General features: G+C 53.0%; 353 protein-coding genes, 12 tRNA genes, 2 other RNA genes and 150 pseudogenes (2 of these 517 only partly in view). 227 read left to right on the forward strand and 290 right to left on the reverse strand.

Going from position 1 to position 461,373, the window contains the following annotated elements; translation table 11 throughout:
- From tsaB to GPOALKHO_RS02185, 3 genes are all read left to right on the forward strand, one after another.
- Nucleotides 1-213, forward strand: the end of a protein-coding gene (gene tsaB / locus GPOALKHO_RS02175) for a tRNA (adenosine(37)-N6)-threonylcarbamoyltransferase complex dimerization subunit type 1 TsaB (protein ID WP_406702779.1). 489 nt of this gene lie to the left of the window's left edge; the window shows 213 of its 702 coding nt (coding positions 490-702); the start codon falls outside the window, past its left edge; the stop codon is at nucleotides 211-213.
- Between the two features lie 237 nt (nucleotides 214-450).
- Nucleotides 451-759, forward strand: coding sequence for a hypothetical protein (locus GPOALKHO_RS02180; protein WP_406702780.1), 309 nt, complete (start codon nucleotides 451-453; stop codon nucleotides 757-759).
- A 448-nt stretch (nucleotides 760-1,207) separates the two neighbouring features.
- Complete coding sequence (locus GPOALKHO_RS02185) at nucleotides 1,208-1,312, forward strand: hypothetical protein (protein ID WP_406702781.1); 105 nt, start codon at nucleotides 1,208-1,210, stop codon at nucleotides 1,310-1,312.
- 155 nt (nucleotides 1,313-1,467) lie between these two features.
- Here GPOALKHO_RS02185 and minE read toward each other — a convergent pair whose 3' ends face one another.
- The 3 genes from minE to minC are packed head-to-tail and all read right to left on the reverse strand — an operon-like array spanning nucleotide 1,468 to nucleotide 3,246.
- Nucleotides 1,468-1,737 (reverse strand): cell division topological specificity factor MinE, encoded by a 270-nt coding sequence (gene minE / locus GPOALKHO_RS02190; RefSeq protein ID WP_406702782.1) that lies wholly within the window; start codon nucleotides 1,735-1,737, stop codon nucleotides 1,468-1,470.
- 3 nt (nucleotides 1,738-1,740) lie between these two features.
- Nucleotides 1,741-2,553, reverse strand: a complete 813-nt coding sequence (minD, locus tag GPOALKHO_RS02195) for a septum site-determining protein MinD (RefSeq protein WP_406702783.1) — start codon at nucleotides 2,551-2,553, stop codon at nucleotides 1,741-1,743.
- A gap of 21 nt (nucleotides 2,554-2,574) precedes the next feature.
- Nucleotides 2,575-3,246, reverse strand: a complete 672-nt coding sequence (gene minC / locus GPOALKHO_RS02200) for a septum site-determining protein MinC (RefSeq protein WP_406702784.1) — start codon at nucleotides 3,244-3,246, stop codon at nucleotides 2,575-2,577.
- Nucleotides 3,247-3,380: 134 nt separating this feature from the next.
- Between minC and GPOALKHO_RS02205 the strand changes: the two are divergent.
- Nucleotides 3,381-3,736 (forward strand): annotated as a pseudogene (locus GPOALKHO_RS02205) (YcgL domain-containing protein).
- 526 nt (nucleotides 3,737-4,262) lie between these two features.
- Nucleotides 4,263-4,472, forward strand: coding sequence for a fumarylacetoacetate hydrolase family protein (locus tag GPOALKHO_RS02210; protein WP_406703334.1), 210 nt, complete (start codon nucleotides 4,263-4,265; stop codon nucleotides 4,470-4,472).
- 704 nt (nucleotides 4,473-5,176) lie between these two features.
- Here GPOALKHO_RS02210 and dsbB read toward each other — a convergent pair.
- Both dsbB and GPOALKHO_RS02220 read right to left on the reverse strand, forming a co-directional pair.
- Nucleotides 5,177-5,707: a disulfide bond formation protein DsbB gene (gene dsbB, locus GPOALKHO_RS02215; RefSeq protein WP_406702785.1), complete on the reverse strand. Its 531-nt coding sequence runs from the start codon at nucleotides 5,705-5,707 to the stop codon at nucleotides 5,177-5,179.
- Nucleotides 5,708-6,711: 1,004 nt separating this feature from the next.
- Nucleotides 6,712-7,794, reverse strand: a pseudogene (locus GPOALKHO_RS02220) (SpoVR family protein); the annotation flags it as partial.
- An 882-nt stretch (nucleotides 7,795-8,676) separates the two neighbouring features.
- Here GPOALKHO_RS02220 and GPOALKHO_RS02225 point away from each other — a divergent pair.
- From GPOALKHO_RS02225 to dadX, 3 genes are all read left to right on the forward strand, one after another.
- On the forward strand, nucleotides 8,677-8,808 hold the full coding sequence (locus GPOALKHO_RS02225) for a hypothetical protein (RefSeq protein WP_406702786.1): 132 nt from the start codon (nucleotides 8,677-8,679) through the stop codon (nucleotides 8,806-8,808).
- 2 nt (nucleotides 8,809-8,810) lie between these two features.
- Entirely contained in the window at nucleotides 8,811-9,140 is a 330-nt protein-coding gene (locus tag GPOALKHO_RS02230; RefSeq protein ID WP_406702788.1) for a hypothetical protein, read from the forward strand.
- A gap of 256 nt (nucleotides 9,141-9,396) precedes the next feature.
- Nucleotides 9,397-10,467: a catabolic alanine racemase DadX gene (gene dadX, locus GPOALKHO_RS02235; protein WP_406702789.1), complete on the forward strand. Its 1,071-nt coding sequence runs from the start codon at nucleotides 9,397-9,399 to the stop codon at nucleotides 10,465-10,467.
- A gap of 154 nt (nucleotides 10,468-10,621) precedes the next feature.
- On the opposite strand, the gene GPOALKHO_RS02240 is transcribed toward dadX, so the two are convergent.
- Complete coding sequence (locus GPOALKHO_RS02240) at nucleotides 10,622-10,858, reverse strand: hypothetical protein (RefSeq protein ID WP_406702790.1); 237 nt, start codon at nucleotides 10,856-10,858, stop codon at nucleotides 10,622-10,624.
- 438 nt (nucleotides 10,859-11,296) lie between these two features.
- Nucleotides 11,297-11,485, reverse strand: a complete 189-nt coding sequence (locus tag GPOALKHO_RS02245) for a hypothetical protein (RefSeq protein WP_406702791.1) — start codon at nucleotides 11,483-11,485, stop codon at nucleotides 11,297-11,299.
- 180 nt (nucleotides 11,486-11,665) lie between these two features.
- Here GPOALKHO_RS02245 and GPOALKHO_RS02250 point away from each other — a divergent pair, with 180 nt between their 5' ends.
- The gene (locus tag GPOALKHO_RS02250) at nucleotides 11,666-12,100 is read left to right on the forward strand and encodes a MarR family winged helix-turn-helix transcriptional regulator (RefSeq protein WP_406702793.1); all 435 of its coding nucleotides are present in this window, start codon (nucleotides 11,666-11,668) and stop codon (nucleotides 12,098-12,100) included.
- A gap of 164 nt (nucleotides 12,101-12,264) precedes the next feature.
- On the opposite strand, the gene GPOALKHO_RS02255 is transcribed toward GPOALKHO_RS02250, so the two are convergent.
- From GPOALKHO_RS02255 to GPOALKHO_RS02265, 3 genes and pseudogenes are all read right to left on the reverse strand, one after another.
- The gene (locus tag GPOALKHO_RS02255; protein WP_406702795.1) at nucleotides 12,265-13,995 is read right to left on the reverse strand and encodes a potassium/proton antiporter; all 1,731 of its coding nucleotides are present in this window, start codon (nucleotides 13,993-13,995) and stop codon (nucleotides 12,265-12,267) included.
- A 590-nt stretch (nucleotides 13,996-14,585) separates the two neighbouring features.
- Nucleotides 14,586-15,156: pseudogene (locus tag GPOALKHO_RS02260) on the reverse strand (DUF444 family protein); the annotation flags it as partial.
- A 36-nt stretch (nucleotides 15,157-15,192) separates the two neighbouring features.
- Nucleotides 15,193-16,841 (reverse strand): annotated as a pseudogene (locus tag GPOALKHO_RS02265) (PrkA family serine protein kinase).
- A gap of 1,234 nt (nucleotides 16,842-18,075) precedes the next feature.
- Here GPOALKHO_RS02265 and GPOALKHO_RS02270 point away from each other — a divergent pair.
- Together GPOALKHO_RS02270 and GPOALKHO_RS02275 are read left to right on the forward strand one after the other, a co-directional pair.
- Nucleotides 18,076-18,216 carry a hypothetical protein gene (locus tag GPOALKHO_RS02270; protein WP_406702797.1) on the forward strand — a complete coding sequence of 47 codons (141 nt, stop codon included), beginning with the start codon at nucleotides 18,076-18,078 and terminating at the stop codon, nucleotides 18,214-18,216.
- 344 nt (nucleotides 18,217-18,560) lie between these two features.
- Nucleotides 18,561-18,695: a hypothetical protein gene (locus tag GPOALKHO_RS02275; protein ID WP_406702799.1), complete on the forward strand. Its 135-nt coding sequence runs from the start codon at nucleotides 18,561-18,563 to the stop codon at nucleotides 18,693-18,695.
- Between the two features lie 344 nt (nucleotides 18,696-19,039).
- Here the strand turns inward: GPOALKHO_RS02275 and gap are convergent, their stop codons facing one another.
- The 5 genes and pseudogenes from gap to GPOALKHO_RS02300 all read right to left on the reverse strand — a co-directional run bounded on the left by gap (nucleotide 19,040) and on the right by GPOALKHO_RS02300 (nucleotide 23,503).
- On the reverse strand, nucleotides 19,040-20,038 hold the full coding sequence (gene gap / locus GPOALKHO_RS02280; RefSeq protein ID WP_406702801.1) for a type I glyceraldehyde-3-phosphate dehydrogenase: 999 nt from the start codon (nucleotides 20,036-20,038) through the stop codon (nucleotides 19,040-19,042).
- 474 nt (nucleotides 20,039-20,512) lie between these two features.
- Nucleotides 20,513-20,737, reverse strand: a complete 225-nt coding sequence (locus tag GPOALKHO_RS02285; protein WP_406702803.1) for a hypothetical protein — start codon at nucleotides 20,735-20,737, stop codon at nucleotides 20,513-20,515.
- Between the two features lie 177 nt (nucleotides 20,738-20,914).
- A pseudogene (locus GPOALKHO_RS02290) lies at nucleotides 20,915-21,153 on the reverse strand (asparaginase domain-containing protein); the annotation flags it as partial.
- A 226-nt stretch (nucleotides 21,154-21,379) separates the two neighbouring features.
- The gene (sppA, locus tag GPOALKHO_RS02295; RefSeq protein WP_406702804.1) at nucleotides 21,380-23,230 is read right to left on the reverse strand and encodes a signal peptide peptidase SppA; all 1,851 of its coding nucleotides are present in this window, start codon (nucleotides 23,228-23,230) and stop codon (nucleotides 21,380-21,382) included.
- 102 nt (nucleotides 23,231-23,332) lie between these two features.
- Nucleotides 23,333-23,503, reverse strand: coding sequence for a hypothetical protein (locus GPOALKHO_RS02300; protein WP_406702806.1), 171 nt, complete (start codon nucleotides 23,501-23,503; stop codon nucleotides 23,333-23,335).
- Between the two features lie 34 nt (nucleotides 23,504-23,537).
- Between GPOALKHO_RS02300 and GPOALKHO_RS02305 the strand changes: the two are divergent.
- A pseudogene (locus GPOALKHO_RS02305) lies at nucleotides 23,538-24,374 on the forward strand (DNA topoisomerase); the annotation flags it as partial.
- A gap of 555 nt (nucleotides 24,375-24,929) precedes the next feature.
- On the opposite strand, the gene GPOALKHO_RS02310 reads toward GPOALKHO_RS02305, so the two are convergent.
- The 3 genes and pseudogenes from GPOALKHO_RS02310 to GPOALKHO_RS02320 form a co-directional block, all read right to left on the reverse strand.
- Nucleotides 24,930-25,053: non-coding RNA, RtT sRNA (locus GPOALKHO_RS02310), on the reverse strand.
- A gap of 39 nt (nucleotides 25,054-25,092) precedes the next feature.
- Nucleotides 25,093-25,175, reverse strand: a tRNA-Tyr gene (locus tag GPOALKHO_RS02315).
- Nucleotides 25,176-25,326: 151 nt separating this feature from the next.
- Nucleotides 25,327-25,964 (reverse strand): annotated as a pseudogene (locus tag GPOALKHO_RS02320) (formyltransferase family protein); the annotation flags it as partial.
- Nucleotides 25,965-26,585: 621 nt separating this feature from the next.
- On the opposite strand from GPOALKHO_RS02320, the pseudogene rssB reads away from it, so the two are divergent.
- The 4 genes and pseudogenes from rssB (at nucleotide 26,586) to GPOALKHO_RS02340 (ending at nucleotide 31,089) form a co-directional block, all read left to right on the forward strand.
- Nucleotides 26,586-27,557: pseudogene (gene rssB, locus GPOALKHO_RS02325) on the forward strand (two-component system response regulator RssB).
- Nucleotides 27,558-27,745: 188 nt separating this feature from the next.
- A complete protein-coding gene (galU, locus tag GPOALKHO_RS02330) occupies nucleotides 27,746-28,648 on the forward strand; it encodes a UTP--glucose-1-phosphate uridylyltransferase GalU (RefSeq protein WP_406702807.1) in 903 nt (300 codons plus the stop codon).
- Between the two features lie 59 nt (nucleotides 28,649-28,707).
- Nucleotides 28,708-30,051, forward strand: a complete 1,344-nt coding sequence (locus GPOALKHO_RS02335; protein ID WP_406702808.1) for a UDP-glucose dehydrogenase family protein — start codon at nucleotides 28,708-28,710, stop codon at nucleotides 30,049-30,051.
- 9 nt (nucleotides 30,052-30,060) lie between these two features.
- The gene (locus GPOALKHO_RS02340) at nucleotides 30,061-31,089 is read left to right on the forward strand and encodes an NAD-dependent epimerase (RefSeq protein ID WP_406703335.1); all 1,029 of its coding nucleotides are present in this window, start codon (nucleotides 30,061-30,063) and stop codon (nucleotides 31,087-31,089) included.
- Between the two features lie 1,119 nt (nucleotides 31,090-32,208).
- Here GPOALKHO_RS02340 and hns read toward each other — a convergent pair.
- Nucleotides 32,209-32,616, reverse strand: a complete 408-nt coding sequence (gene hns, locus GPOALKHO_RS02345) for a histone-like nucleoid-structuring protein H-NS (protein WP_406703337.1) — start codon at nucleotides 32,614-32,616, stop codon at nucleotides 32,209-32,211.
- Nucleotides 32,617-32,929: 313 nt separating this feature from the next.
- Between hns and GPOALKHO_RS02350 the strand changes: the two genes are divergently transcribed.
- Nucleotides 32,930-33,148, forward strand: a complete 219-nt coding sequence (locus tag GPOALKHO_RS02350) for a hypothetical protein (protein WP_406702810.1) — start codon at nucleotides 32,930-32,932, stop codon at nucleotides 33,146-33,148.
- Between the two features lie 424 nt (nucleotides 33,149-33,572).
- Here GPOALKHO_RS02350 and GPOALKHO_RS02355 read toward each other — a convergent pair.
- Nucleotides 33,573-34,472: pseudogene (locus GPOALKHO_RS02355) on the reverse strand (iron-containing alcohol dehydrogenase); the annotation flags it as partial.
- Nucleotides 34,473-35,800: 1,328 nt separating this feature from the next.
- On the opposite strand from GPOALKHO_RS02355, the gene GPOALKHO_RS02360 reads away from it, so the two are divergent.
- Nucleotides 35,801-36,004, forward strand: a complete 204-nt coding sequence (locus GPOALKHO_RS02360; RefSeq protein ID WP_406703523.1) for a hypothetical protein — start codon at nucleotides 35,801-35,803, stop codon at nucleotides 36,002-36,004.
- Nucleotides 35,993-36,091 (forward strand): annotated as a pseudogene (gene oppB, locus GPOALKHO_RS02365) (oligopeptide transporter permease); the annotation flags it as partial. The gene GPOALKHO_RS02360 and the pseudogene oppB, both read left to right, overlap by 12 nt.
- A gap of 198 nt (nucleotides 36,092-36,289) precedes the next feature.
- On the opposite strand, the gene cls reads toward oppB, so the two are convergent.
- A complete protein-coding gene (gene cls / locus GPOALKHO_RS02370; protein WP_406702811.1) occupies nucleotides 36,290-37,750 on the reverse strand; it encodes a cardiolipin synthase in 1,461 nt (486 codons plus the stop codon).
- A gap of 193 nt (nucleotides 37,751-37,943) precedes the next feature.
- Here cls and GPOALKHO_RS02375 point away from each other — a divergent pair.
- Nucleotides 37,944-38,138 (forward strand): annotated as a pseudogene (locus GPOALKHO_RS02375) (YciY family protein); the annotation flags it as partial.
- Nucleotides 38,139-38,747: 609 nt separating this feature from the next.
- On the forward strand, nucleotides 38,748-38,891 hold the full coding sequence (locus tag GPOALKHO_RS02380; protein WP_406702813.1) for a hypothetical protein: 144 nt from the start codon (nucleotides 38,748-38,750) through the stop codon (nucleotides 38,889-38,891).
- A gap of 359 nt (nucleotides 38,892-39,250) precedes the next feature.
- Here the strand turns inward: GPOALKHO_RS02380 and GPOALKHO_RS02385 are convergent, their stop codons facing one another.
- The 4 genes from GPOALKHO_RS02385 to GPOALKHO_RS02400 form a co-directional block, all read right to left on the reverse strand.
- Nucleotides 39,251-39,547: a YciI family protein gene (locus tag GPOALKHO_RS02385; RefSeq protein WP_406703339.1), complete on the reverse strand. Its 297-nt coding sequence runs from the start codon at nucleotides 39,545-39,547 to the stop codon at nucleotides 39,251-39,253.
- A gap of 136 nt (nucleotides 39,548-39,683) precedes the next feature.
- On the reverse strand, nucleotides 39,684-40,106 hold the full coding sequence (gene yciA / locus GPOALKHO_RS02390; protein WP_406703340.1) for an acyl-CoA thioester hydrolase YciA: 423 nt from the start codon (nucleotides 40,104-40,106) through the stop codon (nucleotides 39,684-39,686).
- A gap of 42 nt (nucleotides 40,107-40,148) precedes the next feature.
- The gene (locus GPOALKHO_RS02395) at nucleotides 40,149-40,700 is read right to left on the reverse strand and encodes a septation protein A (RefSeq protein ID WP_406702814.1); all 552 of its coding nucleotides are present in this window, start codon (nucleotides 40,698-40,700) and stop codon (nucleotides 40,149-40,151) included.
- Nucleotides 40,701-40,729: 29 nt separating this feature from the next.
- Nucleotides 40,730-41,482 carry a YciC family protein gene (locus tag GPOALKHO_RS02400; protein WP_406702815.1) on the reverse strand — a complete coding sequence of 251 codons (753 nt, stop codon included), beginning with the start codon at nucleotides 41,480-41,482 and terminating at the stop codon, nucleotides 40,730-40,732.
- Nucleotides 41,483-42,189: 707 nt separating this feature from the next.
- Here GPOALKHO_RS02400 and GPOALKHO_RS02405 point away from each other — a divergent pair.
- The 3 genes and pseudogenes from GPOALKHO_RS02405 to rluB all read left to right on the forward strand — a co-directional run.
- Nucleotides 42,190-42,407: pseudogene (locus GPOALKHO_RS02405) on the forward strand (OmpW family outer membrane protein); the annotation flags it as partial.
- A 626-nt stretch (nucleotides 42,408-43,033) separates the two neighbouring features.
- A complete protein-coding gene (locus GPOALKHO_RS02410; protein ID WP_406702817.1) occupies nucleotides 43,034-43,225 on the forward strand; it encodes a hypothetical protein in 192 nt (63 codons plus the stop codon).
- A gap of 488 nt (nucleotides 43,226-43,713) precedes the next feature.
- A pseudogene (gene rluB, locus GPOALKHO_RS02415) lies at nucleotides 43,714-44,497 on the forward strand (23S rRNA pseudouridine(2605) synthase RluB).
- A 614-nt stretch (nucleotides 44,498-45,111) separates the two neighbouring features.
- Here rluB and GPOALKHO_RS02420 read toward each other — a convergent pair.
- Both GPOALKHO_RS02420 and GPOALKHO_RS02425 read right to left on the reverse strand, forming a co-directional pair.
- Nucleotides 45,112-45,873, reverse strand: a complete 762-nt coding sequence (locus tag GPOALKHO_RS02420) for a YciK family oxidoreductase (RefSeq protein WP_406702818.1) — start codon at nucleotides 45,871-45,873, stop codon at nucleotides 45,112-45,114.
- 705 nt (nucleotides 45,874-46,578) lie between these two features.
- A complete protein-coding gene (locus tag GPOALKHO_RS02425; protein ID WP_406702820.1) occupies nucleotides 46,579-46,743 on the reverse strand; it encodes a DUF2498 family protein in 165 nt (54 codons plus the stop codon).
- Nucleotides 46,744-47,199: 456 nt separating this feature from the next.
- Between GPOALKHO_RS02425 and topA the strand changes: the two genes are divergently transcribed.
- The 6 genes and pseudogenes from topA to GPOALKHO_RS02455 all read left to right on the forward strand — a co-directional run bounded on the left by topA (nucleotide 47,200) and on the right by GPOALKHO_RS02455 (nucleotide 53,449).
- The gene (topA, locus tag GPOALKHO_RS02430) at nucleotides 47,200-49,788 is read left to right on the forward strand and encodes a type I DNA topoisomerase (RefSeq protein WP_406702821.1); all 2,589 of its coding nucleotides are present in this window, start codon (nucleotides 47,200-47,202) and stop codon (nucleotides 49,786-49,788) included.
- A 194-nt stretch (nucleotides 49,789-49,982) separates the two neighbouring features.
- The gene (gene cysB / locus GPOALKHO_RS02435; protein ID WP_406703341.1) at nucleotides 49,983-50,957 is read left to right on the forward strand and encodes an HTH-type transcriptional regulator CysB; all 975 of its coding nucleotides are present in this window, start codon (nucleotides 49,983-49,985) and stop codon (nucleotides 50,955-50,957) included.
- A 468-nt stretch (nucleotides 50,958-51,425) separates the two neighbouring features.
- Nucleotides 51,426-52,528, forward strand: a pseudogene (locus GPOALKHO_RS02440) (aconitase family protein).
- Between the two features lie 44 nt (nucleotides 52,529-52,572).
- Nucleotides 52,573-52,743 (forward strand): hypothetical protein, encoded by a 171-nt coding sequence (locus tag GPOALKHO_RS02445; RefSeq protein ID WP_406702822.1) that lies wholly within the window; start codon nucleotides 52,573-52,575, stop codon nucleotides 52,741-52,743.
- Nucleotides 52,743-52,949 carry a hypothetical protein gene (locus GPOALKHO_RS02450; protein ID WP_406702823.1) on the forward strand — a complete coding sequence of 69 codons (207 nt, stop codon included), beginning with the start codon at nucleotides 52,743-52,745 and terminating at the stop codon, nucleotides 52,947-52,949. Before GPOALKHO_RS02445 ends, GPOALKHO_RS02450 begins: the two co-directional genes overlap by 1 nt.
- Before the next feature lie 254 nt (nucleotides 52,950-53,203).
- On the forward strand, nucleotides 53,204-53,449 hold the full coding sequence (locus GPOALKHO_RS02455; RefSeq protein ID WP_406702824.1) for a hypothetical protein: 246 nt from the start codon (nucleotides 53,204-53,206) through the stop codon (nucleotides 53,447-53,449).
- A 1,345-nt stretch (nucleotides 53,450-54,794) separates the two neighbouring features.
- Here the strand turns inward: GPOALKHO_RS02455 and ribA are convergent.
- Nucleotides 54,795-55,394, reverse strand: coding sequence for a GTP cyclohydrolase II (ribA, locus tag GPOALKHO_RS02460; protein WP_406702825.1), 600 nt, complete (start codon nucleotides 55,392-55,394; stop codon nucleotides 54,795-54,797).
- A 259-nt stretch (nucleotides 55,395-55,653) separates the two neighbouring features.
- Here ribA and pgpB point away from each other — a divergent pair, with 259 nt between their 5' ends.
- The 6 genes and pseudogenes from pgpB to GPOALKHO_RS02490 all read left to right on the forward strand — a co-directional run.
- On the forward strand, nucleotides 55,654-56,412 hold the full coding sequence (gene pgpB / locus GPOALKHO_RS02465; protein WP_406702826.1) for a phosphatidylglycerophosphatase B: 759 nt from the start codon (nucleotides 55,654-55,656) through the stop codon (nucleotides 56,410-56,412).
- Nucleotides 56,413-56,643: 231 nt separating this feature from the next.
- Nucleotides 56,644-56,968: pseudogene (locus GPOALKHO_RS02470) on the forward strand (LapA family protein).
- On the forward strand, nucleotides 56,968-58,137 hold the full coding sequence (gene lapB, locus GPOALKHO_RS02475; protein WP_406703343.1) for a lipopolysaccharide assembly protein LapB: 1,170 nt from the start codon (nucleotides 56,968-56,970) through the stop codon (nucleotides 58,135-58,137). Before GPOALKHO_RS02470 ends, lapB begins: the two are co-directional and overlap by 1 nt.
- A 288-nt stretch (nucleotides 58,138-58,425) precedes the next feature.
- The gene (locus GPOALKHO_RS02480; RefSeq protein ID WP_406702827.1) at nucleotides 58,426-58,596 is read left to right on the forward strand and encodes a hypothetical protein; all 171 of its coding nucleotides are present in this window, start codon (nucleotides 58,426-58,428) and stop codon (nucleotides 58,594-58,596) included.
- Between the two features lie 706 nt (nucleotides 58,597-59,302).
- Nucleotides 59,303-59,494, forward strand: coding sequence for a class II aldolase/adducin family protein (locus GPOALKHO_RS02485; protein ID WP_406702828.1), 192 nt, complete (start codon nucleotides 59,303-59,305; stop codon nucleotides 59,492-59,494).
- Between the two features lie 49 nt (nucleotides 59,495-59,543).
- Nucleotides 59,544-59,889 (forward strand): annotated as a pseudogene (locus GPOALKHO_RS02490) (2-keto-3-deoxygluconate permease); the annotation flags it as partial.
- 234 nt (nucleotides 59,890-60,123) lie between these two features.
- Here the strand turns inward: GPOALKHO_RS02490 and GPOALKHO_RS02495 are convergent.
- From GPOALKHO_RS02495 to GPOALKHO_RS02510, 4 genes are all read right to left on the reverse strand, one after another.
- On the reverse strand, nucleotides 60,124-62,058 hold the full coding sequence (locus GPOALKHO_RS02495; RefSeq protein WP_406702829.1) for an exoribonuclease II: 1,935 nt from the start codon (nucleotides 62,056-62,058) through the stop codon (nucleotides 60,124-60,126).
- Nucleotides 62,059-62,096: 38 nt separating this feature from the next.
- Nucleotides 62,097-62,423 carry a hypothetical protein gene (locus GPOALKHO_RS02500; RefSeq protein WP_406702830.1) on the reverse strand — a complete coding sequence of 109 codons (327 nt, stop codon included), beginning with the start codon at nucleotides 62,421-62,423 and terminating at the stop codon, nucleotides 62,097-62,099.
- A 464-nt stretch (nucleotides 62,424-62,887) separates the two neighbouring features.
- On the reverse strand, nucleotides 62,888-63,136 hold the full coding sequence (locus GPOALKHO_RS02505) for a hypothetical protein (RefSeq protein ID WP_406702831.1): 249 nt from the start codon (nucleotides 63,134-63,136) through the stop codon (nucleotides 62,888-62,890).
- A gap of 180 nt (nucleotides 63,137-63,316) precedes the next feature.
- On the reverse strand, nucleotides 63,317-63,586 hold the full coding sequence (locus GPOALKHO_RS02510; RefSeq protein ID WP_406702833.1) for a hypothetical protein: 270 nt from the start codon (nucleotides 63,584-63,586) through the stop codon (nucleotides 63,317-63,319).
- A gap of 238 nt (nucleotides 63,587-63,824) precedes the next feature.
- Between GPOALKHO_RS02510 and fabI the strand changes: the two genes are divergently transcribed.
- Complete coding sequence (fabI, locus tag GPOALKHO_RS02515) at nucleotides 63,825-64,613, forward strand: enoyl-ACP reductase FabI (RefSeq protein ID WP_406702834.1); 789 nt, start codon at nucleotides 63,825-63,827, stop codon at nucleotides 64,611-64,613.
- A 70-nt stretch (nucleotides 64,614-64,683) separates the two neighbouring features.
- Here fabI and GPOALKHO_RS02520 read toward each other — a convergent pair whose 3' ends face one another.
- The 3 genes from GPOALKHO_RS02520 to GPOALKHO_RS02530 form a co-directional block, all read right to left on the reverse strand.
- Entirely contained in the window at nucleotides 64,684-64,848 is a 165-nt protein-coding gene (locus GPOALKHO_RS02520; RefSeq protein WP_406702836.1) for a hypothetical protein, read from the reverse strand.
- A 427-nt stretch (nucleotides 64,849-65,275) separates the two neighbouring features.
- Nucleotides 65,276-65,449: a hypothetical protein gene (locus GPOALKHO_RS02525; RefSeq protein ID WP_406702837.1), complete on the reverse strand. Its 174-nt coding sequence runs from the start codon at nucleotides 65,447-65,449 to the stop codon at nucleotides 65,276-65,278.
- 548 nt (nucleotides 65,450-65,997) lie between these two features.
- Nucleotides 65,998-66,318 (reverse strand): hypothetical protein, encoded by a 321-nt coding sequence (locus GPOALKHO_RS02530; protein WP_406702838.1) that lies wholly within the window; start codon nucleotides 66,316-66,318, stop codon nucleotides 65,998-66,000.
- Between the two features lie 158 nt (nucleotides 66,319-66,476).
- On the opposite strand from GPOALKHO_RS02530, the gene GPOALKHO_RS02535 reads away from it, so the two are divergent.
- The 7 genes and pseudogenes from GPOALKHO_RS02535 (at nucleotide 66,477) to GPOALKHO_RS02565 (ending at nucleotide 74,043) form a co-directional block, all read left to right on the forward strand.
- Nucleotides 66,477-66,593, forward strand: coding sequence for a YcjX family protein (locus GPOALKHO_RS02535; RefSeq protein WP_406702839.1), 117 nt, complete (start codon nucleotides 66,477-66,479; stop codon nucleotides 66,591-66,593).
- A gap of 736 nt (nucleotides 66,594-67,329) precedes the next feature.
- Nucleotides 67,330-68,309, forward strand: a pseudogene (locus GPOALKHO_RS02540) (TIGR01620 family protein).
- Between the two features lie 112 nt (nucleotides 68,310-68,421).
- Nucleotides 68,422-69,993, forward strand: a complete 1,572-nt coding sequence (gene tyrR / locus GPOALKHO_RS02545; RefSeq protein ID WP_406702841.1) for a transcriptional regulator TyrR — start codon at nucleotides 68,422-68,424, stop codon at nucleotides 69,991-69,993.
- Nucleotides 69,994-70,746: 753 nt separating this feature from the next.
- Nucleotides 70,747-70,896 carry a hypothetical protein gene (locus GPOALKHO_RS02550; RefSeq protein ID WP_406702843.1) on the forward strand — a complete coding sequence of 50 codons (150 nt, stop codon included), beginning with the start codon at nucleotides 70,747-70,749 and terminating at the stop codon, nucleotides 70,894-70,896.
- A gap of 2,099 nt (nucleotides 70,897-72,995) precedes the next feature.
- Nucleotides 72,996-73,172: a hypothetical protein gene (locus GPOALKHO_RS02555; protein WP_406702845.1), complete on the forward strand. Its 177-nt coding sequence runs from the start codon at nucleotides 72,996-72,998 to the stop codon at nucleotides 73,170-73,172.
- Nucleotides 73,173-73,445: 273 nt separating this feature from the next.
- Complete coding sequence (locus GPOALKHO_RS02560) at nucleotides 73,446-73,520, forward strand: hypothetical protein (RefSeq protein ID WP_406703345.1); 75 nt, start codon at nucleotides 73,446-73,448, stop codon at nucleotides 73,518-73,520.
- 53 nt (nucleotides 73,521-73,573) lie between these two features.
- Nucleotides 73,574-74,043: pseudogene (locus tag GPOALKHO_RS02565) on the forward strand (NAD(P)(+) transhydrogenase (Re/Si-specific) subunit beta).
- A 29-nt stretch (nucleotides 74,044-74,072) separates the two neighbouring features.
- Here GPOALKHO_RS02565 and GPOALKHO_RS02570 read toward each other — a convergent pair.
- Nucleotides 74,073-74,654 (reverse strand): hypothetical protein, encoded by a 582-nt coding sequence (locus GPOALKHO_RS02570; protein WP_406702846.1) that lies wholly within the window; start codon nucleotides 74,652-74,654, stop codon nucleotides 74,073-74,075.
- 412 nt (nucleotides 74,655-75,066) lie between these two features.
- On the opposite strand from GPOALKHO_RS02570, the gene GPOALKHO_RS02575 reads away from it, so the two are divergent.
- Together GPOALKHO_RS02575 and GPOALKHO_RS02580 are read left to right on the forward strand one after the other, a co-directional pair.
- Nucleotides 75,067-75,285 (forward strand): LysR substrate-binding domain-containing protein, encoded by a 219-nt coding sequence (locus GPOALKHO_RS02575; protein ID WP_406702848.1) that lies wholly within the window; start codon nucleotides 75,067-75,069, stop codon nucleotides 75,283-75,285.
- A gap of 703 nt (nucleotides 75,286-75,988) precedes the next feature.
- Nucleotides 75,989-76,090, forward strand: a pseudogene (locus tag GPOALKHO_RS02580) (DUF378 domain-containing protein); the annotation flags it as partial.
- A 101-nt stretch (nucleotides 76,091-76,191) separates the two neighbouring features.
- Here the strand turns inward: GPOALKHO_RS02580 and uspE are convergent.
- Together uspE and GPOALKHO_RS02590 are read right to left on the reverse strand one after the other, a co-directional pair.
- Nucleotides 76,192-77,082, reverse strand: a pseudogene (gene uspE / locus GPOALKHO_RS02585) (universal stress protein UspE).
- 195 nt (nucleotides 77,083-77,277) lie between these two features.
- A pseudogene (locus tag GPOALKHO_RS02590) lies at nucleotides 77,278-77,731 on the reverse strand (helix-turn-helix domain-containing protein); the annotation flags it as partial.
- A 2,395-nt stretch (nucleotides 77,732-80,126) separates the two neighbouring features.
- Between GPOALKHO_RS02590 and GPOALKHO_RS02595 the strand changes: the two are divergent.
- The 4 genes and pseudogenes from GPOALKHO_RS02595 to GPOALKHO_RS02610 all read left to right on the forward strand — a co-directional run bounded on the left by GPOALKHO_RS02595 (nucleotide 80,127) and on the right by GPOALKHO_RS02610 (nucleotide 82,354).
- Entirely contained in the window at nucleotides 80,127-80,357 is a 231-nt protein-coding gene (locus GPOALKHO_RS02595; RefSeq protein ID WP_406702849.1) for an aldo/keto reductase, read from the forward strand.
- A 446-nt stretch (nucleotides 80,358-80,803) separates the two neighbouring features.
- Nucleotides 80,804-81,247: pseudogene (locus tag GPOALKHO_RS02600) on the forward strand (SDR family NAD(P)-dependent oxidoreductase); the annotation flags it as partial.
- 655 nt (nucleotides 81,248-81,902) lie between these two features.
- Entirely contained in the window at nucleotides 81,903-82,094 is a 192-nt protein-coding gene (locus GPOALKHO_RS02605) for a hypothetical protein (protein ID WP_406702851.1), read from the forward strand.
- Nucleotides 82,091-82,354 (forward strand): DUF1283 domain-containing protein, encoded by a 264-nt coding sequence (locus GPOALKHO_RS02610; RefSeq protein WP_406702852.1) that lies wholly within the window; start codon nucleotides 82,091-82,093, stop codon nucleotides 82,352-82,354. The genes GPOALKHO_RS02605 and GPOALKHO_RS02610 overlap by 4 nt, the downstream gene beginning before the upstream one ends.
- A gap of 32 nt (nucleotides 82,355-82,386) precedes the next feature.
- On the opposite strand, the gene GPOALKHO_RS02615 is transcribed toward GPOALKHO_RS02610, so the two are convergent.
- The 3 genes from GPOALKHO_RS02615 to GPOALKHO_RS02625 all read right to left on the reverse strand — a co-directional run bounded on the left by GPOALKHO_RS02615 (nucleotide 82,387) and on the right by GPOALKHO_RS02625 (nucleotide 84,678).
- A complete protein-coding gene (locus tag GPOALKHO_RS02615) occupies nucleotides 82,387-83,853 on the reverse strand; it encodes an MDR family MFS transporter (protein ID WP_406702854.1) in 1,467 nt (488 codons plus the stop codon).
- A gap of 33 nt (nucleotides 83,854-83,886) precedes the next feature.
- Nucleotides 83,887-84,120: a hypothetical protein gene (locus GPOALKHO_RS02620; RefSeq protein ID WP_406702856.1), complete on the reverse strand. Its 234-nt coding sequence runs from the start codon at nucleotides 84,118-84,120 to the stop codon at nucleotides 83,887-83,889.
- A 405-nt stretch (nucleotides 84,121-84,525) separates the two neighbouring features.
- Entirely contained in the window at nucleotides 84,526-84,678 is a 153-nt protein-coding gene (locus GPOALKHO_RS02625; protein WP_406702857.1) for a hypothetical protein, read from the reverse strand.
- Between the two features lie 519 nt (nucleotides 84,679-85,197).
- Here GPOALKHO_RS02625 and GPOALKHO_RS02630 point away from each other — a divergent pair.
- Nucleotides 85,198-85,677, forward strand: a pseudogene (locus tag GPOALKHO_RS02630) (MFS transporter); the annotation flags it as partial.
- A 345-nt stretch (nucleotides 85,678-86,022) separates the two neighbouring features.
- On the opposite strand, the pseudogene GPOALKHO_RS02635 reads toward GPOALKHO_RS02630, so the two are convergent.
- A pseudogene (locus GPOALKHO_RS02635) lies at nucleotides 86,023-86,690 on the reverse strand (lyase family protein); the annotation flags it as partial.
- Between the two features lie 107 nt (nucleotides 86,691-86,797).
- Between GPOALKHO_RS02635 and GPOALKHO_RS02640 the strand changes: the two are divergent.
- The 8 genes and pseudogenes from GPOALKHO_RS02640 (at nucleotide 86,798) to GPOALKHO_RS02675 (ending at nucleotide 90,258) form a co-directional block, all read left to right on the forward strand.
- Nucleotides 86,798-86,926 carry a hypothetical protein gene (locus tag GPOALKHO_RS02640; RefSeq protein WP_406703525.1) on the forward strand — a complete coding sequence of 43 codons (129 nt, stop codon included), beginning with the start codon at nucleotides 86,798-86,800 and terminating at the stop codon, nucleotides 86,924-86,926.
- 49 nt (nucleotides 86,927-86,975) lie between these two features.
- Entirely contained in the window at nucleotides 86,976-87,320 is a 345-nt protein-coding gene (locus tag GPOALKHO_RS02645; protein WP_406702859.1) for a hypothetical protein, read from the forward strand.
- 179 nt (nucleotides 87,321-87,499) lie between these two features.
- A pseudogene (locus GPOALKHO_RS02650) lies at nucleotides 87,500-87,693 on the forward strand (Hha/YmoA family nucleoid-associated regulatory protein); the annotation flags it as partial.
- 136 nt (nucleotides 87,694-87,829) lie between these two features.
- Complete coding sequence (locus GPOALKHO_RS02655) at nucleotides 87,830-88,174, forward strand: hypothetical protein (RefSeq protein WP_406703527.1); 345 nt, start codon at nucleotides 87,830-87,832, stop codon at nucleotides 88,172-88,174.
- Nucleotides 88,175-88,196: 22 nt separating this feature from the next.
- Nucleotides 88,197-88,523 (forward strand): annotated as a pseudogene (locus GPOALKHO_RS02660) (Rnf-Nqr domain containing protein).
- Between the two features lie 317 nt (nucleotides 88,524-88,840).
- Nucleotides 88,841-89,038 carry a (Fe-S)-binding protein gene (locus GPOALKHO_RS02665; RefSeq protein ID WP_406702861.1) on the forward strand — a complete coding sequence of 66 codons (198 nt, stop codon included), beginning with the start codon at nucleotides 88,841-88,843 and terminating at the stop codon, nucleotides 89,036-89,038.
- Between the two features lie 224 nt (nucleotides 89,039-89,262).
- The gene (locus GPOALKHO_RS02670) at nucleotides 89,263-89,484 is read left to right on the forward strand and encodes a hypothetical protein (RefSeq protein WP_406702863.1); all 222 of its coding nucleotides are present in this window, start codon (nucleotides 89,263-89,265) and stop codon (nucleotides 89,482-89,484) included.
- A 477-nt stretch (nucleotides 89,485-89,961) separates the two neighbouring features.
- A complete protein-coding gene (locus GPOALKHO_RS02675) occupies nucleotides 89,962-90,258 on the forward strand; it encodes a hypothetical protein (RefSeq protein ID WP_406702865.1) in 297 nt (98 codons plus the stop codon).
- An 86-nt stretch (nucleotides 90,259-90,344) separates the two neighbouring features.
- Here GPOALKHO_RS02675 and GPOALKHO_RS02680 read toward each other — a convergent pair whose 3' ends face one another.
- Complete coding sequence (locus GPOALKHO_RS02680) at nucleotides 90,345-90,512, reverse strand: hypothetical protein (RefSeq protein WP_406702866.1); 168 nt, start codon at nucleotides 90,510-90,512, stop codon at nucleotides 90,345-90,347.
- 429 nt (nucleotides 90,513-90,941) lie between these two features.
- Here GPOALKHO_RS02680 and GPOALKHO_RS02685 point away from each other — a divergent pair.
- From GPOALKHO_RS02685 to dtpA, 4 genes and pseudogenes are all read left to right on the forward strand, one after another.
- Nucleotides 90,942-91,456 (forward strand): annotated as a pseudogene (locus GPOALKHO_RS02685) (FMN-binding protein); the annotation flags it as partial.
- Nucleotides 91,451-92,030, forward strand: a pseudogene (locus GPOALKHO_RS02690) (Rnf-Nqr domain containing protein). The pseudogenes GPOALKHO_RS02685 and GPOALKHO_RS02690, both read left to right, overlap by 6 nt.
- Entirely contained in the window at nucleotides 92,023-92,661 is a 639-nt protein-coding gene (gene nth, locus GPOALKHO_RS02695; protein WP_406702868.1) for an endonuclease III, read from the forward strand. The pseudogene GPOALKHO_RS02690 and the gene nth overlap by 8 nt, the downstream one beginning before the upstream one ends.
- 533 nt (nucleotides 92,662-93,194) lie before the next feature.
- A complete protein-coding gene (dtpA, locus tag GPOALKHO_RS02700) occupies nucleotides 93,195-94,694 on the forward strand; it encodes a dipeptide/tripeptide permease DtpA (RefSeq protein ID WP_406702870.1) in 1,500 nt (499 codons plus the stop codon).
- 269 nt (nucleotides 94,695-94,963) lie between these two features.
- On the opposite strand, the gene tyrS is transcribed toward dtpA, so the two are convergent.
- Both tyrS and pdxH read right to left on the reverse strand, forming a co-directional pair.
- Nucleotides 94,964-96,238, reverse strand: coding sequence for a tyrosine--tRNA ligase (tyrS, locus tag GPOALKHO_RS02705; protein WP_406702871.1), 1,275 nt, complete (start codon nucleotides 96,236-96,238; stop codon nucleotides 94,964-94,966).
- 129 nt (nucleotides 96,239-96,367) lie between these two features.
- Entirely contained in the window at nucleotides 96,368-97,018 is a 651-nt protein-coding gene (gene pdxH / locus GPOALKHO_RS02710) for a pyridoxamine 5'-phosphate oxidase (protein ID WP_406702873.1), read from the reverse strand.
- A 20-nt stretch (nucleotides 97,019-97,038) separates the two neighbouring features.
- On the opposite strand from pdxH, the gene GPOALKHO_RS02715 reads away from it, so the two are divergent.
- Entirely contained in the window at nucleotides 97,039-97,344 is a 306-nt protein-coding gene (locus GPOALKHO_RS02715; RefSeq protein ID WP_406702874.1) for a hypothetical protein, read from the forward strand.
- Nucleotides 97,345-97,377: 33 nt separating this feature from the next.
- On the opposite strand, the gene GPOALKHO_RS02720 is transcribed toward GPOALKHO_RS02715, so the two are convergent.
- The 3 genes from GPOALKHO_RS02720 to GPOALKHO_RS02730 all read right to left on the reverse strand — a co-directional run bounded on the left by GPOALKHO_RS02720 (nucleotide 97,378) and on the right by GPOALKHO_RS02730 (nucleotide 98,029).
- Nucleotides 97,378-97,560, reverse strand: coding sequence for an anhydro-N-acetylmuramic acid kinase (locus GPOALKHO_RS02720; protein ID WP_406702875.1), 183 nt, complete (start codon nucleotides 97,558-97,560; stop codon nucleotides 97,378-97,380).
- An 81-nt stretch (nucleotides 97,561-97,641) separates the two neighbouring features.
- Nucleotides 97,642-97,797: an anhydro-N-acetylmuramic acid kinase gene (locus GPOALKHO_RS02725; protein WP_406702876.1), complete on the reverse strand. Its 156-nt coding sequence runs from the start codon at nucleotides 97,795-97,797 to the stop codon at nucleotides 97,642-97,644.
- Nucleotides 97,798-97,807: 10 nt separating this feature from the next.
- On the reverse strand, nucleotides 97,808-98,029 hold the full coding sequence (locus GPOALKHO_RS02730) for a hypothetical protein (protein WP_406702878.1): 222 nt from the start codon (nucleotides 98,027-98,029) through the stop codon (nucleotides 97,808-97,810).
- On the opposite strand from GPOALKHO_RS02730, the gene GPOALKHO_RS02735 reads away from it, so the two are divergent.
- Nucleotides 98,010-98,189: a hypothetical protein gene (locus GPOALKHO_RS02735; RefSeq protein ID WP_406703528.1), complete on the forward strand. Its 180-nt coding sequence runs from the start codon at nucleotides 98,010-98,012 to the stop codon at nucleotides 98,187-98,189. The two genes, GPOALKHO_RS02730 and GPOALKHO_RS02735, sit on opposite strands and share 20 nt — an antisense overlap.
- 261 nt (nucleotides 98,190-98,450) lie before the next feature.
- Nucleotides 98,451-98,918 (forward strand): glycine zipper 2TM domain-containing protein, encoded by a 468-nt coding sequence (locus GPOALKHO_RS02740; protein WP_406702880.1) that lies wholly within the window; start codon nucleotides 98,451-98,453, stop codon nucleotides 98,916-98,918.
- 69 nt (nucleotides 98,919-98,987) lie between these two features.
- On the opposite strand, the gene slyA is transcribed toward GPOALKHO_RS02740, so the two are convergent.
- Entirely contained in the window at nucleotides 98,988-99,422 is a 435-nt protein-coding gene (gene slyA, locus GPOALKHO_RS02745; protein WP_406703346.1) for a transcriptional regulator SlyA, read from the reverse strand.
- A 608-nt stretch (nucleotides 99,423-100,030) separates the two neighbouring features.
- Between slyA and GPOALKHO_RS02750 the strand changes: the two are divergent.
- Both GPOALKHO_RS02750 and rnt read left to right on the forward strand, forming a co-directional pair.
- Nucleotides 100,031-100,398, forward strand: a pseudogene (locus GPOALKHO_RS02750) (VOC family protein); the annotation flags it as partial.
- A gap of 169 nt (nucleotides 100,399-100,567) precedes the next feature.
- Nucleotides 100,568-101,272 carry a ribonuclease T gene (gene rnt, locus GPOALKHO_RS02755; protein ID WP_406702882.1) on the forward strand — a complete coding sequence of 235 codons (705 nt, stop codon included), beginning with the start codon at nucleotides 100,568-100,570 and terminating at the stop codon, nucleotides 101,270-101,272.
- A gap of 263 nt (nucleotides 101,273-101,535) precedes the next feature.
- Here rnt and GPOALKHO_RS02760 read toward each other — a convergent pair whose 3' ends face one another.
- Nucleotides 101,536-101,883: a Grx4 family monothiol glutaredoxin gene (locus GPOALKHO_RS02760; RefSeq protein ID WP_406702883.1), complete on the reverse strand. Its 348-nt coding sequence runs from the start codon at nucleotides 101,881-101,883 to the stop codon at nucleotides 101,536-101,538.
- 657 nt (nucleotides 101,884-102,540) lie between these two features.
- Between GPOALKHO_RS02760 and GPOALKHO_RS02765 the strand changes: the two are divergent.
- The 3 genes and pseudogenes from GPOALKHO_RS02765 to cfa all read left to right on the forward strand — a co-directional run.
- Nucleotides 102,541-102,834 (forward strand): annotated as a pseudogene (locus tag GPOALKHO_RS02765) (C40 family peptidase); the annotation flags it as partial.
- A gap of 241 nt (nucleotides 102,835-103,075) precedes the next feature.
- Nucleotides 103,076-103,240 carry a hypothetical protein gene (locus GPOALKHO_RS02770; RefSeq protein ID WP_406702885.1) on the forward strand — a complete coding sequence of 55 codons (165 nt, stop codon included), beginning with the start codon at nucleotides 103,076-103,078 and terminating at the stop codon, nucleotides 103,238-103,240.
- A gap of 795 nt (nucleotides 103,241-104,035) precedes the next feature.
- On the forward strand, nucleotides 104,036-105,187 hold the full coding sequence (gene cfa, locus GPOALKHO_RS02775) for a cyclopropane fatty acyl phospholipid synthase (protein WP_406702886.1): 1,152 nt from the start codon (nucleotides 104,036-104,038) through the stop codon (nucleotides 105,185-105,187).
- 23 nt (nucleotides 105,188-105,210) lie between these two features.
- Here cfa and GPOALKHO_RS02780 read toward each other — a convergent pair whose 3' ends face one another.
- Nucleotides 105,211-105,828, reverse strand: a complete 618-nt coding sequence (locus tag GPOALKHO_RS02780) for a riboflavin synthase subunit alpha (RefSeq protein WP_406702887.1) — start codon at nucleotides 105,826-105,828, stop codon at nucleotides 105,211-105,213.
- A 75-nt stretch (nucleotides 105,829-105,903) separates the two neighbouring features.
- Here GPOALKHO_RS02780 and GPOALKHO_RS02785 point away from each other — a divergent pair.
- From GPOALKHO_RS02785 to GPOALKHO_RS02805, 5 genes and pseudogenes are all read left to right on the forward strand, one after another.
- Nucleotides 105,904-106,127 (forward strand): annotated as a pseudogene (locus GPOALKHO_RS02785) (hypothetical protein); the annotation flags it as partial.
- A gap of 108 nt (nucleotides 106,128-106,235) precedes the next feature.
- Nucleotides 106,236-106,400, forward strand: a complete 165-nt coding sequence (locus tag GPOALKHO_RS02790) for a hypothetical protein (protein WP_406702888.1) — start codon at nucleotides 106,236-106,238, stop codon at nucleotides 106,398-106,400.
- A gap of 478 nt (nucleotides 106,401-106,878) precedes the next feature.
- Nucleotides 106,879-106,955, forward strand: a tRNA-Val gene (locus GPOALKHO_RS02795).
- A gap of 438 nt (nucleotides 106,956-107,393) precedes the next feature.
- Nucleotides 107,394-108,828, forward strand: a pseudogene (locus GPOALKHO_RS02800) (pyruvate kinase).
- A 374-nt stretch (nucleotides 108,829-109,202) separates the two neighbouring features.
- A complete protein-coding gene (locus tag GPOALKHO_RS02805; RefSeq protein WP_406702889.1) occupies nucleotides 109,203-109,439 on the forward strand; it encodes a major outer membrane lipoprotein in 237 nt (78 codons plus the stop codon).
- A gap of 359 nt (nucleotides 109,440-109,798) precedes the next feature.
- Here GPOALKHO_RS02805 and sufE read toward each other — a convergent pair whose 3' ends face one another.
- The 6 genes from sufE to sufA form a co-directional block, all read right to left on the reverse strand.
- The gene (gene sufE / locus GPOALKHO_RS02810; protein ID WP_406702891.1) at nucleotides 109,799-110,215 is read right to left on the reverse strand and encodes a cysteine desulfuration protein SufE; all 417 of its coding nucleotides are present in this window, start codon (nucleotides 110,213-110,215) and stop codon (nucleotides 109,799-109,801) included.
- A gap of 24 nt (nucleotides 110,216-110,239) precedes the next feature.
- On the reverse strand, nucleotides 110,240-111,463 hold the full coding sequence (sufS, locus tag GPOALKHO_RS02815; RefSeq protein ID WP_406702892.1) for a cysteine desulfurase SufS: 1,224 nt from the start codon (nucleotides 111,461-111,463) through the stop codon (nucleotides 110,240-110,242).
- Nucleotides 111,460-112,743, reverse strand: coding sequence for a Fe-S cluster assembly protein SufD (gene sufD / locus GPOALKHO_RS02820; RefSeq protein ID WP_406702894.1), 1,284 nt, complete (start codon nucleotides 112,741-112,743; stop codon nucleotides 111,460-111,462). The genes sufS and sufD overlap by 4 nt, the downstream gene beginning before the upstream one ends.
- Entirely contained in the window at nucleotides 112,718-113,464 is a 747-nt protein-coding gene (gene sufC / locus GPOALKHO_RS02825) for a Fe-S cluster assembly ATPase SufC (protein WP_406702896.1), read from the reverse strand. The genes sufD and sufC overlap by 26 nt, the downstream gene beginning before the upstream one ends.
- Before the next feature lie 58 nt (nucleotides 113,465-113,522).
- Complete coding sequence (sufB, locus tag GPOALKHO_RS02830) at nucleotides 113,523-114,974, reverse strand: Fe-S cluster assembly protein SufB (RefSeq protein WP_406702898.1); 1,452 nt, start codon at nucleotides 114,972-114,974, stop codon at nucleotides 113,523-113,525.
- 67 nt (nucleotides 114,975-115,041) lie between these two features.
- Nucleotides 115,042-115,416 (reverse strand): Fe-S cluster assembly scaffold SufA, encoded by a 375-nt coding sequence (sufA, locus tag GPOALKHO_RS02835; RefSeq protein WP_406702899.1) that lies wholly within the window; start codon nucleotides 115,414-115,416, stop codon nucleotides 115,042-115,044.
- Nucleotides 115,417-116,369: 953 nt separating this feature from the next.
- On the opposite strand from sufA, the gene GPOALKHO_RS02840 reads away from it, so the two are divergent.
- Nucleotides 116,370-116,540, forward strand: coding sequence for a hypothetical protein (locus tag GPOALKHO_RS02840; RefSeq protein WP_406702901.1), 171 nt, complete (start codon nucleotides 116,370-116,372; stop codon nucleotides 116,538-116,540).
- Here the strand turns inward: GPOALKHO_RS02840 and GPOALKHO_RS02845 are convergent.
- The 4 genes from GPOALKHO_RS02845 to GPOALKHO_RS02860 form a co-directional block, all read right to left on the reverse strand.
- Nucleotides 116,523-117,005, reverse strand: coding sequence for a hotdog fold thioesterase (locus tag GPOALKHO_RS02845; RefSeq protein WP_406702903.1), 483 nt, complete (start codon nucleotides 117,003-117,005; stop codon nucleotides 116,523-116,525). The two genes, GPOALKHO_RS02840 and GPOALKHO_RS02845, sit on opposite strands and share 18 nt — an antisense overlap.
- Before the next feature lie 345 nt (nucleotides 117,006-117,350).
- Nucleotides 117,351-117,740: a hypothetical protein gene (locus tag GPOALKHO_RS02850; protein ID WP_406702904.1), complete on the reverse strand. Its 390-nt coding sequence runs from the start codon at nucleotides 117,738-117,740 to the stop codon at nucleotides 117,351-117,353.
- A 483-nt stretch (nucleotides 117,741-118,223) separates the two neighbouring features.
- Nucleotides 118,224-118,673: a hypothetical protein gene (locus GPOALKHO_RS02855; RefSeq protein ID WP_406702906.1), complete on the reverse strand. Its 450-nt coding sequence runs from the start codon at nucleotides 118,671-118,673 to the stop codon at nucleotides 118,224-118,226.
- 586 nt (nucleotides 118,674-119,259) lie between these two features.
- A complete protein-coding gene (locus GPOALKHO_RS02860) occupies nucleotides 119,260-119,442 on the reverse strand; it encodes a hypothetical protein (RefSeq protein ID WP_406702907.1) in 183 nt (60 codons plus the stop codon).
- 210 nt (nucleotides 119,443-119,652) lie between these two features.
- On the opposite strand from GPOALKHO_RS02860, the pseudogene GPOALKHO_RS02865 reads away from it, so the two are divergent.
- Nucleotides 119,653-119,813, forward strand: a pseudogene (locus GPOALKHO_RS02865) (kinase/pyrophosphorylase); the annotation flags it as partial.
- Between the two features lie 323 nt (nucleotides 119,814-120,136).
- On the opposite strand, the gene GPOALKHO_RS02870 reads toward GPOALKHO_RS02865, so the two are convergent.
- Both GPOALKHO_RS02870 and GPOALKHO_RS02875 read right to left on the reverse strand, forming a co-directional pair.
- Complete coding sequence (locus tag GPOALKHO_RS02870; protein WP_406702908.1) at nucleotides 120,137-120,421, reverse strand: hypothetical protein; 285 nt, start codon at nucleotides 120,419-120,421, stop codon at nucleotides 120,137-120,139.
- Between the two features lie 179 nt (nucleotides 120,422-120,600).
- Nucleotides 120,601-120,780, reverse strand: a complete 180-nt coding sequence (locus GPOALKHO_RS02875) for a protein adenylyltransferase SelO family protein (protein ID WP_406703348.1) — start codon at nucleotides 120,778-120,780, stop codon at nucleotides 120,601-120,603.
- 1,125 nt (nucleotides 120,781-121,905) lie between these two features.
- On the opposite strand from GPOALKHO_RS02875, the gene GPOALKHO_RS02880 reads away from it, so the two are divergent.
- A complete protein-coding gene (locus GPOALKHO_RS02880) occupies nucleotides 121,906-122,100 on the forward strand; it encodes a hypothetical protein (RefSeq protein WP_406702910.1) in 195 nt (64 codons plus the stop codon).
- A gap of 62 nt (nucleotides 122,101-122,162) precedes the next feature.
- Here the strand turns inward: GPOALKHO_RS02880 and ihfA are convergent, their stop codons facing one another.
- The 7 genes from ihfA to thrS form a co-directional block, all read right to left on the reverse strand.
- A complete protein-coding gene (ihfA, locus tag GPOALKHO_RS02885; protein ID WP_406702911.1) occupies nucleotides 122,163-122,459 on the reverse strand; it encodes an integration host factor subunit alpha in 297 nt (98 codons plus the stop codon).
- Nucleotides 122,460-122,463: 4 nt separating this feature from the next.
- The gene (pheT, locus tag GPOALKHO_RS02890) at nucleotides 122,464-124,848 is read right to left on the reverse strand and encodes a phenylalanine--tRNA ligase subunit beta (RefSeq protein WP_406702912.1); all 2,385 of its coding nucleotides are present in this window, start codon (nucleotides 124,846-124,848) and stop codon (nucleotides 122,464-122,466) included.
- 15 nt (nucleotides 124,849-124,863) lie between these two features.
- Entirely contained in the window at nucleotides 124,864-125,847 is a 984-nt protein-coding gene (gene pheS, locus GPOALKHO_RS02895; protein ID WP_406702914.1) for a phenylalanine--tRNA ligase subunit alpha, read from the reverse strand.
- Nucleotides 125,848-126,150: 303 nt separating this feature from the next.
- Nucleotides 126,151-126,507 carry a 50S ribosomal protein L20 gene (gene rplT, locus GPOALKHO_RS02900; RefSeq protein WP_406702915.1) on the reverse strand — a complete coding sequence of 119 codons (357 nt, stop codon included), beginning with the start codon at nucleotides 126,505-126,507 and terminating at the stop codon, nucleotides 126,151-126,153.
- A gap of 44 nt (nucleotides 126,508-126,551) precedes the next feature.
- Nucleotides 126,552-126,749, reverse strand: coding sequence for a 50S ribosomal protein L35 (gene rpmI / locus GPOALKHO_RS02905; protein ID WP_406703349.1), 198 nt, complete (start codon nucleotides 126,747-126,749; stop codon nucleotides 126,552-126,554).
- 68 nt (nucleotides 126,750-126,817) lie between these two features.
- Nucleotides 126,818-127,360, reverse strand: coding sequence for a translation initiation factor IF-3 (gene infC, locus GPOALKHO_RS02910; protein WP_406703351.1), 543 nt, complete (start codon nucleotides 127,358-127,360; stop codon nucleotides 126,818-126,820).
- A 3-nt stretch (nucleotides 127,361-127,363) separates the two neighbouring features.
- Nucleotides 127,364-129,292 carry a threonine--tRNA ligase gene (gene thrS, locus GPOALKHO_RS02915; RefSeq protein WP_406702917.1) on the reverse strand — a complete coding sequence of 643 codons (1,929 nt, stop codon included), beginning with the start codon at nucleotides 129,290-129,292 and terminating at the stop codon, nucleotides 127,364-127,366.
- A gap of 519 nt (nucleotides 129,293-129,811) precedes the next feature.
- Between thrS and GPOALKHO_RS02920 the strand changes: the two are divergent.
- A pseudogene (locus tag GPOALKHO_RS02920) lies at nucleotides 129,812-129,979 on the forward strand (DUF1264 domain-containing protein); the annotation flags it as partial.
- 91 nt (nucleotides 129,980-130,070) lie between these two features.
- Nucleotides 130,071-130,196, forward strand: a complete 126-nt coding sequence (locus tag GPOALKHO_RS02925) for a hypothetical protein (RefSeq protein ID WP_406703352.1) — start codon at nucleotides 130,071-130,073, stop codon at nucleotides 130,194-130,196.
- 1,473 nt (nucleotides 130,197-131,669) lie between these two features.
- Here the strand turns inward: GPOALKHO_RS02925 and GPOALKHO_RS02930 are convergent.
- The 3 genes and pseudogenes from GPOALKHO_RS02930 to GPOALKHO_RS02940 all read right to left on the reverse strand — a co-directional run bounded on the left by GPOALKHO_RS02930 (nucleotide 131,670) and on the right by GPOALKHO_RS02940 (nucleotide 133,421).
- Nucleotides 131,670-132,017: a hypothetical protein gene (locus GPOALKHO_RS02930; RefSeq protein WP_406702919.1), complete on the reverse strand. Its 348-nt coding sequence runs from the start codon at nucleotides 132,015-132,017 to the stop codon at nucleotides 131,670-131,672.
- Nucleotides 131,989-132,689 (reverse strand): annotated as a pseudogene (locus GPOALKHO_RS02935) (efflux transporter periplasmic adaptor subunit); the annotation flags it as partial. The gene GPOALKHO_RS02930 and the pseudogene GPOALKHO_RS02935, both read right to left, overlap by 29 nt.
- Nucleotides 132,690-133,271: 582 nt before the next feature.
- Entirely contained in the window at nucleotides 133,272-133,421 is a 150-nt protein-coding gene (locus GPOALKHO_RS02940; RefSeq protein ID WP_406702920.1) for a hypothetical protein, read from the reverse strand.
- A 153-nt stretch (nucleotides 133,422-133,574) separates the two neighbouring features.
- Here GPOALKHO_RS02940 and nadE point away from each other — a divergent pair, with 153 nt between their 5' ends.
- The gene (nadE, locus tag GPOALKHO_RS02945; RefSeq protein ID WP_406702922.1) at nucleotides 133,575-134,399 is read left to right on the forward strand and encodes an ammonia-dependent NAD(+) synthetase; all 825 of its coding nucleotides are present in this window, start codon (nucleotides 133,575-133,577) and stop codon (nucleotides 134,397-134,399) included.
- A gap of 658 nt (nucleotides 134,400-135,057) precedes the next feature.
- Here the strand turns inward: nadE and GPOALKHO_RS02950 are convergent.
- Nucleotides 135,058-135,308: pseudogene (locus tag GPOALKHO_RS02950) on the reverse strand (ChaB family protein).
- A 239-nt stretch (nucleotides 135,309-135,547) separates the two neighbouring features.
- On the opposite strand from GPOALKHO_RS02950, the gene GPOALKHO_RS02955 reads away from it, so the two are divergent.
- The 5 genes and pseudogenes from GPOALKHO_RS02955 (at nucleotide 135,548) to GPOALKHO_RS02975 (ending at nucleotide 137,156) form a co-directional block, all read left to right on the forward strand.
- Nucleotides 135,548-135,754 (forward strand): hypothetical protein, encoded by a 207-nt coding sequence (locus GPOALKHO_RS02955; RefSeq protein WP_406702923.1) that lies wholly within the window; start codon nucleotides 135,548-135,550, stop codon nucleotides 135,752-135,754.
- 65 nt (nucleotides 135,755-135,819) lie between these two features.
- Nucleotides 135,820-136,080 (forward strand): hypothetical protein, encoded by a 261-nt coding sequence (locus tag GPOALKHO_RS02960; protein WP_406702925.1) that lies wholly within the window; start codon nucleotides 135,820-135,822, stop codon nucleotides 136,078-136,080.
- 73 nt (nucleotides 136,081-136,153) lie between these two features.
- Nucleotides 136,154-136,661: pseudogene (locus GPOALKHO_RS02965) on the forward strand (SulP family inorganic anion transporter); the annotation flags it as partial.
- Complete coding sequence (locus GPOALKHO_RS02970; RefSeq protein WP_406703529.1) at nucleotides 136,654-137,037, forward strand: hypothetical protein; 384 nt, start codon at nucleotides 136,654-136,656, stop codon at nucleotides 137,035-137,037. The pseudogene GPOALKHO_RS02965 and the gene GPOALKHO_RS02970, both read left to right, overlap by 8 nt.
- Nucleotides 137,028-137,156 carry a hypothetical protein gene (locus tag GPOALKHO_RS02975; RefSeq protein WP_406702926.1) on the forward strand — a complete coding sequence of 43 codons (129 nt, stop codon included), beginning with the start codon at nucleotides 137,028-137,030 and terminating at the stop codon, nucleotides 137,154-137,156. The genes GPOALKHO_RS02970 and GPOALKHO_RS02975 overlap by 10 nt, the downstream gene beginning before the upstream one ends.
- Nucleotides 137,157-137,187: 31 nt before the next feature.
- Here GPOALKHO_RS02975 and kdsA read toward each other — a convergent pair whose 3' ends face one another.
- From kdsA to hemA, 6 genes and pseudogenes are all read right to left on the reverse strand, one after another.
- Nucleotides 137,188-138,042, reverse strand: a complete 855-nt coding sequence (gene kdsA, locus GPOALKHO_RS02980) for a 3-deoxy-8-phosphooctulonate synthase (RefSeq protein ID WP_406702927.1) — start codon at nucleotides 138,040-138,042, stop codon at nucleotides 137,188-137,190.
- A 41-nt stretch (nucleotides 138,043-138,083) separates the two neighbouring features.
- Nucleotides 138,084-138,257: a hypothetical protein gene (locus GPOALKHO_RS02985; protein WP_406702928.1), complete on the reverse strand. Its 174-nt coding sequence runs from the start codon at nucleotides 138,255-138,257 to the stop codon at nucleotides 138,084-138,086.
- 40 nt (nucleotides 138,258-138,297) lie between these two features.
- On the reverse strand, nucleotides 138,298-138,513 hold the full coding sequence (locus GPOALKHO_RS02990) for a transglutaminase family protein (RefSeq protein ID WP_406702929.1): 216 nt from the start codon (nucleotides 138,511-138,513) through the stop codon (nucleotides 138,298-138,300).
- Between the two features lie 232 nt (nucleotides 138,514-138,745).
- A complete protein-coding gene (prmC, locus tag GPOALKHO_RS02995; RefSeq protein ID WP_406702931.1) occupies nucleotides 138,746-139,606 on the reverse strand; it encodes a peptide chain release factor N(5)-glutamine methyltransferase in 861 nt (286 codons plus the stop codon).
- On the reverse strand, nucleotides 139,606-140,688 hold the full coding sequence (gene prfA, locus GPOALKHO_RS03000; protein WP_406703354.1) for a peptide chain release factor 1: 1,083 nt from the start codon (nucleotides 140,686-140,688) through the stop codon (nucleotides 139,606-139,608). Before prfA ends, prmC begins: the two co-directional genes overlap by 1 nt.
- 42 nt (nucleotides 140,689-140,730) lie before the next feature.
- Nucleotides 140,731-141,895 (reverse strand): annotated as a pseudogene (hemA, locus tag GPOALKHO_RS03005) (glutamyl-tRNA reductase); the annotation flags it as partial.
- A gap of 234 nt (nucleotides 141,896-142,129) precedes the next feature.
- On the opposite strand from hemA, the gene lolB reads away from it, so the two are divergent.
- The 5 genes from lolB to ychF all read left to right on the forward strand — a co-directional run bounded on the left by lolB (nucleotide 142,130) and on the right by ychF (nucleotide 147,257).
- Nucleotides 142,130-142,750, forward strand: coding sequence for a lipoprotein insertase outer membrane protein LolB (gene lolB / locus GPOALKHO_RS03010; RefSeq protein WP_406702932.1), 621 nt, complete (start codon nucleotides 142,130-142,132; stop codon nucleotides 142,748-142,750).
- Nucleotides 142,750-143,607 (forward strand): 4-(cytidine 5'-diphospho)-2-C-methyl-D-erythritol kinase, encoded by an 858-nt coding sequence (gene ispE, locus GPOALKHO_RS03015; RefSeq protein WP_406702933.1) that lies wholly within the window; start codon nucleotides 142,750-142,752, stop codon nucleotides 143,605-143,607. Before lolB ends, ispE begins: the two co-directional genes overlap by 1 nt.
- 119 nt (nucleotides 143,608-143,726) lie before the next feature.
- Complete coding sequence (locus GPOALKHO_RS03020) at nucleotides 143,727-144,674, forward strand: ribose-phosphate pyrophosphokinase (protein WP_406702934.1); 948 nt, start codon at nucleotides 143,727-143,729, stop codon at nucleotides 144,672-144,674.
- Between the two features lie 794 nt (nucleotides 144,675-145,468).
- Complete coding sequence (pth, locus tag GPOALKHO_RS03025; protein ID WP_406702935.1) at nucleotides 145,469-146,053, forward strand: aminoacyl-tRNA hydrolase; 585 nt, start codon at nucleotides 145,469-145,471, stop codon at nucleotides 146,051-146,053.
- Between the two features lie 112 nt (nucleotides 146,054-146,165).
- Nucleotides 146,166-147,257 carry a redox-regulated ATPase YchF gene (ychF, locus tag GPOALKHO_RS03030; RefSeq protein ID WP_406702937.1) on the forward strand — a complete coding sequence of 364 codons (1,092 nt, stop codon included), beginning with the start codon at nucleotides 146,166-146,168 and terminating at the stop codon, nucleotides 147,255-147,257.
- 1,899 nt (nucleotides 147,258-149,156) lie between these two features.
- Here the strand turns inward: ychF and GPOALKHO_RS03035 are convergent.
- The 5 genes and pseudogenes from GPOALKHO_RS03035 to GPOALKHO_RS03055 form a co-directional block, all read right to left on the reverse strand.
- Nucleotides 149,157-149,528 (reverse strand): annotated as a pseudogene (locus tag GPOALKHO_RS03035) (alpha-hydroxy-acid oxidizing protein).
- A 294-nt stretch (nucleotides 149,529-149,822) separates the two neighbouring features.
- Entirely contained in the window at nucleotides 149,823-150,143 is a 321-nt protein-coding gene (locus GPOALKHO_RS03040; RefSeq protein ID WP_406703356.1) for an alpha-hydroxy-acid oxidizing protein, read from the reverse strand.
- Nucleotides 150,144-150,215: 72 nt separating this feature from the next.
- A complete protein-coding gene (locus tag GPOALKHO_RS03045) occupies nucleotides 150,216-150,371 on the reverse strand; it encodes a hypothetical protein (protein ID WP_406702939.1) in 156 nt (51 codons plus the stop codon).
- Nucleotides 150,307-150,606, reverse strand: coding sequence for a fumarylacetoacetate hydrolase family protein (locus tag GPOALKHO_RS03050; protein ID WP_406703358.1), 300 nt, complete (start codon nucleotides 150,604-150,606; stop codon nucleotides 150,307-150,309). Before GPOALKHO_RS03050 ends, GPOALKHO_RS03045 begins: the two co-directional genes overlap by 65 nt.
- A gap of 919 nt (nucleotides 150,607-151,525) precedes the next feature.
- Nucleotides 151,526-152,118: pseudogene (locus GPOALKHO_RS03055) on the reverse strand (histidine kinase); the annotation flags it as partial.
- On the opposite strand from GPOALKHO_RS03055, the gene GPOALKHO_RS03060 reads away from it, so the two are divergent.
- Nucleotides 152,062-152,205: a hypothetical protein gene (locus GPOALKHO_RS03060; RefSeq protein ID WP_406703530.1), complete on the forward strand. Its 144-nt coding sequence runs from the start codon at nucleotides 152,062-152,064 to the stop codon at nucleotides 152,203-152,205. The pseudogene GPOALKHO_RS03055 and the gene GPOALKHO_RS03060 overlap by 57 nt on opposite strands.
- A 162-nt stretch (nucleotides 152,206-152,367) precedes the next feature.
- On the opposite strand, the pseudogene GPOALKHO_RS03065 reads toward GPOALKHO_RS03060, so the two are convergent.
- The 7 genes and pseudogenes from GPOALKHO_RS03065 to GPOALKHO_RS03095 form a co-directional block, all read right to left on the reverse strand.
- Nucleotides 152,368-152,653, reverse strand: a pseudogene (locus tag GPOALKHO_RS03065) (SDR family oxidoreductase); the annotation flags it as partial.
- A 142-nt stretch (nucleotides 152,654-152,795) separates the two neighbouring features.
- A pseudogene (locus GPOALKHO_RS03070) lies at nucleotides 152,796-152,954 on the reverse strand (ATP-binding cassette domain-containing protein); the annotation flags it as partial.
- A gap of 298 nt (nucleotides 152,955-153,252) precedes the next feature.
- Nucleotides 153,253-153,651, reverse strand: coding sequence for a hypothetical protein (locus GPOALKHO_RS03075; RefSeq protein WP_406702941.1), 399 nt, complete (start codon nucleotides 153,649-153,651; stop codon nucleotides 153,253-153,255).
- A 630-nt stretch (nucleotides 153,652-154,281) separates the two neighbouring features.
- On the reverse strand, nucleotides 154,282-154,437 hold the full coding sequence (locus GPOALKHO_RS03080) for an aldo/keto reductase (RefSeq protein WP_406703360.1): 156 nt from the start codon (nucleotides 154,435-154,437) through the stop codon (nucleotides 154,282-154,284).
- A 10-nt stretch (nucleotides 154,438-154,447) separates the two neighbouring features.
- Entirely contained in the window at nucleotides 154,448-154,774 is a 327-nt protein-coding gene (locus GPOALKHO_RS03085) for a hypothetical protein (RefSeq protein WP_406702943.1), read from the reverse strand.
- A gap of 2 nt (nucleotides 154,775-154,776) precedes the next feature.
- On the reverse strand, nucleotides 154,777-154,932 hold the full coding sequence (locus tag GPOALKHO_RS03090) for a hypothetical protein (RefSeq protein WP_406703361.1): 156 nt from the start codon (nucleotides 154,930-154,932) through the stop codon (nucleotides 154,777-154,779).
- Between the two features lie 703 nt (nucleotides 154,933-155,635).
- Nucleotides 155,636-155,851, reverse strand: coding sequence for a hypothetical protein (locus GPOALKHO_RS03095; RefSeq protein WP_406702944.1), 216 nt, complete (start codon nucleotides 155,849-155,851; stop codon nucleotides 155,636-155,638).
- A gap of 728 nt (nucleotides 155,852-156,579) precedes the next feature.
- Between GPOALKHO_RS03095 and ahpC the strand changes: the two genes are divergently transcribed.
- From ahpC to GPOALKHO_RS03120, 5 genes and pseudogenes are all read left to right on the forward strand, one after another.
- Complete coding sequence (gene ahpC, locus GPOALKHO_RS03100) at nucleotides 156,580-157,143, forward strand: alkyl hydroperoxide reductase subunit C (protein WP_406702946.1); 564 nt, start codon at nucleotides 156,580-156,582, stop codon at nucleotides 157,141-157,143.
- Nucleotides 157,144-157,246: 103 nt separating this feature from the next.
- Nucleotides 157,247-157,720: pseudogene (locus GPOALKHO_RS03105) on the forward strand (alkyl hydroperoxide reductase subunit F); the annotation flags it as partial.
- Between the two features lie 974 nt (nucleotides 157,721-158,694).
- Nucleotides 158,695-158,889 (forward strand): annotated as a pseudogene (locus GPOALKHO_RS03110) (hypothetical protein); the annotation flags it as partial.
- Nucleotides 158,890-159,191: 302 nt separating this feature from the next.
- On the forward strand, nucleotides 159,192-159,410 hold the full coding sequence (locus GPOALKHO_RS03115) for a hypothetical protein (RefSeq protein ID WP_406702948.1): 219 nt from the start codon (nucleotides 159,192-159,194) through the stop codon (nucleotides 159,408-159,410).
- Between the two features lie 135 nt (nucleotides 159,411-159,545).
- Nucleotides 159,546-159,692 carry a hypothetical protein gene (locus GPOALKHO_RS03120; protein WP_406702949.1) on the forward strand — a complete coding sequence of 49 codons (147 nt, stop codon included), beginning with the start codon at nucleotides 159,546-159,548 and terminating at the stop codon, nucleotides 159,690-159,692.
- A 116-nt stretch (nucleotides 159,693-159,808) separates the two neighbouring features.
- Here the strand turns inward: GPOALKHO_RS03120 and GPOALKHO_RS03125 are convergent, their stop codons facing one another.
- On the reverse strand, nucleotides 159,809-160,075 hold the full coding sequence (locus tag GPOALKHO_RS03125) for a hypothetical protein (RefSeq protein ID WP_406702950.1): 267 nt from the start codon (nucleotides 160,073-160,075) through the stop codon (nucleotides 159,809-159,811).
- A 458-nt stretch (nucleotides 160,076-160,533) separates the two neighbouring features.
- On the opposite strand from GPOALKHO_RS03125, the gene GPOALKHO_RS03130 reads away from it, so the two are divergent.
- From GPOALKHO_RS03130 to phoQ, 10 genes are all read left to right on the forward strand, one after another.
- Nucleotides 160,534-160,992, forward strand: coding sequence for an anaerobic C4-dicarboxylate transporter family protein (locus GPOALKHO_RS03130; protein ID WP_406702951.1), 459 nt, complete (start codon nucleotides 160,534-160,536; stop codon nucleotides 160,990-160,992).
- 83 nt (nucleotides 160,993-161,075) lie between these two features.
- The gene (locus GPOALKHO_RS03135) at nucleotides 161,076-161,249 is read left to right on the forward strand and encodes an anaerobic C4-dicarboxylate transporter family protein (protein ID WP_406702952.1); all 174 of its coding nucleotides are present in this window, start codon (nucleotides 161,076-161,078) and stop codon (nucleotides 161,247-161,249) included.
- A 305-nt stretch (nucleotides 161,250-161,554) separates the two neighbouring features.
- A tRNA-Asn gene (locus GPOALKHO_RS03140) sits at nucleotides 161,555-161,630 on the forward strand.
- A 2,113-nt stretch (nucleotides 161,631-163,743) separates the two neighbouring features.
- Nucleotides 163,744-163,872, forward strand: coding sequence for a hypothetical protein (locus GPOALKHO_RS03145; RefSeq protein WP_406702953.1), 129 nt, complete (start codon nucleotides 163,744-163,746; stop codon nucleotides 163,870-163,872).
- Between the two features lie 891 nt (nucleotides 163,873-164,763).
- Entirely contained in the window at nucleotides 164,764-164,907 is a 144-nt protein-coding gene (locus tag GPOALKHO_RS03150) for a hypothetical protein (protein WP_406702954.1), read from the forward strand.
- 337 nt (nucleotides 164,908-165,244) lie between these two features.
- Nucleotides 165,245-166,354, forward strand: coding sequence for a tRNA 2-thiouridine(34) synthase MnmA (mnmA, locus tag GPOALKHO_RS03155; RefSeq protein ID WP_406703363.1), 1,110 nt, complete (start codon nucleotides 165,245-165,247; stop codon nucleotides 166,352-166,354).
- Between the two features lie 191 nt (nucleotides 166,355-166,545).
- Complete coding sequence (hflD, locus tag GPOALKHO_RS03160; RefSeq protein WP_406702956.1) at nucleotides 166,546-167,175, forward strand: high frequency lysogenization protein HflD; 630 nt, start codon at nucleotides 166,546-166,548, stop codon at nucleotides 167,173-167,175.
- Between the two features lie 21 nt (nucleotides 167,176-167,196).
- On the forward strand, nucleotides 167,197-168,570 hold the full coding sequence (gene purB, locus GPOALKHO_RS03165) for an adenylosuccinate lyase (RefSeq protein WP_406702958.1): 1,374 nt from the start codon (nucleotides 167,197-167,199) through the stop codon (nucleotides 168,568-168,570).
- A 169-nt stretch (nucleotides 168,571-168,739) separates the two neighbouring features.
- Nucleotides 168,740-169,411 carry a two-component system response regulator PhoP gene (gene phoP / locus GPOALKHO_RS03170; RefSeq protein WP_406702960.1) on the forward strand — a complete coding sequence of 224 codons (672 nt, stop codon included), beginning with the start codon at nucleotides 168,740-168,742 and terminating at the stop codon, nucleotides 169,409-169,411.
- Between the two features lie 5 nt (nucleotides 169,412-169,416).
- Nucleotides 169,417-170,883 carry a two-component system sensor histidine kinase PhoQ gene (gene phoQ / locus GPOALKHO_RS03175; RefSeq protein WP_406702962.1) on the forward strand — a complete coding sequence of 489 codons (1,467 nt, stop codon included), beginning with the start codon at nucleotides 169,417-169,419 and terminating at the stop codon, nucleotides 170,881-170,883.
- A 484-nt stretch (nucleotides 170,884-171,367) separates the two neighbouring features.
- On the opposite strand, the gene GPOALKHO_RS03180 is transcribed toward phoQ, so the two are convergent.
- The 5 genes from GPOALKHO_RS03180 to lolC all read right to left on the reverse strand — a co-directional run bounded on the left by GPOALKHO_RS03180 (nucleotide 171,368) and on the right by lolC (nucleotide 175,379).
- Entirely contained in the window at nucleotides 171,368-171,688 is a 321-nt protein-coding gene (locus tag GPOALKHO_RS03180) for a hypothetical protein (protein ID WP_406702963.1), read from the reverse strand.
- 191 nt (nucleotides 171,689-171,879) lie between these two features.
- The gene (locus tag GPOALKHO_RS03185; RefSeq protein WP_406702964.1) at nucleotides 171,880-172,044 is read right to left on the reverse strand and encodes a hypothetical protein; all 165 of its coding nucleotides are present in this window, start codon (nucleotides 172,042-172,044) and stop codon (nucleotides 171,880-171,882) included.
- 209 nt (nucleotides 172,045-172,253) lie between these two features.
- Entirely contained in the window at nucleotides 172,254-173,498 is a 1,245-nt protein-coding gene (gene lolE / locus GPOALKHO_RS03190) for a lipoprotein-releasing ABC transporter permease subunit LolE (protein WP_406702965.1), read from the reverse strand.
- On the reverse strand, nucleotides 173,495-174,184 hold the full coding sequence (gene lolD / locus GPOALKHO_RS03195) for a lipoprotein-releasing ABC transporter ATP-binding protein LolD (RefSeq protein ID WP_406702967.1): 690 nt from the start codon (nucleotides 174,182-174,184) through the stop codon (nucleotides 173,495-173,497). Before lolD ends, lolE begins: the two co-directional genes overlap by 4 nt.
- A complete protein-coding gene (gene lolC / locus GPOALKHO_RS03200) occupies nucleotides 174,177-175,379 on the reverse strand; it encodes a lipoprotein-releasing ABC transporter permease subunit LolC (protein WP_406702968.1) in 1,203 nt (400 codons plus the stop codon). Before lolC ends, lolD begins: the two co-directional genes overlap by 8 nt.
- Nucleotides 175,380-175,586: 207 nt before the next feature.
- Between lolC and GPOALKHO_RS03205 the strand changes: the two are divergent.
- Nucleotides 175,587-178,079: pseudogene (locus tag GPOALKHO_RS03205) on the forward strand (DEAD/DEAH box helicase); the annotation flags it as partial.
- A 212-nt stretch (nucleotides 178,080-178,291) separates the two neighbouring features.
- Here GPOALKHO_RS03205 and GPOALKHO_RS03210 read toward each other — a convergent pair.
- A pseudogene (locus GPOALKHO_RS03210) lies at nucleotides 178,292-178,762 on the reverse strand (glycine zipper 2TM domain-containing protein).
- Between the two features lie 116 nt (nucleotides 178,763-178,878).
- Here GPOALKHO_RS03210 and GPOALKHO_RS03215 point away from each other — a divergent pair.
- Nucleotides 178,879-179,034, forward strand: a pseudogene (locus GPOALKHO_RS03215) (glucan biosynthesis protein); the annotation flags it as partial.
- 309 nt (nucleotides 179,035-179,343) lie between these two features.
- On the opposite strand, the gene GPOALKHO_RS03220 reads toward GPOALKHO_RS03215, so the two are convergent.
- From GPOALKHO_RS03220 to GPOALKHO_RS03245, 6 genes and pseudogenes are all read right to left on the reverse strand, one after another.
- Complete coding sequence (locus GPOALKHO_RS03220; protein ID WP_406702969.1) at nucleotides 179,344-180,645, reverse strand: NAD(P)/FAD-dependent oxidoreductase; 1,302 nt, start codon at nucleotides 180,643-180,645, stop codon at nucleotides 179,344-179,346.
- 176 nt (nucleotides 180,646-180,821) lie between these two features.
- A pseudogene (locus GPOALKHO_RS03225) lies at nucleotides 180,822-181,320 on the reverse strand (YqiA/YcfP family alpha/beta fold hydrolase).
- Nucleotides 181,321-182,644: 1,324 nt separating this feature from the next.
- Nucleotides 182,645-183,289: a penicillin-binding protein activator LpoB gene (lpoB, locus tag GPOALKHO_RS03230; RefSeq protein WP_406702970.1), complete on the reverse strand. Its 645-nt coding sequence runs from the start codon at nucleotides 183,287-183,289 to the stop codon at nucleotides 182,645-182,647.
- 296 nt (nucleotides 183,290-183,585) lie between these two features.
- Complete coding sequence (gene hinT / locus GPOALKHO_RS03235) at nucleotides 183,586-183,933, reverse strand: purine nucleoside phosphoramidase (RefSeq protein WP_406702972.1); 348 nt, start codon at nucleotides 183,931-183,933, stop codon at nucleotides 183,586-183,588.
- A gap of 235 nt (nucleotides 183,934-184,168) precedes the next feature.
- Nucleotides 184,169-184,468: a hypothetical protein gene (locus GPOALKHO_RS03240; protein WP_406702973.1), complete on the reverse strand. Its 300-nt coding sequence runs from the start codon at nucleotides 184,466-184,468 to the stop codon at nucleotides 184,169-184,171.
- 54 nt (nucleotides 184,469-184,522) lie between these two features.
- Nucleotides 184,523-185,510, reverse strand: a pseudogene (locus GPOALKHO_RS03245) (PTS transporter subunit EIIC); the annotation flags it as partial.
- A 58-nt stretch (nucleotides 185,511-185,568) separates the two neighbouring features.
- On the opposite strand from GPOALKHO_RS03245, the gene GPOALKHO_RS03250 reads away from it, so the two are divergent.
- Nucleotides 185,569-185,784, forward strand: coding sequence for a hypothetical protein (locus tag GPOALKHO_RS03250; protein ID WP_406702974.1), 216 nt, complete (start codon nucleotides 185,569-185,571; stop codon nucleotides 185,782-185,784).
- A 40-nt stretch (nucleotides 185,785-185,824) separates the two neighbouring features.
- Here the strand turns inward: GPOALKHO_RS03250 and GPOALKHO_RS03255 are convergent, their stop codons facing one another.
- The 13 genes and pseudogenes from GPOALKHO_RS03255 to GPOALKHO_RS03315 all read right to left on the reverse strand — a co-directional run bounded on the left by GPOALKHO_RS03255 (nucleotide 185,825) and on the right by GPOALKHO_RS03315 (nucleotide 196,352).
- Nucleotides 185,825-186,622, reverse strand: a complete 798-nt coding sequence (locus GPOALKHO_RS03255; protein ID WP_406702976.1) for a metal-dependent hydrolase — start codon at nucleotides 186,620-186,622, stop codon at nucleotides 185,825-185,827.
- A gap of 14 nt (nucleotides 186,623-186,636) precedes the next feature.
- Nucleotides 186,637-187,626 (reverse strand): DNA polymerase III subunit delta', encoded by a 990-nt coding sequence (gene holB, locus GPOALKHO_RS03260; protein WP_406703364.1) that lies wholly within the window; start codon nucleotides 187,624-187,626, stop codon nucleotides 186,637-186,639.
- Nucleotides 187,623-188,264, reverse strand: a complete 642-nt coding sequence (tmk, locus tag GPOALKHO_RS03265; protein WP_406702979.1) for a dTMP kinase — start codon at nucleotides 188,262-188,264, stop codon at nucleotides 187,623-187,625. The genes holB and tmk overlap by 4 nt, the downstream gene beginning before the upstream one ends.
- Nucleotides 188,254-189,279 (reverse strand): endolytic transglycosylase MltG, encoded by a 1,026-nt coding sequence (mltG, locus tag GPOALKHO_RS03270; protein ID WP_406702981.1) that lies wholly within the window; start codon nucleotides 189,277-189,279, stop codon nucleotides 188,254-188,256. Before mltG ends, tmk begins: the two co-directional genes overlap by 11 nt.
- A gap of 85 nt (nucleotides 189,280-189,364) precedes the next feature.
- Nucleotides 189,365-190,162 (reverse strand): aminodeoxychorismate lyase, encoded by a 798-nt coding sequence (gene pabC, locus GPOALKHO_RS03275; RefSeq protein WP_406702982.1) that lies wholly within the window; start codon nucleotides 190,160-190,162, stop codon nucleotides 189,365-189,367.
- Nucleotides 190,163-190,233: 71 nt separating this feature from the next.
- Nucleotides 190,234-191,448 (reverse strand): annotated as a pseudogene (locus tag GPOALKHO_RS03280) (beta-ketoacyl-ACP synthase II).
- A 74-nt stretch (nucleotides 191,449-191,522) separates the two neighbouring features.
- Nucleotides 191,523-191,759: an acyl carrier protein gene (gene acpP / locus GPOALKHO_RS03285; RefSeq protein WP_011410921.1), complete on the reverse strand. Its 237-nt coding sequence runs from the start codon at nucleotides 191,757-191,759 to the stop codon at nucleotides 191,523-191,525.
- A 154-nt stretch (nucleotides 191,760-191,913) separates the two neighbouring features.
- Nucleotides 191,914-192,648 carry a 3-oxoacyl-ACP reductase FabG gene (gene fabG / locus GPOALKHO_RS03290; RefSeq protein WP_406702984.1) on the reverse strand — a complete coding sequence of 245 codons (735 nt, stop codon included), beginning with the start codon at nucleotides 192,646-192,648 and terminating at the stop codon, nucleotides 191,914-191,916.
- A gap of 14 nt (nucleotides 192,649-192,662) precedes the next feature.
- On the reverse strand, nucleotides 192,663-193,592 hold the full coding sequence (fabD, locus tag GPOALKHO_RS03295) for an ACP S-malonyltransferase (protein WP_406702985.1): 930 nt from the start codon (nucleotides 193,590-193,592) through the stop codon (nucleotides 192,663-192,665).
- A gap of 20 nt (nucleotides 193,593-193,612) precedes the next feature.
- Nucleotides 193,613-194,566: a beta-ketoacyl-ACP synthase III gene (locus tag GPOALKHO_RS03300; protein ID WP_406702986.1), complete on the reverse strand. Its 954-nt coding sequence runs from the start codon at nucleotides 194,564-194,566 to the stop codon at nucleotides 193,613-193,615.
- 6 nt (nucleotides 194,567-194,572) lie between these two features.
- A complete protein-coding gene (gene plsX / locus GPOALKHO_RS03305) occupies nucleotides 194,573-195,607 on the reverse strand; it encodes a phosphate acyltransferase PlsX (protein WP_406702987.1) in 1,035 nt (344 codons plus the stop codon).
- 15 nt (nucleotides 195,608-195,622) lie between these two features.
- Complete coding sequence (rpmF, locus tag GPOALKHO_RS03310) at nucleotides 195,623-195,793, reverse strand: 50S ribosomal protein L32 (protein ID WP_406702989.1); 171 nt, start codon at nucleotides 195,791-195,793, stop codon at nucleotides 195,623-195,625.
- Between the two features lie 16 nt (nucleotides 195,794-195,809).
- Nucleotides 195,810-196,352: pseudogene (locus GPOALKHO_RS03315) on the reverse strand (hypothetical protein).
- 127 nt (nucleotides 196,353-196,479) lie between these two features.
- Between GPOALKHO_RS03315 and GPOALKHO_RS03320 the strand changes: the two are divergent.
- Entirely contained in the window at nucleotides 196,480-196,674 is a 195-nt protein-coding gene (locus GPOALKHO_RS03320; protein ID WP_406702990.1) for a hypothetical protein, read from the forward strand.
- Nucleotides 196,675-196,849: 175 nt separating this feature from the next.
- On the opposite strand, the gene rluC is transcribed toward GPOALKHO_RS03320, so the two are convergent.
- Nucleotides 196,850-197,806 carry a 23S rRNA pseudouridine(955/2504/2580) synthase RluC gene (gene rluC, locus GPOALKHO_RS03325; protein ID WP_406702991.1) on the reverse strand — a complete coding sequence of 319 codons (957 nt, stop codon included), beginning with the start codon at nucleotides 197,804-197,806 and terminating at the stop codon, nucleotides 196,850-196,852.
- 443 nt (nucleotides 197,807-198,249) lie between these two features.
- Here rluC and rne point away from each other — a divergent pair.
- The 5 genes and pseudogenes from rne to GPOALKHO_RS03350 all read left to right on the forward strand — a co-directional run.
- Nucleotides 198,250-200,574, forward strand: a pseudogene (rne, locus tag GPOALKHO_RS03330) (ribonuclease E); the annotation flags it as partial.
- 558 nt (nucleotides 200,575-201,132) lie between these two features.
- Nucleotides 201,133-201,342, forward strand: a complete 210-nt coding sequence (locus GPOALKHO_RS03335; protein ID WP_406702992.1) for a hypothetical protein — start codon at nucleotides 201,133-201,135, stop codon at nucleotides 201,340-201,342.
- A gap of 82 nt (nucleotides 201,343-201,424) precedes the next feature.
- Nucleotides 201,425-202,243 (forward strand): annotated as a pseudogene (locus GPOALKHO_RS03340) (hypothetical protein).
- Nucleotides 202,244-202,645: 402 nt separating this feature from the next.
- Nucleotides 202,646-202,917: pseudogene (locus tag GPOALKHO_RS03345) on the forward strand (hypothetical protein); the annotation flags it as partial.
- 470 nt (nucleotides 202,918-203,387) lie between these two features.
- Nucleotides 203,388-203,498: pseudogene (locus GPOALKHO_RS03350) on the forward strand (N-methyl-L-tryptophan oxidase); the annotation flags it as partial.
- A 315-nt stretch (nucleotides 203,499-203,813) separates the two neighbouring features.
- On the opposite strand, the pseudogene GPOALKHO_RS03355 reads toward GPOALKHO_RS03350, so the two are convergent.
- Nucleotides 203,814-204,818, reverse strand: a pseudogene (locus GPOALKHO_RS03355) (rhodanese-related sulfurtransferase); the annotation flags it as partial.
- A gap of 730 nt (nucleotides 204,819-205,548) precedes the next feature.
- On the opposite strand from GPOALKHO_RS03355, the gene GPOALKHO_RS03360 reads away from it, so the two are divergent.
- Nucleotides 205,549-205,776, forward strand: coding sequence for a hypothetical protein (locus GPOALKHO_RS03360; RefSeq protein ID WP_406702993.1), 228 nt, complete (start codon nucleotides 205,549-205,551; stop codon nucleotides 205,774-205,776).
- Between the two features lie 241 nt (nucleotides 205,777-206,017).
- Complete coding sequence (locus GPOALKHO_RS03365) at nucleotides 206,018-206,941, forward strand: Kdo(2)-lipid IV(A) acyltransferase (protein WP_406702994.1); 924 nt, start codon at nucleotides 206,018-206,020, stop codon at nucleotides 206,939-206,941.
- Nucleotides 206,942-207,135: 194 nt separating this feature from the next.
- Here the strand turns inward: GPOALKHO_RS03365 and GPOALKHO_RS03370 are convergent, their stop codons facing one another.
- Nucleotides 207,136-207,459, reverse strand: a complete 324-nt coding sequence (locus GPOALKHO_RS03370; RefSeq protein WP_406702996.1) for a hypothetical protein — start codon at nucleotides 207,457-207,459, stop codon at nucleotides 207,136-207,138.
- A 556-nt stretch (nucleotides 207,460-208,015) separates the two neighbouring features.
- Here GPOALKHO_RS03370 and GPOALKHO_RS03375 point away from each other — a divergent pair.
- Both GPOALKHO_RS03375 and GPOALKHO_RS03380 read left to right on the forward strand, forming a co-directional pair.
- Nucleotides 208,016-208,639, forward strand: a complete 624-nt coding sequence (locus GPOALKHO_RS03375; protein WP_406702997.1) for a hypothetical protein — start codon at nucleotides 208,016-208,018, stop codon at nucleotides 208,637-208,639.
- Nucleotides 208,636-208,761 (forward strand): hypothetical protein, encoded by a 126-nt coding sequence (locus GPOALKHO_RS03380; protein ID WP_406702999.1) that lies wholly within the window; start codon nucleotides 208,636-208,638, stop codon nucleotides 208,759-208,761. Before GPOALKHO_RS03375 ends, GPOALKHO_RS03380 begins: the two co-directional genes overlap by 4 nt.
- 121 nt (nucleotides 208,762-208,882) lie before the next feature.
- Here the strand turns inward: GPOALKHO_RS03380 and GPOALKHO_RS03385 are convergent.
- Together GPOALKHO_RS03385 and GPOALKHO_RS03390 are read right to left on the reverse strand one after the other, a co-directional pair.
- Nucleotides 208,883-209,529 (reverse strand): annotated as a pseudogene (locus tag GPOALKHO_RS03385) (glucan biosynthesis glucosyltransferase H); the annotation flags it as partial.
- 170 nt (nucleotides 209,530-209,699) lie between these two features.
- Nucleotides 209,700-210,985 (reverse strand): annotated as a pseudogene (locus GPOALKHO_RS03390) (glucan biosynthesis protein); the annotation flags it as partial.
- A gap of 1,280 nt (nucleotides 210,986-212,265) precedes the next feature.
- On the opposite strand from GPOALKHO_RS03390, the gene GPOALKHO_RS03395 reads away from it, so the two are divergent.
- Nucleotides 212,266-213,282 carry a L,D-transpeptidase family protein gene (locus GPOALKHO_RS03395; protein ID WP_406703000.1) on the forward strand — a complete coding sequence of 339 codons (1,017 nt, stop codon included), beginning with the start codon at nucleotides 212,266-212,268 and terminating at the stop codon, nucleotides 213,280-213,282.
- Nucleotides 213,283-213,584: 302 nt separating this feature from the next.
- Here the strand turns inward: GPOALKHO_RS03395 and GPOALKHO_RS03400 are convergent, their stop codons facing one another.
- The 8 genes and pseudogenes from GPOALKHO_RS03400 to uvrY form a co-directional block, all read right to left on the reverse strand.
- A complete protein-coding gene (locus GPOALKHO_RS03400; RefSeq protein ID WP_406703001.1) occupies nucleotides 213,585-213,860 on the reverse strand; it encodes a DUF535 family protein in 276 nt (91 codons plus the stop codon).
- Nucleotides 213,861-217,948: 4,088 nt separating this feature from the next.
- A pseudogene (gene uvrC / locus GPOALKHO_RS03405) lies at nucleotides 217,949-218,266 on the reverse strand (excinuclease ABC subunit C); the annotation flags it as partial.
- A gap of 118 nt (nucleotides 218,267-218,384) precedes the next feature.
- Nucleotides 218,385-218,467, reverse strand: a tRNA-Leu gene (locus GPOALKHO_RS03410).
- A 16-nt stretch (nucleotides 218,468-218,483) separates the two neighbouring features.
- Nucleotides 218,484-218,557, reverse strand: a tRNA-Cys gene (locus tag GPOALKHO_RS03415).
- Between the two features lie 567 nt (nucleotides 218,558-219,124).
- Nucleotides 219,125-219,199: transfer RNA gene (locus GPOALKHO_RS03420), tRNA-Gly, on the reverse strand.
- Between the two features lie 142 nt (nucleotides 219,200-219,341).
- On the reverse strand, nucleotides 219,342-219,890 hold the full coding sequence (gene pgsA / locus GPOALKHO_RS03425; protein ID WP_406703002.1) for a CDP-diacylglycerol--glycerol-3-phosphate 3-phosphatidyltransferase: 549 nt from the start codon (nucleotides 219,888-219,890) through the stop codon (nucleotides 219,342-219,344).
- Nucleotides 219,891-219,939: 49 nt separating this feature from the next.
- Nucleotides 219,940-221,772 carry an excinuclease ABC subunit UvrC gene (uvrC, locus tag GPOALKHO_RS03430; protein WP_406703004.1) on the reverse strand — a complete coding sequence of 611 codons (1,833 nt, stop codon included), beginning with the start codon at nucleotides 221,770-221,772 and terminating at the stop codon, nucleotides 219,940-219,942.
- Nucleotides 221,756-222,412: pseudogene (uvrY, locus tag GPOALKHO_RS03435) on the reverse strand (UvrY/SirA/GacA family response regulator transcription factor). Before uvrY ends, uvrC (GPOALKHO_RS03430) begins: the two are co-directional and overlap by 17 nt.
- A 565-nt stretch (nucleotides 222,413-222,977) precedes the next feature.
- Here uvrY and GPOALKHO_RS03440 point away from each other — a divergent pair.
- From GPOALKHO_RS03440 to GPOALKHO_RS03455, 4 genes and pseudogenes are all read left to right on the forward strand, one after another.
- On the forward strand, nucleotides 222,978-223,202 hold the full coding sequence (locus GPOALKHO_RS03440) for a DUF2594 family protein (RefSeq protein ID WP_406703005.1): 225 nt from the start codon (nucleotides 222,978-222,980) through the stop codon (nucleotides 223,200-223,202).
- 86 nt (nucleotides 223,203-223,288) lie between these two features.
- Nucleotides 223,289-223,471 (forward strand): annotated as a pseudogene (locus tag GPOALKHO_RS03445) (GlpM family protein); the annotation flags it as partial.
- Nucleotides 223,472-223,940: 469 nt separating this feature from the next.
- A pseudogene (locus GPOALKHO_RS03450) lies at nucleotides 223,941-224,352 on the forward strand (hypothetical protein).
- Nucleotides 224,353-224,496: 144 nt separating this feature from the next.
- Nucleotides 224,497-224,674: pseudogene (locus GPOALKHO_RS03455) on the forward strand (YccJ family protein).
- A 661-nt stretch (nucleotides 224,675-225,335) separates the two neighbouring features.
- On the opposite strand, the gene GPOALKHO_RS03460 reads toward GPOALKHO_RS03455, so the two are convergent.
- Nucleotides 225,336-225,423: transfer RNA gene (locus GPOALKHO_RS03460), tRNA-Ser, on the reverse strand.
- A gap of 216 nt (nucleotides 225,424-225,639) precedes the next feature.
- Between GPOALKHO_RS03460 and yccA the strand changes: the two genes are divergently transcribed.
- From yccA to hspQ, 4 genes and pseudogenes are all read left to right on the forward strand, one after another.
- On the forward strand, nucleotides 225,640-226,299 hold the full coding sequence (gene yccA, locus GPOALKHO_RS03465; protein WP_406703006.1) for an FtsH protease modulator YccA: 660 nt from the start codon (nucleotides 225,640-225,642) through the stop codon (nucleotides 226,297-226,299).
- A 105-nt stretch (nucleotides 226,300-226,404) separates the two neighbouring features.
- On the forward strand, nucleotides 226,405-226,731 hold the full coding sequence (locus GPOALKHO_RS03470) for a TusE/DsrC/DsvC family sulfur relay protein (protein WP_406703008.1): 327 nt from the start codon (nucleotides 226,405-226,407) through the stop codon (nucleotides 226,729-226,731).
- Nucleotides 226,732-227,788: 1,057 nt separating this feature from the next.
- Nucleotides 227,789-227,971: pseudogene (locus GPOALKHO_RS03475) on the forward strand (23S rRNA (cytosine(1962)-C(5))-methyltransferase RlmI); the annotation flags it as partial.
- Nucleotides 227,972-228,055: 84 nt separating this feature from the next.
- The gene (gene hspQ, locus GPOALKHO_RS03480) at nucleotides 228,056-228,373 is read left to right on the forward strand and encodes a heat shock protein HspQ (RefSeq protein ID WP_025245018.1); all 318 of its coding nucleotides are present in this window, start codon (nucleotides 228,056-228,058) and stop codon (nucleotides 228,371-228,373) included.
- A 130-nt stretch (nucleotides 228,374-228,503) separates the two neighbouring features.
- Here hspQ and GPOALKHO_RS03485 read toward each other — a convergent pair whose 3' ends face one another.
- Both GPOALKHO_RS03485 and GPOALKHO_RS03490 read right to left on the reverse strand, forming a co-directional pair.
- A complete protein-coding gene (locus GPOALKHO_RS03485) occupies nucleotides 228,504-228,833 on the reverse strand; it encodes a CoA-binding protein (protein ID WP_406703366.1) in 330 nt (109 codons plus the stop codon).
- Nucleotides 228,834-229,844: 1,011 nt separating this feature from the next.
- Nucleotides 229,845-229,982, reverse strand: a pseudogene (locus GPOALKHO_RS03490) (hypothetical protein); the annotation flags it as partial.
- A gap of 1,237 nt (nucleotides 229,983-231,219) precedes the next feature.
- Here GPOALKHO_RS03490 and ompA point away from each other — a divergent pair.
- Nucleotides 231,220-232,275 carry a porin OmpA gene (gene ompA / locus GPOALKHO_RS03495; RefSeq protein WP_406703010.1) on the forward strand — a complete coding sequence of 352 codons (1,056 nt, stop codon included), beginning with the start codon at nucleotides 231,220-231,222 and terminating at the stop codon, nucleotides 232,273-232,275.
- A 1,935-nt stretch (nucleotides 232,276-234,210) separates the two neighbouring features.
- Here the strand turns inward: ompA and GPOALKHO_RS03500 are convergent.
- Nucleotides 234,211-234,375: pseudogene (locus GPOALKHO_RS03500) on the reverse strand (hypothetical protein); the annotation flags it as partial.
- A gap of 480 nt (nucleotides 234,376-234,855) precedes the next feature.
- Here GPOALKHO_RS03500 and GPOALKHO_RS03505 point away from each other — a divergent pair.
- A complete protein-coding gene (locus tag GPOALKHO_RS03505; protein WP_406703012.1) occupies nucleotides 234,856-236,607 on the forward strand; it encodes an AAA family ATPase in 1,752 nt (583 codons plus the stop codon).
- Between the two features lie 65 nt (nucleotides 236,608-236,672).
- Nucleotides 236,673-237,191, forward strand: a complete 519-nt coding sequence (gene fabA, locus GPOALKHO_RS03510) for a bifunctional 3-hydroxydecanoyl-ACP dehydratase/trans-2-decenoyl-ACP isomerase (RefSeq protein ID WP_406703013.1) — start codon at nucleotides 236,673-236,675, stop codon at nucleotides 237,189-237,191.
- Between the two features lie 464 nt (nucleotides 237,192-237,655).
- Here fabA and GPOALKHO_RS03515 read toward each other — a convergent pair whose 3' ends face one another.
- The 8 genes from GPOALKHO_RS03515 to GPOALKHO_RS03550 all read right to left on the reverse strand — a co-directional run bounded on the left by GPOALKHO_RS03515 (nucleotide 237,656) and on the right by GPOALKHO_RS03550 (nucleotide 242,460).
- Complete coding sequence (locus tag GPOALKHO_RS03515; protein ID WP_406703014.1) at nucleotides 237,656-238,102, reverse strand: membrane integrity-associated transporter subunit PqiC; 447 nt, start codon at nucleotides 238,100-238,102, stop codon at nucleotides 237,656-237,658.
- A gap of 72 nt (nucleotides 238,103-238,174) precedes the next feature.
- Entirely contained in the window at nucleotides 238,175-238,480 is a 306-nt protein-coding gene (locus GPOALKHO_RS03520) for a hypothetical protein (protein ID WP_406703016.1), read from the reverse strand.
- Nucleotides 238,481-238,590: 110 nt separating this feature from the next.
- Nucleotides 238,591-238,755 carry a hypothetical protein gene (locus GPOALKHO_RS03525; RefSeq protein ID WP_406703019.1) on the reverse strand — a complete coding sequence of 55 codons (165 nt, stop codon included), beginning with the start codon at nucleotides 238,753-238,755 and terminating at the stop codon, nucleotides 238,591-238,593.
- A gap of 228 nt (nucleotides 238,756-238,983) precedes the next feature.
- Nucleotides 238,984-239,145: a hypothetical protein gene (locus tag GPOALKHO_RS03530; RefSeq protein WP_406703021.1), complete on the reverse strand. Its 162-nt coding sequence runs from the start codon at nucleotides 239,143-239,145 to the stop codon at nucleotides 238,984-238,986.
- Between the two features lie 943 nt (nucleotides 239,146-240,088).
- Nucleotides 240,089-240,220, reverse strand: a complete 132-nt coding sequence (locus GPOALKHO_RS03535) for a hypothetical protein (RefSeq protein ID WP_406703023.1) — start codon at nucleotides 240,218-240,220, stop codon at nucleotides 240,089-240,091.
- A gap of 1,496 nt (nucleotides 240,221-241,716) precedes the next feature.
- Nucleotides 241,717-241,866 carry a hypothetical protein gene (locus GPOALKHO_RS03540; protein ID WP_406703024.1) on the reverse strand — a complete coding sequence of 50 codons (150 nt, stop codon included), beginning with the start codon at nucleotides 241,864-241,866 and terminating at the stop codon, nucleotides 241,717-241,719.
- Between the two features lie 203 nt (nucleotides 241,867-242,069).
- The gene (locus GPOALKHO_RS03545; RefSeq protein ID WP_406703025.1) at nucleotides 242,070-242,258 is read right to left on the reverse strand and encodes a hypothetical protein; all 189 of its coding nucleotides are present in this window, start codon (nucleotides 242,256-242,258) and stop codon (nucleotides 242,070-242,072) included.
- Between the two features lie 37 nt (nucleotides 242,259-242,295).
- Entirely contained in the window at nucleotides 242,296-242,460 is a 165-nt protein-coding gene (locus GPOALKHO_RS03550) for a hypothetical protein (RefSeq protein ID WP_406703027.1), read from the reverse strand.
- A gap of 1,026 nt (nucleotides 242,461-243,486) precedes the next feature.
- On the opposite strand from GPOALKHO_RS03550, the gene GPOALKHO_RS03555 reads away from it, so the two are divergent.
- On the forward strand, nucleotides 243,487-243,636 hold the full coding sequence (locus GPOALKHO_RS03555; RefSeq protein ID WP_406703367.1) for a 2Fe-2S iron-sulfur cluster-binding protein: 150 nt from the start codon (nucleotides 243,487-243,489) through the stop codon (nucleotides 243,634-243,636).
- Nucleotides 243,637-244,100: 464 nt separating this feature from the next.
- Here GPOALKHO_RS03555 and pyrD read toward each other — a convergent pair.
- Both pyrD and pepN read right to left on the reverse strand, forming a co-directional pair.
- A pseudogene (gene pyrD, locus GPOALKHO_RS03560) lies at nucleotides 244,101-245,052 on the reverse strand (dihydroorotate dehydrogenase (quinone)).
- Nucleotides 245,053-245,327: 275 nt separating this feature from the next.
- A complete protein-coding gene (gene pepN / locus GPOALKHO_RS03565) occupies nucleotides 245,328-247,946 on the reverse strand; it encodes an aminopeptidase N (RefSeq protein ID WP_406703029.1) in 2,619 nt (872 codons plus the stop codon).
- A 288-nt stretch (nucleotides 247,947-248,234) separates the two neighbouring features.
- On the opposite strand from pepN, the gene pncB reads away from it, so the two are divergent.
- From pncB to ompF, 3 genes and pseudogenes are all read left to right on the forward strand, one after another.
- A complete protein-coding gene (gene pncB / locus GPOALKHO_RS03570) occupies nucleotides 248,235-249,458 on the forward strand; it encodes a nicotinate phosphoribosyltransferase (protein ID WP_406703031.1) in 1,224 nt (407 codons plus the stop codon).
- A 236-nt stretch (nucleotides 249,459-249,694) separates the two neighbouring features.
- Nucleotides 249,695-251,094: pseudogene (gene asnS, locus GPOALKHO_RS03575) on the forward strand (asparagine--tRNA ligase).
- A 301-nt stretch (nucleotides 251,095-251,395) separates the two neighbouring features.
- Nucleotides 251,396-252,490: a porin OmpF gene (ompF, locus tag GPOALKHO_RS03580; protein ID WP_406703032.1), complete on the forward strand. Its 1,095-nt coding sequence runs from the start codon at nucleotides 251,396-251,398 to the stop codon at nucleotides 252,488-252,490.
- 141 nt (nucleotides 252,491-252,631) lie between these two features.
- Here ompF and GPOALKHO_RS03585 read toward each other — a convergent pair whose 3' ends face one another.
- The 5 genes and pseudogenes from GPOALKHO_RS03585 to GPOALKHO_RS03605 form a co-directional block, all read right to left on the reverse strand.
- A complete protein-coding gene (locus GPOALKHO_RS03585) occupies nucleotides 252,632-252,886 on the reverse strand; it encodes a hypothetical protein (RefSeq protein ID WP_406703033.1) in 255 nt (84 codons plus the stop codon).
- 409 nt (nucleotides 252,887-253,295) lie between these two features.
- Entirely contained in the window at nucleotides 253,296-253,925 is a 630-nt protein-coding gene (locus GPOALKHO_RS03590) for an MBL fold metallo-hydrolase (RefSeq protein WP_406703034.1), read from the reverse strand.
- Between the two features lie 73 nt (nucleotides 253,926-253,998).
- Nucleotides 253,999-254,374 (reverse strand): annotated as a pseudogene (locus GPOALKHO_RS03595) (YcbK family protein); the annotation flags it as partial.
- Nucleotides 254,374-254,489, reverse strand: a pseudogene (locus GPOALKHO_RS03600) (hypothetical protein); the annotation flags it as partial. The pseudogenes GPOALKHO_RS03595 and GPOALKHO_RS03600, both read right to left, overlap by 1 nt.
- A gap of 224 nt (nucleotides 254,490-254,713) precedes the next feature.
- Nucleotides 254,714-254,836: a hypothetical protein gene (locus GPOALKHO_RS03605; RefSeq protein ID WP_406703036.1), complete on the reverse strand. Its 123-nt coding sequence runs from the start codon at nucleotides 254,834-254,836 to the stop codon at nucleotides 254,714-254,716.
- Between the two features lie 70 nt (nucleotides 254,837-254,906).
- Between GPOALKHO_RS03605 and GPOALKHO_RS03610 the strand changes: the two genes are divergently transcribed.
- Complete coding sequence (locus GPOALKHO_RS03610; protein WP_406703038.1) at nucleotides 254,907-255,350, forward strand: hypothetical protein; 444 nt, start codon at nucleotides 254,907-254,909, stop codon at nucleotides 255,348-255,350.
- Between the two features lie 287 nt (nucleotides 255,351-255,637).
- Here the strand turns inward: GPOALKHO_RS03610 and GPOALKHO_RS03615 are convergent.
- The 6 genes and pseudogenes from GPOALKHO_RS03615 to GPOALKHO_RS03640 all read right to left on the reverse strand — a co-directional run.
- Nucleotides 255,638-257,244 (reverse strand): annotated as a pseudogene (locus GPOALKHO_RS03615) (hypothetical protein); the annotation flags it as partial.
- Nucleotides 257,245-258,237: 993 nt separating this feature from the next.
- Nucleotides 258,238-258,952, reverse strand: a pseudogene (mukB, locus tag GPOALKHO_RS03620) (chromosome partition protein MukB); the annotation flags it as partial.
- Nucleotides 258,953-259,013: 61 nt separating this feature from the next.
- Nucleotides 259,014-259,658: pseudogene (locus GPOALKHO_RS03625) on the reverse strand (chromosome partition protein MukE).
- 205 nt (nucleotides 259,659-259,863) lie between these two features.
- Nucleotides 259,864-259,947: a hypothetical protein gene (locus tag GPOALKHO_RS03630; RefSeq protein WP_406703369.1), complete on the reverse strand. Its 84-nt coding sequence runs from the start codon at nucleotides 259,945-259,947 to the stop codon at nucleotides 259,864-259,866.
- Between the two features lie 58 nt (nucleotides 259,948-260,005).
- On the reverse strand, nucleotides 260,006-260,152 hold the full coding sequence (locus tag GPOALKHO_RS03635; protein WP_406703039.1) for a hypothetical protein: 147 nt from the start codon (nucleotides 260,150-260,152) through the stop codon (nucleotides 260,006-260,008).
- A 108-nt stretch (nucleotides 260,153-260,260) separates the two neighbouring features.
- The gene (locus tag GPOALKHO_RS03640; protein ID WP_406703021.1) at nucleotides 260,261-260,422 is read right to left on the reverse strand and encodes a hypothetical protein; all 162 of its coding nucleotides are present in this window, start codon (nucleotides 260,420-260,422) and stop codon (nucleotides 260,261-260,263) included.
- Nucleotides 260,423-261,452: 1,030 nt separating this feature from the next.
- On the opposite strand from GPOALKHO_RS03640, the gene elyC reads away from it, so the two are divergent.
- Entirely contained in the window at nucleotides 261,453-262,280 is an 828-nt protein-coding gene (gene elyC, locus GPOALKHO_RS03645; RefSeq protein WP_406703041.1) for an envelope biogenesis factor ElyC, read from the forward strand.
- 191 nt (nucleotides 262,281-262,471) lie between these two features.
- Here elyC and GPOALKHO_RS03650 read toward each other — a convergent pair whose 3' ends face one another.
- The 6 genes from GPOALKHO_RS03650 to GPOALKHO_RS03675 form a co-directional block, all read right to left on the reverse strand.
- The gene (locus GPOALKHO_RS03650) at nucleotides 262,472-262,603 is read right to left on the reverse strand and encodes a hypothetical protein (RefSeq protein WP_406703043.1); all 132 of its coding nucleotides are present in this window, start codon (nucleotides 262,601-262,603) and stop codon (nucleotides 262,472-262,474) included.
- 783 nt (nucleotides 262,604-263,386) lie between these two features.
- On the reverse strand, nucleotides 263,387-264,142 hold the full coding sequence (kdsB, locus tag GPOALKHO_RS03655; protein WP_406703045.1) for a 3-deoxy-manno-octulosonate cytidylyltransferase: 756 nt from the start codon (nucleotides 264,140-264,142) through the stop codon (nucleotides 263,387-263,389).
- The gene (locus tag GPOALKHO_RS03660) at nucleotides 264,139-264,321 is read right to left on the reverse strand and encodes a Trm112 family protein (RefSeq protein ID WP_406703046.1); all 183 of its coding nucleotides are present in this window, start codon (nucleotides 264,319-264,321) and stop codon (nucleotides 264,139-264,141) included. The genes kdsB and GPOALKHO_RS03660 overlap by 4 nt, the downstream gene beginning before the upstream one ends.
- A 335-nt stretch (nucleotides 264,322-264,656) precedes the next feature.
- Entirely contained in the window at nucleotides 264,657-265,667 is a 1,011-nt protein-coding gene (gene lpxK, locus GPOALKHO_RS03665) for a tetraacyldisaccharide 4'-kinase (protein WP_406703047.1), read from the reverse strand.
- A complete protein-coding gene (gene msbA, locus GPOALKHO_RS03670; RefSeq protein ID WP_406703048.1) occupies nucleotides 265,664-267,412 on the reverse strand; it encodes a lipid A ABC transporter ATP-binding protein/permease MsbA in 1,749 nt (582 codons plus the stop codon). The genes lpxK and msbA overlap by 4 nt, the downstream gene beginning before the upstream one ends.
- Nucleotides 267,413-267,448: 36 nt before the next feature.
- Nucleotides 267,449-267,646, reverse strand: coding sequence for a hypothetical protein (locus GPOALKHO_RS03675; RefSeq protein WP_406703049.1), 198 nt, complete (start codon nucleotides 267,644-267,646; stop codon nucleotides 267,449-267,451).
- A gap of 69 nt (nucleotides 267,647-267,715) precedes the next feature.
- Here GPOALKHO_RS03675 and GPOALKHO_RS03680 point away from each other — a divergent pair, with 69 nt between their 5' ends.
- Nucleotides 267,716-267,850 carry a hypothetical protein gene (locus tag GPOALKHO_RS03680; RefSeq protein ID WP_406703051.1) on the forward strand — a complete coding sequence of 45 codons (135 nt, stop codon included), beginning with the start codon at nucleotides 267,716-267,718 and terminating at the stop codon, nucleotides 267,848-267,850.
- A gap of 1,654 nt (nucleotides 267,851-269,504) precedes the next feature.
- Here GPOALKHO_RS03680 and ihfB read toward each other — a convergent pair.
- The 5 genes from ihfB to serC form a co-directional block, all read right to left on the reverse strand.
- Nucleotides 269,505-269,789 (reverse strand): integration host factor subunit beta, encoded by a 285-nt coding sequence (gene ihfB / locus GPOALKHO_RS03685; RefSeq protein ID WP_406703052.1) that lies wholly within the window; start codon nucleotides 269,787-269,789, stop codon nucleotides 269,505-269,507.
- A 78-nt stretch (nucleotides 269,790-269,867) separates the two neighbouring features.
- Nucleotides 269,868-271,547, reverse strand: a complete 1,680-nt coding sequence (rpsA, locus tag GPOALKHO_RS03690) for a 30S ribosomal protein S1 (protein WP_406703054.1) — start codon at nucleotides 271,545-271,547, stop codon at nucleotides 269,868-269,870.
- A 113-nt stretch (nucleotides 271,548-271,660) separates the two neighbouring features.
- Nucleotides 271,661-272,344, reverse strand: coding sequence for a (d)CMP kinase (gene cmk / locus GPOALKHO_RS03695; protein ID WP_406703055.1), 684 nt, complete (start codon nucleotides 272,342-272,344; stop codon nucleotides 271,661-271,663).
- Nucleotides 272,345-272,427: 83 nt separating this feature from the next.
- Nucleotides 272,428-273,735, reverse strand: coding sequence for a 3-phosphoshikimate 1-carboxyvinyltransferase (gene aroA, locus GPOALKHO_RS03700; protein ID WP_406703056.1), 1,308 nt, complete (start codon nucleotides 273,733-273,735; stop codon nucleotides 272,428-272,430).
- A gap of 391 nt (nucleotides 273,736-274,126) precedes the next feature.
- Nucleotides 274,127-275,212, reverse strand: a complete 1,086-nt coding sequence (gene serC, locus GPOALKHO_RS03705) for a 3-phosphoserine/phosphohydroxythreonine transaminase (RefSeq protein WP_406703058.1) — start codon at nucleotides 275,210-275,212, stop codon at nucleotides 274,127-274,129.
- A 135-nt stretch (nucleotides 275,213-275,347) separates the two neighbouring features.
- Here serC and GPOALKHO_RS03710 point away from each other — a divergent pair.
- The 5 genes and pseudogenes from GPOALKHO_RS03710 to GPOALKHO_RS03730 form a co-directional block, all read left to right on the forward strand.
- Nucleotides 275,348-275,603 (forward strand): annotated as a pseudogene (locus GPOALKHO_RS03710) (30S ribosomal protein S12 methylthiotransferase accessory protein YcaO); the annotation flags it as partial.
- A gap of 30 nt (nucleotides 275,604-275,633) precedes the next feature.
- A pseudogene (locus tag GPOALKHO_RS03715) lies at nucleotides 275,634-275,917 on the forward strand (YcaO-like family protein); the annotation flags it as partial.
- Nucleotides 275,917-276,609, forward strand: a pseudogene (locus GPOALKHO_RS03720) (pyruvate formate lyase family protein); the annotation flags it as partial. The pseudogenes GPOALKHO_RS03715 and GPOALKHO_RS03720, both read left to right, overlap by 1 nt.
- Before the next feature lie 105 nt (nucleotides 276,610-276,714).
- Nucleotides 276,715-277,322: pseudogene (locus GPOALKHO_RS03725) on the forward strand (radical SAM protein); the annotation flags it as partial.
- 275 nt (nucleotides 277,323-277,597) lie between these two features.
- Nucleotides 277,598-279,355: an ABC transporter ATP-binding protein/permease gene (locus GPOALKHO_RS03730; RefSeq protein WP_406703059.1), complete on the forward strand. Its 1,758-nt coding sequence runs from the start codon at nucleotides 277,598-277,600 to the stop codon at nucleotides 279,353-279,355.
- Nucleotides 279,356-279,466: 111 nt separating this feature from the next.
- Here GPOALKHO_RS03730 and GPOALKHO_RS03735 read toward each other — a convergent pair.
- The 7 genes and pseudogenes from GPOALKHO_RS03735 to GPOALKHO_RS03765 all read right to left on the reverse strand — a co-directional run.
- Nucleotides 279,467-279,835 (reverse strand): annotated as a pseudogene (locus GPOALKHO_RS03735) (MFS transporter); the annotation flags it as partial.
- A 347-nt stretch (nucleotides 279,836-280,182) separates the two neighbouring features.
- Nucleotides 280,183-281,475, reverse strand: coding sequence for a serine--tRNA ligase (gene serS / locus GPOALKHO_RS03740; protein WP_406703061.1), 1,293 nt, complete (start codon nucleotides 281,473-281,475; stop codon nucleotides 280,183-280,185).
- Between the two features lie 80 nt (nucleotides 281,476-281,555).
- A pseudogene (locus tag GPOALKHO_RS03745) lies at nucleotides 281,556-282,379 on the reverse strand (hypothetical protein).
- A gap of 61 nt (nucleotides 282,380-282,440) precedes the next feature.
- Nucleotides 282,441-283,052, reverse strand: a complete 612-nt coding sequence (lolA, locus tag GPOALKHO_RS03750) for an outer membrane lipoprotein chaperone LolA (RefSeq protein WP_406703062.1) — start codon at nucleotides 283,050-283,052, stop codon at nucleotides 282,441-282,443.
- A gap of 107 nt (nucleotides 283,053-283,159) precedes the next feature.
- Nucleotides 283,160-285,400 (reverse strand): annotated as a pseudogene (locus GPOALKHO_RS03755) (DNA translocase FtsK); the annotation flags it as partial.
- A gap of 474 nt (nucleotides 285,401-285,874) precedes the next feature.
- Nucleotides 285,875-286,435: pseudogene (locus GPOALKHO_RS03760) on the reverse strand (DNA translocase FtsK 4TM domain-containing protein); the annotation flags it as partial.
- 126 nt (nucleotides 286,436-286,561) lie between these two features.
- A pseudogene (locus tag GPOALKHO_RS03765) lies at nucleotides 286,562-286,972 on the reverse strand (winged helix-turn-helix transcriptional regulator); the annotation flags it as partial.
- Nucleotides 286,973-287,390: 418 nt separating this feature from the next.
- On the opposite strand from GPOALKHO_RS03765, the gene trxB reads away from it, so the two are divergent.
- The 5 genes and pseudogenes from trxB (at nucleotide 287,391) to infA (ending at nucleotide 291,514) form a co-directional block, all read left to right on the forward strand.
- Entirely contained in the window at nucleotides 287,391-288,359 is a 969-nt protein-coding gene (trxB, locus tag GPOALKHO_RS03770) for a thioredoxin-disulfide reductase (RefSeq protein ID WP_406703064.1), read from the forward strand.
- Between the two features lie 657 nt (nucleotides 288,360-289,016).
- Nucleotides 289,017-289,918 (forward strand): annotated as a pseudogene (locus tag GPOALKHO_RS03775) (ATP-binding cassette domain-containing protein); the annotation flags it as partial.
- An 800-nt stretch (nucleotides 289,919-290,718) separates the two neighbouring features.
- Nucleotides 290,719-290,964 (forward strand): hypothetical protein, encoded by a 246-nt coding sequence (locus GPOALKHO_RS03780; RefSeq protein WP_406703370.1) that lies wholly within the window; start codon nucleotides 290,719-290,721, stop codon nucleotides 290,962-290,964.
- 98 nt (nucleotides 290,965-291,062) lie between these two features.
- The gene (locus GPOALKHO_RS03785) at nucleotides 291,063-291,218 is read left to right on the forward strand and encodes a hypothetical protein (RefSeq protein ID WP_406703065.1); all 156 of its coding nucleotides are present in this window, start codon (nucleotides 291,063-291,065) and stop codon (nucleotides 291,216-291,218) included.
- A gap of 77 nt (nucleotides 291,219-291,295) precedes the next feature.
- The gene (gene infA / locus GPOALKHO_RS03790; RefSeq protein WP_406703066.1) at nucleotides 291,296-291,514 is read left to right on the forward strand and encodes a translation initiation factor IF-1; all 219 of its coding nucleotides are present in this window, start codon (nucleotides 291,296-291,298) and stop codon (nucleotides 291,512-291,514) included.
- A gap of 437 nt (nucleotides 291,515-291,951) precedes the next feature.
- On the opposite strand, the gene clpA is transcribed toward infA, so the two are convergent.
- Both clpA and clpS read right to left on the reverse strand, forming a co-directional pair.
- Nucleotides 291,952-294,225 carry an ATP-dependent Clp protease ATP-binding subunit ClpA gene (clpA, locus tag GPOALKHO_RS03795; RefSeq protein ID WP_406703068.1) on the reverse strand — a complete coding sequence of 758 codons (2,274 nt, stop codon included), beginning with the start codon at nucleotides 294,223-294,225 and terminating at the stop codon, nucleotides 291,952-291,954.
- A gap of 27 nt (nucleotides 294,226-294,252) precedes the next feature.
- The gene (clpS, locus tag GPOALKHO_RS03800) at nucleotides 294,253-294,573 is read right to left on the reverse strand and encodes an ATP-dependent Clp protease adapter ClpS (RefSeq protein WP_406703070.1); all 321 of its coding nucleotides are present in this window, start codon (nucleotides 294,571-294,573) and stop codon (nucleotides 294,253-294,255) included.
- Between the two features lie 310 nt (nucleotides 294,574-294,883).
- Here clpS and GPOALKHO_RS03805 point away from each other — a divergent pair.
- The 6 genes and pseudogenes from GPOALKHO_RS03805 to artM all read left to right on the forward strand — a co-directional run.
- Nucleotides 294,884-295,097, forward strand: a pseudogene (locus GPOALKHO_RS03805) (cold shock domain-containing protein).
- A 334-nt stretch (nucleotides 295,098-295,431) separates the two neighbouring features.
- The gene (locus GPOALKHO_RS03810) at nucleotides 295,432-295,671 is read left to right on the forward strand and encodes a hypothetical protein (RefSeq protein ID WP_406703072.1); all 240 of its coding nucleotides are present in this window, start codon (nucleotides 295,432-295,434) and stop codon (nucleotides 295,669-295,671) included.
- An 81-nt stretch (nucleotides 295,672-295,752) separates the two neighbouring features.
- Nucleotides 295,753-296,260, forward strand: a pseudogene (locus tag GPOALKHO_RS03815) (arginine ABC transporter ATP-binding protein ArtP); the annotation flags it as partial.
- Nucleotides 296,257-296,864 (forward strand): annotated as a pseudogene (locus tag GPOALKHO_RS03820) (transporter substrate-binding domain-containing protein); the annotation flags it as partial. The pseudogenes GPOALKHO_RS03815 and GPOALKHO_RS03820, both read left to right, overlap by 4 nt.
- Nucleotides 296,865-297,461, forward strand: a pseudogene (locus GPOALKHO_RS03825) (arginine ABC transporter permease ArtQ).
- A 24-nt stretch (nucleotides 297,462-297,485) separates the two neighbouring features.
- A pseudogene (gene artM / locus GPOALKHO_RS03830) lies at nucleotides 297,486-297,911 on the forward strand (arginine ABC transporter permease ArtM); the annotation flags it as partial.
- Here the strand turns inward: artM and GPOALKHO_RS03835 are convergent.
- The 6 genes and pseudogenes from GPOALKHO_RS03835 to GPOALKHO_RS03860 form a co-directional block, all read right to left on the reverse strand.
- Entirely contained in the window at nucleotides 297,889-298,143 is a 255-nt protein-coding gene (locus GPOALKHO_RS03835) for a hypothetical protein (protein ID WP_406703073.1), read from the reverse strand. The pseudogene artM and the gene GPOALKHO_RS03835 overlap by 23 nt on opposite strands.
- 317 nt (nucleotides 298,144-298,460) lie before the next feature.
- Nucleotides 298,461-298,718: a hypothetical protein gene (locus tag GPOALKHO_RS03840; protein ID WP_406703074.1), complete on the reverse strand. Its 258-nt coding sequence runs from the start codon at nucleotides 298,716-298,718 to the stop codon at nucleotides 298,461-298,463.
- Between the two features lie 24 nt (nucleotides 298,719-298,742).
- Nucleotides 298,743-298,978: pseudogene (locus tag GPOALKHO_RS03845) on the reverse strand (putrescine ABC transporter permease PotH); the annotation flags it as partial.
- A gap of 4 nt (nucleotides 298,979-298,982) precedes the next feature.
- Complete coding sequence (locus GPOALKHO_RS03850) at nucleotides 298,983-299,141, reverse strand: hypothetical protein (RefSeq protein ID WP_406703532.1); 159 nt, start codon at nucleotides 299,139-299,141, stop codon at nucleotides 298,983-298,985.
- A 9-nt stretch (nucleotides 299,142-299,150) separates the two neighbouring features.
- Nucleotides 299,151-299,575, reverse strand: a pseudogene (locus GPOALKHO_RS03855) (TOBE domain-containing protein); the annotation flags it as partial.
- A gap of 192 nt (nucleotides 299,576-299,767) precedes the next feature.
- Nucleotides 299,768-300,234 (reverse strand): annotated as a pseudogene (locus tag GPOALKHO_RS03860) (YbjN domain-containing protein).
- A 2,493-nt stretch (nucleotides 300,235-302,727) separates the two neighbouring features.
- Between GPOALKHO_RS03860 and GPOALKHO_RS03865 the strand changes: the two are divergent.
- Nucleotides 302,728-304,011 carry a serine/threonine transporter gene (locus GPOALKHO_RS03865; RefSeq protein ID WP_406703075.1) on the forward strand — a complete coding sequence of 428 codons (1,284 nt, stop codon included), beginning with the start codon at nucleotides 302,728-302,730 and terminating at the stop codon, nucleotides 304,009-304,011.
- Nucleotides 304,012-304,117: 106 nt separating this feature from the next.
- On the opposite strand, the gene GPOALKHO_RS03870 is transcribed toward GPOALKHO_RS03865, so the two are convergent.
- Complete coding sequence (locus GPOALKHO_RS03870; protein ID WP_406703372.1) at nucleotides 304,118-305,311, reverse strand: serine hydrolase; 1,194 nt, start codon at nucleotides 305,309-305,311, stop codon at nucleotides 304,118-304,120.
- Between the two features lie 617 nt (nucleotides 305,312-305,928).
- Between GPOALKHO_RS03870 and GPOALKHO_RS03875 the strand changes: the two genes are divergently transcribed.
- Nucleotides 305,929-306,150 carry a hypothetical protein gene (locus tag GPOALKHO_RS03875; protein ID WP_406703076.1) on the forward strand — a complete coding sequence of 74 codons (222 nt, stop codon included), beginning with the start codon at nucleotides 305,929-305,931 and terminating at the stop codon, nucleotides 306,148-306,150.
- Between the two features lie 1,034 nt (nucleotides 306,151-307,184).
- Here the strand turns inward: GPOALKHO_RS03875 and GPOALKHO_RS03880 are convergent.
- Nucleotides 307,185-307,277: pseudogene (locus GPOALKHO_RS03880) on the reverse strand (ABC transporter substrate-binding protein); the annotation flags it as partial.
- Between the two features lie 222 nt (nucleotides 307,278-307,499).
- Here GPOALKHO_RS03880 and GPOALKHO_RS03885 point away from each other — a divergent pair.
- Complete coding sequence (locus GPOALKHO_RS03885; RefSeq protein WP_406703078.1) at nucleotides 307,500-307,658, forward strand: hypothetical protein; 159 nt, start codon at nucleotides 307,500-307,502, stop codon at nucleotides 307,656-307,658.
- Nucleotides 307,659-307,703: 45 nt separating this feature from the next.
- On the opposite strand, the gene GPOALKHO_RS03890 is transcribed toward GPOALKHO_RS03885, so the two are convergent.
- The 4 genes from GPOALKHO_RS03890 to GPOALKHO_RS03905 all read right to left on the reverse strand — a co-directional run bounded on the left by GPOALKHO_RS03890 (nucleotide 307,704) and on the right by GPOALKHO_RS03905 (nucleotide 310,272).
- Nucleotides 307,704-307,889, reverse strand: a complete 186-nt coding sequence (locus GPOALKHO_RS03890; protein ID WP_406703079.1) for a hypothetical protein — start codon at nucleotides 307,887-307,889, stop codon at nucleotides 307,704-307,706.
- A 1,131-nt stretch (nucleotides 307,890-309,020) separates the two neighbouring features.
- Complete coding sequence (locus GPOALKHO_RS03895; RefSeq protein ID WP_406703081.1) at nucleotides 309,021-309,269, reverse strand: glycoside hydrolase family 3 C-terminal domain-containing protein; 249 nt, start codon at nucleotides 309,267-309,269, stop codon at nucleotides 309,021-309,023.
- Between the two features lie 198 nt (nucleotides 309,270-309,467).
- Nucleotides 309,468-309,695 carry a hypothetical protein gene (locus GPOALKHO_RS03900; RefSeq protein ID WP_406703082.1) on the reverse strand — a complete coding sequence of 76 codons (228 nt, stop codon included), beginning with the start codon at nucleotides 309,693-309,695 and terminating at the stop codon, nucleotides 309,468-309,470.
- Nucleotides 309,696-309,960: 265 nt separating this feature from the next.
- Nucleotides 309,961-310,272: a glycoside hydrolase family 3 N-terminal domain-containing protein gene (locus GPOALKHO_RS03905; RefSeq protein WP_406703083.1), complete on the reverse strand. Its 312-nt coding sequence runs from the start codon at nucleotides 310,270-310,272 to the stop codon at nucleotides 309,961-309,963.
- Between the two features lie 470 nt (nucleotides 310,273-310,742).
- Here GPOALKHO_RS03905 and GPOALKHO_RS03910 point away from each other — a divergent pair, with 470 nt between their 5' ends.
- From GPOALKHO_RS03910 to GPOALKHO_RS03920, 3 genes are all read left to right on the forward strand, one after another.
- Nucleotides 310,743-311,072: a hypothetical protein gene (locus GPOALKHO_RS03910; protein ID WP_406703085.1), complete on the forward strand. Its 330-nt coding sequence runs from the start codon at nucleotides 310,743-310,745 to the stop codon at nucleotides 311,070-311,072.
- 181 nt (nucleotides 311,073-311,253) lie between these two features.
- The gene (locus GPOALKHO_RS03915) at nucleotides 311,254-311,415 is read left to right on the forward strand and encodes a hypothetical protein (protein WP_406703087.1); all 162 of its coding nucleotides are present in this window, start codon (nucleotides 311,254-311,256) and stop codon (nucleotides 311,413-311,415) included.
- Nucleotides 311,416-311,916: 501 nt separating this feature from the next.
- Nucleotides 311,917-312,099 carry a hypothetical protein gene (locus GPOALKHO_RS03920; protein ID WP_406703089.1) on the forward strand — a complete coding sequence of 61 codons (183 nt, stop codon included), beginning with the start codon at nucleotides 311,917-311,919 and terminating at the stop codon, nucleotides 312,097-312,099.
- Between the two features lie 586 nt (nucleotides 312,100-312,685).
- On the opposite strand, the gene GPOALKHO_RS03925 is transcribed toward GPOALKHO_RS03920, so the two are convergent.
- From GPOALKHO_RS03925 to moaA, 12 genes and pseudogenes are all read right to left on the reverse strand, one after another.
- On the reverse strand, nucleotides 312,686-312,886 hold the full coding sequence (locus tag GPOALKHO_RS03925) for a hypothetical protein (RefSeq protein WP_406703091.1): 201 nt from the start codon (nucleotides 312,884-312,886) through the stop codon (nucleotides 312,686-312,688).
- Nucleotides 312,887-313,316: 430 nt separating this feature from the next.
- The gene (locus GPOALKHO_RS03930; RefSeq protein ID WP_406703092.1) at nucleotides 313,317-313,484 is read right to left on the reverse strand and encodes a hypothetical protein; all 168 of its coding nucleotides are present in this window, start codon (nucleotides 313,482-313,484) and stop codon (nucleotides 313,317-313,319) included.
- Between the two features lie 326 nt (nucleotides 313,485-313,810).
- Nucleotides 313,811-313,996 carry a hypothetical protein gene (locus tag GPOALKHO_RS03935; RefSeq protein ID WP_406703093.1) on the reverse strand — a complete coding sequence of 62 codons (186 nt, stop codon included), beginning with the start codon at nucleotides 313,994-313,996 and terminating at the stop codon, nucleotides 313,811-313,813.
- 594 nt (nucleotides 313,997-314,590) lie between these two features.
- A complete protein-coding gene (locus GPOALKHO_RS03940; protein WP_406703094.1) occupies nucleotides 314,591-314,734 on the reverse strand; it encodes a hypothetical protein in 144 nt (47 codons plus the stop codon).
- A 1,156-nt stretch (nucleotides 314,735-315,890) separates the two neighbouring features.
- Nucleotides 315,891-316,073 carry a hypothetical protein gene (locus tag GPOALKHO_RS03945; protein WP_406703096.1) on the reverse strand — a complete coding sequence of 61 codons (183 nt, stop codon included), beginning with the start codon at nucleotides 316,071-316,073 and terminating at the stop codon, nucleotides 315,891-315,893.
- A gap of 208 nt (nucleotides 316,074-316,281) precedes the next feature.
- Nucleotides 316,282-316,550 (reverse strand): annotated as a pseudogene (locus GPOALKHO_RS03950) (DEAD/DEAH box helicase); the annotation flags it as partial.
- Nucleotides 316,551-316,852: 302 nt separating this feature from the next.
- A pseudogene (locus GPOALKHO_RS03955) lies at nucleotides 316,853-316,998 on the reverse strand (L-cystine ABC transporter ATP-binding protein YecC); the annotation flags it as partial.
- 79 nt (nucleotides 316,999-317,077) lie between these two features.
- Nucleotides 317,078-317,173: pseudogene (locus tag GPOALKHO_RS03960) on the reverse strand (ATP-binding cassette domain-containing protein); the annotation flags it as partial.
- Nucleotides 317,174-317,330: 157 nt separating this feature from the next.
- Nucleotides 317,331-317,507, reverse strand: coding sequence for a hypothetical protein (locus GPOALKHO_RS03965; RefSeq protein ID WP_406703097.1), 177 nt, complete (start codon nucleotides 317,505-317,507; stop codon nucleotides 317,331-317,333).
- Nucleotides 317,508-317,997: 490 nt separating this feature from the next.
- Nucleotides 317,998-318,662: pseudogene (locus tag GPOALKHO_RS03970) on the reverse strand (Bax inhibitor-1 family protein).
- A gap of 153 nt (nucleotides 318,663-318,815) precedes the next feature.
- Nucleotides 318,816-319,200, reverse strand: a pseudogene (gene moaE, locus GPOALKHO_RS03975) (molybdopterin synthase catalytic subunit MoaE).
- 43 nt (nucleotides 319,201-319,243) lie between these two features.
- Nucleotides 319,244-319,345: pseudogene (moaA, locus tag GPOALKHO_RS03980) on the reverse strand (GTP 3',8-cyclase MoaA); the annotation flags it as partial.
- A gap of 248 nt (nucleotides 319,346-319,593) precedes the next feature.
- Here moaA and yvcK point away from each other — a divergent pair.
- Entirely contained in the window at nucleotides 319,594-320,505 is a 912-nt protein-coding gene (gene yvcK, locus GPOALKHO_RS03985) for a uridine diphosphate-N-acetylglucosamine-binding protein YvcK (protein ID WP_406703099.1), read from the forward strand.
- Nucleotides 320,506-320,574: 69 nt separating this feature from the next.
- Here yvcK and uvrB read toward each other — a convergent pair whose 3' ends face one another.
- From uvrB to bioB, 5 genes are all read right to left on the reverse strand, one after another.
- The gene (uvrB, locus tag GPOALKHO_RS03990; protein WP_406703100.1) at nucleotides 320,575-322,584 is read right to left on the reverse strand and encodes an excinuclease ABC subunit UvrB; all 2,010 of its coding nucleotides are present in this window, start codon (nucleotides 322,582-322,584) and stop codon (nucleotides 320,575-320,577) included.
- Nucleotides 322,585-323,898: 1,314 nt separating this feature from the next.
- Complete coding sequence (bioD, locus tag GPOALKHO_RS03995; protein WP_406703102.1) at nucleotides 323,899-324,591, reverse strand: dethiobiotin synthase; 693 nt, start codon at nucleotides 324,589-324,591, stop codon at nucleotides 323,899-323,901.
- The gene (gene bioC, locus GPOALKHO_RS04000) at nucleotides 324,584-325,372 is read right to left on the reverse strand and encodes a malonyl-ACP O-methyltransferase BioC (protein WP_406703104.1); all 789 of its coding nucleotides are present in this window, start codon (nucleotides 325,370-325,372) and stop codon (nucleotides 324,584-324,586) included. The genes bioD and bioC overlap by 8 nt, the downstream gene beginning before the upstream one ends.
- Entirely contained in the window at nucleotides 325,341-326,516 is a 1,176-nt protein-coding gene (gene bioF / locus GPOALKHO_RS04005; RefSeq protein WP_406703106.1) for an 8-amino-7-oxononanoate synthase, read from the reverse strand. The genes bioC and bioF overlap by 32 nt, the downstream gene beginning before the upstream one ends.
- Nucleotides 326,516-327,553 carry a biotin synthase BioB gene (bioB, locus tag GPOALKHO_RS04010; protein ID WP_406703373.1) on the reverse strand — a complete coding sequence of 346 codons (1,038 nt, stop codon included), beginning with the start codon at nucleotides 327,551-327,553 and terminating at the stop codon, nucleotides 326,516-326,518. Before bioB ends, bioF begins: the two co-directional genes overlap by 1 nt.
- Before the next feature lie 103 nt (nucleotides 327,554-327,656).
- On the opposite strand from bioB, the gene bioA reads away from it, so the two are divergent.
- The 3 genes and pseudogenes from bioA to GPOALKHO_RS04025 all read left to right on the forward strand — a co-directional run bounded on the left by bioA (nucleotide 327,657) and on the right by GPOALKHO_RS04025 (nucleotide 330,137).
- On the forward strand, nucleotides 327,657-328,946 hold the full coding sequence (gene bioA / locus GPOALKHO_RS04015) for an adenosylmethionine--8-amino-7-oxononanoate transaminase (protein ID WP_406703108.1): 1,290 nt from the start codon (nucleotides 327,657-327,659) through the stop codon (nucleotides 328,944-328,946).
- Between the two features lie 98 nt (nucleotides 328,947-329,044).
- Nucleotides 329,045-329,359 (forward strand): hypothetical protein, encoded by a 315-nt coding sequence (locus GPOALKHO_RS04020; RefSeq protein ID WP_406703110.1) that lies wholly within the window; start codon nucleotides 329,045-329,047, stop codon nucleotides 329,357-329,359.
- A 377-nt stretch (nucleotides 329,360-329,736) separates the two neighbouring features.
- Nucleotides 329,737-330,137, forward strand: a pseudogene (locus tag GPOALKHO_RS04025) (YbhB/YbcL family Raf kinase inhibitor-like protein).
- Here GPOALKHO_RS04025 and pgl read toward each other — a convergent pair.
- The gene (gene pgl, locus GPOALKHO_RS04030) at nucleotides 330,121-331,116 is read right to left on the reverse strand and encodes a 6-phosphogluconolactonase (protein WP_406703112.1); all 996 of its coding nucleotides are present in this window, start codon (nucleotides 331,114-331,116) and stop codon (nucleotides 330,121-330,123) included. The pseudogene GPOALKHO_RS04025 and the gene pgl sit on opposite strands and share 17 nt — an antisense overlap.
- 283 nt (nucleotides 331,117-331,399) lie before the next feature.
- On the opposite strand from pgl, the gene GPOALKHO_RS04035 reads away from it, so the two are divergent.
- Complete coding sequence (locus GPOALKHO_RS04035) at nucleotides 331,400-331,954, forward strand: hypothetical protein (protein WP_406703114.1); 555 nt, start codon at nucleotides 331,400-331,402, stop codon at nucleotides 331,952-331,954.
- Nucleotides 331,955-331,964: 10 nt separating this feature from the next.
- On the opposite strand, the gene ddlA is transcribed toward GPOALKHO_RS04035, so the two are convergent.
- Nucleotides 331,965-333,074, reverse strand: a complete 1,110-nt coding sequence (ddlA, locus tag GPOALKHO_RS04040) for a D-alanine--D-alanine ligase (RefSeq protein WP_406703116.1) — start codon at nucleotides 333,072-333,074, stop codon at nucleotides 331,965-331,967.
- Nucleotides 333,075-333,433: 359 nt separating this feature from the next.
- Nucleotides 333,434-333,493: pseudogene (locus tag GPOALKHO_RS04045) on the reverse strand (AcrZ family multidrug efflux pump-associated protein); the annotation flags it as partial.
- 196 nt (nucleotides 333,494-333,689) lie between these two features.
- On the opposite strand from GPOALKHO_RS04045, the pseudogene GPOALKHO_RS04050 reads away from it, so the two are divergent.
- From GPOALKHO_RS04050 to galT, 3 pseudogenes are all read left to right on the forward strand, one after another.
- Nucleotides 333,690-334,078 (forward strand): annotated as a pseudogene (locus GPOALKHO_RS04050) (molybdenum-dependent transcriptional regulator); the annotation flags it as partial.
- Between the two features lie 1,161 nt (nucleotides 334,079-335,239).
- Nucleotides 335,240-336,066: pseudogene (locus GPOALKHO_RS04055) on the forward strand (NAD-dependent epimerase/dehydratase family protein).
- A gap of 74 nt (nucleotides 336,067-336,140) precedes the next feature.
- A pseudogene (galT, locus tag GPOALKHO_RS04060) lies at nucleotides 336,141-336,876 on the forward strand (galactose-1-phosphate uridylyltransferase); the annotation flags it as partial.
- 120 nt (nucleotides 336,877-336,996) lie between these two features.
- On the opposite strand, the gene zitB reads toward galT, so the two are convergent.
- Both zitB and GPOALKHO_RS04070 read right to left on the reverse strand, forming a co-directional pair.
- Nucleotides 336,997-337,899, reverse strand: a complete 903-nt coding sequence (gene zitB, locus GPOALKHO_RS04065; RefSeq protein WP_406703117.1) for a CDF family zinc transporter ZitB — start codon at nucleotides 337,897-337,899, stop codon at nucleotides 336,997-336,999.
- A 436-nt stretch (nucleotides 337,900-338,335) separates the two neighbouring features.
- Nucleotides 338,336-338,512: a protein YbgS gene (locus GPOALKHO_RS04070; RefSeq protein WP_406703119.1), complete on the reverse strand. Its 177-nt coding sequence runs from the start codon at nucleotides 338,510-338,512 to the stop codon at nucleotides 338,336-338,338.
- Nucleotides 338,513-339,003: 491 nt separating this feature from the next.
- On the opposite strand from GPOALKHO_RS04070, the pseudogene GPOALKHO_RS04075 reads away from it, so the two are divergent.
- A pseudogene (locus GPOALKHO_RS04075) lies at nucleotides 339,004-339,837 on the forward strand (3-deoxy-7-phosphoheptulonate synthase); the annotation flags it as partial.
- Nucleotides 339,838-339,912: 75 nt separating this feature from the next.
- Here the strand turns inward: GPOALKHO_RS04075 and gpmA are convergent.
- The 19 genes and pseudogenes from gpmA to GPOALKHO_RS04170 form a co-directional block, all read right to left on the reverse strand.
- Nucleotides 339,913-340,665, reverse strand: coding sequence for a 2,3-diphosphoglycerate-dependent phosphoglycerate mutase (gene gpmA / locus GPOALKHO_RS04080; RefSeq protein WP_406703121.1), 753 nt, complete (start codon nucleotides 340,663-340,665; stop codon nucleotides 339,913-339,915).
- A gap of 388 nt (nucleotides 340,666-341,053) precedes the next feature.
- A complete protein-coding gene (cpoB, locus tag GPOALKHO_RS04085) occupies nucleotides 341,054-341,842 on the reverse strand; it encodes a cell division protein CpoB (RefSeq protein WP_406703123.1) in 789 nt (262 codons plus the stop codon).
- A gap of 9 nt (nucleotides 341,843-341,851) precedes the next feature.
- Entirely contained in the window at nucleotides 341,852-342,373 is a 522-nt protein-coding gene (gene pal / locus GPOALKHO_RS04090) for a peptidoglycan-associated lipoprotein Pal (protein WP_406703124.1), read from the reverse strand.
- Nucleotides 342,374-342,416: 43 nt separating this feature from the next.
- Complete coding sequence (gene tolB, locus GPOALKHO_RS04095; RefSeq protein WP_406703126.1) at nucleotides 342,417-343,709, reverse strand: Tol-Pal system protein TolB; 1,293 nt, start codon at nucleotides 343,707-343,709, stop codon at nucleotides 342,417-342,419.
- A 155-nt stretch (nucleotides 343,710-343,864) separates the two neighbouring features.
- Nucleotides 343,865-344,752: a cell envelope integrity protein TolA gene (tolA, locus tag GPOALKHO_RS04100; protein WP_406703127.1), complete on the reverse strand. Its 888-nt coding sequence runs from the start codon at nucleotides 344,750-344,752 to the stop codon at nucleotides 343,865-343,867.
- Between the two features lie 53 nt (nucleotides 344,753-344,805).
- Nucleotides 344,806-345,228, reverse strand: a complete 423-nt coding sequence (gene tolR, locus GPOALKHO_RS04105) for a colicin uptake protein TolR (RefSeq protein ID WP_406703129.1) — start codon at nucleotides 345,226-345,228, stop codon at nucleotides 344,806-344,808.
- Between the two features lie 15 nt (nucleotides 345,229-345,243).
- Nucleotides 345,244-345,930 carry a Tol-Pal system protein TolQ gene (gene tolQ / locus GPOALKHO_RS04110; protein WP_406703131.1) on the reverse strand — a complete coding sequence of 229 codons (687 nt, stop codon included), beginning with the start codon at nucleotides 345,928-345,930 and terminating at the stop codon, nucleotides 345,244-345,246.
- Nucleotides 345,931-346,288: 358 nt separating this feature from the next.
- Complete coding sequence (locus GPOALKHO_RS04115) at nucleotides 346,289-346,459, reverse strand: cyd operon YbgE family protein (RefSeq protein ID WP_406703133.1); 171 nt, start codon at nucleotides 346,457-346,459, stop codon at nucleotides 346,289-346,291.
- Nucleotides 346,460-346,471: 12 nt separating this feature from the next.
- Nucleotides 346,472-346,585 (reverse strand): cytochrome bd-I oxidase subunit CydX, encoded by a 114-nt coding sequence (cydX, locus tag GPOALKHO_RS04120; protein WP_406703135.1) that lies wholly within the window; start codon nucleotides 346,583-346,585, stop codon nucleotides 346,472-346,474.
- A gap of 33 nt (nucleotides 346,586-346,618) precedes the next feature.
- A pseudogene (locus GPOALKHO_RS04125) lies at nucleotides 346,619-346,887 on the reverse strand (cytochrome d ubiquinol oxidase subunit II); the annotation flags it as partial.
- 72 nt (nucleotides 346,888-346,959) lie between these two features.
- A pseudogene (locus GPOALKHO_RS04130) lies at nucleotides 346,960-347,357 on the reverse strand (cytochrome ubiquinol oxidase subunit I); the annotation flags it as partial.
- Between the two features lie 622 nt (nucleotides 347,358-347,979).
- A pseudogene (locus GPOALKHO_RS04135) lies at nucleotides 347,980-348,516 on the reverse strand (succinate--CoA ligase subunit alpha); the annotation flags it as partial.
- A 5-nt stretch (nucleotides 348,517-348,521) separates the two neighbouring features.
- Nucleotides 348,522-349,581, reverse strand: a pseudogene (gene sucC / locus GPOALKHO_RS04140) (ADP-forming succinate--CoA ligase subunit beta); the annotation flags it as partial.
- 123 nt (nucleotides 349,582-349,704) lie between these two features.
- Nucleotides 349,705-350,925 carry a 2-oxoglutarate dehydrogenase complex dihydrolipoyllysine-residue succinyltransferase gene (gene odhB / locus GPOALKHO_RS04145; RefSeq protein ID WP_406703136.1) on the reverse strand — a complete coding sequence of 407 codons (1,221 nt, stop codon included), beginning with the start codon at nucleotides 350,923-350,925 and terminating at the stop codon, nucleotides 349,705-349,707.
- A gap of 16 nt (nucleotides 350,926-350,941) precedes the next feature.
- On the reverse strand, nucleotides 350,942-353,746 hold the full coding sequence (gene sucA / locus GPOALKHO_RS04150) for a 2-oxoglutarate dehydrogenase E1 component (protein ID WP_406703375.1): 2,805 nt from the start codon (nucleotides 353,744-353,746) through the stop codon (nucleotides 350,942-350,944).
- 207 nt (nucleotides 353,747-353,953) lie between these two features.
- Nucleotides 353,954-354,669, reverse strand: a pseudogene (locus GPOALKHO_RS04155) (succinate dehydrogenase iron-sulfur subunit).
- A gap of 16 nt (nucleotides 354,670-354,685) precedes the next feature.
- A pseudogene (locus tag GPOALKHO_RS04160) lies at nucleotides 354,686-356,254 on the reverse strand (FAD-binding protein).
- Between the two features lie 44 nt (nucleotides 356,255-356,298).
- Nucleotides 356,299-356,620: pseudogene (gene sdhD, locus GPOALKHO_RS04165) on the reverse strand (succinate dehydrogenase, hydrophobic membrane anchor protein).
- 62 nt (nucleotides 356,621-356,682) lie between these two features.
- Nucleotides 356,683-356,973, reverse strand: a complete 291-nt coding sequence (locus GPOALKHO_RS04170; protein WP_406703377.1) for a succinate dehydrogenase cytochrome b556 large subunit — start codon at nucleotides 356,971-356,973, stop codon at nucleotides 356,683-356,685.
- A gap of 659 nt (nucleotides 356,974-357,632) precedes the next feature.
- On the opposite strand from GPOALKHO_RS04170, the pseudogene GPOALKHO_RS04175 reads away from it, so the two are divergent.
- A pseudogene (locus tag GPOALKHO_RS04175) lies at nucleotides 357,633-358,650 on the forward strand (citrate synthase); the annotation flags it as partial.
- Between the two features lie 88 nt (nucleotides 358,651-358,738).
- Here the strand turns inward: GPOALKHO_RS04175 and GPOALKHO_RS04180 are convergent.
- Nucleotides 358,739-359,145: pseudogene (locus tag GPOALKHO_RS04180) on the reverse strand (allophanate hydrolase subunit 2 family protein); the annotation flags it as partial.
- A 45-nt stretch (nucleotides 359,146-359,190) separates the two neighbouring features.
- Between GPOALKHO_RS04180 and GPOALKHO_RS04185 the strand changes: the two are divergent.
- Nucleotides 359,191-359,298, forward strand: a pseudogene (locus tag GPOALKHO_RS04185) (glycoside hydrolase family protein); the annotation flags it as partial.
- A gap of 2,177 nt (nucleotides 359,299-361,475) precedes the next feature.
- Here the strand turns inward: GPOALKHO_RS04185 and GPOALKHO_RS04190 are convergent.
- The 8 genes and pseudogenes from GPOALKHO_RS04190 to GPOALKHO_RS04225 form a co-directional block, all read right to left on the reverse strand.
- A tRNA-Gln gene (locus GPOALKHO_RS04190) sits at nucleotides 361,476-361,550 on the reverse strand.
- Nucleotides 361,551-361,566: 16 nt separating this feature from the next.
- Nucleotides 361,567-361,641: transfer RNA gene (locus tag GPOALKHO_RS04195), tRNA-Gln, on the reverse strand.
- 20 nt (nucleotides 361,642-361,661) lie between these two features.
- A tRNA-Leu gene (locus GPOALKHO_RS04200) sits at nucleotides 361,662-361,746 on the reverse strand.
- Nucleotides 361,747-361,752: 6 nt separating this feature from the next.
- Nucleotides 361,753-361,829, reverse strand: a tRNA-Met gene (locus GPOALKHO_RS04205).
- Between the two features lie 493 nt (nucleotides 361,830-362,322).
- Nucleotides 362,323-363,984 carry an asparagine synthase B gene (gene asnB, locus GPOALKHO_RS04210; protein ID WP_406703378.1) on the reverse strand — a complete coding sequence of 554 codons (1,662 nt, stop codon included), beginning with the start codon at nucleotides 363,982-363,984 and terminating at the stop codon, nucleotides 362,323-362,325.
- Nucleotides 363,985-364,392: 408 nt separating this feature from the next.
- Nucleotides 364,393-365,478 (reverse strand): annotated as a pseudogene (locus GPOALKHO_RS04215) (ROK family protein).
- The gene (locus GPOALKHO_RS04220) at nucleotides 365,475-366,155 is read right to left on the reverse strand and encodes an amidohydrolase family protein (RefSeq protein ID WP_406703379.1); all 681 of its coding nucleotides are present in this window, start codon (nucleotides 366,153-366,155) and stop codon (nucleotides 365,475-365,477) included. Before GPOALKHO_RS04220 ends, GPOALKHO_RS04215 begins: the two are co-directional and overlap by 4 nt.
- A gap of 410 nt (nucleotides 366,156-366,565) precedes the next feature.
- Entirely contained in the window at nucleotides 366,566-366,901 is a 336-nt protein-coding gene (locus GPOALKHO_RS04225) for a hypothetical protein (RefSeq protein WP_406703138.1), read from the reverse strand.
- 42 nt (nucleotides 366,902-366,943) lie between these two features.
- Here GPOALKHO_RS04225 and glnS point away from each other — a divergent pair, with 42 nt between their 5' ends.
- Entirely contained in the window at nucleotides 366,944-368,614 is a 1,671-nt protein-coding gene (gene glnS, locus GPOALKHO_RS04230) for a glutamine--tRNA ligase (protein ID WP_406703139.1), read from the forward strand.
- Nucleotides 368,615-369,658: 1,044 nt separating this feature from the next.
- On the opposite strand, the gene fur is transcribed toward glnS, so the two are convergent.
- The 6 genes and pseudogenes from fur to GPOALKHO_RS04260 all read right to left on the reverse strand — a co-directional run bounded on the left by fur (nucleotide 369,659) and on the right by GPOALKHO_RS04260 (nucleotide 372,168).
- Nucleotides 369,659-370,099: a ferric iron uptake transcriptional regulator gene (gene fur / locus GPOALKHO_RS04235; RefSeq protein WP_406703140.1), complete on the reverse strand. Its 441-nt coding sequence runs from the start codon at nucleotides 370,097-370,099 to the stop codon at nucleotides 369,659-369,661.
- Nucleotides 370,100-370,314: 215 nt separating this feature from the next.
- The gene (gene fldA / locus GPOALKHO_RS04240) at nucleotides 370,315-370,830 is read right to left on the reverse strand and encodes a flavodoxin FldA (protein ID WP_406703141.1); all 516 of its coding nucleotides are present in this window, start codon (nucleotides 370,828-370,830) and stop codon (nucleotides 370,315-370,317) included.
- 198 nt (nucleotides 370,831-371,028) lie between these two features.
- Nucleotides 371,029-371,338, reverse strand: a pseudogene (ybfE, locus tag GPOALKHO_RS04245) (LexA regulated protein).
- Between the two features lie 176 nt (nucleotides 371,339-371,514).
- A complete protein-coding gene (locus tag GPOALKHO_RS04250) occupies nucleotides 371,515-371,763 on the reverse strand; it encodes a hypothetical protein (protein ID WP_406703143.1) in 249 nt (82 codons plus the stop codon).
- Between the two features lie 56 nt (nucleotides 371,764-371,819).
- The gene (locus tag GPOALKHO_RS04255; RefSeq protein WP_406703144.1) at nucleotides 371,820-371,960 is read right to left on the reverse strand and encodes a hypothetical protein; all 141 of its coding nucleotides are present in this window, start codon (nucleotides 371,958-371,960) and stop codon (nucleotides 371,820-371,822) included.
- 22 nt (nucleotides 371,961-371,982) lie between these two features.
- The gene (locus GPOALKHO_RS04260; protein ID WP_406703146.1) at nucleotides 371,983-372,168 is read right to left on the reverse strand and encodes a hypothetical protein; all 186 of its coding nucleotides are present in this window, start codon (nucleotides 372,166-372,168) and stop codon (nucleotides 371,983-371,985) included.
- Nucleotides 372,169-372,568: 400 nt separating this feature from the next.
- Here GPOALKHO_RS04260 and GPOALKHO_RS04265 point away from each other — a divergent pair, with 400 nt between their 5' ends.
- The 6 genes and pseudogenes from GPOALKHO_RS04265 (at nucleotide 372,569) to GPOALKHO_RS04290 (ending at nucleotide 376,204) form a co-directional block, all read left to right on the forward strand.
- Nucleotides 372,569-372,754 carry a hypothetical protein gene (locus GPOALKHO_RS04265; protein WP_406703381.1) on the forward strand — a complete coding sequence of 62 codons (186 nt, stop codon included), beginning with the start codon at nucleotides 372,569-372,571 and terminating at the stop codon, nucleotides 372,752-372,754.
- Nucleotides 372,755-373,040: 286 nt separating this feature from the next.
- Entirely contained in the window at nucleotides 373,041-373,364 is a 324-nt protein-coding gene (locus tag GPOALKHO_RS04270; RefSeq protein ID WP_406703148.1) for a hypothetical protein, read from the forward strand.
- A gap of 52 nt (nucleotides 373,365-373,416) precedes the next feature.
- Nucleotides 373,417-374,761: pseudogene (locus GPOALKHO_RS04275) on the forward strand (FAD-binding domain-containing protein).
- Nucleotides 374,734-375,474, forward strand: a complete 741-nt coding sequence (locus GPOALKHO_RS04280) for a type 2 GTP cyclohydrolase I (protein ID WP_406703150.1) — start codon at nucleotides 374,734-374,736, stop codon at nucleotides 375,472-375,474. The pseudogene GPOALKHO_RS04275 and the gene GPOALKHO_RS04280 overlap by 28 nt, the downstream one beginning before the upstream one ends.
- A gap of 113 nt (nucleotides 375,475-375,587) precedes the next feature.
- Nucleotides 375,588-375,811 (forward strand): annotated as a pseudogene (locus GPOALKHO_RS04285) (hypothetical protein); the annotation flags it as partial.
- A gap of 186 nt (nucleotides 375,812-375,997) precedes the next feature.
- Complete coding sequence (locus tag GPOALKHO_RS04290) at nucleotides 375,998-376,204, forward strand: hypothetical protein (RefSeq protein ID WP_406703152.1); 207 nt, start codon at nucleotides 375,998-376,000, stop codon at nucleotides 376,202-376,204.
- A gap of 540 nt (nucleotides 376,205-376,744) precedes the next feature.
- Here the strand turns inward: GPOALKHO_RS04290 and GPOALKHO_RS04295 are convergent.
- Nucleotides 376,745-376,864 (reverse strand): IS1-like element transposase, encoded by a 120-nt coding sequence (locus tag GPOALKHO_RS04295; protein ID WP_406703154.1) that lies wholly within the window; start codon nucleotides 376,862-376,864, stop codon nucleotides 376,745-376,747.
- A 401-nt stretch (nucleotides 376,865-377,265) separates the two neighbouring features.
- Nucleotides 377,266-378,447, reverse strand: coding sequence for a 3-demethoxyubiquinol 3-hydroxylase (gene ubiF / locus GPOALKHO_RS04300; RefSeq protein WP_406703155.1), 1,182 nt, complete (start codon nucleotides 378,445-378,447; stop codon nucleotides 377,266-377,268).
- A 146-nt stretch (nucleotides 378,448-378,593) separates the two neighbouring features.
- Here ubiF and GPOALKHO_RS04305 point away from each other — a divergent pair.
- From GPOALKHO_RS04305 to GPOALKHO_RS04350, 10 genes and pseudogenes are all read left to right on the forward strand, one after another.
- Nucleotides 378,594-379,627 (forward strand): annotated as a pseudogene (locus GPOALKHO_RS04305) (TRAM domain-containing protein).
- 195 nt (nucleotides 379,628-379,822) lie between these two features.
- Nucleotides 379,823-380,781 (forward strand): annotated as a pseudogene (locus GPOALKHO_RS04310) (PhoH family protein).
- A complete protein-coding gene (gene ybeY, locus GPOALKHO_RS04315) occupies nucleotides 380,774-381,244 on the forward strand; it encodes an rRNA maturation RNase YbeY (protein WP_406703156.1) in 471 nt (156 codons plus the stop codon). Before GPOALKHO_RS04310 ends, ybeY begins: the two are co-directional and overlap by 8 nt.
- A gap of 46 nt (nucleotides 381,245-381,290) precedes the next feature.
- Nucleotides 381,291-382,138, forward strand: a pseudogene (gene corC / locus GPOALKHO_RS04320) (CNNM family magnesium/cobalt transport protein CorC).
- 25 nt (nucleotides 382,139-382,163) lie between these two features.
- A pseudogene (lnt, locus tag GPOALKHO_RS04325) lies at nucleotides 382,164-383,687 on the forward strand (apolipoprotein N-acyltransferase); the annotation flags it as partial.
- 1,378 nt (nucleotides 383,688-385,065) lie between these two features.
- Nucleotides 385,066-385,409 (forward strand): annotated as a pseudogene (locus GPOALKHO_RS04330) (transporter substrate-binding domain-containing protein); the annotation flags it as partial.
- A 143-nt stretch (nucleotides 385,410-385,552) separates the two neighbouring features.
- A pseudogene (locus GPOALKHO_RS04335) lies at nucleotides 385,553-385,703 on the forward strand (glutamate/aspartate ABC transporter substrate-binding protein); the annotation flags it as partial.
- A 117-nt stretch (nucleotides 385,704-385,820) separates the two neighbouring features.
- Nucleotides 385,821-386,620: pseudogene (locus GPOALKHO_RS04340) on the forward strand (amino acid ABC transporter permease).
- Nucleotides 386,547-386,984, forward strand: coding sequence for an ABC transporter permease subunit (locus GPOALKHO_RS04345; RefSeq protein ID WP_406703157.1), 438 nt, complete (start codon nucleotides 386,547-386,549; stop codon nucleotides 386,982-386,984). Before GPOALKHO_RS04340 ends, GPOALKHO_RS04345 begins: the two are co-directional and overlap by 74 nt.
- Before the next feature lie 65 nt (nucleotides 386,985-387,049).
- Nucleotides 387,050-387,425: pseudogene (locus GPOALKHO_RS04350) on the forward strand (amino acid ABC transporter ATP-binding protein); the annotation flags it as partial.
- A gap of 283 nt (nucleotides 387,426-387,708) precedes the next feature.
- On the opposite strand, the pseudogene GPOALKHO_RS04355 reads toward GPOALKHO_RS04350, so the two are convergent.
- Nucleotides 387,709-388,101, reverse strand: a pseudogene (locus GPOALKHO_RS04355) (hypothetical protein); the annotation flags it as partial.
- A 296-nt stretch (nucleotides 388,102-388,397) separates the two neighbouring features.
- Between GPOALKHO_RS04355 and leuS the strand changes: the two are divergent.
- The 14 genes and pseudogenes from leuS to lipA all read left to right on the forward strand — a co-directional run bounded on the left by leuS (nucleotide 388,398) and on the right by lipA (nucleotide 401,839).
- Nucleotides 388,398-390,980 (forward strand): leucine--tRNA ligase, encoded by a 2,583-nt coding sequence (gene leuS, locus GPOALKHO_RS04360; RefSeq protein WP_406703159.1) that lies wholly within the window; start codon nucleotides 388,398-388,400, stop codon nucleotides 390,978-390,980.
- Nucleotides 390,981-390,995: 15 nt separating this feature from the next.
- Entirely contained in the window at nucleotides 390,996-391,565 is a 570-nt protein-coding gene (lptE, locus tag GPOALKHO_RS04365) for an LPS assembly lipoprotein LptE (RefSeq protein WP_406703161.1), read from the forward strand.
- Nucleotides 391,566-391,599: 34 nt separating this feature from the next.
- On the forward strand, nucleotides 391,600-392,631 hold the full coding sequence (gene holA, locus GPOALKHO_RS04370; RefSeq protein ID WP_406703163.1) for a DNA polymerase III subunit delta: 1,032 nt from the start codon (nucleotides 391,600-391,602) through the stop codon (nucleotides 392,629-392,631).
- Complete coding sequence (gene nadD / locus GPOALKHO_RS04375) at nucleotides 392,624-393,265, forward strand: nicotinate-nucleotide adenylyltransferase (protein WP_406703165.1); 642 nt, start codon at nucleotides 392,624-392,626, stop codon at nucleotides 393,263-393,265. The genes holA and nadD overlap by 8 nt, the downstream gene beginning before the upstream one ends.
- Before the next feature lie 282 nt (nucleotides 393,266-393,547).
- Nucleotides 393,548-393,810 (forward strand): annotated as a pseudogene (gene rsfS, locus GPOALKHO_RS04380) (ribosome silencing factor).
- 93 nt (nucleotides 393,811-393,903) lie between these two features.
- Nucleotides 393,904-394,353 (forward strand): annotated as a pseudogene (locus GPOALKHO_RS04385) (23S rRNA (pseudouridine(1915)-N(3))-methyltransferase RlmH).
- A 19-nt stretch (nucleotides 394,354-394,372) separates the two neighbouring features.
- The gene (mrdA, locus tag GPOALKHO_RS04390) at nucleotides 394,373-396,277 is read left to right on the forward strand and encodes a peptidoglycan DD-transpeptidase MrdA (RefSeq protein ID WP_406703166.1); all 1,905 of its coding nucleotides are present in this window, start codon (nucleotides 394,373-394,375) and stop codon (nucleotides 396,275-396,277) included.
- A 6-nt stretch (nucleotides 396,278-396,283) separates the two neighbouring features.
- Nucleotides 396,284-397,396: a peptidoglycan glycosyltransferase MrdB gene (gene mrdB / locus GPOALKHO_RS04395; protein ID WP_406703167.1), complete on the forward strand. Its 1,113-nt coding sequence runs from the start codon at nucleotides 396,284-396,286 to the stop codon at nucleotides 397,394-397,396.
- Between the two features lie 296 nt (nucleotides 397,397-397,692).
- Nucleotides 397,693-397,794, forward strand: coding sequence for a hypothetical protein (locus GPOALKHO_RS04400; protein ID WP_406703382.1), 102 nt, complete (start codon nucleotides 397,693-397,695; stop codon nucleotides 397,792-397,794).
- Nucleotides 397,795-397,988: 194 nt separating this feature from the next.
- On the forward strand, nucleotides 397,989-398,129 hold the full coding sequence (locus tag GPOALKHO_RS04405) for a hypothetical protein (RefSeq protein WP_406703169.1): 141 nt from the start codon (nucleotides 397,989-397,991) through the stop codon (nucleotides 398,127-398,129).
- 381 nt (nucleotides 398,130-398,510) lie between these two features.
- Complete coding sequence (gene dacA / locus GPOALKHO_RS04410) at nucleotides 398,511-399,719, forward strand: D-alanyl-D-alanine carboxypeptidase DacA (protein ID WP_406703171.1); 1,209 nt, start codon at nucleotides 398,511-398,513, stop codon at nucleotides 399,717-399,719.
- A 128-nt stretch (nucleotides 399,720-399,847) separates the two neighbouring features.
- A pseudogene (ybeD, locus tag GPOALKHO_RS04415) lies at nucleotides 399,848-400,112 on the forward strand (DUF493 family protein YbeD).
- A gap of 13 nt (nucleotides 400,113-400,125) precedes the next feature.
- The gene (gene lipB / locus GPOALKHO_RS04420) at nucleotides 400,126-400,785 is read left to right on the forward strand and encodes a lipoyl(octanoyl) transferase LipB (RefSeq protein ID WP_406703172.1); all 660 of its coding nucleotides are present in this window, start codon (nucleotides 400,126-400,128) and stop codon (nucleotides 400,783-400,785) included.
- A 106-nt stretch (nucleotides 400,786-400,891) separates the two neighbouring features.
- Entirely contained in the window at nucleotides 400,892-401,839 is a 948-nt protein-coding gene (lipA, locus tag GPOALKHO_RS04425) for a lipoyl synthase (RefSeq protein WP_406703173.1), read from the forward strand.
- An 83-nt stretch (nucleotides 401,840-401,922) separates the two neighbouring features.
- Here the strand turns inward: lipA and tatE are convergent.
- The 6 genes and pseudogenes from tatE to GPOALKHO_RS04455 form a co-directional block, all read right to left on the reverse strand.
- Nucleotides 401,923-402,015: pseudogene (gene tatE / locus GPOALKHO_RS04430) on the reverse strand (twin-arginine translocase subunit TatE); the annotation flags it as partial.
- Nucleotides 402,016-402,240: 225 nt separating this feature from the next.
- Nucleotides 402,241-402,402, reverse strand: coding sequence for a hypothetical protein (locus GPOALKHO_RS04435; protein ID WP_406703175.1), 162 nt, complete (start codon nucleotides 402,400-402,402; stop codon nucleotides 402,241-402,243).
- Between the two features lie 662 nt (nucleotides 402,403-403,064).
- Nucleotides 403,065-403,253 (reverse strand): DUF481 domain-containing protein, encoded by a 189-nt coding sequence (locus GPOALKHO_RS04440; RefSeq protein WP_406703177.1) that lies wholly within the window; start codon nucleotides 403,251-403,253, stop codon nucleotides 403,065-403,067.
- 1,066 nt (nucleotides 403,254-404,319) lie between these two features.
- Nucleotides 404,320-404,778, reverse strand: coding sequence for a hypothetical protein (locus GPOALKHO_RS04445; RefSeq protein WP_406703178.1), 459 nt, complete (start codon nucleotides 404,776-404,778; stop codon nucleotides 404,320-404,322).
- Between the two features lie 1,367 nt (nucleotides 404,779-406,145).
- The gene (locus tag GPOALKHO_RS04450; protein WP_406703180.1) at nucleotides 406,146-407,012 is read right to left on the reverse strand and encodes an N-acetylmuramoyl-L-alanine amidase; all 867 of its coding nucleotides are present in this window, start codon (nucleotides 407,010-407,012) and stop codon (nucleotides 406,146-406,148) included.
- A 550-nt stretch (nucleotides 407,013-407,562) separates the two neighbouring features.
- The gene (locus GPOALKHO_RS04455) at nucleotides 407,563-407,814 is read right to left on the reverse strand and encodes a hypothetical protein (RefSeq protein ID WP_406703181.1); all 252 of its coding nucleotides are present in this window, start codon (nucleotides 407,812-407,814) and stop codon (nucleotides 407,563-407,565) included.
- Between the two features lie 11 nt (nucleotides 407,815-407,825).
- Between GPOALKHO_RS04455 and GPOALKHO_RS04460 the strand changes: the two genes are divergently transcribed.
- Nucleotides 407,826-408,032 (forward strand): hypothetical protein, encoded by a 207-nt coding sequence (locus GPOALKHO_RS04460; protein WP_406703182.1) that lies wholly within the window; start codon nucleotides 407,826-407,828, stop codon nucleotides 408,030-408,032.
- A gap of 466 nt (nucleotides 408,033-408,498) precedes the next feature.
- Nucleotides 408,499-408,792, forward strand: coding sequence for a hypothetical protein (locus GPOALKHO_RS04465; protein ID WP_406703184.1), 294 nt, complete (start codon nucleotides 408,499-408,501; stop codon nucleotides 408,790-408,792).
- Nucleotides 408,793-409,740: 948 nt separating this feature from the next.
- Here GPOALKHO_RS04465 and GPOALKHO_RS04470 read toward each other — a convergent pair.
- Both GPOALKHO_RS04470 and GPOALKHO_RS04475 read right to left on the reverse strand, forming a co-directional pair.
- Nucleotides 409,741-409,899 (reverse strand): hypothetical protein, encoded by a 159-nt coding sequence (locus GPOALKHO_RS04470; RefSeq protein ID WP_406703186.1) that lies wholly within the window; start codon nucleotides 409,897-409,899, stop codon nucleotides 409,741-409,743.
- Nucleotides 409,900-410,487: 588 nt separating this feature from the next.
- Nucleotides 410,488-410,805 carry a hypothetical protein gene (locus GPOALKHO_RS04475; protein ID WP_406703188.1) on the reverse strand — a complete coding sequence of 106 codons (318 nt, stop codon included), beginning with the start codon at nucleotides 410,803-410,805 and terminating at the stop codon, nucleotides 410,488-410,490.
- A 1,443-nt stretch (nucleotides 410,806-412,248) separates the two neighbouring features.
- On the opposite strand from GPOALKHO_RS04475, the pseudogene GPOALKHO_RS04480 reads away from it, so the two are divergent.
- A pseudogene (locus GPOALKHO_RS04480) lies at nucleotides 412,249-412,461 on the forward strand (Rpn family recombination-promoting nuclease/putative transposase).
- A gap of 1,715 nt (nucleotides 412,462-414,176) precedes the next feature.
- On the opposite strand, the gene GPOALKHO_RS04485 reads toward GPOALKHO_RS04480, so the two are convergent.
- Complete coding sequence (locus GPOALKHO_RS04485) at nucleotides 414,177-414,416, reverse strand: hypothetical protein (protein WP_406703189.1); 240 nt, start codon at nucleotides 414,414-414,416, stop codon at nucleotides 414,177-414,179.
- 248 nt (nucleotides 414,417-414,664) lie between these two features.
- On the opposite strand from GPOALKHO_RS04485, the gene GPOALKHO_RS04490 reads away from it, so the two are divergent.
- Both GPOALKHO_RS04490 and GPOALKHO_RS04495 read left to right on the forward strand, forming a co-directional pair.
- Nucleotides 414,665-414,721 (forward strand): hypothetical protein, encoded by a 57-nt coding sequence (locus GPOALKHO_RS04490; RefSeq protein WP_406703383.1) that lies wholly within the window; start codon nucleotides 414,665-414,667, stop codon nucleotides 414,719-414,721.
- 435 nt (nucleotides 414,722-415,156) lie between these two features.
- A complete protein-coding gene (locus GPOALKHO_RS04495; RefSeq protein WP_406703384.1) occupies nucleotides 415,157-415,291 on the forward strand; it encodes a hypothetical protein in 135 nt (44 codons plus the stop codon).
- A 1,870-nt stretch (nucleotides 415,292-417,161) separates the two neighbouring features.
- Here the strand turns inward: GPOALKHO_RS04495 and GPOALKHO_RS04500 are convergent.
- Nucleotides 417,162-417,238 (reverse strand) — tRNA-Arg (locus GPOALKHO_RS04500).
- 182 nt (nucleotides 417,239-417,420) lie between these two features.
- On the opposite strand from GPOALKHO_RS04500, the gene folD reads away from it, so the two are divergent.
- Nucleotides 417,421-418,293 (forward strand): bifunctional methylenetetrahydrofolate dehydrogenase/methenyltetrahydrofolate cyclohydrolase FolD, encoded by an 873-nt coding sequence (folD, locus tag GPOALKHO_RS04505; protein WP_406703190.1) that lies wholly within the window; start codon nucleotides 417,421-417,423, stop codon nucleotides 418,291-418,293.
- A gap of 298 nt (nucleotides 418,294-418,591) precedes the next feature.
- On the opposite strand, the gene cysS is transcribed toward folD, so the two are convergent.
- Entirely contained in the window at nucleotides 418,592-419,977 is a 1,386-nt protein-coding gene (gene cysS, locus GPOALKHO_RS04510; RefSeq protein WP_406703191.1) for a cysteine--tRNA ligase, read from the reverse strand.
- Nucleotides 419,978-420,239: 262 nt separating this feature from the next.
- Here cysS and GPOALKHO_RS04515 point away from each other — a divergent pair.
- From GPOALKHO_RS04515 to GPOALKHO_RS04525, 3 genes and pseudogenes are all read left to right on the forward strand, one after another.
- Nucleotides 420,240-420,346: pseudogene (locus GPOALKHO_RS04515) on the forward strand (peptidylprolyl isomerase); the annotation flags it as partial.
- A 61-nt stretch (nucleotides 420,347-420,407) separates the two neighbouring features.
- Nucleotides 420,408-420,602: pseudogene (locus GPOALKHO_RS04520) on the forward strand (peptidylprolyl isomerase); the annotation flags it as partial.
- Nucleotides 420,603-420,619: 17 nt separating this feature from the next.
- On the forward strand, nucleotides 420,620-421,339 hold the full coding sequence (locus GPOALKHO_RS04525; RefSeq protein WP_406703192.1) for a UDP-2,3-diacylglucosamine diphosphatase: 720 nt from the start codon (nucleotides 420,620-420,622) through the stop codon (nucleotides 421,337-421,339).
- A gap of 155 nt (nucleotides 421,340-421,494) precedes the next feature.
- On the opposite strand, the gene GPOALKHO_RS04530 is transcribed toward GPOALKHO_RS04525, so the two are convergent.
- Nucleotides 421,495-421,674 carry a hypothetical protein gene (locus tag GPOALKHO_RS04530; protein WP_406703193.1) on the reverse strand — a complete coding sequence of 60 codons (180 nt, stop codon included), beginning with the start codon at nucleotides 421,672-421,674 and terminating at the stop codon, nucleotides 421,495-421,497.
- Between the two features lie 396 nt (nucleotides 421,675-422,070).
- Here GPOALKHO_RS04530 and GPOALKHO_RS04535 point away from each other — a divergent pair.
- Nucleotides 422,071-422,459: pseudogene (locus GPOALKHO_RS04535) on the forward strand (AIR carboxylase family protein); the annotation flags it as partial.
- A gap of 189 nt (nucleotides 422,460-422,648) precedes the next feature.
- Nucleotides 422,649-422,890: pseudogene (locus GPOALKHO_RS04540) on the forward strand (hypothetical protein); the annotation flags it as partial.
- Nucleotides 422,891-422,925: 35 nt separating this feature from the next.
- Here GPOALKHO_RS04540 and GPOALKHO_RS04545 read toward each other — a convergent pair.
- The 9 genes and pseudogenes from GPOALKHO_RS04545 to GPOALKHO_RS04585 all read right to left on the reverse strand — a co-directional run.
- Nucleotides 422,926-423,387, reverse strand: a pseudogene (locus tag GPOALKHO_RS04545) (NADP-dependent isocitrate dehydrogenase).
- Nucleotides 423,387-423,461, reverse strand: coding sequence for a hypothetical protein (locus GPOALKHO_RS04550; protein ID WP_406703385.1), 75 nt, complete (start codon nucleotides 423,459-423,461; stop codon nucleotides 423,387-423,389). The pseudogene GPOALKHO_RS04545 and the gene GPOALKHO_RS04550 overlap by 1 nt, the downstream one beginning before the upstream one ends.
- A gap of 21 nt (nucleotides 423,462-423,482) precedes the next feature.
- Nucleotides 423,483-423,656, reverse strand: a complete 174-nt coding sequence (locus GPOALKHO_RS04555) for a hypothetical protein (RefSeq protein WP_406703194.1) — start codon at nucleotides 423,654-423,656, stop codon at nucleotides 423,483-423,485.
- Nucleotides 423,598-423,870: pseudogene (locus GPOALKHO_RS04560) on the reverse strand (NADP-dependent isocitrate dehydrogenase); the annotation flags it as partial. The pseudogene GPOALKHO_RS04560 and the gene GPOALKHO_RS04555, both read right to left, overlap by 59 nt.
- Nucleotides 423,871-423,987: 117 nt before the next feature.
- Complete coding sequence (locus GPOALKHO_RS04565) at nucleotides 423,988-424,281, reverse strand: NADP-dependent isocitrate dehydrogenase (RefSeq protein ID WP_406703195.1); 294 nt, start codon at nucleotides 424,279-424,281, stop codon at nucleotides 423,988-423,990.
- Between the two features lie 172 nt (nucleotides 424,282-424,453).
- Complete coding sequence (locus GPOALKHO_RS04570) at nucleotides 424,454-424,777, reverse strand: NADP-dependent isocitrate dehydrogenase (protein ID WP_406703197.1); 324 nt, start codon at nucleotides 424,775-424,777, stop codon at nucleotides 424,454-424,456.
- Between the two features lie 904 nt (nucleotides 424,778-425,681).
- Complete coding sequence (locus tag GPOALKHO_RS04575) at nucleotides 425,682-426,161, reverse strand: hypothetical protein (RefSeq protein ID WP_406703198.1); 480 nt, start codon at nucleotides 426,159-426,161, stop codon at nucleotides 425,682-425,684.
- Between the two features lie 363 nt (nucleotides 426,162-426,524).
- Nucleotides 426,525-426,737, reverse strand: a complete 213-nt coding sequence (locus GPOALKHO_RS04580; protein WP_406703199.1) for a hypothetical protein — start codon at nucleotides 426,735-426,737, stop codon at nucleotides 426,525-426,527.
- A gap of 185 nt (nucleotides 426,738-426,922) precedes the next feature.
- Nucleotides 426,923-427,401: pseudogene (locus tag GPOALKHO_RS04585) on the reverse strand (ATP-binding cassette domain-containing protein); the annotation flags it as partial.
- Between the two features lie 411 nt (nucleotides 427,402-427,812).
- Between GPOALKHO_RS04585 and GPOALKHO_RS04590 the strand changes: the two are divergent.
- The 3 pseudogenes from GPOALKHO_RS04590 to GPOALKHO_RS04600 form a co-directional block, all read left to right on the forward strand.
- Nucleotides 427,813-428,242, forward strand: a pseudogene (locus tag GPOALKHO_RS04590) (SDR family oxidoreductase); the annotation flags it as partial.
- Between the two features lie 22 nt (nucleotides 428,243-428,264).
- Nucleotides 428,265-428,786: pseudogene (locus GPOALKHO_RS04595) on the forward strand (tetratricopeptide repeat protein); the annotation flags it as partial.
- A 372-nt stretch (nucleotides 428,787-429,158) separates the two neighbouring features.
- Nucleotides 429,159-429,368, forward strand: a pseudogene (locus tag GPOALKHO_RS04600) (SPFH/Band 7/PHB domain protein); the annotation flags it as partial.
- Between the two features lie 613 nt (nucleotides 429,369-429,981).
- Here the strand turns inward: GPOALKHO_RS04600 and adk are convergent.
- From adk to GPOALKHO_RS04635, 7 genes are all read right to left on the reverse strand, one after another.
- A complete protein-coding gene (gene adk, locus GPOALKHO_RS04605; protein ID WP_406703200.1) occupies nucleotides 429,982-430,626 on the reverse strand; it encodes an adenylate kinase in 645 nt (214 codons plus the stop codon).
- A gap of 338 nt (nucleotides 430,627-430,964) precedes the next feature.
- A complete protein-coding gene (gene htpG / locus GPOALKHO_RS04610) occupies nucleotides 430,965-432,854 on the reverse strand; it encodes a molecular chaperone HtpG (RefSeq protein ID WP_406703201.1) in 1,890 nt (629 codons plus the stop codon).
- Nucleotides 432,855-432,995: 141 nt separating this feature from the next.
- Entirely contained in the window at nucleotides 432,996-433,601 is a 606-nt protein-coding gene (gene recR, locus GPOALKHO_RS04615; RefSeq protein ID WP_406703203.1) for a recombination mediator RecR, read from the reverse strand.
- Nucleotides 433,601-433,936, reverse strand: a complete 336-nt coding sequence (locus GPOALKHO_RS04620) for a YbaB/EbfC family nucleoid-associated protein (protein WP_406703204.1) — start codon at nucleotides 433,934-433,936, stop codon at nucleotides 433,601-433,603. The genes recR and GPOALKHO_RS04620 overlap by 1 nt, the downstream gene beginning before the upstream one ends.
- A 56-nt stretch (nucleotides 433,937-433,992) precedes the next feature.
- Nucleotides 433,993-436,329 carry a DNA polymerase III subunit gamma/tau gene (dnaX, locus tag GPOALKHO_RS04625; RefSeq protein WP_406703206.1) on the reverse strand — a complete coding sequence of 779 codons (2,337 nt, stop codon included), beginning with the start codon at nucleotides 436,327-436,329 and terminating at the stop codon, nucleotides 433,993-433,995.
- Nucleotides 436,330-436,403: 74 nt separating this feature from the next.
- A complete protein-coding gene (gene apt, locus GPOALKHO_RS04630) occupies nucleotides 436,404-436,955 on the reverse strand; it encodes an adenine phosphoribosyltransferase (RefSeq protein WP_406703386.1) in 552 nt (183 codons plus the stop codon).
- A 670-nt stretch (nucleotides 436,956-437,625) separates the two neighbouring features.
- Nucleotides 437,626-437,802, reverse strand: coding sequence for a hypothetical protein (locus tag GPOALKHO_RS04635; protein WP_406703388.1), 177 nt, complete (start codon nucleotides 437,800-437,802; stop codon nucleotides 437,626-437,628).
- Nucleotides 437,803-438,137: 335 nt separating this feature from the next.
- Between GPOALKHO_RS04635 and GPOALKHO_RS04640 the strand changes: the two are divergent.
- Nucleotides 438,138-439,314: pseudogene (locus GPOALKHO_RS04640) on the forward strand (efflux RND transporter periplasmic adaptor subunit).
- 279 nt (nucleotides 439,315-439,593) lie between these two features.
- Here GPOALKHO_RS04640 and GPOALKHO_RS04645 read toward each other — a convergent pair.
- A pseudogene (locus GPOALKHO_RS04645) lies at nucleotides 439,594-439,810 on the reverse strand (50S ribosomal protein L31).
- A pseudogene (locus GPOALKHO_RS04650) lies at nucleotides 439,801-440,651 on the reverse strand (efflux RND transporter permease subunit); the annotation flags it as partial. The pseudogenes GPOALKHO_RS04650 and GPOALKHO_RS04645, both read right to left, overlap by 10 nt.
- A gap of 270 nt (nucleotides 440,652-440,921) precedes the next feature.
- On the opposite strand from GPOALKHO_RS04650, the gene tomB reads away from it, so the two are divergent.
- Both tomB and hha read left to right on the forward strand, forming a co-directional pair.
- On the forward strand, nucleotides 440,922-441,218 hold the full coding sequence (tomB, locus tag GPOALKHO_RS04655; RefSeq protein ID WP_406703207.1) for an Hha toxicity modulator TomB: 297 nt from the start codon (nucleotides 440,922-440,924) through the stop codon (nucleotides 441,216-441,218).
- A gap of 105 nt (nucleotides 441,219-441,323) precedes the next feature.
- Nucleotides 441,324-441,527, forward strand: coding sequence for a hemolysin expression modulator Hha (gene hha / locus GPOALKHO_RS04660; protein ID WP_406703209.1), 204 nt, complete (start codon nucleotides 441,324-441,326; stop codon nucleotides 441,525-441,527).
- A gap of 442 nt (nucleotides 441,528-441,969) precedes the next feature.
- Here hha and ffs read toward each other — a convergent pair.
- The 5 genes and pseudogenes from ffs to GPOALKHO_RS04685 form a co-directional block, all read right to left on the reverse strand.
- Nucleotides 441,970-442,066: signal recognition particle sRNA small type (gene ffs / locus GPOALKHO_RS04665), an RNA gene on the reverse strand.
- A gap of 405 nt (nucleotides 442,067-442,471) precedes the next feature.
- Nucleotides 442,472-442,709: pseudogene (locus tag GPOALKHO_RS04670) on the reverse strand (ammonium transport protein); the annotation flags it as partial.
- Between the two features lie 374 nt (nucleotides 442,710-443,083).
- Nucleotides 443,084-443,410, reverse strand: a complete 327-nt coding sequence (locus GPOALKHO_RS04675; protein WP_406703211.1) for a hypothetical protein — start codon at nucleotides 443,408-443,410, stop codon at nucleotides 443,084-443,086.
- A 244-nt stretch (nucleotides 443,411-443,654) separates the two neighbouring features.
- A complete protein-coding gene (locus tag GPOALKHO_RS04680; protein WP_406703213.1) occupies nucleotides 443,655-443,819 on the reverse strand; it encodes a hypothetical protein in 165 nt (54 codons plus the stop codon).
- 549 nt (nucleotides 443,820-444,368) lie between these two features.
- A pseudogene (locus tag GPOALKHO_RS04685) lies at nucleotides 444,369-444,706 on the reverse strand (multidrug ABC transporter permease/ATP-binding protein); the annotation flags it as partial.
- A 1,281-nt stretch (nucleotides 444,707-445,987) separates the two neighbouring features.
- Between GPOALKHO_RS04685 and GPOALKHO_RS04690 the strand changes: the two are divergent.
- Nucleotides 445,988-446,602, forward strand: a pseudogene (locus tag GPOALKHO_RS04690) (7-cyano-7-deazaguanine synthase).
- Nucleotides 446,603-447,046: 444 nt separating this feature from the next.
- Here GPOALKHO_RS04690 and GPOALKHO_RS04695 read toward each other — a convergent pair.
- The 8 genes and pseudogenes from GPOALKHO_RS04695 to bolA all read right to left on the reverse strand — a co-directional run bounded on the left by GPOALKHO_RS04695 (nucleotide 447,047) and on the right by bolA (nucleotide 455,791).
- Nucleotides 447,047-447,214, reverse strand: a complete 168-nt coding sequence (locus tag GPOALKHO_RS04695) for a hypothetical protein (protein ID WP_406703215.1) — start codon at nucleotides 447,212-447,214, stop codon at nucleotides 447,047-447,049.
- Nucleotides 447,215-447,396: 182 nt separating this feature from the next.
- Nucleotides 447,397-449,283: a peptidylprolyl isomerase gene (gene ppiD / locus GPOALKHO_RS04700; protein WP_406703216.1), complete on the reverse strand. Its 1,887-nt coding sequence runs from the start codon at nucleotides 449,281-449,283 to the stop codon at nucleotides 447,397-447,399.
- A 237-nt stretch (nucleotides 449,284-449,520) separates the two neighbouring features.
- Nucleotides 449,521-449,714: pseudogene (locus GPOALKHO_RS04705) on the reverse strand (HU family DNA-binding protein); the annotation flags it as partial.
- A 206-nt stretch (nucleotides 449,715-449,920) separates the two neighbouring features.
- A complete protein-coding gene (gene lon, locus GPOALKHO_RS04710; protein ID WP_406703218.1) occupies nucleotides 449,921-452,281 on the reverse strand; it encodes an endopeptidase La in 2,361 nt (786 codons plus the stop codon).
- A 196-nt stretch (nucleotides 452,282-452,477) separates the two neighbouring features.
- Nucleotides 452,478-453,746 (reverse strand): ATP-dependent protease ATP-binding subunit ClpX, encoded by a 1,269-nt coding sequence (clpX, locus tag GPOALKHO_RS04715; protein ID WP_406703219.1) that lies wholly within the window; start codon nucleotides 453,744-453,746, stop codon nucleotides 452,478-452,480.
- 148 nt (nucleotides 453,747-453,894) lie between these two features.
- Nucleotides 453,895-454,518 carry an ATP-dependent Clp endopeptidase proteolytic subunit ClpP gene (clpP, locus tag GPOALKHO_RS04720; protein ID WP_406703221.1) on the reverse strand — a complete coding sequence of 208 codons (624 nt, stop codon included), beginning with the start codon at nucleotides 454,516-454,518 and terminating at the stop codon, nucleotides 453,895-453,897.
- Between the two features lie 422 nt (nucleotides 454,519-454,940).
- Nucleotides 454,941-455,267, reverse strand: a pseudogene (locus tag GPOALKHO_RS04725) (trigger factor); the annotation flags it as partial.
- Between the two features lie 194 nt (nucleotides 455,268-455,461).
- Nucleotides 455,462-455,791 (reverse strand): transcriptional regulator BolA, encoded by a 330-nt coding sequence (gene bolA, locus GPOALKHO_RS04730; RefSeq protein WP_406703222.1) that lies wholly within the window; start codon nucleotides 455,789-455,791, stop codon nucleotides 455,462-455,464.
- Nucleotides 455,792-456,229: 438 nt separating this feature from the next.
- Here bolA and GPOALKHO_RS04735 point away from each other — a divergent pair, with 438 nt between their 5' ends.
- From GPOALKHO_RS04735 to cyoB, 5 genes are all read left to right on the forward strand, one after another.
- Complete coding sequence (locus tag GPOALKHO_RS04735) at nucleotides 456,230-456,769, forward strand: YajG family lipoprotein (protein WP_406703224.1); 540 nt, start codon at nucleotides 456,230-456,232, stop codon at nucleotides 456,767-456,769.
- Between the two features lie 635 nt (nucleotides 456,770-457,404).
- Complete coding sequence (locus tag GPOALKHO_RS04740; RefSeq protein WP_406703225.1) at nucleotides 457,405-457,539, forward strand: hypothetical protein; 135 nt, start codon at nucleotides 457,405-457,407, stop codon at nucleotides 457,537-457,539.
- Between the two features lie 90 nt (nucleotides 457,540-457,629).
- On the forward strand, nucleotides 457,630-457,851 hold the full coding sequence (locus GPOALKHO_RS04745; protein WP_406703227.1) for a hypothetical protein: 222 nt from the start codon (nucleotides 457,630-457,632) through the stop codon (nucleotides 457,849-457,851).
- A 637-nt stretch (nucleotides 457,852-458,488) separates the two neighbouring features.
- The gene (gene cyoA / locus GPOALKHO_RS04750) at nucleotides 458,489-459,430 is read left to right on the forward strand and encodes a cytochrome o ubiquinol oxidase subunit II (RefSeq protein ID WP_406703229.1); all 942 of its coding nucleotides are present in this window, start codon (nucleotides 458,489-458,491) and stop codon (nucleotides 459,428-459,430) included.
- A gap of 5 nt (nucleotides 459,431-459,435) precedes the next feature.
- Nucleotides 459,436-461,373, forward strand: partial view of a cytochrome o ubiquinol oxidase subunit I gene (cyoB, locus tag GPOALKHO_RS04755; RefSeq protein ID WP_406703230.1) — the 5' portion only. Its footprint extends 57 nt past the window's final position; only the first 1,938 of its 1,995 coding nucleotides appear in the window; it begins with the start codon at nucleotides 459,436-459,438; the stop codon falls past the right edge of the window.

The raw sequence follows: 461,373 nt of genomic DNA on the forward strand, positions 1-461,373 counted from the left end.
ACCGCCGGCACCGGCTGGCAAACGTATCCGACGTTGATGCAGCATGACGGATTGCAGCTCGTTGCAGGTGAAACGTTATTGCCCAGCGCGCGGGACATGCTGCCGATAGCGCTTCATCACTATCGCCACGGCGGCGCTCGGTCGGTCGCGCTGGTGGAACCGACCTATTTGCGCAATGAAGTGGCATGGAAAAAATTACCTGGCCGCGCCTGAGAACTAAACTTATTCGATCGGTGCGGGTCAAAGTAGTGAGTTTATTAACGAGATCAAGCACCATGTTCAGCTATCAGGCTTCACCCGTAGTGCCAGCTGGCGCCGGTCGGTTTCCTAGCCGCGATGTCAACGCTTACGGGGTGTGTTACGGTACCGGAGGGCGATCCGCAGCACGGCCCCGACGCCGCAAAATGATTTGGTACGGGTGATATGCGCCGTAGCTGCACATCGGTCAATATGACGGTAACGCGCTCGCTGACGCTTATCGATCCGCTAGTGATTACCGATTGGCAGCCATTCATTGCGCTTCTTGTGGATCAACGAGCCACTAAATTGCTGCATGCCTCCAGCGAAGACCTAGAAGTGTTCTGGCATCGCTTTGGTCAGATGCCGGAACCGATGATCGATACCCAAGTGTTGGCGGCGTTTACCGGTCGCGCTCTTTCCTGCGGACTCGCCGCGCTAGTGGCGGAAACGTTGCAGCTCACGCTAGATAAAACGGAATCTCGCACCGACTGGCTCGCACGGCCGCTCAGCGGCAGGTAGTGTGATTATGATGCCGCCGATATTTACTGGCTCTTGCCGATAGCGCATAGCTAATAGCGCAAACGCAACAGGTGGGGTGGTGGTCGAAGGCCAGCCAGGAGTGCGCGGCTCTCTGTCAACGTCGCAGGATGTCGCCGGTCCTGAATTAGCCTATCGAGATATCGCTACGCCTGACAACTGCGCACGCGTCAGATTGCGTGCCTACAGTGGCTGGCCAGCTGGCGCCTGAATAAGGCCCGCGAGCGCGATACGGCGGTCAATTTCGGTAGGTGGCGTACTATGTGCTGTTGATCTCTTGACGAGCTGGAGCAGCTTGGTCTCAGCAGGCTCGAATCCGCTTCCACGGCCGTGCGCTGCTGGCACGGGTGCAAGAGGCTCAGGCGCTGCCGGACAAAGCGTTGCCTCCAATCTGATAGATTGTCCTAGGTATCGCCAGACGTTTAAGGCGTTGAAAGAGCGGATTCAGCTGACGGCTAACAAGACGGGGTTGAGCAGTGAATTTCTGGCGTCCCGGCGTCAGATAAACCAGTTAATCAGTATGGTGTTTGGCTGACTCATGCTGCGCAGAAGCCGAAACTGGTAAACGGCTAGCGTGGAGTGCTGTTCGGTGCCCAATTGCTGACCTTGGTTATCTCAGGACGAAAGCAAAACACACCCTTAAGTAGCGGGAGTAGTCGCGCGTGGCTGGCCCATGAGACCGCGAGGCGTTCATTTTGTGCTCTCTTCCGTTTCCGGCAGCGTTACGTTTAGCTCCAGGATAGAAATATCCCCATTCTTCTTCTCTAGTTGAACCGAAAGCATTTTCGGATCGATTTTCACATATTTACTGATGACTTCAAGTAGGTCGCGTTTTAACTGTGGCAGATAATGCGGCTCGTTATCACCTCTTCGCCGCTCGGCAACGATGATCTGTAGCCGTTCCTTGGCTATATTGGCTGTCGTTTTTTTGCGGGAGAGAAAAAAATCAAGTAATGCCATGGCTTATCCCCCAAACAGGCGTTTCAGGAATCCCTTCTTTTCTTCTTCGATGAAGCGGAAGAGGCGTTCTTCTCCTAACAGGCGATCAACCGTATCTGAATAGGCCTGGCCAGCATCAGACTCTTCATCGAGAATTACCGGCTCTCCCTGGTTGGAAGCCCGCAACACCGATTGATCCTCTGGGATCACACCTACCAAAGGAATACGCAGAATTTCAATCACATCTTCTATACTGAGCATGTCGCCGCGGCTGACGCGTCCCGGATTGTAACGGGTCAGTAGTAGATGCTCTTTAATGGGGTCTTCACCGCTTTCGGCTCGGCGCGATTTGGACGAAAGAATGCCCAGAATACGGTCGGAGTCGCGCACCGACGACACTTCGGGGTTGGTCGTGATAATCGCTTCATCGGCAAAATACAGCGCCATTAATGCACCGGTTTCAATACCGGCCGGTGAATCGCAAACGACAAAATCGAATTCCATCGTGCTGAGATCATTCAATACCTTTTCTACACCGTCGCGGGTTAGAGCATCTTTATCTCGCGTCTGCGAGGCGGGTAGAATATATAAGTTTTCGGTCCGCTTATCTTTTATCAGCGCTTGATTCAGCGTAGCATCACCCTGGATGACATTGACGAAATCATAGACCACCCGGAGCTCACAGCCCATGAGCAAATCGAGGTTTCGCAGGCCGATATCGAAATCGATCACCACTGTTTTCTTTCCTTTGCGGGCTAAACCGGTAGCGATAGCCGCGCTCGATGTGGTCTTGCCAACGCCTCCTTTACCCGAAGTAATAACTATAATGCGTGCCATAAATGGATTCCTTGTCAAGGGCTAAATTAAAGGATGAATGGTAAGCGTGCCGTCCTGCAGACATAACCGCGCTGCTTTGCCTGAAAATTCGGCCGGAATTTGATCACTCAACCAATATTGACCGGCGATGGATATGAGCTCCGGAGAGAGATGGGTGCAGAAAATCTGGCACTCTCCATTGCCCGACGCACCGGCCAGCGCGCGGCCTCGCATCATGCCATAAATATGGATATTGCCATCGGCGATAAGCTCGGCGCTGGCGCTAACGCTGCTGGTGACAATTAAATCGCTGTTGCGGGCGTAAATTTGCTGCCCGGAGCGCACCGGCGTGTTAATAAGCCGCGTTCTGACCGCCGCCGACGTCTCGGCGACGCTGCGCTTTGGCGCTTTGCCTTCGGTCAGCAGCGGCAGCCCGCTGCGAACGATCGCCTGTTTCAGTTTCGCGTCGCGACAGCCGCTGACGCCGACCACATGCAGACCGGTCGCTAGCACCGCCCGTGACAGCTCCTCCCAGGGCGTATTGTGCCTAAGGCCGGTGACGTTGATGACAACCGGCGCATCTTGTAAAAATTCAGGTGCTTGTTCGACTTTTTCCTCTATCGCCCGACGGATTTCTTCTGGCTGCGCATCATACACATGAATTACCGATAAAGTAAAATTACTGCCTTTCAACTCAATTGGCGTTTGCGACATTCTATCCTGACTCAGTCTTAGTACGTGTAATTTCCCGATTCGTCATGGGAGGTGATATTTCGAAGTACTGCATGCATGTTATAGTTACCGCTATATACAGGCAAGACACCAGACCACGGCAATAGAGTAAAAATATGTTTTGTGTGATCTATAGAAGTTCAAAACAGGATCAAACCTATCTTTTTGTCGAAAGAAGAGAGGATTTTACACGCGTCCCGGCCGACTTAATAACGCACTTCGGAAAATCGCTATTCGCAATGATTTTACCCTTAGACGGCAGCAAAAAACTCGCTTCGGCGGATATAGAAAAAGTAAAAGAATTACTTAAAGAGCAGGGCTTCTATCTGCAAGTTCCCCACCGGTGGAAAATTTATTGACCCAGCATCATCTCGTCGGAAAAGCCCGATCATTAACCAATAGGTTCGCGCGGCGCAATTACCGGCGCCGCACTCGCAGGGCTGGATCAATTATCTCATTGGCGATTCTGTAGTTAAGCCATGGCGGCAGCCCGCTATCTATGCCATACGCTCGCGCGCGATGTGAACCTTTGACGAGTATGAGCCCATTTGCCACTATCCCCTGTCCAACACTCCGATGGCGTACGTTGGATGCACAAGATGTGATGCTGTCACGTGTGCTGTTGTTCCACCTCCCGCCTTCTCTATTCACACAGGGCAAAGTGCTTTGATCGTCATGTTCGGGGGTAAACCAGTTGCCGTTTTGGCGACAGCTTACACGCTGCGACAGCGCTGTTGACATCTTTAGCCAATATGCTGACATCAGCCCGGGACCGCGATGTGCGATATTCATCAACCTATCGGTAACCCTACCGATCGGGGGAAAGTGTATCGTGAGGTAGAGCTGGCTATCTTATATTGGTAAACAGGCTAACGAGCAGCAGGTCGCCCAGGGTATCGCAGGTGTGGGCGTCGCGCTAGCGCGCTAGATTTAACGCTGTGAGTCTGCAGGCACAGTTCAAAAAAGCAGAGCGGCCCTGGGAGAAAGCGATTTCAATTGTGGGGTTTATTCCGGCGGCGGAATTCGGTGATCCCCAACAGACGGATTTGACGCTAACGGTTAACGAATCATGTTTAGCAAACGGGCAACACTCGCGACATGATCCACCCTACCCTGCCACACTCATTGCGTGTATAAGCCGTTTCTTCACCTTACCTCCCGGCGATATTGCACTGACAGGTCGCCAGGGAAGAGGTCGTAATGATTAAGCCCTGCTAGGCGCTCACGGCAAGCCTGAATCAACATCAATTGAGCACGTGGATAATTTAGCGTTTATTGAAAGCCTGACTGTGCCAAAAATAAACGTCTGGCGCGCGAGGGCTTTCACTCGCGATGCGGCCGAGCTATCCCGCTCAATAAGGAGGAGGGTGCATTTTCGCTATGGCTCGTCGCTCTACGTACGGGTCATCTCCAGCCTTTGGCGCGACTTTGCTGCTATCACGGCGCCTTAAGCCATTATTCTAGATTTCGAAATGCGCTTGGTTATGCCCTCATAGGACGTCGCTTGGCTTGGATAAATGAGCGCTGCAGGGGAGCCTCAATGCAGCGGTTGGTGCTAGATCATATCGTTTTGCGTTTTTGCTAAGGTGATATCAGGGGAAGCGGTGGCGTCTTTGCCGCAGCGCTCACGACTTTATAAGTGAACCAGGGCCAGGTACTATCAGCGCTCATTAAATTGACCGCAGGTGCACTTGGACGATAGATTGTCTCTGCCTGTTTTTCTTATTAAAAGGATCTTTTTCTCAATAAAATACAAGTAAGCTACCCGCTAGCGCAGGCAGTCATAATACGTATTCATGTTATTGACAGGCGTAGATCCTATTAAGCCCTAAACATGACGCTCTTTCTCTAAGCACGCATCATGCATAGGTGCATGACAGCGCCGCTATACTGTCATGCACCTATGCCGCTATCAGCGGGAAAAAAGATTGCGTTTGCGCGGCGGGAAGAATTGCGCGAGCAAAATGATCGCCGCTACCACCAGGTAGGCACCGAAGATGATAATCATCCATTGTGGCATCTCCAGCGACAGGAAATGCCATTGACGAACGGTGCAATCGCTGCTGGTGCTGAAGACCGACGGTAGCCACTTATCCAGTGGCAGCCAGGCTGGGAAATTCACGAAAAAATCGCAGGTGACGAAGGGGGATGGATGGAGATGGATATCGGTATGCTTAATTGCCAGCAGCAGACCTTGCCAGGCGCTGTACAACCAAATCGCAAGACCGGCGAAATTCAGCGGCGTGGCGGGCGCGATGGCGCCTACCAGGCCGGCAGCAACGACGCCGTAGAGTGCGCAACGTTGATAAATACACAGGACGCAGGGTTTAAGCAGCAATACATACTGAAAGTAGAACGCAACCAGTTCCAGCGCAAAGGCGGTCAGTGCCAATAGCAACCAGGCTGCACGATTTTTGGAGCAGCGGTTTAACGATTGCATCATAAAGGGTTGTCCAGAGTAGTTAATAAGTGGCGTGAAACGAGCATTCTAAATCAAAAAACAACAGACACCAGCGACTTTTCCGTCAGCGGCGTACCAGAGCCCGCGCCGTTTTGCTATTATTGAAGTTACCATACATGTACGGCGTGGAAAGGTCCTTTTAAGTCAAAATCGGGAGATGGGTTATGGTGCCGGCAGCGGGTAAGGTAAACTAGCTCGCTTGTTCGTGGTAAAGTCACTGCTTCCGCTCGCAGGGAGTGAGAGGCATAAATTGTTAGAGTTGCTATGGAAAAAACGAATATGGTCATCAAAGGCACAGAGTCCTGCCGGTTTCGCGGAAGAGTTTCTGATTGAAAGCATTTGGAATAATCGCTTTGCGTCTGGCTCTATCCTACCCGCGACGCGGAAGCTTTCCAACCTAATAATAGGCACCTCCCGCACCACGCTGCGGGAGGTGCCACAGCGAAGGTACTACAGCAACTGGCCCGTAACGGCTGACTTAAATCCAGCACGGCAAGCCGACCCGGATGATAATATATGGGAAACGTCCGATTTGAATATCCTGGAGACGTTGAGTCCGGTTTGATCATGACAGTGTATCTCAGCTCACTAGCTCATTGATAATTTGCGGTGTGCGCCAACCTCGCTGAGGTCTTCACTCGTCTGGCGCGCTGTATTCTGATAAAGCACAGGATCACAAGCTGCGGCGGTGGACGATAAGGCGGAAGCGGATGAGGCTGATGGCTTCATCAAATTGGATTACCGGGTTTTCCACGACATGGCGTTTACTGCAGACAAACCTAGGCCTACGTAATTTCTATGGCCAGCTGGCGACGCTATTGTATGATCAGGTTATGGAGCGGTGCGCCGTTATGTTAAAAAAGAGCAGGAATATCTGAGGCGCCATGCAATCCACGATGCTTGAATATATCGTGGGGATTTGACTTCGGCGAAGGCGCCACCCTTTGGCGGGCGGCGCGGCTCTTCGGAAGGCATCAGAACGGCGGCTAGCATGGCAAACAGTGTTCGATAAGCTCGCCCTCGTCATTCACCTGCTCCATATAGACGTCAAAGTTCCATAACCGATGAATGTGCTTCATCACTTCGCAGCGGCTTTGCGGCGTATAACGCAGCGCCAGCGACCGAATCTGTATACCAGATTGCTTAAATTGTACTAGGAAGAGAGTTCCTGACATATTGCCTAATACCCTTCTCTATTATGGATGGCTGCGGTTTCAATATAGTTGTTGTGATCGTCGTCGAGTACCGTAATAGACGAAAATCTCGCATTATCTTCGGCGATAGGAGCTGACTGATAAGGCTTTCGTCTTTAAAGTTAGTTGTGCATGGCGAAATGCACTGTTTCCAGCCAATCTCTGCCGGCGATATCTGGGAACCAGTGGCGATCTTCAATCCGTGAGCAATTGGTAGATGCGCTTGATATTCTTGATATGTTGCATGGCAAACCCAATGCATAGGGATTGATGCCGCTGTAATACGAGCTGTTATAGGGCGGTTGATGGACCACATGGGATGGCTATTTAGGAATTCCTGCATAAACCTATTGCTAACTTTGCCTTCATCATACAAGTGAGCGATACCAACCGATTTTGCGCACGATACGCAATATCCGTTGCCAGAGTTTGAGTAGCGGCGCATTTTCTCCATGAAATACAGTAGGTTTTCCTGCAGCTCATGGGGTAGCGCAAACGCTGTTCCGTCACTTCCTCTTTCCATGCGCGGTAGCGTGCGCCACAGGTCATTGACTTGACTTTGCAATACTCTTCTCGGCTCTTTTGGCGAGATTTTCTTCCTGCGGTGAGTTTTTGCGGGCGTTTGTAACGGTCGACGTCGTGGTTCATCAGCGCAGGGAGAAGGCCAATAATTACTCCACCTGTTCAACACCATAGCGCCCTTCGCATTTGATAATATAGTTGCTGGCGAAAATCAGGTAGTCAGCAACGGAGCTGGCATCGGTCCAACTACGGGAAAGTAAAACGCATCATGCTCATACAAGCGCTGATCGTGGCTCACGCTTGTATGAGCATGATGTTCTCTTCGAAAAGGTAGGCGATACAGGGAGTAGAGTTGAAATCTCATATTCATCGAGATACTGTCTATAGACAGTACGAGACCATTCTGTCTTATTATTGATCCTAGCGCAAGGTGAAAATCGCGGAGGATGTGCTAGGCACCTTCGCGCCTGGGAGGATTTTCTTTAGCGGGCGCGACAGGCTAGGGGTCAAGCGTCGCTAGCAGGGGCTCGGCCGCACAAAGCGTTGGCAGCAAGCACGCGAGGGAATCGATCGCCTTGGACGCGATGACCTGCCGGGCAGGCATGACAGAACGCTGGAAGGGCGATAGGCTCGCCTGCGAAATCACTCCTAGAACCTTAATGCTGGCGCGCGTTGGGAGTCGAGAAAGTGAGAAGGACAGATTCCTAGTCTAACATCGTGCGCAGCACCGCGCTGTTGGCGTGTGGCCCCTGTATAACGGCGCCGTACTCGCCGTTGCTGTAGAATGATGATAACCCAGAGAGGTTAAGAGGTTAATAGATTTTCTAGGCTTGTCAGTTTTTTTATTTTGCCATTGAATCAGCCTCATTACACCGGCATTTTAGTGGCGGATGTTGGTATAAGACAAAACAATCATACAGGTAATTGTGTTGGGAAGTAGCGTGATAGGCGTGACGTTTGCCTAGTATTTGGCTCAGCATCAAGTCACCGTGCTCGATCGCCAGCCCGGTTCGGCGATGGAACAAATACTGCGCAATTGCGATAGTCGATATTATCATATTAATAAAAGCCGCAAAGCCGCATATGGTGGTGTGGCTAATACAGCCGCGATTGTTTGAAAGCGCACTCCGAACTGGTATGAAGGCCGTCAGGGGGATTCTGCGCCGATAAATAATTCGCCAACGCCCAGATAGATATTGCGGTACTGCGCTCTGAAGCGAACTCTATTCGCTTCTGATGGCCAACCAATTGGCCAATGTTGAGCCAGTGCTGGCCGGCGTCGCCCGTATAAGCTCTCCGATGATTTACGCTTGCCGAGCGATGAAACCGGCGAGTGCTAATGATTTACTCTATACCTTGCCGCCATAGCGGTGGAAAAGGGCGTCGCGGTGGAAAAGGGCGTCGCATTTCGTTGTGACTGTCAAATCTGCGCGCTGGTGCGCAATGGCAACCGCATTGACGGCGTCAGCTGCGGTTGGGGTCATATTCACCGACATGCTAAAGATGTGGTCTCTATTTCAGTTTATCCGCTCAAGGAGTGTTCGTTAACGATCCCGCTGGCGGATGAAATGGCGGAATTACCGGTTTCATATCGAGCTGCCGTCGAAACGCCGGCCGACCCTGAGACTGTGGTGTGCGATTTATTTCCCACCGGTGGCCATATTGCGCAAGCGATGTTCTGGACCGACCTGAGGCGATAACGCCGGACAGCACGTCGCTGGTGAGCGCCACGGCGTTCCGTATCTGAATACCGGTCACGGTACGCTGGGCTAGATAATGGCCTTATGGCTTGTGGCGATTGCTAGCGGATTGTTATCAGCGTGCGGGTGCCGGAAATTCGTTATGACGATCTGTTCTTCGCGCGTTATGCGTCTGGATTTGATGCCGTCGCGGTTACGCGACAGATCCGAGGGCGCCCTCGTGCGGCCATTTCTTGAAAGGTAAGGAGCTGTTTTCATGCCACGTCCGATTGTCGCTACGGTGGATTTAGCTGCACTGGCGTCAAATTTAACCATTGTCCGCCGTCATGCGCCACAATCTCGTGTGTGGTCGGTGGTTAAAGCTAATGGCTATGGCCATGGCCTGAGCGCCGTTTGGCATGGGTTGCAGCAGACGGACGGTTTTGCGCTGCTAGATCTAAATGAGGCAATCGTGCTACGGGAGAAGGGCTGGCGCGGCCCCATTTTATTGCTGGAGGGATTTTTTCAGTCGGCTGATTTAGAGGAAATCGATCACTATCGATTGACCACTGCCGTTCACAGTAGCTGGCAGATTGACGCCCTGCGGCACATGACCCCATGCGCGCCGCTGGACATTTACCTCAAACTTAACAGTGGTATGAATCGGCTAGGTTTCAGCGATCGGGCGCTGCCAGGCGCCTGGCAAGCGCTAAGCGAGCTAAAGCAGGTGGCGACGCTGACCTTGATGACCCATTTCGCTTATGCCGACATGCCGGAAGGGGTCGAGGCGCAAATGGCAGTAGTGGCGCGAGCCGGTGATGGGCTGACGGGCCCGCGCTGTCTGGCGAATTCTGCCGCGACATTATGGCATCCTAACACTCATGGGCAATGGGTCAGGCCAGGCATTATTTTTTATGGCGCCTCCCCGAGCGGTGACTGGCAAGACATTGCCGGCAGCGGTTTTCGGCCGGCAATGATGTTAGAAAGCGAATTGATCGCCGTGCAGTCAGTGCCCGCTGGGGGACGCATCGGTTACGGCGGTCGCCACAGGCTAAGCGAGACGCAGAGGGTCGGCGTTGTCGCCTGCGGTTACGCCGATGGCTATCCGCGTCACGCGCCCACCGGGACGCCGGTTTGGGTCGACGGCGTCAGAACGCGCACTCTGGGCGCGGTTTCCATGGATATGCTTATGGTGGATTTGCAGCCTTGTTCACAGGCGCGTATTGGTGCAAAAGTCGAACTTTGGGGAGAACACGTCAAAATCGATGAGGTCGCCGCCGCCGCCGGTACCCTGAGCTATGAACTCATGAGCGCGCTGGCACCGCGGGTGACGGTTCAGCTTCGCTAACCAGCGCCGCCGCGCTGGCCATCTGCACAAAACTATTCAGCGCCGACGCTACGCTCGCCTCCTCGGAGAACGGCTCCAGCGCATAGCTGGTGGCGGGTTCCATTAAAAACGCCAGTCCGGCACAAGCGGTGGCAGCGGGTAACATATAACCCAGTCAATGGGTCTGCCAGCTCGCCGGCGCCACCGTGACGCTAAACAGCAGCATCAGACTACCGAGCGCCATGAAATACAGTGCCAAACGTAAACGAGGCGTCCAATTTTGCGAATCACCAGATTGGCGATAACGCTCGTCAGCATGAATATGATCCAAAATCCGTTCGTGCCGAATACCATCAACCTGTGGCGATAAAGAGGCGTAGATCAACGCCATCGCCATAGCGCTCGTATTCACCCGCGCGAACAGAACAAAACGGTCTTAGGTTGCTATCTGTCAGTAGCGGACAAGTGGCAGCGTGGTTGCGCCCTCGTGTTAGTCGGACGCGTTTCAGCCGGGTCTTACCGCCGTCAATGTTCCAACTAGCAACGAAAAGGCAGCCAAGGATCAAAATGGCGCGCGCCAGCCGAAACCGGCCGCTAGTAGACCACTCGTCATTAAGAAAACTGAAGACGCGGGCCGCATCGTCACCGTCCAGCCTGTCGCGCAACGCGGTTGAACAACGCAACGATCGTGCAGCACACCGCCAATCCTACAACACCAGCGACAAAACGAAGAGCCAAGAAAGGGTTGCCGCCGTTGCCAGAAGGGCACCTGCGCCATACAGTGTAATCCGGCTAGCGCCAGCAGACGGCGTCACAAATACATCAGCGGTCCGGTAATCAGTCGCGAGACCTAGATGCCGATAAAGAGCGGGATCTTTGACTGGATGAGCGATTCGTCGGTCTGGAGGCCGTGGGCGATAAGGGGGATAACGGGTAGATAAAAATCGATGTCCGGCTGGACCCAATAATACCAGCAGCAGTAAAAGGAAAAACTCTTGCGCTGACACGCCACATCATGAAGGAAAGGAATGGTAAGCATAATATGCCAGGTAAATAAAGCATTTAATGTTGTTATGATAATTTATTTTCTGATAATGAAAATGAATATGCATGATTGGCGAGAGATCATTTCTTTATTCGATAAAGCGCGTGTGATTGGTCTTCGTAATCAATGTGTGATACTGTTTAAGATGGTGTGTCTTTTTACCTGATATAGCCAATGAAAACTGAATATAAAAATTTTTCAAAAATATTGCATTTAACCTCGCGCGCGCTGCGTATGGCTATTGACCGGCGCCTGAAATATTTGGGTCTCAGTCAGGCGAGCTGGGTAGCGGTGGCGACTATCGCTGGCGCTGAATCACCGCTGTCGCAAAGCGAACTGGCGCAGCAGCTCGGCGTTGAAGGTGCAACGGTGGTAACGATGGTGGACCGTCTGGTCAAAATCGGTCTGGTACTGCGCATCCCCACCCCGGCTGACCGGCGTAAAAAGCTATTGGTGGTGACCGATGAGGGTAAAGCACTGTATGAGAAGGTACGCACAGAAGCGGATATTCTTGGCAAGGAGATCCTTGAGGATGTCGATGCTCGGGATATGCGGGTGGCCATTCGAGTGCTCGAAAAGGTCTACAGCGCGACAGAAACGCTGAGCTGACCGGAGACGGAGGACGCGCCTTGAGCGGTACGCGGAAAAGAGGGTGGTGTAGCGGCCGCAGACGCCTAACCGTTGGCACTGTTGAGATCGGTTGAGCGCCGGCGTTCTCACTCTGGACTGTAGAGTTTCGCGACGGCACTGACTCCACGCGTGCGGCTACGGTTTCATGCCGTATCGTCGGCAATCTTGAGACCGATTTTGCTTACCTGATGCTCGTCTTTTTCCGCAATAGTCCAGACTATGCCTTCCGCCACCACATTATCCCCCACCACTGGTTCGCCCCCGCCCAGCAACGTCTTGACAAACTGGCCAAGTGTCAGCGCGCTATCCACTTCGCCAGCGAATTCCAGACCGTAGATAGAGGAAACATCTTGCAAACGGGCGTCGGCTTCCAGTATAAAATCCCCAAAAAAGCGCTGATCTAGCGCGACGGGCGGTGATTGGCTAAACAACCTGCCCAGCGCGGGCAAATCGCGCTCCCGACCGATGACACAAAGCACATCTCCTTCACGCAGCCGGGTGTTGGCGGTAGGATGAAGTAGTACATTATCGCGAAACAGCGCGGCGATGCGCGTATGGCTAGGCATTTTCAGATCGCGTAGCGCCGCGCCAACGCACCAGTTTTCACCCCCTAACTGATAAATAAACTGCTCCCAGGGGTTTTCGGGATGGATATCCATCCCCACGCGGGAAATAGGCGACGCGGTCGGCGGAACAACCACTTTCGCTAGGCGGGCGGCGAAGCTCAGCGAGGTGCCCTGAAGCAGCAGGGAAATCAGGACGATAAAGAACGCCACATTAAAATAGAGCCGCGCGTTGTCAAGGCCTGCCATCATGGGAAATACCGCCAAAATAATCGGCACAGCGCCGCGTAGGCCGACCCAGGAGAGAAAAAACCGCTCGCGGGTGGTGTAGTTGCGAAACGACAACAAACCGAAAAAAATTGACAGAGGGCGCGCTACCAGCATCAGCCACAGCGACAAGATGAGCGCCGGAATGGCGATCATCCATAAGTCGCTGGGGGTGACTAAAAGACCTAGCACCAAAAACATGCAGATTTGGCTCAACCAGGCCATACCGTCAAACGTTTGTAAAATACCGTATCGATTGCGTATCGGCCTGTTCCCCAAGACAAAGCCGCATAAATAGACCGCCAGAATGCCGCTGCCTTCTAGCGCGGTGGTCAGAGCGAAAATCATAATGCCGCCGCTCACAGCCAGCAGTGGATATAACCCGTTGGCCAGTGAGATACGGTTGATTGCCTGCTGCAACAGCCAGCCGCCGCCCAGACCCATAGCGACGCCCAAGCCGAATTCGCGGATAAGATGCACCAGAAACAGCCAATCAAGGTAAATTTTCCCGCTTTGAATCATGGAGATAAGCGTGATGGTTAAAAACACCGCCATCGGATCATTGCTGCCGGATTCAATCTCAAGCGTAGAGGTGACACGTTCGTTTAGACCCCTGTCGCCAAGAAGCGAAAACACCGCAGCGGCATCGGTGGAACCGACGATAGCGCCGATAAGCATGCCTTCAATTATATCCAGCTCAAACAGCCAGGCCGCGGCCATGCCAGTTAACCCGGCGGTGATGATGACCCCGACCGTCGCCAACGATAATGACGGCCAAAGTGCAACGCGAAAGGCGGTGGCGCGAGTTCGCATACCACCATCGAGCAGAATCACCGTCAGCGCCAAATTACTGATAAGGTACGCCACAGGATAGTTATCAAACGCGATGCCGCCCAAGCCATCTATCCCAGCCAACATGCCAATGGCCAGAAAAATGACCAGAATAGGGATGCCAAGACGTGAGGAAAAGGAGCTCAGCAGAATACTCCCCCCCACCAATATTGAACCAATAATAAACAAACTTATAATGGCGCTGCTGTCCAAACGCGGTCTCCTTTTGATTTTTGCTCTGTTTCTGCCTATCCTGCAGAGGCGTTGTGATCCCAAATACCTACCGCGACGGTCTGGCTGAATGCATTGGCACCAAGACCTGAAAGGGGGGGGGAGTTCACCTTGCTGCCCGGCAAATCTCCTCCATCGGAGCCCGCGACGGGAGCGGGGAGGCGGGAAACATGATCCGGCGGGATCTCTGGTCGACACTCAATTAAACTACCCTTTTTATTCTCAACAAAAAAGTCGTTTTTCTCTCTTTAAGGCGTTTAAGCGCTTTTTGATCACAGCGCAAATGCCTTTTACTCCCGCGCAATCCTGCCGACGGCGATAGCCGCGCCATGCGAGAGCGGCACCATCAGGAGTGCGCTGTTGCACCAATGCAGTGGGCAGCGCGGCATTGCCAGGACGATAATCAGTTAATTATATTAATATAATTAATAATTGATGTAAACGATCAAAGCGTCATCTTTAGCGTTATCAACCCGTGGGAAACGCCGTCCGTTGCCTGTTTAGCGCCGCGGGTCGGGTGATTTTCGCACGGCGTCAAGGCATTAAAGGAGGCGTGGCGGCAATCTCGCTTACTGTATCATTTGTTGAAGGGTCACGTAGGCAGTGTTGCCCGAACAGTTGAGGGCAGTGCGCCGGACCAGCGAATTTTACAGCGAGCGAACTGCGCTTACGCTAATGTTAGCCAGCACCCGGTTAATGTGTAGCCAGAGCGACGCGCTTTATATTCGTTTAGCTACTTATGCTGGTTTTCTGCAAATTGGGTAGCGCCAGACCCTCAAACAGTAGATCCGGATATTCATCTTTAGAAATCTGAAAAACAAATTCATCTTCCCCTTCGCCGTCCTGGCTAGCATTTCCTTGATCGCTGTTTCACGACGGCGGCCACTCGATGCGATCGTTTTGCACAAAATAGTCGTTGCCGGGATACACCCGACGGCGCATGCCTCCCATGCCTTAATGAAGGATGGGTGCATTGATGTCTTGGCAATCGACACCGACCACACGTTTTCTACATCGGTAACCGAACGCTTATTGATGGCCCAGGCAATCGACTGTTTAATTTGAGACTTATAGCAAGAAACGCTGTCGGTTGACCATGTTCTTATTTTCGCCGTTAAGTCGTCGATTAATAAAACAGAGCATTATCTCCTCCGGACGACAGTATCTACGCGTCGTGTATCACGACGATTTCCTTACCCGTAGATACCATTCGCATAACAGGCGCGCCGTTTACGTGTGTCTCCTTTTTCAAAATCGTCATGTTTTTTGCTCATCCGTGGACATTTTCGCATTGAATGAGATAACCGGCAGCAACTCTTCGGTATTGGAGAACATTTTTCTCAATAACGACACGCAACTTCTCATAGCTGGCCCAGTTCAGATATAGCCGTTGTTGCTGGCGCGGGTGCGCAATTAACGATTTCGTTGCGAAAATCCTTTGGCTTATGCCGGACGGCTTTTGATTTTTCGCGGTATTCCTAGTCCTGGATCCAGAAATCGGCATAGGTGACATGGCGGTCAAAAATGTTTTGAGCATATCCTGAATAGGATTCCAGATAGGCGGTCTGAATTTTCTTGCTGATAACCTCGGCATATTTCAATGTATTTTCCCGTCACATTCTGTGGAAACTATTCACGCTCAACCTGCCGTTCTAACACGTAGAACAAATACATATGGTTGACTGCTACTGCGGTATAGTTAAAATTATACGCTTGCGCTTGACAAGCTGTTTATCCCTCCATCAACGCCGGCATAGTCGCGATACTCTTGATACGACTTGGTGCTGGGATCGGTGCTGGAGTTTTCCGGCTACTTCAGTTGCGAAAGAGTCGAGAAACGAACCAGAGAGTTTCTAACGTACTTCGTAGGGGCACCTTGACGATGTAGACACGATCGAGGAACGCCTCATTGTTTTTGTTATTGCGGAACTGGACCTACTCCGATTCGTTTGAGTACGCTAGGACGAGGCTGTTGAACAACAGCGCGTAATGCCTTCGGTGTCGTTATAATTGCCCATTGCGTCGCGGTCAGCAGCGGATGCAGCACCTTAATGGGCACCTTGAACATTTCGACGAATTTCATCACCCCTTGATTGGCGCAGCACAGTGCGCTGAAATAACCGTAGGAGTCAGAATCGTTCTTGGCGTGGTCCTCTGTCCACTTGCCCAGAAGCGCGGAAATATCCTGGTTGTTTTCATCGCCGGGTTCGGTTTTGGCGATGGATATCTGTAAAACAACTGATATCACTACTGAACTCGTGCAGTCGTTTGGCGGCCCAGGGCGACTGATGGTGACGAGATAGCGTCAGGGGAATGCTCCGTATTCTTTTCTTTCTCGAGAATATGCGCATCCTCCTGCGGGTTAAGCAGGCACAAGGGATGGTTATTTACCAGTCTGCGCTCGCCGTTGGTGCTAAGCACATAGATGGGAACTTGCTGTAGAGGGATTTTGGCACTCCGCCGCCGCCGACGATTTCCCGCCGCCTACCGAACATATCAGACATGGGATTTGCTTCTTCTCTTCTAATCCCTAATCCGCATGCTTTAAATAAGAAACGATTTGCTCGATAGCCTCTTCCGTGCCGCAGAATTCCTCGAAGGCCGAATAGCGGGCTATCGTACAAAAACAGGCGGGAGAACAAGCTTCCTGAACAGGTCGATCTCACGGGGTGCCGATGGCCATCAGAAGTCGTTTAGCGCAGAAGTCGTTCAGCGGCGTTGGCGAATGCGCTTTGGTCCTGGTGACATATCGTGGAAATTCCTGCATGGCGAACTCTTCTCCTTTGCAACTTCATGGCACTGTGACGGTAATGGCCAAATATGTTCATTTGGTATCGGTTTAAAGGGACTATAGGGGATAATACTAGACCCTCTCCCGAAAAGATGCTCACTGAGCATAGCAAACACTACGCCAACTCGTTCGCACTTTTATGCTACCGGACTCAGATTAATCCTTTTCTATAACAAAGTTTAGTTGGTATCTGATAGCTGTCATGGTACCTAACGCCATTTGAAGAGATTTTAATGACTCAGTTTGCGTTTTACGTCTACGCCCGCCCTGTTTCATGCGGTCTACGGCGCAATACGCAAGATATGTAAAGGATATATATAGATTTAAGATATAATTTGTTATTTTATATGTCTGTAAATGAACGGATTTACATTATCCGCGTGATTTTTATATTATATTTACAGTATACGCATATTTTCTTAGCGGGAAACATACATTCGTGAAAACGCATGCCCCTAAACTACTTAGTCTCGTTTTAGCTGTGAGATTGCTGTCACCAATGGCCGCTGTGACCAAGGTTGATCACTCGGCGTCTCGGCCGTGTACGCCGCCAGCCCATACCGTAGTAATGATGATACCGTTTCCGCAGATATGGTGGTCAATACGTGTATGTAAAAGGCTTGAGCACTGGCTACTATCTGTTTGAAAGCCTGCAGAATCAATTATTTATCACGGTGATCTATGCGCCTTGGCATTCCCGGCCAAGTAAAACGATTACAACGACATGAAAGCCTTAGGCAAGTCAAGAATGGCCGATTTACCCTGATATCAGGCATCTGCACGATATGGGTTAGTAAAGACTAAACAATTATTATTACGGTGTGAGCCGCAGCGGCCAGGTGAGTACCATGCTGACGACGGCTGCTCCCCTTATATGGAGCTGACCGTGAACTATGCTATTGCCCAAGGTTGCGCACCTACGTGATGGCGCGCTATCTGCGTATGAACGACTGCGTATGAACGATAAAGCGAGCGAAAGACAGTTCGATGACCGATAGGTAATCTATCGGCCTGAAAGGGGCCGGATTTATCTTTTGTCGCAAACCGTTGATGCGATGCTGCGGCTGCAGCAGGACGGTAATCGCCCGCTGGGGCGTGTCCAATCTGGAGTGACGGCCTGCAGGAGTTGTGGTCGCTGACTGGCGGCGGCGCGTGCGTGACCGATCGGTACTATATCACTTGGTTTCGCGTGGGATTTAAGGTGTCGCGAGCGGCGACTGCCGGTAAGAGCTTGTTTCTCGCTGGCGCGGGCCAGTAAATTACGTACAGGGTTGCTGCACTACGAGGTGGTACAGGGAATGGGCACCGAATTAGGGGCAAGCGCGGTTCAGGTGGTACTGCTGTCGTGGATCATTCGCGAGCCGGAGCGGCTACCAGAAGTCCAGTCTGAGGTATATGAAAGAGAACGTTGACGCTTTAGGATTACCTTACGCCGGAGCACCTCGCGACTTGGACCGGGCTTTTCCAGTGCGACGGGGCAAGACCGCGCTGGATGGTGCTTAAAGCCAAGCCCCTCTGTCGCGGGCCTGATTCTAGCGCTCGGTCAGGATGGGACGCCGTCATTGGCTGCGAGCTTGCACGGAGCAGTATTCGCATGAAACCGGCCCACTAGCGCTGGGCGCCACCACAGCGTTAGCTTATGATTTGCTCAGGTGCCGCGCCGATTGACCAGCGGATCGTTCGCGGATCGTTCGCTCGCGTCGTCTCCACGCACACATAGCTCAGATAACTGTCGTCAGCGAATCTCAAATCGAGTGTGAAAGGGGACTTTCCCACAGCTCCAGGCCACCACGCCCTGCTGTTGCTCAGCCTTGTCGCCGTTGACTTTATCGATAAAGCTATCGCCGAGTCCAGTAACATGGATATCGGCAATGGCCCAACGGTGAAGTAACTATGCAGCACAGACGTCGTCTGATACTCGCCCCCTGCCACCAGTTTGAACGTTTGCCCGAAAAAGATCAGTTAGACCTGTTTATGTCCTCGCTATAGTAGCTCAATTTCCAGGAAAGGATGCGGGCGAAGCTGTGGCTGGTATAGAACCTCACTAAATTAGGACCAACAGATCGGTATGCTGCCGTGGATGGCCACACCTTCTTAGAAGGTGCTTTGTTCTCTTAAGCACAGCACCGGTTTTCGCCGGCCGGCTGCCCCGTACCCGCTCGACCACTACCAGCGGTATTCATCGTTATCTCTCCTGAGTAAAATGGCGATATCTCGTCATCCATGTCACCAAACTCATTTGTTGGCGATATGGGAGATCAGATCCAACACTTTATTGGAATAACCGGTTTCGTTATCGTACCATGCAACCAATTTGACGAATTTGTCGTTCAGCGCGATACCCGCTTTTGCATCGAAAACGGAGGTCAGTTTCTCGCCATTGAAATCAGTAGAAACCACGTCTTCATCGGTGTAACCCATCACGCCTTTTAGCTCGCCTTCAGCAGCTTTTTTGATGGCGATGCAGATGCCTTCATAGGAAGACGGTTTTTCCAGACGTGCGGTCAGATCAACAACCGAGATGTTTGGCGTGGGAACGCGGAAGGACATACCGGTCAGTTTACCGTTCAGCTCAGGAATGACTTTACCTACCGCTTTGGCAGCGCCCGTGGAGGTCGGAATGATGTTCTGGGAGGCGCCGCGGCCACCACGCCAGTCTTTATGAGACAGACTATCGACCGTCTTCTGGGTGGCGGTAGTGGCGTGCACGGTGGTCATCACGGCTTCAACAATACCAAAATTGTCGTTGATAACCTTAGCCAGCGGCGCCAGGCAGTTAGTAGTACAAGAGGCGTTGGACACGATATCCTGGCCATCATAGGCTGTGTGGTTAACGCCCATAACGAACATCGGGGTGTTATCTTTGGACGGGCCGGTCAGCACCACTTTTTTAGCGCCGGCGACGATATGCTTGCGCGCGGTTTCATTTGTCAGGAAGATACCAGTGGCTTCGGCGACAACGTCGACGCCGACCTCGCCCCATTTCAGGTTAACCGGATCCTTCTCAGAGGTACAGCGGATGATTTTACCATTTACTACCAGATGACCGTTTTCCACGACGATGGTGCCGTTAAAGCGACCATGGGTTGAGTCGTACTTTAACATGTAGGCCATATAATCCGTATCCAGCAGGTCGTTGATGGCAACGATTTCAATATCGTCACGCTCCTGCGCGGCACGGAAAACAATGCGGCCGATACGGCCAAAACCGTTGATACCTACTTTAATAGTCATATATGCTACCAGCTATTTAATAATGAGTAAAAGGTTAAATGATTTACAAAAACCTCGTGCAGCGTCAAGAGGAATCGTGTCAATAGTTGCGACAAATCAATCCAGATCCCGTTCAGCACACGATACGCCATTGACGTCAACATACTTGCAGCTCATATTGGGTCGTCATCGTCCAATATAAACTGCGACAAATTGCAATTTGTGATAACAATCACATTTCAACAGCTACAACACTGCATCATAGAGTTTATACCAATATACCAATATACCAATATACCAATATACCAATATACCAACAATATACCTGCCGCATTGTTAATTATTCGTTATGGCGACCGTTGTCAAAAGATGCTGTAACTATCGACATGGCGGCTGTTTGCTTTTGTGAACTACCGCCGCCAGATCTGTACGGTTAAGTCGAGGAATGGAAGTCCGTGCTCAGGGTATCTTGCACGCAATGCACCGGCTATAAATCTACTCAAGCCACTCCAGTACGCCGAGCGTATTGATCGGCTGCCCGGCGTTAATGACGAAACTGCCGTGATCTCGTAGATACCAGTCCCGGCCTGTCCACCACAGGAATGCTCCGCCGGACGCACAGCGCCAGCGCCGCATTGGCCACGGGATCACCGCATTGCCCTGCGACACCACTAGCGAAAAATCATTTTGTAAATCAATTAATAATAATGCTCTGGTCATGGTTTTCTCCTAATGCATTACTGTTGCTCAATTCGCCACGCAGATCCTGCCGCATGAGATGGCGGATAGCCTAGTAAGGAAATGATTAGCTAAGTAAAGTAAAAATATAGCTTGGTCATGGCGTCTTCTACCGTCATATCAAAACCGATAAGGACCCCTGAGCGGGACACTTTCCGCACATGCCGGTGAGGGCGTAAGATAGCGGATGCGGATGGGGATACCTGCCTCTAGCGACGGCGGTAAATTCGGTGAGGCGAAAACATCAAACTCATCGGCATGGGCCTTAACGGTATGGTTGCCGTGCAACAGTTTGTTATTGAAAAACAAACCGACTTCCTTAACCGGATAATGGGCAGCCAGATACAGTGCGTTGGGCAAATGGTTTGCCATTCGGAGCGGAGCGCTTCCGGGGGTATTTACGAGCCGGTGACGATGCGCTGCATACCGATGGTGCCGTCGGTATAGGCGGCGTAAATGGATTTTCTGCATGGGGGCGAGACGCGTGGTCGGCAGTTACGCCAATTGTAAGGCACTTATTAAATAACACCGGCTGCCAGCAGCCTAGCGCGTCAGAAAAACGCCTGGTTCAGACCGGGCGCTGATGCGCTAGGCCGTTTCGGTGCGATAACAACGCTGGCTCCTTTAGCGCATCATTTGTTCGCAAGAAAGACAGAACGCGTAGCGATTTTGCGGATCATTCCAGTTGAGCCCTAGGCCGACATCCATCTTTAGCCGGTCAACCACTTGAGTAACCTGCGCCGGCAGCCAGGATTGAATCACGCTTGGCAGTACAGCATACACCGACGCGCTGGTTTGCGTAAACAGTGAGTCCAGTAGGCCTGGCTCATTCAGATACCAGTTCAACTGGTATTGCTTCAACTGCGCCAGTTCGGCAGCTTTACTTACCGCGTCGTCGAAGTCCCCCAGCTGGTCCACCAGGCCGTTTTGTGCGGCATCGCTACCAATCCAAACATGCCCTTGGCCGATCTTATCAACTTCCTCCGGCGTCTTATGGCGGGACTGCGCCACCAGGTTGATAAAGTTGTGATAACCATTTTCGACGTTAAGCCGCATCATCTGCGAGAATTCTGACGGCAGTGTTTTGGTCATCGACACATCTGCCAGCGGTGAGGTCGCGACGCCATCGGTGTGGACGCCGATGGCGTCAAGAGAACTTTCCACGGTATTGATCATCCCGAAGATACCGATCGATCCGGTCAGTGTGCTGGCGCTGGCGATGATGTAATTGGCGGGTGTGGAGATCCAATAACCGCCAGAGGCCGCGACGCCGCCCATGGACACCACTACCGGTTTGCCAGCGGCACGTGCAGCGTCCAGCTCAGAACGGATAAGTTCGGAGGCGGTGACGCTGCCGCCTGGGCTGTTAACTCGGAACACAATGGCTTTGATATCAGGATCCAACCTGGCATAGCGGATCTGGTCGGCGGTAGCGCCTCCTACTGACCCCGGAGTTTCCGGGCCATCGATAATGGCGCCATTGGCAAAGATCACGGCGATTTGCCCGCCCTGCTGCGACGATGGCGCCGACTGGTAATCGTAAATACTGATGCCGTTGAATGTTTTGTCGCGCTTGTTCCAGCCAAAAGCCTTGGTCAGCGCATCGTCAATCGCCGAACGGGACGCCACTTCATCGACCCATTTGTTATTAAGGGCAAATTGCGCGGTATTGCCCTGAACAGCGCGCAGACCGTCCAGCATTGCCTGGGCGCCAGGGAACAGCTGCTGCGGCGTAATTTGCCGGTTGGCCGCAGCAGCTGTCAGATAATGCTGCCAAAGCTGATCTACCCAACGGCTATCGGCCTCGCGGGCGTAGTCGGACATATTGTCGCGCAAGAAGGGTTCGACCGCGGACTTATACGTTCCGGCGCGGAAGATGTGGCTATTGACCTTTAGCTTATCGAGCAAGGTTTTGTAGTAGAGGTTGTTTGTAGCGATACCGTATAAATCCACTGCACCCTGAGGAGTGAGATAGATTTTATTGGCATAGCTGGCAAGGAAGTATTGCGCCTGGCTATAACGGTCTCCCACGGCGTAGATGGGCTTGCCGCTATCGCGGAATTCACGCAGCGCCTTACCGATGTATTGCAGTGAGGCCTGATCTGCACCGGCGAAATCTTTCAGCGATAATACCAGCCCGGTGATATTGTCGTCGCCTTTCGCCTGGCGCAACATATCCACCGTATCAAACAGCGAATTTTCCTGCAGCCGGTTGCTGGACGCGCCGAACAATTCGCGACCAAGCTGACGGACTTTATTATTCATTGTCGGCTTATCGACCACGGTGCCAGTCAGATCCATCACCAATGCACCTTTTGTTGACGTCAGCGGCGTGTGCCGCACTTGCAAATAGATCCCGACCGCCACAATGATGAGGACTACCAGGAATACGTTGAGGATAAATTCGCGGATAAAATTCAGTAAACGCCAGCCCCATTTAAATGAGCCGGAAATAATTCGCCACAGTGCGCGCATGAGATCTCCAATAAAACAGCGAAGTCCGAAATCATAATATAAAATTTGTTCGGCCGCGCCCTCAAAAACGCTACAGGTAAACCTTACCACTGCGCGCTCAGACTATAGCGTTTCATCATCATTGAAGGAGAAGGTCGCACCCGACTGAGCGAGTTGCTCAGCCAGTTGGATTAATGCCAGCATGGATCTCAAGGCATTGAGAAAGCGAAACAGGCGCCGTTTCGCGCGCCGTTGATTATCGCGGTCGTAGCCTACTGCGGTAGCCGTAGCCAAAGTAACGCACCGCGCTCATGCAGTTGTTGCAACCCATCGCCGCGGCGATGGCTATATCGCCTGTGGCCTGGATCACATGGTGCCTGGTGTTATTGGTCATCCACTGTAGCAGGCGAAGTCTGATGTCTATGACGAGCGGCTATACCTGCTAGTCGCTGGTAGATTTGCCCATTATTCCGAAAAGTGGCGGCTACAGCCACGGCCCGAATGTAATCAAAACGATATTCGTGGAGACCGAACAGGTTATTCACGCCGGCAACTCCGACCGCGAGGGTCAGCTGCTGGTGGATGAGGTGCTGGTTATCTGACATTCAACGAGGCCAACGAAACGCTGCAGCGCCAAGCGCTTTTTGGTCAATGATCTCAATCAACAGGCGGTTAGCCGTTTGCGGGATAACAGCGAATTCGTGCCGTTGTACGTATCGGCGGCGGCGCTGGCGCGCACCGACTGGCTGTATGAGATCAATATGACCCGAGCTTACACCTTCAGTGGGTGTTATCGGTAGACAGAGTGCAACGCCGGGAAGAGATAGAACATTTGTGCTAAAAGTTTATTTTGACGTGAAATCGCATATTGTGCGCCGTTACAAGAATCCTTTACCGCTCATGGGTATCCAGCGACGCGTATGAAAGCTGGCAGGACGAAGAAGGGCGCTTATGCTACATCGTCCGCTGGCGGAGCATGTGTGTAGCCCGTATCACCGGCCAGCCGGTGCATGTGATGCTCTATCAAACCAAACAGGGTTTGGAAACGCGACGCTGCCGTTTGTCTTGTCGGCATTGTAAATCGAGGCCGCAAAGCGTTTTGGTCGCAGTGCGCAGCAGATGCTCGATACCTGTCATCGGCCAAACCCACAAGCTTATCACCTACCACATGATAAACAGCAAGGATTCGTCGTGGTGGCTTTCACATAGTCTTGCGGATCGGGTAGAAGCACTCTTTGGTCAGGAATTTGACCAGATGGCCCGCTACCCTGGGGAAAGTAGCTGTTAACCACCGCTAATACGCCTGTCGGTGTGATGAAATCGGCCATAATAATCCGGGCTGGGTGTCGTCTCCGTCGACACTAAAGCCGCGGTAGATGGTGAACGGCTTTTCGAGTAGCGTCACGCCATAGTAGCCTTTCTGACCATGATGGCAAACATTGTAACCGTGACGAGAGACTGCTTCGAGAGGGAACATATCGTCGTGAACTTTGCCTGTAGACCGATCACATCAGGCTGCAATGTCATGATGATGGCTCAATCTGATAGAAGAGCGCGTAGCCAATTGATATTTAATGAGATAAACTTCATGGTTTCTGCCAGGTGAAAGGTTATCGGCAGGTGTTAGCAGAAATCATCAGCCATAAAAACGCGGCGCAATGTCATCGCCGGGCGAGAAATTGGCCCGTGTGCTGTTAACAGAATGTTTAAGGGCTAGGTGAGGGGGAGGGAGAGGATGATTCGCTGCTTTGCGCTCATCCTACGTGCCGATACTGCGCATCGTTGTTTTGCGCTGCTCGACGCGAACATTGGTCGAAGGCCATCACCTTCCACACGGATATCAGGAAAACTAGGGTGGTCAGCAAGAAGCTTGCTGAAATGGTGGGTGGGGGAAAGATTCGAATCTTCGAAGTCTATGACGGCAGATCTATAGTCTGCTCCCTTTGGCCGCTCGGAAACCCCATTCGAGCGAAAGATGACAATAACGCGTCAAGCTGGCGCTTCATATCAAATAAAGTGGCGCTGTAAAGCGCTAACGCCGCGCCCCAATTTTCCACTTTTTCTCTAGCTGCAGACGAAATGTGAGCGATGGATGCTGCCACTAGGCGTACGGCGTTAAAAATAACAGTCCGGTTGCCGTAGACGAATATCCTCTGCGCCAACGTAGTACGCGGCATAACGCCAGGCTCAGGATGTTTGTCTCCACGCTCGCCCCTTGCGCGCATCATATCTTCCGCGGTGTAGATACGATCGACGTGAATCACGTCCTAAATAACATGACAGGGGCTTCATCCAGGCTATCGTTAACGTAGTGCGCGGTAACGCCAATGTTCTTCACCCACTAGCTCGTTTGCCTGGTGGTACGGACGTGCGCTGATAAGCGCCGGCAGGAACGAGTGATGAATATTGATGATTTGATTGAGGTAATGATGCACAAATGTTGGCGTTAGTACGCGCATATATTTCGCCAGCACCACATAATTTGTGGCGAGCGTTTCGTGGTTGTCGATGACCACGGATATCTCCACATCGAGATACAGTAAGCGATTTCATCAATAGGTCTCAAAACAATGGGCTTCTTTTGCGTCCGGCGTGATTCAATTCCCGTAGCGTTCCTGCAGGCAGTACCTCGCCCAGATCGGCGTACTCAATACCCAGCTTATGTTTGAAGCAAATGCTGGCAATTGCACAATTAGATCTTCGGAATCCGGACGATGGTGCGTAATACCGTTCTTTGTACATTTTTCGACTGCATTGACTTACGGATTCTGTCTTGTCTGTTGATTTTGTTATGAGGCGGGCCGCGAGGGAGCGGCGAATTATTGCCCACTTTTAAATTCCGGCCATCGACATATCGTCGTAAAAGCGCGCGCTAAATTCCACATAAGACCGCGCCAGCGGGTGACGCATAAGTCAGCTCATTACGCCACGCAGCGGCGCAAATTTGTGGGTGCCAGACAGCAAGTAAATAATCGACTCTTCTATCACAAAGGCGATGTAGTGTGAACGCATCAGCTGTTTGGGGTTACGGGCAGAAAGTTGCCCGACAGGAATGTGGCATAGCAGTCAGTATGTGGCCTACCGCTGTCGCAAGAGTAAACTGAGCGCACACGAACTCCTTGTTTAATAAGGGGGTAGAGACCCACGCGATCGCAGAAGCGAGGAATAAAAAGGTATTTTACTAAAAACGACCGCCGCTGCGACTTTTGGCTAAACACCGACGATAAAATGCCCGACCGGTATCCACAAGGGTGGGTTTTACCCTGTATTGGCGGTTCGCCCTTGTCAAGCCGGCCAGAAAACTCCATCTCGTTACTTATAAGCAAAAGTGGTGTGTTACAGCCACTGCTAGAAATAAGTAGAAGAAGGGGCTTCAATAGCCAAACCATTAGCAAACAAACTTGTTCTTATCATTAAGGATGATGCTGTTTTTCGATCCGTAGTGAAGCAATTTCTGCTGACATTAGTGGTTGATGTTGTCGAGGCCAATCAAAGGCAACATGCGCTGGAGAAGTTGGCGTCCATCCGTCCTGATGCTCGAAATGAACGGTCTGACCTTTGTTGAGCGTTTTCGCGCGACTAATAGCTCCACCCCTATTCTGATTGTCTCCGGCACCGATCTAATGACCAATATCGCCCAGGTTCTTCTACTCGGGGTGCGAAACCGGTGAAGAATTTCCCCGTTTGCGAGAAACGGTGCTGGACTGTCTTTATCCTGATATATTACCTCCCAAGTCGACGAAGAAGGGCAACTGTTTCAGGTGGTGCAGGATTGGGGCGCGCTGAGCCAGCATCCTGTGGCTGCGGCGAAACTTCTCAAATAGTTACAACCTCAGGTTAAGTAGAATATCGCACAATGCTGTGTCAATTATCGCCAGTTAACCACGGCGAAGCAGCCGAGTCTGGTGCCAGATATCGTCGCACTTTCCGATCACAACTTGGCTTTTATTACTTCGACATCACCCGCGCTAGAGAAAGGTTTTGGCAGCCTTGCTGTTACGAGTGCTGCTCAACAGCCGCTACTGGCGTTTAGCCAATCGCGCGCACAGTTTGCCTGAATCATCCACTTGGTTAAAACAGGTGAATCAACTTTGCGTGAAGCGAATCTTGAAGGACAATTCCTTTATTAGTAGGCAATTACATCGATTGATGAACAATTTAATTTTAGTGTCGGCCGGCCTCAATGCCACACTGAATACCAATAACAAGCAAATCCAGTTCAATAGCGGCGCACCTCTCAGCTTGATGGGAACACCTACCTCAATCAGGTTAGCCAGTACTGCACGCCTGGCAGTGCCATACTTGGCGCACCGGCGGCCGTCTGCGGCTCATACTCAACACCGACTAGCCGTCCAGCGCGTCAGAATTCGTAAGAAAATAATCAAATTAATACCTTTTACACGCACTGTGGGGTAATTATCCTATTTTAGACTGAACGCCCATTATTCCACGAGTTTCCCATTCTGAAACTGATATAATAGAAAAGTTAACCATATTATATAGATAAATTTTATCCTAACGAAGGAGAGGTGGTACATGTCTGCTGTTATGACAAAAGTGAAAAAAGCAGTAATCCCGGTGGCGGGATTGGGCACACGCATGTTGCCGGCAACCAAAGCAATCCCGAAGGAAATGCTTCCCCTGGTGGATAAACCTCTGATTCAGTATGTGGTGAATGAATGTATCGCCGCAGGCATCAACGAGATCATCTTGGTCACCCACTCATCCAAAAACTCCATTGAAAATCATTTCGATACCAGTTTCGAGCTGGAAGCGATGCTGGAAAAACGTGTCAAGCGTCAACTGTTGGCGGAGATCCAGGCGATTTGTCCTCCCCATGTAACCATTATGCAGGTTCGTCAGGGGCTGGCCAAGGGACTGGGACACGCGGTCTTGTGCGCGCATCCGCTGGTAGGAGATGAGCCGGTTGCGATGATCCTACCCGACGTGATTATCGATGAATATAAATCTAATTTACAGACCGAAAATCTGGCGGCGATGCTAAGACGCTTTGAAGATACCGGCCGCAGTCAAATTTTGGTCGAGCCGGTGGACGATGTCACCAGCTACGGCGTGGTGGATTGTCAGGGTAAGATCCTCAATCCAGGTGATAGCGTAGAGATGGTAGGCGTGGTCGAAAAACCGTCGGCGGAAGAAGCACCGTCTAATTTGTCCGTGGTTGGCCGCTATGTGCTGTCCGCCGATATTTGGGCATTGCTGGAAAAAACCCCGCCCGGAGCCGGCAATGAAATTCAGCTGACCGACGCGATTGCAATGCTGATGAACAAAGAAACCGTTGAAGCCTATCACCTGAAGGGACTGAGCCACGACTGTGGTAACAAATTGGGTTACATGCAGGCGTTCGTTGAATATGGCCTGCGTCATGAAAGTCTTGGCAAAGAATTCAAAACGTGGTTAAAAGACGCCATCACAGAATAAAGTGCTGAAGCTTTTAGATACATTTGGCTACATATTGATACAGACCAGGATCACCCAACGTGAAAATAACGGTTTTTGGTATCGGCTATGTCGGTTTGGTGCAAGCGGCGGTTTTAGCCGAAGTGGGGCACAACGTATTATGCGTCGACGTGGATGAGCGCAAAGTCGAGAATCTGAAAAAGGGCGTGATTCCCATTTTCGAGCCAGGGCTGGCACCGCTGGTGCAGCAAAATTATGAAGCCGGACGGCTAAAATTTACGACGGATGCGCAGGTCGGCGTCAATCATGGCGTCATGCAGTTTATCGCGGTAGGCACACCGCCGGATGAAGACGGCTCTGCGGATCTGAAATACGTGACTGCCGTGGCGCGGACCATCGCGCAACACATGCACGATCATAAAGTGATACTGGATAAATCCACCGTGCCGGTGGGTACGGCGGATAAAGTCCGCGCCACGATGCAGGAAATGCTGCAAAGCCGCAATAGTACGCTAACGTTCGATGTGGTATCCAATCCTGAATTTTTAAAAGAAGGGGCGGCGGTGGCCGACTGCATGCGCCCTGAGCGGATTGTGGTAGGTACCGACAATAAAGATGTGGTGGAATTACTCCATGAGCTTTACGAGCCTTTTAACCGTAACCACGACCGGATGATCCTGATGGATATTCGCAGCGCCGAGCTAACCAAATATGCCGCCAACTGTATGCTAGCTACCAAAATCAGCTTTATGAATGAAATGTCCAATCTGGCAGAATTGCTGGGTGCAGATGTGGAGAAAGTACGCCAGGGCATTGGCTCAGACTCGCGCATCGGTTACAGTTTTATTTATCCTGGCTGTGGCTATGGCGGCTCTTGCTTTCCGAAAGATGTGCAGGCGCTCATTCGGACCGCCGAGCAGGTCGGTTATCAACCTAAGCTACTGCAGGCTGTCGAAGAGGTAAACTACAAGCAGAAATACAAACTACCGGCCTTTATTCGTCGCCATTTCGGCGACGATTTAAGCGGTAAAACTTTTGCGCTGTGGGGGTTATCGTTTAAACCCAACACCGACGATATGCGCGGAGCATCGAGCCGAGTATTGATGGAAGCGCTATGGCAGGCTGGCGCGACGATTCAGGCTTTCGATCCGAAAGCGATGAATGAAACGCAGCGCATTTACGGCCACCGCGACGATCTGCAATTGATGGACACCAGAGAAGCTGCCCTGCGTGGCGCCGATGCGTTGGTCATTTGCACCGAATGGCAGAACTTCCGAGCGCCGGATTTCGATGTCCTGAAGGCGGCCTTGAAACAGCCGGTGATCTTTGATGGCCGTAATTTATACGATCCTGAACGCCTTGCTAATCGCGGCTTTGTATATTACGGCATTGGCCGTGGCGCGTCGCTTGCTTCTCCTTTCTGAGAGACCGTGATGAAATTTTTGGTCACTGGTTCAGCCGGTTTTATTGGCTATCATGTCAGCAGGCGTCTGCTCGCTGACGGTCATCAGGTGATCGGTATCGACAACCTGAATGATTATTATGATGTGTCGCTAAAGCAGGCCCGCCTTGACGGTCTGTTGGCCTATGACGCTTTTCGTTTCCACAAGCTTGACTTGGCGGACCGGCAGGGTATTGCTAGCCTGTTTGCCGATGAAGGATTTGAGCGGGTGATCCACCTTGGCGCACAGGCTGGGGTACGTTATTCGCTGGACAATCCCCTGGTCTACGGTGAAGCCAATCTGATCGGTCATCTTAATATCCTTGAAGGGTGTCGGCATACGCAGGTAGGGCATCTGTTGTACGCCTCCTCCAGTTCGGTCTATGGCCTTAATCGCAAGTTGCCCTTTTCCACGGACGACACGGTAGATCATCCTGTGTCGTTGTATGCGGCCACAAAAAAAGCCAATGAGTTGATGGCGCATACCTATGCGCACCTGTATCGATTGCCGACCACCGGTCTGCGCTTTTTTACCGTATATGGCCCATGGGGGCGCCCGGATATGGCGTTGTTCAAGTTTACCCGGGCGATGCTCAGCGGTGAGCGTATCGACGTCTATAACGGCGGAGACATGTTGCGCGACTTTACTTACATTGACGACATTGTCGAAGCCATCATTCGTTTGCAGGATGTTATTCCGGCATCAGATGCCGACTGGACGGTGGAAACCGGCTCGCCGGCGACGAGCTACGCGCCTTATCGCATCTACAATATTGGCAATAGTCAGCCGGTAAAGCTCATGGACTATATTCAGGCGCTGGAAGGGGTCCTCGGTATCCAGGCAGAGAAGAATCTGCTGCCGATGCAGCCCGGCGATGTGCTGGAAACCAGCGCGGATACGCAGGCGCTGTTTCGCGCGATTGACTTCAAACCACAGACGCCGGTGGTGGAAGGGGTCAAACATTTCGTCGAATGGTATCGCGAGTATTATCAGCGTAATGTATCGCCACCTAATAGCTAAAAGCGGACCGGCCGCTTTTGCCTGTCATGTTTTGGGTCTCCGCTGCAGTCGTTTATGCTCTGGTCGGTAGGAGGAAAGCCACGCGCGCCGCGAGCGCCAGACAGGGCATCGTGGCCGGGCAGAAGTCTAGCGGTTAGATATCAGCGCGGGCCAATGCGCAGAAATAGTCACCGCCTCTTGCCTTAAGAGAGGCGGTCAGTGTGGGCGTATGGCTTGCTTTAGTCCGCCAGGCATGGTCGGTTGGCGGAAAGCGTTCGCGCCAAGGCCCGTCAGCGCGCTCAACGCGGCGAGAGAAGGCGGTCATTGCTAGGGCCTGGGCGGAAGACGGCGCCCACCAAAGGATCCTTGTTGGTGATATGCCTCGATAGAGGAGACATGATTCGGCTGTAGGGGCAATGCCGCAGCGACAGTTGCGCGAACGCGACCCTGATGAGGTCGTTGTCTTGCCACTTGCTGCTGCGGATGTTCCCGGTGGCTGGCTTATTGTCGCGGGTAGGAGCAAGCGGGGACGAAAGCCTTCCAGGAACGGACCGCAGACTTAGGCCAGCATAAACTGGCTCCGCTGTTATATCTTTTATGATTCATCAAATGCACGCACGCGGAACAGAACCAGAAATATGGCCTCCTCACAGGCGCTTCCTGTTGTAACAGGCATGCACCGCGGCTAAAAGGGAACGTGGAAGATTCACCGGCTAATATACATATAGGTTAACGAACATATTCACCCTATGAAAAGCTCTCAGGAATGCGGCATAACGAACATTTTAGTAGCAGGGTTGTCCTATTTTGACATGACGATTTGCCGCCTTCCTTACTGTTTCTGGCAATACTTTGCAAAAAAAGATTATAACACTTACCTTCGGCCACTGAAATCACTGCAAGTGAAATATTTCTTGAGCGTCATAATGCATTCTAATCAAACCGTCTTCACGGTAACGGCTTTTAACTCAACGGAAAATTAGCGCATATGGCGCGGATTCGTGTGTAATAGACCGCGGCTTCTGGAAAGCGCTTACGTGAGGCGGATAATAGGGTAGTGGGTTTGGACTTTGTACGCGGTGCACAACGCAAAGGACAGATAAAACCCGCTTCGGGAAGCGGGTTTTGCAACTTGGGTGATTATAGCAGGAAATCTTCCAGTGCTTTTCCTTTTTCATCAATCGCTTTTTTGATTATCGCCGGGGTACGGCCTTGGCCTGTCCAGGTTTTAACGTCGCCGTTTTCGTCGGTGTACTGATATTTTGCCGGACGAGCGGCGCGCTTGGTTTTACCAGCGGATTTAGAGGCGCTCATCGACTGCAGCAATTCGTTAGGGTCGATGCCGTCGGCAATCAACATTTCGCGATATTGCTGTAATTTGCGTGTACGCTCTTCAATTTCGGCCTGGGCTTGACTATTTTCCTCGCGGCGTTCATTGACAACGGCCTCTAGTTTCTCCAGCATTTCTTCGAGAGTTTCTAGAGTGCATTCTCTGGCTTGTGCGCGCAGAGTACGAATGTTGTTAAGAATCTTTAGTGCTTCGTTCATTGACATAATCTCGAATATTATAAATTGGCGTCGCAGTAATAATAGAGCGCTAGTTTCTTTTCTGCAATACCCAGATTGTGATTAATCAAAATATTCTTTATAAAACGCCCATGACCCCGCAACTGTAAATATATTGTGATCACCGGAACAGCTTCATCACGTCCGAATATGATACACTCTCATCCTATTTATTTGGTCCTATCATTGAGAGGAGTGCCGAACGGATGGCACAACTCTATTTTTATTATTCCGCAATGGATGTCGGCAAGTCTACCGAGCTACTGCAGTCCTCATTAATTACCAAGAACGCGGTATGCACACGCTAGTGTTTACGGCGAAAATCGATGACTGCTACGTCCGCGGGCAGGTCAGTTCCCGTACGGCCTGTCTTCTCCTGCCGAACTTTCAATGCCGAAACCGATTTATTTGCGGCCGTGGCGGCCACCCATCGGCAACAGGCCTTCATTGCGTGCTGATAGATGAACGTGCTTTTAAGCCGCGAACAGGTCGTCGGCCTGGTATGAAGTGGTGATCCGGTGCTATGCTATTATGGTTTGTGTACTTTTTCGCGCGGAGCCGTTTACCGGCAGCTTGTGTCTGCTAGCCTGGACAGAAAGCTGGTGGGAAAGCCGTATGCTATTGTGGGTGCATGGCCGGCCGCACGCTGTGCATCGACGAGCATGGAAAGTCGCGTGTACGAGGGTAGCTGTGGTGATTGGCTGTAATGATCGTTACGTGTCGGTGTACCGTAAACATTTCCGGGGTGTTGGCGCGCGGTAACCCTGTGCTGGGAATGAAAATCTCTCACACGCCTAGCAGCGGTGCTGGGAGTTTTTCACCTCTCAGCCGCCAGGGTGTTTGCGTCCTCGGCCGAGTTTCGCGTGTGTTGTCGCGCACCGGTGTCAAGAGGAGGCTGATGTGTGCTTGACGCTGCATCAGATGTGGAGATGGTGTAAGATGACCAGATTGGCGTCGACAATCGCTATATCTGGCACTACAGCATAGTCCGCCAGCGGGTATTTGCCCTGTGGCGTTATCAGTCACCACGGCGAACGGCGTGACTTCAAAACCCGCACACGAGGTGGTGGTAATAGCGGGCATTTTCGCCTTCACGCTAGTTTTCGGGAATGTTATAGATACGTTTATGGATATCCGTAAAGCGCGGCGCCAACTCTTCAAATGGGTTTCCGGATGCCCATACATCACCTATATGATTTTGGCGGCGTCCATCGGTGAACCCCATCCAGGGTGACAGTGATATCCTGGCTTGAAGAAGTTCATTTGCGTCGCGCCTTTGTGCACAATGCTCAACGTAGAGTCTGCTTCGACTTCAAAGAACACTTCAGTTTCAATGCCACGTTTTCAGATCGAAGTAGTCATTATTGAGAGGTGTCTGAGGCCTACGTTTTCAGCAATCGAGTCATTACCCCGGAGGTGGAAGATGACACCGTTATCAAAGGTTTTCGACATCAAGACAGATGCAACGACGCGTTTGATATCGGCGGTTTCACCCACCACGATGGGGTATGTTACCGACGCCAGTGACGAGTTTACAGGAACTGTAAGCGGCTTGCGACGGTTGTCGATCCAGTCAACGTATCCTTGAGGCGTCCATGCGACAATGACAGCCTGCAATACGATGTCGGCCACTTTGTTGAGGCCGATCGTCCCAGAGATGGAGATGGCACCAAAGGTGCCATCCTCGGCCAGAATGCTACAGGTTTTTATAAATGTATTCAGAAGCAAAGTTATCTTAATAACTTTGTCTTTCACGATACCCATACCTGATTCGACCACCGCCATTTTGCGAGCGGAATACGGTCATCTTCCGCGGCCAGGGCGGCCGCACGGAAAATTTTTCTGATCCTGGGTAAAATTTGCATATTCGCGCTATGCTTTTCAATCGTGCAATTAAGGTATTGAGTTCAGGAGTATTAGTAACAGCCATATTGCTCTTCTAACGAAGTTGAAATTACGATAAATCTGTTAAACCTTTTAAGTAAAGAGCCTTGTGTTGACAATTACCGATTTGCTCATTCGTTGTTCATTTGAACCGTTGCGTCTTGACATTTTGGGTCATGGCGCTTTACTTAACTAGTCTTCAGATCACCATCATTAACATCTTCTGATTTACCTTCCGGTATCTTAATCACCTTATTCGTTTCCTTAATGTAAAGCTTACAGGGTATCGAACGCAATATGTGATCTGAATCAAAATGCAAGCTAACATCTTTCAGCTTCAATAAAAACGCTTATTGCCTGAGAGATATCTCACCAAACATGACGCAATGGCTGTAAGAGAAAGCACAAGCGATGAGTCATATTACCGCTAATGACACGCTATCGGGATTATTTTTCCACCGACATAAGCTATGCATTAAAATTTTTACATTAATTGACGTTGTTTATGAACCTGGCCTTATTTCCCTGCGGTATTTGGGCCATGACCGACGCAGACGGCATCCTAAAGGGGCTTCTTCAACAACTGAGCCTTTACGTCGTGAGAGAGGGCTGCGCCACTAGGACTTCATAGGTGCTTCATGCTAGGCTGACGTCTTGAGCGCGCTGCGCGCTGTATTGTGCGCCTACGGGCGACAGGCTGTGATAATCTGATCTATTATTAGTAACCGGTATAAGCGGTGCGGCGGCATTACATTATTCGGCACATTCGCCGGTCATAACGCGTGTGATGAATACCAAATACCAAATGTCAAATAATGCCAAATGCTGAACGCCGAAGGCTGATTGCCGGACGTCTAAACAACAAACAACAAAAGTCAAACAGTGAACGGTAAACAGACAAAAGAATTGCCACTCGCCGTCTGGAAAACGTCCGAGGTCTAGCAGAGCGCCGTCTTGAGTGTGAGTTGGGCGGGAGATACCCGTTGCTGCCCAGACAGCAGCGGTAAAATGCGCGCATTCCCGCCGCGTAAATTATTGCGTTGGGAGAAGAGCCTTAAAGCAAGGCGGATTGTACAATGAGGCGGCAAATGTGCACTATTTGGCAAGAACGTAAATGAATTTTACGCGGCATGCGGCAAGAAAAAACTTTCTACGCTATTTTAAGCCATTTATAAGTAGCGCGCATCAGATTCTATCAGCAGACGGAACAGTAGCTAGATAAAGACTCAGTAATCGTCCCGGTGTATTGCTATGTTAGCGTGCGTTTGGTTAAACCTTACGTATGGGTTATACAACGGCTGCTGGGAGCGATTCCAATGCTGTTCATTCTGAACATTATCTCATTTATTTATTGCAGCTGCCCCATAGTGATTCCGGTCCGTCGTTTAAATATAAAGACTACTCGATCAACGATCGGCCAAGCTCGACCCGCGACATTTTTGTAGTGGTCTGGGTCGCTGCTGACATCATGGTGGCGCTCAAGTAGAATACCAAATAGGACCATCGCACAATGGGGTTCGCGATGACCAGCGTGGTTATTCCCAGTTTCGTGCTGGCGCCGCTGCTGGAGCTGAGCCAGCACGCTCAAATGGATGACGTTTTTCGATCAGATCATCTTTTTTATTTCCATCTGGTTAGTTTTATCCTGTGCCAGTTCAAGAAAGTATCGTAGGCCGCTTCGAGCGTTTCGTTATCCGTTGAGATTGTCAAGATCCATCATTACTGTCTCATTAACTAAACTGACGTTATCACGGCATGCCGTCTAGTAAAATTACAGCAATGGACTGAAAAAGTAGAACAGCCGCTCGACGATACGCTGCCAGTAGGGACGCTTCGACCAGACTCTGGCCTCTATAAGCCGCGACCGGGCTAGATAATCCTTCTGTACCCGCGCCAGATCGCCACCGAAATCGTCATCGTCTATGACCAGCGTTATCTCAAAATTCAGCCACAGGCTGCGCATGTCCAGATTTACCGTTCCTACCAGACTTAGTTGGCCATCCACCAACACGCTTTTGGTATGCAACAGGCCGCCTTCAAACTGATGGATTAGCACGCCGGCTTCCAGCAGCTCGGCGAAGAAGGCCCGGCTGGCCCAACCCACCAACATCGAATCGTTATGACGTGGAATGATGATATGAACTTCCACGCCGCGCTGTGCCGCGGTACAGATGGCGTGCAGCAAATTATCACTCGGCACAAGATAAGGCGTGGTCATCACCAGTTGCTCGCGCGCCGCGTAGATAGAGGTGAGCAAGGCCTGATGAATGACGCCATCGGGAAACCCCGGTCCAGAGGCAATGACTTGTATGGTATGTCCCATCGCCTGTTCAAACGGCATAATATTAACGTCGTAGGGCGGCGGCAAAATGCGCTCGCCGGTTTCTATTTCCCAATCGCAGGAAAAGATGATGCCCATGGCGGTGGCCACTGGTCCTTCTATGCGCGCCATGATATCAATCCACTGGCCAACACCGGCGTCTTGTTTAAAAAAGCGCGGATCCACCATGTTCATACTGCCGGTGTAAGCGATGTAATTATCGATTAGTACCATTTTTCGATGCTGGCGCAAATCCATACGGCGAAGAAATACGCGCAGGATACTGACGTGCAGTGCTTCCACTACATTCACGCCGGCATCGCGCAGCCGCATGGGGTAGGGGCTGCGGAAAAACGCCACGCTGCCGGCCGAATCGAGCATGAGCCGGCAACGTACGCCGCGCTGCGCCGCGGCAATTAACGCTTCCACAACCTGGTCTACCAGGCCACCGGCCTGCCAGATATAGAACACCATCTCAATATTGTTTTGCGCTAGACCGATATCGCGAATCAGCGCCAGTAGCGCATCATCTGTACTGGTCAGCAGCTGCATTTGATTACCTTGCAGGCCGCCAATGCCCTGTCTGTGCTCGCAGAGCTGAAACAAAGAGCGAGCCACTTCGCTATTTTCACTGGCAAAAATACGACGACACCCTTTTAGATCTTCAATCCATCGTGCGGTGGAAGGCCAGAGCGCCTTACTGCGCTCGGCGCGGCGTTTACCCAGATTGAGCTCGCCGAATAACAGATAAGTAATAATCCCCACCAACGGTAGAATATAGATGACCAGCAGCCAGGCCATGGCGGAAGGCACCGCGCGACGTTTCATCATTACCCGTAGGGTGACGCCCGCGATCAACAACCAATAGCCGAAGAGCAATAGCCAGTTGATTACGGTATAAAGCGTTGTCATAGGAGCGAAAATCCTGTTCGCGGAGCGTTAGCCTGAGTTTACGCATAAGGGGCGCAAAGAGGAAATTGTTTTACTGGACGTGCGATGCTCGCAAGCCGCCCTCGGCTTGGCATGGCGGGGAAAGTGGCTAACGGCGTCCATTGAGCCCGTCCAAGGTCTTAGTGATGAAACAAAGCCGTAAGAAGTCAACTGCTGGCGCATACAGCCTCAGGTCCAGCATCGGCGTAGCCAGTTGGTTGAAGCGCAATCCCGCGCCTACCGCCACCTAACGCGCTTGAGCCATCTCCAGCTCAAACGGCAGCGGCGCTCATTGTCGTTTGCCCTTTCTTACATGTTGAGCCACCGCGGCGTTGACTGGCAATACAGGCACTTGGTTATTGACGGCTAACGTACATCCTAACGTGACGTTGGCGAGCGGCTCATAAACCGGCTTCTGCCGGTTGAGGTGCGACAAACGAATGCCTGTTTCCCTTCCTGAGGCAATATCTGCAGCGTTACTGCATGGCGGCCATGGTTGAGGTCGACATAGACGAGCTGGTATTTTCCGTGTCGCCGGCCGATGCTGCCGCGGCAACGGAGCTGAACACAAAACTGGCGTCACGGTTGCTGGCACTACCGGAATCGCTCTGCGCTACTGTTAAATGTTTAATGGGGAATGCAGTTTTTCTACGGCACGCGAAAAGTGACCAGGTGCAAACTGCAAACTGGATATGGCCATAGGGGCTACCGATTTAGTTCGCGGGAACAGGATATTATCCTTAGGTGTATTTTGATGACCACTACGCTATACCCTTTAGTCGCAGCCCGTCGTAATAGATAGCGTATCTGGTGTATTAGCACTCCGCACGACGCCGTGCCCTGCCTTCGCTTCCGTTAATGTTGCTTCCGCATTCATCTTGTCAGGCCGCAGCCACTGCTGGAGGTTTGCTTTAGCACGGTTATGTACCGGCCGCCAGACTGAACGTCTGACTATCCCGCATTCTGGCGGGTAAATTCATTGTGCTATCCTTCTATTGATGTCGCAGATATTGAAGGAAAAAATTTGTGGCGCTTGGTAAGCGATATCAGCGGCGTTGAGGGCAAAATCACCTCTGCCGCCGCGGCCAATACCGCCAAGTCGCCCGCTATCGCGCATGCATGACTGAAAATCTTCATCGCCAACAACCGATGCTAAGCGATCCCGACAAAATCTATCTAGGACAGACCTTAATCGTTCCTCAATAATATGACTGTGGGTAATTTGGCGATGATAGTGGGCTCAGAAAGCGATCGCGGTCGGGAACGTAACGGGCGAGAAAGTGCCATCACTCGAATCCAGCACGCGACGTCTGACTCACGTTTGATGCTGCGATGTTGTTGTCCATTTTAGTTATCGGTGGATTGTACGTGCAGTCTGGCGGGCAACTTCCTGTGCCTTTGTTGGCTGCGTTGCCCGCTCCGCCAACGCAGTTAAGCGCTTTACCGACCGTGCCTGCGGGGCACGCCATCGTGACACTAACTTCAGAAAACTTTTTTGTATGGCTTCACTTGTACTCTGGCATACACGCCGGCGGCAACGTAGGGATCGGCCTCCGACCAGGCTTGTGCTGCTTCAAGAGAATCAAATTCGGCGATGACCGTTGAGCCGCTAAAACCAGCCGCTCCGGGATCGTTGCTGTCTATGGCTGGAGTGGGGCCGGCGGTGAGCAGGCGACCCTGATCCCGCAGCAGCTGAAGGCGCGCTAAATGAGTAGAACGAACGGACAGACGTTTTTCTAACGAATCGGCTACGTCTTCGGCATAGATAACATAGAGCACGGTAAGACTCCCAACCTGTAATGAGGAAAAGCAATTCACGTTATGATATTGCATCCTGCAGCGCAACGAAAAGTTTGGTCGTCTGAATAAAACCGTGAATTCCGTACCATAGACGGAGCCACCGAACGAAACGGGTTTAGTGGGCGCCGTTGAATTGGCACTTGTCCGGCGGCAGCGGTTGGGGTTTACCGCTGTTATCTACCGCGACGTAGGTAAACACCGCCTCGGTAGCCCGGTAGCGCTGGCCGATGGGCTCCGATGACACTTTTTTCACCCATACCTCGATATTGATGGTTAACGAACTGGTTCCAGTTTTCAGACATTGGGCATAGCAACAGATAATATCGCCCACCATCACCGGCTTTAAAAATGTCATGCCGTCAACGCGCACCGTCACGACCCTGCCTTGCGCCAGTTCTTTCGCCAAAATGGCGCCGCCAATATCCATTTGCGACATCAGCCAACCGCCAAAAATATCGCCGTTGGCATTGGTGTCCGCCGGCATAGCCAGCGTGCGCAGCACCATTTCGCCGTGTGGCGGCTTAATCACTTCGCTCATCATTACTCCCGCCTAACATCTCATCCCGCCAAAGGCGCAGGATTAATGGGCATTATTATTGCGTTCATCCTCCGCCATATGGCAGTAGATATAAATTCCGCTGAGCAGTGTAAACACCAGCGTCAGGCAGGTGAGGCCAAAAACCTTGAAATTCACCCAAACACTCTGCGGTAGACAGAACATGATACAAATATTCGCCGTGCCGCAAGTAATGAAGAACACCGTCCAGGCGATATCCAAATTATTCCAAACCCGTGTTGTGAGATGGATCTCCTTGTCCAGCATACGTTGAATGAGAGGCTTGCCGAGGACGAATTGACTAATCAGCAGCGCCGCGACGAACAGCGTATAGATTACCGTTACCTTCCACTTGATGAATTCTGCGTTGTGATAGTAAAGCGTCAATGAGCCGAATATCAACACCGGTACGAAGGTAATCAGAGTGACCTTTTCTACTTTGCGATAGCGCAGCCAGATATAAACCAATACCAACGCGGAGGCGACTATCAGTGCGCCGGAGGCGTAGTAGATATCGTACAGTTTGTAGACAACAAAAAACACCATCAAGGGCGTGAAATCAAGAAGCTGCTTCATACAAGTCCACTGGAGAATAAACGCCGCCATCATGCCTGGCGCAGCAACATATACAGACGATAAAGATAGATTAACAGCAGAGCTGAAATAAGATTGCTTAGACCATTTAATAAGACCGCCGCCACCAGCGATGGTACCAGCGTGAACTGGGTCGCCAATAGAAGCACCGCCGCTTTAGCCAACAGCCAGAACAGTACCGCCGGCGCCAGTAGCGGAAGATTGACAAACGCCAGACTGGCGCTCAGGCGCATGGATTTAATGGCACTCAGATTATCGCTGATGGCAATAACTGGCGCCAGGCTAAAAGCGATGGCCAGTAGGATACCCGGCACGATAATCAGCAACAGACCTAACTGTACCAGCAACGTCGTGAGAAAAATAAGCAGCAGCAGGCGTGGCAATAGCGGCGCCGACAGACTGATTGCGCGAAGTATACTGACGGGCTGGCGATTGGATACCATGCGAACCATGGTTAGCAACCCCCCCACCAGCAGGACGTTTCCGACTAGACCGGCAAGGGTGCCGGCGGCAGAAGCTTTCAGTAACACGCGCTGCTGTTCGACCGACACCTGCTGTACCAACTGCTGCAGGCTCATATCGGTAGTGCCGCCAATATGGGTACCGTCGCTGAGCGTCATTAGCTGCTCGCTTCCGGGGGACAGCGTATGCCCCAGCATCACGCTTATCAGCGTCGTCAACAGCACCAACAGCACGATACTGGCAAACTGATTACGGAAAAAATTCAGCATATCGCGGTACAGGATACTTGCCATAATTGGCATGGGAGCTCCTTGACAAAACAATCAATAATCAATAAATAGGACAATCCGCTATTCTACCCTGTTAATCCACGGCTTGGCACCCTAATGCATCATACCAGGTCAAGTGCGGCATGATAATCTCCCACTGCGCTACCGGTCGCGCGAAGAGCAGTAGGCCACAGTGCGCCCGAGCGGATCGCACGCGGCGTTCGCCAGGTCTCCCTCGCGCTCATGCGGAACTCGCGGAGCGCGCGGCAGGCGATTGTTGCTGCCCGCCATATAGCGCAAATGGCGAAAGGGCCTGAATGGTTCTGTTAACGCCGCAGGTGCTTGGCCGGACCGTCATCCGCCTCTGTCCAGTAAAAGGACACACGAAGGAGCGCAGCAGGTGCCGTAGGATATGCAGGGTTGCCATCACCGTTCATGCTGTTATCCGAAGAGGCCACAACGTCGAACCTGAACTGACACACTCGCAAACTACCCAGCCCGCCACCCGAAAGCAACAGAAATAACTTATTACCGCCTTTTGCTGTTGTTGCTGTTCCGTTGATATGGAACAACCCGGAAATAGTATTGGAATTAATATAATGTTTGTTATCAGTAATGCATATCAATTCGCCTCTACGCCACCGAGAGTGCGGGATGGATAAGAATCAAATTTACCTCTAACAGTAAGTAAAATGACAATGGGGTAGGGTATGAAAACAACAGTTTTGGTCGCGTCCGTGGCCTCCATCAGCGATTCGAACTTGAAGCATTCGTGGAGTCTAGCCGGGCAGGCGGGGCTGGATTATAACATCAGCGATAACTGCCTGATTAATATGCCAGTGTGGTATCTGGATATCGATACCGATGTCCGCTTCAAGGCCAGAGGTAAGAAGCAATCCATTCATACCGATATCAATCCTGTGCGTTTATGTGTGGCGTAGATAGACATCGCTTCTGACGGTTTTCGGCCAAAAAGGAGCCTATGCGCGCCCTGAAAACCATCCCTGAACAACCATAGTTGGCCTCGGAGGGCGGACCCCATAAAACCGCTTAACTGCGCGCGGCCTTTGAAGGTTTCGATATTAACTTCACGCGCTTTCAGACGATCGTCGCGAACCAATTCCAATTTCAGCTTCGCGGTGATAATCGTATCGTCAATATAGCCGTCTGTCCCCAAGACTTTGTGGTTGGCACGTAGCCGCTCAACGCGAAGGCCAATAAAAGATGGGTTAAGCAAGCTAGCGGCGACTTTCCACACCTTCATTCTCTCCTTGATGGAGTACGTTGTCGTTATTTATTCGGTTTTATCGCCGGCGCTTTGCGGGCGTGCGGCATTAACAGTGTTGATCATAAAAAGTGTTTGCATCGGTCAGGACGAGCGGCGACCTTCATTTCGCGCACGAATTGCGCCTGTTTTTCCAACATCAAAGCGATCATCCACATGGTTTTTGATAATCCGCACAATGGCTGAACCAGAAATGGCGTCTGGGCGGTGCTGGCCTTCAAAGAGCGGCACGCACCTAATCGTGTTCGAAAATGCCGAACCCCTGAAGGGTCGGCGCCGCATGGTACGCCTTCGGAGTATTGACCAAATGTGCCATCGGCGTATTGGCCCGTTTTGGCCCGTTTTGCGCTACCGGTGACGCCGGCGCGCGAGCAGGTAGGTATACTCCGGCTATGAGAGGCAATTTCGCACAGCAGATCATCATCGGCGTTGGGTGGGTAGATGAAGATGTGGGCTACACCATGGCGCAACGTGTCTTGGCGAAACGGTAGACCCTCTTGTGGCGGCACACCGCCACCAGTACCGAGTCGACGCCGCCATTAGCGACGCGCTTGGGGCGATAAACTGACTGCAGGCTAGGGAATGCGTCAAGCGCCCTCCTGCACTGCAGCCAGACTGCACAGACCGCCGTCGGCTGTGAGCTACCGCGCTGAAGTCAGCGGAATCTCTGCCGATGGATGGACTTGGAGTCGTGCTGGCACGGCGAAAAGGATTATCCACAGACGGGTGCAGGGAATGAGCAGTGGCTGAGCGTCAAGGGACGCGAGTGCCGCTCAAGGGAATAACCCCTATTCAAGCCGTTACTGCAAGACAGAGCGCCCGCTCGTAATCTTACCTGCCGCGGCGGTGACGAACGAGGCCCCGTTTCGGCCAGCAATGCTCGCGCGAGCGAACAAAGCTTACAGCGGGTAGTGTGTTGTTGTATAACAGCGCAGGTGTAAAGTTCTGCGCCTGCGCCTGACAGGGTTCTCGCCGAAAAATCGCAGCCATTATTGAACAGGGTCGCGTGAGCGTAGGCGGTAACGTCGTGACATTGGGTGATCGCGTAGAGGTCACCAAAACCACTAAGATCCGGGTGGATTACCGCATCATCACTATTAAACCGCTGGAAGACACGCTTTGCCGCGTGTTATCTCATTATAAGCCGGAAGGCGCACTTTGTGCGCGCCGCGATTCCGAGGTGTGGCCAACGCTTTTCGATCTCCTACCGCGTCTTAATAACGCCCGCTAGGTGGCCTACGGCAACCTAGACATTAATACATCTGGGCTATTGTTTTTACCACTGATAAGGAACTGGCTAATCGCTTGATGCGCTTGAGCCAAACGGGAATATGCCGTGCGTGTTTTCGGCGTAGTGGATGAGGAAAAACTACTGCAGCTGGCCTGTGGCGTACGGCTGGAAGACGGTCAGGCGACCTTCACAGCCTGAAATCCAAGGTGCGAGGGTCTGAACCAGTGGTACAATGCGACGCTCAGAAGGCCGCGTCCGCGAGGTGCAGCGCCTGTGGAAGACGGTGGTGTCCAGTCAGCCGGCCTATTCGCGTGCGCTACGGCGACATCATGCTGCCCAAGGGGCTGCCGCGCGGTGGCTGGACCGAACTGCCGTTCGACAATATCAATTACCTGTGTGAAAAGTGGAGGTGCCGCTTAAATCGGTGATCAAGCCGCCGGTAGAGCGCGATCGCTGCCGCCTGAAGACTACGCAGATCCGGCTGGCAATCAAGCGCACAAGCCAAGAAAAGTCGTCGCGGCGCGGCGGCTGAAGTAATAAGCACAATAACGGCGTAGACTAATGACAACGGCGCAGAGGTGAATGCCGCCCGGATGCAAGACACATTCTCAGGGCAAGTCGCCCGCAGAGACAAATTAAAAAATCTCATCAAGTGAGAGTGTCACTATCGATGCCTTTCCGTACCATGGAACCGGAATTGGAAGCGTGTTTGATCGGCCGAATCTTGCTGACGGTGTCCGCCATGTCTAAAACTGTTGGTTGTGGCAGTCGCGTCAAGTGATGATGAGTGGGGCACATGCTAAAGAATTCGCAAGGCGCAGCGTCGCCGTCAAGTTTGTGCTTTTCGCCTCCCAGGTAACCCGGAGGTCATCACTTTAAACTCGACGCTGTGCGGCTCCAGTAGTCAGCGCTCGCCGCTACACTGGTCTTTAATGGATAAACTGCACCACCCAGGTGCGTAACCCATGACCCACGGTGTGAGTCACAGTTACGAAACCCGCGATGATCTTGCCTTTACCATTTCTTGCGAAGGCGTTCATAATTCCGTGCCGTTCTGTCGTGGCGTCGATAGTCGATGATGCCTGGCATCCATAAAAGCCTTCTCCATCAAGACTTCATCGCCGTGGCGGCAATGGCGGTCGGGTATCAGATCGCCGGACCGGGTTTACGATCGGGCTGCGCGTCAAAGCTGAAACCGGTTTTACGCCGGCTGTCGTCACCCATCAGGTAAAGATAGATAGGCATGATATCGGCCGGGGTTTTCAACCGGTCGGGATCTTCAGTTGGAAACGCGTTGGCGCGCATGCCGGTACGGGTGGCTCCTGGGTTAATACAATTGACTCGTAGCGTCGATGCGGGATACTCCTCCGCCAGTACCTGCATCATCCCTTCAGTGGCGAACTTGGATACCGAATAAGCTCCCCAATTTGCCCGGCCACGGCGGCCCACGCTGGAGGTGCTGAAAATCAGCGACGGATTGCTGGCTTTAAGCAGAAGCGGCAGCAGTGCTTGCGTTAACATAAAGGTACCGTTGATATTTACCGCCATGACTTCTGACCAGCGTGCGGGGGTTTGCTCGGCTATGGGCACCACTTCCCCCAAAAGGCCGGCGTTATTGAGTAAACCGTCCAGGTGGGGAATTTCGTCGGTAAGACTTTTGGCCAGCTGCCGATATGGCTCTGACTCGGTGCAGGCCAAATCCAGCACTAGTACCCGAGCCTCACGCCCGCCGGCCTCGGCGATGGCCCGTTTCACTGTGTTCAGTTTATGTTCAGTTCTGCCGAGCAATAGCACTGATGCGCCGTGGCGGGCATAGGTTAGGGCCGCCTCGCGGCCTATGCCATCACCAGCACCAGTCACTAGAATGCGTTTATGATCTAGTAAATTACGTCTGGGCTGATAATACACGCCTCACTCCTCAGCTAGGAAACGTTGCTGCCAATCGCCGATCATCGCGGGCACTATGGACTTACCATTCCTTATACCTGATCCAGCAGGGTATTTCAATCGCCTGGAATTCGGCGTCGGCCTCATCGACGCCGACGCCGGGACATTGCCGTTACGGCGACCCGGGTTTGGCCCGTGGGCCGTGTCCCTGTGGTGGCGGGAGTGGGGACCTTGACACCAACGGCAATATTCTGATTTTCCAGGCGGCGCGGTGGCTTGGTTAGAATAGTTGCCAACGATTCTCATTATCGGTTAGCAAGGCGATTTTGTGGAATTTATTTCGCTGTACGGACTTTCTGGCCAAAATCCTTACCGTGGCGCTAGCCATCGGCGCGCTTTTACTGCTGGTGTTTGACTTACGCATGCGGTCGTGCCAGCGCAAAGGACAGATTCACATCCAGGACCTTGGCAAACAGTCATGTGGAACGTGTTGTACGCGCTTTCACAACGAGCGGCCGCCCGGCAAGGTTGAGATACGATCTAGTTTCAATGCGAACCTCGCATTTTCCACGTGCGAACGGCTGTCTGAATCTTTCAGTCCGGTCTTGCGTTTGATAACGCGTGCCTGTGCGTGGTTTAACCCGCGTTGATGTCGATGGTTGCCGATCGGGTCGGATGCCAGGCGTTCATAACGGCGTCGACTGTAGCATCTCGCGCTATGTCAGTTCACCAGATGATATTTTCCGACAGGACCTGGACGAGATGCTTGAATATATTAAACATGACGGTGGTTTTCTGCGCCTGCATTCCCTGCTCATCAAGAAGAAATTTACAGCGAAAAACCAGCACAGACCATTTCTTCCTCATCTCGGTGACCAGCATTCCGTGCATATAGTCTTCATGGTCGCGAATATCCGGTTCATGGCGCTGCTGTGCATATTTTCACTCCTGTGTTAATGCGTGCTCTTGTTAATGCGTGCTCTATTGTAATACTCGGTTATGTTTGTCGGAAAACCGACCGAGGTTTATTTGTTTAGTTTACGATTTTGTTAATTACGTATACGTAGCGGGTAAAACCATTTTTTCCTCTTATTCAGTTTTAGTATGGGTCCTCTACGCGTCGGGTGGTTATTTTTTTACCGATTAGCTGTGAAATAAGCAGCGATTGCCGTCGCTTATTAAAAAATAAGCGAATTAACAAGAAATTGATCTACTGTGCTGCTGCAGTGTGAGCACGATAAAAACAGGTTGATTTTTTGTGGCACTGCCGCTAAAAAGAGGTATGCCCAGCCAAGGTCCGGCGCAAAAACTTCTTATTGCAGAAGACATCACTCAGGTAAAGGTAAAATGGGTAAAGCTCTTGTTATCGTTGAATCACCGGTTAAAGCCAAGACAATTAATAAATATTTAGGCAAAGATTACGTGGTTAAGTCCAGCGTCGGTCACATTCGCGATTTGCCGACCAGCGGTTCAGCCAGTCAAAAGAGCACCGACGCTAGTAAACAGAAAAAAGAAAAATCGGACCCGCAGCGCGCGTTGGTCGACAGGATGGGTATCGACCCTTACCACGGCTGGAAGGCACAGTATGAGATTTTGCCAGGTAAAGAGAAGGTGGTGACCGAGCTAAAGGCGCTGGCGGAAAAAGCCGATCATATCTATCTCGCAACTGACCTTGACCGCGAAGGAGAGGCGATTGCCTGGCATCTGAGGGAAGTTATCGGCGGCGATGATAAGCGTTTTAGCCGGGTAGTCTTCAATGAAATTACCCGCAATGCGATATCTCAAGCCTTTGAACAGCCGGGCGAGCTGAATATTGATCGGGTCAACGCCCAGCAGGCACGGCGGTTCATGGACCGTGTTGTTGGCTATATGATCTCACCCTTATTGTGGAAAAAAATCGCCCGTGGCCTGTCGGCTGGACGGGTTCAATCGGTGGCAGTCCGGCTAGTCGTGGAGCGTGAGCGGGAAATTAAAGCCTTTGTACCGGAAGAATATTGGGAATTGCATGCCGATCTACAGACGGGGTTGGCGTTTCCCTTGGCGATGCAGGTAACACATCAGCAAGGAAAACCATTTAACCAGTTGAATCAACAGCAAATTCAGAGCGCGCTCGATGTGCTTGAAAACGCGAAGTATATGGTTAGAGATCGTGACGATAAGCTAACCAGCAGAAAACCAGGAGCTCCGTTTACCACCTCAACGCTGCAGCAGGCGGCCAACAGCAGCCTGGGCTATGGCGTAAAGAAAACTATGATGTTGGCACGGCGGCTGTATGAAGCCGGATATGTTACCTATATGCGTACTGACTCCACCAATTTGAGTCAGGATGCACTTAACATGGCGCGCGATTATATCAGCGCGTCATTCGGCAATTCGTATTTGCCGAAACAGCCCAACGAGTACGCCAGTAAAAATAACGCCCAGGAAGCGCATGAGGCGATCCGCCCCTCCGATGTCAATGTCTTGGCAGAACAGTTGAAAGGCATGGAAGCCGACGCGCAGAAACTGTATCGGCTGATCTGGAATCAATTTGTCGCCTGTCAAATGACGCCGGCACAATACGACTCTACAACGCTAATCGTCACCGCTGGCGCGTTTCAACTGCGCGCCAGCGGGCGTACCTTGCGTTTCGACGGCTGGACTAAAGTGATGCCGGCGCCGCGCAAGGGCGATGAAGATCGGACCCTACCGGCGGTGGAGGTGGGTGAGACGCTGACGCTGAGCAAGCTGCTGCCCAGCCAACATTTCACTAAACCACCAGCCCGCTACAGCGAGGCTTCGCTAGTGAAAGAGCTGGAAAAACGTGGCATTGGTCGGCCATCGACCTATGTGTCAATCATCTCCACCATTCAGGATCGCGGCTATGTCCATGCGGAAAATCGCCGTTTCTATGCGAAAAAAATGGGCGAAATCGTCACCGATCGCTTAGAAGAGCACTTCCGCGAACTGATGAATGACGATTTTACCGCCAACATGGAGAATGCCCTCGATCGGGTGGCGGCCAATCAACAGGAGTGGAAAAGCGTGCTTGACGCGTTTTTCGACAAGTTCAGCCAGCAGTTAAAAAACGCCGAAAAAGATCCCGAAGAGGGCGGTATGCGGCTCAATCAAATAGTGATGACCAGCATCGATTGCCCTGTCTGCGGCCGCAAGATGGGGATTCGTACCGCCAGCACGGGCGTGTTCCAGAGCTGTTCAGGCTATGCGCTGCCACCGAAAGAGCGCTGCAAAAACACCATTAATCTGATCCCGGAAGCGGAAACTCTGAACGTACTTGATGGCGACGATGCAGAGACTAACGCGTTGCGCGCGCGTCGCCGCTGCGGGAAATGTGGTACCGCTATGGACAGCTATGTCATCGACGGCCAGCGTAAACTCCACGTCTGCGGCAACAACCCGCTGTGCGACGGCTACGATATCGAGCAGGGTAAGTTTCGGTTCAAGGACTACGATGGCCCGGTGGTGGAGTGTGAAAAATGCGGCGCCGATATGCGTCTGAAATTGGGGCGTTTTGGAAAATACATGGCCTGCACCAACGATGATTGTAAGAACACCCGCAAGATCCTACGTAACGGCGATGTGGCGCCGCCGAAAGAAGATCCGGTGCCGCTGCCCGGGCTGCCTTGCAAGAAGTCGGACGCCTACTTTGTGCTGCGTGACGGTGCGGCGGGGGTCTTTTTGGCCGCCAATACGTTCCCAAAATCCCGTGAAACCCGCGCGCCGCTGGTGGCGGAGCTGGCCCGTTTCCGCGACAGCCTGCCGAAAAAACTGCGCTATTTGGCCGATGCGCCCGTCGAGGATGACGAAGGCAATAGCACCCTGGTGTGTTTCAGCCGGAAAGCCAAGCTGCAATATGTCTCGGCAGAAAAAGACGGCAAAGCCACTGGCTGGACCGCTTTTTACGTGGATGGCCACTGGCAGGTGATCAAAAAGTAATGGCATTGCCGCCACCAAGCCAACCTCTTCTCGGTTGGCTTTTAAAATTGATAATTAAGTGATATTAAGTATTTTTTATGATTAAATAGTATTACATAACCAACGCTTTAAGCGCTTTCGCAGAACCGGGGGAGTCGCCTGCTCTGTAGTCTCTCGCCGTGCGTCAGGTTCATGGTATTCGTCAGGACAAGCAAATGAAATTGCAGCAACTTCGTTATATTGTAGAAGTGGTTAACCACAACCTGAATGTCTCTTCTACTGCCGAGGGGCTCTACACCTCTCAGCCCGGCATCAGTAAGCAGGTGCGGATGCTGGAGGATGAACTCGGCGTGCAGATTTTCGCTCGCAGTGGCAAGCATCTGACCCAGGTCACACCGGCAGGCCAGGCGATCATTCGTATCGCGCGTGAGGTGCTATCCAAGGTTGACGCTATCAAGGCGGTGGCGGGGGAGCATACTTATCCCGATAAAGGATCACTGTATGTAGCGACTACCCATACCCAGGCCCGTTACGCTTTGCCGGACGTGATCAAGGGGTTTATCGAGCGATATCCGCGGGTATCGCTGCATATGCATCAGGGTTCACCGACACAAATCGCCGAAGCGGTATCAAAGGGTGTTGCGGATTTCGCCATTGCCACCGAAGCGCTGCATCTGTATGACGATTTAGTAATGCTACCCTGTTATAATTGGAATCGGGCCGTCGTGGTGCTGCCGGATCATCATCTAGCCGGTTATAAATCACTAACGATTGACACACTGGCGGCATATCCGCTGGTGACCTATACCTTTGGTTTTACCGGCCGTTCCGAGCTGGATACCGCCTTCAACCGTGCCGGCCTGACGCCGCGTATCGTGTTCACCGCTACCGATGCGGATGTGATCAAAACCTACGTGCGAATGGGATTGGGCGTCGGCGTTATCGCTAATATGGCAGTAAATACCCAAGCAGATACGGATCTGGTTAAAATCAACGTCGACGATCTGTTCGCCCAGAGTACCGCCAAGATTGGCTTTCGACGCAGAATGTTCATACGCAGCTATATGTATGATTTTATTCATCTTTTTTCACCACATTTGACCCGTGATGTGGTGGATACGGCGGTGGCGTTGCGTTCCAATGAAGACATCGAAGCCATGTTCAAAGACATCAAGTTACCTGTGAAGTAACCGCGCCTCTTAATTCCGGTATGAGAGGCGCGGTTTCATGTCATTTTGCTTACCAGCTAGTTTGGTAATGTGCCGTTTGCATTTGTACACAGGGCTGCCGTCTACGCTGTTACCCCTTCGCGCCGGGCGATACTGATGTCACTGGTACCGCGATTGCCGCGGCGGCGTGTTCGCAGACCGTTTTCAGCGTTTGCCTTGGCATCAGGCAATGCTTACGGCTTATTTATCGAAGCAATAATCCCTCTGTGTCATGAACACATTGCCGTTTGTTTGTAATATCTTTAAATGATTACCTCAAGTCAAATGGGGTCTATCGATAAACTACCCAAATCCATGAAAGTGCTACTGGAAAATCTGCTGCGTCATCAGGACGACGTCTCGCACTGAGTCGTACCTTCGTAAAGTCGCAGGCTTGCTGAAACCGCCCATGCCGAGGGTGAAATCGTCTATCGCCCGGCCCGTGTGTTGATGCAGGATTTTACCGGTGTGCCGGCGGTGGCGGACCTGGCGGCCATGCGTGAGGCGGTGAAGCGATTGGGAGGAAATGGAGACAAAGTGAATCCTCTCTTGCCGACTGATCTAGTCATCGACCATTCTGTCACCGTGAACGCATACGGCAGCAAGGAGGCGTATATGGAAAATAGTCATCTGGAAATATCGCGGAATTTGGAGCGCTACACCTTCCTGCGCTGGGGGCAAAATGCCTTCAGCCGGTTTCGCGTGGTACCTCTGGAAACGGCATCTGTCATCAGGTTAATCTGGAATATCTTGCCAAAACCGTGTGGCACGAAGAGCAGGATGGGCAAGAGATTGCCTATCCGGATACGCTGATCGGCACCGACTTCCATACCACCATGATCAACGGACTCGGAGTGTTGGGGTGGGGTGTCGGCGGGATCGAGGCGGAGGCGGCCATGCTCGGTCAGCCGGTATCGTGCTGATTACGACGTGGTGGGATTTAAATTGACCGGTAAGCTCAAGAAGGCATTACCGCGACTGATTTGGTGCTGACCGTGACGCAAATTCTGCGCCAGCATGGCGTGGTCGGCAAATTCGTTGAATTTTACGGCGACGGACTGGACGTATTGCCGCTGGCGGACCGGGCGCAGCGAAGCGAAGATCTTTCTGGTAGAGGCCTACTGCAACAGTAGGGGCTGTGGCGCCTGGCGGGTGACGAACCGGTATTTACCAGCACCCTTGAGCTCGACATGGCAAGCTATGACCAGCCTGGCCGGCCCTCGGCGTCCCCAGGATCGCGTGGTGCTGCCAGACGTGCCGGGGCATTCAAAACTAGCAGTGAATTGGCGTTTGGCAAACGCGTTAAACCGGTCGTGCAACCGTTTGAACTGAACGGCGAAACCTACTGGCTGGATCAGGGCGCGGTGGTGATCGCTACTATCACGTCCTGTACCAATACTTCTAATACCAATATTCTGATGGCCGCCGGGTTACGGGCGCGTAACGTGATAAACAAAGAGCCGCACCGCAAACCCTTGCTAAAAACTCCTCTGGCGCCCGACTCCAAGGCGGTGACCGATTACCTGGAAGCGGCCGGACTAACTTTACCTTAACCAGTTAGGATTCAATTTGGTGGGCTACGGCTGTACCACCTGTATTGTCAGTCCCGCTGAAATCCAGTATCGAGGCCGCAATCAAAGCCGGTGATCTGACCGTCGGCGCGGTGCTTTCTGGTAACCGTAATTTTGAGGGCCGCATCCACCCGCTAGTGAAAACCAACTGGCTGGCCCCGACGCCACTGGCGGTAGCCTACAAGTATGCTGATTAATGTCAACCGGTCTATTTACGCGACATCTGGCCCAGCTCGGATCGCCCGGACGGGTCGCGCTGGTCAACAATGCCATGTTTCACAAAGAATACAGTGAAGTCTTCACCGAAAACCGCGATTGGTGCAATATTGCGGTCAATTGGCAGCCGGATTCCACTTATATTTATATTCGGCTGATGCCGTTTTTTGAGAATATGTTACATTAGCCGAAACCGATTGAAAATATCCGAGGCGCGCGCATTTTAGCCATGTTGGGGAATTCTGTGACCACCGATTATATATCGCCGGCGGGTAATATCAAGGTAGATAACTCAGCGGCGCTATTTGCACAACATGGCCTCAGCACAGCTGTTTTAATTCCTACGGTTTCATGAAGTGATGATGCGCGGCACCTTCGCCAATATCCGCATTCGTAACGAAATGGTTCCGGACATCGAGGGGTTACACCCGACATATTCCGTTGGTAGAGGTATTGGCGATTTACGATGCCGCTACGCGCTACGCCGCAGAGCAGATTCCATTGGCGATCGTTCCGGAATATGGTGCAGGCTCTAGCCGCGATTGGGCCGCCAAGGGACCGCGGTTGCTGGGGATTCGAGCAGTGATGGCGGAAAGCTTCGAGCGGATCCATCGCTCCGACTTTATCGGAATGGGGATTTTGCCGCTGGAGTTCCCCACGGCGAAACTCGCAAGACGCTTGGCCTGAGCAGCGATGAAAGGGTCGATATTTCCGATCCGGCGGCACTTAAACCGGGCTGCGAGGTACCGGTGACCTTTTCCTGGCCTGACGACCGTCGACATACTGTCGATACCGGTAATGAGCTGATCCACTACCGTCATGACAGTATCCTGCACTATGTAATCCGCAACATGCTTACAAACCGCTAGCAGACCCAGCCTATAAAGCGGCCGGCACCGTAGGGATGCTGCAGCAGGATAGTGTTCACACCGACGGCCCGCCGCCGTTCTGGCGCGTAAACGTCTATCCGCTGCGATACAACTCCGACAAGCATGAACGTGGCGTAAAGAGGGAAACACCTAATATGGCATACGGCGTTGAGCGAGGAAGGAATGATGAGCCTTGAGCATCTGAAAAACGGGAATGCAGCCTACACGGCGCTAGACGGCGTGATAAGATTGACTAGAGCAGATTCTGCGTTCTGATTTCTGTGAAATTACCCGTTTTGTTGACCTTGTTTAACCGCACAGAAACAATAGGCCACGCTGGTGGGGAAAATGGAGCGCCGGCTATTCTCAGCGCTGATTTTACGCCGCTACAGACGGGAGAGAACAGTACCATGCCGCGTTACCAGACGATTTGCTCGGACAGTGGCTACACCGCACTGGGTGCCTCTTAATTGGCTGCGTGGCGAAGATGAATACTGGCAGTTGGTCTCCACCAGGGAACGCCAACGGCTGATGATGACTAGACAACCGTGATGGCGGCCATGAGCACTGGGCTGTTTTCACATGACAAGATAGCATTTTACAGCAACGTGGTGAGTGTATCATCACGCTGTTCACCACCGGGGAAGCACAATAGCGGGCTAAGCCATAATGCATGTTTCACATCACCGCAGTCAAAATTATAGCACAGCGGACTGGTCAGTTACCTGGATCCGTTTCAGAGCCAGCTTTACCCAACCGAAAGCGATTATTGCCTGGACTTTTCCATCGTTGACGAAGAAAGATCCGCTGTGTTATTGCTCATGATACCGCCGGTTTTGTTACCGGCTGTGACTGGGAGGGCAACTTATCGCTCGTCTCGAAAGGCTAGCGGTAGCGGATCTCTGCCATCAATTGCAGCTTGAAACAACTATAGCGCTGTACAGCCGCATATGTTGATGTCTAAATTCCTGTAATGGCGATGCCTGGTTGCCCCGGCGACGTTATGGCGAGAAGGAGGCTGGCGTTTAAAAGAAGGACAACGGGCAACACCGGTCTGTCACTCACAGGTGGCACGTATCTGAGGCAATCTACAACCGCTCTTGCTGTTTGCACTCCGCCGCGCGCCGCCTACCGAGGCCGGCCATTGCTACCGCGAGTGCCGCCTACTCGGCGGGGCCGTTGAGCAAATGGCCCATTTTGGCGGCCTTGGTATCCAGATAGCGGGTATTTTTCGGATTGCGTCCAACGATAAGCGGCACGCGTTCGCTGATGTTAATGCCCGCCTCGGTCAGAATCTCAATCTTTTTAGGGTTGTTGGTTAACAACCTCACTCTTTCCACCCCCAGCAATTTGAACATGTCGGAGCACAGAGTGAAATCCCGCTCGTCGGCAGCAAAGCCGAGCTGATGATTGGCTTCAACCGTGTCGGCTCCCAGATCCTGAAGGGCATAGGCGCGAATTTTGTTCAATAGGCCGATATTACGGCCTTCTTGACGGTGGTAGAGCAAAATGCCACGTCCCTTCTCGGCGATATGGCTGAGCGCCGCCTCCAGTTGGAAACCGCAATCGCAGCGCAGGCTGAATAGGGCGTCGCCGGTAAGGCACTCGGAATGGACCCGCGATAACACCGGTGCCGGACCGGTAATGTCGCCATATACTAGAGCCAGATGGTCGTGCCCGGTGGCGATTTCCTCGAAGCCGACCATCAGGAAATCTCCCCAGGGTGTCGGCAGTTTGGCCTCTGCCACGCGTTTAAGCTGCATGTTGCTCTCCAAAACCCAATAATGACGCGCTTCCTACCGCTTGCCGCGGTGTTTGAGCAGCCTCCGCGAAGGGGTGAGCGCCGTTCAGAATCCTCTGAGGCTATTTTGCCATAAATTCACCCTATGACGGGATTTGTTGCGGTTAATTGGCGATAAATTGTGCAACCAGCACGCTGTTAGCCATTGTTTGTGGCACTTTCTGTTAAGATTGCCTGCGGTCGTCGCGCACTCGAATGGCGAACGGTAAAAAGGAAATTCAATGGCCGCAATTGCAAAACGTACCGGCGCGTGCGCGCTGCTGCTGATGATTATACCGCTACTCCTCTGGGTCAGCGACTGGCAATGGCGCCCGGAAAGCGATTACCGCTGGCTCAAAGGGTGGTATTGGCTGACGCGAACCGCCACCTCGCCTTGGGGCATACTGACCAGCGCATTACTGATAAGCTGGTTTTTCTGGTGCCTGCGCTATCGCCTGAGACCAGCGCTGTGGCTGGCGGTGATCTTGTCCGCTACGTTGCTCATCGGTCAGGGTATGAAGTCGCTTATCAAAGAACGAGTGCAGGAGCCCAGGCCCTACGTGGTCTGGCTTGATAAACATCATGCGCTCAACGACCGGGCGTTTTACGCGATGCCGCGCAAGGCGCGCGCCGCGGCGTTGGCGCGGGAGCTGCAACAACAGCAACTAATTCCGCCGTGGCTACAACGTCATTGGCGCACTGAAACCAGCTTTTCCTTTCCCTCTGGTCATACAGTTTTCGCTGCCAGCTGGGCGCTGCTGGCTGTGGGTTTGCTTTGGCCACGTCGGCACCGGGTATCCACGGTGGTACTGATGGCGTGGGCCAGCAGCGTGATGGTTAGTCGAATGGCACTCGGTATGCACTGGCCGCGGGATGTGGTGATGGGTATCACCGTCGGTTGGCTGCTCATTACTCTGGCGTGTTGGCTGGTGCAGCGTTCGCTCGGCGCACTGACCACTATACCGGAAGAAACGCCGGATATTCGTTCGCGCAGTGAATGACACCGTAGGCGGGGCTGTCCTTAGTCTGCAAAGAGAAAAGCACCGCCAGCGGTTGGGTTTTCTCTTCGTCGGCCATATAGTAGTTATTCGGCGTGTACGTTTATTATCGCTGCGAGAAGCGTTGCCTAGCGCGGGGTGAAATTTCCTTCATTATCATGGAAATAGTAATTTAACCGTGTCAGATGGGCTAAGTGTCCGAACATACGACTAACACGGCTTGCAGGCAATCATGTGAAATATGTTCTGATAATTTTGTTGGTGCTGGTGATTTTTATCGTTTCCGTTGCCTTTGGCGCGCACAACGATCAAGTAGTGACCTGCAACTATCTGCTGGCTCAGAGTCAATTCCGGATGTCAACCATGCTCATTTCACTGTTTGCCGCCAGTTTTGTCATCGACTGGGTCGTTTGCGGCCTGTTTTGGCTGCGCATGCACGTTGCCGCCCTAATGCGAGTTGAGCGCAAATCAAAGGCTCGAACAGCAGCTTGCGCCGGCGGGGACGGTTCCAACCGTCCCCGCCAGTACCCCGGCGTTGCGTCTAAGGAATAACGCATGATGTTAGAACTGCTGTTTCTGTTGCTGCCCGTGGCTGCCGCCTATGGGTGGTGTATGGGGCGCAGGAGCGCACAGCAGGATAAACAGCAGGAAGCGAACCGTCTTTCCATGGAGTATGTGGCTGGTGTGAATTTTCTCATTTCTAATCAGCAGGATAGGGCAATTGACCTGTTTCGCAATATGTTGAAAGAGGACAGCAACGCTGTTGAGGCGCATATGACGTTGGGGAACTTATTCCGTTCTTGCGGCGAAGTCGATCGCGCCATTCGCATCCACCAAGCGCTGATGGAAAGTACCTCGTTAACCTTTGAGCAGAGGCTGTTGGCGATTCAGCAGCTTGGTCGTGACTACATGGCTGCCGGCTTTTACGATCGTGCTGAAGACATGTTTAGCCAACTGGTGAACGAAGAGGATTTTCGGGTTGGCGCTTTAAGCCTGCTATTGCAGATCCACCAGGCGACTAGCGAATGGCCGAAAGCGATAGACGCTGCAGAAAAGTTGGTGAAGCTCGGTAAAGAGCAGTGCCGGGAAGAGATCGCCCACTTCTACTGCGAGCTGGCGCTCCAGGCTATGAGCAGCGGCGATATGAATCGCGCCATCGCGCTATTGAAAAAAGGGGCAGCGGTGGATAAAAATAGCGCACGGGTGTCCATCATGCGCGCCAGAATTTATATAGCGCAGCAAGATTACGCCGGCGCGGTCGTCGAATTGACGCGGGTGCTGGATCAGGATCGAGAAATGGTCAGCGAAACGCTGCCGATGCTGCAAGATTGTTATCAGGCGTTGGGACAGCCAGGTGCCTGGGCGGATTTTCTCAAACGCTGCGTAGAAGAGGATACCGGCTCGTCGGCGGAGCTGTTGTTGATCGATATTATTGAGTGTGAACAAGGCCAGGAAGCGGCGCAGGGCTATATCAATCAGCAATTGCGCCAGCATCCAACGATGCGTATGTTTCACCGCCTGATGAATTTCCACCTCAGCGAGGCGGAGGACGGTCGCGCCAAGGAGAGTTTGCAGACGCTGCGGGATATGGTCGGCGAACAGATCCACACAAAACCCCGTTACCGATGTCAAAAATGCGGGTTCACCTCCCACAGCCTGTACTGGCACTGCCCGTCGTGTAAATCCTGGGCGTCGGTTAAGCCAATACGCGGCTTGGACGGCCAGTAACCGCCTCGCGGGGCGCCCACCACCACTGGCGGTGGGCGAGCCTACCGCCGCTCCCGGTTTGGCTGACGCCCCTACCTATGGCCGTCATGGTACTTACCAGTAGCATGATGATCCGGAAGGGATAGACAAGCAGAGCCTCCGATCACGCCATGCGACTGGCTGTACCGGCCAAAATGCAGCTCGGACGGCGCGGCCAGCCGCGCAGCTGAAAATCGATTACGGCGTGTCCTTCCCTGGTGACGCCGGGGATCGAGCACGGGGTGATGATGTCGCAGTAGGCAGGGGTATATGGTGATCGGGCGTCCGATTACCCAAGCGGCTGATCTCTCTGCCGCTTTGGCGACCGCCCTCCAGGATTGCATGTCGGAGCGGCCCATGGAAAATAAAAACCGACTGATGTATTCCACCGACGGTGCGCGCATCAAAGCCGACACCCCGATAGGCGTTCGTCGGGGTTAGCGTCGCGCGGTTGCAGCGCCAGCAGACCGGCGGCTGAAAAGGCAAAGGCGTTGTTTGATAGCGGCCTGGTTGGAACGATGCCGCGCTGCAAATGCTGACCAGCGAGCTGAAAAGAGATGCGGCGCGCGGCTTGCAGGTCAAACTGGCGGACGGCTAAACAGGTGCGTCCACCTAATGCGCTATCTCAAGCGCGACAGGTGGCGATGAATGCAGGCTGGCTGGTTAACGACTATTAATCGACCTGATAGTAATCCTACTGATAGCGGCGGCAATGCGTTTAGAGATTGAGCTCATCATCACGTTCTCCATGGTACGGTGTTATATTGAGTTACCTTGAAATAATTTAGATTTATCATTAACGTTTAGCTTGGTCATAGTTTAATAAAAAGTATATTTTAATATATCACCCATTTCTCCTGAGTTACATAATCCGAAATATTGCTCTTGCTTCCAGGCTGATACGTTTCCCGACGGTTCTGTAGCAGATCCATGCCCGATCTTCAGCCGATTTACCCATATTGGACCGACGCAGCGTACTGGACAATAGCCATATCCTGGGATATGAGGGAACGCCATGCTAAACAGCCTGAAACAACAGGTAGTTGGAGGCGAATTTGGCGATGCCGTAGCATCAGCCTGTCACCTTTACCTAGAGTAATATCAACGCGGTAGACTGCTCAATCTGTCTGATGGCGATCAAATCTCAATGGTCAACTATAACATGACCCTTGAGAGCATGGTCGTGGTAGGGTTGGTAAGCGCCCGGTGGGCGGAAGGCCGGAGCAAACCTTCATCCGACAGCGATATCCACCGAGCCATCTATTTGGCGTTCGAGTGCGTTGGGTGGCTCATCCACACCCACTTCTTCCAGCACACCATCTTGGCGCTGGCGGTGTGAGATCTTCCCGTCTGTGGTACCACATCGAATCGATAAAATCGCGGACGGTATGATGCTTGTTCCGCTGTTCATCGGCGCGCTATGTTACACTTTGCGCGGGTGCCGGCGGCTACTTCAGCTCATTTACCAATGGCCTTATCACCGATACCGTGCCGATTCTGTCTATCTGGTTTTGCATGGGCGCATCCATCAAGCTGAGCGCTACCAGTAACCGTGTTGTGCAAATCCGGTAGGTGATCAAAATCGCGGAGGCCTGGTTGATGGCAGCGATCGCTTCGTGGCTTTTACCCGCCAACGACGTGGGGTCGTCTTTTGCTAGGCTGTCGACGCTGGCGCGGGTGTCAACCTCGGTGATGGTCGCCTCGATTCTGGTGCCGGTCATTACCTCGCCTTACTCCCGCGACGTCAAGCGGGATCTGCCGGCCACGGCGGACGATAATCATGGGATGAATTGCGTGGCGGTCGGCGCCGACCGAATGGTTCCTTGAACGAGCCGCGGTAGGTGCGTCTGCGGATGTCGTGCGGGCACGCGTTTATCCTCTCCCTCTGCCACAGGGTCTAGAGAAAAACAAACGCACCACCTGTGTGGTGCGTTAAGGAGAGCCGCCGGCGCGGTGCCTGCGGGTGATTCAGACCGGGCGGGCAATGACCGAGCGGTTTTCCATTCTGACTTCGGAGAGAGTAACATCTAGGGTATCGCCCTGACGATAGCGCTCCTCGCCTTTCACCTGCACGGTGCCGGTATCCTGGCTACAGACCAGTTCATCGCGCACGCTGTGAATAAAGGAGGCGGGGATGAACGCTACCGCGCCGTTAGCCAGCAGACGCACCCGCATACCGCCGCGCGAAATATCGATTATCTCCGCAGCAAAGCGACTGTTGCTGCCAGCTTTCGGCTGCAAGAAACGGGCGTAAAGCCAATCTCCCACGTCTCGCTCCGCCATGCGGTTTTGCCGACGCCGTTCGGCGAGGCGGATCGTCACTTCTTTACCCGGCCGTTCGGCGTCGCCGACGCCAATCAGCGCTTTCAATAAACGGTGATTGAGCATATCGCCATATTTACGGATAGGCGAGGTCCAGGTCGCGTAGACATCCAGACCCAACCCGAAGTGCGGGCCAGGCGCGGTGCTGACTTCAGCGAAGGTTTGGAAACGACGGATACGGCTGTTTAAATAGGTGGTGGGCAGGGCATCTAGCCGCCGACGCAGAGCGCAAAATCCTTCCAGAGTCAAAAGCTCGGCAGGCTCCACGTCGATATGATGTGCGCGCAGGATGGCTACCGCCTGATCCACAAGCAACGGATCGAAACCATAATGCACATTATACAGCCCGTAGCCTAAACCATCGCGCAATACGCGAGCGGCACAGACGTTGGCGGCGATCATCGCCTCCTCAATCATGCGGTTTGCGATGCGGCGCGGCTCGACGACGATGTCGTCCACATTGCCTTTCTCATCGAGCACGAAGCGATAATCGGGGCGATCTCGGAACACCAGCGCGTGATGCTGACGCCAGGCGCTGCGGGCATGGCAAACGTCGTGCAGCAGACGCAACTGGTTGGCGATAGCGTCGTTTTCCGGTTTCCACGCGCCGGCATTTTCCAGCCAGTCGGAAACATGTTCATAGGCCAGTTTGGCCTTGGATTCTACCCAAGCGGTAAAGAAACGCGCGTCATCGGCCAGGGTGCCGTCATGATGTACCGTAACGCGGCAAGCCAATGCTGGACGCCGTTCGTGGGCGCGCAACGAACAGAGATCGTCGGATAGCGCGCGCGGTAGCATAGGAATATTGAAGCCAGGCAGGTAATTGGTGAAGGCGCGCTCACGGGCGATACGGTCCAGCGGGCTGCCGGCCGGTACCCATGCGGTTGGATCAGCGATGGCGACGGTCATGACCCAGGCACCGTCTGGCGCGCTGGCAAGATGAATAGCGTCGTCCATATCTTCGGTGCTGACATTATCGATTGTGATAAAATCCAGCGCAGTGAGATCATCGCGCGCCGGCCCCTCTTGCTGCATGGCAAGCCCTTCCAGCATTTCCGGCGCAGCACACTCAAGATTGTGGCGAGCGAGAGTAACCCACCACGGCGCAAAATGATCGTCGGCGGTGGCGACCAGCGCGGTGATTTCCGCGTAAAACTGGCGATCGCCTTTCAGCGGGTGGCGCCGCATTTCCGCGACCGCCCAATCGCCGGTTTGAAAGGTCTGGCTGACGCCGCGCTGCAGTCGCGTCAAAATAACCTCTTTAATCAGTGGGTGATCCGGCACGACGGTCATACGCTCGTCATTTACCTGAACCCGCCCCACAAAACGCGTCAAAAACGGCTCGATAAGCGCTTCTGGTTCCGCAATCTCTCGATCTTTCTCCGTGCGGATCGCGGCGGTGATTTTATCGCCGTGCATCACTTTTTTCATAAAGGGGGGCGGAATGAAATAGCTTTTCTGGGCGTCAACTTCGAGGAAGCCGAACCCCCTCTCTGTGCTTTTTACCACACCTTCGACACGTGGTATCTGAGAATGCAATTGCTGTTTTAGTTGAGCAAGCAGTGGATTATCTTGAAACATAATGTCCGGGAAATTGTAGTAAAGTGGGCCGGATTGCGTCAGATAGTTTTACGCGATTCGGTCTGCGGCGGCAAGCCTGTCGATAACAGGATGCGCTGAGTGACCGGCGTCACCCTTGGCGTTAGTTTGCCCGGCAACGATTTAGAGGCCGACGCGAAGGTTCCATTGCCGAAGCTTGACAGCGTCACCAGTAGGTTGGTTTTGGATAATAGGATCGCCATATTGCCGTGCGGGATAGCGTAGCTGATCGCTTTGAATCCAATTACTTCACGGTGTACACCGTCATGCCACATGGTGTCGATATCGACCCAATCCCCTTCTTTCAGACCCAGCTTCGCCAAATCCTGCGGATGCGCTGACCGCAAACGCCGCGATAGCGGTCGTCCAGTCCGTAATAGTGGAGTGGTATTGTGCTGATCGTAGGAGCACAGGATTTGCAACGGAACGGCGCGCGCTCACCCGACAAGCATAGTATAATGAGCAATGTGGCATGGCGCGGCAGCACTGAATTGGATCTTGCGGTCAGTGTGGTAAACGCGGCTCAGCGCGGTTAAAATCGGTAAAGACCGACTGGGATGATGGCAATGTGATCGCGGATCAGATCAATACGGTGATGCACTGTCGCCGCTGGCCTGCATATCGCGATCAGTGCAGCCGAGCATCGGAAGAATCAACGCGTCGTGGCCGGGGACCAGATGGCTACGGTTGCGTTTGGTACCGATATGCACGTGGCGTATGGACGATTTTGTGCACCATTGCCACAGAGTGCTTGTCTGAGTAATCCCCATCGTCCAGGTGCAAATGACGCGCTTGGCGTCGCGGTAAATCTCTACAACTTCGCGTAAATCTGCGCGCGAAGGCCTGCTATCTGCTGCCAAAAGGTCGCGGCTATCGCGGCCAGATAATCCTCTACACCGTAGTCGGCGGCATGATGCAGGCTGTGCAACATGCGTGGGGTAGTGCGAGGATTCTGACCAAAAACGAATATCGCGTCAGCCAGCTCGAAATCGTCAAGGCGAACGGTGCCTTTACCGATGCTGGTGCTTTGCTTCAGGCTGCTGCTTGTGCCCCATGGCACACGTTGAAACAGTCGGGGAAATTATTGGTGCAAACATGTGGCCGAACAGTTATATAGAGATAGGTGGCCCCATTGCTGATGCGGTCGGAGGTGTAGAGCTCCAACTGATTGAGGTGCGCCAGATCCTGCAGATAGTTGACGATAAGGGTGAAAGCGTCATCCCAACGAATGGACGGTTACTTATCGCTCTCGGCGCTGCAGCGCAGCGGCTCCGTCAGCCATCCCTGACATCCCAGAAATAATCGCTCTGCTGAAGAACTGGCTGACGGTATGGCGTGCGAGAGGGCGTATGCACCGCCTTACACGCGGCTTCTCATAATTTATGTGCAGCAGATTGCGGATGTTTTTAAAGGTTTGTTTGCTGTCCAGCGCATAGCAGGCGGTGGATTCCAGGGCTTCCCAATCGCCCGCAGCGCCGTCGTAAGGTTTTATCGCAGGTTTAAGTTTCATCTTAAGATTTCGCAGAAAATAACTTCTTGGGTGTCAAATTTTGTTAAAAGTTTAATCGCACCGCCGATGCTCAGCGGTGCGACGGCACCGCGTTTTAAGCACGCAGTCCACGCCGCACACGCCCTACACTCCGGCGAAAGATTCATGCTACACTTCGCCCAGTTTATCACGAGCGTGCTGCACGGGTTCACCGTTTGGCACGCGATCACATGAAATAATGATCACAAGGATCAATACTATGGGTTTTCTTGCCGGTAAGCGCATTCTGGTAACTGGCGTTGCCAGCAATCGTTCAATTGCATACGGTATCGCTCAGGCTATGCGCCGTGAGGGTGCGGAGCTGGCCTTTACTTACCAAAATGACAAATTGAAATTACGGGTGGAAGGGTTTGCCGCCGATTTCAATTCCAGCATCGTGCTGCCGTGCGATGTGGCGGAAGATGCCAATATTGAAGCGTTGTTCACTTATCTGGCCGACGTGTGGCCGACGTTTGACGGTTTCGTGCATGCCATCGCTTATGCCCCCAGCGATCAATTGGACGGCGATTATGTCAACGCCGTAACTCGCGAAGGTTTCGCCATTGCGCACAATATCAGCGCCTACAGCTTCGTCGCCATGGCGAAAGCCTGTCGGTCAATGCTTAATCCCAACGCCGCGCTGGTGACGTTGACCTATCTGGGCGCGGAACGCGCTATCCCCAACTATAATGTTATGGGCCTGGCCAAAGCCTCCCTGGAGGCTAATACTCGTTATATGGCCAACGCCATGGGGCCACAAGGTGTGCGGGTGAACGCCATTTCCGCTGGTCCTATCCGCACGCTGGCCGCGTCCGGTATCAAGAATTTCAAAAAGATGCTGTCCCATTGCGAGTCGGCAACACCTATCTGCCGCGTGGTGACCATTGAAGACATCGGCAATGCCGCCGCGTTCTTGTGCTCCGATTTGTCGGCGGGTATCACCGGCGAGGTGCTGCACGTAGATGGCGGCTTTAATATTGTCGCTATGAACAAACTCGACCTGGGTTGATCGCCTCGGGTGGACAAACGTTTGCCCCCTCTCCTTTACCAGACATTTCACGAGGCTGGTTAAGTGCTCGCTACTTGCCTCTCCCGCTCGGTTTGGCGTCATCGCGACTTAATTCAGACCAGGCACCCGCACTGCCCACACCTTGCTGCGCCAGCCAGGCGCGCACGAAATCGAACATCGTATGCGCTAGCAGAATCTCCCGCCCGGTAGCGGCGATCGCCGTTTGCTGCTTCATTGCCGACAAAGCAAGCGGGATGGTGGTTAATGCCGACGTTATGGCCGGCAAAAATGGCCAATCGGAACAATGTCGCAACCTAAACTGGTAAACACCCCTTGCAGCAGTTGGAAAACAGAGGCACTCTATAGAACAACCGCATGGCTAAATTTTCATCTAAATCGACCAGACGCAGCGGAAGTTCGGCCACCTGCGCTAAGATTAACGGCGCCGTCGGTGTCAAGGCGGGGAAATACGCCAGGTGAAATAAGTTCTGCGCCGCGATTCACGATGGGTGCCGTCTGGGACGCTATGATTGGCGTCTCCAACAGTTGATCGGCGCTGAGCACCTCTGCTGCAACAACTGCGGTAGCGAGACGCCGCATTGCGACACGATACCGATGCGCAGCGTGCCATCCACGCTATGTTTAAGGGATGCAACTTCAAGTTAATCCACTGATAGACCGAATAATCTCCCGTGCTCGACCAATACCCGTTCGCCATCAGCGGTCAAGCCATGAAAACTGTTGCCGCGGTGGATAAGCGCCATTCTGAGCTCGCGTTCTAGGTTTTCAGCCGCATTGACAGGGCCGGCTTCTGACAAAGCGGGAGTCTGCGGCATGCCAGAAAGCTCATGTTCCAGGTTGCACAAGTAAATCAGTTGGTTGATATCCAACTATGTGATCGGTAGCCGGGCATAATAAACAGTACACTATCTCCGCGTAGGGGATCTGCGCAAACCCCACGGTGCAATAGCACGCACAACGCGACTGGCGTCGCGATTTGGGTAGTATCAACGGGCTGCCCTTGCTTGCCGTCTACGGGCAAAGTGCCGCGCTCATCTGAGCAAAGGACCACTGTCGCTCCGCGTTGCTACGCCCACGTAACCACATGCCTATAATCACGTGCTATCTAAGGGATTACGCCCCGAGACCGTTTAACGTCATGGGTGATTTTCTCTACCCGCGGTCCATGGATAACCTGCACATCGTTGCTGCTGACACGTTTGACGCCGCTAGCGCCTGTAAGCATCAAGGTGCAATCCACGGCCGAGTAAACAGTAGTCGACGTCGGCAATATTTTGCCGCTACTAGGCCGTTGATAATGGTTTGCGACCGCTCGTCGGCGCTTTGTTTTTCTACTCCGGCAGGGGTCTGTTCTTCCGATTTCCTACCCGGTGGTTTCCGCATTCATGCGGCGGATAACCGCGCTGAACACGACATAATATAGCGGGCAATAGTGGGTAGTAGACCGCGCCCAATAGCACCGAATACCGCCACTATGTCTTGGCGCCGACGAGCAGAAAATGACCAAATCGATGGTGCCGTCCTGCACATTGCCAATCATCATACGTAGTATATCCATCAGCATAAACGCGACGCCGTTTAGTAGTGCGTGGAAAATGAACAGCATCGGCGAGACAAAAATAAAACAGAATTCCAGCGGCCAGGTGATACCGATGGTGAGCAACGCCAGGACGCTGGCCAGCATTGGCCAGCATTAGCGCCTTGACTCATGCTTTACCTGGGGTTGTCGCGTTTTACTTACGATGAAGGCATGACGGCACTCATCAGTTCGCCCCCTAGCCGGTACGGACCAGCGGCGTCAGCGAAATACGTCTGGCGCAGCGCTAACGGTCACGGGATGCGTTGTGGCGCTACATCAAAGAGGTCGGTACGCTGTATCTGGAAATCGTCGATTATTGCGAAAAATGGCTGCTGGATTTGCCCACGATGGAGCAAGAGTATTTCACCTGGTCGCGGTAAATGTTTGGGCTGCTGCACGGGGAGTGAGCAACGTTGGCCGCGCCCTGGCTTTCGCGCTGCGCCGAGTTGCGCCGGCGGACGAGCGGGCGCCGGCGATGATTGTCCAGTCCTACCTATACCGACTATATTATTGCAGGCACAAGCCGCCGCCAGGCTGCATTTCATCCAGCCGAGACGTTTATGCTGCCGGGCGACATGGCCGGTACTGCAATTTTTCCCTTTTCCGCGGTTGTACGACGGCGATGAAGAACGGCTAGTGTTAGCGGACAAACGCAGCAACATTGGGATTGCGCGGCTTTCATTACGGCAAGCGCAATCTGTATTGCTGGCTATTTCCTCTGTATCAATAATTGATGTTTGCCCCGAGCAAAGCGGATCATGTGACCGCCGAATCAGGGCACCAATCTGGTCTCGCTGTTGCAGCAGTTGGTGAAAGGCGGCTGGCAAAATGCTGCTTTTGAAGGCATAAGGATTACGTCGGAGTGATGGCAATTTAGTTCACTTTTAATGGCGCGGTGATGCATCAGGGACACCTCTGCCGGCGCTCAAAAGATCGGCTAGAGGACGGAGCGCCGCTCACGTTTTATCTGGGAGAGGTGCTGACACGCTTACTGAGATCGGCCTTTTGGCAACGCCAGTTTCAGTTCGAGGCTTTCCAAAGTGCCTGAAAGCGACACCCCGTTACTACATATTCGCATGGATGCCATCATAGCGTTTTGCTGTGGGATAAATTACGATGATGGATCCTATCCGACCGCGTATTGATTTTGATTCGCCGATGAACGAGCCTAAGGCGCCGCCAGGCACTTTACTCACGCCGACAGAAGGGGTTGTGCGCCATCCTTCAGAAGTAACGGAAGACGACACCGGCAACCCGGAGGCGCTGCTCGCCCACGCACTGATGACAAGCCTATTGGCGCTCAGTAGCATCACGCAGGGCATCGGCGCTTTCGTAACGCCTGTCAGCAGTAGTAGTTCAGTCTGGGGCGCTAACGGCCTGTGGCATCATCGTGCTGGCAGCCCTCGGTGCGATTTGCGGCGAATGGCGCAGGCTTTACTGCTTGTGCAAAAGAGTGAGCGATCATGCGGCTGACCTGCTAAAAGCCATAGATTAGGCAAGGGCGTACCTTTTGTCAGCGGTTTGCCGCCCAGGCGGGCATCGATGCCGATAATCCTGTGGCTGCAACGCTGGCGGCTCGCGCTGCACGATAGTCAGAGCAATCGAGAAGTAGTGGCGCTTTACGCCAGATTGGTCCAGCCTGTCTTGACTGTCAGGCGCAGCTCACTATCAGCCGATTTGCGGTGGAATCGACGTTGTTGGTCGCCGTTAGCCCGCTGGCTCTGGTGGATATAAGCTCATTACTTGGCGTATTTCCGCTTGATGAACCGTATCGCCGCGCTTTACGGTATTGAGTTGAGCTATTCAGCCGCATCCGGCTATTCCGGCTGGTACTGGTGAATATCGCTTTTGCCGGTATTAGCAAATGGGGAAAATCGGTATGGACTAGGTATCCCAAGACCTCACAGTCAGTCTCTCTGCCCGTGCCGCGTAAGGAATGGGGTGGGATTGCTGACAGCCCAGCTTGGGCTAAAGACAATAGAACTGTGCCGGCCGCTACCGTTGTTGCCGGGTGAAAAACGCATCTCGGCGAGTTCCACCGCGAATTACTAGGCCAGTTAAAGTCTGCGTTGGACAAACGCTCCTCCGCCGGCTAAATGGATGGTTGAGTGTCCAGGCTGTCAGCTTTTTCTGACAGACAGCTTCAACCGCGGCGCAATGGCCAGTATGATATCTCCTAAACACCTGATCGCTTGAGTGAGGTAATACATGCGTTTAGAAGTGGCTTGTCAGGACCGTTTGGGCCTTGTACGGGAAATATTGGATTTATTGGTGTCGCGTACGATCAATTTGCGCGGCATCGAGGTCGTCGCCACAGGGCGCATTTATCTTAATTTTACGCAGTTGGAATTCGATATATTCCGCTCATTGATGTCGGAGATTCGCCGGATAGACGGCGTGACCGATGTGCGTACCGTCGCTTTTATGCCCACCGAACGTGACTCGCGTGCGATGCAGGCCATTCTTGCCGCCATGCCGGAAGCCGTATTGTCTATTGATCTCAAAGGTCGAGTCACACTGTCCAACCCGGCGGCGGCACTCTTATTCAATCTCAGCGAAGAGAAACTCGCCGGCCAATCCGTATCCTTGCTGGTGGGTGGTTTTGATTTCAATCGGTGGCTAGAGGATGCCCTGCCGCAGCCGGCTGCCGAACGGGTCGTGATTGCAGGCCAGGATTTTCTGCTGGATATCACCCCCGTGCAATTGCCGGTGGACGACGGTAATATCGCCACCGTTGGCGGTGTTGTCATGTTGAAATCGGCGCTGCGCATGGACCGGCAATTAAAGGACCATTCCGTTCACGACGACAGTGCGTTCAGTCACCTTCTGGCTAGTAGCGAACGTATGGGCCAGGTTATCAATCACGCCCGAAAGCTGGCGATGCTGGACGCGCCGCTGCTAATCATAGGCGAAACTGGCACTGGTAAGGATGTGTTAGCGCACGCTTGCCATCTGCGCAGCGCACGTGGCCGTAAGCCCTTTTTGGCGCTCAATTGCGCCGCCTTGCCCGACGAAGTGGCAGAAAGCGAGCTGTTTGGTCATGCCGCCGGCGCTTATCCCAACGCCCTCGAGAGTAAAAAAGGCTTTTTTGAACAGGCGGACGGCGGGTCAGTTCTGTTAGATGAGATAGCGGAAATGTCGTCGCGCACGCAAAATAAGTTATTGCGCTTTCTCAATGACGGCACCTTTCGGCGCGTTGGGGAAGATAAGGAAATGCATGTGGATGTGCGGGTCATTTGCACCACGCAGAAAAATCTTCTGGAGCTAGTACGAGACGGCCATTTCCGCGAAGACTTGTATTATCGTCTGAATGTGCTCACCTTGACTATTCCGCCGTTGCGCGAGCGCCCAGAAGATATCATGCCGCTGGCATCGATGTTCGTCGCCCGCTTCTGCGACGAACAAGGGGTAGCGCGGCCGCGTCTGGCGCCGGATCTGGTTGCCACGTTGACGCTTTATCCCTGGCCGGGAAACGTACGACAGTTGAAAAATGTGCTGTATCGTGCCATGGCGAAGCGGGGAGGATCGACATTATGCGACGAGGATATTGATCTGCCCGACTTAAGCCAGGCGTTGCCGTTGACAGACGATCTCTTGGACGGGTCGCTGGATGACATTAGCAAACGGTTTGAGCGTTCCGTGTTGACGCGACTCTATGGTGCCTATCCCAGTACTCGTAAACTGGCGAAACGGCTGGGGGTATCCCATACCACCATTGCCAATAAATTACGGGAATATAGTTTGAGCAGTAGGAAAACAGACGAAGATCCAGTGATCTAGCACAGCGGATGCCCAAATAATGAGTTCACCTCAGCGGAGAACCATCTAAGCGGCTCTGTCCCACGGGGCGCGTGACGAGCCGGCGACGTCAGTGCGTCGCCAACGTCTATCCGGTGTGTATTTGGCGTTTGCCACGGCTCGCTCAGACGTGCGCGCTGTGAGCGCCGGATCGTAATCCGGTTCTGTGGCAATTTCGCCAACCAGTTGGCTGTAAAAACGACGTTGTCGTGCTCGTCCAACGTCAATCGCTATACCGTAATGCTGGCGGAATGCCGGATCGCGCAGAACCAAACATGGCGATGAGCCGCTCTAGCCAATTGGCGCCGCAAAATCGTTTTTGAACGATCTCGCCAATTGAGACTGACCTTGCACAGGTGCCAGTATCTACGCTCGAGAGGATATTAAGAACCTTACCCAGTGTAATTTTAAGGTTACATCGGACGCATTGGTGTCGACAAGTAAAAAATCTGGCGCTTTTGGCACTAGAAAAGCACTGGCTACGGTTACCTGCGAAGTAATAGTCATGTGACATGAATTGCATCCTTTTGGGTAATAGTGTACAAGTCATTAACAGAATAAGCCTCATTGTGTTGAATCACGAAATTTCTTCCCACCCCTGCCGGTAAGCGGTGTTTTTCCGCTATGTTTTTGATTTTACGCTAATGGCTCCAGGGATGCCCGATGAGAGTAATGCGTTTTTACCCGCAGGCCTGGCCGTTGCGAACGCCGTTCGTCATTACGTACCATAATAAGATGGGCTGCATGGTATCAGCGAATGTAAGCCTATCCCGTTACGGCAAAACCGAGGCCTCGGTTATCGGGAAAGTCAACAGCGTCCTGCAGGGCATTGAACATGGCATAAGCCTAGACATCTTGCTGTCATACTGCCAGCCGGCGCCGTAGGCGAGCTTTGGTCACACCTGGGTAGGGATGGACACTGAACGCCGCTGTCCTTCCAGTGTTGGTCGAACGCTCGACCGAGCTCTCGGCAGGCAGTGCGCTCAGACAGGAGCAGAGAGCGTCGGCTGCCCTCAGATGCTCGTTGCACATCGATGTCCGTTAATAGTGCTACCATTGCTTCCAGATAGTCGAAATGGCCGGCAATTCCACAACAAATTTCCGAACGACCACAGCGTGGTATACCATACGCTCTCTGCCAGCGGTAGGCGGAATGTTTGCTGCCAGCGGTAGGCGGAATGTTTGCGCCAGACGCTACGCCAGCAGTGATATCGTAGCGTCTGCTTGATGGCGATTGCGGTCTCATCGCCGTGGGTGCCGGCAGTAATCAGCCCATGACCCGCCGTCCCCCGGCTGATAATAAAGCAGTGGTGCGTCCGGCATTAAAGTAGTATAGTTATGTTTTGGATGATAGCAAGGTGCCGCGCTGGGATCGAAAGGGTTAAAGGTTGCATACGTCGATCCTATTAAAGCCGTCGGGTTGATAGAGGATTTGATTTGTTTGAAGGGCTGATAAATCAGGACCAAAACTATGTGTTTGCGTCGCGGCGCGCGCTAGTTTCGACTAGTGGATCCCGCCAATCGTTCTGCTTTTCCTAGTTTGCTGAAGGTGACGCTCAATAAACCGGTGTTGTATTTCAGTCTGACTGCCAATTTCAATCTGTTTCCGGTGAAAGGCGTTATAGTGGGGCGTTACGGCTAGGAGTAGACGTGCATTGGTATTTGGTGGGCAACAGTGCGTTTCAGGTTAGCGAGCGCGTGGTGAATGAAAAACCGGTCTTGATGTCAAATGCTTACCATTGGGATCATTAATATACCGCGCTGACCCAGGTGACTTTTGTTCTCATTAGCACCGAATTGGCTGCGCTTAATCGCTATGTGCCCGACGATATTGACATTACCGAGTCGTTTCCAATGACCGTTACCGATGGCTATTACAACAAATCCCAGATCAGGTTTACACGCCGGATCTGGCTCGGTACCTATTATTATTACCCACATAGCGAAGCCCTATGCAGGGCGTGCAGGTGCGGTATCCTATGCTATCGACCGGCGCATTATAGCCGGTGAAGTGGTGGCTCCGGCGAAAAGCCGGTCTTGCATTTTACCCCAGACGTAACGGTGGGTTTTACGCCGGCAGCCAGCTACTTGCAACAGCGCAGTCGACAGGAGCTGGACGCCGGGCGCAGGCCCTGATGCAGGTAGTCGGTTACGAGTTTAATAGGCCGCTGACGCCTACCATGTTGTATGTAACACCTTGTAAAATAACCAAATTGCCATTTCGGCAGCGTCGAATAGTTGCTGATCTCCACTCACAGCAGCAATATTGCCAAATTAAGCGATTCCACCTACGAAGCGATTCCACCTACGAAGCGATTCCACCTACGATTAGTCACTGCAACAGGCCAGACGGAAAACTCAGCGGCCGAGCGAGTATTCTGACAAAGCGGAAACCATCATTGGAGGTGCATATTGCGACCATCTATTAATTCACAAATGACCGATTGATAAAGATTTTGTTCAAAGGATATCCCATTAACAACTCGGAGGACGTGGCCTACAATCAGGCGCTGCATGTGTTGAAGCATCAAGGTGCACGTCGCGGCCGGGTTGGCCGTGTGAAGCGTTGGCGGCAGCCTGCACGCCGCTCGCGTTTCTCTCCAATCAACCTACCGCGAGCTGCAGCCTCTGCGCGGAATGCTAATGTCGCGGCGGCTGTCTCTCTCGCGGCCCTTATGGGCTGACGCGGTGGTCAATCGCGGTGGTCAATGTCTTCAGCCATAATTCCGTGCGTGAATTCCGTATCAATTATCCTATCTGTCGCCGGGGCAGCTGATAATGTGGGCGAGATAAGCAAAAGCTTGAAAATGTCGAGTGGGCGAAGCCCTTTGCTGCGATTACACGGATTATCTCTCCGCGAGCTGTAAGAAGAAACGCTGGAGTTTCATTGACGCAATATACGATGTTATTCCCGTTTTCAGCACAGTCACGCGCAAGGCCGCCGCGGCGAGTAGCCAGGCCGTTCAGGAGAAGCTGCAACCCAGGTGAATATAAAAGAATATTATCCGGATGATCGCGCTTGCCGGACATCGCAGGGGCTACCCGAGGTTTTCCTTGTGATCTTTATCGGTGAGGTGACCTTCACCGGCTCGATCGTGGCGTTTGGCAAGTTGCACGGGAAAATTTTCCGTCCGCGATGTTATCGCAGCGCCATCAAATGAACCTCGCGGCGCTGGTGATTTCGTTTTTACTGCTGATACTTTTTCGTGCGCAGCGACAAAATCGGGCTGCAGGTCCTGGTGCTGTTGTTTAGACCTTCATCGCCTTGGCGTTCGGCTGGCACATGGTCGTCTCCATTGGCAGCGCCGATAGCCAGTGGTAGTTTCCATGCTTAACTCCTATCTCTGGATGGACGGCAGCGGCGGCGGGTTTTGTGCTGAGCAACGATCTGCCGATCGTCCGGTGCCATCCTCTCCTACATCATGTGTAAAGCGATGAACCGCTCCTTTATCAGCGTCATCGCCGGTGGGTTTGATAACGGCAGTACTGGCAATCCCGAAGCCGAATAGGGGAATATCGTGAAACCACGGCGGAGGAGGGCGGCCGAATTGCTGAAAATTCCATCTCGGTCATCATCACTCCAGGCTACGGTATGGCGGTCGCGCAAGCGCAAATCTGGTACACGATATCGTCGCTAAGCTGCGGCGGCAGCACGGAGCAATGTGCGTTTAGCATCCATCCGGTGGCGGGGCGTTTGCCGGGCCATATGAATGTACTGTTGGCAGAGGCGAAGGCGCCTTACTCGTGTTAGGGATGGATGAAATCAACGATGCTTTCAGCGCCACCGATGCCGTGTTGGTCATTGGCGCCAACGATATCAATCAAGCGGCGCAAAACGATTCGCGCAGTCCCATTGCGGGAATACCGATGTTAGAGGTGTGGAAAGCGTACAAGGTCGTGGTCTTTAAAGCGTTCGATGAATACCGGCTACGCCGGAGTGAAAATCCACTGTTCTTAAAATGCAATGCGCAAACGCTATTTGGCGATGCCAAGCAAAGCGTAGAAGCGTTTTGCGCGCGCTATAATCGTTAGCCCAGCCGCCGGGCCGGCCCCACATTTTTCTATGGCCGACCTATAGGTTGACGCGCTGGCCGGTTGTAATGGGTAACGTTTATCGGTAGCGTGCCGCCAGCTGCGGCGACTGGGTACCAAAGGCCGCAAGGTTGGCTTTGAAACATCGCCAGTAGCATAGCGCTCTCAACCCACCCCGGCGAACAGAGCGCTTTCCACAAACTCCAGGGCGCGCAGGCCGGCGCGCGCAGGCCGGCGGAGTCCAGCGACATGAATGTCGCGGCAGGGCTCTTGCCCGAGCGGGCCGTTGCGTCAAACGCCAGCATCTCCGCCACGTTAATAAGCGTGCCGCCGTGACGGGTTGGCGCGATACACTTCAGATGAAGTAATTCGTTTGCTTTCTCGGGCGCAGCGTGGTGAAGGGCATATAAGGGCATATAGGCTGCGGAAGTCAGATCTACTACGACCAGGGTGGTATCGACGGCGGGAAATTCGTCGGCCAACGTGTCAAAACGTTGTTGATGGCGTCCCACAACAATCAGGGGCACTTCGAGCGGCCGGTCAGCGGGCAAAGAAAAACCGATGCCAGAAGAAGCGCTGGTAACCAGTACTAAAGGTGTCAGACTTTGCATGTTTCCTCTCCTGTTTATAGGGAACCAGGGAGCCGTCGCGGAATGCGTCGCCTCGTCGGCAGCGGCCGGCCGTTTGGAATGTCCTCGTCACTGCCTGGCATGTGGTGTGGCACCAAAGTGGGCGGTATTCTACCGTCGGTGCACGGAGTGTTCGTTTTTACGCACATCCAGCGCGGAGGGCAAGCACAGAAAGAACGGTATTAAGCGCTTGGGCATTTTGCGCTGTGCGTCGCACGCAGGTGAGGGGCGTCGTCTACTTTTAATGGCCGACAACGGCGCCAGGGGAGCGAAAGTGACAAAAGGACAGCGAGAGGCTGAGCGATTTGAAAGCGCTTGCCGCTGTTGCGTAGGTTGGCGGATTTCGTCAGGCGGCGCGTCAGTCCTTCAGGTCTCAGCGATGCGGTGCCGCAAGGTGCTGAAAATTGCCACTTCATCAAGTAATCATCACGTGGGTACGCTGTATCTTACCGCGCCGGTTAATGTCGCCCACTTGATGCTGCCTCAGCTTCTTGCACCTTTTATCAAACGCTATCTTGACATCAAGGTTGAAGTGATGGTAGAAAGTGGTATTGTCGATTTCTTGTCCGCAGGGTGCGATGCAGGGATCTGTTATGACGATTGGCTTGAGTAGGATATGATCGCCATCCACGTAGGACCGCGCGAACAACGTTCCGCCACAGTATGCCGCAGCCCGGCGACTGCCGAGGCGACGCTGAGATCGGTTGAGGTATCGGTACTGTAGATCAGAAGGCCTGACGACTCGAGTTGATAAACATCATCCCTTTTTTGATAGTTCCATATTCTAGATTTCCCATGCTGAACCGGCTACGCAAACAATCCATTTTCACCGAATTCTGAGGATGACGGGGCAGGCCGTGCCAGTTTGGCGTCATCTATCTATTTGTGCCCGCGCCCCGCGATTGACAGCAGCGAATTTGAACCGGCGCTGCAACCCTGGTGATGCGCCTTTTCCTAGCCGTATCTTTATATTCAAATCTATAAAGGATGCCGTTGCGTCATTTCCCGACCAGTAAATAATGTTGTCATTTAATGCAGCGGTGCCTGCCATAAACCGACCGCTTAGCGGGGCGCTCACCAATGGGCCACCAACGCTTGCGGACTCGCTTTCCTATTCCTATTACGCCAGTGCGACGCAATCACCTCGGAAATAGGCACTACAGTTTATTAGCGTATTTTCGGATTCTCTATGCCGACGGGTTTTCATACAATCAGTAACAAGCAGGACTCATGAGGCAGTAATATATTAATTTTATTCATCTTCGGTGGCGTGAATTATTTCGCTTTGATCTTATGGTAACCATTTTGGCGAGCAAGAGGCGATGATTGAGCGCATGGTCTATGTAATTGTTGGCCTATGCGCATTATTCTGTTTATCGCTATTGCCTAAAATAGCAGTATGGCACCGGAGCGTATAAGACATCAGAGAATACACCCGAAGGCAGACTGGTATGGGAATGGCCGCGGCATTGCCATACAAAGCACTTTCAGGTGCCTTGTGATGCAAGCCAGTCGCTGATTACTCGTATTTCTTACCCAGCTCAAGCGTTACTGGCGAAACAGCGTCATCCGGCTTAATCGCCAGCACATCACATTTCAGACGGTCGATCACCAGTTCGGTGGTATTGCCGATAAACGCGGCGGAAAAACCGGTACGGCTGACCAATTACTACTACGCCGGCGTCCAGATGTTCAGCCAAATCGGGAATAACATCTTCGGGCACTCCTTTCTCGACGTGAGTATATTTCTGATCGCGGCCGAATTTTTGCCGTATGGTTTTCATGGCGAGAAGTGCTGTCCGCGAATTGCGTCATTATATACTCTTGGATCGAAATCGGGTAATTCAATGGCGATATTGATAGGCGTGACAGGATAGGCGCCAACCAGATGAACCGCGGTCTGGTTCATCTGGTTGGCTTAAGGATAACGCGGCCTCCACCAGCTTGATATTGAGGGGATCGTGATACAGCTCTTCACCGGAAAGATTGACCGCTACCAGAGCGTTTTCGCCATCAGGCCAGGGCTGATCTTTCACCATCCAGACCGGACAAGGGTATTTGCGTCATAGATGCCAGTCCGTCGGGGTAAATATCACGAATTCAAAACGAAACGGTCGTGCTGATTGGCCATTTTCAACAGAAAATCGTGGTAAAATGCCAGGAATTCCTGAATAATCGCCTCAAATGGACGATTATGCCAAACCACCTTGATTTCATTTGCATGCCTCTGTCAAGATAATTACGGCACTGTTCGGTAATCCAGGCGGTACACTGTACAATTACCCCCTGCGCATGGCGGCCGTTCATCAGGGGACAGCATGGTGGTTATTTTATATGAGAAATCGTAAATCGGTAGGAAGGCTTTAATATGGCCGCCAAGCCGTTGAGTCAGATAAACTGCTCTGCACAGCGCGGGCTGATTGTCCTAAGCGGGGTCGATTGCTACCAGTAGGTTTTGACATTTTGCCATAACGTCTCCTTAACTGCCGAGGTTCAACTGAACGTTCAAGATAAGGGTAACTCATCAAGGCAAACACTGACAGGTATGGAATGAACCCGGCAAAATTACTTCTCCGGCCATTGTTCAAGCGATTTTCTCCCGCTTTTTTGAAAAGCGTCCAAGCAAGCGACTGATAGTTTCCACTGTTAGGTCAAGATAATTGCCGATATCGCCGCGGGTCATGGTCAGGCGGAATTCGCAAGGCGAGAAACCGTGCTGGGTGAAGCGACATGAAGATTATAGACAAATGCGGCCAATCGTTCCTCGGTATTTTCTTACCGCATCATTCGCTGCCGCAAGTCGGACATTTTACCGGAGAGATTATCAAGAGTCAAAGGGAATTTCACACGACCTTTCCAGCACCTGGTCAAAACTCAGATGCTGGCCGCCGACAATGGCGTCCAAACCCACCATATCGCCGGCCAAATGAAAACCGGTAATCTGTTCGTCGTCCTGTTCGGTAATGGTAGTGACTCTTGAACGTATCGGAACGGATGGCATAGAGTGATTTTAACTCATCGTCCGCATTGAATAGTGTCTATCCTTTGTAGATCGGTTTTTACGCTCAATATCATTGAGCGTAAGGGAAAATACAGAACGAAAGGCTGCTGCACTTTAAAAGGCCGGGAGGGGCGAAAAGGCTGTGAAATATCTCGACGCAGGGACTGTAATTGAACTGTATTGACCTCAGACGCGCGTGCAGCTTGGGCCTGCATGGCGGAAAACAAGATCTATGACGATAACGAGTTGTTTAACCAGGCTATGAAAGATATCAGACCCTTAAACAGCGCGCTAACATGGTATATTTAGGCTAAAGCGGCCGGCGCCCGAGCATTGCGCATATGGAGCCGCGTTCGATGACAGAGGAAATTACTTTATTTGAGCCAATGTTCTTACGGGCGGGCACGGGCAGCCTTTATCTGAGAAATAACGCAGCAGGCGGCAAGAGCGTTTGTATCAGTACGTTTGTCGCGATAGACGATTGAGGAAATTATTTCGGTCATCACTGATAACCGATCGGCGTCTGATGCGAATGTAAAAGAATACAATCCCTCTATTAGCAATCCTGTTTTCGTTTATTCTGATGTAAAAGAGATGCCGAAAGTGTCACGCCTTCGACGATGTCTGTTGATTCGTCCGACTGAAAATCGAAGGAGCCGGATGTTCCAGGAGCGGCAAAGTTCTATATATGCCGAAGATTCCGGCTATCAGAAAATCGTAAATGTTACTTTGGTGATAATGATGATCATGTGGGCTCTTATGATATCAGGGGAAATTATACCACACAGCGGTTATTGTTAAGCGTGATGAATACGCATGGTAGGCGGCACACGGATAGAAGTGACCCGCGCAAACGGCGCGGCTCAATAAGTACCCAGAACACGCCATGCAGCTAAGCTGGTTAATTTACAGCAGTAAATGCACCACGGCAGTTTGCTTCGCAACGTGCCGTTGCGGTCATGCAGTCCGGGCAAACGGCGCTACGGCCAGGCAAGGAAGCGGCGCAGCAAAGTAGCCAGATTTCGCGTTTTTGTGTGCATAATGTATATTATGTCAAATTAACGACGATAATGCCATCGTCAACGCCTCAAGCCCACAATCTATTCACTAGTGTAAGCCGATTTCTGTGGCTGGATTTCCCTTTAGCCTGTTAACTGGTCGATGTACTAATCACTATCTTTTCTTGTTATTTTTTCAGCCGACATCCAAAGACAGCTACCGAGTTTGAGCTTTGAGCGGAGCCAACCAGGAACAGCCATGACGTCGCTCGTTCCGTCAAACACCTTAACCGCTGGCGCCACGGTTCGGTTGCCCGAGAAATCATCGATCAGGCGTTGCTGCCAGCAAAATCGCCCAGCGCGCTAGAATACTTTGCTGGCACGTAACGGCGCGCCAAGGGGGTCGATAGGGAGAGCCTCGTTGTTCAGGATTATGGTCGGCCTGCTGAACCACTGCTCTGAATCCTTCGTCGGTACAAATCATTACACGCCGATTGATGACCGGCCCGCAGAGCCGACGTGAGCTCGCCGGGACAGCGCGGCAGAGTCCAACATCGGCATTACTCCAATGGTGAACCGCCAGCGAGATGATGCTGTTGAGCTCGAGGCAACGGCAAGGATAACGGTCATTCAGGTCAGGTCGGCAATGAAAGCGATAATGTCAGCTAGGTCGAGGATGGAAATAAAAGCGGTTACATCTATTAGGCTAGTAGCGAAGATAATAACGGCTCCTCCACTTCAGCCGACAGCGAGAACGAGAGCGTTACCGTTTACACTTGTAGTCACGTAATGGGCGATGAGCTTGACCAGAATGGCGGCCACGAGGATGGCTTCCCCTGCTGGTAGCACACTGTTTGCGCCGCCGACGATCATCGTTCCTACGGTTGAGGTTTATGCCGTTAATCATACCGTGACCAACATCTTATTTATCAGTCATAGTATAGAGTGCAACGCGACAGCAGGTATGACGGGATTTAGCATGGTAAAGAACGTGGAGCCTCGCCAGACCTTGTGACGCACGCGAATGTAAGCAACGGCAACTTACGAACCTACGAACAACGACTACACGTCAGGTCGTGCAAGGCGACGTCCTCTGGCAGTACAGCCATATTGGGTCCAGCCATATTGGGCGCAACAGTGCGTACCTTGTCCTCCTCATTATCATTTTGTAACGAGCATAAGCGAATTAAATGACTCGATAATAGGGACGTAAATATAGGGACGTAAATAATGGCGCAACGGCGCTTTCTCTCCCAGAACCCCAGGCAAGCCTTCTCTGAAGGCAAGCTAAGCTGGGCCCTATTCTAAGTTTATATGGGTGAGCGGCTTCACGCGCAAGGTAATTTTATCAACACCGCCGCTGTATTTCAGCCGGTGGCGCGGAAACGATTATCGACGAGGTGCTAGAGCATCGCCAACAGTATGTCCTGCTAGCCACCAAGGCGCGCTTTTCGATTGGGATGGCCACAATGTCGTGGTCTATCGCACCATCATCTGATTCACGCCTGCGAAACCAATTTGCAGTGGTTGAAAACTGATTATATCGATCTCTATCAGTTGCATGAACGGGACGACATGACACCGCTCGAGGAGACGCTTGCCGTACTGGAGTACTTGGTAAACGCCAGTAAAGTGCGCCATGTGATCCGTCCAATTTTCCAGCTGGCATATTATGAATACGCTTAGCGTAAACGAGTTTTGGCGTCGGTGCGTCCGGTCAGTTAGCAAATCCATTCACCCTGCAGGTGCACGAGATGGAATATGAACTTTTGCCGATAACGTTGCTAATATGGAGTTAGCTGGTCGGCGTCTTGCTGTTGGGCAAATATCGTCGCGATCGCAAACCCGAAGGCAGGACCCGTCAACTGACCCGGTGGAACGAACCGCCGGTGAGTGACGAGGAAGCCCTCTGCTGCATCGTTGAGGAGTTGGGGCGATCGTTGACGATCGCGACGCGTCCGTAGCCAGCCTCCTCTGATTTATCTCTATTAGCATCAGACTCAAATCCGCTGTCGATCGCCTAGCGCCGGCGGATTTGTCGTTGATTGCACTCCATATGCACTCATCCCTGAGCAGAGAGATTTATACTTGGGGTATTCGTGTGTCCGCAATAACCAAAAAGGAACGTAATAATGATTCTCTCTGTTACCGGCGCCACCGCCGGCTTTGGCAAAGCTATTACCCGCCTGTTTATTATCAAGCAGGGGCATAAGGTTATCGGTACAGGTCTCAGGCACGCCTTGAGGAATTGCATCAGGCGCTTGGGCGTGACTTTTTCCCGCTGCGCCTGGATGTGCGCGACCGGACCGCTGTCACCGAACAGGTTGGTTAGTCTACCTGTTGAGTGGCGCGAAGTGGACGTGCTGCTGAATAACGCAGGTCGGCGCTAGGCATGGAGCCGGCGGCAATATTTATGGCGCCATCAAGGCTTTTACCCGGCAGTTCAGCCTGAACCTGCGCACTGATCTAGTCGGCATCCGTGTCATGATGACGGACATTGAACCGGGACTACTGAGGATGGATTTTCGTCGGTGCAATTCAAAGGGGATGAAGGACAGGTGGAAAACGCCTATAAAACGCCGACCCGCTCATGCCGGACGATATTGCCGGGCGTAAGGGCTGAAAAGTCCTTCGTCCGACTGTGACGCAGTTCGTCCCACCCAACGTGTCGGCACTCATCGTCACGTTGATCCAAAGTGCAATGACTGTTCGCGATGGATAACGAAGCCCGAATGACGGGAGGCATCGCTATGTGCCGGCACGAGGAAACGAATGCCTATATCACCAAACGCCCGTGCAGCCAACCGGGCAACCATCCGTGCCTTTGCGGCGCCACGTGAGCCGGCGCAGGTCAACGTCGCCAGGAAGGCCGTCGTCGGTAGACAGTGATAACCGTAAATCATGCGGAGCATTGCCGGTAAGAAGGCGATAACGCGGGTTATGCGGGGCGCGGCCGGTGGCGGTGGGTAGCATTAGCAACCCAACAAACACCGCGAGGATGAGCAGCAGCGCGCTACCGCCACACTTGACGTAGCAATAAGACGGATAGCAGCCAACGATTTCAGCGGCGGTGTTGGCTAAAGTACAGTAACAGGGTTTTTGTCATTCACGCTCCGTTTTCATCAACATCAAGTCGATTGTTGATGCTTCTGAAAGGGGTTGTGACGATATTATTGACTATCGCATGCATTTCAGCGCGTTCTGTTGCGCATGACTCAGAAGTGGTATGATATGAATACAATCCCGATGCAACGTTTGCTTGGCAGCCTGTTAGCACTTGGTCTGATGGCCTACGCCGACGCGGTCATTGCCAATACCACCCAACATATCGTTATCGATTCCAGCGATACCGCTCGGTCGCGGGAAGCGACTGGGCAGAGTCAGGAACATGGAATACCACCCATATGCTGCGTAACACAGTGAATACGCGTGTTGAAAAAGATGATCGCTACAATCAGGCGGTGGATCTGCAGGAGAAATGCAACAGCAGTCAGAACGTCGATGCCTATTTGGAGACTAATATCTCTCGTTGTCTGGACCGCTGCACGTGGCGTTCGTTGCTTACGCCATTAAGATCGTCTGATCAGGCGAATAGCGCCGGAGGTCAGATGGAGTGGCACTGCGAAAACGACACGCAGAAAACCGTCTACACCCGTCACGGATATGACGCGTCCAGTCCATGATACTTACCGGTGCCCCATTCCACTTCCGCGCGCTACTTTTCCTGTCGCGGGCGCAACCCGCGCGGCACAAGGCCAGCGGCGATGAGCGCGCAAAAAGCGATAAGCAACGAGACCCTGTAAACCCCATGTATCGATAGCGCCACCTGCTGCGCCATGTGCGTCAGCCCCGGGCCGCTATGGCCATGATGGGCGATGAGATGCTGCACGGGATCATCTATCCCGGGCAGCCTCCGCTGCAAATTCATATTCAACGTGGCGCCCAATAACGCCGTGCCCAGCGCCGATCCCACCATACGGGTAAAGACAGTTGAGGCGGTGGCGATGCCGCGAATTGCAAATGGCGCCTCGTTTTGTACCGAAACCAGAAAAGTGGTATTGCTCATCCCCATGCCCAGACCGATGACAAACGACGCCAGTCGGGCGGCGGCAATACTGCTCTGGGCATCCAGTCGCAGCAGCAACAGACTACCGGCCACAAGCAAAACCGCGCCGCACAGCGCCATCAGACGGTAAGAAGTGTGTATCATCAACCTGCCGCACAGCGTGCTTGCCAGTGGCCAGCCCAAAGACATTACTGCCAGAGTCCAGCCCGCCTCAAGGGTGCTCCCACCCAGCACTGCCTGAATATAGGTGGGTAAAAACGCGGCGATGCCCATCATCGCCGCGCCGATAATCAGTCCGCCGACGTTGCCGGCAATGATAACTTTGCTTTGCCACAGCGCCAGCGGGAACAGTGGCACGGGACTGCGCCGCTGTTCTCGTACCAATAGCACGGTGCTGATAACAGACAGCACCAGCAATCCAACGCGCCAGCGGCCCAGCTCACCGCCTTGTAACAACGCGACAAGCAGGCAACCGACCGCCAGTGTCATATAGGCGATACCGGCCATATCCAGCGATGGCGCGTCACGCCGGTGCGCCGCTGCCGGGAGATGGCGCGCCAGCAAACCCGTTGAGATAATGCCCAGCGGGACATTGACCCAAAACACCCCTGACCAATGATAGTGGCGGACGATAAACGCGCCCATTAGCGGGCCGATAATGGCCGACACCGCCCAGACGCTGGAAAGATAGCCTTGCAGGCGTGCGCGTTCTTGTTGGTTGTAAACATCGGCGATGATCGTAGTAGCGAGCGGCACGATAGCGCCTGCCCCCAATCCTTGAAGTGCGCGAAACAAAATGAGCGCCGGCATATGGCTTGCAAAACCACACAGTATGGAGCCGCTGAGAAACAGCCAGGTACCGACAAAAAACAACGGCTTACGGCCAAACATGTCCGCCAGGCGACCGTATATCGGTATGGAGATGGCCTGCAACAGCAGATAAATGGAGAACACCCAGCTCAGCAGCTGGAAACCTCCGAGGCTTGCAATAATATCCGGCATGGCGGTGGCGACGATGGTAACTTCCACCGCCGCCATAAACATGGCAAGTATACAGGCAACAAGTACCCAACCGCGCCGCAACGGCGCAGCAGTTGACGCCGGCATTTGATGCATATGTCCCTGATTGAGCGATTTGTTGTCCGCTGATTATAGCAGCCGACTCCCTGAGCAAACAGTCAGGTATTGACTGCCAATGTTAGTGTGCCATTGTACTGAGTGTTGCGTTCCGACCGCCAGCGGTGACAAATCAATAAATTTGACTAGATCCCACTGCTCCGCCTGCGTACCTAATTGCGACGCCGGCATAATGCGGTTGAGTGCGCTCAATATTTCGGCGTAGTGCGCCAGTCCCGGATTAATACGGTTGGCAACCCAGATCAATAACAGTGTCGTCGTTGAGAATGGCGCCGGCGGTCAGCATTGCATGGCTGATATAGCCCCGTTTAATGCTTATGATCAATGGCAATCTGCACCACGTCGTTACACCTACGTGCCGCCACGTACAGCACTTCAGCCATGGTCCAGGCGCAAAACTACGGCAGGTAGATCGGCACGCCGATATGGCTGCTAAGGACGTCCCATAGCGGCATATCGAAACTCGTACCATGGCACACGGTAAATGCGCCGGCAGTATTGATACGCCAAGACCTGCTGTCGCCAGACCGATGATGGTCATCGCTTCGCCTACATCCTATGTAATATTAAGGATCGATATTATAGCGCTTGAGAAGCAGAAGGATTTCATCATAGTATCGACCTTGCGGTCAAAAAAAGATGAACGGTTCATTAAAAGATGAACGGTTCATTTTCTAGCTGGCGCACTGCGATGCTTTCGCCCGCCACGCTGGCAAGCTGGTGATCTTGATGCACCACGGCGATGAGGGATTCACGTAACAGAAATTGATAGTTCAACGCATCCGGCAGCGGCATGTTGCGCATGATGCCGATATCCAGTTTGCTGGTCAGTAACAGTTCAATCTAATGCTTAGTATTGGTATCCACCATTTGGATACGCACATCGGGATGCTATTGACGAAACGCCAATAGGCTGGCTGGAAATGGATTTGATATTTGATAAAGGCACGGAAGCGGTAAAACTGATGGTAACCTATCCGAGTTCCCAGCGATGCACTCATGCTGCCAAGCCAGCCGCCTGATTGACCCGGATGATTTGCCACGCTTATTCTAAATTGTTGTCCAGCCGGCATCAGCCTGACATTACGGTTATTGCGCTCCAAAAGCAGCCTCTACCCCTGCTGTTCCAGGATCTGAATCTGCTGGCTTCATGGGAGTTGGGAGATGTAGGGCTTTTCGCGGCGCGGCCAAAATGCAACGTCTCGGCCACCGAGATAAAATAGTGCAAATGCCTAATCTCAATATTTTAAACATATCAATTATTATTCATATTTTAGACAAGAAGTGCCGTTTCTATCCTTGTTCACTCTTTCCGACGGCCTCATTGCCTGGCGCACCGACAACGCGTATCGCCCAGCCCGTAACTACTCAGTCCCGTTCGTGCAATTTATACAACTTACCTTGGCGTTGTTTTCCGCCGGTCTGGCTACCTTTAGTCTGCTCTGTTGTGTCCAGCCGATTTTGCCGGTGCTATTGGCTGATTTCGGCGTTTCTCCCGCCGCCAGTAGCCTTTTCGCTCGCTCGGTATCCACCGGTACGATGATGCTATGGTTGCTGTTTACCGGTCCCTTATCGGACGCGGTAGGCTGTAAATCAGTTATGGTGGTGTCGTTGACACTAGCCGCCAGTTTTACCCTAGTCAGCGCGTGTATAACTAGCTGACAGGCTATTCTCCTGACGTTGGCCTGTATCGGACTATTGCGCAGCAGCGTTGCCGCGGTGGCGATGACCTATCTTAGCGAAGAGATCCATCCCGGCGTGGTTGCCTTTTCCATGGGGCTGTATACCAGCGGCAACTCCATTATCGATTGCTCTCGCCACCGTAGCTGCTTAGCTAAGCAGTGGTGGGGGTGCTGTCTGTCATCTACCTGACCGGCTCTTGGAGTTCCCTCAAGCCGGTGCGCTTACCGCACGCACCAGCGGTTGGATTGGTCGTCGCGTGCGTAGCGCCAAAGGACAGGCCTCCTCGCTGTATTCGTTCTGTTTACCGTGCTCCTGCTCGCCGGCCTTATACGTCACCAAACGCTCGCGTCGGTTTCCGGAACTGCGCGGGTATGACGCTGAGAGGCTGCGGTGCCTGCACTGCGGGAATAGTGGAATTATGGCCTACTATCCTCCCAAAACATGTACTGGCCGCGCCGTAAACGGTTAGCTTTTCATGCTGCCGACCATGTCTTCCGGTCGAACCCATTCATCGAACTGCTGCTCCGTCATATACCACCACTTCAGTGCTGAAGCTTTAAGCGTCAGCCCCTCTTTATGTGCTTTCTTCGCGATCTCCGTCGCCTTGTCGTAGCCGATATGGGTATTGAGCGCCGTCACTAGCATCAGTGAGTCATTGAGCAACTGATCGATACGATCGCGGTTAGGTTCGATGCCGACCGCGCAGTGATGATTGAAACTGTTGATACCATCCTCCAGCAGGCGCACCGATTACAGGAAATTATGGATAACCATGGGACGGTAAGCGTTTAACTCGAAATTACCGGAGTCGCCGCCAATGCATCACCTGGCAACACAGCATGGTCATCGCTTCGCACTGGGTCGGATTAACTTTGCCCGGCATGATGGAGCTGCCAGGCTCGTTTTCCGGAATACTCAGCTCGCCGATTCCGCAGCGTGGACCGGACGTCAGCCAGCGCACATCGTGGGCGATTTTCATCATCGACGCCGCCAGTCCTTTCAGGGCGCCATGGCTGTGCAGACCTGTGTACCCACCGCGACCCAGCCGGATATTTCCTACCACAGCGTCAGCGGCGGGCGTCCTGGAGATGGGTTCGGCCGATTTTCACAATATCGTTAAAGGCGACGGCCTTCGCGGCGCTCGGCCGCCAGGAGAGTCAGCAGTTGTCATTGCCCGTTTTGGCGACAACATGCGCAAGGTGGCGGTGACTGAGGGCAACAAAGTCAGCTGCGCGATCCAATGCGGCTACTCGGTTACCGCCTGCTGGCTGGGAGTCTGGTGTCGGTGGTGGATGTGGTCAGCGATGGCGATATGGATGCGCTTATCGACGAATACGAATCGCGTTGTATCCTGACCTCAGCGGTGTAGACAGGGGTAACCGACACGAGAATTTGCTGGATGCGGCACGTATTGAGCTTTGGCTGAAGCGATTTTTGCAGCAGACCCGGCCGTACCATCAATTTTGAAAATCTGTGTGGATAAAGCAGTTGCCTGGACTAGCAGTACAGGGGCTTATGGAGCAGAGCTATGGCTTGTCGGCGGGGTGATCGGAAAACCACAATCTGCTGCGCATTGCAAAGCCATAGCGGCGGGACTGCCGGGAGGCACCCGTTTAATGATTATACTTATGGTGGTGTCGTACATGCTAGAAATCTGCCAGAACATCAGTGCCGTGGCATCGGTGGCAGTGGCTTCCGTTATCAATTTGGGCTCCTGTTTTTGCTTGCTGGTCAATGTGGTCGACACCATCGAACAGTCGTAAGCGTTATCCATTACATTTGCAGCGCCTGTATTTCGGTTCAGGCGCGCCGTGCCAGACTTTCCGCCGTTGCGCGACCTTATCTTGGCCGAATTGATGTCAACGTGGGTATTTCAGCACGGAATATATTACGAGGCTTATATTCTCTTCCCTAAAAGCGCAATACGACTGCCCACGATTATTTGCTGAAGTTTTATAAAGTAAACACATCTGAAAGTCTGTAAAAGCTGTTTGATCATTTAAATTATTCCCTGACTGATGATGCTGAAATTATTAACATGTATTGTGCAGCGGTTCATCGCTGCTCTGAATTAGCCGCCGTCGGACACTTGTTTGACTCGGATAGATATCGAAAGCGGTTTGGCAGTATGTGGTGTCGATGTCAGTCGCTATCACGATGCCGCTGGTATATCTTTGGTTTTGGTTGCATGCAGCACGCTGGCGCCTTGACGCGGCCGCCATTGCCAGTCTGCTCATCTTCGGAGCAATGTGGCTTTTCATCTTCTGGCTGCTTGCCTCCTGTTTCGCCGCTAGGAGTATTATGCGGCATCAAAACCTTCGCCGTTCCGATCAGCGATAATCTGGCGCTGCTGATGCTGTTTCCGCCTGTTCTGGCTGTGACGGTGTTGGTGACCCCATATCAAGCGCTCGCAACGCGTGCGTCAGACGTTTACCTTGCCCTGAGCTGGGCCGTATTCGCTCCGATAGGGCTGAATGGTATGCCAACGCTGATCAGACCGACCAAACCCGCTCCGCTACTAGCTCTCGGCGAAAGAGGCGCTGATGGCCGCTCAGCCTTCTTCTGCAGTGGGGTGTCGAACGCCCGCAAATCCCGGATAATGCTGTTTCTTATTTAGGTATGGCATGAATGGTTACCTGATGCTGTTCGTCGGCACCGTGCTAATGCACAACTTTGTGCTGGTCAAATTTCTCGGGCTGTGCCACTTTATGAGGATTACAAAAAGTGGAAGGCCTTGGCATTGGTATGACAACGACGTTCGTCATGACGCTAGCGTTTATTTACGCCTGGTTTATCAATGATTTTCCTGCTGTAGCCTGTCGCTAAATATTCCCTATCCGCGGACGTTGGCGTTCATTTTTATTATCGCGGTGATGGTGCAGTTTATCGAACTGGTGGTGCGTAAAACGAGTCCGGCCCTTTACCGAGCACTCGGCATCTTCCGTTGCGCCCTTCAACGTCAATGAAAACAACAATTTTCTGCAATCCGCTCTCTACGGTTTTGGCGCCGTCGCCGATTTCTCGCTGGTGATGGTCCTGTTTGCCGCGATCCGAAAACAGCTGGTCTGGCGGATGTCCAGGCTCTGTTTAAAGGCTCCTCTATCGCCCTGATTATCGCTGGGCTGATGTCACTGACCTTTGTGGACTTTACCCAGACTGGTGAAGGTCTGATGTTGACGTTCTGGCTGGCCGTCGCCGTCCTCAGCGTTCTGGTATTGGTAGCTGGCGCCCTGACTGCGCTTTGCCGCCCGTCGTTTTGTGTCGACGCCGATCCTGTGGTGGAGTGCATCGTGCCCTGCTTCCGCAAAGCCAGTGCGCCCAATGCGGCTATCCTGGCTCTTGTTTCCATGCTGAAGCAGTGGCCGGCAACGCCCCGATTAATAAATGTGTGCCGAGCGGCGAAACAGTAATGCCGAAAATCACCGCGCAGCTTGGCGTCGATCCTCAGCCGATGACAAGAAGATGGCGCCGCGCGGCCTGAATGGCAGGTAACCTGGACAAAGACACCTATATCGACTGTACCCAAATACATTCAGGCTAGGCCTGCCCGGTGAATGCGATTGTCGTCACCACTCGCGCCGTGCACACCGTGATCAGCGATTTATGCATAGCTGCGATCTTTGCCTCGCACCAAGAGTTGGAAGCGGCTCTGGGATTTCCATGGCAGCATCCATCCCCCCACGAGATGAAAGGCAGTCCAGTGGCGTGGCACTTAAATCGCTTCCGCTGACCGACAAGCTGATTATCCCTCTGAAACAGCATTTGGGCCCGGATGGACGTCCTGCGTGGTCAACTTTTGATCGCCGGCAGTGGCCGAACTTGCTGGCGCATACCCCTACCTCCGGTGCCATCGCGGTGATTATGCCGCACCGCACCGTACAGCACATCGGGCTGAGTTGGCGGGGTGAGCGTTATTTTGTTATCTAACGGCGACGACCGCTGGGGTAGTGCGTTAGCCCATAACGAATTTCCACCAATGTCCGCCGGAGCGGCGCGGGCTTTCCCACCGCAGCCAAACTTAGCGGCGGAATGTCAGGAGTAGAAACCCTTATAATCAACGACGCCGAATGCAAGCTCTGCATCTACCGCCGACAATCGGCTCATCATGAACACATACGCCGCAACTGCAGCGCCTGCTGCTTGGCGTAGAGGGCGACAAAACCCGACGCAATTACCATCTCCAAAGCTGCGCTTCCGGACAGCTCGGTCGAGGAGTTGCGGGGAATTCCCACCCAATATCTTTCCGGTGGTGCCAAGTAATTACCAAAATTCTGACTGGCAAAGAGGTGCCCATATTCAACACCGGTAAGCGACCCGCTCACTCACGCTGACTTTTCGTCAGCCGCACAACCGATCGTTATTATTGGTTAGCCATTAATAGGCTTCATCTTACCGGTGCTTAACGTGTCGGTGATCAAAATCAGTAACTACCTGCTGGTGCCGTCTGAGCCGGAACAAAGCTGTATCTATTGCAGTCGGTGCGCAGATCCCATCCGGCCAGCCTTCTGCCGCAGTACTCTCTATCGGCTCAACCACGACAAGAGCACGATAAGGCCTGCAGTACCACCTGATTGTATTGAATGCGGCGCCTGCGCCTATGTCTGCCTCAGCAATATTCCGCTAGTGCAGTATTACCGTCAGCAGAAAGCCGGAATCCGCACGCTTAATGATGCGCGCAGTGCAGGCCAGAGCGCGCTATAGCGGCGCGAGCGCGAAAACAGCAAACGGCTCGCCAGTTACACATCAGTAGGTGACGCTGAAACTCGACGCCGCCGCTATCGCCCGGGTTAAAGTCCGGCGACAAGTGGCCCAAGCAACCGCGCTGCGAAACCACCCGGCCGGCAGCTGACGACGACTGCGCCAAAAGTGACGCCGTCATGAAACTGATGCCGCTGCAGCCCCACGAGCGGAAAGCCACACAGCCGGCGCGGCGTCACATCCTCAACTTGACGCATGTTGCCGCCGCGACCACAATTTCGTCTGAAGAGGAGCAGATGGCGTTTGGAATTGCAAGCCCCCCTTACCTATAATCGACAAACCACACGACAAATCACGATTCAGGTCATACTGCCTGCCTGCCGGGATGCGCGGTCATTCAGTCTTCCTGATCGACAGCATGGCACTTATTCTTTACCTGCGCCGCGCTGGACGATTTGACACTCTCCCAACTGTGCGCCATCGTCGATGATGTCTCGCTCGGGCAACCCCTCTCTAAAATCGGCCTGCGGAGACTAGCAGGTGAACGCGGAATGAACCTACAAGATGGCTTTACTGGATGAGCTATATCTGATCTGTCGGCAGGTAATTAGCTGGCATATTCCAGCGTCCTTGCCACCATCCTGATTTGCACCTAGGCGCGCGCATATAGCTATCGCTAAGGTAGGATGTTAGAGACAATGAGGAAGCACGGCATAACACTTATCGTATTCACCACCCTGGCCATCGGGCTGACGGCGCTGGTCAACAGCATGACTACCAGCGCCATTAAACAGCGGACGGCCAGACAGAAGATGCAATTGTTCTATCAGGTGTTGCCGCCGAATCTCTATAATAACCAACCATTGGACGAGTGTTATGCGGCGGCTGTGGAGTCCACCGCACTAGATGGCTATTCCGGCGCCATCGAGTTGCGGATGGCAATGTCTTTAGGTGCTCGGGTAACACACCATCATGAGACGCTGAGGCTGGGCGACAAAATCGAGCTGTTTCGGATTGAATCACCCACTTTAGTGGCGAAACCGTGCGCTTTGATAATGACAAGAGTTGGGCGATAAAGAAAGACGGTGGTATATTCGACCAGTTCACTGACGCCACCATTACTCCGCGATCAGTGGAAAATGGCATGAAACGCACAGCCGGGTTTTTGAAAAAGAACCTTAACGCACTGGCGCAGATGCCACGACTCGAATTAGAGCCTGCTACCGCGCTGGTGCTGGTTTGCACTCATGCCGCGGTATCGGGCCTGCGTCGCTGGATCCACGAAGAAATCCGCATTCCCATTTATGTAATGATTATCGCCTCGTTGGTCTCAACGGTACAGATGCTTATTAACGCCTATGCATTTAGCCTTTGTCAATCTCCTCCCCATCGTCACTAATTGCATCGTCATCGGATTGACGGAAGCCTATGCCTCGCAGTGCCGCCGTCGCTGGTGCGCTGGACGGCTCGCCATCGAACTGGACTCAATTTGCACGTTACTCCTGCTCGGCACCCTGCGTGAGCTGCTCGATAACGACACGTTGTTCGATGGTGCCGATCAACTGCTGGACGGCTGGGCGCGCATGCCTCGCATCGAGGTGTTTTATACCAACACGCCGTTTTTGCTGATTTGCTAGCGATCGCCCGGCGCGTTTATAGGACTTAGATTTATGTTGGCGGGAAAATACCTTATCGATCAACGCATGAAAGTTAGACAACCAAAGCCGACCAGACCGGCAGTGCTACAGCGGGGACAATCGTTAGCCGATGAATAAAACCAAGCGTTATGACATGCTTTGCCGCCTACAGGCCAACAATCCTCATCCCGCCACCGAGTTAGAGTACCGTTCGCCTTTCGAGCTGTTAATCGCGGTACTGCTCTCGGCACAGGCCACAGATATCAGCGTCAATAAGGCCACACGCCTGTTATTTCCAGTGGCCAACACGCCACAAGCCATGCTTGCGCTGGGGGTGGACGGCGTCAAAAGCTATATTAAATCGATAGGACTCTTCAACAGCAAGGCGGAAAATATCATTAAAACCTGTCATCTGCTGCTAGAACTGCATCAGGGGGTAGTACCCGAGGACCGCGCTGCGCTGGAAGCGCTGCCTGGCGTCGGGCGCAAAACCGCCAATGTCGTGCTGAATACCGCTTTTGGCTGGCCGACAATAGCCGTGGATACCCATATTTTCCGCGTCGCTAACCGTACCCGTTTTGCAGTTGGCAAAGACGTGGAGGCGGTGGAGGAAAAGCTGTTGGCCGTTGTACCGAAAGCGTTTCAGGTCGATTGTCACCATTGGTTTGTTCTGCACGGCCGCCATATTTGCACAGCCCGCAAACCGCGCTGCGGCTCCTGTCTGATTGAAGATCTGTGTGAGTACGATCAAAAACATTATCCACCATAACCCGTCTTTGTCGACCTGCCCATTCATGATATAGCACTGGTAGTAGCCCTGACGCGGACATTGGTGGGCTGGTCAGGCAGACAGTGGGTGACGACTCTTGACGCCGATCGCCACACCTATGCCTATTTAAGGCGCCGTTGCGGAAAGCTGCTTAGGACTGAGGGCAGAATGACATCGTTGTCTCTGAACCCTTGACAATGGGCGGCAAGTACATTTCACGTACGATGTGTCCCGTCTGTCTGATTAAGGGCACAACAATCTTGTTAATCGTTTTTATCTCATAGGTAGCTAATGTTAGTTTCGCTTGATAATTATAAATCTAGCAGCATAAAAAACCGATTGTCTTGTGGCTGCATTATATTTTATGCTTCGCTGGGATTGCATTATGCAACAGCATTAAAATCTTCCGAACGACCGAGAAAGGATGTTTAGCCGTTCGCCTCTTTAAAACGATACGTGTGGAATAATGATGCCGATATCATCACCCACGACAATTTTGCAGGCTAAAAAGCAGAATGAAAAACGAGGTCATTGTGTCAACTGCAAACCAACCAACCACAGAACCCCGCGTGACCATCAGCGCGTTCAAGCAACCGAAATCGTTCTATCTCATTTTTTCTATCGAACTGTGGGAGCGATTCGGCTACTACGGCCTACAGGGTATACTGGTTGTTTACCTGGTAAAGATGCTGGGCCTGTCGGAATCCGCCTCCATTACCTTGTTTTCGTCCTTCAGTGCCCTAGTGTATGGCTTTGTAGCCATCGGCGGCTGGCTGGGCGACAAAGTGCTCGGTACCAAACGCGTCATCATTCTTGGCGCTCTAGTGCTCACCATGGGTTACAGCATGGTGGCCTGGTCCGGTCATGAGGCCTTCTGGGTTTATCTTGGTATGGCCACCATTGCCGTCGGCAGTGGTCTGTTCAAAGCCAACCCGTCTTCCTTGCTGTCAACCTGCTATAAAAAAGGCGATCCGCGCCTGGACGGCGCCTTTACCATGTATTACATGGCCATCAACATCGGCTCGTTCCTGTCGATGCTGGCGACGCCTTGGCTGGCGGCACATTACGGCTGGGGCGTGGCGTTCTCATTAAGCATTGTCGGTATGCTTATCACGCTGCTGAACTTTGTGTTATGCCGCGGCTACGTGAAAGATTACGGTTCAGCGCCAGATTTTGAGACGCTCAACGGGGCGCGTCTGCTAGCGGTGATTGCCGGCATTCTGGTGCTTATCCCCGTCTCCACCTGGCTATTGCATCATCAAGACATCGCGCGTATAGCCATCGGTGCGGTGACGCTCGGCATTTTACTGGTTTTCGCCTATGAAACCCTGCGTCTTGATGGCGTGTCGCGGCGCCGTATGTTGGCCGCGCTCATCATGATGCTAGAGGCGGTAGTCTTCTTCGTGCTCTATAGCCAGATGCCAACCTCCCTTAACTTTTTCGCTATCCATAATGTTGAAACCTCGCTGCTGGGACTGAATTTTGAACCTGAGCAGTTTCAAGCGCTGAATCCTTTCTGGATCATGCTTGCCAGCCCATTACTGGCGGCGGGATATAATCGCCTGGGGGATCGCCTGCCGATGCCGCTCAAGTTTGCCATTGGTATGGTGCTGTGTTCGCTGGCCTTCCTGATGCTGCCGCTGGGTGCGCATTTCGCCAGCGCAGCCGGCATGGTATCGGTTTATTGGCTCATTCTGAGCCATGCGCTGCAAAGCATTGGTGAGTTGATGATCTCCGGACTCGGTCTGGCAATGGTAGCGCAGCTGGTTCCGCAGCGTTTGATGGGGTTCATCATGGGTGCTTGGTTCTTAACCACCACTGCGGCGGCGATTATCGCCGGCTTTGTCGCCAACTTATCCGCGGTACCGTCCGACGTGAGTGATGCGCATTATTCTTTGCGGGTCTATAGCCATGTGTTTATGCAGATAGGCATCTGCACTGGCGTCATCGCCGTGCTGATGCTGGCGTTCGCGCCGAAGCTTAACCGCCTGGCGCGAGCGGACGGTGCGGCGAAACCGGCTCAAAAAGCATGATACCGGTGACGCAGGGCGGAGTATAATCGCTCGGTCCGTATCACAGCAGCTTGAGGCATCTATTACCGCTATTCCTTCCAATCTCCGTTAGAGTACGTCCTGGCATTACGCAGCCGGTCCACTAGCCATGCTGGGTGTGGTTAAAACTGCACGGTATTGACGCATGACCGCAAATCACACGAGACTGGATAGAGAACATTCTTACACATCTTCGACCTGCGGCCGTCACACAGAAGAAAGGAGTCCAAAGTCCCCTACTGGAAATCCTGCTACTGCCAGTTGAGCAGGCAGTAGTGTTTTTTGCCCCGGCGCAGCAGAGTGTAACGGCCATACAGCCTATCGGCATCGTTAAACACATACTCCGGAGATGCCTGTTTTTGGCCGTTTACCGACACTGCGTTGGAACTGATCATGGTACGGGCCTGGCCGCGCGACGGCACCAGTTCAGCCGCCACCAGCGCCTGCTGTAAATCCGCGCCGCGCGCCAGGGCGATCGTCGGTATGCCGTCCTGCGCCAATTGAGCGAAATCCTCCTCGGTCAGGTCCGCCAGCGTACAGGTGAACAGGCTAGCGGTAATGCGCTTCGCCGCCGCCAACCCTTGCTCGCCGTGAACCATGCGAGTGACCTCTTCCGCCAGCATGTATTGGGCGCGAGGGGCTTTGTCGCTAGAGCGATCCTCTTGTTTCAGCGCCTTAATAGTGGAAAGCGATAGGAAGGTGAAGAATTTCAAGAAGCGATACACCTCGCTGTCGGAGGTATTAATCCAAAACTGATAAAACTTATAGGGACTTGTCTTGCTGGGATTCAGCCACACCGCACCGCGCTCGGTCTTGCCGAATTTTGTACCGTCCGCTTTGGTAATAAGTGGCACCGTCAGGCCATACACCGTGTTTTGGTGCAGCCTGCGCGTCAAATCGATGCCGGAAGTAATGTTCCCCCACTGATCCGAGCCACCAATCTGCAGCACCACGCCATACTGCTTGTTCAGGCAGGCAAAATCGTAGCCCTGCAATAAATTATAAGAGAACTCGGTAAAGGAAATGCCGATATCATCGCGGTTCAATCGTTGCTTTACCGCTTCTTTGTTGATCATCTGATTGACGGAAAAGTGCTTACCGATATCGCGCAGAAAGGTCAACACGTTCATCGAGCCAAACCAATTATAATTGTTGACGGCGATAGCGCTATTTTTGCCACGATCAAAATCGAGGAACGGTGATATCTGGCGTTTGATTTTTTCCACCCATTCCTGGACGGTTTCAGCGGTATTAAGCTTACGCTCGGTCGCTTTGAAGCTGGGGTCGCCGATAAGCCCGGTAGCTTCCCCCACCAGCACCACCGGACGGTGGCCGGCCAATTGAAAGCGTTTGAGACACAGCAAGGGCACCAGATGTCCCACATGCAAGCTGTCGGCGCTGGGATCGAAGCCGCAATATAGCGCGATCGGCCCAGCTGCCAACCGCTCGGCCAGCGCCGTCTCGTCAGCAACCTGGGCAATTAGGCCCCGATCTTGCAATTGTTGCATTAGGTTACTGTTTGCCATCAAAAACTCCATGATCAAGAAAAGAGAAAGGACACCGCGGCCGAGCTGGTTTTCGCTATTGCGCCAGACCCTGTCCTTAAAAACGTTATCGTGGCACCGGCGACTCGGTGACAGCGCCAACCGTTCCGACTAGGGCGCCAGCCGATCAATATGCCAACCGCCCTCTTCACGCCGATAGAGAAATCTGTCGTGCAAGCGGTGTTCACCGCCCTGCCAGAATTCCATTACATCAACAGTGACACGATAACCGCCCCAGAAGCTGGGCAGTGGCACCTCGCCATGAGAAAATTTCTGTTTCAACTCTAGAAACTTACTTTCTAACATGCCGCGAGCGGAGATCCGGCTGGATTGCCGCGAAACCCATGCGCCTATCTGGCTGTCGCGCGGGCGGTTGTGAAAGTACTTCATCACCTCGATGACCGAGAGTAGCTCCGCGCGGCCCAGCACCAGAACCTGCCGCTCCAGCGCATGCCAGGGAAAGTGCAGGCTGACACGGGGGTTATGTGCTAAATGCGTAGCTTTTCGGCTGCGGAGATTGGTGTAGAACACCATACCCTGGCTGTCGAAATGTTTAAGCAATACCAGCCGCTGGTACGGCTGACCGTCTTCGTCCACGGTACCCATACTCATGGCAGTGGCATCGGGAAGTTGCGCGGCGCAGGCTTGCTTGAGCCACTGCTCGAACAAAGCCATAGGCTCAGCAGTTAAATTAGCGCGACACAACCTACCCAGTGTATATTCCCTGCGCAGGGCAGCAATATCAATTGAATATTCAGTCATAATTTGCTGAAAAGGCGGTAATGAAAGCCGTTATTGTGCGCCGTGACGCTGAAAATCTCAATCATTTACCTGTCGCTGCGCTGGATGTCACAATCATTGACGATGATTGTGTCTTACTTTGTTCAAAAACGCCCCTCGCTCTTCAACTACTAGAAGCTGTGTTGTCCATCGCTATAACTGGCGCCGGAAGCGGTGGCAACCTGTGGCAAACTCGGCTGTTGGTTGTCAAGGATAATAATGCAAGATTTCTGTTTGCGCGGATCGTCGGATTTCGCATCATCCTGATTTCCTTTTATAATTTATGCAGGACCGTCAGAGGCCGGTGAGCGCACGGCGTGCCTCTCGCTGGCAAGGGGCATTCAACACGCCCCGCAAGAGCAGCGGATGTTTACGCCGCCGCACAACAGCGCCTGCTGCGCGATAGTCCGCGCAGTCAGCTCCGCCAGCGTCGCCTGCACGTCCTGGGCGGCAATTGGGCTAAGACGCGCCAGATGGATCTCCAACCGGCCGAGATTGAGACAATACACGAAAATATGCTGCAACAGCTCCTGATTACTTGCCTACTGTTCCCTCATCGGCTGTCATGGTTATAAGGCGCTTACGGTACCGAAAAGTCTAGGCGTCTAGCATATATTGCCAGGGCCGATGTCATAGCTGCGGATCGGCTGGCCTGGCAGCAACAATGACAGATTGGCGATATTGTCGACGCTCAACACCATGCGTCGTTCCTGGGGATGCGCCAGCAGTGCGTGGTAAACGCCGGCACAAGCGGCATCCATGGCCCCAGCGCTATATCGTGCAGGCGAAACACCCACGGTAAGTGATCCCTGTCATGGTGGCAACGCGGCTATTATTCACGATTTGCAGAGTGAAGGGCGCAGCGCTGTTCGGCCCATGCCAGCGGTTTAGCCGTGACAAATGATAGCCGTCACCTTGTGCGACGCCGTTCCGGGTCTGCCGTAATAAACTTAGCGCTGTCTCGACGAACAAGATGCCAAGCTGGGTGTCCAAGTCCGAACTGCTAAGCGATTACCGCCTGGCCCTGGTACATCACCAGGATCTGCTGTTTGATGAGCAGCTGGATCGGATGCTAATAGCGGGCCTGCTGCACCACAGTCTGCTCATCAAATGCCCATCCTCATTCCCCCTCCCTTGTGCGGAAATGCAATAAAGGATAAGCTACCCCGCTTGGAAGTCATGAAAATTCACGCAAAACACTGGGTTTATACTGATTAAGCATATTAGCACTTAGTGTTACAATATTTAAATAAACAAACTATCTTAGTTCATTTATTCGCAGTTTATCTTTTTGGATATAATTGCCCGTAGCCTCTGCGCGTTACAGAGCAGTTACACAGGCGTATGAAGTTTTAATTGATTATCCGCTTCTGTCATGGGTTGCCTCGCGGAACGGCATGTTAACTGGAGTTTTATGATGAAACGTTTGATCGTGATGGTCCTGATCGGTATGACGCTGGTGGGTTGTACAAATAACAGCACGCTGTCCGGCGATGTTTATTCCGCCTCTGAGGCCAAGCAGATTCAAAGCGTGACGTACGGTACCCTTGTCATGGTACGACCGGTGCGGATTCAGGGCGGTGAAGACTCCAATGCCATAGGTGCTATCAGCGGCGCAGTACTTGGCGGGTTCTTGGGGAATACCATTGGTGGTGGCAGCGGCCGCAGCCTGGCCACAGCGGCGGCCGCCATTGCCGGCGGCGTGGCCGGTTCAAGCGTCGAAGGCGCGGTAAACCTGGCCCATGGTGTAGAGCTTGAAGTGCGTAAAGACGACGGTAGTACCATCGTGGTAGTTCAAAAACAAGGAAATACCCGCTTCAGCGTAGGGCAACGCGTGGCACTGACTAGCAACGGGCGCACCACCACCGTTTCACCGCGTTAATTTCCTGCACCCAACAAAAACCGGCCCAGGGCCGGTTTTTGTTCGCGTCAGTGCCGTGGACGTAACGAATCAAGATCTGTTATATAGCTCCAGAATATTTTTTTCCAATTTGGCAATCATACTGCTCAGCAACTGAATCTCCTCCTGGCTAATGCCGTTGAGAATTTCATCTCGAGTGCTATCGATAACATCGTTCACTTCTTTAATAATAGGGTCAGCAGATTCGGTTAGTTTGATCCGCTTCGCCCGGCGGTCATTGGTGCAGGTGTGCCGAGTGATAAGCCCTTTTTCTTCGAGCTGATCCAATGTCCGAACCAACGATGGCTGTTCGATGCCGATAGCCTTCGCCAGTTGAATCTGAGACTGCTCAGGGGGTAACTGGCAAATATTATGTAAAGTGATCCAATGTGTCTGTGTGAGTTCTAAAGGCTTTAAGCGGTGGTCAATTAAAGCGCGCCATACTCGAACAAGTCGCGCTAAATCTGATCCTAATGGCGATTCCAATTCTCTCTCCTTATGATTAAGCTTGCTCCCTGGATTCCCCTCCATCCTAATGGGCGCATGAGCAAATTACAAATATATATACCCATAACCTAAGCATTATGTAGAGATCGATGTAAGCGGCATGTTCTTCTTTAATAAAAATTGGACATCACATACACGCGCCGTTTGCGACCGACTTTCAAGATCCGGTCGGGAACGCAGCGTTCCGCCCCACGGATTCCCTGATGGTTTAACGCGGAAGCCAACCCAGTCGCCTTTCACGCTGACGAGCTGGACGGTTGTACAGTTTATTCATAACTGCAACATTATTATGCCACATACGTAGTTTATTGTTAATAAGTTAAATAAAGATGCAACAAATATCAATATCCCATGTATTCAGCGGCATATTTAAATATATAAATAAATATTTAATGAATTATGAATAACAACAACTTCATGGTTATTTTTTAGCCAATTATCACCAAAATTCGCTGGCCAGTTATTTTTACCGAGCGTACCTGCAAACTGCGCTAACGAGTGACATTGAACCGGTTTCACCTCGCAGGCTATACTGGCGCCTCTTCACTTAACATGGCCGCACAGACTGTATGGCTTAAGGGGACATTATGCGTTTATTACGCACCATGCTGCGGATAAGCGATTTACAATGCTCCACCGATTTTTACACCAAAGTCCTTGAAATGCGATTGCTGCACACTAGCGAAAATCTGGCAATATATGTTGCGTTCGTAAGGTATACCTCCGAGGGAGAAGGCGCGGTCATCGAACTGATCTATAACTGGAGCGCGGAGAGTTACGCTTGGGCAGCGCCTTTGGGCATATCGCCTTAGGCGTGGACAATACGGCGGCCGCCTGCGAACGTATTCACCAGACTAATGGCAAAGTAACCCACGAAGCCGGGGCCGGTGAAAGGGAAGCTGCCGTTATTGTCTTTCTTGAAGATCCGGATAGTTATAACGAACTGGTTGAAAACACGCCGGTCAAGGCGTCGACAATAAGGCGTCGACAATTAGGCAACGTACGCGTGGTTGGGATCTGCGGGTTCACAGCCGGTATTCCGCGCCACGTGGCATAACTCGCCATGCAGACCGCGCCAAAATTTGCCATAATGGCGACTGAATTCGCTGAACATAAGAACTGGCATGGCTGAAATAGACGATCTGAACACCCTTCGCGCCCGCTTTCGCGGCTTTTATCCCGTTGTCATTGATGTGGAAACCGCGGGATTTAACGCCGAGACTGATGCCCTGCTAGAAATCGCCGCCATCACCCTAAAAATGGATAATGATGGCTGGCTGCACGCCGACAACACCCTGCATTTTCACGTTGACCCTTTCCCAGGCGCGCAGCTGCAGCCGGAAGCGCTGGCCTTCAACGGTATCGACCCGCACAACTCCCTGCGCGGCGCGGTGACCGAATATGAAGCCTTGCATGAAATCTTCAAACTGGTACGTAAAGGAATTAAAGAACAGGACTGCAACCGTGCCATTACAGTCGCCCACAATGCGGCTTTTGATCATAGCTTTCTCATGGCTGCCGCCAGTCGCGCTGGCCTGAAACGCAACCCTTTTCATTCCTTCGCCACCTTTGATACGGCGGCGCTCAGCGGGCTGGTGCTTGGCCAGACCGTGCTGGCAAAAGCCTGTGGCGTCGCCGGCATTGCCTTTGACAGCGGTGAAGCGCATACGGCACTCTATGACACCGAACGTACCGCAACCCTGTTTTGTGAATTGGTCAACCGCTGGAAGCGTCTAGGCGGCTGGCCGGTCGCACTATCCACCGCGGATGACGCCGAAGAAGAGGCTTGCGCCGCGCAGGATCGCGTGAACCCCTCCATCGATCTATAAACACTGCTACGCCGCAGGTCACCTGCGCAGGTAATGCTAGGGTTTAGCGCTCGCAGGATACCACCTGCCCGCCACGGGGTGTCTGTGGACTGTATTGCGCCCTGGCGCTTGAGGGGTCCTAGCGAATGCCGGGCGATGACGTCCGCACTGCCCGCGCCGACACGCTGAGACGCAAAAACCACTTACTACCTCTTGAATGATTTTGGATGAGGTAGCGCTGGGCGGTATCAGGGCTGCGTGCTGTACTTTGCACGTTCCACTTGTTACTGCGCATTGTCCGCTTGCGAATTGTATTTTACCGCTGTTTCTTTAATCAGCGGCTGCAGCTCGCCGCGCTGGTACATTTCAATGACGATGCCGCAGCCGCCGATAAGCTCGCCGTCCACCCACAGTTGTGGGAATGTCGGCCAGTTGGCGAATTTTGGCAGTTCAGCGCGAATATCCGGATTGGTTAGCACATCGACATAGGCGAAACGCTCACCGCAGGCGGACAACGCCTGTACCGCCTGAGCGGAAAAACCGCAGCCCGGCAATTTAGGCGAGCCCTTCATGTATAGAAGAATCGGATTGTCGGCAATTTGTTGCTGAATTTTTTTGATGATCGTGATCATTGTCTTGCTGCCTTAAGCCAGTAGCTGGCTTTTATTTATCATGCATCGGTCTGTAGACTGTTATTCTAACGATTCCGGGTGGAACATTTAAATGCTTTTTCACGTTAGCTCCCCAGGGCGGGCTTCGACCTCCTGGCTGTGGTAAAACGGGCGCGAACACCAGATTTGCCCTTGCGGCGATGACGATTTGCGACTAGAGCGTTTAACAGGCTGCAAAACCATCGATTTTTACGGCTGCCCGCGTGCAAAATGTCATCGCGCATGTCATTACGTTTATTCACAATCTGTACAAATGCGTTAAAACCGCAAATAGCTTAAATTCAACTGAGCCGTCATTTTACTCAACCTTGGGCCATAGAAGATAGCGTTTATCATGCGTTCATGTTTCGCGCTTTCGTGCTGCTGTTTACCCAGCTCTTTCTGGATAATCCCCAGTAAAATCTGCGAAACTCCGCAAGGGGGGCCGCGCGTAGCCACCGACATGCCCCGCCGACACAGCGTCAATCGCCAGCAAAATCGCTGCCGTAAAGGTTGGCAAAGCCCCATTACGTCTTCCCGCCAAAATGCATGCCTGACGCATAACCAGGCCGCCGGCAAAAGGGCTGAAGTAAAACCTATGGATACCATCGCGCCAGCGCGCGAACCCGGACTACGGCCTATCGTTGTGGCGGCAAATCGTCGACCACCGGTTTCGATTGCAGCGGGTTGATTTACTAAGCCTATAAAACTTAATCCACGTACTGCGTACGAAATGTTCGGAAAAAGAGCGAGTTGGAAAGCGGCGATCTGGTCTTTTTCGCAACCGCGGTACGGCGAATCATGTCGGGGTTTATCTGGGGAAATAGTAGTTTCATTCAGTTACTTCGCATCGGGCGTGACACCCTTATCAGCTACCTGCGCAAAGATTTTGGGCCCGGAGCCCCTTTACCGTCTGGGCGTTCGGTCTGTTAGTCAACACCAGCGAATCCCCTATTTCGCTGAGATAATTGAATCCGTAGAACATCACTGTTTTTCCAAAAGCTATACCCTTATCCTGTGCAATTCCCACAATGAAACATCGAACAGCAGGGCTATTGACAAATGCTGGCGAAAAGTGGGTCGATGAGTTGATGGGGTGATGTGCACCGAATACCACGAAGCCCTACTATTTGGAGGAATATCGCTACATTCCAAGGTGATGGATTAGGGTGATGTGTACAGCGATTTTACTGATACCATCGTCTATAATACCTTTTCTGGCGGTTATGTGGCCACCCGCCATTTACTCGATCGCGACCACCAGGACATTGGCGCCATTCCGGCCAGCTGGTGTGCAACACTCGCGGCGGGCACCGCCGCGGTTATCTTCAGGCGTTAAAGAGGCCGATATCCGCCCAACCAGGCCTAGATCGCTCAAGGTGATTTCTAGCCGGCTTCCAGTTATCGCGCCATGCAACATATTCTTGTCCAATCCCATCGTCCAAGCGCGATATTTTGCGACGACGATGAGATGGCAATAGGCGTATTGTGCGCCATCTACTAGCATAGGCGCACATACTACAAGACATTTCACTGATAGGTTACGGATAATGTCAGACACTCGCGTTATTTCACTCCACGCTTACCACGGTGGATCAGCCCAAGGCCGTATTGGGAGAAGCCGCGTACAATTGAGATTTATTCTACCCTGGTGGAGCACTATTCAGTGACTGGTGACCTATACCCTAACCACCAATCTAGCGCCGTCGATGATGGGGCCCGTGTTTGCGGCTGTGTTGGCTGTTATACACGACGTTTTATGCGCTACGTGGCCGCGCCAATTCCCGCGATGCAGAAATGATAATAACTAGGCGCACTAACTCTTTGAAGAATGTGACTGTTTAAGTTATTATTAACTTAGGCTATTCTATTTAGAGTTGTTTAAAGACGGATACAGGCTTATACTCAATTACGTCAATTATAACGAGTTGTTTATTCATTTTTCTTTATGGATGTGATGTTTACTCACGCATGCTTTTTGTGAAAAGCAACTGGTTTGATAGCCATCTTGAGTTTTGATTCTGTTAATTTGTCGTATCAGACACCACGACTTATCGTGGATTCTTATAAAAGCTCGCAGGTAGTGCCTGGTTCTTCCTGACGAGTATTTTAGAAGAAAGATGATGGAGAAGCTATGAATTCCTCGTGTGTTGAAGACCTGAGCTTTCAGGATAACGCTTGGTATTGCATCGTCCATGAATTACTCGCTAAAGCCGACATTGAAATTAATGGTTCCCGTCCATTCGATATTCGCGTTAACAACCCAAATTTTTTTAAGCGTGTACTACAGGACGGTTCACTTGGTTTAGGTGAAAGTTATATGGACGGCTGGTGGGATTGCAAACGGCTGGATATGTTTTTTCAGCGTGTGTTACGCAGCGGACTAGAAAATAAGCTTCCACATCATTTAAAAGATACCTTACGCATCGCCGCAGCGCGCCTAACTAATCTCCAATCGCGCAAAAGGGCCTGGATTGTCGGTAAAAAACATTACGATTTAGGCAATGACCTCTTCTCGCTCATGCTCGATCCGTATATGCAATATTCCTGCGGTTATTGGCCTCATGCCGCAAGTCTTGAGCAGGCCCAGAAAAATAAACTGGAGATGATTTGCCAAAAACTGCAATTGCAGCCGGGGATGTCATTATTGGATGTCGGTTGCGGTTGGGGCGGTCTGGCGAATTATGCGGCACAACACTATGGCGTTAAAGTCCACGGCCTCACCATCTCAGTCGAGCAGCACAAGCTGGCGCAAACGCGTTGCGTAGGGCAAGATGTCACGATTTTGTTGCAGGATTATCGCGATCTAAATTTGCAGTTCGATCGCATTGTCTCGGTAGGGATGTTCGAGCACGTAGGGCCGAAAAACTACCCAACCTATTTCGATGTGGTGGCCCGTAATTTGAAATCCGACGGCCTGTTTTTGCTACACACCATCGGCGCGAACCGGACCGATATGAATGTGGATCCGTGGATCAACAAATATATCTTCCCGAACGGCTGCTTGCCGTCTATACGGCATATTGCCGATGCAAGCCAGCCTCATTTCGTCATGGAAGACTGGCATAATTTCGGCGCGGATTATGATCGCACGCTCATGGCCTGGTATGAACGCTTCATCGCCGCCTGGCCGACGTTGCAGGACAATTATTCAGAACGTTTTTACCGCATGTTTGTTTACTACTTACAAGCCTGTGCAGGCGCGTTCCGCGCCCGCAATATCCAGCTATGGCAGATTCTGTTCAGCCCGCGGGGCGTCGAAGGCGGCCTGCGCGTCGCGCGGTAGCGTTGCGCCGCCGCCCATCTGAGTTAGACGCGCCCGCGCGCTGCAAAAACCCGCTCCACGGTATCAACAATCGCTTGCGTCTGTGGGTCGATTTCGATATTGACGCTATCGCCGAGTCGTTTCTTACCGACCGTGGTGCGCAGCAACGTTTCAGGAATTAAATATACGCAAAAACTGTCGCCCGTGACTTCGCCTACCGTCAGGCTAATACCGTCAACACCGATATAACCCTTATGCAGGATGTATTTCATCAGCGCCCTGTCCGGCAAGGAAAACCAAATTTGCCGATTGTGCTCTGAAGTCACGATTTTAGTTAATTTGGCGGTGCAAATAATATGCCCCGACATCAGATGACCGCCAACCTCCGCCTGTAGGGTCGCCGCCCGCTCCAGGTTGATCTTATCGCCGACCTTAAGTATGCCTAAGTTGGTCAGACGGAGCGTTTCTTTCATCAGATCGAAGCTGACCATGTCGCCCGCGATGCCGGTCACCGTCAGGCAACAGCCGTTATGGGCCACCGACGCACCGACGGTTAAACCAGGCAACAGCGCCGATGGCAGGCGGACGTGATGGGTACGAAAATGGTCTTTTTCCTCAATCTCGACAATGGGCGCGGTGGCCTGAACAATCCCCGTAAACATGCGTTTTCCTCATCTGGCTACACCGAATAACTCGGCGCTCAGTTTGTCCCATAATTTGACGAATTCCAAATACTGATGCGATACAATAGAGGCCATGCCTATTATAAGGAAGCGCGTATCTTACTGGCTTTGCCCATCCCGGTAATTTTGCCCAAGTATTGCAAACGGCGATGGGGTCGTGGATACCATAATGTCCGGCTCAGTAAGTACCACTGATATGATCTGGTTGCCGGTCATTTTATTCGGCCACGACCTACTTGCTGGTGCTAACGCCGGTTATCGCACAGCTCAACGGCCCATAACGGCGAGGCCGGATAGTCCATCAGGTACGTCAGGGCTTCTAGCTGGCGCTGGTCATCATGGTGCTACTGTATAATAGCCATCTTGTCATTGTGCTGTGAGACGCGTTGCTGGGCATCATCGCGGTAGCCAGCTACCAAACTGCCTTGAATTTCAGCTTGCTCATGTTTACGCTGCCGTTGTCTGTCGGCGTAGTGGTCACCATCCGCATCGGCTTTCGCCTGGGGGAAGCGGTATTGAGCAGGCGCGAGTCAGCACCAGGGTCAGGTTGATGATATAGGAGTCACGCTGGCCTGTTGCACCGCCCTGCTTACCGGCCTGCTTCATGAGTGGATTACGCTCTTGTATCACCTTTGCCGCCTATTGGCTACTCAACCTACCATGTAGATACTGATAGATTGGCCGCGCCCGCCATGGGTCCTGGCGGTTTCTGGATTGGGTTTATTATCGGTCTGACTTCAGATGCCGTGTTGATGATATGCCAGATGCACTAGCTCCAGCGACAATCCCCGCGCGCATTTTGCGTCTGGCGGCGCGTTGGTGGATATGACAGTCTTGATCGGTGAAAAGCCGGCTTAATTCCATTGTTGGCGTGCTGGGAAAATGTGTTTTGCTCTTGCAGGCCGCGATAGAGCCCGTTAATATTCGTCGCATAGGCAGCAGGCAACAGATGCGCTCTTATTGGTTAGAGTACCGCCTTGAGATGGTGGGGTCGGTGGTTCGAGTCCATTAGAACACACCGTTCTTTGTGCGTCCGTAGCTCAGTTGGTTAGAGCACCACCTTGACATGGTGGGGGTCGGTGGTTCGAGTCCACTCGGACGCACCAAATCTTACCGTTCCATTTTTACTGTACTCCTTTAAACCGCTACTGTTTCCGCAGCGATGATGTTGCGCTATGCTTCCTACGACCTCTCTTCAGCCAGCCTCTTCTGTGCTAGCATCGACGCCAGGTATTACCATGATGAGGGCAAACAACGTGCACCAGCGCGTGACAAAACAGGTTTTGCTGATTGCGACGATCTGTGACAAAGATGATACAATCACGTTTTTTCAGTTTTTACTTTGTTTCCTGCCAATATCATATAAAACGTCGCTATTTCAATTGAAGGGTTGGTGTCGATTGATTTGTCCCAATGTCCATTTTCTTACGTTCCGAGCGTTGTTGCTTATTCTTAAAGATGGACATCAGGTCTAACAAGCGGCTTTTTCATCGCGGGCCTGGTCCGGCGATGCACCAGATTCGTTTTCGTTATGAAAAACTAAAATTGTTTGTACCATCGGCCTGGAAAACTGAATAAAGAAGTACTGTCCAGCCTGCTCAACGCGGGGATGAACGTGATGCGTCTCAACTTCTCCCATGGCGACTATGAAAGCGCGGGCAACGCATCAAAAATCTGCGCGCGGTTCTGAAGAAAGCGGGTCAATAGGCCGTCATCCTGCTGGATATCAAAAGCCTCGAAATCCGCACCATGCAGCTTGTAAACGGCGCAGACGTTTCACTGCGCGCGGGCCAAGCCTTTACCTTATCACCGATCAGAGCGTGGTTGGCCACAGCGAGTGCGTGGCGGTTACCTACCCCAGATTCACTCAGGATCTGGCTGTAGATAATGCCGTGCTGATGGATGACGGACTGTTGGGCATGGCCGTCCCCATAATAACGATCGGTTGTGCGGCTGACGAAAAGTCAACGTGGGTGAGCGGGTCGCTTACCGGCGTACCAAGGCGTGCCCAGACATTGCCCAGCCGCACTAGCGCTTTGCCGGCCAGAGTCACCTAGGATGAGGTGGTGCAAGGTGGTGAACAATGGCGATCTCAGCGAGAATAAAGAGGGTCCAACCTGCCTGGCGTATCCATTGCCATACTAGCGCATGCGGAAAAAAGTGATCTGATTTTCGGCCGCGAACAAGAGAACATTTGCAGCAGCACGACGGCGAACATATCCAGAGCGCCTCTAAAATCGAAAACCAGGAAGGCTTGAACAATTTCAACGAATTATGGAAGCGTCTGACGGCATTATGGTTGCAAGAGGCGATCTCGGCGGTCGAAATTCCGGTGGAAGCATAACCGGGCGCGCAAGGTCCTCATTACTGCCGCCTAGGTACTCGACTCGATGATTGAAAACTGACGAGAGCGACAAAGGAGATATCCTCTGGAGGCCGTTACAATTATGGCCACCATTTTCCAGCGCACCGATCGTATGCGACCGAGCCGTATTGACGGTCAGCACGACAGCCGCAAATTGCGTATTATCGAAGCTCGTTCGCCGCGGTGTGGTGGAAACCGCGGCAAAAGTTGCGACCAGAAGGTGGGAAATCCGCCAAATCGGTACGTAAATATTTCACGCAAGCGGAAATCCTGGCGTTGACCACCAATCTACTGACCACACGCCAGTTGCTGCTGAGTCAAGGGTTGCCTGTCAGTTAGTGGAAGAGATCGCGTCGACCGATGATTTTTACCGCGTTGGTAAAGCCATGGCCTTAGAAACCGGCTGGGCGGCAAAAGGCGACATTATCGTCATGGTATTATGTTGTAAGCAGCGGGCGTGCCCGCTGAACCTTCTTAGCTGTCGTGGTGGCCGAGCCCTTTACGTTCATAAGCGGCGAACCTGCTGGCGTCAACAGCACCCATGCTCCTGTCCAACAGGAGCCTTTTTGGTTCGTCGCCTGTATTATTTTAAAAGCGTAATACTCATTAATTAACGGGCAGCTGTACAATACCGCATTGGTACTAGAATTGTATAAAAACTTTATCTCTAACCCTACTTCACCTCCACCACCCAATCACCGACGCTTGGTGAGACAATAAAAGAATCCCGCCAAAGAAATAAAATAGGTAACGCGGTCAATTGCAATAGCACGTTTACAGCCGCCTCAACCGGAGAAATCTTGTCGCTGCGAGGCTTCGAGGGCGTTTTTAAGGGTGTTTTTTTAACCACTCCATAAAATAAGATGTTTCTTTGAGCAGTCGATCGAATTTAATCGTTTTATTCGCAAAATTTATTCTCATTCGAAAATAGTTTGTGTAATACTTGTAACGCTACATGGAGATTAACTCAATCTAGAGGGTATTAATAATGAATCGTACTAAATTGGTTCTGGGCGCAGTAATTCTGGGTTCCACTCTACTGGCTGGCTGCTCGGGAAACGCTAAGATCGATCAGTTGTCCTCCGACGTTCAGACTCTGAACGCCAAAGCTGACCAAATCAGCAACGACGTGAACGCTCTGCGCTCCGACGTGCAGGTTGCTAAAGACGACGCTGTCCGTGCCAACCAACGTCTTGACAACCAAGCCACCTCTTACCGTAAATAAGAGTTCTGGTCTTGATTGAGAATGGCGCACGAGGTGCGCCATTTTTTTCTGATCAGCAAGCCAAGGGCTATGACCCCTGATAGCTTTAAGACCGAGTACATTGCATCGGCGATAGCGTTATGCCTGCAGCGAAGCTGGGAGTACGCGCCAGCAGACACTATTGTCTGCTGCAGGCCATCGGGCGTACCCTCTTCGCTCGACATGCCACTTGTTTTTCTGCATCATTCAAACAACAACAGATGCGCCACCGACTTACAGGTGGCGATACACTTCGCGAGGCCATAAGCTAGGAGCCGGCCGTTGACCACGCGCTGAGTTATGCTGGCCATGTCTGCATTTTCCAGCCGAGGCGCAAGCGGTTAGGACTGCGCGGCGGCTTGGGCACGAATAACCCGCACCATGGCTTCCAGTCCCTGCGACCGGGACGGTGTCAGATACTGAGTGAGTGCCAGGCTGTCGAAAAAAGGCCGCACGTCATAGGTAACAATTTCCGCTGGCGTCATGCCCTGATAGAGAATAAACACCATCGCGATGAGGCCTTTAACAATCACGGCATCGCTGTCGCCGTACAGCTGGACATGGCCATTGTCATCAACCGCCATAACAATCCACACCTGGCTTTGACAGCCGGCGATGAGATGGTCCGTGGTGCGCATGCTCGCCGGCAGGGGCGGTAGATGGCCGCCAAGCTCGATAATATACAGATACTTCTCTTCCCAATTGCCGCCACGGGAAAAATTTCGCAACAATTTATCTTTATCAGGCAGATTAGCCATCGTTACTTGCTCCCTGTTTAACAATCAGCCCAGCAAGCGCTGCACCCGCACGAGACCGGCCGCCAGACGGTCAATATCGTCGCGGTCAGTGTACATTGCAATGGACGCACGGCACATACTTGACACACGGAAATACGCCATCAGCGGCATGGCACAATGGTGACCGGTGCGGATGGCGATACCATACTGATCAAGAAAACTGCCAACATCATAAGCATGATGCTTGCCCAAATTAAAAGCGATGACGCCGGTGCGATCGTCGGGCCCGTACAGCGTCAGGTCCGGCACTTGCTGTAGCGCTTCGAGGGTGTAGCGCATCAGCTCATGCTCGTAGGCCTGAATATTGTTCAGCCCTACTTTCTCAACGTAGTCGATAGCGGCGCCCAGCCCCATCATCCCAGCAGTATGAGGCGAACCCGCTTCGAAACACCAGGGAGCATCATTAAAGGTGGTGCCCTCGGTCAAGCTGACAGTTCGGATCATGGAGCCACCACCTTCCCATGGAGGCATGGCATCCAGCAGCGCTTTTTTGGCGTAAAGAATACCAATGCCAGAGGGGCCGTAGAGTTTGTGCCCAGAGAATACATAAAAATTGCAGTCCAGCTCCTGCACGTCCACCTTCTGATGCATAATGCCCTGCGCGCCGTCGAGCAACACCACCGCGTCGCTCGCCGCGCGCACCTGGGCGATGAGCTCTGGCAGCGGATTGCGGGTGCCGAGCACATTTGATACCTGGGTGACGGCGAACAAACGGGTACGCTCATCAATCAATGCCGGCAGTCTGGCAATGTCGAGGGTACCGTCTGGCAGCAGCGGGAGGTAGCGCAGCGACAACTGCTTTTCCTCGGCGAGCATTTGCCAGGGAACAATATTGGCGTGATGTTCCATCTCGGTGATGACAATATTGTCGCCGGACCGCAGATTGTGCCGCCCCCAGCTGTTGGCCACCAGATTGATGCCCTCGGTAGTGCCTTTGACGAAAACAATTTCGTCCGCAAGCGCCGCGTTAATAAAACACGCCACCCGTTGTCGCACGTTCTCCATACGGGTTGTGGCTTCACTGCTTAGTGTGTGAGTACCGCGGTGTACCGCAGCATATCCCTGGCGATAGTAGTCGCTTTCACAATCGATGACGGCGTTAGGCTTTTGTGCACTCGCCGCGCTGTCGAGATAGCTCAGCGGCCGGCCGTTCACCTGCCGTGCTAGAATAGGGAAATCAGACCGGATTCGCGCAATGGGATAGGTCATACCCCTCCCTGTAAAGCATTGGCGATACGCGCCAGCACTATGTCACGCACCCCGTCGTGGCCAATCGCTTCCGTCACTTCCCCAGCGAAAGCATAGATTATCATTTGCTTGGCGTCCTCGTGAGTGATACCGCGCGAACGCAGATAGAACATCTGTTCTTCGTCGATCCGGCCGACGGTTGCGCCGTGGCTGCATTTCACATCATCGGCGTAAATTTCCAGCTGAGGTTTCGCATCCACCTCGGTCAGACGGTCGAGCAACAGATTATTATTGATCATCTGACTGTCGGTCTTGAACGCATGTTTCGCCACCTTAATCAGGCCACTGAAGACGCCTTTACCGCGATCGCTGACGATCACCTTATGCAACTGGCGGCTCAAGCAGTAACCTTTATTGTGTTCAAGGTAGGTGCGAGTGTCGCTGACATCCTGCCCCGACGGCAGCAGCAAGCTGTTGATCGCCAAATCGGACCCTTCGCCATTCAGCTGCGCGCTGGTCTGATGCCGGGTCAAGCCGGCGCCGAGAATAAACGTACTGCTGCGTACCACTGCATCGCGGCCCACGCTAATATCGTTATGGCCGAAGTGGTAGCTGGCGCTGCTTTCAAAGGTTAGTTTGATATGGCTTAGGTGCGCATTGTCGCTGACTACCATGGAGGTGCGCGCGCCGCTGAAATGGCCTCGGGCGCCCATGCTGGCGAAATGTTCAATCACCTGGCCCTGCGCGCTGGCCTCGATATCGAGATGGTGGCGATAGTGCAGTGTATTCAGCGTTTCCTGATACTCACTACCTTGGCTAATGTGCAGCAAATACAACGGGCGTGCCGCCGCTTTGCCAGCCGGCAGGCGAATTCGGGTGGTTTCCTGGCTCAGACTTTCAGTCAAGTGCAAGAACATCTCCGGCTGGATCGGCGCGGGAAGAGACCCCCTTGCGGCACCTTGCTCCACCTCGACATGCCACAGGCCGGTATCGCTGTCGCTCAGCGCCGGAGCGAAACGGCCATCCACAAATACCAGACGGCAAGCGTCCAGGACTAGGCTCAGCGCATCGCGGTCAGCGGTGGAAACCGCGCGGGTGGCGGCGGGAGCAAAACGATGCGCCAACAGTCCATCTAGCGGGGTGTACTTCCAATGTTCGTGTTGGCGGGTGGGCAGCCCCAGGCGTTCAACGCCCTGCCAATGGGTATAGGCCTCGGCAGAGCGCGCCGCGCTCTGGCTGGAAAACAATTGGCGCCACTGTGTCAGCGCACAGGCATTACTGTTGTTCGATAAGCCAGGCATAGCCTTGCTCCTCAAGCTGTTTTACCAGGGAAAAATCACCGGATTTCAAAATGCGGCCCTGATACAGCACATGAACGCGGTCAGGTTGGATGTAGTCCAAAATACGCTGATAATGTGTGACGATGATAAAGGAGCGTTTACCGTTACGCAAGGTATTGACGCCATGGGCGACAATTTTCAGCGCATCAATGTCCAGACCGGAATCGGTTTCGTCCAGAATGCACAAATCTGGCTCCAGAGCTGCCATTTGCAAAATATCATTACGTTTTTTCTCGCCGCCGGAAAAGCCCACGTTAACCGACCGGGTTAGCAGGTCGGCCGGCATTTTCAGCAGTTCAATCTTGGCTTCGATGAAATCGGCGAAATCGAAGCGGTCCAGCGGCGGCTGCTCACGATATTTACGCACGGCATTCACCGCCGTTTGCAGAAAAAGCTGGTTGCTGACCCCCGGGATTTCCACCGGGTATTGAAACGCCATGAATACGCCTTCCCCGGCGCGCTCTTCCGGCTCCAGCGCCAGCAAATCACGGCTTTTGAACAAGATCTCACCGGCGGTGACGCCATAGTCTTCGCGCCCGGCAAGCGTCGCAGACAGGGTACTTTTCCCAGAGCCGTTCGGGCCCATGATAGCATGAACCTCACCGGGTTTTACTTCCAGACTCAGTCCCTTGAGAATGGCCTTGTCTTCCACGCTGACGTTCAATTCTTTAATCGATAACATGATATTTCCTTTACCCGGCTTGTTGCTGCATCTGGGCAGCAAATGCAGTAGCGAGGCCTCAGCCCACGCTGTGCTTAAGGCTGATAGCCAGTAATTTTTGTGCTTCCACGGCAAACTCCAGCGGCAGTTCGGAGAACACGTCTTTGCAAAAGCCATTAACGATCATCGAAATCGCATCATCTTCGCTGATGCCGCGCTGGTGGCAGTAAAACAGCTGATTCTCGCCAATACGCGAGGTGGTGGCCTCGTGCTCCAACTGGGCGGTGTTATTACGCGCCTCCACATAAGGGAACGTGTGGGCGCCACATTCGCTGCCGATAAGCATGGAGTCACACTGGGTAAAATTACGCGCGTTAGTGGCGGTTGGCATTATCTTCACCAGCCCGCGATAGGTGTTTTCACTCTGACCAGCCGAAATTCCCTTTGAAATAATCGTGGAGCGGGTATTCTTACCGATGTGGATCATCTTGGTGCCGGTATCCGCTTGCTGATGTCCGTTGGTCAGCGCCACAGAGAAAAATTCCCCCACCGAATTGTCGCCGCGCAGAATCACACTCGGGTATTTCCAGGTAATGGCCGAGCCGGTTTCGGATTGCGTCCAGGACATTTTAGCGTTTTCGCCCGCGCACAGCGCGCGCTTGGTGACAAAGTTGAGGATCCCACCCTCGGCATCGCTGCCTGCAAACCAGTTTTGCACTGTAGAATACTTCACTTCCGCATCTTTCAGCACGATAACTTCCACTACGGCCGCATGCAGCTGGTAGCTGTCGCGTACCGGCGCCGAGCAGCCTTCGATGTAACTAACATAGCTACCTTCATCGGCGATAAGAATGGTACGTTCAAACTGACCGGTTTTGGCGGCATTAATGCGGAAATAGGTCGACAGCTCCATTGGACAGCGCACGCCTTTCGGCACATAAACGAAAGTGCCGTCAGAGGCGACCGCCGAATTGAGTGCGGCGAAGAAGTTATCGTTGATCGGCACCACGCTACCCAGATATTGGTGCACCAATTCCGGGTGTTCATGAATCGCTTCGCCAAAGGAGCAGAAAATAATGCCCTGCTCCGCCAACTTATGACGATAGGTGGTAGAAACCGATACCGAATCGAAAATGGCATCCACCGCGACCTCGCTACCCTCGCGCACCGGCACACCAAGTTGGTTGAACGCTTGTTCCACTTCATCAGTCAGATAGTTCTTCGCCCTTTCCGCCCAAGATTGCTGTGCTGCGCCGGGCTGCGACCCACAGGTATCGTCACAGGCGCCGCAGGATGGTGCGGAGTAGTAGCTGTAATCGTTATAGTTGAGCGGCTTATAGTAGGCTTTCAGCCAGTGCGGTTCGTCCATTTCCAACCAGGCGCGATAGGCATTAAGACGAAATTCCAGCATCCACTCAGGTTCATCGCGTTTCGCCGAGATGGCGCGCACCACGTCTTCGCTGATGCCGTGCGCTAGCTCTTCGGTTGCCAGTTGGGTAAAGAAGCCTTCTTTATATCGCTTGCTTTTCATCCGGGGTTGAGTTATGTCAATCGCCTCAGGGGTGTGAGTATTGATTCGTACCATGATGATTCATCGCTCAAAGGCCAAAACTTTCGCCACACCCGCAGGCGTGCTGAGCTTTGGGATTGTGAAATTTAAATACGTGATTCAGGCCTTCCTGAACATAGTCCAGTTCCGTGCCGTCTATGAAAGGCATCGCTTTCAGCGGCACATATAATTTGACGCCGCCATGCTCGTAAATCCGGTCGCTGCCTTCAGACTGCGTGGCCTTTTCCACCACATAGCCGAAGCCCGCGCAGCCGGACTGTTTCACGCTTAGCCGCAACCCCAGCATGGCAGGGTCGTTTTCCACCAAGCGCTGGATCTGATGGGCGGCGGAATCGGTTATCGTCAGGCCGCGCCAGATATTCCCCTCAAGGGAGAACGTCTCAACCTTGTTGTCTACTTGCATCAGATTTACCTCATGACGTTACAGGGTGATACTCGGAAAACCCGCCTATGTTAAAGAGTTATATTCTCTCAACCTTGGCCTTTATAGTGGAATAGGTAGTTTTACAGAAGAGGGAAGCAACTACCGCCGGTAAATGCTGCCTCGTCCGCTATTCCCTAATTTATATATGGCTATTTAAAAGAATAGACTATTTCTAGTACTAAAACTTTCTACGTGACTAAAGCGAATATTCATAAAATAAACTATTTTAAAAGGTGAAAAAATAATTCGTCATTTTCGCTCAGAAAATAGCGTCGGTGACACCCTATTAATTACCGCACCTTTATGGTTTTCTCTGCGTCAATTATATCATAAAAGCATCGCCAGCGCGCATTCTCGTTGCGGCACGGGCGACAACGCCCTCTGCGCTACAACGAATACGATGACCACCCTTTGGAACACCCTCACCGGCGCCAGGATAACCCGGCCGGCGTTAGTGTAAGCACAAGTCCTTCACACCGGTGCGCAGACATTTTGCCTCCCCTTGCATTTTGCCTCCCCTTGACGTAGGCAAGCGCTATGCTGTAGTCCTGGTTGTTTCCTACTGGATCCTGCTATGCCCACGTCAGACCGCCACGCCGCGTCCCTGACGGCACAAAAGTTGAATAAGCGCAATTATCCACATCGTTTTTTCATCTTTATTTATTATTTAACCATTGACATCCCTCTGACAATTTTGTCGGAGTTCACCCACACAACCTTAGGGTTCAGTCCGCTGACAGCCGGTATTGACATCAGCTTGCAGTAGCACGCTGGCCAGCCGCTCTATGCCGGCCACTACGCCGACCCTGCTGTGGGCGAAGAAAGTGCTATCTGTTGACCCGCCCTATCAGCGTTGAGCACTAAACCTAGGCTGCTTTTGGCTGGCCGCTGCTTGGCATGGGCGAAAGCTTCGCCAGCACTGGCCCCATGCTGTGAGGATTGGCGCGATAGGCCAGCGACATACCGACCGGCTTATCTCCTGGAGCGGCGTGGCCACCTACGGCGCCATCGCCATTGGTGCACCGCTGGGCGTGTTTCTCAATAGCCTCGGCGGCCTAGCGCTGGCAGGCGGTTTTATCTTGTTGTCAAGCGTTCGCGCCTAGGGGTCGCATTGCGCCACCCGCGGTGAGCGGCTGGGTTGCTGTGGGCAGCGTCGGCTTTTCGCTGGTGTTTTCGGCCCCTAGGGTGGAAGCAATGAAAAAGCAAGCGGAGCAGATACGGTAATCCTGGTGCCGGCGCGGCATCAACCGCTTTACCCATCCAGCACGGCGGTGGTCAGACTGGAGAGGCAGGTAAACGCGCCGTCTCGTCATAGATGTGAATACCCCGATGTGAATACCCCATACATGACGCGTGCGGCCGAGATAAAATGGGCGGCACACCGCGCACACCAAGCTATCATGCATGCTATGCAAATGGTTGGCGTTGATATCAAGGCCCACGATTCGCTGTTCTCCACGGGCGCAAAGATAGCCGGCAGCAGCGGATCCCACCGTTTCCGCCAACACCACCGAGGCACTTCCGTAGAGTACGCCGGAAGGCTGGCGCGTGTGTTCATCTAACAGCATTCGCCCCCAGTTCGTCCTCCTCCAGTCGGGCGTAGCGAAGGCACAGATAGGCAATCATACAACCTGCGCCATCTGATTGAGTCTTTCCAGCGACGGCGTACGTATCCAAATCATGCGATAACCTCCAAAAGCGCCTGCAGCGGATGGCAGATACCTTCACCCTCGATACGCGACCTGACTGCGACAGGAATAACCAGCTGCCAGGCAGCGGCCGCGCGGCTGCTATGCAAGTTGCTGTTAGCATGATGGCGCATAATACCCCCCGCGAATGGGCGTAATTCGCGCCTTCGCGTCCATAGGTGCCAGCCATGCCGCAGCAGCCAGCGCTGAGTAGGGGAAAGCCATTCATGCGCCATTGAACCTGGAAATCCACGCGTGCGGCGCCGAGCGATAACACAGCACCAGCGCCGAATCGACACCACCATCAGCAACTACAATCCCGCGCGATGCGGTTGAGAAAATCGGCGGTGCGTTGGGCGGTCCGCGTGAAACGGCGTCAAACCTTTGGTATGTTGCGCTTTCCAGTTGGGGAAAACGATACTGGTATACGGCCCAGTATAACCGCCAGGCGGACAAAACCGCCATCACGCGCGCGTCATAATGCTGGAATGCTGGTAAGCCGGTAGCTGGTAAACGGATCCTGAAGAACGGATCCTGAACGATAAGCACGCGTGCCTGGCGCTGCTCAACGCTCATGGGCTCCAACTGCTCAAGCATCGGGGCCGTGGCGAGCATGTCTGCCGCCTGACGATACAGTGAGGGCTACGACAATGGGGGCTACGACAGTAGCGGCACATCCACCATCCCCACGACCCGTTCGCAAAGAGTGTGCAGCAACGGCCAGCCCAAACATCGCCGGCGCCCGAGCCATGACCGGGGCGTACCCTTCCCACCCTGGTCACCAGGTAACCGCGCACCGAGCGCAGATACCAGCTATGGTAAAGCTGCAGGAAGCAAACGCGAAAGCCCAGCACATCGATTTTAATGAAACGGGCTTAAGTACGCTTTACAGGCTAGACAGGCGGACATTGTCGTTTCACCGCGTGGAAAAAAATCGCACCCACCGCACCTCGTCGTTAAATCATAGCCTGTTGCCGTTACAGTCCATTGCGCCGTACACCGCCACCAGAATCTGCCGATCGAAGGCGCCGCATTTGAGGCGTCCACAGTCAAATGCGGCGCATCGATTGCCAGTCGCCGGGCAGATTTTACCGGGATTCAGCTGGTTGTCGAGATCGAACACCGTTTTAACGTGGCGCGGCTCATGGTAGAGCTCGTCGCCAAAACACTGGGCTGTACTCGGCGTGCAATCCCTTGCCATGCTCCGTTCAGCAGGCTGCCATATTTGGCGGTCAGCGCCACAATGCGATCGGAAAGCCGTTTCATAAGCATTCTTGTACCGGATCGCACATATCCAGCACCGGACGTATATGCAGTACGCCGGCGCCACATGGCCGTGAACATGCCGTAATTGAGCTGATGGCTATATAATCCGCCAAGATGTCGGGTCGGTACACAGGCATCTTCGGCAAACGGGATAGGTTTTGCGGCACTTTTGCTATTACTGAGCAACCCTACCGCTTGCTTGTGCATAGTGTAGATACGCTCGATTTCCACGGGCTGGCAGCACAACTGGTAACCTATTACGCCAGCCTCACCGGCAGCCATGAGAGATTTCCAGTCTTACGCACAGCGTCATCAGTTGCCCGTTTATATTGGAGCACGATCGTCACCGGCGAACTCGACGATATTAAGCTCTTGCGTCGTGTGGCCGCGGGCACATCTCCGATAAGTTCACGTACAGAGTCCTAGACAAATATTTTCTCGGGCCAAATTAAGCATCTTGGAATCGATGATTTTCACCGACAACACTGGCGCGCTTCCAGAATAAACGGCGGAATCGAAATAATCGTATTTGACGTTCACCAAGCGGGCACCTGCGGCAGAGGGGTGATATCAAGTATCGGGTCGGTGATGCATGCTAATATGCTCTCGGAGCCGGTAAGGATATGCGTGAGATCAAAAGAAAGTATGTGAATCATCGCTGAACACATGGCGTAAATCGTAGCCGCTCAAAAAACGGTTAAGATCCGAAAACTTTTCGACGATCAGCCACGCTTTGCCGGTAATGCTCGAATACCGTGCCATAAATGTCGCCGAGGCAGTCTGGCTCGGCCGCCAGCGCCTGCGCCGCCACGAACGGCATCGCGCGGGTATCAACACGAGATGGTGGTAATAGCGACCTGGTCGCTGCTCATATCAGCGCAGCGACATCATAAATATAAAAATTGATAAATCCGTTGATTGATATCGCTTGAGTGAAGAAATCGTTAATACCTGGGCGGGTAGTAGCGAATCCATTTTCGCCGATATACCCATGGCGGACAAATGGGTAATCATCTCCAAAGGCGAGGCGTTCTCGGTCGACATCATGCATACTCAGCTGGATACCACAGCACATTTTCGGAAGCATTGTCATGATATTCTTTAAATATGGGCGCGAACATCGTGTAAGTGCACGAGCGTCGCGTTGCCTGACGACAGGCGGAAAGCCTATGGTATTCGGTTAAACCGTGACCTCGGAGGTACGGCACATTATTGAAGAGAGCGTCAGCTTTTGTCAGGATACGGTCTGATCACTACTCATTTAAGCAAATACGATGCTCGTATCGCCACCATCGATTATACCATGGCCTATGATAACGGTATTTCGCGGCGCAATTTGGATCAGGAGCAAATTATTTTGCTCGGGGTGTCGCGCTGCAGCAAAATACCCACCAGTCCGTATTGGCGATGCAATACGGCATTATGCACGGCATTATGCAAAATGGGCGGCGGCAGTCGGTTTACTCTCACCCGCACCGTCGAACGCTCTGGCGGCCTAAACGGCGGCACAGCCCTCCTCGGGTCAGCCATCGCGGCACTGAGTGAGCCTGTCGCAGATGAGTTTCGGAAACACCAACTTCTGCGCTTAAAGATTACGCTGGTGCGCAACTGACACTGCGCCGGCGCTGAACTGCTCCCGCTACGAATCCCGATTCTGTATCATGGCGATGAATGGCGCGGGAGGAAGGAGATGCCTGGATACTTATTCTTCATTAATATTCCTCATTCCTCATTAATATTCCTCATTAATGGCTGGCATAAGCGGCGCAAGCCCGCGGACCTTCGCCACCTGAAGGGCGTCCACCGAGACGGGTCTTTGGCCTTGCACCGCTAGCTGGAAGCAGGAGATGGCCAGATGACGCACACAGTCGTGGCGATGCCAAATCATCCTGATCGGGATCGTCGTGATATGGATCGCGCAAAGCCTGATATAGCCTCACCAGTTCTCGCGAATGCCCCGTTTCCGCGCCCATAATCGCCTGTTGATCCAGATAGTCGCGCAGCACAATGCGCTGGTTAACCGCTAGCATGCCCTGCCGCCGAGCGCGTCATCACGCATTTCAATCCGTCAGCCGCCGCCGGTAACTGGCAAACCAGTCATCAAACGCCGATCAAATTTCGCCGTTAGGCCAAACTGAGCGCACGGAAGATTTGGCTATAATCGGCTCCTTAAATCGGCTCCTTACGGCCGTCAGTCGCAATAAATCCGTCAGTAGTACATATCCTGTTCGCCCGCCCACATTAACCCCAATTTGGCGCGTATCCGTTCGCTATATGCCGCCATCAGCGCTGGTTCGTAACCTGAAAACACGGCCTGCAAATCCGCTATCGGCATCAGGCCAGCCATGGACTGCGCCAGACGATTGAGGTTCCATAGCGCCGCCGCCAGCTAGTTATCAAACGCACAGCGACCCCAATAGTCGGAATGAAACCGTGGGACCATAGCCTACGTCAGGTCAAGCATCTGTATATTGTCGATATTCATCACGCTATGTGCAATTAAACAGACGCGCTCCTCGCTCGGTCAGTGCCTTGGCCACAGCCAGATTTCACCGGTGCTTCAGCAACAGTAACCAGAGCAAGACAAGCCATAGGCGTAGCCCGAAGGTCGCAAGAGGCGGTCTTTTCCATCCCTCTCTGCCTTCCCGCTCATGCCGGCGCGCTACGCCACCGGCCCATAATGCTTCTGTCCTAAGTTATCTATTGAAGTATAGCGCTGTAAGCGCGCTGGCGGGCCACACCACTGCCTCGCACAGGAGGCGAAACCAGTTAACGCGGCACTTTCGTGACGCCTACCGCCTTGCGGAAGACAAAACCCGGGGCGATGCAGATCGGACCTCAATGATATTGGCAGGAATTTAGCAGGAATAACGTTAACGCCTGCTTAAGGAGCTGGCGGTTTCCGGTAGCGATCGCTACCGCCGAGATAGTTGGATTAGCGTGATGCCCCTGGCCGTGTGCCCGCCGTGATGGAGCGCGCCAGACAGCGACTAAGGCGGGTGCGCAGGCACACGAGGATGGTGAATTGGCGGCGGAGGCAGCAGGTGATTGCGCCACGGCGGTAATGTCGTTACCCAAACCAACCATTCCAGTAGTAACCATGTCGATTCCAATAGCGGACACCAATCATATCCGTTCCAATAATGGCCGCGGCGCTCCCGATCGCCTAGGTGCAGCACCATTCTAGTGGTGACAATCTCACCTATGCTTTCCATTCATAAGAAGACCTTATCGCGGACGATAGACGATATAAGCGGCGTTTGTAGCAATGCCGCCCAGCGGCCACTATTAGACAGCGTCTGATTTACAAAGCGCTTACCGTTTTTGTCTAATCCTAACATGTGATTACCGCGCGTCCCTAACCGGGCGCATGGCCATCTCGGGGGAAAATATGCCGCCCGCCCGGCCGCCGGTGCGCGCAAAGCCATTGGGTACGGCCGTTTTCATTGGCAAGCGCGGCGCTGAACACGGGCAGGCCACAATTTTAGGTAGGGATGGAGAGAAAAGTTTATTTGTGAGCCCTTCTGTGCTGGTGGATGTGCAGGACAACACTGCGATGGCGGCTAACGTTGTTCTACCATGGCTGGCTGGAGTCAGGCAGGGGTTATCGACGTACAGCGACAGGCCAGTCAGCGGCGGGCCGCCTGCCGACCTGACCGTTGGCGAGCCCACAAAAGCAGAGTCGTCCAGAAGATCAGAACTCTATTAGCCGCTAGAAGCCAAAGCAGTGAAGCGAAAAGCTGATGCGTAAGCGCCCGCGTGGCATGCGCCTCACACTTTTGGTGAGGCATTCTCGACACGGCTTTTCAATTTCTGCCCTGCGCGGAAAGTTACTACCCGACGGGCGGTGATAGGAATACCTTCGCCTGTTTTTGGGTTGCGTCCTGGCCGCTGATTTTTGTCGCGCAAATCAAAATTACCAAAGCCTGATAATTTTACTTGTTCGCCATTTTCCAGCGCCCGGCGCACTTCCTCAAAAAACAGTTCCACTATTTCTTTGGCATCCCGTTTGCTTAGCCCGAGCTTTTCAAACAGGTATTCTGACATTTCAGCTTTAGTAAGCGTCATAAGTTCAATCCCTCAAGGATGCTTGGAATCGCTGCTTCAGTGCCACCACGCATTTCGTAACGGTCGCGGCAATCTCCTCTTCTTCCAGTGTACGAGCGGTATCCTGTAAGATTAGGCTGATAGCCATACTCTTAAAACCTTCCGCTACGCCACTACCCCGGTACACGTCAAACAAGTTTACTCCAACTAACTGATTTGCACCAACTTTCTTACACTCCGCGATAATATCTGCTGCGGCGACATCATCAGCCACCACTACGGCAATGTCGCGGCGGTTAGCGGGGAAGCGGGAAATGTTATTCGCTTCAGGCACTTTACGCTCGGCGACCTTCTCCCAGAGTAGTTCAAACACCAGCGTACGGCCATTTAAATTCAGTTTCGCCTCAAGCTCTGGATGAATAACACCAATAAATCCGATGCCTTCATTGTTAAGATAAATTGCAGCGCTCTGCCCTGGATGAAGCGCGGGATGCCGTTGTGCCCTGAACTCAATATTGTCTAATTTGCCAGTAAGCTCAAGTATTGCCTCAAGATCACCCTTGGCATCGTAAAAATCCACCGGCTGGCGTGCTTGATCCCAATGTTCATCAAAGCGCGGACCGGCAATAACCCCGGCCAGCATAAGATCCTGACGAATTCCAAGGTCAGCTGAGCTATCAGGAACAAAGCGCAATCCGCTTTCAAACAGGCGGATCCGTTGCTGCTGACGATTTTGATTATAGACCACCGCGCCAAGAAGGCCGGTCCATAACGATAAACGCATGGCGGACATATCCTGGGAAATCGGACTTGGCAGTACCAGCGCCGCCTGCTGCGGATGGAGCAGCGTCTGAGTTTTAGGGTCGACAAAGCTATAGGTGATGGCCTCTTGGTAACCGCGATCCACCAGCAGCATTTTCACGCGCGACAGCGGCAGCGTCGCCTCACGATGAAGCGGCATCACTAGTTCGGCGCGCACCGGCACATTCGGAATGGCGTCGTAACCGTATACGCGCGCGACCTCTTCAATCAAATCTTCTTCGATAGCTATATCGAAACGCCAGCTCGGCGCCAGGACCTGCCAGCCATCTTCGGTGCGACTGACTTGACAGCCGAGACGGCTGAGGATATCACTCACGTCCTGATCCGAGATAACATGGCCAATCAGCCGATCCAGCATTTTCCGGCGTAGGGTGATGGCGGCCGGTGGCGCCAGCGCGGTCGCGGAAGTCACATCGATAACCGGCCCAGGCTGACCTCCGCAGATGGCGACCAACAGCGCCGAGGCCCGCTCCATGGCGCGCGGCTGCAGCGCCGGATCCACGCCACGCTCATAGCGATGAGATGCATCGGTGTGCAACCCATAACGGCGGGCGCGGCCGGTAATGGCCAGCGGTTGGAAAAAGGCACATTCCAGCACCACGTCGCGGGTCGTCAGGCTGATACCGGAGGCAGCGCCGCCAAAGATCCCAGCTATCGCCAGCGCTTTACCGTGGTCAGCAATCACTAACGTATCGGGCGAAAGCGTGACGTCACTGCCGTCTAGCAAGGTCAGCGCCTCATCCTGCTCGGCATAACGCACCACAATTCCGCCCTCAATGCGATCACGGTCAAAGGCATGTATCGGCTGTCCTAGTTCCAGCAGTACGAAGTTGGTGATATCCACCACTGCGTCCACTGAGCGCAGGCCGCAGCGGCGCAATTTTTCTTTCATCCACAGCGGCGTGGAGGCGCTGACGTCGATATTTTTCACCACTCGGCCCAAATAGCGTGGACAGGCGTCGGCCGCGTCAACGCAAATCGGCAACGTATCGCCGATAACCGGCGCCACCGTCTTGATAACCGGCTGCACGAGCGGCATGCGATTACGCACAGCAACATCGCGGGCAATGCCGAGCAACCCGAGGCAATCAGCCCGGTTCGGCGTCACGCTGATGTCGATGGTATTGTCTTCAAGTTGAAGATAGTCGCGAATATCCTGGCCGATAGGCGCATCGGCGGGCAGTTCGATAATGCCGTCATGGTCGCCGGCAATGCCCAATTCGGCAAAGGAGCACAGCATACCTTCCGACGGCTCGCCGCGTAATTTAGCAGCTTTGATTTTGTCCCCCGCTAGCAGGGCGCCAATGGTAGCTACCGCGACCCGCAGACCGGCGCGACAGTTAGGGGCGCCGCAGACGATATTTATCCATCTCTCGCCACCAATATCGACCTTGGTGACGCGTAATTTATCGACATTAGGATGCAACCGGCACTCCACAACCTGGCCAACTACCACGCCGGTAAAACGGCCGGCGACCGGCTCGACGCCGCTCACTTCCAGTCCGGACATGGTAATTTGCTCCACAAGCGCGGCGCTGTCGATGGCCGGATCCACCCATTCACGCAGCCAAAGTTCACTGAATTTCATGTGCTTATCCCGCCTTTATTTGAATTGTTTGAGGAAACGCAGATCGTTTTCGAAGAATGCGCGTAAATCCGTGATACCATAACGCAACATCGTCAACCGCTCCATGCCCATGCCGAAGGCGAAGCCGGAGTAAATTTCCGGATCAATATCGACATTGCGCAGCACATTCGGGTGGACCATGCCGCAGCCTAGCACTTCCAGCCAACGGCCATTTTTTTTCATGATATCCACCTCGGCGGAGGGTTCAGTAAACGGAAAATAAGACGGGCGGAAGCGCACCTGCAAATCGTCTTCAAAGAAATTACGCAGGAAATCATGCAATGTGCCCTTCAGGTTGGTGAAACTGATATCGGTGTCGATAATCAGCCCCTCCATCTGATGAAACATCGGCGTGTGGGTCTGGTCGTAATCGTTACGGTACACCCGCCCAGATGCGATGATGCGGAGCGGTGGTTGCTGCGCTTTCATGGTACGGATCTGCACACCGGAGGTCTGGGTACGCAATAATCGGGTGGCGTCGAACCAGAACGTATCGTGATCGGCGCGCGCGGGATGGTGCGCGGGAATATTCAAGGCGTCGAAATTATGGTAGTCATCTTCGATTTCGGGGCCGGTGGTCACCGAAAAACCCAGTTCACCGAAAAAATGCTCGATGCGCGCGATGGTGCGCGAGACCGGATGCAGCCCGCCGTTTTCCATGCGCCGTCCCAGCAATGAAACGTCTATTGTCTCGGCCGACAGCCGTGTCTCCAGCGCCGACTGCTCCAGCGTGGTCTTGCGTTTGGCCAACGCCTGCTGCACGTCTTGCTTGGCCTGGTTTATGACTGCACCTGCTGCAGGCCGCGCGTCCGGTGCTAAATCCTGCAGCGCCGTCATTTGTTGAGTAAAATGCCCTTTTTTACCTAAATATTCGACGCGCACCAACTCTAATGTGGCCATATCCTGGGACTGTTCGATGGCGACTTTGGCCTGCATAACCAACTCTGCAAGATGTGGCATTGCTTTCCTCTCCTTCCTGCCGTAGATAGCTTAATCGTAAGAATGAGTGAGGCCGTCGTCTGGCCCTGCATCGCCATCGGCGGCCGTTGGCCAGCAATAAAAAGCCTCCACTTCGGGAGGCTCTAGCGCTATATTTTCGTTTCTTGACTTACGCGCAAGCCTCCGGGAAACAGGCGCCAAAGTAAAAAAAGAAACGGGAAATGGCGGCTTCATGCTTGCATTACCTTGTTAACGTGAAGATCTCTATTCTGCTACTGTTTGTTCTGAGGAAAAGAGGGAGACTGGCTCCCTCTTTATCCCGGCTTATGCCAGGGCGCCTTTCGCTTTCTCGGTCAGAGCGGCAAAAGCCGCTTTATCGAATACGGCGACATCCGCTAGGATTTTACGGTCGATCCCAATGGAGGCTTTTTTCAGGCCATTGATAAACTGGCTGTAAGAAATACCATTCTGACGGGCCGCGGCGTTGATACGGGCGATCCACAGTTGACGGAACTGACGTTTCTTTTGGCGACGGTCACGGTAAGTGTACTGACCCGCTTTGATAAGCGCCTGAAAGGCGACGCGGTAAACGCGTGAACGAGCACCGTAGTAACCTTTCGCCTGTTGCAAGATTTTTTTGTGACGTGCACGTGCCACCACGCCACGTTTTACGCGAGTCATATGCCTTCTCCCTAAAGTCTTATTCGAATCAGTTAAAATGACACTTACGCGTACAGTAGACAACGCACGACCAAACCCAGATCCCCTCTGGAAACCATGGATTTCGGTCGCAGGTGACGCTTACGCTTAGTGGATTTTTTGGTCAGAATATGACGCATATTAGCATGCTTGCGCTTGAAACCTCCCGAAGCTGTTTTCTTAAAGCGCTTTGCGGCACTGCGTACTGTCTTGATTTTGGGCATGTGCTTGTCCCTCTCCGCATTGTTAATAGCATGAATCAGCAAGGCGAAGGGCGACACATAGCGAGGCCTTACTGTTTCTTCTTGGGTGCGAGCACCATGATCATCTGGCGGCCTTCAATTTTGGAGGGGAAAGATTCCACTATCGCCAGTTCACTCAGATCGTCACGAACACGGTTAAGCATTTCTATGCCGATCTGCTGGTGCGCCATTTCACGTCCGCGGAACCGCAGGGTGATTTTAGCTTTATTACCGTTTTCCAGAAAGCGAACCAGGTTGCGTAGTTTTACCTGATAGTCGCCTTCATCGGTACCAGGCCGGAATTTAATTTCCTTAACCTGAATAACTTTCTGTTTCTTCTTCTGTTCTTTTGTGGATTTGCTCTTCTCATAAAGGAACCTGCCGTAATCCATAATGCGGCAAACCGGTGGCTCGGCATTTGGGCTGATTTCGATTAAATCAACGCCTGCTTCCTCAGCCTTTTCAAGCGCTTCATTCAGACTGACAATACCAACCTGTTCGCCGTCGATATCCGTCAGACGAACCTCTACAGCGCGGATTTCCCGGTTGATGCGACTGGGACGCGCCGGTTGAACTCGTTTTCCGCCTTTAATGCTTTATTCCTCCAGTTGATGAAGATTACGGCTGCGGATTTCGTGCTGCAGCCTTGCAATAACCTCGTTAACGTCGATGCTACCCAGTTCTTTACCGCGTCGTGTACGCACGGCGACCTTGCCTGCTTCCATCTCTTTATCCCCGCAGACCAGCATGTAAGGAACTCGACGTAAAGTATGTTCTCGGATTTTAAAGCCTATTTTTTCATTTCTCAAGTCTGCCTTTACCCGAATACCTGCCGCCGACAGTTTTTCCGTCAGTTTTACGACATATTCCGACTGATTATCGGTGATATTCATCATGACGACCTGTGTTGGGGCCAGCCAGGTCGGATAGAAACCCGCATACTCTTCCGTTAGAATGCCAATAAACCGTTCCATTGATCCCAGAATAGCGCGGTGAATCATAATCGGCACCACCCGTTCGTTATTTTCCCCAACATAGGAAGCGTTCAAACGACCGGGTAGAGAAAAGTCCAACTGCACCGTACCACATTGCCAGGCTCGATCCAGGCAATCGAGAAGCGTAAATTCAATCTTAGGACCATAAAAGGCCCCCTCGCCTGCCTGACATTCAAAGGCAATACCATTTTCCGCAAGCACGGCGGACAAATCCTGCTCCGCCCGGTTCCAGACATCATCGCTGCCGATACGCTTTTCCGGACGTGTGGACAGTTTGACCAGGATTTTCTCAAAACCAAACGCCGCGTACACATCATACACCATTTTGATGCAATTGTTTACTTCATCACGCACCTGGTCTTCGGTACAGAAGATATGGGCATCGTCTTGTGTAAAGCCGCGCACGCGCATCAGGCCGTGCAACGAACCTGAGGGCTCATTGCGGTGGCAGCTACCGAATTCTGCCATACGCAGCGGCAGATCGCGGTAAGACTTCAGCCCTTGATTGAAAATCTGCACGTGCCCTGGGCAGTTCATCGGTTTAATGCAGTATTCCCGCTTTTCTGACGAGGTGGTAAACATATACTCGGAGTAATTGTCCCAGTGGCCGGTCTTTTCCCACAGCACGCGATCCATCATGAATGGCCCTTTCACTTCCTGATACTGATAGGTTTTTAGCTTCATCCGTATAAAAGCTTCCAGCTCGCGGAAAAGGATCCAGCCATCGTTGTGCCAGAACACCATACCAGGCGCTTCTTCCTGCATATGATAAAGGTCAAGTTGCTTGCCGATCTTACGGTGATCGTGCTTCCCCACCTCCTCCAGATGCTGCAAATAGGTATTGAGCTGTTTTTTATCGCCCCAGGCGGTGCCGTAAATGCGCTGTAGCATTTTATTTTTGCTATCGCCGCGCCAGTAAGCCCCGGAGATTTTTTGTAGGGTGAAGTGGTGGCAAAAACGCATATTGGGCACGTGCGGACCGCGGCACATGTCAACATATTCTTCATGATGATACAGTCCGGGACGATCGTCGCGACTGATATTTTCGTCGAGGATAGCCACTTTATAATCCTCGCCTCGCGCGACAAACGCATCGCGCGCCTGCTGCCAGCTAACTTTTTCCTTGATAACGTCGTAATCTTTTTCTGCCAGTTCATGCATCCGCTTTTCCAATTGGTCGAGATCGTCCTGGGTCAGGGTATGATCGAGATCAACATCATAATAAAAGCCTTTATCGATGACCGGACCGATAGCCATTTTGGTATTCGGCCACAATTGCTTGATGGCGTGCCCCAATAAATGCGCGCAGGAGTGGCGAATTATTTCCAGCCCAGCCTCATCTTTGGCGGTAATGATGGCAAGCTGGGCATCGTGCTCAATGACGTCGACCGCATCCACCAGCTCACCGTTAACGCGGCCGGCAATGCAGGCTTTGGCCAAGCCGGGACCGATATCGCGCGCAACATCCAGGGGAGAAACGGGATGTGCAAACTGACGCTGACTACCATCAGGAAGAGTTATAACGGACATGCGGATTTCCTTAATTTCCAGTGGTGCATACGTACAACTACTTACAAACAGAACACATATTAAAGGGTTTAACATGCTATTTCGCTACACATTGCGAAATATGTACACGAGGAGGAACAGAAACCTCTTGACACTCCTGCATTCATTACATGTCAACCGGCAGGATTTTGCACCCTCACAGGAAAAATCCTTTTTAGCGCATTCGATGCGGGGATTCCCCTTTTTATCATCCTGTGCATCATCGCACCAGGGGAAGAATAACCAGCAGACGCGTGCGAAGATACAGAGCAGGAGATGTCTCCTACGTAGGATCGGCTTAGATCTCCCAGCGCGGTAGGACATTAACCTCTAAAGGCAAACTGCCCGCGCGTCGTCTAACATTAATGTCACCGCGTTGCCCAACCACGCCGGCGCAAACTCTGTCCGGGATGATAACCCACCGCTGATCCAAGTTCGCTTTGTATAAAGGAAATCGAAAACGGAACGTTGTTGTTCTCATTATGCTTAACCTCACTTCTCATGGGCTGCGGCGACAATAACACGCCACCACAAGTCGCTTCGACCGACAAATCGCTGTCCCCTGGACTGACGTTGCGCAATTCATGTCCGCGCTACAATCGTGTCCCCGTCGATGCCATAAGCGCCTATCTGGATAGTTTTCACTTTTACAATGGCGACAAGAATAGGCAAATGGAAACGCACCATTACGTCACATTCCTGAATGAAGAAGTGATGCAGGCCATCATTATATTATGGCAATATCCGCGATGCCAGACTGATAGGCGTGGAGTACATCATCAGCGAAAGACTCTTTCAGCAATTATTCATGAAAAGATTTAAGTTCGGCACGCTTATTGCTCCAGGCTTACCGGCCTCGGCAGAGAGAGCGTTAATGGTGAAATAGTCAACCACCCATGGTAAAACGTGGTATACGTGGCATACTGATTGAAATAATACGCTGCTGCTGTTCCTGCCCTCAGTTGCTGGCAGAGCGCGATCGCCGTTTTGGCGCTGACATGTAAAAAATCCGCCAGTTTACTGGGGCGATCTAATGTGATTTTGCTACATTGAGCTGATTTAAAGGGAAAAGTAGCATCATTGAGGCGCTAGTGAACAAGGTAGTTCAGCGGTTACAGCAAAATTGACAACCGATTCTGTTCTAGAGGGCGATAGCGCCCGGCTCACGCTCTTCGTGGGCGAAAAAACGTGAATATCGCCAAGCATAATGCGGCCTTTTGGCTCTTAGATCGACACTTTAATCCGCCAAATGAATTCAGGAGTTTAGCACAAGCCCTCAAGCTAGGCCGTTTGCGCAGGCGTTCGCTCTTTGCAGGGCGATTGTCCGGCAATGTAGCACTATGTCGGCCAAGTCCCCGCCACGGACGGCGGCGCTAGACGCGCACCGCCGCTGACAAAACCGCGTTACCACCGCGGTGATGACGCTATCGATATCTTCTTCATGAAACGTCCAGAAAACCACACAGTTGATAATGGTTAACAGCAGTCCGATAGCCACACTGCGTCGGCTTTCGTCCTGTAACGACGTCGGTGGAGCGTCATGATTGAGCAGTGCGTCATGGAGAAGTGCGTCGTCAGATCCTGTTCTTCCTAGCGTAAAATCGATTAAAGAGTAGCGCTGTGCGAGGGTTCGAGAACGTTTCAAGCAGTAAAACCGCCCTGCCCTTTCGCCGGCCAATCAATCAAAGGTGATTGAAGGAATAAAATCACAGAGTAATCGGTTAAGGCGAGTAATTCCTCCGCCAGAACCGCCCGCCCTCTCCTAATACAGCGAGATCAGTTTTGATAATACGTCAGTCGGATGTGACCTAATTCGGTTATGCGTTGTAGAGTTCCTGCTGGGCATCGAGCGCGCTCAAATAGGTGTCGGGTTGACATCGTCAGGGAAATGAATGGGAAAATTGGCCGCGCCTCGCCGATGCTGGCGTTTACCGCAGTCAAATTGTGCTCCACTTCCAGGACATCCGGCCGGTTAAGCAAGACCTGCGACGAAATTGTCGGCGGCATTTCACTTGGCGCGCCATATAGCCGCTCAATGCCGTTCGGCAGCCACGGCGTCCGATACGTGCTGGCCCACCATCAAGTCCAGCGTGTTCTTATCCTTCGCCACGCTGGTTTAATAGCTAGTGATATCGGCCATAGCGGATTGATAGGTGATTCAGCCGACGCTACATCGACCCTGGAGACGATGCCATGCTGCATTTTGCGTGACCTCACAAGAGGTTATTTTATATACAACAGATTGCTTTGATCGGTGGCGAGCGCCAAGCCAGTACTATACAGTAATTGTACAGCATGGTTAACCGCGTGCTGCGTGCACTCGCCAGCGTGCCGATGTAGGTTTCATACTGCTCCAGCGTCAAGCCATTGTTTTTGCAGAATAAATCATCTCAAAGGCGCTAATGCTTCTCTTCGCCTGGGTACTTTGGCTTATCGCCGTCTGGTTACCCTCGCCGGGCAGCGCGCGGAAGCAGGTCCATGACAGCTCCGCATCAATAGTAGGGAACAGATTCGATCGTTCTTCACCATATTGTGTTTTGGCTGCTTCAACATTGGCTACGGCTTCGCACAAATCGCGGTTTCTGTTCAACGCGATAGCGGCGGTCTGACGCAACCGGTCATTCAGAATGTAGTTCAACAGGCCATGTTGCGATAATTGCTGCCCGGGGCGTGGCCTAGCGAAGCGTGACGGTGCCCATTTTTTCATCTACCGCCACCTCGATCACTCAAACCTGCCGGCGTGCGCGTAACACGTTCCGTCCTCCAACGTGACCGTCATCGATACCGTGTCACCCCACTGCTTTAGCATCCCTTATTGGCGACACAGCTGCAGCAGCTAGCTGCTGGACTGAGTCAGGTCGACATAGATAGGTCCAGGGCACGGACGGTGGCCAGCGCGTCAGAGGTAACCGGAGAGATGCCGATACGGCTAGAATAGGGCTCAGAGGTAACCGGAGAGATGCCGATACGGCTAGAATAGGGCTCAGAGGTAACCGGAGAGATGCCGATACGGCTAGAATAGGGCCTTAATTATGGTGCGTTGCAGATCGATACGCGCGCTCTATACCGCGGCGCGGTATTGGTCCACCGAAGCAACGTTTTGTTGCCAGGTGGTCACGGCCATCATCGGTATCCTGGCGGGAAACACCGTTTTTCTTCACCAGCGCTGTATAACGCTGCGCCTTCAGTTTGCTGCTGTTTATCACCGCCACGGCATTTTCAGTTGCCCACGACCTCATCATAGGTGGCCTGATGGTTGACTGGGCCGATTTGATATAGCGCCTACCCCTCCTTGATTTCATTTCCTTCTGTAAAAGCTGCTTCTGAATGATATCGCCCACCTGGGGCGAACATCGGAACTCAACGATCCTTTTATCCTCATTATACCCGCAGAAGAGGGCGGATGGCCTACTTTGGTAAAAAGACGAAAATACATGTTTCATAAATAGGTTTTACCATGCCATGCACTCTGTAACGCTGGCGTGTCAGGCAACGCGCGCATCTCCTTTGACAGCAGGTAGTTATAACCGACAGCACCAAGTCAAGGAAAATGACTGCGGGCTAGTCAAATATGAGCATCTCCCCGAGCTTGGGTGAGGCGGCCAGGGGACGAAACTTCATCGAAGGTGTGAGACGTGGCAAACATTTTGAGGCAATTGCGTTAGTGATGGTAAGCGCCTTGAGCAGAATTACGGTTGGGCTGACGCTTGCAAACCATTACTGTCGCGCGCAGGTCGGCACCATGATAGCAGAACTGGGATCCCATACTGCCCTCCGGAACGGGCCAGAGCTGGCGACGGCTCGACGCCCCAGCGGACGCTAGGAACGCTTATTGGCCATGCTGAGGATTTGTGTTATATGTTTGTCGTAGTTGACGAAATAATTAATCGGTTTGTCGTCACGATCACCCAGGACATAGGAATCACACGTGCCATGCGCATTAATCATGGCGAGGAGGTCGTCAGCACGCCGCCGACAGCGCGGCTGCTCTTTTGTCACGCCTTTTCAGATCGCTAACGACGGGTTTGTTCAGATAGTTGTCGGCATGATCATAGACGGTACAGGTAAAAAGGAAAGAAATCGCCGCAGCGGTGAAAATAGCCAGAACCATTTTATCTCAAGGTCACCTCATTCGTTGTGAGTATCAATAAGCCTAGATACCAAAACACATTTTCAACTAGGTTGTTCTTTTAGTGCTTATTTTTGATTACTCTCATCATGACGTTTGCAATACCCGCAGCTTGATGTTTCAGGAGACAAGCGAATGACACTACAGCAAGAAATTATAGCGGCGATGGGCGTAAAACCCATGATTGACCCGCTCACCGAATTTCGGGTGAGCGTGGATTTTCTCAAAGCCTATCTGAAAAAGCATACTTTTGTGCGTACGCTGGTGCTTGGCATCAGCGGCGGACAAGATTCTACCCTGACGGGAAAAATGTGCCAACAGGCTATCAGCGAGGTCCGTCAGGAAACCGGTATGGCCGACTACTGCTTTATCGCCGTGCGCTTGCCCCACGGCGAGCAGAAAGATGAAGCGGACTGCCGGGATGCAATCGCTTTCATCCAGCCTGACAAGGTAATCACCGTCAATATTAAAAGCGCTATTCAGGCCAGCGAGGCAGCCTTGCGCGGGGCGGGCATCGCGTTAAGTGATTGCGTTAAAGGTAATGAAAAAGCGCGCGAACGCATGAAAGCTCAGTACAGTATCGCTGGCATGACAGCGGGATTGGTGGTGGGTACCGATCACGCGGCGGAAGCGGTAACTGGTTTCTTCACCAAGTACGGCGACGGCGGTACCGATATCAACCCCCTCTTCCGGCTGAATAAACGCCAGGGCCGCGCCATATTGCAGCACCTCGGCTGCCCCGAACATCTCTATCTCAAAGCGCCGACCGCCGACCTGGAAGAAGATCGCCCCGCCTTGCCTGACGAAACCGCGCTCGGGATCACATACGAAATGGTCGATGATTATTTGGAGGGCAAAACCATCGATGCTGCCGCGGCGCGCGTGATTGAAAACTGGTATCAACGCACCGAGCACAAACGCCATCCGCCGGTGACGGTGTTTGACGACTTTTGGCAATAATCCCCTCCGGTCGCGGCCAGCCGCACGCCGGCACGTCCGTGTACGTTTAAGCCTGTGCTGTAGCCCCCCTTTCCGCCAGCGGCGGAGATGTAGCGTGACACATTGATGGGGCCTTGGCTTTACGCCGCCTGTCAGCGTCTGAATCGGCGCTGCGACCATCACAAATGGCGGGACGAGCTCCACCATATCGGCCCGATAGAGCACTTCCACCGTCAGCCACGGCGACAGGAATTGACCAAAGGCCAACGCTAGATCCAGCCGGTTAGCCAACAGATCTTGGCAAAGAGTGTCAGGATAATCGATTACCAGTTAGCATCTGTCGGCAACGGCTCCGCCTGTCGACGGTAGTCCAACAGCACCTGCGCTATCAAAGATTGGCCAATCGCATGGGCGGCGCTAATCGATTTCCGGCATTCATCGTTGTGCTCAGACGTCTCCTGTAGCTCGGAGTGGCGACAATCGAATAAGGTAAATCCTAGTTGCTATTCGGCATGGAACAGCGTGTAGCTGATATTGGATTGCGAGACATTAAGCCAGTACGCCCCACCGATACTGCCGGACACCATAATGGCATAAATGATTTCGATGTGACGTAAACGCATGATGGGCGCTCTGAGCCGGACGCCCGGCAGACCTGACCGGCTGCCACAGGCAAAAATTACGGCCGTGGGCTACGGAGCGCAGCGTCAGACATTACTTTTCCTGGGTGCCAGCGGTCGTCTTCGCCTTTATGGTATTTATGTTTTACCACCGCCCAGGCGACATTATGGGCGACCCCGCTCGCGACTCATGGCGGAGACGCCTTTAATATTAAACGCTATTAAAGGCTTCACGATAAATATCCTGCGCATGATTTGGCGAACCCCTACTGACGCTGTCCAGTAAAGATGAATTGGATTGATAGGGCATACTAGCCTCCTTTTAAGATCTTTATCCATTTCAGAGGTCCTGTGGCGTTTTTCCAGACGCAACGCGTGCCAACATCCGTCCCGACGCCCGACGCCGACCTATCAAGAGGATTTTCATCCCGTCAATACCTGCTCGTGACCTGCTCGTGCGCTTTAGCGGAAATGAGAGAATATGGGCGGGCGTGAAGGCGATAAAAGTCGAGGCGACGCGCTAGCCATCGGCTCGGCGAGCCTCTCGGGTTGCTCATTTTGATTCTGTCCGTGGCAATTCTCAAAGCCAGCCTCATCTCGGCGCTAATGGCGACCAGCAATGCTGCGCCCGCCTTGATGCGCGACACGCTGTATTCGGTCATCATGGTCGTCACAACTAGCCTGGTCGGCTTCTCATTGCTGCTAGTCGCTTTAGCGCAGTGCGTGGCTGATTATCACCTTCGTGGTGCAAAGTGAACGCCGAGCCGCTCGATCATTTTCTAATCGCCTCGATGAGCCGAGACGGGTGACCAGCTTGCTTGGTGGCGCTACTGATCCTCTCCCCTGAAGGCCGTGGCGCTATCCGCGCCGTGCTCGCCAAGGAGGTTCAGCAGGCGATGAGCCTGTTTATGGCTCAATCCTGTCGACCATCTCCACTGATGGTACCGACCGTGACGCTCATCGCTATTTTCACCGGTAATCAGCTGACGTTCGGTTGGCCTGTCGCCACCACAAGCTGTGGTCATGTTGATCGTGCTGATCATGTGCCAGGTTTCTCTCTACCTTGCACACCAATGTGTTAAACAGCACGGCGCATCTTGCGCTATTTGTTACCTATCTGATAACTATAATGCTCTAGCTGGCCGTTTCCCCCTCTTGAACCGTTGGAAGGAACACTATACCCCAACGCCAGCTCAAAGATACTGTTACCGGCATCACCATCGGTATCATTGCCATTCTGCTGGCGATGGCCATGGCGATTACTAGCTGAATAGCGTCGCAGTACGGCAATATGCCTCCGCCGCACGGGCATGCGATCGCCCCTGTGCGGGCTCACGTTTTAGCATATCGAGCCCGACAGCCGCTTTCACAGTGATCCTCTATCTGATATCACAACAATTCGGCTTGGCGGGGCTGTTGATTGACACTCCATATCGGGGCTGCTACTGATTATCTCGGCCCTGCTTCCAGCAGCGTTTTCCATGGCGACGACGCTGGGCATGATTGAATCGCTGCTGTGCGCCGTGGTTCTGGACGGCATAACCGGTAAAAGCATCAATCCGACAATGAACTTACTAATCAAGATATCGGTAATGTGCTAGCGTCGTTTTGCGGCGACATTACCACCACCCCAGCCATCGCTAGCTTCGCTGCCAATGTGCGCTTTTCCTGTCTCGGCACTGGAAGACGACATTATCCTCCATTCTTATATTACTATGCATGTCGCTGGCCGTCTTGTGCGATATGATTATTGCCAAACCGATCTGGATCGTGCTGGCGTCGCTGTTGTTCATGCGCCGTACCGCCCGATGACCCGTTTGACAGAACTACCGTGTAATCTGCCAATGACGCAGGTGGCACGCATCAACGGTCCGCTATTCTTCGCCGCCGCGGAGCGTATTTTTACTGAGCTCAGCGCGATTGACTACGAAGATAAATACCTTATTTTTAATTTAATGTCGTCCAGATGCTCGATGCAGGCGGCCTGTAGGCTTTTATGCGGTTTGCAACAAATTGTCCGCAATCAGCTATGCTGGTAACCAATATTCCTTCAGCTATGCTGGTAACCAATATTCCTTTCCAGTTGCTGAAAACGTTGGCGCAGGCCAATGTCATGCCGATTGCCGATCGGTTATCATTGCGGTACAGCGGCCGTTAGGGTAACCGCCCTGCCGGCGCGCACTGGGGCGTTAGTGCCCGGTGTCGAGCTCTGGGAAGGATTTGACCAGTTCATCAATCGCCTTCATCTGGCGCAAGAATGGCTCCAGCTTAGTTAGTGGCAAGGCCGAGGGGCCATCGCATTTCGCATTCGCCGGGTCCGGATGCACTTCGATGAACAGACCGGCAATACCGACCGCCATACCGGCGCGGGCAAGCTCGCTTACCTGCGCGCGCCGTCCTCCGGAGGCAGTACTGAACAGATCGCGGGTTTGCAGGGCGTGCGTAACGTCGAAAATCACTGGGCAACCACCGGAGACCTGTTTCATCACGTTAAAGCCCAGCATGTCCACCACCAGGTTGTCATAGCCGAAATTGCTGCCGCGATCGCATAGGATCACCTGGTAATTGCCGGCTTCACGAAACTTATCGACAATATTACCGACCTGTCCAGGGCTAACAAACTGCGGTTTTTTCACGTTGATCACCGCGCCGGTACAAGCCATAGCCTTCACCAGATCGGTCTGGCGTGCCAAAAACGCCGGTAGCTGGATAACATCGACCACGTCCGCCACGCTTTGCGCCTGGCCAGATTCGTGCACATCGGTTATGACCTTCACGCCAAACTGCGCTTTCAGTTCGGCAAAAATCTTCATACCCTCTTCCAGACCAGGCCCACGATAGGAATGAATTGAGGATCGGTTGGCTTTATCAAACGACGCCTTAAATACATAGGGAATACTCAGTTTTTCCGTCACGGTGACGTAGTGTTCGCAGATGCGCATCGCCAGATCACGCGACTCCAGCACGTTCATGCCGCCGAATAGCACAAAGGGCAAATCATTCGCTACCTGAATGTCGCCAATATTGACCACCAATTGTTTCATTCTTCACCTTTTAATTGAAATTAACCAGCAATCGCCGCTGGTCAATGTAGAATAACCGATTTTTTGATAGAGTTGATTTGGACCTTCATCATCTCGCTGATCGTATCTTCTGGGCACTGCTCGACGAAGCAATTTAAATCGTTTAGCGCCACGTGATCGCACTCCAGCTCGACATGAATCAGACATCTGTCGCAGATTTCGTAGAGATCCGCCAAATTTCAGCGTAACCTCCTGTTTTCGTGCCTCTTCCAGATCCTATTCATTAAGCTGCACCCCTTCACCCAGATTGCCACGCAGACAGATATCGAGCGTGTGCGCGTCCAGTGGGTCGTCATTCATAGGGTTTATCAGCCGCATTTTACCGTCGAGGCAGTCAGTGCGCAGGATCATCTGGGTCGGAAAATCACCGCACAACCGGATTTCCAGCACCTGGGCGATCTGACGCCGCGCTTCCTCCGTAAGGCTTTGCAATTGGCGATGACGTTATTAAGGGAAAAATCGGGCTGAATGGTCTGGGTAACGCGCAGTAGAGGGTGCTGATTATATTCAAAATCGGCAACGGCGGCCAACAATAAGCACCAGGGGCAGACGGCGGAAAATGATGCTCGGACTAGCGGAGCGCGATGGACACTGCTGGCGGGTGTGATCCATTCTGGTCATCGATTATCCCGTTGTCGCTCGTGTAGCACGCCTGTCCATTCCATTATTTATTAAAATCACTTTCCCGCTGGCAACGTTGCCCCTGGCTCACGCGCTCGTTGTCGCCGTAATCGCGCAGGGTAGCCGTCTGGCTAAAACCCGCTTCGGCGAGCATGGCGCGCACCGCCGGCCCCTGACGCCAGCCGTGCTCGAGCAACAACCAGCCGCCGGGCTGCAAATGCGGCCAGGCCTCACGGCAAATCGCCGCCAAATCTTTAAGGCCATCTTCCCCCGACACTAAAGCGTTACGTGGCTCGAAGCGCACGTCACCTTGAGTAAGATGGGGATCGTCCGTCTCAATATAGGGTGGATTACTCACAATAAGATCATAGCGTTGTGCCCGCAATGCTTTAAACCAGTCACTTTCATAGAACTGCACATTCGTCAGTTCCAGACGGGCGGCGTTATCGCGAGCGAGCGCCACGGCGCCAGACGAGCGATCGATGCCGGTTATTCGCCACGCAGGCCGTTCCGAGGCCAACGCCAGCGCGATGGCGCCGCTGCCCGTGCCCAAATCCAGCACCTCGGCGCGAGCGGGCGGCAGTAATGCCAGCGCGCGCTGAACTAAACATTCCGTGTCGGGACGTGGAATTAAAGTATCGGGCGATACGTGCAGCCGCAGGGACCAAAACTCGCATTCGCCGATAAGATAGGCCACAGGCTCGCCCTGTTCGCGGCGCGTAAGAAGCGTCTCAAGGATCGCGAACTGGGCGTCCGTCAGCGGGGTTTCGCCGAAGGCCAGCATCCGAGTACGCGTCGCTCCGGTCACCTGTGCCAGCAAGATTTCGGCATCGTGCTTGGCGCTGGGGCTCAACGATTCACGCAGCCGGGCTGTGGCCTGCGTCAGCCATTGCTGCCAGGTCATCAGGGCGTCTCGGACAATGCAGCGAGCTGATCGGCCTGATACTCCTGCATGATAGGTTGGATCAGCATATCCAGCTTACCTTCGATCACTTCCTCCAGCTGGTACAGCGTCAGGCCGATGCGGTGATCTGTCACCCGCCTCTGCGGGAAATTGTAGGTACGGATGCGATCGGAGCGATCACCACTGCCCAGCAGGTTGCGTCGCGCGGTAGACTCCTCCTGTTGTCGGCGTTGGACTTCGGCGGCACGTAAGCGCGCGCCCAGCACCGCTAGAGCTTTAGCCTTATTCTTGTGCTGGGAGCGTTCGTCCTGGCACTCCACCACCAGCTCGGTGGGCAGATAGGTAATACGAATTGCCGAGTCAGTGGTATTAACGTGCTGACCGCCCGCGCCGGAGGAGCGGAAGGTATCGATCCGCAAATCGTTTGCGTTGATTTCCGGCAGTTCCGCCTTCGGAATTTCCGGCATTACCGCCACAGTGCAGGCCGAGGTATGGATGCGCCCCTGGGATTCTGTTTTCGGCACCCGTTGCACGCGATGGCCGCCGGATTCAAATTTCAACAGGCCGTAAGCCCCTTCATGAGACACTTTGGCGATGACTTCTTTAAAGCCACCGTGCTCGCCGTCGCTGGCGCTTACAATCTCCACCTTCCAGCAGCGGGTCTCGGCGAAACGGCTGTACATACGAAACAGATCGCCCGCGAACAGCGCCGCCTCATCGCCGCCGATACCAGCGCGCACTTCTAGAAAACAGCCGCGTTCATCGTCTGGATCCTTCGGCAGCAGCAACACCTGAAGCTGCTGCTCAAGCCGCTCCCGGCTGGCGCGTGAGGCCATCAGCTCCTCTTGCGCCATATCGCGCATTTCCTGGTCCTGCAGAAGGTGCTCCGCGCTGTGGATATCTTCTTGCACCTGCCGCCAGCGCTGAAAACAATTTGTCACATCAGACAACTGCGCGTACTCCTTCGACAGGACGCGAAAACGCGCCTGATCGGCAATGACACCAGGATCGCCGAGTAGGACTTCCACCTCTTCACGGCGCTCTTGCAACGCCTCCAATTTGGCGACTATCGAGGGCTTCATGCGTGGTGTATTTACCTTATGTGTTTTAGTGCGTGTCCAGTCCAAAATATGTAGTCGCTCGGCGTCGCCTTCGCGGGCTGGCCTGCTGTAGCGATTTTGTCGGCGCGGGAACGAGACAGTTGGTCAGCTTGTACGCCATCTCTTTACAATCTGCTCCGAGTCGGCGCCGAGGCGCAACGCCTAAGGCGCGTTGGCTTCAAACTACGTCAGCAGGCTACCACCTAGGTACGGTAATCGCGTATCGCCTCCACTGCCGATTGGCTGCGTAGCCAACCAATGAATCTAGACTTTCCTGTACGACGATGGTTCGACAATACCGAAGCATGTTCACGTTGCGCCAGATTTTTGATAATGGCCTGCAGATCGTCCACCGTATACAGAAGGCGCTGGTCCGCTTCGCCACCTCCGGATCAATATCGTGCGGTACAGCGATATCCACCAGCAGCATGGGCTGATAATGGCGTTGCTTCAGCGCTTGCTCCATCATTCTTTTAGCGATAATCGGCAGGGTGCTGGCGGTGGAGGTGATAATAATGTCGGCCTCGCCCAATTGGCTATTAATCTTCGCCAGCCTGATGAGGTTATCGCCATGAGTAGCCGCTTCACTCTGTGCTCGCGCAGGTGGCGCGCCACCAGTTAAATCGTTTCGCCGGCGCCCACCGGCAGCACTGTCACCGCAGCCAGGGTTCAAATTCCGCCGTGCTATGGTGCAGGCGGCAAACGCCACCGAAACCGCGTGTGAGCTGATTTCAATTTCGGTGCGCACTCGCTTGGCAACAGAGAACAATTTCTGAAACAATCGCTCCAAATCCACCGATAGGCTGTGCCCGCGATGGGATTCGGCGAACGCCTTTTAATCTGACCCAGGATTGCGGCTCGACAAGCACCAGAGAGTCCAGGCCGCTAGCGACGCGCATCAGATGGCTGACGGCCTCATCACTGAGATGCCAGTAAAGACTCTGGCGCACCTGGTCCAGTTCCAACTGGTGATAATCGCACAGCCAGCGTACCAGCGCCTCCAATAGCCTGTTGTTCAACGCTCAGGTACAGCCGCCAGGTGCAGTTGCAGGTAGATAGACGACACCGTCCTGCACTAGCGATTGTTCAAGCAAGCTGCCCAACGTCTGCTCTAGGGTATCGGGTAGAACGTCACCCGTTCGTGCCAAGCGACCGGTGCTGTTTTGTGATTGACACCGAATGCGAGCAATGTTACGGGTTCAGGTTACAGAGTAGCACAAGCGTTAGTATGGTTGCGTCTGCGCGCATTCTACAGTATGGTTGCGTCTGCGCGCATTCTACTTGATGCTCGGGTGCAAGAAAAGCCGCACCGCACTTTCCTTCCATTGATGGTGTAAACAACTAAAGCTATTGACGCTAACGATGCCCTCTGTTAGCGTGAGAGAAAGTCATTTCTCTCACGATATTTAAGAATCTTGAAGTCATGCCAGAGCGTAATTACGCCGTTTTCCGCTTGCTGTCGCTCGCCAGTCTGCTGCTTGCCGCCTGTGGTATTCACACGCCTTCTGGCCCGGCCAAAAGCCAAACCTCGCCCGAATGGCGAAGTCACCAGCAGTCGGTTTTCACGCTCACCCATTACCAGACGCGCGGCGCTTTCGCCTATCTTTCCAAGGAGCAAAAAGTTTACGCGCGCTTTAACTGGCAGCAAACCAGCGCCGATCGCTACCGCTTGATTCTGAGCAGCCCACTCGGCAGTACCGAGATGGATCTCAATGTACAGCCCGGCGTAGCTCAGCTCGTCAACAATCAAGGTAAACGCTACGTCAGCGACAATCCTGAGGTGATGATCCAAAAGCTAGTCGGCATGTCTATCCCCCTCAACGACCTGCGCCAATGGATGCTCGGTCTGCCCGGCGATGCCACCAATTTCACCATCAATGCCCACGGCTATTTACATCAGGTGAATTATAGCCACAACGGACAGCGCTGGACTGTGACCTACCAGGGCTATCACGACGATACCGTGCCGGCGTTACCGTCGAATCTGGAATTACACCAGGGCGATAACCGCATCAAATTGAAAATGGATAGCTGGAGTCTGTAATGACACGTCAATGGCCAGCCCCTGCAAAGCTGAATCTGTTTTTGTATGTTACCGACCGCCGCGCCGACGGTTACCATCTGTTGCAAACGCTATTTCAGTTTCTCGATTATGGCGATACACTCAGTATTACCCCAACCGTCGACGGCCGCATCCGCCTGCTGAACCCGGTCGCGGGAGTGGCGGAGGAGGATAATCTCATCGTTCGCGCCGCGCGGCTGTTGCATCGCCACTGTTGGGCAACAGATGACCCTGCAGCGCCGGGAGCAAATATCCGCCTTGAAAAAGTGCTACCAATTGGCGGGGGGCTCGGCGGTGGGTCTTCCGATGCCGCCACTGTGCTAGTGGCGCTCAACGTCCAGTGGAACTGCGGTTTAACTCTAGCCACCTTGGCGCGACTCGGGCTGACGCTCGGCGCCGATGTACCGATGTTCGTTTACGGCGAGGCGGCGCTAGCCGAAGGCATCGGCGAGCTGCTCACGCCGGCTGCTCCGACGGAGAAATGGTATCTGGTGGCAGTGCCGCCGGTAAGTATTGCCACGCCGCGCATTTTCGGCGATCCTGAGCTGCGAAGAGACGCGCCGTCGCGCCCGCTCGCCGCGCTTATGGCCGCCAATTTCCAGAATGATTGTGAGCCGATCGCAAGAAAACGTTTTTCCGCGGTTGAACAGCATCTTTCATGGCTGTTAGAATACGCGCCGTCGCGACTGACTGGCACAGGCGCTTGTGTGTTTGCCGAATTCGATACCGAGGCCGCTGCCTGTCAGGTTTTATCGCAAGCTCCAGCATGGATGCGCGGTTTTGTAGCCAGAGGCGTTAACGTTTCCCCGTTGCACCGCGCGCTGTCAGGGGTGCGATGACCCGTCCGACGGCGGACTAATGCATTACCCATATGACATTGTCCCGCATGGTGTCGCCGCCTTTCCTGGTGTCAGGCTGACGCAATACCTTCTCTTGAAGCAAGCCTGAGGTTCTTCTCGTGCCCGATATGAAGCTTTTTGCTGGAAACGCCACCCCGGAACTGGCGCAGCGTATTGCCAACCGTTTATATACCAGTCTTGGCAATGTCGCCGTTGGCCGTTTCAGCGACGGCGAGGTCAGTGTGCAAATCAATGAAAACGTCCGCGGTGGCGATATTTTCATCATTCAGTCCACCTGCGCGCCCACTAATGACAACTTGATGGAGCTGGTTGTGATGGTGGATGCGCTGCGCCGGGCCTCTGCCGGTCGTATCACCGCCGTTATCCCCTACTTCGGCTATGCGCGTCAAGATCGCCGCGTCCGTTCCGCTCGCGTGCCAATCACTGCTAAAGTGGTCGCCGATTTTCTCTCAAGCGTTGGCGTTGACCACGTGCTGACAGTTGATTTGCACGCGGAACAGATTCAGGGTTTTTTCGACGTGCCGGTGGATAATGTGTTCGGTAGCCCGATTTTGCTGGAAGATATACTGCAACAGGATTTGGAAAATCCGATTGTCGTTTCCCCAGATATCGGCGGCGTGGTGCGCGCACGCGCGATAGCTAAGCTACTTAGCGATACCGATATGGCAATTATAGATAAGCGCCGCCCACGCGCTAACGTGTCGCAGGTCATGCATATCATTGGTGACGTAGCGGGTCGCGACTGCGTGCTGGTGGACGATATGATCGATACCGGCGATACCCTGTGCAAAGCTACCGAAGTATTGAAGGGGCGCGGCGCCAAGCGGGTATTCGCCTATGCCACGCACCCGATCTTCTCGGGCAACGCCTTTGACAATATTAAGAATTCGGTGATTGATGAAGTGATTGTCTGCGATACCATCCCTTTAGATTCGGCCATCAAGGCACTGCCTAACGTGCGCACGTTAACATTGTCGGGCATGCTAGCGGAAGCGATTCGCCGCATCAGTAACGAAGAATCTATATCAGCGATGTTCGAACACTAACCCCCTACCGCGCGCTACCCATTCCCAGACGCGCGGCACGTTGACGTGCTTTGCCAAGCCATCGCGACTTATTAAGGGTTACCAGTCACTCAACCACTGCGGTTTCTTGAAAAGTACAGACTGTTTGTTGCCCACAGCTCACCTAAGCTTCACTTAAGCTTCACTCATTACCCAAATGCAGCACGGGTCGTGTGATGATTGGCCACAGAGAAGCCGCTCGCCCGTTTAGGAAAAATCAACGGTCGTCGTGCCGCTGCGTCAGGTCAGTCTGTCCTACCGCGGCATTACAGGTTAATGGTAGCGGCCGTTATGGTTTTTGGTGGCGCATCAAAGCGCTGCGCCACCAGTCGGAAATTTCCTCGTGACTGCCCATGCGCGCGCTCGCGAGCTATAAACAGTATGCCAACAAAGATGCTACAATGCCGTCGACGGCCATTAAATTAGGCATGTAGATTTGGGGTAGTTGATTGATCACCGATACGGCGATGCTGGCAACCATTAGTCATCCCCTCGCCCATGAGGCTATTGCTGACCAGCATTTCTAATTTACGTTTCATGTTACGCCTCCTAATTGTGCGGATGCCCTTGCTCGGCGTCACTCCTTTCGCTAACTATTCCTATCACTGATTAAAGCATAGCCAGAGTTGAACCTCACCTTGTGGTGACGATCACAGACTATTCAATAAATTACACGAATCGAGGCGATCCGTGACATCGTTGGCGGGCCGTTGATTTGAAAAGCCTTACTCCGGCAGAGTAAACTGGTGTGCAAACCCACAGATTGAGACCAAGACGTGACGATTAAATTAATTATAGGACTGGCCAATGCCGGCGCTGAGTACGCCGCAACCCGCCACAATGCTGGCGCCTGGTATGTCGAGTTACTGGCAGAGCGCTATCTGCAAACGTTAAAAGAGGAAAGCAAATTTTACGGCTACACTGCCTGTCTGACCCTCGGTGGCAATGGTGTTCGCCTGCTGGTCCCGACGACTTTTATGAATCTCAGCGGCAAAGCAGTAGTAGCGATGACCACCTATTACCGCATCGCACCAGAAGAGCTCCTGGTCGCGCACGATGAACTGGATCTGTTGCCCGGCAGCGCTCAGCTAAAGCTAGGTGGCGGGCATGGCGGCCATAATGGCCTAAAAGACATTATTAATCGCCTGGGCAACAATCCCCTATTCCACCGCCTGCGCATCGGCATTGGCCATCCTGGCGACAAAAACAAAGTGGTGGGCTTTGTGCTCGGCAAACCACCCGCGGCAGAATTACGGCTGATTGATAGCGCTATCGATAAAGCGGTGCACTGTACGGAGATTCTTATTGCCCAGGATGCTACGCAGGCTATGAACCGTCTGAATGCTTACCGACCCGGTTAAACGCCAGGCGTCGAGTAATGCGCGGATTTTGTGTATAATGAACTTAGAGTGATCTTATGTCGACATTGGCATTTGACTGGCTGATAATAGAGCTATTTAAGGTAAAATGACCATGGGTTTCAAATGCGGTATTGCCGGGTTGCCTAACGTGGGCAAATCCACCCTGTTTAATGCGTTGACCAAGGCGGGCATTGAAGCGGAGAACTTCTTGTTTTGTACCATCGACCCCAATACTGGCGTGGTGCCGATGCCCGATCCGCGCATGGATCAGTTGGCGGAAATCGTCAAACCGAAGCGTATCGTGCCGACCACCATGGAGTTTGTCGATATCGCTGGTCTGGTGAAAGGCGCGTCCAAAGGGGAAGGATTGGGCAACCAGTTTTTGACCAATATCCGTGAAACCGAAGCGATCGGCCATGTTGTGCGCTGCTTTGAAAACGACAGTATTATTCATGTGGCGGGGAAAGTCGATCCAGCAGAGGACATCAATGTCATTAACACCGAGCTGGCCCTGTCCGATTTGGAGACGTGCGAACGCGCCATCCACCGAGTGCAAAAACGCGCCAAAGGTGGCGACAAGGATGCCAAGCTGGAGCTGTCTGTGCTGGAAAAGTGTCTTTCACATCTGAGCAATACCGGCATGCTGCGCACGCTGGAGCTGTCGAGAGATGAGAAAAACGCTATCCGTTATCTCAGTTTTCTGACGCTTAAACCGACGATGTACATTGCCAATGTAAATGAAGACGGTTTTGACAATAATCCTTATTTGGATCAGGTGCGTGCTATCTCTGCAGCCGAGGGATCGGTGGCGGTCGCGGTTTGCGCTGCGGTAGAATCGGATATCGCTGAGCTCGACGACGAAGAGCGCGATGAATTCATGGCGGAATTGGGTCTTGACGAGCCGGGCCTGAATCGCGTCATTCGCGCCGGCTATGAACTGTTGAATCTGCAAACTTATTTCACTGCCGGGGTGGAAGAGGTGCACGCCTGGACCATCCCGGTGGGCGCTACCGCGCCGCAGGCGGCAGGAAAAATTCACACCGATTTTGAAAAGGGCTTTATCCGCGCTCAGACGATTTCTTTTGCTGATTTCATTACCTATAAAGGAGAGCAAGGCGCCAAAGAGGCCGGCAAAATTCGCTCCGAAGGGAAAAAATATGTGGTTAAAGACGGCGACGTTATGAATTTCCTGTTCAACATCTAAATAAAATTTGTTATCCCATGATGTTGGATACCTTATCATAAAAATAACTAAAATCCACGCACTGACATGGATTATTTTGTCCCATTTAGCTAATGCATTAGGGACAATTACTCAGTTACCAACCTATCTATTCATTCACTTGTTCACTTACCGCCCGCGGTGAACTTATCTATTTTGGCGATTAATTAGCGGTCTGCTGCTAATGCTTGCCCTCTATGTTGTCGGCAAAAATAAAGCGCAACAGCCCATATTAAGGGTATGGATATCCATGCGTTTGGTTACCTACAGTACGTTTATTGCATCGTGTCGATTATTTGACTCACACCCAAAACTAATACCTGCCTGGTCACCAGAGAGGCTTTTCTGCCCACATCGCCCCGTATTTTGTCAGTCATCTGATACGACAACAACATGCTCCTACTTATACACAAACCATGGCTAGCGTCTTCATATCGTACCTGTGATACCATCCAATCTCTTTCATGCCCGGCGTTCAAATGTCGACACTCTGTAGCAAGGGATAAGGTGGTTGAGAAATGGCTAGCTACTTTCAATTCCAAAAGTTTATCTTGGCGAAGATGCCATTAAAGTATTACGCCAGTTAGGTCATAAAAGATAGGAATGATTACTGATAGTTTTATGGCGGTTTCTGGTAACGCGCACTATTTAATCTAAAATGCCGCAGGCCTCAGTGTCTATTTCAGCGACATTAAAACCTAATCCCAGCGTTGAGATCCTATAGGTAAGTGCGGCCCAATTTAAAGCGTTCAAGCAGGACGTCATAATGACGCTGGGGGCGGTTCATCACTCAATGCCATAAAAGGGATTAAAGCTACGTTGGAGGAATATTTCTCTGGCCAATGGGTGTTCGGATCGGCACTGATAGCCTGACTTTCGACTGGGAAACAGCTGGGCAATGACCGAAGCAAATTATGTTGCACAGTAACCAGCGACGCCGGCTGCACCGTCATGACTTTCATGTTTTCAGACCACGGCGTGGACGACGTCTTCAGGCTTACCGTAAGGCGCGGCCGCCATGCGATATCGCGGCGAGATAATCGATGATAGACTCGACTACGCCGGCAATCCCGGCGCATTGCTGACAACTCCCTAACAACCGCCAAATTCCGCGTCCGCGACGGCCACCAGTGTCGCTATGTCCTGTTGGCGACGCAGATCGCCATGCACGCACCTCGGTACTCAGCGCCCGCACACTGCTCTTGACACTCCGATAGCGCCTGGCAGCTGCTGTGGTCAGCACTAACTCACTCATCCTGACGCGCCAGCCGGATGGCGATGGCGCCACAAATTCCGCCGTCGGTACCGGTGATAATGCGGATGAATTCACGTGCCTACCCTCTTTAGGGGGTGAGGACACGCTAGCAAACGCCTGTCTTCCACGGTAAAACCGCCGCCATAGATCTCCAATGTTATTATGAGGTCGGCGCTGAGTGCCTCCGGCGCTAGCGCCGCGATGGGAGCGAATTCGCTGGCGAAGACGGCGTACGTGAATCTCCCCGCTCGGCTTCGTTTCTAGCGGCACGCCGCGCCACCGCGCCCAGCCGCGGATCTGGCCGTCGTCCGCTTCCTCAAAGGCATAATTTGGGTGTCCTTTTGGTATAGCTGAGCAGCTCACGGCCCCCATGGGACGCTGTAGTATATGAAGATATGCGTTTAGACATACAGCGATTGGTAGCGCATCGCTTGACTCGCTCAAATGGGCTAATCCTTCAGCAACACATCGATTTTGCCGGCATGCATGCGGATTACTACCTCCAGCGTGGAGGAATGCATTTTATAATTACCAAACGTAACTCATACCCCTTTATCCATTATAGGATCACAGATGATGGGCTGAAGTGCAGTGGTAGAAGCGCCGGGCCGCAGCGTGGCCCGAGGTCAAGGCCAGGGATAATCGACGATATGCTGTGGACTCATGGCGTCGATGCGGGTCACGTCGCACAGCGCCATGGTCGATTTCATCTCTTTCCGTAACGGGTCCAGACATAAGGTCACACACGCTTCGCCCAATGTACTCAGGTTGTAGAGGAAAGCGCGGCCAATCATTACGTTGTCCGCGTCCATTGTCGTAATTCACCGGCACCACCGACTACGCTAATGGTGGACGGCGTGCCATCCCAGCTAGCGACCGCCGTGATTGGATACCACGATGGCGTCCGCACCGGCAAACGAAGCGCCTGGCCAGTCCGCGCTGTCCATGATCCCTTTGATCACCAATTTGCCGCGCCAGCGTTTTTTCTCAGGCAACATCCCCCCAGCAGAAACTGCGGTCGAACTGGCGTCTCATCCAACTCCGTGAAACCCAAGGTGTCGGTGACGCATTTGGCGTGGCCGGCAATATTATAAAGGCGTTTCAGAGAGGTGCGGCGTAGCGTTTGCGGCGCCCACAGGCACCAACGCGGATACATCAGGATTGACATCATCCCGCACAGCGTCGGCGCCGGGGCACCGATAGCCCGCTGAGGATATCTTTATGACGCCGCTCCTGAATCGGAAGATCGCGCGTCAAGGAAAGGGCAGAACAGCCCGCGGCAGCGCGGGTGCTCAAATCAGGCAATAAAGCCTCGATCTTTCATCGTGTAAATCGAAACCAAACGGCTTGGCGTACTCAGCCGCCACCGCTTTGATACTGCTAATACTGACGGTGGAAGGCGAATAGGGTACACCCGTCTCCGTAGCCCGAGCAGCCAGCAGCTCGCCCTCGGGATGGAGCATGCTGATCAGCCCGATGGACACCAAAATCAACGGCAGTGACACCGGTTGTTTCATGTCACAGAATGTGGTTGTGCGGGTAGTAATATGTTCTATGTTGCGCCCACGCGCTGGCGAAAGTGCAATCGCGCGAGACCTCGCTGTTTTCTCGATGGGCGGCCTGCGTCAAGGAGACGCTTATCAATATAGTCTAAATAACCTCGGCACGCGCCGGCGCGCCAAGCGCTACGGGTTATCGAGGCAGGTGATGATTTGCCCCATACTCTTGTCCCGGCGGGGAGCGGCCACGGTAACGCTGCACTGTTCGCTCATACCGTCAATATTGAGGCGCAGCGTCTGACCAGGCCTGAGATAAAGCAGCGGCGTAAACCCCCCTTCCACCCGCCAGGAAAATCATTTCTTCGGTGTTGCTTTCCTGGCGCCGCACGCTATTCACCTCGAGCCATAGCGCCAGGTTTTGCGCATTTGTGATGTCATCACGCGTACCCAGAGCGGCGCTAGCGGTGCGAAAGTATCGGCATCCTCGTCCCACTACCCGCCACACTCGATTTGCCAGGCGCGCTACGAACATACAATAGCCGATGACATAATCTAGCGTCTGTGCCTGAGTGATAATGTGCGTGCTGCCTGATAATCACACCCAGTTTCACCTTCCGATCAACCTTGCTAGCGCCGGGCGGGATTTTATCGGATCTTGGGGGCCGGTGATAGCGCTAGTGATTTTCTAAGATAGGCTCTTGGCAGCGTCATATCGGTCTCATAGGCATGATCGCGATAGTTCAACACGACGAAGACAATGTTGCCTGGTCGCGCTATGCACGGGCCCGCGGGCGCTGCAAGCTATCGTCGGACAATCCCTGCCCGTGCCAGTTCGTCAACGATGCCGCTTGCTCTTCATCCGACACGCCCGGTTTCTCATGGCTCGCCTTTCCACAGCGCACTAGCTTCATGATGTCTTTCCCCTAGCTAAAACGTACTTTGCATTCAACGTACATTTAGTAAATGGAAGTTTGACCACGCTGTCAAAATTAATGAAATAATAAATCTATCATTATTATGTTTCTTTTGTGAGAAGTATCACGCTGTGAAGTGAGAAACGTCGGCAACATCGCGCGTAGCAATTGACGCCCCTTGGCGCCAACGAGCTGAATCTATGTCAAGATTGACCGAATACGCCTTCCCTGAAAGATCGCGCCTTTCATTTGCTAAACTATGATTGACGATGGCCACCTAGCGCCAGGCGAAAACTGTTGGAAGTCCATGTGTCAAAGGCTTTTGGTATCAGCCTCTCGCCGACCAGCATGCGCTGCACCAGCTGTGCGAGCAAAAGCTTATCCAGGCAGGCCAAGGGCGAGGGATATACGTTGCGGGGCGCGAGGCGCAGCCATGCAACTCTGGCCACCATAAATTCCGCCGGGGACCCGCTGGGAAAGCATGCACGCTCAGCTTGAACAAGCCATTTGCACTATCGCTCTTTTCAATGCGGCGCGAATCATCGAAGACCGCGTGGCGACGCAGCAAATAAGTAGCCGCAACGTGCCGTGTTTGATCGCGTTTTTCACAATTGTCTGTAGCGAGAACGCCGACAGCGATAGGGATAACAGCGTTTCCGGTACCCAGTAGCATGTGCGCCTACAGGCGCTGTTGAAAACTGGCTTTCTCGATTTTCAGTTCGCCGAGCGTTTCAGATTTTTGCGAAAAAGAAGGTGGACAGGTACTGCACCAACCAGGGTGGCCTGATCGCTGTCTTGGCGGATCACCGCCCTCATCATTGAGGGCGTTCAAAAGAAAATGAGGATTGACCTGCGTATGCGGCAGCTTAATTCAGACTGCGTCAACAGCAATTTATGCCTCTCGTACTGGCCGGTCATGATCTGCACCAAAAGCAGGCTGGCATTCCCCAAGCATACGGGAGCTGAACAGGCGGTCTTTGCCTCATACAGCTTGATGGTGCCGATCATCTCCTAGTTTCACCTCGCAGCGGGATGACCAGCGTGGAACCTGAGCTTGCGGACGCGGTGTAACGAACGTTGATACGGCACCGCGTTGCTATCGGCATACATCCCGGCAAATGATGATCGTCACCAACGCCGATAAACGCCAGCAGGCGCTGCCTGTCGGTAACCGCCGGCCACGTGGGAAAATCGATCACCTAAAACTGCCGGGGCGCGCAACCTCGGTGATAGTGCCGGATCGCTTCAGCCAATCACAGTGATTCAGAATGAGATGCCGTGAGGAAAAGCAATAGACGAACAGCCCGCCGCACAAACGCCGTTCAAAAAAATCGGCACAGCGGGAGGCTTGCCGCGCGAGCAAAGTGTTAGCGCCCGCGACCTATACTCGCCAAGGAATCTAGCGCGCACGCTATCGAACGGGCTCAAACATGCTGTCCGCCGTGACCTGGTTTGGTGCCGTTAACGTAAGACGCGCCCTGCGTGCTCAGGAAGTAGATCAACGAAGCCGCCTATTCCGGTTGGCCAAGCCGCTGCAAGGGCACCTGCCGCTCGATGATTTCCTGCGTACCGAGGACAAATTGCGGTATCAATCTCCCCCAACGCGATAGCGTTAACTCGGGTCAAGTGATGACCAAAATCGAACGCTATCTCGCGTGTTAGCGCCGACAGGGCCGCTTTTGAAGTGGCGTAGGCGACGCCGGCGAGGGGCAGCTGTAACATCTGCGCTGCGTCGTTAAACCCGATGTTCAATTTCTAGTTTGTCTTGGTCGACCAGCTTCAGTCCTCAAGCCATATTGACCATCACTGTCATATATGGGTAAAGGCGTAGGCTTGGAAAGCCATACCGATATTACGCACCTGTGGCAGCACATCGTTTATTAGCTACCGTCACGCACAATTCGCCGGTACTGATATCCTCTAAGCCAGCGACAGACATGCACAATGAGGTCGATTTGCCGCTGCCGGCCTGGCCGACAATCACTACAAATTCGCCATCGTTAATGGTAAGATAAACATCCCGTACGACGTTTCAGTACGTGCAATGCCTTCCCTGGCACTTTAATACCACGTGGTCCATAGTCTTCTCTTACTTAATAATCAACAATGCTGCTGCGTGATGAATGCCGTGTCGAGCTCAAGCGCTTTGCCCAATGCCTATCGCGTGATCACCCCGCCTAGGGCGGACGCATGTTTGAAAGCGTGACCGCTGGCGCCGCCGGCCACCACCAGTATGCGCCCCGATGCTGCCCGACAATAACTTGCGCATCCGACATTCGGGTTATTATGCAAGGGTGCGTGCTCACCGGCTAAAAGCTGATCCTAAAGCTGATCCTATCGAGCCAAGTGCCGACCGATCTCCGTGTGCCCTGCGTATCCAGGAGGGTGATGCGGCGATCGCTCTGATCGAGGTCGAGCGCAGTACGTGGCGCACCAGTATCGCCCAGGTCAATTCTTTGCCGCCCTTCCGTGTAACGCGCCATGCCCCATAACGTCAGATCCGGTTTGATTGCACGCACGAAAACCGGAAAAGCCGCCAGCACATAATTCGGCCCGGTGTCGAACCTGTCATAACGGTACGGATCGGATCCAACGGTAGTCGGGTACCAAGCGTGTAACCAGGCGCCGTCCACCACGACCGCCTGCGATGCCCGAACCTCGTCGGCTGACGTTGTTGGACGTACCCTGGCCGGCATTGTCTGACGCATCGACCATGACATCCATGAGTATCGATGCCGATAACCATCTGGCACGTTGCAGTGCCGCGCGGATAACCCCCTTCGGGTTGGCGACCCCAGTATCAGGGTCACACACTGCAATACCCTTGGCGCGTAATCGTGGATGCTGCGGCTGCCGGGAAGCCAGTTTCTGCGCATCCAACACCGCCAGCGCCGTCTCCAAATACTTGTCGGCCCGCAGCGTGCACTGATCGCAAGAGAATCAGCTGACCCAATTATTGCCCGTGACGAGGAGTAAGGGTATCCCCGTCGCCTGCTCAGGCTGCGCAAACAATGTGTGCGCTAGCAGCGCATAATCCCCAGCGCCGGATGTTCAAGGTAAAAAGTCCGAAACAGCCGGGTTTTACGTGGGTCGCGCAGGTTGTGTGCGGCACTAAAACTAACCAATACCAATGACGTTTACCCCATGTGCCGCCAGCCGCCAGACCGCTGCAACTCAAATAGTACCCAGGCCTATCACTGCAACATCATAGCGTTGCCATGTCATCTTAGAAGCCATTTACCCGTACCCTTATAAATTCAGAGGAGATTTTCACGGATTGACCCCGCCGTCATGTACAGAGAAGCGCTCAATACGCTGCAATTCTTCCTCTGTGAAGGTCAGGTTCTTGACGCCCTTAAGTTCTCGGCCGACTGCTCTTTATTAGACACGCCAACCATCGTCGAGGTGACCAACGGGCCGCGCAATGTCCAGGCAGTGTCAAGTTGCGATAACGTTTGGCCACGCTCTGCCGCGATAGCGGCCAGTCTGCGCAGGCAGTTGAGATTAGTCGATTGCGCTTCTGATGAGGTACAGAGCGGTGCTTAGATTATATTCACCTTGCCAACCCTTGCAGATAGCGCTCCGCCAACAGCCCCGTATCAGCGGTGTAAAGGCCACCGTCGCGCCGCCGAAACCAGTCAATTCGTTGAGCATGTGCTCTCTAATCCAGCGATTGAGAAGCGAGTTGGATGACCGATTAACCAACAGTGGCGTACCCAACTTTTTGGGAATCGTGAAGACTTCATGGGAGCTCTGGGCGAGCGGAGTAGAATGAGATACCGACATAGTCAACGATTTATCGATGCTGCTCAGCGAATGTTTCCCCGCCAAAATCATTGTGGACCGGCTACTGTGGCCCAACCCGCCTTGGTAGTGATCACCAATTCGTGGCGGTATGCCTCGAAGTCTTTGCGCAGAATGTGCCCCACATTCTCTTCCGCAGCGCCAAGTGGCGGACCGTACCGGTTCGCGAGATTGAAATGGTTGATACCATGCTAAAATGGAAAGTAGATGATGTCACGCTGCTACTGCAAGAGCGCATCATCGCCGAAGTTGTACCACGCCTCCAGCCAGATGGGCTACACCACCAGCCCACTATGATCAGCGCGGTGATAGGCATGGAGTTTGAAACGGTTAAGGGAACTGACCCAGTGGGTATTCAGATCAGGTCGCTCATCCAAAATGCAATACGTTATATAGAGTACGTTATGACGCTGTCCTGTTCGCCGGTGTGGCTAGAGGACGGTTAAATTCACTGGCAGAAAATATTAGCAGCGCGGGGACAATTGAAGGCTTCGTCAAACGCCAGACCATAATTCTGCGCATAGGAAGTCCTGTAGGCCGATCGCGACCACGCCCTCTGCTTACCGTTATTGGTTAATGATGAGCAACGGCCACAACCAGGCGTTCTATTGGACTGTCGTCAAAATCATCGCTGTACCGATGAGCGCCAGGCGTATTAGCAGTAGATAGATCTGAAACAGAATGCGTCACCAGCCGGCACTATCTAGCCAGGCTGCCTCCCGTTGCTCGCGGTGAATATTTAAAAAGAATCGGCACAGGTTGAAGATGGCCAGTCCATGCGTCAGGCTGGGCATAATCAGCGCCGTCAACGTGTCTCCGCTAGCCCCAACGAGTTGAACACGTTGACGGCAACGCCACGGCTGAATGCCGCTTGAAAATTTTCCAGAGTCAGCGTTCTGGAATGAGGGTCCAGAGATCCACGCTAGCTTGAAACGTTTGCGAAACAGGGCGAAAAGCCGACGACGCCAGCCAGATGAAGGGAATAGCGAACAGCAGCGATATGATCAGCGCTGCCGACGTCGCCAACGGCGACGGTGCTCCCATCAAGATAAACAATAGTGATATTTCCGACAGCGCGAAGACGTCGCCGATAGCGGCGCCCACCAGTTAGGTAAATTCAGCGCCGCCCACGGTCTGCAGGCGAATACGGGAGGCATGTTGCGCCTGCCAGGTCAGAATGGCTTGCAAGCCGACTATGTGAAAGTGACTTGTGAAACTGATCACGGGCGCGTGCGTCAGGATAAAAGGACACATTCCGGTTTTGGGTCAGTCGTCAAGGTGTGGCGTGAGTCAACGTTAGGGATAGGGGCAAAGCAGGTCAACGCCAGGGTCAAACCAGGTACAAGTCGGAGAAGAGCTTAAAAGGATCCGTGGATTACGACCCTTTTAAAGGGTCCGCCGGCTCCAGCGAAGGCGACACAATGCCCTCCCTCCGGCGGTAAGACGCCTGTAGACGCTCTACAGGCTCTTTCGGCAATACATTAATAACCATTGTCCAAGATTGTGCCTACGTTTAGCTTGCTTTCTTTATCTTATCATCCTTGGCGTTCACCTTACCGCGTCGGTGTTGGTGACGCTGACGTTGACGATTAACTCATACTGGAATTGACGCTCAGTAGGTGCGAGGCGGCGCTGCTAATGAGCAGTAAAGTTAACGACGTGGTGCGCACGCGCTGATGTTAGCATGGGGTGTCCCGGCGCGGCAGGGAGCTGCCGCGAGCAGATAACAAAGGTATGACTGATTGAATCGATAACACCTACATATTGGATTGCCACAGCGTCATTTGTTAATTTTTGTTAGTTTTTGCTCACCAATCAAGCGGAGGTAAGATATGTCTTTAATCAATGCAAAAATCAAGCCTTTTATCAATCAAGCGTTTAAAAACGGTGAGTTCATTCAGGTCACCGATAAAGATGTCGAAGGGAAATGGAGTGTCTTTTTCTTCTATCCGGCCGATTTCACCTTTGTTTGCCCGACTGAGCTGGGTGATATCGCGGACCACTACGCTGAATTCCAGAAATTGGGCGTCGATATTTATTCCGTTTCCACCGACACCCATTTTACCCATAAAGCCTGGCACGACAGTTCCGAAACAATCGCCAAAATCCAATATGCGATGATTGGCGACCCGACTGGTGCCCTAACGCGCAATTTTGAAAACCTACGCGAAGACGAAGGTTTGGCCGACCGAGGGACGTTTGTCGTCGATCCGCAGGGCATAATCCAAGCTATTGAGATCACGGCCGAAGGTATCGGCCGCGACGCCAGTGACCTGCTGCGTAAAGTGAAAGCTGCGCAATATGTTGCCAGCCATCCCGGCGAAGTCTGCCCGGCGAAATGGCAAGAAGGCGATGCTACGCTGACACCATCGCTGGATCTGGTCGGCAAAATCTAACCTCGCCGTTTATCCGACTTTTGATGTTATTTGTCTTAGCGGGTGCGCTGCGCCCGTTTTAGTCTCCCGGGAGAGACCACGCTCGCGACACCGCGATGAACCAAAAGCCTACCTTGAGAAATTAACCAAGCCGGTTAGTTAATTGCCACATTGGATAACGGCGCCAAGCCCGCCAAAATCGGCGGGCTGCTGATGGGTATCACCGACCTGTCGGACAAAGGTGAGGTGGTGGGAAGACAATCAGCTGCCGGTACGCAAGCCATCTTTTCGGGCGGCGAATCCAGGAGTGATCGCGGCCGCGCTTTACCCGTTCGCCGCTGGGCCATGAATTCACCTCACTGGTGGTGGCGCTGCTGCAAGCCGGCGGGCACCCATCACAGGAAGAGAGCCGCCACTGAACCAGATTCACTAGCTTGACGGCGAGTTTCATTTGAAACCTATTACTCTCTGACCTGCCAACATTGCCAGGACGTACCAGCGATTGACGACGGCGCGCTCCAAGATGCAGGAACGCAATATTTGCGTGCCGGCCGTATTCATGAACAGCGAATCGCTCGGCCAAGGGTGCATGATGTTGATCTGTGCATCTCGCTGGCAGGGAGCGAAGAGGCCCTGCTCTAGCGACTCGATCGCGATGATTGCGACCAAGCTGATATTCGCTACGGTGACGGCTCCGATAAAGGTTACGCCGAGCACGTACGCCAAATAGACGCTTCGACCCCAGCCAGATTCAACGCCGTCCCAGTCGGCTATTTACCCATCCGCCCATGTCCGATCGGCTATTTACCCATCCGCCCATGTCCGACAAATACCTGCATCACGATGCTTGCGATATTGCCGCTCTCTACGGCAAAGACACCTTTTCTGGTTAGGTACCGCGCTCCTGCCGTTCCTTCTTTGCGCTAAAAAGAACTGCTTCGATTTGCTGGCGGAGCACCTGCGTTTTTTGCCGGCGCAATGATGACGAGTGGTTTGAGTAATTACCGTCGGCGCCGGACCAGAAGATGACCCATAAACTGTATTATGGTCATTTCCTGCGCCATGTTTTATCAGGATTATTCATTTCAAAGGCTGAGATTGCCTCTCGTTGGAGCGCTGTTTGTGGTAAGGGCTGGACGCCAGCGGGATTATGGTGGATGATGTGCGCATCGCGAACTTTTCGCCGTCCGCCGGAAGTGTGGCTGCTCAACGGCGTTTGCTGACGTACCAGCGCCTCAGAATAGCGAGAAGCGCGCAAAGCTGGCGTGTACAGGACCACAAGGCGAGAAAGCGTCGGGAGGTGAGCACGGCAGTTAATGTCATTTATACTTTTCAACAATGTATGCGTCGTATTACTTTCCGTTGAAATAGATTTAGATGGCGTCGGGCCAATTGCAAATAATAATGACAATGCATGTTATGATCTCATCGCCACGGTCTTGGGAGTCTTCTTTAGTGGTCTGCTTTGCTATATTCGTTACCGGGCCACAGCGTCGCCGCACTGCCAGCGACAGCGACGAAAAAAACGGATACCTTTACAACATCGCAAGCGCTCATCATTTTGCCTAGGTGGCCAGTTTAACGGAGCTCGGCACACCCGCCGCCTTCAGCATACTCACCGGCGAGGATTTTCGCCAGGCAAAGTCACAAATCAATGTGTCAGAAAGCATGGGTAGCGTGCTGGGTTTACAAATTTAAAAGCGGCAAAATTATACCAGAGATCTTCAACTGTCGGTGCGCGGATTTGGCACCCACTCAATGTACGGCGAGCTTATGCCCCACGGCTTTGCCGCCGTTGCCTGTATTACCGGCCTGCCAGTGGTGATGGCCATAAGCCAGATGCGACCGACGGCAAGCGCTACCGACTAGGTAAGTTATCTGCTCAGCGTGCTACCGATGGACGTGGCTTTTATTAACCCTCTCAACTTAATCCTCCGGGCCGGCGGCGAAACCACCATGACGTTAGTTGACTCGCGGGGAAAATGGTCAGTCCCTCCGCTGGCGGCAGCAACATCCTGACGCCGAGGTGCTGCGCACTATCTGGCCCGTGAGATTTCCCGCTGGCAATCTTGCTGTTCAGCGTGAGCCTGGATGATGCGCGCCATTTGGCGCTCGGCGCTGCACTACTTGCGCCACTTGCGCCAAATCCTAATAGCGCTACAAGCGAGCGAGGCGCAAGCGCTGGCCAACACCTCCGCCAGTCGGACTGCGTCGCGCTACTGGAGCTGGATCTCAATCGATTCAAGCAGGTCAACGGCAGTCTGAGCCTCATTGCCAGGATGCGCTGATCAAAGCCGTGGCAATATGTCTATGTGGTCTGGTGCGCGAAGGCGATGTGGTGTCGCATGCACCGGAATCCTGATTTTCCTAATGCGATGTCAAAGAGCGCGAGGTGGTACGGGCGCTCGGTTTGCGTATCATCGATGCCGTCAAACAGTCTTTCGCGCTCGGTGGATATGCGCTGGCCCCGACGGATACTCTTGAGAAAAGAGGACTTGAAACGCAAGGCCGATATCGCTATTTATTCCGCCAAGGCCCGCGATCGCGACGGATTTCAGTGGTTTGAGTAGTCTCTGGACGAGTCACTGAGCACACGTGGCGCCGGTGGACGAACTTCATGCCGCACGATGCCGCACTTCAATACAAAGATACCATGACCCTCCATTTCTTGCCGCAGAGATTGACATCACGGGCAAAAGATTGTCGGCTTTGAGGCACAATTGCGCTGGCAGTGCCCAAGCACCGTTATCTGTCGTCGTCGCAACAGCTGAAGGTTGCCGAGGATAGTGGGATCAGCATTGTATTGGATGGGAAATAGATGCTGACGCAGTCCTGCCAGGTAGCGAATTACAGCCCAAACTTCGTCGAGCGCGCCACAGCGATTCTTCAAGCACAGCAGTGCGACCCCTAATGCATCGAACTCGACATCAACGAAAGCGTGTTGTTTAATCAATATGCTTACTCTCTCAGCATTCTTTAGCGGCTAAGGCCGGACGGGCCCTGTGACCCTCTGCGCCGTCTTCTGGTCCTTCAAACTCCTCCTCGTGCGGCACCCTCTTCTCTGGTACTGCGATGCATGCTACAACATTCGTTCCGTGCCACCGCTTATTTACTTAACCGAGCGCAAAGCAATGCTCTAAAATCCTCACAGCGACGCAGAAATGAATTAATATGACCAATTCAACAAAATATCGATAGAAATCTGTGTCATTGATTATTAAAATACACAAGGGAACCATAGAATTTATTATTCAGCTCACTGTTGTTGTCACTTTCCCGTTATTTTCTTTCCCGTTATTTTCATTATTTTGCGCGCGCAAAGGTGGCATCGGTCTGGGACTTGCCGGCGGACACTCGTCTGGATATTCGACCTGTAATCGGGTCAGCTGTCGGTGGATGTGATTGTGATGTTTGTCATGCGGTTGTAGCCGCTTCCAGGCCTCCGGCAGACTGGATGTCCTGCTACAACTGGCGGAAAAACTGCTGCGCCGTAATCCCAAATGTATCTCGCTGGTCATCTGGCTGCTGACCGTGCTTTGTGGCACCGGCCACGTGATCTATAACTCTGCCCATCATTTACGATGTAGCGATAAAATAATATCCGCCCAGAACGCCCGTCAGCTTGCAAATTGGCACAATTGCCAGCCAGGTTTCGGTTGCCACCGTCTCATCTGGCTGCTGACCATGCCCAGCAGCGCTAGATTTCACGCTGCCTTTGCTCACCATTCCCGTCCGCTGTGCGGCATCTTGACTATCGCGCTATTTAGCGGCTTTCGCGGCAAGGATTTAAGGGATGATGACGTCTTTCTCGCCTTTATCAATACCAAGGACAATCACAACTACGTCTACGGCACCGATGCTCCTGAATAGCACTCTGCCGCGCAGCAGCTGGGTAGCGATGAGCATTTTACGCCACCATTCTGGTAATAAGCGCTGCTTGATACTCCAACGCCTTGTACCCGAACGCCAACGGCGCGCCGCTCTCGATTGTGCTGATGATACAAATGTACATGCTGTTCGGCAGGGCATTCATCGTGTTATTTACGGTACCGCCAGCCGCCATTACCAAAAATGATGTCTTCCGTTCCGGCATGGCGGCCATCGTCGCCGTGTATGGCGTCGCCTAAATGGCGGATGCGCCATTCAGCCATCATTTGTTGCAGAATGCGCGCTGGCGCTGCTGCTGTTATCGCAGCTCGTCAACTCCAAGGCTGCGGTCCTGGCGATGGTGGGTCCCCATCGCCTTAGCGGTCGGCGTGCCGCCAGCGCTTATCGCCGCTGAGGCCCGGCCTGTTGTGGCTACTGGTCCACGCCTACGGCCTGATGTAGCCGCGACCGGAGATGGGCAATCTCTGAGCGATCGGCCAATTTTCGCCATCTCCCCCTTTGACAACGTTCGAGCCCCCCGTTACCATGCCAGTCATTTCGCGATTCCTCTGTAGTTCAGTCGGTAGAACGGCGGACTGTTAATCCGTATGTCGCTGGTTCGAGTCCAGTCAGAGGAGCCAAGTTTAGAGAAGCCCGCTCAAGGAAGCCAGAGCAGGCTCTTGTATTCATGAGCAAAATCATTTAAAACGTTTCGGCCTTAGAAGCTTCACTGTAGAGTCGTTAACATACTGAATATTGTACTGCTTATAAAGCATTATTAAGGAAATCTAAATGGCTTACGATCTTGAGCACCGACTTGTCATAGGCGTCGCCTCCGGTGCGATTTTTGATTTGAGATGAAGTATTTAAAATACCAGGAAGAGGCAGGGTATAGAAAGCTTCAGGAGCCACACCTAATCAAGCTTTACACACAGGCGTAGCTTCCCCCATCAATAAAAGATTACTTTCTCTTCATGACCTCAGCCTTGACCATATTCTTGACCCTATTAATGATCTACTCGTCGAAGTAGTCTTGCTGTCGAAATATGAATATATCTCTGCACCCAATATTACATTTCAGAAGAATATAAGATATCACACCCTGGTTATGCGCCTATTCCCTTTTCGTCCTTATTTTGGCTGTTTTAGTAAGCGCATCGGAATGACTAATGACGCAAAAGGTAAAGCATTAGGAGCTTTTAAACCACACATATTTGATGATCAGTCTCGGCATCTGCAGAACACGAGCTCTGTTGTCCATTGCAGAACACGAGCTCTGTTGTCCATTCTCGTTTGGCGTAATCAATAAAATGAACTGAAGCCTTCAAAGTTTATAACAACAATGATAAATGCCAAAATTCACTCATGCAGGCTATCCCTACCGGATAAAGATGAGCATCACTTCAATGCTGTTTGAAATCAGTTTGACATCAGTTCTATATTAGTAGTATAATTTTAAGCTGAATCGGTCTGCTGGGACCTATTGTCACAGGTCAGATTGGTGCACCCTAGGCGAATTGGCGAACGAAGATGGCTCCAATCTGGCCAGCGGCAACCACATCAACCTCCATGGATCATATGAGGGGTCTAGAGCATCGCCAAAGCGTTCAGTGCGCCAGTTCGTCGAAATGCTCTTTACGCTTACGCCCACAACGGATAATGTGTAAATGGCGTCAGGCTACAAATGAGGGTTGTTCTGCCTATATTTCATCAATGTAGTGAACTTGTCAGCCGGTTAAAGCGATACTAAGCGGTAAAGCCTAAAGACAAAAACCAACCAGATCGATCGCAAAGTAAGCGGCAGCATATAAGGAGAGTGCTGCAGTTTGCCATGCTATTGCATGGTATCAATATTATAAAAGCCTCGAAGGATTTTTCAGCTTTATATTTCTTGATCGTTCAGCTGCTTATTGCGCTCAAGTTGTTTATTTTCTGCGACAGCCGATCTTGTCTCACGAGACTGAGCACGCGATTTTTAGCAGTTAACATTTGTCTTGTAAAGTAAGTTTTGTCCATCGTCTCGTCTAAACCTGTCAGCCAATTTGTGGTAGTATATCTGTAATTTCTGGGCTGTCGGGTTGCAGGCCCTTTTCACTGCGTCGGTGAAACTTGCTCTTTAATTAACACTACCCGCGCCTATCCATGACCCGATATTGAATGAATGAGTCACAATGTGACTGCATCGATGGCGATGGCGATACCTACGCCAATGCAATGCTAAACTTAATCAAGCTGTCCGCTTGCGCTTATACGCTGACGGCCACTCCTCCCGTGGCTAATAGACGTCACTTAGCCACTCATTCGGCTCTAATGGGCGTAGCCAGCATCTCGTGTAAGCATCGTCATTCTTCAGCAGGGTTACATCTCGCCGACGGAAAATATTCGCGAAACATCGCGCTTCATCATCGGACACAATCACCAATAACGTGTCCGATGTATTTTGACGGTAGAAATTGTCGCGTTGCAACCAGCAGTATTTTATCTCAAAAGGTAATAGGCCGCCCCTACTCAAATATCCATCAGCGACAAGACAAAAGCCGTGGACGTCACAGCCCTCAACTATCACTTGATGCATTCCGCCAGATAACCAGTAAAACAGTCAATTATCCACGACACGTGCGTCATCCACCACACGGCAATCGGGCGCAGCGCGTCGGGAAAAGGCAGCGCTGTTTTCCGTGATATAAATTGTGAAAATTTAATTTTCCGTCGCCTGTATCATATCTGCGGTGTCGCTGGCATGTGCCTGCCATCATGTCGATTGCGGTGTCGGCCAATAGAGTGGCGCAGACGGAGTTGGATTTGGTCAATCGCGTGCATCGCAGTACCGAGTCGGTGGAAAGCCGCCTCGGCTGGCGCCAGCTGGTTTGGGTCACCGGCTAACGACGCGCCGCCGCCCGCACGCAGGGTGTCATCCTCAATTTACTTTTAAAGCCGGTGACTGGCCGTTATGATGCTTGGTGTCAGCGCTCTGCCGGCCCATGGCACCGAAGAGAACGGCGACCCGTCCTTATCACGCTATAGCACACTAGACGCCAACTTTCTGCTGCCGGACCGGTGGATTTCTCGCTGCGCGCGCAATATCGCCTGGACGAGACGGCTATCAAGCTTCGGACATCGACTATCAGACGGTATGACGGAAAAGGCTGGCTTGCGCTGGGTTTGGCCACCACCTGACACAGTCCTTTCGCCAGCATCTCGCTGGAATGGCTGCGCGATATCAATGACAGTAAAGGCAACCGCGTAACAGCGAATGGCTGATGATCCTGACCCATGAGGGTAAACTACAGGCCAGATTGACACAGCCGGCGCAGAAACCGCTAAAATCTCTATTATGTTCAGGTGGCAGGCGAGCTGGGCGGGCCGCTCTGATTTTCGCGCCGGCCTGTCGCTGAAAGGCGATCTGACTCTGCCTACAGGCGCGACTGTGTTGGGCTTGTACGAGTGGAAAAATCGTCAGATGCACCATAGCCGCCCATATCGGGTATCCCGCGCTACGGCTGATTCGCTATCAAATCACGCAATGGTGCCTGACCGCTCTAGCTCCTGGAGAGTAGAGCGATATCGACCCGGCGTAATGCTTTTGAGGATAGTCGTGCTATGTTCAAACCCCATATTACCGTCACCTGCGTGGTACAGGCAGAGAGCCAATGTTTGTGGTAGAGAAAACGTTCACGGTTAAGAGGCGATTAAGCCCTTATCGAGGCAGCGCAGCGTGTTGTGGGAAGAAGCGGATACTCACGCCCAACCACAGGCGTTATTGCGGATATATTAATGAAAATTGCGCCCAACAACACGCCGTTTCTGCAGTTTTTGTCCGTTATCGATTTTCCACGCTGCGTGACGGTCATCCAGCAAGATGACGATATCGATCGCTGTCTTTGGCTGCCTATTGATACTCTTTTCGCATCAAACTAGTTGCACTCGAAAGTCTTCGCCGCTATCAGCATGACGAACGTCTGCCGCTGACTTTCCTAACAGGCATTTAATTGGCCGTTTTGACGGCGTCAGGTTGCTGGCGGAGAGCAATGGTGTGCAGGGGATCTGACGCCGCTACTCCGTGTCCGTCATTGCGGGTCGTTTGAGGGTCCTCGTGGCGCGTATGTGACGGATATTCGCCCCTTTCGGGCCGCGGAGGGCGACGAAACGCGCCTGATGGTGAAGGTAGCGGCACGGGATCGGATCGTGATAAAATATGTCGCCTGTTTTACTGTGCCGCGCCGCGCGCGGCGGTCATCCCTCTCGTGAGAACCCCATGTCAGACAACGGTCAAAAAAAAGTAATCGTCGGTATGTCCGGCGGTGTCGACTCTTCCGTCTCAGCTTGGTTGCTACTGCAACAGGGCTATCGGGTAGAGGGGCTGTTCATGAAAAACTGGGAAGAGGACGACAACGAGGAATATTGCACCGAGGCAAGCGATCTGGACGATGCTCGGACGGTATGTGATACCCTGGGTATCACGCTGCATACGGTTAATTTCGCTGCCGAATATTGGGATAACGTTTTTACGCATTTCCTTGCCGAATACCAGGCTGGCCGCACGCCCAATCCGGATATTTTGTGCAATAGGGAAATCAAGTTCAAAGCCTTTTTGGAATTTGCTACAGAGGATCTTGGCGCCGACTTTATCGCCACCGGCCATTACGTACGTCGCCCCGACATGGACGGCAAAAGCCGACTGCTGCGCGGTCTGGACGATAACAAAGACCAGAGCTATTTTCTCTATACATTAGGCCATGCACAGCTTGCACGCTGCCTGTTCCCGATTGGGGAATTAGCCAAATCGGAAGTGCGCCGCATCGCTACTAAGCTTGGCCTGGCGACCGCGGCCAAAAAAGACTCCACAGGAATCTGTTTTATCGGCGAACGGAAATTCCGCGATTTTCTCGGCCGCTATCTGCCGACGCAGCCGGGCGCGATTATATCCGTTGACGGCCAGGAAGTGGGTCGCCATCGGGGGTTGATGTACCATACATTAGGTCAGCGCAAAGGGCTCGGCATTGGCGGCACCCGCGACGGCAATGAGGACCCTTGGTATGTAGTGGACAAGGATCTTGATAATAACTGGTTGATTGTTGCTCAGGGCCACGAACATCCGCGGCTGATGTCTATCGGCCTTGTCGCCAGCCATCTGCACTGGGTCGATCGAGAACCGCTTACAGACGCGCTGCGCTGTACGGTGAAAACCCGTTACCGTCAGCCGGATATCGCGTGTCTGGTGACGCTACTGCCGGACGGACGTTTACAGGTGAATTTCGATCGGCCAGTGGCCGCCGTCACGCCGGGCCAGTCCGCGGTATTTTATCTGTCGGAACGCTGCTTGGGCGGCGGCATCATTGATGCGCGCAAGCCGTTGCCTCACTAAGATGCTCCCACGCCGGTGACCTCTTGATCGGCAGCATCCCCTGGCAACGGATGCAGTGTAAAACCTAATGAGGTGGCGAAACGCCTGCCGTGCATCTTTGAAGCTGTGTTTGATCGCGCTTTACGTGCAAGCGTAGCGCGCTACCGTGCCGTTGAGTGGACTGAACCTCAGGGATTGATACAGGAGCCATTTTGGCCAGGAACTATTTTGACATTACACTGGCGCTGGCGGGTATTTGCCAAAGCGCACGCCTTGTGCAGCTGCTTACCCACCAGCGCCAGTGCGACGAGCAGCCCTTGCGCGCCTCGCTGCAAAGCCTGCTGGATCTCAATCCGCCGTCAGTATGTGCGGTCTACGGTGATAACCCTACCCATCTGCGCATTGGGCTGGAGGCGCTGCAGGCCGTGCTGAATGCTTCGTCGCGAGAAAGGATCAGCGCTGAGCTGACCCGCTATACCCTTGGGCTTATGGTGCTTGAACGCAAACTGAACGGCAACTACGGCGCTCAAGAGGCGCTGAGCCGCCGTATCAACGCACTTCATCGCCAGCTCGGCCATTTCGACTTGCTGTCGGATACGCTTATCAGTGCCATGGCCAGCATCTATGTGGACATTATCAGCCCACTCGGACCACGCATCCAGGTCACTGGTGCGTCGGCGATATTGCAAAATACTCAGATCCAGGCCAAAGTGCGCGCCGTACTGCTGGCTGGCATTCGTTCCGCCGCGCTATGGCAACAGGTCGGCGGCGGACGGCTTCAGCTGATGTTCGACAGCAATCGGTTATTTAAAGAAGCTAAGCAGATACTTACCTATTCTTAATTTCTCCAGGAGTCGCAATCGATGGAATTATCCTCTCTGACCGCCATTTCACCCGTCGATGGCCGCTACGGTGACAAAGTCAGCCCGCTGCGCGCTATCTTCAGCGAATTTGGTTTGCTGAAATTTCGCGTACAGGTGGAAGTGCGCTGGCTGCAAAAGCTGGCCGCCTGTGACACGATCAAAGAGGTCCCACCCTTTGACGACCACGCGAATGGTTACCTTGGTGCGATTGTCGCAAATTTCAGTGTCGAAGACGCCGAGCGCATTAAAACCATTGAGCGAACCACCAATCATGATGTGAAAGCAGTTGAATATTTTCTGAAAGAGAAAGTTGCAGCGCAACCGGCGCTGCTGGCAGTGAGCGAATTTATCCATTTCACCTGTACCTCAGAAGATATCAATAATCTCTCCCACGCGCTGATGCTTGCTAGCACCCGCGAGACTATTCTGCTGCCCGCCTGGCGCCAAATCATCGACGGCATCACCACGCTTGCCGAACGCTATCGTGATATTCCCCTTCTGTCGCGCACCCACGGCCAGCCGGCGACGCCCTCGACGCTTGGCAAAGAGATGGCGAATATCGCCTATCGCATGACGCGACAGTATCGTCAGCTCGAACGGGCAGAGATTTTAGGCAAGATTAACGGTGCGGTCGGCAATTACAACGCCCATATGGTTGCCTATCCCGAGGTGGACTGGCATCGCTTCAGCGAAGAATTCGTCACCGGGCTCGGTATCGGCTGGAACCCCTTTACCACCCAAATCGAACCGCATGATTATATCGCCGAAGTGTTCGACTGCATCACACGGTTCAATACTATCCTGATTGATTTCGACCGCGACATCTGGGGCTATATTGCTCTTAATCATTTCAAACAACGCATCGTCGCCGGCGAAATCGGCTCGTCGACCATGCCGCATAAGGTGAACCCTATCGACTTCGAGAATTCGGAAGGGAATTTGGGGCTGGCGAATGCGGTGATGAACCACTTGGCAGCGAAATTGCCGATCTCGCGCTGGCAGCGAGATTTGACCGACTCCACCGTACTACGCAATTTAGGAGTCGGAATTGGTTATGCGCTTATCGCTTACCAGTCTACGCTTAAAGGAATTAGCAAACTGGAGGTCAATCATACTCATTTATTATCGGAGCTCGACCATAATTGGGAAATTCTGGCTGAACCTATACAAACGGTGATGCGCCGCTACGGGATTGAAAAACCTTACGAAAGGCTGAAAGAATTCACCCGCGGTAAGCGTGTCAACGCTGAAAGCATGAAAGCCTTTATCGACAGTTTGCCGTTGCCGGATTCGGAAAAAGCGCGACTGAAAACGCTGACGCCGGCTAACTATATTGGCCGTGCGGCGGAAATGGTTGATGAATTAAATAGGTGATAAAGGGAACCTGCGTCCGACCCTGGTTCCCCCCTCTATTTATGCGGAGTTTAGTCACTCTCTGGGATACTCTTATCCAAGATGTTCCTTCCCAGCCTGGAGGATAACCGCTTAACAAGACGGATTGCGCTACCAGATCCGTTTAGGGTGGTTTTATTTAGGAGCTGCGATGCGAGTTCTGGTAATAGAAGATAATTCTCTTCTTCGTCATCATCTGACGGTACAGATGCGTGAAATGGGTCACCAGGTGGATGCCGCCGCGGATGCCAAGGAGGCGGACTACTTTCTAAATGAGCATCCACCCGATATCGCTATTGTTGATCTGGGGCTGTCGGATGAGGACGGTCTCAACCTTATTCGCCGATGGCGCAGCCATCAGGTGAAAATTCCCTTGCTGGTGCTCACTGCCCGCGAAGGCTGGCAGGATAAAGTTACGGTGCTGGAAGCTGGGGCCGACGATTATGTAACTAAACCGTTTCATTTGGAAGAGGTTGTGGCGCGTATGCAGGCGTTGATGCGCCGCAATAGTGGTCTGGCGTCGCAGGTCATCGAGCTGCCGCCCTTCCTCATTGACCTTTCACGTCGTGAGCTCATGATTAACAAGGTTAATATCAGGCTCACCGCGTTCGAATATACTATAATTGAAACATTGATACGCAACGCCGGCAAAGTCGTCAGCAAGGATTCGCTGATGCTGCAACTTTATCCCGACGCTGAATTGCGCGAGAGTCACACCATCGACGTATTAATGGGTCGTCTACGGAAAAAAATGCAGGCTAATTACCCGCATGAAGTGATCACCACAGTTCGCGGTCAGGGCTACCGTTTTGATGTCAACTAGGCTCTATGACCCTATTTCCGTTTCGCCACAAACAACCGTTTTCCCTGCGCGTTAGATTTTTGCTGGCTGCAGCCTGCGTAGTTCTGGCACTCTCTCTGTGCTATGGCATGGTGGCCGTCATTGGCTACAGCGTCAGCTTTGATAAAACGTCATTCCGCCTGTTACGGGGCGAAAGCAATCTCTTTTTCAGTCTGGCGCAGTGGAAGGACAACAAGCTGTCGATAGCCGTGCCGCCGAATATCGATATCAACTTCGCCGCACTCGTGCTGATTTATGATGAAAATGGCCATATACTCTGGCGCCAGCGTTATGTGCCGGCATTGGAGTCTCGCCTACAGCCGGACTGGCTGACCAAGACCGGCTATTTCGAGCTTGATACCGATACACGCACCAGCAACGCGGTGATGGGTGACAACCCAAGCGTCCAAGTGCGACTCCAAGAGTTCGACAGCAGCAACGATAATGCTCTGACCCATTCCGTGGCGGTCAACCGCTATCCGGCGACCAGCCGCCTGCCGCCGCTAACCATCGTGGTCGTCGACACCATTCCTCACGAGCTGCAGCGCACCGATTTAGTTTGGGAATGGTTCAGCTATGTTCTGCTGGCCAATTTTCTGCTGGTAGTGCCGCTGTTGTGGCTGGCGGCACACTGGAGCCTACGCCCCATCAAAGATCTGGTCAGACAGGTGCGCGAGCTGGAGGTCGGTGAACGGGAACGTTTGAATGAGAACCTGCCGCGTGAACTGGATATTCTGGTACGCAATTTGAATATTTTGCTCAATAACGAACGTCAGCGCTACCAGAAGTACCGCTCCACCCTATCTGATTTGACCCATAGTCTGAAAACACCGCTGGCGGTGCTCCAAACCACGCTGCGTTCCCTGCGCACCGATCGCGACATCAATATTGAAATGGCGGAACCGATTATGCTGGAGCAGATCAGCCGCATTTCCCAGCAAATCGGCTATTATTTGCACCGCGCTACCGTCCACTCAGATCATAATGTCCTAAGCCGCGAGCTACATTCCGTGCCGCCGCTGCTCGATAGCCTGTGTTCAGCCCTCAACAAAGTTTATCAACGCAAAGGAGTTTCCCTGTCACTGGACATTTCGCCGGAGTTGACGTTCATTGGCGAAAAAAACGACTTTATGGAGGTCATGGGTAATATTTTAGACAACGCCTGCAAATATTGCCTTGAATTTGTCCAGGTTAGCACCCGAGAAAGGGAAAGCGTGCTACATATTATCATCGAAGATGACGGCCCAGGCATCCCGGAGTCCAAGCGTACCCTTATCTTCCAGCGCGGTCAGCGCGCCGACACGTTGCGTCCCGGCCAAGGTCTGGGGCTCTCGGTGGCGGCAGAAATCCTTGAGCAATACGACGGCGATGTTGTGATTGGCGAAAGCGCCCTCGGCGGGGCGCTGGTGGAGGTCATCTTCAAACAACAGGGTACGCAGCCTGAAGACGATTAAGGCTGGTTATGGGCGCCTCTCCCGCTAGCACAGCACGGGTAAAATCTCCGACCTGCACCGCCGTTATCCATTATAATTCCTCTAATTTTCCCACACTACTAGCAGTAACGTCCGGTCATTATTAACACGCATTTCGTGACTTCGTCAATCCGCCGAGGCGGCCGATCACTGACGCGAACCCTCGCGGCGCTAATGTAGCCCTTCCATTACTTTCGTTTTCAGTTCCCGGCGGCGATATCGGCCCTTTTCTTCAATATGATGTGTTTAGCGGCGACGAAAACAACACTGCCTCATCCCGATTTGCTACAGGTTGAGCTCTAGGTCGAGCTCTTTGAGACAATTATCGACAAATAAATGGAGCCCGACATCCAACCCATATCCTGCCGGCGGAATTAGCGACATCTTCACGCACATTATAATCGCTGTCCTCAATAGTCAACTCATCCGCGGATACAACCCTTTCCAAGCATCTCGGCGCTAGTTATCATGAGCCGCTTATGCACTTCAAACTGCTGGCGGTCAAAATTACGCATGATATAGTGGTGCGACGAGCATCATCTGATGATAGCAGATGGTCAGCGATAGTGCGTTTAGCGATGCCAGAGTGCGCATTGTTGCTGAAATTGTGTCCCCTTGCCACTTCCTTGTCCGGCGTAAACGCGATGCGAATGGTGCCGTAAGGAATGCTCTGCTCCTTGAGCCGCACTATCGCAGTGACATCTCCGCCAGCTCCGCTTGCTGTCGGCGCCCAGCAACGTTTTGAATCGGTGGTAATAAGCGTATGGCCAATCAACTTATGTAGCACCGGGAAGCATGACCGGCGCAATATCGCCGCCGCGATACTGTTCCAGATTTGTAGATTGACGTTTTACCGGTGAAAACTAGCGCGGTATTCATATGCGCGACAAAGAGGATCTAGCCGCTTTGGCTACCGCGCACTTTGAGTAATCACCGTACATATAGATGATACGCCGCTTGCCGGCGTGTTCGTGCGGATTAGCTCAGCATCTGCTCCAGTTCAGCCATCGCCAAATGCGCGGAATTGGGCGTGATTTCCGACTGCAGCTGACGCCGGCGGGCGTTGTAAAACTCCTGTACCAACGCGGAGTTGCAGGCAAACTCATCTGGGTGGCGACATCTTCGACCAGATGCTTCTCCCATAACCCGTCTTTGGCCTGGCAAGTGCGAAGCCAGACCCCGCGAAAATGCTCGTGCCCGTAAGCACCACAACAAACGGTTTCATTTTGCTCACCACTAGTGAGTTCCGGTGAAAATGCGGGCGTACAAGGCGTTGCTGCTGTAATCTTTTACCTTTTGCGAAACCGAATTAACCGGTGATGAATACGCATGTGCGCTATTTACTTACGGCCTCATTGACCGCTCAATACCCGGGCCGGATCGATGCGGCTTGCGCGCCGCGCCGGATACCAGCTCGCCAGTAGACTGAACAACAGCACTGTGGCCAGCACGCTGGTGACGTCCACCCAGTGCAGCTCGGTCGGCATAAAATCGATAAAGTAAATATTCCCGGACAGCAGATGGTGCCCCAGCAAACGTTCCAACCCCTTCACAAGCATTGTTAACTTAAGCGTCATCAGCACGCCGACCACTGCGCCGATAACGCCACCGGTCAAGCCCGCCAGCAGGCCATACCAAATAAAAATGGCACGGGTCAGCCCGTTTTTGGCCCCTAGCGTGCGTAAAATCGCAATATCGGCGCTTTTATCCTTAACCGCCATTACCAGAGTGGAAACAATATTGAAGCAGGCGACGCCCATTACCAATACCATCGCCAGGTATATCATGGCGCGGATCATCTGAATATCGCGATACATATGGCCGTAGGTGCCGATCCAGCTGCGGATTTTGACATCAGCATTGGTCACCTCCCCCGCGTCCCGCACCAGTTTATTGGCGTTAAAAACGTCGCTGACCTTAATGACGATGCCGTCGACGTCTTCACCACGCTGCAAATAGTTCTGAGCGTTCGCCAGCGGTACTATGGCAAAACCGTGATCCAGCTGGCCATTCAGCGCCAAAATCCCGCTGACCTGTAAGCGAATACGCCTTGGCTGTAACAGTTTCATCTGGGGATCGCTGTTTGGAATCATCAACGTCAGCCAATCGCCGGACTTGACCTTCAGGGTATCGGCCACCCCTTTACCAAGGATAATTTGCTGATGACCGGCCTGAAAATGCGACCAGGCATTACCCTTTATGTAGCACGACAGCGCGCTGAGCTGCAGTTCCAGCGCCGGGTCGACGCCCTTTACCTGGATGAGCTGCAACTTGTCGTCACGCTCCACCAGGCCGGTAAAATTCAGATAGGGCGCGGCAGCAAGGATGCCCGGCACTTGTTCAATACGTTTTAACACCGTCGGCCAGTTGGCGAACGGCGGATTCACAGGTTCGATCTCACCATGGGGCACCACCGCCAAAATACGGTTGTTCAACTCACGTTCGAACCCGTTCATAGCACTTAGTCCGATAATCAGCACCGCGACACCGAGCGCGATGCCGATAGTGGAGATGACCGAAATCAACGACACTATACCGCCCCTCCGCCGCCTCCGGCTGAAGCGAAGCGCAATTTTCAACGACAGCGGCATCTTCATCGCTCAGCTCCCAGCAGTGCGCCATCGCGCATTTCCAGCTGCCGGTGCAGGCGCTTCGCCAGTTGAAGATCGTGGGTAACCACCAAAAAGGAGGTGCCATGGCACATATTAAGCTCGCCCAACAGTGCAAAAATACTATCTGCATTGCGCTGATCCAGATTGCCGGTGGGCTCATCGGCCAACACCAGCGCCGGGTGATTCACCAGCGCGCGCGCGATAGCCACCCGCTGCCGCTCGCCACCGGACAGTTCCGCCGGGCGGTGGCGGCTGCGTTTCTCAAGCCCTACCGCCGCCAGCATTTCCTGCGCCGTCTCTTGCGCCTGTGCCGGGCGATTGCCGCCAATCAGAAGCGGCATCGCCACATTTTCCAGCGCGGTGAAATCGGGCAGCAAATAATGGAACTGGTAGATAAAACCCAACCGCCGGTTGCGCAACAGCGCGCGCGCGGCGGAAGAAAGCGTATTCAGTGGCTGGCCTTCAAATGTTACCTCGCCGCCGGTCGGTTCATCCAGCCCGCCAAGCAGATGTAACAGTGTACTTTTACCAGAACCGGAACTGCCGACAATCGCCATCATCTCGCCACGCTGCAGCGTGAAACTCACGTTACGCAATACATCGGTGTAAAGCTTGCCTTCCTGATAACGTTTGCTGAGTTGGGAGCAGTGTAACAAAGGAGCATCATTCATATCGCAAAGCCTCAGCAGGATGAACGGCGGCGGCGCGCCGGGAAGGGTAAATCGTGGATAGCAGTGCTACGGCCATGGTCGACAACGCGATGACCGCCACCTGTACCGGTTCGATAGTCACAGGCAGCGCGGCCCTGTCAAGCAGCGCTCCGAGGGCCGGTATCAGACGGTTCAGTTGACTGGCCAGCAACATGCCGAGTCCCGTGCCAAGCAATGCGCCGACAACGCCTGCGCTGGCCCCCTGGGTGATAAACACCAGCATAACCTGACGACGAGTCAGACCCTGGGTCTGTAATATCGCCACCTCGGTCTGTTTTTCCATCACCATCAGTCCAAGCGAGGTTATAATATTAAACGCCGCCACCACGATAATCAGGCTCAACAGCAAGCCCATCATGTTCTTTTCTATACGCACGGCCTGAAATAATTCCCCCTTGCGTTCGCGCCAATCGTGCCACACTAAGCCATCAGGCAAAGACTGCGCGCTCAAGCTTTCTACCGCCAACGGCTGCTGCAACCACAAGCGCCAGCCGGTCACACAGCCGGCGGGATAGCGCATCAGGCGCGACGCATCCTGCTGATTGACTAGCAGTTGGTAGCCATCGACTTCGCTGTTAGCGGCGAAGGTGCCGGCCACGGTGAATAAACGCTGGCTGGGAATGCGGCCTATCGGAGTGAATTGGCTGGCCACGGGCACCATCAGCCGCACTGCATCACCGCGCTTCACGCCGAGCGCGGCGGCCAGTTTGTCGCCCAGAATCACCCGGTATTGGCCGGACACCAGGTCATCTTGTCGGGTCTCCAGCAAATAATGCGACAGCGGTTCTGGATCCCACGAATTGATGCCGAGCATTACGCCCACCGCGACGCTGCGTGCGCTTTGCAGAACAACATCACTGGTGGTCAGCGGCGCCACGCGCGTTACCCCCGCAAGCGCATCTGGCACTAAGGTCGGAATACGTTTAAGATCAAGCCGCCCCTCTTGGGTAGTCAACAGCGCCTGGGGCATCAATCCGAGGATATTGCCCTCCAGTTCACGCTCGAAACCGTTCATCACCGATAACACCATCACCAGCGCAATCACGCCAAGCATGATGCCGATGGTGGAGAGCCAGGAGACAAAACGACCGAAGCGGTCTGATGCCCGCCTGCGCATATAGCGCAGGCCAATATATAACACGACAGGTTGATACATTGATTTCCGTCTGAATGCGGTTTCGAAAGCAAAGTACTTAAGGATGATAAAGGGTTGTGTGGCATTATGGAACTATTAAGCACTGCAACGACCGGCTTTTATTCCTGAAAGCACGCATTTTAGCCATCATCCCCGCCTCTGCGGCATTCTACCGCAGGCTGTGCTGCGATGGCCCCGTGATGTGAGAAAAGAGATTTATCATTAGCTATGCCAGGACGTGATCGTTATACCTTGCCGACCAAAACCGGCAAAAAACTGACCCTGGGTCAGCTGACCGGCGCCGCCATTGTGGACCGCTATCCGAGATCGGCGTTGCCCATTATCAGCGATATGCAAAGTACGCTGAGGCTGTATAACGCGATCAGGGGGTTCACCCATCATCCGGTCCTTACTCTACCCGATTGGGAGATCTGGCCCTATGACAGTTGACAGTTTCTCTTCCCCATCAAGAAATCATTTCAGATAAGATAGCTACCTTCTGCTAGCTGCTTACCCTTTCGCGCGTCGGAATACAGAGCTGTTCCGCAGCCAGTGGCGCGAGCAGCTTGATGTGCGCCGCGACGCCGAGCACGTTTACCAGCAGGTAAACAAAGGGACGCTGCCGACGAGGATTGTATTGGAAGCCGTTTTTTCATCGAGCCGCTAGTGCTGCTGTTCAGCTATGCCGGCGGGCACGCTAGTGGTCAACACCAGAGATCTCGAGGCCGGCGCAGGCTGTTTCTAGGATGACGCCTGCACGCGTTTTGACAACACCGTGTGTATCCCATGCGCCAGCTGCTGCCGGCTGAGGCCCTGTGGCTGAGGGTTGAGGGGTTGCTCGCCGAACTTAAACGCTGGCCTCAGTCTCAGCTCAGCACGCAAACGCTGCCGGAGAAAGCCGGCGAGCACAACATGGATTATCGGTCTCTGCCGGATTTGGCGGTGGAGGTACAGAGAAAAGCGCCCATGGACAAGTTACGCCGGTTTTACGAGCAGTTTGACGGCCGGGTGATTTTCTCAGTGGAAAGCGAAGGTTTGCGGAAAAGTTTAAGCGAGCTGCTGGCGCGTGTGAAGATTCTACCGAAATCGGCGTCAATTAACGTGTTTTATCGATGCGCCACGCATAAGGGTATTGATTTGCGAAGGCGATCTGCTGGGGAGCGGGTCAGCCGCCGCCAGCAGGATAATCGCCGTACAATTAACGCCGATAGTTAATCCGTAATCTGGCCGAGCTGCATGAAGACCAGACGGTGGTGCATCTGGAGCACGGGGTCGGCCGTTACGCCGTCATAATCACCCTGCCGGTGTCCTCGCTACATCTCATACGCTAAACGCGCCGCTGCGCAAACTGGGCGGCGGCGCTTTGGCGCAGGCGCGACAAAAAGCGGCCGAGTGGGTGCGGGACGTGGCGGCGGAACTCTTGGATGTTTATGCCCAGCGCGGTGCTAAAAGCGGCTTCGCATTCCGCATAATCGGGAAAATTATCAATTATTTTGAGAGGGATTTCCGTTTGAACCCACCTTGGATTAGGATCAGGCAATCAATGCGGTGCTCAGCAACATGTGCCAGCCGTTGATCATGGATCGCCTGGTCCGCGACATGTCGACCTCGGTAAAACAGAAGTCGCGATGCGTGCCGCTTTCATGGCGATTGCAAACCACAAACAGGTGGCTGTGCTGGTTCCCACCACCCTCCTGGCGCGGCAACATTTCAACAATTTTCGACCGGTTCGCCAACTGGCCGGTGCGGATTGAGATAATTTCACGTTTTCGCAGCGCACGGGATCAGGCCCAAGCACTGGAGCAGACCGACGAAGACAAAGCGGATATTCGCAAAGCGATGTCAAATGGCATGATTTGGGTCTGCTCATCGTCGACGATGAGCACAGTCTCGGCGTGGCGCCACAAAGAGCGCATCAACAATGCGCACCGATGTTGATATTCTCACCCTAACCGCAACCCCTATTCCGCGCACGCTGAATATGGCGATGAGCGGCATGCGCGATCGAAAACGCTTGTATACGAATACGACCGCTGGCAGTACGCGAGGCCATCCTGAGCGAAGCGCTGCGCGGCAGCCAAATCTATCATCCTTACAACGACGTCGAAAATATTAAAAATCCGCCCGCCCCTAGAAACGCTGGTGCCGGAGGCGTACATCGCCATCGGTTACGGCCAGCTGCGCTAGCGCGATTTGGAACGGGTGATGAATGATTTTCAACATCAGCGTTTCAACGTACTGTGGTATGTACCGCCATCATTGAAAACCGGTATCTACATCGCCAACGCCAATACCATTATCATCGAGCGAGCGGATCATTTCGGCCTGGCACAGCTACACCAATTGCGTGGCTGCGTCGGACGTTCGCACCACCAGGCTCACGCCTACACGCTGACCCACTACCGAAAGCGCTAAGCCAGGATGCCTATAAGCGGTGGAAGCCAACGCCTCGCTGGAAGATCTGAGCGCCGGCTTTGCATTGGCGACGCGCGATTTGGAAATCCGTAGCGCCGGAGAACTGCTTGGAGAAGATCAAAGCCTCACAAACCAATTGACCGAGGTGGAGTTGCGTATGCCCGCTCGGCTGGCCTGAAGAGTATATCTTTGGCATCAACACGCGTTTGTCGCTGTACAAACACATTGTCAGCACCGCCGATGACCGTGAAAGTGAAGCTGATAGACTGCTTCGGTCTGCCACCTAACCCGGCGCGCTATTTTCTGGCGATATCGAATCCTTAGCGGATCGCACAGCGCGTCTGAACTTATGTTGACGCGCTACTGGAAGAATTACGCAGCATGTGTTGAGCACCTAGACGCAACTAGGGCCAGGGCACGGAGCCGCGCCACATGACGGAAAACACTGTGCTCGGGTTTGTACGTCCGACGCGGCGTCCACAAGAATGTTATGGCGGCAGTGAACCGAGCTGCCCACCTTATGCCTGGTCGTTCAGCACAAATTGACCGTTGCGATCCAGCAGGCCAGCAGGATTTTCGTGCCCGGATCGTGGTCTATGCGGATTTTGCCCTGTTGATTGCCAATTTTGTACGTGACGTCATAGCTTAGCAGTTTTTGCGATTTATCGTGACTGTCTGTCAACGCTGACGATTGTAGGTATTCCTATCTACAGATTACCCTGTATCTGCTTGCCCGCATACCTCCCGCCACCAACAACGGCACCTAATACCGAGCCGTTATTTTCGTCCTGCAACCGGATGGCGATGGGTTACGACGACTGTTCGACACTCATAATGCTGTGTCTGAATCGTTTCATTGATGGGCGATGCCGTGATGACCTAGGCGTATTTCGGGCTAGAGGAGAACACATGCAGCCCGTGGCGACCGCTACGATACCCGACATAGCGGCAATACCGATGTCGACGCCTGCTAATAATGATTTATTCACGGGAGAACCTCCTGACAATTATTACGCATCTGCTAACGGTGAACGGATGCATAACCCTCGTTTCCTTTTGACCGCAAGCGTATCCCGAGCGTTAAGATTAACGGCGAAAAGCCTACTCTGTCGGCACCTCATGTGATTGTGACAAAAGGCATGTTGAGCTTGTTGAAATCCCAACCAACGATGAGACTAACGACAATATCGTCGCGTTTTGCAGGTCGGAGAAATTGCCCGATGTCTGTTATCCGCTGGAGATCGCCTATCGGCTGCACTTCCTCCCGACTTGGTTCTAACCCGAAAAGCCTAAAGGCTCTATTTTATACTGCCAATGACAAGACGCACAGCAACTCTATGGCCAACGGACGGCGACGGCACGGCGCGTGAGGGAATAGAGAAGACACTGGAAACAGTGGCGCGTTATTGCCCCGCGCACCGCGCAGGACGGCGATTCGGCGGCTAGGGAAGGGACAAAGGCGCTTGCGGCTGCCTGGCGAGACGACGGCGTAGCTCGCACTAGTATTAAACCTGACCCGGGAGCGCCTGCGCCTGGCTGAATATGGGTTTTATAAAAGGTCGCCACGCGGTTAGTACAATTTGAGATGCGGACGGATCACGCGGTTGATCCTGTCCACTAGCATGATAAGGCCGGTTTTGATGTAGCCATGCAGTGCGATTTGGTGCATACGGTATAGCGAGATGTAGAGCGCGCGAGCAATACGTCCTTCTATCATCATCGAACCGTGTATCATGTTACCCATCAGATTGCCGACGGTGCTAAAGCGCGATAATGACACCAGCGAGCCGTGATCTTTGTAGGTGTAGGGCTTGAGCGTATGCCCACGAAGCAGTGCCAAAATGTTGCCGTGGGCCCGTGAGGCCATCTGATGCGCAGCCTGCGCGCGGGGGGGCACCACGCCTCCGGCGGGCATCGCGCACGACGCACAGTCGCCAATAGCAAAAATATGCGGATCGCGCGTGGTCTGCAGTGTCGGTTCAACCACTAATTGGTTAACGCGGTTGGTCTCCAGACCGACCAACGCCTTCATGAAGTCCGGTGCTTTGATGCCGGCGGCCCAGACCATGAGTTCCGCCTGGATATATTCTCCGTCCTTGGTATGCAGCCCGCCTGCATCGGCGCTGGTGACCATGGTTTTGGTCAAGACCCTAACCCCTAGCTTGGTCAATTCCTGATGCGCGGCGGCGGAGATTCGCGGCGGCAGCGCCGGCAGAATACGCTCTCCCGCCTCGGCTAGGGTGACATTCAGCGCCTGATGCAGCCCTTTGAAACCATAGCTATGCAATTGTTGCACCGCATTATGTAGCTCAGCCGACAATTCGACGCCGGTCGCTCCGCCGCCGACGATAGCGATATTTACTTTTTCCTCCAGGTCGCCCTGTGCGGAAAATTTAAGAAACAGATTGAGCATCTCGTTATGGAAATGCTGCGCCTGACGCGGATTGTCGAGGAAGATGCAGTGTTCTTTAACGCCAGGAGTACCAAAGTCGTTCGACGTACTACCGAGTGCCATCACCAGAATGTCATAGTCCAGACGGCGGGCGGGCACCAACAGCTTCCCCTGCTCATCGCGGATTTCATCCATCAGGACCTGTTTATGCTCGCGATCGATGTCGATCATGCTACCGAGTTGAAATTGGAAAGCATGATTGCGTGCATGGGCCAGGTAACTGAGGGCGTCAATGCCTTCATCGAGCGAGCCGGTGGCTACCTCATGCAGCAGCGGTTTCCATAAGTGGCTATGGTTGTGATCCACTAGCGTGATATTTGCCCGCTTGTGGCGCCCCAATTTACGCCCTAGGCTTGTCGCCAGCTCAAGACCGCCAGCACCGCCGCCTATAATGACAATTTTCTTAAATAGCGTGGTCAAAATACCCCCTAAATGCAAACCAGCCGTTAACTAAGCGAAAACATCCTTAACATAGCGTTATATCTCAATACGCTATTGGCGCCAGAATAACATGAGCGATCATTTGGTCATACTAAAATTGATATGAATCAATTTTTCAGCCTGTTCCGATGGCTGATGTCATATGCTGTCCTCTTTTATCCCAACGCTTTAAAGGCTTGCATGCGCTGTAAATGAGGAGAAATGTTTTTAAATTTATGACCTTCCTGCTCATCTCCAATGATTTCATAAGAGGGAGAAAGCACCCCAGCGCTGCAATGTAGAACCAAACAGAGGTCGTCGTTTTTCGCGGAAGTGCTCCATGCATTTGGTGGAGATATCAACATATTCCTCGGGTCTATCAAGTTTGTCCGCCATATTCTCTTCGGAAAAAGATTGGGAGTCGAGGATCACCTGGTGTATGTCACATAAAAAATCGACCCGCTCGGCCTAAATCCGCCCAAGCCAACGCCGCAGATAAGCGACCGGTAGTCGTCGGTCAATTACTGCATTTTCTTCCTTAAGCAGATGCTGCGTATCATGACGGAGATGGGCTGGTACTGTAACTGATGAGTCGCGCATCGGGATCGATAAACTGCAATTGCAGAACATTTTGTGGTTTCCAAGACTTGTAAAACCGTGCAAATAAACAATCATCATTTTCCTCCCCTATGGAGTTCGACGGCGCGGATAGCGATTACGTTTTTGAGGTTAGAACGTCCGCCTCTCGGCAGCATTGATCGATAACAGATTCTGAGGTGGGTGCACCGCCGGCAGGCGCGGGATCCGTTTTGACCCGGCGTCGGCCCACGACACGCCGTTGCTGACGCCATCAGCGTCGGCAGGCGTTGGCTTGGCTTCGCCGCCGATTTGTATCAGGCCTTTACTGATAGCAACTACGCGGCCCTAACTGACCACATAACTGCCCCGTACAGGCCTCCTGTACCTTCACTGATGGCGGCAGCTGTGCTACGTTCATTGGCAGGAGACAACGCCACGCCTCATTATAAACCCTACTCAGCGTCATAGTATCACGCGCGGCATTGCCTTTCTCCTTCGCACGGCAATGGGCAGCCATCACCCATGCTCACGCGACCATTCCCGACAGGCGTCTTTCGCCGACCTTACCGCTCACTGCACGCCTTCCCCTTACCCTCTGTTGCCACCGATCGTAAATGTTGGCACCGCGTCTGGACCGCCCCAAGCCCTTCCTACTGACGGCGCGGCACTCAGGGTAATAAATTAAATGTCATTAGGGTTGTAGTATATTAAGTTAATTTTATTAATGAATATTATATTCTTATATCTATTTTTAATATTACTTGCTGTGAACTACAAACGCCGTATTACATTTTTCACCAGAGTGATGAGGCCCATCATATTTCACAGCTGCTGAGAAAATGCGCTGTTTTCACGCTGGTACAGCCGCTGCACGCAGCAGCTGTACCAGTTTCAAATTATTGCCGCCTCACCTCCGCGCTGCTGCTTGTTATTATAGATTGGCTAACCCATGCGCCATTACTTTTCCCCGTAGGCAACGTTTTCCAACGTGCGGTCTCGCTATTTTATTTCACCATTCCGTTTTATTAATGAGTTATAGTGAGCAAACCGTTAGCTCGGGGCTGGCGTCGGTGATTTTCGCTAAGTATGCCGTTATTGTACCTAACACTTCTGTGAATCGCATCGTTGGCGGTAGTGTTGATAAGCGAAGCGAAAAAAACCAGCCGCTGTCACTGGCAGGGTGGCTCTGGTCGCTGGTTTGCCAATAGCGCGCCGGTAGGTTCAGCGAGTAGCCGCTACGCCGCTGCTGGTGCAGCCTGGTCAGGAGAAGGCCCGCCAGAGTGTCCGTCGTCAGCACTTGTGCCAGTCCTGCGTATTTAACGGTGCGCCGGCTAGCCACTCCACCAGCAGCTAGCCGGCGGTGATACCCGGCGGACGCGGTTCCAAGCTGCTGCCGTTAAGGGCACATAACAGGCGAAATTCACACCGGCTCCCTGAAATCGCCAGCATTGTCTGCGGATAAACCGCTGACCGGCAGAGGGTTGACACTGTCTAACATTACGCCATTACCGGACCAAATGATCTCGCCGGTTTGCACCAGCATCAGTTGCAGATCGAGCGTTGGTGCTTTAACATCGCCATTAGCGACGCTATACAGCACGTACTGGGCGTTGAGATGGCGCGCCAATCCAACCGCTTTACTGCGTGACCCCAAACTGTCGTCGGCGGAAAGCCCCAACATTTGGCGCGCCGCATGCAGTTTATCGGCGCCCACCACCTGAAATGCACCGCCGCCCTCCGCAATAAGGCGGATAAGGGCCGCAGTGGCTTTATCAGTCTGTAAGTTGCCGTTAGTGGCGTTTTTAAAGGTATTTACCAGCAGCACGCTGCCGTCGTTGACGCCATCCACCTGCAACATTTGCTTCACCATGGGCGACAGACTGGCTGACCAATCAATGGTCTTGATTTTCGGCGGCAAGGTCACTGGCTCACTGGTGACCGGCGGCAGCTGTATCGGAACCGTAATCGGCGGCGCGGGCTCTACGGTCGGGGACGGCTCTGGAGTTCGGGCGGTACAGCTGGCCAGCACCAGCGCCGTAAGGACGATTAAGGGTGTTTTTTTCATTGTAGACTCGACGTAAAAGCAAATAGAGACGAGCGTGCTTTTCCCCAGCTTATCATTTTCACTACCTCCACCCGAACTTCCCCAGCAGGAGGCACGAACAGCGTGCACGGCACGGCAAACGATATAACATCCAACCCCTGCGCATCGTACCAATAGAAACGCAATACACGGTGACTGACACGGGATGATGGTTTTATTGATGATCAATTAGGGATCGCGGCTATTGCTGCTGTAGCCGGTTAACAGCAACAGCGCGACTATCCAGGATGCTAACACGTGTTTTGCAACCCATCCCATCACGCCACAAGCGGGCCAAGCGGCCTACCGCCCAAAAGATGCATGTGCAAATGATACACTTCCTGACCCCCATGGCGGTTGCAATTCACGATGAGCCGGTAGCCGTCCGCATCAATGCTCTCTTGTTGAGCAATTTTCGCCGCCACAGTAAATAACCTTCCCAGCGCCACTTCATGGTCGACGGTGACATCGTTGACGGTGGGGATCAGTAGATTGGTCACGATCAAAATATGGCTTGGCGCTTTAGGACTGATGTCGCGAAAAGCGGTAACCAAACTGTCCTGATAGAGAATATCAGCGGGAATTTCACGGCGAATAATTTTACTAAAAATAGTTTCTTCGGTCATGGTGGCGCTCCTTGTTTCCTGACTGGTTGGTAATGGAAGTATGAGTGAGGAACTCCCTGCTTTTCAACCGGCTGCGGTATTAAAATAGTCACTTATGGCGCACAATGGCAACGTGGACGCATTAACCGTAGCTAGCAGGGAGGCTTCGCCGCCTCCCTGTGTCGCATAAAATCCCGCTGCGTTAACGACACGGCGACTCTCTGCGTTTCCGCCATCGTCTGCTGCAGTTTTCAACTTATCGGATTACATTCGCCACACTGATACGCAGGTGGGTGATACAGGCGTCAAGACTGGTGATGCTGGTTTTGCCGCCAAAAGCCACTGCGGCCGCGATATTGCAGCCAGGCGTATGTAACCATTGTGCCGCGACGGCGAGTGCGGCCGAGACGATAGTTTGTAATAGGGCCACATCGCCAATCCACAGGCAGCAGCAGTGTATCAACCAGCCCAGGAAGGCGCGCACCATAAACGGAAAAACATCCTGAACGGCGCCAACAGAAACAGTATTTCCAATACCATTGAAATGGTCATCCACAGCACACCGACGAATTCCTGCGCGCCCCTGGCTATGATCAGGATAACGTTTTTAATTCAACTTGACGATCAGTAGGCGGAACAGGTTGTAATACACTAGACCGTAAGCGTAGACCGTAAGCGATGTCCGCCAGGGAGAACGGCCAGATGCGGCTGCTATTGCCGCTTAACACCACAAAATCAATCAGCCCATGAGAGACTGGTGCTGTCACGCATGCCAAACAGAATACACAGCTGAAACGCTAGCCCCGCCAATAGTGCACGAATGACATGCAACAACGGCGCCACGAACATAAAGGAAAATTCTATAGGCCTCGGGTGATACCGGTCAAAAGGTGGTCAGCGCGGCGAAATCATCATACAGCCGACCATGGCGCGGTTTCCCGGGCGGGTGGCGGGATAAATGGTGATAGCAGAGGCTCCCCAGCCATATAGCGTGGAATATCGCCATGACATTCCAGATGAAGGTGCAAGCCAAATGGCACTAATGCCGCCCTACCAGACCAGCCGGTAAATACCGAATACCGCCATCGGATTCTGATAGGCGGCCCAGTGTGAGAGCGCCTGGATAGCGGCGCCAATCGAATCGGCGGCCAAATAAACGACAGCATCACGCCGAACACAATCGCCAGCATAAATATTCAGGCAGCGTGATACGGAAGAAGCGGTTAAACATTAGCGACGACAATAATGCCACCCAGAACCCTGTATCCGCCAGATGTTTGGCAACAACGTCTCCGGCAGGGAGATGCAGAATGAGCGGCGCGACAACGGCGAAGTTTTGACCATAATCCCGTATGCCACCACCGCCACCAACGCCGCCACGCCGGCGTTATGAGTAAACCCCAGCGCCACGCCAACCGCGAAATCAGCGGCATATTGGCAACCGAACCATGCCTCCGCCATGACGTCAGAGGCCACCACCGGCAGTTAGCTGAACGTCGCGGAACCCACCCCAGCAAAATACTGTCAACAAGCAAGACAGAAACTAGCAGCATTAGCAACTTACCGATTTTTAGGTGGGCGCATGCATTTTGCAACATGGTGTTTTACCCCTAGTTCAAAATACCGCTGCATCAAAATCCACACCAGGTCAGACCGGTGGCGATTTCTGTTAATGGCGTCGTTGCCCTGCATAAAAAGGGTGCGGACTTTATCGGCATTATCATCTTGAAGAAGAGCGCACGCCGCTTGCGTCAGCGTTTCCAGCCTGGCTTAGGAAAAAACGATCACAACACAACGGGCAGGGAAACAGTGGTGGAGCAGCCGCCGAACATCATCTGCCTGACGCGCGCGGGCGCAATCGCGACAAAGTAACGCTATTTGATTATTTCAAGTCAAATGATATTGACTTACATTAGTTGGCATCGAGGTAGCGCTGCATCTCCACGTGAAACAGGCGGCCGAAATTATCAGTGGTGGCGGCAGCCAATTGCGTCAGAGAGACGCCTTTCAATGCCGCCATAAACTCCGCCACATCGCGCACATAAGCCGGCTGATTTTCCTTGCCGCGATAAGGTACCGGGGCCAGGTAGGGGGAATCCGTTTCCACCAGCAGACGATCGAGAGGAATATAGCGCGCTGCCTCGCGCAGCGCTTCTGCATTGCGGAAAGTGACAATACCGGAGAAAGAGATGTAGAAACCCATATCCAGTAACGCCTTGGCGGTCGCCTGATCTTCGGTAAAGCAGTGAAGCACGCCGCTACAATCACCGGCCTGCTCCTCGCGCAAGATGGCTAGGGTATCTTCGCTGGCGCTGCGTGTATGCACGATGATCGGTTTATTCAGTGCGCGCCCCACGCGAATATGTTCGCGAAACACCGCCTGCTGCTGCGCCTTGTTATCCTGCTGGTAGTAATAATCTAGACCGGTTTCGCCGAGCGCCACCACACTCTCTTGCGCTGCCAGACGCCGTAGCGCGGCGAAATTGTAAGGTTCATCAGGATTAAGGGGATGGATACCGCAGGAAAACAGTACATCATCGCGTCGGCCGATCATGGCCGTCATGGCGTGAAAACCCGGCAATGTAGTGCAGACTGCCAGCATCAGTTTCACATCGCGCGCGCGCGCTTTGGCCGCAACATCCGCCACATCCCGATGCAGCGCTTGGTAATCCAGGGCATCAAGATGGCAATGGGAATCCACTAAAAACATAGTTCAACCTTAAATCACTGGAAAGTATAGGTATGGGCAACGCCTTTCTCCCAATCAAGCAAATGCTGGGTTAGCAATAGTTCGCGATTAACGCCGCTTATCTCCTGGCATTGGCGCAAACATAGCAGCCATTGCTGCCACTGCGCGTGCAGTACGCCAGCCGACCCGCGCGCCGCTAGCGCGGTAACTAGCGACGTCCTGTCGGCGTTGACTAGATATTCCTGCGCGCTCTGCTGCCACTTCAACGCATCAGTTAGCAGGCTAAGCAGCCAATGCAGTGGCTCGTCGTCTTTATCCCGATTCAGCGCTGGCAACAGCGTTAGAAAATCGCCATTGGCCAACGCATCCTGTAACGCCGTGCACAGCGCCAATCGCGTCTGCCAGCGCGCCGGCTGAAGTAGCGCTTCCGCCGCCAGCGGCGCATTAGCGCACAGGCGTAGTGCGGTGCAGGCGGACAGTGTGTCGTCAAAACCCGCTTGTCCTAACCAGTACAGGCCCAGCGCCTCATTCGGGGCCAACAGAGGCCAATAAAGGCATCGGCTTCTCAGGGTGGGCAACAGACGCGCTGGCTTTTTACAGACTAGCAGAAAATAGGTATCCTCCGGCGGCTCCTCTAGGGTTTTCAACAGTGCGTTGGCCGCCTGCTCGGTGAGTTGCTCGGCGTGTGGCAGCGAGACAACTTTCCTCCCCCTCTGGCGGGTGCGCCCATAGACGCTATCGATAATGGTGCGGATACTGTCCACTCCCAGAGTCTGTTCCTTCGGCTCCGGTTGATAAAAGTCGGGATGATTGCCGGCCATCATCAGCCGGCAGCTGTAGCAGACCCCGCAGCTTTTGCTATCATTCGGCTGCCGGCACATGAGCCAGCGGTTGATGGCGTAGCATAGCGACGCCTCGCCGTTGCCTGGCTGACTATGCAGCAACAGGGCGTGATGCCCGCGCCCTTGCTGATAACAAGACAGGATTTGTCGGTAGGGGGCGTTGAGCCAGGGATACCATTTCATGTCGACGGCGCCTGCGCGCGTAGCCATTGCGTCAGTAGGGCGCGAATCGCGACGCTCACCGCGGCGAGCGGCTGGCTGGCGTCAATGGTCAGGATACGCGCGTCCGCCGCCGCCAGCGTCTGATAGCGGGTGCAGGTACGCTCGAAAAACGCCAGCGACTCTACTTCGATCCGATCCAGCTCGCCGCGGGCGCGGGCGCGTGCCAGACCCAGCGCCGGTGGAATATCCAGATATAGCGTCAGGTCGGGGCGGAACTCGCCTAGTACCGTATCGCGCAGCGTTTGTAGCAGGCACGCATCCATGCCGCGTCCACCACCCTGATAGGCCTGTGACGACAGATCATGGCGGTCGCCCACCACCCAAGCGCCCCGGGCCAGCGCCGGCTTGATAACTCCCTCGACCAGCTGTACCCGCGCGGCATAAAGCATCAGCAATTCTGTACGATCGGTGATGGGCTCATCGCCTACGCCGTCTTTAATCAACACACGCAGCGCGTCGGCCAGCGGCGTACCGCCAGGTTCACGGGTACATACCACATCGCGAATCCCCTGTTGATGCAGAACGTCGACCACGTCGGCAACCGCGCTGGTTTTGCCGGCGCCTTCCAGGCCCTCGATCACGATGAATTTACTGTTCATGATTTTCCTTTGCGTTCTGCTGCTGGCGATAGTACTGTACCGCCCGGTTATGGTTCGCCAAATTGGTGGTAAACACATGACCACCGCGCCCGTCGGCGACGAAATAGAGGTAGGCGCTTTTCTCTGGGTGCGCAGCCGCCTCCAGTGAAGCCTGGCCGGGCATTGCAATCGGCGTTGGTGGCAGCCCGGTAATGATATAGGTATTATACGGCGTCGGCGTCGCTAAATCCTGCCGCGTAATACCGCCGCGATAATTTTCGCCCATACCGTAGATAACCGTTGGATCGGTTTGCAGTTTAATGCCGATACGCAGCCGGTTAATAAACACCGACGCAACACGCGCCCGCTCCTCTTTCACCCCGGTCTCTTTCTCAACGATGGATGCCATAATCAACAGCGCCTGCGGCGTCTTGTACGGCAGGCCCTCGGCCCGACCCTGCCAAATCTGCGCCAGTGTAGTATTCATGCGCCGGCGCGCGCGCTTGAGAATCGCGCTTTCAGGAGCATTGGCAGTATAAAGATAGGTATCGGGATAAAACTGCCCCTCCAGCACATTATCCACCACCTCGCCGAGTTTCGCGCCCAGCGTCTGCGCGGTGGCACCCTGCAGATCATGCTTCATATACGGCGCCCGTCCGAGAATGACCAGCCATTCTTTCAGCGTTGATCCTTCAATAAAGCGGATGGAAAACTGTGCCTCTTTGCCGCTGACAAGCAGTTGCAGTAGATCGCGCACCGTCATTCCAGGCTTCAGTCGATAGGTGCCGGCCTTAACCGGCGCCAACGACGACTCCAGCTCCATAAGCCATGGCAGCCAGCCGAGATGTCGTGCCAACTGCTGTTGACGCAACAACTGTTGAAGATCGTCGCGACCACTTCCAGCCGGCAAGGTAAAAATTATTTCCTGTTTGATGATCAATTGTTCAGCAGCAAAATGTTTGATCCGCAACAGGCAGCCGATGACCAGCGCTATCAGCACCAGCGGCAGGATAATGAGAAACCTTTTCTTTTTCATCGACAAGCGCACGCTCCCTTCCCAGCTAACAGGCCAATCGCACACTGACTAAAAATCAACATAACAACCTCACGTCCGGCGTCGGTCAACACAGCGGACTAAGCTGCAGGTAGAGCGTTCTGTCGGCATATTGCCGAGTGTCTATCGCCCGCACCGGCATCACCGGCAAGAGGGCACTGGTGATAAACACCTCATCCGCCATGGTCAGGGCATCGGGCCCGACGCTCACTTCCTCCAGCGAGTAGCCCAGTGCCGGCAGCAACGACATGACGTGGCGGCGCATCACGCCGGCGACGCCAGCATAACACAGCGCAGGGGTGAACACCTCTCGCCCCTGGCGCCAGAAAATATTGGCGCTGCAGCACTCTACCACCACACCCTCGGTGTCCAGAACCAACGCCTCGTCCGTGCCGTCGCGGTCCAAGTAGGCGCGCACGAGCACCTGTTCCAAACGATTATTGTGCTTAATACCTGCCAGCAGCGGATTACGCGCCAGACGCACCGGGCTTAGGCTCAACCGCATGCCCTCCTGGTGCCAACGGGGATACTGCGCCGGCGCAGAGGTGCGTGCAACGATGCGCTGCGGCGCGTCGCAACCGCGAAAGCTATAGCCTCTGCCGCCGCTGCCGCGGCTTATTAGTGCTTTGATCACGCCATCGCCGCCGCCATGTGTGGCCGCCAGCATTTCACGACGCAGGGCGTCGACATCGAATGGCGTGAACAGTAAGCGCTGCGCTGCCTGTGCCAACCGTTCGAGATGCCACGTCAGCAAAGGAATGTCTCCATCAAGCAACCGGGCAGTGGTGAAGAAACCATCGCCGAAATGTACGGCACGATCAGTGAGTGGCAATTGTGCCTGTGAGATACCGTTGATCCAGTACATTTCTCCTCCTCTGGGCCGGTCGCGGAAGACTAAATATGGCTCGATAACGGGCCATTAAGAACATGCTACGATTAAATCGCGTGGAACACCAGCGAGCCGTTGCTCACACCGAAGCTGAACGAGTTGCACAAGGTATAATCCATCCCCTTGACCAGACGCACCTCTTTTGGCACAGAGTCCAGATCATCGGGATTATCCATGTTAATGGTCGGTGGAATCGCCTGATCGCGTAACGCCAACACGCTGAAGATGGCTTCGTGGCGCCGGCCACCCCCAGCAGATGCCCCGTCATCGACCTCGTGGAGCTCACCATCACTTTGCCGGTGGATTCGGCGAATACTGCTTTCACCGCCTGGGTTTCGGCTTTGAGGTACCGTGCAGATATAGGCCACCTGCACCTGCGTTATGCCCGCATCGCGCAGCGCATTGATCATCGATCGATCGCGCGGCGCTGTTGCTGTCATCTGGTAGCGAGGTCATGTGGTACACATCACCGCTTATGCCAAATCCGACCACTTCAGCGTAGATTTTCGCGCCACCTCGTTTAGCGTGCTCATAACTCCTCCAGCGCCATCATGCCAGCGCCGTCGCCAAGAACGAAACCGTCGCGATCGCGATCCCGAGGACGGCTTGCAACCTGGGGATCGTCGTTTCGGGTCGACAGCGCCCACACCGCGCCAAAACCGCCAACGCCCAGCGGCGTGCTGCCTTTCTCAGGGCTTCCCGCCAGCATCACGTCAGCGTTGTCATAAGCGATAGTGCGTACCGCATAGTCGATATTATGCACGCCGGTGGTACAGGCGATGGCATATGGAGATACTCAGCCCGCGCAGGCCACACAGATGGACAAATGGCCTACACCATATTGAGAATGATCTAGGGGATGAAGAACGGGCTGATTTTGCGCGGTACGCCGTTCATCAGGGCGCTATGATTCTCTTCAATCAGCCCGAGGCCGCCGATACCCAAACCGATGGCCGCTCCGACACGATCGGCGCTTTCTTCGGTCACCACCAGGCCGGAGTCCCGCATATCTGGAGGCCGGCGGCGACGCCATACTGGGTGAAGGCATCCACCTTGTGAGCTTCTTTGCGCGACAGATAATCTTTAAAATTAAAATTTTTAACTAAGCCTGCAAAACGTGTTGCATAGGCAGTAGTATCAAAATGCTTGATCAGGCTGATGCAACTCTGTCCGGTAAAGAGTGCGCTCCACGTAGATTCTACGGTATTGCAAACAGGAGACAACGTGCCAAGTCCGGTCACAACTACTCGACGCTTAGACACGTTTGTACTCCAGGAGGTAGTTTACTGTGGGACTAAAAACTTAGGCGATCGAGTGATCGCCTAGAGATATTCACTTACTGCTGGCTTGCCTGAATAAAATCAATTGCTGCCTGAACAGTAGTGATTTTCTCAGCTTCTTCATCCGGAATTTCGGTATCGAACTCTTCTTCCAGTGCCATTACCAACTCAACAGTGTCAAGAGAGTCAGCACCGAGGTCGTCAACGAAAGAAGCATTATTTACGACCTCTTCTTTCTTAACGCCCAGTTGCTCAGCGATGATTGCCTTAACGCTTTCTTCGATAGTGCTCATGCTCTTAAATTTCCTATCAAAACTCGCTTACGCGATGGTTTTCGTAGTGTATAAAATGTTGGAAAAGATACAACTCAATCCCGGCTAGCCGAACCACGATTTTATGATATTTTGCGGTTTTTACCACAAATAACACAAATGATTTTCGTGCTTTTTACAGCATATACATGCCGCCATTGACATGTATCGTTTCGCCGGTAATGTATGCCGCCTCCTCAGAGGCGAAAAAAGTGACAGCACTGGCGATTTCTTTCGGATAACCGAGACGATTTGCCGGAATTTTGGACAAAATGTCCGCACGGCGCTCATCTGTCAACGCTTCGGTCATATCTGTCACGATAAATCCCGGCGCCACCACGTTAACCGTAATGCCGCGTGAGGCGACTTCACGCGCAAGCGATTTACTAAAGCCAATTAACCCTGCCTTGGAAGCGGCATAATTGGCCTGTCCCGTATTACCCATGGCGCCAACAACAGAACCAATTGTAATAATTCTGCCGTAGCGCTTTTTCATCATGGCTCGTATTACTGCTTTTGACATGCGGAATACGGACGTCAGATTGGTATCAAGAATAGACTGCCATTCGTCTTCTTTCATGCGCATCAGCAGATTATCACGCGTAATGCCAGCATTGTTCACCAAAATATCCGCGTCGCCAAATTCTGCGTGGATTTTCTCTAAAAAAGCCTCTATGGAATCGTTGCTGGAAACATCTAATTCCATTCCTTTACCGCTGTTGCCAAGATAGGCGCTGATAGCAGCCGCGCCTGACTCACTGGTAGCGGTACCAATCACAGTCGCGCCACGCGCCGCGAGCGTTTCCGCTATCGCGCAGCCAATACCCCGGCTAGCGCCGGTCACCAGCGCAATTTTACCTTCAAAGCTCATCTGTAACCCCAATGTTAAAGTTCAATCGCTGCGGCCAGCGAGGCGGGATCGTTTACCACCGCGCCAGACAGGGTGCCGACTATACGTTTTGTCAGTCCGGTAAGCACCTTACCCGAGCCGACTTCCAATAACACCTCTACGCCCTGGGCCGCGAGGTACTCCACGGTTTCAGTCCAGCGCACTGGGCTATAAAGCTGGCGCACCAATGCTTGACGGATGGCCGCCGGATCCTGCTCCACGCGTACATCAACGTTATTGATCACCGGGATCTGCGGCGCGACAAATGTTACCGCTTCCAACGCCTGCGCCAATTTCTCCGCGGCTGGCTTCATTAGGGCACAATGGGACGGCACACTGACCTGCAACGGCAACACGCGCTTGGCCCCGGCTTCCTTACAGAACACACCGGCCCGTTCCACCGCTTCCTTATGCCCGGCGATAACCACCTGACCCGGAGAATTGAAACTCACCGGTGAAACCACTTGCCCCTGAGCCGCCTTCTCACAGGCGGCGGCGATAGCATCGTTGTCCAACCCGATGATAGCGGACATTGCGCCGCTACTGGCCGGCACCGCTTCCTGCATTAGTTTGCCGCGCAGCGCCACCAGCGCAATTGCCGTGGTGAAATCCAGACTGTCGGCGCAAACCAGCGCCGAATACTCACCCAAACTGTGGCCAGCTAGCAGCGCCGGCGCCCGCCCGCCCTGCTGTTGCCAGACGCGCCACAGCGCAACAGATGACGCCAATAATGCCGGCTGTGTCTGCCAGGTTTTGTTTAGCTCTTCAGCCGGACCTTGCTGCACCCGCTGCCACAAATCATAGCCCAGAGCGACGGAAGCTTCGACAAACGTCGCCTCGATCACCGCGTGCTCTGCCGCCAACTTCGCCAGCATCCCCACCGTCTGAGAGCCCTGTCCTGGAAATACCATGGCAAAAACAGTCATTAATTATGCTTCCTGTAAGATTAAAACCGTAACAGCGCGGAACCCCAGGTGAAACCGCCACCAAAGGCTTCAAGCAGCACCAACTGTCCAGGCTGAATGCGCCCGTCGCGCACCGCTTCATCGAGCGCTAGCGGCACTGAAGCGGCGGAGGTATTGCCGTGCCTATTCAGTGTGACCACCACTTTTTCCATGCCCACTCCCAGGCGTTTAGCGGTGGCAGTGATGATACGCAGATTTGCCTGATGCGGCACTAGCCAGTCCAGCTCACTGCGATCGAGCGCGTTGGCGCTGAGCGTTTCGTCAACGATATGCGCCTGTTCGGTGACCGCCACCTTGAACACTTCGTTACCAGACATCGTAAGGTAAGCGGGAACGGCGGGATCGAGGCGATTATGATACGGCAGCATCAGCAGATCGCCATAGCGGCCATCGGCGTGCAAATGCGTGGAAATGATGCCAGGTGTCGCCGAGCGTCCGAGTACCACCGCGCCCGCCCCATCACCGAACAGAATCAACGTACCGCGATCCTCGGGGTCTAGGGTATGGCTTAACGCATCGGATCCTACCACCAGTGCATACTCGACCGCGCTGTTTTTAATATAGGTATCCGCTACCCCGAACGCATAGGCAAAACCGGCGCAGGCCGCCGCCATATCGAAAGCGATGCAGTCGCTGATCCCAAGGTCGCGCTGAATCTGACAGGCTGAACTGGGAAAGGCGTGGCTGGACGAGGTGGTGGCGACAATCACCATGCCGACTTTCTTCGCCTCGATGCCGGCCATATTCAGTGCTTGTTCAGCGGCATGACGACCCATGCTTGAGACGGTTTCATCAGCACTGGCGATGCGGCGTTCGCGGATGCCTGTTCGGGTAACAATCCATTCATCCGAAGTGTCCACCATTTTTTCCAGGTCGGCGTTAGACCGGATTTGCGCCGGAAGATAGCTTCCAGTTCCGAGAATCTTAGTAAACATGTACGCTTAATCACTCTTGGGTAGTACCGCATCCAGGCGTGCGACAATCCGCTCCGAGATCTGCCGCTCCACCGCTTTCATTGCCTGTTCAATAGCAGCGGTAAACGCGCGCTGATTTGCCGCACCGTGGCTTTTAATTACGGTACCTTGTAAACCTATCAAGCAAGCGCCATTATATTGATCTGGATTCAGTTGCCCGAATTGATGAATCAGGCAACGTTTCATCCAGCGCTTGACCCATTGCATCAGCCAACCCTGCCTGCCGCTTTTTCCAGAGGGTTTCAGTAATGACAGAAAAACTCTTATCACCCCTTCCATAGTTTTTAGTGTGACATTACCAGCAAAACCGTCACAGACTAGGACATCGGTTTTTCCCGTCAATAATTCATTGGCTTCAAGATAGCCGATATAATTGATTGACGGAATATCTCGTAACAGTGCCGCCGCATGCTGAATAGGGTCGAGACCCTTGGTTTCTTCCTCGCCGATATTCAAAAGTGCTATGCGCGGGTTATTCACCCCCACGATGTGCTCCGACATCACCGCGCCCATGACAGCAAATTGTGCCAACATAGAAGCGTCACAGGCGACGTTGGCACCTAAATCCAGCATCACTGTTTTGCCCTGCTTTTGATGAGGCAAAACCACCATTAGCGCTGGTCGCTCAATACCCTCGATGGGTTTTAGCACCAACTTCGCCAGTCCCATCAACGCGCCGGTATTGCCGGCGCTGACGCAGGCCTGGGCGCGGTCGCTCTTGATAAGCTCCAGCGCAACGCGCATGGATGTTCCACGGCTGGCCCGTATGGCCTGCGACGGTTTGGCGTCACTGGTCATAACCGATTCAGCTGGTATGACAGTCAATCGCTCGCGCAGAGCGGAATCGGGTTTTACCAGTAAAGGATTTATCGCTGCGGGATTGCCGGTGAGCAGCAGCTCAAGTTGCGGATACAAGACCAGTGCCTGCAATGCTGCAGGCACCGTCACTGCGGGACCAAAGTCACCACCCATTGCATCTAACGCAATGGTTAGACGTCTCAATGTATCGCCTTTGAATTACTTGGCGATAACTTTACGACCGCGGTAGAATCCGTCGGCGGTGATGTGGTGACGCAGGTGGGTTTCACCAGAAGCTTTGTCCACAGATATAGTGGAGGTGGCCAGCGCGTTGTGGGAACGGCGCATACCACGTTTGGAACGGGTGGGTTTGCTTTGTTGTACGGCCATGGATCTTATTCCTCGATTACTTATGCTTTAAACTGGCTAATACGGAAAATGGATTAAGTTCTTCCCTTGGCGGGCAGTTCATTAAATACCCGTTCTATTGCGGACACCTCACAGTGTGGTCATGTACCGGCGCGATAGGAAAAGAAAGAATAATTCAATCATTTCAAACAAATACACCTCGCCAAATTCATCGACGTAGACTGCCTCACATGCTCCCGGCAATGCTTCAGCCTGCTCGCCGCAGATGACCAGACTGAAACTGAATGTCGTGTAAACCTGAGTCGTGTTAACCTGATACGCAACGGCTAGTTGCAACGCCGGCAGCGCAGAGTCACTTCTACGTCCGCGTGCCTGCCAATCACCGCCAGGTACTGGTTATCGACTGCGAACGACAACGCGGCCTCAACATCAACATCAACATCAACATCACTCTCCACACTCACCACGGATTCAGGCAACACGAATTACCCGCTCAGGCACTAGACTAACAGTGTAGTCCAGGTGTTCCTGAGCGGCGCGTACCGCATTCAGTAGTCAAGGGTAATTTGACCTTTTGCATATGGCGCGCATATTAACTTTGTAACGAGCGGGCGTCAAAGAAAAGAGTGCCTTGCGCCGCTTTCCCCTCATATTCGCTACAGTCTAAAATAGAGCGGTCATTTTTGCCATACTTGGGTAACAGTGCCATGAATAAAATTGTATTGGCCCCTTCTTCTACATACTGCTGCGCGCTGATGGAGAAACTGAAAATACCGCTGGATTACCTGGCACCAGATATCGATGAAACCCCTCTCTCGCAGGTAAAAGGGCGGCGCAAATGGTGCAGCGTCTGGCCAGCGCGAAAGCGCAGGCGCTGGCCGACAGATATCCCCGCCACCTGATGATCGGTTCCGATCAGCGCTGCGTGTTTAGCTGGCCAGATCACGGGCAAGCCGTTAACAGAAGCACATGCCATTGCGCAGCTCACCCGCGCTTCCGGCAAAGCGGTAACGTTTAGGTCTTTTCGGACGCTGGAGGACGCGGAAATCGCCGACTAATGGCGCTCGCCCGAAACGGCTATTTATGATGGGTGCGCAGATACAGCAGGCACTGGCGCAGCGACCTATCCAACGGTGCTTCTATCCGCAGCGTTTTGCCGCTACCGGGATGATCAAAGCGCAGCGCGGCGGCGTGCAAAAACAGGCGATTCAGACCGCACCCTGTTAGTTGCTGATCGAACACGCCGTCGCCGTAGCGATCATCAAACGCAATGGGATGCCCAGCATGTTGGGCATGAACCCGAATCTGATGGGTGCGTCCGGTGATCGGGCTCGCCCTGACCAGGGTGGCCAGCGTAAACCGCTCTTCCACCTTGAAGCAGGTTTCCGACGGTTTTCCCTCGCTGTTTACCTGCACAATGGGCTCGCCGCTGGCGAGGATATTCTTCAGCAATGGCGCCGCGACCGTTTTAACGTGGGACTGCCACTGACCGCATACAAGCGCCAGATAGTCCTTTTGTACCCCCTTGGTACGCAACTGCTCATGCAGCGCGCGCAGCGCCGAATGTTTCTTGGCCACCAACAGTACGCCGGAGGTGTCTCGATCCAGGCGGTGAACCAATTCCAGAAAACGCGCATCGGGGCGCATGGCGCGCAGACCTTCAATAACGCCAAAACTCAGACCACTGCCGCCATGCACGGCCGTGCCGGCCGGTTTATTCAAGATCAGCAGATAATGATCTTCATAAAGTATGGCACCATTTAACGTGGCGACTTTATCGAGCCCGGTGGAAACAGACGCCTGCTTGTCATCCGACTGTCGTACCGGTGGAATACGCACTTCATCATTACCTTGCAGTTTGTACTCTGGTTTTACTCTTTTTTTATTGACGCGTACTTCACCTTTACGCACGATGCGGTACATCATGCTTTTCGGCACCCCCTTGAGGTGCGTGCGCAAAAAATTATCTATCCGCTGACCGGCTTCATCTGCGGTGATGGTGATAAAATGTACACTGGGATTATTCTCATTCATGGGCCGAGATTCTAAATATACCGACACCATAGCGCCACTTCTTTTTGTGCCATCAATGGCTAAAGTCGTCTTGCTATATGCGTATCAGCAGTGGAATAATGCATTTACTCTCCACGCTTTCGCGTCTAGAACGAGTAATCGAGGAATTTGAATTTGTCTCGTTTAGCCTAAACGCGGCAATGGCGTAAGACGTAATGGCTAATTCGGGCAGTTAGCGGGCTTGCGGATTGCAGCTTGGTCGGCAAAAGGAATCCGTTCTGACAATAACTACCAGACGTTATTCCCCTATAACGTTTTTCGTTATAGGAAAAAGCTACCGACATAATGCGCCCTTTAGCGAGCGACAACCATGAGGTTGATAGCTTGGCACCAAGTCACCGAGTCGTCGTTGATTACCAGACCATGCGGCTCTGATGGCAATGCATAAAAATGAGTAAGTTACGATGAGAAGAATGTTAATTAACGCAACTCAACAGGAAGAGTTGCGCGTTGCTCTGGTGGATGGCCAGCGGCTGTATGACCTGGATATTGAGAACCCCGGACATGAGCAAAAAAAAGCCAATATCTACAAGGGTAAAATCACCCGTATTGAACCCAGCCTAGAAGCGGCGTTTGTGGATTATGGCGCTGAGCGCCACGGTTTCCTTCCCCTTAAAGAAATTTCCCGCGAGTATTTTCCTCCTCAATATTTTTCCTATGGCAGACCCAATATCAAGGATGTATTGCGAGAAGGTCAGGAAGTCATCGTGCAGGTGGACAAAGAGGAACGGGGCAATAAAGGCGCAGCGCTGACCACCTTTATCAGCTTGGCTGGCAGCTATCTAGTGCTGATGCCGAACAATCCGCGCGCGGGCGGGATTTCGCGCCGTATCGAAGTCGACGACCGCACCGAGCTGAAAGAAGTTCTGTCTTCCCTTGAACTACCTGACGGTATGGGGCTTATCGTTCGCACCGCCGGTGTCGGCAAATCGACCGATGCGCTGCAATGGGATCTTGCCTTTCGCCTCAAACACTGGCAAGCGATAAAAAAGGCCGCCGAAGGGCGCCCGGCGCCATTTTTGATCCACCAGGAAAGTAATGTTATCGTTCGCGCTTTCCGCGATTATTTACGCCCCGATATCGGCGAAATCCTGATCGATAATCCTAAAGTGCTGAACCTGGCGAAGGAACATATCGCGTCGCTTGGCCGCCCAGATTTTACCAGTAAGATTAAACTCTACAGCGGTGAAATCCCTCTGTTCAGCCACTACCAGATCGAATCACAGATTGAATCTGCTTTTCAGCGTGAAGTGCGATTGCCCTCCGGCGGTTCCATTGTCATCGATACCACCGAGGCGCTTACCGCTATTGATATCAACTCCGCGCGTTCAACCCGCGGCGGCGACATTGAAGAAACCGCTTTCAATACCAACCTTGAAGCGGTCGATGAAATCGCCCGTCAACTGCGTCTGCGCGACCTGGGCGGTCTGATCGTTATCGACTTCATCGATATGACTCCGGTACGCCATCAGCGAGAAGTAGAAAATTGCTTGCGCGAGTCTGTACGACAGGATCGTGCCCGTATTCAAATAGGTCGCATCTCTCGCTTCGGTCTGCTTGAGCTCTCCCGTCAGCGCCTGAGTCCGTCGCTGGGTGAATCGAGCCATCACGTCTGCCCCCGCTGCGGTGGTACCGGCACTATCCGTGATAACGAATCTCTTTCCCTTTCCATACTACGGCTTATCGAAGAGGAAGCGCTGAAAGAGAATACCCACGAAGTTCATGCCATCGTGCCGGTTCCTATCGCCTCCTATTTGCTAAATGAGAAGCGCGAAGCCGTCAACGCTATCGAGAAACGTCAAGGCGGTGTACGAGCGATTATTGCTCCGAACGATCAAATGCAGACTCCGCATTATGCGGTGTTGCGAGTGCGTAAAGGCGAAGCGGTCCTGACACCGAGTTATCTGCTGCCACAATTGCACGAAGCGGAAATGATCCAGCCGTCGGAAGAGCCCGCCGCAGAACGCAAGCGGCCCGAGCAGCCGGCACTGGCGGCCTTTGTTATGCCAGATCCACCACTGGTCAACGAGAAACTAGGCGCCGCTGAAACCGCGGTGCAGGTAGCACCTGCCACTGCAGTAGAGACCGCGGGCGCTTTCTGCGGCCTGTTTGGTCGCCTGGTCGACGGCTTCAAATCCCTCATCGGTACCCCGACGCAGCAGACGGCGCCAAACACCGCCGAAGCGGTTGTCGTTGAGGCGCTACCTGAAACGGAAACGCCGCGCCGTCAGGATCGCCGCGGTCAACGCCGTCAACCGAGCGGCCGACGCGAGTGCAACAATGAGTCGACCCGCGCCTCTCAGGAAAGCCGTCAGCCTCGCGAGCGCCGCCAACGTCGCGCGCTGAACCGAAAAATCCGCGTCGGCGATCGAGCATCTCTCCCCGCTGTCGCGCCGACATCAGACGTGGTGGAAAGCGCTACAGCCGCCTTTAATGCGGCGGTGGAAAGTCAAGCGGCGGTGGAAAGTCAAGATGACAATATCGACGGTTTGCAAAGTGACAATGATATCGTGCTCGAGGCCGGTAATGTCGACGGCAGACGTAACGGCAACGAGGCTGACTTGTCGCGCCGTTCCCGCCGTTCACCCCGTCATCTGCGCGTTAGCGGTCAACGTCGTCGCCGCTACCGTGACGAGCGTTATCCGCTCTCATCGCCGGTACCGCTTACCGGCGCGGTAGTCTCGCCGGAAATGGCCTCGGGTAAAGTCTGGGTGAGCTATCCCGTCACTTCCATTGAGCAACCGGGACAGGACGCCGGAGCCGATGCCGTGGATACCGATGCTACCGTGAGTCAGGAACAGGCGGCGTTGGCCGTTACTCCAGCTGGCAAAGCAGCAGCCGCAACGATCAGGGAGGCACTGAGTAGTCAACATCCGCCGCCGTTAACGCTGGTACCGCCGATACCATCGCTTGCACAGAAAGCTGCCGCTGATGACGTCCCGCCGGTGATCGCCCCAGACGAGCAGCGAGGGATCGAGTGGGCCGGACCGGCTGCCGGCAGCGCCGTGCCGCCAACGGCTGATGATGGCGACGATGTCTCGCAAGCAACGGCACAGCCTATTGCCTCACCAGACACCCACAACGCCACAGCCGCACCGCTGTCGCTTGAACAACGCGATGTGACTCAGTGCCGGCGTCATAGCCGGTCGCGCCCCATGACACCGAACATCCGATTAATTCGACGCAGGCGTTACGATGCCTGAGACGAGCGATGCGTCACGCCCTGATGACGCGGCTAATACGGACGCTGCTGTCATCCGCTGCGCCTGAAGACGCTGCCCGTCATATTGCTGCCGCCCATCGCCCGCCGCTGCACAGGAAGGACGTCCGTTGCCGGTATCGCCAGAGACACCCCTGCAGTGCGATTCAAGCATCATGCCAGCGCGCCAATGACCAAAGCGCCAGCGCCGGCCTATACGCCTTCGCCGCTGCCTGTCAGCAACCAGCAGCAATCAGACTATCGGTTCGATAGTCGTGGTACCGCCTTGATGCAATGACTGCACATTACGTTTATTCTTATACCTCGCTGTGATGTTCAAGGCGCTAGGATTTTATCCTGCTTAACCTGGGCTAGACCCCATGACCGCGCAGCCCGCAGTATTGAAAATTCGCCGTCCAGACGACTGGCATGTTCATTTTCATTTGCGCGACGATGATATGTTGCGCACGGTAACGCCAGCCGTTTTTCGGACTGGCGATCATCATACTCCATCTGACGCCGCCAATGACCGCCCAGGCGATGGCCTACCGCGAAGGTATTTGGCTGTGTTGCAGGCGGGTCGCCGCTTTACGCCATTGCTAATACATGGCTAAAATCGTTTTTTGAACATATCACTACTAAGAGGCCGCCGACTATGTGCTGGACTGGCAGATGGTGCTTATTTGGCTGCGCTGCCACTATTACCACATACCATCTGATGCTTAACCGCCACCGTATACTGGTGGTGGGGAGGGGTACCTCCCATCTTTACTGCCTGTTGATCCTTAAGCTCAATGTGTATCAATAAGCATTGCGTGCCGCGGTAATCAGCAGCGGCTTCGACCGCCTATTTCTTGGCAAAATACAGTGCCGCACGCCAGAGCGCGTAAAGAGAGAGTCGGATTGCGGCTATGCCAGAGTTTTCAACGCCCCGCTTCCCCACTGGCTTACACGCGACGGTGTTCGAGGAAATCGGCGCGTTAGCGCATTTTGAAGCGTTTTGTTTATTAACAGCCTGCACTTCTAACAGCCCGCGCTTCTATGGTTTTCCACTTAACGAGGATTTTATTACGCTGCGCCGTGAGACCCATCACCAACCATCGACCGTCCCTCTGGCGGACGGCGATGGAGAGGCGCTAGTGCTTTTCCTCACCGATCAGACGCTAAGTTGGATAGTGGTTGACGAAAGCGGTCAATAACCAGACGTCCGGCATATCTCGCCGATGAACGTCAAGCCATGGCCATCGAGGCAAAGCGGCTATAACGGTTGCGCCCTCTCGTAATATACTGTATAAACGAGCATGCGTTGATGCAGTGAGGACACATAAATGCGAGTTAAAATTACCCTCGCCAAATCGGCATCGCTTCCTCAGTTTCAAGTGCGGTATGCTAGCCGAACGGCATACCGTCCTGGGCGACAACACAGAAGGCCAGGCGCTCATTAGGCACTCTATGGGAAAGCGCCCGCCATTGGTTTGACCCGCACTCTCTATAATAAGATTTTGTTGTACTGTCGCTTGTCGGGCTCGCTACCCGGCTTTTTTCTTTTCCTTTTCGCTCAAATACGCCCGCTTTCGCTGTAAAAATTTCCAATGCGGCCTATGATAGTATCCAAGATAGCACCGCCGCTTTCTGGAGAACATCATGACGCTGAAAAACCAGAAGAAGCGATGACCTTCTATGAGTTACTGCAATTGATAAGTGAACAGCAGCGTAGGCTGGGCGTGCTGGAAGTCGCGTTTCCTATTTGTCCTGCAGCCTGGACGAGAATCAGCTACTGATCCATAATCTGATTCTGGAAGCTCAGAACCAAAACCGTAATGTATTGATGCGGAAGCACTTCGCACAATTAACGAAAGTGCTGGCCTGGCGCGTCATGCCGGTAACACCGCCCTCCCGAGCCACAGCGGAGTTAATAGCCGTCGCGCCGCGCTCACTAATCCTTTTCGACGTCTCTTATTACAAAAGTCTCTAATTGCGAAAAAATTTAAAAAGACAGGTATACTAAAGCTACATGCGAACCAGGAGACGCCATAGTTGCTCAAATCACAACGAGTCAAAAAGGGTACATACGGATAGAAAAAACGAAACTATCCACACATACCCGCTGGTCGGCTAGAGTATTATTAGTATGGTAGATGCCTAACATGATGATTCGCCTACAGTGTGTCAATTCCTCTGCAACGGAACACCTGGATTACCGCAAACATTAGCTCTATGTCACCCCGGATTTTATTTTCAGGTTTTATTTTAAATAGATGATCCTATTCTTGCTTATGTACTGTTATTACACTTATCTCACCTGGCACGACAGCCGGTGAAATACAATCAAGAGCTCAGGGTATGGCCTACGATTTGATCGTCATCGGCAGCGGTCCGTGTGGCGGTCGCGGCTTTTACGCCATGCAAGCCGGGCTGAATGCACTCATGATCGATGCGACCTTTCCACCGCATTCAGGGCGGCAGCTATTACTGTGGGTTCCCGGTGTTGGGAAATTGGATAGGCACGATGCATGCACTTATTATCTTTCTCCCGTTGGAGATTTTTCATCGACAGGCTACCCGAGCACGAGTTGGTAATATATCCGGCCTAAACAGCGGCCACGACTTTAGTTTGCCAGCGTGCTGATGAAATGGCTGCAGCGTTCGCCGAAAGGCGCAATAGCAGTTTCGATTTATCGCTGTTTTTGCTGCGCTGCTTTGCCGCCTAGCCACTCCAGTGGCGTAGTCGCCATTTACCACTGCTTCACCTTTCACACGCAAACGACAGGATTTATTGAATATCTTCTACTATTTTCCCGCCCGGCGTGGCGCGAACGCTGCTCAAAACAGCGGCAACGATCGCTCCTCCTTACAGGTCACGCTACAGCAGCCGTAATAGTTTTCGGCACAAGCCGGACACTGGATAAACAGCAAATGGCAACAGTGATTGCGGCAATTAGTGTGGCTGTCGCATGGGGTGCCGCATTGGTGGCAATAGGCAATAATATCTGACGTAATACGCTCGCCCAAACGTTCGTCAAATACAAAATTCTTACCGGTAAATTTCAGCGGCAGCCCTTTTTCACGCGCACGGCGGGCGTATTCAATAATCCCGCCTTCGACGCAATACACATTTTTAAAGCCGTTATACAGCATCCAGGCGCTGGCTTTTTCGCAGCGGATACCGCCGGTGCAGTACATGATAATTTTTTTATCCTTGTCGTGCCGCAGCATATTCACCGCCATCGGCAGCTGTTCCCGGAAGGTATCGGATGGAATTTCAATGGCATTATCGAAATGCCCCACCTCATACTCATAGTGGTTTCGCATATCCACAAAGAGCACATCGGGATCATCCGCCATGGCGTTAACGTCTTCCGCTTGCAAATAACGCCCGACGTTCGCTGGGTTAAAAGAGGGATCCTCAATACCATCGGCTACGATGCGCGACCGCACTTTCATACGCAGCACCCAGAAAGATTTACCGTCGTCGTCCAAGGCTATGTTTAAGCGCAAACCATCAAGCTGCGGATGTGCAGCGGACAGCACTCTGCGCAGGGCGTTAAAACGGCTTTGCGGCACACTGATTTGCGCATTGATCCCTTCCGCAGCGATATACACGCGGCCGAATATCTGCAGCGCCGCGAACGCTCGGTAAAGATCATCACGAAAGCCTTGCGGGTCGCTCAGAGTAAAATAGCGGTAAAAAGAGACAGTGGTGCGTGGCTCGCTTTCGGTCAGCATGCGCGCCCGTAATTCCTGATTGGAGACCCGGTTATGTAGCACTGGCATGGTGTACGTTCCTGTCGCTAGCAAGAAGATTGACAACGGCCGCCGTAGCCGCATTTTACCTTATTCGCGCCAAAACGCCAGTGGCGACTTGACGATACCTCCATCAGATACCACCATTAGAGACGACTCGTGTCGGTTCATGGAATCATCGACCATTTATCTTTGAAGGCCCTCCAAGGAGTCAACGGTTTAGCCCATTGCTCTGCGCAACCTGAAGTTGGAAAACCGTATTGTCATTGCGTGTGCCAATATTCTGCCGATGAAGGGGCAGCGACTTCGTGGCATACCGTGCATCTCGAACATTTGGCGCTTTCGGGCGCCGCGCCGTTAATCCTTGAAGACACCGCGAGCAAATTCGATCGGACGTATCTCCCCGCAGTGGGAATCCAGCTGGTCCATGCCTGGCGTAAAGCGCCTACTCAACCGCCATGGGCCGGCAGACGATTGCTGCCGGCCCATGGCGGTTGGAAAACGGTCGGCGCTGAGTCTCGATGAGATAGCGGAGCTCATAGGCGATTCATCTCATCACCGCGGCCAGGCGCGCGCAGCGTATTGGTTTTAATCTCATTGAATGGAATCGCATGCCGCCACGGCTATCTGCTGCATCAGTTTTTATAGCCACTGACGAGTCAGCGCGAAGATTGCTACGGCGGTAGCCTGGAAAACCGCATGCGCCTAACGCTTGATGTGTTTCAGGCCTTAGTCAGGCGCTACCGTTAACCATGGCGGTATGGGTGCGCATTTCCGTCGCCACAGCAACGCATCAGCGTTGGCCACGGCTCATGGTCGTTCGCCGTCGTTCGCCAAGAAAATCCGCCAGAAAACCGGTCTTATGACCTTTGTGGGCGGCATGATCACCGAACCGGAGGAGGCAGAGACGATTATCGCCAACAGCGACGCGGATGCTACGTGTTGGCCCGCGGTGCGTTATACGATCCGCGCTAACCATGGCATGTAGCCACCAAACTTGGCGAGCAGATATAGGAGTCGAAGCAATATTGGCGCGATGAGCCTCAAGTGAAGGGGGCTATTCGCCTGACATGGTGTTTTTATCGTTTATTGAAAAGCGCGCGCCAATGGTCGATAATGCCCCTGGCGCGACGCATTTATTCCACCGCGGAAAAATGCCAGAATATTGCAAGGTATTAACGGCACGAATGAAATACGGGTTATCCCGTAACGTTCACACTTGAGACGCTATGACCACACTTCCTGTCTTTAATCGTTCATTGCTGCATCCGCGTTTTTGGCTTACCTGGCTGGGTATTGGTACGCTTTATCTTCTGGCGCTGCTACCTTATCCGCTGCTTTATATTTTGGGAACCCGTCTGGGGCGGTTCGCGATCCGCTTTATGCGCCACAGAGAGACCATTGCGCGTCGGAATTTACAATTATGTTTTCCCACGATGCCTGAACCGGAGCGTGAAGCGCTGCTGCGGCAGAATTTTGAGTCTGTCGGCATGGGGCTTATCGAAACCGGCATCGCCTGGTTTTGGCCTGATTGGCGCATTAAACGTTGGGTCACCGTCATTGGACTAGAGCATATCGCCAACGCGCGTAGCGAAAACAAAGGGGTACTGCTTATCGGTATGCATTTTCTTACCCTTGAGCTGGGCGCGCGAATTTTCGGTATGTATAACCCCGGCATCGGCGTTTATCGCCCAAACGATAACCCGCTACTTGACTGGCTGCAGACCTGGGGACGGTTGCGGTGCAATAAATCCATGCTGGACCGCTCCGATATCAAAGGCATGATCCGCGCGCTGAAAAACGGTGATATTATCTGGTACGCGCCGGACCACGATTATGGACCGAAAAGCAGCGTATTCGCGCCGCTGTTTGCCGTTCCCGAGGCCGCGACAACAACCGGCACTTATCTGTTGGCCAAAATGGCCAAGCCGGCGGTGATCCCCTTTATGCCACGCCGCCTGCCGCATGGGTGCGGTTACGAGCTGTTGATTTTGCCTGATGAACGCAACATGCCACTCGATAGCGATATCGCTGCCGCTAGCTATATGAATAAGGTGGTAGAGCAGGCAATTTTACGGGCCCCGGATCAATACATGTGGCTGCACCGCCGTTTCAAAACCCGCCCGCCAGGCCAGCCTTCGCTGTACTGCTGATGCCTTGCGCGTCGGCATCCGGCGCAGTGATTGCAAAAAGGCCGCGCAAAACGACCGGTGAAATTGCCACAGCCCCTTTCAGCGCATACTGTGCCTCTGATTTAATCCCCCTGGCGAGAGCGTTTCTAGCCCTGTTGTGTGTCGACTGCCGCAAATACGTAAACAGGAGGTCATGATGCCGGAACCATCTTTTATCAATTGAAACGCGATCTTTTGTGACATGGATAGGCTGCTTTCTCACCGGTGCCGCCTTCAGTCTGGTTATGCCGTTCCTGTCGCTCTATGTTGAGCTGTTGGGGGTTCATCGCCAGAAAATCAAATCTTTGGTTCAATGCGGTTTCAGTATCACGTTTCCGCCAATCACATCGCCGATATGGGGCTGTCTTGCCGAAAAATCCGCGTTTGGTGCTGAGTTTGTTTGTGTCACCACGCTCATCATCAGGGCGCCCCACCGGCTCTATCGCGCCGATACTGACGCTGTATGTCCGTGAACTTATATCCGTGAACTGATGAATCATTCGCGGAATATGGCATTCATCAGCGGCATAATTGCTGCTGTGCCAGGCATGTTGGCGATCAGGTTGTACCCGAGCACATTTTGATTAGCATGATGGCATTGTCAGTGCGGCTGTTCCTCATGTCATTCTTGCAATCACCCATAGCAGTTGGGCGTACTGCGTTTTTTATTCGGTGCCGCCAACGGCGCGCTGTTGCCGGCGGTATAAACCCTGTTGATTTATAACTCCTCCAGCCAGGCTATAGGCCATATTTAGCTTAACAAATCATTTCGCGATTTTGGTAACGTCAGCGTCCTCTCTCGGTACCTTTATTTCGGGCAGCTACGGTTCCTGGTAGCGTTTTGTGACGGTGCTGGTGGTAATGGCCGACGTGGGGTGTGTGGTGGAACCTGCAGAGCAGCGCGGCGCGCATCAAACTGCCTAATGATTGAAGAAAAGGGCGGCGTAACGCCGCCGCTAAAATCGACCGTCGTAGGGAGATTGAGGGTTGTCTGCTTGCTGAGGATCCCACCACAGAGCGCCCTGAAATCACGTTGTTTTATGGCTGAGGCGCATTTTGTCCAGGCCTTGGCGCAGATTTTCCACCTCGTTCTTCTCCTGTATGCAAACTTTCCTCGGATTATCGCTGAGCATTGAGGAGCAAAACAGTTCATCGCCAAGGCAAACCTTCACCATGACCGCTCGGGGCCGCCGTGGGCCACAGGAACTGGAGGTAGTGGCTCCCCAGCGGGAGCTTCCGTATCGCGCCATCGAAAGCGATGGTGTTGGTGTTCTGGTTTACTTCTTTACTTTAGCGATTTCCGGCCGCCCCGCGAAGACCTTTGCGAAACCTTTACACCTTGCCGTAATCTTCTTTGCAAAATCCCACCGCCGGAAATATTCACTGGATAATCAGTCTGTTATCGGCCAACTTACCCACGGTCACGCCGTACAGGGCCGGTTTTGTTCTGCTATCGACTGTTTAGCGAGCGGTACTTGCAATTTGGCCAGAGTGACGACAATTACCCCTATGCCCGTAATTAGCGTAACGACCCAATCCTCTCATCAGCACAAGAGAGTATCTATGATCATGTATGCAACTCTGGAAGAAGTGATCGATATCGCCCGCGAGAAGTTTCAACAGCAGAAAAGAGGACGAAACCTCATCAGGGTAACGATTCAGAACGAAGAGATCATGTGAGAAGCCGAATTTCCCGAGACGATATCGTTTGGTTTGTACCAACAAATTACGATGAAACCGAACTGCGCCTGGAGTGGCAGAAGGAAAATACGCTGTACGAGTGGGACGAAATATCAATATGAACCGTCGCTCGATGCCAAAGAGGGTAAACCGCTTCTGATGAATGGGACGCGATGTGATGTCACACCCCTCTCGTATCACCCCGCCTCGCTAACGCCCGCCGTAACCATTGTGCCGCGACAACCAGCCAAGGAAGGCGCTAACCATAAATGGCGTGTGAAAAACACCCTGAACGGCGCCAACAGAAACAGCATTTCCAATAGCATTGAAATGGTCATCCGAGCACACCGACGAATTCCTGCGCGCCCTTGGTGATGATTAGGATGACGATCAACAGTTTTGGCAGGAACAGCAGCACCAGCGTCGTGGAGAATAACGTAATAGCCAGCTTCGGCCGCCATTGGGGTCACACCGTGAAGAGTTGGCGCGGCTTGTAGGAAGTACTACGGCTCCATTGGCTCCATTAGCGCGTATACCACTAGAAGGGCAGGCGATACCGCAACCATAGCAGCACTGATAAAAGGGCATGACATCACCCAGGAACACCGCACGGTCGAGCGGATGCATTTCCTTGATAAAAACAGAATAAAATTCATCATGTTAAAGTAGTGCTAGCGACGATTGCATTTGAGCCCATCCAATAATTGGGCGGCAGAGCTTCATATCCACCTGGCAAATCCTAGACTATCCAAATTTCTCCATCCTGCGCAGCGCATCAAGATCGCCTCTGCGAGTCATGAGAGGATACGGATCCGGCGAATAACCTTTCATCCCGGCAGCGGCGCCAGCGTGCAATGCTTGATAAACAGCTCGACGCGGATAATGGCGTTGTCGGCAAGATTTTCGCCATCCTGCGCCGGACCATTGCTTGTACCATGATACATGGCATCATGGCCTAGCTCCGTTCACGCGGTTTATCGCGCTCGTGCAGGCTGGTCTTTTGTCGGCGGCAAGCGGCAACGCCTCGACATAGTCGAGGCTGGTGGAGGTAGAATTATTCCTAGGCAGGCAGCAGATAGCTCCCGGTTTCGATCAATGTCTTATCACCGCCACCAGTGCAGCACGCATCTCGGTAGGTTGCTTGGTGTTTTTACCTTAAGACATAGGGTCACAGACGCCAGCCATGGGTAACCAGATTAAAACGGACGCTATTTTCTCGCCCACGCTAATCTGGGAGGCGATTGGTGCAACCGGGCCAAGCTTCTCAACGCTGGTCGACACAGTCTACTTAAAAGGCGATCGTGACGTCCGACTGACGCGCCAGGTCGATAGTTTCACATCCCCTCAGAACGTAAGGTTTGTTTCACATAATCTGGCGAATGGGTTTTATCTTCATCGCGGGAGAAATGCAGCCGATAGGTTAGCTCCAGCGACTGACAGACATTCGGCAATTTCTCCAGTGTCCAAAACGCAACGATATTGTCGTTAGTCTCATCGTTAGTGGGGATGTCCACCAGCTCGACATGCCCTTTGCCCCAATCACCGCGGGGTTCAACCTAGCCGATCGGGCACAAGTTGTAGCGATCGTCCAGTTCTTGATACTGGAAGAAGTCGCGTCCTCGCTGTAGCAGCCCGAAACTGCACGGATTTTCCACCTGAAAAGTGCTCACAAACAGGTAAATGGGGGTTATTTGGCGGACGCCAATCTACTCGCCGTTACTGGCGTGAATCGTTTTGACCTAAACAGGAACATGCTGGTGAGCGGCGCCAAGCCCGGTCTGCCGACTTTATCGCGCAAATAAACACGAGACTGCACATCTACACGGGTGTTGCGCTCCGGGTAAATGACAAAGCGGTAAGCGCCGATGGCGTGTGGAAAATCCAGCGGCGCATACAGCACCAGGTACTTATCATTTGCATTGGGACGCTTAATCCAGAATTCACGAAAGCGTGGAAACCCTCCCAGGACGCCAGTACAGTGTATCGGTCGCTAGACCGTGCGCGGAAGGGCCATAAACTTGCCATTTACGATAACGTAACAATGACTTGTGCCCAACATGCTCGTGGTTGACCGTTCCGAAGTTGAACATATCCGATGAATATTTGACCTCATTAACGGCGGTCGCCGTTACTTTATTGATTTTCACCGCCTTGAAATACATACCCTGATGGTAGCACTCGATTTTTAATGGGGCCAGTAAACCACGCTACTATCATAATTGAATTTACTGATAGTCAGCAAGCTTCATTTCGCGAAATTGCAAAGGCACATTGCTTTTTAGCGCTTCATACCCTTTAGCCGCCAGCGCCTAGGCTTGCTTCGTCAATAGAAAATGCCCATGAGGGTAAAGCGTTATAGTGTCAACAGCACCATAGCACCATGGTTTCCGGCCAATGGAGATTCGCTTTGGATGATTTGACAAAGAACTTAATTATTTGTTTCCACTTTGCGTGTGTTCTTAATCATTTACGGCAATCTTTGATTACTAAAATCACTTGTCCAACAGAACGATATTCCGCGTGGACTATTATCCTCTTGCTAGTTATAAAATAAACGGCGCGTTAAGCCCGCCGCGCTGGCCTAATACCCCTGTCTAGGCAATCGCAATTCAGAATGGTGCGGCAATGGAAGCTGGCTCGATATTATTCATTCGTGGACGGTTTTGCCCGCTTCGCCGCCGTGGCGCTGGTGCGCGCTGAAGTGGTAGTGAAACCCATTTACATCCCTATCAATGCGATTTCATTTTGGGGCTGGGCGGGAGGCGATAGGCGTCCGTCGTGCTGATAGTCTCCTGGCAAGGCAAGGCGCTAAACAGTACCTTGTTCGCGCCAGCCTGGCCGCCATTGAGGCGATTCGCGTGGTAGATTCAACAGTGCACTTCCTTCAGCCGGAACCGGTGGTGCATATCAATATACCGGCGGGCAAACCGGAGCTGGAGCACGGAAAGCACCGGCTTTCGGTCTGTTGGGTATGTAGATATCAACGGCTACCGTTCAATTTATGAACCGCTGACGCTGGAGTTGCGCGGTCAGAAGATACGCCTGGTGGCCTGCCAAAGAACGCTAAGCCGGGTCATAAGACGGTTTCCGCCTGACCTGGCGTTAGAAAAGACGGAGGAGCGGTGAGTTATCCTCACCCTGTGACCATGGGCTACCCGACCCGCCATTAAGGCGCCTTTTTATGACATCGGTAGGATCTGCCGAACGGCGCAGATCGTTTAACCAGGCGAGATCGAAATTTTTATGCGGTGATAATAAGTTTGTCCAACCTCGATAGGCGATAGTGCATGGGTGGTACGTTTGACACCCCAGACAGGCTTCGGGGCGCGAAATCATTTTCGATGCCTAGCCACTACTGGTGCGAGCAGCGGCCAAGCTCCTCATCTCCAATACCACCACCAGCATGCGATCGCAATCGAGTCGTTCTATTCGCGCTCCTTTTTGACGCAGTCACCCTCGAGGACTATCACAGCATACGTTAATTCACATATACGCTGAGCAGAGCGTTACCGTTTCGGTTACACTTATCCTTTTACGCCGGGGTTGAGCACTTATAGTGCACCTCCGGTACATGATGCCAGGTAAAACTCATTAACTGCCTGTAAGGCGATTACATCTGACACTTTATGAAAGTGAAAATTCGCACGTTATTTTGCACGTTATGTAGCATGGTATTGGCAATGACTGTTTACAGTCAGTTCTCCTTCGCTGTTATCTATCCGTTACCAGAAGGCACAAGCCGCCTAGTTGGGGAAAACTTGCAAATCACCGTTCCCGATGGGAACAAATTACCGCTTGAACATTTTGCCGCCCAGTTTCAAATGGGACTTAGCAATATGCTCGAAGCTAATCCGGGCGTGGATGTCTATCTCCCGGCACCAGGCACCAAAATGATCATCCCACAGAAGCTGATTTTGCCGGACACCCCCCATGAAGGCATCGTGATCAACAGCGCCGAAATGCGTCTGTATTACTATCCAAAAGGCACCAAGACGGTCATCGTACTGCCTATCGGCATTGGCGAGCTAGGTAAAGAAACCCCCTCTAACTGGGTGACCTCGGTGAAACGCAAGAAAAATGGCCCTACCTGGACGCCGACCAAAGCCATACACGCGGAATATGCCGCGCGAGGTGAAACGCTACCAGAAGTATTCCCGGGAGGCCCGGATAACCCGATGGGTCTCTATGCGCTGTATGTTGGCCGCCTGTACGCAGTGCACGGCACCAACGCCAACTTCGGCATCGGTTTGCGCGTCAGCCACGGCTGCGTACGTCTGCGCGCCGACGATATTAAATATCTGTTTGATCATGTGCCTGTCGGCACCCGCGTTCGATTTATTAATGAACCGGTAAAAGTCACGATTGAACCGGATGGTTCGCGCTACATGGAAGTACATAACCCGCTTTCAGTAACCGAGGAACAATTTAACTCGAATGAGCCAGTGCCGATTAATCTGACGGCCAATGTCAGCCATGTTCTGATGAATCCCAGCGTTTGTCGAGGCACAGCTGATCAGGTGTTACAGCGTCGTTCCGGCATACCGGAGAATATCACCGCCCATGGCGATAACGGCCAAACCGCGATGGTACAAGCGCAACCAGTTGATGAGCTGACCATTACCGAAGGTCCCGATACCGATTAGAAACAACAGAGGACCGCCGCACCGGTTACCATGCAACCAGCATACCGGAATAAAGCGGCGCCGCTGTACCGGTGGATAATACCGCATCCGCCAGAAGCGACACGAGTGCCGCGCCAATTGGCAAAGCCACGCCTGCTGCCAGTGGCGATACCGGCTGTCAAGAGGTTCAGTAACCAAAAAACGTTGTTTGCCACTCGGGCCGGGCAACGGCACCTCTGATGACGCAGACGCGTCGCGCCAGGGTAGCTGGTTGTGTTTTGAGCCAGTCGGTAAACGTTATCCGCGGACGGGGAGTTCGTTGGTTATGCTGCCGTGGTGCAAATAAATGCAGCGAATTTCGCTTGCATGTCCTCCAGCAAGGTAAATCGCCTGCGATACCCGGCGCGTTTCTTGCTTTGAGGATCGTCGAGAGACTTACGGATAATGTGCTGCGGCAATGCGTAAAGCCCTCCCGTAAGCGAAACAACTTCAACCAAGGCCAAAACATCGTCAGGCACCTGTTCGACAATGACGGGCCCGGCCACGGCCTGTTCCGCCCGATGGACGGTCGGCGTTCTTGACGACGGTATAGTGACCATCAGGCTACACCCTAACTTGCTTAAGATTAATTAACTTGCTGTCTGCGCGAGTATTGCTTTTAGTTATGCGCCCTGTTGATGGACTCCCGTTTATTGAAAAGGAATTGCCCTTTATCTACCCCTTAAATCATATAATTTTTTGAGTCACACACCGGCCAGAGGTTTTCTTAAATTGACAATCCATCATAGAGGAATAGTATGGACAGTCTCACAATAGTCCAGACTCCAGCAGTTTAACCCTACATACTTTATAGCCCTACATACTTTAAACCACATTCCCTTATCGCAATAATATAGCATGCAGCGATTCCGTGGAGGATAAAAACAAAGAGTCCAAATATGTCTATTTGGACAAGGCCAGCATTGAATGTCTTAATATCCTGACCGACTTTGATTTCGAGGGGCGCCTGGGACGATGAATTCCCCTGCTCCTAGTTCGAGCGCGCACCGGATTTCCAGAAACAAGACTGAGAGGTGGAAGAAAGCAGTCTTTGGGCCAACGTTGTTACGACGTTTTATCATCGTTAAGCCGCTAGGTCATCGTTGCTTCATTTTCATTAACGCTAGTGACTTGCCTGAGACGGTGTTTTGTCCATCGTAGAGCAATGGCGCTAGTCAATTGAATATCGCAAGATGCTCTCCCTGGCTGACGCAGGATGTTGATTTCGCAACATAGCGAGAGAGGCCAGGGTTGGCAGTGAACACTACCAGGAAGCATTAATCTCTTTCCATTCGCCCCCGTCGACAGATGTCACATTCTCCCAAGAGGCAATGGCAGGTACTCAATCATTGGGGAGATTCAAGGCGCATGACGAAGAGTCCGGATAGCATTCAAGGAGACAAAATCACTTTTGGGCGGATTTGCGATCCGCAGATGAAACGGAAATGGCCTTGTTGATGAAGCTTTTCTAAAACGGACGTACCTGGCATGGCCTAAGCCCAATAGACTGCCTCTTCTTACAGGTGCCGTTTAATCAGAATTGATGACAAAAGGAGGAAGACGCTGGCAAGACGTTAGTAGCTGCCGGTCTGAGGGTTCATTGGAGAGCAGCGATCGAATTTTAATTAAACGGCCCACGCTTATCCATCAACGCAGCCATGCATGCGAGGATAATGTAGACAAAGGGACCGGATATCGCCAATGTTGCCACACGGCGAGTAGCATCAGACTCAGCGAATAATTATCGGCCACGCGGCATAACGTTTCCCCGCTCGGTTCTCGGTGAGCCACGTATTGCTCACCGAGAACCGATGCAAAGCGTTTTCTTCCCGATCGCGGTGGCACGTAAGGCTACGGAGTTCTATCATAGACAACTCGGTGATAATGATTAACAGCATTAACCGGATATGAATCACACAAATTAACTCCCTTCTATTACTTAACGATTGTCAACGTTGTTAACGATGCTAGCATAATATCTCTACGCCAGACCCAGCGTTAAAACTTCGCCAATAGCTACCGCTATATTCTGTGGCATGTTAGGACAATATGTTATTTTCGACTCATAAAAAGTTATCGATATAGTGGCGAAATCAATAATACTGACTGCCACTATCCTAATAATGATATCAGCTCAGGTGGCATATTGGCCAATGCCATCGAGACGAGAATAGGTGAATTTATCGATAAATTTTACTCTAATTTTACATATCGCATATTAATAAAACGGCTACTAACTTCACTCAAGGTTTAATTGTTCGATGGAAGGTAGCATCGTAATATTATCGCCGCATCTCACATTATTACAATGGGGAGCACGATAAAAATGCTTTACATCTGTCAGATATCCTCCCGACTTGTATACAACATTAAAGTGTTAAAATATTAGGATCGACAAAATGGTTAAGGCCGCGCAACAAAATATAGCCCTCTGATAATTTGAGAATAAAATTGGCTGCCTTAATTCTGAACGGCCAACGATTATACGCTTTCGTCGCGAAATCACAGGGCGGCCCGCTGGCAACGTCATGGGGTGGATGGAACGCGCGACCGCTTAGGCATCACGCTAGGGCATATGCCAGTTCAGTGTATGGCTGCCTTCCTGTCACCGTTTGGCGAGAGTTGTGCCGCCTGAATGACAGCGAAACCGCACACGGCTTGAGCGTGGAATTTGCTGGCTACCACGCCGAGACCAACCCTTCAGATTCAACAGGATAGGTTAACGTCTAAGGTAGGCCTGCTGGTTAAGGGTGGCGATCTCGCTATGCGTAATGGGTAGCATTCTACTGAAATACTTAATCAGTATGGCGAGGAAAGTGCTCAGTATGCGTGGCCTGTTTGATACGGCTGTAGGCGGTGATTTGCTCATTCTGACTCGTCCTAAACAGTTGAAAATTATGCTAAAGTTGGATGATGATGTTAGCAACGCGGACGCGTCGCCTCGGAGTACGGTTATTAACCGTACGACTTAAGACGAAGACAAGCAAAGCGGTTAAGGAGCTAACGGGTCTGATGTTTTCGTATGGCGATTCGCCGGCTTATGGCTAAAATAAACTAAAGCGGGCAGGATTGCTATAGCTGGCTCAGCGGTTACCTGTTTGTGGGCAGAAGAGTACTCCCATGTCCACTTAAGTGCTTTCAGGAATTGGCACCTCAGACCAAAGTGCGGCGACGTCTGGAATAACGATTCCACTTAAAAACTTCGTGATAATTCAATAGAAAGTGAACATATTTAAAAAAGAGCAACGTCCACCTGATCTGATAGACTGCATAGATGTCCTTTTGAAGGGCCAATCATTGCCAAGTGACCGGTTATTATTGGCCAGGCTGTTGGTGGGCAACGCTTTATAAATTAAAAAATTACTGATGCTATAGAGGACTACCCGCAATTAATTGCTAATGGACAAAATGAATAGATTAGTTGTTGTTAATTACCTGTTAGTGTTTTACCAGCTCATGGTTGGTAACCATATTTAAGATGGTAGTAAACAGCAACAGCTTAAGGTCTTTTGCGAAATCCAATATCCATAATGCCAATAATATCTTTGTTACATGTTGATAATCAGACATATTCTGATTTTATAAGTATAACTCATCATATAAATAACGTTATGTTTTCTTTACTTAAGTCATGTAGAGTGTTCTGGATTCTGTCGCGTTTGCTACAGCATACATGCTTAGACCGAATAACACTGCTCAAGATGTGAGCAGACTTGAGCCTGGGCTGCTGGTGAGGCCCTTGGGTTTCTTATGTGCTTTAATGTCTAGTTAGAGCCTTCTCTTAAAATGCTATGTGGTAGATAGCATTGTTGCCGCTAAGTGTTTTTCGGCGATTTCACTCCCTGCCAGTGCTTGCCTGTCGCTTCAGGATATTGACCAGATATCCTGGGGACTTGATTTAGACCTTTGCTACTCTCTCCCTTCGGCCAATAGCGCCATAACGCGTGCCAAGTGTCAACGAAGCTAAAGCGCCGTCCTGGAGATGGCTGCCAACGTTGTTTCCGTTGTTTCTCGTTTTTCAGCTATTCTGGCTTATCTAAATATTCTACTTTAGAATATACGACTCTGGGATAACGGCCAAACAAAGCGGCTGATTGGCACTTTTCGTATTCCGTGCAGACCCTGCCGGTATTTTTTATGACCGACCAATCATCTCATAGCTGCAGTATCGCGCTATCTTCAAATTCGTCACTACAAACGGTGACAGCCCCTGCGCGCCCAGCTTTGCGCTCGTGCGAACACCCGTCAGCTGTCGCTGAGCATGCGGTAAAAAACTCCAACCTCGCGCCTTTCTCTAGGCAGAGTCTCATGCGTTGCATCATTAGCCCAACCGGTACGCCGATGCGCGTACTCTTGTCTATGGTAACTTGTCCAACGCGCCGTCTAGGTCTACGCCTATCCCATATTCTAGTTATAACTTAAGACCGTGCATCACGTCTTGCTATGGTCGCTGCCCGCTTGCGCGCCGTTGGTTTAATTATTCATTTTACATTCCCACCCTCCATTAACCCCTATCCGGTGCGACTTTCAGACTTATTTTGGCTAAAATGGGGCTGCGTTACGCGCCCTTCTGTTACAATTTTTGGCTTGGCCATGGGGTCGTTGGCGGCTTATCCGACCTCTTTATCCAGCAGCTCATAGGGCTCGACCCTATCTGATACTGCAGGCATGGGCGTGCACGGTTGCGATACACGCTGTTCTCGCATTGGCGAATGGGAAACAACTTCTGCAACAGGGTCAACGTCTCTTTTATCGCATAACCATTGGGAAATGGCCCAAAATAATCTCCTTTCGCATGCTTGGCGCCGCGATGGAACACGATACGGGGATGCGCGTCGCTGCTGAGGAAAATGAAGGGATAGGATTTGTCGTCGCGCAGCAATACGTTGTAGCGTGGCTGATACAGCTTAATGTAATTATGCTCAAGCAGCAGCGCTTCGGTTTCTGTATGGGTAACGGTCACATCGTCCCCTAACCAATCATTGATTTTCTCAGAGGCTTCTCACATTTAAGACGAACAAACCGCACAAGGCGGCATCAAATTTTTATACAATCTGTTGTTATTATTAACCTTATAGAAATAGTACCCGGGACGAGACTTGAACTCGTATAGCCAAAGGCTGAGGGATTTTAAATCCCTTGTGTCTACCGATTCCACCACCCGGGCATCGTGAAATCTAAACTGGAGGCGCGTCCCGGAGTCGAACCGAGGTGGACGGATTTGCAATCCGTTGCATGGCCACTCTGCCAACGCGCCTAATCTTATCCCTTGTCTTTGGCCTGCAGGGGGATTACTATACGACTAACTGATAATAAATATAACTTGTTTATTCCGTATTCTGGAATGGACGCAATTATGGCTTGTTTGAGCAACGATGGCAAGCTTTTTGGGTTGGGACGCATAATTACATCACAACCAACCGGGCATCGCCATAAGCATTGCCATCTTTATCTTCCAGTGCGACAACAAAACGATCCGTCCGCTGACCAAGCTCACGACTGATTGGCTTTATTCCATCCCACCAATCAGGTAATAAGTAATAGCTGTTGATGAAAGACCGCTTGTTACCGATATCGCTTCTATTTAGCCAGAGTGACCCCTACTCACTCGGGGTGCCCGCCAACAGTCTGATGCCTGGCGGCCTCATGCCGAAGTCGGCGTGGCTAAACGGAAGAAGGATTGGAGTATTGGGAGACAGAAGCACCGGATCTGATGGGTAGTTCGTAAACCGGCAGACGCAAGCGGCATAGTACTCTGGAGAGGAATTGACCGATGTAGGCCCCTCAGTATCAACCTACGGAATGACGCTGGCTAACTAAAATTTGGAGCGGGAAACGAGGCTCGAACTCGCGACCCCAACCTTGGCAAGGTTGTGCTCTGCCACTGAGCTATTCCCGCATGACTATCGAAAACCTGGTTTGCAAGCTATCGGCAACAGCTACGACCGCTTTCGATGCGGTCCATTCTACTGACCTAGACGTATGAGTCAATACACAATAGTCACCGCCTATGCTATTATTTGTTTTGCAACGCCTCTCTCTTAATGCACGAATAAATCGTGCCGGGCAGCATACAAATATTGGAACATTGACCAGAAAGTCAGCACCGCCGCGATATACAGCGCGACGATACCTATCCCCGATACGATGTCGTTTTGGCGCCACAGTAGCGCCACCAGTGCTAACATTTGCGCGGTGGTTTTCATCTTACCAACCCACGAAACCGCAACGCTGCTACACTTGCCTGTCTCGGCCATCCACTCCCGCAACGCAGAGATGATAATCTCACGGGCAATCATGGTCGCCGCGGGCAGCGTTATCCACCATGAATGAAAATGTTCCGCTACCAGCACCAGCGCCATGGCGACCATCACTTTATCCGCGACAGGATCGAGAAACGCACCAAAGCGGGTGGTTTGTTTCCAACGCCGGGCCAGGAAACCGTCAAACCAATCTGTCACCGCCGCCAGAACAAAAATGAACGTGCAACCAAGTGGCGCCCATTTAAACGGCAGATAAAAGGCCAAAACAAAGAACGGTATAATTACAACGCGGAACAGGGTAAGCCAAGTTGGTATGTTCAGTTGCATAGTGCTTTGTGGCCGGAGTGGAAATAACAAGTATGTTGCTACATTGCCGCTAGTGTTTCAACGCATGAAATATTTTTTCTGCCAGGGCATCTGAAATACCGGGCACTTGAGCTATTTCCTCTACGCTGGCATTGCGTAATGACTGCAGGCCGCCCATGTACTTCAGAAGTGACTGTCGACGCCGTGGCCCGACACCTGCAATTAATTCCAGCGCGCTGGTATTTTTTACCTTAGCACGTTTATTACGATGGCCGGTAATCGCATGATTGTGTGAATCATCGCGGATATGCTGAATCATATGCAGGGCCGGCGAATCCGGCGGCAGCGCCATTCTCTTGTTATGGGGTTCCAAAAACAGCATTTCGAGTCCGGCCTTGCGGTCTACGCCTTTTGCTACGCCGAGTAACACGACGCGCGATTTATCCCAAGGTACGTCCAACTCCTCTAGCACCGCTTTGGCCATACCCAATTGACCTTTACCACCATCGATAATCACCACGTCAGGGATTTTCTTTTCTTCTAACGCCTTACCATAACGCCGTCGCAGGACCTGATCCATGGCGGCATAATCATTGCCGGGCGTAATACCGTTAATATTATAGCGGCGGTATTCGGCGCGAACTGGCCCGTTGCCGTCAAAAACAACGCAGGAGGCGATGGTCTGCTCCCCCATCGTATGACTGATGTCAAAACATTCAATTCGGTTGACCTGCTCGATACCCAATAGCTCTGCCAATGCGGCTAAACGCTGATGTAGCGTAGACTGTTGCGACAGTTTAGCCACCAGCGCCGTCGCGGCATTGGTGCTGGCCAGCTTTAAATAACGGACGCGGTCGCCGCGCGGTTGCGTCTGGATCTGAATTTTTTTGCCCGCCTGCTCGCTTAGCAACGCCGCCAGCAGCATTTTTTCAGGCAGTGTGAAATCCAAAAGAATTTCGCCCGGAAGCGAGCGCATCTGACTACCCTGCAAATAGAATTGGCCGACAAACGTCTGCACCACTTCAGCCAGTTCAGTGCCGACCGGCACTTTTGGAAAATAACTGCGGCTACCCAACACTTTCCCATGGCGGATAAACAGTATATGGACGCAGGCCATACCGGCGTTAAATGATACGCCAATGACGTCAAGGTTTTCCAGGTTGCCGGAAACGAACTGTTTTTCCGTCACGCGCCGCACCGCCTGGATCTGATCGCGCGCGCGCGCCGCATCCTCAAAGTTTAGCGCACGGCTGGCCAGCTCCATCTGCTCCACAAGCTGGTTAAGCACCTGTTGATCTTTGCCTGATAGAAACAAGCGCACATATTCCACCTGCTGCTGATATTCCTCATCACTAACCAACCCCTGTACGCAAGGCCCCAGACAACGACCTATCTGATACTGCAGGCATGGGCGTGCACGGTTGCGATACACGCTGTTCTCGCATTGGCGAATGGGAAACAACTTCTGCAACAGGGTCAACGTCTCTTTTATCGCATAACCATTGGGAAATGGCCCAAAATAATCTCCTTTCGCATGCTTGGCGCCGCGATGGAACACGATACGGGGATGCGCGTCGCTGCTGAGGAAAATGAAGGGATAGGATTTGTCGTCGCGCAGCAATACGTTGTAGCGTGGCTGATACAGCTTAATGTAATTATGCTCAAGCAGCAGCGCTTCGGTTTCTGTATGGGTAACGGTCACATCAATATGGTGAATGCTTTTCACCAGCGCTTCGGTCTTGCGACTGGCAACATGGGCACGGAAGTAGCTCGCAAGGCGCTTTTTTAGATCTTTAGCCTTACCGACATAAATCACCGTACCGGATGCATCATACATACTATAGACGCCAGATTGACTGGTCACGGTACTCAGAAATTGTTTGGCGTCAAAACTGCCAGTCACAACTTAATAAAATCTCCGTATTGCACAACCCATGGCGAATGGCCAGATGGGTTAATTCTACATCACTGCTGATGTTTAGTTTACTAAATATCCGGTAACGATAGCTATTAACAGCTTTAGAGCTCAGATTGAGCCGCTCCGAAATATCGGTGACCTTTTGCCGGCGGCTAATCATCAGCATAATTTGGAGTTCTCGTTCGGACAAACACTCAAAGGGGTTTCCGCCTGTGGCTCAAGCTGACTCAGGGACATCTGCTGAGTGATATCGGACGCGATAGCGTTTATTGGCATTCACCGCACAAATGTCGCAGATGGCCTTGCGCGGAGCGGCGGCTTTGCTCAGGTATCCTGCGGCTATTGCCTGCATTACCTTAGCAGGCGATAGGTTTCTACGTAAATGGTCAGCATGATAACTTTGATATCCGGCAAAAGCGCACAATTTTGCGGCTTCCAGCCCACCAATGCCCAGCATATTCATATCCATTAACACGATGTTGACACAATTGTTGCGGCACCACTTCACCGCATCTTCGCTACAGTGTGCCTCGCCAACGACTTTGAAGCCTTTGAGATCTTCAAGAATGCGCCGTATCCCTGCTCGAACTAATTCATGATCATCAACAAGAGAAACGCTTACCAAAGATCAATTCCCCAAATGAGGGAGTGATGAAACACTTAAGACTTAATATTGCAGCTTTCAAGTAAATAAAAACGATTATTCGCTTATACTGGAAAAACTTAGCAATACCGCCTATGCAAGCTCATTCTATATGGATAGGTTATTGCACCGCAAGGAGATTTCACCAAGAGTCGCGTAGCCGTCGGAAATTGCAGATTTCCTCTCTTTTCTCACCAATCCGAACGTCCATCGCACGCCACGGATTGTCTAAAAAATGAACAGAATCATAAGAAATTTAATTAAAAATCAGGTTATTATGATTTTATTATTTATTTTAGCGTACGTTCAAACTTAAAGGTTAGTTATAATACATTGTTTAATCTTCCCCTCGCCTGGCGAGAGCGGAACATCGCGGCATGAGTGGTGTTTTTAATCTGCTGCAATTTGCCGGAAATAAATGACCAATATCAATTAAATTTGTAAAACAAAACCTGTTATAATCGGCGCAAATGGCGTTAACCGCCGATGTGTGGCGATACGCCACGCGCGGCGTCAATCTTAATATTCACTAATAACGAGGACAATAATGGGCAACATTGAATTTACCACCGATAGTGAAACCGCGGTACTGGCACAAGAACTCAACTGCATGAAGGCGATGATGTCACTGCTGTTAAAAGCCATTGGGCAAGCCGATGCCGGCAAGGTCATCATAAAAATGGAGAAGTACATCAGACAGCTTGATGATCCCAAACAGCAAGCGGTATTTGCCAGTACCGTAAAACAGATAATCCACGCCTATCGTCAATAAAGACCCGTCCCGCGCCGTAGGATCAGACCGACCGGTCGTGGCGACGTTACTCGCTTACCTTTTCCAAGCAGCGCCGTGGTAGACTCATGCCACGGTTCCCCGACTTCATCTATTATCATGATGCTGCTGCCAAAACTCGTAACCACTATATTGCCGGTCTGTTCCCGCTATTCCATACCTTTTCACTCCTCGCCAATTATATCGTCGGTTCCGAGCGCGGCAGCGAAGCGCTGCGCACGATGGTTCTTTTTGATATTCATTCCCTTATATAACCTGTGATTTTCCATCGCTTCTAGCGCCCCGATATCCTGACGTTGTTTGCGCGCCTGTGAAGGCGTTGTGCCATAGATCGTAATAAACAGACGATTAAACGTGGCTGGCTTTAAATACCAATAATAGGCGATCTCGGCAATGCGTCAGTGGCTATAAGTGCGGGCGCAAAAAACATATGTGTAGCCGTCGTGAGGCGTTTTTTCGAATATGCGCGTCATGCCACCATAGGGCTCAAATAACCGATATGACGAACGGAATAAGCATGCTGCTGACCTATGAGAGCACATTCAGGCTAACAGCGGCTTCAACAGCCGCCTCGACACCTCAGTTGCGACTCAGATTTACTCCTAATCTGCCAGGGTATATTGGCATCTGCGCATTTTTACGGTCATCTTTAAATCATCCTTCTCTGTCTATTGTTGCTCCGACAAGGCCGCTTCTACTTTGAGGCAAACCAATGGCAAAATGCTCGTACCCTATTATTCCATGTACGGCCACATAGAGACTCTTACTCAAGCGGTAGCGGAAGGCAGATGCTAAAGCGCGTACCGTAAACCATATCTACGAACTGTTTGCCAAATCTGATGGTAAAACGGATCAATCGGCACAAAAGACCAAGAACTCGCTGGCCATGATGTATGTCAAATGCACACCTTCCTTGATCAAACCGGCGCTTTATGGCTGTCCGGTGTCCTATGCGGTAAAATAGGCAGCGTTTTACCTCTACCGGTACCAACGGAGAACAAGAGTAAAGAAACTTGATATTAGCCACGTGCACAGCGGAGCCCCTTATAGTACATCGACACTGGCGGGTGCGATGGTTCCACACCAGTCTTCCGGTGAGGAATCAACTATTGTGCTTAAAACGAAGAGTTGACGGTCACCCCAGGCACCAAATCGTACCTTGGCAAGCACTAAAGGTAATTTCATCTACAGTTATTCAATACACAGGTTGAGTTGCCGCTACATAGACATCATTAAGGGATTAAAGATGGCTTCAGACATGAGCACATAGGCAGACATCCGCCAGACTTCAATAAAAATCGTGGTGGCTATTTAAACGTGGCCAATGACGATAAAATGCTGGCGCAGAAACTTTGGGAAGAAAGCAGCGATGAGGCGCTGCAAATCACCTTCGCTCGCACCGACAAAATCAGTTATACTGGGTCGAGGAAACGGTAGAACGCAAAAATGTATGAGACTCATACCAGCACGCTGGGCGGTTAATAGCTAACCGCACACTTTTTGTGTGACTACAAAATAGTGTGAATTCAATAGAAAACCATTTACCAATACCCAGAGTCACACTGGTATCTCGGTCTCAACCATATATCCTCCAACTCATAATAAGTAAATAATAATACTCTGAGCAAAGGACGCTCTTTGACAAATATAACTGTTAAACAGCCACCTGTTGAATATCGGTGCAATTTCTAGTAAGTGGGAGTTAGCTAACATCGTTCGCGCATTATTCTTATAAGGACGGGTTCGGAACGAACCTCTCTAGAGCACGCCGTCCTGGTCATAACGGGCCGAGGGTCGCAGCATCTACTCAAGGTATCCTCTAATACCTATGGCGTGAGTAAGCCGACAGCAGCATCCCAACGACCGCGCAAGCCTGACGCATCAATGGGATGGTGATCCGCACCCTTCAGCACTAACGGCGCGATTCAGTCATCGTTGTCACCGGTGCGCTCACGCCATGGCCATAATTGATCAGCTAAGAAAATTCATGTGTAGCGGCACTGGGGCGTTAAGCGGAACCAATGGCCACAGAGAAAACAGTCAAAGCTGAGGAAATGGGGGATAGAAAGAAACGATTGAAATAGAGGAAGCGAGGGAACAAGGAAACCGTGGAGATGGCGGAGGAATAGAGATTCGAACTCTAGAACGCTTGCGCGTCGCCGGTTTTCAAGACCGGTGCCTTCAACCACTCGGCCACTCCTCCGCAACAAGGCGAACTGTAAACAGAGTCATTCCGATTGTAAAGAGCATTTTGCGCTAATCGACTGAAAATCGCCATTAGCCTGCTGTCCGTCTGTGCTACGTCCGTCGCCGGGAGCTTTGGTGCGTAAAGATGGGTAAAAGCCATAGGCGCAACGGTGAAAAACTATTAATCTCATGCCGAATATTCTTGGCTCACTTTTATAATGAGAGGCAAATTATGGATCGTTTGATTGCGACATCCCCGCGCGGCCATTCGTTATTAAGCACCCACAAGGTATTGCGCAATACCTATTTCTTGTTGTCGCTGACACTGGCATTTTCGGCGCTTGCTGCCGCTGCAAGTACGTTGCTATGTTTGCCGTCACCCGGTTTGATTCTGATGCTGGTCGGTTTCTACGGACTCCTCTTTCTGACGTACCGGCTGGCCAACAGCCCGGCGGGTATCCTTGCCACTTTCGCCCTGACCGGTTTTATAGGCTATATCCTGGGGCCGATACTGAGTATGCTTCTGGCGTCCGGTGCAGGAGATGTCATTATGCTGGCGCTGGGTGGTACCGCGCTAGTGTTCTTCTGCTGCTCGGCGCACGTGCTCACTGCCCGTAAGGATATGTCTTTCTTTTCGGGAATGATGATGGCCAGCTTCGTGGCGCTGTTTGTCGCGATTACCGCTAATCTTTTTCTGCACATTCCCGCCCTGTCGCTGGCGATAAGCGTCATGTTTATTCTGTTTTCCTCCGGAGCGATCTTGTGGGAAACTAGCAATATCATCCACGGCGGAGAAACAAATTACATCCGTGCCACTATCAGCCTCTATGTATCGCTGTACAATATCTTTGTCAGCATGCTTGGTATCTTCGGCGGTATGCGCAGCAACTGATATCGAACTGAGCGTTTTATCTCCCGCCGATGCAGGCTGGGGTGTCTTCTGGCCAGTGAATTTGCTATTCTTTCTGGATCAGATCATTTGAGCCGGAAGGAATCGATGGAGTTTAACGGCGCAGAAATAGAAACCGATGCGCAGGGGTATTTGATCCATCCGCAGGACTGGAGCGTGGCGTTAGCGGTGGAAATTGCTCGCCTTGAAGGGCTTACCCTTAGCGAAGCCCACTGGCAGGTAATCCATTTCGTACGCGCGTTCTATTTACAATACAATACGTCGCCGGCTGTTCGTATGCTGGTAAAGGCCATGGCTCAGGCTTACGGCGAGGAGAAAGGGAGCAGCCGTTACCTTTTCCGTCTATTTCCACAGGGCCCTGCCAAGCAGGCAACGAAAATCGCCGGTTTGCCAAAACCAGTGAAATGCCTTTAAGTCCCCGCGGTACTGTTGGCCATAAATAATCACGTTCAGTGATCTGTAGCACCGCCGCTCACGCAGTCAGCAACATTCGCCAGGCCCGCCCTTGAGCTCAGCTTATCCCTACGGATAGGTCACATGGCTCGCGCAAGACAAGAGAGCATGAGATGAGACGCTGAGATGAGACGCTTAGCTTGCGGGTAAAATGCTGATGCCCGCTGGTGGTTAGTTGTGGATATCAATGCCGTAAAAGTCACCAAGACTATCGTTGTGCGGTTCAATAAGACTTCTCCACCCGGGCGTGCGCCGGTCCCATGCCGTAGTCAGGCCAGCAGATGTCCAACCCGTTCGCTTTTGCTGCAGGCCACGACTTCCACGTTTCCGTCATCCTGGTTACAATTGCTTTTTCTGATAGTGGCGTACTGAAAGCTGCCCCAGCACTGGCCCATGGATCCAGATCGCCATACATATCTTTATCATCGTCTCATTCTGCTGAACGGCGTATGCAGCGCTATCCCTCCAGCGCAATCGGTCGGCTAGAAGAGAGAGCCCAGCCGGGTGAAGCTATCGATATATTGACGAGAAAGTCCGTTGACTGGCGCGTAGTTGCCGCAATCGCAATTCGCGCCAGAGTGTGGATTCACTCCTGACGAGCAAATCGATGTCGACTTCTGCGTCCGCCGGTTGCACAGGTCTTCAGCCTCTGCGCACCTCTTGGCGGCGTAGGATTATCTGGATGGTTATTGTCTGAACGCGAGTAAAGAGGGATTATCAACGCACTACCATATTATTAGTAGTACTGAACACTGCTATCCCGACTGCGCCCTTTGCGATCGTTCCGATGTCGCTGTGCAGAATAAGGATAGTCTCAAAGAAACTCGCGGCGTCATCAGCAAGGGCATTCCATCAAACTTGCTTCCTATTCGTGAACAGGATACGGCGTTATTGGTGTTGTTTCTGTCTTGATTAGCGTGATAGCCGCCTGTCGTCCGCCCGTAATACGCTGCCACAGGCTGCCGGATGTAAAGTATTGACCTGTTGGCGCTGTAACTGCTGGCACTTGAGAGAGAGAGTCCTGCTGAGCTTCTTCCGCTTCGGTCTGATAATCACCGATCTGTTTCAGAAGATTCTCGCGGACGCCGTGCTGGGATGCCGGACGCGAGATACGGTTTATTGAGAGTTTCGTCAGGCCGCCGATGCCAGTGCCTATTCCAACAGACTGTATCTGAAGGGTTTTTACTGCCAAGTCGGCTAAATTATGTTCTGACACCTTGAATTCCCGGACGCCTCCCCCATATTCAGTATAAAGCATAAGCATACTTTCACTGGTGGAGGTTTCATGATTGCCAGCAAATTTGGCATAGGGCAGCAGGTCCGGCATAAACTTTTGGGGTATCTTGGGGTCATTATCGATGTAGATCCAGAATACTCTCTGGAGAAGCCTTCATTGGATGACATTGCGGCTGACGATAGCCTGCGTACGGCACCTTGGTATCATGTGGTGATGGAAGATGAAGAGGGAAAACCAGTGCATACCTATCTGGCGGAAGCGCAATTGGGATATGAATCGTTTCCAGTCCATCCCGAACAGCCGACGCTGGATGAGTTGGCGGAATCCATCCGCCAACAACTTCAGGCACCACGCCTGAGAAATTAGTCTCTGCCGTTCCGTAAATAAGCCCTAGTCTTGCTCGGGCCTGTAACTTAACCAAACGTGCGCCAAAATTCTTAGCACAACTTTCGCTTTCGCTCGACAACCCTGACTTGGAGCAGTACGGACTTACCGACTATCCCTCAGCCACACTAGCTAGTGGCCCGACTCCCGGTTTCCGCCACGCCACCGGCAACACCCAGTGGTCCAACCCCAGTCGCAGGATTGCAACTTTGGGATAGCGATCCAGAACCGCTTTTATTCCGACGTTCCTCGCCAACACTACTGCTTGCTCATTTATTATGCCAAATTGCAGCCACAGCACGTCGGCATCAGTGACAATCGCTTCTTGCGTCAGGTCATAAACCGTATCAGAGCGGCAAAGATATCCGCCATGTCGATTTTGGTAGGGATCCGCCGCCAAATTGGCGTAAACGGTTTGTTCCGAGACAGTTTTTCTTGGCAGGGCTGAGTTTGCGGGCTAAACTTGATAGCCATGTGGCAATAAATAAGCCATCGTGGCTGGTTAGGGCTGGATTATCGCTGGCGCCGCCAGGGCGATGGTCTTCACGATCTGCAGAGTGTCTCTAATTTCAGCGACTGTCATGACGGTTCTCCGAAAAAACAAGGCGTGTTACAAGGCGTGTTATCAGCCGCTTGTCGGCCTTCAGGACTAGAAACTACTTCCGGTCAGCGTCAGCCGGCTCGTGGCAGGCGGCGCCAGCACCTAGCCCGGTGCTGCGGTTCTGGTTTTATAGGCCGACCTCTCAGCCGGGAGCGTTTGTTTGCCTGAGTGCACCAACACCAGTCAATCTCTGGCGAAGCAACAAAATAAACAACGCTTTTACCGATTTTCCGGTTTGTCTCTTCGCAGTGAGACAAAGTTTCAGTAATCTACAGTTAGGCCGTCTGACTTAAGGAACTGGACATGGAATTTACCACCTGTACCATTGCTGCACGCAAACATATATCGCTGCCGGCACTTACCAGCTTAGTTTCTTGCTCATCCACTACTGCCACTCTTTGGGCTATGCCTCTTTTCGCAGCATTACTGTCGCCAATGGTTAATCAGCAGCTTACGCCGCGCGACGCCACCGCTTTCAAGCTGGCGCATGGCTGGCGCCTTTTGTTGCCTTGACGAATAATCATCAGCGCCAAGGAATCGTATCCACGTCCAATCGCTGCCGCAAACATTTGTCCATTTCCCGCGCCGCCTGGTGGCCAAGCGCCAGCAGCAAAAATCTGTTCCGGCGTCGCCAGATTACACCGCAGCGACCGGAGTCTGCCCGGCTTTTGGCAAGATTAAGCGGCGAACCTTCCACTGAACAAAAGAGGTCTTCATGCTATTGAAGCATACGTGTCGTCCATTGCTAATTACGCATCGCCACTCGTTGAGCCACTCCCGGCATTGACATCAAGGTTCATGGCAATCGTCAAATACCTCCCAACCTGGCGACACGATGCCGCGGCGACATTAAATCGCGATAATTTGATTGAACGGGATCAGATAGTGATGTTTATCGTCGCTGACCTCGACGTTAGCATGTCATAGCCGTACGCGGTTATAAGGACGCTGCGCCAGACGTTTGCTGATTAAGGTGAATTTGAGTTCCATAAGCTTGCAAGGATTCCGAATGGCGATGATGTCTGTCTTTATATACCCTCTTGAGTTGTCCTACTCCAGCCAGGAAAACACAGAGTCAGGAAAACACAGAGTGGAATTCGCAATGGGGATCAGAGATAATCGACGATAACGATTATCAGCTCTTACTATCCAGAGCGCTATGCGTACTCAATATTGCGGTTTCTTGATCACCCTAGCCTGGCTACTGGCGACGCTCCCTAACGTCGTGCTATTCAGCAATACCACGCCGCATGTTGGTGAGCTTTACCCCGAACGGTGAAGCGGTTTGCGTAACTGGGGGCACGTTGCTTAATGTCTTCTGGTTCGCGGCGTTCGGCTGGTGGCGTGTTTGTCGCACATGTTGACGGGGATTGCTTAATGTTGCACGCTGCTTGTACCCATTGGTATCGCCAATTTCAAGTTAGCGCTCATCGCGGTTTAGCCGGTGAGCCGTCGGATGGGGTCGAAGAGGCCGACAGGCTGCGGGCGAGTTTTATGTTAAGTGGCTGGGATGTACTAACGCCCCCACTGGCCTCGCGTAAGTGGATGTTCAGTAGTTGCTGACGCAGGAAGGAATAAGCGAAGTAGTTTATATCGCTGGTGGTTGGATATATTCTGCTGTTGTGCCAACTGGGTTTCAATCCCTGTGGTTTCTATAGCTAAACGGCGGCTGAGTCGGGCCTGCCGCTGCAAAGGTGGTGTAGTTGCTCGGCCACCAGCGTTCGATACCGTTGCGGCAATGGAAAGCCTTTCTCACCGGCAACTTCAGCATTATTCTTGGGTGGTTTTCCGCTGAGCAGTGCAATCGGAAACGGGCGGGCGTTGTTTGCAGAATACCTCCAAGCCGAAACTTTCGGTTTCATCGTGTATCCGCAAAACGGCTCGAATCGTCATTATGGACGGTTTTCAGGATTAAAAATTTACTCAACTTTGTATCATTAAGTAAAATGATCGCAGCGTTTTGCCTCTTTCCCTTTTATCGTTGCTCTGAAACGCTGTTTTTATTAGCGACTTACTACATCTTACTTGTAAGTTTCCTACTTCGTTGTAGACTTTAATTCGCCGGGTTCGCCGGGTTCGCCGGGTTCGCCGGGTTCGCCGGGGTTGCTCTATGACGCTATTTTAATGGCGATGTACAGAGTCTGAACACGAACGTCAGCAATGGATTTCTAAAATTAGCTTTATAAAAGCTCATTACCTATATTTGGATGATAACGAGGCGGAAACAATGAAAAAGACAGCTATCGCACTGGCAGTGGCACTGGCAGGTTTCGTAACCGTAGCGCACGCCGCTCCGAAAGACGACACCTGGTACACTGGCGGCAAACTGGGCTGGTCCCAGTACCACGATACCGGTTACGGTTTCGACAATCGCATCGGCAACAGTCCAACCCGTGATGGCCAGTTAGGCGCGGGTACTTTCGTTGGCTATCAGGCGAACCAGTACCTTGGGTTCGAGCTGGTCTACGACTGGCTGGGCCATATGGCGCACAAAGGCAACGTGAACAACGACTCGTTTAAAGCACAGGGTATTTCCATGGCCGCCAAGCTGAGCTACCCGCTGAGTGAAGACCTAGATATTTACACCCGTCTGGGCGGTATGGTATGGCGTGCTGATTCCAAAGGTGCTTACGACAATAGCAATTCAGGCCGCGTAAACGACCATGACACCGGTGTTTCCCCGCTGGCCGCTGTGGGTCTGGAATATGCTTGGACCAAAAACTGGGCTACCCGTCTGGACTACCAGTGGGTTAACAACATCGGTGATACCGGTGCCATCGGTACTCGTTCTGATGACTCCATGCTAAGCGTTGGTGTGTCCTACCGCTTTGGCCAGGATGAAGTGGCTGCCCCAGCTCCGGCTCCGGTGGTTCAAACCAAGTACTTCACCCTGAAGTCTGATGTGCTATTCAACTTTGACAGAGCCGCGCTGAAACCAGAAGGTCAGCAAGTACTGGATCAGCTGTACTCCCAGTTGAGCTCTATGGATCAGAAAGACGGATCCGTTATCGTTCTGGGCTACACAGACCGTATCGGTTCAGACGCCTACAACCAAAAACTGTCTCAGGCGCGCGCACAGAACGTCGCAAACTACCTGGTTTCCAAAGGTATTCCTTTCAACAAGATTTCCACCCGCGGTATGGGTAAATCCAATCCTGTTACTGGCAACACCTGTAATAGCGTGAAAGGCCGTGCCGCAGTCATCAGTTGCCTGGCCCCGGATCGTCACGTGGAGATCAAAGTGAAAGGCGTTAAAAACGAGGTAACTCAGCCGCAGGCTTAAGTTAACATATCGTAATAAACCCCGCCGAGGCGGGGTTTATTATTTTGCAATCGTTAGCAATCAACCGGGCTAATTAATAGCTAAACTCTTGATGGTGGGTCGCCCCCCCTTAATGGTCCCTGTTCAAGCCCATAATATGGATGATCCCCGCAGCGGGTTTGTGCTATAGCATCCGGTAGATAGCCTGATACAAAACAGACAATGTCATGGTTTGCTGGATATTTATGACACATGCTCCTTTAAAGCATCAGCGTGGCTCTTGGGTAAATTAGATTGGCCTCTCGGTGTTCTATCGGAAGGCGACGATCCCTCGGCGCTGAAAGGCGGTTCATGGTCACGAAGACAAAGGTTGGCTGAACGGTTTTGGAGGATATTAGGTCCAATACTTTCTCACTGAGGTCTGCGCCGGCTTAATTATGGCTGTAAAGTGAGGAGCCCTCACTAAGGCGCCACCAGGATTAAGTGCAAGCACTCTGGACGAAAGAGTATCGACTTCTGGCATAGCAGATTATCAGCATCACTGTGGCTTATGCTCCACTAAGCGAATAGACGTTGATGTGAATTTAGATGATCCGGTTTGGTCAAGTCGACTTAACCTATCGTATTCTGGGTTTCGTAACACCCAGCTATTCAAAAGACTATACTTGCCAAAAATGGGTTATCTGTGACCCTACATACAGAAACATAAATGTCATAAAATTATAGTTAAGCGTTTTAGTTCATATTCTGCAACAGAATCGTTTCGCGGTTTAAACTCTCTCTTTCCTGAGCATAATCTGCTTACAGGCACAAATAAGTGGTCAAGAGGATCAAAAGGTGTGCTATACGAATGAATTATTATTTTTATCGAAAAAAATAAGTTAGCGGCATTAACATATGTCGATAATGCTTTATGCCATATCCATCTAGTAAAAATAGATGCTCATCTGAGCCCATCACAGATGAGTGTCGTTCCCAATACGCATCCGGCAAAATCAGTATTCAGGTGAAGAATTTACCACAACACATATCCAGCATATATATTCAGATCGCTACATTTTCTATTACTGCCCTTGCCCTCTTAATCCTTATGCATCGAAAAATTTTTATCATCAATGTCGAAATTACGAATCAAAGGATATGCATCCTCTTTATGTTGTAGGCGATAATATTGATTCACTTCTGATAACTATCAAACGACATCACTTCTAATAACTATCAAACGACATAAAAACAGCAAAACTCATTGGATTGCCTAGTGTTAGCTGTCATTGTCCTCATCTAGCAACCTACTCGATAGCTATAAATTTATCGTTAAGCTAGCAAAGATTCCATTGCCAAAATATCGCCATGTCGACAGTTATTTTTACTCTGGCTCGCACAATGGCCGGCTACATGGCAGGAGAAAGACAAGAAGAGCCGTTGGAGGACGGCGCTTTCACTGCATTATGACGATACCGCCACGCCCTTAACTGCCCAACTCTTATTTGAAAGTCTTTTTCCTTTTGAGGAAACCAGCAATAGTGAGGGAATATGAGTGTGTATTTGTAAATATCGCCCGCCTGGATCGCTGAAATTCAAATATGATTCCGGACGCAATTACAACATGGAAGGTCAATATTAATAACGTTGTGGTACTAGCTACGACGGCGTGAAGGGAGCATGAGCGGGGTTATCTGTCACCCTATTCCGTATTATCGCGGCTAAGCTAGATTCATTGCGCATTCCAATTAATGATGCTGGACTACGTTGCCAGTCCATGGCGCTATCTCACCGTGATAGTTGCCTCTTCCGTGAATAGGGCCGTATGATCCTAATGTGGCCACAAAGCGCCGATGATGGCGCGGCAGTGAATTGCCATCGCCCTTTTCTCGTAAACGCAGGGCTAGCAAACAGGGGGTGTTGTCCTTTAAGACTAGTGACAGGCGGAGGGCATCGCCCTTTGCGTTGCGGTCATCAGTTGATTTTTTTTTGCCGAGGATAGCCTTCAGGTCGCTGCGCAACGACGATAGAGTTTTGTCGACTTTTCCTTACATTCCGCTTTTGGGGGTAATAATGACCTCTTAACGGGGGGTGTTTCCAAACCAGGTATTCCAAATCGATGGATTTCTTGCGCGTATGTTGTGTTTGGCATTAAAGTGCTGCTAGTGCTGCTAAAGCGCTGCTTACGCCGCGCCTGAAGGTTTGTTTCATACGGTTTTACAGTCCGGGGTGCATTGACTCGCGAATCCATTGCAGGATTTTTCCGGCGTGTGCTGATAACTGACAAACCCCCGAACAGATTCCGCCGCCGCGTTGTTCTCTTCGTAAGACATGCGCCCCTTCACGGTATTTTTAAATCAGGTATTTCCACTTCTAACTGGTTTCCAGGCTTTCAAGCTGCTGGTGGTATTTCTATTGGGTGTGCCTGTGACCGTGTCACCCGCACTTGATAATAGCATTATTGGTTGTTAATTCACTAATATTTGTCCGTACCGATCGTTTTATGCCTGCATCCGGGTATTTAGGTAATGCTGTGTCAGAGAACAAAACAGGCCGAGACGAAGCAACGTCTCTTCTTGTATAATCGCGTTTCCATGAACAGCAACGTTATTTATCATTTTGACTAATAAAAAATTAGAATGGAAATATTTACTACCCGATCTGGCCGGTTTCGCGGCAGTATTTGACCAATCCTTCTCGCTTCTATCCGCCCCTTTGGCAACGCTTCAGGCTCGTCTCACGGACGGCCTGACGCAATTTTGCCATTCACGCTCGCCCAGCCGTTTTATGCTGCTAACAGCGCAGGAGGAGGAGGAATATTTTCAGCTAATTGCCGAGACTGTGAAACAGATCCTGCCTGGGTCTGGACATCCCATCGGCAGCCACTATGCCGTGACCGGTATGGGCGTAAGTGAACAGCCGGCGACCAAGGTAGATGATAACTTCGCCGCGCGTGACGCCTGCGTCTGGCAGTCCTGGGTAGAGTATGAGCCGCTGTTTGGCGCACTACGCTGCTATCGGGATGTAATCGATCTACAGCCTGGTCTGGTGCACCACGCCAACGGCGGTGTCCTTATTGTCGGTGTACGCGCGCTGGTGAGCCAACCTTTGCTCTGGCTGCGGCTCAAGCAGATGATTTTGCAGCAGCGGTTTGATTGGCTGCCGGTGGACGACCGCCGACCATTGCCGGTGTCCGTACCATCGATGCCGCTGAATTTGCGGCTTATTATGATCGGCGACCGCGAAGGATTGGCCGACCTTAACGATTTGGATCCCGATCTTACCCGTTTAGCGCTATATGGCGAATTTGAGTCCGAATTGCGCATTGCCAGCGCGGAGGAGATGAGCCAGTGGTGCTCCTGGGTAAACACGCTCGCACAGCGCCAGAAATTACCGCCGCTGAGTGCCGATGCCTGGCCGGCGCTGGTGCGGCAGTCAGTTCGCTACAGCGGCGATCAATACCAACTACCTTTATGTCCGCAATGGCTTATCCGCCGGTTAAAAGAGGCGGCGCTATGCGGCTCGCAGCAGGTGCTAACTGCCGCAGCGTTTACTGACAGTGAGCGCACGCGTGTCTGGCGCGAAAGTTATCTCAGCGAGCGTATGCAAGACGAGATCGCCGAAGGCCAGATTATGGTGGAAACCGAGGGACAGGTAGTCGGTCAAGTCAATGCCCTCTCGGTGCTAGATTTTCCGGGTCATCCGCTACCGTTCGGCGAGCCGTTGCGCATTAGCTGCGTGGTTCATTTTGGCGATGGCGAAATTAATGACGTGGAACGTAAGGTGGAACTGGGCGGCAATCTTCACGCTAAGGGCATGATGATTATGCAGGCGTTTTTGATATCGGCGCTAAAACTCGACCAGCAATTGCCCTTCTCCGCCTCGCTAGTCTTCGAGCAGTCCTATGGTGAGGTCGACGGGGATAGCGCCTCGCTGGCGGAGGGGGTGGCGCTCATTAGCGCCCTGGCGGATAGACCCATCAACCAGCAAATTGCCGTTACCGGCTCAGTGGATCAATTCGGCCGCGTACAGCCTATCGGCGGCGTCAATGAGAAAATAGAAGGTTTCTTTGCCCTGTGCCGATCGCGCGAACTGACTGGTGCGCAAGGGGTGATTCTTCCTACCGCCAATGTGCGCCACCTTTGTCTCAATGACGATGTCATCGACGCAGTGCGCGAGGGGCTATTTTCCCTTTGGGCGGTGGATACCATCGATGAAGCGTTGGAAATCTTGACTGCGATGCCGTTTAACAACGACAAGGGTCCAAGTCTTCTTGCGTCGATACGCAAGCGTATCGCCAATATTAATCTGCACGAACGGCAACGTTTGCCCTGGGGCTTCCGCTGGCTAAACTGGTTTAACCAGAGCTAAGGGAATTGTCAGCAACCTGCATGTCGGGTAATGTGCGGAACTCAATAATTAAGGTTTAGAGAAATATGGTAGATAAACGCGAATCCTATACCAAAGAAGATCTGCTGGCGTCCAGCCGGGGCGAACTGTTCGGCAAAGAGGGCCCGCAATTGCCGGCACCGAATATGTTGATGATGGACCGGGTAGTCAAAATGACCGAAGACGGCGGTAATTACAATAAAGGTTTCGTGGAAGCGGAACTAGATATTCGCCCGGATATCTGGTTCTTCGGCTGCCATTTTATCGGCGATCCAGTGATGCCCGGCTGTTTGGGTCTTGATGCCATGTGGCAATTGGTGGGTTTCTATCTGGGCTGGCTGGGCGGCGAAGGAAAAGGCCGCGCGCTTGGCGTCGGCGAAGTGAAATTCACTGGGCAAATTTTGCCGAGCGCGAAAAAAGTGACTTATCGCATTCATTTCCGCCGCGTGATTAACCGGAAGCTAGTAATGGGCATGGCTGACGGCGAAGTGCTGTGCGACGGTACCGTGATTTATACTGCAAGCGATTTAAAAGTTGGCCTGTTCAAAGATACCGCGGCTTTCTGATGCTCATGGCCGGCATGATGACGCTTTCTGCCGGCGCGCGCCGGCGACGTCCGTAAAAACCTCCGCGCCAGGCGTAGATTGTGCTTGAACGACAAATCAAATCACCGACCTGTCTTCTATAGCTTTGCACCAGCTTCCCAAGCAGTGAGAACGTGCGTCAAGTGATTGATATAGATATAAAGTTCACGGATACGCCCTGACAGACCCCTCGATAGCCGTGTGAATGAGAACGTTCAAGGGGATCTCATTTCTGTCTTTTCATAGCCTTATCCCTCATCATCTTGGATCTTGGCTGGCTAAAACGGTAACCGATAGCGGCGAGGTTACACTCAATCTTTAACGAGAAAGCGGCGAAGATCAAACCACCACGCCATCATAAGCTGCTGAATTACCTCTTGTGTAGGCAACCATTGCGAACGCCGGTCGTGACAGACGGTAATCTATGTAACTAATTATAATAATTATCAGTTTATTTCTATAAATTCTTCGCCCCACTTGTTGGCCGACCGTTTCCCAGCTCTGAACCAGGGTACGCACCAGCGTATCGTAGCCATCCTTTTCTGAGGCAGCGTCAAATTAAACGGCTGGCGGATGACGCGTCCGTCGTGGGCCCACATCCCCTGTACGACTGCGCGCCCATCGTAACGGACGTGGAAACCGGTAATGGTGACCGCCAATTGGTCGTTATCACCATTATTACCGATGGGTTGCATGAACACCAGCGTCCCACGGGTAGCGCGGTGCTTAAATTTGCCACAAGCGATTGCTGTAACTGTTGTTCCAGCTAAACTGGCCCACAGATTGCTGCGGGCCGTGATGTACTGCACGTCACTAGTTTGACAGACCAGTCCGTTGCTGGCCAGAAATCTGCCACCGATACCCACGCAACCCAAAGCTACTGACGCTACCATTTTATTGCAGGCTGGGCACCACGGTTTGAGCGCTTTGCGGTTCAGTTCGCAGTTAGTTTTGTTGTATCTGTGCTAGACCAGCGCTGATGGTCGGCAGCGCCGGGTACCATTAACGGTCGAGGACCCTAGCCAGGCTTTTAGCCTGTGGATATAAATCAAATCAACATACAGCGCGCCAGTCAGCAACTTAGCGCTCTTGAGCGCCGCGCGGAAGCCATTCCATTTGGCCTTGGTCAGGCGCTTATTGATATCAAAGTTTTTCTTGCTGATAAAGCGATTCGGCTCAATGCGAATAGATACCGGCACCGAAACGCGATGGTCGCTGTTCATCTCCTGATTGGCGCTAACGGTAGCGAACGGCCCTCCACTACGGTCCACAGGTGAATGCCGCTGAATTCTACCGGCGCCTCGGTGCAGGCCGCGAATCGAATCGTCAAAGAGCAGGACGTAATCCAGATGTTGGGTTAAAGGGAATCTGGAACCTCGTTCTAACGCTTCTGCTCTCCGGCAAGCAGAGTGATCAGTGAACCCATTTCCACGCGTATGCCGGAGGCTGACAAATTGAGCGCCACGACGCTATCCCTCCAGAACCGGACGTTGGTGATTATCAGATTATCATAAGGCGCGTCGATAAAGAGCTGATAATTCATCATCCGCTTAAGCGGACAAAGTGGCTGGTTTCCACCGTATCGACGCAGAAGCTGCGAAACAGTGCAGGATCGCCGACGCTCAACTGGCTAGAACGTCGCTGTCAAGCTGGATTTTGGATTCCGCGCGCATCGTGAGAAGCCAGCGGTGGCGTATCCAACAATTTGAATTTCTGCGATGTTTCTTCACTGGATCTTGAATGTAATAATCGCTAATGCCAATACCGAGTGGCGTCAGGCGGTAAATGGCGTTCCATTTCGCCAGCTCGCTGATAAAACGTTTAGCAGACGCTGACGCACCAGATCATTGGTGGCGTTGTTGACGCGCACGCTTACGGTTTCCTGAGTCTGTTCAAGCCCTCCGCTGACGTAGCGGAACGCATCCACCAATTGCATCCACCAATTCCCTTCATTTTCCCTTCATTATATTTCACTATCCATGCGCTAGCTATTGAGCATGGCGATGGCCAGCAAAAGGCCGGCCGTCAATGGACAGAAATAATGAGAAATCATTCTTCTTGGCCCAGTTGACAGTTGAATATAGTCGCCGGATTAAGAGGGGCCCTAATCCCGACAGGAGAAACGGCAGCGGTACATTTAACTACAATGAGATGATCAAAATCACGCAAAGCGCGGGGATAGCCTGCGCGCACAGTAAGAAAAATGATCGCCAACCATCACTAGCGGAATTTGCGGCAGTGTTATTTGCTGTTTTATGCCGGAGACTTCCATATTGACAAGGGGAGGGGTTGGCCGGCCGCTACATCGCCAGCGAGCTGATAACGAGCCCCACCGGCTGGCGTTTTGGATCGTACCAATAGCTCTGCAAGGTGTTAGGCACCGCGTGCAGATCCCCTCCTGACCGAGCGTCAGCGGCAGCAGCGTGACCAACGGCGTGATACTGATCCGGGGATAATCCCGCACACGCCTACCTCCTATGCGGCATAGACCTCCTGCCAGAGCCTACTCCTCCATGCCGCTCTTTTGCGCTTCCAACGTTTTCGTCTGAATACCTGCTCAATCATGTCCTACACCTGCGCAATCGTCGCCAGCAACGACTGTATTATCTCGTGTGAGTTGACTGAAAAGTCTGGCGCCGCCACTTGCGCCTGCAATCGGCTTATTTCCTGCTTTAAGCGCTCAATCTGCCCGGGAAGATTTCCATCTCCCGTTGCTATAACTGAGTTTCCCCGCCGTATTTGGAAGAAGATGGAATAGCCCCACACGCAGGCGCCGGCTGCGCCATTAGCGCGCGCTGATTGCCACGCTGGCGCTGCGTGTCAAAATATCCGCCCACGGAACACTCTAGCGCCCTTCCCATTCACAATCCACCATTCGGTCACCGAATTAGTCGCAAGCTGGCTATCGTGGCAAACCAGTAGTACGGTGCCTCGATAGCTGTCGAGAAGCTTTCCAGCAATTCCAGGGTTTCGACATCGAGATCGTGGGTGGGTTCGTCAAGAATCAGCAAGTTGCTGTGATTAAGAAACAGTCGCCAACCAATTACGCTCGCCGCTTGAAAGCGTTTTAGTCATTGTAAAACAGAAAGTCCTGTACAACACGTTCCGAATCAAGCACCGTGTGACACGGGTCGCAACAGGCAACTTCAAGCTTGGTACCGCAGCACATGCGACCGCTATCAGCGCCAAGTTGGCCCTGCATCAGCTTCAGCAGTGTGATTTATGCGGCCATTGGGTCCGATAAAAGCAATTTTTCCCCATGTTGCACCTGCGCGCTGAAGTGGCTAATCAGCGGTTTCCCTTTCAAGCTATAGCTGACGTCTTCCAGTTTAAAGGCGATTTGCCCGATCGCGCCACCTTTTCTACCTGAATTGCAGCGTCTTCAACGCGCGTACCCGCCGTTCTTCCTCTTTGCCTTCCGGGTATTTGCATAATTACCCGGCCAGGCGACTGGCTGGCTTCGGTCAAAATCGACGATGCGGGTCACCATCGCGCAGATAAACGAGCGGTTATGAGAGATGAAGATAATGCTGCCGAGAAAGATCTTCAGGAAGGCTTCCGGCTAGTCAATGGGTTCAGAACCTGTAGTTCACACACCAGCACAAGCCTGTCCATTTCCGCCAGATTTTTTTGCTCGGCTCCTGTTTTACCCGCTGAGAAATCCCGTAATAGGTTTTCAGTATCTGCGCCTGCACCTGCACCTCGAAATCGAAAACACTGCCTGTAACGTCCTGTAGCCGATTTTGCCCAACCAGGCGATTATGACATCCTGCTTAAAATGAGTTGAGCATCGCCGAGGTGCACTTCGCGGCTCAAGATCTTCATCAAGGTGGATTTGCCGACGCCGTTGCGCCCCGCCCAAAGCAGATGCACTCGCTGCGCTCAGTATATAGTTCGGTGTTATCCAGCAGCGGCGCATTGCTGAACGACAAGCAGGCGAAAAACTAGTTAATGACAGGATTAGAGATCCTTGTCAGCATGGCTTATCAGCTAGCAGTGATGAATTTAGCGGTTGCAGGCAAAGTCCGCGAGTACGATTGGAATTAGAGAAGGTGGGCAAGTCGATGAATATCACACGAACGTCTCCCGCGCCATCGATAGCCACGCTAGACAATCCCGCCCGTATCAGCCGGTGCTGGCGACCAACTATGTCGTTGCTGCTCAGATTTTCCGCCCACTCCAAATAAGGTGCGCGCGCCGCCAATAGCGGCATGGACGCTAGCGCTGTCGATGTAGGTGAACAATTGAGGAAGCCTTTGCTGCGGCTCATATCCCCGGAATTCTGCTCGCGATATGGTGATCGAGGAACAGCCAGATATTCAAGTAGTCAGTCAAATTGGCTCACAATTTGGCGCTGTACTCCTCCGCCGGGATTCGCTTTTCTGCGCCAATTTTCATATTGATATTTGCCTTTCGCTCGCACACTTTAACCACCAACGACTGGCCGGTATCGCTAGCGCCGTCAGATTAATCACATCATACAGTCGCTGCCGCGCACACCCGTGTTTCACGTTTTCGGCGCTACATATTCCTGAATCACCACCCAGCTACTGTAGCGATCGATGGCGACATTGTAATCCGGTAGAACGGCATCATACGGCCGGCAGCAATCCAACGTTTCCAGCTCGACCCATTTCCACTGGCGGTTTTCCGTCAATATACAGTTCTTCTACTCACAGGCCTCTACGGGCCGTTTTTGCTTTAAAACCGCATTATGCGCAGCATCAGCGCGTAGCATCAGCGCGTACAACAGCTCCGGCGAGGCGCTGAGCAACGAAGACGCCAACTGCAGAATCGGCTTTTCATGGCCTATCCGAGCTAGTTGCGCATGGCGATAAGCGCCGGTTCACTTTCTGGGCGTCACCGTAAGGGGTTGCTCACAACCGTCTCGCGCGGCCCTTCTGTCATGGGATTAACACACTGTGCTACTTCGCCTTCCTGGAGGGTTATCAGTGCAGACACGCCGGCGCGGCGCGCGTTTTGTGCCCGCCAGCCCCGCTCGTGCGCTTCGCGCAACGTCTCTTGCCACAGTGCCCGGAAAATCCACAAAACAAACACGTAAGCCCGTAGGAGCAATCGGCCACGATCATCGCTGCTTTAACAGCAGCCTACCGGAGCCGCACATCGGATTCAGCAGTGGTATACCAGCTTGCCAACCGGAGCGCAACGCGATGGCAGCAGCAAGATCCTTCTTTAAAGGCGCCTGATCCTGCGCATCGCGATAGCCACGCGTATAAGCTACTATAGCCACGCGTATAAGCTACTGCAGCTCAGATCAAGCGACTTCACATCCGGTCATGGTGCAGATAGGCTTGAATGAGGATATTGGGCTGCTGGCGGTCGACACTTGGTCAACGCGCGCCGTGGCGGGTAAACTGCCGACGATGGCGTCTTTAACCTTCAGTGTACCATACTGATCGTTGCAGATTGCCGCGTTGGTGCCGCGACGCCAGACGACTCCACAACAGCATGCGACAAGGCAGCCGGCTATCGGCCGGAAGTACACGCCGCCCAGCGCACTTTACACGAGATGGCCACAGGGTTTCCAGCTCGCTTTCCAAACCTTGGAAAGAAGAGAATTCATCCGGTCTCTTATCTTATTAATTAAAAAAGAAAATCGTTGCGCATTATAGTCGATCCTGCCCCATTGTCATAAAGTTAACCGTCATCACAAACAGCACGGAGGCAGGATGAGTATTTTATCACGTTTATGTGTGCATCCGATGATTATGCTCACCGCCTCGACAGGCAAAGCCGACACGTGTGGTTTACCGATTTTTCCGTGGCGGCGCAGCCGGTTGAGGTCTGGTGAAAATCGTTTTACCGCTTATCTGGCGCCAGAGACTATCAACACCTGACTTTCCGGCTATCTTGAACAGCCAGTTACCATCCTTGAACAGCCAGTTACCATCTGCTAGGCGGGCGTGAAACACTTCCCGACCGTCCTGCTGTCGTTCGCTAACGGTTATCCTTATCTTCTGATAAGCGAAGCGTCCTTCTGGATTTTCATATGCGGAAGGTAGCCGGCACCATCTGCGTATTGGTGAGGTCGAGTTTGTAGTAAAGCCATGCGGTCACTTCTCTGATCACGGTCAATATGGGGCAGGGCTATAAACATCTTATGGTGAACCGCTGCGCGCCTTACAAGACCTATCGCAGTGTCGACGACGGGAACGTCGATTTCTAAGCCCACCACTGGTCGCCGGCGCATCTAATTTATCGGCAACCAACGGGATATCATTACTGGAGCAATTGTGGTTGCAGGCAAGGGATACGCATTCCCTACTCCTGTTTGGCCAGTATTTGCGACACATGCAAGGTGAAACTATTGTCGGATGACGTTGCGCCACTGACCGGCAGCGCGACAGCAGCGGTGTGTGGATCCTGTCTTACAATTATACCACGCGGCGATGTCCATCTGGAGTAGCCATCGCACCAGCGGCCTGGAATAACTGACGCTTTCGCCAGCCTGAACGGATCTTATACCACCGTCGAAAACTGTAAATCCTACAACACCCGGCTTTATCCTCAAATTGATATAAAGCGCGACGTCATCAACGCAAAACGCGTACGCTCGAACGTATCAGGGGTTAATATTTTTGCGCAAAAGCGCGAACGGATACCCAGCCTTCCGACAGATCAAGTATTATACAGTCGTATTCAGTATCGAAAAATCAATGCCAATTATCGCCAGGGCTCGCCAGGGCTGAACTTCATTCATTTACCTTTTATCACGCTGCCAATTCACGGCCTGGTCGCTATCCGGCAAGCATCACATATAGAGCTGGAAATTTAATTGATTTTATAGCAGTAAACGAATAAAAGATAAGCTAGAAATATGCCTCCAGCCCCATTATTTTGTCAAGATTGGCTAAAGATCGCTGACAATATCTATCCTTTATTAAACGCGGACCATAGGCAATAACGTGGACCATGGACAATAAAGCCAGAATAGATCTGAATCAGCGAAGCGCCGATCGCTATTTTCCCTGGACGCGATAAGCGAATTGATACCGCCAACACCAGATAATCGGCAATTTACATTGTAACTCATCAGCGGACAATTGTTGGATTACTTCCGTACTGCACAGCTGCAGAGGACAGCCGCTCAAACAACCGGTTTGGGCACTATGGTACAGGCCTCACAACAGCTCTCGGCCCGTAGTGATATTTGTCGCGATGACGCCGTCGATGTTGTTGTGGCACACCCAACCATCTGAAGCTTAGATCAATTCCGCTTTGCTCATGTTGCGACTATTTTCACCACCACCGGCACATATTTATGATGGTAGGCTTGTAGCGCCGCTTACTTATTTTTATCGCCGACAACAGATACATCAGCGCCCCGTCAAATTTCAGGGTACGCGGCCCGTGCGTATTAGGAGATGAAATATTCGCCGCAGCATAAGGATAGACCTTCTCTATGCAGATCAGATAATCATCCTTGCCCTGCTCCACCGGCGTATCTTTATTTTTTTTACTGATGCCAAGCACGCCGAAATGGGATTTTTTTTGACGTTCTCCACCAGATTATGGCCTTCACCAGGCAGAACAAACGCGGTTTTTCTTACTGCACGCGAGACGTGACCGTACCCATTTCAATAAAGCCAAACCCATGGCGCCAAGCGCGTCGATGCGATCAGCGTCCTTATCCAATCCTACGGCCAGCCCAAGAGATTTTAAAAGCGATACCCACGCCATTGATGGTTTTTGGTTGGTACCGATTAGCGCACTAGCCATTCCAGCAGAGTGCCGCTAATGCGCTTAAGCTGCCAAAAGGCAATGCATGGGCCCGTTCCGAGTCGAGCTGAAACAATATCTGCTTGATAAGCGGATATAATATAAGGTCTCCTAATTCCCGGTTGCAATCGGGCGGTATATTAATCATCGGCGCGGTAAAGGGAATTAATGATGGCAGTAAAAAGGGCACTCCTGCAGTTGCCTTGCGAACAACGGCGCATCAGCGCGCGGCGATAGCCCGTTTCGCCAGACTTCTCTGCAGACCACGCTGCGCCGAGGCGGGCTGTCATAACTGCGCTCCCACCGGCCAACTTCGATTATCTATCGCTGGCGGAAACCGTGCGGTGCCTACCGTAGAGCACCAATGACCACCGCAGCTTAAGCGTTGCCCAGCGTCTTGGTTATTTTCTCAAATAGATCCACCGAGAGATTCTCCAGCGTCTTGAGGTGTTCCAGCGCCGTCCGCATGAGGCGCTGACGCGGCGCATCATAGCGCTTGAGTCGAATCAAGGGATCAACCATCCGCGAAGCAACCTGAGGATTGCGGGTATTCAATTCGGTCAGAATTTCGACTAAAAAAGCGTAACCGCTACCGTCCGCCGCATGAAACGCCGCCGGATTATTGGCTGAGAACGCACCGATAAGCGCTCGAACTCGATTGGGATTATTCAGGCTAAAGGCGCGATGAGTAAGCAGTGATTTGATATGATCCAGCACGTCCTCAGCCGGACTGGTCGCTTGCAGGTTAAACCATTTGTCCATGACCAAACCGTCGTGGTGCCAGCGCTGGTCGAATTCCGACAGCAGCGTGGCCTGGCAGGGTAACTGCGCCGCCACCGCCGCCGCCATTGCGGCCAGCATGTCTGTCATGTTGTCGGCCTGATAGTATTGCTCGGTGGTAAGACGAACCGCACGATCACGATCGCCGAACGCCAGATAGTGCAGACAGCGGTTACGCAGCGCGCGCAGGCCGATATCACGATGCCTCGCCCGATACTCGCCATAGGAGCTGGCGCGGTAAACCGCTAACAGCTCACCACTGAGCTCGTTCGCCAGACAGCCGGTCAGCGCGTCATGCACGCTGTGAATCGCCAACGGATCTACGCTATCAAACAAGTCAGCCATTTCATTCTCACTCGGCAACGTCAGTATTTGCGCCGCCACCGCCGGATTTAGCTCGAGATCAAGTAAAATACCGCGGAACGCATCAGCCACACGCAGCGGCAGCGTCAGCGGCTGCCCATCCTGATAGCGAGCCACGTTCAAACGGATATGGATAGACAGCAGACTTTGCGCAGCGTCCCAGCGTGAGAAATCGCTGGTGGCGAAACGCATCAAGGCAATCAGTTGCTGATCGCTATAGGGATAATCCAGCTTCACCGGCGCGGAGAATTCACGCAGCAGAGATGGGATGGGCAGCGACGGGACATGATCGAAAATAAACGTCTGGACGCTTTCGGTCACGTTCAGCACTGAATTTACCGGCGCACCGGCGTGCTGCAGCGGGATGACCTGTCCGTGGTTATCGTACAGTTCGATATCCAGCGGAATGTGCAGCGACTGTTTTTCCTGCTGGTCCGGCGTCGGCGGCGTCATCTGCGTAACGTACAGAGTGTATTGCTCCAGCTCAGTATTATAATCGTCGCGCACCGTCACCAGAGGTGTACCCGACTGGCTGTACCAGCGGCGGAACAGTGTCAAATCGATATCGCCGGCCTCCTCCATCGCGACGACGAAATCTTCGCAGGTGGCGGCGCTGCCGTCGTGGCGGGAAATGTAACGGCGTATCCCGGCCTGGAATTTTTTCTCTCCTAGTAAGGTATGCAGCATACGGATTACTTCGGCGCCCTTCTCATACACCGTCATAGTGTAAAAGTTATTTATTTCAATTACTTTATCGGGGCGAATGGGGTGCGCCATCGGGCTGTCATCTTCAGCGAACTGTGCGCTGCGCATCACGCGTACATTATTAATGCGATTGACAGAGCGCGAACCGATATCCGAACTGAACTCCTGGTCGCGGAATACGGTTAGGCCCTCCTTCAGACTCAGCTGAAACCAGTCGCGGCAGGTAATGCGATTGCCGGTCCAATTGTGGAAATATTCATGGCCGATGACCCGTTCGATATTAAGATAATCCGCATCTGTGGCAGTTTGCGCCCTAGCCAGAACATATTTGGCGTTGAAGACGTTCAGCCCTTTGTTCTCCATGGCGCCCATATTGAAGAAATCGACCGCCACTACCATATAGATATCCAGGTCGTATTCAAGACCGAAGCGGGTTTCGTCCCAGCGCATGGCGCGCTTTAATGACGCCATCGCCCAGTCGGCGCGATCCAGGTTGCCGCTATCGACAAACAGCTCCAGCGCGACCTCCCTGCCGGAGCGGGTGGTAAAGCTGTCGCGCAATACATCAAAATCCCCCGCCACGAGCGCAAAGAGGTAACACGGTTTTGGAAAAGGATCTTCCCAGGTGACCCAATGCCGGCCATCACCGTTATCCCCGTAATCAATACGGTTGCCGTTGGAGAGCAGGAACGGATAACGTTGCTTGTTCGCCAAAATGCGCGTGGTGAACCTGGCCAGAACATCCGGACGGTCCAGATAAAAGGTAATATGGCGGAAACCTTCCGCCTCACATTGGGTACAGAGCGTGGCGCCGGAAAGGTAAAGCCCTACCAGAGCGGTATTCTTGGCGGGATGGATCAGTGTTTTGATGGTCAAAGTAAAGGCAGCGGGCAACTGCTCAATGAGCAATCCTGTGGCGCTCAGGCGATAATGCGTCCACTCCTGATCGCCCACTCGCAAACTCAGTAGGCGTAAATTTTCGCCGTTGAGCAGCAAGGGCGCGCCGGCCAAGCCCTGACGCACGACAGTGCTGGTTGCCGTAACGGTGGTATCTTCGGCCTCGAGATCAAAATCCAGGTGGATATGAGTAATCGTATAATCCGGCGCACGATAATCATGGCGGTACTTGGTTTGCGGCTGTTGCATCATAGTTAACCTTTAGGTATCAGTGTTGATTTTTGCCATCAAGTCTATTTCTGTTAGCGGCAGGTTGCCATTGTAAAGCTCGACAAGCGCGTTAAAATGCAGCGTTCGCGGAAAAAACAGTACGGGTTTGCGGTCAAACTAGCCAAATAACCGGACGACTAACCCGCAGAATAGCACGTTGGGTCCCGACGTTATCACGCCAATTGTGCTCTGATGTGACTACACTTGTAGGATAACACGGCTTTCATGGCCGTTACCCCTTATCCGACTGAGATGAGATGTCGTAAAAGGATGTTTGAACGCACCATGAATGTTGCTACCGTTCCGATTTTAACGTCGATACTCGACACTGATGCCTATAAATTCCATATGCAACAAGCCGTTTTTCATCGCTATTACAATGTGACGGTGAGCGCGGAGTTCCGCTGCCGCGAGGACGATCTGCTTGGGGAATACGCCGCCAACATCAATACCCAGATTGAGATGATGCATAGTCTAAAATTGAACCAGGAGGAGTTTGCCTACCTGCGCGAATTGCCGTTTTTTCAAAGCGACTATCTCAACTGGCTGCGCCAATTCCGCTTTGACCCGAGCCAGGTGCACGTACGCAATCATCACGGCAAACTCGATATTCGCATTACCGGCCCCTGGCGCGACGTCATTTTATGGGAAGTGCCACTGCTGGCGATAATAAGTGAGGTGGTGCACCGCCACCGCTCGCCGCACATTGCTCCAGCTGCTGCGGTGGCGCAATTGCAGCAGAAGTTGCGCCATTTTCGTCAGATCAGCGCAGATGTCGACCTATCCCGCTTTAGGCTAGTGGACTTCGGCACTCGCCGGCGCTTCTCGCGCCAGGTCCAGTTTAATGTGGTTGCCGAACTAAAGCGAACGTTTCCCTACCTTATCGGCACCAGCAATTACCAACTGGCGCGAGCATGCGACCTGCCGCCGGTTGGCACCCAGGCGCATGAATGGTTTCAGGCACATCAACAGATAAGCCCCGATCTGGCCAACAGCCAGCGTGCCGCTCTCCAGGCCTGGCTAGATGAATACCACGATCAGCTGGGGATTGCGCTCACCGACTGTATCACCATGGATGCCTTTTTACGGGACTTCGGGCCGGCGTTTGCCCATACCTATCAGGGTCTGCGGCACGACTCTGGCGACCCGGTAGAATGGGGCGAGAAGGCCATTGCGCATTATGAACGGCTGGGTATCGATCCGCTCGGCAAAACGCTGGTGTTTTCCGATAGCCTAGATTTTGACAAAGCGCTGATGCTATACCGCTATTTCTGGCAGCGCATCAATCTCGTTTTTGGCATCGGTACCCGGCTGAGCTGCGATATCCCCGCCGTAAAGCCACTGAATATTGTTATCAAACTGGTGGAGTGCAACGGTAAACCGGTCGCGAAGCTTTCGGACAGCCCCGGGAAAACGATCTGTCACGATAAAGCCTTTGTTCGCGCCCTGCGTCAAGCGTTCGACGTGCCGCTAGTGGTTAAAAAGGCCAGTTGAATCTTTTAAGCCGCGTCAGGCATTTTCCGCTCACGTCCGATTGATATGAGCGCGTCGGCGGAGACGGCACGGCGGCGCGTTTATCGCCTCTTTCCACCCACATTGCCCGCCCTAAACCACATCATCACCAGAAATATACGATTTCCTCTTGTGGTCTTGCCGCCGCCAAGTAACATACTATGGTCCGTTAACGGACTTACAGCTTTTCCTATTTTAACTGAATAAGAGAGTATTTTATGAGCGTAGTGTCTGTAGTCGATGTACTGCAAGGGCGCATGCCGGCTGATAGTGAAGTCACTGTACAGGGTTGGGTGCGTACTCGCCGAGATTCCAAAACCGGAATCTCCTTTCTTGCCGTCTATGACGGTTCCTGCTTCGATCCTTTACAGGCCGTCATTAATAATACTCTGTCAAATTATCAGAATGACATTTTACGCCTGACCACCGGCTGCTCGGTATCAGTTACCGGCCGGGTAGTGGAATCCTTAGGGGGCGGTCAGTGTTACGAAATACAGGTCCAGGCCGTTGAAGTGCTCGGCTGGGTCGACGATCCGGATACTTATCCCATGGCCGCCAAGCGCCATAGCGTGGAGTATCTGCGCGAAGTGGCCCATCTTCGCCCGCGGACCAACCTGATTGGCGCGGTAGCGCGAGTCCGCCACACCCTGGCGCAGGCCATTCACCGTTTTATGAACGAGCAGTTTTTTTTTGGGTGTCGACGCCGTTGATTACCGCCTCCGATACAGAAGGCGCCGGCGCAATGTTCCGCGTTTCCACCCTTGATCTGGAAAATATACCGCGCACTGCCGATGGTAAAATCAATTACGATGAAGACTTCTTTGGCAAAGAGGCTTTTTTAACTGTTTCCGGCCAGTTAAACGGTGAAAGTTACGCCTGTGCCCTGTCAAAAGTCTACACATTCGGTCCTACGTTCCGGGCTGAAAATTCCAATACCAGCCGCCATCTCGCCGAATTCTGGATGGTTGAACCAGAAGTAGCCTTCGCCACCCTGGGGGATGCCGCTGATCTTGCGGAAGCAATGCTCAAGTATGTCTTTCAGGCGGTATTGACCGAGCGCGCCGATGATATGCAATTCTTCACCGAGCGAGTCGACAAGGAAGCAATAAACCGTCTGAAACACTTTATTAGTGCAGATTTCGCACAGGTGGACTACACCGAGGCGGTCACCATTTTGCAAAACTGTAGCCAGACATTTGAAAGGCCAGTTTCCTGGGGAATTGACTTATCTTCAGAACATGAACGCTATTTGGCGGAAAAACATTTCAAAGCGCCTGTGGTGGTGAGGAATTATCCAAAGGATATCAAAGCGTTTTATATGCGTATAAATGATGATGGCAAAACTGTTGCCTCTATGGATGTGCTAGCCCCGGGCATCGGCGAAATCATTGGCGGATCCCAGCGCGAAGAGCGTTTGGACAGGCTGGATGCGCGTTTGGAAGAAATGGGCCTCAATAAAGAGGATTACTGGTGGTATCGTGATTTGCGCCGCTATGGGACCGTTCCGCATGCAGGTTTTGGGTTAGGTTTCGAGAGATTAATAGTTTATGTTACAGGAATGAAAAATATTCGTGATGTAATACCCTTCCCGCGAAGTCCACGCAATGCCAATTTCTAAATTTCGGCATTTAATATAAGAAAATATATCTATACGTCACCAAGGCCAGCATTTCTGGCCTTTTCTTTTTTAAAATTAGAAATATCTCACAAAGTCCTCTAAAAATTATATTTATACATATATTCTTTACTTATGAAACATTATTACGACATTTGTATCATTTTCGAGGTGGATTAACGACTCCGTGAATGGAACACTGCGTGCAGACACAGGAAGACACCAAGCTCTCAATGATGTTTCGTAAGAAATTATTATAGTGGCAGTGGAAGGTGTCCGAATAACACTAATGAGGGTAGTAATAATGATGAAGCGAAATCTTCTTACAGTGGTAATTCCGGCCTTATTGATTGCCGATGCCGCTAACGCGGCTGAAGTGTATAACAAAGATGGTAATAAATTAGACATCTACGGTAAAGCTGTCGGCCTGTACTACTTCTCCCACAGCGACAACAGCTACGGCGGCGACCAGGCTTACGCCCGTCTCGGCTTCCAAGGTGAAACTCGGATTACCGACAAACTGACCGGTTTCGGCCAGTGGGAATACAACTTCCAGGGTAATAATTCCGAAAGCAGTGTCGACCCTCAGAACAAAACCGGTCTGGCGTTCGCCGGTCTGAAATTTGGCGATGCCGGTTCATTCGACTATGGCCGTAACTACAGTGTTGTGTATGACGCTATCGGCTGGACCGGCATTCTGCCAGAATTTGGCGATGACTCCGGCTACAGCGACAGCTTCATGGTGGGTCGTACCACCGGTGTTGTAACTTACCGCAACACTAACCTCTTCGGGCTGATTGATCGCTGGGATTTCGCTGTACAGTACCAAGGCAAGAACGATCGTGATGAAATCCGTCGCGCCAACGGCGACGGCTGGGGCGCATCTACCAGCTACACCTCCCCCATCGGTGTGGCTATCGTCGGTGCTTATGCTTCTTCTGACCGTACCGATGCTCAGCAAAGCGCTTATTATGCTAACGGCAGCGAAAAAGCTCGGCGGTGGGCGGCCGGTCTGAAATATGATGCCAACAACGTTTACCTGGCCGCTATGTGCGGTGAAACCCGTAACGTGACTTACATCTCCAACGCCAATCTGCAGATTGATGGCGCTGACGCGACCGGTTTTGCCAACAAAACCCAGCTGATTGAATTGGTTGCTCAATATCAGTTTGACTTCGGTCTGCGTCCGTCGGTCGCTTACGTGCAGTCGAAAGGTAAAGATATCGAAGGCATTGGCGATGTTGACCTGATCAAATACTTTAAAGTAGGCGCAACTTACTACTTCAACAAAAACATGTCCACCTATGTTGACTATATCATCAACCAGATTGATGACGACAACCAGCTGGGCATCGGCAGCGGAGACGCCGTTGCTCTGGGTCTGATCTACCAGTTCTGATTTTCTTTCGTCTCTCTACAGCTAAAATCAGAATAGCGAAGGTAGGGTTTATACTCTACCTTCTTTTTTGTACCATTAAAAATATGTGGTAAGCGGGTTGGCAAAGAGGTCTTTTCGCTGACGTTTGGACACACCTCTGAATCAATCCCGGGCGCACTGGCGCACCCCATTCTCGGCCTGCTGGATATCTTGCGCGCCGATGATCGCCCGAATAAAACCAATCTTGGTACGTTTACAAAGATCAGGTAATACACAGGTGCTGGCCAGTGTAAAAAGCAGAGTCGCTATTTCTAGAAAATAAGACCAGCAAAATACCTTGGTATTGACGGCATCGCCGCCTTCGTCGTAGGCACGCCACTCCTTCTGTTCGGCGCTAATAAGCGACATCATCACCATCGCACTCCCCAGCGGCACCGGTACCATACGCTCAACTTTACACCAATGTTTACCATTTTGGTCGACGACGTGCTACATGCCATGTGAGAGCAGGAGTTGAGCGGTCTGCGCAAGCGCATGCGCCAACTGTTCGTCAACGCCCTTCTTGACAAAGGTGTTCGGCAGAACTTCAGTGGTTTTGTCAACCGGCAAACGGCATGTTCTCCTTTAGCGGCCCGCCCAGGAAGAGGTACTAAAGCTGCGTTTGACATTTGGAATTCGGGCCGCATCGACGTGGTCGGAATAACGCCAATCGCCGGTTGAGCTGTCTGAAGCGACCGCCGGCGATGCGTCATTGGTTGGTGAAACGGTGACACTGTTATAGCGGTTGGCGTAACGGCAACAACCGCTATGAAGCACTAACCGACGGCTACTGCAGAAAAGGATTTGTGCGACGCTCGTGCCCCAGCGTCGACATGGGGCCATGGCCAGGCAGAAAGGCAATGTCATCTGCCAACAACATGAGCTGATGATGGATCGAACGCATCAGCGTCGCACTATCGCCACCCGGTAGGTCGGTACGACCGATGCCGCCATTAAACAGCACATCCCCCATCAAAATGAACTTCGCCACTTTATTCCAAAACACCACGTGCCCCGGTGAATGACCGGGGCAATGCAGTACGCTAAACGACAATGTCCCGACGCTCACCGTAGCGCCATCAGCCAGCCAGCGATGGGGCGCCAAGGGTGCAATGCTTTCCACGCCAAACATTTGGCACTGCTCCGGCAAATTCATCAGCAGCGATTCATCATCACGATGAGGACCGACGAGGGGCACGCGATAGAACGCCGCGAGCTCGCTGGCGGCACCGACATGGTCTAAATGACCGTGTGTCAGCCATATTTCTTTTACCGTTACGCCCAGCGCCGCGACTTCTTGACGCAACCGCCGCGCTTCGCCACCAGGATCTACCAGCGCCGCTTCACCGGTCTGTTCGCACCAAATCAAAGAACAATTCTGACTGAATGCCGTTACCGGCATGATGTAATATTTCATACTGTATCCTGTCTGACTTTTGCACCCGATTATATGGCAAAACGGCGCTGGTGTTGACAGGAATTACGGCGTGTTACCAGATGCGGAGCCGCTCGGTATCGATATGGAAGAAATTACTGCGCGGATAGCATTCCACGCCGCCTATACGCAGCTTAAGTGCCGGTTTATGGATCATGCTGAGCAGACGTGTCTTCAATATGGAAATCTATGGCTTTGTCCAGCGTATGATAACTGTGCTTCTCCACGCCCTCGCTCTTTCCCGCACCGAATTACTGGTCTATACCGTTCTTAACCGGAAACAAGTTCCACCGTCTTGCTGGTCTGCAGCACCGTTTGCAGACGATAAAGATAATCAAAAGCTGCGAATCTGATTTAATCGGCTAAGCTCTCTTTAATTATAGCCTTACCATTGAAAATTCCGTTTTAAAGGTTTCACCCATATGCAAATTAGCAGACGCAAACGCTGAATATTCAACGCCAGCAGCGTCTTCTGATCTGCTGAGGAAATGTTAAGCCAGTTCGCGTCTGGCGGCCGATCACACTATCAGTGCCCAACCCCGTCAATTTTAGAAACATTTCACCGCCGTCATCAGATCGGGCGAATACATCTTGTCCCGCGCATCTACCGTGGCGACCACCGTTGGATTATCTGGGGCGCAGGCATAGCGCTGCCGGTCAACTGCTGTCAGTGGTTAGCGAGAATGGTTTTCAACGCTGGACGCATTTTAGCATATTGCGGATGTTAAAGGCATCCCAGCCTGCCGTCGTTCAAAGCATTTTGCCAGCGATCAGCGATCAATCAACGCGCGAGGCGGCAGCGCCAGAGTATAGGGTGCATGCCGTAAGGCCATTTTTCCGTTGGCGTCGACGTCGTTGGTGAATCGCAGGTAGCCCAGCAGAGCATCAGACAAGATTTTATCTCGCACTAGACTGTATAATGCGCGGATCCGAATGCACGGATCCGTGAGCCACTGCGCCCAGGTGGTGAATATTGCGGCTGGACGCCCGGCAGCGCTAATTCCGCCAGTTGCTGCTGAAATGCCGTACCGCGGCCCGGTCCTGCCACATCGGTGCATCCTAGCGCGCGGCCTGTGCGTCGCGACGTTCAATGACCATCTCGCTGTTGGCGCTGCACTGAAACAGAGGTTTATTGATAAAACAGAAAAGTTCTCTGGCACAGCACGAAGCATTTCCGACAGCGTTCAAGTGCTCCGATGCATGCTCGAGTGGGTTAACCTTGCAGAGTCATCTGCTCGGGATCATGTCGTTTATCAAGCTATCAACGTCGTCTTAAGCAGGAGTCAGAGTCATGCTATTGCTGCAGGCGGCTGCATGACCGGCGATAATGAAACGAGCGGGATGAAAGCGCAGCACTGCCAGCGCAAACTGGCTGGCGCACTCCCTTCAGTTTTATGCAACAACTAAGTGGGACACGCGCAGGAAATTACCGACCGTCGCACGCCTAAAAGGGCACCATCAGGGCACCATCGCGGCGGCGAACGGCAAAGGTTAGAGCATGTTTGCGTGCGGCACCGGATGGCGAGCCTGTCGGTGCGCGCAATGACCACGTTCCAATTGCCTGCTTAGCAAGCGCTGTCCTGTTCAATCGGCGTTAGCCACTGCCACCCATGGACAGGCCGATTGCGGCCTGTGGCTGAAATCTTCAACTACCGATGGTCAGCCTGGCTCAAGCACTTTAATCAACCATTAGCCTAACCCGCGGTCAAAAATCTCAGCCGGCCTGACTGTTGGTCTCGGTTAAGGCAGTCGACGGCGACACGGCCTGCTGCTTCGGCGCCAAAGTCGCGCAATTCCACCGCGTGTACATGCTCTTGATTATCGAATACCTTACGCATCAGTTTATAAGCAGTCCCTTTCTCCGGACGGATATTTTCCGGCGCGGCGATGGATTTGTATCCAGGTACGTGGCTTCATCCAGAAATAACAATTGGTACGGGGAGATATCTTTCCGCGCAGTCGGCCGGATTCCTCTTCCCAGCTTTGCAGTACTATCACCAGGATCGACATAAACGTCAGGTTCTGACTGCTGACAGGTTCTGATGCTGCTCTTGCTGCTCGCTTAACACATCTAACAACGTCGTATTGGCCTCGCGCACGCTGACTTTCAGGTGCACGCTCTTTACTTGACCGAAACTGACAGTCTACAACCCTTGATTGAGCAAGTGAATACGATTCACCTCGCGCTTGGTAGTCTTACAGATAATGTTAGCAACGCTTTTGGAGCTGATAGCCAGTTTCTGTGCGCAGGCGCTCAACTCTTCCGTTAGGCGATTGCGCTCACTTTCCGTCTGCTCAATGGCTTCCATCCGGGTCGTCAGTACAGATAATATCTCGATGAATGCGCTCGCACAGATGTTCGTGAACCGTAATAATAAAGAATTAGATCTTACGCCCTAGCCGCTTTGGATCTTCCGACAGTCGCAGCACATCGCGCAGATGTTCGTTATCCGCCACCGCGAGGCGCAGCGCGCCCAGCGCTTTATCTGAGCTTTTCCTGACATGGAGCGCAGATCCTCGGCTTCCATATAAGCCAGCTCACGACGGTGCAGGCGGCACTTCCACGCCATTTTCCTTCACTAGGCGCAGCACTGCGCGCCAGCCGGCCTTGGTGCTGACCACCTGTTCGCAAGTTTAATAATAATCACGCTCCAGATTGCGAAATTTTTTCTGTAAAGCGTCCATTTTCCACTTCGTAGAACATCAGCTGTTTTCCAGCTTGTTGCAGCGATCACAGTTCTGACTTAGAACCATATGCAGCTGATCCTGGCACTCGCGAGCGCGCTTCCGCATTAGCATCGGCCTGCTGCCGCGCCTGGCGCTGGGTCTGCTGCGCCTGTTCATAGTCGGCGCACAATTCGTGCTGCTCGGGGTCACTTTGCAGCATCACCGCCAGCGGCTCAAGTTGTTTTGGAACTTTTGGTGCTGACTCAAATAACGTGCCGCTTCCTGCGCGCCCTGCTAGTCGTCCTGTATCATCTCCAATTGGTCCTGCAACCGCTCATCCAGCAGGACACCGAGCCTTGGAATAAGCCGGTTGAGCAGTTGCAGCTCCTCACGTGCCTGATCGTATTGCTGCTGATTTCGCTCATGGTGGTCGCTAAGTTCACGCTCCAACTCGCCGCGCCGGACGTTGAGCGCGCGTATGTCCGCTTTCGCCTTGAATGCCACCACCAGGTGAGCGCCGATAAAGCGGCTGAACGCCTGATGCTAACGCTGAATTTTTGCACGCTGAACGAGAGTGTGGCGTAACGTTCCGCCAGTACATTGTGCTCGGTGGTGAAATTTCCAGCCGGTTTTCGCACGCGGCGCGGTCGAAGGGCGGCACTGCAAAAAAGAGCGAGTAGCGCCACTGGCGATCCGACACTTTGATCAGTACCACAACTGGAGTTCTTCCACGCCGCCGAATACATCATCGTCGAACGACCGTGGATTCACTTCAATGAATAGAGGTTGTTCTGGCAATCCTCCAGATCATCCAGCTGTTGGCGCAACAGATCCAGCACCACAATCGCGTGGCGCGCTGAAAATACGGCGCATCGTCAAGCGTCACGTCATCATAAATCTCCGAGAGAAGCACACTTTCCGAAACGTTCTGCCGGCATGGTTAGGCGGCTATCCTCTGTGCCGCCAAACTGGCTAAGACGTTCGATCTATACCCCGATACGCCCGCTCACGCTCCAACAGGAGCTGCATGGTATCCGTCACCTGGCGGCTTGTTGGTCAGCGCTTCGCCACTCTGCTCACTTAGTGCCGTCATGGCATCCTACGCCGCCAGCCAGGCCGTGGCGAGCGCGGTAAGTTCTTCGATGCGCGCGGTGGTTTCTTCCAATATCTGGCACAGTGTCAAGCGGCGCTCTCCAACCTCAGATACCGTCTCAGACAGCGTTTAGACCCATACCTCCAGTTCCTGCTGCATCGTGTCGAGGGCCTCGGCAGGATATCTTGACCCATACGCTTGTAAAATTCCTATAGTAACCGTTCGGTGTCCTGCTGTTTGCACAGCCGCTACTCTCTCTAGCTTGTACTCTCTCTAGCTTGTTAAGCTAACTGCGCAGGGCGTTTTCACCACTAAGCCATCGGTCTGTTCAAAAGACTGCTGGCCATCTTGGCCATGTTCATTTTTGCTCAATGACTCAGCAGGTGTTCGGTTGCTTCCTGTTTGCGCGCCTTGAGCATGCTCAGCGCCTTGTAGTACCTGCTAATAATCCGCTAGCTGGCTTTTAGTTCATCCACCTCAACTCGGTCACCTCCAGTCACGCTTCGTTCTCTTGCTATTGCTCGGCGGATTTGTTACTTCATTTTGTTTTTCCGGGCGGAAAGTCAGCTCCTCCAAGTCTGACTGATAACGGCCGATTTTTTCCTACTGTCGTATCGCGGTCCGCACTAAATTCAGGTGATCGCTGGCGGCCTGGTAATCGATTTCTGAACCTGATTCGCCGCCACTGATTTCCGACAGCGTCCGAGCTATATCGACGTGGCGATACCCCTCGTACAAATCGTGGCGCAGCATCAAGGCATCGTCGTCTCTATGCAGGCGCTGTTGTTGGCGTGGCGCATATAATCTGCTGCAACGTACGCATGAGCTTCTAATATTATATGCTTGAATGATCTCTATATTGCGTGACTTGAATGGCCTCCAACGTTAAGCGATTTTCTTCCATGTTCTGAAATGCCTTACGCACGCCGCTGATTTCCAGCAACAAATGGGCGCGCAGCTGATTAGTCGGTCATGGCGTTGAACTGCTTGAACAGTACGCCTTCTATAGTTTCAACTAACTCTTTAAGCTCTTGCAGTGGCAGTACGCGCGCCTGGAGATCGCCAAAAATCATCGTCAAGATCTCGGTGGGGTTATTTTCGGCAGCTCATGGATCATGAACGACTTGATATCTATATTGCGATCACGGCTGGTTATCTGCTGCAGGCGCACGCCGACCAGTACGCGCCAATGGCAGGAGTTGACGACTTCTCGCGCCGAGTAGTACACTCCGGTGTACAGCTTGCCGTTCCAAAATTACGGGCGAAAGCGGTTCCACTTGACAAGCGTCAGTGAGCGGAATTTGCCATGCTCAATCATACCTGTTCGTCTTCAAGGCCATCCGCGCTTTCGTCGGCAATCGCTTCATTTTCACATCGTTTGCATCCTGATCATCACAGAGCGATAAAGCGTTCTTCAGCGGCATCGCCCCGCCGTCGCGAATCATCTGCAGTTGCGCTTCGCGCGGATCATCGCCAGCGCGCACATCGGCACCAAAGCGAAAAACCGATTCCGCAATGTGGAATTTGCTGGAGTTATTGCCCATAAACCAGACTATACTCAGTCGGCGCAGGCGGCGAAGGGAGGCGCGCACTTTCTCCTGTAACTTTTGCCTGAGCTTTAACAATTTGTTCTTACTCGGCCAGTCTCAATAAACTCAATAGTTTATCGCACAAGTTCCTGTTGGCTGAAAATACCTTCATGTGGCAGCCTTTCAGGGCTCAGATACAAATAGCAGAGGATTTTGCCGACCATCATATCCAGTACCGATAACACTGAGCGCAGATAAAAGAGCCCTTCCGGCGCGCACAGTAGCTCCACATTACAGCGGAGGTAGAAGCCTTCCAGTTCCTCCTGAAATCCATCAGAAAGACATGATTATACAAAATTCTTCAATGCCGACATGGCGGCCGGAGCGTAGCTTGCTGTCCAAGGCCGAAAATAACGAGTTGGACAGCGCTTTTTACCGGCAAACTTTCTTCAATACTCATTGATAGCATAGGCCCCGCACCTCCAAAATCGTTGATTACACGCCAGTGTGCGGGTAACGTGCCAGTCATAGCCAATCTACAGATCGATCGCACATTAGCCCTAACTAATAATCCGATCCAGCTTATTTTGCAGATTAAGAACAAATTATCGACGAATTGCAGTTCAATGGTCTAGGGTCGCATCCTGGATGCGCAACAGGTTGGCTGAAGCTTGTCCACAGCTGCTTCCAGTGTGTCTTGCAGCTCACGCAGCATGTCGAAGGTTTCCGTAACAGTGATCTGCAGTTTGGAGATGGCAGCACACTAGCCTTGACTAAGCAGCGCGGCAATATCCTGTTTCACCCATGATGCGATGGGTCATATCGATACTGTCGAAAATTTCTGTCACCGAATATTCCAGCGCAAACACATGTCGGTGCCAGTGAAATTCATCGCCGTCTTCTTTCGACGCATCCGCCACCCGTTTAACTCTTGCGCAATAATGGACGGTTGGACCGGCAGCTGTAGCGCGGAGGTTTCTTCACTGGATCTTGAATGTAATAATCGCTAATGCCAATACCGAGTGGCGTCAGGCGGTAAATGGCGTTCCATTTCGCCAGCTCGCTGATAAAACGTTTAGCAGACGCTGACGCACCAGATCATTGGTGGCGTTGTTGACGCGCACGCTTACGGTTTCCTGAGTCTGTTCAAGCCCTCCGCTGACGTAGCGGAACGCATCCACCAATTGCATCCACCAATTCCCTTCATTATATTTCACTATCCATGCGCTAGCTATTGAGCATGGCGATGGCCAGCAAAAGGCCGGCCGTCAATGGACAGAAATAATGAGAAATCATTCTTCTTGGCCCAGTTGACTAGTTCCGGTACAGTCTCTTGGAAAATTCACTCATAGCGCACCCTTCTGATCTGAGTTTACGCGCCATCACGTGGAGTTGTTCCATCACCAGCAGCGCAGCAAATTCATCCCTGTTGTTGCTGTTTATTCTGCAGATAATCATGAAACACCCGCACGCCGCTTTTGCCTATTGGCTGTAGTCTCATTTTTCCAAATTAGAGATACACGTCGTCGGGATCGCAAGGATGGTTGAGCATTAACGACCGTTCTTCCTTTTCGGCATATTCGGCATACCGGCTGCGACAAAGTCATGCCCAATAGAATGTTGCGCATCACCAGGCAGTGTTAAAACATTAATGACAACGCGCCACATCCCGTGTCAAGTACTGATTAAGTATTTGCAACAACGCTTCGGGCTGCGCGACCCATTCCAGTACAACATGATACAATATCGGATCGGCAGGACTTTCCAAATGCGTTGTGATATCCTGCATCGTGTATCCATGCAAAAGCACCGCTCCAGCGCTATCGCCTGCTGTCGCGCGCAGTCCATCATTTGCGCCGACAGATTGTACAGCACACCTCATGTCCCGGAGCCGCCAGTTAGGCGGACATGCGTTCTTCACCGCCGCCGGCGTTTAATATGGACAACGGCTGCTGTGGCAGCTGTGCCGGCAGACCCTGAAGATCTTGCCATAAGACCGCCTGACGGATCTTTCCTTTCGCAGCACCGTAGATGTTGCACGCGAATTTTTCGACGATATCGTCGAAATTGCGATCCTGTATTATTAAAGACTCCGGTCGGCCACAGAAGATGTTTTGTCGCCGGTGGACGCGGCTTATTTGTCACAGACTAACGTAAAATGAATCATCTAAGCGCCGGACTGCGGCTGGTTGATTATATTTTCAATCGGAGCGATACGCCATGCTGTTTACTTTGAAAAAATTCATCGGTGGTCTGTTGTTACCGTTACCGCTGCTGCTGTTGGTGATGGGTTCCGGGCTGGTGTTGCTATGGCTGAACCGCGGGCCGAAAATCGCTAGGCTGCTATTGTCCGTAGGCTGGCTGTTGTTGCTGGCGTTGAGCCAGCAACCGGTTGCCGACCGCCTGCTGGCCCCGCTGGAGGTCCATTATCCCACGTGGCAACCACGCGGTGAAACCGTAAAGTGGATTGTTGTCCTGGGTGGGGGGTATACCTGGAATCCCAATTGGTCACCCAGCGCCAATTTAATTAACAATAGTTTGCCACGTGTGACGGAGGGGATCCGTCAATGGCGCGCCCACCCTGGCGCGATGATGGTGTTTACCGGCGCAGCCGCGCCCGGTAATCCTATCAGCAGCGCCGAGGCCGCCTCGCGCGTGGCGCAGAGTTTGGGGGTGCCGGCATCGGCCATTGTGGTGCTCGATAGCCCGCGGGACACCCGTCAGGAAGCGGCAAACGTCGCTATGCTGGTGGGGCAAGCGCCGCTGATGCTGGTCACCTCAGCCAATCATCTGCCACGGGCGATGGGCTTTTTTACCGCTGCAGGTCTTAAGCCGCTGCCGGTGCCGGCAAATCAGCTTGCAATCGCGAGCCCACTGCAGCCGCAGGAAAAGATATTGCCCTCGCCACTGTGGTTGAGCCACAGCGAGCGCATCTGGTATGAAACCCTCGCCCAAGCCTGGCAATGGCTGCTGGACATTGCGGATCGCGCCGCGCCGTCCGGGAACCGCGGCCCTGCGCCGGTCAAAGATGATGACGTGAGGAATTGAATGGACGGCATCCTCCTTGAATGGACGGCATCCTCCTTGAATGGACGGCATCCTCCTTCGGCCCAGTTGGCGTGGCCACGTCGCCAGGCCGGCACAGCTGCAGGCTTGATGTCCGGACACGGATCGCTCCGGGCACCCCATCGAGCTGAACCCTTCGTGCTACCAGCCTCGTGACACCGCTGCTTGCCGCATTAGTCAAGCCACGGGATCAGTTCGCGTCCCGCGCGCACGAACAGGTCGTGGTTTAACTGGTCGGTGTGAATATAGCGCGCCGCCTCTCCCAGATGGCACACAACCAGCGCCGGCAAAAACGCCTCCGCCACCGGCGCGCGGCTTGAAACAGTAGCGCTTCACTCATCCCTTGGTTGCTGCGGAGATTCTTAATCATACCGCGCAACGACAGGTTCCACGTGCCGGTTACCTCTCCCTTCGTTGAAATCGTCAAAGAGCCGCGGCAAACACACTGCCTGATGCGGAACGGCAATGCTCAATCGCCATGGAAAAGCAGCGGCTCCGAGGCTTTATTCAGGGTTGACCAGATTACCCCGATCCGCTGTGAATACCATGCAGGTCAGTGATTCTCCTTGGTACTGTCGACGGCCCTACCAGGCCGTGGCTATCGATGCGGTGCCAGTCGAAGATGCCACTGACGAGCTACTCCTGAAGCTGCTGCCAGTAAGAGCAGCTCTTTATGTGGGAAAATGTTAGTAAAATCAAGCCACATCCCGTCGGCAACCGTATCTCTCCCTCCCGGACCAGCATAGACAGCTTATAGGCTTCCTGCTGGATTCGATGCCTGAACACAAATAGTTTTTCACTATCAGGGACGGCGCATGGCTCTCCCTCTCGCAATAGCATACAAGTTGGGCATAAGGTGCTCGCTGATGCGTTCAAGCCGACTCAACAGCCCCAAAAACGGCGCTTAACTCAACATGTAATTGTTCCATAACATCAATGACCTTATGCTCGGCGCAGGATTAGGCCATCGCCCTGTACGGCACAAGCTGATACTATGGGGGAATGATCTAAAGATCGCGTTAGATTAAATAAAGGCGGGAAATCGGCGTGGAAATCTCGATTGGCCCGTTCCGTACAATACGAGACGGTTATTCCAATTGCTGTTGCAGCAAGCGAACCTGCGTCAACTCTTCCGGCGTGTCTACTCCCATGCCGGGCGCTGTGCTTGCTACCGCGACATGTATTTTCTCTCCATACCACAAGACGCGCAGCTGTTCGAGGATCTCGATCTTTTCCAGCGGGCTGGTCGACCAGCTGACATAGCGGCGGATGAAGTCGGCACGGTAAGCATAAATACCAATATGACGCAGAAGACCGCGGGAGCAGTGCTCGTGGCTGCGGGCAAACCCTTCACGATCCCAGGGGATCGTAGCGCGCGAGAAATAAAGCGCGTAACCGCGCGCATCCACTACCACTTTGACCACGTTGGGATTGAATGCCTCCTCCGCCGTGGTGATAGGGACCGCCAACGTGGCCATACCGGCATTGACGCCCGCCAGATTATCCGCTACCTGGCGAATGATTTGCGGCGGAATGAGTGGTTCGTCCCCCTGCACGTTAATGATTATCCTATCGTCGGCGAAGTCGTATTTGTCGATAACCTCTTGGAGCCGCTCGGTGCCGGACTGATGATCCGGGCTGGTCAAACACGCTTCGCCGCCGGCCAGCTCTACCGCCTCGACCACACCGGCATGATCGGTGGCGACAATGACCCGATCGGCGCCGGAAACTTGCGCCCGTTCCATGACGCGCACCACCATGGGTTTGCCGTTGATATCCACCATCGGCTTACCGGGCAGGCGACTGGAAGCGAAACGGGCTGGAATAATGGCGATGAAACTCATAAATTGATCTCGTCCAATGTGATGGTGCGCGCTTCGTTCTCCAGCAGCACAGGGATACCGTCGCGCAAGGGATAAGCCAACGCATCGGACTTACAAATCAGTTCTTGTCGTTCTTTGTTGTAATAAAGTTTTCCGTTACAGACCGGGCAAGCGACGATTTCCAATAAGCGATGATCCATGATTCCTCCATGGGCATACCTGCACAAAGGATGATGGTGCAGAGAATAGCATAAAAAGCACTGGGCCGGAAATCATCGCCGGCAATCGTTGTCGCCTATTGCAGCATCTGCTGATAATCGTCATTTTTATGCAGATGCTATGATATGTCGCCGGTATGAAGAGTAGTACTTTTGTAAATCAAATCACACTTTAAACATTTATAGCCTAAAACGTTAAACAAAATCATTGCTCTTTTCGTTGATTTTAGCCGCTAAATCATTGCTCGGACAACCAGGTTAACCCACATTAATCGGGTCGTTTGTTTCTCTGCTCTTCAGCACTGAGCTGCCGCGAGTTACGTTTTTGCACAGCTGTTGGCAACTTGATAGCGCTGAATGGCCCGCTCAACCGGCGTCAGCAGACGTTGCTGCGGCCCCTTGGGCAGTTGCGCGTCGACCGGCAGATACCACCAATTCGTACGAGCAAAGGAGCGGCATTTAACCGCGTCCTTTTCGGTCATCAGCAACTGCTCATCCGGTGCGGCCAGTGCGTCGAGCATTTGCTGCCGGTAGGCCTGATGATCGCCAAACGCTACTTCCCGCACCGGCGTTACGCCGCCTGCGCGTACCGTGGCAAAAAAGCGCGGTGGATGTCCAATACCGGCCATCGCCACCACAGGCGTCAAACTGGAAAGTGTGCAACGTTCACCCGTCAGCAAATTGACGGGTGCACCGGCGACAAGCCGCATCGGCACCTCGCCATGACGCGCTTCGCCGCCATTGACGATGATCGCCTGCACCTGCTGTAGACGGTCGGCCCTTTCACGCATAGGGCCAGCTGGCAGCCACCAGCCATTGCCGAACCGACGCTCGCCGTCGATAAGCACCCACTCGATATCCCGCCCAAGCGCATAATGCTGCAAACCGTCGTCGGTCACCACGACGTCCAGAGGCTGTGCGCGCAGCAGTGCCGCTACCGCTTCGGCGCGATGGGGCGCCACCGCAACCGGCGCCCCGGTTCGCTGCCAGATTAACAACGGCTCGTCACCGCACTGCTCGCTGGTGGTGGTAGCGTCCAGCAGCAGTGGATACTGCGCTACACGTTTGCCGTAGCCGCGGGATACCACACCGACCCGCCAGCCGCGTGCTTGCAGTTGCGTCACCAGCCATAGCACCACCGGCGTTTTGCCGTTGCCGCCGACGGTCAAGTTGCCAACCACAACAATCGGCAGCGAAAAGCGATGAACTTTCCGCCAGCCGTGGCGATAGCTGTAACGAATTAGCGCCGTTACCAGGCCATACAGCCAGGAAAACGGCAGCAGCAGCAGATACAGAGGCGAGGCGCCTGACCAGATGCGGGCAATCATTGGCCGAACTGCAACCAGTGAAGTTGGGCGTAAACCCCCTGGCGCGATATCAGCTCCTCATGATCGCCACGTTCGACGATCCGTCCCTCTTCTACCACTAGAATTTCATCAGCTTTTTCGATGGTGGACAGACGATGGGCGATGACTAGGGCGGTTCGATTCTTTTGCAGCGCATCCAGCGCTTTTTGGATTGCCCGCTCAGATTCGGCATCCAGCGCCGAGGTGGCCTCGTCGAGGATAAGTATTGGGCAATCGCGCAGCAGCGCGCGGGCGATGGCGATGCGCTGACGCTGACCGCCGGAGAGCAAGATGCCATTTTCGCCAATCACCGTATCCAGGCCCATGTCCATTTTTTCGATGAAATCCATGGCGTAAGCCATGCAGGCAGCGTTCTCTACCTGCTTGCGGGAGTAGGTTGTCTTGCAGGCATAAGCGATATTGTTGGCGATAGTATCGTTAAACAAATGCACATTTTGAGAAACCAGGGCCACCTGGTTACGCAGCGAGGCTAGCTTATAGGCGCGCAAATCGGTACCGTCAAGCAAGATCTGGCCCTGTTGGATATCGTAAAATCGCGTCAACAAATTGGCGATGGTCGATTTACCGGCACCGGAGCGTCCCACCAACGCCACCGTATGCCCCGCCGGAATGCTCAGGCTGATGTCGTGCAGCGAAGGTGTCTCTTTGCCGGGATAGGAAAAGGTGACGTGTTCGAAGGCGATATCCCCTTTAACGCGTTCGACCTCCACCATCCCCTCATCCTTTTCGGTTTCCATATCAAGAATGGAAAACAGCGTCTGGCAAGCGGCCATACCGCGCTGGAACTGGGCGTTGACGTTTGTCAGTGATTTCAGCGGGCGCATCAGAGCAATCATTGACGAAAACACGAAGGTAATAGTCCCGGCGGTCAAGGTTTTCATCACCGACGGAAAGCTGGCGGCATACAGAACAAAGGCCAGCGCCAGAGAGGCGATAAACTGGATTAGCGGATCGGAGACCGAAGAGGCGGCCACCATTTTCATCCTCTGCTGGCGCATGCGGTTGCTGACGCTGTTGAAACGCTCGTTTTCAACCTCTTGACCGCCAAAAATCAGGACTTCCCTATGCCCCCTGAGCATCTGCTCAGCGCTGGTGGTCACCTGCCCCATGGTGTTTTGTATTCTTTTACTAATCTGTCGGAATCGTTTTGACACCTGCCTGATGGCTAACGATACCACTGGTGCAATCACCATCAGGATCAGCGACAGTTGCCAACTGTAATAGAACATCATCGCAAACAGGCTGATGATCGATGCCCCTTCGCGAATCGCGGTAATCAGCGCGCCGGAGGAGGATGAGGCTACCTGTTCGGAATCATAGGTAATGCGTGAAAGCAAGGTGCCGGTGGATTGCTGGTCGAAAAAAGATACTGGCATGTCCATCATGTGGTTAAACAGCCTGCGGCGCATGTTCATCACCACTTTGCCGGAAACCCAGGATACACAATAGCTGGAGACAAAGCCGCTAACGCCGCGCAGCACCATCAGACCAATCACCACCAGCGGCATCCAGACCAGAATATTGCTGTTGGCTTTGCCAAATCCGTCATCCATCAGTGGCTTAAGCAGTGATAGCATAAAGGTATCGCTGGCAGCATTGAGTATCAGGGCAACCGTCGCAACGATCAGACCTGTCTTGAAAGGTGAGATCATCGGCCAAAGGCGACGGAAAGTCCGCCAGGTAGAGAGAGTTTTATCGTTTAGCATTCATTTACCAGTGCTGGAACTAACTAGCCGCCTATTCTACCTATTTAGCGCGACGACACCAAACCACTGATGATCCCATCGGCGGGAAATTTGACCGCGATAGGCTAACACCTCAAACGACCGCGCATAAAAACGCACACTCAGTTGGCCGTTTATCGCCGGCGTGATAACCACCCCTTGACTCGACAGCGTTAACCACCCTTGTGCAAGCGGCGTCATCACGCTATCAAGCATATAGATCCGCCCAACGCTAGAGCTGAGTGCTTACCTCTCTTAAGACCACCGGTGACGATAGCCGCCAAAATGAGCGGCGTGCTGATAAACGACACCAGCAGCACCGCCCACAAATTGGCCGACAGCTCCAACGGATTACCGCCGTGGAACAGTAAACACTGTATCCGCCAGGCGAACAATAGTCCAAAGCGTCAGTGCCAGTAAGCCGCGCTTGGCGGGGAAATTCGCCCTGGAAGATGGCGCCACATAGCCCGCTGCGCATGCCCAGCAGAACAGCAGTGGTGCTCCAACAGAAGATTCCGATATGCGGCCATGAGATCGCCATGAGATGGGCGATGCCAGTATGCGACAGTAATCACCATTCACCGTCACTGATTTCCTGGGTTGTGTCCCAGTGCCAGCATCAACGCCAGCCAGCCGCGGCTGCGTCTATTGAGAGATTGAGGGCGGCCACGTGGGCTATCAAGGGCTGATTATCCTGATTCCAGGCTGTGGTTCGCTTCAGGCCAGCATCAGCACCTCCACCACCAAATGCTGCACCGCGCGGTGACCAGTTAAAAGTAACAACCAGCCGGCAGCATAGCGCGCCCGTCGTCGGAAGTTGTGGCAAAAACAACACATTCCCCCACGATAACGGCCACTACCAGCGCGGTCATTGACAATGGCATCAACAGATTCTCCTCTTAATGGACGCGGTAAAGAAGACAGGAAGTATCAGACATCAGATGCGGTGCAGTCTCGCCGCAGGGATGAAACGGGAAGCCGTGCCGCAGTTAATTACCACTTGACAGCCGGCCAGGGGAAATGGCGACGGTGCTTTCGGCAGGTAGCTCGCCTCATGCACCTTCCCGCAACGACCACGCGCAATAGCCGAGAGTGACGATGTAAGCGATAACGCCGAAGTGGGCGGTGTGAATGACGACATTGGCGGCATTGCCGCAAGCAGACTTTCCACCGACTTACTCCACCAATCGCTATCGCTGAACAAGTCGCTATCATCAAGCCATACTAGGCGGCTGTCGACGCCATCTTCACACGCAACATCACTGCACTGCAAATTGAGCAAGAGATCACCGACATCGCAACTTAACCTATCATCCTCATGACCGGTCCGAAGTAGTCTCGCTTGAGCAGAGTCGTTAGCACTCTAAGCACCACATCCGATCTGAAGGCGCAACGTTAAACCGAATCCTCCATTTTTATGCGAATGTTTGCCGCATGAAGGAAAGGCAGTGGATCCGCGCGTCCTCGTTTTGTTTTTTTTGGCACTGAAATAAGGTTGGACCATTAATCTTTAGCGCGTAGCCTCAGTCATACTTGTACGGTTGGGGCGAGGGTTTGAAGCTGGATTGACCTTGGTATTCCGATAACGCCAGTGCCTTTAGCTAGATCAATTTCTCCAGACGGCGGTATCCTGGCATCGCCGTTGCACAAAATTGACTCTCCTGAGGGCTGTACAATTTCAGAAATGTTATCGATTCATGTTGCCTTCTGAATGGCATTGGCGTTCAACACTTACGCCACTTCCTGGTCGCTGAACAGGATATGTCTAGGCATTGAAAAACGACGGACATCCCCTCATCATATACGCTTAATCATGAGCGTCGTCCTGTATGCTTCAGCCGATAATCTTTTGATCACCGTTAACAGGCTGCACCGGAGCGATGTCCAGTATCCGTTGCGGCAAGCGTTTTACATAAATACATTGGCTCAATCCTTACCAGCTCTAACTACCATTTACAGCATATCGGTACTGGTCGCTGTTTTCCCATTGGCCGTTGATCTAATCTTCGGCAGTCTGGAGGCAAAGCCTATTATGGGTCTTTCGAGTTTGCAGTAGGGCCAGTTCACGGCTTTGTTAGCCGTAGATGTTGGCGCGATCGCGCAATTCTTTACCGGGTTTAAAATGCGGCACATATTTGCCTTCGAGCTCCACTTTATCACCGGTTTTCGGATTGCGGCCGACGCGCGGTGCGCGGTAGTGGAGAGAAAAACTGCCAAAACCGCGGATTTCAATGCGCTCGCCACTAGCTAATGTCGTCGCCATATACTCAAGCATCTCCTTCACTGCATCCTCAACCACTTTTGCCTGGATATGAGCGTGCTGGCCAGCTAGTCTTTCGATAAGCTCGGATTTGGTCATAATTCCTCCAATTTACACGGCTCTTTTCAAGAGAAGCATAGTAACTTCATTACCATTTAGGGGCTGAGTCCCCCGTTATTATGACTCGCCTTTGGTTGCCGCTTTAAAGGCTTCAGCCATTGCGTTGGAGAAGTTGTCTTCTTCCTGCTTGTTGTTCACAGTACTGATAGCTTCTTTCTCGTCCGCCTCGTCCTTGGCACGAACTGACAGGCTGACAAGGCGGTTTTTACGATCGACGCCGGTGAATTTGGCTTCCACATCGTCGCCGACGTTGAGGATCAGCGTAGGGTCTTCCATGCGGCCGCGCGAAGCTTCAGAGGCGCGTAGATAACCTTCCACGCCACCAGTTAATTCAACTGTAGCACCTTTTGCGTCAACTGCTGTGACTTTACCAGTAACAATAGCTCCTTTCTTATTCAAAGACAGGTAATTATTGAGTGGATCTTCAGCCAGCTGCTTCACGCCAAGGGAGATACGCTCACGCTCCGCATCAACCTGCAGAACTATGGCCGCGATTTCGTCACCCTTCTTATATTCGCGCATCGCTTCTTCGCCGGCCACATTCCAAGAGATATCGGACAAATGAACCAGGCCGTCGATGCCGCCGTCCAGACCTATGAAGATACCGAAGTCGGTGATCGACTTAATTTTACCCCCAACGCGGTCGCCCTTGCTATGGGTTTCAGCAAACTGCTGCCACGGATTGACATTGCACTGTTTCAGGCCTAGGGAGATGCGACGACGCCCTTCGTCGATGTCCAGCACCATGACTTCCACCACGTCGCCCACATTAACCACTTTCGACGGATGAATGTTCTTGTTGGTCCAATCCATTTCGGAAATGTGCACCAGGCCTTCAACGCCTTCTTCGATTTCAACGAAGCAGCCATAGTCGGTCAGGTTGGTCACGCGGCCGGTCAGGCGGGTGCCTTCCGGGTAGCGTTTCGCGATAGCGATCCACGGATCTTCGCCCAGCTGTTTCAGACCCAGGGAGACGCGGGTACGCTCACGATCGAATTTCAGTACTTTAATGGTGATTTCATCACCAACATTCACGATTTCGCTCGGATGCTTCACGCGCCTCCAGGCCATATCGGTAATGTGCAACAGGCCATCAACGCCGCCCAAATCAACAAAGGCGCCATAGTCAGTCAGGTTCTTGACGATACCCTTGACTTCCATGCCTTCCTGCAGGTTTTCCAGCAGTTGATCGCGCTCGGCGCTATTTTCGGATTCGATAACAGCACGACGAGAAACCACCACGTTGTTGCGTTTCTGATCTAGCTTGATCACTTTAAACTCAAGCTCTTTGCCTTCCAGATGCAGAGTGTCGCGAACCGGGCGCACGTCGACCAGAGAACCCGGCAGGAATGCACGGATACCATTCAGTTCTACGGTGAAACCGCCTTTGACTTTCCCGTTGATAACGCCGATCACGGTGGCCGCCCCTTCGTATGCTTCTTCCAGAATCAACCAGGCTTCGTGGCGCTTGGCTTTTTCACGGGACAGCAGTGTTTCGCCGAAACCGTCTTCGACTGCATCCAGAGCGACGTCAACCTGATCGCCCACTTCGATTTCCAGCTCGCCCTGTGCGTTGCGGAACTGCTCGACAGGAATGGCGGATTCGGATTTCAGGCCGGCGTCAACCAGAACCACGTCTTTCGCGATGGATACAACGGTACCACGAACGATGGAACCCGGGCGGGTTTCGATTTTTTTCAGGGATTCTTCAAAGAGTTGAGCAAAAGATTCTATCATATTTGATAATCTTCAAATTTTTTGATTAACATCCATCCGGCATCCTGCTTGATGGGGCTGTCATACACGCCCCACTACCTTTCCTCGCTGTATGGTAATTTAAGACGATATCGTTATGATAGCGCCAGAACCTGCCTGGCGCGCGACAACGCTTTAGCTATCACTTCATCGATCGTCAGGCGAGTTGAGTCAAGCACCAGCGCGTCAGCCGCCGGCACTAATGGCGCAACCGTGCGATTGCGATCGCGATCGTCACGTTCTTTTATCTCGGATAAAAGGCGCCTGATGCTAACACTAAAGCCCTTTTCCTGCAACTGCCGCATGCGGCGGTGCGCTCTTTCTTCCGATGACGCGTCCAGAAAGATTTTTACTGGCGCATCGGGAAATACCACAGTTCCCATGTCGCGACCATCGGCGATGAGGCCCGGCGCGGCGCGAAACGCGCGCTGACGCCGCAGCAGCGCTTTGCGCACGCGCGGAAAAGCAGCGATTTGCGACGCGGTATTGCCGACGGTTTCGTTGCGAATGGCCTGGCTGACGTCTTCCCTTTCCAGTACTATTGTTAACTGACCCTGCTCAACCTCGAAGCTGACATCGAGATGAGCAGCGAGAGACACTAACACCTCCTCGCTGTGGATGGCTACTTGGTGATGTAGGGCCGCCAGTGCTAACACCCGGTAGATCGCACCGGAATCCAGTAAATGCCATTGTAACATTTCCGCCAACGCTTTGCAGAGCGTCCCCTTTCCTGCACCGCTCGGTCCATCGATGGTGATTACCGGAGCCATAACCGTCATTATCTTCTCCTTTAAGCGCGACGGGTAAGAAAGCCTCAGGGATCCCCTAGGTTTCATTGAATATCATTATACCCTTCATTATGTCATAGCGCCAAATGCGATGAGGCCGGCGTGCTTAACGCCGCCAATCGGACAAAAAAGTCCGGGAAGGTTTTGTGGGTACATTGCGGATCGAGAATCGTCACCGGCGTATCGGACAGCGCCACTAACGAGAAACACATCGCCATGCGGTGGTCGTTATAGGTACCGATGCGGGCGGCGGTCAGTTTAGTGGGCGGCGTGACGGACAGATAATCCTCCCCCTCGGTGACGGTGGCGCCTACTTTGCGCAGCTCGGTGGCCATCGCCGTCAGCCGGTCGGTCTCTTTGACGCGCCAGTTAGCGATATTGCGTAACGTGGTAGTGCCGCCGCTAGCGAACAGCGCGGTGGTGGCGATGGTCATCGCCGCATCGGGGATGTGATTCATGTCCATATCAACAGCGTGCAGCGTAGCACGGCTGCATTCGATGTAGTCATCCCCCCAACGAAGGGTAGCGCCCATGCTCTCCAGAACATTGGCGAAGTGGATATCGCCCTGTACGCTGTAGCGGCCAATGCCAGTGACCCGCACGGTGCCGCCGCGGATTGCTGCCGCCGCCAGAAAATAGGAGGCGTTAGAGGCATCCCCTTCCACCAGATAATCCCCAGGCGAACGGTAGATGCCGTTGCCTGTGAGGTAAAACACACGGTAATTATCGTGGCGCACCGTAATTCCGAAGCTTTTCATCAATGCCAGGGTGATATCGATATAGGGTCGGGACACCAGTCCACCCTTAATGCTGATGCGACTGTCCTGCGGCGCCAGTGGCGCCATCATCAATAGCGCGGTGAGAAATTGGCTGGAGACGCTGCCATCGACGGTGATATCGCCGCCTTGATAGCCGCCGTGCAAACGTAGCGGCGGATAATGTTCTTGTTCGAGATAATCAATTTGCGCCCCGCCCTGGCGCAGCGCGTCCACTAGATGACCAATCGGCCGCTCTTTCATGCGCGGCTCGCCTGTCAACGTCACATCCTGCACCTGTAGGCACAGCGCGGCGGTCAACGGGCGCATAGCGGTGCCGGCGTTGCCGAGAAACAGCGTCAGCGCGTCATTCGCGCGCAGCGGGCCGCCGAGGCCGTCAATTTCACAGCTGCGGCGGTCCGCCGATAGGCGGTAATTGACGCCGAGCTGGCCTAGGGCCGTCAGCATATGGCGGACATCGTCGCCGTCGAGCAGGTTGGTCAAGCGCGTAGTGCCGATGGCCTGTGCCGCCAGCAATAGAGCGCGATTGGAAACGCTTTTGGAACCCGGAAAATTGAGGGTGCCATCGACGCGCGTGATGGGATTTAAGGTCAGGGAATTCTGCATGTATAACACGTTCTCCAGCAAACAATAACGCCTGGCCTTGACAGCCCTCGGCGCAAAGATGACTTGGCAGCGGCCGACCCAAGGCTAGCTTCGCCATTATAGAAAAATACTTTGCAGCAACGCCATCATACACCAACAACAAACTAGGACTACGCGGGCAATGTGGAGCCGCCCGGCGACAAATCGAAGCCCAGGTAACGCAAGTGGAAAACAACACACCAGCAACAGCCATCGCCGTTCAGTTGACAGCCTCACACACCGCTCAACGGCGCAGTCGATTAACGACCAGTGATCTACGGTCAATGGTTGACTGTCATTGGTATTGTACTACAGCGTGGCAACGGGCAAATCGACTACGCCGCCGCGTGCGGCCACGGCACAGCGGCGAACGTTACCCGTGTCGGCGAGCAAACCCCAGCATAAAGTCCACCAGAGCCTGCACGCCTGCCAGCGGCATGGCATTGTACAGTGATGCGCGCATGCCGCCCACCGCCCTATGCCCTTTCAGGGCATGCAGGCCGGCATCCTTGGCCTCCTGTAAGAACAGCGCATTCAGATTACTGTCCGCCAATTGGAACGGCACATTCATGCGCGAACGGTTAGCCGGCGCGACGCTATTACGATAAAAATCGCTCGCGTCAATGGTGCGGTACAGCAAGGACGCCTTGGCCTGGTTCCGTTTATCCATTTCAGCCAGCCCGCCCTGCGCTTTCAACCATTTGAACACCAGTCCCGAGAGATACCAGGCGAAGGTCGGCGGCGTATTGAACATGGAATCGTTTTCGGCTAATACGCTGTAATCAAGAATGGATGGCAATGCTTTGTTCGCGCGTCCCAGCAGATCCTCGCGCACAATGACCAGCGTTAGCCCGGCCGGCCCGATGTTTTTCTGCGCGCCGGCGTAGATTACGCCAAAACGGCTGACGTCCAGGGGGTGCGACAAGATCGTGGAGGAGAAGTCCGCCACCACAACTCGATCGCCGAAATCCGGCAATTCATCAATGGCCAGACCATCAACAGTTTCATTCGGGCAATAATGGACATAGGAACCGTCAGCGGATAAGGCCCAGTCGCGCATTGGTTTAATCGCACGCAGGCCGTCTATTTTAGTGGTGACATCAATCACCCGCGGGTCGCAATATTTTTGCACTTCTTTTATCGCGCTGCGCGACCAGTAGCCGCCATCGATATAATCGGCGCTGGCGACATCTCCCAGCAGATTCATCGGCACCGCGGCGAATTGCGCACGCGCACCGCCGTGGCAAAACAGAACCTTATAATTGTCGGGGATCACCAGCAGCTCGCGTAGGTCTTGTTCTGAGGACTGCGCCACTTCGAGAAATTCTTTACTGCGATGGCTGATTTCCATGACCGATGTACCCAGGCCATGCCAATTACACAATTCCTGTTCCGTCTTGCGCAACACTTCCGCCGGCAGCATTGCCGGACCAGAGCTAAAATTAAACACCTGATTCATTTTCACCCACCACGATTTGCCAATAATACCACGAAATTAACCTACCATGGTTGTAACACTGCTCACAGCCGGCCGCAACACCTGATGCTTAAGAGAATACATGGAGCAATAAGTGATCCGGATGACACAGACCTTGTCTGGTTGGTGTATATCCGCGATCGCAACTGCCACTATGCTTTACAAACGGAAGGAGGAGATACGAAAAGCGGCACCAGCCTCAGTGTTGGGTGAGTATTTTGAAGCCTCTCCACCAACTATTTCGCCGATTTTTCTCTTGGTGCAACTGGTCGACAGCGGCGAGTTTGTGCATTATCCAAGCGAGTGCTGGTTCGCGCTTCCAGCCGACGGCGGATTGCCGGGCGGAATCCTGAACGATTATCTGTGCGCTTTTACGATCCGGACAAGAATCAGCCACCAGTCGTCCGACGGCACCACGATCTACATTCCAGCGAATATTGTCGGTAACCTGTATTTCTAACGGCATATCGGCAGACAATACAGCCAACGAAGCCCGGGTGAAGGCGCTATCCGAGGTGTTTGAGTGCTGCGTCAAAAACCGTAGCATCGCGGATGCTATCAGTTTATCACCCATTCCTCCACAGCCGGTTCTAGCGCGCTATCCCGTCGTAATGAAGCCATCGCCATTGAGGGTGAAGGGTTTCCCATTTTGCCTTCGATGCCTGGCTGGGCGGACAATTTTCCGTGTCAGCTCGATGGTGATCGGTAAACAAATGCAGTTCTTCGGCGCTCGCGCCAGTCTGGCGAAAACCATGCTGTACGCTGTCAATGGCGGCGTGGATGAAGAACTGAAAATGTAGTTCGTTCCAAAATGGGAACCACTGTCACCGGTTTGTCCATCGCCGCCGGCTCGCTGTCCGCTATTACATATGCCTACATATGCCAAATCGCCCCCATCCGCGACGAAGACGCCTGGCTATCGACTTCAACATTGAAGGCGAATACTCGCAGTTTGGTAACAACGGTCCGCGCGTCGATGACATCGCCTGCGACCTGGTTGAACGATTTATGAATAAAATCAATAAGTTGACAACATACCGTGGCACAATTCTGACCCAGTCAATTCTGATCATTACTTCTAACGTGGTGGTAAGAAAGCCGGGAATACCCCGAACGGCGGCCGTCGCGCCGCTTGGTTTCCTACACCTCCTCCATCCTACCGAAAAGTACTTGGTAAAAACGATGACGTGCGTAAGGCCAACCTGGCTGGTCTGATGGATGGTTATTTCTGTCATGAAGCCGGCGTTGAAGGCGGTCAACATCTGAATATCAACGTGATGTGAACCGGAAAGCCATAGCACATCCGGAAGATTGCCAGAACCTGGACTATTTACGCATCCGGTTATGCGGTACGCATCAACTCGCTGGCCAAAGAGTAGCATAAGGACCCTCATCACCCGTGAAGGGCGAAAATAAACGCACTATGAAAGTGAGGTCTTCAGCCAAAACTTATTATTCCATTATTAAATGGAGAATGCCTCGCTATGTCTGTTACTGGTCGTATTCACTCCTTTGAATCCTTCGGTACCGTCTATGGCCCTAACATTCGTTTTATCATTTTCCCAGGGCTGCTACGCTGTCTGTATTGCCGCAATCGCAACACCTGGAATACCTACGGCGGGCGAGAGATCACCGTTGAGGAAATCATGTACGAAGTGAACACCTCCGCGCCATTTCATGAACGCGGCCGGCGACGTTACCGCGTCTGGCGGCGAAGCGATTTTGAAGGTGGAGTGTGTGCGCGATTGGTTCCGTGCCTGCTATCCGATGGCATCAACACCTCTCTGGACATCAACGGTTTTGTTCGTCGCTACGATCTTGTAATTGACGAACTGCTGGAGGTCACCGATTTGGTAATGCTGGATATTAAAAAGATGAATGACAATATTCATGGTCGGAGTATCCAATTACCGCACTCTGGATTTCGCTCGCCATCTAGCCAAGATCAACAAGCGCACCTGGCTGCATTATGTGGTAGTACCTAGCTGGACCGGACGACGATAAACCAACCCATATGCTCGGTGAGTTTACCCAGCATATAAGCAATATCGAGAAAATCGAGCTGCTGCCTTATCTACGAACAGGGCAAGCATAATGGATCGCCATAGGCGAGGAGTAGGAGCGGGAGGCGTTAGTCGCCCATTATTGAAACCATGAATCGCGTGCGCGATGTTTAGCTATGGCCACAAGGTGACTAAGGCGAGCACGCTGAGCGGCAGTCCCGCTTGGAGTGCGACCTGTCGTCCTGTGACGCACTCTAGTGTTTCGCCAGCTCCAATGTATTACATGTTTACTTACTAATCCTGCGAATTTATGAACAATAATATTGTATCATATTTGTTTAAACAATAAATGTGATCAGAGGTTATGAAAGCAAACCACATTAAAACAGCTGGCTGGCGGGACATTTGGCAGGTCGTTGCGCCGTATTGGCGTTCAGAAGAAAAATGGCAAGCCTGGGGCCTGTTGGCCGTCATTATTATTCTGTCTTTGGCTATCGTTTATTTAAGCGTATTATTCAACCAATGGAACCGGGTGTTTTATGACGCGCTGCAAACGAAAAACTTCCCAATGTTTAAAAGTCAGCTGTTCAAATTCACCTGGCTGGCGCTGCTGTATATCCTACTTTCCATCTATAAGATCTATCTCACTCAGGGGCTGCAGATGCACTGGCGTCGCTGGATGACCCGACAGTACATGGAAAAATGGTTGTCTCATCATGTTTACTATCATACGGAACAGCAACAAACAGTGGATAACCCCGATCAGCGTATCGCCGAAGACTTGAACGCCTTGACCAACGGCACCCTGTCGTTGACCCTCGGCCTGCTGTCCAGTGTAGTCACTTTCGTCACCTTTATTTCAATTCTTTGGTCGGTAAGCGGCCCGCTGAGTTTTGTGTTCAGCGGACATCACGTGACCATTAGGGGCTATATGGTCTGGTTTGCTATTTTGTACGCCGGAGTCGGTTCCCTTATCATTTGGAAAGTGGGTCGCCCTCTAGTGAGTTTGGGCTTTATGCAGGAGAAGTTTGAGGCAAATTTCTGTTTCGGGTTGATCCGCATTCGCGAAAACAACGATGCCATTGCGCTTTATCAGGGTGAACCGCGCGAGGTTATACAGCTGGACGACCGCTTTACATCGATCAAGGATAACTGGTGGTCCATCATGCGTGTCGGTCGCCGGCTGAACGTCGCCAGCAAATTTTATGAGCAGTTTGCCATTATCTTCCCCATCCTGGTGGCCGCCCCGCGCTACTTCTCCGGCGCTATCCAGCTCGGTACGCTGATGCAGATTAACTCCGCCTTCGGCCAGATTCAGAACTCGCTATCCTGGTTTATCGATGCCTTTACCCAATTGGCTAATTGGAAGGCCTGTATCAACCGCTTGGTGGGCTTTAACGCCGCGGTAGACCGCCATAGCAGTCAAAATACGCCTATCGAACGTGCGCGAGACCCACTTCAGGCGCTATCTTTACAGGCGTTAACGCTTAACATTCCCGACGGCCGCACCCTTTTTGCGCCGGTCACCGCGTCTATTGCTCCAGGTGAGCGGGTGCTGGTGGCCGGACCGTCCGGCTGTGGTAAATCCACGCTGCTGCGGGCCATAGCCGGTATTTGGCCCTATGGCAGCGGCGGCATTTCTCTGCAAGAGGATCGTAAGCTGTTGTTTTTACCACAGCGTAGTTATCTTCCCATCAGCACACTGAAAGGCGCGCTGTGCTATCCCGATACGCCGGATCACTTTACCGAAGCACAAATGCATGAGGTGTTAGTACAGTGTCGCCTCAAACATCTGCTGCCGCGCCTCAATCACGAGGCAAATTGGGGCCACTGGCTTTCGCCCGGCGAACAGCAGCGCCTGGCGTTTGCCCGCGCCCTTCTGCTAAAGCCGGAGATTTTGTTTCTAGATGAAGCGACCAGCGCGTTGGATGATGAGAATGCGCAGCTTATGTATCGTCTGCTGATTGACACTTTACCGCACATTACGCTGGTTAGCGTGGCGCATCGCAATAGCGTCGCGCGTTATCACACCCGCTGCTGGCGCTTCACGCGTCACGATAATGATGAGAAGGCGCAATGGCAACTAAGCGCTCTGCCGCCAACGTTGGCGGAAAACGCTTAATACCAGGGCGCGATGCCGGCCCCGCAACCGCGCAACAGCAAGTCAGACCGCGCTGGCTGCCAACGTTGGCGGCAGGGCCGTCGCTGTGGCGTAAGCCAGTCGGCGTTGATCTCAGGCGGTGCTACCGAACGGGTGGCGATCCGGTTTGCGCAGCAGCATCACCAGGTACAGCAGCGCCACCGCTAAAATCATAACAAACAGCGGCTGATCCGATAACGCTGCATCAGCGGTCATCGACGGACCGAACAGGCTGCCGAGGGTATGACTGAACAATAGCGTCTTGTTGGCGATCAGTTCATCCAGGTTGACCTTTTAGCAATCCAGGACATCGCCACTGGATAGTGGGTAAAACCAGGGCAGGCAAGCACAAACAGCGCCGACGCCATCGCGGCATGACTCAACATCGCAAAACTGCCGAGGATAACCATAAACACTAGGCACTCACAGCACTACCAGACGACTGTAGCGGTCCGCCAGGCGGCTTGACGCGAACAGCAAACAGGCCATATGAATAACTACGGTGAAGCCAAACCGTTTAATCAGCACAACGGCGAACAAGGTACAGACACAATTACCAATAAAGTAAGCGAACTAACCAGGCCGATTTGTCAGGTGGCAGTGAGATATGGCTGAGCAAAGGCGGCGCCAGAGTGTTCAGCACGGCAATGGAAATCGTCAATAACAAGAGGCCCACGAGCAGTAAGAGCGCCGAATAATCGGATATGGTATTGAACGCAGCCTCAGAGAAAAGATTGCGCATATCACGTCACTACGGCATAAAAGTCAATCGGCCAAAATCTGGCGGGCGTTTTGCGATCATCGTGCCATTAACCGATATGGGTCAGCCCGTTCATGTAGGGCCGTAGCACCGCCGGTATTTCGATACGACCGTCGGCTAGTTGATGGTTTTCCAACACCGCCGCCAACGTGCGGCCAACCGCCAAGCCAGATCCGTTCAGCGTATGCACTAGCTGCGGCTTTTTGTCAGTTCGGCTGCGGTAGCGCGCCTGCATACGGCGCGCCTGGAAGTCCCCGATGTTGGAGCACGAGGATATTTCGCAGTAGGTATTCTGCGCCGGCAACCAAACTTCCAGATCGTAGGTTTTACAGGACGCGAAACCCATATCGCCGGTACACAGCAGCACTTTTCGGTATGACAGCTGCAGCAATTGCAGCACCTTTTCGGCATGGCCTGTCATCTCTTCCAGCGCTTGCATCGACTGCGCCGGTTTGACCACCTGCACAATTTCCACTTTGTCGAACTGGTGCATACGGATAAGTCCGCGAGTATTGCGCCCGTAAGAGCCGGCTTCTGAACGGAAGCACGGCGTATGGGCGGTTATTTTCAGCGGTAGTGCATCTTCCTCGATGATCTCGTCGCGCACCAGGTTGGTCAGCGGCACTTCCGCGGTCGGGATCAACGCATAGGCGCTGGTTTCCGCTTCTTCGCTGAGCGGTTGGGTGTGAAACAGATCCTCGGCAAACTTCGGCAGCTGGCCAGTGCCATACAACGAGGCGTGATTGATCAGATAGGGCAGATAGTGCTCCAGATAGCCATGCTGCTCGGTGTGCAGGTCCAGCATAAACTGCGCCAGCGCCCGGTGCAGGCGAGCGATTTGGCCGCGCATCACCACAAAGCGCGCACCGGTCAGCTTCACAGCCGAGGCAAAATCGAGCCCGCCCGCCATTTCTCCAAGCTCCACGTGGTCGCGGATGGGAAAATCATATCGGCGCGGTTCGCCCCAGCGCAACACTTCCCGATTGTCATTTTCATCACGACCGTCTGGCACCTCATCGGCGGGGATATTGGGTAGTGACAGCGCGTAATTGCGGATTTCACCCTGTATGGCGTCCAGTTCCGTCTTGGCGACAGTCAAGCGCTCACCCAGCTGATTGACCTCCTGGCGCAGTAGCTCGATACCTTCCCCGCGCAATTTCGCGGCGCCGATGGCCTTGGAGCGGGCATTGCGTTCAGCCTGCAGATTTTCGGTTTCCGTCTGGAGCACTTTGCGGCGCTCCTCATGCTGGCGTAATGGAGCCACATCCAGTTTAAATTTTCTGCGAGCCAATTTTTCGGCGACTGCGTCGAGCTTGTTACGCAGTAGATCGGGATCGAGCATACTAGTCCTGTGCTTATGATTATCTGATGTAGTTTACGATGTAAGGCTATGGCCGCGCGGCGCCAAGGGGCGGGGTTGAGTCATAAAAACTCAGCACTACCAACCTTACCGCAACGGCGGGGTGATCGGTAGCGTTTTGTCGGGCTATTTGGGATCCAGCGCGCCCAGCTCAGACGAGCTTTCAGCGATTTTGCCCTCCAGCCTGCGTAAGCTGGGCTGAGAGTAACGGATATGGCGCCATTTCGGCGGGAAATAGTCCTCGCTGGCGGCGTAGGCATTGGTGTCATCGTGAGCATAACGATATTCAGCTTTCATTTCTATCTACTTCATCGCACAAACGCGCTGGTATATCGTATCTGCCTTCTCGCGCGCATCACGCACGCCGCTTTGAAAGCGATGTAGACCGGACCGCATTACTTTTCGGCGTGTAGACCAAATAAACAATCGCCCGGGCTCGCCGCCGGCGATGATTATCCGCGCGCACTAATACAACACCGCATTGGTGGTGGATCCGTGCACCGATTTATGCAGCGTCGAAATCAGTCGGTCGTCATGTCTTTCAGTAAATAGACTTTGCTGCGGGAAAGCGGCGTCGAATTCAACGGTAGCGCCGATATAAGGTAATGGTGCCCTCTTCAATGTGCGGCAAAGGCGTCCTGCTGGCCTTACTAAAACAATGCACCTCCTCGACAAACAGGATGGCGCGTCGCCCGACATCATCGCGATTGCGTCGCGCCCGTTCGACGCGGGTCGCCTTGTACCAGAGGTCATCGCCGACAGACGCTCCACGTCGTCCTGACAAAACCATCGAATGGATCTGGTCATTCTGATCGCCCGTGACAGCGGTTTGTCCGCTACTAACAGATGGCTCTGAGATATGCCACTCAAGCGTCGACGGGCGCATGTCAGCCGCCAGCGGTTGGAATGCGTTTAGGAAAACCCAGGGACAGGTTACCCATATTACCTCACTGACGCTGGTCGTCCAGCGTCACGCCTTTCGGTAACGTAAAGTGGAATTTGGCCTGCTCTATTGGGCTGTTCTTTTGGTGTTTTAGCTCATAAGTACTGCGCTGGCCATCTTGTTCCACGGCGGTGAAACCTTCGATGGCGCCGTTAGCGGTCACTTTAATCGTAAACTGCTTCAGATTACCGTTATCGAACTTCGGCACTAGCGAGAAGCTGTCGCCCTGCTGCTTCACGTTATACTGATGCCAGTCGGCGGCGCTGTTGCGGGTTATCAGCATGAACGGCGTGTTGCCGATGGCGTTTTTCAGCCAGTTGGCGGTCGCTTGTTCAACGAAAGGATTATAGAACCACAAAGTTTTGCCATCTGAGACCAGCACGCTTTCATCCGGCGTGGTCATATGCCAATTGAACAGATTCGGCCGTTTCACCCACAACTCCCCTTTACCTTCCTGGACCGTGCCGCCTTCGGAGCTGGTCACCCGTTGGGTAAAGCTGGCGTGAAAACTATTAACCTGATTCAGGCGGCTTTGCAGCACATCAGCATCGTCGGCAAAAGTCGGAGCCGCCAGCACGGCGGCAAACAGACAAGCGGTTATCAATCGTTTTTTCATTATGGGCATTCCTTTGAAAGGGCGAACCCGCGCACTCCCTTTAGAGGCGCGACGACAACGTTAATTTTATCGGAAGACAGGCCGGACGCAAACGTCCCAGTTGAAGCCTACTCCTGTGACGGCGGGTACAGCACTGCGCGGTTGCCGTTGTGCCCGGGCGAACTGATAATACCCTGCAATTCCATTTGCTCAACGATGCGCGCAGCGCGGTTGTAACCGATTCGGAACTGGCGCTGCACGCCAGAAATTGACGCTCGGCGTTTGTCGATAACGAAAGCCACCGCCTGGTCGAACAGCAGATCTAGCTCTTCGTCGCTGTCCAGGGCCCCACCACCACTCTCACCCTCATCATCGGCGCTGGTGATGCTGTCGATATATTGCGGCTGTCCGCGGGCTTTCCAGTCGTTGACCAACGCATGCACTTCTTCATCGTGGACAAAAGCACCATGGACGCGCATCGGCAGCGAAGAGTTAGGGGCCAAATAGAGCATATCCCCCATACCCAGCAGCGACTCCGCGCCGGTCTGATCGAGAATGGTACGGGAATCGATTTTGCTTGAAACGGTAAAGGCAATGCGCGTCGGGATGTTAGCCTTGATAAGACCTGTGATAACGTCCACCGACGGCCGCTGCGTCGCCAGTACCAAATGAATACCGGCGGCGCGCGCCTTCTGCGCCAGACGAGCAATCAGCTCTTCCACTTTCTTGCCGACCGCCATCATCAGATCGGCGAATTCATCCACCATCACCACGATATGGGGAAGCTTTTCCAGCACAGGCGGTGTTTCGGCCATACCGTCGCCCGGTTTCCAGAAGGGATTCGGTACCGGCCTGCCCATGGCGTCCGCTTGTTTAATACGCTTGTTGTAGCCCGCCAGATTGCGCACCCCGAGGGCCGACATCAGCTTATAGCGCCGTTCCATTTCGTCCACACACCATCGCAGCGCGTTCGCGGCATCTTTCATATCGGTAACTACTTCGGTCAGCAAATGGGGAATGCCTTCATACACCGACAGTTCCAGCATTTTGGGGTCGATCATGATAAAACGTACCTCTTTTGGCGTCGCTTTATACAGGATGCTGAGGATCATGGCATTGACCCCCACCGATTTCCCGGAGCCGGTGGTTCCAGCCACCAGCAGATGCGGCATTTTACCTAGATCGGCAATCACCGGCTGACCGCCAATGTCCTTACCGAGCACCAGTGCCAGTGGCGAGGCGGTGTCGCGGAATTTCTCGCAATCCATCACTTCGCGCAGATAGACAGTTTGACGTCGTTTGTTGGGTAACTCCAAGCCAACGTAGGGTTTACCGGGGATCACTTCCACCACCCTCACCGCCATCGCCGACAGCGACCGCGCCAGATCGCGCGACAGATTGGATATGCGAGCCACTTTCACTCCCGGGGCCAGATCTAGCTCGAAACGAGTAATGACCGGCCCCGGCGAAATGTCCACGACTTCCGCCTTGACGCGATAATCGGCCAGTCGGGCTTCCACCAGACGCGCCGTCTGTTCAAGTGCGAACATGTCCACTGGCTCTTCCTCACGCGGCGGCGACGTTAGAAGATCCATGGTTGGCAGCGTCGTAGATGGTTTTTGCAGCGGCCGTTCCTGATGCATCAGGAACGGATGAATCAGACTGTCCATGGTCTGCGAAGCGGGCTGGCCGAATGGGTTGTCCTGCGGCGGCGCGTCATCGTCGTGCCAGGGGGCATCGTCATCAGACCAGCTATCGTCATCGCTCGGATAAGCGGCAGATTGCTCGCGTTCATCGTGGCTGGACGGCGTAAATCGCTTGTCCGACGCTGCGAAACTCGTCTTGTGGCAGAGATCTATACTGGCCGCCGGCACAACAGCCGATTCACGGCCGCGACCATCATCGCCCGTCGACACAAACCCTGACTCAGAGCCACGATCGTTGCCGGGCACCGTCGATAGCGGTAAGACGCCGTCGTCAAAATCACTGTCGAATCCCTCCTGGACGGTGCTGGGATAGCGCTGCCTCTGCTGTTGAGCAAAATCTTCCGCCAGACGCTGCTGCTCATCCCAGGCAACTGTTTCGTCCGAGGGGGCGAACGCCGGCTTCGGTGCATCGTCAGCTGATGGCGTGTCAGAGTACTGGCCATTGTCAAAACCAGCAGCCAGCACGTCCCCCGCCTGTGGTGCTTCTTTCCGTCCATCCAGCGTGGGTCGCTGCTGAGAAGAGATCTTGATCCCGTACGAGGCAAGTTCGCGTCGTGTCGGGATGCGAATAGGTTTCGGGCGCGGCAGCTCCGGGCCGATGCCCTGCTTTACCTGCGGATTATAGTCGTTGCCGTTGGCGGAAAAAGACGGCATGAAGGTCAGCGGCGCACCGCTGTTTTGCTGCGCTATGGTGAAACCATAAGTAGCGCGGGACGCATCCAGATCCTGTTGCCAGTCGCCCAGCTGCGGGCCGTCGTCCTCCACGACCAATGCGTACGAATCGGCCGGCGTGCCGGGCAATTCAACACGGCAATGCAGCACTTTGTCGGCCTGCGTCGGCGGTAGGGCAGAGGACGGCGCCTGCTCGGCCCTACCGCCCTGTGCGGGATAATTCACGCGCGCGCCGGCGACCGGCGACATGGCGTTCGCCTCCAATGCGTCGGCCAATGCCTGTGGAGCACTACTGCTGGTGCTGGGGGGTATCGGCAGCGGGTCGCCGGCGCCGAAGTAGTGCGCACCATTCTCATCATCGTGAGCGACGCGTGAGCAGCAACGGCCATCATCCCCTTCATCATCGCGCCTGCTACGGTTAGAGATAAAAGTCAGGCATCCCAGCACCACCGCGCCGATTTTTTCGGCGATGGTCAGCCACGACCAGCGGGTGAACAGGGTAAGTCCCGACGCCCAGACGCACAGTAGCGCGAGGGTGGCGCCGATACCATTGAACCACGACATAATCGCGTTGCTCAGCAGACTGCCGATAATTCCGCCGGAGGCGAAATAGTAGAGATCGTCGATGTTAAGCGCAGCCAAGCCGCAAGAGGTGAGCAGTAGCGCCAGGCTGCCGATAAGCCGAAGCGATAGGTCGAATAAGTCCACATAGTCACGTCTGTCGCGCTGGGCGAAAGTGCTCCAGCAGAAAAACAGCATAATAGGCGGTAACGCATAAGCCAGCACGCCGAAGGTGAAAAACAGGGTATCAGCAAACCACGACCCTACTCTGCCGCCCAGATTGTGTATCGGGCCATGCCAGGCGGTCTGTAACCAGCTCGGATCGAATGGGCTGAAGCTGACCAGAACCACCATCAAATAACATGCAAAAACACCCACAACAACCAGTACAGCCTCCAGTAACCGTCTTGCGCCACTGAGTTTTTCGAGGGTGATGTCTTTATCTTCTGTATATTCCTGGCTCAAGAAAGGCCCTCCAGGCTCTTGTTAGCCGATACAATAACAGCGCCGAGGCGCTGTCCTAGAATTCGAATTCGCAGGAGTATAACCCACACAAACCGTATTTGCACCTGGAATGCTCCTTAGTACGTCTTTAATGACAAGACGATTATTCTGTTTCACTTTTTCCACGACCACATGCAGGTGTCGTTCACCCCTGGGGCAGGCGCAGCAGCGCCTCGCCAAGCAGTTTACGACAGACAGGCGGACATAATACGGTACGAGCATTTTCGGCACTCCTGAATTTCTTCCAGCTTTTGCACCGCGGCGTTGAATGGCTCGAACACATTCGGCGCGCCGCGCGGTTGGTAATCTCAATAAGCACCAGTAACAACGCATCCAGATAGTGTGAATTCAATAGCGCGGTATATCTCTGGAGTAACCCCATCGCCCAGACGGCGCACGCATTCCGGCAGGAAGTGGGCGACGACTCGACCCGCCTCGATAACTCGGCATTGGAAATCCGTCAGTCTTTTGCAGCTCGTTCAGGATATTGCGGTCGATACGATCGAGATTTTTCGACCGAGCGCTTTTATTTGTTCACAACCGTTAGTGTCTCTTTCAATTCCTTCCCTGCTGTACTTGCCATACCATTACTAACTTTAAAGGGTTGTCTAAAGACCTATTGTCGGTTTTAAGGTCCATCTTTTGCCCAGCACGGGCGGCCCAGCCTCGGCCTGTTTATTTGCCCGTCTAGATGTCTCAAGTGCAGTCTATTGTCAAAGTCAAAACGTTAAAAAGCAGAATAACGTACCGACTGTTAGCGACAACCTTCGCTACAGAGCGGATTTAGTGGAGTTTTCCCTGCCGGCAGCACCGATAGCTGAAATTAAAAAATCATTAACTGCTTTTGCATCCTTTTTTAACCCTAATAATTTTCTTACAATGCCCTGCTTATTGAGGCGATGACAACGAGGAAAATATGTCTACAGTGAAATACAGTAAATTACTCATATTGGGTTCAGGACCGGCAGGCTATACCGCCGCGGTTTATGCCGCACGCGCCAATTTGAATCCAAGCTTAATCACCGGCATGGAGCAAGGCGGGCAGCTGACCACCACGACCGAGGTGGAAAACTGGCCGGGCGACCACGCAGGGTTGACCGGGCCGTTGCTGATGGAGCGCATGTGTGCCCACGCCACAAAATTCAACACGGAAATTATTTTCGACCATATTACCCAGGTGGATCTGCACAACCGTCCATTCCGTCTGGTCGGCGACAGGGGCGAATATGCCTGTGATGCGCTTATTGTCGCTACCGGCGCCTCCGCGCGCTATCTGGACCTGCCGTCCGAGAAAGCCTACAAGGGGAAGGGGGTGTCTACCTGCGCCACCTGCGATGGCTTCTTTTACCGCAACCAGAAAGTGGCGGTGGTCGGCGGCGGCAATACCGCCGTGGAAGAAGCCCTGCATCTGGCCAATATCGCCGAAGAGGTGCATTTAATCCACCGCCGCGATACCTTCCGTTCGGAAAAAATCCTTATCGATCGGCTGATGGATAAAGCCAATAACGGCAATATCGTTCTGCATACCAACAGGACGCTGGAAGAGGTGTTGGGTAACGAAATGGGCGTCACCGGCGTGCGGCTGAAAGAAGTGGCCGGTATTGCCCATGAAGATTTGGCGGTCGCCGGGGTCTTTATCGCTATCGGCCACAGCCCCAATACCGCAATTTTCGGCTCGCAGCTGGCATTGCAAGACGGCTATTTGCGCGTGCAGTCCGGAATTAACGGCAACGCGACCGCCACCTCGATTCCTGGCGTGTTCGCGGCCGGCGACGTCATGGACCATAACTACCGCCAAGCGATTACCGCCGCCGGGACTGGCTGTATGGCGGCGCTGGACGCCGAACGTTATCTCGACGGATTGGCGCAGGCCGGCTCACTCTAATGCCGCAACGTCTTTATGCAGCATAGTGCGCGACGCATGCGATGGCCGCCTTGGTCGCCTTTTTCTTTATCTTTGCCAAGTGTAGAGGAATACGCCTACGCTCGGCAGTCGACCGCCAGCGTCCGTACGCTCTCCTGTGCATTGCACGCGCCAAGGTGCAAGTAAGCGGGCCTGACATTCATCTTCACGGCCACTTGGCGCTCGCCGGTGGAACCTTAGGTGGCGCGTTAAGATTATCCGAGCGCTCAATCTCCCTCCGTCGACCGCGGCGCAGCTTGAAGGCCCCATCCGAGGTAATTACCAGGTAATGATTTTCCATCCGAGGTAATTACCAGGTAATGATTTTGACCTCGCGCACAACGGTGTAAGATATCGGCGCACCGGAAAGCTTTAGATCATGCCGACCTCACTTCTCGGCCTTGGATTTTCAATGTTAACGCTTACCGCTCCGCTCCGGCTGGAGACTGACGTTCAATGAACAAGAATCGACAACACATCTTGGTACGCTGTGACTCAGATCAAAAGTCAGCGAGTGAATCGCTAGCTGCGCCTTTCCATGCTGCTCGGCCTGTTAAGCGCCTTGATTATCGTTGCCCAGGCCTGGGCGCGGCTGCCCTGCTATAGGCATTGAATAGGCATTGATCATGAAGAATATATCGCGCGCTAGTCGGACCGGCTATCGGCAGCGTGCTACGTCGCCAAATCAGCGCCCAAGTACTAGACCGCCTCGCGTGTCTGGAGCCGGCGTTGATCCGCGGTAAACCCGCAGGTAGCTGGAGCAGCATGCTGCTGGAACAAATCGAGGATGCGCATGACTTTATCGCACTCGCTATTGCCGCAAATGACGCTTCGGTTACTGATGCTAATAATCCTCGTCATGGCACTGCTCATGGCGTTAGTGGGCATGGGCGCCGCTGACGCCAACCGGTGTAACTTTCTGACGCTGACGCGCCTGTGGGAGTATTTCCCCGACCCTGGCTGTGCGGGTTAGAAACCATACGGCTTTTGCGCCGAGACAAAAACGGAGGGTATCCGCCGCGCCACCGAGGCATTCCGTCAGCGCACCATTGTAAATCTTGCCGCTGGCGTTCCTGCTATCTGGAGTGTTGGAATTCTTCGCCTCGCTATCCATCGCCGTCACGGTGGTTTATTTCGGCTCTCCATCTTGGCAAGCTGCATGTTCGGCAGTTACGGCACCGGTGTCACGCTGTTCGCCGGTTTTGTAGCGGTTGATCCTGGCGCCGGAATTTTTCCAACCGTTGCGTGATCCTGGCACCTCTTTTATCACGCTAAAGCCTAGGCCGGTGGGCGCCGCGGAATCGCTGGGACGCTGATTTTCCCTCGCAGCTGGCCAGCAGGCGGCTATCGTTGGCACCAGCAGCGTGGGCAAGAGAACCCTGCTCGGCGCGCTGCTGGGGTTCTTGCTCTACCGCGGCTCCCTGCAGGTCAACGGCTTGGAGTTGCGTGCGCTATCGCCGTGCCTATGGCGTGAATAGTTAGGCTGGGTCGGTCAGAGTCCGGCGCTGCCGGCGGCGACCCTGCACGACGATGTTCTGCTCGGCGCACCGGCGGTGACGGCCTCGCAGCTGGCGCAGGCGCTGGAGGAGGCCTGTGTGGAAGAGTTCTTGCGGACCTGGACAGCGCCGCGTATCACCAACCACGCTGCTAGTCATGCATCAGCTACAGGCCATCACGGATTACGACGAGATGTGGATACTCTAGACCCGCGATCAGAACTGGCGCTCGGCGCGATAATGCTGGTGATTCTGGCCTTTTCCCGCCGCTGTTTTACCGCGCCGGCAGGCCGGTGGCAACGTGCTAACAGCGTTACGTGTAGAATACTGTCTGTGGTTGGATACCTAACTTTCCAGTAACGCCGCACTGCGGTAGTGCGGCAGGTTAGCCTAGAGAAGCTACAGACGGGGATTGAGCGCTTGGCTTGGCGAGAAGGCCGCACATTATCAGGCGGCGCAACGCCGCGCTCTATGGTTGCTTGACGAGCCGACCGAGGGGCTGGAGCCGTCACCGAACAGCAAATGCTGAAATTGTTGACCACGCTAGGCCAGGGGCGGACAGTGATTCTCGTCTCGGATGCGGGGATTAGAACGTTTAGATCGTATTTGTATTACGGATCCTCGGTGGCCTGATTGAACAAGGCAGCTATCAGGCGCTAATGGCACAACGCGAACGCTATAGGTGTTCAGACGGATTGGAGTAATTAACGGCAGCATGCGACTTTACCTGCTTTCACCTGATTCTGTGCATTTTCCACCACCTGCAGACAGCACTGAGCGAACCCAATGGCCTGCTGGCAGCCTATAGGCAGAGGATTTTCCCTTGGCACTCCCCTGACGACACCATTTCGTGGTGGGCGCCGGATCCGCGCGTGGTGTTGTTTCCCAATGCATTCCATCAAAGCCGCAGTTTTAGCCGCTTTGTTCGCCGATGTAGTTTTCCACCTTCGCTGAACGCGGTGCAGAGGGAGACTGGATTGGTAGCAAAGTCGGAATCGCTTATAGTTATCTGTATCAGCTCGGTCACGCCACTCCATAGAGGTGTGGGACATAAGGTGCTGGTCTACTGTCTGTATGGTGTAAGCGCATAGGCGCTGTTTTTTCGGCGAGTTGATGTCAGCCGACGGCCGAACGGATCAAATTGGCGCTGTGGTACTTTTGCCGTTATTTTATGCATAAGGGAGGAAAAATGGTAGACTGCCAAGTATCGAACTCACATACCGCATCGCTTGGGGCGCATAGTATTACGCGCGGTGATTTTCTGGCCTATGCTTACGCAATTACTGCCTTTATCGCTGGCGGCCAGCTGCTGGCAACCGCAAACCTTCTTTACCGTACTTCATGATCCTGAAAGCGACAAATGAGGGTTTCGGCATCATCTTGCTGGTTAAGGACTATAGTATTCATACATATGAGGATTCGATGGCCAAAGAAGATAATATTGAAATGCAGGGCACCGTACTGGACACTCTGCCTAATACCATGTTCCGCGTGGAATTGGAAAACGGACATGTGGTGACCGCGCATATCTCCGGTAAAATGCGCAAGAACTACATCCGTATCCTGACGGGTGACAAAGTCACCGTGGAGCTGACCCCATACGATCTAAGCAAAGGTCGCATTGTCTTTCGCGGCCGCTGAAGTTATTGAACACGTTGCCAGGCCGGTTCCGGTGACGATTGTCCCCGGCATGAAGCGCGATAATTCTCCCTTCCGCGACGCCGGTGAGCATTGCTAGTTGATATAACGTTTTAAGAAGACGACGATCTCAGCACCGGCTATCCTCGGCTACGCTATTCGAGCTATCGCTCCTTCTCAGACTTGTGAGCGTTGCGCTGCTCCGTTTCCCCTGACGGAGGCCTTGCCACACGTCCTCGCCGCCGAGCTAGTATTCCGCTTCAGCGGCTGTTTCGTTCGCCACAGGATCTCAATCTTCTTGCACCCCATCATGCGCGTCTTATAGCGCTACCGCGCTGTCACGGCCAACACGCAGCAGATTATGCACTCCCACGAGCGCTAGCATAAAGTCGATACCCTAAGGTATCGCCCTGCGGTTGCTCCTGCTCAACAACCGGAAGTTAGTGCACCACCCCCTCGGCCTTATGTTTTTGTGCGCTAAGGAACTGGTATTTGAGTGTTTGACTCTCTTTGTCCAGTTCCACCCGCACAGAGCCGCCATCCACCAGCGAACCAAACAATAGCTCATTGGCCAATGGTTTTTTCAGGTTCTCCTGTATGACGCGAGCCATCGGACGAGCACCCATGGCTTTATCGTAGCCTTTGTCGCTGAGCCAGTTGCGCGCGTCGTCGCTGACCTCCAGTGAAACACCCTTGGCATCCAGCTGCGCTTGAAGCTCGACGATAAATTTGTCGACTACCTGCTGAATAACCTCGCTGGAGAGGTGGTTAAACCAAATCACATTATCAAGACGATTACGAAATTCCGGCGTAAACACCTTCTTTATCTCCGACATGGCATCCGTGCTGTTGTCCTGCTGAATCAATCCTATCGACTGGCGCTGGGTTTCCTGCACACCGGCGTTTGTGCTCATCACCAGTATCACATTACGAAAATCCGCCTTGCGGCCATTATTGTCGGTTAGCGTACCGTTGTCCATCACCTGCAGGAGCAGATTGAAAACATCCGGATCAGCTTTTTCGATTTCATCAAGCAGCAGCACGGAGTGGGGATGCTTCAGTACAGCATCGGTTAACAGGCCGCCCTGATCGTACCCGACATAGCCGGGAGGCGCGCCAATCAGGCGGCTAACGGTGTGTCTCTCCATATATTCAGACATGTCGAAGCGCAGCAGCTCAATATCTAACGCCTTAGCCAACTGCACCGTCACCTCGGTTTTGCCGACGCCCGTAGGACCGGCAAACAGGAAAGATCCCACCGGTTTATGCTTCTGCCCCAGCCCAGCGCGGCTCATTTTGATCGCCTCGGTCAGCACCTCGATGGCTTTGTCCTGACCAAAAACCAGCATCTTCAGCCGGTCACCCAGATTTTTCAGCAGGTCGCGATCGCTCGCTGAAACCGTTTTTTCTGGAATACGGGCAATACGCGCCACCACCAACTCGATATCCGCCACGTTGACGGTCTTTTTACGTTTACTGACAGGCATCAGTCGACTACGCGCACCAGCCTCATCGATGACATCGATAGCTTTGTCCGGAAGGTGGCGGTCGTTAATGTATCTCACCGCCAGCTCTACCGCTGCCCTCACCGCCTTGGCGGTGTAGCGCACGTCGTGGTGGGCTTCATATTTTGTTTTCAGCCCAGTCAGGATACGCACCGTTTCCTCCACCGTCGGTTCCATAATGTCTATCTTCTGGAAACGACGCGCTAGAGCGCGATCTTTTTCAAAAATATTGCTGAATTCTTGGTAGGTAGTAGAGCCCATTACGCGGATTTTGCCGCTGGATAGCAACGGTTTGATCAGGTTGGCGGCATCCACCTGTCCCCCTGAAGCCGCGCCGGCGCCGATGATTGTGTGGATTTCATCGATAAACAGAATGCTGTTCTGGTTCTGCTCAAGCTGTTTGAGCAGGACTTTGAACCGTTTTTCGAAATCGCCGCGATACTTGGTGCCGGCCAGCAATGAACCGATATCCAGGGAGTAAATGGTGCAATCAGCGATCACCTCGTGCACTTTGCTGCGCACGATTCGCCAGGCCAGACCTTCCGCGATAGCGGTTTTACCCACTCCGGATTCACCTACCAGCAGCGGGTTGTTTTTCCGACGGCGACACAGGACCTGAATGGCGCGCTCCAGCTCACGATCGCGGCCAATCAACGGGTCGATGCCGCCGACACGCGCTAGTTGATTAAGGTTTGTGGTGAAGTTTTCCATACGCTCCTCTCCGCCTGACTGCTCTTCGTTGACCGGCGTTTCAGGCTCGGGTACTTGCGTTTCGTCTTTACGCGTACCGTGTGAGATAAAATTCACCACATCCAGCCGGCTGACGTCATGCTTGCGCAGCAAATAGGCCGCCTGGGATTCCTGCTCGCTGAAAATCGCTACCAGTACGTTGGCGCCGGACACTTCGCTACGCCCAGACGACTGGACATGGAACACTGCGCGCTGCAATACGCGCTGAAAACTGAGCGTGGGCTGCGTTTCGCGCTCTTCATCACTTGCTGGTAAGGTCGGTGTAGTTTGTTCGATAAAGGCTTCCAACTCCTGGCGCAGAGCCACCAAATCGACCGTGCACGCCTCAAGCGCTTCACGCGCTGCAGGGTTGCTGAGCAGGGCAAGCAGCAAATGTTCCACGGTCATAAATTCATGCCGGTGCTCACGCGCTCTGGCGAAAGCCATGTTTAAACTGAGTTCCAGTTCTTGATTGAGCATTGGCACCTCCCCAAATAGATTGCCCTTTCAGGCTTTTTCCAGCGTACAAAGCAATGGGTGCTTGTTTTCCCGAGCATAGCGGTTGACGTGAACCGCTTTGGTTTCTGCGACCTCGGCGGTATAGATACCGCAAACGGCCTTTCCCTGAAAATGCACCTTAAGCATCAGTTGCGCTGCACGTTTAACATCATAAAAAAAGAACTTTTGCAATACGTCAATAACAAATTCCATTGGAGTATATTCGTCATTGATAAGTATAACTTTATACATAGACGGGGGTTGTACCGCGTCTTTTACCTGCTTTTCAGCTGGATGGCGCTTATCCAACCTGTCGCTTGTCTTACCCATAGTGTTGTTCCAACGCTAAACCATCACCGCTGCGCTAGAGCAGCCCCTTTCTTTCATCTTACCATTGGATAATCAAAATAGCCGCTGATAGCGTCAGGATTTTGTCCGGGTATGCCGGCAACAGTCTGGAAAAACGGGTTAAAGCGTTAATTGTTTCAAAGTTTAGCCAACTCTTGAGCCTTCGCTTGAACTCTTATCGTTATCCTCTAGAGTGTAAGTGTAGAGGCATAAGCTGACGCAGGTAATCAGCCGCTTACGACGTTAACTATCCTCTATCACATAAAACTTCGGTTGTGAGGGATGTAGAAACATGGAGACGGGTAAAGTTAAATGGTTCAATAACGCTAAAGGCTTTGATCTGCCCGAAAACGACGGCGAGGATATCTTGCGCACTATTCAACGATCCAGAGGGACGGTTATCGGACGCTGAAAACAAGGCAAGTCGTCAGATTCTAGGTTCATCAGGGGTCAAAAGGAACTGTGCAAGCCTGATTGTGTCTGCTGAAGCTAAGACTGTTGCTTAATAACGCGCCTCGCAATTGAAGGCGCGAATAAGCCTGCATGACATTAAATTATAACACTTTTCTTTTACGACGCAAGTTTTAATTATGTGATAAATCCCCTAGCGCGACGCCATCACTGCCCCCTTACATGGCTCTCGTGGAGAGTGGAGTGTTTTTCACAGTACTGCCCTTTACAGCGCCGGCGCTTTTCGCTAGTGTGTGGCGGTCCGTCGCCTCACGGCGACACGAGGAAGTGGTCTGTTCATGGAGGAAGTGGTCTGTTCATGTATGCCGGTCTGTGGCCTATTCTCATGATTATCGGCTATCGACTGTCCCGTCCGCTGGCTACAAGGACGTGAACCGCACACTAAGCGCCATAGTGTACGTTATCCTGTTTTTGATGGGCATCAAACTTGGTGCTTTCTCCAATCTCGCCGGCAACGTGCTGCGGATGGGCGTAATTACCGCTGTCAGCGCCCTATGTATTCTGGTGATGAATGCGCTGGCGTTGGCAGCGCTGGGAACTCTTGCTCTGGCCCGCTGCTCTCGCGCTGGCGTATGGCTCTCGACTTGCTCAAGCTTTGCGGCGTGGTGATCGTCGGCTTCGCGCTCGGTCTCACACATTGGTCTGAGTGCAGCCTGGCGACCCAGGTCAGCGAGCTGTTGCTGATCTTGTGGCTTAAGCTCACTGCTGCGCGAGCTTAATCTGCGGAAATGCCCCGCGAAGGTGGACTAGATATCGCTAGTAATCATTTCGACTTTCGCCGCACGTCGGGCGTGATTTTGTACGCGCACTGCGCCAAAATGTCGGCATAGTTTTTCATACCATCTGTGGCCACATCTGACGGCGCACCAGATCTGACTGAAGCCCCTCGCCGGGTCCATGGTCTGGACCGTCCGGCGGCCAATTCCCGCGCAAATTGCTGGCGCGTCTGCGGTTGCGCCGCAGGTGCGGAAATCACCGCGCAAATCATTAGCGTCATGCGTGAGCTGGCGCAAGACCGGCATCATCCAGGTGGTCGTCACCCATCGTTGAGGTGGCACGCGAGACCGCAAGCAGGTTGGCGTATATGGAAAACGGCCGCATTGTGGAACAGGGCGATGCCAGCCATTCCATGCAACCGAAAACCTCCGCGTTTGCGCAGTATCTATCGCATAATCTTTTTCGGGAATCACGCCAATGAAAAAGACCGTTATTTTCCGCTGATGGCCATTGTATCCACCGGCGTTAGCGCCGTGCAAACCGTGCGTTTCGCCATCGAAGTCACCTATGCACCGTTCGAGTTTGTTGGGACCTGTACGTTTACCAATCAGGCGTTTGATAACCTGATCCCAAGCCCGCGCTTTCACCGCTTTGACGCCGTGATTTCCAGTATGGATATCACCTCGGATCGTCAAAAGCAGGCCGCGTTCACTCAGCCATATTATGAAAATTCGGCGGTCTTTGTCGCCCAGAAAGGCAAATTCGCCAATTTGGCGTCCCTGGCCGGCAGACGCATCGGAATGCAAAACGGCTCCACTCATCAGAAATACCTGATGGATAAACACCCTGAAATAACCGCGGTGCCATACAACAGCTATCAGAACGCGTTCCTGGATCTGAAAAACGGCCGCCTGGACAATGTCTTCGGCGATACCGCCGTGGTGAAAATGGCTGATGCAGGACACCAGCTTGGCGACCATTTGCGAAAAGTGACCGATCAAGCCTATTTCGGCACCAGCTTCGATGTGGAGCTGGTAGATAAGTTCAATCAGGCGCTGGACAAGGTCTGCCAGGCCGCAGGCACGATCCTCGGCCTGGCGCTGTGCGCGCTGATCATTGGTCTACCTTGGCCACGAGCTTTGCCGCGCTGGAATCGGCGCGCTGGTGCTGGCTTGCGTTGAGTGGGACAGCGCTGGTCACGTTGTTGCGCGGTCTGCCGGAAATCCTGGTGGTGCTGTTTATCTACTTTGTCGCCCCGCAGCTGTTGGTGAGGCTGGCAGATGGCGTTACCTTGTCTTGGGGTCATTGCACGTCTCACTCGCGCTGTCCATTGACAACTTCGATGTCAGTCCTTTTCTCTGTTGCATCATCGCGCTGGAGCTACTGTACGCCGCCTACGCGCGCAGGCCCTGCGCATCGCGTTGAAAGTCCAAGCCATTGCTCGTGGTCAGCGGAAGTCGGGGTAGGCGCTGTGACATGAGTGTTGAAGGACACGGCGCTGGTGTCGCTGATTGGCGTTAACGATCTGGTGCTGCAAAACCAAAAGTACCGTTAGCTTTACGCAACAGCCGTTACCTGGTATCTGTTGACGACAGGGTCTACTTGGTGATTACGCTGTTTAGCCGAGCCTTCTGCGCGCCCGCAAACGGCGCGCCACGCGATTTGACAAGAGGGCATCTTGATGGTCGGTTATTTGCTGGCGCTGTTTGTTTACCCTGATCCCCTCGCTGCGTACCTTGATGCTCTCGCTGCTGGTGACGGGCATACCACGCTATTTACCTGCGCGACGCTGCTGGTGCAAATTTTCCTTATCTATTGTGGACCTGGCCAGTTCACTTCCTTGCGTGATATCCCCTTGCTCTGGTCGCTACTGCCACAGCATTGGTTATGTGCCAAGATGGCGCTGGCGCTTAACAGCGCAGCCTACAACACGCAATTGTTTCCGATGCGCGCCATTCCTGATAGTCAGCGGCAGTCCTGTGCGGTGCTGGACATGAGTGGGTTCCAGTCGTTGCGGCTGCTGATGCCGTTTGTCATCAAGCAGGCCCTCCCCTCTTACTCCAACGAAGTGGTGCTGGTGTTCAAAAGCACCTCGCTGGCTCTATACCATCATCCTGATAAACATGATGGGGTAGAGTCAACTGCTTTATGGCCGAACCTATGACGTACCGGCGTTGTCGCGCGGCGCTCCAGCAACACCAGCGTTTCATAATTGGCGGTATGATGAAACATATCAAGAAGAAACACGTCAAATAGCCGGACGCGGCACACCCGGTAATCCTCCAGCTCGCCGAGATCCTGCACCAGCGTCGCGACCTGGCAGCTAGAGTACAAAATCCAGCACTGTGCCGTTTTGCACGACAAATTAGGTGGAACCAGTGCCTAAGGACCTGCTCCTCAACCCTCATTAATGTGCCGACTGGCACGCGCTGGCGATGACCTCCGTGCTAATTTCAATATCGGTCATCTGCATGTCGGGACGGCAAAGATGCAGACCGAGCCGCCCACGCCGAGAAACAGTTCCCAAATCCGTGGCACCAGCAGCGCGGTGACCCAATCACGGGCGGTAGCCGTACAGGCCGGCGGCAACCGTGGAGTTAGCCTGAAAGAAGCTCTTAGGCCTATACAGCGGCACCTGGTTAAGCCGCTCCTCCAGCGCTTGGTCAAACGTCAGCACGATTTCACCGATCTCCTTCGAGGATCGCTATCTGTACCGACTGTGGGTTGACTGAAATGACTCGCAGCTGTGGCAAGCGCGCCTGTAGCCAGGGAAAGGTCACGTGCAATAGCCAGGGAAAGGTCACGTGCAATTGCGCCAGCTTGACCTCGGAACACAGCGCAAAGCGCAGCATTATCGCGCCATCATGGCAGCTCTCGGTCAACAGAAAAATTTCAGTTTGCCGCGCCGACGCGCGACATGGTAAGGCGATGGCAAACATACCTCGCCACACCGTTATTTTTCAAATGCCCATCCAAGCATAAACTTGAATCAGAAACGGGGTCCAGGATGGTAAAATAACCAAAATATTACGCGTCAATGCCTGATTGTGCGCCGCCGACTAGGTCATGGGATAGCCCAGCAGCAAGCAAAAGAAGGTCGACACCGCCGCGACCCGCAGAGATTGCAGATAGGCTTCGATGTAGAGCGAATCTCCAGAAGCTGCATGAAATTGGCAAGGTTGAGCGAAACGATCAGCATACCGTCAGACTGATTTGACAATCAAAACGGAAACAGCGGCGGCAACATATGCGAGGAGAATCATCGCCTTGCGAACGTGTACCATCTGTAAGCGCGTCAAGAGGTCGGGCATCACCACGCGCCGCGCGCCGCCGATCGGCGATTTAGGGTTAGCATTGGACATACAACCCCCCTATACGGCAAGGATAATACAACTATCCACACCCAGCACAGGTTTACCTGGTCGCCCCAGGCGGACGCGCCCCTGCGGTAACGGTGGGTATTGGTCAACTGGGCTGGATAATCTGCCCGCTGTTCAGGCGGATGTGGTAAAGGACAAATCTCCCAGATAGGTGATATTGATCACTTCCATGACGGCGAAATTGCAGGCATCCGTTAACACACTATCCATCATAATTTTTCCGGCCACAGCGACACGTGAAGCGGCACACCATCCACTACCGACTGAACCGGCTGTTAGGGTGCTCATAAATTCTCATGGCGATATACCATCATTACTTCTTCCTGATCGTTGGTGACCATGACGCAAGTCACGCCAACCCGCGCAAGAATATCCACCACTTCCAGCTGCATGCGATCGCGCAGTTTCTTATCCAGCATCCAGCGCGCCAATCGGTTCATCCGGTTAGCGGTAATGCAACACGTTATGGCAGTAAAATAGGCGGAATGCGGTAGCCACGATCGCGAGCCAGTGGGGTTGTAGCTACGGCAAAGCAATGTGCGGGCGTCGTGGTGATGGCCATGACGCAGCAAACCATTAGAATACCGGGCGCGCGGATCCGAGACGACTTAATGAATCACTGACGCTGAGGGGCATGGCGTCGCTGTCGTCCTTTTGCTCATAAATAATAGATTGTTGGCGCGTGCCTCCATAATCCGTATGGAAATCTACTCCTCCGCCTGCTGCATGAAGTGGCAAAACTGGCCGAGGGTCACCTCATCAGCGCTAACTAGGGCCTGGCAGGCCACAAGTTTTGGCAAGTTGTCATCTTGAATCTCGATGAATGCTTTCACCGTTAGCGAACTGGCGTTGTTCTGGCTCAAATCCCCATCCGGGAGATAAGGGTCGTCAGCCGTACCTCCGCCATCAAGGCAAGATGACATTGTCAACCAGATCGACCTTGGCATCAACATACCGTCGAAATTCTACATATGCGGCAAGTGCAACGCCTAGCAAGAGTCACATTCATAGAATGATAAATTCAACTTCCCCAGCCAGCTCCTCAATCCAGATCCGGTGAAACAAGTGAATCCATGTAAGGCCGTTCTCTAGTATGAAGCTGAGCATAAGTATGAAGCTGAGCATAACTTACGGAATAATAAATAGTAGCCTATGATTACATGTATCGGAGATTGACGACAACGAGATCGATTTTTAATCAATCCCAAGGCGCGCGGCGGTGGACAACGCCACGCGAGCCGATTTTATCCGACAAGCGTGGTATTTTAGTTTATCAGCGGGGTCGAGCGGTGGGCAGACTTCAGTAGTGGATCATCAGTGTGATGATATCGTCGCAGTTTCTATGACCTCCAACCCCGGTGACGCATTCATCCCATGATCAACGACTCCGCCTTATGGCCTTTGCCTGAGCGACTTCACGCAGCCGGCGGCAGGAGAGCAGGGTCCACATCGCGAGAGAGAATGTCTAGTTTCATACTTTAACCTAGATAAAACACAATCCCACACCAGCGATAGTCGAGAAAAGATTCGGGCGGCGCCTGTGGCTCACGCCCACGGGGGTCCGCTTGACGCCAAAGATTAGCTACGACTATGAGAGGTAATTTCTGCTTTTACCCGTTTGGGGAAGCATAGTAAATCGCGGAAAAATAGCGGCGTACGTTGCTCTTGCATGGTTATATTGCGGTCATTTTCGAACCTCCGAGTTGTCCTTATTGTATTCGCGCCAAATTGTTAGGTTTTTGTTGATCAAAGTCATATTGGTGGTTACACCTGTTTTGGAGCCCATGCCAAGGAGAATCTGAGCTTGTACCCATCCTAACACCGGCTACCTACCGTCCACCTGTGTGGTATTTTGATCCAGCAGGACGTTAGTACTTTAATAGGCTAGATGATGCTTCGGCGTCCCAGCGAAGTAGCAACTCGGCGCGCTAAAATCGCACCAGAACACAGCGCTAACAGATAAGTCAGCTGATGTCACGGGCTATATAGCCGGTCGTGACGCCGATATTGAACAGCAGCCAACAGACCGTCGCAGCCAGCAATGCGCCGAGTGTACCGAACAGAATTTCCTGCCGTGGTCCTCTGCCGCCAAGGATACCGGAGCGGTTTTTGACTGATGAAAATAAGCAGAAAAACTAGCGAGCTGACCGCAGTACCTGCGTTGGTGGCAATAATGCCTGCTTCCAAAAAAGCAAGCGACACGGGTAAAGGAGGCAGAAATCCCGGTATGTTACACCCATCTAGCTTTCAGTGGCATTCATGCGCCTGTATGCGCGTCGCAGCAAGTAACGTCACTGTAGGTCAGACAAGCTTGACCTCTGAGATTGGCCAAGCAAATTTAACGATTAACTTAAAATATATCAATGAAATATCGGTTATGCGTTCGGGCAAATCCAGTCATATTTTTGTTGTGATATGCTGTTAGTGATTTAAACCCGATGGTTCAACGCCAACAACGCCGGTGCTATTTCCTGCGATGTCCCTGTGATTATTTTACGGGCTATCACCCTTTCACCCTTCAGTCAGGTTCAGTTACCTTGTCAAACGAGGAGCGCGGCAGCTGCCAAACGCCGTGGCAACAACGTTACGCAAGCGTCACCCTCAGAAGCGGGTCAGGGGTATTTGCTGTTAGGCCGCGCTGGCGATGTAGGGCTCGAGAGATCCCGCCGACAAGTTTAGGCCGATAGCGGCCGCTTTTTAAGTAGCCGATGATAGTTGACCCGCGACATGCGGGCTGCACACGGAGAGTAAATTGGCGACGGCAGAACTTTGCCCCCACTTCCCAGTCCACCATTTTACTTTTCTTTGATGTTTCCATGATGTTTCCATTTCGAGGAGCCTAGGCGTCCCGCCTATTAGCTTTAAGACGCTCTTATTCTTATTTTATTTTGTCCCTATCCTTTTATCAACCTCGCCGCCATTACTTTCCTTGGCCGCAATATCGGTTTGCGTTACATCCATAGACGCGGCGATCGCCAGCAAAATGCGCTAACGGTATCGTCACAGGCACCAACCCGTCAATAGTGAACCGCACAAGGTATGTTTATAGACAAAACAAAGTTAGCCATTTCATGCGCTATTGCCTTTATTACGCAATTGATCACCACAACTAGGGTGTATTTATTCACGTGATATATTTCCATGAATAGCATTCACGTTATGCGTATTATTTAACCACTCTTCATGACACGCAAATTTTACATATAACGTGCGAAATTAAAATAACGTGCGAAATTTTAAAAAATAACCTAGAGATAAAAAATAGAAAACCATGAAATATAAGCACTAACATTAAACTTTTACATCATGAATACCGATGCATTCGTTCAATGATTGATTCATGCTAGAAAATATTATTCTATAATCGGTTATTGCAATTAAATATTAGACCGGTGTCAAAAAAAATGACATTAACGCTGGAAGTATCAAATAAACGCATTATTATTGAAGATTTCCGATAAATCCAAGACAGATAATTGAACCACCTCAATATGATTATTCAAAACAGAATAGCAGCGGCAGCGAGAATTTATTGCCCACCAACCTTTGCGTTTTATTCGGAGAATTTATGGACATAACAAAAGCTTCCCCCGCGCGGGCCATCCTGTCCGACGCGACTTGGCGCAAAACCGATACGGTATGGATGTTGGGACTCTATGGCACAGCTATCGGCGCCGGTGTTTTGTTCCTGCCCATTAATGCAGGTATCGGTGGGTTTCTGCCACTGCTTATCATGGCACTTATCGCCCTTCCAATGACCTTTTTCGCCCACCGGGGCATGGTGCGGTTTGTGCTGTCTGGCAACGGTAAATGCAACGACATTACCGATGTGGTGAAGGAGCATTTCGGTAACCGCATTGGTAATCTCATTACGCTACTGTATTTCTTCGCCATCTATCCGATTCTGCTGGTCTACAGTGTCGCTATCACCAATACAGTCGAGAGTTTCATCGTGCATCAGCTCAGCTACAGCGCCCCGCCGCGGGCTTTGCTGGCGCTGCTATTGATAGTAGGGCTGATGATGATTGTTTCGCTCGGGAAGGACATTATCGTCAAGTCAATGAGCGTGTTGGTGTTCCCTTTCATCGCGGTACTGGTCTTTTTATCGTTCTATTTAATCCCGTACTGGAGCGGCGCAATATTTCATGCGCCGCTGGTGCAACCGCAGGCCAACGGCGGCGGGCTGTTCAGCACCCTGTGGTTAGCAGTACCGGTCATGGTGTTTTCCTTTAATCATTCCCCTATCATTTCGTCATTCGCTATATCTAAACGCGAAGAATATGGTGATGCTGCCGAATCGAAATGCTCCCGCATCTTGGCCTATAGCCATGTAATGATGGTGTTGACCGTGATGTTTTTCGTTTTTAGCTGCGCTTTAAGCCTTTCGCCGGAAAACATGCGAGAGGCCAAAGAGCAAAATATTTCTATGCTGTCTTATCTGGCCAATCATTTTGATAATCCCTTCATCGCCTCGCTTGGGCCGATTATCGCTTTTGTCGCCATCGCCAAATCCTTTTGGGGCCACTATCTCGGCGCTAGCGAAGGGTTTAGCGGACTGGTGACCTCTGCCCTGCAGGCGCGCAGCAAGGAAATTTCCGCCGGCGCCATGGGCAAGATAACCGTCGTATTCATGCTCTTAACCGCTTGGCTGGTCGCTACTATCAACCCAAGCATTCTTGGTATGATTGAAACCTTGGGCGGTCCGGTTATCGCCATACTGCTGTTCTTGATGCCAATGTACGCCATCAACAAAGTGCCCGCCATGTCGCGCTATCACGGATTGGCGAGCAATTATTTTGTGTGGGCGGTTGGGATTATCGCGCTGACCGCGACCGTTTATAAGCTCATATGAGGCGTTACGTCGACAATGTCTGTTCAAAATGGCAGCGCCGCCCGAGGGCAGGTGCCGGCGATCGCTGTCTAAAACGACAGCATCGGCCGTAAAACGGCAACGGGGTTTAGCTGAACAAACCGTGGAGCTTCAGCAAGATCCAGTCCCGCAGCGTGCGGAAAATGCCGCCTTTCTTCACCTCCTCCATCACCACCAGCGGGCGCTGCTCGATGATATTGCCGTCTAGACTGAAGTTGATGGCGCCAACCACCTGATCCTTGGCCAGCGGCGCTTCCAGATAGGAGGAGGAGAGCGTGAAGGACGCCTTCAGGTTTTTCGATTGCCCTTTCGGTAAGGTAATAGCCGCATCTTGCGCGACGCCTAAATTCACCTGGCTGCGATCGCCAAACCACACCCACTGCTGAGTAAAGGGGCGACCTTTCGGAATAGGCATCACGGTTTCATAAAACCGGAATCCCCAGGTCAACAACTTCTCACTCTCGCGAAAGCGAATACCATCGGTCGGAGCGCCAAGCACTACGGAAATGAGTCGCATGCCGTTATCGGTGGCTGATGCCACCAGATTGTGACCGGCGACGCTGGTATAACCGGTTTTCACACCATCGATCGCCAAATTACCGCTCCACAACAGACGATTACGATTAGGCTGTTTGATTTTGTTGTAGGTGAACTCTTTCTCTTTGTGCAATATGTACTCGTTCGGTGTATTGCGAATCAGCGCCTGGCTGAGAATAGCCATGTCCCGCGCGGTGCTGTACTGACCTTGCACATCAAGGCCGTGAACCGTCAAAAAATGGGTATTCTGCATCCCCAGCGCCGCGGCATGCTGATTCATTAAATTGACAAAGGCCTCCTGGCTACCGGCAATGTGATCCGCCAGCGCAATGCTGGCGTCATTGCCGGATTGGATAACAATGCCTTTATTGAGATCATCAACCGTCACCTGTTCGCCCGGTTTCAGGAACATCAACGACGAGCCGCGCAGAACCGGATTGCCGGTGGCCCAGGCATCTTTACCGATCGTCACTTTGTCCGCCGGATGGATTTTACCGGCCTTCATCGCCTGCCCAATGACATAACTGGACATGATTTTTGTGAGGCTTGCTGGGGCTAGGCGCTGGTCGGCATTGGCTTCCGCCAGCACCTTGCCGCTTTGGTAATCCATCAAGATATACGCGCGGGCGTTGATTTCCGGCGCGGCGGGCGGGGCCTCAACGGCGTGGGCGGCAGGGATAGCAAGAACCAGCAAGGTACCTAAAGCAAGAGCATAACGTTGAGTGCTGAAAACAGGTTTTATCATGGAGGTCATGGGCATTCATTCAATTAAGAGCCATCGCGGGTAATCCGGTGGCGGATGTTGCACGCATGGCCGGCAAGGGCCCACGTGCATGTCTATATCATTGTTCTAGCAAATCTACTCTAATCGTAATCGAGGCCGTTTAACTTTGCCGCATTGGCGCGTGCCTGTCAGCCATTTTATTGTCAATTTTTCAGCGACCACGCGGTATTGAGAAAATAAAACCCTTCCGGCGCGGGCGATTGATTAAACGCCGCTAATAAGTCACAGCATAAGGATCATCAACTAACCACGCCGTCTGTCGTGTTTTTTGGCGGTCGGCGCGCGGCCGTCGACGCCGCAGCTTGGGGCAGGTCACGTAGCCGATGCAGCCTTACCTCCGCCGTAATTGCTAACAGAAAGCGTAACAATTATCATTGCGCTATGGAGGCGTTATGTTATAACGATTCTAGTTGTGAAAATTCGCTCAACGTCAAAAAGGTGCTGAGATGCTGAGGTGCGGTGCGGTGCGGTGCGGTGCGGTGATTCCGACTGGGCTAATACGGTAAAATCAGGATGCGCTCTTCTTGTCGCTGAATCCCAATTAGGCCACTCCCCTTGTCTGCAGGATTTTGGTCCTGTTGGAGTCCGATACCATTGCGCGCTACCTCGCGCTGCTCGCTTATGGTCAGGGTGTCTGGCTGCTCAAGCGATGCCGTCACGTGAACCCAGCAGTCATTGAGCGCAATATTGCGGCCTGTGATAAGCTATTCGCCATCGCCGAGGCGCGCTGGAGAAGCCGTGGTTCGCCTACGACGCTTTCGGCATTGACGATATTCCTTTCGGATGCCTGGCCTAATTGATTCAACCTGATCATCGAACGGCAACCCAGCCAGCGCATCATTAAGCATCGTACACCACTCCGGCATTGGCTGTTGTGCCTCGAGGCCGAGGAGGGACAGACTGACAGCGGTGCGCTGGCGTCCGAATGCGCCGATAAAGATCAAATCTGGTATAAGCTTTCTCAGTAGCGAAAAATTTGATCCTGTAGGGCGACATTGGCAGTGCTCGCCACCAGCGGTTTTGCCAAGCTCGGCCATGGCGATGCTAGGAATCAGATACGATAGCGTTTTGTCGACGCCAGTGGGTGCTTCGATCACCAGATGGCGTTCAATATTTTCAATATTCCCAGCGCGCGAGCCACTTCCGCTATCATCTGCCGCTGCTGCGATTCACGGAGGATAAAATTGGGAATATGCTACTATGCCAGTCGTGGATTTGCGCTTTGGTTGATATGGAAGAGCGCCATTGTGCAGACATTATCGCTTGCCACAGCCGCGACGCGGCGTCTTTATGCTGTATAAACTGCAGGGCTTTCCCAAACAGGCAATTCCGGCCGGTCACAATGTACCGGTAAGGCGCTCACCGGTAGATAGCCATGGCGTCTATAAAAGGCCACCGACCGCCGGTTGATACGGCGGGTAGATAGCTACACTTGCCGGTAACCACCCAACAGAAGCCTGCTGTTCTAAAAATCGCAGCAACAAAGCGCCCGTTTCTAGCGGAGGGCGAAACACTCGGCCCGCTGCTGCTGGTTGCCGGAAAGCTTGTGCTGGTAGCAGTGACAAAACTGCTACGGATCGAGATACAGCAACGCCAGCAATTCGTCTCGTCACGTGCTGGTGAATGGCGTTAATGTGGTCAGTTTGAATGTGCGCCGTCCCAAAAAATAGCGGCTCAGGTCGGTCAGAGAGTCGAGATGCTGTTCTTAGGCCAGCTCATCGTGTAAGGCAAGTATCGTCGGTGGCAGGCTAATCCAAGTATATGATTTTGTTATAGTCAAGCTATTTGATCCTACTCCGAGGAGAAGCTGTTGCCGGTGTACTCCAGATAAATAGGTCGCGCCAAGTTGCAGTTTGTTAACCGCTTTAACTTGATGGGATTCAAGAAATTGAAAAATGATATTGCCTAATAGCGATCCTTCCGCATCCGCAGGCCTGCGCTGCTGGCGTGATGTCGAGCATTAGGTGGAGAGTAACACCGCGCGGCCATAATTAACCATGGTTGTCGTAGACATTGTTTCAGTAATGATAATCAGCACAGAACGGGCATCGACGGTCAGCGGTTTTACAAAAACAACCCAAAATAGCGAGTCGGTAGCGAAAATGCACGTATTAATCGTATATCAGGTGCGCAATAATCCCCATACAGCATGGCAGCGCCGCGTCCCTGCATCGCTATCAACCTCGATATGGAGCGCCGCAATGGCGGCTTGCTCAGTTTACCCTGCCGACAGGAGGGCATAAAGGATGCAAAGGCGCTGGCGCGCAGGCTCCGCCGCATCGAATTAACTGGCTTGCCGAGCGCGTAGAAACGCGGCATAAATGCGGCATACTGTGTGAAATTTTCTCCATGCTCATCTGAACCAGGGCGTGAACACTTCAGGTTCGCTGGCGAGTTTCACCACCACCGACAACATTGCTTGCCAGCGCCAGGCCATCGCTTTGTCGGGATCGGGCGTTGGGCCAACTGACGGCGTGACGCAAAAACACTGTTTGTGTTCAATCAGCCAATTAGACAGTGGCAGGCAGCACAGTTTCAATATCGGCGTCAGCGCTCCAGCAGCTCTATCTCTTCATACAGATGACGGTGAGAGGCGGCGCTCTCTTCCTAGGGCCGCAGCAGGTGTTGCTACAAAGACCGCCGCAGCGGTATTTCTCCCACGCGCGCTGCTACAGCAGCATTTGGCCGTCTGGGTTAAGCAATAAACGGCCACTGCAGGTGCAGCGCGCCTTCACGGTAGGCCTACAGTTTTTCCATAGTGCCACCGCCCGATCCCGTTTAGACCAGGATAACTCCCGTTAATGCCATATTCGCCTCGCTGCAGGCCGCCAGTGTCGGCGTGATACCCTTGTACCGATTTTACCCGGGGTGCTATTGTCTCTTTGAGACGGTATTTGCCCGCAGACAAACATCTCCGCCCATGGGCATGCGTTATCGCCCGAGGCGTCTATTTTTCGCCCGCGGCCCGTGCAAGTGATTAGCTTATCGGCCCGGGACGATAATGTCTTTGCGAGGAAGTGACATTCCCCATGCGCTTTTGCAAAAGCGGGCAATAATCGTCAAGACGGGCTGGCGTCCCATGCAGCGCATGGCGCGTGCCAGGCGCCGTTGCGTACCGACAAGCGCAGGACGTAGGCCAAAATGTATCGCTGGCGTCACCAAAACCTGCTGCAGGGCCGAGCCGTCGAAGTGCAACTGGTCAATAGCCCAGTCCAGAAACAGAATCAGTTCCGGAGTGTATCAGGAGCTACCCCGCCGGCTGTGTCAATCGGCTCGGTATGGGCGCATGGAGCAGCAGCCGGGTTACTTTGCGGGTACGATCACGCACATCAGATACGGCCGCGATGGCTGCGATGATAAAATACAGTTGCACCACAGTGGCGCCGTCCCCTGTCGCCATCGTTGGTCAACGTCAACTGCGTCGCCGACAACGTCACCGGCGACAAGATAAAACGGGTGTAGCTCAGACCATAGCCGAATGGAAAGAGCCGGCCGTTGGCTTCATCATAATAATGAGAAGTATATACTTCTTACTTCTCCGGCTTCTGCGGGCCATGTGGACGACAGGTGTAAATGGGAATTTACCACCCAAGCACGGGAACAACATGGGCAATTTGCCGGACGGGTTGTGATCGCCAAACAGCACACCAGAGATGGCATTTCCCCTTCGCTACCGGGGAATCATGCCTCCAGCAGCGCGTTCATTCGCTGGTTTTTCCGCACCAGTGCTAACACCGCTCAGCAGCACAACCACCAGCGGCTTGCCGGTGGCCTTGAGCGCGCGCAGTGGCCTGCGTTGGCTTTCCGGTACAGTGATGTCGCTGCGGCTGGAGGCTTCGTGGACCATACCCTGCGCTTCCCCTGCCGCGGCCATGATGACACCCGCTTGCCGGGCGGTGCTCGCGGCGTCATCGATCATTGCCTGTGGGTCCGCGGATCCACTTTGATGGTTTATTCATGTTAGTTGAGATGGACATCATCTTGGTGGTCACTGATATTGGCGACACAGGCATAGGGCACCTTGGCCGTGTCGCCCATCGCGTGTCGGATCCATTTCAGTCAGTGCAATGGACTGATTGGCGCGACCTGCGGCGGACAAGCTGCCCATGATACGCGCTCAATCCGCCAGCGGGCTGATGACCGACAGCGTACCCTGTTTTTCAGCAGCAGCGCGTTGAGTCGGTTTTAGCAGTACCAGGCTCCCGAAACCACCTGACGCGCCTCGGTCCTGTACAGCCGGCTTCCGCGCGTTGATATCCGCCGGATCGCTGCATGTCGACCCCAGATGCACATAGATATCGTGGAACGGGCCCATATCGTATTTGACGTTCAGTACATGGAGCACCGCATCGTCGAGCGTCGCCTAGCTCACCTCGCCGTACTGAATCCGCTCTGGCGGGTATTTCAGAAAATACTCATCGTTAATTCTCGCATTAATACCGGCGTTGATCGCGCCATTTTCGCTGAATGCTCAGAACGGCCGCCACGCCGTGATGGAATTTAGCGCCACCATAACCCCGCCGCCGGCATCCAACGCCGCTTTGTAAGATAGCAGGCATCCTGAAACATTTTCACCGCTCCGTAAAGCACAGAGTGTTTCACGCTGGTCATCAGCGAATGATGATCACCGGGATGCTTTCCTGCATGGCGCTCACCAGTATGCGACCGATTTCCTGAGCTAGAAAGGTATCCTCGCCCATCCCCTGTGACACGCAACCCCAGCGCGTATCGCGAGTGATATCCACTATCGGCGCCCATGTCATTTTCAGATCATCTTCGCTTTCCTCAAGGGCGGCAATATGTCCACTGGTTTCCGCCACCCGTAGGTCCCAACAGGACGCCAGTTCAAGGCTTATCGGGAAAATAGTGCACTGACGTGGAGATGTCGTAGGCGAAAGCCAGGAGCGCATTGACAAAAGCATTGCGGGGTAAGCTAGGTGAAGAGAGTGAATTATTGTCCGCTAAAGCGGGAGTGACGACACGTGTCAGCATTAAGCCAAATGATCAGAGTCATCTCATAAAGGTTTCTCACAATCGCGAAAGCCAGCCGAAACGGAACGTTCCAGTCACGAGAAATAAGGCATTATTATGCCATAAATGTGGCATAATAAAGGGCGTAGCGACTCACACAGCATAAAGCTTGCATCAGATTTATTGGAAGGGATTGTTTTCTTTGTGCTGACCGATGCTTGGCGGCGCCCGTATGATATTTCTCTTCGTCGCAACCTTCTGGCAGGGAGGTTAGCGGGGTAAGCTTTGCAATACTGCCTTACCGTGTACAAAGTATTTTGTGCTTATACCACATATTATGATTGCCGCTTCACGGTATCTGTCGCCTCTGCTACAAGATAAGAAAATTCGGGTTACTTCTGCCGGCCGAGAGCGTAGTTTCATGGATGATCGAGTCTATTATCATTCCAGAGCGCCGAAATATGTCATTATTTGTACGGGGAATATCAGTAGCACCTACGCCGACGTTCTGCAGGCGGTCGTAGGGTGTGAGAACTTACAGGATTTACGCCGGCAGCCAAGCCATGGGCTGGCCGGCCACCCCTCCCTGACCTGTTGGCCGACGCTTGTGGACGTCGATAAACCCTTTGATGTAGTGATCGTCGCCACCACTAATGGGCCGCATCCGTACAGCGCCATTAAGGCTGCCGGGTTGGGCAAGCACATTTGGCCGAAAAGTTGCTGGCCATTACGGCGACCATGGATAACATGATAGACGCTGCCCGCCAACACGACGTACCTTGATGGTAAGCTATCAGCGCCGCAGTTATCCAGACAACCTAGCAGTGAAGGCCTTGTTGATGTTGGGTGCGCTGGGACAGATTTACCCGATCTCGGTTGCTGCTTCTGGCACGACCAGCTCTATCCATTGACACCTATATTCGCTGTTCGGCATGCCCGCACGGCTGCACGGCGAGCTGGCCATGTTCGCCAACCAAACGGAGGCGGAGGATTGCGGAACCGTTGTATTGCGCCATAACAATGGCATGATAAGCACGATTGTCGCCTCGACTTGCGTGCGACCCGGCTACCCGCCGCATTTGGAAGCGTACTGAAAAGGGACGTTTACACTTACCAACGACTGTATTGACCTCTAGCAAGGGTATCGACAAATCCCACGTAGCCGCGCCCGTCGGTGGTAGATAACGGCAGAAGCGCAACGAGAGAAGTACCCATTGAAGAGTTGGCCCAACTTACTGGGCTCTGTCTGCAATTCAAAGTGTTATGAGGATATGGAGATATGACGTATGATCCTGGAAAATTCGCTGATTTGCGTGGTGAAAAGTGAGAGGCAACTGTCGGTGTCGCTCAATTGCAGACAGAAGAGGATGAGGCTTTTCTGGTACGCTTATTTATCTCACCCGTGCGGCAGAAGCGGGATTGGCCAGCCCCTGTTCAGCTGATCGATCAAAGCGGCACACCGCGCCAGCGCGACTCGGCGGCCGTTAATTAACGCGGATTGATAACGCCTCCGTATCGCCCACGCGCGGCGCAGAACGCCAGCAATACGAGGCCTAATCCACTCGCCGCGCCGTTATTTCCCTGCAGCGCGGCGAGTGAGCAGCGCCCAGGCCATGACGCTGGCGCCGATGCGGGTGCCGAACCACCGTGTCCCCGACGGCAATCACAATATACTGGCGACCGTCAGCGCCCAGATAAGTGATGGGCGTCGCCTACCCGCCGACCGGCGGCCGCGCCACAACTCTTTGCTGCTGGTTTCGTCGGAAGGGCGCAGATAGTTGTCGGCGGTGGCGGCGCCCACAAAATCAGCCTGCCCTCAATATTGCCGCCCATGGCAAAGTCCTCGTCGCCAAGTCCAACACCACGATAGCGCTGGAATACTTGTCACAAACCGGCTGATGATGTGCGCCGTAATAATCCGGCGTGGCGTTCCTCAGGGGATATAGACCCGCCCCAGAGCCGGGTCCACGGTATAGGGCCCCAGCCATTCGGCGGGCTACAGGTGTAAGTTTCGCCGGGTTTTAGTGGCGCGATTGGGTGGGATAGCGGTGGCCTATGTCTCATACCTAGACTAGTTTTCTACTTTGTGGACCAAGGCGCGAACCACGCCGGAAGGCTCGCGGTACGCCTGATTATCAAGTCCAGCCACTCAAAACAACGCAATCGTTCATCACCAGGAGCCATGAAAATGAAAGTCCGGCGGAACCTTGCCCATCCTTACTCATCAAATCGCTCAGGTTTACACGGTTCCCCTGCCCGCAATCCTGACATAACCGCCTCGTGTCGGCATCAAGCGCGATAAATTTGGCATCAGAGGTGGTGCTGATAATGCGCCGACGCAATGGGCATTGGCAGGAGTGGCGATTAGTAATAGGCCACTCCGCGGCAGGCAAGATACCTGTTGGCACGGGTGTCGTTGTGGGGATCGTAGGCCCAGAGAGTTTTACCGGTAGTCTCATTCAGCACCAGCACCTGTTGGTGAGGCGTACTGAGATAAAGCCGGTTGGCCACTTTAATCTGGGTAGCCTTAAAATTGAATTCGTGCCCCTTTTCCTCCAACTGCATGACATCGTCGGTGTGAATCGCAAAGACGGAGAGGCGGAGGCGAGTTGCGCTACTGTATGTGAGTTGGGTCAGGGCGAATAATGCTCCCGGCTGGGTGCGGCCATAGTGGCGCCACTCATTCTACCTAGTTCTGTCTGTCTCGGCCGCCGCAGTCGGGCCGAGTACGAATGGCATACCATACCATAGCCCGACCACCGTCAGCGCCAGAAAACTCGGCATGAATTTCAAGCCGCCCAGGCCGACCTCATAGCCGCCATCCAAACTTTCGGCGTTTGCCACCGCGACGCAGCCACGCGCTACGACCGGACCAGGTCGTCAGCGCGGTAAGCAAGGCGCAAAAACATAATACAAACTAGGAGCCGGCTGTTGACATGGCCTGCTACGGTGGTCAACTTCGGCACATTGACGGTAAACACCAGCAACCGCATCCTTAATCAGCGACAATCAGCGACGTTAGTAGACCGATCCAGGAGAGTAACAAATTAGCCCGGCTTCCACCTGACTGGTTGACAAAGTTCGCAGTAATCAGACTAGCGCCGCCAGCGGCAAGCGCTATCAGCATCGTCAACAGTAGGCTGCCGAGTTCCTCTTTCGCCACCACTCACCTCTCCCAAAACAGATATGTCAGATTATCCTACGCCACCGTCCAATTAAAGTTCATGGCCGTCCTACCGCCCAACGAGCCGAGGCGGCCGTAGCAAGATTATGTCCATCGCCAGCTATAGCAACAACTACAGCACCGTACAAACGGCGCACCCATCCAGCACGTGGGCATTGTAGCTTTCAATCTGGCTGATGTAATAAGTCAACGCGTCAAAACCGATGACGAAGACCAGGGAGGAGAGCCTTATCAAGTGAGATATTGCCTAGCCAGGAGCTGTTAAGTGTTGCGCACCCCATGCGGCAACAGGATGTAATGCAGCATCACCAGAAACCTTGCGTGATCACCGCTTCGCGCTGCCCTGCCGGTAGAGCGTTAAGCCCCGCCTGCAACTCTTCAAGCAGGCAAGCGATGCTGAACGCCGCCGATTCCCAGATGGCGCAGATAAATTCCGGCGTCAGCCAAGGAAGATTACCGGGCAATGTAGTCCAGCGGTGGTCGTCGGCCAAACAGTCGCACAATCCGACCGGCAGTGTGCTACAGGCGGCAAATACTAAAAACAGCTATACTAGCAAAGGAGTGTTGCAAAAAGCGAAACCCAGCCCCACCAGCAACCGCCCGCTACGTCATCATACACAGCGCCAAGAGCAGCAGCATCACCGTCGCAAAAGCGGTCCACCAACGTCATCAGAAAGGTAGTAGCAAAGCCGGTACCGGTCCACGCCAACAGCTGCACGCCGATCTAATCAGAATGCCAAATCATAAAGGCGTCGGCCCAACATCGCTGAGCGGCGACAGCACCCTTTCCAGAAAACGTTGGGCGCAAGGTGCTTCGGCCGGAGAAGGCGGGAATGATCGCGGTCTTTTCTTTGACCACTGAGGATGAAGATGATGCTCGTGAAGCAATCTCGTTTCGGCAGGTAGTGAATTAAACGCTCGTTCATCAGAGGCCGCGGACCCGCGCTCCAGCGATTAACGGGGAAGGAGCGCGCACCACATGAAGCAAGCGAGTCGCCAACTGGCGCTCACGATGTGTCTGAACCTGGATGAGGGAGCGCGGGCTCACTCAGCTTGATGAGTTGAATGTAAAATTCATCCTCGTACTACTGCAGGGCAGAGATCGCGACACTCAAAATACCCAGTTCAATCACTTCGGCCAATAACGTCGCGGCACTCTCGGAGGTGAAAACCAAGCAATAGGCATCGAAATGGTGGCCGGTCATCCAGGTGTTCAACACGAACTCCAACGCTTGCTGCTGTGTATAATGCGGATAGCGGGTCTTTGGTAGGCCACGTGGGTTAAATCTTTCAATCGCTCATACATCTCGCCGTCATCGGAAGTGCAATTGCGCAAGAAATAATACAGCTGCCGCGGTTCTGGTATTCGCTGGCAGGTCAACCACAATTGTAAAAGATCGCTCCGTCGTTGAGTACCGCCAGTATCTCCAAATATCTACCGCAGCAGGTCCAGAACATGCTCCAGAACATGCAAGCCACCGCCCAATCGAACCTTTGGTGTCCTGGCACACAGCTTTCCAGCGTGGTGTAGGGACGTCAGATAAAATCAATGTCAACGATGTCATCGTCATAGTGTTTATAATGCGCGTGTTTTTGTGAGTCCTGTGCTGAAATCTCTAGATCGAGGAGTTATAGGGGTAAGTTCTGTAAAATGACTGTCTTGCGCAACGCGTTCACCGTTGAACAAACAAGACCGGCGATTGAAGCAATGTCGCGCTTTCAACGTGGTAAAGGATAGCAGCCGGCGTTGACGTAGGTCGGGAAAGGGGTGTTTGCCTGCGACAGAAAGTCATTTCGCTTGGTCAAAAAGATGGAAGAGCATATCGCTTATCGCCGTAGAAGTTTTCGCAGAGTGCTAAACAGCTTGCCGACTGCGGGATAGCACTTGCGTAAATAGTTAAACCACTTGGCTCAGGTTGGGCAGCTGAGCGGGGCGCGCAATCATTAGAGACTGGCACCAGAGACCGCTAGGCACGATTGTCCGCGCCTCACCTTGCCATTAGCGATAACGAGGATGCATAAACGCTGGCGGATCGCCGCGATGGAAGATCAGTCGATGCTTTCTCCAGTAGCCATCTCTTTGGTACAGCTGTGTACCGCGATTTCGCTGGCGCCGGCCTGCTAACACCGCATCGGTGATTTTCAGGCTACGACCGGGGAATCCAAACCGAGGCGGACTTTGACCGAGAATCGCTTTTCGCGGTCTGATAAATCGGCTCAGAATCTTTCAGGAGCGTTACGCCGCCGCTACCGTTGACGGTTTCGACGGGTAGCCGCAGTTGAGATCGGCAGCCAAGGATCTCAGCGCCGCCGCACGCCAGACATTCTCCGTCAGCCGGCGGGCCTTTCCACAGCCATTACAGCTGCACGGGGTGCCGTCAGGCGTCAGGCTATCTCGGTGCAATTCAGGGAAAAGTTGGTAGAAGGATTTTTCCGGAGAAGACCTCCACTACCCGCGAATTTGGTGATACAAAAATCGTAATCATTTTCGTAATCGTTTATTTCGCACAACAGCTCGCGGACCAGCGTGTCAAGCACGCCTTCCATCAGAGCCAACACGACACGCATAACGCCACCTGATCACTAGCAGTGGCGCACTAGTAGGGGAAAATCTTTGCGAAAAGCAACAGATAAACACCAAAATATCGGCCGCCACCAAGCACAGAGCTGCCATGCTTAAAATCCGCCACCGCCCAGGTACGTTCGCCATGTCTCTTATTCTGTGATGACGACGTCAGTGAACCGTCCTTGTAAGCTGCGATATCGCGCCGAGCCTGAAGATAGCGGAAAACATCAGACTATGACGTTTTGTCGGCAGCAGCTTCATCATCATCCGGCGGATATTGTGAATAAAGCTCATACTCAGCATGCAATCGACCTCATCCAGCACCAGATTCCACATGAGAAAGATCGGCCGCGCGCTGCTGAGCCAGCTCTAACATGCGCCTCGGGGTCGCCCACCAGCATTTCCACGCCGCTGCGCAGTTTCATCATCTCCGAGCTGATGTTGATACCGCCGAACACCACCAGCGAGTACATGTCGATCGGCGAAAATATTATCGAATACATAATGGGTGGCTTGTTGCTGAACCGGCGTCGGTTCGAGATAGTCCTGCTCCGAGATAGTCCTGCTCCACTAATGCGCACAAAATTTCGCTCGGGGGATAATTGGATGGAAGGCCAAACCTTACCATGGTGAACGGACAAGCAACGGTAAGGGGGACGGTAAGGGGTTATGGCAAAATATTCGGCTTTTGGCACAAGTATCCGGTAAATGACTGTAATATCTTCCCCGCCACAGCGGGGATTAACACGGCGCGGCGAGCCGGCGCGACTATGAAAAGAGCTGGGTGTGCGAACGCCTCGCGCGCGGGCGCTTGCGCAACGACGTTGCCTTCATCCATGAAATCGCATGGTCGGCAACGTCACGGGTGAGCCCAATCTCGTGGGTAACAATACCCATGGTACGCCGCTCCACAGCGAGTGCGTGGATTTGCCCTTTCTGACTGTTAAGGGGCGGCTAGCGCAATGGTCTCTCACCTAAATACCACCGCCGTCCGGTGTTTCCAGCAAATACTGCGCAGCAGTGTGGTTTTACCGGATCCGCTCGGGCCGACGGCGGTCAACACCTTGCCGAGATTCACCGCGAAGTCAATACCGTTGAGCACCCTATGGTCATTTGGTCATTGGATCACTTCACCTAGCCTTTAACTTCAATAATGCTCATCGGATCTCCAAATGATGATAATCAAACACAGCGCTGGCACACCGCCGGTGTGTATGAACACGAGCGGCCAGCTGGAGAAGCAACCACGGTTCAGACCGTCAATAAACCCCATCGCCTTGCCGGTACACACCGGGTCTAGCAGGATACCCTCCGACGCGCCAGTAGAGCAATTGCCTCGCGCCCCTCTCGTCGTTGGCTACGCCATACGCCATAGTAGAGGAGGGGTAGTACTCGTCCAAGGGGATAATGTCCGCCACCGGTATCAGTAGCGACAAGCGTTTACTCGTCTGCGCGATAAGTCCTACAGTTAAGGACTGCTTGCTCTACGCGGCGCGAGACGGTGAGGCCACCATGGCCGTTTCCGGCAACACGGCGCTCAGACCGACCGCTAGCCCTGCATACGTGCCGCCGCTGCCCAAAAGCAGCACTCCACCCCTGATTGAATGATCCCTTGGCACGGCACCGGTGGGCGATTTCCAACATGCAACCGGCACAGAACGACCCGGCGCGTGTTGAAGCCGCCAACACAACATACAACATACGCCATTAGCGCGCCGTCATGCAACCCCATTTGTCCGCCCGCGCTGCCGTCTGCCGCAGGGCACCAACGGCAAGAAATTCCAACTTACCCAGCTTGTTGCCGCCCAGGCCCAAACTGGGTAAGATCATCACACTTGATGAAAGATCATGCCGAGAAACTCGGCAGGTGGGAAGATGTTCGAGGCGTCGGCAGGCCAAGATTACACGTAGTTCAAGAGCTCCAGTTTAGCGTCGGTTGTCGAAAATACGCAGCAACATCAAGAACAGATTGGAATATTTGCGAAGCTGGTCTTTGTTTTCCGACAACAGTTGCGCGCCCATGTTCTTCAATTTCTGGGTGTCATAGGCGGTTAGTCCACACGAATACTAGCACGCCGATATATGTCACCGCCACATCAGCGCGATGCTTTTCAGCCAGATATTCACCGACGAGGCTAGTACAATACCGATGAGCGCTATAAACAGCAGGTTACCAAAGCTGATTAGTGGTATAGCCATAAAGCGTCATAGTGCCAAACATGCCGGCGATCCGCCACGAAGGTGCTGGCGATGGAGGAAACGGTGTAGACGATGAAATTCTGACGATGAAATGCTGGCAAGCGTCAACCCGCTCAGAGCAGAGTAGAGCATAAAAAGCGATGTTGCCACCGCCCAGCTGAGGCGGTTAATTATGCCTGAAATGACAAACACCAGCGCAAATTTGGCAATGATCATACTCAAAAGACTATCTGGCTTGAATTGCAACAAGCGTGTGGAAGGCATACCAGGCTACGAAGGCAGTTAACAGTAATCCGCGGGTCATCCAAGCCGTAGGCCTGCGCTATAAACGGCTGCACTGCGCTATTGGCGCGCTCTACGATGAAGCCCTGGAAGTGAGAAAAGCAGTCCATGACTATCACCTTTGTGGTAGCGAACGAAATATACCAGGCCGAACACGGGCTAAACACCTAAACCGTACGACTGATCCACCTCAGCCAAGCACACCATAAAAGTGCGGCCGGATCCCATTCGCCTGCGGCGCACCAAAACTCAGCTGATACCATCTATCTCACTTGGAATGTGTTCTTCCCTTCAGCGCTCAGCTGGTCGCTGGTGCGCGCATCCAGCCAGCGATTGCCGGCGAGGGGAGTTTCCCGCTTCCAGAACGACGCTTGTGGGTTTTGAGCAGATCCATCATATATTTCGGCGGCGGTAGACGCCACTCACTCCAACGAACACGATACACTCGCCGGCGCCACGATTTCCGCCAGCGCTTTCTCGATCATGCTTGGACAATGTTCCAGGGTTTCGGCCCCAAAATTATGTTTGTGCACTTTGCCGGTAAACGTGACGACCGCGCCATCGGTATCGCTGACGGACAACCAGGCAGGCATACAGCGCCGCCACGCCGAAATCCGCCAGGCCGACCCCAATCAAGGTAGCGTCCATTCAGATTCCGGCGACCGGTGGGGAAAACACCACTTCATCAATCGTCAGGCAGGCAATAGGCGCAGCTAAAATTACAGATGTCCGTGATTGACAAGTGAAGATAGTAAAACCTGTGCTCAAACATATCGATAAATTGTGACACAATAACTCCTCTCCAAATACGGGAGATGTCAGCATTTCGCGTAAAGATTTGGAGTGATACTACTATTTTGCTCAAAGGCGCAGAAATGGTATACAACAATATATATGGCGTTAATATTACAATGATTTTCCCATTTCATTTCCTGAAATCTCCCGCTATGCGCTTGTTGTGCCGATTCGCTTTTACAGGCAAATCCGCTATTTTATGCCACACTCAGCCTCAGTTACCTGTTTCACACAATCAGGAGAATTATGCGCAACCGAACATTGGTCGATTTGGACCAGGTGGTAGCCCTGGGCGGCGGCCACGGCTTAGGTCGGGTCATGTCTGCGCTTTCCTTTCTTGGATCACGATTGACGGGCATCGTGACAACCACCGATAACGGCGGCTCTTCCGGGCGTATTCGCCAGTCTGAGGGTGGCATTGCCTGGGGCGATACTCGCAACTGCCTCAATCAACTTATCGCCGAACCGAGCATCGCCTCGGCGATGTTTGAATACCGCTTTGGAGGCCAGGGTGAGCTGGCGGGCCACAACCTGGGCAATTTAATGTTAAAAGCGCTGGATAATCTTAGCGTCAGGCCGCTTGAAGCCATCAACCTGATTCGCAACCTGCTGAAGGTTAACGCCAGCCTGATCCCGATGTCGGAACAGCCGGTGGATTTGCAGGCCACCGTGCTGTCCGGCGATACCGTGTATGGGGAAGTTGCCATTGACAGACTACATGAACTGCCCATACAGCTGAAGCTCACAGCGCCGGTTCCGGCGACGCGCGAAGCGTTGTTAGCTATCGCCGGCGCGGACCTTATCATTATCGGCCCCGGCAGCTTTCTCACCAGTCTGATGCCGCTACTGCTGGTGGAAGATTTAACGCAGGCGCTGCGTCGCACCCCCGCGCCGATGATCTACTTGGATAACCTCGGCCGCGAGCTCAGCGTGGCGGCGGCAAATATGACACTGACGCAAAAAGTGCGCATGATGGAGCAGGCTATCGGCCGGGAAAAGGTTATCAACGGGGTGATTGTCGGGTCGGAAACAGAGACGGATGGCCTCGCGGAACGCATTATCATACAGCGGCTGCTGGCGGCGAACGACGAACCTCATCATCACGATCGCGGGTTACTGCGCCAGGCGCTGGATCTGGTCCTGCAGTCACTTGGCTAACCGTTGGAGACAGTGGTCAGTGGCGCCGCCGGCCATGCGAGAAAACCTCCACCGAGGGCAGCGTCGCCATCATGAGACGGCGATGAATTGCTCACGCAGAGCGCGAACTTGGTCGCGTATGCTGGCTGCCTTTTCAAATTCTAGGTTCTGCGCATGTTGCTGCATACGGGTTTCCAGCTCGCGGATCTTCCGCTCTAGCGTTTTCGGCGTCAAATCACCACACTTGGTCGCCGCTTCCATCGCCTTGCGTTTTTTATGCTTCGCGTACACCGGAGACTGACCTAGTTCCATGATATCGGCGATTTGCCTATTCAGCGCCTGCGGAACAATGCCGTTGGCTAGATTATACGCATGTTGTTTCTCGCGTCGACGCTCAGCCTCCTCGATCGCACGCGCCATGGATGGCGTGATTTTATCGCCATACAGGATAGCTTTGCCGTTGAGATTACGCGCCGCGCGGCCGATAGTCTGGATGAGCGAACGTTCCGAGCGCAAAAAGCCCTCTTTGTCGGCGTCCAAAATCGCCACCAGCGACACTTCAGGCATATCCAGACCTTCGCGCAGTAGGTTGATACCGACCAGAACGTCGAATTCGCCGAGACGCAAATCGCGAATGATCTCCACCCGTTCTACGGTTTCGATGTCTGAATGAAGATAGCGCGCCCGCTCACCGTGTTCTTCGAGATATTCGGTCAAATCCTTGGCCATCCGCTTGGTCAGCGTGTTAACCAGCACACGCTCGTTTACCTGTACCCGCCGGCGGATTTCCGACAACAGATCGTCCACCTGAGTAGTGACCGGCCGTACCTCAATTTGCGGATCCAATAGACCGGTGGGCCGCACAAGTTGGTCTATTACCTCGTTGCCGCACATTTTCAGCTCATAGGGGCCGGGCGTGGCGGAAACATAAATGGTCTGCGGCGCCAGTGCGGCAAATTCTTCAAACTTCATCGGCCGGTTATCCAGCGCAGAGGGCAGGCGGAAACCGTATTCCACAAGGGTCTCTTTACGCGCCCGATCGCCGCGATACATTCCACCGATTTGCGGAATGGTAACGTGGGACTCGTCCACCACCAGTAGACCGTCAGCGGGCAGGTAGTTAAACAGCGTTGGCGGCGGCTCACCAGGTTCGCGGCCCGATAGATAGCGAGAGTAGTTCTCGATCCCCGAGCAGTAGCCCAGCTCATTCATCATTTCCAGATCAAAGGCGGTACGCTGTGACAGGCGCTGTTCTTCCAGCAGCTTGCCGTTGGCTATCAGCATCTGGCGCCGTTCCGTCAGTTCCACTTTAATATTTTCCATCGCCTGCACCAGACGCTCACGTGGCGTGACGTAATGGGTTTTAGGGTAGATGGTGTAACGGGGTACTTCCTGGTCGACGTGGCCCGTGAGTGGGGCGAACAGCAACAAACGCTCCACTTTATCGTCAAACAGCTCAACCCGCAGCGCCACTTCGTCGAACTCAGCGGGAAAAATATCGATGACCCCGCCGCGCACCCGGAAAGTACCGCGCTGGAAAGGCTGATCTTTACGGGTATATTGCAGCTCGGCAAGCCGGTTAACGATGCTGCGCTGGGAGACAATCATGCCGCGCGTCAGGTGCAGCATCATTTTCAGATAAGCGTCAGGGTCCCCCAGACCATAGATAGCGGAAACTGAGGCTACTACGATGACATCGCGCCGCTCCAGCAGCGCTTTGGTGGCGGATAAGCGCATTTGCTCAATACGCTCGTTAACAGACGCATCCTTTTCAATGAAGATATCGGAACTGGGCACATAGGCTTCCGGCTGGTAATAGTCATAGTAGGAAACAAAATACTCCACCGCGTTATCGGGGAAAAAAGCCTTCATTTCGCCATACAGCTGCGCCGCCAGCGTTTTATTAGGCGCCAGCACCATGGTTGGACGGTTCAGATCGGCTATCACATTCGCCACAGTAAAGGTTTTCCCCGAGCCGGTCACGCCCAACAGGGTCTGATGGGCCAGACCATCTTCCAACCCTTCCTCCAGGCGACGAATGGCCTCAGGCTGGTCACCTGACGGTTTAAACGATGAAACCAGTTTAAATGCTTGATTCATCTGCTATGACTTCCTGCTGGAAAGTAAGTGGCGGGACACTCTATGGATATAGAGACTGCCACGCTATTTTACCAGTCACTACTGGATACAATACCAGTAATCTGACATTATCGCAACCCGATAGTGCATATGAGGGGAAAAGTGTTGACTTGAGGCGGAAAAGGTGATCAACATACACATGGCCTGTGGCGGCGCGAGGCAGTCCTTATGGTGAGGCGCGAGCGCCGCCGAGCGCGCTTACAAATTTACTTGATTTTATATAACTAGTTTTAAAACGTAAATAATTACAAGCATGGGTAATACAGGCAAAACGCAATCAAGCCGCTCCCGCCCTTGCCCCGGCGCGTTTTCCTAAATCTAATACACACGGCTATCCATAGGAATAGTGGATAACTCCCACCACATCGATTGTGGCTCGCGTTCCACAAATTGAATAACTTGAAAGACGAGAAAAGGTTTTAGTTATTTTATCTTTATTACGGACTGCGTTATGCCAAAATAACTAGTCCTACGACAAGCTGACGTCGTCGTGCTGGCGATGGGCGCGGTGCCGCTGCTCTCTGATAGAGCTGCTCTGGCACCTTGTACCACAAAACGTGCTCGGCACCAACAAAGTGCATTACTCTGGACTTTTTCCGACAAAGCGCTGCGATGAATACTTTTCTCAGCACATCCCTGTCTAACACGCCTCCGAAGTAACTATTGGCCTGAAGTTGCCACGCTCTCAAGCCTACATTCCGACATCGCCCGCGCCGCGCGGCATTAGTTATGCCCATAGGAGAAGCAGGTTTTCCAAATTGAGAGCAGAGGAGAATCTTCACGTCACCTTGCTGATCTATCGCAATCATACAGGCAGGTGCCGGAAATAGTGCACGATTTGTTTCCCTTTTCTACGCCATGCGACAGCAGCGCGCCAGCGAACCCACCGCCGACCACCAGTAACAACTCACCATCGTCCGGTCACTGATACCGAAACCTGAGTTATTGATTCCTGATGAGCCTATCAATGACCTGGCTGACGGCGGTGGCGCAAGCGTTCGGCGACATTTTGCAGCGTATGTAGCACGACTTCGGGCTGACTTTATTGCTGGTGGAGCAGTGATTCCTTTTGCTGGCGATCGCTATTTCCCGTTGGAGGGCGGCCGCCATGTAGCCCAGGAACAAGCAGGACAATGTGCTGATTCAAGTTATTTGGCGAGTTGACCAGGCCTCAAGGCACGCTTTACTATCTCAACTACTGTTTCCAGCAGACCTTAGCCGACAGCCATGACGATGATGAGCGGGGCCAAATGCCACCGACCGCCTCCGATAAAGTCAGGGCGAACGGACCGCGTCCAGCAGCGACAGATCGAGATAGTTCGCAAGAGTTGTAGTGCCCGCCGCCTTGAGCCAGGGAATTTCGCCCAATAGCGGGGCCGCCAGTCGCTCTTGCAGCGCTGTCAGGTAATCTTGCAGTCGATGGGTCGTTGGCGCGGGATGGTTGGCAATCCACCCCGCCAGACGTAGCCCAGCCTGGCGCACCGCCAGCGCGGTCAAAAGCGCATGGTTGATGCAACCGAGCTTCAACCCAACCACCAGAATCACTGGCAGACCCTCAGCGGCCACCCAATCAGCGTAAGAGAGCGTTTCCCCCAGCGGAGTAAACCAGCCTCCCGCCCCTTCAATGACCAGCCAGTCCGCAGCAGTTTCCAGCACGCGAAGCCCCGCCGATAACTCGGTGGCGGCGATAGGCCGGCCCTCATCGCGGCTAGCAATATGGGGCGAGGTCGACTCGATAAACGCCAGCGGATTAACCTGATGATACGCCAGCGCTACGTTGCCATTGGCCATTAGCGCCAGCGCATCACCGTTGCGTGGCCCTGCGGGGGTCAGTTCACATCCCGAGGCTACCGGTTTATACCCCGCGGCGCAATAACCCGCACGGTCGGCGGCCTGCAATATCGCGCAGGCCGCCAAAGTTTTACCAATATCGGTATCGGTTCCGGTAATAAAAAAACGTTTAGTCACGGTAAAGCACCCCATACACCACGCGATAACTGAGCGGCAGACCAGCCGGATGGTGCGGCCAGTTGGTTTCCAGCGCCCGCAGACGGCCCCGGCTGGTTAAACCGGGGGCTCGTCCGCCGTGTAAATACCCGGCCCCCACCCCTTTTATCTCCCGCAGCAGGTCGGTTAGGCTCGGGTAATACAGATGATGCGGTTCGGTCAGCAGGCGATACCGATAGGGAGCAAACGCTTCGGCGATCGCGGCCTCAGAAAGGAAACCATTGATGTGCACACCGCTGTCCACCAGTCCCCACGCCTGTTCCAGTTCGGCCAATGACCCCGATGCTAGAGTGGATAAAGCCAACGTGCCGCCGGGCCGCAGCACGCGGTGCAGCTCCGCCAGCGCCCGCGGCAGAGAATCGCACCACTGCACCGCCAGGTTGCTGAAAACACCATCCATCGATCCCGTCGCCAGTGGCAGTCGTTCAATATCGCCCAATAGATATGCACCCGCAGACCGCTGCTGGCGGGCACGGGCCAGCATGGCAGCGGAGAGATCCAGGGCGATGACCCGCTGGCCCTGCGCCTGCCAGCGTCGGCTAAACCAGCCGGTACCGCAGCCCGCATCCAATAGACGTTGCCCTTTAACCAGTCCGATTAGGCCGCAGAGGCGATCGCCGCAGGCGCGCTGAAACGTCGCATAGCGGTCGTAATGCGGGGCAGCGCGGCTGAAACTGTGGGCGATGCCCTGCTTGTGATCGACAGATGATTCAAGCGTTGTGTGGTAAATCGGATTGCGCATCGGATAAAGCCTCCAGCAGTGCATCGATATCCTGGGCCTGATGGGCGGCTGTGAGCGTGATACGCAGCCGCGCGCTGCCGGGCGGGACAGTAGGGGGGCGGATCGCTGTCAGCCACACGCCGCGCTCGCGCAAGCGCTCCGCCAGGCACAGAGTGCGCAAATTATCCCCCACCACCAACGGCTGAATCGCGGTATCCGACGGCGCTAGCCTAAACCCGAGCGACACGGCACCGCGGCGAAAACGGGCGATATTGTCATCAAGCCGCTGGCGCAACGCGTCCCCGCAGCGCACGATCGTCAACGCGGAATCAATGGCCGCTATCTGCGCCGGCGGCGGCGCGGTGCTATAAATCAAGTGGCGTGCGAATTGCAGCAGATACTCCGCGACAGGCGCCGCGCAAAGCACTGCCGCACCGCTGACCCCAACCGCTTTGCCAAAGGTGACCACCAGCAGCGCCGGTCGGTCTTCCAGCGCCCAGGTGCAGCCACGCCCTTCTTCGCCAACCACGCCAATACCGTGGGCATCATCCACCATCAGCCAGCCGCCGCCCGCCTGCGTCGCCTGTGTCAACGCTGCTAGCGGCGCCCGATCACCGTCCATACTGAAAACCCCCTCTGTGACCACCAAGCGATTACCGGCACAGTCCTGCCGCATCAGACGTTGCAGGGCGAGGGGATCATTATGGGCGAAACGCCGTAATTCTGCCGGCGACTGGATGGCCGCCTCTAGCAGGGAAGCGTGGCTCAAGCGATCCGCCAAAATATGATCACCTGAGGCCGTTAACGCACCCACCACTGCGTGATTGGCGGCAAACCCCGAGGTAAACAGCAGCGCGCGCGGGTAACCCAGCCAGTCGGCCAGCCGCTGCTCCAGCTGCTGATGATAAAGGCTGTAACCAGTAACATGTCCCGATCCCCCCGACCCCACTCCCTCCTGCGCCGCGCCACGCTGCCACGCTGCAATCACCTCAGGGTGTCGCGCCAGTCCGAGATAATCATTACTGGAAAAATTCAAGTACGATTTATCGCCGTCGTGAAGGAAGCGACCGTTGCCGCCGCTTACTGCCCGGCGTTCGCGATATGTTCGCTCCCGATGCCGCTGTACCAGCGCATCGTCGATGCGTGTCATCCACTCGCCGGCCATTAGCGCGCTGCGTTGTAGTATTGCGGCGTATCCGCTGCCAGCAGTTGCCCGATCAGTTGCGCCTGCTGATCAACGTCGCCATCGGACGCGGCACGACGCTCGATATTAATACCCAATTTGCGAAACAGCGCTATGTCGCGATCTTCTTCCGGGTTAGGCGTAGTGAGTAATTTGCACCCGTAAAAGACGGAGTTGGCGCCGGCCATGAAACACAGCGCCTGGGTTTGTTCGTTCATCTGCTCCCGTCCCGCAGACAAACGTACGTGGGATCGCGGCATCATGATGCGCGCCACAGCAATGGTGCGGATGAAATCAAAGGCGTCCACATCGTCGTTATCGGCTAGAGGCGTCCCTTTCACTTTCACCAGCATATTGATCGGCACGCTTTCCGGCGGCGTCGGTAAATTGGCCAACTGCACTAGCAATCCGGCACGATCGCGGATATCTTCACCGAGCCCGACGATGCCACCAGAGCAGACTTTGATGCCCGCCTGACGGACTTTGCTCAAGGTATCGAGCCTGTCCTGATAACTGCGAGTCGTTACGATGCTGCCGTAAAATTCCGGTGAAGTATCTAGGTTGTGGTTATAGAAATCCAGTCCCGCCTCCGCCAGCCGCTCTGCCTGTCGGTCGTTGAGCGTGCCGAGCGTCATACAGGTTTCAAGTCCCATCGCTTTTACGCTCTGCACCATTTGCTCCAGCAGCGGCATATCTCGGTCATGCGGATTTTTCCAGGCGGCCCCCATACAAAAGCGTGTAGAACCGGCGTCACGTGCTTTACGGGCAGCGTCAAGCACCTGCTGTACCTGCATCAGACGCTCGCTTTCAAGTCCGGTATGATAACGCGCACTCTGCGGACAATATTTGCAATCTTCGGGACAGGCGCCGGTTTTAATCGACAGCAACGTGCTGACCTGTACTTCACCGGGCGTGAAGTGCAGGCGATGCACCTGCTGGGCCTCAAACAGTAGATTAAGAAACGGTTTATCAAACAGCGTATTGGCCTGCGCCAGAGTCCAGCGTTGAGAAGTTGACATAACGGTTACCCACAGCATCTTGAAGGAAATAGATGGCACCAGTGTAAAGTTTACCGCTATACTGTCAACCATATATTTAAATTTTAGTTTACAGGATATTTCGATGCAGGCCGATGACCTCGCCTTCGACAGCCGCCATATCTGGCATCCTTACACCTCCATGACGCATCCGCTGCCTACTTATCCCGTCGTTTCTGCCGCCGGCTGCGAGCTGACCCTAAGCGGCGGCCGCCGACTGGTGGACGGTATGTCTTCCTGGTGGGCGGCCATCCACGGCTACAATCACCCGGTGATAAATCAGGCGATGAACGACCAAATCAGTCGCATGTCCCATGTGATGTTTGGCGGCATTACCCATCCGCCTGCGGTGGCATTGTGTCGTCGCCTGGTGGCGCTGACGCCAGAGAGCCTGGAGTGCGTCTTTCTAGCGGATTCCGGCTCGGTGGCCGTGGAAGTAGCGATAAAAATGGTACTGCAATACTGGCAGGCGCGCGGCGAACCACGCAGAGAGTTGCTGGCCATGCGCCAGAGCTACCACGGCGATACCTTCGGCGCGATGTCAGTTTGCGATCCTGATAACTCAATGCACAGCCTGTACCAGGGCTACCTGCCGCCGCACCGGTTTGTCGACGCGCCCCAGCGCCGTTTTGACGAGGTTTGGCGCGAAGGCGACGATGCACAGCTGGCCGCGTTGTTTACCGCCCACCATAGCACGTTGGCGGCGGTGATCCTGGAGCCCATTGTCCAGGGCGCGGGCGGAATGCACTTTTATCACCCCGAATATCTGCGGCGGGCGCGAGCGCTGTGCGATCGCTATGGCGTACTGCTGATTGCCGATGAAATCGCGACCGGTTTTGGCCGCACCGGCGAATGGTTCGCCTGCAATCACGCCGGCATCACGCCGGATATTTTGTGCTTGGGAAAAGCCTTAACCGGCGGCGCCTTGACCCTTTCCGCCGTGCTAACCCGCCGCCATGTGGCGGAAATGATCAGCGACGGCGATGCCGGCTGTTTCATGCACGGCCCGACGTTTATGGGCAATCCCCTGGCCTGCGCCGCCGCTAACGCCAGTCTGTCGCTACTTGAGGACGAAAGCTGGCGCCCGCGCGTGGCGGCGATCGCCGCCCAGCTCAGCACCGGACTGACGCCACTAACCGACCATCCGCGGGTGCGCGATGTGCGGGTACTCGGTGCCATTGGCGTGGTGGAAACGACACAACCGGTGAATATGGCGGCGCTACAGTGCTGGTTTGTCGACTGCGGCGTATGGATCCGTCCTTTCGGTAGGTTGATTTATCTCATGCCGCCTTACATTATTTCACCGGCGGCGCTGGCGCGGCTTATCGACGCCATCGCCGGTGCTCTGGACAGGTCGGTGCATTTCCTCTCCTGACGCGCCGGCGGGGTGCCATGCGCGCCCGGTCACATACGCAACCACTGAACGTAACGGGAGACGAATCCGACGTGCCATTATCCATCGGGCCGCAATCGATGGAGAGCATTGATGAAAGTGGCCATGATCTTAACATCCCAGATCTTAACACCCCCATGACCGGTTGGGCGACACCGATAAGCAGACCGGTCCTGGCTTTCTTTGGTCGCACCGTATTATATACCCTGTACGACACCGGTGTAGAGATGACCTTGGCCTCGCCGAAAGGTAGCCAACCGCCGCTGGTTCCGAAAAGTGATGAACCGGACGTGCAGACCCAGGACACTGAACGTTTTGCACCGGCCGTGCTACGCGGCAGGCACGGCGCTAGCGGCGATCGTCAGAGTGGATACGTTGCGGGCCGAGGATTTTGACATGGTGTTTTATCCCGGCGACCATGGTGCTTATCGAGCAAACGTTCGCCGATGGCAAACCGGCGGCCGCCGGTTTGCCATGCGCCAGTCGTATTGCATCATGCGAAAAGCCTGACGACACACCGCTGGTGGCGAGCAAGCGTGTAATCGGTTAAGTTGTCCCGTTCCTGGTGGAAGATGAATGCCGGCGACTGACGAACGATTTGAGCGCACCGACGATTGACAGTCCTACTTGGTAACGGATGGCCCTTTGGTTACCGATCAGAATCATACCTCATCGACGGCGACACGCACAGAATTTACGATAGGATAATGCCAGCGCGCTTACCTTAATCAGCAACGATCTGCAGCCCGGCTAGACGTTACCCGAGCGGTATATGTTCAACGGTATTGGATATCAAGGTGATAATATTTCGCCGCATCTGGCGAAAAGCTTCGTGATCACCGTTTTTGACTCAGACTCGCCGATCGGCCCCGGCAATATTCCGGCAGACGTACGCATGCTACCACAGGGCGCTGGCTCCGGCCATGACCATCTACAGACGGGTATGGTTTAGGGACGCACGGATTTCGGCAGCACGGGTTATGGCGGCGCGCCACCGCCGGGTGGAAAACGCACCGCTACCAGCTCACCATCCATGCGCTGGATGTCGAACATTTGGAGGTAAATGAAAACGCCAGTGACGCGATGATTGGCTTTAACGTGCATTTTCACACGCTTGGCAGCGCATCACAGGTGGCAAGGCGCAACACGTGGCATTTTACCGCGCCAGAATAGACACCCACATCGGCCCCTGCCCAACAGCGTAGCGCGCCAGCGGCGATAGTTCACCCGATTGCCTCTCAATAGCATACACCGTAATATGGTGCGATTTCTGCCCGGCAGCTACCAAAAATCGCCCCTGGCTATCGATATTAAATCCGCGTGGCTGGGTTTCTGTTGCCTGATGACCTAACAGACGCAATACACCACCGTTTTCCGTCACTGCAAACCGGCTGATGACGCTGGCGATACGATCGCAACAGTAAAGCCAGCGACCGTCGGGGGTAATATGAATATCTGCCGCCCAGCGGGTGTCGCCGAAATCGTCTGGCATAATGTCCAGCGTCTGCACAATGTGCGGACCGGCGCCGGCAGCGTCAATGGCAATCACGTTGACCGTGCCGCTAAGTTCGTTGATGACGTAGGCATAATCCCCGCCGTGATGGAATGCCATGTGGCGCGGCCCGGCCCCGGCCACGCTGTCCAGCGCCGCAGGGGTAAGGGGTACTAAACGGCCGGCTTCGCCAATCGCATAGCGCCGGATACGATCTTCTTGCAGGCAGGGCACCCACAGCACCTGATTGGTAGTATCGACATTGGCCGAATGGCAATGGATTAACCCTTTAAACGTTTGTTGTGGCGCGCCAACGACACCCTGTTCGTCGATGGGGCTGACGCTCAAACAGCTGTTGCTATAGGAAACGCTGTACAGAGTCGTGCCCTGCAAATCGGTGGTCAGTTGCGTCGGGCCGCCCGGCAGTGGCGCTATTCCGGCCTCGCTCAGCAATCCTCGTTCATCGATGCGGTAGCTGACCACGCCGAAGGCAGGTCGAACACCGATATAGAGGTATGTGTTCGACGGGTGGATTGCCATCGGCTGCCCTTGCCTGCGGGCATCCACGACTTGCAGCAAGGTTAGCGCACCCTGTTCGTCCATTTGCCAGACGTGAATTTGCTGACTTTCCGGGCTGGCAACGTAGACAATGTGCTTCATGTGTTCTCCTCATTTCGCTTTTGTGGCGGCATGGCGTTTGGCAAGGTTCGTCACATCAACGGCACGCCTCAAATAAACCTGCCACCGTTAAGGCGCGTTATCTACCGAGATTATCACGGTTTTCGCCGCTGCACCGAGGGTTGTAACATTGCTACACTAGAAAACTATTTATTATTACCTTATTTGTCCTAGATCTGGACGGCACGTTGCTGATCCGACAGAAACGTATACTGCTGGAATCCATTACCACTTTGCGCCAGATGCGCGACGCCAGCCTACAAGTATGGTGGTCACCGGCCTACTCGTCCTATCGGCGCGAGAGATAGACACGCCAACAACTTGCACCATACACACCCTGTTGTATGTGGATGAATGCTGTATTAACACCCGAGCGATCATGTTCTGCGTTTCCTGGCCTAGTTTGAAACTCTACCGCCGGCGCAGCCGCCCAACGCATGTGCAAATGGACAGCCTGGCGGTGGCGAAAGAGGCGACGGCGATTTGGAAGTTCACCACCTCCAACGTAGATATCGCCCTAAGTGGCAACAATAAGGCCCGCCAGTTGACACACTGGGGGACGCCGCCCTCGGCATGGCGATGGAGCAACGATGCTATCAAAGCGCGCGCCGATGTGGTTATCGGCGACAACAACGCGCCGCCCATGATTTTATCCGCCAGCGCCTGCTGGCTTGACACACTCGCCAGGGGCGATGCGCCATTGCTGGCCGCACCTTCCTGTCCGAACCAAAGCCGTTCGCTGACCTGGCGCCTTCATCCAGCAGCCCGCGGCAGATCGGGTGCCCACCCGGAGAATGAACGGTCTCAGCATGCCAAATAGCGAACGTGTCTCAGCGCTCGGTTTGATTGATGTTCGCTGTGCTGGCGCGCGCCAGCGCCAGCGTGATAAGGCGCTCTACCAACGCTGAATAATTCAAACCGCTGGCTTTCCACAGTTTGGGGTACATACTGACGGAGGTAAAGCCAGGCAAGGTATTGACCTCGTTTAGCAGAATCTCACCTTGCTCGGTCAAAAAGAAATCCACCCTCGCCATCACGCTACAGCCCAGCGCTAGATACGCCTGCCGAGCTGTCTGGCGGATAGCGTCTGCGACGGGCGCAGTCAGCGACGCCGGAATAACCAGTCCAGCATGGGCGCCCTTCAAATATTTGGTGTCATAGGCGTAAAATTCGTCGTTGGCGAGGATCTCGCCGCAGACGCTCACTTCCGGAGAGTCGTTGCCTAGAACGGCGGTTTCGATTTCCCGTCCGATTACCGCCTGTTCAACCAAGACTTTAACATCATAACGGAAAGCCAGCGCCAACGCCGTGTCAAATGTGGCCCGGTCGGACACCTTGCTGACCCCCACCGACGATCCCTGACTGGCAGGTTTAATGAACAGAGGCAGGCCAAGCTGGCGAACGATAGCGTCGAAATCCGGCGCCGCGTCGCCCGTGCGCAGCAGAGTCACCGAAAGCGTAACCGGCACCCCTGCGTCGCGCAGCACACGCTTTGTCATGTCCTTGTCCATGCAGACCGCCGACCCCAGCACGTCCGGCCCGGCATAGGGAATATTAAGAACCCTGAGCAGTCCCTGCACCGATCCGTCCTCACCGCTGGCGCCGTGCAACACCGAGAAAGCAACATCAATCGATGGCAATGGCTGGCCGTTGGCGACATCAATCAGCTGTGCCCGCTGCTGACCGGGCACGACAGCCAGATAACGCTGCGCCGGCGCCAGGCGAATGGCGGCAGGATCGTCAAGATTAAGCAGATAGTCCTGCTCATCGCACAACGTCCAACGCCCGTGTTTATCTACCCCGATAAGGGTCAAATCATATCGTTGCCGGTCGATGGCGCGAATGACATTCAACGATGAGCGCAACGACACTTCGTGTTCGGTTGATTGGCCGCCGAACAGTACCGCGACCCGTAGTTTGCCGCTTTCCCGTTGTTCCATTACATCCTCGTTGATTACTGAAATACTTATTAAACGCCCACAAAGTATGCGTAAAACCCCGCCAACGGCACATGTCCGAAGACGGTAATTATAACGACGAAACGGACTAACGGCGAAACGGACGAAAAGAGCAGGATCGGACAGGGGACGCGCTTCGGGTCGTAGGGCACGGGATAAGGCGCGAAGGAGAGTACCGCCTGGCGCAGTCGACGCGGGCACCGCGTCCGGAAGAACATGAAATGGGGCGCTAGACTTTAGACGTGCGCCTTGGCACGGGACGGCGGCGACCCGACTAGAGGCGGACGGGAAGCCGGTTTACATCGTCGTCCGACTGGTGATGCTGTTTGGGCTACCTAAATTTAAATGATATTGAACAAGTCTCCCAGCAGGTAAATCAGTCCCAGGGCAATCGTCATGACGACACTACTAAATGACGTAGTAGTTCAAGCATCGTTACCTTATATAGGTGCTAGTTGGCACATAGTGGTTATTTCATTATCTTTATACCAGTTTCTAGCCGCGGCGATTAGGCCTTTTATGTTATTTTGTGACTGGCGTTATTGCCGCTGGTCGTCGGATAAGCAAAAATTTCCTTTTGAGCCACGGGATTTCTGCATGCAGGCAGAAATTCTGTTAATCCGGAAACTCCATCAGCAACTGTTCGCCGACCCCCCCCGCATTGCGCTACTCAAACAGATCCGCGCCACCGGCTCCCCATCAGTCCAGGGCGCGAAACTGGCGGGCGTCAGCTGCAAAGGCCTGGGATGCCATCAACGCCATGGGCTCATTGGCGGAACAGGCGCTGGTAGTGTACGTAACCGGCGACAAAGGGCAGCGGCATTACGTTGACCTGTTACGCGGAGCGATTGCTACAACTCTACGACCTACTAGGGCAAATTCAGCAAAAAGTCTTCAATGTCCCGCAGGACGATAGCTTACCGTTAGACGGCCTGTTAGCGGTAATTGCGCGCTTCTCTCTGCAAGCCAGCGCACGCGGTCAATTTTCCATTGTTGCACAGCACTCTTAACTCATTTGGAACGCGGTAGGGAAAACGATGAAGCGCTTATTCTTCTACCAGGTAGCCAGCAGCTGTGCACCACGGCACTGACTGTGATAAACACTAGGTTAAAGTTATCGCCGCCGCAGCTGATAGCAGAATAATGCTGTGCTAAAGCCGGCCCGGCCGCCATTGACGTCGCCGCACAAATTCCCCGCTGCATTCAAAGGAACAATCGATGCCTTCACTGCAAATTTCGCAAGGCTTATTCCGCCTTAACGATATCCGCTAACGTGAGCATTACTACGGGCCAGAGTTGGGCTTGCGTCGGTGCCAACGGCAGCGGAAAATTCGCCCTGAGGCGTGTTGGTTGAGGAGCTCACTCTTTTGGATGGCGAACGCCACACCGACTATCGGCGCATTGCCCGTCTATCGCTGGAGCAAATACAGCGGTTGGAAGAGAAGTAGTAGTGGACTAAACCAACCTGCTGACCCCGGCAAAGATGACACAGGCAATACCTCAACGAAGATTATTCAGCAGCAGTGCCACGACAATGCGCGCTGCTAATAAATATTGGCGGATCAATTCGGTATCAGCCAGTTGCTAACACGCCGGTTCAAACACCTTTCCACTGGAGAGTTCTGTAAAGTGCTACTATGCCAGGCGCTGATAGTGCGGCCGGATTTGCTGATTCTTCGAGCCGCTGCAGGGTTTTAAGCCGCTTAACAGCCAGCTGGCGCGCCTCTGGACAGGCGTGTTGATTGGCCAAGATATGCCGAAGATGCATCGGAATGTATTGCCCACCAGCTAACCTTCGTGCCTGGCGGAGAACACTATCGCTATCAGCCAGAAACGTTCGACGCCTGACGTGGCGCTATCCAGGCCGGCGTCAGTGGCCGTGCCGGCCTCTCCCTGATACCACGCTGACGGACGCACTCCTTCCCTTGCGGCACGTCATCCTGCCCAAGAACTCGCGCCTTGTTCTCTTGCCGTCTCGGATCATCCTCTCCCTTGCGTGTAAGATTTACTCTATTCTCATTGCTGTTCACGCCCATTGAAGGGTGGTTGGGTAATAAGGAAGAGAGCGTAAGGCTGGCGCTGATGGGTATCTTTGCGCTAGTATGAGCGACAGAATGATCTTTTCCTTAGGTGGAGCATGCTAAGGTATCCTCGTTGAGGGAGTTGACTATGTCCTGATTACAGGTGGAATCGGTTACATCGGTAGCTATACCTGTTTGCAGCTTATCGTTGCCGGCGTCATGCCCGTAATTGTCGACAACCTATGTAACAGCAAAAGTTCCGTTATGGCGACCTTGGCCGATTAAGCGGTCACGCGCCGGTGTTTTATCAAAACAACATACGCGGCTGGGAAACTACTGGCGAAGATTTTCGCCGAGCACGATATTGAGGCGGTAATGCATTTTGCTAGGCAGGAGGCCGGCGTTGCCCAACCTAATATTCAGCTCCTCGGCCACTGTTGACAGCGTTCAGCCACCCCCTTACGACGAAAGCTTGCCAACCGGGCATTGCCAGCCCCTATGGTCGCAGCAAATTGATGGTCGAACAGATGCTTTAGGATCTGAAGAACGCCGATCTCCGCTGGATCATCAGTCTATTACGCTATTTCATCCGGTCGGTATCCATCCTTTATTTCCCAGGTACGATGGGATATCGCCCTCTCTGGTGATTTACGACAATGATTTTCGTGCTACCAGCGGTTCACGACTCCATATTCATGTTTTAGATTTGGCCGCTAGCCATCTTTCTGCGCTGACCACACTGCGCGACCGGCCTGGCGTGTGTACCTATCATCTTGGCTAAGCGGTGGAAGCCTTTAGCCAGGCGTGCGGTAAGTCACTGCCTTACCATTTCGTCTCCTGACGCGACAGCGATCTGGTCGCCTACTGAGCAGTGCTAGGAAAAGCTGCGCTGGAATTGAACTGGCGCGTCCACCCGAACGCAGGAAGATATAGTCCGCGACACCTGGCGTTGACAGTCCAGGCACCAGCACAGCTACCAGGACTAAGGGGATCTTATGCAACCGCTTAATCACATACCGGTCAGTGAATCCTGGTTTCACCTCACCGGGCCAAGCGCTCCTAGAAAGCCAGCAGAAAACGGCTTCAGCGCAAACTCTGCCGGCGTACAATCCGAACTGCCGCCTTTGTCCAGGCTCTACCCGCATTACCAGAGATCGTAATCCCGGCACTACGCGCGTCTTTACTAACGATTTTGCCGCGCTTATGCCAGATACCCAGACACACGGTCCAGCGATGAGCGGCTATTTCGTAGCCAAAGCGTCAGTGGTACCAGCCGGGTAATCTGCTTTTCTCCGGACCACAGCAAAACGCTTCCCGAGCTGTCGCTGCCAGCGCTTGGGGGCGGTGATCGCCACCTGGCGCGAGCAAAGCGCAGAACCAGGTAAAACCCATTCCTGGGTGCAGGTGTTCGAGAACAAAGGTGCCACCGTGCTCTGCTCCAACACCCATCCACACGGTCAGATTTTGGCCAACAGTTCCCTACACAACGAAGCCGAACGCGAAGACCGTTTGCAGCGAGAGTATTATCGAGTGCTTATCCGATCTGACGGCGAGTCAAGCGCCGACCTGGCAATGGCCCTGAAAAGCTCACCAACCAATATTCTTTCCCTTGCTCTATTGGCTGGCACGGCGCGCCCTTTACCGACGGCGACCATGCGCATTGGTAATTCGTGCGCATTTTTATTCGCCGCTACTGCACACTCCGCGCCACGGTACGTAAATTCATGGTAAGCCATGAAATGCCAGCGGAAACTCAGCGCGATTGGTTTTTAGCTAAGGGCCACCCATTCAGCATGCGATTAGCGGTTGCCTATCAAAAGGAAAGGGCCAACGGCAACGTCAGCCCTCTGGCCGGGTTACGGCCAGGTCGAGGTCTAGCGAGGTTAATGGTTGTGATGAGCGTGCAGGTTCACTGCGCCCTGATGGATCACACAATGATCTTCTTCGCAGAGCTGATACTCCATTTGGATGGTCGCGTGCTGGATGTGGTAGTGCTCAAGCAGATAATCCTGGATACGATGCAAGAGCCCGTCGTGGTCGCGGGGTAGAATGACCTGTACATGCAGCGTCATTAACGGCCGCTCGCCAACCTGCCAGAGATGGATATGATGAATATTGCGCACTTCGGGAATATTTCGCGTCATTTCTCGCTTGAGTTTCTGAATATTAAACTGCTGGGGCGTGCCTTCCAACAGTTCGTGCAGGCTTTCACATAGCAACCGCCAGCCGCTGCGCAGTACCAGACAAGAAACCAGAATCGACAACAGCGGGTCGATGGGTAGCCAACCAGTATAGAGGATCACCAGCGCGGCGATAATGGCGCCGACCGATCCGAGCAAATCCCCCCAAATATGCAGCGCCGCCGCGCGCAGATTAATATTCTTTTCGCCACTATTGCCGTGCAGTAGCCAGAACGAGACTATGTTCGCCACCAATCCGGCGACGGCGATGGACATCATGCTCCAGTCGGCGATGGGTTGAGGGACAAGAAAGCAATGCACGGCTTCCAATACGATCATTACCGTGATAAACAGCAGCGCCAGCGCATTGAGAAACGTCGCCAGCGTGGTCAAACGCAGATAACCAAAGGTGTGGCGGCTATTGGGTCGGTTGGCGGTAAAGCTTGCCGCCAGTAACGCCATCAGCAGCGCGGCGGTATCGGTCAGCATATGCCCGGCGTCCGCCAGCAACGCCAACGATCCCGATAACCAGCCGCCGACCGCCTCAACAAGCATGAACAGCGCCGTGATGATAAAAGCCGCCAACAGGCGTCTATGCGCGCTCATTTGCGCATCAGGTGACGGGTACTCATGTTCGTGCCCACGATGACTGCCGTGTTGCACCTGCGTTGCGGCTACAGATACGTGGGAATAGAGAAGATCTGCCGGCATAAATTTTCCTGTCTGTCTGGCGCCAAGCGGACGCTGGCGGCTTAGCCTGTATTCGTTCTCAGCCCGTGTCGCCCACAGAGTATATCGGTTATTGGCTGCATTGCCCTATCAGTTTAGGCGCAATCATCGCGTTTTCACCTACGCATTGTCGCCTGCTATCGCGGTAAAGGCTCCACCTTCAGGGTACATGCGTAAAGGTTTCACGCCTTCGCATGCGCCGCTTCCCATGTGGCGTGAATGAGTAAGTGCTCGCAAATCCCAGAGCGCGATTAGCAAAATCGTTCGGCCCGGCTCGGCTAACTGGTGGCAATGAAACCTCGCGAGTAAAAAATCAGGCAAGAGCCTGATTTGATCTGCCCGATCGGAAGGCGGGCAACGAAGCCAGCTGACAGTTCCGTCGCGGCTTACTGCGTTGTACCATCAGTTTGATACCGTCTGGCGATCCAGTGCCGGTGGTACTGGTTTCTACTTTCTTGTTGACGTCTGGGCAACGGCCATCTTTACACATGATATTTTATGCTGCTCCAGGCCGGAAGCATCGGTATCGGTGGTGGTGTTAGCAGTATTAGTACTGGTTCTACCATTATCGATATCCTTTATTGATATCCTTATTATCAACGCTATTGGGTGCGTTGTTTTGCAGTTCAGCAGCGCCGCCGTCGCTGCCGCCCACGTTAGATCCTTGTCCGGGCGACTACCAGGGGTACTACACCGCTCCCGAGCGTCATAGCCGTAAAAAGCATTGACATTTTACTGATGTTCGTCTGAATAGTTTTTTCTTTTTAACCCATTTTGGTAAAGCCAAGCAGGTAAAAATCTGCTGGAGAGAGAATGTCGAGACGCAGAGCATCCCGCTGCGAAAAATAAAAGTCGGCGCTGACTGGAGGAGCTTTTAATGACGCCTTGTGGATTTACAGCTTACACCACAATGGATAAGATTGAGTTGCCTTTTTCGTCGTGCCAATAATGATTTACTCATTACCGAGATCAACGATTCGCCTCAAATGTAATGATGATCGTCTACTGGTAGTGATTGGCCCCCGTTCGATTCACAATCCGTAAGTCGTTCTGAATATGCCGGACGCCTGCTTAAATTTGAGAAATAGCGTATTACGGTCGGCTGAAAAGGCTAATCAACGCCCCTACATGGACGTCAGTTTCCAAATCAACGAGTGTCTGCGTATCGCGCGCCGTTTATTGACGATTAACGACAGCGGCCTGCCTGAAGCGGGCGAGTGTCTCGATAAATCACCCCACAATATCTGGTTGATTTGATGAGCTGAGGTGCCATTGATGCCCGCGCCCACGAATCTCAGGCGCACTTGTGAGCCGGCTTCCTGGCTTTCCCTGTCGGTGGGTTTCAAAAACGGCACCGACGGCACCATTAAAGTCGCCATTAACGCTATCAACGCCGCCGGCGCGCCGCACTACTTTGTCGGTCACTAAATGAGGCCATTCCGCTATCGTCAACACCAGTGGTAATGCCTATCATATCATTTTGCTCGGCGGCCGCGAACCCAACTACAACACCCTTCACGTGCAGGCCGTGAAGGAAAGCTCGCCAAGGCTCGGGCTGCCGACGCTGGTGATGATCGATTGCAGTCATGCCAACAGCATCAAACAACTTAAAAGCAAATGACCTTGACGGAAGATGTCTGTGAACAGTTAGCGAAACTGGTGTTATCGGGGTGATGGTAGAAGTCACCTGGTGGAAGAAAACCAGGGCGACAGGCCGAATGCTCTGGTGTATGAGCTAGAGCGTGGCGGATGCCTTTATCGGTTGTGATGAAAAAGCAGCTTGCGCCAGCAGTAAGTACGCGCCGGCAGAAATAAAAAACCGCGCCGAACCTCCCTAATAGTGGCGGCCTCGGCACGGCGTCGTCTTGCCGCCATAGGCAGGACGCGCGATTATTTCGCTTTAGCCTGATTAGCGACAGTGGCGACTTTGGCAGCGATTTTGTCAGCGTTGCCGAGGTAGTAGTGCTTAATCGGCTTCATATTGCCATCGAATTCGTACACTAGCGGTACGCCGGTCGGGATGTTCAGTTCCAGAATCTCTTCTTCGCTCAGATTGTCCAGAAATTTCATTATGGCGCGAATGGAGTTGCCGTGCGCGGCGATGATGATCCGTTCACCACTCTTCATGCGAGGCAGAATCGTTTCGTTCCAGTAAGGAATCACGCGATCGATGGTTAACGCCAGGCTTTCGGTGATAGGCAGTTCTGCAGCGGTCAAGTTAGCATAACGCGCATCGTGTCCCGGGAAACGCTCGTCTTCGCGAGTCAGTTCCGGCGGGGTGATCGCAAAACCGCGACGCCACTGTCTTACCTGTTCACAACCGTATTTTTCCGCGGTTTCGGCTTTATTAAGTCCCTGCAGTGCACCGTAATGACGTTCGTTCAGACGCCAGGATTTTTCCACTGGAAGCCAGGCCTGATCCAGTTCGTCCAGGACACTCCAAAGGGTGTGAATAGCGCGCTTCAGTACAGAGGTATAGGCAAAATCAAACACATAGCCTTCCGTTTTCAGTACCTGACCTGCTTGCTTCGCTTCGGTTCGGCCCTTATCAGATAGGTCAATATCGGTCCAACCGGTAAAACGGTTTTCATTGTTCCACTGGCTTTCCCCGTGACGCATCAGAACCAGTTTAGTTGCAGCCATTACGCGACTCCTCACAGTCCTAAGATTGTCATGATAACTCTACGCATTATATAGCCCGCTTATATCAGGCAGCAACCACCAGAGAGCCGACAGTAGGGATAAATTTACTCAGCAAACCGTTTGCAGTGCAAGGAGCCGGTAACGTGTTTGCAAAGTGCAGGCTTCCGTAGACCTTAGCCCGCATGCGGGCTAAGGCCATTCTGGATACTGGGCTGTCGGGTAAAATTCGTTTTCCAGCGCGACACCACTGTGGTTGAGATGTTCGCCGCCTTGGTGAGCCGGTGAGAAAATTGCCGGTATAGAGCTGAAGGGTTCGGCGAAGTGGTACCGTCGGCCGACCAAAGATGGGCGCTGGTCTTCGGCGTTGGTGCCCGATAAATCCGTCAGGTTACAGAGCCGCCAGCCGTTTTCGAGCCTGTTTGGCCGCCTCGGCACTAGGATATAGTTTTCCGACCTGCTGATACACTGCCCGGGCTTTATCTTTCTGGCCTTTCTCCTGCATGATAACGCCTACCTTCAACAGTGCGTCGGGCGCTTTATGGGATTTTGGGTAGGTCTTCGCTACTAGGGCGAAATAATAGAGTGCGTCGTTTTTTCTACCCTGATTATAATTGAGTTGCCCAAGCCAGTAATTGGCGTTGGGTTGATAGGTAGAATCAGGGTAACGTTCAACAAAGTTTCGGAACGCGCTTATGGCCTGCTCGTACTGTTTTTTCTCCAGCACCAGCGCCACCGCCTCATTGTAGTCGGTGTTGGCGTCGCCGATGTCGGAGATGACCGTGTTGGCAGCCGGCGTCACGCCTTGGCTGTCGCCGTCGGTTGGCGTGAATGCCTGTGACTGACCGTCTTGGGAAGCAGCCGGCGATTGGCCAGAGAAGCTATCCATCTGCTGGTAGATCTGTTTTTGCCGCTCGACGACCTGCGACAGCTGGTATTGGTTTTCCTGAATCTGGCCGCGCAGCAAGTCGATATCGCGCTGATTATCGGCGAATTGCTGCTGAAGTTGGGTTAGCAGTTGACTGTGCGCATTGGAAATGCGCTCAAGTTGAGTGACCCTGTCATCTACCGAGCCGGAGCCGATATTGCTAATTGGCGCTTGGGCGGTAACGGCGCAGGGAAGCACCACACCAATCAACAACGACAGACTCAACAGATAAGGTCTGAAGCTATTGCTCATACAAGACTCTTAGTAAAAAACCACGACGGCACGACGGTTTTTAGCGTAAGCGGCTTCGTCGTGACCCAGTACAGCCGGCTTCTCTTTACCGTAAGATACGATAGTGATCTGATCTGCGGATACGCCTTTACTTTGAAGATAGATCTTCACGGTATTAGCGCGGCGTTCGCCCAGTGCGATGTTGTATTCCGGCGTACCGCGTTCGTCCGCATGGCCTTCAATGGTTACTTTATAGGACTGGTTGCCGCGCAGGAAATTAGCGTGATCGTCAAGCATATGAGCGAACTCAGGGCGAATATCGTATTTATCCAAATCGAAGTAAATGATATTGTTGCGCTGAAGCTCTTGCATTTGCAGACGAGCCTGCTCGTCGGACGACGCCTTGTTGCCGTTCATATCCATGCCAGTGCCAGCACCGGTGCCCATGGCAGATTCGTCGCCATTGTTGGCGCTTTTGTGAGAACTACATGCGGCAATCCCCAAGACCAGCACCGCCAACATCAGCCCTTTTAGCACTTTGTTCAGTTGCATCTCATATTCCTTTTATAGTTTGCTATGCGCATTTACACATGCATCACAGATACGGCGACCAGGCAGGAAATTTGACTTGTCCATCGGTTGCCTGAAGACGTGCTTTGCAACGCCCATTAGTCGAGACCAGCTGCAACACGGAACCCAACCCTTGCGAAGCGCTGTAGATAACCATTGTGCCATTGGGAGCGACGCTAGGCGTATCATCCAGAAACGTGTCCGTTAATACTTGCACGGTTCCCGTTACTAGATCTAGTTTAGCGATATGCTGTGCGCCATTGTTGCTGCTAACCATAGCCAGGAACTTGCCGTCCGAGCTCACGTCGGCATCCTGGTTCTGGGAGCCTTCCCAAGACAAGCGCTGCGGCGTACCGCCATTAATATTGATTTTATACACCTGCGGATGGCCGCCCTGGTCGGAGGTGTACGCCAGCGTCTGGCTGTCCGGGAACCAGGTCGGCTCCGTATTATTACTGCGACCGTCAGTCACCTGACGAATCTGACCCGATCCTAAATCCATCACATACAAATTCAGGCTGCCGGTCTTCGACAGCGCAAAAGCCAGCTTACTGCCGTCCGGTGAGAAAGCCGGCGCGCCGTTATGCTGTGGAAAACTCGCCACCTGACGAACAGCCCCGCTATCCAGTGTCTGGATAACCAGCGCCGAGTGGCCACTTTCAAAGGTAACATAGGCCAGCTTGCTGCTATCAGGGGACCAGGCCGGCGACATCAGCGGCTGCGGCGAGCGGTGTACCGGGGTCTGATTATAACCGTCGTAATCAGCTACCCGCAATTCATATGGAAACTGGCCGCCGTTGGTTTGCACCACGTAAGCGATGCGCGTGCGGAACGCACCCTTGATGCCGGTCAACGTCTCAAAAGTCTCATCGCTAACGGCATGTGCTGACCAACGGAGCCATTTGCTCGGCGCTTTAAATTGGTTTTGCGCTAAAACCGCGCCGGGATTACCCGAGGTATCCACCAATTGATAAGACACCATATAGCTGCTGTCCGCGCTCGGCTGCACCTGCCCTACCACCACGGCGTCGATACCCAACGCCGCCCAGGCAACCGGGGTAACTTCCGCCGCGGTGGCCGGCTGCTGTGGCAGGTGGGAAGTGTCTAGCGGGTTGAATTTGCCGCTGTTGCGCAGGTCGGTGGCGACAATGCCAGCGATATTTTCGGGCGCCGCGCCTGGCCCTATCCACCTAAACGGCACTACCCCGATGGGCCTGGCGGAATCCACCCCCTGGGTGATTTCAATGCGCACTTCAGCCTGTAACACGGAAGCCCACAAAATTAATAAACCTAACGCTACTCGAGATGCCTGCTTCATTTCATCTCCCTAACCGACGCCAGGGCAACGGTCGCAATTGCGGAATTATAAATTTTTCGGGTTAAACAACACTACATCTTCCCGTTAGACAACGTAGTTTAAATTTTAAACCGCATCAGGACTATTTGATAAACATTACATTCTTCTACGTGAATTTACTGTGGCGAGAATCCGAGCGTCGCGTTTTTGAATACTTCGTAAACCTGCGGACTAGGCGGCCGCGGAATCGTCGCTAACTTCGCCGCAGATACCGCCGCTTGACATAACGCCGGATCGCCGCCAACGGCGGTGACCGAGATCAGCAAGCCGTCATGCGCCAGCTTGATACGCAGATCGCACATCTTGCCGCTGTAACTGGACGAATCGTAGAACTTATCGCTGATAGCCCGGCTGACTTGCGCTTTATAGGCATTGATTTCCGCCCCACTAGCACCACTTTGTTTGGCCTTACCAGCCCCCGCCGGCGAGCCGCCGACCTTGAGCACGTTTTCGGCTTCGGTCAGGCTGCCTAGCAAGGCATCCACATCGCTGGACCGCCTGGCGACCTTCTTCGCGGCGGGGGCTTTTTTATCTTTCACCACCTGATCAACTTTGGCGTCGGCAACAACGGCTTGTTTTGCTTCCGCCCCCGCCTGTTTCTTGGCTTCGACCGCAGCCTGCTGCGCTTGCATTTCCGCCTGTTGTTTCGCTACCTCTTGCGCCTGTTTTTGTTGTTCAGTCTGATTGCGCTGTTGCGCTTCGACCGCTTCCTGCGCAGCCAGACGCTGTTTTTTTAGCGCTTTTAAGCGCTGCTTCTCTGCCGCCTGTTTTTGCCGCAGCTTTTCTTCTTGCTGCACATCGGTTTGCTGCTGACGGTTATGTTGCTGCACCACGGCGTCGGGATCGACCATCACAGCGTTGATAGATGACCTGCCGCCCGCACTGGATTCTTGTGGCTGATGAATCGAACTCCAGATCAATACAGCGATCAGGATGCAATGCAGTGCAATCGACAGAATAATGGCACGTTTGAACTTGTCGTTCTGTTCAGTAGCCTTCAACACAATCTATTCCCAGAAGGGGTTGGCCGGTAATCATGTGCGTCACCAGCCTACCGTCAGATAGGCTGCGTCATCAGACCGACCGACTTCACGCCGGCCTGATGCAGAAAGTTCAGCACCTGGATGATTTCATCATAAGGCACATCCTTGGCGCCGCCTATCAAAAACACCGTTTTGGGATTGGCGATGATACGAGCGCGCGCCTCGGAAATCACTTTTTCGGAGGGCAGTTGATCCTGACGCTGGCGATCGGCCACCAGACTGTATTGGCCGATACCTGCCACCTCGACGATCACCGGCGGATTATCATCGTTGCCGACGGTTTTGGAGTCAGTCGCATTAGGCAAATCCACCTCAACGCTCTGAGTTATAATCGGCGCTGTCGCCATAAAAATTAACACCAGCACCAGCAGAACATCGAGCAAGGGGACGATGTTAATCTCGGACTTAATTTCTCTGCGCGAGCATCTTCTAGCCATCCTCTACCCTCTTGCTTACTTAGGGCTTTCGCTGGAGAAAGCCTGTCGATGCAGGATGGCAATGAACTCTTCGGTAAAGTTGTCGTAGCTCCGCTCGAGCTTGTTGACGCGCAAGCTCAGATCGTTGAACGCCATAACCGCGGGAATGGCGGCGAAAAGACCAATGGCGGTGGCGATGAGCGCTTCGGCTATCCCAGGCGCAACTATCTGTAGTGTGCTCTGTTTGACCGCGCCAAACCCGACGAAAGCACGCATGATGCCCCATACCGTGCCGAATAGACCGATATACGGACTGATGGAGCCGACGGTGCCGAGAAACGGAATATGGGTTTCCAGCGCTTCCAGCTCGCGGTTCATTGAAATACGCATGGCGCGCGAGACGCCCTCCACTACCGCCTCGGGGGCGTGGCTGTTGGCGCGACGCAAGCGTGCGAACTCTTTAAAGCCGGCATAGAAAATCTGCTCGGAGCCGCTCAGGCTGTCGCGTCGCGTCAGGCTTTCCTGATACAGGCGAGACAATTCGATACCGGACCAGAATTTGTCCTCAAAGATTTCCGCTTCACGTGCGGCGGAGGTCAAAATACGGGAACGCTGAATAATGATCGCCCAGGAGGCGATGGACAAGCATATCAAAATCAGCATGATCAGTTTTACCAAAAAGCCAGCTTTCAGGAACAGAACAAAGATGTTCATGTCGGTCACTACTTCAACTCCGCGACAAAAGACGTAGGAAGCGCAATCGGCTTCAATTACTGTAGATCAACACATGCGATGCGTCGCACCACGAAAACCGCGTTCGCGCGCATGACGCGTGCTGATGGAAATTACACTTGCGTAGCATTGGTACGCGCGCGTTCAGTAAGAGGCGACGTAGTGCATTGGAGACCACGCCGCTAGCGTGAAATACGAAATACTCACTCCACCATCCAACAACGCCAACGGTGCTTACTATACGCAAGACAGATCGCATTGGGAATGGGAAAATATTTTAGGTTCCTTACATTACTGGCTTAAAGGACCATGTAAAGTTATTATGAAAAACTGTAAATCAGGGCGCCGATCATAACCCATATCGCCGGCCCAAAATGATAACCAATTCTCTGCCACCAGAAAGAGAACTGATCTGAGCGGCAAAACGCGAAGATGTCCAGAAAACACAGCCCGCAAGGGTGAGTACCATGACCAAGAAAAGTGCCCACAGAGGGCGATTATCCGTCAGATCATACAGCAAGGGTCTACCCTGTCATTTCAGAGCATCTTTGCCACGGGTATCTTCCAGATGCTCAAGCGACAGCGCGATAATGATGCCGAAGGTGAAGGCCAACAGCGTTCCTAAAATCCAGGCGAAATACCACATGGCTAAGCTTCTTAACTCAATACAGCAAATGCGTCAATACAGAAAATGCGTGTTTTGTTCAATATGTTCTTTGGTGATGCGACCGAACATCTTGTGGTAGCACCAGATGGTATAGAGCAGCACAATCGGCACGAAAATGATCGCCACCACCGTCATAACTTTCAACGTCCTCAGGCTCGACGCCGCGTCCCACAGAGTCAGGCTGGCGTTGGGCGCTGCGCTCGCGGCATGATGAGCGGAAACAGCGCGATCCCCATAATCAGGATGATGCAGGCCACAGTCAACGAAGAGAAGATAAACGCTAAGGGATCTGTACCGTTAAATGGTTGGTTTGTTTTTCCTAATTTGGCAGGCCGAACCAGGAAGAACAAAGTAGTAAAAGAGGCCGGCGCAGGCGCGGTGTTCCATTTCGCCTCGATAGCGGCCAGCTTGGTTTTTACACGTCGCCCTTCATAGTCGGACTCATCCTCCAGCAAGATGGCCGACAGCACCGCCGCCATGCCGAAAGAGGCAGCGATGGAGAACGAGCGTTTGGCAAAGATAATATCGCACCCCTCCAGTAGATAGTAAGAGCCGATGCCAAGAACGAATATTGTGCCGGTGTAGTAACCCAGCCAACACGGTATGCACGAATTTCACCCGCGCCACCGGATTGAGCACCAGATCGGCGAAGCCTTACCGAGGCGATCCCAACTGAAAAGAACAACAAGACGAAAATAGATTCCAGGAAGAAGGCCATCAACCCTGCGATGGCCAACGATTCGTCGAACATAATGACTTTTGCTCTTCGCAGGTAGGAGTTCACATGTATCGCTGCAGCCGTACTCGTGAACAGAAAAGCCGGAAAGGCGCGGTGAATAATAATGGCTTTATGGTTATCATTAACCGCCTGCCGCTTCGGGTTCTTGAGTAGGGGGGAGTTAGCGCAGACGGACCAAAGAAATACCAACATAACTGGTTGGGAATGCCCGTATAGCATTTACCCTCAGGATAAACAATATTTTTAGTGATGGAGGTATTAAAACCGTATAATGCTCAAATCCGGCGCGATATGGCGTTCCGATTAAAATTGCGCTGGCGCAACATTGCGGCCAGAACAGTATATGATGCGCAGTTAAATATTGATTTAACGCAATAAAATAGGCTCATCGCGCGATAGCGCACGTTTATTAAAATAGTTGACGGTCATCACTTCGTCATCATTGTGGTATGAGATTATTTCTACGCCGCCGGAAAGCGTTTTTTCATCGCGGCGAATAGCCGCTCACGCTTCAGCCTGGACGACGAGGATGTCGTAAACGTCGACGTTATGGAAAAGGCCGACCGTGGGCGGCTTGGTGCATTGTCGCCGCAGCGGGCGGCAGGTATGTTCGCTGGCTTCCGGCGGGGTCGTATCAGTTTAACAAAATGCGCTTTAGCGCTTCGCCAATATCAGCCAGACTGCGCACGGTCTTAACGCCCACCGCTTCCAGTGCGGTGAATTTTTCGTCGGCCGTGCCTTTACCGTCAGTGATAATTGCGCCGGCATGGTCCATACGTTTACCCTTCGGCACTGTGACGCCGGCGATATAGCCAACCACTGATTTAGTGACGTGATCCTTGATATAGGCGGCGGCCTCTTTCTGCGCGCTGCCGCCGATTTCGCCTATCATCACGATGGCTTTCGTCTTTCGAACCTGGGATCGGATCGTCGCCGATACCCACGCAGTTGGATTGCCCGAGACCGGTGTCGGTGGTTTGCTTTACCGCTTCGTAGTTAGAGTACCGGAGCGGGAAACGATACCCGCCCGGGCAGGCTGATGGATATGCCCCGGCATGATACCGATTTTGCATTCTCCAGGAGGGAGAATGCCCGGGCAGTTCGGCGCGATCATGCGCACCTTGCTTTGCTCAAGCTTTGCTTTCAGCGTCAGCATATCCAGCGTCAAAATAGACATTACTTACCCTTCACCGCGGCGACAACCTGTTGAGCCGCGTCGGTCAGATTTGTGGCAGCGATAATGTTTAGCTCGCTGTTGGCCAATCGCTTGGCGCTCAGTTTGGCATTATTCCCTTCCAGACGCGCCACCACGGGGACGCTGACGCTCGCCTCAGATGCTGCGCCGATGATGCCGTCAGCAATCAAATCGCAGCGAACGATACCGCCGAAAATATTGACCAGCACCGCTTTCACCTTCTCATCCGACAGGATTATCTCGAACGCTTCGGTCACGCGCTCCTTGGTGGCGCCGCCGCCCACGTCAAGGAGTTAGCCGGTCCACCGCCGTGCAGTTTGATGGTATCCATCCATCGCCAAGCCTGCCCCGTTCACCATACAGCCGATATTGCCGTCTAGTGCTACATCATATAGTTCAGCTCCCATTGGGCGACGTGCGCTTCGCGTTCGTCTTCTTGACTATGAGCGCGCATTTCGCGCAGTTCCAGTTGGCGGAACAGTGCATTACCGTCAGAGTTCAGTTTACCGTCAAGGCAGATAAGATCGCCGGCGCCGGTATTCACCAACGGGTTGATTTCCACCAGCGCCAGATCGCGCTCTAAAAACAACATCGCTAGCCCAATGAAAAATTTTACTGAATTGGGTAACCTGCTTGCTGATCAAGCCCAATTTAAACGCTAGTTCGCGGCCATGATAAGGTTGCGGACCGGTAAATGGATCTAGCGCTACTTTGTGAATCAGGTACGGCGTCTCTTCCGCCACTTTTTCAATTTCCACACCACCCTCGGTAGATGCCATTAAACACCACACGGCGCGTACTGCGGTCTACTACCACTCCAAGATACAGCTCCTTCGCGATGTCAAGGCCGCTTCCAGCAATGATAACCGGTTGACCCAACGCGTCTGTCTGGTACGTCACCAGACGCTTACCAAGCCATTGTTCCGCGAAGGCGCGGATCTCTTCTTTCGATTTAACCACCTTGACACCGCCGAATGTATCGCGGCCGCCTGCATGTACCTGGCATTTCATCACCCAGGGGCCAGCGCCGATTGAGGAAGATATTCATGTAAATTCATGATGTTATCTCCCTCTTCATCTGGAGGGAATCGGCGGCGCATCGCCCTAATTCGGCACCAAGCCGTGGACCTCGGACGGCGGCTTTAGGCCGCCAGAGATCACTTGCTAAACGTCCAACAACAGGCGAGTAGGGTCTTCCAGCATCTCTTTTACCGTAACTAGGAAGCTTATGGATTCTTTTCCGTCGATAAGTCTGTGGTCGTAGGAAAGTGCCAGATACATCATCGGCAGAATGACCACCTGCCCCCCAACCGCCATCGGCCGATCTTTAATGGCATGCATGCCAAGAATCGCGCTTTGCGGCGGGTTGATAATGGGTGTCGACATCAGCGAGCCAAATACGCCGCCGTTGGTAATAGTGAAGTTACCGCCGGTCAGCTCCTCGACTTTCAGCTTACCATCGCGGCCCTTAATGGCGAATTCATGGATTTTCTTCTCGATATCGTCCATCCCCAGCGCGTCGATATCCTTTAATACCGGCGTTACCAGACCGCGCGGTGTAGATACCGCGATGCTGACGTCAAAATAGTTGTGGTAAACCACATCTTCGCCGTCAATGTAGGCATTCACTTCCGGGAACCGTTTCAACGCTTCCAATACCGCCTTTATATAGAAGGATATGAAACCCAGACGGATACCGTAGCGTTTTTCAAACACGTCGCCGTATTGCTTGCGCAGATCCATCACCGGCTGCATGTTTACCTCATTAAAGGTGGTCAGCATAGCAGTGCTGTTTTTTACTTCCAGTAAGCGTTCGGCCATGCGCCTACGCAGGCGGGTCATTGATACGCGTTTTTCGCTGCGGTTGCCGAGCGCTGGCGGCTCGGTTTTAGACTGAGCGGCGACAGGGGCCGGCGTAGTGCTCTGCCGCCCAGCGATGTGTTTTGCAACATCTTCACGGGTGAGGCGTCCACCTACTCCGCTGCCTTTGATGGCCTCGGGATTAATATCGTGCTCGGCGATGAGACGGCGAATGGCCGGGCTCAGCGCGTTGTTGCTCCCATCTTCCAAACCTGTTGTGCGGCGCTGGGTCGTGGTGGCTTCCTGGTTCTGGGATTTCTCGGACGTCGCTTGACCGGTACTACCGCCAGGGCGCAGACGCCCCAGCACCTGACGGGCAGTAACAGTAGCACCTTCGTCTTCCAATAATGTTTCCAGAACGCCAGCTTCGGGCGCTGGAACTTCCAGTATCACTTTGTCGGTTTCAATCTCGACCAGCACCTCATCACGCTGAACACTGTCACCTGGCTTTTTATGCCAGGTAGCGACGGTGGCGTCCGCGACCGATTCAGGCAGGTCAGGCACCAGAATGTCTACGCTACTCATTCTCTATCCTTAATTATTAATTAACGTTCAGCGCATCGTTGACCAAATTTTTTTGCTGGGTCTGGTGCATAGACAAATACCCCACCGCCGGCGAGGCGGAAGCGGGACGACCGGCATAATCTAGCACGGCGCCCTTGGATATTACTTCGCGGAAATGGTGCTGGCTGCAATACCAGGCGCCCTGATTCTGCGGCTCCTCCTGGCACCAGACGAAATCCTGAACGTGCGCATAGGGGGCCAGCGCCTCCCTAACCGCCTGCAGCGGGAACGGATAGAGCTGTTCAATGCGCACGATGGCCACGTCCCGCTGCCCGCTTTTACGCCGTTGATCTAACAAATCATAATAGACTTTGCCGGAACACATCACGATGCGCTTGACACCATGCGGGTCAAGCGCATCGACTTCGCCGATGGCGGGCTGGAACGTGCCGTTAGCCAGTTCATCCATGGAGGAGATAGCCAGCGGATGACGCAGCAGCGACTTGGGCGACATAACAATCAGCGGCCGACGCATATTGCGCAACGCCTGACGCCGCAGCATGTGATAGACCTGCGCCGGGGTCGATGGGACGCAGACTTGCATATTTTGTTCAGCGCACAGCTGGAGATAGCGCTCCAGGCGGGCTGAGGAGTGCTCCGGCCCCTGCCCTTCATAGCCGTGCGGCAGCAGCACCACTAGGCCGCACATCTGTCCCCATTTCTGTTCACCGGAACTGATAAATTGATCGATAACCACCTGTGCGCCGTTGGCGAAGTCGCCGAATTGCGCTTCCCAAATCACTAAAGTACGCGGCGCGGCGGTGGAGTAACCGTATTCAAACGCCAGCACCGCCTCCTCAGATAGTACTGAGTCCCAAATACGGAAGCTGCCCTGGCCGTTGTGAATATGGGCCAGCGGAGTATAGCTCGATCCGTTTTTCTGGTTATGCACCACCGCATGACGGTGGAAGAATGTACCGCGGGTGGTGTCCTCCCCCGACAAACGAATGGGAATCCCCTCGTCCAGCAGCGTGGCATAGGCCAACGTTTCGGCGCCGCCCCAATCGAAAGGCTTTTCACCGCGCCCCATCGCAGCGCGGTCGTGATAAATTTTTGCAACCCGCGGTTGCATTTCGATGCCGGCCGGCACCTCGCTGATACGATGCGCCAGAGCCTGCAAATGCTTACCTTCCACCTGACTGGGGTACTCTTCGTCCCAGTCGTGATTGAGATAGCGCCGCCAGGCGAAGGAGTGCATATTCATCTGCCGCCACTCTTTCACTACGCACTCGCCCTGTTCCAGCGTGTCGCGGAACACATTTACCATTTCGGTGGCATCAGCAAGGGTGATAATGCCGTCGCGCTCCAGACGATCGGCGTAGATTTTGCGCGGCGTAGGGTGTTTTTTGATCTTCTGATACATCAGCGGCTGAGTGGCGCTCGGCTCATCGGCCTCGTTGTGGCCGTGGCGGCGATAGCACACGAGGTCAATTATGAAGTCACGCTTGAAGGTATTGCGGAAATCCAGCGCTACGCGGGTAACAAACGCCACTGCTTCGGGGTCATCGGCGTTAACGTGGAAAATCGGCGCCTGAACCATTTTGGCGATATCAGTGCAATATTGCGTAGAGCGGGCGTCGTGTGGATTGGAGGTGGTGAAACCGACCTGGTTGTTAATCACGACGCGCACCGTCCCACCGACGTCGTAGCCGCGCGCCTTGGACATGTTCAGGGTTTCCTGCACCACACCCTGACCGATGATGGCCGCATCGCCGTGCAGTGTGATGGGCAGTACCATACTGCTGCTTTGTTCATCCAGCCGATCAATACGCGCCCGCACTGATCCCATCACTACAGGGCTGACGATTTCCAGATGCGAGGGGTTAAACGCCAGCGCCAGATGTACCACCCCGCCCTCGGTTTCAACATCGGAGGAGAAGCCCTGATGGTACTTCACGTCACCGGTGCCCAAGTACTCTTTGTGCTTGCCGGCGAACTCGTCGAACAGATCCTGTGGCTTTTTGCCCAGCACATTGACTAGCACGTTCAAACGGCCGCGATGCGTCATCCCTAGTACAATTTCCCGCGTGCCATTGCTACCGGCATAGCGCACCATCTCTTTTAGCATTGGGATCAGAACGTCGCCACCTTCCAGCGAGAAGCGCTTGGCTCCTGGAAATTTGGCCCCTAAATAACGCTCTATCCCTTCCGCCGCAGTTAGCTCGGCGAGAAAACGCCTTTTCTCTTCGTGGCTGAAGCTTGGCTGCCCCATTATTGACTCGATGTGCTGCTGGATCCAGCGTTTTTCTTCGGTATTGGTGATGTGCATATATTCGGCGCCGATGGCGCCGCAGTAGGTCTTTTTCAGCGCCTCGTACAAATCCGCCAGTTTCATGGTGTCGCGGCTGATGGCGAACGAACCGACACTGAACGTCTCCTGGAAGTCGACGTCGGTGAGGCGATAGAAAGCGGGATCCATATCAGGAACCGTTTCCTGTTTCCATAACTCCAAAGGGTCTAGATTGGCGTGCTGATGACCGCAGAAGCGAAAAGCGTCAATAAGTTCTAGGACCTTCAACTGCCTGGGGTCGATGTCCGGATCATTGACCGAGGCAGTATAACGTGTTGCGTCCTTAGCCAGGCGGCGGAAGTACTGTGTTTTGGAATGGAGTTGATCGGGACTGACACCCTCGGTTAGTAGCTGTTTAAAAATCGTACGCCAGCTCGCATCGACAGAGTTAGGTTCCGTCAAAAAATCTTCATAGAGCTGCTCTATGTAGGACTGGTTTGCACTCGCTAGATAGGAGGAATCCAACCAGACATTCATTGCGCCGTTCTGCATCATGATCCCTTAAGCTTGTTAATCTTCAGTTTCGCCATGGTTAGCCCGTAATCGGATAACATATAAGCAGTTCAGGTAACGGATCACCTCTGCGATGTCATCGTATCCGAAGTAACCTTTGAAAAGCGGCTTGCGGTGAGGCTGCTAACCGATTTTCAAAGGTTCCTGCGTCGCCACTGCTGCAGAGGACGGGAGCAGGCGCGCCCGTTAGGCGCTGTAGCTCACCGGCATATTCTTGATATGACCGATAGCCTTGGCGGGGTTAAGTCCCTTTTGGCATACGCTGACACAATTCATAATTCTGTGACAGCGAAAAACGCTGAAAGCGTCTTTCAAATCATCCAACCGCGCCTGCTGATGGGTATCACGGTTGTCGATTAAGAAACGATAAGAGACCAAAAGCCCCGCCGGCCCGATGAATTTATCGGGGTTCCATCAGAAAGAGGGGCAGAAAGTGGAACAGCAGGCGCAGAAAATGCACTCATACAGCCTGTCCAGCTTGGCGCGCTGCTCTGGCGATTGCAGTGTTCACGTGTCGATGGATTGCAGCCGTCGTTAATCAAGAAGGGCTTGATCTTCTCGTACTGGGCATAGAACTGCCCTATGTCCACTACCAGATCGCGGACGGACGGGCAGCCCGGGCAGCGGGCGGATGACGATTTTATGGTCGCCCTTACGCAGCATTGACAGTGGCGTAATGCACGCCAGACCGTTCTTACCGTTCATATTAACGCCATCGGAGCCGCAAACCCCTTCCCGGCAGGAGCGGCGGAACGACAGGCTCGGATCAGTTCTTTCAGCTGGATTAATGCATCCAGCAGCATCATATCACACCCCTTCTCCACAGTGAGAGTATAGTCCTGCATGCGCGGCTTATCGTTGACATCGGGATTGTAGCGATAGATGGAAAATTCAACCTTCATGCATTCATCTTCCGTCTTAGTAGGTACGCACTTCCGGCGGGAACGCCGGGCATAACGTCGGTTGCATGTTGACTTTACGACGCATCATGCTGTCCCTTTCAGGAAGATATAGCGAGTGGCACAGCCAGTTTTCATCGTCGCGGTCCGGGAAGTCAAAACAGCTGTGGGCGCCGCAGCTTTCAGTACGGAAATTTGCCGAGAGCGCGGTGGAGTAAGCGGTTTCCATCGGGTTATCTGGCTCCAGGCACTCTACGCACTGGGTGTTGAATTCTGTCGAGGTGTCGTCCAAACGAGCATAATGCAAACGCTCGCGGATCTCTTTCAGTTCTGCATACAGGCCTGTAACGCTTTACGGATCTCAACCGGATTTTCGCCGCTACGATTGTTGTTCCAGCGGTGATAATAGCGGCTGCACGACGCATCAATGTCATCGCCGCTAGCATCGCGAGACGGCCCCTGCTCTTGCAGTGACTCCTGTAAATACATCCCTGCCGCGCGGACAAATAAATCCAGTAGGGACTTGCCACCCAACCGGTTGGCGCCGTGTACCAACACGCAAGCGATTTCGCCCACCCGAGCAGGCCGGGGTCACCACATCCTCGCCATGGGCGTTGACGGTAATCGCCTGGCCGCTGACCTTGGTCGGAATGCCGCCCATCATGTAGTGGCAAGTGAGGATAACCGGAATCGGTTCTTTGACCGGGTCCACGTGGGCGAAGGTACGCGACAGCTCCAGAATGCCGGGCAGACGCGATTCCAAAACTTCTTTCCCTACCAGCTTCAATTTCGCGTGCGGCCCCCAGTGACCTTCGCAGTCACAGCCTTCGCAGATTTCAATCATAATCGAACGCGCCACCACGTCGCGACCCGCCAAATCTTTGGTGTTGGGCGCATAACGCTCCATGAAGCGCTCGCCGTTTTTATTTAGCAGGTAACCGCCTGCACCACGACAACCCTCGGTTACCAGCACCCCAGCGCCGGTGGCGAGAATGGTCGTGCGCGCTTTGAAATGCGCCACTTCGCCGGTTTCAATACACAGCGCGGTGCAGCCCACGATCACTACATCCTGATTTTTCACCAAATCAATGGAATGCCACTCGGGAAAAATGGTCGTGTGATTTTTCAGGTTCTGCTGATATAAGGGTATGTAGCAGCGCATGTCCGGTACGGTCGGCGGCAGCAGCGGTGCGCGCAGCCTGTTCGCCGCCATAATTCAGCGACTGGCCGCCAAACGGGCGCTGATAGATACGTCCGTTATCAAGACGGGAAAACGGCAGTCCCATATGTTCAAGTTCCAGCACCGCTTCCGAGTCGGTTTTGAACATGTATTCGATAGCGTCCTGGTCGCCGATATAGTCGGACCCTTTACCGTATCGTACATGTGCCACTGCCAGTTATCTTCATGGCTGTTGCCGAGCGTGATGGTGATACCGCCCTGCGCCGATACCGTATGGGAACGTATGGGAAACACTTTGGACATTAACGCGCACGACAGCCCAATTTTGGAGATCTGTAGCACGGCGCGCATGCCCGCGCCTCCCGCTCCGATAACCACAATGTCAAATTCTCTTACCGGCAATGTCATCGACTACGCCCCTACACCGCAACAGTTACATGAAGTAAATAAAGTTACATGAAGTAAATAACCATTAATATGATAACGATAGCCAATTGCAGCAGCAGTCGCAGCGCCAAAGGCTTGATGTAATCCGTTAATACCTGCCACATGCCTATCCAGGTGTACACCAGGATGGAAAACAGGGTTATTAGTAGAGTAAAGACTTTCTGGGAGTAGCAAAAAACCGCGCCAGACGCCATAGGTGAAAGTATCTGCAATCAGGATAAAACCGAGCAGATAAATAATGTAAAGGCAAATTACGATGGCGGATGTACGAACCAATAACCATTCATGTACTCCGCTACGCCCTAATGCCGAAGCATTGCTTACCATACGAGGACTCCAGCCAAAATAGATAGCACGGCAGCTAGCAAAATGTAACATTTGCGGTGGTTTTATCCATCGCAAACGTTTTTTCCAGATAGCCAAAATCCATCCAGATAGCCAAAATCCATCAGCATGAGACGAATTCCGCTAAGGGTGTGGTAGGCCAGCGCGGTCAATATTCCCCAAAAAATAAATTTAACGATGAAGCCATCCATCATGGGGCAGCCTGAATGAAACCTGAAGAGAGAAATAAGCTGAGAACCTAAAGCAGAATGCCGATAGCCACAAACATGATGACCCCGGACACACGATGAAGAATGGATGCTATTGCAGGGGAACCTGATCGTTTGCAGATTCAGGTTGACAGGACTTTGCTTTGTTACGGCTTTTCATTATATTATACTCTTTCATCTGCTTCTCTGGATCAGATGAGCGTTAATAGGATAAAGTAACGTCATGTGTAAAGTTGTAATTCTTTATACATAAATGACGCGCTAAATAACGCGAAACCATGTTAAAGTATATGGCTTTTATACGGCTTTCATATTATAATTACAATTACCATATAAATAGTTTTTGAAAATTTTTACAAATTAGTGAACACCGTCACGATTTTCACATTTCCTATATAAGTGTGTGCATCTGCATTGACAATTAAAGCAACATTTTGATTACAAATAATCCGACTTATATACTATAAGTCGACACTTCGCTGTGATTCAGTTTATACAACAATGTGAAAACGCCTTGACCCGTAGGTTAAATCTTCACCACCAAGGTAAACCGTTCGTTTGCCCTTTTGGGTAAAGCGTCAAGCTGTGCTCTACGCCAGGCGGACGGAAAATAAACGCCTTAGCACCACATGTAGTGAAAGATTGCGTTTATACGCGCTAATGAGAATGTAATGGCTGAAAATAAAGCAACTTTTACCCCTGATGGATTTGCTAACGGGCACCATGGGTGAAAAAGAAATCGAGATCCACAATCTGGGAAACCAAGTGTATTTCACTTTCTATCTATCCTGCTGAACGGCGCAGCGCCGACCCGTGAGCAATTAGATAAGTTCCGCACTATCATCACCCGCCATACCATGATTCATGAACAGATTACCCGGCTGTTCCACGGTTTTCGGCGCGCCCATCCGATGGAGGTGATGTGCGGGGTTACCGGTGCGCTGGCGGCGTTCTATTACGACTCACTGGATGTTAACATCGAACGACACCGAAATCGCCGTGTTCCGCCTATTGGCAAAATGCCTACCGTGGCCGTTATGTGCTACAGGTATTCCATTGACCAGCCGTTTATCTACCCGCGCATGTCCTATGCCGGTAACTTTCTGCATATAATGTTCGCCATGCCGTGCGAAACTTATGAGGTCAATCCGGTTCTGGAACGCGCCATAGATCGTATTCTCATTTTGCATGCCGATCATGAACAGAACGCCTCCACTTCGACGGTCCGTACCGCAGCTCCTCCGGTGCCAATCCGTTCGCTGGTATCGCAGCAGGAATCGCCTCGCTGTGGGGGCAGCCCACGGTGGCGCCAACGAGGCCTGTCTGCGGATGCTCGAAAAGATCAACAAAGTGGAATATATCCCTGAGTTCATCAAACGCGCCAAGGGTAAAACGATTCGTTCCGCCTGATTGGCTTCGACCATCGCATGTATAAAATTACGATTGTATAAAATTACGATCTGCGCGCGGCCGTGATGCGGAAAATCTGCCATGAAGTCTTAAAAGAGCTCGAGCTTTCGGATGATTTACTAGAGGTAGCCATGGAGCTTGAGCATATCGCGCTACATGACCCGTACTTTAAAGAGCGAAAGCTGTATCCCAACGTCGATTTTTTGCTTTGGCATCATTTTGAAGGCCATGGGAATCCCCTCAACCATGTTCACAGTTATTTTCGCCGTGGCGCGTACAGTTGGCTGGATAGCCCACTGGAAAGAGATGTACGATGATGGTTTGAAGATCGCCCGTCCGCGCCAGCTTTACACCAGCTATGCCCAGCGGGATTTTCACAGTCAGAGCAAATAACCCTGCCTCAACCCCTGGCGGGGTTTGAGCCCCGCCCATTTATTGCTGAGTCTTACGCCTTGCTGAGTTAGTCATCCTAAGCCAGCAGCTAGGCCAACTTGCCCCAGATGTGGGGTTGCTGTTGCCGGGCTAAATGTGCTTCATGCAGCGAGCATTGCATAAAATAGATACGGCTCGCCGAGGCGAATCTGCGTCAGATGGTAGAAATCTGGCTCAATAGCATAGGCGCTGCACAGATAATCGCCAGTGGGCTTGGCATCAGCCATCAGAACGATGGGCTGGCTGCCTGGGCACCTGCACCACCCTGGGCAAAGCCGTGCGCAAACAGTTCTCGGTCGGTGTGGTGCAGAAGCGCGCTGCTCTGCAACCGATAACCCATGCGGTTACTCTGCGGGCTAGGCTGCTAAGCCACGCGCCAGAATATTTCGTACGCCTCGGCACTGAATCCTGGTATGCCGGCCCTGGCAGCGCCCGCGTCCGGTTGACGAACAGCAAAGGAGGTTATTACGCTAGCTGGCGTAAAATTAGTTCGATGCATTATGTTCACTGGTTTTCAATATCGGCATTGTGCCGTTTACCGCTTCGATGTTGCTTAAACGAATTAACAAAAATGATGCGACAGGCGCAGCGATAGAATTTCCCGAATAGTGCTATGCGCGCATCGACGGTAAAGTGAATCGACCCGTACAGTGACGAGATACAGAACAGGAAGTCTATTAAGTGCCGACGTCTCTAAAGAGTGGATAAAATCAGTGGATGGCAGAGTGAACGCTTTGCCAAAATCTAACATTTCAATATTTAAATCAGCATATGCAGAGCTGATTTACACAGAACAATATATCCCTTCTAAAGGGATGCCATATATACTGGTCTACATGTAATTCTTACTTTCGGAAAATGAAGTTATTCAGGTATTTATATCAAAAATAAAATATTATTTGAGGGGGTTAATTTGCTTATAATAAAATATTCCCTGTGTTGGATAGAAACTACACCTGGTGTAAGCCTATAGAATACGAATGCACTATATTATATCCAAATTGCTTTGGTGTAGAAAGTATAGGCTTGCATACGTCACAGTAGGTAATAAGGTGTTTATGGATAACATTTTAAATTCATTCAGATGGTTCTTGGGAAAAACTTTGATTATAGAGCAATAGCGGCTGGTTGGCCAAGAACATTGAATACTGAGTCTGTCAACAGCAATACTAATATCAAGTTCATTACTGGTAGTGATTTTGAACAAAAAAGAAATCAAATTTAGAATTCGATGAGAGACTTAAACCAACAAAAGCACCAGAAATAGATGTAATTCCTACTGAACTGTTATCTTACACCTTGAAAATTAATTGGACCATTGATGATGGTTTATCGCCAAAATTGTCTTACATCATAGAATTGAGATAGAAAGAAGTTAACGGTATTCTGTCAGTCAGTGTTCGACTGCTGCAAACATCCACTGGTAGTCTGGTTATGCGCCAGGACTACGGCTCGACGCTTTTCACGCTGATTGACAAGCCATAGCGCCAGCTTAACGCTGCAAGTCTGATCGCTATCTACGACGTGCTGTTGCGCAGATCGCTTGATGCTCAGCCAGCTCAAGCTGTCCAGCCAAATCAGCGGGAAAACTACGGTTGACCTAGCGGGACGCTGGAGAAGCGATTAAGGCAGTGACAAGAATTTGCCAAAGCTAAACAGCGGGCCGCCCAACAAAGGCGATTACGCACTGGTAACATAACATAGCGCACCGCCTGATGTCATACCCTTACTGATAATCGTGGCTTTGAGGTGGACCAGCTGGGATATTGAACAACGTTGCCCTATCTCGCGGCTGGAAATAAACCGGGCTGGTATACAAAGGCAGCTTTACTGTTGATGAAATCGAGCAAAGGGGATCCTCACGCCCGCAGCGCCAACTTCACGCCCCACTTTTAATGTCCAGCGTGAAGACTCATAGTATAATACTACGTTGGCAATGTAGTCAAAACGCTCACTGTCGCGACGCTTATCCGGCGTGGTGGCGCACTAGCCAAATCCGAGGACCAAGCATCAAACGTGAACGGAAAAACCGTTCTTCAACGAAGAAAAGCAAGGTGATTATCTAGTAAGGTAGTGAGGGAAGCGTACTGGTTCTGCACCACACCTACGCCTCAAAACACGATGCCGACGAGCGGCTAGAGAGCGATTAGGAGCGGCTGCAACGCCGCGGCGCCGCCTTCTCTGTCACTCTCGCACGCAGCTGTGCCGAGACTTCCCTGGAATGAAAGTCAAGGTCAGCGGCTTTAAACGAGAAAGCGACCAGGCCGCCTGAATGCTGTTTACGGTGAAACATACTGCGCTCGGTAGAGGATTAAGTTATCGATGGAATAATTAATATAGTTAATTCCTTCACCGCTGCTCGTCTGTCGCGCGTGTGATCGGGAGTACTCACGTCGCGATGCATTAGTCTTTTACAATTAGTCCGCACATGCCCGAACCAACCACTACCTTACTACCACGATGAAAGAGCATCGCAGTCCATATACCAACCTCAATTGTGGGTACACCCTTCAGTACGCATGAAACTTTTACACGCCCTATTTGCCTGCCACAGTAGATTGTTCCCCGCAACACTCCTCAAAACTTGTTACAATTCAACTAGCCCACCTCAAATCATAAGCGTTTAAAAGATTTTCAAAATGCAGCCTCGAAAAAACGGGGCTTTGAGAACAAAGATGGACATTAATGAACACAATGAAATTAAATTATATTAATTTCAATATATTAAGCTATAAGAACGCTTACGAAGGAGCGTTCTCTATATTACAGCCTGAGCGGGCTAGATATGGCTGGGGTACCAGGATTCGAACCTGGGGATGCCGGAATCAGAATCCGGTGCCTTACCGCTTGGCGATACCCCAATTTTACGTGATGTTCTGGCTGGGGTACCAGGATTCGAACCTGGGCGTGGCGGGATCAAAACCCGCTGCCTTACCGCTTGGCTATACCCCATTTGCTGTTAACGGAAACAATGGTGCGGGAGGCGAGACTTGAACTCGCACACCTTGCGGCGCCAGAACCTAAATCTGGTGCGTCTACCAATTTCGCCACTCCCGCAAAGCGTGGTGGCTACGACGGGATTCGAACCTGTGACCCCAGCATTATGAGTGCTGTGCTCTAACCGGCTGAGCTACGTAGCCAACTTTCCGCATGCCCTACATTCGCGGGGCGCATTATGCGGAGTTAACGAACTTCAGTCAACCCCTTTATTTCGCTAAACAGGCATTGCGCGGGCCAGTTTGTCCGGCTATGAACAACCTGACGATAAAATGACTAACGCAATGATTTTCCGTGCTCCCTGGCGTAAATCGCGGGTCGGCATTAGGGTAATTTGACTAGGGTAACAAGGACGATTAACGTGGGCGGCAGAGCTCCTGTTCGCTGGGGGTGGAATTACCCACGAACGAAGCTCAGCACGAGATAAGCTCGCCGCCCTAGCGCAGACTGGCGCGGCAATGGGCTGGCGTTAGGGCAAACCACAAGCGACACCACCTCGCCTCATGAAAACGTCAGCGGAAGCTCAGCATGCCCTACGGCGATGGGAGTTCCGCTGGCTGCCGACCTACGTCGAGGGCAGAGGCCTAGTGGCCACCCACCTGCGGCCTGCTCGACAGATTGGCGGGCGGCCGCTCGTCAATAGGCTAAAGCGTGTACGTTCACCGCACGACCGGAGGGATCGTCCATTTTTTTGAAGGAGTTATCCCATTCAATAGCCTTGGCGGAAGAACAGGCCACGGATGGACCGCCCGGGACGCATTCCGCGGCGCTCGGTAGTGGGAACAGCGCTTCAAACATTTCCCGGTACAGATAACCTTCTTTGGAAGTGGGCGTGTTGTGCGGAAAACGGAAATGCGCATTGGCCAACTGCCGATCGCTGATTTGCTCCGCGGCGATGGCTTTCAGGCTATCGATCCAGCTGTAACCCACGCCGTCGGAGAACTGCTCTTTTTGCCGCCAGGCGACGCTTTCCGGCAGGTAATCGGCGAAGCACTCGCGCAAAACGTGTTTTTCAATTTTACCGTTGCCGCACATCTTATCCTGCGGGTTGATTCGCATGGCCATGTCCAGGAATTGCTTATCCAGGAATGGAACACGCGCTTCAACGCCCCACGCGGACATCGCTTTGTTGGCTCTGGCGCAGTCATACATATGCAGAGCCTGTAGCTTACGCACCAACTCTTCGTGGAACTCTTTCGCGTTCGGCGCCTTGTGGAAATAGAGGTATCCGCCGAAAACTTCATCGGCTCCTTCGCCGGATAGGACCATTTTAATGCCCATCGCTTTAATCTTGCGCGACATTAAATACATTGGAGTCGAAGCGCGAATGGTGGTGATATCATAGGTTTCGACGTGGTAAATCACGTCGCGAATCGCGTCCAGCCCTTCTTGCAGCGTGAAATGGATTTCATGGTGCACCGTGCCTAGTGCCGCCGCCACTTTACTGGCGGCGCTCAGGTCGGGCGATCCTTCCAGGCCCACGGCGAAGGAGTGCAATTGCGGCCACCAGGCTTCGCTTTTGGCCCGGCCCTCTACCCGGCGGGTGGCGTATTTTTTTGTGATAGCGGAGATAATGGAAGAATCAAGCCCGCCGGACAAGAGTACCCCGTAAGGCACGTCGGACATCAGATGGCTTTTCACCGACTCCTCAAGTGCCGCCTTTAGCGCCGCCTTATCGGTAACATTGTCCTTCACCCGATCATAATCGAACCAATCACGCTGATAGTACTGGCGCATTTTGCCGTCCTGACTCCAGAGATAGTGGCCAGGAGGAAATTCCTGTAGCGCGCGGCAGACCGGAACAAGCGCTTTCATTTCCGATGCGACGTACAAGTTACCGTGCTCGTCATGACCCGTATACAGAGGAATGATTCCCATGTGATCACGGCTGATCAAATAGGCGTCTTTTTCCGTGTCGTACAGAATAAAAGCGAACATGCCGCGCAGTTCATCCAAAAATTCCGGACCTTTTTCCTGATATAGAGCCAGGATTACCTCACAATCGGAACCGGTTTGAAAAGCGTAGCGATTGCCTAGCTGTTCGCGGATAAGCTGATGATTATAGATCTCACCATTGGCCTCCAGTACATGGGTGTGCGCCGCGTTATAAAGAGGTTGAGCGCCGGTATTGACGTCGACGATAGACAGACGCTCATGGGCTAATATCGCTTTATCGCTCGCATAGACACCGGACCAGTCTGGGCCGCGATGACGCATCAAGCGGGAGCATTCCAACGCCTGTTTACGTAGTTCGACCGGATCGGTCTTCAGATCCAGTACCCCAAAAATAGAACACATAGCTTTTTCCTCATGATCAATCCCGGCGGTCGCCGATTGCGCCGTTACGTTAAGCAACGATTTAGCACCAGAACGGTCTAACAATTCAATATTTACGCTAAACACTATCAGACAAATAATATCTAATAAAATGGTAAATTACATAAACAGCACAAAGCAGAAGAAAAAGCACGTTCATCGCGAATTCGAGAATGGTTTTACCTCCGGCGGGCCATGACCCACAGGTCAAACGGGCCATCTGAACGATGGAATGGAAAAGCATCACGGAGCAAGCTGGTCAGGGCCGCGTCGCTAGGCGGTCCTTAAGGTAAGGTGCAACGATGTTGCAATCTTTGGCCAAAAAGCAATGTCCGCACCGCGCCACGCGCCGCGTTTGAGTAGATCAGCTGTGCATGCGCGAATCGTTTTTCAACAACTACTTAGCGGAACACCGTTAAGCGTAGCGCGTATAACACCGGAACCTTGCCGGAAGGCTTGCAGTACTTGATTGTCGATACAGCGCTGCACACCGGTAGCAAAATTTTGTGAGCTGCAGCGATTTCACCTGTCAGAACCACTTTTGCGGATTGAGCAGGTTGATGCTCATGGTGATTACTTTACTTAATTGGCGCCCCACTTGTTCGATGACTTCCACCACAAGCCAGTCGCAGCGGTTGGCTGCCTGCTGGTGGTTTTATCTGACAGTTGTCTGCCGTCAGTTTCCTAGCATAACCATGGATGAGCAACAGACGCACCCGTTGCACCTGTTGCTCTATTGCGACATTGGCGGCAATGGTTTTCAGACAGCCAAAGTCGGCCTGAATATGGCCCATTTCACCGACGTTGCCGGTTGCTGCCAAGGAATATCTTGCCATTAATCAAAATCCCCGTACCAATACCGCGGTGCAGACGTACTAAAATAGAATCGGCGCAGTCCTGGATTGTACTAAAATAGTGCTTCGCCAGCACCAAACTGCGTATTTCATAGCCTACAAACGCGGTAAGATTGAAGCGCTGTTCTAAACTGCTCGATCAAGGATAAATGGTAAACCTGGATATGGTGCACGTAGCGGATAATGCCGGAGAAGGGATCGACCAGCCCGGTAAAATCACCGAGATAGCAATAAGCTCGCGGATTTTACGTTGCACCTGTTCGAGAAGTCGGCGATAGCCTCCTCCATGAGCGCCAGCTCTAAGGTCTGCTGTGTCCGCTGCGAAAGCGGAAAGCACGCCTCCATCAGGGCCTTGCCGATCAAATCATAGAACATGATCGTCGCATCATGCCAGCCGAGGTGCACGCTAATAGCCTGGAAGGCGCGGGTCTCTGCCACGATAGAGATCGCCCGTCTGCCGCCGGTGGACGCTCACTGATCCACGTCGCGAATCAAGCCGCGCCAGCCCTTGGTAGGTAATCTTTCTGATTCTGGCGGGCGCGAGCTGACTCTGTTCGACTATCTGGATGCGGGAAATAGGCCTCACTTGATCGATGAGACGGTAGATCGCCGCGCTATTCAATTATTTAACAAGGTCAATATTGCCTGCCTATCGGGATCTGTTCGTTCGGTGTCATCGCTTACTCGCTCATGGCCAAACTTTTTTGCCGTGAACGATAATTTTGCTGATTTTATAATCGCAGGTATGAAAGTGCTTAAATTGGCGATTTTGCCCACCGTCAGCGTCCCTAACCTCGCATCCACGCCTATCGCCTGTGCCGGGTAAAGGGCGGCCATGCGCAACGCTTCATCCAGCGCAATACCGGCATATTCGACATTATTATGCGCCACTTCAATCATGGTAAGCGCCGAGCCGCTGAAGGTACCGCGCCCATCTGTGCACAGGTCATGGCGATAGTATATTGTTTCGCTGGCAAAAATGAACCGATCAATATTCTCGGCCCCGGTCGAGGCGGTAACATCGATGACCAACACCAGGTGATCGCCCTTGATGCGTTTGGCGTTACGCACGTTGGCCCGGTTTACGTGAAGGCCGTCGGAGATAATGTTACAGTAAATTTCGGGACCTCGAACAGGGCGCCGATGATCCTCCGGTTCGCGTGAGACCAGCGGCGACATAGCGTTAAACAGATGGGTAGCGAAGCTGACGCCAGCGGCAAACCCCGTCTTGGCCTGATTATAGGTGGCGTCAGAATGATCAATGGCAACACGAATACCGACAGCCCTAAGCCGATGGATCGCCCGGGATCCATCGGCTTAGGGCTGTTTTGCTGATCACATCGCTGTTCGCGCAAGGAAATTCTACCATCTCTTCCGTTGGCGCATGCATTAACGCCAGGTCATGGGTGCCTTTCTGGCCGGGCTGAGATACGGGTCTTCTAAACGCAACCCCACGCCTTTTATGCTGCGCCAAAAGCACGCATCACTTCCATCGCCAGACGCATAAATCATCGGTACTGGTAATCTCGGGGTCGGCAGGAAACTGGTGCGGCCAGAGCGCTGGTTGGGACGGCCTGCATTGTTTCCAGCGTTTCGATAGACAACGCTTCCAGGCTGTCGTTGAACCGCACGCTGCCGCAGCCGTTTAGCTGCGGAAGAACAGCCTATTCTGTAGCTGGACCTTACTCTACTTGAACGCTAACGCGCGCTCAATGATAAGCCCGGCGGTCTTGAGTGACATGGAGGAGCTCGGCGCACTGACCGCTACCGATAATACCATGGTAGTGGGTGGTCAAAGCCGGATTTTCCGGCAAGTAATCGTGCCCGATAAGCGGCAACGTGGCGCAACGCCAGCGGGCCGCGGCGTTATCAGCAATCATTTGTTCACGCCCCTGTGCTACCACGTTAGAGGGCCGGGCGTTTTCTGTTCTGTCTTTTCCTCGCCTCGCGCGATGCCTTAACCGCACCAACCGGCCGTTCCGGTAAACCGTAATGGAGAATTTCTCTAACAAGCGATTGTGTCCTGGCGTGGCATGTTGGAACATAAGAGCAATGAATGTCGTGCTGTTGTGTAGAGGAATATCAACATGAGTAAGGCTGAAGCCCTCCCAACTAATTTTATTCGTCAAATTATCGACGAAGATCTGGCTTCTGGGAAGTATACATCGGTGCATACCCGTTTTCCGCCGGAGCCAAATGGCTATTTGCATATCGGCCATGCAAAGTCCATTTGCCTCAATTTCGGCATCGCCCAGGATTATCATGGCAAATGCAACTTACGTTTCGACGATACCAATCCCGTGAAAGAGAACGGGGAATATGTTGATTCCATCAAATATGACGTGCAGTGGTTGGGTTTCAACTGGAGCGGTGACATTCACTACTCCTCAGATTATTTCGACCAGTTACATGACTATGCATTAGAGCTTATCGACAAAGGGCTGGCCTATGTCGATCAATTATCGCCGGATGAAATTCGCGAATATCGCGGCACGCTGACGCGCTCGGGTAAAGACAGTCCCTATCGGGATCGCAGCGTGGAAGAAAACCGTGCGCTCTTCGCCAAAATGCGCAACGGCGAATTCGCTGAGGGCAGCGCTTGCCTGCGGGCGAAAATCGATATGGCATCGCCGTTTATGGTAATGCGCGACCCGGTGCTGTACCGCATTAAATTCGCCGGTCATTATCAGACCGGCAACGCCTGGTGCATTTATCCGATGTATGACTTTACCCACTGTATCTCCGATGCGCTGGAAGGAATAACCCATTCGTTATGCACCCTGGAATTTCAGGATAATCGTCGGCTGTATGATTGGGTGCTGAATAATATCACCATTGATGCGCATCCCCGGCAATATGAATTTTCCAGACTGAATCTCGAATACGCCATTATGTCCAAGCGTAAGCTGAATCTGCTGGTGACGGAAAAAATTGTCGATGGCTGGGACGATCCGCGTATGCCGACCATTTCCGGTCTGCGCCGCCGCGGCTATACGGCAGCTTCGATTCGCGAATTCTGTCGCCGCATCGGTGTGACAAAGCAGGACAATAATGTGGAGATGGCCGCGTTGGAAGCCTGTATTCGCGAAGACTTAAACAAGCGCGCGCCGCGCGCCATGGCGGTGATCGACCCCGTACGGGTAGTCATCGAAAGCCTGCCGGCGGGGTATGAACAGAATATCACGATGCCAAACCATCCCAATAAACCGGAGATGGGGATCCGCCAGGTCGCGTTCAGCCGCGAAATCTATATCGATCGTGCCGATTTTCGTGAAGAAGCCAACAAGCAATACAAACGTTTAGTGCTGGGTAAGGAAGTCCGCCTGCGCAATGCCTATGTGATTAGGGCTGGGCGCGTAGAAAAAGATACCAATGGGCAGATCACCACCATCATCTGCCGTCACGATCCCGATACGTTAAGTAAAGATTCCGCCGACGGACGCAAGGTGAAAGGTGTGATCCACTGGGTATCGGCCACTCGCGGCATTGCGGCAGAGTTTCGTCTGTATGACCGGTTGTTTAGTGAGGCCAACCCGGCAGTAGCGGAAGATCTCCTCTCTACTCTGAACCCGGATTCGCTGGTTATTCGTCAGGGCTTTGTCGAAGCCAGCGTGCCGACAGCCAGTGCGGATGAACCTTTTCAGTTTGAGCGCGAAGGCTATTTTTGCGCTGACAGCCGCTACTCCAGCTCCTCCCATCCGGTGTTCAACCGTACTGTGGGGCTGCGCGACACCTGGGCCGATAAAGCCTGGATGTGATCTTACCCATCCCCGCGCCGTGATTTTTTCGTTTCTGGCGCAGGAGGGGCGTTACGGGTTAGGCGCGCGAATTGTGTGCCTAAGGCGTGGCTGATAATGGCTGGGTTTGTGGCCAAGATGTAGCTGCTATCTAAAATGCATCGGGGTGCATATTTGCACGGGTTCACCTCGTCACCCACCAGTTGCTTAACGCGGGATGTCAACGCTTCGAACACCGCATGTTTTTCTCTCGACGCCAAAATGGATCCAGGAATGCACCCTCTCCTTTTGGGAGCTATAGGCGTCAGAGATGGGGGCTAAGGACCGTGCAGAGCGGTGTAAACGGTTTTGTCGCAGGGAACGAACGTGATACCACGTTGGGCGAAACGTGGGCAGGGCCTCATGATCGATTTGCGCATACAAGAGAGAACTATCGCCTTGGGTGCGTGCCGTCAACGGTAAAGGTTTCGTCGTCCGTGGTGGAGCTTAGCTCACCACTGCCGCGACGGGATTTTGCGGACTTTTGAGGGTCACCGGCGATGAGGGCTCCCGCCTAGACGGGTATGCAGCATCGAGCGCGGTATCGCGTTGTGGGTTGTATAGCCGTCTAGGCGGGAGCCCGGGTTGCTTGTTGGTCGGGCATTCACCGGTCACAGTGTCGTGTTGGGCGTTTTGCTGGCGCGTGACGGTACGGGAGTGAACTCCTTGCCGTTGTGTTTTGGCGTAACTATTTTACTTGCCTTACGCCGTTGGGTTCAGACGTGAGCGGCGCTCGCACGGTGGGAGAGGCTTCCAGTGATGCCACAGCCGTGGGCGGCAGAGGAGGGGTTGCAGGATACCCCAGTTTTGAGGGTAGGGTCAGGCTAAGGCCTGATAATGATTTATCGGCATATAAGCCCACTGCCAATAACCTAAGAAGTTAACTTCTTAGGTTATTGGGTGAAAGACTAATTCGGAAAAATAGACAGCAAGGTGGTGTATGGGGTGTATACAGGTCATGATTGTATGGCGGTAACCTGACGGTGTAGGGGGTATCAGAATTTTACGACGTTCGGATCGTCTATGTCATGCATGCAAAGTTTCATCTTCACGGCAGTCGCCTTCCGCGCAATGGCCATAAAGATAGAGGCTGTGGTTGGTCAGTTTAATATTGTGCTTTTTCGCGATGTTGCGCTGGCGTGCCTCGATAAACTCATCGCGAAATTCGATGACCTTGCCGCAATCCAGACAAATCAGGTGATCGTGATGGCGTTGCTGGGTGAGCTCGAAAACCGATTTACCGCCCTCAAAGTTATGGCGGGTGACAATGCCGGCATCATCGAATTGATTGAGTACGCGGTAAACGGTGCCCAACCCGATTTCCTCACCCATATCGATCAGTTTTTTATACAGATCCTCCGCACTGATGTGGTGGCATTCCTGGTCTTGTAATACTTCCAGGATTTTAAGCCTTGGAAGGGTCACTTTCAGGCCGGCCTTCTTTAATGCGATGTTATTGTCAGTCATGCGGATTTGGTCCTGTTACTTAATAATCAAGTTATAACTAACATAGCCTATAACAATCGTCGGCCCGAAATGTATCACTGTCTCCATTATAGAACTCACGATCAGAAATGAAAAAGAGACTCATTTTCATTACAGTCCACGCAGCGGGTAAGGAATTATTTATCAAGCATGCAATGCGGTGTCACGTCGTCCATGAGCTGGACATCGGTAAGGCGTTAAGCCAAATTCATCTCTTCGCGAACCTGTTTGACCCAGCCGTCGATGCGTTCAGCGGTAAGCTCAGGCTGGCGGTCTTCATCAATGGCCAGACCAATAAAGTGGTCGTCGTCCGCCAGCCCTTTGGACGCCTCAAAATGGTAGCCGGCGGTTGGCCAATGGCCGACCAGCATGGCGCCGTGAGGCTCAATAATGTCCCGCATGGCGCCCATCGCGTCGCAGAAATACTCCGCGTAATCTTCCTGATCGCCGCAACCGAACAGCGCAACTATCTTGCCACTGAAGTCGACATTTTCCAGCGTGGGGAAAAAATCGTCCCAGTCGCACTGCGCTTCACCGTAATACCAGGTCGGGATACCAAGCAGCAGCCTGTCGTACTGTTCCAGATCTTCTTTGCTGCTTTTGGCGATGTCAAAAACATTAGTAACATCGGTACCTAGTTGCTTTTGAATCATCTTGGCAATATTTTCGGTATTGCCGGTATCACTGCCAAAGAAAATGCCTACACTCGCCATGAATATCAACACCTCATAAAATTAAAAGTATCTTCAATCGTCAACCTCAAGCTGATAATGGTAATGATAGCAGACCTTCACTTAAGGAGATACCTGCCGGCGTGCGTCAATTGCTCCCGCTGTGCCGTCCGTGTCCGGCATGACGCTCATGCCACAGATGAGCAGCAGGCAGACGCCGGACTGCTCTGCGGCCAGCGATCAGTCTGTCCAAGATCTGCACCACAAATGACTCTCCACTGCTTCGGGACCCCCCCTTTCCTTCAGCCAGCGGGATAAATTCGATAAGCTCACCGCGAGAAAATATCCCGCTGATCTATTCAGCGCATCCACCGTCTGCGCATTGATTTTCAACTCCACGCAGCCCGCGCACTTTGTGGCGCTGTGGCTGGTTACACTTATCAATTCTGAACCGCTCATCCCGAGAAGAAGACTGGTTTTCGGCCTTCCTCAGGCGACATTCATCCGTGAATAAATCCAGCGTAGTGCGGTCCGTTTGTTCTTTTACCATAGTTGATGAAGGGAATAGCAACCGTAAGCGGCGGGGTTACCGGCGGCTGGCCTAAGTCCTGGCCAGTGTCCTTCGCGGTGTTAGTTTAACCGGTTCTGGATGTAGCCGGCATCAAAAAAGCAACCATTTTACCCCAGTAAAGCGGGTGGCGACAATGGCTAACTGCCGCGTCCGGTTTATGCTTCCGTCAGAAAATGCGCACCGGCGCGCACTACCGCCTCCGGTTTTTCGGCATGCACCCAATGGCCTGATCTGGCCACTACATGGGCGTGGGAAAATTGCTGACGTAGAGTCTCTCGGTAGCGACCACCAGGTATGGGGACTCGTGGATAAACAGTATCGGCCCCAGCTATGGACAGTGTTGTTGGCCGATAATGTCGGAGTAATTTTCCAGGCATTGTTAAGATCGAAACACCATTGCCCATGATCAAACGATTTCAGTAGAAACTGATGGTGCCCGGATCGTCAATATCCTGTTCCATTAGCCTCGCCGACGCGCGTTAGGGCGACGATAATAGGCTATCGGCGCCAGCGTACATTGCATCATCGCCACATTGCCACCCATCGCGAATGACAGATGACGTCCAGCGGCCATAAGCAGCGCGTCCAGTAACGCCAGCACATCTCGCGCCTTTCGTCGTAGCCTATGGTTGGGCGTGGAGAAAGGCTGTGGTTGCGCAAGTCATTTGCAACGCGCGATGATTTTCACCCAGTTGACGGCGGACTGGAATATCCAGATTGTCCAGATTGACGAACAAACCGTGAATCGGCACCACCGGCAGACCCTTTTCCGGCTGTCGCGCCGCCTGCAGCTGATAATGCAATTTCATAGTGTTTCTTTATGCTGCGGATAAAAGCCCTAGCCTAGCATGAGTTTGGTGCCGCCAACGCTGTAATGAGAGAAAAGGGTTGTGCGCGGGCTAGCCGATCCTCTGGCAGATACGGCGGTTGGTGCTGTTCGTTGCCTGGGTTTAACTTGTACAATCGTGGCGATTGATTTATGTGGAAATTAACGGATCACAATGAGGTCTATTGAAGTCGATAAAGATCTGTATCGCTATCCCCGGTGTTGACCAAGCGTAAACCCCCGCAACGGCGGTGACTTTGCAACAAAAGCCTCAGAAAAATCGGAATCTGTTCGTACTCTACCGAGTGGGTTCGCGCAATGCATGAATTATTGCTCTCAGACGATTATGCTTTGCAATAAAGGTGGTGGATCGTTTCATGCTGATGCTGACCATCCTATACACCTTGTCGCCGCAGGCCTTCGCGTCTACCGAAACACCGCACAGTCGTACCCGCATGTATTGCCGGCGACAAGCAAACGCCACTGCAAGCGGCTACCAGACTAAACCCAAACAGGTGTTCAGTACGCCTTGTGGGTCATTGCCAATACCAATAGCAAACGTGGTGTGATTGAGTATATTTATGCTGGCGATGTGGCTCCCAACGGAGCTGATAGAAGAAGTTTGCGGCACTCTTAAATTTAATTTACTAGCAATGGAGAGGCGCCGATGGTCAATCGCCCTCCGCGCCGGGAAACCCGCCTGCCAGATAATTTATAGTATAATTAATGTCGCAATATTATGTATTGCGGCTTAAGCCAGGCAAAAGCTTACACCTCGGGACACCACGGCCGCGCCTGGCGCAATAGCTTCAACGAATCCACATTCTGGCCATTAGTCAGGCTATCACGAGCAGCATGACAAGCGAATGCGCTTCGCAAACTCCCTTTGCAACCTTGAAAAGTACTCACCACCACCTGGCATCCTCCTGGCCGTTTTGGCTGCGTTTAACCCGTCCTGGCGGAGCGGCGTCCAATATGTCATTGCCCGTCAGCGGAAACGGTGAAATTCGTGCCTACCCAAACCCTTGTATCGGCGTATTGGCTCCTTTGTCGCCAGCATGGGCCCGCTGGTTGTTGCTTGACGCATTCGACCCGGCGCACCGCTACCAGTACCTCACTCGCGACAATTATAATTATATAGCCGAATATAAGCCTGGTTCGCGCAACAGCGCTATTTGAACCCTATCCAGAAGCGCTGTTGCTACGTTACGGACATTAACCCTACGGAAGTGTGATAACTCATTTGGTCTGGCTGCGCAACGGCGTACGCATGCACGATAATTTGCGCTTCATACGGTTTTGTCAGGATCCTCAGGCGCGGGTGCTGGCGGTGTTTATCGCCACGCCGCAGCAGTGGATGGATCACGATATAAGCCGTGCTAGGCGGATTTATCCGCCAACATCTGTGTCATCTGGCCGATGACCTGGCGACGTTTTGCCAGCGTGATCGGGTGGGTGGACCGGCTGTTTTATGACTATCAGCATGAATTTAACGAATGGAAACGAGACCGGCAACTGGAGAGACGGATCGGCGACGATACGCTGTGCCAGGGTTTCGATGATAGCGTGCAGCCGCCCGAGCAGCGTCCATATCGGCAACCAGAAGATGCACAAGGTCTATACGCCTTTAGTACACTTTTCTGCGCCGGCTTGAGAGAGTATACCATCCGGCCTGTCTGTTGGCACCGGCACCGCGAGCGATAGCGCCCTGTGGCAACACGGGCGAGATCGCTCCGTTTGGTTACCCCACCACGCCATTCGGGCAAGACTATCCCGACCGTGAAGCGGTCGGGCGCTCCCGTCCGCGTACCTTTTGAACATTTGAAGGATTATCACCTCGGCCGCGATATTCCGGCGTTAGACGCCACCAGCCGGCTGTCCGCCTGGCTGACGAGACGATCGGCGTGCTGTCGCCGCGCCAGTGTTATCAGCGGCTGCGCCACAAATGCTAACGCTAAGGAAAGCAGCGCCTTCACCTGGCTCAATGAATTGATATAGCAGGATTTACCGCTATCTGCTGATGGCCTGGCCGGCGCCGTCCCCCATCCGCCATATCTGGACGTGCCATGTCGCCTGGCGGAAAGATCTGGCCTGTTCAATGCCTAGCGTGCTGTCCGCGCCAGCTGTCCCATTGTCGATGTCGCCATGCGGCAACTGGTGCAAATCGGTTGGATGCACAATCGATCGCGAATGATCAGCGCCAGTTTTCTGATCAAGGATCTGCTTATCGACTGGCGCTGGGGCGAGCGCTATTTTATGTCACAGCTTATTGATGGTGATCTAGCGGCCAATGAGGGCGGCTGGCAATAGGCGGTCTCTACCGGCACAGACAGCGCCTTTATCCGACGCTGGATGCCGGCGGCAAAGACTGGTGCCGGACATTATCTGCACCAGCCGCATCGTTGGCCTGACGCGCAGAGCGCCGGATTGTATACCCGTCGCTGATCGTCGATCATGGCAAAGCGCGTGTACACGCCATGGAGGCTTATGAAGCGGCCAAAGCCCGTGGCAGAGCGCGGGACAGAACCACGATGAGGGAGGCAAATCGATGCGAAATACCAAGCTTGAGCAACTGATTAATCAAAAACTTAATAGTAGCGCGCTGGAAGATTATGCACCCAACGGCCTACAGGTAGAGGGCCGCCAGGAAGTAAAACGTATTGTCATCGGCGTTACCGCCTGTCAGGCGCTGCTGGATAGCGCTCTGGCGTGCAGCGCCGACGCAGTCATGGTCCATCATGGCTATTTCTGGAAAAACGAGTCACCGGTGATTAGCGGCATGAAACGCCGACGGCTGAAAACCTTACTGGCTAACGATATCAATTTGTATGCCTGGCATTTGCCGCTGGATACTCATGCTGAATTGGGTAATAACGCGCAGTTGGCAGCAGCGCTGGATATTCGGGTGACCGGCAGTCTGGAACCGCTGCTGCCGTATGGGGAGTTCGTGACACCCATTAGTAGTGAAGCGTTGCGCCTGCGCCTTGAACAAACGCTAGGACGTAGCGTACTGCACTGCAGCGGCGGGCCGGCGCAGATAAAGCGGTTGGCCTGGTGTAGCGGCGGCGGTCAGGGATTTATCGAGATGGCGGCACAAGCGGGGATGGACGCGTTCATTACCGGCGAGGTATCCGAGCAGACTATTCATATTGCTCATGAAGAGGGGCTGCATTTTTATGCCGCCGGCCATCACGCCACCGAACGCGGCGGGATCCGCGCGCTTGGGGAGTGGTTGGCACAACAGTATGATTTTAATGTTACTTTTATCGACATTCCCAACCCCGTGTAACGGCGAAACCAGACCATGCTCCCATTGACAATGCTGCCCGGGATACGCGTGCTCATTGACTATTAATGAGTAAGATTATGAATTCGGCATAGGCTGGTTTCCAGGAGGTGGCGTTGCAGCGAGCGCGATGTTATTTGTTGGGAGGGCGGGCGGTGGCACTAGAACTGGAGCCGCCGATTAGTCTGGAAAGTCAGCGCCGCATTTGGCGTGGCGCAGCGCATCGCGCTACACCAGGACGTTCCGAAGCCATTCCCGGTATGACAATCTGACGGTGCTGCTGACCCCAGCGCAGCACACGGCGCTGGATGCGATAGAGCGCCCGCAGCGCTGGCGGGAAGTCCGCAGATGACCGCCGATCGGTTGACATCGGCGGTGGACAGACGGCATCTTGCCGCTGGAAAGCCCTGGTGACTGATAATATGTTGACCATACCACCGTGGCGCTATTCATGCCACAGGCGGCATCGCCAACGCTGTTGCGTCCCGGGCGACAACCTGCGCTTCATGCCGCAAAAGGAGGGGATATGCTGAAAGTGATATGTGTCGGTATGATGGACCGCAGTACAGGGCGGCGGTCGCAACCTCGATATCAGCCAGAGCGGGGTAATGGACGCGCCATGGACGCGCCGATGACGAAAATGACCAATTTGTTGGTGGGCAATGCGCAGGACGCGGCTGTACTAGAAATTACCCTGGACCAGTTTTGCGCCACGATAACCCGTCCGGGCTGACCAGCTCTGGCCCGGCGCCGATTGTCGCTTGGCTGGATGATAAACTGTTTTGGATGGGCTAGCGCAGCGCGTTGCTACTTTTAGCAAACAAGCCTTAACTTCCGGCACTGCCCAGCCAGTAACGACCTGGCGCGTAGGAGCTGCTCAGTATCGAAAGTCATAGTCGCCGATAACAACTCCTCCTTTAAGTCGCTCACGTCCAATAAGCCTGTGCCAGCATTCTTCGCTCCAGCGTTACTTGCTAGCACGCCAGCTACCCACGCCTGATAGGCAGGCGACCTCTTTTGTTTGAGTTGTTGCCTTGCGGCAGTAGGATTTTATCCTTTACCGATTTATCCTACGAGGTCGCCAACTGGACAGCCATGTAGGCACGATTTTCTGGTTGCTCATCAGTTTGCCAGGCTTTTGGCTTGTTCTCCGGAGCCAGGATTTGGGTATTTCCAATCAGCGCAGTGCATTGATAATTCTATGAATTTTCAGGAATCCAGGCGAAGTGCAATCGTTTTACGCGTCAGTTGGTTAATGTGGGTAGGGAGCGCCTCATGGGTTGATGATTGTATTAATGACGATTTTCCACGCTCTGGCGTTATCGTGAACACCGGCACCATTAAAGACCATATCAACGCTCTGCTCTTTCATTTCCGGCTTTCGCGCTTTCATAGTGGTAGGTAAGTTGGAACACACGGCAACAAGCACTGACACCGAAAGCGTTTGCGTTTCGTTAGACTATGGCCATGTCGATAAATCAATCTGAATAACAGCGAAGACAATGAACAAAATTATAACCACGCGGAAATCTCAAATAGCGGCAGCCTGTTACAAACAAGCTAAGCTATGGCCGTGCGGGCGTCGCCAGCTCGCACACCCGTTGCAATACTATTACTTACGGATAGCATTTTACAGAATTGTGTTTGCAGGATGATGAACGGTTTTTCAGTGTGTGGGAGGGCATTGTCATTGACCAAAAACAATGGTCGCGGCCGCGCGGCATACCGTTGCGCGGGATAAGCAGCTCCCGATGCCGGCATCTGACACTGCAGGGCGTCACTCCTGATTTGGGTTCACAAACCTAACGCGTAGCGCAACACCCGCTGCTTAATGCCGTCGGCGTGCTCAACCAGTATCAGGCCGAGGTTGCGCGCCAGCATCAGTGGCAACAGATCATTGCTGAACGCTGTATAGAACGCATCTATTCCCATCTGTATTAGCAGATTATTGCCACGCCGGTGTCGCTGGTAACGTTGCAATACTGCTAGCGTACCCCAAGGTTCATCACGACGGCGAGCCTCGATCAACACCTCCGCCAACGCCTCGGCATCGCGAAAGCCGAGATTAGCCCCCTGCCCTGCCAGCGGATTAATGGTATGCGCAGCATCACCAACCAGCGCCAACCCAGGCCTGACGTAGTCGCGGGCATGCTGACGCGTCAGGAGAAACGATGCCGCACCATGCAAGGTGAACGCGCCGAGCCGAGCGGGGAAGGACGCCTGCACTTCTCGCGCCAACGCCGGCAGCGAGAGTTTTTCCAGTTGGCGAATACGCGCTGCGCCGTCATACCATACCAACGACGCCCACTGGCCGTAGAGCGGTAAGAACGCCCGCGGACCGGAGGGATGGAACGCCTGCCAGGTCACATCCTGTTGCTTGCCATCGGTTTCCACGCTGAGCAATAGGCAGGATTGCCGATATTGCCAGCCGCTAACCGCGATGCCTGCCTGCCGCCGCACCCAGGATTGCGCGCCGTCGGCCCCGACCACGATCCGGCTCGTGACGGCGCTGCCGTCACTTAGCGTCAGCCGCCAGCGACCGTCCTCATGGACCATAGCGTCGAGCAAGGCCGGGCAACGCAGCGTCAACTGGCCGCAGTCGGCTAATCCCTGCCACAGCGCCTGCTGCAGCCGGCGGTTCTCCACCATAAAACCAAGCTCCGGTAGGCTCAGGGAGGCGGAATTGAACACTACCCTCGAGGACGGCCACTCCCAGGTTTCCAGGCGGCGGTACGGTACGCAAAAACGGTCGTCGATGCGCTGCCAGGCCTGGATACGACGCAGCAGCGCCACCGAGGTGCAACTGATGGCCGACACCCGTAAATCCGGAGGCGCGTCGTTGGCCACGGACATTGGCGGCGCTGGGTCGACAACCAGCACACGAAATTTCGCCTGGGCCAGAACCAAGGCTAGCGCCCCACCCACCATGCCGCCACCTGCCACCACTACGTCATAGGATGCTTCGTTCGTCTTCATTTCGGCTAATGCCTGCGCTATTATTTACGGTAGTATACCGAAAATGGCTCTTCATAGCGGTATCGTGCGCGCTAGACCGGTCACAACACTAGCAAATACGTGCACTGCGCAAATCTGCCGGCTTTTGTAATAGTAATAGCAAGCCGATGATCAAAAAAACTCCATATCACTGTGGCTGTCAGATGAACGAATACGATTCATCCAAGATGGCAGACTTACTGGACAGCACCCATGACCACCGGTTAACAGACAACCCAGTAGAGGCGAATGTCCTAACTGTTTAATATCCGCTCCATCCAGGAAAAGCGCGGGAGAAGGTGTTTCATCAGCTGAATCACTGGTGGATGCTGAAGGAAGTCGGGCTGGATTGGATTTCGGCTCCGGCGGCTGCGTGGCGCCTTAAGAAGGCACCCATATCTGCGAATGGGCAAACTCTGTGGATATCATTCGGGCTGCAGATCTTGCGTCGCCTGTCGAGAATGATTGATCACGTCAATGGCACCCGCAGCCCGGTGGTGGATATCAGCTGATATTGAAAAATTTGGCCGGCTGCCAAGACCGCGCGTGGAATGGCCGACCGCCCTTGTCTCGTCATGGAAAGCTGCAACAAATACTGCAGTTTCTGGGCCATACCCTACACACCCGCGTCGAGAAAGTGAGCCGTCCGTGCGACGATATTCTGTTCGAGATTGCCCAGCTGGTGGATCAGGACGTGCGCACGGTCAACCTGCTGGGGCAAAACGTCAATGCCTATCCGGCGCCCCATGCTAGAGTATAAATTAATTCCGCCCAGCTGCACCAAGTGCGCCAGGATATCCAGATGAGCTCGGACTTCATCATCGGTTTCCCGAGCGAAACCTAGCACGATTTTGAGCAAAGCCGCCGTATGTAGGGCACGGTGCAGCGTATCCTCGTGGAAGGCGTATTGCGCAAAAATGTGATGGAACTGTCCGGACGCACCGAGAACAATCAGGTCGTCAATGTTGAGGGCGCGTCGTCCCAATGATAGGCAAATTCGTCGGTAAATTCGTCGATGTGAAAATTGTGGATGTCTATCTTTCGCTACGCGGCGTGCTGCTGCGTAGCACAAATGGTATTGCACAGCAATGAAAGCCCGACATCGGTCATTGTCCACACCAGTCAAGAGAACGAACTGAGCGTTGGCATTTACCAACCGTGAGCCCCTGCCACCATCACGCTTGGGCAGCTCGCCGTTGCTGGTTGTATTGCACTAATCGTGCCCCAATGTACATGTGAGGGTCTTTGTTCTTGACGCATGGGTGGGGATGCCTCATTTATTAGTCATGTGTCCGGTGCCTGCCACCGACTCCCGGTCTGCAGTTCGCCCTGTAATGGCTTTTGCCGCGAGGAAAGATTGAACGTCGAAACCAAAGAAATCATGCTGGAGCCCGAAGACAACAACCGTATATTGAGTCTCTATTGGCCGTTTGATGACAACATTAAGCAACTTGAGCGCCGGTTCAGCATTGAGATTAATCGGCGTGACAACATTTTCAGGCTGGTGGGCAGCCGCCGTGAGTCGACGCTGCCGCGTCCATTCTCACCTCGCTGTACGTCGACACGGCAACGTTACGGGGCATCATTGCCGATATTGAGCAGGAACAAATCCATCTGGCCATCAAACAGAGCCGGGTATTGGAACAAACAGCGGATAACGTGCCCGATTATGGCCGCGCGGTGAATATACAAACCAAACGCAGCATCATTAAACCGCGTACGCCGAACCAGGCGCAATATATCGCCCACATTCTCGGTCACGACATTACTTTAGGCATTGGCCAGGCCGGGACCGGTAAAACCTATCTAGCGGCAACAGTGGCGGTAGATGCGCTGGAGCGGCAAGAGATCCGCCGCATTCTTCTTACCCGTCCGGCGGTGGAAGCCGGGGAGAAGCTGGGTTTCCTACCCGGCGATCTAAGTCAAAAAGTCGACCCTTATCTACGCCCGCTTTACGACGCGCTGTTTGAGATGTTGGGTTTCGAGAGGGTGGAAAAACTGATTGAGCGCAATGTTATTGAGGCAGCGCCGCTGGCCTACATGCGCGGGCGCACGCTGAACGACGCCTTCATTATTCTTGACGAGAGTCAGAACACCACCGTTGAAATCAGCTTCAATTTCTTCCAAAGCGAAGACGTGGTGCGCCAACCGGTGGTGGCGCGCATCGTCAATGCCTATGAAGCCTGGGGAAGCGCTAACAAGAAACGCAAAGATCAGCTGGCTGCCGAGCGCACACTCGAGTCCTTCAGCCAGAGTAACGGCGCAATCCAGGGCGGTTCAGGCGCGCCGTCCGCCGGGGAGCATACGCATGAGTGAGGTGATATTGAATCTCCAGCTGGCCTGCAATGACGCGCGCGATCTGCCCAACGAAGCGGATTTCCTCCGCTGGTTGCGGGGCGTGTTGCCGCTGTTTCTCGACTACGCGGAAGTCACCGTGCGCCTGGTGGACGAAGCGGAAAGTCATGAACTTAACTTCACCTACCGCGGCAAAGACAGGCCCACCAACGTGCTCTCTTTTCCCTTTGAAGCCCCACCGGAAGTGGAACACCACCTGCTAGGTGACTTGGTTATCTGCCGCCAGGTGGTGGAACGAGAAGCACAACAGCAGGAGAAAACGTTAGAGGCGCATTGGGCGCATATGGTTGTTCACGGTTCGCTGCATCTGCTAGGGTATGATCATATCTTGGATGAGAAAGCCCTGGAGATGGAATCGCTGGAAACGGAGATTATGCAAAATCTTGGTTACCAGGATCCCTATCTTTCGGAAAAAGACGCGTAATCTCCTATTCCATTTAATTATTAGGGAGTGAAACTAAATTAACGCTATAAGCGACGACCACCGACAGAGCAACGACAGTCCCAACCCCAAGAAGGGCTTTACTCTGATGCTAAATTAGCTGTTTCACGGTGAACCGAAAAACCGTGACGATCTTTTGAACTTATCGAGGGTTCTCAAACAGAACGAACCTATCGACCACGATACCCGTGATATGCTGGAAGGCGTCATGGATATCACTGAACAGCGTGTACGGGATATCATGAACCCCGCTCGCAGATCATCACGCTGACAAAAACCAATCCCTTCAGAAATGCTTTAACGTTATCGTCGAATTGGCACATTTCAGCATTCCGGTCATCAACGATGATAAGATCATGTGGAAGGGATCCTGCTGGTCAAGGATTTGCTGCCGTTCATACTCAGCCACGACGAACCCTTGAGCATCGAGAAGATCTTGCGGCCGGCAGTCGTGGTGCTAGAAAGCAATCGGGTGGATCGCATGCTCAAGGAGTTCCGCTACCAGCGCTATCACATGGTTATTGTCATAGATGCATTCGGCGACGTGTCCGGTCTAGTCATCATCGAGGATATCCTGGAGCTTATCGTCGGCGAAATCGAGGATGAATACGACGATGAAGAAGACCGGGATATCTGCCAACCGAATCCCCACACCTTCACCATCCGAGCGTTAACCCCATTGAGGATTTTAATGACGTCTTCAATACGCACTTCAGCGACGAAGAAGTGGATGCCATCGTTGGTTTGGTGATGCAGACCTTTGCCAGCGCGCAGCGAGTCTATTGACATCGACGGCTACAATTTCAAAGTGGCGATGGACAGACAAACCGGCGCATTATTCAGGTATATGTCAAAATACCCGAGAATTCACCATAATCCACCATGGAAGACTAAATTCCCAATGGCCACCCACCTACTGTTTACACGCCAGCGGCTCCGCACGCTGCTGGCGCTCATTACCGGCGCCTGCGGCACCCTGGCATTTTCCCCGTACGATTTCTGGCCCGCGGCCATTCTTTCGCTCGGTGGCCTGCTGATGGTCACACTCAACCGAAGCGGCCGGCTGGCCGGCTGGCTGGGCTTTGTCTGGGGCTTTGGTCTGTTCGGCACCGGCGTTAACTGGATCTACGTCAGTATCGCGCAATTTGGCGGTCTGCCTGGCCCGGTAAACGTGGCGCTGTTGATGGTGCTGACCGCCTATCTAGCGCTCTATCCAATGCTGTTTGCCGTTCTGTTGGCGCGACTGTGGCCGCGTACGAACCTCTGGCGGCTGGCGCTCGGCGCGCCGGCGCTGTGGTCAGTCACCGAATTTCTACGCGGCTGGATATTGAGCGGTTTCCCCTGGCTGGAATTTGGCTACAGCCAAATTGATGGACCATTAAAAGGGATCACGCCGCTACTTGGTGTGCAAGCTATCACCTTCATGCTAATGATGATAAGCGGCCTGGCGGTCTTGGCGCTGACACGGCGGCGATGGCTGCCGGCGCTGGGCGCGCTGGCGCTGCTGTTACTGCCCTGGCCTCTGCGCTCGTTACAGTGGTATCAGCCTCAGCCGGCGCGAGCCATTGACGTGGCGCTGGTGCAAGGCAATATTGACCAGTCGATGAAATGGGAGGTCAGTCAAATCGGCCCGACGCTGGATATTTACCTGCAGCGTACCCTGCCGGCCCTCGGCAAGGCACAGATGGTCATTTGGCCGGAGTCAGCCATCCCTGACGATGAGATTGCCCAGAACGCCTTCCTGACCCGACTCGATGAACAATTGCGACAGGAGCATACCCGTTTAATCACCGGCATCATCGACGCGCGGCCTACTCAACACGGCTACGATTATTACAATAGCATCGTGGTGTTGGGCGAAGATACGCCTTACCGTTATCCATCAGAGGATCGTTACAACAAGCATCATCTTGTGCCCTTCGGCGAAACCGTGCCATTTGAGCGTCTCCTGCGGCCGCTGGCGCCGCTGTTCAATCTGCCGATGTCCTCACTCAGTCAGGGAGAGTATTTGCAGCCGCAGCTGCAGGTGGCTGGCATGAAACTTACCGCCACAGTTTGCTACGAGATTATCCTGGGCGGCCAGGTACGGGATAATTTCCGTCCCGATACCGACTTCCTGCTGACCGTGTCCAATGACGCCTGGTTTGGCCATTCCATCGGCCCGTGGCAGCATTTCCAAATGGCGCGTATACGCGCGCTGGAGCTTGGGCGACCGCTACTTCGCGGCACTAATAACGGTATCACCGCGGTTATCAACGCCGACGGGACGCCGCTGGCACAATTGCCGCAGTTCACCCGCGAAGTACTCAACGTCCATGTCATCCCGACACGGAGGCTGACCCCCTACGCTCATGCCGGTTCCTGGCCGTTATGGATTATTATCCTGCTGGCCGGATTGACCGCGCTGGTATTTGATCGCCGTCGACCCGCCAGAGGACATGACATGTTGCTTGATGATCGTCATATTTTACAGGACAGCGCGCAGTTACGCGACTATTGCGCCGTTCATCTAGGTGTATTGCATAAACAGATTGATCATTTCGGTGATTATGCGCAGCGGATTATCGCCACGTCGCCGTTTGTGGTGTTGGGTACCCAAGGTCCCCGTGGGTTAGATTACTTGCCCAAGGGCGGTGAACCAGGATTTATCTGGGTAGAGAACGACAAACGCTACTACCGCCGGATCAATCTGCTGCATCACCTGTTTGCCGGCCTGCTGTTTTTTGATTCCGGGCTGGTCGGAGTGTTTTCGCGTGAATGGCCTGGCGCTGTGCGCGCGTTTGCCCAGAACAAGGGCCGGCGAAGAGTGTGGTGAGCATCCGGGTGGATGAAATCTTTGTCCATCGCGATCGCTCTATTGGCTTCACCGGTCTATTGGCTTCACCGGTCTATGGGAAAGCGGTAGACAGCTCGATCCGGCGCAGTTGCCGAAGGTGCTGGAGGTGAAGGCGCGTGTTGCCATGCATAAGGCGACGCAACAGCGAAGCATCCTCAGCATCTTCAGTGCCCGACGCAGGAAGCAAGCGAGGCAAACGGTCTCGCTGCCATAACGCCCCCATGACCGTCCTGGCTCGGACCTCATCGCCGCGAAACCATCACTGCTAATCTGAGGGCTTACTGCGCCTAACGCCGCCGGCCCGTAACCGCCCTGCTCCCCGCTCTGTCACTGCCGTCAAGCATGCTTATTTTCCGGTCTTGCCGCTAATCCCTTTAGCAGAATTGACCGCGCCTGGCGTCGACTATCCGCGTCAGCCGGCCAGCTCATGAACTACCCCGTTCTTACTCTAGAGAGCCATTTCCATGCCAGTGGATCCGCCGCCACCGCTGGTAGATAACCTGTTTGCGCCATCAGCGATCGTGCTCCATAGCGGGACAATAGTTTCTGGCATGAATATTGCTACCAATTATTTTGTTGAGGGTATTGATGCGGCGACGCGATGCGTGGACATAAAACGTCGCGCCGTCACGGTGCAGACCTTGCCACCGATAATAGGCACGCGGCGCCGCCGTGCGCCATATTTTAGTGTATAACGCTTCTCAAAACGGCAACATTTTTGTGTTAATTTATTTATATTACGCTATCTTAACGGTAATTCACGTGACGAACCCGTCCTTAAATCGGAGACTCTCCAAAGGCCAGCTTGCCGCCTCAGGGTACCGGACGCTGAAATGTCAGATACCGTAATTACAACAAAGGGGCGGGAAGATACACATGCGTAAATTGGCGTTATCGTTAGTGATGCTCAACATTGCCGACAGCTAGGCTCGTGCCGATGAATTAACTGGCACGCCGAAAAAATCAAAGAGAATCCTCCGTTCCTTTCTCCAACCATGACAACCAGCAGCAAAATGGTGGCTATTCGCAGAACTACTACAACGCCATCGTTGATGCCACTAAAAAAAATCGACGCACCGAATCTGCGGGTGAAATATTTGCCTATTACCCTTCTCCAACCGCATCTTGCTGCTGCAAACAGCACCTATGATTTGAATGCGGCTCCACTACTAATAATCTGGAGCGCCAGAAGCAATGGCCTTCTCCGATATGCTGTTCATTTAGGTACCAACCTAAAGGCGATCCACAAAGATTTTATCGACTTAGTCGGTAAAACCGACGCCGTCACCGCCGGAACCACCTCCGAGTGCTGCTCAACAAGCTTAACGATAAGAAGCAGTGAAGATGCGCATCATCAGCACCAAACGGCGACCCGTACCATGGAAAGCGGCCTCGCAGTGGATTTAGATGATGATGCTCTGCTGGCGCCGGTGAACGCGCCAAATCGCGCTCAAACGCTCATGGACGACACCATCGCCCATATCCGACCTCCAACAAGGCGGAAAAATGGTGCGGAAAGTGGTTTAAACAGCCTATTAACATAAACTTTTCCATGTCGACATGAAAGCCCTGTTCAAATCGCCTAACGATAAAGCCGTAAACTAATAACGATAATAAAGACGGGATTGCCACCCTACTAATTGCTGACAAAAAGCCAGGACAGACATGCGCGCTAAAGCCGTTTCCAGAAGCGCGGCAAGAGAGGTCATTCTTCCGTCTCCAATCTTCAGGGTAGCGCTCGCTACCCTTTTACCGAAGTTTTCAACAAATTGGAACTGGATAATCTTTTTGAAGCGGCCACGTTCGGCAACACTACCTACTTTAGGCTGGCTATGGTCGGGATTCAGGTCACCATCGCTGTGTCGTTCTGCGCCTGGATGATTGCCTTCGTAGTGGGTTCCTCGTAGCGGGTTCCCTGTTCGGTGTCTTGCACACCCTGCTTAATGGTTTCTGGTGGAATAAGCACTTGTTATATAGAGTTATTACGTAATATTCCCCTGTTCCTCTGATAGTGCAGCTGTTTATCTGGTATCCGGTGGCGCCGGAGCTACTGTTGGTGTTCATTGGCACCTGGTTTAAAGCTGAGTTAGACCCCACCATTCAGTTCTTTGTCTCCCCGATGCTGTGCCTGAGGCTATTTACCTCCGCGCGCCTGTACGAGAAGGTACACTCAGGCATTCAGCGCTGTCCAATGGGCAGTGAACGCCATACTGGCTATGGGACTCCCTGGGTAGGCCTATCGCTATTCTTGTCGCCTAATGCCTATCGGATTATCATGCCGCCGATGATTTCGGAAATGCTCAACTTGGTTAAGAGCTCATCCCGCCATTACCCTGGGCCGTCTTCTCATCAACGCCGTGATTATGCTGGTTATGCATTGCCGTGATTATGCTGGTTATGCATTTGTCGAACGAAAAGTGCGCCTGTCTGGCAATCTGGGAATAAATAATGTACGAATTCGACTGGAGTTCCATACAGCCTGGATCTGCCTTATATGCTGCAGGGGATGGCCATTACATTAAAAATCATCCTTACCACGGTGGTGGTGGACATTATCTGGGGCACCCTTTGGTAGTAATGCGTCTCTCGCCGGTAAAACCCATTGGTTGGTTCGCTAAAACCTACGTCAATATTTTCCGCTCGGTGCCGCTATTAATGGTGCGGCTGTATCTGATCGTACCGAGTCTACTGCAAAGGGATTGGACCTATCGCCGAAGACCGATATCCGGCTTACTTTCCGCCATGATTGCGTTTTCGCTCCTTGAAGTAGCCTATTATTCGGAAATCATCCGCGCCAGTATGGTCAGTATTGCCCGTGGGCAATCCTCTGCCGCGTTAGCGCTCGGCAGACCACTGGTTAGCCATGCAACTGATAATTTTCCATAGGCCTTCCGCTCGATAGTGCCGCTGCTTCTGGCGCATGGCATCGTGTTGTTTCAACATACCTCGTTCTAACACAGCTGCGCAGCAAAGTAGGGATGATGTTACAACACTTTGAGCTCTTTTTGACGCTGGCGCAGGTCAAAGTTCTGAAACGCCAGATCTGAAACGTCAGAAAGGCGCGGCGCGCTAAAGACCTTGACCTGCTTGAACGGGTTCTTGGTGGTGTGCGCCAATAAATTCCCCGGCAGCTGTTCGGCGGCCAGCAGCAGCGCGTGGCGATGCTGTTCGACGAACTCACCATCCGCGCTGAAAGATGATAAACGAAGTAACCGGGTGATTTTCATGGATGAAGGGCGCATTATTGAGGACTCACCAAAAGAAGTGTTCTTTGCCCATCTCCAATCGGACCATGCCCGCAACTTCTTGGCGAAAATCCAGCGTTAAGACTGCCGCAGGTCTAACAGGGTGTCCATGACCAGCAGCACTTTCCTCTACTCCCCGGCATACGACAGCGATAAAGGGCTTATGCCGGGGAGTATTTCCCCCCCTCGCCTTAAGCGGCAGCTAGCTCTGCTTGTCCCACGGCGCTGTCTCAATCCCACGATAATGTCCCTTGTCCCACGATGCCCTCACTGCGGCTTAATGGCAGGGAGGGTCTTCGGTTGGCGTCCATGACCACGCCTGTTGCCGCCGAAATCGTTAATGGAAAGATTAGCGATGGAGTGGCATCGAAACCGCAATCCGGGCAAAGCGATAACGTTTCCGGGGGGTATAACGACAGAGTATGATGATAGCATTCGCACATCAGATCGCCCAAACCGACCACATCGCGCTGTGGTAAACGCCATGATAGCCAACGTCCTTAAAACCTCTTTCCACTCCGGCTGTGTCCGGTCGGTAATTTCCGCCAGTCGGTTGCCGCAGGCTCTCTTTGATGACCAGCAGAAAAACGCTTTTGTCATCGTGATCACGGCTTTCATCGTAACTGTAACTGCGGGAAAACTCTTCCAAATCGTACCGTGGCGCGCGAGTGACGTTTTCCATCTCAATGAGGGAAGATCACCGCTGGCCGGCAGGCGTCCGCCTCAAGCGCGTCGACATCCCGCTCTCCCTGTTTCATCCACTGGATCGGCGAAGTAAGCAATTGATGGTAATTGATGCACGACCTTGTCTATTCCTCTCTCCTTGACCAGTAGCGCCGTCAGCATGTTGATATAATGTTAGTTCAAAATCTGTCTTCCCGCAAAATGGACCAGCCTGGCGTCTGGTATTGTTGCCACTATTGCTTATCAGCTATCATGCTAGGCGAATCATAGTATTATTCTTTGTATTATTCTTTGTATTATTCTTTGTATTATGCTTTAGTACGCTCCCTGCGCAGGCGTCGCCGCATTTAACTTAAGGACCACTGCTGCCATGCAAGAGCTTTATCGCCCGGAAGAGATAGAATCCACCGTCCAGCAACACTGGCATAAGAATGATACCTTTAGGGTCACCGAAGACCCTGGCAAGGAAAAATACTACTGCCTATCCATGCCGCCCTATCCTTCCGGCCGCTTGCATATGGGGCATGTACGCAACTACACCATCGGCGACGTGATAGCGCGCTACCAGCGCATGCTAGGTAAAAATGTCCTCCAGCCTATCGGCTGGGACGCGTTTGGCCTGCCAGCCGAAGGGGCCGCGGTAAAAAACAATACCGCCCCGGCGCCGTGGACCTATGCCAATATCGATTATATGAAGAGCCAGCTGAAACTGTTGGGTTTCGGCTACGACTGGCATCGTGAACTCGCCACCTGCCGCCCGGAATATTACCGTTGGGAGCAGTGGTTTTTTACACGCCTATATGAAAAGGGTCTGGTATATAAAAAGACCTCGGCGGTCAACTGGTGCCCGCGGGACCAAACGGTACTGGCGAACGAGCAGGTCATCGACGGCTGCTGCTGGCGCTGCGACACCAAGGTCGAGCGCAAGGAAATCACGCAGTGGTTCGTGAAAATTACCGCGTACGCCGACGAACTGCTGTGTGATCTGGATAAGCTGGAGAGCTGGCCTGAGCCGGTGAAAACCATGCAGCGCAACTGGATCGGCCGTTCGGAAGGGGTGGAAATCACCTTCCAGATCATCGACAGCGAAAAGACGCTTACAGTCTACACCACACACCCGGATACCTTTATGGGTGTCACCTACATCGCGGTCGCGACGGGTCACCCGCTTTCCCTGCAGGCGGCGGCATCCAATCCGGCGCTGGCCGATTTCATCCAAGAATGTCGCGCCACCAAAGTGGCGGAAGCGGACATGGCTACGATGGAAAAAAAAGGAATGGATACTGGCCTACACGCGCTACATCCGCTAACCGGCGAGATGTTGCCGGTCTGGGCGGCCAATTTCGTACTGATGGATTATGGTACCGGCGCGGTGATGGCGGTGCCGAGTTACGACCAGCGCGATTTTGAGTTTGCCCGCAAATATGACTTGCCCGTCAAGCCGGTCATCCGCAACCCTGACAGCAGCGAGCCGGATATCAGCGTTCAGGCGATAACCGACAAAGGGGTGCTGTTCAATTCCGGCGAATTCGACAGTCTGGATTTCAAGGCCGGCTTCAATGCCATTGCCGATACGCTGGTGGCGCGCGGCATCGGCAAGCGCAAGGTGAACTATCGTCTGCGCGACTGGGGGATTTCCCGCCAGCGCTATTGGGGAGCGCCGATCCCGATGATGACCCTCGAAGATGGTACCGTGGTGCCAACGCCGGAAGATCAACTGCCGGTCGTGCTGCCAGAAGATGTGGTAATGGACGGTATTCTCAGTCCGCTGAAGGCCGATCCTGAGTGGGCTAAAACCACTTACCACGACCGGCCGGCGCTGCGTGAAACCGACACCTTCGATACCTTCATGGAATCCTCCTGGTATTACGCGCGCTATACTTGCCCGGATTATGACCAAGGTATGCTCGATCCTGCCGCCGCCAACTATTGGCTACCGGTGGATCAGTACATTGGTGGTATTGAACATGCCATCATGCATCTGATGTATTTCCGTTTCTATCACAAACTGATGCGCGACGCCGGCCTGGTCACCTCCGACGAGCCGGCCAAGCGCCTGCTATGTCAGGGTATGGTGCTGGCCGACACCTTCTACTATCTTCTGGACAGCGGCGAACGTATTTGGGTCTCTCCGGTAGAGGTCAGCGTAGAGCGCGATGAGAAAGGCCGCATCGTCAAAGCGACCGATGCCACGGGCCGCAAGCTGGTCTACGCCGGCATGAGCAAGATGTCGAAATCGAAAAACAACGGCATCGACCCGCAAGAAATGGTGAAGAAATACGGTGCCGATACCGTTCGCCTGTTTATGATGTTTGCCTCCCCCGCGGAAATGACGCTCGAATGGCGGGAATCCGGCGTGGAAGGTGCTAATCGGTTTTTGAAACGCGTATGGAAACTGACGTATGAGCATATCCAGATGGGCCCGGTAGGTACTCTGGATATCGCCGCCTTGAACGACGAGCAAAAAGCGCTACGTCGTGAAGTGCACAAAACTATTGCCAAGGCCACCGACGATATCGGCCGTCGCCAGACGTTCAACACCGCCATCGCCGCCATTATGGAACTGATGAACAAGTTGGCGCGCGCGCCGCAGCAGACCAAGCAGGATCGCGCGCTACTGCAGGAGGCCTTAATGGTGGTGATGCGGATGCTTTATCCGTTCACTCCCCATGCTTGCTTCACGCTTTGGCGAGCGCTGGGGGGCGAGGGGGATATAGATAACGCCCCATGGCCTGTCGCTGACAACACAGCTATGGTGGAAGATGCCAAACTGGTGGTTATTCAGGTCAACGGCAAGCTACGCAGCAGAATTATCGTGCCAGCAGACGCCGACGAAGCCTTGGTACGTGAGCGCGCCTCTCAGGAACATCTGGTGGCGAAACATCTGGAAGGAACCACGGTACGCAAAGTAATTTATGTGCCGGGTAAACTTCTTAACCTGGTCGTTGGTTAACAGCAAGGAGGCATTGTGCGATATCAGACTTTAGCACTGATCTTGAGCTTAGCAGTGATCGCCGGCTGTGGTTATCACCTGCGCGGCACCACCGCCCAGATGCCGAGAGAAATGAAAACCATAACATTGAACAGTTATGATCCTTATGGCCCGCTGACACGTGCCGTGCGCGTTGAACTACGTCTGAACGACGTGACCCTGCTGGACGACGCCAAGGACAAAAACGCGACGCTGCCGTCGCTTAAGATTATTAATTCGTCGGAAAGCCGGGTGACCAGGTCAGTATTCCAGGACGGCAAAACTGCCGAACATCAGATGACGCTAAGCGTACAGGCACAGGTATTGATGCCCGGCAAAGATTACTACCCCATCAATGTGAAAGTTTATCGTTCGTTCTTTGACAACCCGCTAACAGCGCTGGCGAAAGATGCCGAAGGGGACATCATCCGTCAAGAATTGCGTCAGCAGGCGGCGCAGCAGCTAGTGTGTAAACTTCTGATGGTGCGTACCGCCGAGGAGGCGGATAATGTGCTGGGCGCGAAATTGAAACAGCAGCAATCGCGGCCGACGCCGCCGGTATCCTGATGAACCGGCGCTCTGTGTTACGGCAGGCGGCACTATGATCCGGCTGTATGCTGAGCAATTGGGCGTGCAGTTGCAAGAGTCACTGCATCCCTGTTATTTGCTGTTCGGCAATGATCCGCTGCTGCTACAGGAAAGCCAGGATGGTATTCGCGATCGGGCCCAGGAGCAGCAGTTCGATGAACATTTCAGCGTTACGCTGGACGCTACCACCGACTGGAACGCGATTTTTAGCCTGTGCCAGGCGCGCAGTCTGTTTGCTTGTCGTCAGACGCTGTTGCTTGTCCTGACAGACGGTGATGTTCAGGCCGCCATCGGGGAAAAGTTGCTTCAGCTGGCGTCGCTACTCCATGAGGATCTGCTGCTGATCCTGCGAGGTGGCAGGCTGAACCGCGCCTTGGAGAACACTGCCTGGTTTAAAGCGCTTAGCCCGCGGGCAGTGCTGGTGAGCTGCACCGCACCGGAGCAAAGGCAATTGCCGCGCTGGGTGGCAAAGCGCGCCAAAAGCATGAAGCTGACGCTGGATGACGCCGCCTGCCAACTGCTTTGCTATTGCTACGAGGGTAATCTGCTGGCGCTGGCTCAAGCGCTAGAGCGACTGTCGCTGATCTACCCGGACGGCAGTCTGACGCTGCCGCGTGTCGATTCGGCGGTAAACGACGCTGCGCGTTTTACCCCGTTTCACTGGGTCAACGCCACGCTGACGGGTAAGAGTAAACGTGCCGCGCACGTTCTGCGTCAATTGCGGCTGGAAGCTGCAGAGCCGGTGATCCTGCTGCGCAGCATTCAGCGCGAAGTTCTGCAATTGCTGATGCTGAAACGGCAAATGGCCGCCGCGCCAATGCGCACGCTCTTCGACCGCCATAAAGTGTGGCAGAATCGCCGGCCGCTGCTTACACAGGCGTTAGGGCGGCTTACCCTGCTGCAGCTGCGGGATGCAGTGGCCTTCATGACCCACATTGAATTGGCGCTTAAGCAGGATTATGGCTATCCCGTATGGTCTGATCTGAACGCATTGATGTTGCTCTTGTGCGGAAAAACGCTGCCCGCGGCGATGCTTGATGGCTGATCGCGCTCTGATGGCCTTTTACGGCGGCACTTTTGACCCTATCCACTACGGGCATCTGCGGCCCGTTATTGCGCTGGCGCGCCTTGTCAACCTGCAGCAAGTAATCCTCTTACCGAACAATGTTCCGCCGCACCGGCCGCAGCCAGTGGCGTCTGCGCAGCAGCGGCTGGCGATGGCGCGCCTGGCGATCGCCGAGGTACCGGACGCGCTGTTCACCCTTGATGAACGTGAACTTTGCCGCCATACCCCCTCCTGGACGGTCGAAACCTTTGAAGAACTGCGCCGCGAATATGGTCCAGACGCGCCGCTGGGCTTCATAATCGGCCAGGATTCGCTTCTCACTCTGCCGCAATGGCACCGCGGTCTGACGCTGCCGGACCTTTGCCATCTACTGGTGTGCGCCCGTCCTGGCTATAGCGACGGGCTAAACGGCGAGAGCGACAACCGCTGGCTCACCAGGGATCCACAAGCGTTGCATCGGCAGCCGGCAGGGCTTATCTATTGCGCGGACACGCCGAAACTTGCCATTTCCGCCAGCGACATCCGGGCACGTTACCGTGAAGGCCGCACCTGCAATGGCCTGCTCCCACCCGCAGTGCAAGGTTATATTGACGAACATGGCTTATACCGTTAGTGTGCATGCTATGCTATGCTATGCTATGCTATGCTATGCTATGCTATGCTATGCTATGCTATGCTATGCTATGCTATGCTATGCTATGCTATGCTATGCTATGCTATGCTATGCTATGCTATGCTATGCTATGCTATGCTATGCTATGCTATGCTATGTGTCTTATCTTCTCGCGGTCAATCGATGCCTGGCAACTGTCCCGTTAACTATTGCGCCATTGCGCCACCCATTTCCCGCATGGCGCGCGCGAAACATATCGGAGTGGAATCTTTGCTAGATACCATGCTCAAAGATCTTGTTGTTGACAAGACAGATAATTTAAAATGGCGAGAATTATTACTCTCGACGTGTGCGGCAAGTCGAGCATTGCGGATTGCATGGTTATCTGCACTGGAACTCCAGCCGCCACGTCATGTCCATCGCCGATCATGTTGTGCAGGCGTCGCGTGCCGCCGGCCTGATACCGCTTGGCGTGGAAAGGGGACAACGCCGCCAACTGGATCGTCGTCGATCTTGGCGGTGTGATTGTACATGTGATTCAGTGAGAAAGTCGCCGTCTGTACGCGACTAGGCCGTCTGTACGCGACTAGAAAAACTCTGGAGCTGAGGTGTAAAACCGCGGCCTATCGTCGTCCAAAATACTGGATGGGGTGTATACCAAGTTTATCGACTATCTCAAATGCTCTCTCAGAGAGCTGCCCTTCGAACTGACGGAAATTGCGGTCGAGTAAGTACGGCAAGTACGAGGATACGCGCTCTTTCTGGGAAAGAGAAGGAGAACTAATGCTGGCCCCGATAGCGAAAGGAAATCGCAAAGGAAATCGCATTGTCACGCTGGATATCCATGGCGTACGCTGAGAGACGCTGCAGCGGCGCACTAGTTTCGCTGGAAACTGACTGGTACGAAGTCATGCCAGGGCTGGGCTGAGAGGCTGGCTGCGCTTGCAAGGCAGCCGCTGAGGAAAGTTGGTTTCATCTCAGTTAACTTTGTTGTATCCGCTTCCGCTGATGCGGATAGTCTTTGTCGTGCGTGGAGCATTACTACCAATCATCCTTATCACCGCGAGTGTAGTGGTGAAGATGATTAACGTGAAATAATTCCGCTAAATGAAAATAGAACGTGACCCCTTACGCGACTATTCAGCCGAATCGGCGTTGTTCGTGCGCCGGGCCCTGGTAGCGTTCGCCGGCATATTGTTGCTGACCGGCATACTTATCGTCAATCTGTACCAGTTGCAAATTGTTCGCTTCGAGGATTACTGCACCCGCTCCAATGAAAACCGCATCAAACTGGTTCCCCTCGCACCAAGCCGCGGCATCATCTACGACCGCAAAGGCACCCCGCTGGCGCTGAATCGCACTATCTATCAGTTGGAGCTAATGCCGGAAAAGGTGGGCGATTTAGCTAAAACCATCGCTGCCCTGCTCCCGATTGTTGATTTAACCGATGAGGATATTGCTAATTTTGAAAAAGAGCGTAAACGTTCCCGCCGCTTTACATCGCTACCGCTTAAAATGGGTTTGACCGACGTGCAACAGGCCCGTTTCGCTGTTAACCAGTACCGTTTTCCCGGCGTTGAAATCAAGGGCTACCAGCGCCGGTACTATCCCTACGGCTCCGCGCTTACTCACGTTATCGGTTATATGTCAAAAATCAATGACCGTGACGTGGAACGCCTGGGTAAAGAGGGCATCTTACCGAACTATGCCGCCACCCATGATATTGGGAAGTTAGGTATCGAACGTTACTATGAAAGTACGCTGCACGGTAAAACTGGTTACGCAGAGGTTGAAGTCAATAACCGCGGCCGGGTGATTCGCCAGTTGCGCGAGCAGCCACCGCAGGCGGGTAAGGATATTACTCTGACGCTGGACCTCAGCCTTCAACAATACATTGAGAAACTGCTGGCCGGCAACCGCGCTGCAGTGGTGGTAGTCGATCCTCGTGACGGCGGCATCCGCGCGCTGGTGTCTAACCCCAGCTACGACCCGAATCTGTTTGTCGAGGGTATTTCCAGCAAAGATTACCACGCACTGCTGGAAGATGAAAACCGCCCGCTTATCAATCGCGCCACCCAGGGTATATACCCGCCCGCCTCTACCGTAAAACCCTACATCTCAGTTTCAGCGCTCACACTGGGTGTTATCAATAAAAATTTCTCGCTGTTTGATCCTGGCTGGTGGCAATTACCTGGTTCGGAAAAACGTTATCGCGACTGGAAGCTCTGGGGACACGGGCGGTTGAACGTTACCCGGGCACTGGAGGAGTCGGCAGATAGCTTCTTTTATCAGGTGGCCTATGATATGGGCATCGACAGGCTTTCCGAATGGATGACCAAATTTGGCTACGGCCAGTATACCGGCATCGATTTGTCCGAGGAGCGCGCCGGCGTGATGCCGACCCGCGATTGGAAAATCGCTCGGTTCAAAAAACCCTGGTATCAAGGTGACACCATCCCTGTTGGCATCGGCCAGGGCTATTGGACCGCCACGCCGGTGCAAATGTCCAAGGCGTTAATGACATTGATTAATGACGGCGCGGTACGCACTCCGCATCTGCTCTACGGTACGCAAGGAAAAGGCCGCCAGATCCTCTATCGACAACCGGAACGTGAGCAAATCGGCGATCCTCATTCTGGTTATTGGGAGATCGCCAAAGACGGTATGTATGGCGTTGCCAACCGGCTGAACGGTACAGCGCGCAAAAGTTTCGCCGACGCCCCCTACAAAGCGGCGGCTAAATCCGGTACCGCCCAGGTATATGGCCTGAAGGGCAACGAAACCTACAATGCGCACAAAATTGCCAAACGTTTGCGCGATCATAAGCTGATGACCGCTTTTGCCCCCTATGATAAGCCAACGGTGGGGGTGATTGTGATACTGGAAAACGGCGGCACCGGCCCGGCGGTGGGAACCATCGCCCGCCAGATTTTGGATTATATCCTCCTTGGCGATAACACCGCGGACTTACCGGCAAAGCTGCCCGCCCCGCCCGTCGGCGAGAGCGATTAATCGATCATGACTGATAATTCGCAACAAACTCCCCTGTGGAACAGGCTGCACATTGACGTAATGCTGCTGTTTTTCGTCACCTTGCTGCTGGTCTACAGTGCCCTAGTAGTGTGGAGCGCCGGCGGCCAAGATGTGGACATGATGGAACGTAAGATTGCCCAGATTGTTATGGGTCTGTTGGTGATGCTGGTGATGGCTCAGGTGCCGCCCCGCATCTATGAGGCCTGGGCGCCCTATCTGTATATTTTTTGTATGTTTCTGCTGGCGCTGGTGGATGCCTTCGGGCAAATCAGTAAAGGCGCGCAGCGCTGGCTGGATCTGGGTTTTATCCGCTTCCAACCGTCGGAAATCGCTAAAATCGCCGTACCGCTGATGGTTGCGCGCTTTATTAACCGCGACAGCTGTCCGCCATCGCTGAAAAATACCGTTATCGCACTGGTGCTGATTTTTGTGCCCACGCTGCTGGTGGCGGCACAGCCCGATTTGGGTACCGCCATCCTTATCGCCGCGTCGGGCCTGTTTGTGCTGTTTTTGTCCGGGATGAGCTGGAAGTTGATCGCCGTGGCAGCGTTACTGGTGGCGGCGTTTATCCCTGTGCTGTGGTTCTTTTTGATGCATGATTACCAGCGCGACCGGGTTATGATGCTGTTAGATCCTGAAACTGACCCACTGGGTGCCGGATATCATATCATCCAGTCAAAAATCGCCATCGGTTCCGGTGGCCTATCCGGCAAAGGCTGGCTGCACGGCACCCAGTCGCAGTTGGAGTTCTTGCCCGAGCACCACACCGATTTTATTTTCGCGGTGCTGGGTGAGGAGCTGGGCCTTATCGGCGTCTTGTTGCTGCTGGCCTTTTACCTGGGGGTCATCATGCGTGGTCTGGTCATCGCGGCGCGGGCACAGAACACTTTCGGGCGGGTCATGGCCGGAGGCTTAGTGCTGATTTTATTCGTTTATGTGTTCGTGAATATCGGTATGGTTAGTGGTATTTTGCCGGTGGTTGGCGTACCCCTACCTCTGGTGAGCTACGGCGGCTCGGCGCTGATCGTGCTAATGGCGGGATTTGGTATCGTCATGTCGATACATACTCATCGAAAAATGTTGTCTAAAAGTTTATAGAGGTGAAAACTTTGGTACGTTATCGGCATAATGGAATTATGCACTCAACGCCTGTGCCATCAAGGAGGAGACCAAACCATCGACACAGATCCAGCCAGCAGCCGGCCTACTGTGGGCACGCTATGGAAATCAGAGGCGCTGAACCACGTTGTGAGCCTTACAATCAGGGCAAGATCAAATTTTAGCCAAATGGGCCTTGTCGCCCATGCGACAACGAAAGCAGCGGCAATCCCCGCACCGCCAGCGGCGAGCCATTCGATGCCTACGCGCTGGCGACCGCCCATCCGACGCTACCGCTGCCCAACTACGTGCGGGTGACCAACCTGAGCAACGACCGCCAACTGGTACGCGTTAACAACCCCGGCCCTTACACGCCGCCGGGACACATCTCGATCTAACCTGCGGCGCTGCCGCCGACCAACTGGATATTTCCAGCAATACCAAAGTACGGGTCGACTTCATTGAGGTAGCACCGAACGGCATGCTGACCGGCTCGAGCGCCGTCGACACCATGGTGGCGAAACAGGCTTCGCCCTACCGCCGCAGTTGGATCTGAGCGTCACGAGCCGCCTACGGCAATAGTGGTGCGGCAATGCCAACAGCGACGGGAAGACATGCCGGCGCTAACGGCGCGCTGCTCAGCGCCGGCGCGCAGTCCCAGCTAACAACGACGGCACCGCTCGCTCCCACCGGCCGTTTCATGGTGCAGGTAGGCGCCATTGGCGACGCCTAGCGCGCCGACAATTGGCAAAAGCCTCAGTAATTCTTCAGGATGCCGGGTAGAATCTCGACCAACGGCAATTTATTCCGCGTACAGTTAAACCCGCTCCAGAACAAGCACAGGCGCTGGCGCAGCGATTGCAGAGCGAAGCCCAGCAATAAGCTTTCATCACAGCGCCATAGCCGCCGCGATCGACAATGTCACAAACGACGCCGCCTGACCGTTCCTGACGTCGGCCGTTTGTCAATAAGTCGATGCATCGTATAAACTCAATAGAGATAGAATTGTTTGCCTCAGTCGTATGCGTGCCGTTTTGCCTGATGCCACCATTTATGACATCTGATACAATGTAGCACGATTTCAACTTGCCCTCACGAATACCGTTACCCTAACATGAAGAATGTAACTATACTCAGCTTATTCAGTCGGTTAGTTTTAAGTACCATTTTAGTCATGGACGTTGTTTCAGCAGCAAGCCTTGCCGCCAATGTCAATCTGAAGACCATGATTCCGAACGTACCGAAAATCGACGCCGAATCCTACATCCTCATCGATTACAATTCCGGTAAAGTGCTGGCGGAGATGAATGCCGACGCGCGCCGCGACCCCGCCAGTCTGACCAAAATGATGACCAGTTATGTCATCGGCCAAGCCATCAAGGCCGGCAAAATTACCTCGAATGATGTAGTTACGGTAAATAGAGACGCCTGGGCCACCGGCAATCCCGTGTTCGCAGGCTCCTCGCTGATGTTTTTAAAACCAGGCAATCGTGTACCGGTATCACAGCTTAACCGCGGCATTATTCTCCAGTCGGGCAATGACGCCTGCGTGGCGATGGCGGACTACGTCGCCGGTAGCCAGGATGCGTTTGTGGGACTGATGAATAATTATGTCAGCGCACTGGGGCTGCAAAATACCCATTTTGAAACCGTCCATGGTTTGGATGCCCCCGGACAGTTCAGCTCCGCCCGGGATATGGCTATGATCGGCAAAGCGTTGATCCGCGACGTACCGGACGAATACGCCACCTACAAAGAAAAAGAATTTACCTTTAACAACATTCGTCAGATGAACCGCAACAGCCTGCTGCGGGACAGCAATCTGAACGTCGACGGAATCAAAACCGGCCATACCGAATCTGCGGGCTACAATTTGGTCGCCTCGGCGACTGAAGGCCGGATGCGCCTTATTTCCGCGGTACTCGGCGGACATTCCATGAAAGGCCGTGAAAACGAAAGCCGCAAGCTACTGACGTGGGGTTTCCTCTTTTTTGAAACCGTGGCGCCGCTGAAGGCCGGCAAAGAGTTCGTCGCCGAGCCGGTGTGGTTTGGCGATGGCGACAGCGTGAAGCTGGGAGTGGACAGCGATGTGTATCTAACGATCCCGCGCGGTCGGATGAAGGATCTCAAAGCCAGCTATGTGCTGGATAATCAGGAATTACATGCGCCGCTGGCGAAAAATCAGCGCGTCGGTACCATCAATTTCCAACTGGGCGGTAAAACCATCGAACAACGCCAGCTTGTGGTGCTTAATGAAGTGAAAGAAGGCAATTTCTTCAGCCGTATGGTCGATTATGTCAAGTTACGCCATTGGTTCAGTTAATCCGTTCTCCCTTGTCAAGGGTGGATCCGCGACCTTATAATAATTCTATTCTGTCCGCTCCAGTCAAGGGTGGGGCGCCGGTACCTACCGCCGCTGCGATATATTCATGCCGGTCACCGGGAGTTCTTATGAAGACCAAGCTGAATGAATTTACTCGCATTCCCCTGCCCGTTTACTTGTAAAGTAATGGGTAGTGCTCAGCCGGAATTGGTGGAGCAGATGGTAGAAGTGGTGCAGCGCTATGCGTCGGGCGACTATTTGCCGCAGGTTAAACTCAGCAGCAAAAGCAATTACCATGCCGTTTCCATTACCATTACTGCCACCCATATCGAACAGGTCGAAACGCTATACGAAGAGCTAGGTAAAATAGACATCGTACGTATGGTACTGTAAGCTGGAGATTATCGTGTCAGAGAGCCTGATTATTCGCCAGTTGGGCCTGCAGCCTTATGAGCAGGTGTCGTGGGCGATGCGCCGCTTCACCGATAAGCGTAACGCCGCTAGCGCCGATGAGATTTGGCTAGTGCAGCATCCGCAGGTCTTTACCCAAGGTCAGGCCGGTAAGGCTAAGCATCTGTTACGGCCTGGTACTATCCCGGTCATACAAAGCGATCGCGGGGGTCAGGTGACCTTCCACGGTCCAGGGCAACAAGTGATGTATGTCCTACTAGACCTGCGCCGTCGCCAACTTGGGGTGCGCGATCTAGTTGTCTTGCTGGAGCAAACGGTCATCGCCACCCTAGCGCGTTTTGCTATTTCCGCCCACACCCGCGCTGACGCGCCTGGCGTCTATGTCGGTGCCGATAAAATCTGTTCGCTCGGTTTGCGTATCCGTAAAGGCTGCTCCTTCCATGGACTCGCGTTAAACGTGGCCATGGATCTCTCGCCTTTTCTGCGTATCAACCCATGTGGCTATGTCGGTCTACGCATGACGCAGGTGAGCGATCTGTCCCCCGGCACCGGCATAGACGATGTGGCACCGTCGCTCCTCGTAGAATGCCTGCAGTTGTTGGACGCTACGGCCGGCGAAATACAGGGGTGGGATACGGCGCACTACGGCGCTTGAACCGCGGCATGATGCTCTGCACATGTGGATTTGGCAATCAGGCTTGAATAACATGTTATAATTTTTGACTCCTGAACTGGACCTGCACCATTATGAGTAAACCGATATGGAACGAGGCGTTAAATACCGTGATGCTGACAAAATGGCGTTAATTCCCATCAAAACCATTGCGGTGGAACGTCAGGAAATCTTGCGCAAGCCCCCTTGGATGAAAATTAAACTACCCGCCGACTCGAGTCGCATTCAGGACATTAAGGCCGCAATGCGTAAAAATGACCTGCACTCGGTGTGCGAGGAAGCGTCCTGCCCGAACCTGGCGGAGTGTTTCAACCATGGCACTGCGACTTTTATGATCCTGGGAGCCATCTGTACCCGGCGTTGCCCGTTTTGCGATGTCGCGCATGGCCGCCCCATCACTCCGGATATCAACGAGCCGGAAAAACTAGCGCAAACCATTGCCGATATGGGACTACACTACGTAGTGGTGACTTCCGTCGATCGTGACGATCTGCGCGATGGCGGCGCCCAACATTTTGCCAACTGTATTAGCGCCATCCGTACCAAAAATCCCAACATCCGCATCGAGACGCTGGTGCCCGACTTCCGCGGTCGTATGGATCGTGCGCTGAATATTATCAATGCCGCGCCGCCCAATGTCTTTAACCACAATCTGGAAAACGTACCGCGCCTGTATCGCCAGGTGCGCCCCGGCGCCGACTATCACTGGTCGCTCAAGCTGCTGGAGAATTTCAAGGTCGCGAACCCGCATCTGCCAACTAAATCTGGCCTGATGGTCGGGCTTGGTGAAACCAACGCTGAAATTATTGAAGTGATGCGCGATCTACGCCGTCACGGCGTCACGATGCTTACGCTCGGCCAATATTTGCAGCCCAGTCGCCATCATCTACCGGTTAAACGCTATGTAAGCCCGCAGGAGTTTGACGAGATGAAACAAGAAGCACTAGCGCTGGGCTTTACCCATGTCGCCTGTGGACCCTTCGTACGCTCGTCCTATTACGCAGATTTGCAGGCCAAAGGCATCGAAGTCAAATAAAACATCGGCCATCGGCGCGCGGGCAAAGGGCGGGACGCCACCGGCGGGTTATTCTTCTTTGCTGCAAAGACTTATTCTTCGGGCTTTGAAGCCGCGCCTAGCTCGCCGCCCAGCGAGCGCAGCTTTTTAGTGCTGAACAACACGATCATGGCGCCGACGGCTAATAGTTTGGTAATGTTTACCCCCCATAACTGTCTTTCTGGTTAACGCTAGCTGATAATTCAGTAGTGAACGGATATTCCTGCTTTTTACCGTTAATGCGGCTGCAATATAAGCGATATGTGTAACAGATTGCCACCCGTTACACCTGTTGGCTTCCCACGTCAATCGTTTTTCCGCGTCGCTTTTCACGTCTATAACTGGCCCATCAGGAGATGACATTCCTCCTTATGACCGCCGTTCTAGTTGATGACGTTTACGTTAGCCAGCAGGTAGGCGATATCGGTGGTTTTCTGGTGTGTTAGTGTCAAATTAACCCACTCTAGTCTGGCATTTCCCGACGGCACATTGCTCGTCAGTCTTGTCGGCGTGTTCATCATTGGCCTGGCGCTTGCGCTCTTCACCAGGACGCCGCGGTTGGATCCAGCCTGGAAGTGCTGCTGACCACCGCTTCTGCGAGGGGCTTAACCACCACCTCTGCTGAAGTAGTGGCGCTGATGGCCGGTGGGCAGATCTGTTAGCCACAAGGAATATTCTGCTCAACCCGCTCGGCTCGCTGCTGATGGCGGCGCTAGCCATGTCAGCATGCCGTAATCCTCTACGCCATGCTGAAAGCAAGGCAAAAACCGCACAAGGTCGGGTTTTGAAGAAACTGACAGTAATGTCAGCAGCCGCAGGGCCTTTAGTGCCATTGGTGATCTAAAACTCTACGTGCTGATAAACCACTTAACGTTACCTTTAATCAAACTTACCTTTAAATAAATGGTGGACACAAACTCTGTTTCGTCGAGTAGTACAGCAATTGGCAAGCTTTTGTCTAGTATTAGATTAATAATCCGCGATAACCTACGAATCACACTGACAGGGTGTGGCATCTTCTGACTCAAGGCCGCTTCCCCTCGCGAGAACAGTCAAAGCAGCGTATGTTGCCACTCCGCGCATTATCTCGTGTTCGCTGGCCGGCCACCGAGGGAATCTGCGCTCGGAAAACCACGATGGATGGTGCTTAGCCTCCGCAATGATTAGTATGCTTCGGCAAGCTACCAGGTCACGTTGTAAGCGACTTTCAGTAAAAATGATCGTTGATATCGATATTCAGCTCAGTTTTCGGGCTAACCGTGGTGTCATCGTTGGAGAGCAGCGACAGCCCCTGAACAAATTTGGTGTTGTCGGTCAACTGGTAACTGCATGAGACGGGCGCATAACTCAGCGCTTTGGTGAAATTGCTGCCGCCCTGGTATTCATCGGGGTACATGCCAGAACCCGCTTTGACGCTCAGGGTGTGGATAGGCCGGGTTAGCACTTGACGTCGTAGCTAGTGACCAGCGTATCGCGCGAGTGGTAGCCATTATGCAATCGCTCAGCTAACCCTCTGATCGAAAGTTTTGCGTGCTAAGGTTATGGCGTGCACAGGCGCCGGCCTGATTTTCTCCGAGCTGCGCTGATCGTCGGACGAGTTGTTGGTAGCTTCCCAAAAGGCTATAAGCATTCGATTGCTGAAACCAGGTTACAGTAGTGCTGACAGCCAGATTGGAATTGCGGGTGTACGAGATAAAGATATCGGTGTTGGTGAACGTGTTGAAGCTGGCTAGCGACATGCCAAGAGTGATCAACAGAGAGAATGCCCGGGGAGGTGCTTATTTAAGATATTTGTCAAATTGGCGAAAGGATAATGCGCATTTAAAGTTCGTCAGTATAGCTAAACGAAATCGCCGCTATACTAGTAATTTTTATGGTATTGATAACAAAATTTAAGAGAAAACTGAAAAGTAGTAATAGGAACGGGGACGGAACGTGTTAGGCCATATTGGCAGGAATAATTATATTAATAAATAAGTTAGCGGTAATTCTGTTCTCTTTTATCGCCCTAGTTATCCACAGACCGATTATGTTCGGATAATTCTGGAACCCAGGTATTAACCCTGACTCTCTCCATAAAGCAATCAGCTGGCCCGGCAGCGGGTTTACACATACAGCGTCACGGGTAGTCCCTTAGCTGCGGCTACGCTAGTTGGATCGACGTATCTGCGTATAGGTACTGCGGGTGTTCCCGCCTGAGGAATAACAAAGAGCAAAATACTGCCCCGTGGACCGTAGTCCTGATCCGGAGCAAACCATACCGCCTCGCTCTGCTTCAAACATTGGCCATGCCATGCAGGTCTTCTATCCAACATGGCCTTATTGGAGCACATACGGCCACAAGTCTAAATGATCTTCATCACCTTATCGTTACGGGGCTGATACATGGCCATTATCTCGGCTGGCACCACCCCATCGCTCACCACCGAGCTCCAGCGATACGAAATGGATGCCAATGACCATCACGCCGCCGCTGTTGTGGCTAACCTGTTGCAAGTATTGCAACCTAAAAACTTAAACCAGAGTTTAACACGTGCATCGGACCGGAAGCAGGCCATCCCCATTTCCATTAGACCCATACCCATGGAGGTAAAGTTATTGTTGACGGTGTCTTCCAGTCGGTCCCTGTCCATATAGGGGAAGCGCCACTCACCCGATGAAGCGCCACTCACCCGATATTGCAAAACGGTTTGGACATATAGCCGAAGAGGCCGCCAAACGGCAACTGCAGCAACAACCAGAGCAAAACCGAACCAAGTGAGCCAATAGCGCGGGTACAGCAGAGCAAGGGTAAATTTCTGTAGTTGCAGCATCAATTTTCCCAATGATGAGTTGCCATTATATAACGCATCAATCAGAAAAACATCAATAGCGAGACACTCTCCGGCGTAAGTTATTCGCCGAAAGTTATAATCTTTCATTTCTTACATGAATCAGCTGTTCAATTAACTGGCATCTATGTCTGACGGCCGGCCTCAGGTTCAGGCTTCACGATTCAACAGCACATAGCATGCAAAGTTATTAAAGATATGTGAATTATTTTTACCAATACCTATGTCAGCCACCGCCTGCACACGGCCGGCAGCCTGAAGTTACGGCCCGCTCACAGCTTAACCAGAAAACTCTGATGGAGAAACGAAAGTGCAGAGCATCTGGTGCAGCGTTAAGGTCAGCGATGGACGGCATCGGTTTTAGCCAGGTTATTTCACCACGCCGACTTTTATGCGCCCCGCTGACGTGGGCTTTTGTCTCCGGCGTCGCGGCGCTAAATACCCAATTATCCCCTTGCATGGAGACGCGCTGCACTACAAGGTGAAGTTGTCGTAATGTAACTCCGCCTGATGATCGTCCTCTGCCAACTTCTGCAATCCAGCGTGGTCCGACCAATTGATCAAGCCAGCCACCGCCTCGGGGTTAATCAGCACCTTCTGCGGCGTGGTGCTGGTCCAGATGCAAGTATAGCTCGGCGGTACCGTGGTTCACAACGACCTTGGTATATTCCCGCTGGTGCATCGGCTCAGGGCCGCCGTCAGTCGTAACATGACGGGAGTTCGCTTCACATTCAGATCATTATGAAAGAGAGCCGAAATATTATCATTAAATACCTCGTCGGTTTAACTCCTTTTGGCCGCTTTTGTCATTGCCATCTCGCTTGGAACCGGCAATCGTGTCCGGTGCATGGGCACGCCCCTCTCGGAGCAGACGGCAACATGGGTTATCATCATGCTAGGAAGACGGTGGTATCGAGGTTATGAAATAGAGGGTGCGTTAATGAAAGGAGCTCTACCGCACCGAGGTAGAGTATCATGAGATACTGACTATCCGATCGGCAATGAGGGAATACCCGCCGCTCCACTCCATGTGCCCGGTCACCGTTATGCGTTTGCCGTGAAAATGCGCCATAAGTTCCAGCAGCATAGTATCAAAACCTACCACGCACGGTCAGAGGGTAAGCACTGCGTTTTCGCTAAAATGACTACTTTCACCATCGGCCGACCGACGGTATTTTGATAGATGATTTTGACAATCATGCCCGACAACGTCGTAACGGATTGTTCAGCGCTTTCAGAATGGGACGAAGTGTCAGGATTCATGACATGATAACCTCTATTAGTCTCTCTTTATACCTGTAACGAACCTCAATTCTATCAAGTTATGCGTCTGGCCTCTGAACAATCGCAAATTATAACCAAAACCCGGCGACACAGCGCGACGGCCACTACCACCACCCCGCCTCACGCCGGAGTAAACGCAATTTAAGCCGGATGATATGCAACCGGACGTGTCGTCATATCCGATTTAAGGTGGGATTGCAGTATTTTTTCACCAGCGCCCGGGCAATCGCTTCGGTTTCCTTATCTGCTACGCCCATGAAATTGCTGGGACGGAAATGCATCTGGAAGGCGCTGATGATACGGAGTGTCTCTTTATCCAGCGTACCTGTTTGTGGGATGGCGTAACCGTAAGCTGCCAGCGCCTGTTGGATCAGCGTGACATTGCCGGCGGACCAGCGATGTTTGCCCTGCAAATAGTTGTCCACCGTCGCCACATCCGGCCAGGCCCCTATGCCCTGCTGTGCCATTTCCCGCCACGGAAATTGCGGACCGGGATCGGTTTTCCTCAACGGCGCGATATCACTATGTGCTAACACGTTCTGCGGCTTAATTTGATAGCGGGCGATAATATCCCGTGCCAAGCGAGCCGCTAACACCGTTTGCTCTTTATGATAAGGGATCCACTGCTTCCCGGTAGGGCTCTCATGAAATCCGTCATTAACGATCTCAATACCAATGGAAGTGTCGTTAATATTATTGCGCCCGCCCCAGCCGCTTACGCCCGCGTGCCAAGCCCGTTTATTTTCCGGCACCAATTGTAATACCGCCGATTTGCCGTGAATTTTGGTTGGATGAGAGGAAATAAGATAATGGCCACTTACGTGACCGTGCGTAAGCAGCTGTAGGGATTCATTATCATCGACAGCGGTATAATGAAATATGAGAAATCGGATGCGATGATCCTGCGATTGAGAGGGATAGGACGAATCCACTGCATAATCGCCGTGATCAATCAGGGTGGTCACTGGTTTTTCCGCGCATTGATGCCCAGCGCATCCTGTCAATCCTAGCATGCCCAAGAGCAATATTATTTTTTTCATAGAGACTTCCCTAGCATAAAGGGAACATTCTAGCAACGGCATAAATAACAAAAGCTCAACCAATGTTCTACGAATTATGAATTCCACAATTTTCCTATTGAAATAATAGTCCTGGTTCTTTTTATTTATGTCACGTATTGCCCTCAGAAATTTATTTCTAGAATAAATTCACAATAAATACATTATCTGGCATGCGCAAATTACCTGAATGGCGACGACTTGATGTCGAGGAGAGGTAATCAGCGACCAGCGCGCTACACAACGCGACGGTTCGACCGGCTGTCAATGGACTGCCCACAGCCATAACAATGACGCCGAACCTTGGTAGGCCATCCGCTCTGCCTGGCGGTTTCCAGGCTGATGGCGGCCGGCGGCGGGACCCGAGAAGCCTTGTCGTGGTTCAATGCTGACACGTTACGCCCGCTGCCGACACCCCAACCCCATGCGTTCATACCGCCCCTTTCATAGTCATGGTAACCCCTCCGCGCCCCGTAGAGGTCATGGGCATTGCGCTGGCAACGCTATTGCCTTTGCCATGATGACTGGTACTTTAATTTCCCACGATAAGGATATCGCTATGCACCACCCTTTGCAGCGCAGGTTGACCTCGTACCGGCTTACTACACTTTTGTCTCCCCTTATCAAGGGCCATACCACCGCCGTCAGCGATGGCGATAACCGCCTGTATTGCCTGAGCCTTCAGTATCAGCCACACGATGTGGTAGCCCTGAATCCGACCCGTCGCCATCATCCTGGCGGCGTCGCGGAAGCCCCGACCACTTATCAATCGGTGATTACCCACATATCCTACTCATGCCGGCGGAAAACGTTCTACATGCCGACGACGGTGCGCCTGAGATCCAGATGATGATCCACAGCTGCAATTGCCAGCATTTATTGGTGGCGAAGAAGGACATCCGCGAAACGCAGGTCATGGACAACGGCGACGAGGACTGTGACGATGCGCTGGCCGATCAAAGCGCGCGCTACGCGCTGGCGAGAGAAAAACGGGTCACCTAGGATGAAACGGGCCGGTGCCCCAATATTCTGCCCCGCTATCGCTGCAAGATATTCCGTCATGAGTATGGCAATGCAGGCAACCCTTATCCAAGGTATTTAACCCAACGGCAACTGATCTACTACTCGCCGGCGGCGGAAAAACACTGCCACGCCGAGCCTCAGGGCTTTATTCGCTTTACAAAGCGTAACCCATCGCCGTGGAGGGGCAGCCACGGGCGGAACCGTCTTCTATCACCACCGCGGCTTCCCAGGCCGTGGCGGCTCACCGCTGGTAGGACGGTCATTATCACATACAGCTCGATTGCGGTAATAATGAACACGATCATTTGATTACCACTACCTGTAGAATACTCTGCACAATACCCCGAACACGTTTCACCACCGCTGGAGCAAAATTATTCCCGTAGGCCAAAACGACGCCGATACGCAGTTACAACGGGAAAACCAATTTCGCCATCTGGACAATGTGGCGCCGCAGTATTCTGGTACCTCCTATGAACGTTACCGGCACGCTAAGCCATTGCTGCAATTGCGTTTGCTGCCGCAGCCTGACGGCAAAGCCTCCATCATTATCAGTGAACTGCGTCTGAATTATGACGATCAATGCCGTTTGAGCACGGTGAGCGAGCGGGGACAGTCTATCCGTTGGAGCCATAGGGTAGTGCAACAGACTCTGCAGGACAGCGGCCTGTGCATTATTATCCTTACCGCTCGCCGGACAACAGTCCATCCTTTATCGAAATCAGTGCAGGACCCATAGCACATCAGCAAACGTTGTGCCGCTGTGAGACCGATCCCTGGGGTGAATAACAGCATCGCGCGAGGGGGAAGCACCGCGGCGATCCACGTCTATTATGACGCCCCAAGCCAACCATCCACGACTTGCCGACAGGCGCACTGTCGCAACACCCTGAAGGGCAGATGGTTTTCGCTACGACGATCGCCTGTGAGCATGTTCAGGCACTGTTGGACGTTGCCATGAAGACCTAACAACAGGTGTTTTCCCCAACCGCGCGGGTGAGCGTCATAGTAGGCCAATATCCTAGGTCGGCCGGTGGCGACATACGATAATTTGCTCTTCATGGCACAGTCTGTTTTTGCCGAAGGCTTCGCCCAGTGTATGCCGCACTATCGAGCTGCTCATAATCCGCTGCGGTGTTTGCGGCTACACGTCAGCGGACAGTCGGTCGATTTACACTCAATAACCTCTATTGTAAACGTCATTGTTATGGAATCGGCTAACCCTCGGCCGCGCCGGCCAAAGTGCGTTGGACGAACCGCCAGCCCGCTCCGTTGTGCATTAGCAGCGCTTGGCGGTGCGTGGAGCTCTCCTTGCGCCTAGAGGTCAATCCAGCGAATATTCATTTCATCGGCCAGGAATAAACTAACGCGACCCGCACTTCTCGACCGCTGACGACCTGGATAGCGTCTCGGTACCAGAGGCACCACAATTTTAGTTTCGTTATGCATTAGCAGCGCTTTCGCACATCCAGTGGGCAGTAGGTCGATATCCCTGTCGGTCAGGACACAGCGGCATCACCCAACTGAAACCGGTATCAACGATCGCCGGCGGTATCGAGATAGTGCCATTTCCACGGCCGGCATCGATATCGCCAGTAAACGAACGATTCATTTCATCCTTGATCCCTGCCGTCTTGTGAACCTCTGCGCTATCGCCTCGCGTTGCACCGCGGCCTTCCCCGCGCAACTATAACTTAATGCCGCCATCAATAACCTCATCACCGCCATGAGTGGGATAGAGTGGCGATAATAACCTCATCACCGCCATGAGTGGGATAGAGTGGCGATGATGCCAGGACAGGACAATAGCGTTGTCATTAATTTTCTCCTGTCGGCTGACAAACATCACAACGGAAGTAACATCAACGCGTTTATCCTCCAGTGCCTATCCATGGAGATTTTTTATTCAGGACGTTCACCACTACCGCAACCCAAAACTACAGATCGAATATCAATTCACTGAGGCGAAAATGGTAGGAGTACCAGTATATCATGCCTATACAGATTAAAAATCGATGGCTCATGTCCATTTACTGAGAAAGTAGCGGCCATGATCGGCGCTTTTAAGCGTACCTGTAAACCACCCGTTCCCCCGCCATTTAATAACATTGCTGTTTCATCCTGAATCATAATTTTCCTCCAGTTCTGCTTATTGGGTGAACAGCGTTCAATGTAACGGAGAAAACCTTAGCACAGGGGTGCCGCAGACGACTGCGCGCAGGTTGTCATGATGTTGTGTGTCAGCGTCAGTGTCGGCGGATGGCGGACCAAAAGGGGATTATGGCTATTTTATGCAATTCACATCACAAAAATTTGCACTATTGCAACAGAGGTAGTATTATAGTGGAATTAGTGATTAAATCGAAGTAGTTGATAAACAAGATGAAATTCTGTAACTTTCGCAAGAAATTCTGGCGTCTTACCCTGGACACCGTTAAAGATCTGCTGCCAGGCGCCATGGATGTAACAGCGTCCTTGCTAGATACATTCCTTGTATTACGCTCACCGCTGGTTGCATGCAACGTTCACCACTTCCCCCACGACCTGGCTTCGGCAGCGCCAGAAAGATAAGCATAAACTCCACTAGCTTATCGTCTTCGGTATACAGGTAAGAGAGCGGCACGCCGAGTGCCGTTGCCAAATATGCCAAATACTGAGCAATCTGAATGTTGACCTCATGAGCACCCTCCTCATAATAGCGATTGATGCGCGTACTGGCGACAAATTCATCAATACCCACCGTAATACCCAACTGCTTCTGGGAGAGATCCTTGGCCTGCCGCGCCTGTTTTAACCACTAGCAAACATCGAGATAAGAGGGTTGTGTGATTATAGCTACCATAATCGCAGTTTCGGCTTGTCATTAGAACTACGGATAACGTAGTAGCAGGAGATTCAAGCACCACAGAAGCGGTGTACATGAAAAAAGACTGGCGCAAGACTGAACGGACAGGCCAATAGTAAGAAAGATTGATACGGCATTTACAAAATTGAGCACGGGATGTGTAGCACGAAGGTAGCAGCAACAACCACCCTTCCCTCCCCTCGCTCCGTTACAAATCTCGGCGCCTTACCTCATCCATTTACTGTGCAGGTCATCGGAGCGTTCGTAAAGGAGTGACGCATATAACCAATGAATGAAAGTAAGGCCTGAAAAAAGAAAATCTAACCATTAGTCGCTGGCGACATGGTAAAAAAATCCGTGAAACGGGGAGTTCTATCCATTCAAGGCTCTACAAAAGTCCAGCGCCAAATACTTCGTGAGACATTCGCCAGACAGTATTGATGGGAATAGCTATTAGAAATATACAAACTGTCACGAACGAGACAATAATTATAATCACGCCCAGTTGCCTGGTGATTGCAAATTTCTTCTGCCGTATTATTGATGAATAGATATTGCATCTTATTGATTAAATTTAAAGTGACGGATAAAAGTTGACGCAAAAGTCCTCACATATTAAAAATACGAGCACTGACGATCTCAACAACTTATCAATTAAAACTTACTGATGGGTTAGTTAAAATACGAGCTTTTATAAACCAGGTCTAAAGCAAGCAAAGAAGAGTTTGCTAAAGAAGAGTTTTCTTATGCCGCCAAACGCGATATTACCGTGAGGTGCTAACAACGATAACCGATCACACGGTAGTACTGCGTTCTGAAGGTCCAGTGTCGAAGAAGAATTGGCAAGAGAGCTGTCGGAATGCCTCTACGATGATTGGATTAAGCGAACAAAGCGACAGACTGTTGCTTGACCTTATCGGGTAACGGGAACATTTAACGCAGCCCACTGTTTACTGGCACGCCCACGACTTACTAGAAGGCTACCAGCATGCTTTTCATCTTCTGTTTTAAATACAAGCATCAAGTTGTTTTAACGGTTTTACTGCATTGCAGCGTTACATCGAGTCGCATATCATTGCAACTTAACCCGTAACTTGGCCTCAAAATCATGGCTAGCTCACTACTTACAGATACGAAAATTCGAAGCTTGAGACCACAAAATCGGCTTGCCCATGCTTGGCAAGCCAGGCATAGTTGGTGTAAAAGTGTACCTTGCGGGACGTAAAACATTTGTATGCCGATATTTCACCAACGGAATCGTTGCTTTAGGCGACTATTAGGCTTTATGCTTTTTTATACGAGCTTACTCTGTAAATGGAACTCAATCTGTTACTGTACAGCATGTCAGCCATGCATCAACACCTTGAGCAAGGCAATGATTCTTTACCTATCGTAATCTCACCCCTGCTTTATCAGGGCACCACGTCGCCGTATCCGTACAGCACCCAATGACTCGATTGCTTTGCTGATCCTGAACTGATAGAATCAGTCTATAGCCAAGTATTCCCGCTGGTTGATATTGCCACAATATCGGATGATGAGATCTTGATGATGAGATCCTAATGCGCAGTAGGGCGGCACTTCTGTGATGGGTAAAAACCTATCAAAACGCGAGATATGTTGAAACTTGCCGTAGAATTAGCTACTCCAATAGAAAATGGCAATATTCCAAAGAACAATGCAAGAGCTTATCATTATATTATACAAGCAGGAAATGTGATTGACGGCGAGGGATTTATCCACCGACTTATCGGGAGGATTTTAGACGATTGCAGAACAGCTTGAAGCATAAAGTGAGCTAGAGAGGCTATCAGCCAGGTCGACAGGACGGGGTTGATGCACCAACTAGCAAAGCAGCTTTTGACTAACAGCGTGGACAGCTTCCATTAAGATATCTGCCATCCTAACAGATGATCAACCGGACAAACTATGAGAAGCTAGATTGCCTCTAACTTATGGGTTAATATTAATACAAAATAACTCATTGATTTTTATGATATATCATATTTTTATTTTCAACTCCCAATAACTTTCAGTAAAAACCTCCAAAACATCTTGATTTACCAACCAATTATCAAACTCATTTTGTACAGTTCTCCGCAGAGGGATGACTTTACATCCGCGCCTGGGATGTATCCGAGTCCTCGATCATTTTTCTGATTCTACGCTTCCTCTCCATCGGTTCCATAGTGTGCGAGAACTAGAGCTATTTGTCCGGTTGCTTCATCTGTCATTAGCCACATAATGAATCTAGGATGCTTCATAATTTTAAATAAAATATTACTCCCAACTCCCCCTCCTTTCAGTTTCTATCTGAGTTTTTATTGGGATGTCTGTTAATTCAAAGAATTCTTTCCTAGTTAAACATTCGGCTTCTCTTATATCTCGTATTTTTTCCAATACTACTTGACGATACCGCATTCATTACGGCGAAGTTGACGGTGAAGTGATAGTAAGGTATATATAGCGGACACAATGGCAGAATGTGTCTTGACTTTAACGTGGTTAGGTTGGAGAGCTATCACAGTAATCGGATTGAGACTTTGTTGCGTACGACGGCAATCCATGAGGCAACCTGTCGACTGACACGATTGACGTACTGTCTATTACCAGCAACGTGGAAAACGTCAGATACACTTCAATATCTCCCATCTCACCTTACATGCTGTCTGCATAAGGCAGATAGCCCGATGGAAAGGATACGTCAGTTACGTGGAATGCGTTGGTCACCGTGCGAAAAACGAGATTGTGCCACCCCGTACTGGTTCTGGCCGCAAAATGGCGTGACAATGCGGCACGGGAAACCGATATCGCTATCCGGGATGCTAAATCATCCTGGCTTTATGCCAGTTAAGCCTTTGAGAGTACTGCAAGATGAGTAATCACGTCATATTGCGCGTCAACGGGCGCGAGTGGGACTAGCGCGGGTACAGATTTCGTAGGCATAGGGTGGCTCTTATGTGATTGCAACGCAGAAATCACACGCCAATAGCCCTGTGGATTAGGAAGTGTACCGTTACAGTCCAAAATGAAAGGTGAGCTTGTCGAAATCCTCATCTGTCAGGATAAAGCCCGAACCGGCTAAATTGTTGAAGCCACCCCGATGCGCTATGACGCCACGAGTATCCAGGTTGGCATCAGTGGCCGGAGCAAGACAACCGATTTGATTGATTGCGCTGCAAACTCAAGGTTATTAGCCAAAAGCTCCAAAACGGCGCTACAGGTTTTCAGGCGGATTATGGGAGATTATGGGAAACTTCATGAAGTGCCAAGAAGCGCTAGGAAGCCAACAAGCGCTCGCCTGAGATATTGTCATTGTTGGTAATGATAAAACTACCACCGCGCTGGTCGAAAATATTCTTAGCTATGGTACCGAGCAAAGTATTCGTGAACGCTTTTCTGAATATCAAGTAGCAGGTCAACGGTCGGGTAATGATGACGATTTCATGGAAGCCACGCTGACAGTACTCTGCGCCAGAGCCAGAGATAGCCAGATAACGCGCTATCGTTAGAAACATATCCAGCAATCCGGCAATGCAATTGGAGCCAGTTGTCGCGCTCGGAGTCAATTGGAAAAGCAGCAACAGGCGGCCAGAAGAGGATTGGTAACAGATATCTAAAGCGATATCACCCCTTATTAAGCAGGGTGATTCATTAATGAAAACGCCGTCACCATGTTACAGAGGGTCTTGCCGCGCCTGTGATCAAGAGCCGTTGCGCAAAGGGTATAAATACCCTTACTTGCCAGCAAGTGGATATCTCGTTAGTGGCAAGTGAAACAAAAAACGGAATGAAATATCTAGAGCCTTACGGGTTTACCTAAACGGCGCATGCTGGTGTGGAAGGGTTGCCCTATTCCTGGGTAGTGACCCGCTCGCATAGCGTAGTGATTGGTATTGTTGATCGGCGCTACCGGATAAAAGGGCTAAAAGCGGTGAGATAGCGATAATCTACACGGATGAAGGCGACAGCATCATGCTCAAATGTAGACAATTGATAAAAGCGACCACAAAAACTTTTATTATTTCGTGCTGGACGACAATAAGCAGAAACGCTAGCACAATCTGTCGCTTCACAGGCGGAAGCACAGGACAAAACCGGCTCATTGAGCACCATGCGAGCGCAGTACAATACCCACGTTCACAACGGTGATAGCGATTGCATAACAGGCAAGCCTAATCAACAGACGTAAATCATATGCCGATGAATAAAAGTGAATATAGCGTTATCCGATCAGGAACGGCTCAGGCGGGCAGTGATGATATCGTTTTTCACCTGGCGACGCGCTGAACCGGATGATGATATAGATAGGGTGGTGGAGCGTACTGAACCGACCGTACAAAATGACCGGATAGGCTTTCGGTTGCATTTACTGAAACGCACGACCTTTTAACCATCAAATAGCTCAAAGAGTGAAGGAATGTGCCGCTTAGGCGCTCAAGTGGTGATGGGAGAGCGGGATAGCGCTTCGAGTTGATGTTGAGGTAGCGCGCTCAGGCATCGATAGATTAATGGCAACCATGTACGCAGAAGTACCATGGTTGCCCCTCTTCATATCCTGCACGGCTATATCGATTATTTAGCGCGCATATTTTGCCGGATTTAGCCTCGGTGGGACAAATGCTCTATCGCTGCTCGCTGATGCTGAAATACACCGTGATGATGATTATACCATAACTGTCTCAACAACATCAGCAAGGAGTGTGCTTCGTGTACCTGTCGCTGCGAAAGCAGCGGTCAGACTAGAAATTGCGGGGACGGCATTGCGCTAGGACTTCCTGCTTATGTTCGACCGGTTATGCCGATAACATCAAGCAAGAGCCGACATTGAAGATTTGGATAGCTGGCTATAACGCGTATGGCGCGCTGGTGCGATACGCTGCAAAGTGCTTTACACAAAGCAACCATACCAAGTCCAGGTAGCAATAAATGCTATATTCTTCCCCTGCTAAATAACAGCTTTCAGCCAAACAGAGACTCAATACATCTATCTGACACTTGGTTTACATTGTATAGAAATTCATCATATACTCAAACTTTCCGATGAGCAGGACATAGAAGTGACCAAAACCGACACCAATCAACTGGACAGAGCTCATTTGAAGGTTTCGGTGCATGTCGCTATATCACGTGGGAGCAGCGCGCTAAATTTTCTTTACCTCTGTAGTCAAGCAGTGCTGGTATCTTGGAATGAGAGTTGATCTTAACAAAACCGCTAGAGAATTGATCCCTTCGTCAATACGAATCAGCCAAGCATCGTACGCGGCTCCAGTATAACCCAAGCGTCAGCAACTCTTCTGCCAAGCGGCAGCCCTATTCGTGAGTTGAGCTGAAAACAGGATGATTGATATTTGTGAATGCACCGATAGAGATGATTTGTTGCCATATTTTTCGGCACATAGCTCGAATGACTAGTCATGGAAAACCTCTGTTGATGGGCGGCAAAACAAGCGTGTACTTATTAGTCTACTGTACAAGGGGAGCATTCCCGTAACTCAGCGCTTGACAGAGAGAAAGTGTTTTAACACTATCTTCTTCGGATTCTAGAACAATTTAGCATCAATAATTTATTTTTGTATTTCAATTGTATCGAATATTTTACCTTGAGCTATAAAATGATTTACTTCAATATATTTATATTATTTCACATTATTAAGCTCTAGTGGCGACATATTAACTTTCTTTCATAGCGTCACCACATTCCTAGGATTCACCATTCCTCCGACTGCACGCCGTCATGACATACGGCGCAGCGGCGTAATTTTAGCAGAGGTCACTATGGCATAGATCACGAGTGGAATTAACTTAAAACACGCACTGCTTGATATGCTGCTTGCAGCAATGAAAAGAGAAGTTTGAAATGATTGAAACCTTCGATGATTTTCTGAGTGAAAGTGAAGCTGTAACCAGACGGTTTTGGCGGTGTGTCAGAACATTAGTATGTGTAGAGCTATCTACGTATTGAACAAGCTGAAAGGCATGGTTAGCTGCACAACGGGCCGCTAAAATTAACAGAGAACAAACAGAAGCGACATCTGGTGCTATAAGATTCATACGGATATGAAGAGGTGGAAAAAGAGATTGAATAAAAGCAGAAAAGCAATTTGGCAGATGATGGAGGGGTGAATTTCACCTGAGGGTGACGCGGGATGTTCTTGGCTGAAAGTTACAACAGACAGGTTCAGAATAACTAACTTGACCCGTAATTTGACTTTAATTTTTTAACTTAACCTCGTGCCAATCCGCATAAACTCTTGATTTGTTGGTACGCCCTACAGGATTCGAACCTGTGACCTACGACTTAGAAGGCCGTTGCTCTATCCAACTGAGCTAAGGGCGCACAACAAAAAGCGCGGCGGTGAATGCGGTTTGGATTATACGGAGGTAAGCGTTTGAGTCAATGGCTTTTCTATGCGTTATTCTGTCGTAAAAGGTCAGGATGCATTCTGTGCCTGACAGGGGGGCGCGTTTCTGCCAAAATAGCACTCTCAGCCCGATTACAATGGCGGATTTCCAATTCAGATGGTAGCGAAAATAATTGATGGTAAGGCCGTTGCCCGGCAAGTCAGAAGTGAAGTAGCCGCGCAGGTTCAGGAGCGCCTCAAGGCTGGCAAGCGTGCTCCCGGGCTGGCGGTGGTGCTGGTCGGCAGCGATCCAGCCTCGCAAATTTATGTTGCCAGCAAACGCAAAGCATGTGAAGACGTCGGTTTTATCTCCTTTTCCTATGATATGCCGAGCACGGTCACGGAGGCGGAATTACTGGCGCTGATTGATAAGCTGAATGCCGACCGCCGCGTGGACGGCATATTGGTGCAACTGCCGCTGCCGGCGGGGATTGATAATACCAGTGTGCTGGAGCGTATCACGCCGGATAAAGATGTAGACGGTTTCCATCCCTATAATGTCGGCCGTCTGTGCCAACGCGCGCCGCTGCTGCGGCCCTGCACCCCGCGCGGCATTGTGACGTTGCTCGAGAGCTATGGCATCGATACCTTTGGCCTCAATGCCATTGTGGTTGGTGCGTCCAATATTGTCGGCCGGCCCATGAGTCTTGAGCTGTTGCTGGCGGGCTGTACGGTAACCGTCACCCACCGTTTCACGCGCGATTTACGGTATCATATCAAAAATGCCGATCTGCTGGTGGTGGCGGTAGGTAAAGTGGGCTTTATTCCAGGCGAGTGGATAAAACCCGGCGCGGTGGTGATGGACGTCGGAATTAATCGTCTGGACAGCGGCAAAGTGGTTGGCGACGTGGATTATGCCAGCGCCGCCGAGCGCGCCGCCTATATTACGCCAGTACCTGACGGCGTGGGCCCGATGACGGTGGCCACGCTGATTCAGAATACCTTGCGAGCCTGCGAAGATTATCATGATACGTCTGCGTCGAGGGCGTAACCATCTTGAAGACATTTTCCCTTGAAGGGCACACACGTATCATTCGATCTTACGAAAATTTCGGGTCGGTTCGATAGCACGCAGCGACCAAGTTGGTCGTTGATGGGGGTCGGGATAATAAGGCGGTGGAAAGCGGTGGAAATCTGCCGAGGCTGTGAGATCACCTGGGCAGAGCGTCGCCTATGCAGGTCAGCAAGTCACGATCGCGAACTAACCCATGGGAAGCATTATAGCCAATCTTCGCTGTTCAAGTGGGGAAACGGCGCGAGCCGTCGAGGACCAGCACCAACCCATGCCTTCAACCGCGGCGCCAGATCGTGCCCTGGGGGCTATCTTCCAGCACGATGCCCAGCGCGGTAAGTTTATCCCGGGCTTCATCTGCCAGTGCCCACTGCCTGGCTTTACGCGCATCGTTGCGCTGCTGAATTAACGCAGTTATCTCGGCATTCTCATCCACGTCACCGCCGGCGCCCCGCTTCAGAAAGGCGGCAGGGTCCTGCTCAAGCAGCCCCAACACGCCGGCCAGCTGGCGTAACGTCGCCGCCATACCCTGCGCCACCGCCGGCTGCTCGCTTTTCAAGCGATTCACCTCGCGGGCGATGTCGAACAGGACAGAATAGGCTTCCGGGGTATTAAAGTCATCATCCATCGCCACAGTAAACCGCGCGACGAAGTTTTCACCACCGACGGGCGCAGCTGCTACATCGGTGCCACGCAGGGCGGTATACAGACGTTCAAGGGCGGCCCGCGCCTGTTTAAGATTCTCTTCGCTGTAATTAAGTTGGCTGCGGTAATGGCCAGACATTAGAAAATAGCGTACCGTTTCAGCATCGAAATAGTGCAGGACGTCGCGCAAGGTAAAAAAGTTGCCCAAGGATTTGGACATTTTCTCTCGATCGACCACCACCATCCCGGTGTGCATCCACACATTGACATAAGGGCCGTCGTGAGCACAGGTGGACTGTGCGATTTCATTTTCATGGTGCGGAAAAATCAGGTCCGAACCGCCGCCGTGAATATCAAAATGATGGCCAAGCTGCCGGCTGTTCATGGCCGAACACTCAATGTGCCAGCCGGGTCGGCCGTCGCCCCATGGAGATGGCCAACTCGGCTCACCGGGCTTCGACATTTTCCACAACACGAAGTCCATGGGGTTGCGTTTTATTTCGGCGACTTCGACGCGAGCGCCGGCCTGGAGCTGCGTCAGATCCTGGCGGGACAACAGGCCATAATCGCTGTTGCTGTCCACAGCGAACATCACATCACCGTTGGTGGCTACATAGGCATGTTCTCTGGCGAGAAGCTGTGCTACCAGCTCAATAATCGCGGCAATATAGTGCGTGGCGCGCGGCTCATGATCGGGACGCAAAATATTCAGCCGGTCGAAATCGAGATGCATCTTTTGGATCATACGATCGGTAAGCTGATGAAATGGCTCATCTTTTTCTGCGGCTCGGCGGATAATTTTGTCTTCAATATCGGTGATATTGCGGACATACTTGACCTCATAACCGCGATAGCGAAGATAGCGGGTGACAACGTCAAAAGCGACGAAAGTGCGCCCATGCCCAATATGACAGAGGTCATACACGGTAATGCCACACACATATATACCGACTTTACCGGCATGGATAGGTTTAAATTCCTCTTTTTGGCGTGTCAGAGTGTTAAAAATCTTTAGCATTGGAGATCAGTCCATGTGTCTGCGGATTGTGCATACAGAGCGCTTAGTGATAAAGGTCAATAAACCTAACGGTGCATTGAATCCTAAAGCCGCAGCTATTGCAAGAATATGCCGGGATTCCCCGCGCTTGACGCGGTGCTGTCATTCGACGGACGGAGGGAAACAGGGAACGATGCTGACTCTATGCCAGAGTTATGCTATAAAGCCCCTGCCCGTACACTTCGTATGAATGCAATTCATCAAACTTTTAGGACATTAAAACATGGTTACTTTACGTACCAATCACGGCGATATCGTTATCAAAACCTTTTCGGAAAAGTGCCGTTAACAGTTGAGAGTTTCTTCAATTATTGCCGAAGCGGGTTTTATATATGACAACACCATTTCCGTACCAACGATCCGCATAACGATCCGCATTCTGCCATCGCGCATTTTTATCAACGTAGCGGATAATGACTTCTTAAATTTCCGTTCTGAGCATCCCAACGACTGGGGATGTTGTGTCTTCGCCGAAGTGAGCAAGGGTCTATGGGATATGATGGATAAAATCAAGGGCGTCGCGACCGGCCGCAGCGGGATGCGGCAAGATGCACTGAAAGACGACGTCATCATTACCCATATGAGCGGAGTAACCTTAGCCGCATGTCAATCCTGTTCGTCGCGGATATTCATCTTTGCGCACAAGAACCGACGATCACCGCCGGTTTTCTGCATTTTCTGCGTACCCGTGCCGTCGCCGCGCAAGCATTGTATATTCTTGGCGACCTGTTTGAAGTGTGGATAGGTGATGATGATCCCAATCCGCTGCATCACGAGATCGCCATCACGCTACGGGCGTTGGGTCAGCGCGGTATTCCCTGCTATTTCATTCACGGTAATCGTGATTTCCTACTTGGCCAGCGCTACTCCAGCGCCTGCGGTATGACGCTGCTGCCCGCACAGCAGGTTATGCAGCTTGACGGACTTCGAGTGGTGATATTACATGGCGACACGCTGTGTACCGACGATAGAGATTATCAGCGTTTTCGCTGCCGGGTACAGCAACGCTGGCTGCAGCGGCTGTTTCTGTCGCTGCCGTTGCGGTTGCGGTTGCGCATCGCCGACAGGATGCGTGCCAATAGTCTTCGTGCCAACGCCGGGAAGATCGACGATATCATGGACGTCAACACGCAGGCGGTCATGACGGCGCTGGCGCACACTGGCGCGACGGTAATGATTCATGGGCATACCCACCGGCCAGCGATACATGAACTTCCCGGTGAACGTCGTCGTGCGGTGCTTGGCGCCTGGCACAGCCAGGGGTCGGCCATTGAGGTTACGGCCAATGGCGTCATGCTGCACGAATTCCCTTTTGGCAGCTGAGATTCTAGCGTCATCGTCTCGAACACGAAAGAAGCTTATCCCCTCAACTCAGTTACCGGACTCTCTGCCGCCAGGGTTTTCTACTCAACTAGGGGCCCGTGTGTCGCCAGGCCACCTTTGCACAAATCTATAAGGTCTCCACTAACTAAACCCTTTCACACCAGCGCTATCTCTTCCGACCAGTGGCCAACACGTTCAAAAACGCCTGATAGGTTCCAGTAGGCTAGACTGGCCTTCACCTTCTTTGTGGCCGCCATTTCCGTAGTAACATCGCAAAAACGCAGCAGACGCAAGGCGGTGAGTGCGGATAACCGCCAGCGGACGCTCCCGGCCATCGAGGATCACGCTGTAATCGCCAATGCGCAGGGAGCTGGCATCCTGTTGATAGGCCTGCAGCGAGCAGCAGGGGCAGTTTATGCCCCTATAACGAGTGCACCCAACTCATCTGTGCCGCGCCCGGGTAGATTATCGTAAGTGGCGCGCTTTCTCTTAGATGTATTTTCCATTGCAGATATCCCGTTGAGCCCGCCGGCACAGGCCAGAGCAAGTTTACGCAGTTAAAGCAACATTTCAGTGCAGTATACAGTGCATTTTCCTTCGCCGCGCACCGTCCGCCGGCGTCTACATAACCGTTTTCCTCTACCGGGACTCATACATGCTCTACGCCTGGTCAGCCAGGTCGCAAGGTCTGTTAAGAGCGCCGACATTATGACAACAGGAACACGACACGCATGCAATCCAACCACACCACGGCAAAGATCGCAATTGTCATGGGTCCCCAAGGTGGTTGGAGCACCCCGCAATTTGCCGAGGAAATTCTCTCACTGCGCTAAACGTTCCCTTTAGAAATTGTTTCAGTCACCCTACCCTAATAAGTGCTCCGCTTCGCTAAGCAGGCGACCGACAACGGTTATGCGGTGATTATCGCCGGCGCGAGCGGCGCGGTGCGTTTGCCTGGCATGCTGGCGACCAAGACGCTGGTGCAAATACTCAGGATGCCGGTTCAAAGCGCGGCACTGAGCGGCGTGGACAGTCTCTATTTCATTGCACAAATGCCGCGCGGTATATTTCGATCAGCACCCTGGCCATCGGTAAAGCCGGCACCGCCAACGCCGCCCTCCGGCTTCGTTAAGCGCGATATTTTCCCCAGACTGGTTGACCGGCTGATGCCAAGAGCTGCTGGACCAGTTCCGTCTAGCCATCGCCCCTGGGCGCCGCTAGCGGCGCCGCCCAATGCTCGAGGTGTTTGTTTCATTCGGTGATGTGGTCATTGTGAAGCGCCGGGTGTGCGGCTATGACGGTCGTGGGCATGGTGAATATTACAGGCAGCGACGTTAATATGAATTGGCCAGCAGACTCGCTAGTACATCTGCACTGGAACGAAAAGAGGTACGCACGGGGCGCAAGGTCGAACATCTGAATCTTACCTATTCAGATAGCGCAGCACTTAGCCGCACACTGCAGTGGTTGAAATTTGGCAGTCGCGACTCGCACCTTCCGCAACATTGCCAACGAATTTCCCCTACACTGCCGTATCGGGAGCATTGTTGATAATGCGTGTCAGCAGGGGCTGCCAGCGGCCTGCCTTAGGAGCTAACCGCCTGTAGCGCGGCGTTGAAGGTGGTGCTCGGATGCATGGCTTTGCTGATCAGCGCGGGATCTGGATGATAGTAGCCGCCGATATGCACCTGATTCAGCTCAAATACAATTTTCTGCTCATTATCAGCTAACGTACGCGCGAGCTCACTAGTGAACCGCTGCTTCAACGCCCTGTCCTCGCTCTGCTCCGCCAGCGCCTGCGCCCAGAACAGCGCCAGATAGAAGTGTCGAGCTCACCGACAGAAACTACCGGTTGCCTGATCCAGCGTTTTCGCCAGCACTTTTGTCTTGCTGTTGCCGTCGACGATACCGACGTGCTCCAGCGAGGTGGCCAGCGCCAAGAATTCTCCCAGCGAATTCCAGCGCAAGTGATTTTCCTGCGCAAACTGTTGAGCGTGTTTGGGGGAGGAACCGCCAGCGCCGGTTCCAAACAGGCCGCCGCCTGCCATCAAGACACGATGTCGAGCCAAAAACCGCTGTCGTATTGGTTGGATTGACGGGCGCGACTAACCGCCAGCTTCACCCAATCCCGAATCGGTGCATCTTAGCCTGGCACATGCGCAAAATATCGCCAGCCTCTATCGGATGAACTAGCAGAAGTTGCCCGCCTCATCGGCGATCTGCACCACGCCGTTGGCGGGGATCTGGAAGGTCTTGTCATGAGAGCGTACTCTTCGGCCTTTTGCGCCATCAACCCCACGTTGGGCACGCTGACCATGGTCTTGGGAACAAAAGCGCCATGCTGCTTGCAATCTTAAATACCGCCTGGTACACGCCAGCATAACAGCGGTCGGGAATGATAGCCTTGGTATCAGTTTGCCATCTGGTCCACACATTTTGCCGGAATCGCGGATCATTGCCGGCATCGACGCATCCACGATAATATTACCAGGAACATGCAAGTTAGTAATGCCTTTGTCTGGGTTCGCCATAGCAAGCGATAGTTGCTCGGCATGCAGCACCTCTAATTTCCGTCTGTTCGGCGGCGGTATAATTCTTTAATTTTCCAATACTGTTGTTGAAGCCGAAGTCCAGCATTTAGTTTATCGTTATGGCGGGCTAGTACCTCTATAGAATTCAGACACCACGACAAAGCTGCTCAACGCCTTTTTGCTCATGACCGCAGCGTCGATGATTTCGCCGGCGTTCACCGACGTTTTAGTTTTCAAAATCTGCTTGGCGCCATCGCGGCCTACGAGAGTAATGCTGACGTTACCATCGCGCTCAATCAGAGCCGATTCTCGCTGCCGTAGAAATCGCCATCGTACATATAGGCGACGTGGGATTGAGACGATGCCGACCATTCTCCCATGCGGAGGGTGTTTTCTGGCGTAATTCTTCATCGACAGCGGCACGCGGCGATCGGAGTTGCCTTCGCGCAGAACCGGAGTGATGCGCTGCTCTTGATTTTGTCGTAGCGGACTTTGGCCCCTTTTGGCGCATCCGTGTTCGGCTCGTCAACGTAATCCGGCACCGCAAGCCTTGCGTTTGCAACTACAAGCCTTGCGTTTGCAACTATTTGATAGCGGCTGTCAGCTGCGGCAGCGAAGCGCTGATATTTGGCAGCTTGATGATATTGGATTCGGGCGTCGCCGCCGGTTGACCAAGCTCCTCTAGATGATCTGATAAGCGCTGATCCGATTGCAGATGTTCGGAGAGATTGGCAAGAATACGTCCCGCCAGCGAGATATCGCGAGTTTCGACAGCGATCCATAAGGATTGGGTGAACGCATGGATAATCGGCAGCAGCGAGTAGGCCGCCAGCGCTGGGGCTTCATCAGTGAGCGTATAGATGTCTTGGACGTCGTAGTCATTTATTACGTTAACTCCTCTTTTCATGGCGATCAGCGATCACAACTATCGTGAAGAGTGTCGAACCGTTGCGTTCACCGTTGACACCCGTTGGGAGCATAAGCGGAAACGCGGGTTTTGCGGATAACACTTCTTGCTGCTAAGTGGTAGAGTGGATCTGCGAAGTGGCTGAGGTATCTGGCTGATAACCTCTGCATTGTTGGCGGACCTATTTATGTTGTAGTGTGATGCCAGGCTGTTACTGTGCAGAAGGGTCTTGGCCCTGTCAACCCGGCATCACTCTGCTGATTATTTTTGTTGCGTTAATGTTCCCATTTTGTCATCCTGTTCCATTCGCCCCTTTCTTTGTACTAGACACGGGCACCAAGCACGGTTCCCAGTAGTGATAAGCATACCCCGAGAGGCGGTGCCCACCACAAATAAGGATCCGGTCGGGTGAAATGCCTGCCGCTGCAACAGCAGCAGCGCCGTCTCGACGCCAATCGCGGCCACCAGCCGGTAACTAGCCCGAGTGAAGCAAATTCATTCCACGACGTCGTCCAGCGCGGCAGTTTTCGGCTAACGCCTAATTGTTTCGGTAGACCACCAATTCCTGCTGACGCTGTCGCCATGCCGACCTGCACTTGCCTGCACTTGCGCCATCAGCAATAGCCCGACACATATCAGCACCAGAATGACCATGATTTCCATCGCCCGGCTCACCTGGTTGCAGTACATGCCCTACCTGATCAGCATAGTGCCGATACCAACAGGATCAGCGTGGGGAACTGATTCTGCTCGTTTCCATTCGTTTCCATCATAACGAAAGCTAATGAGCCAGGTTTGCGGCTGTCCTTTCTTCATCCGGGAAAAATAAAGAAAAATTTAGCCGCAGACTCTTCCAATCCAACTGGCACAGGTTGGATACCGTAGTGCTAAACGACTGGGTATCTCAGACAAATGTCAACCGATGATTATGATCGGGCAAGTCGCGTAGCCAGGTCAGGTTGAGTTCCCGGTTAACCGTGTGGCCGCCAGGATCGTTGGGCTTGATGATATCGGTCGCGATTCGATTGTTGATGGAGATCAGCCAGGCGCGCACCGTCAGGTAGAGCACGCTGGCGCCACACCGCGCTGCCGCAGGAAGCGATTGACAGTATCTACCTGCTAAATCGGTCATATTCAACAGGAAATAATTAGGGCTTTCCGGCGGTAATTTCTGCTGCCATCGTTTCAGCAAGTCGCCGCGCATCATCAACAGCAAGCCAGGCAGCATAAACGACAAAGAAAAGCCGCCAGCTAACTCTACGCGGGGTTGGCGCAGCAGGCAATTGACCGCCAGCCGCAGGGTCAGCCGGTGCAACGTCAACCGCCGCAATAGCACCGCCATACCGGCTACCATCGACCAGAGCGGTGGGCTTGGCCCTACCAACTACAGTAACAGCGCCAACCATTGGCCGATTATAAGCTTTATCATCGACTCGACAGTCTGCCAGCACTTTGTGTTTTAGCACTGCCGTCAGCTCAGCGCAGCTGCGGCAGTAGTGTCCTATCGCCACCGCCACCACCGAAAGAGCAGTGTCAACAGCACCGAAAGCAGCAGAAAATATTGTGAACGCTCCATGGTGCGATTCATGGCACCGCCCGACTTCTCTGGACCGTTCCAGCATTGATCAGCTTTTAATTGCGGTGCCAGCCAGTCCTCGAAGTGTTGGGGCTCTTCAGACTCGCCGACGAACAGATAAAACGCCCAGTGACCAGACCGCCGGGCTATACGTCGCTGGTTTTCGCAACGCTAGCAGCCGCGACGCGACCGGTACTTCTCCGCGGCTGGGCACAGATTGGCCGGCCAGATGATCAACTCGCCATGCAGCGGGTAGTTGCCGTCGGCAGCTTTGATCCTGACCAGTTGCACCACATTGCCGGCAAACGTTATGGGCGTAAACGCCAGTTGGCGGATGAGCGTCAGTTCGTCGGACTTGATCTGTGTGTGAGAGCCAGCGTTCATTCACCGGCCGCGCCGCGCGCAGCACCCGATCGGCCGCCAGGAATTCGCGGCTTTGTTGCTTAAACCCTTTTCCATCCGATCGCTCAGGTTGCCCAGCGCTAGCACGCAGGCCACACACAGTGTAAACGCCCGCCCAACGATCAGTATGGAGGGGTTCGCTATTCGCGCCAGAACCAGCGTGCTATTTATGCTACTTCCTTCAGCCGGCTATCTTGCAAACGCAGACGGCGTTCACAGCACGTAGCCAGTTCCTGTCGTGCGTCACCAGAATCAGGGTAGTGGCGAAATCCTGATTCAGGCTGAGCAGCTGATCGGCAATGTGATCGTCGGTGGAGCGGTCAAGATTACCAGTCGGCTCGTCGGCTAATAAAATCTGCGACCGGCCGCCGACGCGCGCCCCAGCGTGGCCCGCCGCTGCTTGCCGTCGGGGAGCCGGGCGGGTAAATGGGACAAACGTTACCCCAACCCCACAGGGTCACCGCCTTCTCGCGACTTTGGCGTTCGCCCCTCAGCAGCGCTGGCAATTGCACATTTTCAACGCCGTCAGGATGGGGACCAGCATGAAAGATTGAAACACAAAACCGATATGGGTGTGCAGCACGGCGTTTTTATTCAGCGCCGTGAGGTCGTGTCCCAGCAGATGTACGGCGCCGTCGCTACCATTACGCTCTTTGTTTAGGCGATAGTCTAAAGCGCCGATCTGCATACCCGCCGCACGGGCCTGGGTCACGCCGATGGCCACACGCTGGCAGCAGGACAATAATGTCATCCGGGTAGTTACCGCCAGCATAAGCGGAGATACCGCCACCCAGGGTGCAGTTCGAGCAAGATTTGGTAAACCATTGCCTTAAGCCAATAGGCGGGTGTGTAGCCCCCGCTCATGCAGAACAGCCCGCCGAATTACGGCAAGCGCTATACGGGAACCTTCAGCGCCATTTAGCGGCCGGAGTGGATACAAGATGATGGGATATTCCTAATCCGGACGTACAGTCCTTCATCGTGCAATGGATGCTGCTGCTTTTGTTTAAATATGAATCATACCGGGTGTTGGCCGACGGCCGTCAAACCCATGCGGCTGCCTGCCATCGCACTTCATTGTGGGGCGGACGTCCAGACCAGTTCGATCATGGGGCTGGTACGCACGCCGGGCCGGGGCGCCTATGTTGTATCCAAGTTGCCCTGGAGGCCTGGTCTGATACGCTGTGCATGGATCTGCACGGCAGCGGCGTGCGGGTCAGCCTGATTGAACAGGGTCCCATTGCTATGTCATTTAGCATTACCTGACCCACACCCGGTCAGTCGGTGAGAAATCCGACTACCGCCCGACGCTTTACGCTACCGCCGGAGGCCGTGTTGCCGAAATTGCGCCATGCACTGGAAAGTCCTCTTGCCAGATTACGTCATCCGATCGATTACCCTAGCGGCGCGCGATAACGTGGTTGTGTCGCTTCCTGCCATGGCGCTGTCTGGATTGGCTTTACGCGACAAGCGGTAGTCGAAATTAACGAAACCAACCTGCAGCAAACGATGATCTATGCAAGTGCCGGTGCTGTTCTATTTCTGATCCCAGCGCAGTTCGCATTGCGAGCAGTTAACGCTGGTGCTGGACAAGCTGACATAGGAATACGCCATGCTAGTGAAAGTAGACCGCGACGCACAGCGGCATGCCGCCACCCCAATTCGGGCCGCTTGACGGTTTTCAGAGACCCAATGGAAAAGGCGGTACACGAGTTATTAACCCGCGCCTTGCCGGATCCCGCCGAGCTGCAATTGTAGGAAGTCTCGCGCTGGTATAGGCGGGTTCGTCGGGGCGCTGCTGCCATTGAAAGCTCTGTGACAGAAACCCAAGCCCACCAGTGAATGAGCTGTTGGGCCAGGCGGCGGATACGCCGGAAATTCAACAGTTGCAACAAATAGGTACAACTTGCGCCGCACGATGCCGCACTGGCGGTACAGGTGGCTCTTCAGATCCACCAGGCAGGCCGTAATGAGGAGGAGCACTGGAGCTGTTAATAGGCCATTTAAAACGATCTTGGCGCCGCTGACGGCGATGCTCTGATTACTCCTGCTATATTAAATCTTTTGAACGCCAGGTGTGCCATGGCGAATGCCTTGTCCTCTTTTGCCGTCCAACCTCATGCGCCAGCGGCAAAGATCTCGAAAACACGCCTGGTGTTGCTTAACGATAACGATCCAGCCCCCCTTTATTGCGTGAATCATGTAGCCTTGCACGCTTTGTTGTATCTTCTTTTCTAACACCAATCCACCGCAGAGCACAGGCGGGTTGCCCGGTGCGTTTTTCTCTGGCACTGAAAGTCTTCATCCATGTTAATGGTCACTCCCGTTCTGGTCGCGCTCGCCTTGATTGTGGTTGCGGCGGGTATCAAGATTGTACCACAGGGCCATCAATGGGCGTCGGCGGAAATGATTGCTACGATGAACGTCCAGATGAAAGCGGAGCGCAAGCGCGCCGACATTCTGGAGGCGGAAGGGGCACGCCAGTCAGGCATCCTGCGCGCCGAAGCGAAGGAGAGAAACAGCCACAGATCCTGAAAGCCGAGGGCGAGCGGCAGTCGGCGTTTGCAGGCCAAGGCACGTGAACGCGCGCCAAAAGAAAGTCAATCCAGTCGGAGCAAATGATGCTAGCATAGGCGATACGTGTGCATCTGCACAATTTTGGTTGATTCTAGGCGCCTGTTGTTGATATTGGACATGCTGGGAGCGAGCGGCTTTTGCTATGGAGCAGGACAGCCGCATTGTCGCCGCGCAGAAACGAATGCGTCCGCCGTTGCGGCTTAATGCATTGATTCCCTAGAGGGTGGGTGATGACAACAGCACGTAAGGTTGTACATAATGGGAGACTTTGCGCCTTGATCGCCAAAACAGCTGGCCGCCAACACCAGCAGATGCTGGCGCATCTGGTTTAACTCGGCGATATGTACCTCAATTTCCTGCACCTTCTCAGCATCTGGCGTTTGACATCGGCGCCATGGCGACCGGGAGCATTATAAGTGATGGCGTCATTCCTTCGCGGATGCACCGTTCGCAGGTCGCAGGATGGAGAGTGCGTTCTTCGAGGGTAAGCGTGGGAAAGCAGGTCGTTAGCAAAACGCCCAGCCAGCACTTGGCGACGCCTACCAACAGCACGCTTCGCAGCTAACCGACGATGGCCTGCGCCCGAGCATAAGCAACACTGCCGCCGTGCTCGACGAGGGCAACAACAACCTAAAAATTCGGCGATCAATCAGCCGAGGATAGCGACAAGCTCGGCACTAACCTCGTTCACATTGCGGGTACCGTCAATGGTAAAATAGCGGGTATTGCCTGCATCTGCTTCTTTACGGTAGTAGTTGATCAGAGGCGCGGTCTGTTGATGGTATTCCACTAAACGCTTGCGTATGGTGTCTTCCTGATCATCCTTGCGGGTGGTCAATGGCTCGCCGGTGACATCATCCTTACCTTCTTGTCTGGGTGGATTAAACTTCATATGATAAACTCGGCCCGAAGACGCATGTACCCGGCGACCGACGACACGGTCGACGATAAGCGAATCCGGCACCGCGAGCTCCAGTACATAATCCACCGCGATGCCCGCCTCTTTCATGGCATTCGCCTGGGGAAGGGTACGCGGAAACCCATCCAATAACAAACCCTGGCGGCAATCGTCTTGTTGAATACGTTCTTTGACCAGTGCGATCACCAGTTCGTCGGTCATCAGTTTGCCGGCATCCATGAGTGCCTTGGGCTGCTTACCGAGTTCGGATTGCGCTTTCACCGCGGCACGTAGCATATCACCGGTGGAAATCTGTGGAATGCCGTACTTCTCCATGATAAATTGTGCCTGGGTGCCTTTACCAGCACCCGGAGCACCGAGCAGAATGATACGCATTGCGTTAATCCTCTTACCAATCCAAAGTGTTTTTAAAAAAAATCTAAAAAAAACGACAAACCATACCACTACTGACACGTATTCCTCAAGCAACTGATATCGTTGGCGGTGGTTGTCCAGCGGCTTTCGGAGTTGCCTGAAGAAAATAACCAGCGCTGGCGCGTCGGACATAACCAAAAACCATGTTAAAAGCATGGGAATATGCTGGCAAAGGGGAACTTTTACCGCGAGATCAGTGTGAGGCGTTTCCGCATGACCTAAGCGCGTACGCAGCTCAAACGCCCGCCTCAGAGAAAGCGGCAAGTCCGCTCTGAATCGGGGGATTTGCCGCGCTACCTTTAGGCGTTCAGCAGTTGGTTCATACGGCGAATAAACTGGTTAGGATCCTCAAGGGTACCGCACTCGGCCAGTAACGCCTGGTCCAGCAGCAGCTCTACCCAATCGCCAAACGCGTTGTCATCGATCAGATCAGCGGTGCGTTTTACCAGCGGGTGCTCCGGGTTCAGCTCGAAGATATACTTGATCTCCGGCGCGGCATGGCCTGCGGCGGCGAACAATTTGGCCATTTGCGTCGTCATATCATTGACGTCAGTGGTGACGACCGCGGGAGTATCGGTCAAGCGATGGGTCAACCGAACCTCTTTGATTCGTTCGCCAAGATAGCACTTCACGCGCTCGACGAAAGGCTCAAGAAGCGCCTTTTCAACCTCTTTTTGCTCTTCGTTTTCCTCATCGGCCAGTTTATTCAGCGAGGGATCGGCTTTGCTAACAGACTGGAAAGTTTTACCATTAAACTCCCTCAGATAGCTCATCATCCATTCATCGATACGATCGGAGAGCAGCAGCACTTCGATACCTTTCTTACGCAACAGCTCCAGATGTGGACTGCTCTTGGCGGCGGTATAGCTGTCGGCGGTGATATAGTAAATTTTCTCTTGCCCTTTCACCATGCGGCCAACGTACTCTTCCAGCGCAACGGTTTGCGCCGGACTATCGCTGTAAGTCGAGGCGAAACGCAGCAGTTTGGCCATCGCTTCACCATTAGCGGGATCCTCGCCAAACCCTTCTTTCAACACCAACCCGAACTCCTGCCAGAACGATTGATACTGTTCAGCGTCGTCTTTTGCCAGCTTTTCCAACATCGACAGGGCACGTTTTGTCAGCGCACCTTTTAGATTCTGCGTAATCCAGCTGTCTTGCAAGATTTCACGCGACACATTCAGTGGCAGATTGTTTGAATCAATTACCCCCTTCACGAAACGCAAATAGTTCGGCATGAATTGTTCGGCATCATCCGTGATGAATACGCGCTGCACGTAGAGTTTAAGCCCATGTTTTTGCTCACGGTTCCACAGATTCCAAGGTGCCTTTGCCGGGATGTAAAGCAGGATGGTGTATTCCTGTTTTCCTTCGACGCGGTTGTGGCTCCAGCTTAACGGGTCGCTGAAGTCATGAAATAGATGCTTATAAAATTCTTTATATTCCTCATCGCTGATATCGGCCTTGTTACGGGTCCACAGCGCCTGCGCTTTATTGATTTTTTCCCAGGTCACGACCTCTTCGTCACTGCCTTCCTCATCGCTTTTAGCCCGCATCTCGACTTCCACCGGCAGCGCAATGTGGTCGGAGTATTTGCCGATGACGCTTTTGAGGAGCGAGTCGTCGAGGAACTCGTCCTCGCCCTCGCGTAAATGCAGGGTGATCTCCGTCCCACGCTCCGGCTTAACGATATCGGCAATGGTATAATCGCCCTCGCCAGCGGATTCCCAAAACACCCCTTTGTCAACATTCTCCCCGGCGGCACGGGTGCGTACGGTGACTTTGTCCGCCACGATAAACGCCGAATAGAACCCGACACCGAATTGGCCGATAAGCTGTTTGCCTTGTAGCTGATCAGATCCCATCGATTCAAGGAAAGCCTTGGTGCCGGATTTGGCAATAGTTCCCAAATTGTCGATCGCTTCGTCGCGGCGCATACCGATACCGTTATCGCTGAACGTGATCGTGCGTTTCTTTTTATCGCAGGACAGACGAACGCGTAAATCGCCGTCCCCTTCGTATAAATCCGGCTGCGACAAAGCGCGAAAACGCAGTTTATCCGCCGCATCCGATGCGTTGGAAATTAATTCACGCAGGAAGATCTCTTTATTGGAATAAAGAGAATGGATCATCAGATGAAGCAGCTGCTTTACTTCCGATTGAAATCCGCGAGTTTCTTGTCCTTTCATGCTCATATTTTACCTCAATCCAAATGCGACCAAACAAGCGATTAAAGACGGCAATGATGAACAAATGGGAGTAAGACGAAGGGATTTCAAGCGGTAAGAAAAAAGCGCGCCAACGGCCGGCGAATCGGGCTTGAGGCGAGATCAGAATTTAATCGGATGGCGACCGGCCAGAGAGTGCGACAGCGTGGTGCCATCCACCATTTCAAGCTCGCCGCCAACTGGCACGCCGTGGGCGATGCGGCTGGCCATCACGCCGTAATGCGCGCACAGTTCGGCGATGTAATTGGCGGTGGCTTCCCCCTCCACCGTCGGATTGGTGGCGAGGATCACCTCCCGGAGGTTCTCGCTTTCAAGCCGCTCCTGAAGTCGGCTGAGACCGATATCGTCCGGGCCGATACCGTCAAGGGGCGACAGGTGCCCCATCAGCACGAAATAGCGCCCGGCGAATTGGCCGGTCTGCTCAACAGCGTGAATATCCGTCGGGCTTTCGACCACACAGATCTGGCCGGATTGCTGCCGGCGTGGACTTGCGCAAATAGTGCAGATCGCTTGTTCGGTAAAGGTACGGCAATCGGCGCAGTAGCCGATTGCCGACATCGCGCGGGTCAGCGCCTGCGCCAGGCGCATACCGCCGCTGCGATCACGCTGCAACAGGTGGAAAACCATACGCTGCGCCGATTTCGGCCCGACGCCCGGCAGGCAACGCAAGGCCTCCATCAATGCCTGCAGTAATGGACTGGTTTGCATCAGAGCGGTATTTTAAAACCAGGAGGAAGAGGAAGCTGCATACCGCTGGAGATGATGGCTACCTCTTCCTTTTGGGTTTCAGCGACACGGTGAGCGGTGTCGTTAAATGTCGCGGCGATCAGATCTTCTAACATGTCTTTATTATCTTCCAGCAGGCTGGGATGGGCTTCGACACGGCGGTAATTGCGCGCGCCATTAAGGGTGATCTTGACCAGGTCAGCACCCAATTCACCGGTCTCTTCCAGCTGCGCATTCTCTTCTTGCATGCGCTGCATTTTTTCTTGTATTTGCTGAGCCTGTTTCATCAGATTACCCATTCCGCTTTCACCAAACATAATCTTCTCTCTCAGTTGCGTCGGGCCTGGCGGCAATATTGCTGCAGCACGGCGGGTTATACGGGTCGGATACTATCTTCATCCAGCTCGGCGTCAAAAAAGCGCCGCAGCATTTGAATGTGAGAATCATTCATCATTACTTCCCGCGCCCGCATCAGTTTCTCTTCATAAATCGCCTGGCGCCATTCCAGTGGCGTTTTCATCACCGGATTATCATCTTCCGTTACGGTTAATTCAATCGGTGCGCCAAAATCGGCGCTGAGCGCGTCTCGCAGGGTGTTTTGCGCCGTCGCCGAATTCAGATGACGCTGCGAGGTGCGCAGGTGTAGACAGACCTTGCCCGGCGCCAAGTCTTCTTTCCAGGTGTTCAGAGCAAGCAGTTGTACCAGCTTGGGCACCGCCAGCCGATGCACCTGCGCCGCCCAGGGATCGCGCTCCAGCGCTTCTTCCGCCAGAGACAAAGCCAGTTCCGGCATTTTTTCATGTTCCGGCGCCGTGCACAGCGCATTCGGAGTGATCACCGGCGCCGGCTTAGCTTCAGGCTGTTGGTTGGCACGCCAGTGGTAAACCTCTAGTCGCGGCGCTTTCACCGAATCTTCTCGTCCAGCGGCAGGCTGACGCTGCTGGGCGCGTTTGCCCACGGTGGCCAGCCGCTCCAGAGCGCTGACGGCCGCTTTCTGGCGCGCCGGTTCAACCCCTTTTGTTTTTTGACTCTCCTGACGTTGCAGCAAGGCAGTACGGGCCCGTAAGAGCTGCGCGGTCGAAGCCGGCAATGGACTATCGCCACCGGGGGACGGAGCGGGCGGCTCGGTATTTTCCGGCATCACCGCCCCCAGCTGCCATTCAGCTTGCACCTCATCATCATCGAAGCCGCTGGCGGCATACACCTCCATAAGGCTTTCATCTGCACTGTCAACTGCAGTGGCTTGCCGGATAGTGGGCACGTGCCACGGCACCGCCAATCCAGTGACATGGCTGGCATGCGCATCATGGTACGTTGGACTATCGCTCCCGTCGCCCATCCGGACACCTGCCGCCTTGCCAGACGCTGAGAGACGCCCTTGATCCACATGAGGACTTGGCACCCTCTCAGACGCTGCCAAAGGGGCTATGTCTGGCAGCGCGCCAGGCCGGCTCTTAGCGAGAGGAGGGTCATTAACGTCGGCGCGCGACGTCACGCGATCCACGGACGCGGGCCACAAGGAGGCAACTGCGCCGGCGGCAGATCCACCATGGCCGGTACCGGAGCTAAATTCAGCCGTTTTTTTTTCCGCGTTAGCCGGTATCACTTCTGCTGACACCGCAGCAGGATGAAACGCCAGCGCGCGCAACAGGGTCATTTCAACCCCCATCCTAGGGTCCGGTGCGAAAGGCAGTTCTTTGCGCCCTATAAGCAAGGTTTGATAATACAACTGCAAATCGGCCGGAGGAAGGCGACGGGCCAATTCCCGTAAACGCGGCACAATGCCGGGGTCTTCCTCATCGTTGAGTTGGTCCGACAAAAGCTGCCCCATCGCAAGACGGTGTAACAAAGAGAGCATTTCCAGGAGCAGGGTTTCCCAATCCATACCGCGAGCAGCGCATTGTGCAAGCTGCGCCATCATCGCGCCGCCGTCGGCATCGGCCAGCGCTTCGATAAGCGCCAGCGGCTGCTCGGTGTTCAATGTGCCAAGCATGAGGCTTACCGCCTCAGCGCTAACCTCCCCCCGCCCCGTGGCGATGGCCTGATCGGCCAAGCTCAGGGCGTCACGCATGCTGCCGTCGGCGGCGCGAGCCAGCAATTGCAGCGCGCGCGGAGCGGCGGCGATATGCTCCTGCTGTAACACCGTCGATAGCTGATTGCGAATTTGCTCGACGTCGAGCGCTTTTAAATGGAATTGTAAACAGCGAGAAAGGATGGTCAGCGGTAATTTCTGCGGATCGGTGGTGGCCAGTAAAAATTTGACGTGCACCGGCGGCTCTTCCAGCGTTTTTAACAGCGCGTTGAAACTATGACGGGACAGCATATGCACTTCATCGATGAGATACACCTTGAAGCGGCCGCGCGTCGGCACGTACTGGACATTATCCAGTAGATCACGGGTATCCTCAACCTTGGTTCTCGAGGCGGAGTCAATTTCAATCAGATCGACGAATCGACCCTGCTCGATTTCGAGGCAACTGTCGCACTGGATGCAGGGGGTGGCTGTGATACCGGTTTCGCAATTCAGCCCTTTCGCTAGAAGACGGGCGATGGTGGTTTTACCCACGCCACGGGTACCGGATAACAAATAGGCATGATGGATCCTGCCCAATGATAGGCTGTTCGCCAGAGCCGTCAAGACATGCTCCTGACCTACTACATTGGCAAATGTTTGCGGACGCCACTTACGGGCAAGTACCTGATAGCTCATGGGTCGAGATTTGCGTCGGAGGAACAGAGCGCCATGCTAACACAGCCTCACACCGCAGCGCGAGGCTGTTGTTATCAGTGGCCGGGGAAGAGCACCAGACTGTAACTCGTTACGCCGATACCATTGAGAAGCGTTTCACCGCCGAGATCTGCTAGATTGATAACGAAGGCCGCATCCTGCACATTGCCACCGAGCCGTCGAATAAGCTTTACCGTGGCGCCGATGGTCCCACCCGTGGCGAGCAGATCGTCCACCACCAGCACTTTATCGCCGGGGACGATGGCGTCTTTATGGATTTCCAAGCTGTCGGTACCATATTCCAGCACGTAGTTTTCGCTAATGGTTTCACGCGGCAGCTTGCCGGGTTTGCGCACCGGCACGAACCCCAGTCCCAACGTCAGCGCAACCGGCGCACCGAACAAAAATCCGCGCGCTTCGGTGCCGACGATTTTGGTCGGCCCTGCATCACGATAACGATCGGCCAGCAAGGCGATGCTGGCGGCATAGGCATGCGGATCTTCAAGCAGACCGGTAACATCGCGAAACAAAATACCGGGTTTTGGATAGTCTGGAACCGATTTTATGCTTTGCTTGATTAATATTAATTGTTGTTCAGTAGCGGTCATATTGTTGTTCCGGCGGCCATGGTGGGTACGGCCTGGAAAGCCTTTGTTCATCATTAACGCGGATCTTGTCATGGTTAAATAAGACTGACCGCAAAATCTAAGCAAACTGCCGCAAAAATGCAACTTCCGGCAAACGCAGAGAAGGTAATTATTGGCGTGGCGCAAGTTGCACCAGCCGCATTATATGCTAATACAGTGCATCGCAGAAAACGATGCGGTACTATCATAAAAGTCGAAAAAAATGTCATTCATTACAGGTAAATGGCGAGTACACATCTTAACTGATCATCGTTTTGCCCCCTGTCTAAACGATTTAGCCGTTACACATCGCAGCCCAAAGACACCCTGTTATGAAACAATTCTGTTTCAACCATCAGCGGCTAACTGATCAAATATTGGCGCTCTCCCACAAACTGGCCGCGCAAAATTTGCGTCAGGCAGCCTCGCCGCCACGCCGGAGGATATTACGCCAGCCTGGCCGAGCATCGTGACCATGAGCGGCGGCCGGCAATGATCCGCGAGAAATCGCCGCGCCAAAAATTGCTCGGCAAATTGATTATATGTTCATCTTGTAGAGTGTAAATAATATCCTTGATTTACAACCTGAGTTGAGCAGGAGTGCGAGGTGATCCTCTAAGATAAATCCCCCTAAATTAAACTGGAAAAATGATTACTTGCGCAAAGCGGATACGCTGGAATAAACGTTGTCGTCTTTACTTGTTATCAGCGCGAAAACCAGGGCGCGCGAGTCAGCCTGCAAATTAAAGCTCCAGGGAATGAACAACCGGTTTTCTATGATGGCAGACATAGAGGCGCGCAATATGATCCCGTTCGTTGCGCGATGCAGCGACCGAGCGCGGCCTCAAGCCTAAAGAGCCGCGAACGCACTTCTTGATACAGCGCTATCTCACCCATACGGTAGCGTCAGGCCAAGGTCGCGATATCATCGAACGAGGTGGTGGATCTCTCTCGGAGAAGATCTTATTGCGGAGTCCAGTATATGCTGGCGGGTTTTCTCGTCTGGTTTGTCGTGCCATAGTGCCGTTTTTGAGTGGTCTTTGGATTTACATACATTCAAGAATGTATAGTAGAATACTATAATGAATAATTTCGCGTAGCACTATCTTTGGGCTTGTGATCACTTAATTAATTTTCTTCAAAACGGAATCTTGAAGTTTATCTGTGAACAAAACAGAGACCTTATTGCCTCTGGCGGCCGTTCTGGTGCTTTCCGGCAGTGTTAGGCTGTGATAATAAAGAAGCTGTTCAGGCAGGTAATCGGCAGCAGATTACCGAAGTGGCGTTGTAACGCTTAAAAACAAGAGCTTAATGTCACCACCAACTTGCCGGGCCGCACCGCCGCTTTCTAGCTTGTGGAAGTCCGTTAACAGGTCGATGGCATTATCCTGAAACGTAATTTCGTCGAAGGGAGCGATGTCACAGCAGGCGCCTCTTTGTATCAAGTTGATCCAGCCACCTATCAAGCCGCCTATAACAGCGCCAAGGGCGATTTAGCGCAGGTGCGGGCGTACCGGCATCGCACGGGTGACGGTAACAGCTATAAGAACTACTCTCCACCAGCTATGTCAGCCGCTAAGACTATGATCAGGCGGTTGCGACGCTGGCGCAAAACAATGCGGTCGCATAGGCGGTGCTGGAAACCGCCAGCATCAATCTGACCTACACCTATGTCACTTCACCGATCAACGGTCTTGGTAAGTCCGCCTTCTACCGAAAGCGCCTTAGTCGCCAGCGCGTAAACGACCTCGATGGCGACCGTTCAGTAATTGGACCCGATATATGTCGATGTTGCGCAGTCTAGCAATGACTTCATACGTCTGCGTCAAGAGCTGGGAAACAGCATAACGGCAAAGCGTCGATGCGCCTTTTGATGGAAAACGGCGGTGAATATGCACAGACGGATTGGAATTCTCCGATGTTACTGTGGATGAAACCACCAGCTCTATTACACTGCGCGCTATTTTCACGAATCCACAGCATTGTGCTACTGCCATGTATGTTTGTGTACGCTAAACTGAACCAGGAAAACGCTTTACTCGTGCTTCAACAGGGCGTCACCCACACGCCTCGCGGCGAGGCGTGTGCCATAGGGGTTGGAAGCGACAATTAAAGTCACGATCCGCCAGATCACGCCAGCACAGGCCATCGGCGACAAATGGTTAGTCATAGCCGATTACAAGAAGGCGACAAGGTCATCGACGCCGGTGTGCAAAAGGGAAACAAGGCATGCAAGATCACCAAGAAAGAAGCAGCCGACCAGACAAGGCACTGGAGCCCAACACCGCCAGAAGAGTGTTTTCTTCTTATTCACTTAAATACAATATTTATTTATAAATAAACCTAAATCCCCGTGTTTATCCTACCATAATCATGCCTACATCGTTTGACGCCGCCCTGACGACACAAGTAAAATCACTAACCACGACGCAACTGTGCTGTCTTTCTGTTTCTGGCCCCGCTCGCCAACCGCCATAATTTCAGCGGCGTGTTTTGTGTCCCTGTACCGCCTTGAAGTAGAGGTGGATTCATATAACATACACACGCCTGCCCAGGAGAACAATCTGGCAGTCGAGATGACGTATTTGTGAGGGAACTTAATATCTGCATCTTGCTAGTTTCAACCTTGTTGATCGAGGAAACGGCTAAAGCGTTGGTTAAAGCGCGCGGTATTCCCGTCTTTAGCTACTGTACGCTGTTCCCGGTGTAATAGGGACGCGACGCGCTGGAGACATTGAGAGTGACATAATGGTAAGTCGCCCCTCATATTCCACAGATCGCGTGGTCGCGATGGTCGAACCGACTTTTAAGTAGATGTTGGCCGCGGTGTGTCGCAAGGGTAAACCACTTTCAGCTCAGCGGAAAGTTTAGCTAAAGCCGCACCGATTTAACCGCGTTGGCAGTATCCAGCGCATTGTCACCGGTGGCGAGTTTAACCCATGAACCAGTGGCGGGCTGCCCGTTGATGCGGGCGATAATATTGTAGCTCTCTCCCGCCCAACTAGTCGCTACATCCCTCAGCCGCACCTGCGATCCGTCGGAATTGACTCTCAATATGGATTTTGCCGAACTCCTCGGCGGTTTTCAGGCGGATCTGCACGATAATCGAGGCGTTAAGCTGTTGCCCCTCACCGGCGATGAACCGCCCAGCTAACCTGCAACGATCTGATTGCAACCTCCAGCGCGCTGATAACATCCACCGGCATTAACTGAAAATTATCTAGCTTATTGAGCCAGATATGCATTGCGTATCTGGAGCCGAACAATTGTACTTCCATGAGTATGGCTTATCGGATCCTTGAGGAGGAACTGACATAATCCTATCTTCCTGTGTCATGTTTTCAGCGCCAATAAAACCAGCAACCATAAGGAAGCTGGAGCTGGATTTCTGCACCTGGGCCTGGGATATATTCAAATCGGCACCCGATTCAAAAGTTAGGGTGATAAGTGGCGGTATTGAACGAGTCGCTGTCGGAGGCCATGCATATCAAATGGTCGATGTCGTTCATATATTTGCTTGACTATCTGCGTCACGCTATCTTACAGCGTTGAGGCGTTAGCCCCGAGGAACAGATACTGTTGACGAGTAGCATGAGCATCATAATGCCCGCCAACATGCATGATGATAATGGCAATCATCCATGCGAAGATGGACCGATCGATAAAGTACTTAGATATACTCGTCCACTAATTTTACATTATGCATCAGCACTAATATCAGCACTAATAAAAGTAATTCAGCCGTACCGTTTCATTCCGCGCCAGCACGCCGGCAATGAAAGAACGCTGAGACTCTCATCCCAATGCTGTTTACCTGGGTCCTGCTGTCACGGCTGGCTATGCTCAGGGACTGTAAGTTAATGTAATCATGGGATAGCAGTGGGTATCGATCCATATCCCTAGTCTGGTTTTAAGATTACTGCAATTGCCATGTGTTATAAGGAGGATATGGATGAGTATTCACCCAAACACTACGATATTGCGCAATTGAAATACCTGTGTGAAAATATCTATAAAGGCATTGCCAGTCTGGGTGACAGCTATCATGGTTGGGTAAATAACCAAAGTTCCATTGTCAATTTGCAGCTTAACAAATTAATTGAGCACATAGCAGCGAATATTGTCATCTTAAAACTTAAATACCATAATGACAGTGAGCTTACCGATCAGGTTGAAACCTTTTTAGATGATACTTTTACCATGTTCAGTAGCTACAGCATCAATAATTACAATATTCAATACTGACGTCGCAGCCGTAGGCGTTTATTCGGAATATTCTCGGAGACAGAGCTCTGTGCAACCTGAGAAAGTGGTAACGCACCCGTTCAACTGACTGCACAAAAGGTAAAAATGAAAAAAATCGACTATTTAATGCGATTGAGGAAGTGCCGCACACTGGAAACCCTCGAGCGTGTGATTGAAAAAAACAAATATGAACTGTCTGATGACGAACTGGAGATATTCAACTCCGCCGCCGATCATCGCCTGGCGGAACTAGCCACGAACAGGTTGTACGACAAAGTTCCAGTTTCTGTCTGGAAGTATGTACGCTAAAACTGATTATTCTAAATATAATGCTAATGTTAATACACATAACTATTAATACCTTTTGTAGGCAATGAAAGAACCCCTTGCTTGCCCTACTGATAACCGTTCTTTTTCGCGTTATTGACGTCAGGTTAACCTCTTAATTGTTTGACGTGTTACGCAGATATAAATGGCCAGTGCGTTATCATACTGGTTAATAGTATTATTGGTCTTCTCTAAACACAGGTCCAAAGCGGTGATGTCAAGTGCTTATTGCGTCGAATTCCCTCATTTTCAGGTGCCAGACGGGAATGTACTGACCGGCAGATGCGATTTCAGCACGTCATATTAGTAAAGGACAATTGCGGAAAAACACCGCTTATTTCCAAGCAATGGAGAAGAACCTCAGCGCCACGGTCAAGCAGATCCAAGATAGGGCAAGATGAATGCGAGTTGAATTAGGTGAAGGCCTCGCCAGCAATATCTCGGCACACACGTCGCCCGCTGCGACTGCTTCCTTCCGGACCTGACCGAGTTTACGGGGTAGCGTTGCGAGAGCGCCCACGAGGCCTCCATTGACGGCCCATTTCAAATGGGCGCGTGGCCATTATCAATTAAGGTTTAGATAATTGCAAGCCAGGGCGGTTTAAGAGTCATTTTATCCAATATGTTTTACATGTAACGCCGCTGACGGGTTGTGGTCGCTGGGCCAAATGTGAAAATATGCCCGATCCCCTATTACGATAATTTTCGTCAGCGCGTTTATCAGATCTGGCTGCAGTCCCTTGTGGCCGATTTTAACCACCTATGGTAATGTGGTGCGTCGGTCCGCCCACCGCCCACCACTCAGCAAGTCGGTGGGCCATTAATAAATGCTCCAGCCGCCTAAGCCGCCTATCCGCCTTGACGTCTTCGCCGCGGGTCAAGTAGACCGTTCTCCCCCACTCTCCCTGATGGTTCTACACAGGTTAGGCCGCGAAGTGGATACGCTCCGCTAGTGAGCCGACGATCAGGCCAACAGTAATCCAGGCGAAGGAGCACTGGAACGCGACATGAATCAGCTGATAGAAACTATCGGTTAGTGTGGTCACGCCGATGCGTTTAGGCATGAGCACACTGTAATCGCCGAAGAAGGCATTACTGGTACTGAATGTCAGCGAAGCCGTAAATCATCCACAGCACACAGACCAGCGCAAAAGCGACCGCAACCCCGAGCACCCGCGCGGTGCTTGCATCACAAAGGCATTGCCGGCCTTGTCCACAGCCTGACGGCAAGGGGCCGCAGCGCCTAAAGCGGATGGTTCGTTGCTTTCACAGGTATATGAATGCGAATAACCCGCTAAAGTTCAGTAACAAGAATCTTGCCGTCGCCAGCCTTATCAGTAGTCGCCGGCCTTATCAGTATAGGCCGCCTTGTTGATGGCATCAATCACTTCATCAGACTAATCTCGTCAGCGATAGCGATATCAATTTAAAGCAAAGCATGTGCCACAAATGTTTTGACATAAAAATTTACCGTCAAATAGATGCCCGATGCTCAAAACGGTGCGTCTGTCAGAAATTTGAAACATAAATGCCCATTCTCAGTGCATACCGAGACGAATGGGCATCCCATTGGCGCTTACGATGACAAACGGCGAGGGGAACCGTGGCGCTTGAGAAGGGTATCGCTTGTCGTATGGCGCCGCATCGAAATCAGTACCGCCCGGCGTGGACACCAGCGCCCGCGCCAGAGACAGCAATTGCTTATGTCCGACCGACAAGGTGTTGCCTTGTTCACTTAGTCCTGAGAACACTCCCTCGGTGTCGAGCGTACTAGCGTCGGCAGCTGCGCCTACTCTAGCGCGCCAGACCTGTTGTTCACTTGTCTCGCGTCCGAGGCTGACGTTGCCATAGACTGTGTCAGCCATAAAAGACCGGATCTTTCTGCATCATTTCCATAACCGGACAGTAGCCTACCATCAGGCTCTGGCCAAGACACTTTTGCCGCTGCCGGTATGCCCCACCAGGACGATAAAAACTTTTCGCCGGCGCCATTGGCGAAATATTGCGCAACACCGGCGATAGGCGAAGTGCAGGTTACGCAATTCAATAGCACCACCGCTCAGAAGAACATCATCCGTGCCGTACCGTTGAGCAGGACCATCCATCAGTTCAAAATACGTTCCTCGCGACCGCCGCCGCCTGCTGCATGATGGACTGCTGGGATGTCAGCTCAATCAGCGACTCGTTAGCGGACTTAACCAAAACGAACAGCATGCCGTACAATATCAGTTCAAATGGCAGGTTGAGCAGCGGGCGTAGCACGAAGGCTACCACCGTGACGTACAGATCTTTCACCACTTCGGTTCGTTGGTCACCCTGGAAATAAGCTGCCCTACCGATTGAGTTCGAATACGCCTAACAGCTGGCACAGTGTGGCATCCATGATTTCCGTTCTCAACTGCTACACAACGCTTAGCGCGGTGCGATTGAATAACAGCGATGATGATAACGCAGCACTGCCGACAGCACCTGTAGCGCGAGGAAAACAGCCACTAGAACAGCCACCCGAATGGCCGCCGTCCGGGCAGCAAGACTTTATCGGACAGAATATGGTCGATGAAATAGCTAATCACTATCGGTCCGGCGACTTTCTCCACTGCCGCTGGCCATAACATCAGAGCCAACAACGTCAACAGTCGGCGGTGGGGCGGACATAGGCGAGTAGCCGTTTGAGGGTGGCTAAAGGCTAGTCCGGTTGCGCATCGCGGCTTCCAACTGCTGGTAGCAGTACATACCCCGGTGCCCAGCCAGGCTGGTACAGCAGCGCGGCCTGATCGCCGCCCTGTCCGATGCGGCCCTGTTTATTTAAGCATCAGGATCTCGCTCGCGCCCTGCAGTGCCGACTGCCGACTGATGTTGTTCCAGACTGAAGGCCCTGATCATCCGAACGCTGGTCAGATATTTCTAGCCTGGTTGTTGAGCGAGGAGAACGCCGCCTGCACCTGCGCCACGGAAAGTGCTTCGGCATCGGCAACAGCACCAACAGCGTCAGTTGCCAGCTGATTTGCAAACTCATCACCAACATCAGCACTCCTCGCCAGCGGCGAAAACCGCGCGGTCCGGTCCACATCATTGGTGGCGCGTACCATCAAATCGCCGGTACGATGGCACAGATAAAAGCCCGGCAATTGCCGGCTGAACAACTGCAAATAATAATACTCGCCAGACATGGCGCAGCCCATAGGCCAGCACCGCGGAAGACCATCGCCCCTAGTCATAGCACCCAAGTATTGCCACCACTCGCGGCGAAAATCATCATAATTATGCAAATAATCTCACGAGGCATTATTCCAAAAATAAAATGGCCGAACAGCCGTCCGCCACCGAGCGCCAAGCGCTATTGTAAAAATTTATAGCCCTACCATAGGGAGTAATGATTTAGAGGGTTAAATGGCTAAATGGCTGAAGGATCAATTGCTCAAACGGCTAAGGTGTCGATAAGGCAACTTGTCAAATGGTTGAGTGGGGTTATGTCGATTGCGTGATTGGCCAATTGGTCGAAGGTACGATGGGTTGAATGGTTAATTGACTGTATGGCGATTAAACCGGCGTGGTAGTTTATGACTAGAATTTATGCCGTGATCATCAGATAATACGCCCTCTTTTATGGCAATAAAAGAGAAAATACTTGACAACAAATAGCAAACCCTTTCCCGTTATTACGATAAATTACCAATAGGGACATGAGCCACGTTGTTATAGGTGCACTACCGTACCCGAGGCCTATTTCGCCCGCCTGTTTGGCCTACCTCTTATTTACTATGGTGCCGGAATGTACTGCGCGGCGAAAAATCAAGCAAATCGAGCATCAAGGCGGCCGCTGTCATTTCGTCGGCCCGGCGGATTAATTTATGATGAGGCGAAGCGGCTGGCACGCGAGCAAAATGGCCATTATACAGATCAGTTCGAACTGGCTTCCAACTAGCCCAGAAACAATAATATCACCAAAGCGTCTAGCGCCAACTTAGCACGTAAGCTGTTTCCATAGTCGTCCTGGTATGGTGATGAGAAGCGGCACCTCTGCGACGCTTGGACGTCATATCCGCATCAGGGTCACCCGACTCGTCTGATGGTCGTCGACCCATACAATCGGTCCAGCCGCGTTGAAAGTACTGGCCGGCCGCGTGTCGAGCCGCCGAGTGGGCGGCTCTGCTAGGTGTAGCACCAAATTTGGCCAAACGTATGCGCGCCGTCGGCGAAGCGGGGCCTCGTCACGTTATTATGCGACAGCGGCGAACGTTACAGCGACACTTGCTATCAGCCAACATGGGCAAAAGAACATATCGGCAATATTTGTCCGTGGCAGATTGAGCTGGAAAACCTGTAATAGCAAACAACCGCTGCAATCTTCACCACCCGCTATCGTTCATCCGCAGACAGAGACAGTACCCTATACCCTTTGGCTATGAAGAGTGAATGAAACAGATGGATCGAGCGGGGTGATGCTTGGCGGTAGGCAGGATTCAACCACTTGCCTTATCCAGGCCTTATCCAGGCCTTAAACGACGAAGTCCATTGCGTTTACCCTCGATTATGGCCAGCGCCATCTGGCGGAATATCGTCGCCCGCGATCTTGCGATGTAGTTTGGGCGCACGGACGCACAAAGTGATTGACGCTGTCCTGTTTAATACGCTGATGGTCAGCAGCCTCACCCGCGACAACATTTCGGTACCAAGCTACGAGGACACAAGCACCCCTAACGCTGGCCGCTATCTACGCCTATCAGGTCGAGGCGGACGCGGCCATCACCGGTGGTGCGAGATAGATTTCTCCGATTATCCCGATTACCGCGACGACTTTATCAAAGTGCTGAACTCTTGGTGTGGCGCGCGAATCACAATTCGTCACGCCGCTAATGTAGTTGTGAAACCTGGGCGCTGGAGGATCATTACCATCAACTTGTAAGAGCGGCATGATACGCTGAGCCTGCTACAACGGGATCAAAGGTGATGGCTGTGGACAATGCGCAGCCTGTCATTTCATTTACGCGCGCGGGCTGGGGCGTATCGCGCGCAGCTGCAGGCGTAAAGCTAAAGCTAAAACCGGCCTTCACTAAATCCTACGCTGCTCGCCTCGCAGCGGTAGCGCGGTACCATCCCCTCCATGCGGCGAATACGCTCAAACGGACCGTGCTACTCACGATAATCAATAATCGTCCAGCCCTTTTGGGTCCGATGCCATTCGGCCCGTCCACTAATTCGTCAAGGAGCCGGTATTAATACTGTATCTTCATCCTCCTCTGCGCTGCCCGCACCCGGCGCGGCATCCGGTGCGGGTTCCGCCACGCGCTGGCCTGGTGCTCTGCGTATTGTTATTCTGCGGCGTACCCCGCCGGCGCCGTCTTTCACCCTACCACCCGTAGTTTTTCCCGCTTGACCCCAGTCCGCTCTTTGCTGCCGGAGGGTCTTAGGATGCGCCTGAATGTTAGTCGTGGGTCGTTCAGCTTTTCTGCTGTCCGGGGTCTGTGGTAGTAGGCTGTTCGACCTCTTCCTGCTTGTCATCAGAATGGGCGGATCTGGGTGGCTTTATCGGCGGTAGCGGGATCGGCGGTAGCGGGTTTTCGCCGTGTCACCGGCGAAGGTGGCCCCGCGCCAGTGGCACATGCGGCAAATACAAAATAGCGATGAGGGCCAAGGCCAATAACTCCCTGGTGAGTATCGGTTGTCACATGCTCTTCCCTCCTTAGTGTATTCACATGCTCTTCCCTCCTTAGTGTATTCCCTTAGTGTATTTCCCGGAAAAGCATGCCATGGCGAATTACCACTATCGCTGGCGATGAAAATCCAACAGGCCATGAAGTGAACTGTTGAATTTTGCGCAGTTGACGGTAGCGTTGCGGTCAGTATCGCGTTATTGCATCTGCGCCGCCGCACCCATTTTTATTTTCGCCGCCGCCCGCAGGTTAGCCAGCAGCGCATCAAAGGTCACGCCGATCATCCCTTGATTCAGATGGTCCACGAATGCTTTGCGTTGCTGGTCATCAAGTGATCGCGGCGTAACGCTATCTAGCGCAATCAGGACGATGTCTCCTTGTGCATTGGTGAACATACCATAGCTGCTTTTGCCCTGTAGAGGCTTCGGCAGCGCAAAGAGGGTTTGTATCAGCGGGTCGCCTTGGTTGGCGGAGTCGAAACGCTGTACAGCACTGAAGCGCAGACCGGCGTCCTGCAGCACCTCGGCGCTTTTATCGTTGCTCTGCTTCAAGGCGACGAGCGCTTTTTTAGCGTCGACGCGGGCCTGAACTACGGCTTTCTGGAGCCTCACTTCCTGTTCGACCAGCGCACGTACATCCTCCAGCGGCTGCACATGTTCGGGACGGTGATCGGCAATACGAATGATGAAAGCGCGATTGCTGTCGACAGTGATCACATCCGAATTGCTGCCTGGCGCTCCATTGCTTCCCAACAACGCCCCTTCGAACAGCACCTGTTTCACCGCGTCATAATTCAGCGCAGCGGGTACGTCATTCAGGCTGAACCAGTCGGTCTCTTGCGCCTTGATGCCGGTGGCGGCTTCGGCCGATACCAGCGTCTCATCATCATTGCTGGCCGCATCGCGCACTTTTCGCTGTAGCGCATAATAGGCGCCAATGGCTTTCTCCTGTTTCACCTTCGCTGCCACTTCGTCATGCATCGCGCTCAATGGGCTGATTTGCACCGGTGCAACATCATCCAAACGGACGATAAGGAAGCCCACCGAGGATTGAATCACGCTAGACAACTGGCCTTTCTCGCTCAGGTTAGCCTGTTTTAGCTCGTCGAGGCTTTCATTGTCGCTTATCCAGCCGATATCGCCGCCGTTTTTCGCCGAAACGACATCGGTGGAGTGAGCTTTGGCCAGGGCGGCGAAATCGTCACCCTGCTGCAATTGTTTCAGCCAGTTGTTAGCGTCGTTTTCGGTTTGGCTTTGGATAATGCTGTAGCGTTTACGTGCTGGGAGGGTGAATTGATCCTGGTGCTGAACATACCAGGACCGAATCTCTTGTTCGTCGACGCTGATTTTCGCCTGCATCGCTTCAGCGTCCATCTGGATATAGCTCACCTTAAAGGTTTCCGGCAACAAGTACTGATTTTTGTGCGCGTTGTAGTTGGCTTGGATCTCATCGTCGCTCGCGGTCTGCTTCGCCGCCAGCGCTGTGATATCAAACGTGGCCAGACGTGCGTCACGGGTTTGCACCGCCGCAGCCAACAGTCTGTCGGTTTCCGCCGGTAACAGGAAGCTGGTGCCAACAATGCCCTGAATAAGCTGTCGGATAAGCAATTGTTTGCGTATCAACGCGGCGTACTGATCCGTCGATAGCCCCATGTTGCCGATCAGAGCGCGGAATTTGGTGTTATCGAATTTATCCTCGGTGCGGAAAGCCGGAATGGCGAAGATCGCCTGTTTGATTTGATCGTCACCGATAGTCAGTCCCAGGTTATTGGCATACTGTTCCAGAAGGGTTTCATCAATCAATTGCGAGAGTACCTGCTGGCGCATCTGGCGCATGTAGCCTTCATTGGCCGCCAATTGAAAGAACTGTTCACCCATAGATTCCTGTTGGCGATCACGTTTGTTCTGCACTGCCTGTTCCAGCTGTGCACGGCTGATCTGTTGACCGTTCACCTTGGCGGCATAGTCGCCATCGCCGCCGATAAGATAATTGCCTACCCCGGTCAGCACGCATGAGATAGCAGTAAGCCCAAGAATAATTTTAAGCACGAAGTGATTAGCAGCCGCGCGTAAATTGTCCATCATAGTGTGATAACGCCCCGCTGTGCATGAATGAAATTTGTGCGTTGGTATGTGGGCTGACCGCTTGCCGTAGCTCCACCAGAGCCGCTGAACGTTAAGACCATTTCTCTGGCAACGCCAACCCAGCTTTGTCAGTCAATCCAGAAAAGCGCATCCCGATGATGCGCCCTGTATTATACCCTACCAGCCTGACTGCGTCAGGTATTAGTTGACGTATTCTGGACTTGGCAAGTGGTCAGTTCACCGCGTCTTTCCAGCACGGAAGCCAGGTATCTTGGTAGCGCGATGGTGATCTCTTTACCGGTTTGCAGATTGCGTCCGGCATGAGAGGGACGCTCGCGGACAATGAAGGTGTCAAATCCGACCAGCGCGATGTCATCTCCCTGCTGTAGTGACTTGGTAATCAAACCAATGATTGTATCCAGTGCACATCCGTGTGACTTATTTACTTTTCATCCCCCTTGAATTCTCATGTTGCGGCGGATTTTTCATTAAACGCGACAGCGCAGCTGTGTTATATCCAGTATGTAGAGTAGACTAAACCTGTGCCCAGACCCAACAGCTCACTAACTTAACGGTACAAAAGGCTACCACGTCAGAATTGGCCTACCAGCCCCTCTGCCGGTTCATTTTAAACCCCTTATTTTACCGCTTCGGACGCCACTTCAACACTGAAAGGGGCATTCTGTAGTGCCAGATTAAACACATCATCGATGCGTTGAACCGGATGAATATCCAGGTCGTTTATCACATTGGCTGGCATATCTTCCAGATCCCGCTTATTCTCGAACGGAATTAGCACGGTTTTGATACCACCGCGGTGCGCCGCCAGCAGTTTTTCCTTCAAACCGCCGATGGGCAACACCTGACCGCGAAGGGTAATCTCGCCGGTCATCGCCACATTGGCCTTGACGGGATTGCTGGTTAGGCAGGACACCAGCGCGGTACACATCGCGATCCCGGCGCTCGGGCCATCTTTGGGTGTGGCGCCTTCCGGCACGTGCACATGAATATCGCGTTTTTCATAAAAATCAGAATTGATCCCGAGCTTGTCCGCGCGCGCGCGCACCACGGTCAGCGCCGCCTGAATGGATTCCTGCATCACCTCTCCTAAGGAACCGGTATAGGTCAATTTGCCCTTGCCGGGCACGCACGCAGTCTCAATGGTCAGCAGATCGCCGCCGACCTCGGTCCACGCTAGACCTGTCACCTGGCCGATGCGGTTTTCTCCTTCTGCGCGTCCGTAATCGAAGCGCTGGACGCCGAGGAAGTCTTTCAGATTGTCGGCGCTGATGGTAATATGTTTCGTGCTTTTATTCATCAGCAGGGTTTTCACTGCCTTGCGACATAGTTTAGAAATTTCCCGCTCCAGGCTGCGCACCCCGGCTTCGCGTGTGTAGTAGCGGATGATCCCCACCAGCGCGCTGTCTTCCACTGTCAACTCACCTTTCTTCAGGGCGTTTCGCTCAAGCTGCTTAGGCAACAGATGCTGCCTGGCAATGTTGAGTTTTTCGTCTTCAGTGTAGCCGGACAGGCGGATCACTTCCATGCGATCGAGCAGCGGCGCCGGGATATTCATCGAGTTAGAGGTGGCGACAAACATGACGTCGGAGAGATCATAGTCCACTTCCAGATAATGATCGTTGAACGCCACGTTCTGCTCGGGATCCAGTACCTCCAGCAGCACCGATGCGGGATCGCCGCGCATATCCGACGACATCTTGTCGATTTCGTCGAGCAAGAACAGCGGGTTTTTCACGCCGACCTTGGACATCTTCTGGATAAACTTGCCCGGCATGGAGCCAATATAAGTACGACGGTGTCCGCGAATTTCAGCCTCATCACGCACACCGCCCAGCGCCATGCGTACATACCGCCGGCTGGTAGCCTTGGCAATGGACTGGCCGAGAGAGGTCTTACCCACCCCGGGCGGGCCTACCAGGCACAGTATCGGACCCTTGATTTTACTGATCCGGCTCTGTACCGCCAGATATTCGAGAATACGGTCTTTTACGCGTCCAAGCCCGTAGTGATCCTTATCAAGCGTTTCTTGCGCCTTAACCAGGTCCTTTTTGACTTTGCTGCACGCATACCAGGGCACAGACAGCATCCAGTCGATATAGCCGCGCACCACAGTCGCTTCGGCGGACATCGGCGACATCATCTTCAATTTTTGCAGTTCCGCCTCGGTCTTTTCACGGGCCTCCTGTGGCATTTTGGCCGCCTCTATCTTACGCTTCAGTGCTTCGTTTTCATCCGGCGCATCGTCCATCTCCCCCAGTTCTTTCTGAATCGCCCTCATCTGCTCATTCAGATAATATTCGCGCTGACTCTTTTCCATCTGCTTTTTGACGCGATTGCGAATACGTTTTTCCACCTGGAGCAGGTCGATTTCTGACTCCATCATCGCCATCAGGTACTCCAGCCTCTCGGTCACATCGACCATCTCCAACACCGATTGCTTGTCGGCCAGCTTCAGCGGCATGTGAGCGGCGATGGTGTCGGCCAAACGGACGGCATCATCGATACTGTTTAACGAGGTCAGCACTTCGGGAGGGATTTTCTTGTTCAGTTTGATATAGCCTTCAAACTGATTGATGGCAGTACGCACCAGCACTTCCTGCTCGCGCTCATCCAGTTCGGGCGCGTCAAAATAGTCCGCTTCGGCGGTGAAGTGATCGCCGCTGTCCGCCAGCTCTTTTATCCGGGCGCGTGTCAGCCCTTCCACCAGCACTTTTACCGTGCCGTCGGGCAATTTAAGCATCTGCAGAATGGACGATACCGTCCCAACTGAAAAAAGATCGTTAATACCCGGCTCGTCGGTTGACGCTTCTTTTTGAGCCACCAACATGATTTTTTTATCACTGTCCATAGCTGCTTCAAGACACCGAATAGATTTTTCCCGGCCGACAAAGAGTGGGACGACCATGTGTGGATAGACTACCACATCGCGCAAAGGCAATACGGGAATTTCTATGCGTTCGGAATGCTCAGCATTCATAGAGCTCTCTCTTAGTTTAGCTTTCGCCAGGTTTGTGGGATGCGCAAAAACTCGACTTTTGCCAGTTTTAATAACTAGGTACTTGAGTATATGAGGTCAAATTGCTTACATTCAACGCCATCCGGCAATGAAAACGGGGGATAAAATCCCCCAGCCTGGACGTCCTTAATCGGCGCACGCGCTGCATCATACTCCATTATTCGCCGGAGGCCTGCTGCGCCTTGTGCTTACCGTAGATCAGCAACGGCTCCGATTGGCCGGCAATGACCGCTTCGTCGATCACTACCTTTTCCACACTGCCCTGGGAAGGCAGTTCGTACATAGTTTCCAGCAGTGCGCTCTCCACGATGGAGCGCAGGCCGCGGGCGCCGGTTTTTCGCGCCATGGCCTTTTTGGCGATGGCGGTCAACGCTTCGTCGCGGAACTCCAGCTCGACGCCTTCTAAGTTGAACAACGCCTGATACTGTTTGGTCAACGCGTTCTTCGGCTCGCGCAGAATCTGAATTAGCGCTTCTTCGCTTAACTCATTCAGCGTCGCTACGACGGGCAAGCGGCCGATGAATTCCGGGATAAGACCGAACTTAATCAGGTCTTCCGGCTCCACCTTCGCCAGCAGCTCGCCTTCGGTGGCTGAACTGCCTTTGACGGTGGCGCTAAAACCAATGCCCCGATTGGTTTCGGTGCGCTGCTCGATTACCTTATCCAGACCGGCGAAAGCGCCACCGCAGATAAACAGGATTTTCGAGGTATCCACCTGCAGGAATTCCTGCTGGGGATGCTTGCGTCCGCCCTGGGGTGGCACCGCGGCCACGGTACCTTCTATTAGCTTCAGCAGCGCCTGTTGCACCCCTTCACCGGAAACGTCTCGAGTAATAGAGGGGTTATCCGATTTACGGGAGATTTTGTCGATCTCGTCAATGTACACAATACCGCGCTGGGCCTTTTGCACGTCGTAATCGCATTTTTGCAACAGTTTCTGGATGATGTTTTCCACATCCTCACCCACATACCCGGCTTCGGTAAGGGTGGTGGCGTCCGCCATAGTGAAAGGCACAGCCAGGAAGCGTGCCAGCGTTTCCGCCAGTAGGGTCTTACCGCTGCCAGTAGGACCGATCAGTAAAATATTACTTTTGCCGAGTTCGATGCCGTTATTAGTGTCGCCATTACGTAAACGCTTATAGTGGTTGTAGACCGCCACCGCGAGCACTTTTTTGGCTTTTTCCTGACCGATGACATAATCGTCCAGGTGGTGACGAATTTCATGGGGTGTCGGCAGCACGCTACGTTCACGGTGCGGTGCGACCTCTTTTATCTCTTCGCGGATAATGTCGTTGCATAAGTCGACACATTCATCGCAGATATACACTGACGGCCCGGCGATTAATTTCCGCACTTCATGCTGGCTTTTACCGCAGAAAGAGCAATACAGCAGCTTTCCTGAACCGTCTTTGCGCTCATCTGTCATCAGCAAACCTCTTTCTTTCGTCTTTGTCTCGCAGGCCAATCAGGGCGGCAACGCGACATCTGAACTCAAAACCGGTCGCCAGAAGCGCTAATGCTTCCGTACAACGCACTGCATTCACCATACCTCCAGCCGTTCCTGCTATTAGCAATTACGCGCGCTGGCTCAATACGGAATCCACTAATCCGTAGTCTACCGCCTCAGGCGCGGAGAGGAAACGATCGCGTTCGGTATCACGCTCTATTACTTCAAGATGCTGGCCAGTATGTTTCGCCATCAGCTCGTTCATTCGCGTCTTGACCTTCAGGATTTCCCGCGCGTGAATTTCAATATCGGTAGCCTGGCCCTGGAATCCGCCCAGCGGCTGATGGATCATAACCCGTGAGTTGGGGAGACAGAAGCGTTTGCCTTTGGCGCCCGCAGCGAGCAGGAAAGCACCCATGGAGGCGGCCTGGCCCATGCAGAATGTGCTGACATCTGGTTTGATAAATTGCATAGTATCATATATCGACATCCCGGCGGTAATGACCCCACCCGGCGAGTTGATGTACAGATAGACATCTTTTCCCGGGTTTTCCGCTTCTAAAAACATCATCTGCGCGACAATCAAATTCGCCATATGGTCTTCGACCTGACCGGTCATGAAGATAATCCGTTCTTTCAACAAGCGCGAAAAGATATCGTATGAGCGCTCTCCGCGTGAAGTTTGTTCCACCACCATTGGCACCAGAGCCATATGGGGTGCAAAGTTATCTTGTTCGCCACTGTATGACATTATCGTCTCCTAGAAATAAAGCTTTCGGCGTCTAGGTTTCCGATTTTACGTGAGATGTGGCGTTATCGCCACGTCCCAAGATGTCGCTGGTCCACTGGGGGTTTCGACCCCTCTATATGCCAGAGCGGCAGTTTCTCCCTTTCCTCTCTGGTTTTGGGGAGCTTTGTGTACCTTTTTAAGGTTGCAGCGGCATTATTTCAGCGCAGGCCAGCGCAGGCCGTTGCCGGATATTCGCGCGGCACACCCTCTATTTAACACTGCTTACCCGTTAAATATAGCGCTATTTAATTTATCACCTTCAATAGTATGAAGAGCTTATACAAACAAAAGCCTGCCACCGCAGGATGACAGGCCATGGGGACGACGGATGAGCCTTGGGACTGCACGCGACCCGACGACGAGGGCTGTTACGCCGCACTCGGCTAGTTTATCAACTCGTTGAAGCCGGTTTCTTTTTCCGTCACGTGTGCGTTGGCCAGCAGCGCTTCAACCGCCTGCTCTTCCAGCGCTATATGCGCATATTGCATATTGTCCATCAACTCTTTATTTTTGCCGTAGAACTCGATGGACCTCTTTAGGATCTCGTAGGAGGACGCCATTGCTTCAACAGCGCGTTGACACGAGCTTCGTCTGCTTTTAGTTAATGTTTGCGAATGACTTCACTCAGCAGCATACCGACCTTTGACGCGACGCTTGGCCTGTTCTTCAAACAGCTCGTGAGGCAGTTCCAGCGTCTGCTTTTCATTGCCGACGATAAGATCCGAGTGGTCTAAGAAATCAAAACCTGTTGCCCATCCTCAGAAGCATCCAGAATACCTTTCAAAATATAAGACTCGGCATTATAGCGAGATATGGTCTATAAGTCGAGGACGGAAATTGCGCCGTGTACGCGTGCAGGAAGGAGTAAAGGGCCGACAGGCCACTTACCCGTCTATCGGCCCGTTTACCCTGTGCCGATAGGGCTGAGCCCCGCATTCCGGCAAGCGGGTGAGGCCGGCACCGTATCCTGCAAACCTTCCCACTCTTTCACCGTATAAGTGTGCAGCGCTAGCGCATGCACAGGCCCCGCCAGTTCATCGGTCAGAACGCTGTATATTGCGCGATGGCGGCTCAGGATACGATCGTCGTTGAATCGATCGCTGACCAATACCACTTTGAAATGACTCTCAGAGTCTGCCGGGACATTATGGCGATAACTTTCATCTACCACTTCTAGATACAGCGGAGTGAACTCTGCTCTGATTTTTGCTTCTATTTGCTCGCGAATCATCATCCCTTCTCCTCAACGCTAAGCCGAACGCTTTGCCGTCAGTTAAAATTCTAGCTTATTTCTTTAACGCCTAGCCGTTAAAGAAACAAATTTCACGCTCAATAAACAACGCCCCTTGACGCTCCCGCTCAGGGCCGTAACGAAAGTAATGTACGACCGAAAGGCGTCATCTGACGCGGTGCGGTAAAATCTCCAGTAACGTAACTTTGGCGTTATTTGGACCTTTCCCTTCCTATATGACGATACTATGATGTGGCCATTTCCCCTTCCCTATCCTGATGAGTGAGAAAGCATATATGCTAAAAATTACTGATGCCATTGGTGGCCTTATTTGTTGCTTTCCGGCTGTGCCCGCTAGCGCCAATACGCTGTCTATTTCCCTGAAGATTCAGCTGCCGCAGCAGGATCCGTCGCGGATGGACGTCATCGTCAACATGAACGGTGACGACCAGCGGCCGGTCAGCTGTTGGCCAAGGTCAACAGCGAGCGCGATGGGTAACTCCGTCACGCGACTGCGTTTCTTACTTTGCAGGAAGCGCTGGAGAAACAGATGACGCCTGCGGCTACATAATTGGTCCGAACAGTGCCGTCGATTTGCAGATCGTGGTCAATAAACTTTATGCCGTTACCTCCGAAGGCAACGTGCGTTATAAATATCATACTCTGGCGGGTATCTCCTGTCGCCAAGGTGAAAATGGTAACAAACAATTGAAGAGCTACCAATCGGTCTGTAACATGCAGAGCACTTTCCGCACCACCAATGACAAAACCACCAGCGCCATGGACAGTGTGCTAGCGAATGCCATCGACGATATGGCTATCATGCAGGTTACCCGAAAGCCGTCTATGCCAATGACATCCGTTCGACTTGCCACGCTTAACCCAACGTCGTTCCCCCATTTTGCCGTGCCTCTATTTCAGTTTGCCACTGACGCTCACCCCTCACACGCTTCAGGCCTGGATAACGGTAAGCCGGGCTAGATCTAAAAACCATCGATTTTTCTCGCTAAATGGGTCAGGAGTACGCCCTCAAACTTCTCTTGTCGCCGGTAATGGATCGCTAAAGCCAGCCGCTTATAGGCCGTTGCCGCGGTTGGCTGGTGCCAAGCGATGCTAAGCGATGCTAATAGTGGGGCCGTTGGCGATGGGCGCCCTCGTCCGGCACGCAATTTAGCGTGCTTGGCAGCACTGCGATATGGGTGGCGTTCTGCTTCACCGCGCAAGATATCTTGCGACAAGACCGATCTGCTGCCAGCGGAGGAACGCGGCACCGGCGCTACATTCAGCGGAGGAACGCGGCACCGGCGCTACATTCAGTACTGGGGTTTTATGTATGCCGGTGTTCGGTAGCCTGGAACTGTAGCTGGCCGATCACTAGCTGGACTGACAAGCCACCTGCCAGCTGAGGCCGTGTTGATGCTGGTAGGCTTGGAGCACCCTGCTGGCGCCAGAGCCGGACCAGGCGATCCCAGACAGGCCAGTCTCGAGCAGGCGGTAATGGCGCCGCTGCGCGACTTTTGCGGTCGAGATAACGCCTGCTTATCTTGATGCTGATTGTGCTTTGGTTTTGACACTGCTCAGGGTGAAGGTGGTATGATTAATAAAAGCCTGGGCTCATGGCGACAATCATCAGCGCGCTGGCTGGCGGGCTGCTGACGCAGCGGCTGTCGCTGTTCCGCGCCCTGATGCTATTCGATCTCCTCCAGGCGCTCTCTACATGCCGGATGCTGGGTGCTAGCAGTGATCGATGAACGCCTGTGGTCGATGGCCGCGGCGGTATTTGTCGAAAACCTGTGCAGAGGCATGGGCACCCCGGCCTTCGTCGCACTACTGATGACATTGTGCAACAAACCTACTCCGCCACCCAATTCTCCCTGCTGCCAACGCTGGCCGCCGTTGGTCGGGTCTATGTGTCGGCCCTCTCACCGGCTGGTTCGTTGAACTGCATAGCTGTGCCTGGGTTTACTTGCTCTCCGCTGTCGTTTCATTTGATGCTGTGCCGCACTACGTTGACCGCGACGCAGCAGACCGGCGTCTTCTACTATACGTCGCGGCCATTTTAGCGCCTGTTATCGCCTGGCGCCGCGCCTCTTGACGACCGGCGGCGCGCTGGCCAAGGCTGTCCGGTATGGCCTCGGCCGCGACGTTGATGAATTGGTGTTGGGAAAATAGATGCCGCTCTGTTCTCAGTGAGTATACTCATGGGGTGTGTGCTCGATTATTGCGCGATGCAATGATCCCGGCCGCGGCTTTGCGATTAAGCCTAGTGATGCTCAGGGCCGTCGCAACAAAGAGTAACGTTCGCCGACGTCAACGGCCGGCGTTTGGCTCATTATTACTATTTACTCTTCTCGCTAAAGGTCATTTTATATTTATGTCGCAGGAGTGACAGTTCATCACCTCTACTATTTTAGAGGGCCTGTATTGACGTATTTGCAGTTTCTTTGTTAAGGAATGATATTGATGTGTGAACGTGATGATACAGATCCTGCACCGTTATTCTTTCCGTTAGCGGAATTCTCTGACGCTTTGTCGAAATTAATATTTTGTTGTCATCCCCAAGCAGGTGTGACACGTCTGGCAGAACGCATAAACATGCTTCTGACATTAAGCTTAAGCGTGTTTACAGTACTGCAACCTTCCCGTAAAATGCCCCCACACAGGCAACGACATTAGAGCGCGTTTTATTGGGGCCGTTAGATGAGATTCAGGAAATATAATAAGTACTTAGAAATTCTGTCGCTGTTTGGCGTTGTCGCGTTAGTTAGCGGCTGCAGCGACATGGTGTTAATGAATCCCAAGGGGCAGATTGGACTGGAGCAACGTTCATTAATACTGACCGCCCTCGGGCTGATGTTGATCGTCGTGATACCCGCTGTTGTCATGGCATTCGTCTTTGCCATCAAATACCGCGCATCCAATACCAAGGCGACGTACAGTCCCGACTGGTCCCATTCCAGTAGGGTGGAGCTGGTGGTGTGGACGGTTCCGATTCTTATCATCATCTTCCTGGCCACACTGACATGGAAGTCGACTCATGCCCTGGATCCGAGCAAACCCATTGCGTCTGACGCCAAACCTGTCACTATTCAAGTTGTCGCCATGGACTGGAAGTGGCTGTTCATTTATCCTCAGCAGGGTATCGCTACAGTAAACGAAATCGCTTTTCCGGCCAATGTCCCAGTGAAGTTCGAGATTACCTCCAATTCGGTGATGAACTCCTTCTTTATTCCCCAGTTGGGCAGCCAGATTTACGCGATGGCAGGGATGCATGCCACCTTGCATCTCATCGCCAACGAGCCGGGGAGTTATAAGGGTCTTTCAGCGAACTTCAGCGGCCGGGGTTTCTCCGGTATGAAATTCACCGCCGTCGCCACGCCGGATCAAGCAGGCTTCGACGAGTGGGTCCAGAAAGTCAAGGCATCATCGGATACGCTTGGCACCATGGACGCTTACGAGCAGCTGGCAGCGCCGAGCGAGTATCATCCGGTCAAGTACTTCTCCAACGTTAAACCCAGTTTGTACCAGGATGTGATCTACAAATTCATGGGCAAGGGGAAGAGGAAAGGCATTGCCGCCACCCAGGACAAAGGGATGAACATAAACATGGGTGAACATTTTCACGCGGGTACCGAGGAATAATAACGATGTTCGGAAAATTAACGCTTGATTCGGTTCCGTACCATGAACCGATCATTATAATAACCGTCGCCACCATCATTGTGATTAGTCTGGGACTAATGGCTGCCATTACCTACTTCGGCAAATGGCAATATCTTTGGCAGGAGTGGTTCACCTCGGTAGACCATAAGAAAATCGGTATCATGTACATAATCGTGGCGTTCGTGATGCTGCTGCGCGGCTTTGCCGACGCCATCATGATGCGTTCACAGCAGGCGCTGGCCTCGGCGGGCGAAGCGGGCTTTCTGCCGCCCCATCATTATGATCAGGTGGTGACCGCCCACGGCATTATCATGATAATCTTCATGGCGACGCCGTTCGTGGTCGGGCTGATGAACCTGGCAGTGCCGCTGCAAATCGGCGCGCGTGATGTTGCCTTTCCTTTCCTGAACTCGGTGAGTTTCTGGTTCTTCGTCGTCGGCGTCATCCTAATTAATGTCTCTCTCGGCGTGGGTGAATTCGCCCAAACCGGCTGGGCGGCTTATCCACCTCTGGCGGGCAAGGAGTACAGTCCCGGCGTCGGGGTCGACTACTGGATCTGGAGTATCCAGATGGCCGGTGTCGGAACTACCCTGACCGGCGTTAATTTCTTCACCACCATTCTGCGCATGCGCCCTTCCGGCATGCCGATGATGAAAATGCCTGTCTTCACCTGGACCGCGCTGTGCACCAATGTGCTGATTATCGCCGCGTTTCCCATTTTAACCGTGACCGTCGTACTGCTAACCCTGGATCGCTATCTAGGTACCCATTTCTTCACCAACGATATGGGCGGCAATATGATGATGTACGTGAACCTATTCTGGGCCTGGGGCCATCCGGAAGTGTACATCCTAGTGCTGCCGGTGTTCGGTGTGTTCTCGGAAGTGGTGGCCACTTTCTCGAAAAAACGCCTATTCGGCTACACCTCGCTGGTATGGGCGACCATCGCCATTACCGTACTGTCGTTCTGCGTTTGGTTGCACCACTTCTTCACCATGGGTTCCGGCTCCAACGTCAACGCCTTCTTCGGCATCATGACTATGATCATCGCCATCCCGACAGGGGTGAAGATTTTTAACTGGTTGTTCACCATTTATCAGGGTCGCGTGGTATTCAACTCGGCGATGCTGTGGACCATAGGTTTCGTCATCACCTTCTCCATCGGTGGGATGACTGGCGTGCTGTTGGCGGTGCCCGGCGCTGACTTTGTGCTACACAACAGCCTGTTTTTGATTGCCCACTTTCATAACGTCATTATCGGTGGCGTGGTCTTCGGCTGCTTCGCCGGGATGACCTACTGGTTCCCGAAAGCTTTCGGCTATACCCTCAATGAAACCTGGGGAAAACGCGCTTTCTGGTTCTGGATTATTGGCTTCTATGTCGCATTCATGCCGTTGTACGCATTGGGCTTCATGGGAATGACCCGTCGTTTAAGCCAGCAGATCGATCCCGTCTTCCATCCGCTGTTGATGGTGGCCGCCGCCGGCGCAGCGCTCATAGCGCTGGGTATCCTGTGCCAGCTGATCCAGATTGTGGTCAGCATGCGCGATTGCGAAAAGAATCGCGACATGACGGGTGATCCGTGGGGCGGTCGTACTCTGGAGTGGGCCACCTCCTCTCCCCCACCGTTCTATAACTTCGCCATCGTGCCAGAGGTGAATAACCAGCGCGATGTGTTCTGGCAGATGAAAGAAGAAGGAACAGCTTATCAAAAACCGCTGGCCTATGAGCCGATCCATATGCTGAAAAACACCGGCGCCGGTGTGGTTATCGCCGCCTTCAGCCTGGTGTTTGGCTTTGCCTTGATCTGGCATATCTGGTGGCTGGCAATCGTCGGGTTTGCCGGCATGATCGTGACCTGGATAGTGCATAGCTTCAATGAAGACGTGGATTATTACGTGCCGGTAGAGGAAGTTGAGCGT

This window comes from Sodalis sp. (in: enterobacteria) (assembly GCF_036327475.1).
Taxonomy (GTDB): Bacteria; Pseudomonadota; Gammaproteobacteria; order Enterobacterales; family Enterobacteriaceae.

Bases quoted from the DNA above. Each gene is read 5' to 3' on its own strand.
- htpG (WP_406703201.1), bottom strand. From the start codon at position 432,854: ATGAAAGGACAAGAAACTCGCGGATTTCAATCGGAAGTAAAGCAGCTG.
- glnS (WP_406703139.1), top strand. From the start codon at position 366,944: ATGAGTAAGGCTGAAGCCCTCCCAACTAATTTTATTCGTCAAATTATC.
- GPOALKHO_RS03660 (WP_406703046.1), bottom strand. From the start codon at position 264,321: ATGGATCATCGCTTATTGGAAATCGTCGCTTGCCCGGTCTGTAACGGA.
- GPOALKHO_RS03730 (WP_406703059.1), top strand. From the start codon at position 277,598: ATGAAAGCAAACCACATTAAAACAGCTGGCTGGCGGGACATTTGGCAG.
- pheS (WP_406702914.1), bottom strand. From the start codon at position 125,847: ATGCCACATCTTGCAGAGTTGGTTATGCAGGCCAAAGTCGCCATCGAA.
- sufE (WP_406702891.1), bottom strand. From the start codon at position 110,215: ATGGCTAATCTGCCTGATAAAGATAAATTGTTGCGAAATTTTTCCCGT.
- GPOALKHO_RS02225 (WP_406702786.1), top strand. From the start codon at position 8,677: ATGGCCAACCAATTGGCCAATGTTGAGCCAGTGCTGGCCGGCGTCGCC.
- lpoB (WP_406702970.1), bottom strand. From the start codon at position 183,289: ATGAAAAAAACACCCTTAATCGTCCTTACGGCGCTGGTGCTGGCCAGC.
- GPOALKHO_RS02760 (WP_406702883.1), bottom strand. From the start codon at position 101,883: ATGATCACGATCATCAAAAAAATTCAGCAACAAATTGCCGACAATCCG.
- GPOALKHO_RS02845 (WP_406702903.1), bottom strand. From the start codon at position 117,005: ATGCTGTTAGATGAACACACGCGCCAGCCTTCCGGCGTACTCTACGGA.
- holB (WP_406703364.1), bottom strand. From the start codon at position 187,626: ATGAAATGGTATCCCTGGCTCAACGCCCCCTACCGACAAATCCTGTCT.
- mnmA (WP_406703363.1), top strand. From the start codon at position 165,245: ATGTCAGACAACGGTCAAAAAAAAGTAATCGTCGGTATGTCCGGCGGT.
- kdsA (WP_406702927.1), bottom strand. From the start codon at position 138,042: ATGAAACAATTGGTGGTCAATATTGGCGACATTCAGGTAGCGAATGAT.
- pdxH (WP_406702873.1), bottom strand. From the start codon at position 97,018: ATGACTGAATATTCAATTGATATTGCTGCCCTGCGCAGGGAATATACA.
- sufS (WP_406702892.1), bottom strand. From the start codon at position 111,463: ATGACCTATCCCATTGCGCGAATCCGGTCTGATTTCCCTATTCTAGCA.
- GPOALKHO_RS03060 (WP_406703530.1), top strand. From the start codon at position 152,062: ATGATGATCGTCACCAACGCCGATAAACGCCAGCAGGCGCTGCCTGTC.
- msbA (WP_406703048.1), bottom strand. From the start codon at position 267,412: ATGCTAAACGATAAAACTCTCTCTACCTGGCGGACTTTCCGTCGCCTT.
- GPOALKHO_RS03905 (WP_406703083.1), bottom strand. From the start codon at position 310,272: ATGCTTTTGTCAATGCGCTCCTGGCTTTCGCCTACGACATCTCCACGT.
- GPOALKHO_RS02605 (WP_406702851.1), top strand. From the start codon at position 81,903: ATGAATACAATCCCGATGCAACGTTTGCTTGGCAGCCTGTTAGCACTT.
- cpoB (WP_406703123.1), bottom strand. From the start codon at position 341,842: ATGAGCAATAGCTTCAGACCTTATCTGTTGAGTCTGTCGTTGTTGATT.
- GPOALKHO_RS02285 (WP_406702803.1), bottom strand. From the start codon at position 20,737: ATGACCAGAGCATTATTATTAATTGATTTACAAAATGATTTTTCGCTA.
- GPOALKHO_RS04020 (WP_406703110.1), top strand. From the start codon at position 329,045: ATGGAGAGCATTGATGAAAGTGGCCATGATCTTAACATCCCAGATCTT.
- sufB (WP_406702898.1), bottom strand. From the start codon at position 114,974: ATGAAAAGCAAGCGATATAAAGAAGGCTTCTTTACCCAACTGGCAACC.
- pheT (WP_406702912.1), bottom strand. From the start codon at position 124,848: ATGAAATTCAGTGAACTTTGGCTGCGTGAATGGGTGGATCCGGCCATC.
- tolB (WP_406703126.1), bottom strand. From the start codon at position 343,709: ATGAAGCAGGCATCTCGAGTAGCGTTAGGTTTATTAATTTTGTGGGCT.
- GPOALKHO_RS04270 (WP_406703148.1), top strand. From the start codon at position 373,041: ATGACAAGCGAATGCGCTTCGCAAACTCCCTTTGCAACCTTGAAAAGT.
- nadE (WP_406702922.1), top strand. From the start codon at position 133,575: ATGACACTACAGCAAGAAATTATAGCGGCGATGGGCGTAAAACCCATG.
- ompF (WP_406703032.1), top strand. From the start codon at position 251,396: ATGATGAAGCGAAATCTTCTTACAGTGGTAATTCCGGCCTTATTGATT.
- fabG (WP_406702984.1), bottom strand. From the start codon at position 192,648: ATGAGCTTTGAAGGTAAAATTGCGCTGGTGACCGGCGCTAGCCGGGGT.
- GPOALKHO_RS03885 (WP_406703078.1), top strand. From the start codon at position 307,500: ATGGCAGCGCCGCGTCCCTGCATCGCTATCAACCTCGATATGGAGCGC.
- ybeY (WP_406703156.1), top strand. From the start codon at position 380,774: ATGAGTGAGGTGATATTGAATCTCCAGCTGGCCTGCAATGACGCGCGC.
- cls (WP_406702811.1), bottom strand. From the start codon at position 37,750: ATGACAACGCTTTATACCGTAATCAACTGGCTATTGCTCTTCGGCTAT.
- hha (WP_406703209.1), top strand. From the start codon at position 441,324: ATGAAAAAAATCGACTATTTAATGCGATTGAGGAAGTGCCGCACACTG.
- GPOALKHO_RS03360 (WP_406702993.1), top strand. From the start codon at position 205,549: ATGGGTGCGCATTTCCGTCGCCACAGCAACGCATCAGCGTTGGCCACG.
- GPOALKHO_RS03365 (WP_406702994.1), top strand. From the start codon at position 206,018: ATGACCACACTTCCTGTCTTTAATCGTTCATTGCTGCATCCGCGTTTT.
- GPOALKHO_RS03515 (WP_406703014.1), bottom strand. From the start codon at position 238,102: ATGGTAGCGTCAGTAGCTTTGGGTTGCGTGGGTATCGGTGGCAGATTT.
- GPOALKHO_RS02395 (WP_406702814.1), bottom strand. From the start codon at position 40,700: ATGAAGCAGCTTCTTGATTTCACGCCCTTGATGGTGTTTTTTGTTGTC.
- GPOALKHO_RS02860 (WP_406702907.1), bottom strand. From the start codon at position 119,442: ATGCATGATGTCGACCGAGAACGCCTCGCCTTTGGAGATGATTACCCA.
- GPOALKHO_RS03395 (WP_406703000.1), top strand. From the start codon at position 212,266: ATGAAAGTGAAAATTCGCACGTTATTTTGCACGTTATGTAGCATGGTA.
- phoQ (WP_406702962.1), top strand. From the start codon at position 169,417: ATGACCCTATTTCCGTTTCGCCACAAACAACCGTTTTCCCTGCGCGTT.
- yccA (WP_406703006.1), top strand. From the start codon at position 225,640: ATGGATCGTTTGATTGCGACATCCCCGCGCGGCCATTCGTTATTAAGC.
- GPOALKHO_RS02510 (WP_406702833.1), bottom strand. From the start codon at position 63,586: ATGAAACTTAAACCTGCGATAAAACCTTACGACGGCGCTGCGGGCGAT.
- lolD (WP_406702967.1), bottom strand. From the start codon at position 174,184: ATGAATGATGCTCCTTTGTTACACTGCTCCCAACTCAGCAAACGTTAT.
- GPOALKHO_RS02340 (WP_406703335.1), top strand. From the start codon at position 30,061: ATGAAATTTTTGGTCACTGGTTCAGCCGGTTTTATTGGCTATCATGTC.
- rpmF (WP_406702989.1), bottom strand. From the start codon at position 195,793: ATGGCCGTACAACAAAGCAAACCCACCCGTTCCAAACGTGGTATGCGC.
- GPOALKHO_RS03075 (WP_406702941.1), bottom strand. From the start codon at position 153,651: ATGCGTCAGACAATGCCGGCCAGGGTACGTCCAACAACGTCAGCCGAC.
- fabD (WP_406702985.1), bottom strand. From the start codon at position 193,592: ATGACTGTTTTTGCCATGGTATTTCCAGGACAGGGCTCTCAGACGGTG.
- ribA (WP_406702825.1), bottom strand. From the start codon at position 55,394: ATGCAGCTTAAACGCGTGGCAGAGGCCAAACTGCCGACACCCTGGGGA.
- GPOALKHO_RS03840 (WP_406703074.1), bottom strand. From the start codon at position 298,718: ATGTTTGCCATCGCCTTACCATGTCGCGCGTCGGCGCGGCAAACTGAA.
- yciA (WP_406703340.1), bottom strand. From the start codon at position 40,106: ATGAGCGAAGTGATTAAGCCGCCACACGGCGAAATGGTGCTGCGCACG.
- GPOALKHO_RS03320 (WP_406702990.1), top strand. From the start codon at position 196,480: ATGAATAAAATTGTATTGGCCCCTTCTTCTACATACTGCTGCGCGCTG.
- bolA (WP_406703222.1), bottom strand. From the start codon at position 455,791: ATGATGATTCGCGAGCAAATAGAAGCAAAAATCAGAGCAGAGTTCACT.
- GPOALKHO_RS04485 (WP_406703189.1), bottom strand. From the start codon at position 414,416: ATGTTTCTAACGATAGCGCGTTATCTGGCTATCTCTGGCTCTGGCGCA.
- ppiD (WP_406703216.1), bottom strand. From the start codon at position 449,283: ATGATGGACAATTTACGCGCGGCTGCTAATCACTTCGTGCTTAAAATT.
- GPOALKHO_RS04580 (WP_406703199.1), bottom strand. From the start codon at position 426,737: ATGAACGCTGGCTCTCACACACAGATCAAGTCCGACGAACTGACGCTC.
- sppA (WP_406702804.1), bottom strand. From the start codon at position 23,230: ATGCGCGCACTGTGGCGAATTATTTCCGGCTCATTTAAATGGGGCTGG.
- ispE (WP_406702933.1), top strand. From the start codon at position 142,750: ATGACACGTCAATGGCCAGCCCCTGCAAAGCTGAATCTGTTTTTGTAT.
- pgpB (WP_406702826.1), top strand. From the start codon at position 55,654: ATGGCCGCAATTGCAAAACGTACCGGCGCGTGCGCGCTGCTGCTGATG.
- GPOALKHO_RS02615 (WP_406702854.1), bottom strand. From the start codon at position 83,853: ATGCATCAAATGCCGGCGTCAACTGCTGCGCCGTTGCGGCGCGGTTGG.
- bioF (WP_406703106.1), bottom strand. From the start codon at position 326,516: ATGGCCGGCGAGTGGATGACACGCATCGACGATGCGCTGGTACAGCGG.
- serC (WP_406703058.1), bottom strand. From the start codon at position 275,212: ATGAATCAGGTGTTTAATTTTAGCTCTGGTCCGGCAATGCTGCCGGCG.
- gpmA (WP_406703121.1), bottom strand. From the start codon at position 340,665: ATGGCTGCAACTAAACTGGTTCTGATGCGTCACGGGGAAAGCCAGTGG.
- GPOALKHO_RS03630 (WP_406703369.1), bottom strand. From the start codon at position 259,947: ATGCTGCGTGAGCTGCAAGACACACTGGAAGCAGCTGTGGACAAGCTT.
- GPOALKHO_RS04450 (WP_406703180.1), bottom strand. From the start codon at position 407,012: ATGAAAAAAATAATATTGCTCTTGGGCATGCTAGGATTGACAGGATGC.
- tolR (WP_406703129.1), bottom strand. From the start codon at position 345,228: ATGGCTAGAAGATGCTCGCGCAGAGAAATTAAGTCCGAGATTAACATC.
- uvrB (WP_406703100.1), bottom strand. From the start codon at position 322,584: ATGAATCAAGCATTTAAACTGGTTTCATCGTTTAAACCGTCAGGTGAC.
- purB (WP_406702958.1), top strand. From the start codon at position 167,197: ATGGAATTATCCTCTCTGACCGCCATTTCACCCGTCGATGGCCGCTAC.
- GPOALKHO_RS04405 (WP_406703169.1), top strand. From the start codon at position 397,989: ATGCCAACAGCGACGGGAAGACATGCCGGCGCTAACGGCGCGCTGCTC.
- GPOALKHO_RS04225 (WP_406703138.1), bottom strand. From the start codon at position 366,901: ATGTTCCAACATGCCACGCCAGGACACAATCGCTTGTTAGAGAAATTC.
- lolA (WP_406703062.1), bottom strand. From the start codon at position 283,052: ATGAAAAAACGATTGATAACCGCTTGTCTGTTTGCCGCCGTGCTGGCG.
- GPOALKHO_RS03530 (WP_406703021.1), bottom strand. From the start codon at position 239,145: ATGCAATTGGTGGATGCGTTCCGCTACGTCAGCGGAGGGCTTGAACAG.
- lpxK (WP_406703047.1), bottom strand. From the start codon at position 265,667: ATGATTGCCCGCATCTGGTCAGGCGCCTCGCCTCTGTATCTGCTGCTG.
- GPOALKHO_RS03470 (WP_406703008.1), top strand. From the start codon at position 226,405: ATGGAGTTTAACGGCGCAGAAATAGAAACCGATGCGCAGGGGTATTTG.
- GPOALKHO_RS03675 (WP_406703049.1), bottom strand. From the start codon at position 267,646: ATGCTTGATAGCGTGATGACGCCGCTTGCACAAGGGTGGTTAACGCTG.
- ddlA (WP_406703116.1), bottom strand. From the start codon at position 333,074: ATGGAACAACGGGAAAGCGGCAAACTACGGGTCGCGGTACTGTTCGGC.
- yvcK (WP_406703099.1), top strand. From the start codon at position 319,594: ATGCGCAACCGAACATTGGTCGATTTGGACCAGGTGGTAGCCCTGGGC.
- mltG (WP_406702981.1), bottom strand. From the start codon at position 189,279: ATGAAAAAGAAAAGGTTTCTCATTATCCTGCCGCTGGTGCTGATAGCG.
- GPOALKHO_RS03925 (WP_406703091.1), bottom strand. From the start codon at position 312,886: ATGCAGTTGGAGGAAAAGGGGCACGAATTCAATTTTAAGGCTACCCAG.
- GPOALKHO_RS02780 (WP_406702887.1), bottom strand. From the start codon at position 105,828: ATGTTTACGGGGATTGTTCAGGCCACCGCGCCCATTGTCGAGATTGAG.
- bioA (WP_406703108.1), top strand. From the start codon at position 327,657: ATGCAGGCCGATGACCTCGCCTTCGACAGCCGCCATATCTGGCATCCT.
- odhB (WP_406703136.1), bottom strand. From the start codon at position 350,925: ATGAGTAGCGTAGACATTCTGGTGCCTGACCTGCCTGAATCGGTCGCG.
- sufC (WP_406702896.1), bottom strand. From the start codon at position 113,464: ATGTTATCGATTAAAGAATTGAACGTCAGCGTGGAAGACAAGGCCATT.
- GPOALKHO_RS04495 (WP_406703384.1), top strand. From the start codon at position 415,157: ATGATATCGTTTTTCACCTGGCGACGCGCTGAACCGGATGATGATATA.
- cysB (WP_406703341.1), top strand. From the start codon at position 49,983: ATGAAATTGCAGCAACTTCGTTATATTGTAGAAGTGGTTAACCACAAC.
- phoP (WP_406702960.1), top strand. From the start codon at position 168,740: ATGCGAGTTCTGGTAATAGAAGATAATTCTCTTCTTCGTCATCATCTG.
- kdsB (WP_406703045.1), bottom strand. From the start codon at position 264,142: ATGAGTTTCATCGCCATTATTCCAGCCCGTTTCGCTTCCAGTCGCCTG.
- ompA (WP_406703010.1), top strand. From the start codon at position 231,220: ATGAAAAAGACAGCTATCGCACTGGCAGTGGCACTGGCAGGTTTCGTA.
- folD (WP_406703190.1), top strand. From the start codon at position 417,421: ATGGTAGCGAAAATAATTGATGGTAAGGCCGTTGCCCGGCAAGTCAGA.
- ahpC (WP_406702946.1), top strand. From the start codon at position 156,580: ATGTCTTTAATCAATGCAAAAATCAAGCCTTTTATCAATCAAGCGTTT.
- clpA (WP_406703068.1), bottom strand. From the start codon at position 294,225: ATGCTCAATCAAGAACTGGAACTCAGTTTAAACATGGCTTTCGCCAGA.
- adk (WP_406703200.1), bottom strand. From the start codon at position 430,626: ATGCGTATCATTCTGCTCGGTGCTCCGGGTGCTGGTAAAGGCACCCAG.
- pgl (WP_406703112.1), bottom strand. From the start codon at position 331,116: ATGAAGCACATTGTCTACGTTGCCAGCCCGGAAAGTCAGCAAATTCAC.
- GPOALKHO_RS03400 (WP_406703001.1), bottom strand. From the start codon at position 213,860: ATGGTCACTATACCGTCGTCAAGAACGCCGACCGTCCATCGGGCGGAA.
- recR (WP_406703203.1), bottom strand. From the start codon at position 433,601: ATGCAAACCAGTCCATTACTGCAGGCATTGATGGAGGCCTTGCGTTGC.
- minE (WP_406702782.1), bottom strand. From the start codon at position 1,737: ATGGCATTACTTGATTTTTTTCTCTCCCGCAAAAAAACGACAGCCAAT.
- GPOALKHO_RS03440 (WP_406703005.1), top strand. From the start codon at position 222,978: ATGGGCAACATTGAATTTACCACCGATAGTGAAACCGCGGTACTGGCA.
- GPOALKHO_RS03895 (WP_406703081.1), bottom strand. From the start codon at position 309,269: ATGATCGATGACGCCGCGAGCACCGCCCGGCAAGCGGGTGTCATCATG.
- rluC (WP_406702991.1), bottom strand. From the start codon at position 197,806: ATGAATGAGAATAATCCCAGTGTACATTTTATCACCATCACCGCAGAT.
- prmC (WP_406702931.1), bottom strand. From the start codon at position 139,606: ATGACCTGGCAGCAATGGCTGACGCAGGCCACAGCCCGGCTGCGTGAA.
- GPOALKHO_RS03680 (WP_406703051.1), top strand. From the start codon at position 267,716: ATGAGCGGCGTGCTGATAAACGACACCAGCAGCACCGCCCACAAATTG.
- GPOALKHO_RS04295 (WP_406703154.1), bottom strand. From the start codon at position 376,864: ATGAAAGCGCGAAAGCCGGAAATGAAAGAGCAGAGCGTTGATATGGTC.
- GPOALKHO_RS04570 (WP_406703197.1), bottom strand. From the start codon at position 424,777: ATGAAAAGAGGAGTTAACGTAATAAATGACTACGACGTCCAAGACATC.
- dnaX (WP_406703206.1), bottom strand. From the start codon at position 436,329: ATGAGCTATCAGGTACTTGCCCGTAAGTGGCGTCCGCAAACATTTGCC.
- mrdA (WP_406703166.1), top strand. From the start codon at position 394,373: ATGAAAATAGAACGTGACCCCTTACGCGACTATTCAGCCGAATCGGCG.
- GPOALKHO_RS02450 (WP_406702823.1), top strand. From the start codon at position 52,743: ATGTCAACCGGTCTATTTACGCGACATCTGGCCCAGCTCGGATCGCCC.
- GPOALKHO_RS04460 (WP_406703182.1), top strand. From the start codon at position 407,826: ATGCCGGCGGAAAACGTTCTACATGCCGACGACGGTGCGCCTGAGATC.
- aroA (WP_406703056.1), bottom strand. From the start codon at position 273,735: ATGCAGAATTCCCTGACCTTAAATCCCATCACGCGCGTCGATGGCACC.
- cfa (WP_406702886.1), top strand. From the start codon at position 104,036: ATGAATTCCTCGTGTGTTGAAGACCTGAGCTTTCAGGATAACGCTTGG.
- tyrR (WP_406702841.1), top strand. From the start codon at position 68,422: ATGCGTTTAGAAGTGGCTTGTCAGGACCGTTTGGGCCTTGTACGGGAA.
- GPOALKHO_RS02400 (WP_406702815.1), bottom strand. From the start codon at position 41,482: ATGCCAATTATGGCAAGTATCCTGTACCGCGATATGCTGAATTTTTTC.
- GPOALKHO_RS03255 (WP_406702976.1), bottom strand. From the start codon at position 186,622: ATGTTTTTAGTGGATTCCCATTGCCATCTTGATGCCCTGGATTACCAA.
- mrdB (WP_406703167.1), top strand. From the start codon at position 396,284: ATGACTGATAATTCGCAACAAACTCCCCTGTGGAACAGGCTGCACATT.
- pepN (WP_406703029.1), bottom strand. From the start codon at position 247,946: ATGATGCAACAGCCGCAAACCAAGTACCGCCATGATTATCGTGCGCCG.
- fabI (WP_406702834.1), top strand. From the start codon at position 63,825: ATGGGTTTTCTTGCCGGTAAGCGCATTCTGGTAACTGGCGTTGCCAGC.
- dsbB (WP_406702785.1), bottom strand. From the start codon at position 5,707: ATGATGCAATCGTTAAACCGCTGCTCCAAAAATCGTGCAGCCTGGTTG.
- sufD (WP_406702894.1), bottom strand. From the start codon at position 112,743: ATGCCTGGCTTATCGAACAACAGTAATGCCTGTGCGCTGACACAGTGG.
- GPOALKHO_RS04565 (WP_406703195.1), bottom strand. From the start codon at position 424,281: ATGAAGAATTACGCCAGAAAACACCCTCCGCATGGGAGAATGGTCGGC.
- GPOALKHO_RS02640 (WP_406703525.1), top strand. From the start codon at position 86,798: ATGCGGCTACTCGGTTACCGCCTGCTGGCTGGGAGTCTGGTGTCGGTG.
- tomB (WP_406703207.1), top strand. From the start codon at position 440,922: ATGGATGAGTATTCACCCAAACACTACGATATTGCGCAATTGAAATAC.
- sufA (WP_406702899.1), bottom strand. From the start codon at position 115,416: ATGCAAGTAGACAACAAGGTTGAGACGTTCTCCCTTGAGGGGAATATC.
- GPOALKHO_RS02940 (WP_406702920.1), bottom strand. From the start codon at position 133,421: ATGGTTCTGGCTATTTTCACCGCTGCGGCGATTTCTTTCCTTTTTACC.
- acpP (WP_011410921.1), bottom strand. From the start codon at position 191,759: ATGAGCACTATCGAAGAAAGCGTTAAGGCAATCATCGCTGAGCAACTG.
- GPOALKHO_RS02180 (WP_406702780.1), top strand. From the start codon at position 451: ATGACGGTAACGCGCTCGCTGACGCTTATCGATCCGCTAGTGATTACC.
- GPOALKHO_RS02360 (WP_406703523.1), top strand. From the start codon at position 35,801: ATGGGTTATACAACGGCTGCTGGGAGCGATTCCAATGCTGTTCATTCT.
- galU (WP_406702807.1), top strand. From the start codon at position 27,746: ATGTCTGCTGTTATGACAAAAGTGAAAAAAGCAGTAATCCCGGTGGCG.
- GPOALKHO_RS03585 (WP_406703033.1), bottom strand. From the start codon at position 252,886: ATGGTGATGATGTCGCTTATTAGCGCCGAACAGAAGGAGTGGCGTGCC.
- GPOALKHO_RS02740 (WP_406702880.1), top strand. From the start codon at position 98,451: ATGATGAAACGTTTGATCGTGATGGTCCTGATCGGTATGACGCTGGTG.
- GPOALKHO_RS04280 (WP_406703150.1), top strand. From the start codon at position 374,734: ATGCGAAATACCAAGCTTGAGCAACTGATTAATCAAAAACTTAATAGT.
- holA (WP_406703163.1), top strand. From the start codon at position 391,600: ATGATCCGGCTGTATGCTGAGCAATTGGGCGTGCAGTTGCAAGAGTCA.
- GPOALKHO_RS02425 (WP_406702820.1), bottom strand. From the start codon at position 46,743: ATGCACGGAATGCTGGTCACCGAGATGAGGAAGAAATGGTCTGTGCTG.
- GPOALKHO_RS02570 (WP_406702846.1), bottom strand. From the start codon at position 74,654: ATGCAAAGTCTGACACCTTTAGTACTGGTTACCAGCGCTTCTTCTGGC.
- lolE (WP_406702965.1), bottom strand. From the start codon at position 173,498: ATGAAGATGCCGCTGTCGTTGAAAATTGCGCTTCGCTTCAGCCGGAGG.
- GPOALKHO_RS04035 (WP_406703114.1), top strand. From the start codon at position 331,400: ATGGTGGTCACCGGCCTACTCGTCCTATCGGCGCGAGAGATAGACACG.
- GPOALKHO_RS04620 (WP_406703204.1), bottom strand. From the start codon at position 433,936: ATGTTTGGTGAAAGCGGAATGGGTAATCTGATGAAACAGGCTCAGCAA.
- GPOALKHO_RS02530 (WP_406702838.1), bottom strand. From the start codon at position 66,318: ATGCTGGCCAGCGTCCTGGCGTTGCTCACCATCGGTATCACCTGGCCG.
- GPOALKHO_RS03150 (WP_406702954.1), top strand. From the start codon at position 164,764: ATGAAAATTGCGCCCAACAACACGCCGTTTCTGCAGTTTTTGTCCGTT.
- pabC (WP_406702982.1), bottom strand. From the start codon at position 190,162: ATGTACTGGATCAACGGTATCTCACAGGCACAATTGCCACTCACTGAT.
- trxB (WP_406703064.1), top strand. From the start codon at position 287,391: ATGTCTACAGTGAAATACAGTAAATTACTCATATTGGGTTCAGGACCG.
- nadD (WP_406703165.1), top strand. From the start codon at position 392,624: ATGGCTGATCGCGCTCTGATGGCCTTTTACGGCGGCACTTTTGACCCT.
- GPOALKHO_RS03870 (WP_406703372.1), bottom strand. From the start codon at position 305,311: ATGATAAAACCTGTTTTCAGCACTCAACGTTATGCTCTTGCTTTAGGT.
- GPOALKHO_RS02975 (WP_406702926.1), top strand. From the start codon at position 137,028: ATGCTGGTAACCAATATTCCTTCAGCTATGCTGGTAACCAATATTCCT.
- leuS (WP_406703159.1), top strand. From the start codon at position 388,398: ATGCAAGAGCTTTATCGCCCGGAAGAGATAGAATCCACCGTCCAGCAA.
- GPOALKHO_RS02520 (WP_406702836.1), bottom strand. From the start codon at position 64,848: ATGAAGCAGCAAACGGCGATCGCCGCTACCGGGCGGGAGATTCTGCTA.
- GPOALKHO_RS02625 (WP_406702857.1), bottom strand. From the start codon at position 84,678: ATGCGCAACATGCCGCTGCCGGATGCGTTGAACTATCAATTTCTGTTA.
- GPOALKHO_RS04290 (WP_406703152.1), top strand. From the start codon at position 375,998: ATGCTGAAAGTGATATGTGTCGGTATGATGGACCGCAGTACAGGGCGG.
- elyC (WP_406703041.1), top strand. From the start codon at position 261,453: ATGCTGTTTACTTTGAAAAAATTCATCGGTGGTCTGTTGTTACCGTTA.
- prfA (WP_406703354.1), bottom strand. From the start codon at position 140,688: ATGAAGCCCTCGATAGTCGCCAAATTGGAGGCGTTGCAAGAGCGCCGT.
- ihfB (WP_406703052.1), bottom strand. From the start codon at position 269,789: ATGACCAAATCCGAGCTTATCGAAAGACTAGCTGGCCAGCACGCTCAT.
- pncB (WP_406703031.1), top strand. From the start codon at position 248,235: ATGTTTGAACGCACCATGAATGTTGCTACCGTTCCGATTTTAACGTCG.
- GPOALKHO_RS03185 (WP_406702964.1), bottom strand. From the start codon at position 172,044: ATGGGAGAAGCATCTGGTCGAAGATGTCGCCACCCAGATGAGTTTGCC.
- cyoA (WP_406703229.1), top strand. From the start codon at position 458,489: ATGAGATTCAGGAAATATAATAAGTACTTAGAAATTCTGTCGCTGTTT.
- GPOALKHO_RS02855 (WP_406702906.1), bottom strand. From the start codon at position 118,673: ATGGCTGCCGGTGAGGCTGGCGTAATAGGTTACCAGTTGTGCTGCCAG.
- sucA (WP_406703375.1), bottom strand. From the start codon at position 353,746: ATGCAGAACGGCGCAATGAATGTCTGGTTGGATTCCTCCTATCTAGCG.
- GPOALKHO_RS03785 (WP_406703065.1), top strand. From the start codon at position 291,063: ATGGTAGACTGCCAAGTATCGAACTCACATACCGCATCGCTTGGGGCG.
- GPOALKHO_RS04265 (WP_406703381.1), top strand. From the start codon at position 372,569: ATGCTGACCATCCTATACACCTTGTCGCCGCAGGCCTTCGCGTCTACC.
- GPOALKHO_RS02970 (WP_406703529.1), top strand. From the start codon at position 136,654: ATGTGCGCTTTTCCTGTCTCGGCACTGGAAGACGACATTATCCTCCAT.
- GPOALKHO_RS02930 (WP_406702919.1), bottom strand. From the start codon at position 132,017: ATGAAAAAATGGGCACCGTCACGCTTCGCTAGGCCACGCCCCGGGCAG.
- cydX (WP_406703135.1), bottom strand. From the start codon at position 346,585: ATGTGGTATTTCGCCTGGATTTTAGGAACGCTGTTGGCCTTCACCTTC.
- rnt (WP_406702882.1), top strand. From the start codon at position 100,568: ATGGCTGAAATAGACGATCTGAACACCCTTCGCGCCCGCTTTCGCGGC.
- GPOALKHO_RS03590 (WP_406703034.1), bottom strand. From the start codon at position 253,925: ATGAAATATTACATCATGCCGGTAACGGCATTCAGTCAGAATTGTTCT.
- GPOALKHO_RS02680 (WP_406702866.1), bottom strand. From the start codon at position 90,512: ATGCGTCAAGTTGAGGATGTGACGCCGCGCCGGCTGTGTGGCTTTCCG.
- cysS (WP_406703191.1), bottom strand. From the start codon at position 419,977: ATGCTAAAGATTTTTAACACTCTGACACGCCAAAAAGAGGAATTTAAA.
- GPOALKHO_RS04470 (WP_406703186.1), bottom strand. From the start codon at position 409,899: ATGTTTGTCAGCCGACAGGAGAAAATTAATGACAACGCTATTGTCCTG.
- rpsA (WP_406703054.1), bottom strand. From the start codon at position 271,547: ATGATAGAATCTTTTGCTCAACTCTTTGAAGAATCCCTGAAAAAAATC.
- GPOALKHO_RS04070 (WP_406703119.1), bottom strand. From the start codon at position 338,512: ATGTGTAAAGATGGCCGTTGCCCAGACGTCAACAAGAAAGTAGAAACC.
- tyrS (WP_406702871.1), bottom strand. From the start codon at position 96,238: ATGGCAAACAGTAACCTAATGCAACAATTGCAAGATCGGGGCCTAATT.
- GPOALKHO_RS04345 (WP_406703157.1), top strand. From the start codon at position 386,547: ATGTACGAATTCGACTGGAGTTCCATACAGCCTGGATCTGCCTTATAT.
- lolC (WP_406702968.1), bottom strand. From the start codon at position 175,379: ATGTATCAACCTGTCGTGTTATATATTGGCCTGCGCTATATGCGCAGG.
- GPOALKHO_RS02245 (WP_406702791.1), bottom strand. From the start codon at position 11,485: ATGCTTACCATTCCTTTCCTTCATGATGTGGCGTGTCAGCGCAAGAGT.
- GPOALKHO_RS04440 (WP_406703177.1), bottom strand. From the start codon at position 403,253: ATGTACCCCGATGAATACCAGGGCGGCAGCAATTTCACCAAAGCGCTG.
- GPOALKHO_RS03120 (WP_406702949.1), top strand. From the start codon at position 159,546: ATGCCGTCAAACAGTCTTTCGCGCTCGGTGGATATGCGCTGGCCCCGA.
- gap (WP_406702801.1), bottom strand. From the start codon at position 20,038: ATGACTATTAAAGTAGGTATCAACGGTTTTGGCCGTATCGGCCGCATT.
- cmk (WP_406703055.1), bottom strand. From the start codon at position 272,344: ATGACGGTTATGGCTCCGGTAATCACCATCGATGGACCGAGCGGTGCA.
- GPOALKHO_RS02480 (WP_406702827.1), top strand. From the start codon at position 58,426: ATGGTGATCGGGCGTCCGATTACCCAAGCGGCTGATCTCTCTGCCGCT.
- GPOALKHO_RS02870 (WP_406702908.1), bottom strand. From the start codon at position 120,421: ATGCTAGCGGTTAACCAGCGCATTGTGCTGCGCGACTATCTGGATCAA.
- ihfA (WP_406702911.1), bottom strand. From the start codon at position 122,459: ATGACGCTTACTAAAGCTGAAATGTCAGAATACCTGTTTGAAAAGCTC.
- pal (WP_406703124.1), bottom strand. From the start codon at position 342,373: ATGCAACTGAACAAAGTGCTAAAAGGGCTGATGTTGGCGGTGCTGGTC.
- bioB (WP_406703373.1), bottom strand. From the start codon at position 327,553: ATGTCAACTTCTCAACGCTGGACTCTGGCGCAGGCCAATACGCTGTTT.
- pgsA (WP_406703002.1), bottom strand. From the start codon at position 219,890: ATGCAACTGAACATACCAACTTGGCTTACCCTGTTCCGCGTTGTAATT.
- rpmI (WP_406703349.1), bottom strand. From the start codon at position 126,749: ATGCCCAAAATCAAGACAGTACGCAGTGCCGCAAAGCGCTTTAAGAAA.
- thrS (WP_406702917.1), bottom strand. From the start codon at position 129,292: ATGTCCGTTATAACTCTTCCTGATGGTAGTCAGCGTCAGTTTGCACAT.
- GPOALKHO_RS02735 (WP_406703528.1), top strand. From the start codon at position 98,010: ATGCCAAGCTGGGTGTCCAAGTCCGAACTGCTAAGCGATTACCGCCTG.
- topA (WP_406702821.1), top strand. From the start codon at position 47,200: ATGGGTAAAGCTCTTGTTATCGTTGAATCACCGGTTAAAGCCAAGACA.
- bioC (WP_406703104.1), bottom strand. From the start codon at position 325,372: ATGCGCAATCCGATTTACCACACAACGCTTGAATCATCTGTCGATCAC.
- GPOALKHO_RS02850 (WP_406702904.1), bottom strand. From the start codon at position 117,740: ATGCTCGCCACGGCCCCGATGCTTGAGCAGTTGGAGCCCATGAGCGTT.
- GPOALKHO_RS03525 (WP_406703019.1), bottom strand. From the start codon at position 238,755: ATGATGAATTATCAGCTCTTTATCGACGCGCCTTATGATAATCTGATA.
- GPOALKHO_RS02550 (WP_406702843.1), top strand. From the start codon at position 70,747: ATGGGCTGCATGGTATCAGCGAATGTAAGCCTATCCCGTTACGGCAAA.
- GPOALKHO_RS04530 (WP_406703193.1), bottom strand. From the start codon at position 421,674: ATGGCCGGGAGCGTCCGCTGGCGGTTATCCGCACTCACCGCCTTGCGT.
- GPOALKHO_RS02525 (WP_406702837.1), bottom strand. From the start codon at position 65,449: ATGCCGCAGACTCCCGCTTTGTCAGAAGCCGGCCCTGTCAATGCGGCT.
- hinT (WP_406702972.1), bottom strand. From the start codon at position 183,933: ATGACCGAAGAAACTATTTTTAGTAAAATTATTCGCCGTGAAATTCCC.
- GPOALKHO_RS03145 (WP_406702953.1), top strand. From the start codon at position 163,744: ATGTCGATTGCGGTGTCGGCCAATAGAGTGGCGCAGACGGAGTTGGAT.
- GPOALKHO_RS04740 (WP_406703225.1), top strand. From the start codon at position 457,405: ATGGCGACAATCATCAGCGCGCTGGCTGGCGGGCTGCTGACGCAGCGG.
- zitB (WP_406703117.1), bottom strand. From the start codon at position 337,899: ATGAGCGCGCATAGACGCCTGTTGGCGGCTTTTATCATCACGGCGCTG.
- fldA (WP_406703141.1), bottom strand. From the start codon at position 370,830: ATGGCGAGTGTAGGCATTTTCTTTGGCAGTGATACCGGCAATACCGAA.
- GPOALKHO_RS03915 (WP_406703087.1), top strand. From the start codon at position 311,254: ATGCCCGCACGGCTGCACGGCGAGCTGGCCATGTTCGCCAACCAAACG.
- GPOALKHO_RS04555 (WP_406703194.1), bottom strand. From the start codon at position 423,656: ATGGTCAGCGTGCCCAACGTGGGGTTGATGGCGCAAAAGGCCGAAGAG.
- GPOALKHO_RS03945 (WP_406703096.1), bottom strand. From the start codon at position 316,073: ATGCGTGTCGTGTTGGCTCTGATGGAAGGCGTGCTTGACACGCTGGTC.
- lolB (WP_406702932.1), top strand. From the start codon at position 142,130: ATGCCAGAGCGTAATTACGCCGTTTTCCGCTTGCTGTCGCTCGCCAGT.
- ubiF (WP_406703155.1), bottom strand. From the start codon at position 378,447: ATGAAGACGAACGAAGCATCCTATGACGTAGTGGTGGCAGGTGGCGGC.
- fabA (WP_406703013.1), top strand. From the start codon at position 236,673: ATGGTAGATAAACGCGAATCCTATACCAAAGAAGATCTGCTGGCGTCC.
- hspQ (WP_025245018.1), top strand. From the start codon at position 228,056: ATGATTGCCAGCAAATTTGGCATAGGGCAGCAGGTCCGGCATAAACTT.
- GPOALKHO_RS03300 (WP_406702986.1), bottom strand. From the start codon at position 194,566: ATGTTTACTAAGATTCTCGGAACTGGAAGCTATCTTCCGGCGCAAATC.
- GPOALKHO_RS04250 (WP_406703143.1), bottom strand. From the start codon at position 371,763: ATGGGCAATGGTGTTTCGATCTTAACAATGCCTGGAAAATTACTCCGA.
- GPOALKHO_RS04675 (WP_406703211.1), bottom strand. From the start codon at position 443,410: ATGGCTGACACAGTCTATGGCAACGTCAGCCTCGGACGCGAGACAAGT.
- minD (WP_406702783.1), bottom strand. From the start codon at position 2,553: ATGGCACGCATTATAGTTATTACTTCGGGTAAAGGAGGCGTTGGCAAG.
- nth (WP_406702868.1), top strand. From the start codon at position 92,023: ATGAATAAAACCAAGCGTTATGACATGCTTTGCCGCCTACAGGCCAAC.
- GPOALKHO_RS03640 (WP_406703021.1), bottom strand. From the start codon at position 260,422: ATGCAATTGGTGGATGCGTTCCGCTACGTCAGCGGAGGGCTTGAACAG.
- lipA (WP_406703173.1), top strand. From the start codon at position 400,892: ATGGAACGAGGCGTTAAATACCGTGATGCTGACAAAATGGCGTTAATT.
- lon (WP_406703218.1), bottom strand. From the start codon at position 452,281: ATGAATGCTGAGCATTCCGAACGCATAGAAATTCCCGTATTGCCTTTG.
- fur (WP_406703140.1), bottom strand. From the start codon at position 370,099: ATGACTGACAATAACATCGCATTAAAGAAGGCCGGCCTGAAAGTGACC.
- minC (WP_406702784.1), bottom strand. From the start codon at position 3,246: ATGTCGCAAACGCCAATTGAGTTGAAAGGCAGTAATTTTACTTTATCG.
- clpP (WP_406703221.1), bottom strand. From the start codon at position 454,518: ATGTCATACAGTGGCGAACAAGATAACTTTGCACCCCATATGGCTCTG.
- GPOALKHO_RS04445 (WP_406703178.1), bottom strand. From the start codon at position 404,778: ATGAAAGATTATAACTTTCGGCGAATAACTTACGCCGGAGAGTGTCTC.
- ychF (WP_406702937.1), top strand. From the start codon at position 146,166: ATGGGTTTCAAATGCGGTATTGCCGGGTTGCCTAACGTGGGCAAATCC.
- lapB (WP_406703343.1), top strand. From the start codon at position 56,968: ATGTTAGAACTGCTGTTTCTGTTGCTGCCCGTGGCTGCCGCCTATGGG.
- GPOALKHO_RS04260 (WP_406703146.1), bottom strand. From the start codon at position 372,168: ATGAAATTGCATTATCAGCTGCAGGCGGCGCGACAGCCGGAAAAGGGT.
- GPOALKHO_RS02715 (WP_406702874.1), top strand. From the start codon at position 97,039: ATGAAAGCCGTTATTGTGCGCCGTGACGCTGAAAATCTCAATCATTTA.
- asnB (WP_406703378.1), bottom strand. From the start codon at position 363,984: ATGTGTTCTATTTTTGGGGTACTGGATCTGAAGACCGATCCGGTCGAA.
- GPOALKHO_RS02495 (WP_406702829.1), bottom strand. From the start codon at position 62,058: ATGTTTCAAGATAATCCACTGCTTGCTCAACTAAAACAGCAATTGCAT.
- GPOALKHO_RS03370 (WP_406702996.1), bottom strand. From the start codon at position 207,459: ATGATTCATCAGTTCACGGATATAAGTTCACGGACATACAGCGTCAGT.
- GPOALKHO_RS02350 (WP_406702810.1), top strand. From the start codon at position 32,930: ATGCACACGCTAGTGTTTACGGCGAAAATCGATGACTGCTACGTCCGC.
- GPOALKHO_RS04525 (WP_406703192.1), top strand. From the start codon at position 420,620: ATGTCAATCCTGTTCGTCGCGGATATTCATCTTTGCGCACAAGAACCG.
- hns (WP_406703337.1), bottom strand. From the start codon at position 32,616: ATGAACGAAGCACTAAAGATTCTTAACAACATTCGTACTCTGCGCGCA.
- GPOALKHO_RS03850 (WP_406703532.1), bottom strand. From the start codon at position 299,141: ATGTCCAATGCTAACCCTAAATCGCCGATCGGCGGCGCGCGGCGCGTG.
- dadX (WP_406702789.1), top strand. From the start codon at position 9,397: ATGCCACGTCCGATTGTCGCTACGGTGGATTTAGCTGCACTGGCGTCA.
- GPOALKHO_RS02250 (WP_406702793.1), top strand. From the start codon at position 11,666: ATGAAAACTGAATATAAAAATTTTTCAAAAATATTGCATTTAACCTCG.
- clpS (WP_406703070.1), bottom strand. From the start codon at position 294,573: ATGGGTAAGACAAGCGACAGGTTGGATAAGCGCCATCCAGCTGAAAAG.
- rplT (WP_406702915.1), bottom strand. From the start codon at position 126,507: ATGACTCGCGTAAAACGTGGCGTGGTGGCACGTGCACGTCACAAAAAA.
- GPOALKHO_RS02725 (WP_406702876.1), bottom strand. From the start codon at position 97,797: ATGGATGCCGCTTGTGCCGGCGTTTACCACGCACTGCTGGCGCATCCC.
- GPOALKHO_RS03910 (WP_406703085.1), top strand. From the start codon at position 310,743: ATGGATGATCGAGTCTATTATCATTCCAGAGCGCCGAAATATGTCATT.
- GPOALKHO_RS03865 (WP_406703075.1), top strand. From the start codon at position 302,728: ATGGACATAACAAAAGCTTCCCCCGCGCGGGCCATCCTGTCCGACGCG.
- clpX (WP_406703219.1), bottom strand. From the start codon at position 453,746: ATGACAGATGAGCGCAAAGACGGTTCAGGAAAGCTGCTGTATTGCTCT.
- infA (WP_406703066.1), top strand. From the start codon at position 291,296: ATGGCCAAAGAAGATAATATTGAAATGCAGGGCACCGTACTGGACACT.
- serS (WP_406703061.1), bottom strand. From the start codon at position 281,475: ATGCTCGATCCCGATCTACTGCGTAACAAGCTCGACGCAGTCGCCGAA.
- GPOALKHO_RS02805 (WP_406702889.1), top strand. From the start codon at position 109,203: ATGAATCGTACTAAATTGGTTCTGGGCGCAGTAATTCTGGGTTCCACT.
- dacA (WP_406703171.1), top strand. From the start codon at position 398,511: ATGAAGAATGTAACTATACTCAGCTTATTCAGTCGGTTAGTTTTAAGT.
- GPOALKHO_RS02485 (WP_406702828.1), top strand. From the start codon at position 59,303: ATGGTCAACTATAACATGACCCTTGAGAGCATGGTCGTGGTAGGGTTG.
- tmk (WP_406702979.1), bottom strand. From the start codon at position 188,264: ATGAACAGTAAATTCATCGTGATCGAGGGCCTGGAAGGCGCCGGCAAA.
- apt (WP_406703386.1), bottom strand. From the start codon at position 436,955: ATGACCGCTACTGAACAACAATTAATATTAATCAAGCAAAGCATAAAA.